This is a genomic window from Chryseolinea lacunae, assembly GCF_016735595.1.
GTDB classification, from domain to species: Bacteria; Bacteroidota; Bacteroidia; order Cytophagales; family Cyclobacteriaceae; genus Chryseolinea; species Chryseolinea lacunae.
In genome coordinates, this window is sequence record NZ_JAERRB010000001.1 from 519,045 (window position 1) to 980,417 (window position 461,373).

General features: G+C 51.7%; 393 protein-coding genes, 4 tRNA genes, 1 pseudogene and 1 riboswitch (1 of these 399 cut by a window edge). Of the genes and pseudogenes, 165 read left to right on the forward strand and 233 right to left on the reverse strand.

The genetic code is table 11. From position 1 onward, the window contains the following. The 4 genes from JI741_RS01885 to JI741_RS01900 all read right to left on the reverse strand — a co-directional run. Window positions 1-386 carry the 5' portion of a hypothetical protein gene (locus tag JI741_RS01885; RefSeq protein ID WP_202006907.1) on the reverse strand. 250 nt of this gene lie to the left of the window's left edge, so only the first 386 of its 636 coding nucleotides appear in the window; its start codon is at window positions 384-386; its stop codon lies beyond the left edge, outside the window. 25 nt (window positions 387-411) lie between these two features. Then, complete coding sequence (locus tag JI741_RS01890; protein ID WP_202006908.1) at window positions 412-2,079, reverse strand: LA2681 family HEPN domain-containing protein; 1,668 nt, start codon at window positions 2,077-2,079, stop codon at window positions 412-414. A 158-nt stretch (window positions 2,080-2,237) separates the two neighbouring features. Further along, window positions 2,238-2,576 carry a hypothetical protein gene (locus JI741_RS01895; RefSeq protein ID WP_202006909.1) on the reverse strand — a complete coding sequence of 113 codons (339 nt, stop codon included), beginning with the start codon at window positions 2,574-2,576 and terminating at the stop codon, window positions 2,238-2,240. Window positions 2,577-2,682: 106 nt separating this feature from the next. After that, window positions 2,683-3,030, reverse strand: a complete 348-nt coding sequence (locus tag JI741_RS01900) for a hypothetical protein (RefSeq protein ID WP_202006910.1) — start codon at window positions 3,028-3,030, stop codon at window positions 2,683-2,685. Window positions 3,031-3,199: 169 nt separating this feature from the next. Here JI741_RS01900 and JI741_RS01905 point away from each other — a divergent pair, with 169 nt between their 5' ends. Both JI741_RS01905 and JI741_RS01910 read left to right on the forward strand, forming a co-directional pair. Next, window positions 3,200-3,415, forward strand: coding sequence for a helix-turn-helix transcriptional regulator (locus tag JI741_RS01905; protein WP_202006911.1), 216 nt, complete (start codon window positions 3,200-3,202; stop codon window positions 3,413-3,415). A gap of 556 nt (window positions 3,416-3,971) precedes the next feature. After that, window positions 3,972-4,769, forward strand: coding sequence for an SDR family oxidoreductase (locus JI741_RS01910; protein WP_202006912.1), 798 nt, complete (start codon window positions 3,972-3,974; stop codon window positions 4,767-4,769). A gap of 228 nt (window positions 4,770-4,997) precedes the next feature. On the opposite strand, the gene JI741_RS01915 is transcribed toward JI741_RS01910, so the two are convergent. Both JI741_RS01915 and JI741_RS01920 read right to left on the reverse strand, forming a co-directional pair. Further along, entirely contained in the window at window positions 4,998-5,450 is a 453-nt protein-coding gene (locus JI741_RS01915; RefSeq protein ID WP_202006913.1) for a hypothetical protein, read from the reverse strand. Further along, window positions 5,441-6,934, reverse strand: a complete 1,494-nt coding sequence (locus tag JI741_RS01920; RefSeq protein ID WP_202006914.1) for a hypothetical protein — start codon at window positions 6,932-6,934, stop codon at window positions 5,441-5,443. Before JI741_RS01920 ends, JI741_RS01915 begins: the two co-directional genes overlap by 10 nt. Window positions 6,935-7,533: 599 nt before the next feature. Here JI741_RS01920 and JI741_RS32410 point away from each other — a divergent pair. Both JI741_RS32410 and JI741_RS01925 read left to right on the forward strand, forming a co-directional pair. Further along, complete coding sequence (locus tag JI741_RS32410; protein ID WP_236675832.1) at window positions 7,534-7,788, forward strand: hypothetical protein; 255 nt, start codon at window positions 7,534-7,536, stop codon at window positions 7,786-7,788. Between the two features lie 1,024 nt (window positions 7,789-8,812). Beyond that, window positions 8,813-10,933: a peptidase domain-containing ABC transporter gene (locus tag JI741_RS01925; RefSeq protein WP_202006915.1), complete on the forward strand. Its 2,121-nt coding sequence runs from the start codon at window positions 8,813-8,815 to the stop codon at window positions 10,931-10,933. A 172-nt stretch (window positions 10,934-11,105) separates the two neighbouring features. On the opposite strand, the gene JI741_RS01930 is transcribed toward JI741_RS01925, so the two are convergent. Further along, window positions 11,106-11,819 carry a hypothetical protein gene (locus JI741_RS01930; protein WP_202006916.1) on the reverse strand — a complete coding sequence of 238 codons (714 nt, stop codon included), beginning with the start codon at window positions 11,817-11,819 and terminating at the stop codon, window positions 11,106-11,108. Between the two features lie 488 nt (window positions 11,820-12,307). Beyond that, window positions 12,308-12,649 (reverse strand): hypothetical protein, encoded by a 342-nt coding sequence (locus tag JI741_RS01935; protein WP_202006917.1) that lies wholly within the window; start codon window positions 12,647-12,649, stop codon window positions 12,308-12,310. 617 nt (window positions 12,650-13,266) lie between these two features. Here JI741_RS01935 and JI741_RS01940 point away from each other — a divergent pair. From JI741_RS01940 to JI741_RS01965, 6 genes are all read left to right on the forward strand, one after another. Next, a complete protein-coding gene (locus JI741_RS01940; protein ID WP_202006918.1) occupies window positions 13,267-13,590 on the forward strand; it encodes a hypothetical protein in 324 nt (107 codons plus the stop codon). A 6-nt stretch (window positions 13,591-13,596) separates the two neighbouring features. Next, complete coding sequence (locus tag JI741_RS01945; RefSeq protein WP_202006919.1) at window positions 13,597-15,207, forward strand: FAD-binding protein; 1,611 nt, start codon at window positions 13,597-13,599, stop codon at window positions 15,205-15,207. Next, window positions 15,207-16,520, forward strand: a complete 1,314-nt coding sequence (locus JI741_RS01950) for a hypothetical protein (protein WP_202006920.1) — start codon at window positions 15,207-15,209, stop codon at window positions 16,518-16,520. The genes JI741_RS01945 and JI741_RS01950 overlap by 1 nt, the downstream gene beginning before the upstream one ends. A gap of 99 nt (window positions 16,521-16,619) precedes the next feature. After that, window positions 16,620-17,192, forward strand: coding sequence for a Crp/Fnr family transcriptional regulator (locus tag JI741_RS01955; protein ID WP_202006921.1), 573 nt, complete (start codon window positions 16,620-16,622; stop codon window positions 17,190-17,192). 88 nt (window positions 17,193-17,280) lie between these two features. Then, window positions 17,281-17,904 (forward strand): hypothetical protein, encoded by a 624-nt coding sequence (locus JI741_RS01960; protein WP_202006922.1) that lies wholly within the window; start codon window positions 17,281-17,283, stop codon window positions 17,902-17,904. A 219-nt stretch (window positions 17,905-18,123) separates the two neighbouring features. Next, entirely contained in the window at window positions 18,124-18,495 is a 372-nt protein-coding gene (locus JI741_RS01965; RefSeq protein ID WP_202006923.1) for a DUF6567 family protein, read from the forward strand. 235 nt (window positions 18,496-18,730) lie between these two features. Here the strand turns inward: JI741_RS01965 and JI741_RS01970 are convergent, their stop codons facing one another. The 4 genes from JI741_RS01970 to JI741_RS01985 form a co-directional block, all read right to left on the reverse strand. Beyond that, window positions 18,731-21,169 carry an FtsX-like permease family protein gene (locus tag JI741_RS01970; protein ID WP_202006924.1) on the reverse strand — a complete coding sequence of 813 codons (2,439 nt, stop codon included), beginning with the start codon at window positions 21,167-21,169 and terminating at the stop codon, window positions 18,731-18,733. Window positions 21,170-21,675: 506 nt separating this feature from the next. Then, window positions 21,676-22,092, reverse strand: coding sequence for a hypothetical protein (locus JI741_RS01975; RefSeq protein ID WP_202006925.1), 417 nt, complete (start codon window positions 22,090-22,092; stop codon window positions 21,676-21,678). 5 nt (window positions 22,093-22,097) lie between these two features. Beyond that, window positions 22,098-22,445 (reverse strand): YciI family protein, encoded by a 348-nt coding sequence (locus JI741_RS01980; protein WP_202006926.1) that lies wholly within the window; start codon window positions 22,443-22,445, stop codon window positions 22,098-22,100. A gap of 76 nt (window positions 22,446-22,521) precedes the next feature. Continuing rightward, window positions 22,522-23,091 (reverse strand): Crp/Fnr family transcriptional regulator, encoded by a 570-nt coding sequence (locus JI741_RS01985; RefSeq protein ID WP_202006927.1) that lies wholly within the window; start codon window positions 23,089-23,091, stop codon window positions 22,522-22,524. A 341-nt stretch (window positions 23,092-23,432) separates the two neighbouring features. On the opposite strand from JI741_RS01985, the gene JI741_RS01990 reads away from it, so the two are divergent. Further along, complete coding sequence (locus JI741_RS01990; protein WP_202006928.1) at window positions 23,433-24,125, forward strand: SDR family NAD(P)-dependent oxidoreductase; 693 nt, start codon at window positions 23,433-23,435, stop codon at window positions 24,123-24,125. A gap of 22 nt (window positions 24,126-24,147) precedes the next feature. Here JI741_RS01990 and JI741_RS01995 read toward each other — a convergent pair whose 3' ends face one another. Then, window positions 24,148-25,593, reverse strand: coding sequence for an SDR family oxidoreductase (locus JI741_RS01995; protein WP_202006929.1), 1,446 nt, complete (start codon window positions 25,591-25,593; stop codon window positions 24,148-24,150). A 239-nt stretch (window positions 25,594-25,832) separates the two neighbouring features. On the opposite strand from JI741_RS01995, the gene JI741_RS02000 reads away from it, so the two are divergent. Then, window positions 25,833-26,930 (forward strand): FAD-binding domain-containing protein, encoded by a 1,098-nt coding sequence (locus JI741_RS02000; RefSeq protein ID WP_236675833.1) that lies wholly within the window; start codon window positions 25,833-25,835, stop codon window positions 26,928-26,930. A 220-nt stretch (window positions 26,931-27,150) separates the two neighbouring features. Here JI741_RS02000 and JI741_RS02005 read toward each other — a convergent pair whose 3' ends face one another. Then, the gene (locus JI741_RS02005) at window positions 27,151-27,705 is read right to left on the reverse strand and encodes a hypothetical protein (RefSeq protein ID WP_202006931.1); all 555 of its coding nucleotides are present in this window, start codon (window positions 27,703-27,705) and stop codon (window positions 27,151-27,153) included. Between the two features lie 350 nt (window positions 27,706-28,055). Between JI741_RS02005 and JI741_RS02010 the strand changes: the two genes are divergently transcribed. The 10 genes from JI741_RS02010 (at window position 28,056) to JI741_RS02055 (ending at window position 37,415) form a co-directional block, all read left to right on the forward strand. Continuing rightward, window positions 28,056-28,511: an Hsp20/alpha crystallin family protein gene (locus JI741_RS02010; protein ID WP_202006932.1), complete on the forward strand. Its 456-nt coding sequence runs from the start codon at window positions 28,056-28,058 to the stop codon at window positions 28,509-28,511. 154 nt (window positions 28,512-28,665) lie between these two features. Then, on the forward strand, window positions 28,666-29,181 hold the full coding sequence (locus tag JI741_RS02015) for an Hsp20/alpha crystallin family protein (RefSeq protein ID WP_202006933.1): 516 nt from the start codon (window positions 28,666-28,668) through the stop codon (window positions 29,179-29,181). 49 nt (window positions 29,182-29,230) lie between these two features. After that, window positions 29,231-30,442 (forward strand): cation:proton antiporter domain-containing protein, encoded by a 1,212-nt coding sequence (locus JI741_RS02020; protein WP_202006934.1) that lies wholly within the window; start codon window positions 29,231-29,233, stop codon window positions 30,440-30,442. 304 nt (window positions 30,443-30,746) lie between these two features. After that, a tRNA-Leu gene (locus tag JI741_RS02025) sits at window positions 30,747-30,828 on the forward strand. A 275-nt stretch (window positions 30,829-31,103) separates the two neighbouring features. Further along, window positions 31,104-32,039 carry a helix-turn-helix domain-containing protein gene (locus tag JI741_RS02030; protein WP_202006935.1) on the forward strand — a complete coding sequence of 312 codons (936 nt, stop codon included), beginning with the start codon at window positions 31,104-31,106 and terminating at the stop codon, window positions 32,037-32,039. A 214-nt stretch (window positions 32,040-32,253) separates the two neighbouring features. Then, entirely contained in the window at window positions 32,254-33,045 is a 792-nt protein-coding gene (locus tag JI741_RS02035) for an NADPH-dependent F420 reductase (protein ID WP_202006936.1), read from the forward strand. A gap of 117 nt (window positions 33,046-33,162) precedes the next feature. Then, window positions 33,163-33,810 carry a CDP-alcohol phosphatidyltransferase family protein gene (locus tag JI741_RS02040; RefSeq protein WP_202006937.1) on the forward strand — a complete coding sequence of 216 codons (648 nt, stop codon included), beginning with the start codon at window positions 33,163-33,165 and terminating at the stop codon, window positions 33,808-33,810. Window positions 33,811-33,825: 15 nt separating this feature from the next. Next, window positions 33,826-34,779, forward strand: coding sequence for a phosphatidate cytidylyltransferase (locus tag JI741_RS02045; RefSeq protein ID WP_202006938.1), 954 nt, complete (start codon window positions 33,826-33,828; stop codon window positions 34,777-34,779). Continuing rightward, window positions 34,780-35,415: a lysophospholipid acyltransferase family protein gene (locus tag JI741_RS02050; RefSeq protein WP_202006939.1), complete on the forward strand. Its 636-nt coding sequence runs from the start codon at window positions 34,780-34,782 to the stop codon at window positions 35,413-35,415. It abuts the gene before it with no gap. 98 nt (window positions 35,416-35,513) lie between these two features. Beyond that, the gene (locus JI741_RS02055; RefSeq protein WP_202006940.1) at window positions 35,514-37,415 is read left to right on the forward strand and encodes a DUF4153 domain-containing protein; all 1,902 of its coding nucleotides are present in this window, start codon (window positions 35,514-35,516) and stop codon (window positions 37,413-37,415) included. A gap of 63 nt (window positions 37,416-37,478) precedes the next feature. Here JI741_RS02055 and JI741_RS02060 read toward each other — a convergent pair whose 3' ends face one another. The 3 genes from JI741_RS02060 to JI741_RS02070 all read right to left on the reverse strand — a co-directional run bounded on the left by JI741_RS02060 (window position 37,479) and on the right by JI741_RS02070 (window position 41,093). Continuing rightward, on the reverse strand, window positions 37,479-38,033 hold the full coding sequence (locus JI741_RS02060; protein ID WP_202006941.1) for a dihydrofolate reductase family protein: 555 nt from the start codon (window positions 38,031-38,033) through the stop codon (window positions 37,479-37,481). Window positions 38,034-38,111: 78 nt separating this feature from the next. Then, entirely contained in the window at window positions 38,112-38,873 is a 762-nt protein-coding gene (locus JI741_RS02065) for a ThuA domain-containing protein (protein WP_202006942.1), read from the reverse strand. Window positions 38,874-38,990: 117 nt separating this feature from the next. Next, entirely contained in the window at window positions 38,991-41,093 is a 2,103-nt protein-coding gene (locus JI741_RS02070; RefSeq protein ID WP_202006943.1) for a helix-turn-helix domain-containing protein, read from the reverse strand. 250 nt (window positions 41,094-41,343) lie between these two features. Between JI741_RS02070 and JI741_RS02075 the strand changes: the two genes are divergently transcribed. The 4 genes from JI741_RS02075 to JI741_RS02090 are packed head-to-tail and all read left to right on the forward strand — an operon-like array spanning window position 41,344 to window position 44,648. Beyond that, entirely contained in the window at window positions 41,344-41,922 is a 579-nt protein-coding gene (locus JI741_RS02075; RefSeq protein ID WP_236675834.1) for an ankyrin repeat domain-containing protein, read from the forward strand. A 30-nt stretch (window positions 41,923-41,952) separates the two neighbouring features. Beyond that, window positions 41,953-43,041, forward strand: a complete 1,089-nt coding sequence (locus JI741_RS02080; RefSeq protein WP_236675835.1) for an acyltransferase family protein — start codon at window positions 41,953-41,955, stop codon at window positions 43,039-43,041. A 9-nt stretch (window positions 43,042-43,050) separates the two neighbouring features. Beyond that, a complete protein-coding gene (locus JI741_RS02085) occupies window positions 43,051-43,896 on the forward strand; it encodes an ABC transporter ATP-binding protein (protein WP_202006945.1) in 846 nt (281 codons plus the stop codon). A gap of 2 nt (window positions 43,897-43,898) precedes the next feature. Continuing rightward, window positions 43,899-44,648, forward strand: coding sequence for an ABC transporter permease (locus JI741_RS02090; RefSeq protein ID WP_202006946.1), 750 nt, complete (start codon window positions 43,899-43,901; stop codon window positions 44,646-44,648). A gap of 30 nt (window positions 44,649-44,678) precedes the next feature. Here JI741_RS02090 and JI741_RS02095 read toward each other — a convergent pair whose 3' ends face one another. From JI741_RS02095 to JI741_RS02140, 10 genes are all read right to left on the reverse strand, one after another. Then, window positions 44,679-45,581, reverse strand: coding sequence for a PhzF family isomerase (locus JI741_RS02095; RefSeq protein WP_202006947.1), 903 nt, complete (start codon window positions 45,579-45,581; stop codon window positions 44,679-44,681). A 154-nt stretch (window positions 45,582-45,735) separates the two neighbouring features. Continuing rightward, complete coding sequence (locus tag JI741_RS02100) at window positions 45,736-46,194, reverse strand: GNAT family N-acetyltransferase (protein WP_202006948.1); 459 nt, start codon at window positions 46,192-46,194, stop codon at window positions 45,736-45,738. Window positions 46,195-46,365: 171 nt separating this feature from the next. Next, entirely contained in the window at window positions 46,366-47,421 is a 1,056-nt protein-coding gene (locus JI741_RS02105) for a glycoside hydrolase family 43 protein (RefSeq protein WP_202006949.1), read from the reverse strand. 21 nt (window positions 47,422-47,442) lie between these two features. Continuing rightward, window positions 47,443-49,179 (reverse strand): family 43 glycosylhydrolase, encoded by a 1,737-nt coding sequence (locus JI741_RS02110; protein ID WP_202006950.1) that lies wholly within the window; start codon window positions 49,177-49,179, stop codon window positions 47,443-47,445. 30 nt (window positions 49,180-49,209) lie between these two features. Next, window positions 49,210-50,943, reverse strand: coding sequence for an exo-alpha-sialidase (locus JI741_RS02115; RefSeq protein ID WP_202006951.1), 1,734 nt, complete (start codon window positions 50,941-50,943; stop codon window positions 49,210-49,212). Between the two features lie 77 nt (window positions 50,944-51,020). Beyond that, entirely contained in the window at window positions 51,021-52,583 is a 1,563-nt protein-coding gene (locus JI741_RS02120) for a RagB/SusD family nutrient uptake outer membrane protein (protein ID WP_202006952.1), read from the reverse strand. A gap of 20 nt (window positions 52,584-52,603) precedes the next feature. Next, window positions 52,604-55,999, reverse strand: coding sequence for a SusC/RagA family TonB-linked outer membrane protein (locus JI741_RS02125; protein WP_236675836.1), 3,396 nt, complete (start codon window positions 55,997-55,999; stop codon window positions 52,604-52,606). 186 nt (window positions 56,000-56,185) lie between these two features. Then, window positions 56,186-57,151 carry a FecR family protein gene (locus JI741_RS02130; RefSeq protein ID WP_202006953.1) on the reverse strand — a complete coding sequence of 322 codons (966 nt, stop codon included), beginning with the start codon at window positions 57,149-57,151 and terminating at the stop codon, window positions 56,186-56,188. Between the two features lie 116 nt (window positions 57,152-57,267). Beyond that, window positions 57,268-57,870 carry an RNA polymerase sigma-70 factor gene (locus JI741_RS02135; protein ID WP_202006954.1) on the reverse strand — a complete coding sequence of 201 codons (603 nt, stop codon included), beginning with the start codon at window positions 57,868-57,870 and terminating at the stop codon, window positions 57,268-57,270. 308 nt (window positions 57,871-58,178) lie between these two features. Next, entirely contained in the window at window positions 58,179-59,141 is a 963-nt protein-coding gene (locus JI741_RS02140; protein ID WP_236675837.1) for an alpha/beta fold hydrolase, read from the reverse strand. A 226-nt stretch (window positions 59,142-59,367) separates the two neighbouring features. Here JI741_RS02140 and JI741_RS02145 point away from each other — a divergent pair, with 226 nt between their 5' ends. Continuing rightward, the gene (locus tag JI741_RS02145; RefSeq protein WP_236675838.1) at window positions 59,368-60,063 is read left to right on the forward strand and encodes a hydrolase; all 696 of its coding nucleotides are present in this window, start codon (window positions 59,368-59,370) and stop codon (window positions 60,061-60,063) included. A gap of 61 nt (window positions 60,064-60,124) precedes the next feature. On the opposite strand, the gene JI741_RS02150 is transcribed toward JI741_RS02145, so the two are convergent. From JI741_RS02150 to JI741_RS02185, 8 genes are all read right to left on the reverse strand, one after another. Continuing rightward, entirely contained in the window at window positions 60,125-61,840 is a 1,716-nt protein-coding gene (locus JI741_RS02150) for a sensor histidine kinase (RefSeq protein WP_202006955.1), read from the reverse strand. Further along, window positions 61,837-62,961 carry a sensor protein KdpD gene (locus tag JI741_RS02155; protein WP_202006956.1) on the reverse strand — a complete coding sequence of 375 codons (1,125 nt, stop codon included), beginning with the start codon at window positions 62,959-62,961 and terminating at the stop codon, window positions 61,837-61,839. Before JI741_RS02155 ends, JI741_RS02150 begins: the two co-directional genes overlap by 4 nt. Window positions 62,962-63,077: 116 nt before the next feature. Beyond that, window positions 63,078-64,157: a porin gene (locus tag JI741_RS02160; RefSeq protein WP_202006957.1), complete on the reverse strand. Its 1,080-nt coding sequence runs from the start codon at window positions 64,155-64,157 to the stop codon at window positions 63,078-63,080. A 36-nt stretch (window positions 64,158-64,193) separates the two neighbouring features. After that, window positions 64,194-64,757, reverse strand: a complete 564-nt coding sequence (locus JI741_RS02165; protein WP_202006958.1) for a K(+)-transporting ATPase subunit C — start codon at window positions 64,755-64,757, stop codon at window positions 64,194-64,196. 13 nt (window positions 64,758-64,770) lie between these two features. Then, on the reverse strand, window positions 64,771-66,837 hold the full coding sequence (gene kdpB, locus JI741_RS02170; RefSeq protein WP_202006959.1) for a potassium-transporting ATPase subunit KdpB: 2,067 nt from the start codon (window positions 66,835-66,837) through the stop codon (window positions 64,771-64,773). Between the two features lie 20 nt (window positions 66,838-66,857). Next, window positions 66,858-68,552 (reverse strand): potassium-transporting ATPase subunit KdpA, encoded by a 1,695-nt coding sequence (kdpA, locus tag JI741_RS02175; protein WP_202006960.1) that lies wholly within the window; start codon window positions 68,550-68,552, stop codon window positions 66,858-66,860. Window positions 68,553-68,627: 75 nt separating this feature from the next. Then, a complete protein-coding gene (gene kdpF, locus JI741_RS02180; RefSeq protein ID WP_202006961.1) occupies window positions 68,628-68,732 on the reverse strand; it encodes a K(+)-transporting ATPase subunit F in 105 nt (34 codons plus the stop codon). Between the two features lie 116 nt (window positions 68,733-68,848). Beyond that, complete coding sequence (locus tag JI741_RS02185) at window positions 68,849-69,199, reverse strand: DUF7674 family protein (protein WP_202006962.1); 351 nt, start codon at window positions 69,197-69,199, stop codon at window positions 68,849-68,851. Window positions 69,200-69,264: 65 nt separating this feature from the next. Between JI741_RS02185 and JI741_RS02190 the strand changes: the two genes are divergently transcribed. After that, a complete protein-coding gene (locus tag JI741_RS02190) occupies window positions 69,265-69,990 on the forward strand; it encodes a GNAT family N-acetyltransferase (protein ID WP_202006963.1) in 726 nt (241 codons plus the stop codon). On the opposite strand, the gene JI741_RS33000 is transcribed toward JI741_RS02190, so the two are convergent. The 12 genes from JI741_RS33000 to JI741_RS02250 form a co-directional block, all read right to left on the reverse strand. Further along, on the reverse strand, window positions 69,987-70,124 hold the full coding sequence (locus JI741_RS33000) for a CGNR zinc finger domain-containing protein (protein ID WP_202008086.1): 138 nt from the start codon (window positions 70,122-70,124) through the stop codon (window positions 69,987-69,989). The two genes, JI741_RS02190 and JI741_RS33000, sit on opposite strands and share 4 nt — an antisense overlap. Before the next feature lie 51 nt (window positions 70,125-70,175). Further along, window positions 70,176-71,408, reverse strand: coding sequence for an MFS transporter (locus JI741_RS02200; protein WP_202006964.1), 1,233 nt, complete (start codon window positions 71,406-71,408; stop codon window positions 70,176-70,178). Between the two features lie 93 nt (window positions 71,409-71,501). Next, window positions 71,502-73,355 (reverse strand): FAD-dependent oxidoreductase, encoded by a 1,854-nt coding sequence (locus JI741_RS02205; protein ID WP_202006965.1) that lies wholly within the window; start codon window positions 73,353-73,355, stop codon window positions 71,502-71,504. A 30-nt stretch (window positions 73,356-73,385) separates the two neighbouring features. Continuing rightward, a complete protein-coding gene (locus tag JI741_RS02210) occupies window positions 73,386-75,401 on the reverse strand; it encodes an FAD-dependent oxidoreductase (RefSeq protein WP_202006966.1) in 2,016 nt (671 codons plus the stop codon). A 109-nt stretch (window positions 75,402-75,510) separates the two neighbouring features. After that, the gene (locus JI741_RS02215; RefSeq protein WP_202006967.1) at window positions 75,511-76,953 is read right to left on the reverse strand and encodes a RagB/SusD family nutrient uptake outer membrane protein; all 1,443 of its coding nucleotides are present in this window, start codon (window positions 76,951-76,953) and stop codon (window positions 75,511-75,513) included. A gap of 29 nt (window positions 76,954-76,982) precedes the next feature. Further along, window positions 76,983-80,306, reverse strand: coding sequence for a TonB-dependent receptor (locus tag JI741_RS02220; RefSeq protein WP_236675839.1), 3,324 nt, complete (start codon window positions 80,304-80,306; stop codon window positions 76,983-76,985). A 181-nt stretch (window positions 80,307-80,487) separates the two neighbouring features. Continuing rightward, window positions 80,488-81,579: a FecR family protein gene (locus JI741_RS02225; RefSeq protein ID WP_202006969.1), complete on the reverse strand. Its 1,092-nt coding sequence runs from the start codon at window positions 81,577-81,579 to the stop codon at window positions 80,488-80,490. A gap of 199 nt (window positions 81,580-81,778) precedes the next feature. Beyond that, complete coding sequence (locus JI741_RS02230) at window positions 81,779-82,354, reverse strand: RNA polymerase sigma factor (protein ID WP_202006971.1); 576 nt, start codon at window positions 82,352-82,354, stop codon at window positions 81,779-81,781. 134 nt (window positions 82,355-82,488) lie between these two features. Beyond that, entirely contained in the window at window positions 82,489-83,250 is a 762-nt protein-coding gene (locus JI741_RS02235) for a DUF2490 domain-containing protein (RefSeq protein WP_202006973.1), read from the reverse strand. Between the two features lie 73 nt (window positions 83,251-83,323). Beyond that, window positions 83,324-84,160 carry a chromate resistance protein ChrB domain-containing protein gene (locus JI741_RS02240; protein ID WP_202006976.1) on the reverse strand — a complete coding sequence of 279 codons (837 nt, stop codon included), beginning with the start codon at window positions 84,158-84,160 and terminating at the stop codon, window positions 83,324-83,326. Between the two features lie 647 nt (window positions 84,161-84,807). Beyond that, window positions 84,808-85,074, reverse strand: a complete 267-nt coding sequence (locus JI741_RS02245) for a hypothetical protein (protein WP_202006978.1) — start codon at window positions 85,072-85,074, stop codon at window positions 84,808-84,810. 201 nt (window positions 85,075-85,275) lie between these two features. Further along, a complete protein-coding gene (locus tag JI741_RS02250; RefSeq protein ID WP_202006980.1) occupies window positions 85,276-86,247 on the reverse strand; it encodes a GlxA family transcriptional regulator in 972 nt (323 codons plus the stop codon). 120 nt (window positions 86,248-86,367) lie between these two features. Here JI741_RS02250 and JI741_RS02255 point away from each other — a divergent pair, with 120 nt between their 5' ends. The 4 genes from JI741_RS02255 (at window position 86,368) to JI741_RS02270 (ending at window position 90,506) form a co-directional block, all read left to right on the forward strand. Then, window positions 86,368-86,826: a YybH family protein gene (locus JI741_RS02255; RefSeq protein ID WP_202006982.1), complete on the forward strand. Its 459-nt coding sequence runs from the start codon at window positions 86,368-86,370 to the stop codon at window positions 86,824-86,826. A 158-nt stretch (window positions 86,827-86,984) separates the two neighbouring features. Further along, entirely contained in the window at window positions 86,985-87,449 is a 465-nt protein-coding gene (locus JI741_RS02260) for a VOC family protein (protein ID WP_202006984.1), read from the forward strand. 34 nt (window positions 87,450-87,483) lie between these two features. Continuing rightward, window positions 87,484-88,305 carry a DNA alkylation repair protein gene (locus JI741_RS02265; protein ID WP_202006986.1) on the forward strand — a complete coding sequence of 274 codons (822 nt, stop codon included), beginning with the start codon at window positions 87,484-87,486 and terminating at the stop codon, window positions 88,303-88,305. Window positions 88,306-88,598: 293 nt separating this feature from the next. Further along, the gene (locus JI741_RS02270; RefSeq protein ID WP_202006988.1) at window positions 88,599-90,506 is read left to right on the forward strand and encodes an SPFH domain-containing protein; all 1,908 of its coding nucleotides are present in this window, start codon (window positions 88,599-88,601) and stop codon (window positions 90,504-90,506) included. Window positions 90,507-90,617: 111 nt separating this feature from the next. Here JI741_RS02270 and JI741_RS02275 read toward each other — a convergent pair whose 3' ends face one another. The 3 genes from JI741_RS02275 to JI741_RS02285 all read right to left on the reverse strand — a co-directional run bounded on the left by JI741_RS02275 (window position 90,618) and on the right by JI741_RS02285 (window position 96,289). Beyond that, complete coding sequence (locus JI741_RS02275; protein ID WP_202006990.1) at window positions 90,618-91,574, reverse strand: purple acid phosphatase family protein; 957 nt, start codon at window positions 91,572-91,574, stop codon at window positions 90,618-90,620. Window positions 91,575-91,678: 104 nt separating this feature from the next. Continuing rightward, window positions 91,679-93,355, reverse strand: coding sequence for a RagB/SusD family nutrient uptake outer membrane protein (locus JI741_RS02280; protein ID WP_202006991.1), 1,677 nt, complete (start codon window positions 93,353-93,355; stop codon window positions 91,679-91,681). A gap of 12 nt (window positions 93,356-93,367) precedes the next feature. Further along, a complete protein-coding gene (locus JI741_RS02285) occupies window positions 93,368-96,289 on the reverse strand; it encodes a SusC/RagA family TonB-linked outer membrane protein (protein WP_236675891.1) in 2,922 nt (973 codons plus the stop codon). Window positions 96,290-96,815: 526 nt separating this feature from the next. On the opposite strand from JI741_RS02285, the gene JI741_RS02290 reads away from it, so the two are divergent. Further along, window positions 96,816-97,361 carry a tetratricopeptide repeat protein gene (locus JI741_RS02290; RefSeq protein ID WP_202006993.1) on the forward strand — a complete coding sequence of 182 codons (546 nt, stop codon included), beginning with the start codon at window positions 96,816-96,818 and terminating at the stop codon, window positions 97,359-97,361. A 17-nt stretch (window positions 97,362-97,378) separates the two neighbouring features. Beyond that, the gene (locus JI741_RS02295) at window positions 97,379-97,891 is read left to right on the forward strand and encodes a hypothetical protein (RefSeq protein WP_202006995.1); all 513 of its coding nucleotides are present in this window, start codon (window positions 97,379-97,381) and stop codon (window positions 97,889-97,891) included. A 6-nt stretch (window positions 97,892-97,897) separates the two neighbouring features. On the opposite strand, the gene JI741_RS02300 is transcribed toward JI741_RS02295, so the two are convergent. The 6 genes from JI741_RS02300 to gnd all read right to left on the reverse strand — a co-directional run bounded on the left by JI741_RS02300 (window position 97,898) and on the right by gnd (window position 104,478). Further along, entirely contained in the window at window positions 97,898-98,866 is a 969-nt protein-coding gene (locus tag JI741_RS02300) for a DUF4097 family beta strand repeat-containing protein (protein WP_202006997.1), read from the reverse strand. A 164-nt stretch (window positions 98,867-99,030) separates the two neighbouring features. Next, the gene (locus tag JI741_RS02305) at window positions 99,031-99,657 is read right to left on the reverse strand and encodes a class I SAM-dependent DNA methyltransferase (protein WP_202006999.1); all 627 of its coding nucleotides are present in this window, start codon (window positions 99,655-99,657) and stop codon (window positions 99,031-99,033) included. Between the two features lie 38 nt (window positions 99,658-99,695). Further along, a complete protein-coding gene (bla, locus tag JI741_RS02310) occupies window positions 99,696-100,631 on the reverse strand; it encodes a class A beta-lactamase, subclass A2 (protein WP_202007001.1) in 936 nt (311 codons plus the stop codon). A 140-nt stretch (window positions 100,632-100,771) separates the two neighbouring features. Beyond that, window positions 100,772-101,497, reverse strand: a complete 726-nt coding sequence (gene pgl / locus JI741_RS02315) for a 6-phosphogluconolactonase (protein ID WP_202007003.1) — start codon at window positions 101,495-101,497, stop codon at window positions 100,772-100,774. Between the two features lie 8 nt (window positions 101,498-101,505). Continuing rightward, window positions 101,506-103,032: a glucose-6-phosphate dehydrogenase gene (zwf, locus tag JI741_RS02320; RefSeq protein ID WP_202007005.1), complete on the reverse strand. Its 1,527-nt coding sequence runs from the start codon at window positions 103,030-103,032 to the stop codon at window positions 101,506-101,508. A gap of 36 nt (window positions 103,033-103,068) precedes the next feature. After that, complete coding sequence (gnd, locus tag JI741_RS02325; RefSeq protein ID WP_236675840.1) at window positions 103,069-104,478, reverse strand: NADP-dependent phosphogluconate dehydrogenase; 1,410 nt, start codon at window positions 104,476-104,478, stop codon at window positions 103,069-103,071. A 290-nt stretch (window positions 104,479-104,768) separates the two neighbouring features. On the opposite strand from gnd, the gene JI741_RS02330 reads away from it, so the two are divergent. The 3 genes from JI741_RS02330 (at window position 104,769) to JI741_RS02340 (ending at window position 109,502) form a co-directional block, all read left to right on the forward strand. Then, the gene (locus tag JI741_RS02330; RefSeq protein WP_202007007.1) at window positions 104,769-107,198 is read left to right on the forward strand and encodes an ABC transporter permease; all 2,430 of its coding nucleotides are present in this window, start codon (window positions 104,769-104,771) and stop codon (window positions 107,196-107,198) included. 354 nt (window positions 107,199-107,552) lie between these two features. Continuing rightward, complete coding sequence (locus tag JI741_RS02335; protein ID WP_202007009.1) at window positions 107,553-108,581, forward strand: PAS domain S-box protein; 1,029 nt, start codon at window positions 107,553-107,555, stop codon at window positions 108,579-108,581. 69 nt (window positions 108,582-108,650) lie between these two features. Next, a complete protein-coding gene (locus JI741_RS02340) occupies window positions 108,651-109,502 on the forward strand; it encodes a helix-turn-helix domain-containing protein (protein WP_202007011.1) in 852 nt (283 codons plus the stop codon). 126 nt (window positions 109,503-109,628) lie between these two features. Here JI741_RS02340 and JI741_RS02345 read toward each other — a convergent pair whose 3' ends face one another. Both JI741_RS02345 and JI741_RS02350 read right to left on the reverse strand, forming a co-directional pair. Beyond that, a complete protein-coding gene (locus JI741_RS02345; protein ID WP_202007013.1) occupies window positions 109,629-110,504 on the reverse strand; it encodes a carboxylesterase family protein in 876 nt (291 codons plus the stop codon). Window positions 110,505-110,937: 433 nt separating this feature from the next. Next, on the reverse strand, window positions 110,938-111,750 hold the full coding sequence (locus JI741_RS02350; protein WP_202007014.1) for an SDR family NAD(P)-dependent oxidoreductase: 813 nt from the start codon (window positions 111,748-111,750) through the stop codon (window positions 110,938-110,940). 157 nt (window positions 111,751-111,907) lie between these two features. Here JI741_RS02350 and JI741_RS02355 point away from each other — a divergent pair, with 157 nt between their 5' ends. Beyond that, on the forward strand, window positions 111,908-112,492 hold the full coding sequence (locus tag JI741_RS02355) for a TetR/AcrR family transcriptional regulator (protein WP_202007016.1): 585 nt from the start codon (window positions 111,908-111,910) through the stop codon (window positions 112,490-112,492). Between the two features lie 13 nt (window positions 112,493-112,505). Here JI741_RS02355 and JI741_RS02360 read toward each other — a convergent pair whose 3' ends face one another. The 6 genes from JI741_RS02360 to JI741_RS02385 all read right to left on the reverse strand — a co-directional run bounded on the left by JI741_RS02360 (window position 112,506) and on the right by JI741_RS02385 (window position 120,393). Next, window positions 112,506-112,946, reverse strand: coding sequence for an ester cyclase (locus tag JI741_RS02360; RefSeq protein ID WP_202007018.1), 441 nt, complete (start codon window positions 112,944-112,946; stop codon window positions 112,506-112,508). 122 nt (window positions 112,947-113,068) lie between these two features. Then, window positions 113,069-113,551 (reverse strand): DinB family protein, encoded by a 483-nt coding sequence (locus tag JI741_RS02365; RefSeq protein WP_202007020.1) that lies wholly within the window; start codon window positions 113,549-113,551, stop codon window positions 113,069-113,071. A 154-nt stretch (window positions 113,552-113,705) separates the two neighbouring features. Further along, the gene (locus tag JI741_RS02370; RefSeq protein WP_202007022.1) at window positions 113,706-114,038 is read right to left on the reverse strand and encodes a DUF6958 family protein; all 333 of its coding nucleotides are present in this window, start codon (window positions 114,036-114,038) and stop codon (window positions 113,706-113,708) included. Window positions 114,039-114,181: 143 nt separating this feature from the next. Continuing rightward, window positions 114,182-116,554: an ABC transporter permease gene (locus JI741_RS02375; protein WP_202007024.1), complete on the reverse strand. Its 2,373-nt coding sequence runs from the start codon at window positions 116,552-116,554 to the stop codon at window positions 114,182-114,184. A 186-nt stretch (window positions 116,555-116,740) separates the two neighbouring features. Then, window positions 116,741-119,173: an ABC transporter permease gene (locus JI741_RS02380; protein WP_202007025.1), complete on the reverse strand. Its 2,433-nt coding sequence runs from the start codon at window positions 119,171-119,173 to the stop codon at window positions 116,741-116,743. Window positions 119,174-119,322: 149 nt separating this feature from the next. After that, the gene (locus tag JI741_RS02385) at window positions 119,323-120,393 is read right to left on the reverse strand and encodes a winged helix DNA-binding domain-containing protein (protein WP_202007027.1); all 1,071 of its coding nucleotides are present in this window, start codon (window positions 120,391-120,393) and stop codon (window positions 119,323-119,325) included. Between the two features lie 164 nt (window positions 120,394-120,557). On the opposite strand from JI741_RS02385, the gene JI741_RS02390 reads away from it, so the two are divergent. After that, the gene (locus JI741_RS02390) at window positions 120,558-121,577 is read left to right on the forward strand and encodes a phosphotransferase enzyme family protein (protein ID WP_202007029.1); all 1,020 of its coding nucleotides are present in this window, start codon (window positions 120,558-120,560) and stop codon (window positions 121,575-121,577) included. Window positions 121,578-121,622: 45 nt separating this feature from the next. Here JI741_RS02390 and JI741_RS02395 read toward each other — a convergent pair whose 3' ends face one another. Further along, window positions 121,623-121,958 carry a TfoX/Sxy family protein gene (locus JI741_RS02395; RefSeq protein ID WP_202007031.1) on the reverse strand — a complete coding sequence of 112 codons (336 nt, stop codon included), beginning with the start codon at window positions 121,956-121,958 and terminating at the stop codon, window positions 121,623-121,625. A gap of 112 nt (window positions 121,959-122,070) precedes the next feature. Between JI741_RS02395 and JI741_RS02400 the strand changes: the two genes are divergently transcribed. From JI741_RS02400 to JI741_RS02410, 3 genes are all read left to right on the forward strand, one after another. Next, window positions 122,071-122,217 (forward strand): hypothetical protein, encoded by a 147-nt coding sequence (locus JI741_RS02400; protein WP_202007032.1) that lies wholly within the window; start codon window positions 122,071-122,073, stop codon window positions 122,215-122,217. 180 nt (window positions 122,218-122,397) lie between these two features. Further along, window positions 122,398-122,658, forward strand: a complete 261-nt coding sequence (locus JI741_RS02405; RefSeq protein WP_202007033.1) for a helix-turn-helix domain-containing protein — start codon at window positions 122,398-122,400, stop codon at window positions 122,656-122,658. Window positions 122,659-122,731: 73 nt separating this feature from the next. Next, the gene (locus JI741_RS02410) at window positions 122,732-123,577 is read left to right on the forward strand and encodes an alpha/beta hydrolase (RefSeq protein ID WP_236675841.1); all 846 of its coding nucleotides are present in this window, start codon (window positions 122,732-122,734) and stop codon (window positions 123,575-123,577) included. A 79-nt stretch (window positions 123,578-123,656) separates the two neighbouring features. Here JI741_RS02410 and JI741_RS02415 read toward each other — a convergent pair whose 3' ends face one another. The 8 genes from JI741_RS02415 to JI741_RS02450 all read right to left on the reverse strand — a co-directional run bounded on the left by JI741_RS02415 (window position 123,657) and on the right by JI741_RS02450 (window position 139,621). Then, window positions 123,657-128,003, reverse strand: a complete 4,347-nt coding sequence (locus JI741_RS02415) for an OmpA family protein (RefSeq protein ID WP_202007035.1) — start codon at window positions 128,001-128,003, stop codon at window positions 123,657-123,659. 5 nt (window positions 128,004-128,008) lie between these two features. Continuing rightward, window positions 128,009-129,043 (reverse strand): PorP/SprF family type IX secretion system membrane protein, encoded by a 1,035-nt coding sequence (locus tag JI741_RS02420; protein ID WP_202007036.1) that lies wholly within the window; start codon window positions 129,041-129,043, stop codon window positions 128,009-128,011. Between the two features lie 294 nt (window positions 129,044-129,337). Next, a complete protein-coding gene (locus tag JI741_RS02425; RefSeq protein ID WP_202007038.1) occupies window positions 129,338-130,708 on the reverse strand; it encodes an alpha-amylase family glycosyl hydrolase in 1,371 nt (456 codons plus the stop codon). A gap of 176 nt (window positions 130,709-130,884) precedes the next feature. Beyond that, window positions 130,885-131,943, reverse strand: a complete 1,059-nt coding sequence (locus JI741_RS02430; protein WP_202007040.1) for a SusE domain-containing protein — start codon at window positions 131,941-131,943, stop codon at window positions 130,885-130,887. 10 nt (window positions 131,944-131,953) lie between these two features. Further along, the gene (locus tag JI741_RS02435; protein ID WP_202007042.1) at window positions 131,954-133,552 is read right to left on the reverse strand and encodes a RagB/SusD family nutrient uptake outer membrane protein; all 1,599 of its coding nucleotides are present in this window, start codon (window positions 133,550-133,552) and stop codon (window positions 131,954-131,956) included. A gap of 15 nt (window positions 133,553-133,567) precedes the next feature. Next, on the reverse strand, window positions 133,568-136,525 hold the full coding sequence (locus JI741_RS02440; protein ID WP_202007044.1) for a SusC/RagA family TonB-linked outer membrane protein: 2,958 nt from the start codon (window positions 136,523-136,525) through the stop codon (window positions 133,568-133,570). Between the two features lie 254 nt (window positions 136,526-136,779). After that, a complete protein-coding gene (gene susR / locus JI741_RS02445) occupies window positions 136,780-138,300 on the reverse strand; it encodes a SusR family glycan utilization regulator (protein ID WP_236675842.1) in 1,521 nt (506 codons plus the stop codon). A gap of 196 nt (window positions 138,301-138,496) precedes the next feature. Beyond that, the gene (locus JI741_RS02450; RefSeq protein ID WP_202007048.1) at window positions 138,497-139,621 is read right to left on the reverse strand and encodes a redoxin family protein; all 1,125 of its coding nucleotides are present in this window, start codon (window positions 139,619-139,621) and stop codon (window positions 138,497-138,499) included. Between the two features lie 233 nt (window positions 139,622-139,854). On the opposite strand from JI741_RS02450, the gene JI741_RS02455 reads away from it, so the two are divergent. Continuing rightward, a complete protein-coding gene (locus JI741_RS02455; protein WP_202007050.1) occupies window positions 139,855-141,819 on the forward strand; it encodes a sialate O-acetylesterase in 1,965 nt (654 codons plus the stop codon). 75 nt (window positions 141,820-141,894) lie between these two features. Here JI741_RS02455 and JI741_RS02460 read toward each other — a convergent pair whose 3' ends face one another. The 5 genes from JI741_RS02460 to dnaA form a co-directional block, all read right to left on the reverse strand. Next, window positions 141,895-144,951: an efflux RND transporter permease subunit gene (locus JI741_RS02460; RefSeq protein ID WP_202007052.1), complete on the reverse strand. Its 3,057-nt coding sequence runs from the start codon at window positions 144,949-144,951 to the stop codon at window positions 141,895-141,897. A gap of 8 nt (window positions 144,952-144,959) precedes the next feature. Further along, window positions 144,960-146,024: an efflux RND transporter periplasmic adaptor subunit gene (locus JI741_RS02465; protein ID WP_202007054.1), complete on the reverse strand. Its 1,065-nt coding sequence runs from the start codon at window positions 146,022-146,024 to the stop codon at window positions 144,960-144,962. A 26-nt stretch (window positions 146,025-146,050) separates the two neighbouring features. Further along, the gene (locus tag JI741_RS02470; protein ID WP_202007056.1) at window positions 146,051-147,412 is read right to left on the reverse strand and encodes a TolC family protein; all 1,362 of its coding nucleotides are present in this window, start codon (window positions 147,410-147,412) and stop codon (window positions 146,051-146,053) included. Window positions 147,413-147,453: 41 nt separating this feature from the next. Continuing rightward, window positions 147,454-148,104: a TetR/AcrR family transcriptional regulator gene (locus tag JI741_RS02475; protein ID WP_202007057.1), complete on the reverse strand. Its 651-nt coding sequence runs from the start codon at window positions 148,102-148,104 to the stop codon at window positions 147,454-147,456. A gap of 252 nt (window positions 148,105-148,356) precedes the next feature. Then, window positions 148,357-149,778 carry a chromosomal replication initiator protein DnaA gene (gene dnaA, locus JI741_RS02480; protein WP_202007059.1) on the reverse strand — a complete coding sequence of 474 codons (1,422 nt, stop codon included), beginning with the start codon at window positions 149,776-149,778 and terminating at the stop codon, window positions 148,357-148,359. Window positions 149,779-149,972: 194 nt separating this feature from the next. Here dnaA and JI741_RS02485 point away from each other — a divergent pair, with 194 nt between their 5' ends. From JI741_RS02485 to JI741_RS02495, 3 genes are all read left to right on the forward strand, one after another. Next, window positions 149,973-151,106, forward strand: coding sequence for a methylmalonyl-CoA mutase family protein (locus tag JI741_RS02485; protein ID WP_202007061.1), 1,134 nt, complete (start codon window positions 149,973-149,975; stop codon window positions 151,104-151,106). Next, window positions 151,103-153,232, forward strand: a complete 2,130-nt coding sequence (scpA, locus tag JI741_RS02490; protein ID WP_202007063.1) for a methylmalonyl-CoA mutase — start codon at window positions 151,103-151,105, stop codon at window positions 153,230-153,232. Before JI741_RS02485 ends, scpA begins: the two co-directional genes overlap by 4 nt. Before the next feature lie 138 nt (window positions 153,233-153,370). Then, window positions 153,371-157,594 (forward strand): CHAT domain-containing protein, encoded by a 4,224-nt coding sequence (locus JI741_RS02495; RefSeq protein ID WP_202007065.1) that lies wholly within the window; start codon window positions 153,371-153,373, stop codon window positions 157,592-157,594. Between the two features lie 108 nt (window positions 157,595-157,702). Here JI741_RS02495 and hflX read toward each other — a convergent pair whose 3' ends face one another. Further along, window positions 157,703-158,902, reverse strand: a complete 1,200-nt coding sequence (gene hflX / locus JI741_RS02500; protein ID WP_202007067.1) for a GTPase HflX — start codon at window positions 158,900-158,902, stop codon at window positions 157,703-157,705. A gap of 180 nt (window positions 158,903-159,082) precedes the next feature. Here hflX and JI741_RS02505 point away from each other — a divergent pair, with 180 nt between their 5' ends. The 11 genes from JI741_RS02505 to uvrB all read left to right on the forward strand — a co-directional run bounded on the left by JI741_RS02505 (window position 159,083) and on the right by uvrB (window position 171,789). Next, window positions 159,083-160,195 carry a glycosyltransferase family 4 protein gene (locus JI741_RS02505; protein ID WP_202007069.1) on the forward strand — a complete coding sequence of 371 codons (1,113 nt, stop codon included), beginning with the start codon at window positions 159,083-159,085 and terminating at the stop codon, window positions 160,193-160,195. A 17-nt stretch (window positions 160,196-160,212) separates the two neighbouring features. After that, entirely contained in the window at window positions 160,213-160,764 is a 552-nt protein-coding gene (gene rfbC, locus JI741_RS02510) for a dTDP-4-dehydrorhamnose 3,5-epimerase (protein ID WP_202007071.1), read from the forward strand. A gap of 18 nt (window positions 160,765-160,782) precedes the next feature. Beyond that, window positions 160,783-161,550, forward strand: coding sequence for a polysaccharide biosynthesis/export family protein (locus JI741_RS02515; protein ID WP_369411715.1), 768 nt, complete (start codon window positions 160,783-160,785; stop codon window positions 161,548-161,550). A gap of 6 nt (window positions 161,551-161,556) precedes the next feature. After that, window positions 161,557-163,890: a GumC family protein gene (locus JI741_RS02520; RefSeq protein WP_202007073.1), complete on the forward strand. Its 2,334-nt coding sequence runs from the start codon at window positions 161,557-161,559 to the stop codon at window positions 163,888-163,890. Continuing rightward, entirely contained in the window at window positions 163,891-164,622 is a 732-nt protein-coding gene (locus tag JI741_RS02525) for a tyrosine-protein phosphatase (protein WP_202007075.1), read from the forward strand. It abuts the gene before it with no gap. A 43-nt stretch (window positions 164,623-164,665) separates the two neighbouring features. Next, window positions 164,666-165,652 (forward strand): NAD-dependent epimerase/dehydratase family protein, encoded by a 987-nt coding sequence (locus JI741_RS02530; RefSeq protein ID WP_202007077.1) that lies wholly within the window; start codon window positions 164,666-164,668, stop codon window positions 165,650-165,652. Between the two features lie 58 nt (window positions 165,653-165,710). Then, entirely contained in the window at window positions 165,711-167,117 is a 1,407-nt protein-coding gene (locus tag JI741_RS02535) for a tetratricopeptide repeat protein (RefSeq protein WP_202007079.1), read from the forward strand. Next, window positions 167,117-167,920 (forward strand): phosphosulfolactate synthase, encoded by an 804-nt coding sequence (locus tag JI741_RS02540; protein WP_202007081.1) that lies wholly within the window; start codon window positions 167,117-167,119, stop codon window positions 167,918-167,920. The genes JI741_RS02535 and JI741_RS02540 overlap by 1 nt, the downstream gene beginning before the upstream one ends. A 58-nt stretch (window positions 167,921-167,978) precedes the next feature. Further along, complete coding sequence (locus JI741_RS02545; protein ID WP_236675843.1) at window positions 167,979-168,869, forward strand: DUF368 domain-containing protein; 891 nt, start codon at window positions 167,979-167,981, stop codon at window positions 168,867-168,869. Between the two features lie 2 nt (window positions 168,870-168,871). Further along, window positions 168,872-169,615 carry a shikimate dehydrogenase family protein gene (locus JI741_RS02550; RefSeq protein WP_202007085.1) on the forward strand — a complete coding sequence of 248 codons (744 nt, stop codon included), beginning with the start codon at window positions 168,872-168,874 and terminating at the stop codon, window positions 169,613-169,615. Window positions 169,616-169,767: 152 nt separating this feature from the next. Beyond that, window positions 169,768-171,789 (forward strand): excinuclease ABC subunit UvrB, encoded by a 2,022-nt coding sequence (uvrB, locus tag JI741_RS02555; RefSeq protein WP_202007087.1) that lies wholly within the window; start codon window positions 169,768-169,770, stop codon window positions 171,787-171,789. Window positions 171,790-171,799: 10 nt separating this feature from the next. Here uvrB and JI741_RS02560 read toward each other — a convergent pair whose 3' ends face one another. The 5 genes from JI741_RS02560 to JI741_RS02580 all read right to left on the reverse strand — a co-directional run bounded on the left by JI741_RS02560 (window position 171,800) and on the right by JI741_RS02580 (window position 177,163). Further along, window positions 171,800-174,721, reverse strand: coding sequence for a PD-(D/E)XK nuclease family protein (locus JI741_RS02560; RefSeq protein ID WP_202007089.1), 2,922 nt, complete (start codon window positions 174,719-174,721; stop codon window positions 171,800-171,802). 49 nt (window positions 174,722-174,770) lie between these two features. Beyond that, complete coding sequence (locus JI741_RS02565; protein ID WP_202007091.1) at window positions 174,771-175,172, reverse strand: hypothetical protein; 402 nt, start codon at window positions 175,170-175,172, stop codon at window positions 174,771-174,773. 127 nt (window positions 175,173-175,299) lie between these two features. After that, on the reverse strand, window positions 175,300-176,163 hold the full coding sequence (gene ypfJ, locus JI741_RS02570; RefSeq protein WP_202007093.1) for a KPN_02809 family neutral zinc metallopeptidase: 864 nt from the start codon (window positions 176,161-176,163) through the stop codon (window positions 175,300-175,302). Between the two features lie 148 nt (window positions 176,164-176,311). Beyond that, a complete protein-coding gene (locus JI741_RS02575; RefSeq protein ID WP_202007095.1) occupies window positions 176,312-176,713 on the reverse strand; it encodes a DUF1761 domain-containing protein in 402 nt (133 codons plus the stop codon). Between the two features lie 33 nt (window positions 176,714-176,746). Further along, window positions 176,747-177,163, reverse strand: coding sequence for a VOC family protein (locus tag JI741_RS02580; protein ID WP_202007097.1), 417 nt, complete (start codon window positions 177,161-177,163; stop codon window positions 176,747-176,749). A gap of 102 nt (window positions 177,164-177,265) precedes the next feature. On the opposite strand from JI741_RS02580, the gene JI741_RS02585 reads away from it, so the two are divergent. Together JI741_RS02585 and JI741_RS02590 are read left to right on the forward strand one after the other, a co-directional pair. Further along, window positions 177,266-178,318 (forward strand): sensor histidine kinase, encoded by a 1,053-nt coding sequence (locus JI741_RS02585; protein ID WP_202007098.1) that lies wholly within the window; start codon window positions 177,266-177,268, stop codon window positions 178,316-178,318. 55 nt (window positions 178,319-178,373) lie between these two features. Continuing rightward, the gene (locus JI741_RS02590) at window positions 178,374-179,114 is read left to right on the forward strand and encodes a LytR/AlgR family response regulator transcription factor (RefSeq protein ID WP_202007100.1); all 741 of its coding nucleotides are present in this window, start codon (window positions 178,374-178,376) and stop codon (window positions 179,112-179,114) included. A 69-nt stretch (window positions 179,115-179,183) separates the two neighbouring features. On the opposite strand, the gene JI741_RS02595 is transcribed toward JI741_RS02590, so the two are convergent. From JI741_RS02595 to JI741_RS02605, 3 genes are read right to left on the reverse strand one after another with little or no spacing between them, the layout of a single operon-like run. Further along, the gene (locus JI741_RS02595) at window positions 179,184-180,494 is read right to left on the reverse strand and encodes an amidohydrolase family protein (protein ID WP_202007102.1); all 1,311 of its coding nucleotides are present in this window, start codon (window positions 180,492-180,494) and stop codon (window positions 179,184-179,186) included. Window positions 180,495-180,502: 8 nt separating this feature from the next. Beyond that, entirely contained in the window at window positions 180,503-181,873 is a 1,371-nt protein-coding gene (locus JI741_RS02600; protein WP_202007104.1) for an amidohydrolase, read from the reverse strand. Window positions 181,874-181,893: 20 nt separating this feature from the next. After that, on the reverse strand, window positions 181,894-183,564 hold the full coding sequence (locus tag JI741_RS02605; protein WP_202007106.1) for an amidohydrolase family protein: 1,671 nt from the start codon (window positions 183,562-183,564) through the stop codon (window positions 181,894-181,896). Window positions 183,565-183,897: 333 nt separating this feature from the next. Here JI741_RS02605 and JI741_RS02610 point away from each other — a divergent pair, with 333 nt between their 5' ends. The 4 genes from JI741_RS02610 (at window position 183,898) to JI741_RS02625 (ending at window position 188,347) form a co-directional block, all read left to right on the forward strand. Then, entirely contained in the window at window positions 183,898-185,361 is a 1,464-nt protein-coding gene (locus JI741_RS02610; RefSeq protein ID WP_202007109.1) for a hypothetical protein, read from the forward strand. Window positions 185,362-185,445: 84 nt separating this feature from the next. After that, window positions 185,446-186,525, forward strand: coding sequence for a sensor histidine kinase (locus JI741_RS02615; protein WP_202007110.1), 1,080 nt, complete (start codon window positions 185,446-185,448; stop codon window positions 186,523-186,525). After that, window positions 186,522-187,571, forward strand: coding sequence for a sensor histidine kinase (locus tag JI741_RS02620; protein WP_202007112.1), 1,050 nt, complete (start codon window positions 186,522-186,524; stop codon window positions 187,569-187,571). The genes JI741_RS02615 and JI741_RS02620 overlap by 4 nt, the downstream gene beginning before the upstream one ends. Next, the gene (locus JI741_RS02625; protein WP_202007114.1) at window positions 187,571-188,347 is read left to right on the forward strand and encodes a LytR/AlgR family response regulator transcription factor; all 777 of its coding nucleotides are present in this window, start codon (window positions 187,571-187,573) and stop codon (window positions 188,345-188,347) included. Before JI741_RS02620 ends, JI741_RS02625 begins: the two co-directional genes overlap by 1 nt. Here JI741_RS02625 and JI741_RS02630 read toward each other — a convergent pair. From JI741_RS02630 to JI741_RS02640, 3 genes are all read right to left on the reverse strand, one after another. Beyond that, entirely contained in the window at window positions 188,344-188,691 is a 348-nt protein-coding gene (locus tag JI741_RS02630; protein ID WP_202007116.1) for a translation initiation factor, read from the reverse strand. The two genes, JI741_RS02625 and JI741_RS02630, sit on opposite strands and share 4 nt — an antisense overlap. Window position 188,692: 1 nt before the next feature. Beyond that, entirely contained in the window at window positions 188,693-189,496 is an 804-nt protein-coding gene (locus tag JI741_RS32950) for a DnaJ domain-containing protein (protein ID WP_202007118.1), read from the reverse strand. A gap of 90 nt (window positions 189,497-189,586) precedes the next feature. Next, window positions 189,587-190,447, reverse strand: a complete 861-nt coding sequence (locus JI741_RS02640) for a universal stress protein (RefSeq protein WP_202007120.1) — start codon at window positions 190,445-190,447, stop codon at window positions 189,587-189,589. Window positions 190,448-190,760: 313 nt separating this feature from the next. Between JI741_RS02640 and JI741_RS02645 the strand changes: the two genes are divergently transcribed. After that, complete coding sequence (locus tag JI741_RS02645) at window positions 190,761-191,726, forward strand: cation diffusion facilitator family transporter (RefSeq protein WP_369411716.1); 966 nt, start codon at window positions 190,761-190,763, stop codon at window positions 191,724-191,726. Here the strand turns inward: JI741_RS02645 and JI741_RS02650 are convergent. The 5 genes from JI741_RS02650 to JI741_RS02670 all read right to left on the reverse strand — a co-directional run bounded on the left by JI741_RS02650 (window position 191,721) and on the right by JI741_RS02670 (window position 196,564). Continuing rightward, on the reverse strand, window positions 191,721-192,257 hold the full coding sequence (locus JI741_RS02650; protein ID WP_202007124.1) for a DUF4136 domain-containing protein: 537 nt from the start codon (window positions 192,255-192,257) through the stop codon (window positions 191,721-191,723). The two genes, JI741_RS02645 and JI741_RS02650, sit on opposite strands and share 6 nt — an antisense overlap. Window positions 192,258-192,301: 44 nt before the next feature. Further along, window positions 192,302-192,628, reverse strand: coding sequence for a DMT family transporter (locus tag JI741_RS02655; RefSeq protein WP_202007126.1), 327 nt, complete (start codon window positions 192,626-192,628; stop codon window positions 192,302-192,304). A gap of 110 nt (window positions 192,629-192,738) precedes the next feature. Beyond that, on the reverse strand, window positions 192,739-193,785 hold the full coding sequence (locus JI741_RS02660; RefSeq protein ID WP_202007127.1) for a DUF4421 domain-containing protein: 1,047 nt from the start codon (window positions 193,783-193,785) through the stop codon (window positions 192,739-192,741). Next, on the reverse strand, window positions 193,785-194,573 hold the full coding sequence (locus tag JI741_RS02665) for an META domain-containing protein (protein WP_202007129.1): 789 nt from the start codon (window positions 194,571-194,573) through the stop codon (window positions 193,785-193,787). The genes JI741_RS02660 and JI741_RS02665 overlap by 1 nt, the downstream gene beginning before the upstream one ends. A gap of 197 nt (window positions 194,574-194,770) precedes the next feature. Further along, the gene (locus JI741_RS02670; protein ID WP_202007131.1) at window positions 194,771-196,564 is read right to left on the reverse strand and encodes an outer membrane protein assembly factor BamB family protein; all 1,794 of its coding nucleotides are present in this window, start codon (window positions 196,562-196,564) and stop codon (window positions 194,771-194,773) included. Between the two features lie 207 nt (window positions 196,565-196,771). Here JI741_RS02670 and JI741_RS02675 point away from each other — a divergent pair, with 207 nt between their 5' ends. Continuing rightward, entirely contained in the window at window positions 196,772-197,245 is a 474-nt protein-coding gene (locus JI741_RS02675) for an FKBP-type peptidyl-prolyl cis-trans isomerase (RefSeq protein WP_202007133.1), read from the forward strand. 119 nt (window positions 197,246-197,364) lie between these two features. Here the strand turns inward: JI741_RS02675 and JI741_RS02680 are convergent, their stop codons facing one another. After that, entirely contained in the window at window positions 197,365-197,733 is a 369-nt protein-coding gene (locus JI741_RS02680; RefSeq protein ID WP_369411717.1) for an MmcQ/YjbR family DNA-binding protein, read from the reverse strand. Between the two features lie 25 nt (window positions 197,734-197,758). After that, window positions 197,759-198,802: a PorP/SprF family type IX secretion system membrane protein gene (locus JI741_RS02685; RefSeq protein WP_202007135.1), complete on the reverse strand. Its 1,044-nt coding sequence runs from the start codon at window positions 198,800-198,802 to the stop codon at window positions 197,759-197,761. Between the two features lie 299 nt (window positions 198,803-199,101). Between JI741_RS02685 and JI741_RS02690 the strand changes: the two genes are divergently transcribed. Together JI741_RS02690 and JI741_RS02695 are read left to right on the forward strand one after the other, a co-directional pair. Further along, window positions 199,102-204,372 (forward strand): PKD domain-containing protein, encoded by a 5,271-nt coding sequence (locus JI741_RS02690; protein WP_202007137.1) that lies wholly within the window; start codon window positions 199,102-199,104, stop codon window positions 204,370-204,372. 91 nt (window positions 204,373-204,463) lie between these two features. Beyond that, complete coding sequence (locus JI741_RS02695; RefSeq protein ID WP_202007139.1) at window positions 204,464-204,811, forward strand: carboxypeptidase-like regulatory domain-containing protein; 348 nt, start codon at window positions 204,464-204,466, stop codon at window positions 204,809-204,811. A 15-nt stretch (window positions 204,812-204,826) separates the two neighbouring features. Here JI741_RS02695 and JI741_RS02700 read toward each other — a convergent pair whose 3' ends face one another. From JI741_RS02700 to JI741_RS02710, 3 genes are read right to left on the reverse strand one after another with little or no spacing between them, the layout of a single operon-like run. After that, window positions 204,827-205,285: a hypothetical protein gene (locus tag JI741_RS02700; protein ID WP_202007141.1), complete on the reverse strand. Its 459-nt coding sequence runs from the start codon at window positions 205,283-205,285 to the stop codon at window positions 204,827-204,829. A gap of 39 nt (window positions 205,286-205,324) precedes the next feature. Beyond that, window positions 205,325-206,038, reverse strand: a complete 714-nt coding sequence (locus JI741_RS02705) for a toxin-antitoxin system YwqK family antitoxin (protein WP_202007142.1) — start codon at window positions 206,036-206,038, stop codon at window positions 205,325-205,327. Between the two features lie 7 nt (window positions 206,039-206,045). Then, a complete protein-coding gene (locus JI741_RS02710; RefSeq protein WP_202007145.1) occupies window positions 206,046-206,534 on the reverse strand; it encodes a DUF456 domain-containing protein in 489 nt (162 codons plus the stop codon). Between the two features lie 44 nt (window positions 206,535-206,578). On the opposite strand from JI741_RS02710, the gene gloA2 reads away from it, so the two are divergent. After that, the gene (gloA2, locus tag JI741_RS02715; RefSeq protein WP_202007147.1) at window positions 206,579-206,968 is read left to right on the forward strand and encodes an SMU1112c/YaeR family gloxylase I-like metalloprotein; all 390 of its coding nucleotides are present in this window, start codon (window positions 206,579-206,581) and stop codon (window positions 206,966-206,968) included. Further along, a complete protein-coding gene (locus tag JI741_RS02720; RefSeq protein ID WP_202007149.1) occupies window positions 206,958-207,581 on the forward strand; it encodes a DapH/DapD/GlmU-related protein in 624 nt (207 codons plus the stop codon). The genes gloA2 and JI741_RS02720 overlap by 11 nt, the downstream gene beginning before the upstream one ends. A 3-nt stretch (window positions 207,582-207,584) precedes the next feature. On the opposite strand, the gene JI741_RS02725 is transcribed toward JI741_RS02720, so the two are convergent. The 6 genes from JI741_RS02725 to JI741_RS02750 form a co-directional block, all read right to left on the reverse strand. Continuing rightward, complete coding sequence (locus JI741_RS02725) at window positions 207,585-208,457, reverse strand: SMP-30/gluconolactonase/LRE family protein (RefSeq protein ID WP_236675844.1); 873 nt, start codon at window positions 208,455-208,457, stop codon at window positions 207,585-207,587. Window positions 208,458-208,550: 93 nt separating this feature from the next. Next, entirely contained in the window at window positions 208,551-208,907 is a 357-nt protein-coding gene (locus tag JI741_RS02730) for a group III truncated hemoglobin (RefSeq protein WP_202007153.1), read from the reverse strand. A 149-nt stretch (window positions 208,908-209,056) separates the two neighbouring features. Beyond that, on the reverse strand, window positions 209,057-209,635 hold the full coding sequence (locus tag JI741_RS02735) for a T9SS type A sorting domain-containing protein (protein WP_202007155.1): 579 nt from the start codon (window positions 209,633-209,635) through the stop codon (window positions 209,057-209,059). 304 nt (window positions 209,636-209,939) lie between these two features. Then, window positions 209,940-210,518 (reverse strand): T9SS type A sorting domain-containing protein, encoded by a 579-nt coding sequence (locus JI741_RS02740; RefSeq protein WP_202007157.1) that lies wholly within the window; start codon window positions 210,516-210,518, stop codon window positions 209,940-209,942. A gap of 235 nt (window positions 210,519-210,753) precedes the next feature. Beyond that, window positions 210,754-211,341: an LON peptidase substrate-binding domain-containing protein gene (locus JI741_RS02745; protein ID WP_202007159.1), complete on the reverse strand. Its 588-nt coding sequence runs from the start codon at window positions 211,339-211,341 to the stop codon at window positions 210,754-210,756. A gap of 30 nt (window positions 211,342-211,371) precedes the next feature. Next, window positions 211,372-211,905: an adenine phosphoribosyltransferase gene (locus JI741_RS02750; protein WP_202008092.1), complete on the reverse strand. Its 534-nt coding sequence runs from the start codon at window positions 211,903-211,905 to the stop codon at window positions 211,372-211,374. A 123-nt stretch (window positions 211,906-212,028) separates the two neighbouring features. Here JI741_RS02750 and JI741_RS02755 point away from each other — a divergent pair, with 123 nt between their 5' ends. Together JI741_RS02755 and JI741_RS02760 are read left to right on the forward strand one after the other, a co-directional pair. Next, complete coding sequence (locus JI741_RS02755; RefSeq protein ID WP_202007161.1) at window positions 212,029-212,661, forward strand: ABC transporter ATP-binding protein; 633 nt, start codon at window positions 212,029-212,031, stop codon at window positions 212,659-212,661. After that, window positions 212,658-213,770, forward strand: a complete 1,113-nt coding sequence (locus JI741_RS02760; RefSeq protein ID WP_202007163.1) for a hypothetical protein — start codon at window positions 212,658-212,660, stop codon at window positions 213,768-213,770. Before JI741_RS02755 ends, JI741_RS02760 begins: the two co-directional genes overlap by 4 nt. A 29-nt stretch (window positions 213,771-213,799) precedes the next feature. Here the strand turns inward: JI741_RS02760 and hutI are convergent, their stop codons facing one another. From hutI to JI741_RS02870, 22 genes are all read right to left on the reverse strand, one after another. Beyond that, window positions 213,800-215,044, reverse strand: coding sequence for an imidazolonepropionase (gene hutI, locus JI741_RS02765; protein ID WP_236675845.1), 1,245 nt, complete (start codon window positions 215,042-215,044; stop codon window positions 213,800-213,802). A 39-nt stretch (window positions 215,045-215,083) separates the two neighbouring features. Next, window positions 215,084-216,151, reverse strand: a complete 1,068-nt coding sequence (locus JI741_RS02770; protein WP_202007165.1) for a hypothetical protein — start codon at window positions 216,149-216,151, stop codon at window positions 215,084-215,086. A gap of 111 nt (window positions 216,152-216,262) precedes the next feature. Further along, the gene (locus JI741_RS02775; RefSeq protein WP_202007167.1) at window positions 216,263-218,743 is read right to left on the reverse strand and encodes a GAF domain-containing protein; all 2,481 of its coding nucleotides are present in this window, start codon (window positions 218,741-218,743) and stop codon (window positions 216,263-216,265) included. A 236-nt stretch (window positions 218,744-218,979) separates the two neighbouring features. Beyond that, entirely contained in the window at window positions 218,980-220,269 is a 1,290-nt protein-coding gene (gene hemL, locus JI741_RS02780) for a glutamate-1-semialdehyde 2,1-aminomutase (RefSeq protein WP_202007169.1), read from the reverse strand. A 36-nt stretch (window positions 220,270-220,305) separates the two neighbouring features. Further along, window positions 220,306-222,024 (reverse strand): ABC transporter substrate-binding protein, encoded by a 1,719-nt coding sequence (locus JI741_RS02785; RefSeq protein WP_202007170.1) that lies wholly within the window; start codon window positions 222,022-222,024, stop codon window positions 220,306-220,308. Between the two features lie 54 nt (window positions 222,025-222,078). Beyond that, window positions 222,079-223,605: a glutamine-hydrolyzing GMP synthase gene (gene guaA / locus JI741_RS02790; protein WP_202007172.1), complete on the reverse strand. Its 1,527-nt coding sequence runs from the start codon at window positions 223,603-223,605 to the stop codon at window positions 222,079-222,081. Between the two features lie 82 nt (window positions 223,606-223,687). Then, window positions 223,688-224,305 (reverse strand): outer membrane beta-barrel protein, encoded by a 618-nt coding sequence (locus JI741_RS02795; protein WP_202007174.1) that lies wholly within the window; start codon window positions 224,303-224,305, stop codon window positions 223,688-223,690. Between the two features lie 2 nt (window positions 224,306-224,307). Next, entirely contained in the window at window positions 224,308-224,928 is a 621-nt protein-coding gene (locus JI741_RS02800; RefSeq protein ID WP_202007176.1) for a DUF4136 domain-containing protein, read from the reverse strand. Between the two features lie 484 nt (window positions 224,929-225,412). Next, the gene (gene ftsZ / locus JI741_RS02805; RefSeq protein WP_202007178.1) at window positions 225,413-226,966 is read right to left on the reverse strand and encodes a cell division protein FtsZ; all 1,554 of its coding nucleotides are present in this window, start codon (window positions 226,964-226,966) and stop codon (window positions 225,413-225,415) included. A 79-nt stretch (window positions 226,967-227,045) separates the two neighbouring features. Then, the gene (gene ftsA / locus JI741_RS02810; protein WP_202007180.1) at window positions 227,046-228,356 is read right to left on the reverse strand and encodes a cell division protein FtsA; all 1,311 of its coding nucleotides are present in this window, start codon (window positions 228,354-228,356) and stop codon (window positions 227,046-227,048) included. 55 nt (window positions 228,357-228,411) lie between these two features. Then, a complete protein-coding gene (locus JI741_RS02815) occupies window positions 228,412-229,176 on the reverse strand; it encodes a cell division protein FtsQ/DivIB (protein ID WP_202007182.1) in 765 nt (254 codons plus the stop codon). Then, complete coding sequence (gene murC / locus JI741_RS02820; protein ID WP_202007184.1) at window positions 229,166-230,560, reverse strand: UDP-N-acetylmuramate--L-alanine ligase; 1,395 nt, start codon at window positions 230,558-230,560, stop codon at window positions 229,166-229,168. The genes JI741_RS02815 and murC overlap by 11 nt, the downstream gene beginning before the upstream one ends. Window positions 230,561-230,567: 7 nt before the next feature. Then, entirely contained in the window at window positions 230,568-231,788 is a 1,221-nt protein-coding gene (gene murG / locus JI741_RS02825; RefSeq protein ID WP_202007185.1) for an undecaprenyldiphospho-muramoylpentapeptide beta-N-acetylglucosaminyltransferase, read from the reverse strand. Then, window positions 231,785-232,972 (reverse strand): FtsW/RodA/SpoVE family cell cycle protein, encoded by a 1,188-nt coding sequence (locus JI741_RS02830; protein ID WP_202007187.1) that lies wholly within the window; start codon window positions 232,970-232,972, stop codon window positions 231,785-231,787. The genes murG and JI741_RS02830 overlap by 4 nt, the downstream gene beginning before the upstream one ends. 22 nt (window positions 232,973-232,994) lie before the next feature. Continuing rightward, window positions 232,995-234,356: a UDP-N-acetylmuramoyl-L-alanine--D-glutamate ligase gene (gene murD, locus JI741_RS02835; RefSeq protein ID WP_202007189.1), complete on the reverse strand. Its 1,362-nt coding sequence runs from the start codon at window positions 234,354-234,356 to the stop codon at window positions 232,995-232,997. Further along, entirely contained in the window at window positions 234,353-235,582 is a 1,230-nt protein-coding gene (mraY, locus tag JI741_RS02840; RefSeq protein ID WP_202007191.1) for a phospho-N-acetylmuramoyl-pentapeptide-transferase, read from the reverse strand. The genes murD and mraY overlap by 4 nt, the downstream gene beginning before the upstream one ends. Before the next feature lie 3 nt (window positions 235,583-235,585). After that, window positions 235,586-237,049 carry a UDP-N-acetylmuramoyl-L-alanyl-D-glutamate--2,6-diaminopimelate ligase gene (locus tag JI741_RS02845; protein WP_202007193.1) on the reverse strand — a complete coding sequence of 488 codons (1,464 nt, stop codon included), beginning with the start codon at window positions 237,047-237,049 and terminating at the stop codon, window positions 235,586-235,588. A gap of 25 nt (window positions 237,050-237,074) precedes the next feature. Then, window positions 237,075-239,165, reverse strand: a complete 2,091-nt coding sequence (locus tag JI741_RS02850; RefSeq protein ID WP_202007194.1) for a PASTA domain-containing penicillin-binding protein — start codon at window positions 239,163-239,165, stop codon at window positions 237,075-237,077. Further along, window positions 239,155-239,571 (reverse strand): FtsL-like putative cell division protein, encoded by a 417-nt coding sequence (locus tag JI741_RS02855; protein WP_202007196.1) that lies wholly within the window; start codon window positions 239,569-239,571, stop codon window positions 239,155-239,157. Before JI741_RS02855 ends, JI741_RS02850 begins: the two co-directional genes overlap by 11 nt. Before the next feature lie 5 nt (window positions 239,572-239,576). Further along, window positions 239,577-240,521: a 16S rRNA (cytosine(1402)-N(4))-methyltransferase RsmH gene (rsmH, locus tag JI741_RS02860; RefSeq protein ID WP_236675847.1), complete on the reverse strand. Its 945-nt coding sequence runs from the start codon at window positions 240,519-240,521 to the stop codon at window positions 239,577-239,579. 128 nt (window positions 240,522-240,649) lie between these two features. After that, window positions 240,650-241,090: a division/cell wall cluster transcriptional repressor MraZ gene (gene mraZ, locus JI741_RS02865; protein ID WP_202007198.1), complete on the reverse strand. Its 441-nt coding sequence runs from the start codon at window positions 241,088-241,090 to the stop codon at window positions 240,650-240,652. Window positions 241,091-241,278: 188 nt separating this feature from the next. Further along, on the reverse strand, window positions 241,279-242,403 hold the full coding sequence (locus JI741_RS02870; RefSeq protein WP_202007200.1) for a CaiB/BaiF CoA transferase family protein: 1,125 nt from the start codon (window positions 242,401-242,403) through the stop codon (window positions 241,279-241,281). 107 nt (window positions 242,404-242,510) lie between these two features. On the opposite strand from JI741_RS02870, the gene JI741_RS02875 reads away from it, so the two are divergent. The 4 genes from JI741_RS02875 to JI741_RS02890 all read left to right on the forward strand — a co-directional run bounded on the left by JI741_RS02875 (window position 242,511) and on the right by JI741_RS02890 (window position 246,711). After that, window positions 242,511-243,767, forward strand: a complete 1,257-nt coding sequence (locus JI741_RS02875; RefSeq protein ID WP_202007202.1) for a peroxiredoxin family protein — start codon at window positions 242,511-242,513, stop codon at window positions 243,765-243,767. 17 nt (window positions 243,768-243,784) lie between these two features. Continuing rightward, window positions 243,785-244,966, forward strand: a complete 1,182-nt coding sequence (gene mnmA, locus JI741_RS02880) for a tRNA 2-thiouridine(34) synthase MnmA (protein WP_202008095.1) — start codon at window positions 243,785-243,787, stop codon at window positions 244,964-244,966. Between the two features lie 54 nt (window positions 244,967-245,020). Next, window positions 245,021-245,836: a J domain-containing protein gene (locus JI741_RS02885; protein ID WP_202007204.1), complete on the forward strand. Its 816-nt coding sequence runs from the start codon at window positions 245,021-245,023 to the stop codon at window positions 245,834-245,836. Between the two features lie 89 nt (window positions 245,837-245,925). Beyond that, window positions 245,926-246,711 (forward strand): J domain-containing protein, encoded by a 786-nt coding sequence (locus JI741_RS02890; RefSeq protein ID WP_255534515.1) that lies wholly within the window; start codon window positions 245,926-245,928, stop codon window positions 246,709-246,711. Here JI741_RS02890 and JI741_RS02895 read toward each other — a convergent pair. The 3 genes from JI741_RS02895 to JI741_RS02905 form a co-directional block, all read right to left on the reverse strand. Next, a complete protein-coding gene (locus tag JI741_RS02895; RefSeq protein WP_202007205.1) occupies window positions 246,708-247,271 on the reverse strand; it encodes a DUF502 domain-containing protein in 564 nt (187 codons plus the stop codon). The two genes, JI741_RS02890 and JI741_RS02895, sit on opposite strands and share 4 nt — an antisense overlap. Before the next feature lie 62 nt (window positions 247,272-247,333). Further along, window positions 247,334-248,017 (reverse strand): (d)CMP kinase, encoded by a 684-nt coding sequence (cmk, locus tag JI741_RS02900; RefSeq protein WP_202008097.1) that lies wholly within the window; start codon window positions 248,015-248,017, stop codon window positions 247,334-247,336. Window positions 248,018-248,022: 5 nt separating this feature from the next. After that, window positions 248,023-248,160, reverse strand: coding sequence for a hypothetical protein (locus tag JI741_RS02905; protein ID WP_202007207.1), 138 nt, complete (start codon window positions 248,158-248,160; stop codon window positions 248,023-248,025). Between the two features lie 251 nt (window positions 248,161-248,411). Between JI741_RS02905 and JI741_RS02910 the strand changes: the two genes are divergently transcribed. After that, window positions 248,412-248,690, forward strand: coding sequence for a hypothetical protein (locus tag JI741_RS02910; protein WP_202007209.1), 279 nt, complete (start codon window positions 248,412-248,414; stop codon window positions 248,688-248,690). 39 nt (window positions 248,691-248,729) lie between these two features. Here JI741_RS02910 and JI741_RS02915 read toward each other — a convergent pair whose 3' ends face one another. The 12 genes from JI741_RS02915 to JI741_RS02970 form a co-directional block, all read right to left on the reverse strand. Continuing rightward, window positions 248,730-250,133: an MATE family efflux transporter gene (locus tag JI741_RS02915; protein ID WP_202007211.1), complete on the reverse strand. Its 1,404-nt coding sequence runs from the start codon at window positions 250,131-250,133 to the stop codon at window positions 248,730-248,732. A gap of 319 nt (window positions 250,134-250,452) precedes the next feature. Beyond that, entirely contained in the window at window positions 250,453-251,163 is a 711-nt protein-coding gene (locus tag JI741_RS02920) for a head GIN domain-containing protein (RefSeq protein ID WP_202007213.1), read from the reverse strand. 124 nt (window positions 251,164-251,287) lie between these two features. Further along, window positions 251,288-252,640 carry an NAD-dependent succinate-semialdehyde dehydrogenase gene (locus tag JI741_RS02925; RefSeq protein WP_202007215.1) on the reverse strand — a complete coding sequence of 451 codons (1,353 nt, stop codon included), beginning with the start codon at window positions 252,638-252,640 and terminating at the stop codon, window positions 251,288-251,290. 96 nt (window positions 252,641-252,736) lie between these two features. Continuing rightward, entirely contained in the window at window positions 252,737-253,570 is an 834-nt protein-coding gene (tsf, locus tag JI741_RS02930) for a translation elongation factor Ts (protein WP_202007217.1), read from the reverse strand. Between the two features lie 114 nt (window positions 253,571-253,684). Further along, window positions 253,685-254,455, reverse strand: a complete 771-nt coding sequence (gene rpsB / locus JI741_RS02935) for a 30S ribosomal protein S2 (protein WP_202007219.1) — start codon at window positions 254,453-254,455, stop codon at window positions 253,685-253,687. Between the two features lie 12 nt (window positions 254,456-254,467). Continuing rightward, entirely contained in the window at window positions 254,468-254,854 is a 387-nt protein-coding gene (gene rpsI / locus JI741_RS02940; RefSeq protein ID WP_202007221.1) for a 30S ribosomal protein S9, read from the reverse strand. 4 nt (window positions 254,855-254,858) lie between these two features. Continuing rightward, window positions 254,859-255,302, reverse strand: coding sequence for a 50S ribosomal protein L13 (rplM, locus tag JI741_RS02945; RefSeq protein ID WP_202007223.1), 444 nt, complete (start codon window positions 255,300-255,302; stop codon window positions 254,859-254,861). 290 nt (window positions 255,303-255,592) lie between these two features. Further along, window positions 255,593-256,312 carry an RluA family pseudouridine synthase gene (locus JI741_RS02950; protein WP_202007225.1) on the reverse strand — a complete coding sequence of 240 codons (720 nt, stop codon included), beginning with the start codon at window positions 256,310-256,312 and terminating at the stop codon, window positions 255,593-255,595. A 5-nt stretch (window positions 256,313-256,317) separates the two neighbouring features. Then, window positions 256,318-258,522 carry a S9 family peptidase gene (locus JI741_RS02955; protein WP_202007227.1) on the reverse strand — a complete coding sequence of 735 codons (2,205 nt, stop codon included), beginning with the start codon at window positions 258,520-258,522 and terminating at the stop codon, window positions 256,318-256,320. Between the two features lie 15 nt (window positions 258,523-258,537). Further along, window positions 258,538-259,599: a sensor histidine kinase gene (locus tag JI741_RS02960; RefSeq protein ID WP_202007229.1), complete on the reverse strand. Its 1,062-nt coding sequence runs from the start codon at window positions 259,597-259,599 to the stop codon at window positions 258,538-258,540. Window positions 259,600-259,680: 81 nt separating this feature from the next. Further along, window positions 259,681-260,370 carry a response regulator gene (locus JI741_RS02965; RefSeq protein ID WP_202007231.1) on the reverse strand — a complete coding sequence of 230 codons (690 nt, stop codon included), beginning with the start codon at window positions 260,368-260,370 and terminating at the stop codon, window positions 259,681-259,683. Window positions 260,371-260,535: 165 nt separating this feature from the next. Beyond that, window positions 260,536-261,585, reverse strand: coding sequence for an aminopeptidase (locus JI741_RS02970; RefSeq protein ID WP_202007233.1), 1,050 nt, complete (start codon window positions 261,583-261,585; stop codon window positions 260,536-260,538). A 381-nt stretch (window positions 261,586-261,966) separates the two neighbouring features. On the opposite strand from JI741_RS02970, the gene recA reads away from it, so the two are divergent. Beyond that, window positions 261,967-263,031 carry a recombinase RecA gene (gene recA / locus JI741_RS02975; RefSeq protein ID WP_202007235.1) on the forward strand — a complete coding sequence of 355 codons (1,065 nt, stop codon included), beginning with the start codon at window positions 261,967-261,969 and terminating at the stop codon, window positions 263,029-263,031. 79 nt (window positions 263,032-263,110) lie between these two features. Here the strand turns inward: recA and JI741_RS02980 are convergent, their stop codons facing one another. The 3 genes from JI741_RS02980 to JI741_RS02990 form a co-directional block, all read right to left on the reverse strand. After that, window positions 263,111-266,392, reverse strand: a complete 3,282-nt coding sequence (locus tag JI741_RS02980; protein WP_202007237.1) for an amidohydrolase family protein — start codon at window positions 266,390-266,392, stop codon at window positions 263,111-263,113. A gap of 130 nt (window positions 266,393-266,522) precedes the next feature. Continuing rightward, a complete protein-coding gene (locus JI741_RS02985) occupies window positions 266,523-267,116 on the reverse strand; it encodes a hypothetical protein (protein ID WP_202007239.1) in 594 nt (197 codons plus the stop codon). A gap of 29 nt (window positions 267,117-267,145) precedes the next feature. Continuing rightward, the gene (locus JI741_RS02990) at window positions 267,146-268,411 is read right to left on the reverse strand and encodes an ABC transporter permease (protein WP_202007241.1); all 1,266 of its coding nucleotides are present in this window, start codon (window positions 268,409-268,411) and stop codon (window positions 267,146-267,148) included. Between the two features lie 202 nt (window positions 268,412-268,613). On the opposite strand from JI741_RS02990, the gene queA reads away from it, so the two are divergent. From queA to JI741_RS03010, 4 genes are read left to right on the forward strand one after another with little or no spacing between them, the layout of a single operon-like run. Continuing rightward, window positions 268,614-269,660: a tRNA preQ1(34) S-adenosylmethionine ribosyltransferase-isomerase QueA gene (queA, locus tag JI741_RS02995; protein WP_202007243.1), complete on the forward strand. Its 1,047-nt coding sequence runs from the start codon at window positions 268,614-268,616 to the stop codon at window positions 269,658-269,660. A gap of 59 nt (window positions 269,661-269,719) precedes the next feature. Next, complete coding sequence (locus JI741_RS03000; protein WP_236675850.1) at window positions 269,720-270,061, forward strand: nucleotidyltransferase family protein; 342 nt, start codon at window positions 269,720-269,722, stop codon at window positions 270,059-270,061. Beyond that, a complete protein-coding gene (locus tag JI741_RS03005) occupies window positions 270,054-270,395 on the forward strand; it encodes a HepT-like ribonuclease domain-containing protein (protein WP_202007244.1) in 342 nt (113 codons plus the stop codon). Before JI741_RS03000 ends, JI741_RS03005 begins: the two co-directional genes overlap by 8 nt. Beyond that, window positions 270,392-271,087, forward strand: coding sequence for a 2-C-methyl-D-erythritol 4-phosphate cytidylyltransferase (locus JI741_RS03010; RefSeq protein ID WP_202007245.1), 696 nt, complete (start codon window positions 270,392-270,394; stop codon window positions 271,085-271,087). Before JI741_RS03005 ends, JI741_RS03010 begins: the two co-directional genes overlap by 4 nt. 45 nt (window positions 271,088-271,132) lie before the next feature. Here JI741_RS03010 and JI741_RS03015 read toward each other — a convergent pair whose 3' ends face one another. Next, window positions 271,133-271,354 carry a DUF2795 domain-containing protein gene (locus tag JI741_RS03015; protein WP_039751840.1) on the reverse strand — a complete coding sequence of 74 codons (222 nt, stop codon included), beginning with the start codon at window positions 271,352-271,354 and terminating at the stop codon, window positions 271,133-271,135. A gap of 278 nt (window positions 271,355-271,632) precedes the next feature. Between JI741_RS03015 and ettA the strand changes: the two genes are divergently transcribed. Next, window positions 271,633-273,315: an energy-dependent translational throttle protein EttA gene (gene ettA / locus JI741_RS03020; protein WP_202007246.1), complete on the forward strand. Its 1,683-nt coding sequence runs from the start codon at window positions 271,633-271,635 to the stop codon at window positions 273,313-273,315. 50 nt (window positions 273,316-273,365) lie between these two features. Further along, window positions 273,366-273,734 carry a DMT family protein gene (locus JI741_RS03025; protein WP_202007247.1) on the forward strand — a complete coding sequence of 123 codons (369 nt, stop codon included), beginning with the start codon at window positions 273,366-273,368 and terminating at the stop codon, window positions 273,732-273,734. 586 nt (window positions 273,735-274,320) lie between these two features. Here the strand turns inward: JI741_RS03025 and JI741_RS03030 are convergent. From JI741_RS03030 to JI741_RS03055, 6 genes are all read right to left on the reverse strand, one after another. After that, entirely contained in the window at window positions 274,321-275,787 is a 1,467-nt protein-coding gene (locus tag JI741_RS03030) for a RagB/SusD family nutrient uptake outer membrane protein (protein ID WP_202007248.1), read from the reverse strand. A gap of 21 nt (window positions 275,788-275,808) precedes the next feature. Continuing rightward, window positions 275,809-279,156, reverse strand: coding sequence for a SusC/RagA family TonB-linked outer membrane protein (locus tag JI741_RS03035; protein WP_202007250.1), 3,348 nt, complete (start codon window positions 279,154-279,156; stop codon window positions 275,809-275,811). A gap of 178 nt (window positions 279,157-279,334) precedes the next feature. After that, entirely contained in the window at window positions 279,335-280,315 is a 981-nt protein-coding gene (locus JI741_RS03040; protein ID WP_202007252.1) for a FecR family protein, read from the reverse strand. Window positions 280,316-280,454: 139 nt separating this feature from the next. Further along, the gene (locus JI741_RS03045) at window positions 280,455-281,039 is read right to left on the reverse strand and encodes an RNA polymerase sigma-70 factor (RefSeq protein ID WP_202007254.1); all 585 of its coding nucleotides are present in this window, start codon (window positions 281,037-281,039) and stop codon (window positions 280,455-280,457) included. Between the two features lie 380 nt (window positions 281,040-281,419). Next, window positions 281,420-281,956 carry a DUF4142 domain-containing protein gene (locus JI741_RS03050; RefSeq protein ID WP_202007256.1) on the reverse strand — a complete coding sequence of 179 codons (537 nt, stop codon included), beginning with the start codon at window positions 281,954-281,956 and terminating at the stop codon, window positions 281,420-281,422. Between the two features lie 277 nt (window positions 281,957-282,233). Next, a complete protein-coding gene (locus JI741_RS03055; protein WP_202007258.1) occupies window positions 282,234-282,851 on the reverse strand; it encodes a response regulator in 618 nt (205 codons plus the stop codon). 485 nt (window positions 282,852-283,336) lie between these two features. Between JI741_RS03055 and JI741_RS03060 the strand changes: the two genes are divergently transcribed. After that, window positions 283,337-285,196, forward strand: a complete 1,860-nt coding sequence (locus tag JI741_RS03060; protein ID WP_202007260.1) for a GAF domain-containing protein — start codon at window positions 283,337-283,339, stop codon at window positions 285,194-285,196. A 113-nt stretch (window positions 285,197-285,309) separates the two neighbouring features. On the opposite strand, the gene JI741_RS03065 is transcribed toward JI741_RS03060, so the two are convergent. The 3 genes from JI741_RS03065 to JI741_RS03075 all read right to left on the reverse strand — a co-directional run bounded on the left by JI741_RS03065 (window position 285,310) and on the right by JI741_RS03075 (window position 290,313). Continuing rightward, entirely contained in the window at window positions 285,310-286,059 is a 750-nt protein-coding gene (locus JI741_RS03065; RefSeq protein WP_202007262.1) for a GIN domain-containing protein, read from the reverse strand. Between the two features lie 152 nt (window positions 286,060-286,211). Then, a complete protein-coding gene (locus JI741_RS03070; protein ID WP_202007264.1) occupies window positions 286,212-288,632 on the reverse strand; it encodes an ABC transporter permease in 2,421 nt (806 codons plus the stop codon). Window positions 288,633-288,723: 91 nt separating this feature from the next. Then, complete coding sequence (locus tag JI741_RS03075) at window positions 288,724-290,313, reverse strand: N-acyl-D-amino-acid deacylase family protein (protein ID WP_202007266.1); 1,590 nt, start codon at window positions 290,311-290,313, stop codon at window positions 288,724-288,726. Window positions 290,314-290,478: 165 nt separating this feature from the next. On the opposite strand from JI741_RS03075, the gene JI741_RS03080 reads away from it, so the two are divergent. From JI741_RS03080 to JI741_RS03090, 3 genes are read left to right on the forward strand one after another with little or no spacing between them, the layout of a single operon-like run. Next, a complete protein-coding gene (locus JI741_RS03080) occupies window positions 290,479-292,404 on the forward strand; it encodes an AAA domain-containing protein (protein WP_202007268.1) in 1,926 nt (641 codons plus the stop codon). Between the two features lie 59 nt (window positions 292,405-292,463). Next, a complete protein-coding gene (locus tag JI741_RS03085) occupies window positions 292,464-294,113 on the forward strand; it encodes a M28 family metallopeptidase (RefSeq protein WP_236675852.1) in 1,650 nt (549 codons plus the stop codon). Window positions 294,114-294,164: 51 nt separating this feature from the next. Continuing rightward, a complete protein-coding gene (locus JI741_RS03090; RefSeq protein WP_202007269.1) occupies window positions 294,165-294,833 on the forward strand; it encodes a uracil-DNA glycosylase family protein in 669 nt (222 codons plus the stop codon). Window positions 294,834-294,855: 22 nt separating this feature from the next. Here JI741_RS03090 and hrpB read toward each other — a convergent pair whose 3' ends face one another. The 3 genes from hrpB to JI741_RS03105 form a co-directional block, all read right to left on the reverse strand. Further along, on the reverse strand, window positions 294,856-297,333 hold the full coding sequence (gene hrpB, locus JI741_RS03095; RefSeq protein WP_202007271.1) for an ATP-dependent helicase HrpB: 2,478 nt from the start codon (window positions 297,331-297,333) through the stop codon (window positions 294,856-294,858). Between the two features lie 58 nt (window positions 297,334-297,391). Then, a complete protein-coding gene (locus JI741_RS03100; protein ID WP_202007273.1) occupies window positions 297,392-297,838 on the reverse strand; it encodes a hypothetical protein in 447 nt (148 codons plus the stop codon). A 181-nt stretch (window positions 297,839-298,019) separates the two neighbouring features. Continuing rightward, window positions 298,020-298,397, reverse strand: coding sequence for an SRPBCC domain-containing protein (locus JI741_RS03105; protein WP_202007275.1), 378 nt, complete (start codon window positions 298,395-298,397; stop codon window positions 298,020-298,022). A gap of 117 nt (window positions 298,398-298,514) precedes the next feature. Here JI741_RS03105 and JI741_RS03110 point away from each other — a divergent pair, with 117 nt between their 5' ends. Then, window positions 298,515-299,168, forward strand: a complete 654-nt coding sequence (locus tag JI741_RS03110; RefSeq protein WP_202007277.1) for a rhomboid family intramembrane serine protease — start codon at window positions 298,515-298,517, stop codon at window positions 299,166-299,168. Between the two features lie 159 nt (window positions 299,169-299,327). Further along, window positions 299,328-299,612: a hypothetical protein gene (locus JI741_RS03115; protein WP_202007279.1), complete on the forward strand. Its 285-nt coding sequence runs from the start codon at window positions 299,328-299,330 to the stop codon at window positions 299,610-299,612. Between the two features lie 24 nt (window positions 299,613-299,636). Here the strand turns inward: JI741_RS03115 and JI741_RS03120 are convergent, their stop codons facing one another. The 4 genes from JI741_RS03120 to JI741_RS03135 form a co-directional block, all read right to left on the reverse strand. Beyond that, window positions 299,637-300,389 (reverse strand): class I SAM-dependent methyltransferase, encoded by a 753-nt coding sequence (locus tag JI741_RS03120; protein ID WP_202007281.1) that lies wholly within the window; start codon window positions 300,387-300,389, stop codon window positions 299,637-299,639. Window positions 300,390-300,488: 99 nt separating this feature from the next. Continuing rightward, a complete protein-coding gene (locus JI741_RS03125; RefSeq protein WP_202007283.1) occupies window positions 300,489-300,710 on the reverse strand; it encodes a VF530 family protein in 222 nt (73 codons plus the stop codon). Next, window positions 300,688-301,185, reverse strand: coding sequence for a hypothetical protein (locus JI741_RS03130; protein WP_202007285.1), 498 nt, complete (start codon window positions 301,183-301,185; stop codon window positions 300,688-300,690). Before JI741_RS03130 ends, JI741_RS03125 begins: the two co-directional genes overlap by 23 nt. Before the next feature lie 8 nt (window positions 301,186-301,193). Next, window positions 301,194-302,183: an NAD(P)H-dependent flavin oxidoreductase gene (locus tag JI741_RS03135; protein WP_202007287.1), complete on the reverse strand. Its 990-nt coding sequence runs from the start codon at window positions 302,181-302,183 to the stop codon at window positions 301,194-301,196. A gap of 117 nt (window positions 302,184-302,300) precedes the next feature. Here JI741_RS03135 and JI741_RS03140 point away from each other — a divergent pair, with 117 nt between their 5' ends. Further along, window positions 302,301-303,170 (forward strand): DMT family transporter, encoded by an 870-nt coding sequence (locus JI741_RS03140; protein ID WP_202007289.1) that lies wholly within the window; start codon window positions 302,301-302,303, stop codon window positions 303,168-303,170. Between the two features lie 19 nt (window positions 303,171-303,189). Here JI741_RS03140 and JI741_RS03145 read toward each other — a convergent pair whose 3' ends face one another. Continuing rightward, entirely contained in the window at window positions 303,190-304,500 is a 1,311-nt protein-coding gene (locus JI741_RS03145; RefSeq protein ID WP_202007290.1) for a neutral/alkaline non-lysosomal ceramidase N-terminal domain-containing protein, read from the reverse strand. Between the two features lie 193 nt (window positions 304,501-304,693). On the opposite strand from JI741_RS03145, the gene JI741_RS03150 reads away from it, so the two are divergent. Both JI741_RS03150 and JI741_RS03155 read left to right on the forward strand, forming a co-directional pair. Further along, window positions 304,694-308,104 (forward strand): methylmalonyl-CoA mutase family protein, encoded by a 3,411-nt coding sequence (locus JI741_RS03150; protein ID WP_202008100.1) that lies wholly within the window; start codon window positions 304,694-304,696, stop codon window positions 308,102-308,104. 68 nt (window positions 308,105-308,172) lie between these two features. Continuing rightward, complete coding sequence (locus JI741_RS03155; protein WP_202007293.1) at window positions 308,173-310,287, forward strand: tetratricopeptide repeat-containing sensor histidine kinase; 2,115 nt, start codon at window positions 308,173-308,175, stop codon at window positions 310,285-310,287. 18 nt (window positions 310,288-310,305) lie between these two features. On the opposite strand, the gene JI741_RS03160 is transcribed toward JI741_RS03155, so the two are convergent. The 5 genes from JI741_RS03160 to JI741_RS03180 all read right to left on the reverse strand — a co-directional run bounded on the left by JI741_RS03160 (window position 310,306) and on the right by JI741_RS03180 (window position 315,721). Then, window positions 310,306-311,142, reverse strand: coding sequence for a universal stress protein (locus JI741_RS03160; RefSeq protein ID WP_202007295.1), 837 nt, complete (start codon window positions 311,140-311,142; stop codon window positions 310,306-310,308). Between the two features lie 93 nt (window positions 311,143-311,235). After that, window positions 311,236-312,087, reverse strand: coding sequence for a tetratricopeptide repeat protein (locus JI741_RS03165; RefSeq protein WP_236675853.1), 852 nt, complete (start codon window positions 312,085-312,087; stop codon window positions 311,236-311,238). A 9-nt stretch (window positions 312,088-312,096) separates the two neighbouring features. Then, complete coding sequence (gene typA / locus JI741_RS03170) at window positions 312,097-313,902, reverse strand: translational GTPase TypA (protein WP_202007299.1); 1,806 nt, start codon at window positions 313,900-313,902, stop codon at window positions 312,097-312,099. Between the two features lie 359 nt (window positions 313,903-314,261). Beyond that, entirely contained in the window at window positions 314,262-314,759 is a 498-nt protein-coding gene (locus JI741_RS03175; protein ID WP_202007301.1) for a Uma2 family endonuclease, read from the reverse strand. Between the two features lie 68 nt (window positions 314,760-314,827). Continuing rightward, on the reverse strand, window positions 314,828-315,721 hold the full coding sequence (locus JI741_RS03180) for a class I SAM-dependent methyltransferase (protein WP_202007303.1): 894 nt from the start codon (window positions 315,719-315,721) through the stop codon (window positions 314,828-314,830). A 181-nt stretch (window positions 315,722-315,902) separates the two neighbouring features. Here JI741_RS03180 and JI741_RS03185 point away from each other — a divergent pair, with 181 nt between their 5' ends. Beyond that, window positions 315,903-316,700, forward strand: a complete 798-nt coding sequence (locus tag JI741_RS03185) for a TrmH family RNA methyltransferase (protein WP_236675854.1) — start codon at window positions 315,903-315,905, stop codon at window positions 316,698-316,700. A gap of 83 nt (window positions 316,701-316,783) precedes the next feature. Beyond that, complete coding sequence (locus tag JI741_RS03190) at window positions 316,784-319,111, forward strand: PAS domain-containing sensor histidine kinase (protein ID WP_202007305.1); 2,328 nt, start codon at window positions 316,784-316,786, stop codon at window positions 319,109-319,111. A gap of 532 nt (window positions 319,112-319,643) precedes the next feature. On the opposite strand, the gene JI741_RS03200 is transcribed toward JI741_RS03190, so the two are convergent. The 6 genes from JI741_RS03200 to JI741_RS03225 all read right to left on the reverse strand — a co-directional run bounded on the left by JI741_RS03200 (window position 319,644) and on the right by JI741_RS03225 (window position 326,298). Then, a complete protein-coding gene (locus JI741_RS03200; protein ID WP_202007309.1) occupies window positions 319,644-320,180 on the reverse strand; it encodes a DUF4199 domain-containing protein in 537 nt (178 codons plus the stop codon). Window positions 320,181-320,265: 85 nt separating this feature from the next. Beyond that, window positions 320,266-320,697: a helix-turn-helix transcriptional regulator gene (locus JI741_RS32955; protein WP_369411718.1), complete on the reverse strand. Its 432-nt coding sequence runs from the start codon at window positions 320,695-320,697 to the stop codon at window positions 320,266-320,268. Between the two features lie 50 nt (window positions 320,698-320,747). Next, on the reverse strand, window positions 320,748-322,286 hold the full coding sequence (locus tag JI741_RS03210; RefSeq protein WP_202007312.1) for a YifB family Mg chelatase-like AAA ATPase: 1,539 nt from the start codon (window positions 322,284-322,286) through the stop codon (window positions 320,748-320,750). 49 nt (window positions 322,287-322,335) lie between these two features. Next, window positions 322,336-322,650 carry a hypothetical protein gene (locus JI741_RS03215; protein ID WP_202007314.1) on the reverse strand — a complete coding sequence of 105 codons (315 nt, stop codon included), beginning with the start codon at window positions 322,648-322,650 and terminating at the stop codon, window positions 322,336-322,338. Between the two features lie 121 nt (window positions 322,651-322,771). After that, window positions 322,772-324,598 carry an ABC transporter ATP-binding protein gene (locus JI741_RS03220; RefSeq protein WP_202007316.1) on the reverse strand — a complete coding sequence of 609 codons (1,827 nt, stop codon included), beginning with the start codon at window positions 324,596-324,598 and terminating at the stop codon, window positions 322,772-322,774. 8 nt (window positions 324,599-324,606) lie between these two features. After that, on the reverse strand, window positions 324,607-326,298 hold the full coding sequence (locus JI741_RS03225) for a hypothetical protein (protein WP_202007317.1): 1,692 nt from the start codon (window positions 326,296-326,298) through the stop codon (window positions 324,607-324,609). A gap of 227 nt (window positions 326,299-326,525) precedes the next feature. Between JI741_RS03225 and JI741_RS03230 the strand changes: the two genes are divergently transcribed. The 6 genes from JI741_RS03230 (at window position 326,526) to JI741_RS03255 (ending at window position 332,020) form a co-directional block, all read left to right on the forward strand. Continuing rightward, the gene (locus JI741_RS03230) at window positions 326,526-326,774 is read left to right on the forward strand and encodes a type B 50S ribosomal protein L31 (protein WP_202008103.1); all 249 of its coding nucleotides are present in this window, start codon (window positions 326,526-326,528) and stop codon (window positions 326,772-326,774) included. A 133-nt stretch (window positions 326,775-326,907) separates the two neighbouring features. Next, window positions 326,908-328,086, forward strand: a complete 1,179-nt coding sequence (locus JI741_RS03235; protein ID WP_202007320.1) for a GlmU family protein — start codon at window positions 326,908-326,910, stop codon at window positions 328,084-328,086. Window position 328,087: 1 nt separating this feature from the next. Next, window positions 328,088-329,209 carry a DNA polymerase III subunit gene (locus tag JI741_RS03240; RefSeq protein WP_202007322.1) on the forward strand — a complete coding sequence of 374 codons (1,122 nt, stop codon included), beginning with the start codon at window positions 328,088-328,090 and terminating at the stop codon, window positions 329,207-329,209. A 3-nt stretch (window positions 329,210-329,212) separates the two neighbouring features. Beyond that, window positions 329,213-330,148 carry a hydroxymethylbilane synthase gene (gene hemC, locus JI741_RS03245; RefSeq protein ID WP_202007324.1) on the forward strand — a complete coding sequence of 312 codons (936 nt, stop codon included), beginning with the start codon at window positions 329,213-329,215 and terminating at the stop codon, window positions 330,146-330,148. A gap of 45 nt (window positions 330,149-330,193) precedes the next feature. Continuing rightward, complete coding sequence (locus tag JI741_RS03250; protein ID WP_202007326.1) at window positions 330,194-331,063, forward strand: peptidylprolyl isomerase; 870 nt, start codon at window positions 330,194-330,196, stop codon at window positions 331,061-331,063. A 60-nt stretch (window positions 331,064-331,123) separates the two neighbouring features. After that, the gene (locus tag JI741_RS03255) at window positions 331,124-332,020 is read left to right on the forward strand and encodes an SDR family oxidoreductase (RefSeq protein ID WP_202007328.1); all 897 of its coding nucleotides are present in this window, start codon (window positions 331,124-331,126) and stop codon (window positions 332,018-332,020) included. Between the two features lies 1 nt (window position 332,021). Here JI741_RS03255 and JI741_RS03260 read toward each other — a convergent pair whose 3' ends face one another. From JI741_RS03260 to JI741_RS03285, 6 genes are all read right to left on the reverse strand, one after another. Then, window positions 332,022-333,425: an APC family permease gene (locus JI741_RS03260; RefSeq protein ID WP_202007330.1), complete on the reverse strand. Its 1,404-nt coding sequence runs from the start codon at window positions 333,423-333,425 to the stop codon at window positions 332,022-332,024. 122 nt (window positions 333,426-333,547) lie between these two features. Continuing rightward, window positions 333,548-334,696 (reverse strand): sensor histidine kinase, encoded by a 1,149-nt coding sequence (locus JI741_RS03265; protein ID WP_202007331.1) that lies wholly within the window; start codon window positions 334,694-334,696, stop codon window positions 333,548-333,550. Window positions 334,697-334,719: 23 nt separating this feature from the next. Then, window positions 334,720-335,145: a response regulator gene (locus JI741_RS03270; RefSeq protein ID WP_202007333.1), complete on the reverse strand. Its 426-nt coding sequence runs from the start codon at window positions 335,143-335,145 to the stop codon at window positions 334,720-334,722. A gap of 12 nt (window positions 335,146-335,157) precedes the next feature. After that, window positions 335,158-336,876: a sensor histidine kinase gene (locus JI741_RS03275; RefSeq protein ID WP_202007336.1), complete on the reverse strand. Its 1,719-nt coding sequence runs from the start codon at window positions 336,874-336,876 to the stop codon at window positions 335,158-335,160. Window positions 336,877-337,174: 298 nt separating this feature from the next. Further along, window positions 337,175-338,836: an alkaline phosphatase PafA gene (gene pafA / locus JI741_RS03280; RefSeq protein ID WP_202007338.1), complete on the reverse strand. Its 1,662-nt coding sequence runs from the start codon at window positions 338,834-338,836 to the stop codon at window positions 337,175-337,177. Between the two features lie 70 nt (window positions 338,837-338,906). Beyond that, the gene (locus JI741_RS03285) at window positions 338,907-341,501 is read right to left on the reverse strand and encodes a tetratricopeptide repeat protein (RefSeq protein ID WP_202007340.1); all 2,595 of its coding nucleotides are present in this window, start codon (window positions 341,499-341,501) and stop codon (window positions 338,907-338,909) included. A 120-nt stretch (window positions 341,502-341,621) separates the two neighbouring features. Here JI741_RS03285 and JI741_RS03290 point away from each other — a divergent pair, with 120 nt between their 5' ends. After that, a complete protein-coding gene (locus JI741_RS03290) occupies window positions 341,622-343,067 on the forward strand; it encodes a hypothetical protein (protein WP_202007342.1) in 1,446 nt (481 codons plus the stop codon). 163 nt (window positions 343,068-343,230) lie between these two features. Here the strand turns inward: JI741_RS03290 and JI741_RS03295 are convergent, their stop codons facing one another. From JI741_RS03295 to JI741_RS03315, 5 genes are all read right to left on the reverse strand, one after another. Then, a complete protein-coding gene (locus tag JI741_RS03295; protein WP_439647545.1) occupies window positions 343,231-343,611 on the reverse strand; it encodes a response regulator in 381 nt (126 codons plus the stop codon). Between the two features lie 88 nt (window positions 343,612-343,699). After that, complete coding sequence (gene amaB / locus JI741_RS03300; RefSeq protein ID WP_202007345.1) at window positions 343,700-345,241, reverse strand: L-piperidine-6-carboxylate dehydrogenase; 1,542 nt, start codon at window positions 345,239-345,241, stop codon at window positions 343,700-343,702. Between the two features lie 119 nt (window positions 345,242-345,360). Next, window positions 345,361-346,794 carry a trypsin-like peptidase domain-containing protein gene (locus JI741_RS03305; RefSeq protein ID WP_202007348.1) on the reverse strand — a complete coding sequence of 478 codons (1,434 nt, stop codon included), beginning with the start codon at window positions 346,792-346,794 and terminating at the stop codon, window positions 345,361-345,363. 228 nt (window positions 346,795-347,022) lie between these two features. Next, a complete protein-coding gene (locus JI741_RS03310; RefSeq protein ID WP_202007350.1) occupies window positions 347,023-347,460 on the reverse strand; it encodes an Hsp20/alpha crystallin family protein in 438 nt (145 codons plus the stop codon). 589 nt (window positions 347,461-348,049) lie between these two features. After that, window positions 348,050-348,123: transfer RNA gene (locus tag JI741_RS03315), tRNA-Asn, on the reverse strand. A 178-nt stretch (window positions 348,124-348,301) separates the two neighbouring features. Here JI741_RS03315 and JI741_RS03320 point away from each other — a divergent pair. Genes JI741_RS03320 through creD form a run of 5 tightly spaced genes read left to right on the forward strand, consistent with a single transcriptional unit; the run spans window position 348,302 to window position 352,674 of the window. Beyond that, entirely contained in the window at window positions 348,302-348,925 is a 624-nt protein-coding gene (locus JI741_RS03320) for a hypothetical protein (protein ID WP_202007351.1), read from the forward strand. Further along, window positions 348,922-349,221: a winged helix-turn-helix domain-containing protein gene (locus JI741_RS03325; protein WP_202007353.1), complete on the forward strand. Its 300-nt coding sequence runs from the start codon at window positions 348,922-348,924 to the stop codon at window positions 349,219-349,221. The genes JI741_RS03320 and JI741_RS03325 overlap by 4 nt, the downstream gene beginning before the upstream one ends. A 40-nt stretch (window positions 349,222-349,261) precedes the next feature. After that, window positions 349,262-349,771 (forward strand): hypothetical protein, encoded by a 510-nt coding sequence (locus JI741_RS03330; RefSeq protein WP_202007355.1) that lies wholly within the window; start codon window positions 349,262-349,264, stop codon window positions 349,769-349,771. A gap of 12 nt (window positions 349,772-349,783) precedes the next feature. Beyond that, window positions 349,784-351,199, forward strand: coding sequence for a B12-binding domain-containing radical SAM protein (locus JI741_RS03335; protein WP_202007358.1), 1,416 nt, complete (start codon window positions 349,784-349,786; stop codon window positions 351,197-351,199). Window positions 351,200-351,243: 44 nt separating this feature from the next. After that, window positions 351,244-352,674, forward strand: a complete 1,431-nt coding sequence (creD, locus tag JI741_RS03340) for a cell envelope integrity protein CreD (protein WP_202007360.1) — start codon at window positions 351,244-351,246, stop codon at window positions 352,672-352,674. Window positions 352,675-353,559: 885 nt separating this feature from the next. On the opposite strand, the gene pruA is transcribed toward creD, so the two are convergent. From pruA to JI741_RS03355, 3 genes are all read right to left on the reverse strand, one after another. Further along, a complete protein-coding gene (gene pruA, locus JI741_RS03345) occupies window positions 353,560-355,191 on the reverse strand; it encodes an L-glutamate gamma-semialdehyde dehydrogenase (protein WP_202007362.1) in 1,632 nt (543 codons plus the stop codon). Window positions 355,192-355,255: 64 nt separating this feature from the next. Then, complete coding sequence (locus tag JI741_RS03350) at window positions 355,256-355,978, reverse strand: YjjG family noncanonical pyrimidine nucleotidase (protein WP_202007364.1); 723 nt, start codon at window positions 355,976-355,978, stop codon at window positions 355,256-355,258. 4 nt (window positions 355,979-355,982) lie between these two features. Continuing rightward, window positions 355,983-356,393, reverse strand: coding sequence for an ArsR/SmtB family transcription factor (locus JI741_RS03355; protein WP_202007366.1), 411 nt, complete (start codon window positions 356,391-356,393; stop codon window positions 355,983-355,985). Between the two features lie 94 nt (window positions 356,394-356,487). Between JI741_RS03355 and JI741_RS03360 the strand changes: the two genes are divergently transcribed. Next, a complete protein-coding gene (locus JI741_RS03360) occupies window positions 356,488-357,144 on the forward strand; it encodes a carboxypeptidase-like regulatory domain-containing protein (protein ID WP_202007368.1) in 657 nt (218 codons plus the stop codon). 9 nt (window positions 357,145-357,153) lie between these two features. On the opposite strand, the gene JI741_RS03365 is transcribed toward JI741_RS03360, so the two are convergent. The 5 genes from JI741_RS03365 to JI741_RS03385 all read right to left on the reverse strand — a co-directional run bounded on the left by JI741_RS03365 (window position 357,154) and on the right by JI741_RS03385 (window position 362,184). Continuing rightward, window positions 357,154-357,570: a carboxypeptidase regulatory-like domain-containing protein gene (locus JI741_RS03365; protein ID WP_202007370.1), complete on the reverse strand. Its 417-nt coding sequence runs from the start codon at window positions 357,568-357,570 to the stop codon at window positions 357,154-357,156. A 346-nt stretch (window positions 357,571-357,916) separates the two neighbouring features. Continuing rightward, window positions 357,917-358,630, reverse strand: a complete 714-nt coding sequence (locus JI741_RS03370; protein WP_369411719.1) for a LytR/AlgR family response regulator transcription factor — start codon at window positions 358,628-358,630, stop codon at window positions 357,917-357,919. Next, window positions 358,627-359,724 carry a sensor histidine kinase gene (locus tag JI741_RS03375; RefSeq protein WP_202007372.1) on the reverse strand — a complete coding sequence of 366 codons (1,098 nt, stop codon included), beginning with the start codon at window positions 359,722-359,724 and terminating at the stop codon, window positions 358,627-358,629. Before JI741_RS03375 ends, JI741_RS03370 begins: the two co-directional genes overlap by 4 nt. A gap of 39 nt (window positions 359,725-359,763) precedes the next feature. Further along, window positions 359,764-360,798 carry a Kelch repeat-containing protein gene (locus tag JI741_RS03380; RefSeq protein ID WP_202007374.1) on the reverse strand — a complete coding sequence of 345 codons (1,035 nt, stop codon included), beginning with the start codon at window positions 360,796-360,798 and terminating at the stop codon, window positions 359,764-359,766. Between the two features lie 33 nt (window positions 360,799-360,831). Beyond that, on the reverse strand, window positions 360,832-362,184 hold the full coding sequence (locus tag JI741_RS03385; RefSeq protein WP_202007376.1) for a DUF4270 family protein: 1,353 nt from the start codon (window positions 362,182-362,184) through the stop codon (window positions 360,832-360,834). A 216-nt stretch (window positions 362,185-362,400) separates the two neighbouring features. Between JI741_RS03385 and JI741_RS03390 the strand changes: the two genes are divergently transcribed. The 3 genes from JI741_RS03390 to JI741_RS03400 all read left to right on the forward strand — a co-directional run bounded on the left by JI741_RS03390 (window position 362,401) and on the right by JI741_RS03400 (window position 364,070). Next, a tRNA-Pro gene (locus JI741_RS03390) sits at window positions 362,401-362,475 on the forward strand. A gap of 447 nt (window positions 362,476-362,922) precedes the next feature. Further along, complete coding sequence (locus JI741_RS03395; protein WP_202007378.1) at window positions 362,923-363,291, forward strand: hypothetical protein; 369 nt, start codon at window positions 362,923-362,925, stop codon at window positions 363,289-363,291. A gap of 236 nt (window positions 363,292-363,527) precedes the next feature. Beyond that, complete coding sequence (locus JI741_RS03400) at window positions 363,528-364,070, forward strand: DinB family protein (protein WP_202007380.1); 543 nt, start codon at window positions 363,528-363,530, stop codon at window positions 364,068-364,070. A 72-nt stretch (window positions 364,071-364,142) separates the two neighbouring features. On the opposite strand, the gene JI741_RS03405 is transcribed toward JI741_RS03400, so the two are convergent. Beyond that, a complete protein-coding gene (locus JI741_RS03405; RefSeq protein WP_202007382.1) occupies window positions 364,143-365,870 on the reverse strand; it encodes a DEAD/DEAH box helicase in 1,728 nt (575 codons plus the stop codon). Window positions 365,871-366,064: 194 nt separating this feature from the next. On the opposite strand from JI741_RS03405, the gene JI741_RS03410 reads away from it, so the two are divergent. Next, a tRNA-Ala gene (locus tag JI741_RS03410) sits at window positions 366,065-366,138 on the forward strand. A gap of 92 nt (window positions 366,139-366,230) precedes the next feature. On the opposite strand, the gene JI741_RS03415 is transcribed toward JI741_RS03410, so the two are convergent. The 3 genes from JI741_RS03415 to JI741_RS03425 form a co-directional block, all read right to left on the reverse strand. Beyond that, the gene (locus JI741_RS03415; RefSeq protein WP_202007383.1) at window positions 366,231-366,698 is read right to left on the reverse strand and encodes a peroxiredoxin; all 468 of its coding nucleotides are present in this window, start codon (window positions 366,696-366,698) and stop codon (window positions 366,231-366,233) included. A 247-nt stretch (window positions 366,699-366,945) separates the two neighbouring features. Continuing rightward, complete coding sequence (locus tag JI741_RS33005; RefSeq protein ID WP_202007385.1) at window positions 366,946-367,671, reverse strand: LytR/AlgR family response regulator transcription factor; 726 nt, start codon at window positions 367,669-367,671, stop codon at window positions 366,946-366,948. Next, window positions 367,668-368,708, reverse strand: coding sequence for a sensor histidine kinase (locus JI741_RS03425; protein ID WP_202007387.1), 1,041 nt, complete (start codon window positions 368,706-368,708; stop codon window positions 367,668-367,670). Before JI741_RS03425 ends, JI741_RS33005 begins: the two co-directional genes overlap by 4 nt. 286 nt (window positions 368,709-368,994) lie before the next feature. Here JI741_RS03425 and JI741_RS03430 point away from each other — a divergent pair, with 286 nt between their 5' ends. Next, window positions 368,995-371,940, forward strand: a complete 2,946-nt coding sequence (locus JI741_RS03430; RefSeq protein ID WP_202007389.1) for a TonB-dependent receptor — start codon at window positions 368,995-368,997, stop codon at window positions 371,938-371,940. A gap of 81 nt (window positions 371,941-372,021) precedes the next feature. Here JI741_RS03430 and JI741_RS03435 read toward each other — a convergent pair whose 3' ends face one another. The 3 genes from JI741_RS03435 to JI741_RS03445 are packed head-to-tail and all read right to left on the reverse strand — an operon-like array spanning window position 372,022 to window position 374,277. Then, a complete protein-coding gene (locus JI741_RS03435; protein WP_202007391.1) occupies window positions 372,022-372,777 on the reverse strand; it encodes a copper homeostasis protein CutC in 756 nt (251 codons plus the stop codon). Next, complete coding sequence (locus tag JI741_RS03440) at window positions 372,777-373,754, reverse strand: isoaspartyl peptidase/L-asparaginase family protein (RefSeq protein WP_202007393.1); 978 nt, start codon at window positions 373,752-373,754, stop codon at window positions 372,777-372,779. Before JI741_RS03440 ends, JI741_RS03435 begins: the two co-directional genes overlap by 1 nt. A 13-nt stretch (window positions 373,755-373,767) precedes the next feature. After that, a complete protein-coding gene (locus JI741_RS03445) occupies window positions 373,768-374,277 on the reverse strand; it encodes a C40 family peptidase (RefSeq protein WP_202007395.1) in 510 nt (169 codons plus the stop codon). Between the two features lie 44 nt (window positions 374,278-374,321). Here JI741_RS03445 and JI741_RS03450 point away from each other — a divergent pair, with 44 nt between their 5' ends. The 8 genes from JI741_RS03450 to JI741_RS03485 all read left to right on the forward strand — a co-directional run bounded on the left by JI741_RS03450 (window position 374,322) and on the right by JI741_RS03485 (window position 382,782). After that, window positions 374,322-375,737, forward strand: a complete 1,416-nt coding sequence (locus tag JI741_RS03450; protein ID WP_202007397.1) for an FAD-binding oxidoreductase — start codon at window positions 374,322-374,324, stop codon at window positions 375,735-375,737. A 93-nt stretch (window positions 375,738-375,830) separates the two neighbouring features. After that, the gene (locus JI741_RS03455; RefSeq protein WP_202007398.1) at window positions 375,831-376,457 is read left to right on the forward strand and encodes a hypothetical protein; all 627 of its coding nucleotides are present in this window, start codon (window positions 375,831-375,833) and stop codon (window positions 376,455-376,457) included. A gap of 58 nt (window positions 376,458-376,515) precedes the next feature. Beyond that, window positions 376,516-377,346, forward strand: a complete 831-nt coding sequence (locus tag JI741_RS03460; protein WP_202007400.1) for a helix-turn-helix domain-containing protein — start codon at window positions 376,516-376,518, stop codon at window positions 377,344-377,346. A 75-nt stretch (window positions 377,347-377,421) separates the two neighbouring features. After that, the gene (locus JI741_RS03465) at window positions 377,422-377,970 is read left to right on the forward strand and encodes a cupin domain-containing protein (RefSeq protein WP_202007402.1); all 549 of its coding nucleotides are present in this window, start codon (window positions 377,422-377,424) and stop codon (window positions 377,968-377,970) included. Between the two features lie 308 nt (window positions 377,971-378,278). Then, window positions 378,279-379,193: a ribokinase gene (gene rbsK / locus JI741_RS03470; RefSeq protein WP_202007404.1), complete on the forward strand. Its 915-nt coding sequence runs from the start codon at window positions 378,279-378,281 to the stop codon at window positions 379,191-379,193. Continuing rightward, window positions 379,190-380,740: an ADP-ribosylglycohydrolase family protein gene (locus JI741_RS03475; RefSeq protein WP_202007406.1), complete on the forward strand. Its 1,551-nt coding sequence runs from the start codon at window positions 379,190-379,192 to the stop codon at window positions 380,738-380,740. The genes rbsK and JI741_RS03475 overlap by 4 nt, the downstream gene beginning before the upstream one ends. A 15-nt stretch (window positions 380,741-380,755) precedes the next feature. Continuing rightward, the gene (locus tag JI741_RS03480) at window positions 380,756-381,757 is read left to right on the forward strand and encodes a GRP family sugar transporter (RefSeq protein ID WP_202007408.1); all 1,002 of its coding nucleotides are present in this window, start codon (window positions 380,756-380,758) and stop codon (window positions 381,755-381,757) included. Between the two features lie 41 nt (window positions 381,758-381,798). Further along, on the forward strand, window positions 381,799-382,782 hold the full coding sequence (locus JI741_RS03485; protein ID WP_202007410.1) for a nucleoside hydrolase: 984 nt from the start codon (window positions 381,799-381,801) through the stop codon (window positions 382,780-382,782). A 22-nt stretch (window positions 382,783-382,804) separates the two neighbouring features. Here the strand turns inward: JI741_RS03485 and JI741_RS03490 are convergent, their stop codons facing one another. Beyond that, complete coding sequence (locus tag JI741_RS03490) at window positions 382,805-383,956, reverse strand: carboxylate-amine ligase (protein ID WP_202007412.1); 1,152 nt, start codon at window positions 383,954-383,956, stop codon at window positions 382,805-382,807. Window positions 383,957-384,081: 125 nt separating this feature from the next. Here JI741_RS03490 and asnB point away from each other — a divergent pair, with 125 nt between their 5' ends. Beyond that, the gene (gene asnB / locus JI741_RS03495; protein WP_202007414.1) at window positions 384,082-386,004 is read left to right on the forward strand and encodes an asparagine synthase (glutamine-hydrolyzing); all 1,923 of its coding nucleotides are present in this window, start codon (window positions 384,082-384,084) and stop codon (window positions 386,002-386,004) included. A gap of 1 nt (window position 386,005) precedes the next feature. On the opposite strand, the gene JI741_RS03500 is transcribed toward asnB, so the two are convergent. Beyond that, the gene (locus tag JI741_RS03500; protein ID WP_202007416.1) at window positions 386,006-386,653 is read right to left on the reverse strand and encodes a CPBP family glutamic-type intramembrane protease; all 648 of its coding nucleotides are present in this window, start codon (window positions 386,651-386,653) and stop codon (window positions 386,006-386,008) included. A gap of 105 nt (window positions 386,654-386,758) precedes the next feature. On the opposite strand from JI741_RS03500, the pseudogene JI741_RS03505 reads away from it, so the two are divergent. Continuing rightward, a pseudogene (locus JI741_RS03505) lies at window positions 386,759-387,130 on the forward strand (DUF4260 domain-containing protein). Window positions 387,131-387,277: 147 nt separating this feature from the next. Continuing rightward, the gene (locus JI741_RS33010; protein WP_369411726.1) at window positions 387,278-387,496 is read left to right on the forward strand and encodes a cyclic-phosphate processing receiver domain-containing protein; all 219 of its coding nucleotides are present in this window, start codon (window positions 387,278-387,280) and stop codon (window positions 387,494-387,496) included. A gap of 13 nt (window positions 387,497-387,509) precedes the next feature. Here JI741_RS33010 and JI741_RS03510 read toward each other — a convergent pair whose 3' ends face one another. Both JI741_RS03510 and JI741_RS03515 read right to left on the reverse strand, forming a co-directional pair. Next, a complete protein-coding gene (locus JI741_RS03510; protein WP_202007418.1) occupies window positions 387,510-387,902 on the reverse strand; it encodes a VOC family protein in 393 nt (130 codons plus the stop codon). 96 nt (window positions 387,903-387,998) lie between these two features. Then, window positions 387,999-388,754: a nuclear transport factor 2 family protein gene (locus JI741_RS03515; protein WP_202007420.1), complete on the reverse strand. Its 756-nt coding sequence runs from the start codon at window positions 388,752-388,754 to the stop codon at window positions 387,999-388,001. Between the two features lie 312 nt (window positions 388,755-389,066). On the opposite strand from JI741_RS03515, the gene JI741_RS03520 reads away from it, so the two are divergent. The 5 genes from JI741_RS03520 to JI741_RS03540 all read left to right on the forward strand — a co-directional run bounded on the left by JI741_RS03520 (window position 389,067) and on the right by JI741_RS03540 (window position 393,074). Further along, a complete protein-coding gene (locus JI741_RS03520; protein ID WP_202007422.1) occupies window positions 389,067-389,699 on the forward strand; it encodes an ABC transporter ATP-binding protein in 633 nt (210 codons plus the stop codon). Continuing rightward, entirely contained in the window at window positions 389,699-390,820 is a 1,122-nt protein-coding gene (locus JI741_RS03525) for a hypothetical protein (protein ID WP_202007424.1), read from the forward strand. The genes JI741_RS03520 and JI741_RS03525 overlap by 1 nt, the downstream gene beginning before the upstream one ends. 115 nt (window positions 390,821-390,935) lie before the next feature. Next, complete coding sequence (locus JI741_RS03530; RefSeq protein ID WP_202007426.1) at window positions 390,936-391,577, forward strand: outer membrane beta-barrel protein; 642 nt, start codon at window positions 390,936-390,938, stop codon at window positions 391,575-391,577. Window positions 391,578-391,654: 77 nt separating this feature from the next. Then, window positions 391,655-392,521, forward strand: a complete 867-nt coding sequence (locus tag JI741_RS03535) for an SIR2 family protein (protein ID WP_202007428.1) — start codon at window positions 391,655-391,657, stop codon at window positions 392,519-392,521. A gap of 49 nt (window positions 392,522-392,570) precedes the next feature. Then, complete coding sequence (locus JI741_RS03540) at window positions 392,571-393,074, forward strand: hypothetical protein (RefSeq protein WP_202007429.1); 504 nt, start codon at window positions 392,571-392,573, stop codon at window positions 393,072-393,074. Between the two features lie 99 nt (window positions 393,075-393,173). On the opposite strand, the gene JI741_RS03545 is transcribed toward JI741_RS03540, so the two are convergent. After that, complete coding sequence (locus JI741_RS03545) at window positions 393,174-394,751, reverse strand: amidohydrolase family protein (protein ID WP_202007431.1); 1,578 nt, start codon at window positions 394,749-394,751, stop codon at window positions 393,174-393,176. Window positions 394,752-394,795: 44 nt separating this feature from the next. Here JI741_RS03545 and JI741_RS03550 point away from each other — a divergent pair, with 44 nt between their 5' ends. The 5 genes from JI741_RS03550 (at window position 394,796) to JI741_RS03570 (ending at window position 401,318) form a co-directional block, all read left to right on the forward strand. Then, entirely contained in the window at window positions 394,796-396,220 is a 1,425-nt protein-coding gene (locus tag JI741_RS03550) for a DUF4403 family protein (RefSeq protein WP_202007433.1), read from the forward strand. Between the two features lie 374 nt (window positions 396,221-396,594). Continuing rightward, complete coding sequence (locus tag JI741_RS03555) at window positions 396,595-397,944, forward strand: ammonium transporter (RefSeq protein ID WP_202007435.1); 1,350 nt, start codon at window positions 396,595-396,597, stop codon at window positions 397,942-397,944. 338 nt (window positions 397,945-398,282) lie between these two features. After that, complete coding sequence (locus JI741_RS03560; protein WP_202007437.1) at window positions 398,283-399,452, forward strand: outer membrane beta-barrel protein; 1,170 nt, start codon at window positions 398,283-398,285, stop codon at window positions 399,450-399,452. 31 nt (window positions 399,453-399,483) lie between these two features. After that, on the forward strand, window positions 399,484-400,518 hold the full coding sequence (locus JI741_RS03565) for a glutamine synthetase beta-grasp domain-containing protein (RefSeq protein WP_202007439.1): 1,035 nt from the start codon (window positions 399,484-399,486) through the stop codon (window positions 400,516-400,518). Between the two features lie 146 nt (window positions 400,519-400,664). After that, window positions 400,665-401,318: an SET domain-containing protein gene (locus tag JI741_RS03570; RefSeq protein WP_202007441.1), complete on the forward strand. Its 654-nt coding sequence runs from the start codon at window positions 400,665-400,667 to the stop codon at window positions 401,316-401,318. Here the strand turns inward: JI741_RS03570 and JI741_RS03575 are convergent. Together JI741_RS03575 and JI741_RS03580 are read right to left on the reverse strand one after the other, a co-directional pair. After that, window positions 401,306-405,334, reverse strand: a complete 4,029-nt coding sequence (locus JI741_RS03575; protein WP_202007443.1) for an AAA domain-containing protein — start codon at window positions 405,332-405,334, stop codon at window positions 401,306-401,308. The two genes, JI741_RS03570 and JI741_RS03575, sit on opposite strands and share 13 nt — an antisense overlap. Before the next feature lie 54 nt (window positions 405,335-405,388). After that, on the reverse strand, window positions 405,389-406,309 hold the full coding sequence (locus JI741_RS03580; RefSeq protein WP_202007445.1) for a ComEA family DNA-binding protein: 921 nt from the start codon (window positions 406,307-406,309) through the stop codon (window positions 405,389-405,391). A gap of 168 nt (window positions 406,310-406,477) precedes the next feature. Here JI741_RS03580 and JI741_RS03585 point away from each other — a divergent pair, with 168 nt between their 5' ends. The 3 genes from JI741_RS03585 (at window position 406,478) to hemA (ending at window position 408,822) form a co-directional block, all read left to right on the forward strand. After that, window positions 406,478-406,882 carry a hypothetical protein gene (locus JI741_RS03585; RefSeq protein WP_202007447.1) on the forward strand — a complete coding sequence of 135 codons (405 nt, stop codon included), beginning with the start codon at window positions 406,478-406,480 and terminating at the stop codon, window positions 406,880-406,882. A 33-nt stretch (window positions 406,883-406,915) separates the two neighbouring features. Continuing rightward, a complete protein-coding gene (locus JI741_RS03590) occupies window positions 406,916-407,380 on the forward strand; it encodes a group I truncated hemoglobin (protein WP_202007449.1) in 465 nt (154 codons plus the stop codon). A gap of 176 nt (window positions 407,381-407,556) precedes the next feature. Beyond that, window positions 407,557-408,822 (forward strand): glutamyl-tRNA reductase, encoded by a 1,266-nt coding sequence (hemA, locus tag JI741_RS03595; protein WP_202007451.1) that lies wholly within the window; start codon window positions 407,557-407,559, stop codon window positions 408,820-408,822. 59 nt (window positions 408,823-408,881) lie between these two features. Here the strand turns inward: hemA and JI741_RS03600 are convergent, their stop codons facing one another. After that, window positions 408,882-409,871, reverse strand: a complete 990-nt coding sequence (locus tag JI741_RS03600) for a helix-turn-helix transcriptional regulator (RefSeq protein WP_202007453.1) — start codon at window positions 409,869-409,871, stop codon at window positions 408,882-408,884. Window positions 409,872-409,960: 89 nt separating this feature from the next. Here JI741_RS03600 and JI741_RS03605 point away from each other — a divergent pair, with 89 nt between their 5' ends. Then, window positions 409,961-410,836: a cytochrome c4 gene (locus JI741_RS03605; protein WP_202007455.1), complete on the forward strand. Its 876-nt coding sequence runs from the start codon at window positions 409,961-409,963 to the stop codon at window positions 410,834-410,836. A gap of 255 nt (window positions 410,837-411,091) precedes the next feature. On the opposite strand, the gene JI741_RS03610 is transcribed toward JI741_RS03605, so the two are convergent. Together JI741_RS03610 and JI741_RS03615 are read right to left on the reverse strand one after the other, a co-directional pair. Further along, the gene (locus JI741_RS03610) at window positions 411,092-411,376 is read right to left on the reverse strand and encodes a Txe/YoeB family addiction module toxin (RefSeq protein WP_202007457.1); all 285 of its coding nucleotides are present in this window, start codon (window positions 411,374-411,376) and stop codon (window positions 411,092-411,094) included. Further along, complete coding sequence (locus JI741_RS03615; RefSeq protein ID WP_255534508.1) at window positions 411,377-411,712, reverse strand: type II toxin-antitoxin system Phd/YefM family antitoxin; 336 nt, start codon at window positions 411,710-411,712, stop codon at window positions 411,377-411,379. A 132-nt stretch (window positions 411,713-411,844) separates the two neighbouring features. Between JI741_RS03615 and JI741_RS03620 the strand changes: the two genes are divergently transcribed. The 3 genes from JI741_RS03620 to JI741_RS03630 are packed head-to-tail and all read left to right on the forward strand — an operon-like array spanning window position 411,845 to window position 413,887. After that, the gene (locus JI741_RS03620) at window positions 411,845-412,336 is read left to right on the forward strand and encodes an RNA polymerase sigma factor (protein WP_236675856.1); all 492 of its coding nucleotides are present in this window, start codon (window positions 411,845-411,847) and stop codon (window positions 412,334-412,336) included. A 3-nt stretch (window positions 412,337-412,339) separates the two neighbouring features. Beyond that, entirely contained in the window at window positions 412,340-412,951 is a 612-nt protein-coding gene (locus tag JI741_RS03625; protein WP_202007461.1) for a hypothetical protein, read from the forward strand. Window positions 412,952-412,993: 42 nt separating this feature from the next. Further along, entirely contained in the window at window positions 412,994-413,887 is an 894-nt protein-coding gene (locus JI741_RS03630) for a TraB/GumN family protein (protein WP_202007463.1), read from the forward strand. Here the strand turns inward: JI741_RS03630 and JI741_RS03635 are convergent. Continuing rightward, complete coding sequence (locus tag JI741_RS03635; protein WP_202007465.1) at window positions 413,882-414,577, reverse strand: N-formylglutamate amidohydrolase; 696 nt, start codon at window positions 414,575-414,577, stop codon at window positions 413,882-413,884. The two genes, JI741_RS03630 and JI741_RS03635, sit on opposite strands and share 6 nt — an antisense overlap. A 210-nt stretch (window positions 414,578-414,787) precedes the next feature. Between JI741_RS03635 and JI741_RS03640 the strand changes: the two genes are divergently transcribed. Both JI741_RS03640 and JI741_RS03645 read left to right on the forward strand, forming a co-directional pair. Further along, window positions 414,788-415,690, forward strand: coding sequence for a LytR/AlgR family response regulator transcription factor (locus tag JI741_RS03640; RefSeq protein ID WP_202007467.1), 903 nt, complete (start codon window positions 414,788-414,790; stop codon window positions 415,688-415,690). Between the two features lie 148 nt (window positions 415,691-415,838). Then, the gene (locus JI741_RS03645; RefSeq protein WP_202007469.1) at window positions 415,839-416,258 is read left to right on the forward strand and encodes a COG1470 family protein; all 420 of its coding nucleotides are present in this window, start codon (window positions 415,839-415,841) and stop codon (window positions 416,256-416,258) included. Window positions 416,259-416,326: 68 nt separating this feature from the next. Here JI741_RS03645 and JI741_RS03650 read toward each other — a convergent pair whose 3' ends face one another. Genes JI741_RS03650 through JI741_RS03665 form a run of 4 tightly spaced genes read right to left on the reverse strand, consistent with a single transcriptional unit; the run spans window position 416,327 to window position 420,567 of the window. Beyond that, the gene (locus JI741_RS03650) at window positions 416,327-417,565 is read right to left on the reverse strand and encodes a carboxylate-amine ligase (protein ID WP_202007471.1); all 1,239 of its coding nucleotides are present in this window, start codon (window positions 417,563-417,565) and stop codon (window positions 416,327-416,329) included. 1 nt (window position 417,566) lies between these two features. Continuing rightward, on the reverse strand, window positions 417,567-419,012 hold the full coding sequence (locus JI741_RS03655; RefSeq protein ID WP_202007473.1) for a RimK family ATP-grasp domain-containing protein: 1,446 nt from the start codon (window positions 419,010-419,012) through the stop codon (window positions 417,567-417,569). Next, a complete protein-coding gene (locus JI741_RS03660) occupies window positions 418,990-419,733 on the reverse strand; it encodes a C39 family peptidase (RefSeq protein WP_202007475.1) in 744 nt (247 codons plus the stop codon). The genes JI741_RS03655 and JI741_RS03660 overlap by 23 nt, the downstream gene beginning before the upstream one ends. 36 nt (window positions 419,734-419,769) lie before the next feature. Continuing rightward, window positions 419,770-420,567: an RMD1 family protein gene (locus JI741_RS03665; RefSeq protein ID WP_202007477.1), complete on the reverse strand. Its 798-nt coding sequence runs from the start codon at window positions 420,565-420,567 to the stop codon at window positions 419,770-419,772. Between the two features lie 95 nt (window positions 420,568-420,662). On the opposite strand from JI741_RS03665, the gene JI741_RS03670 reads away from it, so the two are divergent. Continuing rightward, complete coding sequence (locus JI741_RS03670; RefSeq protein WP_202007479.1) at window positions 420,663-421,424, forward strand: S1/P1 nuclease; 762 nt, start codon at window positions 420,663-420,665, stop codon at window positions 421,422-421,424. An 88-nt stretch (window positions 421,425-421,512) separates the two neighbouring features. On the opposite strand, the gene JI741_RS03675 is transcribed toward JI741_RS03670, so the two are convergent. The 3 genes from JI741_RS03675 to JI741_RS03685 form a co-directional block, all read right to left on the reverse strand. Then, window positions 421,513-424,248, reverse strand: a complete 2,736-nt coding sequence (locus JI741_RS03675; RefSeq protein WP_202007481.1) for a glycoside hydrolase family 78 protein — start codon at window positions 424,246-424,248, stop codon at window positions 421,513-421,515. A gap of 254 nt (window positions 424,249-424,502) precedes the next feature. Further along, on the reverse strand, window positions 424,503-425,072 hold the full coding sequence (nudK, locus tag JI741_RS03680) for a GDP-mannose pyrophosphatase NudK (RefSeq protein ID WP_202007483.1): 570 nt from the start codon (window positions 425,070-425,072) through the stop codon (window positions 424,503-424,505). Between the two features lie 21 nt (window positions 425,073-425,093). Beyond that, on the reverse strand, window positions 425,094-425,726 hold the full coding sequence (locus JI741_RS03685; RefSeq protein WP_202007485.1) for a 3'-5' exonuclease: 633 nt from the start codon (window positions 425,724-425,726) through the stop codon (window positions 425,094-425,096). Window positions 425,727-425,828: 102 nt separating this feature from the next. Between JI741_RS03685 and JI741_RS03690 the strand changes: the two genes are divergently transcribed. After that, on the forward strand, window positions 425,829-427,493 hold the full coding sequence (locus JI741_RS03690; protein ID WP_202007487.1) for an amino acid permease: 1,665 nt from the start codon (window positions 425,829-425,831) through the stop codon (window positions 427,491-427,493). Between the two features lie 246 nt (window positions 427,494-427,739). Here the strand turns inward: JI741_RS03690 and JI741_RS03695 are convergent, their stop codons facing one another. From JI741_RS03695 to JI741_RS03705, 3 genes are all read right to left on the reverse strand, one after another. After that, complete coding sequence (locus JI741_RS03695) at window positions 427,740-428,864, reverse strand: saccharopine dehydrogenase family protein (RefSeq protein ID WP_202007489.1); 1,125 nt, start codon at window positions 428,862-428,864, stop codon at window positions 427,740-427,742. Window positions 428,865-429,058: 194 nt separating this feature from the next. Continuing rightward, window positions 429,059-429,475, reverse strand: a complete 417-nt coding sequence (locus tag JI741_RS03700; RefSeq protein WP_202007491.1) for a globin family protein — start codon at window positions 429,473-429,475, stop codon at window positions 429,059-429,061. A 134-nt stretch (window positions 429,476-429,609) separates the two neighbouring features. After that, entirely contained in the window at window positions 429,610-431,283 is a 1,674-nt protein-coding gene (locus JI741_RS03705; protein WP_202007493.1) for a tetratricopeptide repeat protein, read from the reverse strand. A 61-nt stretch (window positions 431,284-431,344) separates the two neighbouring features. Between JI741_RS03705 and JI741_RS03710 the strand changes: the two genes are divergently transcribed. From JI741_RS03710 to JI741_RS03725, 4 genes are read left to right on the forward strand one after another with little or no spacing between them, the layout of a single operon-like run. Next, window positions 431,345-431,860, forward strand: coding sequence for a DUF4442 domain-containing protein (locus tag JI741_RS03710; RefSeq protein ID WP_202007495.1), 516 nt, complete (start codon window positions 431,345-431,347; stop codon window positions 431,858-431,860). A 58-nt stretch (window positions 431,861-431,918) separates the two neighbouring features. After that, window positions 431,919-432,398: an Mpo1 family 2-hydroxy fatty acid dioxygenase gene (locus tag JI741_RS03715; RefSeq protein WP_202007497.1), complete on the forward strand. Its 480-nt coding sequence runs from the start codon at window positions 431,919-431,921 to the stop codon at window positions 432,396-432,398. Then, window positions 432,399-433,337 carry a GNAT family N-acetyltransferase gene (locus JI741_RS03720; protein ID WP_202007499.1) on the forward strand — a complete coding sequence of 313 codons (939 nt, stop codon included), beginning with the start codon at window positions 432,399-432,401 and terminating at the stop codon, window positions 433,335-433,337. It begins immediately after the preceding gene. Next, a complete protein-coding gene (locus JI741_RS03725) occupies window positions 433,337-434,296 on the forward strand; it encodes a glycosyltransferase family 2 protein (protein WP_202007501.1) in 960 nt (319 codons plus the stop codon). Before JI741_RS03720 ends, JI741_RS03725 begins: the two co-directional genes overlap by 1 nt. Here the strand turns inward: JI741_RS03725 and JI741_RS03730 are convergent. From JI741_RS03730 to JI741_RS03740, 3 genes are all read right to left on the reverse strand, one after another. Next, window positions 434,293-435,099, reverse strand: coding sequence for a phytanoyl-CoA dioxygenase family protein (locus JI741_RS03730; RefSeq protein WP_202007503.1), 807 nt, complete (start codon window positions 435,097-435,099; stop codon window positions 434,293-434,295). The two genes, JI741_RS03725 and JI741_RS03730, sit on opposite strands and share 4 nt — an antisense overlap. 67 nt (window positions 435,100-435,166) lie before the next feature. Next, window positions 435,167-436,081: a ribosome small subunit-dependent GTPase A gene (gene rsgA, locus JI741_RS03735; protein ID WP_202007505.1), complete on the reverse strand. Its 915-nt coding sequence runs from the start codon at window positions 436,079-436,081 to the stop codon at window positions 435,167-435,169. After that, window positions 436,081-437,316, reverse strand: coding sequence for a 3-deoxy-D-manno-octulosonic acid transferase (locus tag JI741_RS03740; RefSeq protein ID WP_202007507.1), 1,236 nt, complete (start codon window positions 437,314-437,316; stop codon window positions 436,081-436,083). Before JI741_RS03740 ends, rsgA begins: the two co-directional genes overlap by 1 nt. Before the next feature lie 119 nt (window positions 437,317-437,435). On the opposite strand from JI741_RS03740, the gene JI741_RS03745 reads away from it, so the two are divergent. Beyond that, window positions 437,436-438,458, forward strand: a complete 1,023-nt coding sequence (locus tag JI741_RS03745; RefSeq protein WP_202007509.1) for a DUF6588 family protein — start codon at window positions 437,436-437,438, stop codon at window positions 438,456-438,458. A 9-nt stretch (window positions 438,459-438,467) separates the two neighbouring features. Here the strand turns inward: JI741_RS03745 and JI741_RS03750 are convergent, their stop codons facing one another. Continuing rightward, entirely contained in the window at window positions 438,468-439,241 is a 774-nt protein-coding gene (locus JI741_RS03750) for an enoyl-CoA hydratase-related protein (protein ID WP_202007511.1), read from the reverse strand. A 215-nt stretch (window positions 439,242-439,456) separates the two neighbouring features. Between JI741_RS03750 and JI741_RS03755 the strand changes: the two genes are divergently transcribed. Beyond that, window positions 439,457-439,939 carry a low molecular weight protein-tyrosine-phosphatase gene (locus tag JI741_RS03755; RefSeq protein WP_202007513.1) on the forward strand — a complete coding sequence of 161 codons (483 nt, stop codon included), beginning with the start codon at window positions 439,457-439,459 and terminating at the stop codon, window positions 439,937-439,939. Here the strand turns inward: JI741_RS03755 and JI741_RS03760 are convergent. Beyond that, on the reverse strand, window positions 439,936-440,538 hold the full coding sequence (locus JI741_RS03760; protein WP_202007515.1) for a DUF4202 domain-containing protein: 603 nt from the start codon (window positions 440,536-440,538) through the stop codon (window positions 439,936-439,938). The two genes, JI741_RS03755 and JI741_RS03760, sit on opposite strands and share 4 nt — an antisense overlap. Window positions 440,539-440,760: 222 nt before the next feature. On the opposite strand from JI741_RS03760, the gene JI741_RS03765 reads away from it, so the two are divergent. The 4 genes from JI741_RS03765 to JI741_RS03780 are packed head-to-tail and all read left to right on the forward strand — an operon-like array spanning window position 440,761 to window position 443,757. Further along, window positions 440,761-441,561 carry a LiaF transmembrane domain-containing protein gene (locus tag JI741_RS03765; RefSeq protein WP_202007517.1) on the forward strand — a complete coding sequence of 267 codons (801 nt, stop codon included), beginning with the start codon at window positions 440,761-440,763 and terminating at the stop codon, window positions 441,559-441,561. Between the two features lie 43 nt (window positions 441,562-441,604). Beyond that, window positions 441,605-441,949, forward strand: coding sequence for a DUF4288 domain-containing protein (locus JI741_RS03770; RefSeq protein WP_202007519.1), 345 nt, complete (start codon window positions 441,605-441,607; stop codon window positions 441,947-441,949). 24 nt (window positions 441,950-441,973) lie between these two features. Next, complete coding sequence (locus JI741_RS03775) at window positions 441,974-443,017, forward strand: sensor histidine kinase (protein ID WP_202007521.1); 1,044 nt, start codon at window positions 441,974-441,976, stop codon at window positions 443,015-443,017. Further along, on the forward strand, window positions 443,014-443,757 hold the full coding sequence (locus tag JI741_RS03780) for a LytR/AlgR family response regulator transcription factor (protein WP_202007523.1): 744 nt from the start codon (window positions 443,014-443,016) through the stop codon (window positions 443,755-443,757). Before JI741_RS03775 ends, JI741_RS03780 begins: the two co-directional genes overlap by 4 nt. A 31-nt stretch (window positions 443,758-443,788) precedes the next feature. Here JI741_RS03780 and JI741_RS03785 read toward each other — a convergent pair whose 3' ends face one another. Further along, entirely contained in the window at window positions 443,789-445,036 is a 1,248-nt protein-coding gene (locus JI741_RS03785; protein ID WP_202007525.1) for a TCR/Tet family MFS transporter, read from the reverse strand. Window positions 445,037-445,410: 374 nt separating this feature from the next. Between JI741_RS03785 and JI741_RS03790 the strand changes: the two genes are divergently transcribed. Next, entirely contained in the window at window positions 445,411-445,614 is a 204-nt protein-coding gene (locus tag JI741_RS03790; RefSeq protein WP_202007527.1) for a hypothetical protein, read from the forward strand. 150 nt (window positions 445,615-445,764) lie between these two features. Here JI741_RS03790 and JI741_RS03795 read toward each other — a convergent pair whose 3' ends face one another. After that, window positions 445,765-446,343, reverse strand: coding sequence for an NADPH-dependent FMN reductase (locus JI741_RS03795; protein WP_202007529.1), 579 nt, complete (start codon window positions 446,341-446,343; stop codon window positions 445,765-445,767). Between the two features lie 176 nt (window positions 446,344-446,519). Between JI741_RS03795 and JI741_RS03800 the strand changes: the two genes are divergently transcribed. Both JI741_RS03800 and JI741_RS03805 read left to right on the forward strand, forming a co-directional pair. Then, a complete protein-coding gene (locus tag JI741_RS03800; protein WP_202007531.1) occupies window positions 446,520-447,098 on the forward strand; it encodes a Crp/Fnr family transcriptional regulator in 579 nt (192 codons plus the stop codon). A gap of 116 nt (window positions 447,099-447,214) precedes the next feature. Next, the gene (locus tag JI741_RS03805) at window positions 447,215-447,568 is read left to right on the forward strand and encodes a nuclear transport factor 2 family protein (RefSeq protein WP_202007533.1); all 354 of its coding nucleotides are present in this window, start codon (window positions 447,215-447,217) and stop codon (window positions 447,566-447,568) included. Here the strand turns inward: JI741_RS03805 and JI741_RS03810 are convergent. After that, window positions 447,556-450,789 (reverse strand): PAS domain S-box protein, encoded by a 3,234-nt coding sequence (locus JI741_RS03810; protein WP_202007535.1) that lies wholly within the window; start codon window positions 450,787-450,789, stop codon window positions 447,556-447,558. The two genes, JI741_RS03805 and JI741_RS03810, sit on opposite strands and share 13 nt — an antisense overlap. 250 nt (window positions 450,790-451,039) lie before the next feature. Continuing rightward, a riboswitch (cobalamin riboswitch) is annotated at window positions 451,040-451,245 on the forward strand. A 173-nt stretch (window positions 451,246-451,418) separates the two neighbouring features. On the opposite strand from JI741_RS03810, the gene metE reads away from it, so the two are divergent. From metE to JI741_RS03825, 3 genes are read left to right on the forward strand one after another with little or no spacing between them, the layout of a single operon-like run. After that, on the forward strand, window positions 451,419-453,734 hold the full coding sequence (gene metE, locus JI741_RS03815) for a 5-methyltetrahydropteroyltriglutamate--homocysteine S-methyltransferase (RefSeq protein ID WP_202007537.1): 2,316 nt from the start codon (window positions 451,419-451,421) through the stop codon (window positions 453,732-453,734). Between the two features lie 43 nt (window positions 453,735-453,777). Next, window positions 453,778-454,011, forward strand: a complete 234-nt coding sequence (locus tag JI741_RS03820) for a cysteine-rich CWC family protein (RefSeq protein ID WP_202007539.1) — start codon at window positions 453,778-453,780, stop codon at window positions 454,009-454,011. A 10-nt stretch (window positions 454,012-454,021) separates the two neighbouring features. Continuing rightward, entirely contained in the window at window positions 454,022-454,498 is a 477-nt protein-coding gene (locus JI741_RS03825; protein ID WP_202007541.1) for a PAS domain-containing protein, read from the forward strand. Between the two features lie 91 nt (window positions 454,499-454,589). Here the strand turns inward: JI741_RS03825 and JI741_RS03830 are convergent, their stop codons facing one another. The 3 genes from JI741_RS03830 to arfB all read right to left on the reverse strand — a co-directional run bounded on the left by JI741_RS03830 (window position 454,590) and on the right by arfB (window position 456,273). Beyond that, window positions 454,590-455,225 (reverse strand): hypothetical protein, encoded by a 636-nt coding sequence (locus JI741_RS03830; RefSeq protein WP_236675857.1) that lies wholly within the window; start codon window positions 455,223-455,225, stop codon window positions 454,590-454,592. 130 nt (window positions 455,226-455,355) lie between these two features. Next, entirely contained in the window at window positions 455,356-455,766 is a 411-nt protein-coding gene (locus JI741_RS03835; protein WP_202007543.1) for a hypothetical protein, read from the reverse strand. A gap of 90 nt (window positions 455,767-455,856) precedes the next feature. Continuing rightward, a complete protein-coding gene (arfB, locus tag JI741_RS03840; protein WP_202007545.1) occupies window positions 455,857-456,273 on the reverse strand; it encodes an alternative ribosome rescue aminoacyl-tRNA hydrolase ArfB in 417 nt (138 codons plus the stop codon). Between the two features lie 137 nt (window positions 456,274-456,410). Here arfB and JI741_RS03845 point away from each other — a divergent pair, with 137 nt between their 5' ends. From JI741_RS03845 to JI741_RS03865, 5 genes are all read left to right on the forward strand, one after another. After that, entirely contained in the window at window positions 456,411-456,914 is a 504-nt protein-coding gene (locus JI741_RS03845) for an ExbD/TolR family protein (protein WP_202007547.1), read from the forward strand. 307 nt (window positions 456,915-457,221) lie between these two features. After that, a complete protein-coding gene (locus tag JI741_RS03850; RefSeq protein WP_202007549.1) occupies window positions 457,222-458,430 on the forward strand; it encodes a DegT/DnrJ/EryC1/StrS family aminotransferase in 1,209 nt (402 codons plus the stop codon). Continuing rightward, window positions 458,423-459,502 (forward strand): iron-containing alcohol dehydrogenase family protein, encoded by a 1,080-nt coding sequence (locus tag JI741_RS03855; protein WP_202007551.1) that lies wholly within the window; start codon window positions 458,423-458,425, stop codon window positions 459,500-459,502. The genes JI741_RS03850 and JI741_RS03855 overlap by 8 nt, the downstream gene beginning before the upstream one ends. A gap of 24 nt (window positions 459,503-459,526) precedes the next feature. After that, window positions 459,527-460,378: a 3-deoxy-8-phosphooctulonate synthase gene (kdsA, locus tag JI741_RS03860; RefSeq protein ID WP_202007553.1), complete on the forward strand. Its 852-nt coding sequence runs from the start codon at window positions 459,527-459,529 to the stop codon at window positions 460,376-460,378. Between the two features lie 120 nt (window positions 460,379-460,498). Next, window positions 460,499-461,215 (forward strand): phosphatase, encoded by a 717-nt coding sequence (locus JI741_RS03865; protein ID WP_202007555.1) that lies wholly within the window; start codon window positions 460,499-460,501, stop codon window positions 461,213-461,215. The last annotated feature ends 158 nt before the right edge of the window (window positions 461,216-461,373 follow it).

Below are 461,373 nucleotides of genomic sequence, written 5' to 3' on the forward strand. Positions count from 1 at the left end.
ATATCTAAGAACCGATTCAAAGGTAGTGTGTTGTCATGAGTGGCGGGAGATCTGTACTTAGTATAAAATTCATAGATAATTTTGGCACTAATCTTGAATTTAAACAATTTATCATGATTGAGAATCAAGAAGTGATCTGCCACGGTTTGAATTTTTCGTTCCTCGCCGTCTACCCTTATCATAGCTGAGGTATTGTGAAAATATGCGCCCATTGAATCAATCATTGAGCACAACAAGATAAACGCTGGTGAACCTAAACAGCCAATGCCGAAACTCCCCCAATCAGCTTCGTCGGATTTTTCGAATTTAATACAATATTCAACTGCAACTAAATCTTCTTTTAATGATTCAATTGTATGTTTTTTAACATCAGAATGAATTGCCATAGTCGTTACAATCTAAAGGTTTCTATTAAGAACATATCTCGATACTTCTTTCAGTTCGTTCATGTTTAGCCTCCATTACCTTAGACTGTCGTCTAATAAAATATGCAAAACTAAGAATCGCGGATTTAGTCAAAATCATAAGCAATTTAGTCTTGGCTATCAATTCCTCTCTAGAAATACTCACATCGCTGTAAAAATCATTCTTAGATTTGCGTTGGCGTTTTTCCCTTACAAAGAGCAACTTATGCTCCATGGCGTTTCTAATAGCCTTAAATGACTTTAATGCCGAATAGTCCGTTCTATCGAGGTCTCGTGCTAAACTGTAGAGACTAATTAAATACATATTCCCACGAAAATCACTCTCACTGAATTCATACAGATCCCACATATTTAAAAAATACACTTTAGTGCTCTTATTTTGTTTCAAGACACTTTCAATATCAATTTCCATTCCCTCAAATATGCCGTAACAGATTTGATCGAGAATACTATAACATATCTTAAATGCATTTTTTAGATGAGCATCTCTATACAAGCTCAACGCATCGGCTTTATTTTTTCTCCTATGGTTATCTGGCATTGCAACTGCTGTTTCGCTATGAAACAAGCTAAATCTTCCCAATGCAAAATCAGAAACAATAACCTTAAGTACTTCTTCAAATTTCTTCACCCATTCAATATGGGTATGAACATGTGCTGTTCGAATTTCCAAGGAATCACCGATTCCCCTCCGACATGTGCAGAAAAAGGAGTGTTCGTTAACAAACAATTCATTATCCCGACAGTAGACTAAATACTTATTCTTAACACCCTTCTCATTGGCAATGTTTTTCTGATGTTTTCGCAACACCTCTACCGATAGCTTAGCAAACGCAATGTCATTCAAACATCTGTCCAGAATGGGGGCAAGGTGTGCCTTTTGTCCTCGGACTGCCTTCGGATTATCTATTGCATTTCTACAACAATCAATAATTTTCAATAGTAGTTGACCATTATAATTCAAGCAACTTTTATCTTTCAAGGCATCAAGAGTCATCGCCACCAAATAATCGTAATTGGGGTCCGCACTACTACTCAACTTAAGAAGTCTTAAGTAAAACAAAGGTTCAAACCACCTAGAAAGATGCATAAAGCACGCAGACAGCAGAACCAAGCAATAATTAAAGTCACCCTCACTGAGCTTGTTCTTGCGCTCGACAGCTTGCGCATATACCTTAAGCAAATGAAACTTTGCCTTTCTTATCATTTCGAAATTCTCTACAGAAAACCATCCATCATTTTCTTCGTTTTTTAGACCATAGTATTTCAAAAAAACTTCAGCATAAACCAACGATGCTCGCAGAGGTTCCTTATTGAAAAGTTTTACCTTTAATTTAGGGTCATGAAAATTAGAAATGATATTATCGAATGTATCTTTGCTTTTGAAGGTTTCTGCGTAATGACTTAATGTTAAAAAGAATTCCAAATGCATATACAAGCGAAAACGCTCGTCTTTAACATAGTGAAAACTTGAAAGCATAAAATTATTTATTACAAGCTTTACATCGTCTCTTTTCACATTTTCATGACTAATCATGGTTCGAATCAATCTTACATGAAAGTCAAACCGCTCTTTCAAATTGACCATATTGAAGAATTTCTCGTCTATCACAAATAGACCTTCAAAATCCTTTGGATCGTTATCTTTATTCATCTAATAAAATCAAAACTCTAAATAGCCAATAAAAACTTCACTTTGAATCGAATTGATTCCAGGTGGGCTAGCGATCAGATTGGATCAGGTGGGGCAAGGAACCTTCACTAAAGTAAATACTTCCAACAACGTATACAACTCCCAAAACAAAAATCCCTTCAGTACATATAGTCCACCCCACCCGTAGACCGTAAATACAACCACTTCGAATAAGGCAGCTCCAAAATCACTTTGCTTTCCAGCACAGCATTCACTGTCGTGTCCATAGCAGCACGCGTGAAAGTGTTCACGGTTCTGTCGCTGTCGGAAATCATGCCGTCGGTGGAGGTGATGAAGGGCATGGCGAGGCCGGCGCGGAAGTAGAGAATGGTGGCGCCGGGGTGGGCAACCTGGGTGGTGGTGGCGCGAGTGGGTTTCACCAGGAAGATGCCACAGCAGAAGTAGAAAAGCACGAGCGCTGCAAACACCATGATGGAAGTGCTGACCGATTGGGACATAGGTTTTGTTTTTGTGAACACCATCACGCCGGGGTCAGTGAGTGATGGTGGAGTGAAAGATAAGAAGGCGCGCGCAAAGTTCATTGCCTGGTTTTCCAGGCATGGGTCAACTTTTTTTCGGGTGGTTTTTGCGGCGGTCGCGTTCGGCCAGGAGGGCGCGATACACTTTCAGGGCTTGCTTCATGACCGACTTGCCGTTGTCGATAATTTTCTTGCTGCGTTTTTCCATGAGGGTGATGTAGAACTCAATCGACTCTTCCTTGTCCACATCGAGGCCCACCCGGGCGAGAATGAGTTTGTCGAGGTTGGGCTGATAGAAGCAACCGTCTATGCCGAGCTTGGCCAGCACACCAAAGAACTTGTAGCTTTTCAACTCCTCGCGAATGAGGTAGAGGGTGATGTCAACCTTGTTGGTGAGTTGCACGAAGGGGTATTTTTGATGTTTAAGTTTCATAACGGAAAAGTTTTTGATTTCACTAAAACAAGTTAAAAGCATATAAATAAGCAACTTTTTAATAATAATTATATGCATACACACCGTATTTAGAATCTTTCACAATGCTATTGAAAGAAAATATGCTGATTATATTACATCAATTAGTGCTTTAAAAGCAATTTTTCAGATGGCAAAAGCAAAACCACAATACAATCGGATAAAGGCCGTGTTAGCAGAACAAAACACAACGAGTCTATGGCTTGCCGATCATCTGGGCATGAACAGGTCTACCGTTTCGAAGTGGTGCACAAATGAAATGCAGCCCACCGTGAAAAGCCTTTTCAAAATTGCCAAAGCCCTGGACGTTGACGTTCGTGAACTTCTCGTTTCAAATAAAGGCTAATACGTCACCGTCACTCAACACAAAGTCTCCGAGGCGGAAGACTTCACTACGACCCCAAACCTTTTCAAAATAGCCAAAGCCCCGAACGTTGACGTTCGCGAACTTCTCGTTTCAAATAAAGGCTAAAACGTCACCATCACTCGTCCGGCACTCCCCACACAACACCGCCAAATCGCCGGGTTCCACCCGGCGATTTAAAAACGCACCCTCACGCCATTCGTGCCACAGCACAAACCACCTCGATCTGCAAACTACGTTGGCACCCGAAGTGCACCTTGCATCGAGCGATGCACCTGTGCACCATGAACCCGACTGCACCGAGCAAACGCGTGCGTGGTGCACTGAAATTCATAACATCTGCAATCGCCGGGTGGAACCCGGCGATTTGCGAATGATGATATGTGATTTAGATTTGGCGGCCAATGATATGTGATCGGTGCAACACAAGGGAACAAATAGCCCACAAAGTTGGAACTCCTTCTTATATTACCAGCGCAAAGTTTTGTGCCTCGAAAGGATAGAACTCAACAACCTTTGCAGCATTGAAAAGAACAACATGAAGACCTTAAGCATACTGGGTTGTGGTTGGCTGGGCCGGGCCGTTGCCGCAAAATTTCTCAACAACGGCGGCTGGCACGTGAATGGCTCAACCACCCGCCCCGAGAAATGCCCCGAGCTCCAAAACCTTTCGATCAATCCCTTCACCATTTCCCTGGCCCCCACCCCCACCGGCGACAACCTCGCCACGTTCTTTGCCGCCGACGCATTGCTTGTGGCCATTCCCCCGAAACGAAAAACAGGAGGCTCCGATTTTTATCTTCACCAAATCAAAAGCCTGGCCACCCACCTCGCCGGCACCCCTGTGCGCCGGGTCATCTTCGTTAGCTCAACCAGCGTCTACCCCGAGCTGAACCGCGAAGTGTTCGAAGCCGACGCCGACCCCCTGTCTGACCTTTTCAAAGCCGAACACGCCCTGCTTGAAAGCGCTCCCTTCAAAACCACCGTGCTCCGCTTTGGAGGACTTATCGGCCCAAACCGCAACCCCGGAAATTTCCTGTCCGGCAAAACCGATCTGCCCGGAGGCGATTCGCCCATCAACATGATCCACCAGCACGACTGCGTCAACATTATCCACACCCTTGTTTCGAACGATGTTTTCGGAGACGTCTTCAACGCCTGCGCAGACCACCACCCCACAAAAAAAGAATTCTACACCCGCGCAAGCCAGGCAGCAGGGCTGCCCCCGCCAGTGTTTAACGGACAGGCTGCCCCTTTCAAGATTGTGAATTCGGATAAGTTGAAGAGCAGACTGGGCTATGAGTTTACGTTTGGGGATTTGTTGGATTTATACTGATCCTTGTCAGCAAATGTTTTTGAATGCGTGTGTGGTGCGATTAGTTTATGATCGCAGTTATAGTGCCAAGTGAACCCCTGCGATTTCATGGGTGATGCGATGTGCTTGGCATGACGCGAAAAAACAAAACAACAAACGCTCATTGCGTCACTACTTGCATGGCAACAGAAGACACCGCCAAATCGCCGGGTTCCACCCGGCGATTTTACGAAGCAATTTTGCACATTACTATTCTATGTCTATGTTAAGTTCCACTTTCGTCACGGTCACATATCCTTTCTTTTTTGTGGGCTCAACCAAATAGATGCTTTTGAGTTGAAGGAAATATTTGCTGGTTTGATTCATGGGATAATTTGCCTCAATGAAGTCCGCCAGCTGTTCATGAGTCGCGATCTTGACATTTCTCAGCTTCCTTGCTTTTACCGTATCCGGCTTTGGGCCAAGCTCTGTACCAAATTCAAGAGGCAGACCGTCGTATAGAAAGTAAATGCTTCCATAGGAATACGTGATTCTTAGTTTAGGTTTTTCACCCTTGGCGACTCTGATATACAGGGGCACTTTATAATACTTGGCGGCGTCAAAATGAAGAAACAGAACAGTATCTGTGCGCGAAAGCTGAGCAGTGCAAACTACCGGCCCCAACCCAAATAATAGCAAAAGAAAAAGCATTCTTATTGGCATACAGTATTCGTTGAAAGCAGATTAATAAATTGAGCGTCAGCATCCATTTTGGCGCGCTGGTCTGCCGTTAAATCATGATACGCTTGCGTACCTCGAAGTCCTTGCCATGCCAGCGCACGATAATTATCCATAGTAATGAGGGAATTATCATGATTATTGACATCAAATTCCCACAAAGCCTTCGCCATTACATCAACATACTTCTTTGCCATAATCTGATGCTGGACATAATTTGTTGGATTTGGCAGTTTCGTTCCTTGGGAAGCGGGCATCTTCACAATAGAATAAGCATCGAACAGTTTGGGAAAATCATTTGGGTCAACGCTTTCATATCCTTCTACCTTACTCAATTCACTATAGAGTCTGGCATGAATGGATTCATGGAGAAATGTCTTTGCCACCAACAGTGAACCGTTGACATTAATATAGTGGCGATCAATCGTAGTGACCATATTCATATAGTTTGCAGAGGGTTCAGTTTGTCCAAAGCGTGGTTTTAGGTTGCCAAGTTTAAAGGTCAGATTGAACGGACTAATATCACTGGTGAAATCCTTAAGCAAATCTCTAAACAACTTTTGCCCCGACAGCGCATTATAGATACACAACGCCTTTGGATTATTCAAGACACTCGTGTCCAACTTAATGCGTATAGACATTAACGTCGCGGGCGGCAACACTCCAATCGGATCTTCAGAATCATTGGGATTAGAATCCGTCGCACCGCCGCCATCGCATGCCGTGCGTAAGAAAAATAGCAGCGGTATGCCGGGGCAGTCAATGATCAACCCGCCCGTGGCAGAATATGTGCTCCAGTGACAATTGGAGCCGCCACCTCCTCCGCCGCCACCAGCTCCACCTCCGCCACCTCCGCCGGTGCTTGTCGAGCCACCACCCTTGATGGGCCCTTTGCCTGGCGCGTTCGGTTTAACAATCAGGCCCGGCTTGGCGTCATCGCAATCGTCGCGCCCTGTGGTGGACTTTGGGGCGATATACTTCACGCCGGCGCCGTGGTCGAAGACAACGCGCATGTTTTCGCGGCGGTCAATCTCCATCATAACGAGTGTGCCTGTGAAGGTGCGACTGTCGAACACGCCGTTGAGTGAGGCCAGCCAGTCCGGGTCAGGTTCGTAGCGCAGGATGTAGGAATAGACGGTGCTGTCGTTTTCGCGGACCACGAGGTTTTCGAAACCATTGTCAATGTCGTGGAGCAGTAGCGAATAGCGGGTTATGTCGCGTTCGGGGTTGATCACCTTCACGGCATCGTCCATGGCAAGGGAATCGAACACATTGCCTTCGGTTCTACTGGTGGCGGTGGCAAGTTCGTAGAGTTTGAGCAGCGAAAGCAGGTTAGCATCTTTTTGCGGTGCCACGTGCGTGTAGCTGACACCGTTGGCGGGAAGAACGGGAGCAGGCGATTGATCCTCGCACGAAAAGGCGAACGCCATCACAAACAGGATGGCCACGCCATTAGCAATTCGATTCATGGGCTTGTGGTTTAGGATTGTTCCACAAGCTTAGGTGCGCACACTGCAACGGCTTTGCAGTGTAAAATAAATATCCCTGCAATGAGATTATGAATCGTACATGGCCTTCAACACCGATGTTTTCATTTTCAGCTGGAAAGCGTTGGTGTCATGTCGGGAAGCGTAAGGGAGTTTCTTGAAAAGGTTCTGTTGAGATAACTAAAACAAAAAATCATACATCACGCGATCGCAGAACACCGCCAAATCGCCGCTTGACGTCTTTGCTGCCACAGCACAGACCACTTCGATCTGCAAATTACATTGGCACCCGACGTGCACGTTGCATCGGATGATGCGACGGTGCGCCATGAACGTGAGTGCGTCGGGGAAATGCGTGCGTAGCGCAACTAATTTAGGCGTGCATTTTTAATCGCCGGGTAGAACTCGGCGATTTTACGGAGCACTATAAAAAAAAATTATAAACGAATAAGGTCAAACTACAATCGCTTTATTGAAAAAACACCACACCTATACCAAGCGTCCGATTCCTTAAACTCATCTGACTTTTTAGACTAAAAAGATCTCCTAAATTCGTTTGAAACATCTTAACCAAGTGTCATATGAAAAGACTAAGTGATCAAACGATGAAAGCCGTTAATGGCGGCGGAAATTGCTCCGGGTCATACAATGCATGCATTGTTGGAGCCGCAGTTACAGGAGCCGCCGTTGCTGCATTGACAGCAGGATGGGGAGCATATTTCGGTGTAGCTATCGCTGCTTCCGGAATGGAGTATTGTAGACAACAAGCCATTGGCTGCTATCAGGACGCCTCCTACCAAGCGCCAACCCGGCAAATTTCTCCCGGCGACCTCTAAACTCAAAACTATTCAGGGCGAAACAAATTTGTTTCGCCCTGAATTAAACATTAAACTCATGAATAGAAAACTAATAAATCAATTACTCACAGTATCCGTTATCGTAAGCGGATTTGTGTTGAGCCTTTTGAAGGTTTATGATCTTGTGTTCTACATTCCACTCATTGTCGTAGGATCTTACGTTGGATATCAAAATTTTAAAGAATCAAAATCAAAGGATCAAAACGTGACGGCGAAACACGTCACTATTAGCATCATCTTGATTATCATTCTTCTTATTATCTACATATCCATTGCACCAGAATAAAACAAAGTCTTTGATACGCGGGGTACTAATCTACTCATTGCTCTGTGCGATACAGCTACTCTTGATCCATTTAATAAACACCACGGTGTTTACGGACAATTTGCTAGCTGAACCCTTTGCACAAAACTTCTCAGCGGAAGAAGTTCGTTTAATTATGTCAAACTCAAAAGTCTGGCGCTGGCTTGGATACTCAATCTTTCCAATCCTAATCTTATTAAAAGTCTCTACCATAGCGTATTCATTAAGCCTTGGCCATATGTACCACTTCAATCGCTTGGAGTATCGAAGAATATTCTCAATAGTCCTCAATTCAGAATTCATATTTATTATGCCCTTGTTCCTAAAATTATTTTGGTTCAATTTCATTTTAAAAGAATTCGATCATATCGACATTTTAACATTCAGTCCATTTTCAATGACCTTTTTCTTTAATATGCATACCATTGAACCCTGGCTGGCGTACCCATTGCAAACAATTAACATATTTGAGCTACTCTATCTCATTTGCCTTTCTGTCGGAATAAAAAGAGAGTTTTGCATTAGTCTTTGCGATGCCTTCAAGATAGTTTTAGTTCCATATCTAACCGTACTTATTTTCTGGCTAACACTAACCATCTATTTCACAATTACCTTTCTCTAGTAGCTAAATGGCAAAGAACTTACAACTTTGAAAAAAGTTACCTACAACACATCGACGAATAGATCTTCTCACCATCTATGAAGAACTTTACTTCGCACTTCTTTCTAAGAAAAATCAAACGAGCTCATGTCTACCAAAATGACTCGAAAGATTGCGGCCCTGCTTGTCTTCTGGCCCTAATAAGGTTTTACGGGGGAAACTCAAATCTGGAGTCCATTAGAACATTATGCAGAAACACTGACAATGGAACTTCCATGCTAGGAATGAAGGTTGCAGCCATCGCATTGGGGATGACTGCCGAGGGATTTGAAGCAGACGCCCAGTCAATTGAATCTATAGAAAAGCAATTTATCCTCCATATCATCTCTCAAGGCTTTGATCACTACGTTGTGTGCTATGGTAATCTCCATGGAAAATATATAATAAGCGACCCCAAAGATGGCATTAGATTCTGGAGCAAGAACGAACTCGCCGAAAAATGGAAATCTGGATATTGCTTAATCATCGAAAAAAGTAAAGGTTTTATTCAAAACAAGGCAGACTACCGCAGAAAAAAAGCATGGATTTGGGTGTTAATTCAGGACAACGTATCTATCCTACTAAGCTGCACCATTCTTGGGTTGGTGATTTCGGCTTTAAGCATTTTAATGTCCACTTTCTCCCAGCAATTGGTAGACGTTATTATTCCATCTGGCAAATTGCGAGTGGCTACCATGTCGGTCTGTCTAGTTTCACTCCTACTTATTATGAAGGCCGCGTTTCAATACATCCGACAGACATTTCTTATTAGACAAAACCTAGATCTCGAAAAAAAGCTTAATTCCTTTTTTTTCAAAAAATTCCTCCATTTACCAAAGTCCTTCTTTGATCGAAGAAAAACTGGGGACTTGATTGCAAGAATCAATGACGTAGGCATTATCAAAAACACGTTTATTTTATTGTTCGGAAATCTGCTAATAGACACTCTTGTTGTTCTTTCGTCCATTGTCCTTATCATCTATTACAACACCTTTATAGGAACGATATGCGCAACAGTCATTCCCGTCTATTTCATAATAATAAAGAATGCAAACAGGCATTTAATCACGACACAAGAGAGTCTAATGTCCTCACGCGCCATCTCAGAAAGCAACTACATAAACACAATTCAAGGAATTGCATCAATAAAATCATTCAACAAACAACAATTATTCGAAGACACAAACACTTCCTTATTTGGCCAATACCAGAAGAATGTTTTCTCATACCTAATGCTCCAAAATAAGCTATCATTGACAATTGGAATTACTACTATTTTTATAACAGCAATAGTGCTAACGCTTACAATTCAGAGCATCTTCTCAAAAGAAATGAAGATCGGAGAGATGACAGCGGTAATCGGGTCCCTTTCCTCTTTATTGAGTTCAGTGGCAAACCTGGCACTGCTAAGTATTCCTATTAATGAGGCCAGAATTGCTTTCGACAGAATCTACGAATATGCACACATCAGTCCAGAGCAACAACTTTACCCCTATGTACAGATCACCGACGAAATTGTTTTCAAAAAACTAACCGTCTCCAACATCTCAATTGGATTTGAAGAACAAAAAAACATTCTACACGACATCACCTTTGAGATTAAACGAGGAGAACTAATTTCCATTATCGGGCAAAGTGGAACCGGCAAGAGTCTAATTTCTCAGATTCTTTTGAAATTTTACACTCCATCATCAGGCAGAATGATACTTAACGATTCCGTCCCAATCGAAAACCTAAATATATGTCGCTGGCGGGAGCTCATTGCTGTGGTCCCTCAGTATGTTCACATTTTCGAAGGAAGCCTGTTATACAATATTTGCTTAAGTCATGATAAGGCTGATATCGACAAGGCATTAGACATCTTACTTAACCTGGGATTTCATGACTATTTTATCCCTTTCGTCAATGGGTATCAAACGCAACTTGGAGAGGGTGGGATTTCACCCTCCGGGGGGCAAAGACAAATGATCGGCCTAGCCAGGGCCTTATGTTTTAACCCCAGCCTGATTGTATTAGACGAGACAACAGCTCATCTTGATTCTGAAACAGAAAAGTTCGTATTCAAAATCCTTGAAAAACTTAGGCATCGGCTAGCTGTAATATTTATAACACATCGTGGCCATAACTTAAAAACCGACAAAATTTTCAAGCTTCAGGCCGGCATTCTAATCCGTTTGTAGATTCGGATTTATAACATCTGGCGGTGTATTGAAATATGTTTACTCACCGTTATAAAAAACAAAAAGTCTCCAGGGTGGAGACTTTTGTGAAGCGAAACGCATCACCCTACCAAACTAAAAAAAACCAGCAGGCCACGATGTGCACTCGTGTCTGCTGGTTTTTTTTGCGTGGCTAGAGGCGCACCGATTTCACCAGGTCGAATTCGCGGCTTGATCCATAGCGGCTTTTCACGTAGCCTTTGAGGCGTTGCACGAAGATGCGTTGTTGAACATAGAGATCGTGGCGTTGTTTGAAAACGGCCGAGCGGGCACCGTAGGCGTCCATCACATCGTTGTTTGCTTTTTGGGCGTCGGCCACGGCTTTGTCGAGGTCGGCAAATTTGAAGTCGGGCATGTTGGTTTCCCAGTCGGGAAATGTTTTGATGGCCTCCACAATGTTGCGATACTGGCCCAGCATGGCACCATAGCCGCTGTCTGAAATGGTGACGCGCTTTTCTTCGGTGTTGGTGGTGCTGGCGGGGTCGGCCGGTTTGGACACTACGCGGATCACACGCAGCCGCCGCGCCAGGTCGCGCATCATGTTGTGCGGATGAGAATTGCGCCCGTAGGCGGCCACCACGGCATTGCTGATTCTAGTAACCTTCATGAGCACCGATTCGCTGTCGGTGCGGAACATGGCCGCGCGAACGGCCACCGCCTTGCGATAGGCCTGCTCTTTGGCCAACGCTTCATTGTTAACAATAGTGACCTTATCGAGCAGTTCCTTGAACTTGTCGAGGGCAAACCCCGCGGGTGGATTGAACCCGCTGAAGCCCAACAAAAGTGTGAGAACATCGATTGCTTTTTGCAGCCTGGCTGCGAAAGACATGGAAGAACTTGCATTCATAAATACTGTTTTTGAAAAATGTTTTTTAGAAAATCTGAACTCGCGTTCCGTGCACGGCACGCTTGCCAGCCCCCTTTACAACCGGCGCGCCAACTTGCAGCACGTCAAAAAAAACGCGTCGAAATCTGTACATGCATTTTTCAACATTCGGCCACCGAAATGCCGATTCCAGAAAACTGATCGAAGAAATTCTTACACGAAAAAAAGTTTTTCAACACCCCCTCACCCCGCTCCAACCTCCCCGGCTCCGGGGGTGCAAGGCGTGGTTGTGAAGACCATCAGCCAACGATATTTCGTCGGCCCAACGAAATATCGTTGGCTGGCACGAAAAGTTTGTGCCAATGCATGGCCGGTCCGGGCGTTTGTGCAACGAGGTTGGGCACTAGTGTGCCGGTGTTGAGGACTACCGCAGTAATATTGAGCCTTACCGTGCCAGTGCACAGGCCATATACATCAGTGCTGAGGCTTACCGTGGTAGTATTGAGGCCTTACACATCAGTGCAAACGTCTGGTGTGTGTTGCATGAGCACTACCGTGACAGTGCAAACGTCTGGTGTGTGCTGCATGAGCACTACCGTGACAGTGCAAACGTCTGGTGTGTGTTGCATGAGCACTACCGTGACAGTGTAAACGTCTGGTGTGTGCTGCATGGGCACTACCGTGACAGTGCAAACGTCTGGTGTGTGTTGCATGAGCACTACCGTGACAGTGTAAACGTCTGGTGTGTGCTGCATGAGCACTACCGTGACAGTGTAAACGTCTGGTGTGTGCTGCATGAGCACTACCGTGACAGTGCAAACGTCTGGTGCGTAAAGTTTGGGACCTGCCATAAGCGTGCAAACATCTGATTTGCGGAAGTGTTGATCAGAACACCGCCAAATCACCGGGATCCCTCCCGGCGATTTATAAACGTTGCCCCACGCTTTTGGTGCCACAGCACAAAACACCTCGATCCACAAAATTACGTTGGCACCCGAAGTGCACGTTGCATCGGGTGATGCACCGGTGCGCCATGAACTTGCGTGCGTCGGGGAAATGCGTGCGTGGCGCAATTGAAATATGGTGGTGGTTTCAATCGCCGGGTGGAACCCGGCGATTGGCGGGGTGATGAGATGTGCTTGGGCATCGCTATCAGAAACAAGAGATCTTGCTGTGGTGTGGTGCTTCGGCGTGATCATAAAATACCCGAACATAGGTATTGACTTCTTTATTAGTAAACGCAAAATTTAGTAAGACAAATGGTCTGTATAGGGTTTTTGAGTAGATCCCTATATCCTGGCCCGGTTGCTTTTGGAGCGGTGTGATCGTTGTGGGCGAATTGAAATTGAATGTTGCTGGCATCACAGGCAACAAAACGTGGTGATCAAAATCCAGCATGGCAACCGAAGAGATCGTGGCCCGGTGACGAAGAGCAATGCACGCGAAATTTTAAAAAAGAATTCCTCATATGAAATCGATCGCCTCCCGGTTGTTGCTGGCGGGAATCCTGGTGGTTCTGCTGGCGGCCTGCTATTCTGTAAAAATCCGCTGTAGAGATTGTCTTCCCGAAAAAGATCCGACCAACCAGGACCAGGCCACGTTTGGCCACATGGTGGTGTCGGTCGACACGGCCACAAAACTTGGTTTGTTCAAAGACAACGCCTGGCTGGTGAAGCCCTGCGGCGACAAGGGTTTTTATATGGTTGAAATGCGCGTGACGTTTGGCATGTTGATGGCCAATACGTTCCGAAAGAAAAAAATCATGAAAGTGAAATACATCTGCGAAGAGTGAACCCCTATGGCAACAACAAAAAATCATCCCCGCTTCGATTGGACCAACTTTCATTTTAATGGTGGTCCCTATCCGCTAAAGCTCATGCAAGACATTGCTCCCGACAAGAGCATTGCCAACCCGATAGACCGCTACAACGACGGGGCACAGGAAATTCAGCGGCTGCTCCAGGACAGCATCGACAACAACCAGCGCTTTCGGGCCTATGGTTCGTCGTGGTCGCTGAACAACATTGCCTACCAGCCCGACCGCATGCTCTACAATTCGCGGCTCAACCTGGTGATTGATGTTGCCGCCGAGCACGTGCACGCAGCCTCCACCCACAACCACCAGAACCTTATCTTTCTGGAATGCGGCGCCGTGGTGAAACAAATTCACAACGCACTGCGCCAGCGCGGCAAATCGCTGAAGACGTGCGGCGCCAGCAACGGCCAGACCATTGCCGGCGCCATCTCCACCGGCGTGCACGGCTCTGCCATTGATGTGGGGTCCATTCAGGATGGCGTGGTAGGGTTGAGTCTCATCATTGGCCCCTCGGCAAACGATCGTGTTTATATTGAGCGGGCCAGTGTGCCGGCTTTGAGCGATGGGTTTGCGGCCTCCATTCAATCGCGCGTTATCCGAAACGACGATTTGTTCAACGCCGCGTTGGTTAGCCTCGGGGGCTTCGGTGTCATTCACGGGGTGGTGATGGAAGTGGAAGACATTTTTTTGCTGAAGCGCTATGTGCGCAACATCAATCCCCACGATGCGCTTGAGCTGGCCAAGACATTGAACTTTAAAGATTCTCCCTTCAAGATCCCCGGCGAAACCGCAGCCGACGGTAGCGGCGAAAGACCCTATCACTACAAACTATACATCAACCCCTACAGGCCCAACGACGATTTTGTGACGGAGATCATGTTCAAGAAACCCTATGTGGCCAACTATCCCAACCCCATACCCGAAATTCAATCGTCTATCTACAAAGACCTGCCGAGTTTCATTGCCTGGCTTGCCGCCAAGTTCAAGCGATCCATTCCGTTGCTGGTGGCGGGGCTAAAGAGCGAAGTTTTTCCCCCGGTAGACACCGATGTGCTGGGCACGCTGGGCGAAATGTTTTGGGACACGAGCCCGCAGGGTGCCGCCTTTGGCAGTGCCTTCGCGATTGACATTGCCGATTCAGAAAAAGCACTCGCCGTGCTCACCAAAGTGATCCGCGACTTCGGCCCCATACCCGGCATTCTTTCCATGCGGTTTGTGAGCCAGTCAACAGCCACACTCGGCTTCACGCGATTTCCACACACGTGCGTGCTTGAAGTGGACGGCGTGCTTTGGACGGGCAACCGAAACATCATCAGCCTCGAAGAATATCTCATAAAATGCATTGAGGCATTGAAGGCCGCCGGCATTCCCTTTGCCCAACACTGGGGCAAGAATGCCGCGTGGGGATTTCCCGGATTGGTAGACTACATGTATGGCAACGCCGACGACCAATGGAAAAACATGCGCAGCGCCCTGCTCACCAAACAAATGGCCGACTTGTTTACCAACGATTTTCTCAACACCGTGTCCCTGTCTGATTTTCGTGTGGGTGCCCCCGTGGAGTTGATCGCGACGTCGGAAATTCCAGTCTGATGGTTTTGAAGAAGCTGAAACCCACAGCGCTCGGTTTGATGATGGGCAGCCTCTGCGTGTCTGCCCTCCACGCCCAACAGATCGATTTGATTATGGGAAAGCTTCACACCGTCAGCGATTCAGTGGCACGCGTTCCCTGCAACCAGAACTATGGCCCGGTGCTGACAAACCGCGCGGTGAATATGTTGCTGTATGAAAAAACAGCAACCTACCTTACCGGCCTCACTGATTTCTCGCTTCGAAAAAACTATGTCACGTTTCAAACCAACACGAACGAGATTGCCCTTGGCCACAGCTTCTATCAACCCCAAAAGAGCGACCGCCTTGTGCGTTCGTTTTTTGTAGCGGGCATTTCGGCCGTTGTCCGCAGTGCTTTGCCAGACCAACTGCTGCACGCCATGTCGGGCAACCTGGCAGCAACACTAAAACAAACCTGGCTGGGCAAAACAACCGTGACGGGAGGTTGCAGTCCGGCCACCGCGTCGCAGCGGCAGTTGATGGATGCCTCACGCGCAGCGGTGCTTCAAACTGTTGAGGCACACTACCGCCAAGCGGCGCACGAGTTTGAAGAACAACTAAGCACGGTGGCATCCGATTCAGTGAAGAACGCCTTGCGCAAGACCTTCTACGACAACCTGGACTACAACAGCAACCAAGATTTTGCCGACGGCCAAGCGCAGGCGTTGCTGAACACCAACTATTATCATCAGCTCACAACACACTGGACGAGCCTAAGTCTCGGCATACCGTTGATGCGCCAAGCCTACACCGTAGCAGAAAACTACTCCGCATCATTCGCCCGGCAACACAGCTACCCGCTGTCGATGGTGCTGAGCCACACACGCTTCAGAGAAACTCCGCGCGGCAGATGGTTTGTTACGGTTGGCTTGTCGGCCTATCTCAACAACACGTTTACGAGCAACGGATTGCTCTACACCACCTATGGCGACTACACGGCGCATGGCGGCAAAGACACCACGGCGCTGGCATCGCAGAAGGGCGCGGCCTACATCGGCACTTTTCAGCGCTATGTTACGCCGGTCGCGAGCCTTCAGTGCATCTACTTCCCCGTCGACTCGCACGTGGGCATATCGCTCGCAGCCTTTCAGAACTTCTTTACCTACAACGCGCTCACCGTTCGCTTGGGCATACCCGTTGTGCTGATCGACAAACGCGGTTCGCCGGCAATAAATTTTGAATTCCGTTTGAACTACTATGACGTAGCCGACAAGGTGTTGCCCGATGCGCCGCGCTCGACCAAATTGATGGTTGGTGTTTCCGTTGGTGTGCCGGTGAGTAAGGTGATGTTTTAGGGAAGTGGGCTGTACGTAAAACTTTATCTTGGCTTTTACGTTCGGCCAGAGTGGACAGACGCTTTTGAAAGCCAGCCACTGAAGTTGCCAAATGAGACAATGGAAAACACACTATTTGACTTTATCGCAAAATATATTTCTCTGACAGAGGAGGAGAAGAAGGTATTACTTTCCTTAGACCTTTTTCGCTCCGTAAAAAAGGGCACGACTTTGCTCGAAAAAGGACAGCGATCAAAAGATAGCTACTTCGTTCTAAAAGGCTGTATCCGGATTTACTACATCATAGACGGAGAAGAAAAAACTACTGCTTTCTACACAGAAATGGACGTGTTAACACCCCATTGTGTTATCCATAAAGCTCCTTCCGAATATTTCATTAGTTGTGTTGAAGACAGCATTCTTACGGTTTCAAATTCTGATATGGAAGCAGAGGTAAACAGCAAGTTTCCAAAGTTTGAAATCATGTGCAGAATGTTGTCAGAGGAATTGTTAGCGAAACAACAACTAGACTTTGACGAGTTCAAGACTTCCTCACCTGAACAACGATATCTGAATCTGCTACAAAAAAGACCTGACCTCCTTCACCGTGTTCCGCAGTACCAATTAGCGAGCTTTCTGGGCATCAAACCTCAATCATTAAGCAGACTAAGAGCAAGAATTCTTGAAAAATAAGAAGTAAGTCTTATTTCTTAACTTAAGTGAACGAGTTGTTGTAGCTCGCCATAACACTTTTGCGTATCGTTTCATATAAAAGAAAGAAATGCAAAAGAGAGTTTTCCGGATTGGACTTGCCTGCGTGTTGGCAAGTATTCTACAGGTGCATGCGCAATCTACCAAACAAGACAGCACCTATAAAAAATGGTTTATTGGGAGTTCACTCTTGGTGCTGGGAAATTTAATTCCTGATGACCAAAACCCACCAGAGTATATACAATTAAATATCGGCTATCGGATAACACCTAAAGATGTCGTTTCCTTTAGATTTAAACGGTCCATTTATTCCTGGCCATTAGGCATCCCCTTCGGACCATCATTTGATGCACCGGGCCTAAACTATCCCGGCCATGCGCGCATACTTGCGCCTACCCTGGGGTATCAGCATTTTTGGTGGAAAGGAGTCTATACATCCCTTTACGCATTGAACGCTTTTGAAAAATATATCGACGAGAATAAGAAGAAGATTGGAAATGGATACACGCTCTATCTGGACTTCTATGTGGGTTACCATTTCACGTTTCTTAAAAATCGCTTCTTTTTTGAACCTGCTATCGGATGTAGCTATTGGCCGGTAAGAACCAATGTTCCTGAATCTTTCAGATCAGTAGAAAAACAATGGCCCAACTACTTTATTCAACCCGGGCTTGATTTTGGATTCAAATTTTAACCTCGCCCTCGAGAAATTGCACCGGATTTAATGCCACGTAATTAGTTCCTGACAGTTCATCCCCGTCTTCAAGAATACGCTTTCAATAGAGCCTTCCATCGCTGGTCATTTTATGTCCCTGGCTGGAAAGCTTTGCAGCAGGACACGACAATTGAAAGTACGTTACGCCGGCATTTTAATTTACGTTTTAACCCCTGTTTAATAAAAACAATTAATACAATGAAAAAGATCAGTATTTGCGCCGTGCTATTTTCGCTCACGGCGTTTCTTAGCTCATGTGGCGTCGGCACTGCCGTTGTAACCAATCACAACCAAAACGCCACCGAGGTACACTTACGCGAGAACAACTTCAAGGTAATTGATCAAATAAGCGGAAGTTCAGAGGTGTCCTATGTTTTTGCCATTGGAGGCCTAAACAAAAAGCAGCTGTACGAAAATGCATATTCAACGATGATGAAGAAAGCCAACTTGCTGAATGGTTCACGAGCCATCATCAACGTGACGACAGAGGCACACTTCAGCGGTTTTGCACCTTTCTTTGTAAGAAGGACAATAACCGTTAGTGCACAGGTAGTTGAATTCACGAGGTAAATCCAACGAAACAGGACCTTTCCCTACGTGCACCACAACACCAATGGGCAAGTTTTTTGGGTGTGAGTTTAATTTAACGGAGTGTATTGAAAAGGAATGCTATCGCTGTTCGATGTGGATTGGTGAAATGATTACCCCATATTTTTTTTGATGAGATTGCAATCTGAATTTTAATAGCGGCAGGTCGTTATATCGACGAAAACATTTTAAGTTTTCCGATGGAAAGGTCATTGTCCTATTCACTGCGAAGTCCATCCACCGGGTTACTAACCGCGCCTCTGAGCGCCTGCGCACCAACCGTTGCCAGCGCAATCACTGCGGTGAAAAGACCTGCAAGGGCAAAAATCCACCAACTAATTTCGATATGGTAGGCAAATCCTTTCAGCCACTCGCTCACTGCATACCACGCCAACGGCACGGCTACTACAAAAGCGACAAGCAGCAAAAGAAGAAAGTCGCGTGAAATCAAGCCCACAATTGACGCGGAGGTAGAACCAAGAAGTTTGCGAATCCCGATCTCTTTTTTACGAACTTCCACATTGTACATGGCCAGTCCGAACAGTCCCAGGCAGCCGATGAGAATGGCCAGACCGGACGCGATGGTAAACAGAACGCTGGACTGTTGCTCGTCGCGATAGGCGGCTGCAAATTTTTCATTGAGGAAACTGAACTCAAAGGGACTGCCTGGAAAATTCCTCATGAACATATGCTCCAGCGCACGCAAATGATTGGCTATGTCCTTTCCCTGAACTTTTAACGTATAGTAGCCACCACCGTGAGATGGCGTATACACTATGGGACTTATTGACTGTCGGACGGAAAGGTGATGGTAGTCTCGAATCACTCCCTGTATTTCGAACTCCCGCTCGCCCCATGAAATTTTTTGTCCCACCGCTGCCCGGGGAGAAGAAAACCCGAGTGTTTGGGAAGCACGTTCGTTGATGATAATTCGATCCATTTGGTTCCAGGATCGGTTACAGGTTTCGGTGGTAAAGTTTTCTCCGGCCAGAACCTCAATGCCGTAGGTGGCCAGGAACTTCTCGTCGATGCTTAGAATATCATAGCTTGTCCTTTCATCCTCCGTGGACACGTTGACTCTTTTTATTTCAGCCGTGGAAAAATTAAATCCCTCGGTTGGGACATTTCCGGACCTGGAGAAATCCCCGATGAAACTGGCCTGACGAACTTCGTTCTCAAAACTTTCGCTCCGTTCTGTAAAGGTTTCGTCTCTTTTCACTTCCGCGCCACGGACAACCACAAGCTGGTCGATGTTCATTCCCAGATCCTTGTTCTGCATATAAAGCCATTGCTGATAGAGCAGAATCGTTGTGGCGATGAGCATCATGGAAATACAGAACTGAAACACCACCAGGGTTTTCCGGACAAAGACACCTTTTGCAGATTTGGTGAAGGTCCCCTTCAGTACCTGTGCCGGGTTGAACGAAGACAAGGCAAATGCCGTGTAGGCACCCGATGCAAGTGTTCCCAGCGCAAGCATGACGCCAGCCGCAGGCCAGAAATACCCCGCCTGAAATATATTCAACGAGATGTCCTTCTGCAGTATTTGCCTATACGGCGGTTGTAAGGCCATCACTAACGCTATGGACAAAATGAAAGCCGACGCATTCAGCATCGCTGATTCTCCCAGAAACTGTTTGATGAGTTGACTCTTGCCGGCACCGACTACTTTGCGAATGCCAACCTCTTTTGCACGTTTAAGTGCACTGGCCGTGGAAAGGTTAACGTAATTAAACCACGCAATAATCAAGATCAGAATGCCAATACCGGCCAGCATATACACATAGCGCATGCTTTCAAACGTCGGATAGGTCTCATGGAGGAATCTTCCCAGGTGAAGGCTTTCGAGGGGCTGTAACCTTACAACACTTTTCTGACCCGGATTAGCCTTACGCTCCAGTGAGGTAGCCTGAAAAGCGACGGAATTCTGATCGACACCTTCTTTTAGCATCACATAGGAATGCATCCATTGGCTCTGTGTTCCATCCAGGCTGGCCCAGCCTTCATTGCCATTCAGGTTTGCCGGATTGGCCAGGGTTTCCAGGGAGAAGACCATGTCATATTTCAAATCCGAATTCTCCGGCATGTCCTCATACACCGCCTCAACCGTATAGGAAGTCTGGCCGAACTGGTTGTTTAATACCAGTGCCTTTCCCAGGGGAGACTTTCTTCCAAAATATTTCAGGGAAGCTGTCTGGGAAAGTGCCATCGTATTGGGCCTCTTCAATGCACTTCCATTGCCTGCCTGTATCGGAAATGTAAAAACCTGAAAAAAATTGCCATCAACATAGGCAAATTTGTTTTCGCGAAAAGACAAAGACTTCTCACCCATCTCATTGACCAGAATACCCGTGCCTAAGTTTTGCCCTTCCGCAACTCGGCAAACTCGATCAATTCCGCTGATTTGATTTTGAGCAAGCACGGGAAGAGCTGGTGCGTTATAGATCTCCAGGTCGCCATTGCCCTTTTCATGAAGCTGTCTGTGCAGAACGGACGCGTGGGTATGGAAGGAATTGTAACTGAACTGGAAAGAGACATACTGTGCGATCAGTATAAACGCAGTCATGCCCAGGCACAGTCCAATGACGTTGACGGAAGTGAACACAGGGTTTTTCTGAAGGTTCCGGAAAGCAATGAGTATATAGCTTACGAGCATGAGGTAAAGCGTTTAACAGTGCTGCGTAGACAACATTCGTGCCTTTAAAAAACACGCATTACCAGACAATTTTACATAGGGCCACGGGCCAAGCGACCGGTAATGACATGGAACTGTCCAAGAGCGATCAAAGAAACATTTAATCCGAACCATCCTCAAGCACAGTGTGGAGAAAAACAAGTCATCTGCTGCAACCCTCGATGACAATGCGCGCGAAGAAGTCTTTCTGTATCTTTTGTTTAACATAAAAAGCTCTTCATCGGCCCATCCATAGGACAACATTAAACAAAATCACTTTACCAGCACGCTGTTTCTGGCGATAGCACCGAAGACTAAACTTCTGCTCAACGCTCACGTTAGACCGTTGCGTCTGGTCATGGCCACACGCCGAACATCTGGTGCCGATCGATGCCGGCCGGTGCCGGCAGTATCAACAGTTTCAACCATACGTTTCAAAACAAAATTGACTCATTAAAGAGCGCCGGCCGATTTCATTCAAAAAGCGGTTACCCGATTATTCGGCTGTCCCTGGCTACGAACCTTGAAAACCCCAGCAAGGCACCGGCTACCATGACGTTACGAAAAACATTAACCATTTCAAGTTCCTGCTCTCTGGCCAGGTCCGCCGTCATGGTTTCCACACCCAACTCGTGGCCCATAGCCCGCGGGATATGAACAAGCAAGGCCATGAAGACCACGTATAATGCCATTAAGGCGTAGCTGAGCTTGTCGTATTTTCCAATCACAGCACTGATGATAAACAATACGATACACACCATCGTAAAGTAGTTCCAGAACAACGGAAAGGGAATGTAGTCTGGAACGAAGGCAGCACCCACTTCGGGCTTGCCCAGGTGCAAGCCCACGTACATGAGAAACGAAAGCGGGAAAAGGTATCGTCCTATCGCCAAGATCTTGTTCATAGGACTTACATTTCAAAAGGTGAAACTTCCCGGACCTCTGTAAATCCTGCGGGACTCTGCAGAATGGGACAGTTCTTTGCCCAGGCCTGCACTTCTTCTACATCGTTGGCTTTGCAAATCATGTAGCCCGTGACCATTTGTTTTTCCTTAATGGCAGGCTCATTGGACACCCCGGCATTACCCACGGTGACACCCTCCCACTGAATGGGCTTTGTGGAAATAAGTTTTCCCTGCATGGCGATATTACCAATCCAATTTTGCCACGCGGCCATAGCGGTTTTCATTTTTTCGGGATCAAGCTGGTACTTCCCCTCGCCTGACTCATTCCAGAACAGCAACAGATACTCTTTCATAATTTTGATGTTTAGTAGTTAACTGAATCAAAATTGGGCAAGAGTCGGGAGACAGTCCTTGACAAATGTCAAGACTTTATAGTTTGGACTTCAGGCGGGTCATGGTTTCGGGGCTGATGCCCAGATAGGACGCAATCAGTTTACTGGACAACCTTGTCATTATTTTTGGCTTATTTTCCATGAGCCACCTGATGCGTTCCAACGCGTTCATGGCCGTTAATGCATTGACCCTGTAAACGGTGTTGTTGTAGGAGACTTCCAGAATTTCTTTGTAGATCGCTGCAAACTGTGGAGCCTGCTGTGAAAGCAATTGAAAGCTATCATAATGGATCCGAAGCAAGCGGCAAGCCTCCACACACTTGATGGACTCATTGGCAGGCAGCTGATTCTGAAATCCGAAAATATCCGTCACCCATTGGTCTTCCACATAAAATTCGCGTGTCGATTCCTGGCCCTGTCTGTCGATAATATAAACCTGAATGCAACCCGCTGCAATATAATATACGTGCTTGCAAACGTCCCCTTGCACGAGCAAATGTTGTCCACGCTCGCCACTGAACTCTTCAAAATGATCCAATACATGCTCCAGGTTATCGGGCTTTTTTCCTACTCGATTGATGATATGTTGCCGGAGATTGTCGATCATAGAAGTGGGACTTGATTCATCGTGGTTTCGTTTTTTAACAACGGATGTTAAAATTTGTTACATGATCTTAACATCATCAATGAAAACATATTTCTATGCTTACTGCTCCTGACCATAAAGTCGCGATAGCGCCAAATACGGCAGCACAATTAGAACCACAGAGGTCGAAATCTTAAAGAAGCATTCACCTAATCGCGTTCATGAAAGCTCGCATTCAGATTGACTTCTGTTTCGTTCCGTTAAGCGTCCTTGCTTGGCATGCATTCTAAAACAGCAATGTTGAAGAAAGGTTTCCGAACACTTACCACGTCTTCGCGTTATAGTGTGGTCAAAACGCAATCATGGAACAAAAGACTTTTCTCTTCGCCGGAGCCTGCAGTGCAATCGCCACTCAAACAGCAACCATTCTTCAACGGGACGGCCACACCGTTATTGGACTTAGCACAAAACCGGATAATGGATTGTACTCAAGTTTTCACACCGTCACACACTATGACAGGGATAATTTCCCACTCCTGGAGGGTCCCCTAAACGGACTGGTATATTTTCCCGGGACCATAAACCTGAAATCATTTTCCCGCCTCAGTCCGGGCGACTTTCTACAGGATTTTCAAGTGAATGCCTTAGGGGCTGCCCTGTTCACACAACATTATCTGTCGAATCTGAAACGCACGGATGACCCGTCAATCGTTTTCGTCAGCTCGGTGGCCGCGTCAGTCGGATTGCCCTTCCACGCTTCCATCGCCATGGCAAAGGCTGCCGTTGAAGGACTGACCAAAGCGTTGGCCGCAGAACTGGCCCCTGCCGTTCGCGTGAACTGTGTCGCGCCCTCCATGGTCAACACGCCACTGGCAGCAAAATTTCTCGACTCCCTGGAAAAACGGGAACAGGTAGCAAAAAGAAATCCATTACGAAAAATAGGACAACCCGAGGACGTTGCCACGGTTATTAAATTTCTTTTGCAAGACGAGTCGAGTTGGATGACCGGCCAAATTGTGGGCGTTGATGGCGGAATGAATTTTATCAGAAACTGATTTTAGAAAGCGAACGTGCGTATCACTTAGAAGTCAACGCCTTCGCTAACCGTGGAAAAATAAGTCCGTGGAATGGCCATACGCTGTACCAATAAATCCGACCCCAAAGCCCCAGGGGCCGGAAGGTGGCTGTTTGAATAAGTCTATTTACGTCATTGTCTTTTTTGATGGTGAACTCGAGCCAGGCTTCACCCGGAAGTTTCATTTCGGCATACAAAATCAATCTCCCGCTCGATCGATCGGCAAGCAGCACTCTCCAAAAATCGAGGGCGTCTCCGGTCTTTAGATCAAATTCACTTCTTCGTCCTCTCCGCAGTCCGACGCCTCCCACCACGGTATCGGCGAAGCCGCGGATTTTCCATAGCCAGTTCCCAAAATACCAGCCGCGTTGTCCGCCGATGGACCAGAGATTGGAAATGACTTCCTCGGCCGGCCGCGTAAATTTCACTTCACGCCTGTCGGTAAGTACACCATGAGAAGGAACTTCCATATTGTCCATGATGTCGCGCTCACCGGTGTCCAGATAAAGCGAGTCTTTCCAACTGGATATGATATTTTTATGGCTGATCTTATCGAAAGCCAATTGCAAGGCTTCGGTATAATTGAACAAGGTGGTGTTCACCAGCATGCGGATGCGCGTGTCCTCGCAGATCACTTCATTTTTCATGCTATCCACCAGCGTCTTTGCCAGGGAATACGATGTCGAGGTTACAAATACCAGCCACAGCGATGAGAGCCGTGGCGTAAGCACAGGGATGGTGATGATAAGCCGTCTGAGCTTCCGGACACGGGCATAGGTGTAGAGCATTTGGCGGTAGGTGAGTATTTCTGTGCCCCCAATGTCGAAGGTCTCTCCCATGGCTTCATCCTTTAGCATCACGCCCACCAGATATTCCAGAACGTTTCGTATAGCGATTGGCTGACAGCGCGTTTTCAGCCAGCGCGGTGCCACCATCACCGGCAGTTTCTCTACCAGATCGCGGATGATTTCGAACGATGCGCTGCCCGACCCGATAATGATGGCGGCGCGGAGCACGGTGAGGGAAACTCCCGATTGGCGAAGAATACTTTCCACGCTCTTGCGTGATGACAGATGTTCCGATAGCGCGGTGCCGTTGCTAATTCCCGAGAGGTAAATAATTTGCCGAGCCCTTGTGTTGCTCAAACGACGTGCAAAGTTGGTGGCCGACAGCGTCTCTGCCTGTTGAAAATCTGAAACGCTGGAACTCATGGAATGAACCAGGTAGAAGGCTACATCAATGTCAGGCGGAATTGCAGCCAGGGCGTCACCGTCGCGCAAGTCGCATTCAATAACCTCGATGTTTTGAAACGTACCCTCCGGAAAAGCTTCCCAATCAAATTTCCGCCGATGACGAATCAGACAAATCACAAAATGCCCCAGGTCTAACAACACGGGAAGCAAGCGCCTGCCGATGTATCCCGTGGAACCGGTAAGTAGTATTCTCATAGGCCGCTGCCGCATGTTGAATTGCACGGCTCAAACGCGTTTTGAAATCGCCCCCGATAACGATCAAAAACAGTTGATATGCACTGAACGCGGTCAGCGGTTTAACAACGACGCATGCATATTGTTCCGGCGCGAACGCGTTGATAACATTACGCACACTCCTTTGTTACGTCTTAAAAAGCACACACACCGGAGCTTGACGTATGTCCACTAAATTTCCCACCGCCTACGGATCAATCATGGAAAGGATCGATGAGATCGACCCAATCCAATATGGAAAAACACGAAACTATACCCATGGCGCCGTAACGTATTTATCGCCCTATATTTCCCGCGGTGTCATCAGCGTGCGGCAAGTCCAAGAGGCTATTCTGGCAAAAGGATTTCTTCCCGGAGAAATCGAAAAGTTTTTGCAGGAGTTGGCCTGGCGCGAATATTTTCAACGCGTTTGGCAGTCGAAAGGCGCCGCTATATTCGAAGATGTGAAGCAGCCTCAGACTAATGTAGTGCATCGCCAAATGATCGACGCCATTGCAAACGCAACGACCGGCATCGACGCCATCGACAATTCTATCCAAGAATTTTACAAGACGGGCTATCTTCACAACCACGTGCGTATGTATATCGCGAGCATCGCTTGCAATATCGGCCAGGCTCATTGGCTGATGCCATCGCGCTGGATGTATGCACACCTGCTGGATGGAGATTTGGCCAGTAATATGCTCAGCTGGCAATGGGTCGCTGGTGCGTTTGCCAACAAAAAATATTACTGCAACCAGGAAAACATAAATCGGTATACAAACCACTATCAGCAAAACACTTTTCTGGATAGAGCCACAGAAACATTAGCGTTCGGATTTTCTCCTCCGGAATTAAAATCCATCTTCCGTTGGGAACTAGGCACACGACTTCCTTCCATACCCAAACCTCGCATTGATGTTTCAAAACCAACCTTACTTTACAATTCCTATAATCTCGATCCGCTATGGCGAAAATCGGAAGATGTCAATCGGATTTTGTTATTGGAGCCGTCACACTTTCAGAAATATCCAGTGAGTGAAAAGGTCGTTGACTTTATTCTATCACTCTCAAAAAACATCAAGGGCCTCCAATGGATGATCGGTGAAATTGCCGACCTGCAGGCTTTCTATCAGGATTCCATCGCGCGAGAAAGCGTATTCGTATCGAAAGAACATCCAGCCTTTACTCATTATCCGGGAGTTAAGGACAACCGTGAATGGCTCTATCCTCAGGTGACGGGCTATTATCCTTCGTTTTCTTCATTCTGGAAGCTGTGCAATTCAAAGGCAAAGAATTGGCCAGACGACTTGTCCTAATTCGGTGTTGGAGGCCATTGTAAAACGGTTAATACTGTTCATACCAATCGAATTTGTTCTGAACAATATTGTCCCGTTCTTTTTTCACGGATGCGAGAAAGGCTTCCGCCACGGGGGAGTGTCGTTTACGACGCCCGGCTGCTTTTGGCAAAGTCAACCCGCGAATACCATTATCCCGTTCGCGATTGGCATTTCAATGGGTGTTCAGGCAACCTTATGCCTACTTCACCGGTTTCTTATTAGCCTCACGGTGCTCCTTGTAAAAGCTATTCTTTATGGAATCCATATCGCGCATCATGTTCCTGAAATAAGGATCGTTTAGCTCATAGCGCCGCATAAAGAAATCATCATGAAAGAAATCGGGATAGCGCGTAGAATCGGTAAAGAACAAAGGATCAAACTGATTCCGGAAGAAAGAAGAATGGTCTGCTCTGAAGTAGCGATCGAAGCTTCCCATCAGGCTATCCATTCGGGCTGTATCCCCGCTTATGTTTGAGTAATACGATGTGTAGGTTGAATCGAACCCAATCATGTTTCCCTTCTCATCATAGCGCCTATTGACCTTAATGTCAACCTTTGGTTTGGCGAGACTATCGGCAGGATGCTTTTTCAACTCAGCAGCCTGCCTGCTATCATTACCGTTACAAGAAGAGAGCAGGAGTGTTACGATCGCGATGGCGAGACCGAGTGTTCCTGAATGGACACTCCTTGCGTTAATTTGATGGGCGGCCTCCAGCCTGGCAGAAACCGCGCCCCCTTTCAAAATTGATTTCATAGCCTTTAGAATTTTCAACTGCAAAAATGCCCCAACAACTTTTATGCAAATTCCTTACGCTGCACTCCGGCAACTCACACGCTAGTCATGTCCGCTTTACCGGTGGCGATTATGTCTTTTTGACACGAACGGAGAATTAAAAAATGTCAGTTTTTTTATGACTGTGCGGCGTCAATCGGGACTAAGTCAGGGGAAAATTCTGAATTTTTGACAGTTTTTTCTGCCGATTTTCAGCGGCGAAACGGAGAGGCATATATTTTGAAAAACGAAAAACCGAATCGCGATTCTCATACAAACAACACAAATCTTAACGTAACATGTTTAACTAAATCTGAAAGGAGAACCAAGTTATGAAAACCTTAGTAAGACAAAATGCTACTTTGTTTCCATCCCTTCCTTCATTACTCGAAGATTTTTTTAACCGGGATTGGGCGGATTCCACATTGGCCAATCGAAACTATTCAGCCACCTTGCCTGCAGTGAACGTGCGGGAAACCAATGAAGAGTACGTCATTGATGTTGCCGCTCCGGGCATGAAGCGCGATGAGTTCAAAGTAGAATTGGACAACAATGTGCTTACGATTTCTTCCGAGCGGGAAGAAAAGCATGAAGAGCATGCTGAAAGCGGAAACTATACCCGCAGAGAGTTCAACTATCAGTCCTTCCAACGCAGTTTCACATTGCCTGAAAACAAAGTGGAAGGCGAAAAAATATCTGCGCGCTACGCCGACGGCATTCTTCACATCGCCGTTCCCAAGAAAGACGAAGCGAAAGTGAAGCCGGTCAAGCAAATCACGATTGGCTAACCGACAGGGCAAACTGCCGGTGTAACTTCTTGACTAAATCCTGGATAGTTGTGGCATGACAATCCCACGGCTCCATGCTATTCTCCTCCTGATCATTCCACACTATCCTTGATTTTACTTGTTTTCTTAAAAATCATTTTTAACGTGACAACCTATGAAAACAATTTTCAAACCCATTCATTCTTTATCGCACCTTCTCAACGATGTAGCCGATGTCGAATTGGGACACCAGCGCCTCGGTGGATCTCACGTTTTGTTGAGCACGCAATTGTCTGAAAAACCAGACAGCTTTACGGTGAGCGTACCGGTGCCTGGAATGAGCAGAGAGGATCTAGATGTCCATATTGAGGATAACGTACTCGTCATCTCAACAAAGGGACAACCTACCGATCTCGAATATCCACGCGCAATCAGGCACGAAGCCCTTAAGTACTCCTTTGTTCTCCCTGTGGGTATTGACACAGATCGTGTTCAGGCAAAATGCCGGAATGGCCTTCTTACCATCAACCTCGAAAAAATAAAAACCAAAAAAAGCAATACCGTAATCAAAGTTCGTGGACAAGAAAATAACGGTAAAGACAACTGGCGAATGAACACATTGTGGGACAAGATAAAGTCCAAATTGGGCTCTGGAAAAACTGTCCCCATCAGATCAATTAAATATTCCTAGTCCGGAATGCGAAAGCAGATGAATCCGTAACATTCAACCCTGTCGTCCCTTGCTTGACCCCGGAGAACATTTGTTAAAAGGCATTGTGGGAATGCTTCTCACGATCCTGTTATTGAGCTGGCTGTTGAAGCGTTTCCGTCAACCTTACTTTAGTGCCTACATCATTGCCGGAATTTTACTCGGACCGCATGGTCTGCAACTTTTTACCAACGTTACCACCATTGCTCAAATTGGATCGCTTGGGCTGATCATGCAAATGTTTTTCATCGGCGCGGAAATTGAAGTGCCTGCGCTGATGAAAAATATCCGGATCTCCGCTATTGGCGTGTCTGTTCAGCTTCTGTTAAGCTTTATTTTCATTGCCATGATTGGTCATCAGCTCGGATGGGCTACAGGTCAGATTGTCCTATTCAGCTTCATCATCAGCCTAAGCAGCTCTGCCATCATACTGGAATACCTGCACAAGAACACGGAAATCAATTCGCGACTGGGTAATCTCGCGACAGGCATATTGATCCTCCAGGATTTCCTGATTGTACCGATGATTATGGTGCTGAATTTTCTGGCAAAAGGGGAATCGAATATTGGACAATTAATCCTGGGTGTGTTCATCGCCCTTGTATTTGTCGCGTTGTTGCGAATGGTTGTGCTGAAAAGGAAAGTATTGCCGCTCAGCCTCTCTACTTTCCAGCCGGACCACGAGTTGCAGGTTTTTATCGGATTATTGCTGTGCTTCGGATTTGCCTGGATGACCAGCCTCTTGCATCTTTCGGCGGCTATGGGCGCGATGTTCGCGGGTGTTATTATCTCGCAAAATGAATCCATGAAATGGCTTGACCGGACCTTGATACCCTTCCGCGTATTCTTTCTCTCACTTTTCTTTTTATCCATTGGCCTGCAATTGGACTGGAGTTTTGTCAAGGCGCATAGTGCGCTCATCTCGGCGCTGGTAATACTCATATTCGGTATCAACAGTCTGATCAACGCGTGTGTGTTCAGGCTTCTGAAGGAGAGCTGGAAAAACAGCCTATATGCCGGTGCATTACTATCTCAAATCGGTGAGTTCAGTCTTGTGCTGTGCACGGTAGCCAAAAGCCTTAAACTGGTTGATGACTTTTCCTTTCAATTGACATTGGCGGTGGTCTCGGTATCGATGCTACTGTCCTCGGGGTGGATAAGCGTTATCCGGAGCTTTTTGTTTCGCAACGTTTCAGAAACCTTGAAGACAACGCGCTTTTTCACGGAAAACAGCCGAAATTAGAAACTATTATTGAGGCCGAAAGACAGCGTATTCTGTCGCCCTTATGGGAGGACGAATTTCTGAGACCGTAGACAAGTCCCAGAAAGTCAAGGGTGTTTTTAGCCATCAATCTGCTGTAATATTTACACAGTAAAATTTGCACCGGATTTTCGCGGAGACAATGAATATTTAAAACTTTGTTCTACATTTGCCCCCGCACTTGCCCAGCCGGGGGACAAACTATGCGAAAGCGAAGGGACTCCGGAGGCGAAAAGAATCTTCGAAATTAGCTGAATTTCGATGTTTTTGGGAAACAAAGTGAAAAGCCAAAGTGGCGGAATTGGTAGACGCGCACGACTCAAAATCGTGTACCGAAAGGTGTGTGGGTTCGATTCCCACCTTTGGTACTCCAAATGTACTTGTGAAATCCCGGATCATTGATTCGGGATTTTTCTTTTTAGTCCATTGCCAATAAAAGGCATACATTTTCCATACACCCGCCTGCTGTGTAGACATTCGGTCTACGCTTTACAACAACGAAACAGCGATGCGTTTACAGCTTTCTGCTGTGCCCTATAACCAGGCATTGCTGTGCCCCACGGTCTGCGGCGACAAAACCACCACACATTTCTACAGGTAGAAACCCAGATGTGATGTTGTTTGATTTAAATAACTTTGCAAAATGCAAGAAATACATGATCTGAAGGAGTTATTGGCCGCCAACCCGGAGTGTTATGAGGAATACCTGCTCTTGTCGCAGGTCCATCATTTTAATGTTTTTAACCGATCTGAAATTTATGAACGCACGCAGCCCATGCACCGAAGCGACTTCTACAAGATTTCGCTGATCTCGGGAACGGGCATACTTCAGATAAAAGATGAATACATCGAAATCAACGGCACAGTGTTGATTTTCTTTAACCCGACCGTGCCCTATTTCTGGCAGGCCTTGCTGGAAGAAAGACCATCCTACTATTGTTATTTCGACAATCACTTTCAAACCAAACTACTGAACAAAGATTATTTTCAGAAGTCTGCATTGTTTGCCCCAAACACAAGCCCTGTGTTTGCGCTCAACGACGAACAATCGGAAGACGTGCGGTTTGTTTTTGAACGCATGTGCCTGGAAATAAAGAGCGACTATCACTATAGATATGAAACCATAGCGACCTACCTCCAATTGCTTTTGCAAAAGGCCTACCAGTTTCAGAATGCTGCCGAGAAAACATCTGCCAACAAACCCGCCGCCATACGGTTGATCTCAAATTTTTTGAACCTCCTCGAAAAACAGTTCCCGATCGATTCAGTAGAACATTCTCTCGTTCTAAAAACACCGAATGATTTTGCCCGCGAACTTTCCATACACGTCAACTACCTTAACCACACGGTGAAAGAAGTGACCGGAAAAAAGACTTCTGAGATCATTGCTTCGCGCGTGCTCACCGAAGCCAAGGCATTATTAAAACACAGCAATGCCGACATCTCCGAGATCGGGTATATGCTCGGATTTGAATACCCCTCCAACTTTATTACGTTCTTCAAACGACACACAAAAGAAACGCCCAAATCTTTTCGGAGCAAAGGAAACACCTCCCCTTCCAGGATCAAAAATATTTGATTCTCATAACTTTCCATTTGATCTAAAAACTTCTGTCGCCGGGCCGGGGCATACCTTTGTGCCTGTGAATATCCGACACCAATAAGGCATCACCGCCACTTGTCTGCTGCCAACCCACTGGCAGGGAGATTTGTGGGCACGATGATCTATGCTCTCGCCATGTCGGAAAACATGTTCACTACGGCAGAAGAAACTATTAATAATTACCATACATATGAAAATCGGAATAATTGGAACCGGTGCCATTGGCGGCACCCTGGCAAAGAAACTGGCCGCGGCAGGTCATGACGTTAAGGTAACAAACGCATCTGCGGAGCACGAACTTGCAAACACGGCAGCCAGGCTTGGGGTGGCTCACGCCAGTCTTCGGCAGGTTGTGTCGGGAGTAGACGTAGTGATCGTATCCATTCCAACCAACGCCATCGCGGAGCTGCCTAAAGATTTGTTTAGCGGCGTGCCCGACAACGTCATTGTTGTTGACACCAGCAACCACTACCCTACGCGCGATGGCGAGATGAACGTATTCAACGAGAAATTGGAAAGCGTCTGGGTTTCTGAACAGCTTGGCAGGCCGGTGATTAAAGCTTTCAATAATTTACTTGCGCACTCCCTTGAACATTCAGGAAAAGCTAAAGGTGAACCGGAAAGAGTAGCCATGGCCATTTCTGGCGATGATGAAAAAGCAAGGCGGGTCATTTCAACACTCGTTGACGATGCCGGCTTTGATCCGGTGGACAACGGTAGCTTGTCAGAATCGTGGAGACATCAGCCCGGCATGCCTGGCTATTGCACAGAACTGAATGCAAGCGAACTCAAACAAGCCTTGGTTGACAAAGACGGCATCAAAGGAAAAGGTGCTAGCTTGAGAGACAAATCGATGGAGATCTTTACGGGACTAACAGCCACCCCCACGCACGAAGAAATCCTGACAATTCTCCGCTCGCTATTCCCCACCAATCCGAAACAGCACAACGCGATTTTAGAGAAAGCCGACAGCGCCAGCTAAAGGACTTTGCACGCTTCTCTGAAGGACAAGGCCCCGCAGCACGCGGGGCTTTTTGTTGTGTAACAGATTTTGCACACGAAACGTGAAAGACTCAAAAAAGCATAATATCTTTCCCGTATGATGACTCCCGACCAGGACAGCCGCCGCCCCATTGCATCTCGCGACTCGGGCTGGGCCAAACAAACCGCTGCCTTTCTGGCCAAACAAGGGTTGTCGCCCAACGTCATTTCCGTTCTCAGCATTGCGTTCGCACTGGTTTCGCTCGTTGCGTTCTACCTCGACTATCGCGGGGTGGGATTGCATTTTGTGAACATGTTGCTGGCCGTGGCCGGAATTCAGGGCCGCCTTATCATGAACCTGCTTGATGGCATGGTGGCCGTTGAGCACAACAAGAAGTCGGCCGTGGGCGGCATCTTCAATGAAGTGCCCGACCGGATAACCGACACGTTGATTATTTTCGGAGTCGGTCTTCTGGCAAAACACATGGCCTATGGCATGGACCTGGCCTACTGGGCCATTGCCCTTTCCATTGCCACCGCCTACATCCGCACACTAGGGGCCTCGTTGCACTGCGGGCATTTTTTTATCGGCCCCATGGCCAAACAACATCGCATGGCGCTGATCACCGTTGGCTGCGTTGTGGGCATCTGGTATGGGCCCGTATTTTATTACCTGCTCATGGTCATGAACGTGGGCCTGATCATTACGTGCTATCGCCGGTTGGCCAAAATATTTATTCACCTGCAGAAGAACGCTGTCTCCTAACGCCCCACACACCTCATGGAAAAAATTCTTCGCCTCGATTTCATTGAGAATAAAGATCTGCGGATCGTCGTCATCGTCATCTTCGGCATCCTGGCGTTTGCCACCCTGCTGTTCTTTGTGGTGGGCAAGCTCAAACCGCAGGCAAACCTGGCCGAGCTGAAGGCCCGCACCAAGTCGTGGTGGATCATGGCCGCCCTGGTGCTCGGTGCCACGCTCATCAACAGCACCATATCGTATGTGGCCATTGCGCTGTTGTCGTTTGTGGCGTTTCGCGAATTGTATTCGGCGCTGGGGTTTCGCGAGTCGGACCGTCGCGCCATTTTCTGGGCCTACGTGTCCATCCCAATCCAGTATTATCTTGCCTACATCGGGTGGTATGGTGCCTTCATCATTTTTATACCCATTGTCATGTTCCTGTTTCTTCCGCTGCGCATGGTGTTGAAAGGAAACACAAACGGCATCATCAAATCGATGTCGTCGTTGCAATGGATACTGATGCTCACGGTGTTTGGTCTCAGCCACATGGCCTACCTCCTGTCGCTGCCCGACATCGCCGGGTTTAGCAGTGGCGGCAGAGGGCTGCTGTTGTTCCTGGTGTTTCTGACCGAGATCAACGATGTGATGCAGTTCACCTGGGGCAAACTGCTTGGCAAACACAAGATCATTCCCAAGGTGAGTCCGAACAAAACCTGGGAAGGTTTTGTGGGTGGTATTATCAGCACCACCATCATTGGCTACTTTCTCGGCTTCCTCACGCCGCTCACCGACGTGCAGGTTGTGTTTGTGAGTTTCACCATTGCCGTGTCGGGTTTCTTTGGCGACATCGTGATGTCGTCGGTGAAACGAGACATTGGCGTGAAGGACATGGGCACATCCATTCCCGGCCACGGCGGAATATTAGACCGCATCGATTCGCTGGCCTATACGGCCCCGGCATTCTTTCATCTTATCTACTACATTGCCTACTAGATGAAAAAGCTGGTTCTGCAGTTTATCTACGGCGTGGTGGTGAAAGCCTTTCTCCGCATCATTGTGGGGGTGAAGTTCGACAACGGCAAGTTTCTGCTAAACGAAAAACAGTTCATCATCATTGCCAACCACAACAGCCACCTGGACACCATGACCATTATGGCGTCGCTTCCGCGTCAGCTGATACACAAAGTGAGACCGGTGGCCGCCGCCGATCATTTTGGAAAAACAAAGTTCAAAGAAAAGCTCAGCAACTATTTTGTGAACACGTTGCTGATCCAGCGCAAGCGCGACAAAGAGAATCCCGCAAACGACCCGATCCACAAAATGGTGGATGCGCTCGACAAAGGCTTTTCGCTGATCCTTTTCCCGGAAGGCACACGGGGCGAACCCGAAGTGCAGCAACCCCTCAAGCCTGGCGTGGCCCTCGTGCTGTTGCAGCGACCCGAGGTGAAATACGTGCCCGCCTACATGAAGGGAATGGGAAAGGCCATGCCCAAAGAAGACAGCCTCATTGTTCCGTTCAATTGCCAATTGGTGTACGGCACACCCCAGATCATTTCCCATGCCGATGTGACACCCATCCTGGAGAAAATGCAACATGATTTTAACGCGCTCCAGGAAAAGCTGCGTTAGTCTCGTGTGTTGTGAAGAAAATTCATTTTTAATTCCAGAGATTTGACTCCTGACAGATTTCTACTTTTACGTTCATCGATCATACTCCCAACGCTGTTATGAAACTTCCATCGTTTACCTACCTGTTGCACAATACCGGCCGCGCGTTCCTACGTTTCCCGATCACCCTTTTGTCGGCGCTGGTGGCCGTGGTGATTGGTATCTACTTATTCGAGTTGGATGCTGATGTTCTTGATCTCCGCTATGTGAATGTGATGCTTTGTGCCGCGCTTGGCATTTCGCTGTTTTTCTGTGTCACGGTGTTTTCCGACAAGCAGGGCTATGGGCTAAAACTCCGCGTCGTGCTTCACGTGGCAGCCGCGCTGGTGCTGGTGGCGCTCTACTTCACCTTGCCCAGCGCTGTGGAGCCAATCAACAATTCGCTTCCCTACATCCGCTATGGCATCTATAACGTGGTGATGCACTTGCTGGTGGCGGTGGTTCCGTTCCTGGAGAAAGGAAAACTGAATGGCTTCTGGCACTACAACAAAATTCTCTTCATCCGGTTTCTCACCGCCCTGCTGTATTCCGGTTTCCTCTATGCCGGACTGGCGCTGGCCTTGGGGTCGCTCGACTTTCTTTTCGACATCGATCTGCACGAAAAACTATTCTTCGATCTGTTCGTGGTGATCGGTGGCTTGTTTAACACCTGGTTTTTCATCGCCGGCATTCCAAGCGATTTTAATGCGTTAGATGGCGTCGAAGAATACCCCAAAGGCATAAAGATATTTTCGCAGTATGTGTTGCTGCCCTTGTTGATTCTTTATTTGATCATTCTCTATGTGTATGCCGCCAAGATTGTGGTGCTGTGGAGCTGGCCTAAGGGACTGGTATCTTACCTCATCTCGTGTGTGGCGGTGCTGGGCATTCTCACGTTGTTGCTCATTCATCCCTATGGAAATTTGCCGGGCAACGGCTGGATCAAGAAGTTTTCGAGGATCTATTATTTCGCATTGTTCCCGCTGGTGGTGTTGCTGTTCATTGCCATCGGCATGCGTGTGAACGACTATGGCATCACCATCAACCGCTACATCATTGTGCTGCTCGGCATCTGGCTCACCCTCGTGTGTTTCTATTTTTCGCTGGGAAATAAAAACATCAAATTCATTCCCATTTCGCTTGCCATCATTCTCATGCTAATGACGTTTGGCTATTGGGGCATGTTCTCGGTGAGCGAACGCAGCCAGGTGAACCGGCTGAGGGGTATCTTGGAGCAATACAAAATTCTACAGAACGGAAAAATAAAAGGGGAAGTGATCTGGCGCAAAGACAGCCTGCACAGACTGTTCGCGGCCAACAACGAGAACGTTAACGAGGGACTGATGCCCGACTCTGTGCACAACGAGGTGAGATCGATATTAGATTACCTCGACGACTATCATGGCTTCACGTTGCTCCGCCCCTGGTATCAACAGGATATTGACTCCCTTGCCCGGGCAACGCGTAGTGCCAAAAGCTACCGGCGTTCTGGCGAAACCGAAGTGTATATGAGAAGCATGGGGCTAAAGGATGAGTATCTCTACGGATCGGCGGAAACAACCAAGTACTACTCTTTTTCAACACCAAGGCAGAGCGACCGCGCCGTGGATGTGAGGGGCTTTGACTACATGCACACAATAAAGAACTCCGGCCTGCATAGCGATGAAAACTTCTTTATAGGGGAAACACGTTGTGATGTTGTGTTTCCCAAACTCCCCTCTGACCCGCTCCTGCTCATTGCCAACAAAGACACCCTGGTGTTGCGTACGGACTCACTCATGACCGTGCTGATTTCCCGCTACAACCATGAGCGCACCCGCGATATTCCTGCCTCGCAAATGTCTTTGCATTCCTCCAATCACCAATGGCGTGTTCGACTTGACATCAATAACCTTTACCTCTATCCCACCCGCGATGTGCTTCAGGTGGAAGGTATCGACGCAGATTTGTTGATAACAAAGCGCGCGCCCCACAAACCGTAAATCCATACCGTCAAACAACACGCGTTTTTCTATGATGCCTCAGGGTGCATTCACCCAAACAGATCAACCTTTTGTCGGCACGTAGTGAAGCATGATCACGCCGGTGCCAAAAGTTTTTGTCTTCACCAGTTTGAGGATGATCTTGTCATTTATGGTTTTAAATAACGGCAGGCCTTTTCCTGCCACTATCGGATGAACACAGAGTTGGTATTCATCAATTAAATTCAAGTTCGTCAACGCCACGATCATGCTTGGGCTGCCGGCCAGAATGTCTTTGCCCGGTTGTTTTTTGAGTTCCAGCACTTCTTCTTTCAGGCTTCGCGCTGCCAGCCTCACGTTTTTCCAATCAACCTGCTTGAGCGTGTGCGAGAAAACAACCTTGGGAGTGTTTTCGATGGCCACGGCAAACTCGTCTGTGGATTTGTTTCCGGTAGGTTTTTTCACAACGTCGGGCCAGTAGCTTTCCATTAGCTGGTAGGTTATCCTTCCGTAGAGAAGCGTGCCTGAGTTGTTCAGTAGCGCCGTGAAATAATCATGGAGCTCTTCGTCTGCAATTGCTGACGTGTGGTCGCAAAAGCCGTCGAGTGTCATGTTGATTCCTGCAATGAGTTTTGCCATAGCCAGTAGTTTTAGTAGCTAATAACAATCCTGTCGAATGGTTTTGACGTTGCGTTCCGGACTTTCGACGGGGAGAAATTATTTCTTCCCCGTGGCTGCCCAGAATATGCCACCATAGAGGTGATTCAAAAATGCCGGGTCGCTAAAGATGGTGGGCACGTGGCCCAGCGCGGTGTAGAACGAACGGCCGCCGTCGTAGTTGTGATACCAGGCCACGGGGTGCAATTTGCCCATGCCCACTGCTTTTTTATCGCCCCACTGCACCTTCGGGTCATAGGAAGTTTCGTCGATGGAGAGAATGTATTTGAGGTCGCCGATTTTTTCGGGGCCAAATTCATACCACTCGTCGGTCCAGAGTTTGCCGCCGGCAAAGCCTTGCAGGCCCGGGAAGGTTTCGTCAAGGATGTTCACTTTGGCGGTTTGGATGGCGGGGTGAATGTGGAACATGCGGCCCACAAGTTTGGTATACCACGGCCAGTCATACTCCGTGTCGGATGCGCTGTGGATGCCCACAAATCCTTTGCCCGAATGGATGAAACGTTCCATCACTTTTTGCTGGGCCGAGTCAAGCACGTCGCCGGTGGTGTTGAGGAAGATGACCACCTGAAATTGCTCAAGATATTTATCGGTGAAGCCGTTGGGATTTTCATACAACACCACGTCGAAGAAGTTTCGCACGCCCAGTTGCTGGATGGCCAGCACGCCGGCGTGTAACGATTCGTGGTGCCATCCTTTGGTGGTGGTGACCAGCAGCCCCTTGAATTGTTTCTGTGCTGCAACGGTGAAACATAGTGAGACCTGGAGGGCCAGGGCAATGACGATGATTCTGCGGAAGTTCATATGAATTGGGTAAGTCTTGATCTATCGGAAAGTACTACATTTTTCTGATGATATCATCGGCGTTTGTGAGCAGCGGAAATTTATTAGGCAGCACCGGCTGCTGGTGGCGGTTGCCGTTCACAGGTCTCTGAAATCTTCTCCCCACTGTTCGTTCAGCTGCGCGTGTTTCTTCCAGTATTTCCGTTCAATCTCTTTCATGACGGCATCGAACTTCGGGTCCTTTCGCAGATCGTCGCAAACGGGGTCAATGCGCAGCAGCAACACCCAGAAAATGAAGTTGTCTTGTGTGGCAAAGCGCTCGAAAAGCTTCATCGCCTTGTTTGCTTCGCCCGTGTAGGCATAGTAGGTGGTGAGGTATAAATCCTTATACATGGTGCGGTCGTTGTCGGCAAAGGTTTTGAACTGCTGAAGATATCGTTCCGCTTTTTCTTTCTGGCCGGTGCGGGCGTAGGCCACGCCAAACCGCAGGTATTCGTGTTTGAAGATATCCATGTGATAGAGGTTCATGCGCGCCACGGCGCGATCGTAACACGCGGTGGCTGCCTTGTAGTCGCCAAGCATGGTGTTCATTTTTCCCACCTCCTGCAGCACATCAAACCTCAGGGTGTCTTTCTTCCACCGGGCAAGCAGGCGGTCGCGGGCTTTTCCGGCGTCGCGGTCTTTGGCATAAAACGTATAGTCGTACACATAGCCGGCAAAAAAACCTTTTGCATTGAGCTGCAACGATTTTGTGGCGTAGCGCATGGCGTCGTCCAGAAATCCATTTTGCAGCAGGGCGTTGCCGAGGTGAAAGTAGTTGAAGCCCGTGGTGACGGAGTCGGCACCCTTGTCGGCTTTCACTTTTTGAATAGCATATTCCAGATACTTGGCGGGGTTGGGCACGTGTATGTTATAGAACTCCGTGAGGAAGTGCAGCACCAGTCCGGAATGCGGATCGTATTCCAATGCCTTTTCGAAATAGGGAATGGAAAGTTCATACTGTCGTTTCTGCGCAAACGACAACGCCTTGGCAATCATGCTTTCGCTTGACCGGGCTTCATACAAAATGGCTTTCTCGGCATAGTTGTCGATGTCGGCCGTGTGTTTTTTCTCCACGTCAAAGATGTCGAGGTAATAATAAACCATGGTGGCCGTGGCATAGGCGAGCGAAAACTTGGGATCTTTTTCGATAGCCTTGTTGAGCCAGGGGATGGCGCCGATGAGGTCGTCGCGATAGAACAGGTCTTTGCCTTTCAGGAAATAGTCGTAGGCCACCAGGTCGTCGGTGGGTTTCTTTTCGATGCGGCGTTCTTCTTCGGGCGTGATGATCACTTCAATTTCCTGGCTGATGTTTTTGGCGATCTCCTGCTGCAATTCAAAAATGTCTTTTGCTTCGCGGCGGTATTGGTTGCTCCACAGGTGTTTGTCGGTTTCGCCGTCGATCAGCTGGATGTTCAGCACAATGCGGTCGCCGATTTTCTGGCCGCTTCCTTCCACAAAATATTTCACGTTCAGTTCTTTCGCCATCTCGGGGATGGAACGGGACGCGTTGCGATATTTTTCAACCGACGTGCGACTGATCACGCGAAGGTCTTCAATCTTTTGCAGGTTGTTTAGCGTGGCCTCCATCAACCCGTTGATGAGGTAGACGTTGGACGAGTCGTTGCTGTCGTTTTTGAAGGGAAGCACCGCGATGGAAATTTCCTCGGTGCCGCTGCGGTGATTGGTGCGGGACCAGATAAAATAGCCACCCGCTGTCAACACCAAAATGCCGACAGCCAACATCAGCCCCAGCGTTGTTCGGGTCAGGCGGCGGGGTGGCACTTCGCGGTTGGTTTCCGGCAGCACAGCGGTTTCTGAGGGCGTGACCACATCGCGCCTTCCCGCTTCGCCCGGGGGGTAGCCATAATATTCGCGAAAGCACTTGATGAAGTAGGATGTGCTGTTGAACCCCACCTGGTGCGAAACTTCAGAAACATTGAGCGACGACTGTCGAAGCAATTCCATGGCCCGCTTCAAACGCACCTGGTTGATGAGTTGGCTAACGGAAAGATTGGTTTCCTTTTTCACCTTTCGCAACAGATTAGACCGGCTCATGTTCATGGCATCGGCCAGTTCGGAAACCCCAAACTGTTCGTTCGCGATGTTCTTCTCCACCACGGCGGTTAGCTCAATCAGGAAACTGCTTTCGGGTTGGGGTGATTCAGGCATGGCGGGAAGCTGCAGTGTGGGATGTTTCAAAAAATGGGTACATACAGACGTTTGCGTTTCGTTCGGTGGCCAGCCAGGCTTGGGTTAACAAGGTGTCAAACAGCCTCAATTTACCCTTTTCGAGGGGCAGTTGCATCAAAATTTATATCGCTGCGTCATAATTTATATCGAATCCCGCAAAGTTGATGCTTTTGTGTGCAAGAGTGTTTAGCCCTGGCCGGTGGTGAGGCCGTTCTTTGGTTCCATAAAATTTACCCGAAACACCAAACACCCGAAACACATGAAAACTGAAAACCGCCAGCACCCCGCGCTCCTGATGATCGCCCTTGTTGCACTCACGGTTGCTATGCTCCTTTCTGCCTGCAACACCCAACCCCGTTCAAAAACCAGCAGCACCGTTCAAGCCCCTGACGTAGACATCCACACGGCGGTGCTCACGGGCAACCACGCCGCGTTGAAACAACACCTTGCCGCCGGCACCAACATCAACGAAAAAGATCCCTTTGGCGGATCGAGCCCGCTCATCAGCGCGGCCGTGTTTGGAAAAACGGAAGAAGCCAAAATTCTGATCGACGCCGGTGCCGACCTCAACTTCCAGAACAACGATGGCTCCACCGCACTTCACTCTGCCGCATTTTTCTGCCGTCCCGAAATTGTGCGCTTGCTGCTCGACAAACATGCCGACAAGTCTATTCAAAATAAATTCGGCGCCACGGCCCTTCAAACCGTGTCGGGTTCTTTTGCCGAATCGAAAAATATATACGACGTGATCGGCAAAGTGCTTGAACCGATGGGGTTGAAGCTCGACTATGCCTACATCGAAAAGACACGGCCCACCATTGCTGAGATGTTGAAATAATCATACGTTAAAAAAAATCCTATGTCCGTCTTGCAAAGAAGATACGATATCGATTGGCTCCGTGTCATCGCCATCGGGTTGTTGCTGGTCTATCATGTTGCCATCGGGTTTCAACCGTGGGGTGTCATGATCGGGTTCATCACCAACGGTGAGTCGTGGTCGTCGCTGTGGTTGCCCATGACCATGCTGAACATCTGGCGCATTCCGTTCCTGTTTTTTGTGTCGGGCATGGGTGTGTATTTTTCCATGCAGCGCCGCAGCTGGAAAGAACTCATGGTTGAGCGCTCGCTTCGCATTCTCGTTCCTTATATTTTCGGAATGGTGTGCATTTTCCCCATCAGCGTCATCATCCTTCAAGCCTACTATCATTGGGATCTCCACTACGCGGCCAACGCAGGACACTTGTGGTTTCTCGGAAACATTTTTGTCTATGCGGTTCTACTGACGCCGCTGTTCTATTCTCTGCAGAAAAATTTGAATGGAAAATTTGTGACGGGGTTGAAGAAGATGCTCAGCAGTCCGTTGGGTCTCACTCCGGTTGTGATTCTTTTTGTGGGCGAAGTGCTGGTGATAAAACCCATGCCCTACGAACTCTATGCCATGACGTGGCACGGGTTTGTGTTGGGATTGCTGGCGTTCGTTTGTGGTTTTTGTTTTTCGCTGTGTGGCGAATCATTCTGGCACATGCTGCGCGCGTGGCGATGGTTGTTCCTGGTGCTGGCGTTGGTTCTTTTTGTGGTCCGCATTTTTGTGTTTGGATTCAAAACACCGGGGTTCCTGCTGGCGGTGGAATCGAACGTCTGGATTTTTTCCGTGCTGGCGTTTGGGAGTAAAAACCTCAACCGGTCCAGCAAAGCGTTGTCGTATTTAAGTGAGGCGGCCTATCCCGTGTATATCCTCCACATGATTTTCCTTTTTCTGGGATCATGGTTAATTTTCCCGCTAACGTGGGTTGCTCCGCTAAAGTTTGTGGTGGTGCTGGTGTTCACGTTTGCCGGGTGCTTTGGCACATTCGAAATCATTCGCCGTGTAGTTTTTCTGCGGCCGCTGTTTGGTTTGAAAATAAAGGCGCGTCAACCCATCATCCACAAAAACAATCAGGGACTGGCGCAAGCCTAAACAAACACTATGGTAAATCTCAGGCATGTAACAAAACGTTTTCGCGCAAAGACGGTGGTCGACGATCTGTCGATAGAAATACAACGGGGCGAATTGTTTGGCTTGCTCGGGCCAAACGGCGCTGGCAAAACAACCACCATCAACATGATCATCGGCGGTTTGCTTCCCGATGCCGGAACCGTGACGCTTCAAGGTTCGGGTTCGCCCCGCGACGCCGACATCAAAAGGTTGATCGGCATCGTGCCCCAAAGCCTGGCCCTCTATGAAAACTTGACGGCTCATGAAAACGCGAACTTCTTTGGAAGACTCTATGGCCTGCACGGCAGCGATCTTCAGCACAATATTCAACGCGTGTTCGAGCTTGTGAACCTCACCGACCGCACAAAGGATCGCGTCAACACCTATTCGGGCGGCATGAAACGACGGCTCAACATTGCCATCGCCCTGCTTCACAATCCGTCATTGTTAATTCTGGATGAGCCCACCGTGGGCGTTGACCCGCAATCGCGAAACGCCATCTTCGACAGCCTTCGAAAACTGAAAGCCGAAGGGTGCACCATATTGCTCACGTCACACTACCTGGAAGAAGCCCAACAACTGTGTGACGCCGTGGCCATCCTTGACGAAGGAAAGTTGGTGGCGAAGGGCACGGTTGAAGAACTGATTGCCCAACACGGCGGCCAAAGCGTGCTGACCGTAGAAACCACCAAGGGAAGATCCCGAATTGAAACCGACGCCCCCGTAGACGCCATTGTGCGCATTCATGCCGAAGAACAAATTCTGTCGCTGAAGATGGAGAGCCCCAACCTGGAGAAAGCGTTTTTAAAAATCACCGGAAAACATTTAAGAGACTGATCATGAAAGAAATTATTACCCTCACCCGAAAAGATCTGCAATTGCTTTTCCTGGACAAGACCAGTCTTATTGTGACGTTCGCGTTGCCCGTCATGCTGGTGGCGTTGATCGGCACCGTGTTCTCGCGTTCGTTCCCATCTTCTACCGGCATCACGAGCTATGACTATGCGTTTTCAAAAGTGATGTTCTGGGGCTTGATTGGTGGCGTGGCGTCGTCGGTGGCTTCGCTTGCCATCGAAAAAAATTCAGGCACCATCATCCGAATCCAACTGGCGCCGGTGCACAAAGTTCACGTGCTCGCCGGAAAGGCGCTGGCCTGCGTCTGCGTTATCCTGATAAGCTCACTCGTAACGTGGGTGTTTGCGTCTGTGTTGTTCGGCATCAAAACGGCTTCGCATGTTAACCTGCTCCTGATCTGTTTTTCGAACGCCGTGTTCTTTGCCGGGCTGATGACGTTTCTCGCCAACTTTGTTCACACCGAGCGGGCGGCGGGTGCGTTGAGCTGGTCGGTGTTGCAGTTGCTGGCGTGTTTCAGCGGCATCATGTTTCCCATCACCCTCATGCCGCCGTGGATGAGCAACGCTTCCAATTTCAATCCCGTGACGTGGGCCGTGAAAGCGATGGAGACGGTGCTTTGGCGAGGCGGCACATTCAGTGAACTGTGGCTACCGGTTGCCATCACCGTTGGCGGCGGTGTTTTCTTCTTCGCGCTCAGCGCATACCTCTTTCGCTGGACAACTCAGAATGCCTGATGCTGAAATTACCTACGACACAATACCGAATCACAATGTTATCTCCGTTCTGAAAATTATCACCGCGTCTCCTTTGATACGAACAGACACGGGCGTTTCATTTTCCACGGTCACGCTCACCTGCACGATGCCGTTTCTGCCAATGGCCTCGCCCTGGCTTCCGTTAAACTTGAACGTGTTGCCCTGATAGGACGCGATTTTATTCTGCACCAGATAACCTCCCAAAGGGCCGTTTGCATTTCCCGTAACAGGATCTTCGCTGATGCCGATGGCCGGGGCAAACATGCGGCCGTGTGTTAGAATGTCGCTGTTGTTAGAGTCGAATGTGAACACAAAGTAGCCGTTGCATTGAATGCGCTTGCTCAACTCCGCGAGAGCCGCCAGGTTGGGTTTTAGCGCGTTCATTTTTTCACGCGACGTGATGCCAATCATCACTTTGGAATGACCGGTCGACGCAATTTGTATGGGGCACTTATTATCGCGGTCAGCTTCGACGAGTCCAAGGGCCGTTAATAGCTCGTGCGACACGGCATCGTTCAGCGGCGGGGCAAGTTCAAACTTCCCCTGCGTCATGGTGATTTGGTAGTCGCCGTTGTGCTGTGCAATCTCGATGGGCAGCACGCCGATTTTTGTTTTGGCCCGCAGTGTGCCGGGTGCAAGTTGCTCTTCGTGGGCCTTGGCATAGAGCGCGGCAATGGTGGCGTGGCCGCAGCTTGGCACTTCTATGGTGGGTGTGAAATAGCGGATCATGCAATCGCAGTCGCTTGCGTCGGGCGGGAAGAGGAAGGCGGTTTCGGAGTTGTTCAACTCCCGGGCCAACGCCTGCATCTCACTATCGGTGAGGCCGTCGGCATTCAAGACAACACCGGCCGGGTTTCCCCTGAACTTCTCTTTGGTGAATGAATCGATTTGATAGGTGATCCGCTTTTTCATGATTTGGGTTGATTGGTAAAGGAAGTGGTGGTCGCCTGAGGTATACGCTCAACCTACCCCTGGCGTTGCACGAAGTCAACGTTTCACAAGCCACGCTTCGTGTGAATAGTTCACGGCTTTGATTCTTTTACTGTATTGCGAATACACTTGAAGCTCAACGCTGGCAAATGGGATAGGTGAACCTGTTCTTCTCTGCCTTCGAGGCACCAAGTCGCTCATAGAACCGGATGGCTCGCTCGTTGAAGGAGGGCGTTTGCCATTGCATGTTGATGCAGTCCCTTTGTTGCGCTTCCTTTTCCAGTTGTTTCATGATGGCCCGCCCGATGCCGTATCCACGGGCCGACGGTTGCAAAAACAAGCAGTCCATGTGAAGATATTCGCCGGCGTCCCAGGTGGAGTAGTCAAAGGTGAACGTGCAGTAGCCGGCCACGTTGCCGTCAACTTCAACCAGCCAGCCATGCAGTTTGGGAACGTCGCCGAATAGTGCTTGTGCAAGACGTGCTTTGTCGCATCGAATTGTTTTCTCAAACTTCTCATACGTTGCATGTTCTTCGCACAACGCCATCAGCAAATCCAGGTCGCGAGGTTCAACGTTTCTTATTTTATGTTTCATCAACAACAAAGCTAAACCTGTTTCCCAAAGTCATGGATGAACATTTTTCATCATCGTCGTGAAATTCCCGCACAAAGCAGACAGCCGCACTTTGCCGAGCATGAGGCATAAAACAAAACCCCGGTCTGTGCGACCAGGGTTTCTTTACTTCAAATCAAAATCGTTGTAGACCTATCGCGGCGCCGTCAACTCCACTCCCTCCTTCACGGGAATTCCAAAGTCGGGTGTGCCGTCGGCCTTCCAGGTGAATCGCTGCGCGCGGGGGGAACGTTGGGGTCCACAGCCCAGCTCCGACGTGCTGTTGGCGTGATACAGGATCCAGTCTTCTTTGCCATCGGGCGATTTAAAAAACGAATTGTGGCCCGGGGCAAACACGCTGTTTTGGGGAGCTTGCTGAAACACGGGGACCTGCGATTTTTTCCACGACGCGGCATTCAACAGGTTGGCATTGGCCGATGCCGTGAGCATGCCCAGTGCATAGTAGTCGGTCCAGCATGCGCTGGCGGAATAGATCACAAAAACCTTGTCGCCATGAATCAACGCCTGGGGTCCTTCGTTCACGTCAACATGGGGTGGGTTCACGGCGTCGTGCAAATCGCCGTGGCGTTCCCACTCCAGTTCGGGTTGCGAAATCTTTGTGCGGGGGCCATCAATGGTCCAGGGGTTTTTCAGCTTCGCGATGTAAATATCCTGGCGCCCATTCACGTCGCCCTCCCAGCCCGACCACACCATGTAGAGTTGTTTCTTGTGCTCGAACACCGAGCCATCGATGGCCCACTTGTCGAGCGCGTCGGCAATTTTACCTTTCAAAACCCACTCGCCCTGGAACGGATCGGTCGAAGCATTTTCCAGCACATAGAGACGGTGATTTTCATTCTTGCCACCGTCGGCCGCAAAATATACATACCACTTGCCTTGCAGAAAATGCACCTCGGGCGCCCACAGGTCTTTTGAATAAAGTGTGTTTGGCGGTGGCGTGAAGATCACTTTCTGCTGTGCGTTTTTCAGATCAGACAGGTTCTTTGTTTTCCAGATGGCCAGGCGATCGCCAAGCGTGTGCGTGTAGTAGTAATAGCCATCCTTATAAATGCTCCACGGATCGGGCCCCGACGGAAGCAACGGATTGGTGAACGTGTTGGTTTGCTGCGCGGCCAGTGGCAACACCGACGACGCGAACACCAGAAGAAGAACAATTTTTCGAAAGATGTGATGATGATTGCTGTACATAAAAGACATTCTGTTTATTCGCTATTTTTCAAAAACCACTTTCATAATTTGTTGACGCTTTGCCGTTGATATCTTCAGCGTATACAGGCCGTGAGGCAATGTTGAAATGTTGAGGCCCGTCGTTTCGTTCGATCCCACCCCTTTCTTGTCGTGCACCAAAACCGTGTGCCCCAGCATGTCGGCTATGGTGAAGCGAACCGTGCCCGAAATTGCAGCATCGTTTTGAATATGCAACGTGCCTGTTGCAGGATTGGGATAGACGGAAAAAGACATGGCCGTTTCGGCGTGTTCAACATCGGTGATGACCATGTCTGCCGGATAGATGTGCCATTGTTGGCCTGTGGCGTTCTGCGATGTCTGCTGCATCACGTTGGCACCGGCGGCCGTGCTGTTCAATGCCACCGTGAGTAGCTTGCCGCTATGGCGTGCCGTGAGCGTGTAGGCGCCCGTGGCCGTGCTTTCAATTTTCCACTGCTGACACGCCGCGCCATTTGGTGCCCAAGCCTGCACATTTGCAAAATTATCGAGCGAGCAATTGACAACGTCCAATGCAAGACCGCCGCCGCGCGACGTGACGGAATAGTAGCCATCGCCTGTGGCCTGAAGGTTCCATTGCTGACACGTGCTTCCCTCCCATGTCCATTGGTGCACGTCGGCACCGAGGTCGGGCGAACATCCCGCGAGGTCGAGCACCTTGCCGCTGGCACGATTCACAAGACGATAGATGCCGTTGGGCAACACCGCAGATACAGGCAACGCGGCTTCGCCAGACGGTGCCGCAAGGGTGTCGCCGGCATTCACCGGCAAACCAAAGTCGGGCGTGCCGTCGGCCTTCCAGAGCATTCTTTGCGCGCGCGTGGTGCGGCTGTAGTCGCAGGCGCCTGCCGACACCGTGGTGGCATGATAGACATTCCAGGTTTCGGTGCCGTCGGGCGACGCAAAAATTCCGTTGTGTCCCGGGCCATACGCTTTTGCGGCGGCGTTGCTCACAAACACCGGCTTGTTGGATTTTACCCACGACGTGGCGTCGAGTGGATCGTCGGTGGCGTTCATGGTGAGCATGCCCAGTGCATAGAAGGGTGTCCAGCAGCCGCTGGCGGAGTAGATCATAAAAATCTTGCCGCCGTGTGCCACGGTGATGGGACCTTCGTTCACATCGCCATGTCGTTCCCAGTCAAACTCCGGACTGGTGAGCAGCGTCCGCGGTCCGGTGAGTGTCCACCCATTGCTCATCTTCGAAATGTAGACCCGTTGCACGTTCGACGATGCGCTGCTGTTGCCCGACCACAAAAAATAGTCGTCGCTTTCCGTGTGCATCACCGTGCCGTCGATGGCCCAGAAATCTTCTGTCGGGTGAAATATTCTTCCTTTGCTGGTCCACGTTCCGCTGAGCGGATCGGCCGCGGTGTTTTCAATCACATAGGTGCGTTGTGTGGCCAGATCGGCGCTGGTGCCCGCGGTGTAGTAGATATACCAATGGCCATCCACGCGGTGGAGTTCGGGTGCCCAGTAGTTGCAGCAGGGACCGCCTTGCGCGGGAGCATACACCACATGGCCCGCGGCGGTCTTCAAGCCTTGCAGCGTGCTGGCTTTTCGCACCGTGATGTTCACCCCGGTGGTGCCCGTGAGATAGTAGGCGCCTTCGTGAAACGTGATGTGTGGATCGGCCAGGTCGCTGATGGGATTGGAGAAATGCTGCGCGAAGCTTGTTATGGTGAAGAATAAAAAGAATGATGTTGTTAGTATCCTGATAAGCATGGTCGTTGTCAAAAAGTTTTAGTCTAAGAATCACTTCACAAGCCGAAGGGTCGACCACGAATAGGGCGCGTCGGTGATGTTTCCCGCCATCGGTTCGGTATAGTCCAGTGTCTTTCCCGTGGTTGTTTCGAGCAGCACGGCGTGAAATCCAATGCGTGAGTTCAAAGGTGGTCGTCCTTGCACGAGGTTCCAGGGAATGGAGACGTTGGCCTGATAACCATCAGCCGTTTTCGTGATGCTGGTTTGAATGCCCGTGGTGTGCTGCGGCGTCCAGTGTCCATCCTTGCCTTGCTCGAAAAGCATTTTTCCGTCGGCAAAAAGTGTCAACGCGAAAATGCCCGGTGCAGGAGCTGTTGTCGAAATGTTTTGCGGGTCCAGCAACACACGAATGCCATCATGAACCGGGTCTCCGGTTCCGGAAAACACGTGTTCATCTTTCACCTGAATCTGACCATGAAGTGCGTTGTCGTCCCATTGCACATTCATCGTCATCTGCGTTTTGCCATAGCCGCCGATGAAGACGTGTTGTTTTTGTTTTTCTGTTAGCGGAGCATTTTTAGGTCGTGCACTCAATTCATGCACTATGTGTCCTTTAATCATCCACACGGCGGTGTTGTCGGCATAGGCGTTGGTAGAGCCGAGGGCCACCACGGTGCTGTCGTTAACAACCGAAATGGAATTCCACAGGCTGGTTTTTGTGGGATCGGCGATGTAGAATGGAATGCTCTTTCGTGTAAAGTTTCTTCCGTCGTTCGATCCGATGGCCACCACCATGTCGCTGCGATCCCAAACATCGTCCTTTCGCCGTTCGTTGCTTTGGTAGGAAAGGATGATTTCGCCGGAAGGCAATTGGCGGATGTAGGGCGCGCCGCCGTATTTTACCGAGGGCAGTTTGTTCTTTCCCTCAAATGCCTGCGCTCGGTTTGGGTTCGTGGCGTCAATGCTTTTCAGGGAAAGATCTTTTGTGTTTTGCATTCGCAAAATGGAGGGCTTGAACGCCGGCGGCTGAATGCCGTTGTCTTCAATAGCCACCAGCACTTCTTGGCTGCCGTTCAACAACAACGGTGCGGGCATGCCATCGCGATACCCTTTGCTGAAACTCACCTGCTCTCCTTTCGACCACGACGCGCCGCGATCGCGCGAGCGGAACATGGTTATCTCCTGCTCGTTGCTTTTCGTGTAGGGACCTTCGTTGGCGATGAAGAGTTGCACTTCGCCCGACGGCAGCTGAATTTGCGCAGGCTCCCAGCAACCGTTCTTAAATTCATGACCGGCCCGATAGAGCTCCACCGTTTCCGACCACGTTGTGCCGCCATCGACACTACGCTTTGTGCGAATGGAAAAATGCCGCGTGGTGTCGGTGTTGTTTCCCGGCGGCCGCATGTTGTAGGAAACCAGCACACTACCATCATCCAAAACCAGCACATCGGGAACGGCGCTGGCCATGCCACGCTCTTTTGGCGAAATCAGGCTTGCCGCAGTCCACGTGTTGCCATCATCCAAACTCTTTGCGCCCAGCACCACACCATCGCTTTCAAAAACACAAAACCATGTTTTGTCGGGCAGCACCACCAGTCGGGCATAACCCGAATTGCGCGCCGCCACCGGCGACACTTGTCGGCGCGTCGAAAAATCCCATGCCATGCGAATGCCTTCTACAGCAGGTTCCTTTTCAGCGCGAGCAGCCGAACTCAACGACTGGCCCTCGCACAAGCAACTTGTCAACAAGCACAGCGTAAATAAAAAATGGAGAGCGTCGACCATGATGTTTTCAGGCGTTAAGAATCAAACAAAAAAAGGAAGCCCCGGCAATTCGCCAGGGCTCCTGTTCCTGTAAACGATCAATAAGGGGTGTTCTGATCAAGCTTGGTGTTGTTGTCCACTTCAATTTGTGGAATGGGCAACCGGTGGTGTTTTCCCAGCACAAAGTTGTTGAAGTCAACATCGCGTGTTTTCAATTCTTCGATGCCCGCCTGGGTGGTCACCAAATCCCAACGTTTCAAATCCATCCAGCGAACGGCTTCGAAGCAAAGCTCCAGCGAGCGTTCCATTTGCAGGCGTTTCCTAAACAACGTCTTGTCGTTTCCAATGGCCGGATAGGCATCTTCCAATTTTTTCAGATTGGTGCCGGGGCGTTCGCGCACGAGGTTCACATACTGATAGGCATAGGCGGTCTGATCGGTTTCGTTCAAACATTCGGCATACAGCAACAACACGTCGGCATAACGGATGAAGCGGAAGTTGTTTGGTGCATGATAGTCTTCGCGGTCGCGATAGTAGTAGGTCGAATACTTTTTGATGAACGTTTCATTTCCCCAGGCACCCACATCCCACCGGCGGTTATACACCAGGGTGTCGTTTGCCACGGCATCGGGAAAATCTTTATAGGCATCTTTATAGAAAATGTTGTTCAGCAAACGCGGATCGTTCTTGCCGTCTTTGGTTTTTTCTTTTTTGTATTCGTCGATGAGCCACGCGCGTGCTTTGCCGTCTTGCCAGCCAATGCCGCCGGGTGCAAAAAACTGTGTGCGCTGAAAGCCCATGGACGCGCTCAGGTTATCGCCATCGCCGCCTTTGTTCTTGTCGCTGAACTGAATTTCAAACACCGACTCTTTGTTGTTTTCGTTCAGGTGGGTGAAGTTGTCGCGATAGTTGTCTACCAGGCCATAGTAGCCTTTGCCTTCGCCAGTCACCAACCAGTCGAGTTGTGCTTTGGCCAGCGCCCATTTTTTCTGTTGTGCATAGGCACGCGCCAGCAGTGCTTTGGCTGCGCCTTTGGTGGCGCGTCCCACGTTGGCGTCATCCCAGGTTGGCGGAAGTTTGTCGGCAGCCCAGAGCAGGTCTTCTTCCACTTGTGCCCAGATCTCGGCTTCACCACGTTGCTCCGGTTCGTCTGCGGGTTCGGAAGGATCAAGAACAATGGGACCGGTTTCCCACAGCACGGCTACCTGAAAATAGAACAAGGCACGGATAAATTTTGCCTGCGCCAGAATCTTGTCGCGGGTGGCTTCGTCTTTGAATGTAATGGTGGGCACATAAGCCAGCACCTGGTTGGTGCGGAAGATGGCTTTGTAGAAATCTCTCCAGTGCCAGTTGTTGCCGTCCCAGAAATTGTAGTTGCTGTAGCGGAAGCGTGTCCAGTCGGCAAGTTCGCCCCAGGGGCTGGTGCTGTGGCCTTCGTCTGACGTGAGGTCATAGCGGAAATAAATCCAGCGTGTCCATGTCGAAGGTTTGTAGAACATGTTGTAGGCGGCGTTGATGCCCATCTCGGCATCCTTCTCTGTTTTCCAGGCCTGGTCAACGGTCGGGGTGTTGGGATTGTCAACGTCCAGCAGGTCTTCGCTGCAACTGAACGCCATCGACACAAACAGTAGGGTGAGTATATGGATTCTAAAATTTTTCATAGCGTATAGGTACGTTAGCATCAGAAGTTAAACTGTAATCCAACCAGGTAGGTACGCGCGTTGGGATAGCGCACTTCATCGTGTCCGCGACGCCAGATGTCGGGCGCGGTGAAGTCCGGATCGAGACCACTATAGCCGGAGAACGTCACCAGGTTTTGGCCGGTCACGTAGACGCGGGCGTTGTTGAGGTGAATGCGTTGAGCAAAGTCTTTTGGTATGTTATAGCCCAGCGTGATGTTGCGCATTCTGAAATACGAACCGCTTTCCAGCCAGCGATCGGTGTCGCCACGCGCGTTCCGGTCGTCGCCATACAGGATGCGGGGGAAGCCGCTGTTGGGATTTTCCTGGTAAGGCTCGCTTCCTTTCTTGAAGGCGAAGTAGTTGGAGTTGTCGTCGAAACGCTCCACGGTAGAACGCGACCCGTTGTAGACGGTTTGTCCAAACGCGCCATACCAGATGGTAGACAAGTCGAAGTTTCTATATTCCAGATTCACTACCAACCCCAAGTCAAACGTGGGCCACGGGTTGCCGGTGATCTGGCGGTCGCCGTCGTTGATCTGTCCGTCGTCATCAAAATCAACATAGCGGATGTCGCCGGGTTTTGCATTGGGTTGTATCACCACACCTTTTGAGTTGGTGTGGGCCAGCACTTCTTCTTCGCTTCGGAAAATGCCGTCGGTCTTGCGCAGGTAGAACATGCCGATGGGTTGTCCGATCTGTGTGCGCGTGATGCCGGTGATGACGTCGTTCTTGCCATAGCCCAGGTCAAGCACTTCGTTGCGCAGCGTCGACACGTTGGCCGTGATGGAATAGCGCAGGCCGTGATACTCGTCTTTCCAGGTGGTGCTAATCTCCACACCTTTGTTTCGAATGCTTGCCGCGTTCACCCACGGGTTGCCACCGTCGTTTCCGGTCGACAACAAAATGGGCATTTCGGTGAGCACATCGCGCGTGGTAGACACGAAGTATTCCAACGTGAGGTTCAAACGCGAATCGAGAAACTTCACATCCGTTCCGATGTTCATTTGCTCTTTAGTTTCCCAGCGCAGGTCGGCGTTGGCCAGCTTCACTTGTGAAGCGCCGTTCACGAGATGCTGATCTCTGCCCAACGTGGCAATGATGGTGGAGTTGAGCAGCGACTGATAATCCCAGTTGCCAAGGTTGTAGATGCTGGAGCCGTAGAAGCTTCCACCATAACCAATCCAGCGACCGATGCTGGAGTTACCCAGTGTTCCATAGTTGGCGCGGATTTTCAAATCGTTGATCCAGGGCACCTGAAAGAAATTTTCTTTGCTGATACGCCATGCCGCGCTCACCGAAGGAAAATTTCCCCAGCGGTTATTTTTTGCAAACCGCGACGATCCATCGCGACGCACCGTTCCCGTGAGGTAGTATTTGTCGTCGTATGAATAGTTTACACGACCGAGGTACGAAATGAGCACATCCTTGTTGATGAAGCCGCCCGACTCGGGATCGGTCGTGCCGGCATCGAGCACATCGTAATATTTTCCACCCACTTCAATGAGGTTGCGCTTGGTTCCCCAGATCTGTTCGTATTGCTGGCGCTGAAAGGTTGTGCCGGCCACCGCGTTCACTTTGTGCTTGCCAAATTCTTTATCAAAGTGAAGCGTGTTCTCTACCAGCGACGACATGTATTGACCGCGGTTCTCATTGACCTGCGATGGATCATAGGGCTGGTTCAGGGTGAAGTTACCCACCTTGCGCACATACTTGTAGTGTTCGTTGCTCGACTCCAACCCAACGTTGAGGCGATACTTCAACACACTGTGTTTGATGATGTCAAACTCAAGGTAAGCATTGCCCCGGAAGCGGATGTTGGCATTGGTGGTTTCTTCCAACGACTCGCGGGCAATGGGGTTCACACCAAACGTGCGCGCCCTGGCTTCATCGCCATAGCCAAAACCCCCGGGGTGTGTGGGATCATAGACGGGAATGGTGGGAAGCATGCGCAACATATCCCAATACGGATTGGTGATCAGATCTTCCGATTCGCCATGCGCGATGGAAAGGTTCTCGCCGATTTTGAAACGTCCGCGTTTGCCATCGGTGTTCACGCGGAAACTGTAGCGATCGAACGACGAACCAAAGCTTGTGCCCGTGTTGCCGAAATAGTTTCCGGACACGAGGTAGGTTCCAAATTCATTGCCACCGCTAAACGTGAGGTTGTAGTCCTGCGTTTGCGCGGTGCGGAAGGTTTCTTTCTGCCAGTCGGTGTCAACACCTTGTGGATATTGCTGATAGCCTTGGCTGATAACCCAGGGGAATTTTTCTACATCGATGGCTTCGCGGTAGGCCATCTCATTGTATTTCTTGAAGTCGGCCGCATCCATAAAATCATACTTCGGCAATTGCTGCACACCAAAGCGGCCGGCGAAGTCTACTTTGAGCGGACCCGCTTTTCCTTTTTTGGTCGTGATGATGATCACACCGTTTGCCGCACGCGATCCATAGATGGCCGCAGCCGATGCATCTTTCAGAATCTGGATGGACTCTATGTCGCTGGAGTTGAAGTCGCGGGTGGCAATGGTGGGCACGCCGTCGATGACATAGAGCGGTTGGTTGTTCGAAAAGTTTCCAAGGCCACGAATCTCAATGGTCGACTCGCTTCCGGCCCGGCCGCTGTTGCGCACACTCACGCCGGCGGCCAACCCCTGAATGGCTTCGGCCACGGTGGCCGACTGCATCTTCGACATGCTCTTGCTGTCGATCACCGACACGGCGCCGGTCAGGTCTTTCTTCTCCTGTTCGCCATAGCCAATCACCACCACTTCTTCCATGGTGGTCACATCCTGCACAAGGCTCACGGGAATAGCCGTCTGGTTGCCCACGGTGATCTCCTGACTTTTGTAGCCAATGAAGGAGAACACCAGCACGCTATTTTCGGAAGCCACCTCCAGCGAGAAGTCGCCGTTGCCATCGGTAGTGGTGCCGTTCAGGGTTCCTTTCTCCAGCACATTCACACCCGGCAAGGCCATGGCGCTTTCGTCTTTCACCGTGCCCGTCACGCGCAACACGAGGGCCGTGCCCGACATCTTGCGACGGTTCAGGGCAGTGACCGAAATGGTTTTGTTGACGCGCTTGAATTCCACCGAAGCCTTGGTGGCCAGGTCTTCCAGAACTTGTCGCAATGTTGCTTTTTCATAGTGCAGGTTGAACGCGTTTGTGTTTGCCTCGAGCTGTCCCGAATAGGCAAAGACAAAGTCGGTTTTCGACTCCAGCGTTTCGAACACCGTCTTCAGTGTGGCATTCTCCAGCGCCAGCGAAACCTTCACCTTTTCGAGGCTCTGGCTGCTGGTGTCGGCTGCGAAGCCAAGGTTCATACAAATGGCTTGTATGAAGAATAGGCGCAAAGTGTACTTCGAAATAAGCATAAACAGCTTACGTAAAAATTTCATAGGTTTGTTATGGTTTGAGTTTACACAATAAGTCTCAGGCTATAGTCCGGGGAAGCATCGGCCAAAATGATATCCCGGACTATTTTTTTCTCTCAATCGGTTCGCATTGAGAAAGCCACTCCCTAAGGCGGAAGGGCGTCGAAGTCTCTTTGATTTTTCATATCAACAAAAGTTAGGTTTAACATCTCAGGGGCATCCTTCGCCCGAAAATTTCACGGTGCGTCCGTGTTGTTCATACTGCATCTTGAACATGTAGCCAAGACTGACGAGAATGTTTTTCAACGACTCTTTCTCGTAAGTCGCGTTCACCACACACTTTTCCAGGTCGGCGTTCTCGAAAACAATGTCCACGTTATACCACTGCTCAAGGCGGGCGGCGGTTTGTTTCAGGGTTGTGTTTTTGAAGTGCAGGATGTTGTCTTTCCAATCCACAAACTCCGACACGTCCACGCGGCGTGTCACAATCGCGGAGCCTTCGCGGATCACCGCTTGCTGATGGGGTGCAAGAATGGTGTGGGGTGCGTTGTTATTGTCGGCATGGGCCACATCCACTTTGCCTTCCACCAGAGTGATTTCGGTTTCGTCGCCGGCGGCTTTCACGTTGAAGGATGTGCCTAGCACGGTAGTGTTGGAGGCCGGCGAGTGCACGATGAAGGGTTGGGCCTGATTGTGGGCCACGTCAAAATAGGCTTCACCTTCGAGGTAAACTTCGCGGGTGTTTCCAGGGAATTGTTCGGGGAAGGTGAGTTTGCTGTTGGCGTTGAGGATAACCTGCGTGCCATCGACCAGTTCAATCTTGAGCTTCTGGCCCCGCACGGTCTCGGCCATTTGCTGGTGCACGGCAGGCACGTCGGCATCGTCGTTGTTTTTCTTGTACACCACAAAGTAGGCCGCCACCACCAGCAAGGCCACCGACGCGGCAATGGAATACCAAAGCACAACGGGCTGCTTTTGGGGAGCGGGGGCGGTACGCGCCGCGAGCTTTTTCCACAGGGCAAGCTTCACGTGTTCATCGTCGTCCATCGCATGCATCCTCGCAGCAGGATACGATTCAAAGAAATCATCCAACAATTTCTTTTCGGCCGGAGTGGCCCTACCCTCAAGGTAAGCGTCCAATAATCTCCTGAACTGGTCCTCGTCTAAGTTCATCATCAATCCCCTAGTTGCACTCGATTGCAATATCCCCTACGTCAGGCGAAACTATTTTTTTCGCAGGGTTGGGACGGGACCTGAATCCGGGAAATGACGGAAATGGATTGGGTTGAAATTCAGAAAGGCTGCTCGAAGCCCGAAAGCATGACCAGCGCCAGCGAGGCAAGTTTGTCTACCGACACGCGCAGGATGCGCAGGGCTTTGGTGATCTGGTTCTCGACCGTTTTGGGAGAGATGTGAAGTTGCTCGGCGATCTTTTTATTCGGCAAGGATTCGAAGCGGCTCAGGTAAAAAATCTCGCGGCACTTTTCGGGAAGGGATGCCAGCGTTGCGTCGAGCACCGTTTGAAGTTCTTGCGCTGCCATCGCTTCCTCGGTGGAGTTGACCATGGCCACGGTGTTGAGGTGATCGAGATGCTTGCGCGAAATGTAACCCGATCGCAGGTGCATGAAGTAACGATACTTCACCGCCTGATATAAGTATCCCCCCACGTTGTCGATAGTGGTGGTGGCGCTTTTTTCCCACAGCGATATAAAACAATCCTGCACAATGTCCTGCGCTACTTCCTTGTTTTCGACCGCGCGATACACCGACTGATAAAGCGTTTTCCAATGCTTTTCGAAGATCACGGCGAAGGCCTTCTGGTCGCCTTGCGCCACTCTTTTCAACAGTTCAGCATCCGCGTGTTGGTCGTTCAGGGGTGTAGAGGTTTTATGCATGCACCGTGGTTTAGGGTCCGTTCAAGCATGGGCCGAAGTAATTGATTTATTCAAATCAATGTTGAATTACGGAATTTTATTTTGAAAATAACGATACCGGAACCGATCTCATTTCAAAATGAGCCACTCAAACAGAATAATATACCGGGAAACGATTGCAGGATTAGAATGGCGGAAAGCACAAAACAATCGCTTCAAACAAAATAAAAAGCCCCGTTCGAACGGGGCTTTTTATTTTTTCGAGGATCAAAAAGTGCTACTTCTTCAACTTTGGCTGGCCACTGGAAGACGGGGGCATGAATCACCTTTCAGTTTGTGTTCTTGATGAAGTCACCCACATAGCGGGCCGAAAGCAGCGGATACTGTTGCTGCGGTCCGTGGCCGGCACGTGGCAACATGATGATTTGAAGGTTGGGATAAACTCGGGTCAACGCATACCAGTTCTCGATGGGGAACACAATGTCGTGGTCGCCGGAAAGACTCAAGATTGGGATGGGCAGTGTCGCCAGTTTGGTTCGTCCTTGCTCGTCTGCAACAAACGCCGCGTTGGTCGCGAAGTACTTTTTAAATACGTCGGGCTTCACGTAAATGTCTTTGTCGGTGCGTTGGTCTATGCGCCCACGCGATGCTTTCGCCGCGGCCACACTCCCACTGTCGGCAGGTTCAAAGAACAACACCACCTCGTCGTTCAGGTCGTTCACTTCCTTTAGCGCGTAGTCAAAAAATATCTTCTCCGAGGGAAATGCGTTCTTGCCCAGCGGCACCGTGCCTATCAAAATCAAATGCGACACCTTGGCGGGATGATGAGTCGCAAAGGTCTGCGCCACTTTTCCGCCATGCGACCAACCCACCAGGATGAAACGATTCAGTTGAAGCGACTCCGACAGATCAGCAACATCTTTTATTTCCATGAGTGAGTCGTTCGCGTTCGGCAATGTGGACAAGCCCACGCCGCTATAGTCGAACAGATAGACTGTGTGATATTGCGACAGGCTATCAATAAACAGAGGGTCCCAGTCGTCCATGATTCCGCGAAAGCGGTTGCACAGAATCATCGCGGGCCCCTGCCCCGTCTTCCGGTACGCAATCTTACGTCCGTCTTTCTCCACGTATTCGGTTTTTGAATTGACGGCCGACACATATAGTGAAACCGAGTCATTCTTGTGGTCCGATGTTTTTGAATCGGCTTTGTCGCGTTGGCAGCTCATCAGCAGCGCACTCACGCAACACGTCACGCTCCACGCCATGGCAAACATTTTTTTTCCAGTCATACCTTAAATAATTGATTGTGTCAACAAAACTAATTCGCTGTGCTCCGGCGCGACATGGATAAATGGCCGATAAACTTGTATGATTTGTCATTCTTTCACTTTCGAAAATTCACAATCATCGCGGCACCTCTCATTTATACAAGTCATTCAGTGCTTTGTCAATCGTGCGTGCTCCGTGTTGCCCTTAGTTTTACTTATTCATTTGTAAAACCAAAACCAACTTTGTATGAAAACATTTTCCCGTATGTTGACGCTGGCCAGCATGGCCTTGTCTTCTTTCGCTTACGCGCAAAAGCCCTCGCCCGAATTGCTCACGCCAACCAACCACACGCTGGTGCTCATCGACCATGAAAGCCAGATGGCGTTTGCCGTGGCCAGTCTTCCGATTTTTGAATTGAGAAACAACACGGCCATTGTAGCGGGCGGCTCCAAATTATTTAACGTTCCCACAGTGGTGACCACGGTTGCCGAAAAATCGTTTAGCGGCCCGGTGTTTCCCGAGGTCAACGAGTTCTATCCACAAGCAACCTCTGGCTACATCGATCGCACCACCATGAATGCCTGGGAAGATCCAAATGCTTACAAGGCCATTGTTGGAAAGGGCAAGAAGAGAATTGTGCTGGCCGGACTCTGGACCAGTGTGTGCATTGTTGGCCCGGCGTTGTCGGCACAGGCCGAAGGTTATGAAGTGTTTGTCATCACCGATGCGTGTGGCGACGTGAGCGAAGAAGCACACGAACGTGCCGTGCAACGCATGATCCAGGCGGGCATCCGTCCGCTCACTTCAGTACAATACATTCTGGAACTGCAACGCGACTGGGCAAGAGGTGCCACCTATAAAGGCGTGACCGATCTTATGAAACGCTACGGCGGCGGCTATGGCATCGGCATTCAATATGCACACGAGATGCTGAAACACTAACACATTTCCATGGTGAACCGAAAGGCGACCTCGCTTTTCGGTTCGCTTTAATTAATTCACCTCACATTAACGGCAATTCAAACACAAAGGTGCTGCCGTGCCCCGGTTGGCTTCGCGCATAAATCTCTCCCCCCTGCGCCTCAATAAACTCCTTTGAAATCGCCAACCCAAGCCCTGTTCCTGAAGGAGTGCCCGGCACTTGAAAAAATTTTTCGAAGAGTCGTTTAATATATTTCTCTTCGATGCCCGGTCCGTTGTCTTCCACCGCGAAACTTATTTTGCCATTCGCGATCCGGCAACGCACCTGCACCGTTCCATTCTCCGGGCTATAGCGAATGGCGTTGGTGAGAAAATTGATCAGCACCCACGTGGTTTTGTCGAGGTCGGCCGCAAAGGAAATTGTTTCCGGCTCAATGGAAACCTTGACCGCCACGTGTTTCCGTTCTGCCTGAAATTTCACCGCTTCGGAAGCGAGATCAACGATAGCTCCCGGCGTGACGGGATTTTTATTCAGCTTGATGTTGCCCGTCTCCACCTGCGACAGGTCCAGCAATTCGTTTGTGATTTTGGAAAGTCGCGTCACCTCGTCGCCCAACGTTTTGGTGATGCTGGTTTGCTCGGCATTCAGCGAACCCACGCGACTGTCCATCAAAAGTTTTGCACACATCTGAAGTGACGCCAGTGGTGTCTTTAGCTCATGCGAAATGGTGGCGATGAAGTTGGTCTTGGCAAGGTCGAGTTCTTTATAGGACGTCACGTTCTTTAACATGATCACGCGTCCCAGGTTCAGCCGTTCCTTCTCGCCTGTGGCAACAAAGCTCACGTCGATGCTTTCTTTTGTGAAGTAGTTTTCCTTGCCAGAAACCACGGCTTTCACCGACGCGGCGTCTTTGCTCTTGTCAACATGCTTGATGAGGCTTCTAAACAAGTCGTTGTTCACGGCTACGTCGGGCGCATACTGGTCAATGATGTCGGCGCGGCTGAGGCTCAACAAGTCGATGGCCCGGTCGTTTGCAAAGATCACCCGGTTCGATTCGTCGAGACCAATAACCGGGTCGGTCATGCGGTTGATGATGGTTTCGATGCGGCGTTTCTCAAACAGGATCTTGGCGAGGTTGCTGTGTTCGTATTCATCCAGCTTTTCGGCCATTTGGTTAAAGGCGCCGGCGAGCTCTTCAAATTCATCCTTCCGGTCGAAGTGAAGACGTTCTTCATATTTCTTGTTGGCAATCGACTTGATGCTGCGGGTGAGCTGCGCAATGGGATTGGCCACGTAGCCCGGAAAATTTAAAATGAACGTGAACGCCGCCAACGTGCAGAGTGTGCCAATAACAATGAGATAGGTTGAGGCATTGCTGGCGGTGCGCTGTGTCAGTTCGTTTTTTCGGATAATGGCGCGCATGTTCAACTCCTGGATGGCCAGGCAAAGGCTTCGCAGCGTCACCACATCCGCCTCCTGAATAGGATAATGTTTTAGTCGTTCAAACACTTCGCGCAAGGTGTGTGTCAACTCCCGTTCGCCGGCTTCGGTCACATTCTCTTCCTGAAGTCGCAGACTGCTTTCCATTTCACGGAAGGCACGCAGCGAATCGGTATGCAGGCTATCGCTTTGTTCCAGAATTTTTTTGGTGTACTCCAGGGTTTCGTAATTGTCTTTCAGAATGTTTTGCGCGTCTGTGGACAACGATTGTAAATAATACAGCCCCATGCCGCCGATGGCGATAATCACCGCGAAGAGAAACGCCACGCCAAGCGATACTTTGGTTTTGATTGTCATGATAGAATCACTAAGTCTATATCCGAATCCGAAAGCTTGGTGAGCAGCTGGTTGAAGACGTTGGTCTTCAGAATCACCTGCCACAACCTCAAGTGTGGTTTGCCGATGCACACCGTGGTCACCTGCTTTTCTTCCGCCACTTTCGAAATAACGGCGGGAATATGGTTGCTTTTCACCTGAATCACTTCGCCTCCCAGCTCTGTAGCCATTTTGAAATTATTAATCAGATGGCGTTGCACCGAAAGCTTTATGCGGTTGGCATCCTCGCGATCGGTTTGCACATAGAGCACATACCATTTTGAATTGTAGTAGCCCGCGAGCCGCGCCGTCTTGCGAATGATGCGCTTTGCCGTTTCGTGGTTGGTGCTGATGCAGGCCACAAATCGTTCATGGCGAAGTTTTGTATTGATCGTTACTTCAGTGTCCACCTTCCGTTCCACCTGCGACGCCACCTCTTTCAGGGCCAGCTCGCGCAGTTGGAGAATTTTTTCGGCCTGAAAGAAATTGTTCAGCGCCGACTGGATTTTGGAAGGATGGTATATTTTTCCTTCCTGCAAGCGACTGATCAGCTCGTCGGCCGTGAGGTCGATGTTCACCACTTCGTCGGCCATGTGGATGACGCGATCGGGAACGCGCTCGCGCACGTCGATGCCCGTGATCTGGTGCACTTCCTCATAGAGACTTTCAATGTGTTGAATGTTGAGGGCGCTGATCACGTTGATGCCTGCGTCCAGAATGTCCAGCACGTCCTGCCAGCGTTTTTCGTTCTTGCTTCCTTCAATGTTGGTGTGGGCCAGTTCGTCCACAATCACCACTTCGGGATGCATGTTCACGATGGCCTGAACATCCATCTCCTCCAGTTCCTTGCCTTTATAAAAAACCTTTCGCCGGGCAATGATGGGAAGGCCCGCCACAAGCTCCTGTGTTTCCTTCCGGTTGTGGGTTTCGATGTATCCCACTTTGATATCGACTTTGTTTTTCAACAGGCTGTGCGCTTCCTGCAACATGCGGAATGTTTTTCCCACACCGGCGCTCATGCCAATATATATCTTGAACTTACCCCGTTTGGACTTCCGGATAAGGTTTAAAAAATGCTGAACCGATTTCTCTTTTTCGTCCATGTTCCGTTTGCGTCTGCACGCGCGTTAACCGCCAGTCGGCGGTTTGTGTGATGGTATTGAAGTCCTCTGCAAATTAAAACAGAAGTGCCATGTTCCGGCACTTCTGTGTTCATATCTTAAAAACTTATGGCCAGGGCCGTGGTCACAAACGTGTCGGTTTTGGATGGTCCTTTGCCACCGCGCGCAAACACCTCGTCCTTGCTTTTGAGATTCCGAACCTCCAGTCGCCACACGGCGTTGGGCAACACCTGGTAGTCAACGTTTGCCGACACACCCGTGGTCCTAAAACCGTCGGCCGTGCCCGTGGCAATGATCACCCCGTTTTTGTCATCGTAGTATTCGCCACGGAGGGCCAACGTCACTTTTTCGCTCGCGGCATACTTCGCGATCAGCACCGGCGAAAACCAGGTGTTGGTCGACGTTGTTTCCGGATTTTTTTCTTCCAGACCATAGTCAAACCCCACGGTCAACCCAAACCTGCTCGTGATCTGAAACAGGCCGTAGAAGTTGTGAAAGTATCGCATCTGTCGCGCGCTGTCCGGCTTGTCGGTGCCGACGAAGGTGCTGCTGTTAAGGGTTACGTTAGCGTTTGGTTTAAAGGTGATCTGTGTGCCAAAGGAGGGCAGTGAATTGCCGTCCACGCGTTGGATGCGCTGCCAGCCGTTCAGGATCAGTCCTGACAAAAACCATTTGCCGTTGTCGGTGGTATACGAAATTTTGGCACCGGCTTCATAATAAGGCGAGTTGTCAGCAAGGATGCTGCGCGTCACATTCCAACAGTCTTTGCCCACGGCACTCTCAAACCCGATGTGCGACGAGAAGATGCCCGCGTCCACCCAAAGATTTTTTTTGGACGACAGCTTTATGCCGGCGTTGGCCTCATAGATATTCTTCAGCACGCCGGGTTCGGCGGCGAGGTTTGCGTTGGCGTAGGTGCCCGTCATCAACGCGAGGTTGGCCCGCACATTGTCGGTGTTGTACGCGCCACGAATAAAACCAAGATTCAAATTCACTTCGTTGTGGCGGTTGTGAGAATATACAAACGCCGGGCGCGTGTTGTTTTGAGGTTTGTTGAAATCGTAAGAATAATAAGCCTCTACATACCCATTGATGGTGAAAGGCGACCGTTTGGATTCTTCCTGCGCAACACTTACCTGACTCACCGCGAGAAGCAAGAATAAAACTATATTTTTCATTTTTTCTGATTGTCGTTTTTAAAGATTTTGATTTCGTTATTTCAATTCATCCAGCGCAATATTCAGGTGCAGCACGTGAACACGCGAAGTGCCCATGCCCAGGATTGGCTTCTCAACATGCGCTTCTACCAACGCTTCCAGTTTGGCAACGTCAAGATGCCGCACACCGGCGATGCGTTGAATTTGTATGCGCGCGGCCGCCGGCGAAATGTGAGGGTCTAATCCACCACCCGAAGCCGTGATCAGGTCGACCGGAATCTGTGATTTTTTTATCGCTGGATTGTGAACCAGAAACGTGTCGACGCGGGCCTGCACCTGCGCGAGATAGTCGGGATTGGTAGGCCCTTTGTTGGAACCTCCTGTGCCGGCAGCGTTGTAGTCTACAACCGATGGACGACCGTTAAAATATTTGTCGTCATCAAACTTTTGGCCGATCAACTCAAAGCCCACCACACGACCGTTCTTTTTCACCTCTTCGCCCCTTCCTCCGTTGGGAGCAATCACCCGGGCGATGCCCGTGATCATGAGCGGGTATATCGCACCAAAGAGTATGATGGTGGCTACTGTAATTTTTAATCCGGTTATCAAATGCGTTTTCATAAACATAATTTTTTTAAAGTAATGGAGCAATCACCAGGTCGATCAGCTTTATCCCGATGAAGGGAACAACGATGCCGCCCAGGCCATAGATGAATAAGTTTCGGGCAAGCAACGCACTCGCGCCAATGGGCTTGTAGGCTACACCCCGAAGAGCCAACGGAATCAACACGGGAATGATGATGGCGTTAAAAATCACGGCCGACAGGATCGCGCTCTCGGGACTGGCCAGCCGCATGATGTTCAGCGCTTGCAGGGCTGGGATGGACGCCATGAACAAGGCCGGCACAATCGCGAAATATTTGGCCACGTCGTTGGCAATTGAGAAGGTGGTGAGCGTGCCACGTGTGATGAGCAACTGCTTTCCAATTTCCACCACTTCAATGAGTTTGGTCGGGTCGTTGTCGAGGTCCACCATGTTGCCGGCTTCCTTCGCGGCCTGCGTGCCGCTGTTCATGGCCACACCTACGTCGGCTTGTGCAAGGGCGGGCGCATCGTTAGTGCCGTCGCCCATCATGGCCACGAGTTTACCTTGTGCCTGCTCTTTGCGAATGTATTCGAGTTTGTCTTCCGGTTTGGCCTCGGCAATAAAATCGTCGACGCCGGCTTTCTCGGCAATGTATTTTGCCGTCAGCGGATTGTCGCCGGTCACCATCACCGTTTTCACACCCATCTTCCGCAGGCGTGCAAAACGCTCGGTGATGCCGGGCTTCACAATGTCCTGAAGTTCAATGGCGCCCAGCACATTGTTATTCTCCGACACCACCAGCGGCGTTCCTCCGTTCGACGAGATTCTTTCCACGGCAGCTTTGATTTCGTCGGGAACATGTTTGCCTTCTTTCTCGGCCAGTTTCCGGATGGCATCATAGGCGCCCTTGCGGATCACACGTCCATCCAAATCTATCCCCGAGGTGCGGGTTTCGGCTGAGAACTTAATGATTCTTGCGTTGGGCAGTCCGTACGAAAAGTCGGTTTCATTTCCCAGGCTTGCCGGGTGCCGGTAACCTTTTGTAGCGGCCAGCTCCACAATGGATTTTCCCTCGGGTGTTTCATCGGCCAGCGACGCAATGGTGGCGCATTCGATGAGCGTGTCTTCGTGAATGCCTTTTGAAGCATAGAAGTTTGTCGCCTTCCGGTTGCCGATGGTGATGGTGCCGGTCTTGTCGAGCAGAATGGTGTCGAGGTCGCCCGCAGTTTCTACGGCCTTGCCCGACTTCGAAATCACATTGGCCTGCAACGCGCGATCCATGCCCGCAATACCGATGGCCGAAAGCAATCCCCCGATGGTGGTGGGGATGAGGCAAACAAACAAGGCGATCAACGCACCGATAGACACAGGTGTGTTCGCATAATCTCCAAACGGTTTGAGCGTGACGGTGACCAACAAAAACACAATGGTGAAGCCCGACAACAGCAACGTGAGCGCTATTTCGTTTGGTGTTTTCTGACGGCTCGCTCCTTCTACGAGTGCAATCATTTTGTCGAGGAAACTTTCGCCGGGTTGGGTTGTGACCAGCACTTTGATTTTGTCGGACAACACTTTTGTTCCCCCGGTGACGGAGCTCTTGTCGCCGCCCGCTTCCCTGATCACCGGGGCCGACTCGCCGGTGATGGCGCTTTCGTCGACCGTGGCAATGCCTTCGATAATTTCTCCATCGGAAGGAATGATGTCGCCGGTCTCACACAGAAACACGTCGCCCTTTTTCAACTGGCTCGATGGTTTTGTGGATACCTTTCCGTTGTCCAGGATGATTTTGGCTGGTGTTTCTTCGCGGGTTTTCCGGAGCGAGTCGGCCTGCGCTTTGCCACGGGCTTCGGCGATGGCTTCGGCAAAGTTTGCAAACAGCAGGGTGACCAGCAGCACCAGGAAGATCACAATGTTATAGAAAGGTGTTCCCTGATCGGTGTTCGTAAACGAATAGACCGACACAAACAACATGATGAATGTTCCGATCTCTACACAAAACATTACGGGGTTTTTCATCATGAGCCGGGGGCTCAACTTGATGAACGATTGCTTGATCGATTCGCTCACAAGCGCAGGTTCGAACAGGCGTATATCTTTTTTTTCGCGTTTACTCATGGTTGATAAGATTTAGAAAATTACATCGACAGGTATTCAGCAATCGGCCCAAGCGCCAGCGCCGGGAAAAACGAAAGGGCGGCAATGATGATGATGACCGATAACAACACCGCCACAAACGCCGGACTCTCCACATTGAGCGTTCCAGCACTTTCGGGCACATATTTTTTAGCGGCCAGCGATCCGGCAATGGCCAGGGGGCCGATGATGGGGATGAACCTGCCAAACATCATACACAGTCCGCACAGGATGTTCCAGAATGGCGTGGCATCGCCAAGTCCTTCGAATCCGGATCCGTTGTTCGCGGCCGACGAGGTGAACTCATACAACATCTCGCTGAACCCGTGATAGGAAGGATTCGCCAGCCAACCAATATCGGCCTGGTTTGCCTGCACGTGTGAGGCAATGGCCGTGCCTACCAGAATCAGAAAAGGATGGAGTATGGCAACCAGGGCGGCGATCTTCACTTCCTTGGCCTCGATTTTTTTGCCAAACAGTTCAGGCGTTCGTCCCACCATCAGCCCGGAGATGAACACCGCGATGATGACGAAGACAAAGAAGTTGATGAACCCCACGCCCACGCCACCATAGATGGCGTTGATCATCATGTCCAGAATATATACACCACCCGAGAGTGGCGTTTGACTGTCGTGCATCGAGTTTACCGAGCCGTTTGACGTTGACGTAGTGGACACACCCCAGAATGCGCTGGCCGCCGAGCCGATGCGAACTTCCTTTCCTTCCATTGCACCCAACGAATTGTCGATTCCCATTTTTGCAAGCTCCGTATTCCCCTGCGATTCAAAATGAACCGTGATGAACACGAACGCGAGAAACACCACCGTCATGGCCGCGAAGAACGCATATCCCACTTTTGGTTTGCCGATGTAGAACCCAAAGGCGAAGATGAGTGCAATGGGAATGATGATGATGGCAAAGTTCTCGGCAAAGTTTGTGATGTAGTCAGGGTTCTCGAAGGGGTGTGTGGAGTTTGGACCAAAGTATCCGCCACCATTCGTTCCCACCTGTTTGATGGTGACCATCGGCGCCACAGGGCCACGCGCAACATTCACGGTATCGCCTTCCAGCGTCACCACTTGCGCGGCGCCTTCAAATGTGGATGGCATTCCTCTCAACACCAGAAACAGGGCGATGACGATGGACAGCGGAAGAAGAATGCGCGTGCAGCTTTTCAAAAACAACTGGTAAAAATTTCCAAGGTCCGAAGCCTGCCGTTGAACGATGGCTTTGAAAATGGAAGCCATGGCCGCGATGCCCGTAGCGGCACTCACAAACTGCAGAAAACAAAACACCAGAAGCTGCGTGAGATACGTTGCGCCGGTTTCACCGCTATAGTGTTGCAGGTTCGTATTGGTCATGAAACTCACCGCCGTGTTGAAGGCCGTGGTGGGTTCCATGTTACCAATGCCATCAGGATTCCAGAACGGGTGCCATGCCTGCGTGATCAGGATCACAAACGCCCACACAAAAAAGATGAGGTTCAGCGTGAGCGATGCCTTCAGGTTTTCCTTCCAGTCCATGGGCTGGTTTGGGTTTATCCTGCATACTTTGAATACAAAGTTTTCTACCGGTGCCAGAAAATCCAGCCAGGTCTTTTCATTCTTAAAGACTTTCACACAATAACGCCCGAATGGAATGGCCAGCACGACGGTGAGGATGAAAAGCACTACGATGCCTAAAATTTCAGAATTCATTTTTAAAAGTGTTTATCAGGTTCTTGATTCGGATCATGCCCAGCAATATGCTTTCGCATCATCCGAAATTTGTTTTTAGAATTTTTCAGGTTTGATCAGCGCATACAGCAGATAGATAAAAACCGCGGCGCTGATGAGTAGCAATACGATCATCATAGTTTTAGATTTTTTCGAATACATCAATAAGTTTGAAGAGAATCCAGAAGCATAAAAGCCCCAGCAGGATCATGAGCACCGTCATCATAATTTTATATGTTTAGATTTTTTTATTCCAAGGCGTGATCGTGGTCGGCGGCTTACATGCCGCTGGCGTAGTGCAAGCGTGCATACTCCAGCCGAAGTTCGGCGGGCATGAAGGGCTCAATCCATTTGCGCGCGCCGGGTTGCTGATCGAGCGATCGCGATAAGGTGAACAGGTAAACATTTACGACGGCGTTTTTCACCGTCGCGTTTCCTTCTTTGAAAAGCTTGAAGGCCACGGCCAAAAACTGTTCGAGTTTTTTGAATTTTCCTTCTTCACACAGCCGGAGCGACACATTGGCAAAAGCCTGTATCGAAGTATAAAACTGGCGTGTGTGGTGCGGGTCGTTCGCGTCTTTCGGAACTTCGCCATCCAACATCACCAGGGCAATTCGTTCGGTAATCATAGACTTCATCGTTTAATTGTCTTCCCTTTGGCAACCGCGATGCCGGAAACACAAACACGCTGATATTGATCACGTTAGAACAATACGCCGCCAATCAACCCTTCGGATTCCGAAGGGTCGCTTTCGAAAACGGGTTGGTTTTGGCTGGGCGCAACGCCCCGTGGACCTGGATTGAGCTGTGGTATGAATGTTGTCTGGAAGGAATCCAGCACTTGACTATCACGGAATTTATGGAAGACGACGACCGTCAGTTTGTAATTGAAATCGCTACTGAAAATCACACACACCTTGCCGCCCAAATCGCGGCCACCATGGAAGAAAGCGCCGCGACCAGAGGCACCGGAATCGGGAAACGCTCACCCGAAACCATCGCGGCACACATGCTCGCCGGAAACGCACTTGTCGCGCTTCACACCGATGGACGCTGGGCCGGGTTTTGTTATATGAACACGTTCGACAACGGTGCCTTTGTATCGAACTCGGGCCTGATTGTGGCACCCGACTTCAGAGATCACGGGCTGGCCAAAAAATTGAAACAGGCGCTGTTCGAACTTTGCCGGAAAAAATATCCCGAAGCCCACATCATTGGCATCACCACCAGCGTCGCCGTGATGAAGATCAACACCGAGCTTGGGTTTTATCCTACCGTGTTTTCGGAAATGCCACGCGACGAAAAATTCTGGAAGGGTTGTGAACTATGCGTGAATCACGACATCCTGAAACGGACGGGAAGGAAGTTTTGTCTTTGCACCGCGATGCGCTATGATGTGAAACCGGAAAAGATTTCTTAAAAGACAGACCGATCCTTTTCTTTTTTCTTCCGGTAATAATACTCCAATGCCTTCCCACTGCTGCCGCAATGCTGCATGCTGCACCACTTCCGTTTTTCGTTTTTTAGCAGTATCCAAAAAAAGCCAGCCGCTATTAAGGCATTGCTTCACCCGGTGAAGTTTATCGGACGCAACAACTCGTAGACCTAATGTTCCACGAAATCCAATTCCTTCCCGAATGTCTCCTTCATCTTCCACAACGCGAGGAGTGCGATGATCAGCGTGCCTCCCCCGACCCATGCGGCACTGGCCACCATAGATTGCTGGGTGCGTAAGTACTCGAACAACATGGTGAGGGGCACCACTGTGCCGCGCACAAAGTTGGGAACCGTGGTGGCCACGGTCGCGCGGATGTTGGTGCCAAACTGCTCGGCGGCGATGGTCACAAACAAGGCCCAATAGCCAATGGAAAATCCCAGAAAAACACAGCTCGCATAAAACACGGGCGATGACAATTTTCCCTGCGTGAGATAGAACACGATGGCGCATAGTGTGAGCCCGATGAATAACAAAACAACTTTCTTCCGGCTCTTCAGCAGCTGGCTGATGGAGCCGCTAACGAGATCGCCCAGCGACAAGCCGATGTAACAAAACATCACTGCCTTGCCCGCATCCACAGGCGTTGGCAATCCAAGACTAACACCAAACTCTGGCGAGAAGGTGATGAGGATGCCAATAACAAACCAGATGGGCAACCCGATGAAGATGCACCGGAGATAATTCAGAAACAGCCCGGCATTGGAGAACAACAGGAAGAAATTTCCGCGCGACACCTGTTTTTGTTTTTCTTTTACCGACTCAAACATGCCCGACTCGGCCACGCTATAGCGCAACAACAACAACGACAGTCCGAGTCCGCCGCCAACCCAATAGGCTACCTGCCAGTCAGTGTTCGCTGCCACCACATAGGCCAGCACTGCACCAAACAATCCAACCGACGCCACCAGTGTCGTGCCATAGCCGCGGATGTGTTTGGGCAAAATCTCCGCCACCAGCGTTATGCCCGCACCCAACTCTCCAGCCAAACCCACGCCCGCAATGAACCGGAGCACGGCATACTGCGTTACGTCGGTCACAAATCCATTCGCAAAATTGGCAAGCGAATACAGAAGAATGGAACCGAACAACACCGAGAGCCGTCCTTTCTTGTCGCCCAACACACCCCACAAAATGCCGCCCGTGAGCAGCCCCACCATCTGCACGTTGATTAGAAAAATGCCTTCGCGTAAAAGCTGATCGCCCGATAACCCCAGCGCTTTGAGACTGGGCACGCGAACAATACTAAACAACAGGAGATCGTAGATGTCGACAAAATAGCCAAGGGCCGCAATAATGACGGGTGCCTGCAGCACTTGTTTCAAAACTGATTTTTCTTCCATAGCGAAAAGGCATTTCTTTTCCAGTCTGCATCGCGTGTTGTGAGCGATTCACAACACGCGATGCCGATTGAGAAATTCAACCGTGAAAAGTTGTTAAAGATTTTTGTAGAGGAATTGAAGCACGTCTTTGCGGCTGGTCTTGCCGGGTTCGGCCGCGAGTTTGCTATGGCTGAGGGTTTCCCAAAGCAAAAGCGTGGGCGCATCAACGGCGTCGTTCAGTCTCGCTTCCCATGCAGGCAGATAGCCCAACAAACCGAGCACTTGAACCATCTTGAAATCGGGATCGCCGGCGTGAATATCTTTGTAATACAACAGCGTAGCACTTTGATCGAGCAAGCTTGACTGAAGATCACGCAGGTCCACATTTCTCACTTTCACTTTTTTGTCGATAGCCAATGCCGCCGCAGTGCCAGCCGCCTGACCGATGGCCATCCAGCAGGGCTCCATGCGCAGGGTGGAGAAGCCGATGTGACTTCCCGACACCGGAACGGGCAGAAGCAGGTTGTCCAGTATTTTCGGGACCATCACGCCAAAGGGAACGGTATAGACTTGTGACGGGTAGCTGAGAAATCCGTCGAGGTGAATGCGATTGGGTTCGCGCTTGCGCACCGCGTGCGAATCGAGCGCGTAGTGGCTGGCGGTGATGCTGCCCGCGTGCACAGGAGGTCGTTGACCCGGCGTGACGGCGGTGGCATCTTTTGCTGTGAAAAAATATTCACCTTCAAAGCGTCGGCCTTCGCGCACATAGACCTGCCGTGGAAAGTTTCCATTGTCGGTATATTCATCTTTGGCAAAGCCCCACTCCTTTGCGGCCTTGCGGAAATGTTGCGGCAACTCCTTATCGTTCTGGGCAAAATAGAAAAGTCCTTCGATGTAGGAACGCAAGCGCTGTGCATATGCGTCGCGCCATGCCCAGCCCGACGTTGGCCAGGGCCAGTTCTCTTCCGGAAGATCGGTAGAGATGAATGCCATATGTTGATTGTTGCCGTCTGTTTTTTCGTTGGGCAAGCTCACCATGTTGGTGATGCGCGCAATGCCCCACACATCGCCGGGTATCTTGGAAGGGTTGCCTTTTGCAATGTGCTTCCGGTTTTCTTCGAGCATGGCTTCTGTAACCCCCAGCATCTGCACACCGGTGTGTCGGCCTGTCCACACGTCGTTGATCAGCGAAACGTATTCATCGCGGTTGTACATGGCCGGTTTTTTTATTTCCACGCGGTTCGAAGCCTGATTGGTAAGACACAGCCGATAGTTATAGGACTGCACGGCGTTGTCACCTTGCAACGTTGTACCTTCTCCTTCTGCGCCGCCCCAATATTTATAAACGATGCCTGCACCGGGTTCGTTAAACTCGTCGTGTCCTTCGCGTCCCAAACGGAACGGAACATTGGCTGCAGCCCCCAGATCGCCTTCATAGGTAGCGTCCAAAAAAACTTTTCCGGTATATTCTTCCTGTGCCTGACTTTCACGATTCAGGATGCGGATGGCTTCTATGCCGTCGTTGCGCAGCGTGATATTTTTCTGAAACGCATCAAACTGTCGCATTTTCAGCACGGTGATTTTGTCTTTGTGTTCGGCCAGCATTTGTTCCAGGATGCGTTCGGCCACGGCTGGCTCGAAGTGAAATCCGTCGGAGCAATCTTTCGCCTGCTTTGAGTTCTCGCCATAGGTCGTGACATAGTATTTTTTCACACGGCCGATAAACTCTGAAAACAATCCCGTGGTGGCGCCACGTGTGGCAATGTCGGTTGCGCCGAGTCCATTGGCAGGCAGACCACCGATGTGGTTGGTGCGTTCCAGAATGACAGACGTCTTGCCCAGGCGAGCGGCCGAGATGCCGGCCATGATTCCGCCAGGTGTGCCACCCACAATCACCAGGTCGTATTGCCCGAAGGCCACGCCGTGTGCAAACAGGGTCAGGATAAAGATTATATGTTTTACTTTCATGATGATCGTTTCGTAAAATCGAAGTTTAGATTATTTGTTGACACGGGCCGGAAGGAAAATGATCGCATCGGCCACCACCACGCCGTTGGCACCGCGTGTTGAAATTTCAGCCGAAGCATTCTTACCCTTTGCCAGCGTATAGTCGCCCAGCGACACCCACTCACCCGAAGTCTGCCCTTCCACAATAATGTCGGACGACTTCACCACAATTTCTTTTTTGTTTTTTCCGTCGTTCACCGTCACCAGTGTTTGAGACGATAGCCCCGTCACTTTGGGAAAATACGCATAGGCCGTGTAGACACCTTGCTTCGGAATGTCGGGAACAAAACGCACCGTGCTTTCCGGCGCGGAGGACGTGGCGTCCAATCGAAGGAACGAAGGGCCGTAGCCACCTTTGGCTTCCGACGTCCATGATCCTCTTTTCGTTATGCTCGCGGCATCGTCGTTGTCGACAAGCACGTCCATGATGGTGCCGTCGGCAAGGGGATTTGTTTTTAGTTGTTGCTGAAGTTTTGCCACGTCAATGGCCTGAATGTCCGTCTTGCCGTCGATGGCCATCACCGCCGCCACTGCCGACGATTGTGCGAGCACCATAAACACGGGCTCCATGCGAATGGAACCATAGGCAATGTGAGTTGCCGACAAGCACACGGGCACAAACAGATTTCCACAGTGCTCGGGTTTTGGAACAATGGAGCCATAGGCAATTGGATACGGACCAAAGCCACCCACTTCCACATTGCCTTCATTTTTCACCATGCCATTTGCCACCACGCGCTGACAGTTGTGCGAGTCCATGGTGTAGGCCGCCATTCCCACGCCATCCTGAACCACCACTTTGCCCTGGCAGTTTGCCTGGTGCATCACATAGCTGCCCACCATCCTGCGGGCTTCGCGCACGTAGAGTTGGGGTGACCAGTTTCCGTGATCCGTATATTCGTCTTTGGGATAGCCATACTTCAACATTTCCGTACGCAACTCGGCCGGCACACGCGAATCGTGTCCATAAAAATAAAGCAGTCCTTTGGTGTAGTCTTCATGCGCACGCACAATGGCATCGCGTCGTGCGTAGGTTGCCTCCGGATAGTCGTGGTTCGCACCAATCATGTCTGTCGAAAAACCGCCGCGGTTGTTGATGTCCGTTTTTTGGTTCGGCATGCGGCTCACGATAAAATAATCGTTGAGTGTTCGCTTCTGCGGTGTAGCCGCAAAAAGGCGGAGCAAAAGTTCATAGCGTGTTGAATCGTAGCCCTGCGGTTTGGTGATGGCCACCTGGTTGGCGGGGTTGGTAGAAAGACATATGCGATAGTTGTAGGCTTGCACCGACTTGTCGCCGGAACCGATGGGCGCCAGCGTGGCATTGCTGATGCCCCACAACAATCCGCTCTCGGGCTTGCCCAGTGTTTTATAGGGATCGATTCCTCCGGGAAACTGATGTCCCTCGTGCACTTGCACACCGTTAATGGTCTCGTCGAAGTCTGCATTGGCTTCTCTTCCCACGGCATACTGCACGCCGGCTTTGGCCATGAGGTCGCCTTCATAGCCGCAGTCCATAAACATTTTTGCTTCAATGATGGTGTTGGGCAGGCCTGGGTTGGCCGCGTTCTCCAGCACAATGGCCGTGATGCGATTGCCTTCCTTGCGCACGTCCTTCACCCGGCTTTCATAGAGCACCTTAAATTTACCGCGCGCCACATAGCCTTTAAAAATGTCTTCGGCCACGTGCGGCTCAAATGTCCATTGTTCAAACTTGCCATAGTGGTTTCCCACACGGCGATAAAAATCGCGGGCAAGTCCGGTGATAGCATATTTGTTTCCGATGTCGGTGAACCCCAGACCGCCCGAACTCATCCCACCCAGGTGTTTACCGGGCTCAATGAGCAACGCCGTCTTTCCCAGCTTTTGCGCTGTGTAGGCAGCGATCACACCGGCCGATGTTCCGCCGTAAATGCAAACGTCGACCTTGATTTTGTTTTGAGCAATCACGGTGCAGGACACAACCAGGACCAAACCGATCGCGCGGAAGAGAGTTTTGATAAGCATCATAAAAGTTTTTGTTGAATGTGTGTGCGATGAGCGGCGCATCGGCTTCCTATGACCTAAGCCTTTGCGCACACCTCATCTACCCAACTGTTTCGCTACTGTAATCTACGAATTAATATCCCGGGTTTTGATCCTTTGCCGGATCAAGTGCCTTGTTGTAAAGCAACTCCGAGTTTGGAATCGGCCACAGCATGTGTTTGTCGGCCACATCAATGTTCTTCACTTCCTTGATGCGCTGCTTGGCAATGCCCAGTCGTTTCAGGTCGAGCCATCGCTTGGCTTCATACATGGTTTCAAAGCCACGCTCTTCCACCACCTTGTCGACAAACGTTGTGGCATCAAAATCACCAATAGAAAAGTCGACCGGCGATGCGGCATTGGCATTGTAGCCGTAGGCTCTGCGATGCACTTTGTTCAAGCTTTCCACAGCCTCCGAGGTAGGCCCACCGTTGGCACGGCTGGCCGCTTCGGCATGGAACAACAAGACGTCGGCATAACGATACCAGGGAAAGTCGTTGCCTGCTCCCAGGTTGGTGGCAATGGGATCTCTGTATTTGCGATAGAGACATGTGTTGACGCCGAGACCCACATCCACATTGTAGAGAATGTGTGCCTTGCGAAGATCCTTCTTGTCCCAGTTTTTGATGACTGGATTGGATACCGAATCGGTATACTGTGCATACACACCGCCGGGACCGTAATACTTATACTGCGCCGTGGACCGGTGGGCATAGTTGACCAACCCAAACCCTTGCTGACGTGAATATTTGAAATAGAAAACTTCTTCCGAAGTAGACACCACTTCGGGTCCGTAGATCTTCTGAAAGTCTTCCGACGTCGACACCGCTACCAGATCATATTTTCCGGAAGCAATTACTTCGGCCGCCTTGGCACGCGAATCTTCCCAGCGCTCCAACGTCAGGTATACTTCCGACAAAAGTGTTTTGGCTGCCCATTTGGTCGGCTTGCCCGGTTGTGCCGCCAGGTCGGGAAGTGTGCTCTCGGCTTCGAGGGCATCTTTCACGATCTGTTCATAAATTTCCTGCACGCTGGCACGGGGAACGTTTTGTTCCGTCATGTTCAGCTCGGTGCGAAGGGGCACGCCGTTCCAGTTGCGCACCATGGCGAAATAGATGAGGGCGCGCAAATATTTGGCTTCCCCCACAAAGGCAGCTGCGGCCTGCGCCGAAATCTCCTTGCCGTTGGGCACGTTCTTGATCACAATGTTGGCATTGCGAATGGATTGATAAAAGTTATCCCAGATGGTGCTCACACGGCTGATGTTTGTGTTGTCAAGCCCCTGATACAAACTCACGGGCGTCTGACTGCCCCGCGAGTTGCCATAGTCGGCCAAGCCTTCCAATTGCGCCGGATAGTTTATTCCCAACGCGTTGTCTACACGCATGGGGCCATAGATGGCGTTCACGGCAGCGGCCGCTTCGTCGGGCGTGTTGTAGAAGAATTCGGCAGAGAGCGATTTCGGTTTTTCTTCCAGCACATCGCTGCAACCTGCGGCGAGCGTGGCGGTGAAAAGGAAAAGATATATTTTTTTCATACTGAATTTCGTTTAGTTGGTGTACACAATCAGAACCCGAGACGCAACCCTACAGTCATTGTCTTTGCCGTCGGGTAGCTATAGTGATCGATGCCCAGGCGGATCGAATTGGCGCTGCCATACGAGTTGATTTCCGGATCATACCACGAGTAGCCTGTGATGGTGATCAGGTTTTGGCCGCTCACATACAGCTGGGCCTTGCGCAACCAGTTCAACTCCAACGCCGACACCGGCAGGTTGTAGCTCAACTGAATGTTCTTGAACCGAACGTAGGACCCGTCTTCCACAAACCGGTTCGACACCTGTGTTTGTGTGCTACGGCTGATGACCGGATATTTTGCGTTCGGGTTCTCGGGCGTCCAGTGATTTTCATAAACGTCGCGGGGCATGTTCAGGGCCTGACCATAGTCAAGCGTCTGGTTCACGGCGCTCACGTTAAAGATGTCGTTGCCTTGCGAGCCCTGGATGAAAATATTGAGTTCGAAATTTTTGTAGGCCATCGTGGAGTTGAACCCGAAGATGAATTTGGGGTTCGGGTTTCCGATGATGCGTTTGTCGCCGATGTCGCGGGTGTTGTTGCCGTTGTAGTCTTCGTACACAATTTTACCCTTGTCATCATAACCTTTCTCGATGTAGCCAAAGAACGATCCGATGGGTTCGCCTTCGCGAAGAATGTTCACGTTGTCGTTGATCACCGAGATATCGATGGCATCGCCCAACACGTCGTTGCCGCCGTAGAGTTTCACCACTTTGTTCCGGTTAATCGAAACGTTTGCCGACAAGTCCCAACGAAAAGGTCCGTCAAGCGCCACGCCACTCAGGGCCAGCTCCACACCTTTGTTTTGAATCTTGCCGATGTTCTGAATGGTGTAGCCATAACCCAGTGAAGAAGGAAGCGGCACCGTGTTCAGCAAATCGCGTGTATTCTTCACATAATAGTCGGCCGAGAAGTTGAGGCGATTCTCGAAGAGGCCGAGTTCCAATCCTACGTCGGTCTGCGCGGTGGTCTCCCACTTTAAGGGTCCAGCCAAACGCTTGTCGGGCGCGTAGTAGGTGGTGAGTGCATCACCAAACACCACTTTGCCGGACACCAGTTGATTCAGGGTTTGATAGGGCGAGATCGCCGTGCTTCCGGTTTCACCATAGCCCACGCGCAGCTTCAGGTTTGAGATGACGCGGATGTTTTGCATAAATTCTTCTTCCGACACACGCCAGGCCAGCGAAGCCGAAGGGAATTTTCCCCACTTCTGACCTTCTGTGTAGCGCGACGATCCGTCGGCACGAAAGCTCACCGTGGCCAGATATTTTCCGTTGTAACCATAGTTAACACGGGCCAGGTAAGACAAGAGCGACCATTCGTTGAACGACGAACTGGGAACCCCTTGCGTAGCCGCCGCACCAATGTCGAACGACTCCTGCACATCGCTCACAAACCCGCTGCCCGAAGCATTGAGCGTGGTAGCCTTGTAGTTCTGGTACGTGAAACCCGCCACAGCCGACAGCGAATGTTTGTCGAACTCCTTCACATAGCTGATGGTGTTTTCGTTCAGCACGCTGTTGGTTTGGGTGGTGTTCACAAAAGCCGAACCGGTGGAGTTCACAAATTTTTTGGTGGTGTAGCCATCGTTGCGATCGTCGGTGTTCTCGATACCGCCCGAAATTTTTATGGACAGACCTTCCAGAACCTTATAGGTCACCGCGCCATTGGCCAGCACCTTGTTGGAGCGGATGAAGTCCGATTGTTGTTCGATGTAGTTCAGCGGATTGGTGATCACGTTCGATCCCCACGCATAGGCTGTAGACAAGTTGGTGTAGGTGCCATCGGCGTTGTAGGGCGTCATGGTTGGATAGCCCGAGAGCATGGCCGAGATGAGCGAACCTCCGCGATTTCCAAAGCCCGAGTTTTTGCGATCGGAATCGATGCGGCTCAAAATGGTGCTGAGGTCGAACTTGAATTTTTTGCTGATGTCGGTACTGATGTTTGCCCGCAGCGAGTTGCGCACATAGTTGCTACCAATGATGATGCCGGCCTGGTTGAAGTTGCTTCCCGAGATGGAGAACCGCGTCTTGTCACCGCCACCGCTCACGCTGAGCGAATGGTTTTGGATGGGCGCTGTTTGCAAGGCTACATCCTGCCAGTCGGTTCCTTTGCCAAAACCGTTGATCTGATCCTGGGTGAAGTGCGGGGCCAGGCCATCGTTGGCGGCTTGTTCGTTATAAAATTTTGCATACTCGGTGGCATCCATCATTTCAATTTTCTTGCGGATGGTTTGCACGCCATAGTAGCCGTCATAGTCCACTGTGGTTTTGCCCGACTTGCCACGCTTGGTGGTGATGAGCACCACGCCGTTGGCACCGCGCGATCCATAGATGGCCGTAGCCGATGCGTCTTTCAGAATTTCGATCGATTCGATGTCGGCATTGTTGAGCAGTGTCGGGTTGCCCGAATAGGGAAAGCCGTCGACAACATAGAGCGGTTCGTTGCTGCCATACACGGAGTTTGTTCCCCGCACGCGCACACTCACCGCAGCACCAGGAGCGCCGGTGTTCTGTGAAATCTGCACACCGGTTGCTCTGCCCGCCAGCGACTGCATCATGTTTGTTGACGGGTAAGCATTCAACTCATCGCCTTTCACCGACGAGATAGAACCCGTAACATCCGACTTCTTCACTTCACCATAACCCACCACTACCACTTCGGCCAGCGATGTCACGTCGGGCATCATCTGCACTTTCACATCGGTGCGTTGCCCAATGGCGACTTCCTGTGTGAGAAACCCGATGAATGAAAACACAAGTACAGCCGTTTCGTCTGTCACTGCCAGCGAATATTTTCCTTCCGCGTCTGATGTTGTTCCGAATGAACTTCCTTTCACCAGAATGTTCACGCCGGGCAACGGCTGATCGAGGTCGTCGGTGACGGTGCCCGTGATCTGCAATTCCAGCGTGTGGGGTGTGTTGGGAATCGATTCGGTTTCTTCGAGCGCACTGCGCTGCGGTTTGGTGAGCACAATCTGGTTGCCTTCCAGTTCGAAGCGAACTTCGAGAGGGTCCAGAATTTTCTTCAGCACGTCGGCAAGCCGCTCGTCGGTGAAGGAAACGTTTATTTTTGCCTGCCCGGAAAAGATGCGGGGCTGATACAAAAATTTAACATCGGATACCTTTTCAATTTTTTGCAGGGCCTCGCGGATGGTGAGGTTCTCGATGCGGAGGGAAACCTTCTTCTCGAGAATTTGCGCATTCGACTCTCCTGCATGGGCCATGCTCAGGAAGAGGAATAGGGAAAGAAAATAGATAAATGAAGCCCTCATAATGAACAATAGCTGTCCATGAACATATCGTTCTTTTTTCATACTTTTGAAATGTTTTGTCTTGATGTGTTTACGACGGATAGACAATGCCTCTCTTCATCCCTGGGATGGCGAGGGAGGTCTTTTGAGCCGGTGGTGTTCGAGCACCATCGGCTTCTTTTTTTGATGTGTAGACTATGTTCTCATAGGCAATTGATGTTTAGGCTTTGGTAAGGTTTTCAGGTTATGGATTGGCACATCCTTTTCCATAGATCACAATGTGCGAATCGATCACTTCATAGGTCGCGTTGATGCCTTTGCAAATCAGCTTCAGTTTGTCGTGGAGCGACACGTCGGTGAGCGATGCATTGAGGTGGCAATTGGCCAACACCTGCTCGTCGTACACGATGTCAACACCATAGGCTTCTTCTACCGCCCGGAACACTTCCGCGACGGGCGCATCGGCATATTCAAATTCCAGTTTCTCTACCGGGATGAGCACGGTTGGGTTTTCAACCAGTGACTTGGTCATCTTCATTTCGCGGCGTTCATACACCACTTGTTGGTTTGGGGTGAGGATCACGCCTTCCACGGCATCGCGGTCGGTGGCTGTGTCGCCGTGCTCTTTCAACACCGACACCTTTCCGGTTTTCACCTGCACCTTCACATCCTTTTCGCCGGCAAAGCTGCGCACGGTGAAACTTGTTCCCAACACACGCGTCACAATTTCGTTGGCATGCACCAGGAAAGGGCGTTCGGGGTCTTTGTGCACCTGAAAAAACGCTTCACCTTCCAGGTATACTTCACGCGATCCTTTTTCAAAATGAACGGGATATTCCAGTTTGCTCTGCGGCTGCAACACCACATAGCTTTTGTCTTCAAGCTGAATGGTGATGGGCAGTTTGGTGGCGTTGGTTTCCTGGCGCATGGCACCGCGACTCGCCAGTGGCGCAGCAGTGTCGGCCGCCGGATGGGCCAGCCACGACCAGGTCGCCCATCCAAAACCAACGATGGCCGCGATAACGGCCGCCCGGTTGTACCAGTGGCTCCAGAAACTCACGTGCCGGGCTTGCGGGCCTTTGAGCTGCGCCGTTTGCCGGATGCGTTGCCACACCAAATCCTGCTTGCGCTGGTCGGGCATGTACTGACGCTCTTCAAGCACGGCGCGGATCATGAGTCGCGCTTCGTTTACTTCTTCTGCACAGTCGGGATTTTCCGCCATCCACGTTTTCCAAAACGCCTCCACCGACGGGTGTTCCTGCCCTGCCGTTACCCAAAGGATAAAGTCATCATCCGAAGCAAATTCCTCGGCCGTATATCCCCTATAATTTTTCATTTCCCGTAACTTTTAAGAATCGGATAAAACCTTTTCAAACGATTTTTCATACCCAAAAGCACGGTTTTTCAATTTTAACTCACCGGACACAAAAAATATTTTCCGGAGGGATACCAATACCCCGAAAACAGCTTTCATCCCAATCCAGGCATGACCGGATTGGATGCGCACGTTGCAAAAAGGAGAATTCTTGGAGGTGTTAAGACAGCATGAGCAGGCACAGCGACAGCACGTACTTGGCATACTGTTTCAACTGGGTTACGCCACGTTGCACGAGGTTGCGGGCCGACTGTTCGTTCACATTCAGGATGGCACCAATGTCGTGGAAGGAAAGGCCGTCGTAGAAGCGCAAGACCAGCGCTTCATATTGCCGGGGAGATAGATCGTTCAGAAGTTTCTTGAGGCGACTGAGCTTCTGTGTGTGATGCTCCTCGTCGATGAGGTCCTGCTCGGAAGAAGGCAAGGATAACGAAAGGGCATCTTCCAGGTCCATGCCGTCGGGCATCGAAAAAGACTTTGATGTTTCGTTTCGCATCAGCCGCCGTTGCAACGAACGGTACAAATAGAAACGCACCGATGTGGTGGCCGACAAACTTTCACGGAACCGCCACAGGTCTACAAAAAGATCGTGAATGCCATCCTGCAGGGGTGCATCGGCTGTGCCGATTTTTCTTCCATAGTTATACAGGAGTTTGAAGTATCGTTCATACAACCAAGCCAGGGCCTCCTCGTCTCCACCGCGCATCGCATCCCAATACTTCAGCTCTATATCCATTCGTTGACCGGTTGTGAATTGCCCATTGATGCGGTCAAGTAAGGAAATTTATTTTACACAAACCAACCCCCTGTAAAAATTAAATCGTTTGAAACGGCTGAAAACACAACAAATGGTACACGACACTCTACACACTATTCCTGCTTCGTGCGGAAATCAAGGCTATGAAACACAAACAACCGAATGGCATTGCTGGAGATATACTTGCTGCCTGACGCGTCTTGCTGATACACATTCATGTAGCCCAGCTGTGCATTGAGGTGGGAAGTGAACTGATAGCCAAGTCCGACAAAAAACCGGTTCTGATCAAAGGTGTTGTACACGATGCGGTCGCCAAAGTTGAGAAACACTTCGTTCGTCACAGCCGCAAAGGGGGTGTGGGCCACCATCTCTTTTCCTTTCAGCGGAATAAAAAAGGACAGATTGTAGCGTAGTCGCCAGTTAAAATTGTAGCCGTCTTCCAGCACATCGTTGGCGATCTTGCGATTGAACCGTTGTTCCAGGCGAAGCCATTGAAGCGTGGACAACCCAGGATATTTTTGATTCCACCAGATCTGTTGCCACGCCCGGTGCTCGGGCCGCGAGGTGTCCAGTCCCTTTGCCGGAAAATGATTGGCGAAAGCATAGCCCACATTCACCCGCAGGTTGTCTTTGATGAAGTAGGTCACGGCCGGGCGGAAGATAAACTGAAACGGACGGTCGATGAAGTGGTCGGTTTGGCGATAGTGAACATCCACCCAAAACCCAAACTTATTTGTCAGCCTTCCCTGCAAAAAATATCCCAGCCAGAGCTGTTCGCGGTGTTGCACTTCCTTCTGGGGACTTGGGGCCACAACGGCGGTGGCACAGAACAAGACGAGCAACAGGAGTGTATAGGATCGTGCGGGATTTCGCATGGTTGTATTTTTTTACAATGCTATCCAATGATGCGACCGATGTCTAGAATGAAATTTACAATTTGTATTTCCTTTACTTTTTAGCGGCGGCTTTCCGGTATTCCGATGGATTTTTTCCTGTTATTTTTTTGAAGGTTCGATTGAAGTGGCTCTGGTCCGAGAACCCCGTGAGGTAAGCGATCTCGGCCAGCGAATGTTGAGGCAACGCCAGCAGCACCATGGCCTTCTCGATGCGCAGCTTGCGAATGTAATCGCCAAACGAAAGGTCGTCGAAGTATTTGGAGAACTCACGCGACAGGTACGTAGGGTGCACGTTCAGGCTTTGCGAAATTTCCGTAAGGCTTAGGGTGAGGTTGGTGTCGATCTGATCCTGAATGATCTCTTTCAACTCCTGCGCCCAGGCCGGGGTCTTGCCGGATTTTTGTTTCAGGTATTTTTTATACACATCGAGCAAAAGGTTCTCGATGGGGTTCTGTGTGTGCTTTTCATTTTGCAAATGCGTGGCCCAGCTATAGAGCGCGTCGTAAAGCAACATGCCGCGCTCCAGCAATTGCTGATCGTCGGTGATGTTATAGGCCAGGCCCGCAGAGATGGCCCACAGCCCCGATGCTTCGCGCGCCAGGTCGTGACGATCGGTGTCGGCCCCGCGCACGATGCCCGCCATTCTATGCAGGGCTGGGTCGGTCAGTTTATGTTTACGGAGAATGTAGTCGAAGGTGCATTCATCGCCATAGTGAGTATACTCAACACCGGGCAAGTCGAAGGGAATGGCGTTGAGTGACTGTGCGGTTGGAAGCACGTCGTCGAAGGGAGCATAAAAGATTTCGGCCTCCGTATCAACAAACCGTTTGATCAGCCACGGGCAGGCAATACGGTCAATCTTCGGACGCTCTCGGGTTATCCACTTCATGCTGTCGGCTTGGATGCTGCTACGAAGATAGTCGCCAGCACACCACGATCATAGCACACAAAGCTTCGGTGCACAAAAAAGTGGCTGTGCAACAGGCCTCACGTGGCGCAAAAGCATACCACCACTCAAGTCATTCTCTAGCCGACGGCGACATCCATTCTGAATCCTGCGCGACATGGCGTGGTCGCGGGCGAAGCCGGGCAACGAAGTTGTTCGCAAGTGAAGCAAAAACTTCCACGAGGACGGCGATCCTCAGGAGAACGGCGATCATTGGATTTTCGTGCTGCATACTGACGAGCGTTTATACCAAAGACACGCAACGACTGTTGCGCGATACGCTAAAATTACGGTCAGGATTTTTCACGATACATTGATTAATGCCGCCATGTATTGTATAAATCATGGATCGTTTGGCGGCAAAAAAAATAGAAAAGGCTGTCCTGAGCAAAGACAGCCTTTTACACGACCCCATTCTGTAAACGAACTATAACCCTGTTGTCTACACCATAAAATAACAAAGACGCCAGCGCACCAGCGATTGCCAATTCGTGGAATGTATTGTATGGTTTATAGCGCCTTCACACACACAACAAGATTTTGTTCTGATGGAGCTTAGTGAGTTTTTCTGAAGCGCAATACTTCGTCGCCTATCGCCAGTATCCGGCCACCCAAACTTTGCCCTGCGAGGAGTTGTACCACTTGCCCGGAACCCAGGTGTTGCGTTTCACGGGCGGAACGGGATTATAGCCTTTGCTCCACCCCATGTGTCCATTGCGATACACATATTGTGGGGTGCGCGCCACGTTCAGCGTTTGTGTTCGCTCTGCACGCGACAGCTTGTCGTGATGGGCGCAGGACGATAGGCCAACGACGCTGCCGATGGCGATGATGAGGGCAATTGCTGTTGTTTTCATGAAATGCCTTGGTTAGGGGGTTCTTCTCTCGTGCTTTCTTGGATGCCCTTTCGCTGTGAAAGTTTAATCGGGCATGTGGACCCAAATCCATTTTCTATGCCGAAACCACCGGCATGGCATATTTTGTCGACAACAGGTTTGTTTGAACGATGGCTTGCAGGGTTGGGATGGACGATACCCCGCAGGGTTTAGCCGGGTTGACTATTTTACCCCCAATTTATTGCGATACTCGGAAGCTGACATCCCCACCAGCTTCACAAAGATCTTGCGAAACGATTTCGGGTCGGTGTAGCCCGTTTCGTGTATGATCTCCGAGATGTTGAGGTTGGTAAGTTCCAGTTGCTTCTTCGCTTTTTCGATGCGGATGTGCTGCAGGTATTCGATGGGTGGCACGCCTGTGGCCTGCTTGAACCGCCTCACAATGTTGCGGCGGCTGGCGGGCAGATCGCGTGTGATTTCTTCCACGGTAGTGATGCTGAGGTAATTTTCTTCGATGTTGCGCTGCAGTTTTTTCACCATCTCGTCGCTGTGCGAATAGTCGGGCCGGAACGTGCTGAAGTAGGTTTGCTGCGAACGGTTGAGGTCGATGCAGAATGTTTTCGAGATGCGCACCGCCAGTTCGTTGCCACCATATTTCTGAATCAAAAAAATGAGCACATGAAACGACGACGTAGCGCCGCCACTGGTGTAGCACCGCTCGTCTACGGTGAGGGTGCGGCCTGGCTTTACATAGACCGACGGATAGTCGATAATAAAATTCGGACACGCATCCATGTGCGTGGTGGCCAGCTTGCCATTCAGCAAACCCGACGCGGCAAACAAATTTGCGCCGGTGCACAAACTGGCGATCTCCGCTCCTGCCTTGAATTGTTTTTGAAGCCACAACACATACGCACTATTCAAGTTGACGGTGGCGCGCAGGTCGCGCGAGGTGAACGCGGGAATGAGCACGATGTCGAGTTTTATTCGCGTGTTGATGGACTTCACCGCGTGACCATGAAACAACTCCCCTTCGTCTGCCAGTTGCTCCGGCAAGCGCAGCAACGTGAGTTGAAACGGCTGTTCTTTTTTTACTCTCACGCAAAGCGTGTGAACCGTTTCAAAGACATCGAGCACAGTAGCCACACTGAACAGCTTGAAGTGATAAGGCAATATCAGTCCGACGTTTTTCATTTTTCCGTAGCGTGCCAAGCAATTTAACGGTTTGTCCGGAATGACCCTAAACTTGGCCTCTTTTTTACGTATCTTCCTCTTGCACTACGCTACATTTGTTCACGCCAAAAATCAAACACGATGGAAACAAAACTCGCGCGCCCCAAAACCAAAACGGATAACAAGGCCGAGATCGGCAAAGTGATTGACTATTTCATGAGCGCCCTTTGCCGCAAAGATGTGAAGGCCATGATATCGGTCTACGCTGCCGACGCCATCCTGTTTGATGTGAAGCCGCCGTTTCAAACGCGTGGTGCCGTGGCCTGGCGCCATACGTGGGAAGCTTGCCTTCCGTTTTTTCCAGAGTCGTTCCAGGTGGAAGTTCGCGATCTCACCATCCACGTGAGCGGCGATGTGGGGTTCGCGCACTACATTTTCCGATTGACGGGAACCGCCAAAGACGATCCCGCAGCACAAACCTGGATACGCTGCACCACAGGCTTCAAAAAAATACAGGGACGATGGAAGATCGTGCACGAACATGGTTCACTCCCCTTCAATCCTCACACGCGCGAAGCGGTATTCACACAGGAACCTTAGCATCCTTTTGTTACACGTAAAGCTTTTCGCCTTACGTAAACCAGCACGGCTATGTTTGGAAATCCGACACCCCGCAAAACGGGTGAAAGCTTTTGTATTGCCTTAACAGAATCAACACTAATTATACTATTTATACATTCACCAAAACACAAACTCACATGCAAAAGATCACACCCTTTCTTTGGTTCGACGGCAAAGCCGAAGAAGCCGCTAACTTTTACACTTCGATTTTCAAGAATTCAAAAATCACAAACATCAGTCGCTATGGCGAAGGCGCGCCCGTTCCAAAGGGAACGGTGATGTCGGCCATGTTTGTGTTGGATGGCCAGGAGTTCATGGCCCTAAACGGCGGACCTATGTTTACTTTCTCGCCGGCAATTTCTTTCTTTGTGAAGAGCGACACACAAGAAGAGATTGATTCGTTGTGGGAAAAGCTCACGGCCGACGGCGGAAAACCCGAACAATGCGGATGGCTGAAAGACAAGTTTGGTGTGTCGTGGCAAATCGTGCCCCCCATCTTAGGTGAATTGTTGCAAAGCAAAGATCCGGAAAAATCGAAACGTGTGGTGGGTGCCCTGATGCAGATGACAAAACTTGATATTCAAAAGTTAAAGGAGGCCTAGTGCCTGACATTGTCTGCCGCTAACATAAATCACTATGGCAAAGCAACCCGCAAAAAAAACCGCGACGTCGCCGAAGAAAACTACAGCAGCAAAAAAAACGGGGAAGAACATTTCTTCCCCACCCCTGTTCACGGCCGCCGCGTTCATGGATCGCCTTGAAACGCTTCGCTCGATGAGCGAACGAAAAAAAGTTCAGGGCTTCTTTAAATCGGGCGAAGGTGAGTATGGCGACGGCGACGAATTTATGGGCGTGAAAATGGGACAGCTCTTCGCCCTGGCAAAAGAATTTATCGACATGACGCCCGCAGAAATTGAAACGCTGCTGGAAAGCCATCTGCATGAAGCGCGTGCTGGTGCCGTGAGCATTATGGATTTTCAGGCACGTTCAAAAAAGATAACGACCACCCGACGCAAAGAACTTTTTGATCTGTACATCAACCGTCACGACCGCATCAACAACTGGGATCTTGTGGACCGCTCTGCGCCCTATGTGGTGGGTGGCTATCTCGCCGACAAACCCCGCGCAATTCTCTACAAACTCGCGCGCTCCAAGAACATGTGGGAACGGCGCACGGCCATCGTCGCCACGTTCTTCTTTATTCGCCAGGGCGATGTGAACGACACGTTTAAAATCGGTGCGCTGCTGGTGCACGACAAGGAAGATCTTGTACAAAAAGCCGCAGGCGGATGGGTTAGACACGCCGGCACAAAAGACCCAAAGCAACTGCTAACCTTCCTCGACAAACACGCCGCTGCCATGCCGCGCACCGCCTTGCGCTATGCCATCGAACACCTCGACAAAAAGAAACGCGAGCATTATATGAGTCTTGGCAAACCCAAAACAAAGAGTACATAACACGTGCAACAAACGTTGTCAGTAAAGGAAAAAGCTTTAAATCGACACAAAAACAATTCTTTATTCTGTTCCAAAATAATGTTGTGGACTTCTTTCCACAGCACTGAATTTATTCCCTACATTCATCCCGGAATAAGCCCGTGGCCTCACGGAGTTTAATGAAAGTTAAAACACCAGTTCTTCGGAACAACACCTCACAACGCATCTCCCGCACCTGCACCCCGTTTCTTTATCGCTCCTATTCATCCTTCGAGTCAAAATTATAGTTCATTTAATTTTAAGTTAAACCAATTATGGAAAATCCAATTTTCAGTTATTGGTGGGTCCTCCTTGTAGTGATCTGCCTCTTGTTGTACAAGTACATTCTTCGATTCCTCTTTGGCATGGTGATCGTGCCCGAAGACCGCATCGGATTAGTGACGAAAAAATTTGTGTTGCTTGGCGAACACAGAGAACTGCCCGACGGCCGCATCATTGCCACACAAGGCGAAGCCGGCTTTCAGGCAAAAACATTAGCACCGGGTTTATATTTCTGGAAATGGTTCTGGCAATACGATGTCACCATGCAACCCTTCGTGATCATTCCCGAAGGAAAAATCGGATTGATCCTTGCCAAGGACGGTGCTGAAATTCCCACCGGCAACATCCTGGGGCATCGTGTGGATTGCGACAACTATCAGGACGCCGAAAAGTTTCTCAACAACGGTGGTCAACGCGGGCGTCAGGCAAACTACATAACATCGGGATCGTATCGTATCAACTCCCTCCTGTTCCAGATCTCCGTCACAGAAATGATCCGCATCCAGGAAAGCATGGTGGGCATCGTTACCACACTGGACGGACTTCCTATCGAACCCGGACAAATCGCCGGGCAACTGGTGGCCGATCACAACAACTTCCAGGACTTCGATAAGTTTATCAAGAACAATGGTAACCGTGGACTTCAACCCCAGGTGATTCTTGCCGGTTCTTACAACCTCAACCCCTGGGCGGTGCAGATGGAAGAAATACCGATGACGGAAATTCCGATCGGCTATGTGGGCGTTGTCATTTCTTATATCGGCCAGGATGGACACGACCTGACGGGTGTTGAATTCAAACACGGCAACATTGTGCAGAAAGGATTTAAAGGCGTGTGGCTGGAACCGCTTGGGCCGGGCAAATATCCCATCAACAAATATATCATGAAGGTGGAGCAAGTGCCCACCACCAACCTGGTACTCAACTGGGCCAGCGCGAGAAGCGAAGCACACAACCTCGACAAAAATCTTAGCACCATCACCGTGCGATCCAAAGATGGTTTCCCGTTCAACCTCGATGTGGCGCAAATCATTCACGTGCCCACCACCGAAGCGCCGAAAGTGATTGCCCGTTTCGGAAACATGATCAACCTTGTGTCGCAGGTGTTGGAACCCACCATTGGCAACTACTTCAGAAACTCGGCGCAGGACAGCGACGTGATCGCCTTCCTCAGCACGCGGAAAGAAAGACAGGAAGCGGCCAAGTTTCATATCAAAAAAGTGTTGGACGAATATAACGTGAACGCCGTCGACACGCTTATTGGTGACATCGTGCCGCCCGAGTCGCTCATGAAAACACTGACCGACCGGAAGCTTGCCGAAGAACAAAAGATCACCTACGACACGCAAAAGAAAGCGCAGGAAACGCGCCAGGGCATGGAGAAGGAAACCGCCATTGCCGACATGCAAAAAGATATTGTGAAGGCACAGCAGAGCGTTGAAATTGCCGAACGCACCGCCAGCGCCACCGTGAAAAAATCGGAAGGCGATGCCACCAGCGTGAAGCTTGCCGTGAGTGCCGAATCGGAGGCCACCAAACTGCGCGCCTATGCCGAAGCCGAAGCTACCAAAGCAAGAGCAGAAGCCGAATCGGAATCTATCAGGCTGCGCGCATCGGCACAAGCCGAACAGATTTCGCTGACCGGTAATGCAGAAGCCGAAAAAATTCTCGCCATCGGTAAGTCCACCGCCGAAGCCTACGAGCTCGCGGTGAAAGCTCTGGGTGGCGAAAACTTCACACGCTACAAAATCACAGAGGAACTTTCCAAAGGGCACATCAAACTCATCCCCGATGTGCTCATCGGCAGCGGCAACGGAAGCGGCAATGCCATGGACGGACTGCTGGGCTTGAAGCTCATGGAAATGATGGACCCGAAGAAAAACAGCGACGTAAAGCCGTAGTTCAAAATCAAGACACCATCATCTGTCAAAACAAAGAGGCCCCGACTTGGGGCCTCTTTCATTTTATGGAACAAGCATGTACCGGCAGCATCTATGTTGACGCCAAATACATCACTTCGTCAGGAGCGAGTTGTACAAAATCTTTCCCTTGTCATTGACCACCTGCACGCGAATGTTTTCGGGTGTGACTGAGAACAGCATGAAGCCATAGTCTGACGCTGCAAATTTGCTAATGGGCAGCATGCGCGCCGGCGTGCGTTCGGAAGCGGCGCCGGAAATAAAATGCTGAATGCCGTTGACGGGCCCCATGTGTTGCAAACTGTGTTCATGCCCCGCGAGGTAGGCATCCACATGATACTTCTCGAATATGGGCTGCAACGTGCGACGCATGGCTTGCGTGTCTTTGCCTTCCGTTCTTCCGCCTCCGGTATACATCGGGTGATGTCCCACCACAACCTTCCAGCGGATGTTTGGGGAGGGATCGGCCAACACTTTTTCGAGCCAAAGCTTTTGCGCAGTGGTGTCTTGTCCGTGCACGCTATGGTTTTTGCTTTTGTAGTAGCCCGGAGCGAGCGGCGTGGTGTCGATGAACGCAAACAGCACTTGTTTGGTTGTGTCGCCGTTCAGGCTGAACTTCTTGCTGTAGTAGCGCGACGTCATCCGCCAGCGGCGGCTGATGGTGGAGTACTTCACCTGCGCATCGGGGTTCGATCCGTAGTCGTGGTTGCCCAGCACCGGATACCAATCACATTGCAAGGGAAAGGCGTTGTAGATGTCTTCGAACGAATACTTCCACAAGGGATCAAATTCGCTGATCACGCCCAGGGGGTAAAAATTATCGCCGGCGGCCACCACAAAGTCCACGTTTCCTTCTACCACAGTCTTGCTCATTTGCGCGGCCACTGACTTTTGATGGTCATCGCCGTTGCGTCCCCAGTCGCCCATCAGAATAAAGTTGAGCGCATCCGGATTTGTTGTCAACGTTGCTTCCTTCTTCGCCGTCTGTGCCAGCGCAATGTTCAGGCACAAGCACAGGGCCACGCCAAACCAAATTTGTTTTATCATCATGGGTGTTTCAAGGTTTCAAGAGAATGCAAACCTTTTCGGTCTGCTTTTAAAAACAAAGGCAACGATCGTGTTTGATCGTTGCCCCGTTGAGAGTTTATTTCAGATTAATAGCCCGGGTTCTGCACAAGGTAGCCCGGAATGTTCGAGGCACCATCCATTGCATTTTGGGGAATGGGGAAGATACGTTTGTTCTTGTCGGAGTTTGTTTTTTCCGTCCAGGTACCTTCGTATTTTCCAAAACGGATCATGTCCGTGCGACGCAGCATTTCCCAATAGAATTCGAAGCCGCGCTCGCGGAGCAACAGGTCGAGGTTCATTTCGCCCAATGCCGGAGCGGGAGTGGTCGCTGTGCGGGCAGCCCGCACAAAATTCACATCGTCCAGCGCACTGCTCTGGTCGTTGTTTTTGCGCAGCTTGGCTTCGGCACGCATCAAGTAGATGTCGGCCAAACGCACAATCGAAATGTCGGCGTCGCCTTTGTTACGGCCACTGTCTGACTTGCGTCCGAATTCATATTTCTCCACACGATAGCCTGTGTTGTAGTCACTGCCGGCTTGCGTGTAGTCAACTTGCAACGTAAAGTCTACCGGTTTTGCAGGTTTGTTACGCGTTACATAGAACAGCGGTCCTACCTGGTACGTGCCGTCACCACATTTCACAAACGCACCGTTCACGCGGATGAGACCGCGCTGAGGTCCGCGAAGAATGCCGCGATTGATGTTGAAGTCGGCTGAGCAGGTAACGCTGGGATCCATGTTCTGCTTGTAAAATCTCGGGTCCACATCTGCAGGATCGTCAGCACCGTAGGCATCAACCCACGACTGATAGAAATCCGACGTAATGGCCGGGCCGTCCGTGCCGTTTGCATTGGGGAATGCGGGCAACGGAAACTGATCGCCGGAGATAGAGAAATACGACATCCGGTTGTGAGCGCCGGGCAGATCGTTGCGTTGGTCAATAGCAAAAATCAATTCCTTGTTTGTGTGGTTGTCGTTGCCGAATACAGCAAAGTAGTCGGGCGACAATTGAAACTGTCCTGAGTTGATGATCTGGTCGCAATACGAAATCACCTTGTCCATATCGGCAGCCGCAAATGTGAAGCTGGCCGCGTAACGGTCGCGGTATACGGCCGCGTTCAGATACAGACGGGCCAGTAATCCCCATGAGCCTGCTTTTGTCAGGCGGCCAGGACCGGCAGTGGTTGTGAGGTCAGGTTCAATCGCCACCAGTTCGCTGGCGATGTAGTCAAACGCTTCCGAACCACGGAGGATTTTCGACACTGCCTTGGGATCTTCTTTCACATAAACAACGCCAAAGAGATCGAGGCTCAGCATCGAATAGAATGCGCGCATGCCGCGGGCTTCCGCGATGTAGGTCTTCGCGCTGGGGTCGGTGTTCGCCGGCAATTCAGAGATGGCCGTCAACGAACGCGAGATACCCTGGAAAATCAGATTCCATGTGTTCAGCAAGTTGGGGTCGGTGCTGGTGTAGTTATGCTGGTGCATGGCGATGTAGATACCATTGTCACCCCAGTCTGTTCCACCACGGTAGGGCAGAATGGCTTCGTCTGTGGAAATTTCCTGAACATTAAAATAGTTGGTGTGGTTGAACAAGTCGAACAACCGTCCATACACCGGCGCGATGAGGCCATCGGCAGCTTGCTTGGCCGAAAGACCGGTAGTGGAAGATTCATCCAGGATTTCTTCTTTCAGGTCTGTACAGCCGTCAAGAATGACAATTCCCAGGAACATCAGTAGTAAAAAGGATATTCGTTTTTTCATAGTCGTAATCACTTAAAATGAAACATTGAGGCTGAACACAAACGATCTGGCTTTTGGATAGCTGAGGTAGTCGATACCATACGAGCTGGTTCCATCGATGTTTCGGTCGATATTCACTTCGGGGTCGTAGCCGTTATACTTGGTCTTCACAAACAGGTTTTGACCAGTCACCGACAAACGAAGGGCTGTTACCCAGCCATCAAGACCCAACGTTGCAGGCGAGAAATTGTAGCCCAATGTCAGGTTGTTGAGGCGCAGGAATGAAGCGTCTTTCAGGTAGCGGGTCGAAACGCGTGCAGGGTTGTTTGGCGATTCTTCGGGCGAGCCGATGGCTTCGGGTGTGGTGTTCACACCTTTGTAAAGCTTGGCTTTGTAGAAGTTGGTGTTCGCTGTGTTGTCATACAGTTTGTTTCCAGCGGCACCGTTGAAGTTAAAGCTCAGGTCAAATCCTTTGAACGCCACGGTTCCATTGAAGTTGTAGAGTGTTTTCGGTGCAGCACTTCCTGCGGCAATACGATCCTTGTCTGAAATAATGCCGTCGCCATCCACATCGCGGTATTTGCTGATGCCGGTTTCGTCGAAGCCAATGAAGTCGAGCAGGTAGAATGTTCCGATCGGTTCATTGTTCACGTAACCGTTGATGGTGGCCGATGTAAGGCCCGAACCCGAGGCACTGCCCGAGGGAATTACCGAGTAAGGCGAGTTGGTCACCTTGTTCCGGATGAGCGTGGTGTTGCCACCGATCGAGAAGGAAAATCCGCTGGCGGCCTTGTACTCATAGTTGAGGGCAAACTCCAATCCTTTGTTGGTCACCTTCATGTCTTTCACATTTGTCCAGAATGTGTTGGCTGGCTGAACGGGATCTGCAGGAATAAATTTCAACAGGATGTCGTTCGATACTTTGTTAAAGTAATCGATAGACCCCGTCAATGCTCCATTCAGGAAACCGAATTCAAGACCAACGTCGGTTTGTGTTGACCATTCCCATTTGATGTCGGGATTAGCCAAACGGCTAAACGTTGTGCCGGCAGGGTATGTGCTGCCATCCATAGGATAGGTTGTTCCGGAGCCCAGCACAGAGGTATACAACGCTTGTGTGATCTTGTTGGGGATCTCCTGGTTACCGGTTTTTCCCCAGCCTGCGCGAAGCTTCAGGTTGCTCACGGGCACGGACGCCATGAACGGCTCTTCCGAAATTCTCCAGCCCAACGAGAACGAAGGAAATGTTCCATACTTGTTGTTGTCACCAAACTTCGAAGATCCATCGGCACGCACCGTAACGGTAGCCAGATAGCGGTCTTTGAAAGCATAGTTTACACGGCCAAAAAACGACTGCAATTCGTTGCGTTGTGCAGAACCCGTGGGCAGGTTGTTCACCAAGGTCAGGTCCTGACCGATGCCAGGGTTGTAGCGCGGATCAAGATCCGTGATGGGAAATTTGTTGATGCTGAACATGCGTGTCTGCACAAAAAACTTCTGATACGAGTGACCGGCCAACACCGTGTAGTTGTGATTGCCCGACGTGCGTTGATAGGTGAGGTAGTTCTCCAACACCGTGTTTGTGTTATTTCCAAAAGTCGACTCCAGGCGTCCGTCTTGTTTCGGCACCAGGCTCGACAGCGACTCAAAGTCGCGCGCCGAACTTGCATTGTCGAGACCAAAGTTCAGTTTGTACACCAGGCCTTTCACGATGCGCAACGACGGCGTGATGTTACCGATCACGCGGTTGATGGTGGTGATGTCTTTGTTCAGGGCCAGCGTCGACATCGGGTTTGATCCCGAAGCATATTGAAACGGCGTGCCATCGGGATTGTAGGCTTGCAGGGTTGGGTTGGACGTGATGGCCTGCCCGATAATGCCTTCAATCGGAGGCCGTTGGTTCACGGTCTGCGTAGCGCTCAGGTTCAGGTCAATGGTGAGACGGTCGTCGGGAAGAAGCTTCTGAGACACGTTGAGTCTTCCGGTGTAACGTTTCATGTTGCTGTTCTTCAACACACCGTCCTGGTCTTGCAAACCGAGCGATGCAAAGTAGTTCAGTTTGTCGGCACCACCGCTGAGCGAGAGGTTGTGATTTTTGGTTGCTGCCGTGCGGGAGATCTCCTTCTGCCAGTCGGTAGAAGCACCGCCGTCATCCAGTGTGCCGCCAATGGCCGCCACTTGCTGACGGTATTCGTCGGCGCTAAACACATCGAGTGGTCTGGCCATTTTGGAAATACCATAGCTGGCGGTGTAGTTCAGGCTGGAGCGACCCGATTTGCCACGCTTGGTGGTGATGAGAATAACGCCGTTGGCACCACGCGATCCATAGATCGAGGTAGCCGCAGCATCTTTCAACACAATTTGCGACTCAATGTCCTGAGGGTTCAGGAAGTTGAGGGGGTTGGTTGCACCGCCTGTGCTGGCGTTGTCCAGCGGCATGCCGTCCACAACAAACAGTGGCGTGCTTCCGGTGCGCACACCCCCCACACCACGAATGGTGATGGTTTGCGTAGCGCCAGGTTCACCGCTAGTAGAGGTGACGTTCACCCCCGCAACCTTACCCTGCAATAACTGCTCAGGCGAATTTATGATACCGCGGTTGAAGTCAGCGCTTTTCACAGATGCCACAGCACCGGTGATGTCCTTCTGCTCCTGTGTGCCGTAGCCCACAACTACCACTTCCGATAAGGTGGACGCATCGCCCGCTAACGTGATGTTCAGTTCCGATTGTGTTCCCACGAGCACTTCCTGGCTCTTGGTACCCACAAAACTAAAAACAAGAACCGCGCTCGACGACGACACGGAAATTTTGTAAACACCATCGGCATCGCTCACGGTGCCATTGGCGGTTCCTTTCTCCAGGATGCTCACGCCCGGAAGTGGTTCGCCGGTTTCGTCAACAACTTTGCCGTTGACGGTTACGGTTTGAAAAGCTGCCATGGCCGACGTGACCATGGGGGATACGGGAACGATCCCGTTTAGGAGCATCGTTAGGACTGCCACGACGAACCATTTTTGCAAGGGGGGTAAAAACCTTTTCCCCAAGGGTAGTAGATAGATTTTTTGCATAGGCTTCTATGTTGTTGAATTTGGGTAATAATTAAAGTTAATCAGTTTTCTGATTCAAACGGTTGAAAACGGGCGCAAGTAACATCATATCATGTTCTCCACCGACTACACAAGGTTACCGTTCCGTTAAGAATTTGGATACAATTTACCTATGAAAACGCGAGCATCACGTTAGTTTTGCACGAAATCGATTTCGTGTTGAAGGCATGATTTGATGCTCGTTGTTACCAAAAAAAAATTCTCATCATTTCGTCGTTTATGAGCCTCTTCCATACATTTTCTCCAGAGAATTTCTTCGCACCGGGTTTGTAGCGGATGTCATCACGCTCAATTCTTACCTCGATCCACGCACACAACCTTCTCTCCACCTTCCCACAAAACAGTATCTTCGCTCCGTCTCAACCTATACACCATGAGAAAAGCCGTTATCGCCTTCAGCCTTGTGCTGGTGTGCACACAGGTAAGCGCCCAGACCAACGAGGAAAAAGCCATCAAAAAAACAAAAGACGCCATTGACCTGATGGACGCCGGGCTCATCAAAGAGAGCATCAAACTGCTTGAGGAAGCCGAAGCCCTCGACCCCGGAAAGTTTATGTATACCTATGAGAAGTCGTATGCACACTACATCGACAAAGACTACAAAGGCACCATTAAAATTCTGGAGAAACTCAAATCACACCCCGACGCCTCCGAACGGCTCTATCAGCTGCTTGGCAACAGCTACGACCTGATCGAAAAACCCGAAAAGGCTTTCGACGCCTACGACGAAGGGCTAAAGAAATTTCCCAACGCCGGCATGCTGTTCCTCGAAAAAGGAAATGTGTATTGGGAGAAGAAGGACTACGGCAAGGCCTTGCCGCTCTATGAAAAAGGTATCGAGATGGACCCGGCATTTCCATCAAACTACTACCGCGCTGCATTGCTATATGCCAATTCCGACAACCCGATCTGGGCCTGATTTATGGCGAGTTGTTCATGAACCTGGAACGCAACTCCAAACGAACAGCCGAAATCAGCGCCTTGCTCTACAAAATTTACAACGACGCCATCGTGATCACCGGCGACTCTTCTGCATCGCACTTTTGCAAGATCATGACCATCAGCACGGATGCGCTCAAAAAAGACGGAACCATGAGGCTCCCCTATTGCTTTGTCTTTGAACCCACCATGCTGGTGGCGCTGGTGCCCGAGAAGACAACGGACATCCATGCCCTGAACCGCATACGCCAACGCTTCGTGACGCGATACTTCGCGTCAGGATACGATAAGGAATACCCTAACGAACTGTACTCCTATCAGAACGACGTGCAAAATGCCGGACACCTGGAAGCCTACAACTACTGGATACTCATGAAAGGCGATGAAGCCGCCTTCACCACGTGGCAAGACGCCAACGCATCGAAGTGGAACGACTTCATCGCCTGGTTCAAAACCAATGGCCTGAAACTCGACGCAACACACAAGTTGATACGTGCGCAGCTCGAATAAGGCCCGTTAACGATAGCCGAGGCTAACGCCGCCATTCGACGAGAGGGAAACGGCAATACCGCCACCGTTGGCTTTGCCGCGAATCTTCTTTTCGTTGGATGTTCCGGAGAAATTGGTCAGGGGCACATCGAGCGATTCGCCCTTCACGTCAAGGTCGAGGCCGATGTTGCCGGGGATGGTGATGTCGATGTTGCCGTCGCTGGTGCGCACGGTGAGGTTCTTCTTGAGGTCCAGTATGTTACCCCGCACGTTGCCGTCGGACGTGGAGCCGTTGAATGAACCCGAAACATCCTGGAAGGCGATGTCGCCGTCGGACGTGCTCACCGAAATATCACCAGTCACTTTGGTGATGCGGATGTTGCCATCGCTGGTGCCCGCCGCAACGGTGGTGCCCGTGATATGGTCCAGTTCAATATTGCCGTCGCTGGTTTTCAGATCAACCGAACCGTCCACATTTTTCACGTGCACGTTGCCATCGGAGGTCTTTCCATACAGGTCGCCTTTCACGGTGGCCACGTGAATGTTGCCATCGCTGGTCTTCAGCTTCTGATCGCCCGTGACGCCGTTCAGCACAATGTTGCCATCCGACGAACGGAGGTCGCAAGCCGTGCGCAACGGCACCAATACACGAAAATTCACGCGCATGCGTTCGTTCATGCCAAACGTCCACGTGGTGGGCGGATACTCCACGTTAATGCTCACGCCCGAGGCTGTGGCGTTCACGTCGAGGGTAAGTTCTTTTCGCAGCTCGTCTTTCGAGATCTTGAGAACCTTGTTGCCTTTCTTCACCACATAAAACACTTCGATCTTGCTTCCCGACGAGGGCAGCACATCGATGTTGCCATCGGACGAAGAGATGGTGAGTTGGGCCGGCGAGGAAACGTCGAACGATTCTTTGAATGAGTATTCGTTGTCCTGTGCCCGGCAAACCGCCAGCGATACCAGGGACAACACAACCAGCGTAAATGCTTTCATAGTGGGTAATGTGTTTTTGGTGAGTACTTCCCGTGTCGATAGTCAATCGTTATGCCATTCAAAAAATGAGGCCGTCCAACCCAATTTAGGGCATGCGTGGTACCCCATGTTCAGAATTGCGGACAACACTGTTCGTATGCGGTCACTTCTTTCATTACCAAACATCAGGCCTTCTGAAAAAGCAAGGTCAATATCCGGGGGATTTCGTTCCGGTTGTTGTCGTCAAAATGCTCCTCAAGTTGGATCAGGTTGAGACCACAGCGCCGGGCTGCGCCGATGAAGTCGGAAATGTTGTGATTGAAGCACTCCACCACCTGCGTGCCGCTCTCCGTTTCGAACCGCGCCTTGGTTCCTGAATACTGTTTGAACGGATGAAGCTCGCCCACATACGCATGGCCACCACGTGTGAGGGCCGAGGCCACTTCTTCAAAGATGGGCACCAGATGTTCGATGTGTTCCAGCACGAGGCTGAACGTGACCAGGTCATAGTCGCCTTTGCCAAACGTCCACGGCTTGGTGATGTCGGCTTGCACAAAGCGCACGCGGTTGGATGTTATTTTGGCCCGTGCTTTTTCCAACATGTTTTCCGAAAGATCGGCCGACGTGAGGTGCTTGGCTTTTGTTGCCAGCCACTCCGTGTTCTTGCCTGTGCCACAACCAATTTCGAGACAATCTTCAAAGGGAACTTCAGACAGAATTGTCTGAAGCACTTTCCCCTCGAGATCGCGTGTCTTGTTTTGATTGCTGTCGTATTGTGATGCCCAGAGGTTGTAGGCTTCTTGTGTATTCATAGGGTTGATATTGTCTTAACTACTACCTAAAAAAAAAATTAACGTTTTGTATTGAAGTGATCATAGGTCGCCTTCGACAATCGCGCGATGACGAGTTCAATTTTTTCGTTGTCGGTCTCCCGCGTGTTCGAAATGAATACGGCAATGGCGATGCGTTTTCCGTTGGGCAACACGATAATGCCTGCATCGTTTTGCGCACCCAGCACGCCGTCGTCGCTATAGTCGCCCATGCCGGTTTTGTGTGCCACCACGGTGCCAGCGGGCAACAGGCCCTTAAGTTTCTTGGGGCCGGTGGTGGTCTCCACCATAATCTTCCAAAGAAAATCACGGCTGGCCATAGACAAAATGTTTCCCCGGTCAAACTGTTTCAACAACTGCGCCATGGCCACCGGCTCACACCAGTTGGTGAACTGCACGGGCCACGACCGATGCATTTCTTCTTCGGTGGCGGCAATGGCAATTTCGGTCACGCCCAGGCTATGCACATAGTCGTGCACGTTGGCCGTGCCGCCCATCAACCGGAACAGTACGTCGCAACCATTGTTGTCGCTTTGCGAAACCGTGTAGCTCAAAATTTCGCGAAGCGTCACCTCCACATTGCCCTCCGGATATTTTTTCGCTAGCGGACTCCATGTGTTTGGCAAGAGGTCTTCTTTCCGGAGCTTTATTTTTTTATCGAGCGAAAGCTTGCCCTGGTCTACCTGGCGAAGCACCATCAGCGCCAACGGAAATTTGTAAACACTCTGCATGGGAAAGTGCTGATGGCCATTCAACATCACCGTGTCGCCGCGCTCCAGATCAAGAATTGCCACCCCAACGTCTGCTTTGAGTGTCGCTGCAATTTCCGCCAGGGAAGTCCTTAACATCGCATTGTTTTGTGCCACGGCGGGCTGCAGGCAAACCATCGAAACAACGGCCATGGCCACTATAGTTTTCAGCTTGTGACGTAAGGCGTTCATGTCTTCTTTTATCATAGGGTTAACGACGTCATTTTTGTGTACGGATATTCTGGCTACAAGTTTATCTAATCCCTCTGGAGAAGTAATAAAAGACCAGGCAAAAAAAAGGCTGCCCACAAAACGGAGACAGCCTTCCTATGTCATGCTTTCAATTGTCAATTTTCAATCTGCGCTGCGGCCGCTTCGTCGATAAACCAATGAAGTGTTCCATCTTCCGGTTTAATCAGTTGTGCCGGATATTCTTCGATGTTCCGGACGCCTTTCAGCACATGATGCACCGCGCTGGCTTTGGATGCGCCGAACGTAAGAAACGCCACGTTTGCTGCGCAGTTGATGCTGCGGGTGGTGAGCGTGATGCGGAAGGCACTCACTTTGGGCACAAACACTTCTTTCACCAGCGCTTCCTTTTCGTGCAATACCGGGGTGTGCGGAAAAAGTGATGCGGTGTGGGCATCGTCGCCAAGCCCCAGCAAGATCAGGTCGAAGCGAACCGGCTTGTCGCCAAAGTAAGCCAGCAGGTCTGTTTCATAAGCCGATGCTGCTTCTGGTGGCGTGAGGTCGGTGTTCATCCTGAAAACTTGCCCCGGCGTGATGTTCATGGGATCGAGCAACGTTTCTTTGGCCATGCGATAGTTGCTGTCGGCATGCGTGGCCGGAACATAGCGCTCGTCGCCAAAAAAGAAAAACCACTGGGGCCACGCAATGCGTTCGCGATAGCCCGGGCTGGCCAGTGTTTCGAAAAGTTTTTTGGGCGAACTCCCACCCGACAGCACCACGGAAAATCTACCGTGTTTGGCGATCGATTGGTTTGCTTCGTTCACCATGAAGTCGGCCAACGCCACAATAACCTCTTCCTGGGTTTTGCTGATGTGCATCTTCATCGTGTCGCCTATTTTTTTGTATTCTTCAGCGGCAGCGTGAACCAATGAAAACCATCCTGGGCAATGAGCGCTTCGGCGGTTTCAGGTCCCCACGAGTCGGCCGAATAGTTGGGAAAGCTCAGGCTCTTTTTGCCGGCCCATGTGTTGAGGATCGGCATCAGCAGTTCCCATGCCGCTTCCACCTGGTCGCCACGCATAAAGAGTGTTTGGTCGCCAATCATGGTGTCGAGCAACAGTGTTTCATAGGCTTCGGGTGTGTCGCCTGTATACGTACCGTTGTAGTCAAATAACATATCTACGGGGTTCAGCGTCATTTCCAATCCGGGACGTTTGGCCTGCACCTGCAAACGCACACTCATCTCGGGCTGTATGCTGATGATGAGCCTGTTCTGTTGCCAGCTTTCCACCGCTTCCGAAGGGAAGATGAGGTGAGGCACGTCTTTGAACTGAATGGTGATGACCGACGACGACTGATGCATGCGCTTGCCGGTGCGCAGGTAAAACGGCACACCGTGCCAGCGCCAGTTGTCGACAAAGAATTTTATGGCTGCAAAAGTTTCGGTGTTAGATTCCGGATTCACGCCGTTTTCTTCGCGATAGCCCGGCACTTCCTTGCCTTCAATCCAACCCTTGCTATACTGGCCGCGCACGGTATTTTTCTTGATGTCTTCCGGTGTAAATTTCCGGATCGAGTTCAGCACGTCCACTTTGCGGTTTCGCACTTCATCGGCTTTGAAGCTCACGGGAGGCTCCATGGCAATGAGGCAAAGCAACTGCAGGATGTGGTTCTGAATCATGTCGCGCATTGCACCGGCTTCGTCATAGTAGCCGCCGCGGTTGCCCATGCCCAGTTGTTCCGTCACCGAAATCTGAATGTGTTCGATGTTGTTCCGGTTCCACACGGGTTCGAAAATGGAGTTGGCAAAACGGAAGGCCAGAATGTTCTGAACCGTTTCTTTGCCCAGGTAATGATCGATGCGATAGATCTGTCGCTCCGAAAAGATGCTACACAGTTGTTTGTTCAGTTCCTTGGCCGACTGCAGGTCGTGACCAAACGGCTTCTCGATCACAATGCGCGTGCGCTCGGCGTCGATGGCCAGTTTGTGTTTGGCCAGGTTTTCGGTGATGGCTCCGAAAAAACGCGGGGCCACGGCCAGGTAATAAATAACGTTCGGCGCAGTGCCGGCTTCCGCCGTAAATTTCTGAATGCGCTCGGCTTGCTCCACATAGGTGCTGGACTGGTTGATGTCCGACACCTGGAAATATACATGTTTGGAAAACTTGTCCCACTGCGCCTGGTCTGCTTTGCCACGACGCGAAAACTGGTTGATGTCTTTCAGCAGCTCTTCACGGAATTTCTCGTCGGTGAAGTTGGTCCGGCCCATGGCTACTATGGCCATGTGTTCGGGCATCCATCCGTCCAGGAAAAGATTAAAGAGCGCAGGGATCAGCTTGCGCGAGGTCAGGTCGCCGGTGCCCCCGAAAATAAAAAATATGGTGGGGTGGGCTTTGGCGGAATCTTCTAATTCACTCATCTCGATGTTGTTGATTGGGTTAAGTCTGTGGTTATCCTATTTTTTGAACCACTGGGTATGAAACACGCCTTCCTTGCCATTTCGTTCATAGGTGTGCGCCCCAAAATAGTCGCGTTGTGCCTGGATGAGGTTGGATGGCATGCGGGCGCTGCGGAACGCATCGAAGTAGCTGAGCGATGCCGTGTAGGCCGGAATGGCGATGCCCGAAGTGGTCGCCGCAGACACAACGCTACGCATACCCGCCACCGCACCGTTCACCTTGGCGGCAATGCCACCGTCCAGCAACAGGTGTTCCAGGGCCGTATCTTTTTTGTAGGCCTGGTAAATGTCTTCCAGGAACGTGGAGCGAATGATGCACCCACCCCGCCAGATGAGCGCGATCTGATCCATCTTCAACGCGTAGCCAAATTCTTTCGACGCCTGCGCCAGCAAGTGCATGCCTTGTGCATAGGCGATGACGGTGCTGAAGTACAGCGCATCTTCGAGCGAAGAAAGCAGCTTCGCCGAATCGCCTGTGATTTTCTGTGTGCCCGGATAGAGCGCCGAAGCCGCTACACGCGCGGTTTTGTATTTGGAGAGATCGCGCATCGACACCGCTGTGTCGATGGTGGGGATGGGCAGTTGCAGATCCATAGCCACCTGCGATGTCCACTTGCCGGTTCCCTTCGAACGGGCTTCGTCTTTTATATCTTCCAGCAAGAGGTGGTCGGCACCTGGCTCGCGGAACGCAAAAATGTCGCGTGTGATTTCGATGAGGAAAGATTGCAGGCGCCCTTCGTTCCATTGTTTGAAGGCGTCATGCATTTGAGTGGGTGAAAGGCCCAGGCCTTTTTGCATCACTTCGTAGGTCTCGGCAATAAGTTGCATCAGGCCATACTCGATGCCGTTGTGCACCATCTTCACAAAGTGGCCCGACGATCCGGGACCGATGTAGGTCACACAGGGGTCGCCCTTCACTTTGGCGGCGATGGCTTCAAAAATCGGTTGCACCACTTTGTAGGCACCGGGGTCGCCACCGGGCATCATGCTGGGTCCTTTGCGCGCGCCTTCTTCGCCACCCGAAACGCCCATGCCGAAGAAGTGAAGCCCTTTGGCCTTCAGCTCTTCTGCGCGACGGTTGGTGTCGGTGAAGTGGGAGTTGCCTCCGTCGATGATGAGGTCGCCTGCGTCGAGCAGGGGCGCGATGTCGGCAATGGCGGCGTCCACAATTTTGCCGGCGGGCACCAGCAACATCACGGCACGGGGTTTTTGCAGGTTTTGGATGAACTCGGGCAGGGCCGAAAATCCTTTCACTTCGCCTTTCACAGTTTCCTTCCCGAGAAGGTCTACTTTGGAGGCGTCTTTATCGTAGCCGGCTACTTTGAAGCCGTGATCGGCCATGTTCAAGAGCAGGTTGCGGCCCATCGTTCCCAAACCCACCATGCCTAAAATGTAATTGCCTTGCATTGTTTTTTCGAATGAGTGTTTTAATGATCGTATAAACGCTTTTCAGAAAGCGGTACAATATCGGGCTTAAATTATATTAAGCAAAGCTTTAATGCCTTCGGCGGAGTGGTCAAACTACGTAGACAGATAGACGCCTTCCGGGGACAGCCACCCTTACACGCATTCGTTTTCCGAACAACAGTCGTCCGCTACTGGTCACGTTCAAATTGAAGACCTTTGTTTCCAGGCTCCCGTGACGGAATTTTCCTGGCCTCATAATTGGAACAGGTCGTTTGCTTAACCTTGCCCTTATGCTGAAAAACCATTTTATACTCGCCATCCGGAATCTGCGGCGCAACAAGACCTACTCGCTCATCACTATCCTTGGTCTCGCGCTGGGTGTGGCGTGTTGCCTCCTGCTGGTGCTCTACATCGAAGACGAAGTGCGCTACGATGCCCAGCACCCACAGCTCAACTCCCTCTATCGCGTGGTCACACACATGGCACGCGACACACAATCGGAAGACCTGGCCGTTTGCTCACCCCCGTTAGCCCAGGCCATGGCCGACGAGCTTCCCGAAGTGACCGCCGCCCTGCGCCTCGTGAGCGCGCCCGGCGTGTCGGAAAACCTGGTGCGTTTCGAAGACAAAACCTTCTATGAACCCAACGGCTACATGGCCGACTCCACATTGTTCGATTTCTTTTCGTTTTCCTTTGTGGAAGGCACTCCCGTGCAGGCCTTGTCAAATCCCAACACCGTGGTAATCACCACCACCCTGGCACACAAACTCTTTGGCGACGCATCGGCCCTCGACCGTGTCATCGCTATCAACCAAGGTGGCCCCGGCGGCGACTACAAAATCACCGGCGTGGTGAAAGACCTCGACCACAGCCACATCCAGGCAAACTTCTTTATCTCCCTGACAAGCTCCGGTGGATGGACTGAATTTATCCGGACCTCTGGCGAATGGGCAGGCCAAAATTTTGTTCCCTCCTACATCAAGCTCACCGGTGGAAGCGACGTGCAAGCCGTAGAGAAAAAAATGAACGACGTGCTGGCGCGTCACGGTGCCGAAGCCATGAAAACATTTGGGTTCACCAAGACACTCACGCTGGAGCCCGTGAAAGATATTTACCTGCGATCGTCGGTCGACAAAAATCCACGCATTGTCTACCTCTACATTGTGGGTGCCATTGCCACGTTCATCCTGCTCATTGCCTGCATCAACTTCATCAACCTCACCACCGCGCGCGCCACACGACGCGCCACAGAAATCGGCGTTCGCAAAGTGATGGGAGCCTTCCGTGGCGTGCTCATCCGCCAACTCCTGGCCGAAGCCATGCTGGTGGTTGTGGTCGCGGTGATCATCAGTCTGATCATTCTGGAAATTACCCTGCCCGGGTTCAACACGCTGGTTGGAAAATCCATCTCGTTGCAAACCATGCCGTCGCTTTCGTTCCTGTTCACCTTGCTGGCCATCACGTTGCTGACCGGGCTGCTGGCGGGAAGTTATCCTGCGTTTTACCTCACCTCATTTTCGCCCGCCGTCGTGCTGAAAAACAAGATGGCCGTCGGGTCATCGGGCAGCTTGCGCAAGGGGCTGGTGGTCTTTCAATTTTCAGTAGCCATCGTGTTGGTCTGCGGCATGATCATGGTGTCGCAGCAACTTTCCTACATCCGCGAAAAAGAACTGGGCTTCGATGCGAAAGCGAAAGTTATTGTGCCCCTTCGCACAGACGCAGCCCGCAAGGCATACGCCACCCTGAAGCAAGCTTTTCAACAGCAACCGGCCGTGAAAAAATTATCGGGTGCCGACTATTTGCCGGGACAATACTGGAACGACATTGTATTGTTCCGGCCCGGCAAAACACGCGAAGAAGGCGTGGGACATTTCATGAACAACGTGGCCCACGATCTCAATGACGTGCTCAACATCCGGCTCACGGCCGGTCGCCCTCTCTCCCCCAATCTGGCAGGCGACCAGGGAAAGATCATCATCAACGAGGCCTCGGCCAAGGCGTTGGGCTTCACACCAACCCAGGCCATCGGGCAACGGGTGGAACAAAGCTTTTTTAAGAACGCCGACGGAACACCGGTGTCGCTTGAGATTGTGGGCGTGATGCAGGACTTTCATCGCACATCGCTACACGACCCCATCTCGCCGGCCTTCTTCATGGCACCTTCACTGGGTCAGGGTGAAAGCTTCAGCAACGTTGTGCTGGATGTGCGCACAGAATCCTTCGCCAAAACCATAGAAGGCCTGAAAGCAGACTGGAACAAGATTGTGAGCGACGCACCGTTTGAATACTCTTTCCTCGACCAAAGCCTGCAGCAACAATACACCCAGGATCAAAAAGCATCCACCATCATCACTACCTTCACCGTGGTAGCGTTCATGCTCTGCTGCCTGGGGTTGTATGGACTGTCGTCGTATGTGGCCGAACGCAGGGTGAAAGAGATTGGCGTGCGCAAGGTCATGGGCGCGTCGGTGCAGCAGATCGTGACGCTCATGTCGTCGGAATTTATGAAGCCGGTGTGCATCGCCATTGTGCTGGCCGTTCCCGTGGCGTGGTATGCCATCGACAAATGGCTGGAAGGCTTTGCCTACAAAACGCCGCTTAGCGTTTTTGTCTTCATCGCTGGAGCACTCATTGCGTTGTCGGTGGCATGGCTCACAGTGAGTTTTGAGTCGCTGCGGGCAGCCTTGCGCAATCCGGCAGACGCCCTCCGGAACGAATAACAACCAACGGTTTCGATTGCACTGCGTTTCTCCGCCATCGAAGGGACGCAGTGTTTTTTTTGTTTTTGAAAAAGGATCAAAAGTACAAGCAGAAGGGAAATCTGTCACGGCACTTTTCGGGTAGCAAACCGTTGGTAAGCTATAAGAAACCTACCCCTGATATGAAACGCCACACTACTCCATTGCCTCCCGGTGATTTTGCCCGGCACAAGACGCTTCAAAGCGATCCCCACACGGTGCCCATTCCCGGTCTGAACTTCTAAGGCCAACCCCCATGCTACGTTCCCTGCTGCCGACACCCTGCCGGATGTTTCTGTATTGCCGTACTCTATACTATCCCTACTATCGAGAAAAATGATACCCCATTTTAAAGACATCAGCAACGACGAAACGTTTGTGAATGCCATGGTAGACGCCATTGTGTCAAACATCCGTTTCCTGTTGCTCGACAAACAATTCAACATCGTGTGGGCCAACAAACAATTTTGCGAGCTTATCAAATCAAGCGACAAATATCTCATTGGCAAGCCCATCGAAAAGCTGGACTTCCTCTTCGACGGACAAGTGATCCGCAACACCATTCTTCCCGCGCTGTCGGAAGGCGACAAATGGTCGGGCGAAATGAAATGCCACGCCATCGACGGCTCGCCCGTTTGGCTCAGCGCGCATTTCGTTCCCGTGCACTGGTCGCAGGACGTGGATGCCTATTTATTTCTGGGCGCCGACATCACCGCGCGGAAAAATCTACAGGAAGAAAAGTTCGCCTCCGTGGAGGCATTGCGGGAGAACGAAGCACGCTATCGGGCCCTTGTCGAAAATCAGTCCGACATCATCTCGATGTTCAAGGCCAACGGCGACCGCATCTATGTGAACGAAAGTTATTCGCGCTTCACCGGCAAGAAGGCCGACGAACTGGTGGGCACCAACATCATGGAATTTGCCCTGAAGGGTGTGCCGCAATGGTTTCTGAAAAAACTATTTCTTCTCACACCCGAACATCCCGAATTGTCGCATGTGTTTGAAGTGGAAAACGCAGCACATCAGAAACAATGGGTGTTGTTGTATGTGAAAGGCATCTTCGATTCGTTTGGCAACCTCGTGGAATTTATGAGCATCGGCCGCAACGTAACCGAAATGAAAACCGCCGAGATCCGGCAGTCAGACTACATTGAGGCATTGGAACGCATTTCGTTCATGACCTCACACCGCATCCGGAGCCCCATCGCCACCATGCTGGGTTTGCTGGAACTGCTGCGCATCAACGCCCTCGACGCGGATCAATCGCAACAGGCGCTGCTGCACCTGAAAAAATGTGTTGACGACCTGGACGTGTACAGTAAAGAACTGGGTAATTTCATTTACCACCAGCAATTCGAAAATTAAACAAAACGCGCGCGTTTCTTCCAAGTCCAAAAAAGGCTGCGTACCTTAAGGATATACATCCTTTGCAGCATGCACCTGTTCCGTGAATTTAGCCAACGAAAAATTGGTCTGGCCCGTTTCGATTCCGTGCCCACACTCCAGGGGTTCCAGGTGGACCTGAAAGCCTACAACAAGGTGTTGTATCTGCGGGCCGGTTCGTCCGTACAGATTGATTTCAACGGCTACCATGTGCAACAGGACGCCCTCTTTTTTATCGGCGCCACGCAATACTTTCAATTTCCCGACAAAGGCTATTGCCAGGGCGCGCTGGTCTATTTTAACACGGACTTCTATTGCATCCAACGACACGACGACGAGGTGTCGTGCAATGGCATACTCTACAACAATGTATATGAAGCTACGGTGATCTTTCTGAACGAAAGCAACGGCGAAGGCATCAAACGCATATTTTTCGAGATGGCCGAAGAAGTACAACGCGACGACACCAGCGTAGAAGAAATGTTACGCATCCTGCTGAAAGAAATGATCATCAAGGCCACACGCATGTGGAAGCAGAATGTATTTACACACGTTGACACACCCGATGCCGAGTTTCTGCGACGATTCAGCCAGCTGATTGAAACGCACTACAAACAACAACACCAGGTAGCCGACTATGCCGCGCTACTCAACATTACACCCAAAGCGCTGAACCAACGCGTGAGCCGCTTTCGCAATACGTCGCCACACGATCTCATCAAGGAACGAATTCTGCTGGAGGCCAAGCGCATGCTCATCTACACCGACCACTCCATAAAAGAAATTGCGTTCGACCTTGGCTATGAAGATCCCGCATACTTCAACCGGATGTTCTCAAAAGAAACGGGCCTTGTGCCCACCGAATTCAGGAAGGATTATAAAGACGCGCTGCTTCGCGTCTGACCGTGTGCACTATTGATATTCTTTGCACTACAACTCAAACAGATACTGACGTTGCAAAAAAAAACGAAGCCCTCTTGTGAGGGCTTCGTGTCTTTATGCATTCAGAGAGCATCCTACACCAACTTCTTACGGCTTGGTGAATTGATACATCCAGGTATAAATGTCCTGTTTGAAAGGATCATACGAGGGATTCTCTTTGCCCATGCCGCTTCCGGAATAGGTCATTGTCCAGCTGTTGTGTCCCACGCCGGGGAAGAGCGTGAGTTTCGCTTTCACGGTTGGATTAAGCGCGTTGACGGCGGGAACAATTTGTTTCGAAAAATCGGGAAGTACTGTGCGGTCATCCTGACCGTGAAATACCCACAGTGGCACTTTCGAAATGCGTTTGGTGAACGTAGCGTTCATCACACCGCTACCGGCGATGGCCACAGCGGCTGCAATCTGGTTGTCGTCATACGAATTCAATTGATCGAATGTGCCGAAGCCACCCATGCTAAGACCCGTGAGGTAGATACGCTTCGGATCTACCCGATAGGTTACGCTGATGTATTTGATGAACGCACGAACATGATCGCGATCCCACCAACCTTCGTGACACTGCGGCGACACCACAATCATCTTATGTGAAGGAGCCCAGGTTTTTTTCTTGATCATGCTTGGCGGGCCATGCGTCAGCACTTTGTCGAGATCGGCAGGATTGGTTTTGCTATTGCCCTGCTCGCCTGAACCGTGAAGGAAAATAATCACAGGAAACGTGGGGCCTGTTTTTGTGTAGCCTGCGGGCGTGTAAACATAATATCCAAAAGGAGCGGCGTCCGAGCCCAGCGGCATGGCCTTGTGAACTGCAGCGGTCGTGGCGGCGCGTTCGGCTGATGCCGTGTCGGATGGCGTCTCCGTGACGGGTTTGGTTGGTTCTTCTGAAAGAAGATTATCAACCGGATCTTTTGAACACCCGAGAAGTATTACCCCGCAAGTCAACATTGTCATCACTAAATTTCTCATAACACAAATGGGTTAATAAATGATATTTTTTATTACGACGCAAAAGTATCAAATAAAATGCCCACGCGTCGCTTTGAATGTCGGCATACAAGGTGGAGTTAAATATAGACCGTTAAACATCCTGCATTCCCCGTTGAGCCCGTTTGCGAAACACGTGAAAACAAACGCCAGTAAATAGATTCCAATTCATCGCGATGCTCAACGGGAATTTATTTCCCCACATTTTCAGCGCGTGCGTGCAGGCTTGGGTTGCTCACTCCACAACGTGCCGTGCCCACACGCGATTATGTACACTTCAAATCGTGTTTAATTTTGTCTTCTACAATACAACACGCTTTGCATCGTTCCCTATTGTTGCCATTAACACGGGTGCGTTCACCCAAAGAAAACATTTTCTTCGGGCCTACCCTACCCTGCTCTCCTGGGAAACTTATTACCGGAAATTGGCGGCAATCTTTTCAAGGTATTCTTCTATCGGAAGTTCGCGACGCATGGCCACCAGGTTTTTTCCCGCGTCGCCCACCAGCGTTCTGAAGGCTTTGCTTTCGCCTGTGGCCAATGCATAGATGGTATTCACAATATCCTGTGGATCATCAAGTGCCTTGGGGTCGAGGTTGTTGAACAGGGTTTTCACTTTTGAGGTGATGTTGTCGTAGGCCGTGATGGCGGGGTTGGTGTTCCAGATGATGTTGTTCTGGAAATTGTTGTCGCGCGAGCCGCCTTGTTCAACGAGTCGCAGCGCAATGTTGAGTGGTTCAAGTTCGTAGTAGAGGGCTTCTGTCAATCCTTCCAGGGCAAACTTCGACATCGTGTAGAGCGAACCCACCGGTATAGCCGAGGTCACACCGATAAACGAACTGATGTTGATGAACATGCCTCCGCCCTTACTTCTGAAGTGTGGCAGAAATTTACGGATCACATTGATGGGACCGCGAACATTCACAGCATACTGCCAGTCGATGGTCGATTCTTCGGCCAACTCCAGCGCCCCATACGATCCAAAGCCCGCATTGTTCACCACCACATCGATAGTACCAAACGCTTCCACCGCTGCAGCCACTGCCGCTTCGGTTTGCTGAGCATCCGTTACGTCGAGTTTGAACAGACGGATGTTGGGGTGCTTGCCAAGCTCAATCTCTTTTTCGGGCGAACGCAGCGTGGCTGCCACGTTCCAGCCAGCATTGGCAAAATGAAGCGCCGCGAGCTTTCCCAGCCCGGTGCTGGTGATAAAAACAGTTTTTTTCATAGTTTCTACGTTTTATTAATTACGGAACATTTATTCCGTAAATCTAGTTAATAAGGAACGATCATTCCAAATAATAGTTTCAAAAACGTGATCCCTGCCATACCATTTTGGAATATAGGTTCCGTAATGTGTATCTTTAGGGCTCACCGCTACGCTTATGGCACGCACAAAAGAATTCGATGAAACAGAAGTCCTGGACAAGGCTATGGACCTCTTTTGGAGGAAAGGCTACAACGGTATCTCCGCGCAGGAGCTGGTGGATGGTCTGGGCCTGAGCCGCTCCAGTCTCTATGACACCTTCGTGGATAAACACACGCTATTCACCCGGGCCCTGGAGCACTATCGCGCCAAGGGCACAAACGACATCGTGAATTTGCTGGACAACGCCACCAGCATTCCGGAGGCCATCAAAGAAGTTTTGATCCGCGCGCAAAAGAGCAGTCTTCAAAACAAAGACGCCCGTGGTTGCTTCATGGTGAACACACGCGTGGAATTGGCGCCGCACGATCCGGAGATCGCCGCCATTGTGAAAGAAAACTGGCAGGCGCTGGAAGACGCCTACTATCGTGCACTGAAGCGAGGCCAGGACATGGGCCAGATCACAACAACCCAAAATGCGCGGGCACTTGCGCGCTTTGTGGTGAACAATTCATGGGGGCTCAGCGTCTACGGAAAATCGGACGCTGACAAAAAAGTGATAGACGACATCATCCGCGTGACGCTGCAAACGCTTACCCCCTAAACCCTTCGGGCGTTTACTGACCTTTCAACTCCTCGGCCTTCCTGGCCAGCACCGTAGCTATATACAGCATAGTGTTTACGCCCCAGTGTTCGAAATACTGTCCGTCCTTTATGGTCACAATGTCCATGACGTTGATGACCACATCTTCCTGGGTGGCAGGTGCCCCCATAAATGTACCGGTGTGTTTCCCGCTGATGGTTTTGCGCGTCGTCACTTTGTCGCCCTCTGCAATCTGATCGTAGATCGTTACTTTCAATCCCGAAAATGCGGGACGCAACACATTTTCGAACGTGTGCCAGATACCTGCCGATCCTTTGTCGACACCCGGCGCGGCCGTGTGATTGATAAAGTCTTTGTGCATGATCGCTCTAAAGGTTTCTGCGTTGGCCTGTTCGATGATCTCTGTGTTGAAGCGGCGCACGATGGCTTTGTTTTTTTCGAGCTGTGATTCCATGTGTTGTCTGAATTAGGGTGGTTAATAAATTCCGCTGCCGTTCGGTTTCGCTTGGCAGCTAAAAAAAAACCGGCATCGCTCTCCGGTGAAGAACGATGCCTTGTGAAATGTATGATCGCCGTTTATTTCCTCAACCACACCAACTGGCCCAGGTGGTAGGCCACATGGTTCGTGCGGCTGATAAGCACGTTAAGCTTATTGCGATGAGGTTCTTTCTTAAAGTCCTCGGGCGACACCTGGGTATGCCGTTGCAACCATTCTGACGGAAGGAGCTTGGCCAGGTGATCGGCAAGTTTCGCATTCACGTCGCTCCAGTATTGCCTCAGCTCGGCCACGGTGGGTTGTGGAAGTCCGGACTTGTCGGGGTTGGAGAGGAACGGTGCATCCAGTTCAGGATGGAGTCTGGCGCCCAGGTCGAGCAGTTCGAAAAGGCGGTCGTGTGTGGCCGTGAGATGGCCGAGTAAATACTGCCCTGAGTTTTTGCCCGGTGCAATTTCGGCCTGAAGCTGTTCGTCGGTGAAGCCGGCAAAAAGCTGATCGGCTCTTTTTAGTTGCCCCTTCCAGGCATTGAGTGTCAATTCCAAAAGTAATTGTTCGGATGTCATGAGAGTGGTGGTTAAGTAAGCAGACAAATACTGCCTGCGAATGCCAACCGGATTTTTGCTAAAAAAGTTTGTTACACATCCTGGAGAAGGAAGAATATTTTTTTTATGATGGCAAACGTTTGCCCGGCGTGATTAAAGCTGTTTTGGCAATGGACTATAGCACCGCAGGGAAGTGCTTCTTGCCTTTGCGCGTCACTTTCAAAAAGAACGAGCGCGGGTCGTAAGGCAATTTGGCAAGACGAATAAGGTCGCGGGCTTCAAGGTCGAGCTTCACCTGCAAGATATACCAGCTCTTCATGCTCTCAGAATCGCAGGGCAAATCGCGCTGGGCATATTCCAGTAGCTGGGGCAACGTGAGGTTTTCTTCCGAACTCACCTTTGACAGAATATACATCGACAACGATTCGTAGTAGTGTTTCTTCATCGTGAAACCCTTTTTACCATCAGGTCTCAACGTGGTGATCGTGCGCTCCGGTTCATCTTCCATACAAGTAGCAAAGTTATGGTATGTAAACGTAAACCAGGCTACCGCAGGTATAACGAATAGCCCAGTGGCTTCCTTCTGAAAACGATTACGTCCTAAAATGCTACCAAACGCCCAATTTCTGCGATGAGAAAAATGATGAGCGGTCACTCTGTCTTCAGCGACGTTGCCGGATTCATCGCGGCCGCTTTCATGGATTGGTAACCTACCGTTAACAAAGCGATAACAACCGTCACCGCAAAGGCCAGCATAAAAATCCAGGGTTCAAGCGCCACGGCGTATTTGAAATCCTGAAGCCATGCATGCATCAACCACCAGGCTATGGGCCCGGCAATGACAAATGAAAATACAACCAGCGCTGAAAACTCGCGTCCAAAAATCCAGAGGATGTGTGTCACCGTTCCGCCCAACACTTTGCGGATACCGATCTCTTTTGTCTTCTGGTTGGCCATGAACGACACCAGACCATACAGCCCCATGCAACCGATGGCGATGGCTATGCCGGCAAACACCTGGATAAGCTTCAACAACGTCTCCTCGGTTTGATAGAAGCCCGCTATTTTTTCGTCTAGAAACTGATACTCAAAAATCTGATTGGGATACTGCGCCGACCACACCTTGTCGATGGCCGCTATTGTCCGCCCCAGGTCAGCGATTTTCACCTTCAGCGCATAAAAATTGAACATGTCGCCGGCAGTTGAGAAGAACATCGGGCTGACATCTTCGTGAAAAGTTCGGTCGTGAAAATCCTTCACCACGCCCACCACCCTGGCCTTGTAGTCTCCTCCGTCGGCCGAGATCACCGTGCCCAGGATGGCTTCGGGCGAACTTAGGTTGAGCTTTTGAACAAGAGTTTCGTTCACGAGAAACTCACGCACCGTGTCGGAAGGCTCAAGGTTGCGGCCCGCCACCAGGGTCAGGTTGAAAAGGTTCACATATTGATCGTCGGCACCGCGGAAGGTGATGGCAAAGTCTTCCGGCTCCGTGCGCCCTTCATACACCATGGTGGTGCGCCACGACATGTCAGATGCCGGCGCATCATAACACTGCGAGATTTGTTCAACTCCCGGAACGCGTGCAAGTTCGTTTCGAAGTGTGTTTCGCGTATCCTGCGATCCGATGGGCACCATCACAATCGCATCCTTTGCAAAACCGATATCGCCTTTCGTGGCATAGCGCATTTGATACACTACCACAATCAGCCCAATGACAAGCACCTGCGATATCGTGAACTGCATCACAATGAGCGAGCGGCGCAAGTTGAAACCACCGGCATGCAAACTGGAAAGCTTGCCCTTCAGTGCCATGGCCGGCCGGTAGCCCGACAAGAGCAGGCCTGGGTAGGCACCCGCAATAAACGTGACCAACACGGCCAACACCGGAACGAACAACTGCAGTCCTCCATCCGTACCAAAGTCGAGCGCCATACGCGATCCAAACGATAGATTGATCGTGGGCAACATCGCCGCAGCAAGACTGATGGCAATGACCATGGCCAGCACCACAACGCAACTCGTCTCGGTCATGAATTGCCAAAACAGTTGCGCCCTCATGCTGCCAAGCACTTTTCGCACGCCCACTTCGTGCGCGCGGTTTAACGCCTGGGCCGTAGCGAGATTTACAAAGTTCACACAGGCGGTGACCAGCAGAAAAAAACCAACAAACGACAACACCCACAGGTCGCGTTTTTCCATGGGGCCACCAAAGCGCGCGTTGTAGTGCATGTCGTGCAATGGCTGTAGCCTGTATACATGCACATTCTTGTGCGTGGGCCGATATTTTTTGACCAGGGCCGGCAATGCTGCCTCAACCTGAGCCGGCGCCACACCGGGACGAAGGCGAACAAAACAACTCATCGAGCTGGATATTCCACCCCACGAGTCGTCGCTGGCCATCCATTCGTCATATCGTTTCAGGCTGCCATACGCCACAAAAAGTTCAACCTGCAAATCGGTGTTTTCCGGAATGTCTTTCAGAATGCCGACGATCTTCACGTCGATAAGGTTGTTGAGACGCAATGTTTTTGAGAGCGGGTTGTCATCGCCAAAATATTTCCGGGCAAGACGTTCGGTGATGAACGCTGTGTTGGGTTCGTGAAGCCTGGTTGCGCCGTGCAGCACAGGGAAGTTGAAGATGTCGAAGAATTCTTCTTCGGCAAACGCCAGATCGTCTTTGAATTTCTTTGCCTCCCCTTGTTCGTCCACGGCCACCAGCGTGTGATCGAAGATGACCTGACGCGCCACTTTTTCTCCAAACGTATAGTCGTCGCGGAACACTTTGCCGAACGGGTTCGGCACGTGGGCCGTATACGTCACCTCATCGCGGTGTTGCTCGGTCACCACCCTGTAGACGCGATCGCCGTCGCTATGAAAATTTTCGAAGTTCAGGTGATGTTTCACCAGCGCAAACAGGATAATCACACAGGACATGCCCAGCGCTAAGCCCCCTATGTTAATGAAGGCGTAGGAAGGATTTCGGGTGATGTTTCGAAAAGCAATTTTCAGATGATTGATGAGCATATCATGGGGTGTTGACGCTTCGCCATGCAACACAATCGTGCCAAACCCGAAGAACGTTCTCCATGCGTTGCTTTCCGCTTATCCGGTCATTGTGTTGGTCGGTTTTGAAACGTCGTTGTTCGATTCCATACGATTCCATTTACGACGCATTCGGGTTGGCCGGTTTGGGTTGCGGCGTGTTAAAGCTTACTCGCTGCGCAATGCCTCGGTAGGATTTCCTTTTGCTGCCCTGATAATATGACCGCTCAACGCCAGGCCCGTGATGAAAAGCACTGCCACGCCGGCGAGTGCAAATATCCACCAGCTCAGTGATGCGCGATAGGCAAAGTTGCTCAACCATTGCTCTACCAAATAATACGAAACGGCCGACCCGGCCACAATGGCCACCACAATCCAGCGCACAAAATCGCGCGACAGCAATGTAGCGATATTCAGCACCGAGGCGCCCAATACTTTTCGAACCCCGATCTCTTTGGTGCGAAGGGCGGTAAAAAACGAGGCCAATCCCAATAACCCAACCGACGCGATGAGCACGGCCAGAATTGAAAACGCCGAGTAGATCTTGGCCGTGGTTTGCTCGCGGGCAAAAAGTCGATTAAAATCCTGATCCAGAAAAGAATAGTCGAATACATAGCCGTTCGACAAGCGCTTCCACGTTTGCTCGATACCCTGCAACGTACCGGCTACATCGCTTCCCTCGATTTTCACGAGAATATACGTAGCCTCGTTCTCCATTTTGCGCATGTCGCCATTCGGGAAATAGAGCACTAAAGGTTCAATGGCATGATGGAACGATTTGAAATGAAAATCCTTTACCACGCCGACCACGTTCACATCTTTTTTCCCAAGCGTGCCATTGTCAATGATAGTCTGCAATGGATCGTCGAGGTGCAGGGCCTTCACGGCGGCTTCGTTCAGAATGGCTTGTGATTTTTCTGTGCCGTCTGCGGTATATCCTTTTCCGGCAACCAGTTTCAGCGAAAGCGTTTCCAGAATGTCGGCGTCGGCAACCAACGGAAAAACCGTATAAAAATCGTCGGCGTCAGTGCCCGCAAAATGTTGTCCGTGTCCGTCGAAGTGGCGGCCGGGCGTGGTGTTGGTGAAGCTCACGTTCAACACGCCCGACTGTTTCAACAGTTCGTTCTTGAAGGCCTGCCGGTTTTCACCGAGTCCCTGCGGGCGCTTCAGCACCACGAGGTGATCTTTTGCAAAGCCCAGGTTTCGGCTGGTCATATAAGCCAGCTGGCGATAGGCCACCAGCGTGCAAACCACCATGGCCACACAGATGGAAAATTGAAAGATGACAAGCCCGTTGCGCAGCCATTCGTGGTTGCCGCGAATCATCACACGGCCCTTCAGCGCGCGAATGGGATTGAACGAGGCAAACGTGAGCGCCGGATAAATTCCGGACACCACCCCCAGCAGTACGGCAAAGCCCACAAGCCCCAGCACAAATACGGGGTTTGTATAGGAAAGGTGAATATTTTTGTCGGCCACCACATTAAATAACGGCAGCCCCAGCTCCAGCAAACCAATGCCCACCAGCAACCCGATGAGCGCCACCAAAACCGACTCGGTGAGGAACTGTTTAAACAACATAACGCCGCGGCTACCCGACACCTTCCGGATGCCTACTTCCTTTGTTCGCTGCAACGACAACGCCGTGGCCAGGTTGGTATAGTTGATGCACACCAGCAACAGGATGATGGCCGCTATACCAATCAGGGCGTAGATCAACGTTTGTTTACCCTCCTGATTCTCGAAAATCATCGTGCTCAGATGCACCTCGGCCAACGGCATAAAGAAGAAGGCATACCGATCGGTCCCCGCATAGGTTTCTGCATATGTCTTTTTAAACTTCTTCACCAGAAAAGGCTCGTAGTAGGCTTTGACAAATTTTGGCAATCCACTTTCCACCTGGTCAATGGATGCGTTTTTATTCAACAACACATAGGTGCTGAACGTGTGATTGTTCCAGCTGTCGGTGAAATCAAAATTGATGGATTTGAATGAGCTGAGCGACACCAGCATGTCGAATGTGAAGTGACCGTTGGGGGGATAGTCTTTCACAACACCCGTCACCTTGCATTCGCTAAAGAACGTCTCAAAGTTCAGCGTTTGTCCAATCGGGTTTTCGTCTCCAAAATATTTGCGGGCTGTCGATTCGGTGATGACCACCGCGTTGGGCTCTTTCAGTGCCGTTTTCGGATTGCCTTTCAGAAAAGGAATGGTAAAGATATCGAAGACGGTAGAGTCGGCTCCAAGAATGTGATCTTCTGCGTGCTGACGTTCGCCACGGCGCACCATCACATCTTCGAACCAGAAACACAACCGGGCAGAAGCTTCGATCTCGGGATAGAATTCTTTCAGGGCCGGCCCGGTGGGTGGCGTGGTCCATCCCGTGCGACCTTCCTCCTGATCCGACTTGCTATCGACACCTACCAAATAGATACGGTCTTTTTTCTCATGAAAATTGTCGTAGCTCAGCTCGTCATAGGCATACAAACCCAGCATCAACGAGGCCGCTATGCCCACGGCCAGGCCGAGGGTGAGCAGCACAGAATAGAACTTGTTTCGGACAATGTTGCGCCAGGAAATAAGGATGTAGTGCTTCAGCATAGCGTAGGTTTAGGATGAAGATAATACAAAAACGTGCCAATGGGAAGAACGCGGTTTCAAACGAGGTAACGCCCCTTCACGTGAGCACGGCTTCAAAAAGATGTTCGCTGGCGGTCGGCTTGTGTCTGATGTTGACACGACTTCGCCGATTAGAGCAGCCGGGATGTCATCCCCAAAAATTTTCCATAGTGCTTGGCAGCCGTCAGCAAACTCTCCTTTTTCGATTTGGATAAGGGCACGAGCAGGGTTGGGGTGATGGTGACGCGATCTTTTTCCAACGTGCGTTTCCACGTGCCGGCAATACGCTGGTCGGCAATAACAACGGGGCTGAAGATTCCATTGCCGGCAGCCGCGGCATGTGCTTCGTCCAGCACAATGCTGCGGTCTTTGTAGGCCACTGTATACTCATCGTAAGGAGGAAGAAAATAGACGGCATCGCCCACATGTTTCACCTTGTTGGGCAACGGTGCAAACCAGTATGTTTCTCCGTCGACAATGACGGTCTCGAACGATGTTTTCACGTCTTCCAAATGTTTTTTTGCCTCGGCCAGTGTCAGGCCCGCCCACCACGCAAAGTCGGCCACCGTGGCGGGGCCATGACTTGTGAAATAGCGCTTTGCCAGCTGCGCCAGTGCCTCATCGCGTGAGGGAATTTTTGCAGTGGCAGGTATCCATTCGTCCATCAGGGTGAACGTGGGTTGCTTGCCTTTGCGGGGCGCCACACAGATGAGGCCTTGCAGTGCGACATAGACCAGAATGTGAAGGCCGCGTTGCTCGTCGATATTGATTTTAGCGTTGGTCAGTATGCCGTATACTTCCTGTCGCGTGAGTTGCTGGTTTCCCTCCATGCCTTTGCTCAACACCTTCATGCTGCGCGTGAGCACCTTGGTGTCCAGCTCAGCCTTTCTGAAAACACTGGCATGTTTGGTCACTACGCGTGGCGCAAGATAGTTCAGCATCCAGCGCACATCTTCCGGCATCACATAGTGCAGCGTGCCCCGCAAAGGCCAGGTACGCACAATGGTCTTCTTTGCCAGGGCATCCTCCACGCTTTTCTCCGTTCCATTTTTCAGGCGCAGCCCTACGGCCCACAGCGACTGCAGATAGTCTTGTGCCTGCACAGTGCCCAGCCATTGCACCACATCTTCGGGTTTTGAAAATGCGTGATGTGAAATCTGCTGTTGGTGCAAGCGAAGGCGGGCGATGTCGGCATGCTTCATAAGCGTGTTGGGTTGTTCAGCCCAGTAAGGGCGGTGAATCTTTTTGATTTTACAAGATGAAAGTTAAGACATATCGTTGTGACTTCGGATGGTCTCTTCAGATTTTCGCACACGAAGGCGTTGCCAACCGAAGGTGTGTCGAATGAATCTGTTATTTTTGCAGCATGCCCGAAATCTTTCCCACCCAATACTCTACCCTCTCATCCAAAGCCTTAAAAGACTACCTCGCGCAACGCTATGCGTTAAACGTGCTGGCCTGCCGTTATTTGCTACGAGGTGTAAGCGACACCTACGTTATAGAATGCCCGAATGAAAAATACATCTTCAAACTCTACCGCGATGCGCATCGCTCGCTCACCGAAATAAAAGGAGAAGTGGCATTGCTTGAGGCACTCACGCAAAAAGGAGCAAAAGTAGCGGGCGTTGTGGCCGATGCCCAGGGCCAGACTGTGCAGGCATTGTCTGCCGCCGAAGGAACACGGCACGGAGTGCTGTTCAAATTCGCCCCGGGCAAAAACGTTTACGACCTAACCCCCAACCAACTGACGGTGCTGGGCCATGAGATGGCCTTCATTCACAACATCACCGCCACCCTAACCCTACCCTTCGCGCGAAAGGCCTACACCCTCCACACCACCCTAACCCAACCCCTGGAGGTCGTCAAACCATTTTTTCGCGACTTCCCGGAAGGCCACGCCGCCCTGGTCGCCGAAGCAGCATACGCCACCAAAACACTGGAAGAACTCGGATCAGACACGTTCGGTCAAGGCTATTGCCACTATGACTATCTCCCGAAAAATTTTCACTTCGACGAACACGACAACATCACCCTGTTTGACTTTGATTTCGCTGGGTGGGGATTTCTTGCCAACGATCTGGCGGCTTTTTCGATACACCTTTATTTCCACATGGTGCACAAAAAGATCACGCAGGAAGAAGCCGCTTCGGCCTTTCATACGCTGGTTCGGAACTATCGTCAATATCGGCCGCTCTCCGACAACGAGCTTCTTGCCATTCCGGCACTGGGTGTCATGTTCTGGTTGTTTTACTTAGGATTCCAGTGCGAAAACTTCGACGACTGGTCCAACACCTTCATGGGACCCCGCTACCTTCGCGAGCGAACCGCCACTATTCAACACTACCGTCAGTGTTTTCAATCCTTTCCGCTAACCTATTCAACCTAACGTAAACCACTCGCCCCCGTTTAATCCGCTCGTTTTTTTGCATCGTCACTTCTTCGAGGCCTTCGCCACTTTGTTGAATGCCAACGCCAGCCCGACCCAATAGTCAAACTGCTTTTTGGAGCGGATACCATCTTCGCTCACAAACACAAAGCCCTTCATCACTCGCTTGCCATGAATCATGGCCCGGCAGCCCGGTTGTTCCAGGGCTTCTTCGTAGGCATCGGGGCCCACACGGAACATCAATTCATCGGCGCCCACACAGATGCACATCTTCTTGTTCACCATGAAGCAGACGCCGTTAAACATCACTTTCTCATCTACTTTCTTTTGATCGACAAGGGCTTCACGCACTTTGTCGGCAAGCTTTTCACTATAGGCCATGGTGTTTTTTTTAGGGATGATAAATACAACGTGAACACCGTATCCGGGGTTTCCATGTTCCGATGAACACAATTCCGTTTTCGATTCGCTTGAAATCTTTACCTTCGTGACGATGAAAAAATCATTTTTCAAAGTGCTGGCCCGCATCAACAAGGTGATTCTGCCCCGCTATAGCCGACGCGACATTAACCGGTTATCCAAAATCGATAAAGCTTTTGTCGCTTTTCGCTATTGGGTGACGGTGAACTCACTCGATTGACCTGACTTCACTTTCCCGGTCAACATTCTGAAAATGAAGACGCACATAAAATTGCGGTCTGCATTCCTTCACATTGCCAGCGGTACATACGCAAGTATTAAAACCGCTTTTTATCCCGACGCCAGCATATGTTAACCGTCTATCTTTAACTATTCTGAATGTCGTTAAAGAAGGATCGTTATGGTAATACCACCCGTCTTGTCAGAACTTATCAGTAGTGATCTGCGCAGAAACATGCTGGAGATTATTCTGGCACAGGAAGAAGCCTTTTCCATCCAGGCCATCTTTGACGCCATGCTGCAACGCGATGTCTACATTAGCAAACCTACCGTCCAAAACTTTCTCATCATGCTCACCCGCCGTGGCTTCCTCATGGAAGTTCCCGCCGACACCGCAAAGGGACGAGGCCGGCCGACGTTGAAGTTCGCACTTTCAAAGTAATTTTTCAGTCAGGGCTTTTATTGTGTATATTGTACACAACAAAATCCAAACGCCTATGAAAAATACGTTTACAATGCTTCTTGTCCTGCTTTCCCTCAGCGCCTACGCCCAACAAAAAGTGATTCGACTCTACGATGGACCAGCGCCCGGTTCAGAAAACTGGAAGCAACAGGAAAAAGAAAACAACAACAATATGTGGCAGACCCGCATTGTCTACAATGTAGTGAATCCAACCCTCACCGTGTTCACACCAGCCAAACCCAACGGCACGGCGATGGTTATTTGCCCCGGCGGTGGCTTTCATGCCCTGTCGATCGATAGCGAAGGCTTTGACGTGGCGAAGTGGTTGACGGCAAAAGGTGTTACGTGCTTCGTTTTGAAATACCGGCTGGTAGAATGCAAAACAGACGACCCCACGAAAGAACTCATGGCCAAAGGACCACAGATGGACACGGATGTGAAGCCCGTTGTGAAACTTGCCGCAGCCGATGGCAGCGCAGCCATTGCCTATGTTCGCAAGCACGCCGCCGAATATGGCATCAACACAAGCCGCATCGGCATCATCGGTTTCTCTGCCGGCGGCACCGTCACGGCATCAACTGCCTTTAACTACACGCCCGAGAGCCGTCCCGATTTTGTTGCCCCGATTTATCTGGCCTATGACTGGGTCAATAAAAAAGAAGTACCGGCCGATGCACCGCCCATGTTCATCCTCGCAGCATCCGACGATCAGCTCGGTCTTGCACCTCACAGCGTTCGTTTGTACAACGACTGGATGGCCGTAAAAAAATCAACCGAACTCCACATGCTTGCCAAAGGCGGACACGGCTTCGGCATGCGCAAACAAAATCTTCCCTCCGACCATTGGATCGACTTGCTTGGCACATGGATGGAAGGGCTGGGATTGCTTACCAAGTAATGATCACACGTTCTCTATCAAAAAAAAATATCCGGTTCATCGCCGGATATTTTTTTGATCTTCAGTGGAAGACGAGTCATCAATCGGCCAATGTCATAAAGGCCGGAAAAGCAATGCGTTCATTCTTGTAGAAGATCGACACCGTGGCATCTTTCACACCGCGTTCAATCACTTGTTTCCGGATTGCTTCGGCAGCGTTCAGTGTGGGGAAGCCGGCCAGGTAATAGTAGGTGATGCCGTTTTCCTGTTTCATTTCTACAGCACCCAGGTCTTTCAATTCGTCGAACGTGAGGGCGTTGTTGAAACGGTATGCGCCAATGCTGAGTTTAAAAACCAGGTCGGTTGCTTGTTTGTCGCCATAGCGATCGAGCAGGTCGGCATAGCGGCGCTGCTCACGCTTTTGTTTGCCACGAGCAACCGGGGCAGTATCTTCCGAAGACCGGGCCGTGTGCCCGAACAGCAATTCGGCGCGACGGTTTTGCTGATGTTGTGCTTCCGTGCAGTCGCCCGTTTCGCAAGGCACCACAGGCCGCGATTCGCCATAGGCGTTTACTTCCAACTGACGTGCGTTCACGTTTTGTTTCTCCAGATATGACACCACGTTTTTGCCACGCTTTTTGGAAAGGTTGACATTGTAGTTTGCACCCCCACGATCGTCGGCGTGTGCATCGATGGCCAACACCAACGATGGATCGCGAAGCAGCAACGTTTTCACTTTGTCGAGTTCGGCCTTGTCGAGTTCGTCGAGCGTGGCATTGTTGAAATCAAAGTACAGGGTTTGGATGGCCATGGTGTGATCGGTGTCCAAACCTTTGGCGCGCAGGTACGGTTGCGGATTGTCCTTAAGTTGCGCCAGTGTTCCACTGCCCAGGTTCTTTCGCTCAATTCCGTTTTGATAATACAGCGCACCGTTTTCCTCCACAATCTCCCCATGGCCCGAGCCCGACGTGATGTAGAACTTCGGTGTGGCCGACGACTCATTCAAAATAACCAGCGTTGATGTGGTGTTGGCATTGGGATGTGTCGACATCAGCTGCACCTTCAGGGTGGTGAGTGCTGTGGCATTGGCCTCTATCACCACCTCTCGTGTCTCTGCTGTGAAATCAGAGGCTTCGAGCGCAACCTTGTAAGTATGACCTTTCTCGCCAACAAAAGCGAACACACCATCGTGCACTTGCGCGGTTGTCACATTTCCGTTAGCCTTATCCGTAGCCTTCACGGTGGCGTTCGGAATCGCTTTGCCGTGCTCATCGGTTATCCTGCCCGCTATCGGCACTGCCTTGGCGGGGTCGTTGTTTGCAGGAACAGGATGGACGACAGACGTTTTTTCCATGCCTTTCTCCACCGTGCCGGAATGCATGCCGGTGTAGCCGTTCTTGTCGGCAATCAAAACATACGAGGTGCCTTCGGGTAATGAAAAATCTACCAGGCCTTCGGCGTTGGCTGTCAGGTCCTGATCGGCCTCCACGAAGCTGATAATTTTTACGTTGGCTGCTCCCAATGGCGTTTGGTCGGCAGCTTTGAAAATCCGCGCAGCCAATAGAACCGCTGGAGGTGCCTGTACTTTATTTTTGTTGATGGTCAGAATTACCTTCTGAACGTCGGTTGTTTTCTCGGGCACAGCAACCTCCAGGGGTTGCGACTGGTGGTCTTCATGCGTGATGGCCACGCTGTACAATTTTCCTTTCTCACCAAAGAATGTCACCACCCCATCTTTCACCTGGCCGTCTATTTTTTTACCCGAGCCGCGTTCGGTAATCACCACGCGGGCGGCACTCACCACTTCGCCATAATCGTTCACCACTTGCGCTACCACAGGCACAGACTTCGCAGGGTCGCGATGCGCAGGGATGGGATGGACGACTTTTGATTTATCTGTTCCTTCTTCGGCGAAGCCGGAATGCATGCCGGTGTAGCCATCCTTATCGGCGATCACCACATACGACGCTTCTTCGGGCAGCGTAAATTCCACCACGCCTTCTGCATTCGCAGTCAGGTCAAGGTCAGGTTCTTCAAAGCTGATCACCTTCACCTGCGCGCCGGCCAACACCGTTTGATCGTCGGCTTTGAACACACGTGCCGCCATGGCAAACATCGTCACCGGCTTGCGCTCCAGATCGATGGCCACTTTTTCGATGGACCTGGTTGTGTCGGACAAGACAATTGTTGTCTCGCTATCCTGGAAATTTTTATGGTTCACGCTAACGCCGTATGTCTTTCCTTTCTCACCCAAAAACGTGACCAGGCCATCTTTCACATCCACAGGCATTCGCTCGCCCGATGCATTTTCTGTCACGACCACTTTTGTATTGTCGATCACCTCCCCTTTGTTGTCTGTTACGAGTACCATCACCGGCATCGTGTTTTGCGCATCGCCCCGCATCGGAATGGGATGTACAATAAATTTTTTGTCGGCATCAGGCTCGGCCATGCCGGAATACATTCCCGACAAACCTTCTGCGTCTGCGATGGCCATAAATGCCGTGCCGTTTGGTAACGAGAAATCTATTCGCCCTTGGTCGTCCGTTGTCAGCTCCAGGTCAGGATCGGAAAAGGTGATGATCTTCACAGCAGCACGGGGCATGGACTGGTTGCTGTCTTGTTTGAAAACATGAGCAGCAAGTTGTATGGTGGTGAGTGATTCTTTCAACGTCATGGTCCACGTCTTCGCGCCGGTTTCGTTGGTCGCCACCGTCAAGTCGTGCGTGGTGGTGTCGCCATTGTCGTTTTCAATTTCAACGGTGTAGGCATGCCCTCTCTCGCCGAGAAAACTCACCACGGGTTTGTCGGTGGACTGAGGATACATTTTGCCCGTTGTTTTGTCGCGTACGATAATTTTCGAAGCGGTCTGCGAAACTCCGGTCGCGTCTTTTATGATGCCGACGCAGGCAATGCGATTGGTGTCGCCATAGACGGGTATCTGATGCGTTGTGTGCGCGCGGTCTTCGGCGGTGATGCTAAAGGCCGACGTCATGCCGGTCTTGCCGTCTTTTGTGCCGATGAGAATAAAGGTGGATTCGTCGGGCAATTCGAAGGGTATCATTCCGGCCTCATCCGAAGTCAGCGTGCGGTCGTCGCCATCCGAAGAGATCAGTTGAACTTTTGCGCCAGCCAGCACGGTGCGGCTTTCGCCGTCGTAGATGTGGGCCAGAAGCTGAATGGGCAACGGCCGTTTTTTCAAGGTATATAAATCGTCGTTGCCGCTTCGGGATGATGAAAAATAGCCCGACTTGCCATCGGGTGTCATGATCAGTGAAAAATCGTCGGCGGTCGAGTTCAGGGGATACCCTGCATTCACTGCCCGAGCAAAACCATTCACGGTCACAACACTTTTGAAAATGTCCAGTCCACCCAAGCCACCGTGGCCGTTGGATGCAAAATACAACTGGTTGTTCACGAGGAAAGGAAACGCTTCGTTGCCCGGTGTGTTAATGCCCGGACCAAGGTTGTAAGGTTTACCCCACACGCCGTTGGTACGCACCACACGATAGAGGTCAGTGCCGCCATAGCCGCCCGGTTTGTCGGATGTGAAATACAAAATGTTGCCGTCTTCCGAAATGGCCGGATGTGCCATGGACGATGACGGCTCGTTGAATGGAAGTTTGGTCAACAACCATTTGCCATCAACCGGGTTCCGCGTTGCTTCATACAAGGAAAGATTCCACAGCCACATGTCCTTCGCACCCGAAGCCACCACGGGCTCGTTCCGGGTCAGGATCATTTTATCATAACCACCAAAAAAGGTAGCGGGCCCGTCGTGAAATCGCGTGTCTAGAGACTTGTCAAACAACACGGGCTTTTGAAAAACCTGGTCGTCTGATTTCGGGCTGTAGAACAGCTTGAGGTAGCTGCTGTTGTCCCAATGGTATTTTTGCCTCGACGAACTTTGCTCTTGCGCTGAAGAAAACACAAGGCCATCCTTATAGAACGCCGGACCAAAGTCGGACGCCGGCGAATTGATGATTAGCGGCTTCACTTCCGACGCGATAGAATCCTGATAGTATTGATGAACGTGACCAAGGTCGTTCAACAGCTTCGAGGCATATTGCGCATCGGGATACTTCTGGAGCAACGCTTTCAATTGTTGTTCGGCGGCTTCCCGCTTGCCTTTCATCAACAGGGCTTGCACGTAATCATAAGCATCTTCCGGACTGAAGGCAGCTTTCTGTGCGGCGGCCTTCTCAAACCAGCCCTCCGCTTCCTGCGCGTTGTTCATTTTGAAATAGCTGCGCGCCATGTGAAGCTGGATGTCGCCGGTGCGGTCCGAATTTTTCAACGCCCGCTCATAGTAGCGAACGGCTTGAAAATAGTTGTGATAGCGAAAGAGTGAATCGGCGAGTTTGTAGTATGCCCTGCTGCTTTGGTTCTGTGCAAACACAGAGACCGAAAGCATGAAAAAAAAGAGCGAAAAAAGTATGCGTTTCATACGGGTTAAAAATAGCGGGGAGAAAGTACCATGTTTTTTGTACGCTTCACACGATACGTCACCACCACTTCATGCGTACCCGACTGCAATGCCGCGAGGCTGCTGGTGGGATATCCATACGAATAGCCCATGCTCAATTGATCGTTCACATTCCACTGCAACAAGCCGTCGATCGAATCCTGCATGCGATACGACACCCCAACCCAAACCACATCCTGCACCAGTAGGTTGGCGTTCAGATCGTATTGAAACGGTCCGTTCTCAACCCACTTCAGCAAAACATTGGGCTTGAACTTCAGGGAAGGACTGAGATCAAACACGCGGCCCGCGGTTAAAAAATAGTGGCGTTGTTGCGTCGCCTTCACCAAAGGGTCCTGGTTGTTCCATTTGTTATCGATCAACGTCGGCAGGGAAAGACCAACGTAAGTTCGCTTACTATAGTAATAAACGCCAATGCCAAGATTGGGCAAGACGCGACTGCTGGTGGCTGCGAAGGCGGGATCGACCTGACCGTTTTGTGTCACCACCTCCAGGTCGTTTAGCTTGGCAGTATAATAGGTCATGCCCACTTGTCCACCAACGGAGAGCCTGGCGTTTTCCGATACGGGAATGCGATACGCATACGTGCCATACATCATGTATTGATGCGTCACCCCTACCATGTCGTGCGTGGCCACAACGCCGGCGGCCGAACGGCTGAACTTGATGGGCGAGTGCATGGAAAAGATCTGGGTTTGGGGTGCTCCCTTAATGCCTGTCCACTGTCGGCGCAGGGCCGCCGTGAGCGTGATCGACTCGTGACTTCCCGTGTAGGCCGGATTGATCACCAGGCCATTAAACATGTATTGTGTATACAAGGGGTGTTGCTGTGCGAAACCTTCGTGAGCGGACAGCGATGCAACGCATAGCAAGGTCCCGACAAAAAAGCGTGTGGCTGATCTTACCGGTACCCGCACAAGTGCAGGCTTGGGATGGAGCAACCGTAGTCCAGACGCCTGAAGAAGCTTCAGAATGAGGGTTAGGGGTTTTACAGGTTTCATACTTTTAAACCATGGGGGTGGTCTGCCTTCTACATCCAATGGATGTACCAAAAGAACTGTGCCGGCCTAAAGCGTGAAAAATGAGATGATTAAGAGGATTTTGGCGAGATCCTAAAAGGGATGCGACACATAGATTTTACAATTTTGGGAAAATAAAAAAGGATTGTCCTGAAATTGGATCAATCTTTTCTTTTGTGATGGCATCAAACCTGAAGGCCCCTTCGCCTTCTGTCTTCAGCGCAACACGACTCAATTCCGGCTAACCCTTTGCCCGGAAAGGTGTTGCCGAAGTCATTAGTTCTTCTTTAAAATCCGGTACTCATAACCACCCAGCACCACGTTCGTGGAAAGCGAAACGGCGGATCCATCGATCGCGCTGGTCCAGGTTGAGTTTTGAAGGCTGGCATCCAGGATGATTTCCTGTTCGTCGGCCCGAACGTTCACCAGCACCAGGTATTCATCGGCGCCGCTCACGCGTTTGAAGGCGGCGATGTTGTCGCTGTTAAAGTATTGCAGCGAGCCGGTGGTGAAAGCCGTTGTGCTGTTGTAGATGGCGAATAGCTTTTCGTATGCCGCTTGCATGTCGGTGTTTTTTGTCCAGTCGATGGGTTGGCGGGTGAAGAACGGGAGGTTCTCCGCCTGTCCCACTTCCTGGCTTCCATAAAGCAGCGGCACGGCGCTGGTCAGCACCGTCACCACAGATGCTGACAGTGCGCCTTTCACGCCGCCAAACAGTGCGACGGGTGTGCCGTCGTATGCCGATTGGTCGTGGTTGGTGGTGTAGCGCAATTTACGTGCGCCGCCCGGGATGCTGCTGTATTCTGCAAGGTGTGTGCTAAAGATGGAGCCCGCCGGTTTGTTTTCTGCATAGACCTGTTTCAGGTTGTTGTAAAAATCCCAAGCATAGTTCATTTGAAATCCGGAGGTGAAGTTGTCGGCCTTGCCGCCTTCGGCCAACAGAATCAGGTTGCGGCCGGGAATGGCTTTGAGTTCATCCAAAGCCTGCTTCCAGAAATCGGCAGGCACAAAGTCTACGGCGTCGCAGCGAAAGCCGTCCACGTTCGCTTCGAGCACCCAATATTTCATGGCAGCGATCATCGCCTTGCGCATGTCGGCGTTGTTGAAATTCAGTTCGGCCACATCCTGCCAGTTGGTTCCGGGTGGAATGATAATGTTGCCGGACGCATCCTGTGTGTACCACGATTTGTTTTTTATCCACACATTGTCCCAAGCGGTGTGATTGGCCACCCAGTCGAGAATGACGGCCATGTTTTTGTCGTGCGCTTTCTGCACCAGCTCCCGCAGTTTTTCCAGGGTACCAAACTCGGGGTTCACTTCGCGATAGTTCTGCACCGCATAGAGCGACCCAAGCCCGCCCGCCGATTTTTCTTTCCCGACGGGATGGATCGGCATGAGCCAAATGGTGTTCACGCCCAGGGCCTTGATGTTGTCCAGGCGGTCGATGATGCCCTGAAGATTTCCCACCGTACTAAAGGCGCGCGGATTCACTTCATACATCACCACGTTTTGCGTAGCCGGCACATTTGAAAACGGAACGCCATATTGTTTTGGAGCATCGTCGACCGGGGGTGTTACCGGTGTGGGATCGGTCTTATCCGTGCTGCACGAAAACATCATGAACACGATCGCAGTAAGCTTCTTCATCGGTATTAAAACAGAAAGGTAGTTAAGCATTTGGTAAAGACGTTATAACGACTGCCTGCATGAATGCTCCGATTGTTCTCGCGAACATTTTCTTTCTCAAGCATCATGCACCATTCGTTTTATTAAACCTTCGGAATGTCGCGTGTTGTCATGGCGACATTCCGGAAGGCATTGGATTAATTTTTCTTCACAGTATAGGAATACAGGTAAGGCGACTTCGATCTGCTTAGGTCGAGTGTTACTGTATAGTTTCCATCTTCGGGAATGGTGATGGCGTCGTCGGTAGCGGTAAGGGTTCCTTTCAGGTCGCTGCTGTTGGTTGGCCCATAATTGATGGCCCAGCCATCGTTCGCTCTGAATTTCAAGGCACCCTTCACCAGGTTCACCGTCTTCGACCATGTGCCTTTCACCTGATCGAATGTCATCGCTGTCGACGTTGTCCATTCGCCGGGTGTGGCCGTGCCGATCAAACCCCATGTGGTGATGCGACCAATCTGGTAGGTAAGCTTGTCTGTGTCTACTCTGAACTTGTAGTAACCCGACTCCGGAAGCGACAAGCCATCGGCCTTGCCATCGGTGGTGAGGACGCCGGTTGTTTTTGAATCGCCATAGTTGATGTGGTCCCAATCGGGAGCCGATGTGAACTTGAATGCAGTGCCGCTGGCGATGTAGACATACCCTTCAAAAATGGTTTCGCTCACAGCCAGAATCACGGGTGCGTTCGCGGGGTTCCAACCCTGGTATCCGCCCGGTAGCCATAGCGTGGCGGGTTTGTCTGCTTCAATCGGTTTCCAGGGCGTTACGGTGATCTTCACCACATTTGATACTGTGGGAAATTTGGTATTCACCGAAGCGCGCACGCGCAGCTCAAGCGCCGAAGCCACATTGGGTGTCACCTTCAATTGCTCCAGCAATTTTGTATTGAGGTCGCCCAGCGTGGTGCCCAGCGACTTGCCCGCCGTGCTTCCCAACGTTACCGGACTGGTGAAGGACCGTCCAACCGAATCCAATTCCAGCACATACGTCACTTCCGTGCTCACACCATACTCAGCCCCGCTCCAATCGAACTTGAGCATCTCGCCCGTAGTCTCTTCTGTGATCGTCTTGGTGAATCCATTGGCCTGACTGGTGATTTGTGGCGCCACCGCCTCAGGACTCAACACGGCTTTTGTTTCCTCTTTCTCGCATCCTACCAGCAGCAGAAGTGCAAAACATGCTATTGATAATTTTTTCATGTCGTTCAGGTTAGTATCCGGGATTTTGTTCCAGGTTGGTGTTCACCGCGCGGTCGGCCGCGGGTATGGGGAAGATGGTAAAGTGTTCGCCTGTGCCGGCACCATTTTTCACATTGCCTTTCCAATCCCACAGGTAGGTATCGCCACTAAACACACCAAAGCGAATAAGGTCCGTTCTGCGTTGTGCTTCCCAATACAACTCGCGACCGCGTTCGTCGAGGATGAAAGACAGCGTCAGGTCGGTAGCCGAAATATTTCCGGAGGCGTTGCCATACGCACGCTCTCTCAATTTGTTCACATAGGATACGGCCGTGTTCAGGTCGCCACCGTTGCCACCGCGCTTCACAGCTTCTGCATACATCAGGTATACATCGGCCAGCCGGAACAACGGGAAGTCTGTGTCTACAAACGTTTCGTTCTGGCCTTTTGCTCCCGTCGATGTCAGGTTCTTATACTTCGCGCAGAGATACCCTTCGGTGAACACCGTGGGGTGATCGATCTCCAGCGTCTGACCATCGGTATAGAAAATGGCGCGACGATCCGTGTTGCCCGATGCGTCGTCAAATTTGTTGACAAACGTCGTGGTCATGCGATTGCCAGACCATCCACCCGACTTGATTCCAAAGCCGTTGTCGGCATCCATCGAGCCACCCACTTCGGCGTGTATCACGAACGTCATGCCGCCATAGCCGCGGGTGCTGTTGCCATCTTCGGCGATGGGAAAAATCACCTCGGTGCGCAGCCTGTCGTTATCGGCCAGGAAAAGCTCCCGGTAATTGGTGTGCAGGGCAAACTTGTTCGAGTTGATGATGTTGTTGCAATACGTGAGGCATTCGGTGTAGCGTGTGGTGCCCTTGCCCAGATACACTTCGGCATTCAGGTTTAGTTTGGCCAGTAGCATCCAGGCTGCGGCCTGATCGGCACGTGCATATTCGTTTGTTCCTGCAGGAGCCATTTCGGGGAGCACGGCTTCAAGCTCCGACTCCACATAAGCATAGAGGTCGGCACGCAGAATTTGTTTTGGCAAAAATGCACCGGGCAGATCCGCCTCGGTCACGAAGGGAACATTACCCCACAGGTCAAGGGCTACCGAATAATAGTAGGCGCGAAGAAAGCGTGCTTCTGCCAGATAACGTTTCACATCCGCCTGCATGTCGGCAGAAAGGCTGGGCACACGCGGTGTCACTTCCCGAATAAATTCGTTGCAGTAGGCAATGTTAATGAACACACGTTGATAGAGCAGCTGCACATAGCCGTTTTGCGACGACCAGTTGTGGCCGTGAAATTCCGTGAGGCCAGGATCACCCCAGGCGCTAAGACATTCGTCGGTGGTGATTTCCTGCGCGCTCCAGTAGGTGCGCATAAACGAAGTTGTGCCTTCGTCGGGTGCCGTAATTTCGGGTTGCCCATACTCGCCCCGTTGACCCGTGAGCGTCATGGCGCCGTAGAGTTTTGCGAGAAATTGTTTGTAGGCAGAGGGGTCGTCATAGACCGTGGCCGCTGTAATGATGCGGCTGTTTAAGGGTTCGGTGTCCAGGTCGTTGAGGCATGAGGTCATCATGCATCCTGCAAGGAGCACAGCGAAGGCTGATTTTGTATAGCGATTCATATCGTTTCTTGGATGTTAAAAAGTTGCGTTCAGACTCAGGAAGAAAGTGCGTGTGCGGGGGAAGAAGTTGTTGTCCAGACCACCCGATACTTCGGGATCAAGTCCTTTGTACTTCGTGATCACGAACACGTTTTGCACACCGGCACCGATGCGAACATTCAATTTTTCCCTGTACAGCTCGCGGAACGTGTAGCCCAGGTTGATGTTGTCCATGCGGAAGAACGATGCGTTCTCGATGTAGTAGTCGGAGAAGCGCGTGTTTTGCGCCGTGGTGAACTGCGTGTCGTTGGCGAGCTTACTCACGTTGCTGAGAAACTGCATGGAGTTATAGAGCGTGCGGTAGGTGCTGTTCGCGGCCACGTTGTTATACACATAGTTGCCAAAGCTGGCGCGACCGGAGAACGAGAAGTCCCAGTTCTTCACATTTAATCGCGAGTTGATACCCATGTATACCGTGGCGTCGGGTTTCTGATACACATACAGGTCGCTGGTGTTGATCACCCCGTCGTTGTTGCGATCTACATAGGCATCTTCAACGGGCTTGCCGTTTGTGTCATAAATTTGTTGATACACAAAATATGACTGACGCGAGTAGCCCACTTTCTGAACCTGAATGGTTCCGGAGGTTGTTCCGCCCACGTTGCCCAGCGGTATATTGAAGTCTGGATTGTCGGTGAGGTTCAGCTTTGTGATTTCATTTTTATTGTACGTCACGTTATAGCCCACAGTCCACTGCACATCGTCCGTCGAGATCACATCGGCACTGAGGTTCAATTCCACACCGCGGTTCTTCATGGTGCCCACGTTGGTGTAGAGTGTGCTGGTGAAGTTTGTTCCGACGGCAATCGGAATTTTAGCAAGAAGATCTTTCGATTCTTTTTCATACACATCCAGCGAACCTGTGATACGATTCTGGAACAATCCAAAATCAAGTCCTGCGTTCACCGTCGTGGTTTGCTCCCACTTGATATTGGCGTCGTATCCATCCGGACGCAACGTGTTGTAGAGCGTGTTGCCAAAGCGGTAGCGCGCTGCAATGTCGCTTCGTGTATAGGTGGCAATGTAGGGATAGTCTGCACCGATGTCTTGCTGACCGGTCACGCCATAGCCGAGCCGGAGTTTTAAGGATGATAGTGTTTTGCTTTCGCTCAGGAAAGTTTCATCGCTGATCTTCCAGGCAAACGCCACGGCGGGAAACAAGCCCCAACGATTGGACGGTGCAAAACGTGACGTAGCATCGTCGCGCAATGTTCCCGTGAGAATATATTTTCCTTTGAAGGTGTAGTTCAAACGACCAAAGAACGACAGAAGGTAATACTCGGATTCATAGACGTTGACACGTGTTGTGCCTTCGCTTTTCTGGTTCATGGTGGAATCGCTTCCTGCATTGTAGAAGTGCGACCAACTGTAGCCTCCCATCACATCGATTTTGCTGTCGATAGATTTCAGCTCTTTCGAGTAGTTGAGGTAAAAATCAAGCAGTTGGTTTTTGCTGGTGGCCTGGTAGGGATTGATGCGGCCGCCGGCGGTGGTGGGCAGGTACACCCACTGTGTGCTGTCGCGCACGTTGTTGCGTCCGCGGGTTTCGGAATAGTCGTAGGCCAGGTTCAGGTTGGCGTGGAGGTCTTTCAGGAACGGAAGCTCATAGTCAAACTTCGCATTGCCGATGCTGCGTTTCACCGTCGAGGTGTTGTCGGTCAGGTTCAGGCGTGCCACGGGGTTGCCGGGCGCCAGGTTTATGCTCGGACCTTCAGGGCCTGCAGTGGTCCAGGTGGTGTAGCCCAGCCAGCGTTTGTTGCCGTTGTAGACGGGTTGGGTTGGATCATAGGCCACGGCGTCGCCAATGGCACCCTGGTCGGCAAAGTTGTTGTCGTTCAGCATGCCCTTCACGTTGATGTTCACCTTCAGGCTGTTGTTCAGGAACGTCGGATCAAGTCCTATGGAGGCCGTGGTGCGTTTGAAGTTGTAGGTCTTCAGAATACCGTCGGTGTTGTTGTAGCCCACCGACACGCGATAGGGAATTTTTTTCGCCGTGCCGGAAATGTTCAGGCTATGATCCTGACCGATGGCGGTCCGATAAATTTCTTTTTGCCAGTCGGTGTTGGCGGTGCCCATCAGCGAAAGGGCTGCGGGTGTGCCAGACCATTGCTGGTTCATCAACGCGCGGAACTCGTCGCCCTTGAGCACATCCACTTTTTTGGGTGCTGTGTAGGCCGTGCCCGTAACCGTGTAGTTGATTTTGAATTCCTTGCCACCGCGCTTGGTGGTGATGATGATGACACCGTTAGAGGCGCGCGATCCATAGATGGCCGTGGCCGATGCATCTTTCAGCACCGTGAACGTTTCGATGTCGTTCGGGTTCAGGGTGGCCAGTATGTTGGGGGAGCCTCCCAGGTTGTTGTTGGTGATGGGCACGCCGTCGATCACAATCAACGGGTCGTTGCTCGCATCCAGTGACGCTCCACCCCGGATTCGGATGGTTGATGCATTGCCGGGAGCGCCGCTGTTGGTGGTGATCGACACCCCCGCGGTTTTGCCCATCAGCAATTCCTGCGGCGAGTTCACCACGCCTTTGTTGAACGACTCGGAGCTTACCGTGGCCACCGATCCGCTGGCATCCGTTTTCTTCACAACGCCGTAGCCGATCACAACCACTTCTTCCAGAGTGGAGATGTCCGGCAAAAGAACCACGGCAATGTCGGATTGATTTCCTACCTGCACCTCTTGCGGCCCATAGCCTACAAAAGAGAAAACCAACGTGGCGTTGTCTTTCACCAGGATCGAATAGTTTCCCTGAGCGTCGGTCACGGTGCCGTTCGTGGTACCTTTCTCCAGGACATTGACCCCGGGGAGATAATTGTCGTCATCCGACGACTTCACCTTTCCGGTGACGGTCCGGCTTTGCGCCATGGCCGTGGTAGCCACAAAACAGAGCAGGGCCAGACACCTTGCGATTGAATAGAGTTTCATCATATGGATTGGGTTTGAGCGTAAATAATGGCCCGCAATCCGTTGCGAAATTTGAGTTCATCAAACGATTGCGGACATGACAAAGGAAAGCACCTCGGCAGGGCAGGTTCAATTCGTCGCGCGAAAATCTAGAAAATCTTACGGGTCATTTTTAATCAAACGACTGTAGCACAAACACTTGGATGGATTGGGGTGAGCGAAAAATCTCAGCCGTTTCTTGGGTTATCGGGGGCTGTATACGCAGGGTTGGGGCGAGGTCAGATGGCGCGGATGGTCATGATCTGTTTCTCGAAGTCCTCGTTGGGCAGGACGGACTTGCTGCGGATGCGGGTCTTGTAGGTATAGATCGTTGTTACCGAATAGTCGAGGATCTTCGCAATTTTCTCGTTGTCGTGGATGCCCATGCGGATGAGCGCGAAGATTCGCAACTCCGTGTTTAGCAGCTGGCCTTCCTTCAGGTGTATGCGGTCTTCTTCCGCGAAAAAGGAATTGAAGTGGGTCACAAAATTCGGGAAGAGTTTGAGGAATACCGTGTCGAAGTTGTGGTAAAGCTCTTCACGTTCTTTTTTGATATTAATGCTGTCGACGGTGAAACGGAGGTCTTCCAGTTTCTTTGTCATCAGCTTCATGTCCATGGATTTCTTGAGACCATCCAGTTTGTTGATGTAATCGGCCGTGGTTGTAAAATAATACCAGATGTATTCCTCCTTGATCTTGTTTGCATCGCCAAGCTGGTGGTTGGTTTCGGTGAGCACATCGTTGGCTTCCGATATCGTGCGCTTCGCGATTTGCAGCTTTTGGAATTGTTTATAGATGATGACCGAGAACACAATGGTGAGCAACGTCAGCACCGTGATGACGGACGAATACAAAAAGAGCATCCTCCGGCGCGACTCTATTATACTAAGCTGTTTTCCTTCAATGATGGGAAACACAGCGGCAATCTGGATTTTGCGGTGACGTGCGCCATAATAGTTGGCATCTTCCATCGCCACTTTCACATATTTATAGGCACTTTCAATATCACCCTCTTTGTAGAGCATGTCGGCCAGGTTTAGGGTGGCCAGTGTTTCCTTGGTCGATGCCCGCACGTCGGCGATGGCCGCGCGGATCAGCATGTCTTTCGATTTTTGAGGTTCGTTCGAATACAGGTAGATAAAGCTCAGGGTGCTGGCGGCCACAGCAAAATCGGTGTCGGAGAGTTTGAATTGGGTGATCATTTCCTCGAATGCCTGGCGGGCCGTGGCCATGTCGCGAAGCCGCGTGGCTTTCAGTCCTTTCAGGAGGCGGAATTTCGCTACGTCCCTTGGAATGAGGTGCAGGGCCGAATCAATAAAGGCATCGCCTCGGCGTGTGTATTGTTCGCTATAGAAATTGTCGCGGTCAAAGTCGGCCAGGTCATAGCTCGTCCGGGCCATCAGGTAATAATATTCAATCTTTGTGCTGTCGGGCACCCAGCGTGGCTTCACGGTCTGCAACGTATCCAACGCCTCTGAGAACAAGCCAGACGAAACCAGCACAAATCCCGATTTCAGCTTTGCCTGCATGATTTTCACCGGGTCTTTTGTGCGATAGGAAATGTCTTGCAGCTTGCGGGCATAGGAAAAGGCTGAGTCGTAAATAAAGGACTTGTATTCTTCGTAGATCCGGAGGTACACATTAAACAACGCCTCATCTTTCACCTGGGTCGACAGCGTTGTCAACCGGCCAATGCGATCCAGCTTTTCCTTTAGCAAAACGTCGCGCTTGGCAATCGTTTCATTGAGTTCGCGAAACAAACTGTCCGTTGTCGAAGCCGCCCTCACTGAAAATAACATCAGGCATAACCCAATGATGAAACAAGCTCTCATGTCCTTTTGGTAAACAGAGCAATGTAATGAGAAACTCCGGATGTCGGAAAATCAAACTTGCTGAAGATTCAACGGGCAGCCTCCGGTTGAGAAAAGCCCGCGAAGCCCGGCTTATTTCTTACCCTCAATAATATCTTCCGATCAGGGCATTCTCCACAATCAGCTTCTTCATTTTCAACGGATCGATCGGTCCCTGCTGGCTGTATACAATTTTTCCTCCGGGTTCCACCAACACCGTGTAGGGCAGCGCTCCTTGCCATTTGGGGTCAACGGCTTCAATGAGATCGTAGATGTTGTCTTTGTTGAATATGAAGTTGGCGTTGGCCGCCTGTTTCAGCTTGAGGAACTTCAGTGCCTTTTCCTTGCTGGCGATCTTGTCGGCGCTGATGGCGATAAACTCAAAATCACGGCCGCGATACATGCGGTCGATGGTGATGAAATCGGGGAACTCCTGCGTACAAGGTCCGCACCAGGTCGCCCAGATGTTGATGAGGCGAAGTTTGTCGCCTTTGTTTTTTAATAGCTCCTGCACACCGGTCACGTCAATCTCATTCAGCGTGACAGGCATTGCCGCCCATTCGGCCATTAGCTTTTGTGTATATTCATTTTTCCACGACCACTTCATGGAGCAGCCAAATACTTTGGTGTTGGCCGGTTCCGGCTTGCGTCCGGCCAACACGGCATCGATGGCCTGTCGCAGATCTTCACCCTTTCCGGTGCCGGGCTTTTCGTGCTGATCGATCCGTCCGGCATATTGAAGTCTGCGGTCTTTGTCAAACACAAACGCATGCGGCGTGGCAACCGGTCCATAGGCCAGCGCCACTTTCTGATCGTCGCCATCGTAGAGGTATGGGAAATTAAAGGCCTTGTCTTTGGCGCGGACAATCATCTCTTCAAACGTGTCGCCCAGCTCCGTGTATCCCAACTCAGCCAGGTTCAACGCGGGTGGGTTGTTTGACGATATCACAATCAACGTCACGCCTTTGCTTTTGTAGTCCTGTGTGATGTTTATGATGCGATCTTCATAGGCCTGCGCCGTGGGGCAGTGGTTTGCATTGAACACGATCACCAGCGCTTTGGCTGCGCTGTATTCTTTCAGCGAATGAAACTTGCCATCGATGCCTTTCAGGTTGAAGTCCGGCGCGGCGGCGCCAAGGGCCAGCGTTGTCGGGTCGTCGTGGTGCGTCTCCTGGGCGGGCAGCGAAGTGGTCAGGAACAGGAGTGCAAAACAAATCACAAGTCTGGTCATATGTTCTGGGGGTTGATGCAAAACAAGGAAGACGCCTCACCTGCAAGACGGTCGGCACGCTATCGGTCCCTAAGGCAAACTCATCTAAAATAACATTTATTCTGCTCCCACAGAAGCGCCGGGCCCGAAGGATGACGATGAATTCCACAAAGGGTTTGATAAATGGATCAGGAATACTAAACTTGGTATGCCCGCAAACGGCAAATCAAAATTAAAGACAACACAACCCCATTATGAAACGATTACACATCAGCTTTTTCCTCTCCCTGCTGGCCCTGACCACCAGCGCCAACGTGAAGCTCCCCCGCATCTTCAGCGACAACATGGTGCTGCAACGCGACCATGTTATCACGGTGTGGGGATGGGCCGACGGAAAAGAGAAGATCACCGTTCAATTCAACACACAATCCAAAACCGTCACCGCTGGCAAAGACGGCAAGTGGAAGATCCAGCTGGCGTCCGAAGCTGCCGGTGGGCCTTATGTGCTCACGGTGAAAGGAAAAAATACACTCGTGCTCAACAACGTGCTTGTGGGCGATGTGTGGATCTGCTCCGGACAATCGAACATGGAGTGGACCGTGCGCAACAGCAACAACTCCACCACAGAAATTGCGCAGGCCAACTTTCCGCAGATCCGGCATTTCAAAGTGCCCAACACCGTAGCCGTCTCGCCCCGCGACGACGTGGCCGGTGGCGATTGGAAAGTGTGTTCGCCAGACAACGTGAGCGACTTCACGGCCGTGGGCTATTTCTTTGCGCGCGAACTTTACAAGGAGCTGAATATTCCCATCGGGCTGATCAACACCTCGTGGGGAGGCACACATTCGGAAACGTGGACCAGCCGCAGCGCGTTTGAAAGCAGCGACGAGTTTCGTTCCATGATAACCGGCATGCCACACCTCAACCTCGACTCACTTGCCAACGTCAAAGCGTCGGCGGCCAAGGCGCGCATCGTGAAAATGCAGGGCGCCATAGACGAACCCGTCAACGTGGTGCAAACCTGGAAGTCGCCCACCTTCGACGACCAGGCATGGCCAACGATGACCCTACCCGCCGTTTGGGAAGGTCAGTCGCTGGGCGATGTAGACGGACTGGTGTGGTTGCGCAAAACCATCACACTCAACGCCAATCAAGCCGGCAAGGACGCGACGCTCTCGCTGGCCATGATCGACGACTCTGACGAAACGTTTGTGAATGGTGTGCCCGTGGGCAGCACCAAAAACCAATACAGCGCCAAGCGTGTCTACAACGTTCCGGCGGGCGTATTGCAAGAAGGCAAGAACGTGATCGCCATTCGCGTGGAAGACACGGGCGGTGGTGGTGGCGTGTTTGGCGATGCGCAAGATCTGTCGCTCGCGTTTGCCAGCACCAAGCTCCCGTTGGCCGGGGCGTGGACCTATCGCGTGGAAGGGGTTCAAAAAAATGCAGGCGTCGGTCCCAACAGCTACCCTACCCTGCTCTTCAACGCCATGATCAATCCATTGCTGCCCATGACCATCAAAGGTGCCATCTGGTATCAGGGCGAGTCCAACGCGGGGCGCGCGTATCAATATCGAAAAGCATTTCCGCTCATGATCAACGATTGGCGCAAGCATTGGGGCCTAGGCGATTTTCCGTTCTACTTTGTGCAGCTGGCCAGCTACAACGCGGATAACGGCAATAGCAAAAACGGAAGCAACTGGGCCGAGCTGCGCGAAGCTCAGACGCTCACCCTAAGCCTGCCCCGCACTGGCATGGCCGTCACCACCGACATCGGCGATCCCCACGACATTCACCCGCGCAACAAACAGGATGTGGGCAAGCGCCTCGCGGCCGTGGCCCTGCACGATACCTATGGAAAGAATGTGGTCTATAGCGGTCCCGTGTTTCAAAGTCTGAAAGTAGAAGGACAGAAAGCCATTCTCTCGTTCACACAAACCGGAAGCGGCCTGCTGGTGAAAGACCGGTATGGCTATGCCAAAGGCTTTGAAGTGGCCGGCGCCGACGGCGTGTTTCACTATGCAAAAGCCTTCGTAGAAGGCGACCACGTGGTGGTCTACCAGGACGATGTGAAGACACCCGTGGCCGTTCGCTACGGCTGGGCCGACGATGCGAGCGATGACAACCTCTTTAACAAAGAAGGCTTCCCCGCCCCACCCTTCCGCACCGACAACGTCAAAGGCATTACCGAACAAGCCAAGTTTGACTATGAACATTAACAGATTGGCCAGGTCATAAAAAAAGAGAGCGCGTAAAATATACGCGCTCTCTTTTTTTACACTGATACATCAAGATTATACCGCAGCCGCTACTGGTTCCACTTTTGGTGGTATGAGTTTATAGACCACCGGCGTCACAATGCGCGACAGAAGGGTCGAACTGATCAGCCCGCCAATCAACACGATGGCCAACGGCGAGATGAGTGGATTAACCGACAATGCGATGGGCAACAGACCACCGATGGCGGTGAGCGATGTCAACACGATGGGAAGGAAACGCACTTCACCGGCTTCGCGAATCGCGTCTTCGATCGACTTGCCTTGCTGACGCAACTGGTTGGTGAAATCTACCAGCAATATGGAATTCTTCACCTCCACACCGGCCAGCGCTATCAACCCGATGATGGCCACGAACGACAATGAATTGCCTGTGAAAAACAACGCCAGCACCGCGCCTACAATGCCCAGCGGAATAACGCTCAACACAATGAGCATGCTCTTGAATGTTTTGAACATCAGCACCAACACGGCCACAAACATGAACACGGTAACGATAATCACGGTGCCCAAGCCGCCAAACGATTCGTTGCCGGCTTCCACATCGCCGCCCATCATGAAGGTGTAGCCCGCGGGCAGCTTCATGCTTTCCATTTGCTTCACCACGTCTTTGATGACGTTGTCGTTGAGGTATCCCTTCTTCACAAATGCCGACACCGACACCATTCTGTTTTTGTTGTAGTGATCGATGCGCAAGGGCGACGTCTCCAATTGCAAGCCGGCAATCTGCGCCAGTGGCACGGCCGCACCTTGCCTGGTGTTCACAAAAAGATTTTCGAGCGATGCCAGTGTGGCGCGTTCTTTCTTGGGTGTGGTGAGGTGTATGTTGTAGTCCTCGCCTTCCACGTCAGAGAAACTTCCCATGTCGAGTCCGGCCACGGCGAGTCGCACGGTGCGGTCGATGTCAACCGTGTTGATGCCGGTCATGCGGGCTTTGTCGCGGTTGATGACCACGCGCATGTCGCTCTTCAAATTGCTCACGGGGTTGTTCACGTAGAGCGTTCCTTCGGTGTGCTTCAGGTTTTGTTCCACCTTCGAAGCCAGTGCGCGAAGGGTGTCGAGGTTGTCGCCCATCAACCGGATTTCAATGGGGGCGGTAACGGGAGGACCTTGTTCAAAATTCTTTACTTCAATTTTAGCACCGGGAAACTGACCAAAGGTGTCGCGCAGCGTGTTGATGATTTCGAGTTTGCGATCAGGCGAAACATGATCGCCCAGCTGCACAAAGGTCTGTGCGAAATCGGTGCGTTCGTTTTCCTGCGTCACGTTATAGTAGATGCGCGGATTTCCTTTTCCCACGTTGGTGGCAAAAAAGTTTACTTCCGGAATGGCACTCACCACTTTCTCCACATAGCGCGACACGGTGTCTGTTCGCTCCAGGTTTGTTTGCAGGGGTGTGATGGTGTTGATTATGAATTGTGGTTTTTCAGACATCGGGAAAAGACTGAAACCGATCACGGGAAAGAGTTGCAGCGATCCGAAGAAAATAACGCCCGCCACCACCATGGTGATCACCGGTTTTCTCAATGCCACATCCAGCAACCTCGAGTAGCTACCATGAATAAGACGTTGAAGACCACGCAGAAAAATGTTGCCATGATCGTCGCCCTTTTCTTTCAGGATACGGCTCGACAGGAAGGGGATGATGGTGATCGACACCAGCATCGATGCCAGCACCGCCATGATTACCGCGAGCGGTAAGCCACGAATAAAATCGCCGGCACCTTCGGGCAAAAACACCAGCGGCATAAAGGCAATGATGAGCGTGACGGTGCAACCCACCACCGCCAGTCCAATCTGGCGTGTCGCCTTGATGGTCGCATCAAATCGCGAATGGCCATCGCGCATCCAGCGCTCGATGTTTTCCACCACCACGATGCTGTCGTCCACCAACAATCCCAACGCCACCACCAATCCCACAATGCTAAGCTGGTTTAGGCTGATGCCCAACAGATTCAACAGCACAAGGCCAATGGACAACGACAAGGGTATGGATATCATAACAATGGCCGCCGCACGACCACCCAACGGCAACAGCGTGATGGACACCAGCAGAATGGCGATGAGAAAATCTTTTCCCAATCCCGCCAACCGGCCGTTCACATTGTCGGCCTGGTCGAAGTGATGCACCATGGCCACATTGGGCGGCAGCGACGCCTCAAATTTTTCAAGCACGGGCTTATACGCCTTTTGGGTGTTGGTGATGTTTAGCCCGGGTTTCTGTGCCGCGACAACAAACACACAACGATGACCATTGAGCCTGGTGATGTGTGTGGTTTCATCAAACGTGATGTAGGCATCGGCCACGTCGCGCAACAACACGTTCTTTCCGTTGGCAGCATACACGATGGTGTTTTTGATTTCGTCCAGCGTGGTGTAGTTGCCGCTGGTTTTGATGTTGAATGATTTTGATCCGGCCACAACGCTCCCACCGGGAATGTTGGCCATCTCGCTCTGCAAACTTCCCACGATGGCGTCCATCGGGATATGCATCTGCGCAATTTTTTCGAGGCGCAGTTCGATGCGGACAATTTGTTCGGGCAGTCCCTGAATCTCCACATTTTTCAACATGGGGATTTTCTCCAACTCATCCTGCAATGCTTCAGCTTCCTTTTTCAACGTGGCCCGCGAGGCGTTTTCGGAAATCAATGCAATCTGCACGATGTTCACGTCAGAGGGCTGAAACTTGTTCACGTCAATGGAGTAGATGTCTTTGGGCAGCTCGGCGCGAAGGCCGTTCAACTCGCGCACCAATTCCTGATACTTTTCGTCGGGGTCGCTTTCATATTTAAACTCCACACGAAACACGGCCAACCCATCGCTCACCGTAGTGCGTATGCGTTTGATGTCTTCCAGTTCATTCACTTTGTCTTCGATGGGATCGACCACCAGCTCTTCCATGTCTTTGGGACTCGTGCCAGGGTAAACAATGATGACGGCATATTGCGGCGACTCCACTTCGGGATCTTCGCTGCGCGGCATCGTCAACAACGTGGTGATGCCCACGGCCGCGGCCATCAAAAACATGATGAGCGTGAACTGATAGTTGCGGACGGCGTATTCTGAAATTTTCATACCGAGGCTTATTTAAGGATTTGGATGGGCGAATTGTCCGACAGATAGGCGCTGCCCGCAATGATGAGCGAGGTTGCATCTTCAAGCCCGGCACTGATACGAATGGTCTTGCCGTCGAACGAGAGAATGTTCACGGGTTGCTTGTGTGCTGTTTTGCCGTCGGCGGTCACAAACACAAAACCTTCGCCCCCGTTGGCGTCGAGCACAGCTTCATAGGGCACGCTCCACGACGATGCTGCCTGGCCCGAGTGGATCTGGGTTGAGCCAAACATGCCGGCCGCCAGTTTTTCGTGGTCGCTGTCCACCGTCAGCTCAAGTGTGAACGCTCCGGTTTGCGCATCCGAGGTTTCCGATTTTCGCAGCACGGTTCCTTTGAATGTTTTTCCGGGGAAGGCATCGATCGCGATGGTGGCAGCATCACCTTTCTTCGCGGCGGCCCATTGCTTGTCGCCCACGCCTACTTTCAGAATCCAGTTTCCTTGTGCCGCGCCGTTGGTTGTCAGCACGGGGTTGCCTGTGCTCACTACCTGCCCACTGTTCACAAATTTTTTCAGCACGTAGCCGTTAGCGGGTGCGTGAATTTCAGCAAAGGTCCGGTTGAAGATCACGGCGTCCAGTTGTTGTTTCGAAATGTCGAGACCGGTTTGCACGTTTTGCAGTTGCTCCAACGTTGCCACGCTGTCGCGATATAAGTTGGTGACGCGCTGCAAGTCGCGTTGAGCTTTCTCATAACCAAAGCGTGCCTGCGCCACTTGTGCATTCAGCTCGGTGAGATCGAGTGTGGCGAGCAATTGTCCTTTGCGAACGGCTTCGCCTTCCTTCACCAGCACCGCGCTCACCACGCCGCCGCTTTTGAAGCTCAGCACGGTTTCGTCGTCGGTGGTCAGTTGTCCTGAAGCGGTGATGTCGATTGTTGCGCTCGACTTTTCAAGCGTGATAATTTTCACGGGCACGGGGTCGGCTGCATTGGGGATGGCTTTGCGTTCGCCTTTGCTGTCGGTGCACGATTGCAACACAGCCCCTGTCAACAGCACAACGCCGGCCAACAGTAGATTTCTTTTTGTAGTGTTCATATACATTTCGGGTAGATAGGATTATTTTATAAAGTATAGGCTGCCGTTTCGCGTTCCAGTCGCGCCGCTGCCGTCAGCATTTCAAACAAACGCAGGCTTTGCTGCAATTGGGAAGATGTAAGTTGATTGCGCCCGTCCAAAAATTCGATGAGCGTGTTGATGCCTTGCTGGTATCCCTTTTCCACGAGATTAAAATAGCTCTGTGCTGATTTCAATTGCTCGCGCGAGGCCACATAGTTCTGCACGGTAGTCTGCAAATCGTTCTTTGCTACATCGGCCGCCAACTGCAGTTGTTGTGTGGTGCGCGAAAGATTCAATTCCGTCTTGCGCAGTTCCAGGTTATTCTGTCGGATGCTGATGTTGTTGCGAAAGCCCTGAAACAATGGCAGCGACAATTGTACGCCTACCAGGTAGTAGCGCGATTTATCATTGAACTTCCAGTCCGATGCCTGCGAGCCAAGATCCAGAAAAGCGTTCACCTTGGGCACGCGGGCCAGCTTGTTCAGCCGCACGCTGGCGTGATTGATCTCGCGCGTGGTCGCAATCATTTTCAACTCTTCGCGTGCGTCCACGGAAGTGAGCGCAGTGTCGGGCACTACCGTCTCCGCTACGGTGTAGTGTTCGTCTATTTCGGTGTCGAGTGGTTTGTTGAGCAGGAAATTAAAATACTTGCGGGCGTTCACCACACGATTGGCTGCGCTGTTCAGGTCTGCCTTTACCCGTTCGGCTTCGCTCTTGCTGCGCAGGTAGTTTGCAGGAAGGCTCTTGCCATTGCGCAACAGCGATTCGTTCACCTCCACATTCTTATTGACCAACCCAAGCCCGCTCTCATAGATCTTCACTGCCGACACGGCCGCGAGATAGCTGAAGTAGGCCGACTTGATGTCGAGCACCAATTGGCGTTTAAAGAGCTCAACTTCATATTGCTTCAACACCACCTGATGGCTTTGGATTGACCGGTTCACATACAGGTCGGTGTTCACCAGCGGCAGCGAGGTGCGCACACGCGCATCGTAGAAATTGTGCGGAAAGAAGTTCTGATTCACGTTGTCGATCTGCGGAAACTGGTCGCCTTGCGTCAGCTGGTTCAGCGAAGCATAGACCGGGTTCAGCAAATCGCCAACCGGAATGGAAATGCTCCGGCCCCCTTCTCCCGACGTGTAGTCACCCAGTAGGTTCACCGAAGGATAGAAGTAGCTGCGGGCAATCTGCAATGACTGTTGTGCCTGCTCCAGCGAGATGTTTTTCTGCTGCAGCACCTGGTTGTCTTTCAACCCTTCGCGAACATAGTTGTCCAGCACGGTTTGCGCCGTTAAGGCAGGCGATAGCGCAGTCAACGCCGCCAAAAGGCTGAACCGAAGTCGTTGTGTGAGTGGTCTAGTTTTCATTGAACATAAAGTTTACACTGTTAATTAATGTGGCAAATTTTTTACGATGGAGTATAATTATGGGAACGATCCAGAATTTCGTTGATCATCTCGCAAGCGCGTTGTGCCAAATCTTTTTGATTCAGCTCGGAAATGACCGAACAACGGTTCCTGATTTCCAGTGAACACACACCATGCACCATCGACCACGTTGTGAAGGCCAGGATCTCGGCATTCATGCCTTTGAACGAACCCATGGCGATACATTCTTCGATGGTGTTCACCAGAAAGGCAAAGGCACGGTTGCCTTCCTCCCAATCGGGATCGTCTTTTTTGTCTGACTTATCTTTTTTCAAAGCGTCCATCGGCGATTGCAGAATGAACATCAGGTCGTAGAGCTCGCCGTTTTCGATGGCAAACGTGATATAGGCCTTGCTGATGGCCTTCAGCCGTTCGAATGGGTTGGCGACGTGACTCAGGGGGCGGAAATACTGATTGAGCAACACAAAACCTTCGCGGTGGAGGGCGTAGAAAATATCGTCTTTGTCCTTGAAATATAGATAGATGGTGGTGGGAGAATATTCAATGCGCTCGGCAATGTTCCGGATCGAAGTCGCCTCATAGCCATGCTCCATAAACAGCTCTTTGGCTGTTTGCAGGATTTTGGCCTTCAGTTCCTCCTTTTGACGCTCTTTTCGGGTTGAAATAGTCATTTCCGGTCAGTTGATGATTTACTTAACGGTGTTAAGTTACTATTTGTTTTCCGAATCCTCAAAAAAATTGGTGCCATCTAAAGCAATCGAAGCAGGGTTAGGCTGGACACTATATAATAGAGCATCCTGACTACGTCTGAATCCTCAAAAAACACTAAGAAAACAGGCGCCGAAAAAAGGTGAGCGCTTGGCGTTTTGGGCCAAATCCAGTTGAATCAGGTTGGAACGTGATTTAAGGAAGACCTGGGATGGTCAGTTTACGCGCATTTTCAGCTTTTTGCCGAGGTCGTCTACGGTAGCTTTGAAGTTGGGATCGGTCTTCATCATGTCTTCCACCGATTCCAGGGCGTGGATCACTGTGCTGTGGTCGCGGCCGCCAAAGTTTTCGCCGATAAGGGCGAGGGTCAATTGCGTGTAGCGCTTGCAGAAATACATGGCCACCTGGCGGGGGATCACAATTTCGCGTTTTTTCACTTTGCCCTTCATCGCATCCAAATCCACTTTAAACGATTCGGCTACTGTTTTCTGGATGAAGTCTACGCTAACGTCTGACTGAATTTCCTTGATGATGTTTTTCAACACTTCCTTTGCCAGCTCCAGGTCGATTTCTTTTTTGAGCAGGGTGGCGTGGAAGATGAGCGAATTCAACACGCCTTCCATGTCGCGGAGGTTGGTGTCGACACTGTAGGCCAGGTATTCCGACACTTCTGTGGGAATCTGGATGCCGTCGGCCTGCATCTTGCGGTTGATGATGGCCAGCTTGGTTTCGAAATCGGGCTCCTGCAAATCGGCTGTGAGTCCCCATTTGAAGCGGGACAGCAGTCTTTCCTGGAAACCCTTCATATCGCGCGGCGGGCAATCGCTGGTCATGATGATCTGTTTGCCCGACTGGTGAAGCTGGTTGAAGATATGGAAGAACATCTCCTGTGTTTTTTCGCGGCCTGCCAGAAACTGCACGTCGTCGAGAATGAGGAGGTCTACTTGCTGATAGAAGTTCTGAAAGTCCTGCAGCTTGTGATTTTGCAGGGCATTGAGAAACTGGTTTGTGAAATCGCTTTGATCAACATACAACACCACTTTGCTGGGCATGTTGCTTTTGATTTCGTTGCCGATGGCTTGCACCAGGTGGGTTTTGCCCACGCCAACACCACCATAGAGCATCAATGGATTGAACGATGTGATGCCGGGCTTTTTGGCCACTGCCACACCGGCCGAACGCGCCAACCGGTTGCAATCGCCCTCCACAAAATTATCAAAACTGTAGGCTGCGTTGAGACGCGAGTTTACGGTGTGTGGATTTAAGGCTTTATAGGAAAAGGGGGAATAATCATCGTTGCCAAAGCCATTCACTGCGCTTCTGCGATTGCCCGCACCATTCACAGGATAGTTCACCGACACGGCAGGGGCTTGTTGATTACCACTGTCGACCACCACAGAATACTCCAGCCGACCTGTTGGACCCAGCACGGTGTGTATGGCGCGTTTCAGCACAGGGACATAGTTATCCTCAAGCCATTCGTAGAAGAACTGAGAAGGAACCTGTATCGTTAACACGTCGCCATCCACACGCAAGGGCGTTATGGGTTTAAACCATGTGTTGAAGTTCTCTTCCCCGACGTTCTCACGAATCACCTCAAGACAATCATTCCATACTGTTCCGCAGCTAACTTCCATTGTTGATCTCCAAATTCTGTGATTTTTTAAGATACCCTTTGGGAAAGGGAGACAAAGATGTGAAAAAAGACTTTAACAAAACAAGCCGCCCTATCCTTGATTTTTCAGAAAAATATATGATGCAAAAAATTTAAAAATAAAAGGCGATCTGTTGGCAAAAACTTGATTAAAATTGAGATATAAAATTCACCCGCATGTCTGAATCGCCTCTTCACAACCTTCTGCAACAATCTTTTTCAAAAACCAACAAAGCGGATTGGCTAAAGGCCGCCGCCGCGGAGATAGAAGGAAAAAATCCCGAAGAGGCATTGGCGTGGAACAGCGCAGGGCTATCGTTTTTGCCCTATTATGACCGCCACGACACGGCCGCCCTAACCTATCTTCAGCAATTTGAAATACAACCTTCGCAACACCCGCACAGCAATGCCCGCTATTGGGAAAATGTTCCACGGGTCACGGTCACCGATGAAAAGAAAGCCAACAGCACTATTCTACATCATTTAAATCATGGTGCTGATGGCATTTTGTTGGATGTACAGAATCGCCCAACGGTTGATTTCGCAGGTCTGTTGGAAAATATTGACTGGCCTTACTGCAGTGTCTCTTTTTTGGCGACGCACAACACACCGATAGACAATGGCATCACCGCTTTCCTGGATAAAAAAAACTTCGCAGCCAACACCCTCACCGGCACCGTGTGGTGGACACACTTGCCTGAAAAAAATATTCCCAAGCTTGATGTGTTGTCACACCTAAATCATTTTCATCGCTGGGGTATCATCGAACCATCGTCGACCGCCGTCGATGAAGTTGCCGGTGCCCTCACCAAAGCTGCACGCCTCATGGATGCACTGACCGAAGAAGGCATCGAAAAAGAAATAGCGTGGAAAAATATCGCCTTGTCACTTCCGGTGGGAACAGATTTTTACGCGTCCATCGCCAAGCTGAAAGCCCTTCGCTTGTTGTGGTCGTCGCTCGCACAAGCGTTTCACATCGTGCCTTCTGCAGACACCGCGCTGCATCTTCATGTGCGTTCAGAAGTTTGGATCAACGAAAAGTTTCAGCCCCATGGCAACCTGCTAAAGTCAACCACAGCCGCCATGGCCGCCGTGATGGGCGGATGCGATGCCCTGACCGTGGATGCTGAAGTGGAAGAACACACCATGATGATGCGCATGGCACGCAACGTGTCCACCATCCTGCGCGAAGAGTCGCACCTCGACAAGGTGGCCGATCCGTTGGCCGGCGCCTATGCCGTGAACCAACTCACACACACCATCGCACAAGCCGCCTGGCAATCGTTACAACAAAACCTGCAACACGGATGAAGCCCGACTTTACACGCACATCGTTCAATGCCACGGGCGCTTCGCCGGCAAAGCCTGCATCCCAAGGGCCAACCTGGACCACTCCCGAAAAAATCGTGGTCCCTGCAAGCTACACGGCAGCCGACATCAGCAACGCGCCTCACCTTGACTTCACGGCGGGCATACCGCCATTTCTGCGTGGCCCCTATGCCACCATGTATACCACCAAGCCGTGGACTATCCGGCAATACGCCGGGTTCTCTACAGCAAAAGATTCCAACGCCTTCTACCGGCGCAACATCGCCGCAGGCCAACGCGGACTGTCGGTAGCCTTTGATTTGGCCACACATCGCGGCTACGACTCCGACCATCCCCGCGTGTCGGGCGACGTGGGCAAAGCCGGCGTGGCCATCGACTCCGTGCTGGACATGAAGATTCTGTTCGACCAGATTCCGCTCGACAAAATGTCGGTGTCCATGACCATGAACGGCGCGGTGATTCCCATCATGGCGTTCTACATTGTGGCCGCCGAAGAGCAAGGTGTGAAGCCGGCGCAGTTGAGTGGCACCATTCAGAACGACATCCTCAAGGAGTTCATGGTGCGCAACACCTACATTTATCCGCCTGCCCAATCCATGCGCATCGTAGCCGACATCTTCCGCTACACGTCGCAACACATGCCCAAGTTCAATTCCATCAGCATCAGCGGCTATCACATGCACGAAGCCGGTGCGCCGGCCAACATCGAACTGGCGTATACCCTTGCCGATGGTCTCGAATATATTCGCGCGGGCATCGCCGCGGGCATTGCCATAGACGACTTTGCACCCCGCCTGTCGTTCTTCTGGGGCATTGGTATGAACTTCTTTATGGAAGTGGCCAAGATGCGCGCAGGCCGTTTGCTGTGGTCGAGGATCGTGCAACAGTTCAATCCTAAAAATGCGAAGTCTATGGCGCTGCGCACGCACTGCCAAACGTCGGGCTGGAGCCTAACCGAACAGGACCCCTACAACAACGTGACACGCACCTGCATCGAAGCCATGGCCGCCGTGCTGGGTGGCACGCAATCGCTGCACACCAATTCGCTCGACGAAGCCATTGCCTTGCCTACGGACTTCTCGGCACGCATCGCGCGCAACACCCAACTCTACCTCGAAAAAGAAACGGGCATCACCACGCTCGTTGATCCGCTTGCGGGTTCATATTATGTTGAAAGCCTCACTGCCCAGCTGGCCGAACAAGCGTGGAGCCTCATGGAAGAAGTGGAGAAACTTGGCGGCATGACCAAGGCCATAGAGAGTGGTGTTCCCAAGATGCGCATCGAGCAGGCCGCGGCGGCCAAGCAGGCACGCATCGACGCAGGCAAAGACGTGATCCTTGGTGTGAACAAATATGTGTCGGACGAAAAGCCCGACTTCGAAATTCTGGAAGTCGACAACACGGCCGTGCGCCAGGAACAACTGGAACGTCTAACACAGCTGAAGGCCGAACGCAACACCGACGCCGTGAACGCAGCCTTGCAGGCATTGGCCGACTCCGCTGCCAACGGCACGGGTAACCTGTTGGCACTCGCCGTGGATGCCGCACGCCACCGCGCCACGTTGGGCGAAATATCGTCGGCGATGGAAAAATCTTTCGGGCGCTACAAAGCCACTATCAAATCTATTTCCGGTGTATATTCGGGCGAGATGAAAGACCAGAAGACCTTTGAAGATGTGCGTGAACTGTCCGATCGTTTTGCCGAACGCGATGGCCGGCGCCCGCGCATTCTGGTCGCAAAGATGGGTCAGGATGGGCACGATCGCGGGGCAAAAGTGATCGCCACCAGCTTCGCCGACCTGGGCTTCGATGTAGACATCGGACCGTTATTTCAAACTCCCGAGGAAGTGGCCATGCAGGCCGCCGAAAACGACGTGCACGTGGTGGGCGCGTCCAGCCTTGCCGGTGGACACAAAACGCTGATTCCCTCCCTGATTGGCGCGCTGAAAAAAATAGGCCGTCCCGACATCATGGTCATTGCCGGCGGTGTTATCCCCGCCCAAGACCACGGCTTCCTCTACGATGCCGGCGTGTCGTTTGTGTTTGGGCCGGGCACGGTCATCACCACGGCCGCACGCGAAATTCTGGAGCGGCTCATGCCCGAATAAATTACCAACACCACCGTCGTCTTCGCAACGCTCCGGGTTGGGATGAATACTTGAATTCAGGTGCACAGCATTGTGCGTGGCCCCGTGTGCGCTACTGAAAATTCATTACTTTAGTAGTCCAATTCAAACCCTTGCTCCATGAAACGTGTCAGGTTGTTCCTGTTTGTGGTAATGTTCATCGTTGCCGCTCAACCCTTGCTTGCGCAGAATAAGAAGTTCGACAAAAGTCTGAAGAAGGTCGACGCCAGCTTTGCTTCCGGCAGTTTCGAAAAGGCCAGCAGCGGATTGCAGAAGCTGAAGAAATCTGTCGTCGCAAAAATGGGCCAGCAGAATTCCTACATGCCGGGCATTATCTTTCGCGAAGCCCGCATCAACCTTTCGTTGGGCTTGCTCACGGATTTTGACAAAACATTGAACGATGCGCTGCTGGCCAGCCAGACCATGTATGGCGACAACAGTGCAACCTATGCCAACATGCTGCTGGACGTGGCGGAGCTCTACAACGAATACGGAAACTATCGCATCGCCCGCGACTACATCACCAAAGCAAAAGAACTGCTCACAAAAGCCAACCTGATGTCGGATGCTTTTAAAGGACGCATTGCCCTGGCCGAAGGTGAAGCGTTGACAGGACAAGGATTTTGCAACGAAGCCATTGCCGTGTTGCGCAGCGTGGAAAGTTACTACGCAGGACGCGCGGTGGAAAAAGAAACCAAAGTGGATGGTGCCAGCATCAAAACACAACGCGTGCCCGACGAAGAGTTGCTACCACGCCATTCTGCTTACGCCAGGCTCCTCACGTTGACGGCAAACGCCTATTCAAAAAAAGGGGCATTGATCTCTGCCGACTCAGCCTTCAAGGCAGCGCAAACCTGGATTCGTAAGAACCAGCGCTTCATGGGAGAAACCGGACTCTATCTCGTCCAAAACAATTTTCTATACGCCCGCATGCTCGTGGACAACGGCAACGAGGACCGCGAAAAAGAACTTGAATTCGACAACTTGCTCAACGACCTGAAACGCCGTACCACACCTACCAGCGCGTTGGGCCATGATCTTTACCTGGCTTACCTCCACAACTTACTGGAAGAAGATAACCGCGCGCGCTACCTCAACGTGAAGCTGGAGTATGAGAAGATGATCGACAAATATTTTCCCAAGGCCAGCCTTGTACGCATCAATCTGAAGGCAGTGGAATTTGACTCGAAAGTGCAACGCGACAAAACAAAAGACCTTGAGAACGACGCGATGGGCCTGATCAATTCCAAATCGCTCCCCAAAAACTACCGCACCACTGAACGCACGCTCAATTTTCTCTATGACTTGTCGCTTCGCGAGAAGCGCTACACAAACGCAGAAAACTATTTGAATCAGATAACCGACATCGAGAAGGAACTTTGTGGCGAGAACTCTCCCACCTATCACCTCGCGCGTTTGCGTCTGGCCGGTTTCTACTTGGACTACACCAACAAGATTGAAGAAGCTTCAAAAATTTATGACGAGAGCTATACCAAAATTGTCTCGAAAGAAATCGGGCCATGGCAAAAAGACAACCTCGACATCCTGAATCACCTCGCCTTCCTCTACGAATTCTCCGATAAATATGCGCAGGCCTCTGCCACACTCTCCCAGGCGTCGGATGTGGCGCGGTCGAAATACAGCAACAACGATCCTGACTATGGCGTTGAGCTTGATCGCATCGCACAGCTGGAAATCAAACTCGGCCAATACGAAAAGGCAGAACAACACCTTGCACAAGCCCTAACCATTCTGGAAGAAAAACGCAAAGACGAAAATCGCATCGGCGACTATGTTCACCTGCTCGATACGCAGGCAAAGCTCTACGGCATCAAAGGTCTTTTTGATGAGGCCGAAACCAACCTCGAGCGCTCTGCCAAGCTGATTAAAAATGCAAAAATTGTGGTGGGCAGCGAGCTCTCTGCCGCCGAAGAATTGACCGCACTCTTCATTCAATTGGGCCGCTATTCAGACGCCGATCATTTGCTGAGCACGCAGATTCCGGAATACGAGAAACTCTATGGTGGCAACTCGTTGCGCCTCATCGAACCGCTTGTTAATAAAGGACGCCTCATGCTTGCCAAAGGCGACTACACCGAAGCCGAACGCATCGCCACACGCGCCAACCAGATCGCCGTGAAATCGTATGGCGAAATCTCCACGAAAACGGCGCCGACACAAAAACTTCTCAGCGACATCTACTACACGCTCGGCGACTACGACAAGGCCGAGAAGAACGTAACAAAAGCCATCACGAGCCAGGAAAAACAATTCGGACGCAACCACATTGAAGTGGCCAAATCGCTTTCACAACTGGCCCTTATCAAATTCTATAAAGGCGACAAACCTCAGGATGTGGAAAGGCTGATGCTGGAATCGCGCGACATCATGGCCGCACGTCTTGGCAAGGAGAATCCGCAGTATGCCGAGATCCTGAAGAACGTAGCGGTACTTTATATCTCCGAAAAGAAATTCGACCTCGCGTTCAATTCACTGACCGTTGCCGAAAACATCTGGCGCACCAAAACCGGCACAAAGAACAACATCAACGCCGCCTCCATCTATACGCTCACCGGCGATGTTTATTATCAATTGAAAAACTACAAGAAAGCCGAGGAATTCTATAATCAGTCAAAAAATCTGTACGAGAAATTCTTTAGTGCCACGCACCCCGAATATGTGAAGGTGTTGTCGAAGCTCAGCAAGGTGGCCTACATGCAGAAGGACTATAAACGTTCGAAACGCCTCATCGAAGAATCGCTCTCCAACTACGAGAACTTCATCAAACAATTTTTCCCCGCCCTGAGCGAACGCGAAAAAGCAAAATACTGGAATACCATCAAGGGCGATTTCGAATTCTATAACACCCTTGCCTTGAGCAACCTCGACGACTTCCGCGACCTTTCGGGAAAAGTCTACAACTATCAATTGCTCACCAAGGCGTTGCTGCTCAGCTCGTCCATCAAAATCCGCGAGCGCATTTTGCACAGCACCGACGATCAGCTCAAACTTCAATACAGCATGTGGGTGGAGAAAAAAGAAAAACTCACCCTCGCCCTGTCGATGAGCGCATCACAGTTGTTGGAAAATGGCATAGACCCCGGTGCGCTGCAGAGCGAAGTGGAACGCCTGGAGAAAGACCTCAGCCAGAAATCGGAATTGTTTGGCCAGAGCTTCGACAACAAACGCATCACGTTCGAAGATGTGAAGAAAGCCCTGAAGACAAACGAGACGGCCATCGAGATGGTGCGCTATCGCTACTTCAACCACGACTTCACCGACTCGGTGATTTATGCGGCGCTGTATCTTAAATCCGATATATCAAAACCCAAAGCCATTCTCTTGAAAGACGGCAAGAAACTGGAAACGCGTTACTTCAAATTCTATCGCAACGCCATCACCGGCAAAATACCCGACGAAGTTTCGTACGGCGTTTTCTGGAAACCTCTGCAAGACGAAATCGGCCAGTCGGCCACCATCTATCTTTCGGCCGATGGTGTCTACAACCAGATCAACCTCGAAGCCATTCCCACACCCGACGGCAAATATGTGATCGACAATGCCAACATCGTGCTGGTGAGCAACACCAAAGATTTGTATCTGCGAAAAGTGAAATCAAAAGCCACCGCGCCACAGAACACCGCGTCGATGTTTGGCAATCCTACTTTCTATGCGGCAGCCACCGCCGACCAATCCATCTCGGCATTGCCCGGCACGGAGAAGGAAGTGAACCAATTGCAGTTCATGCTGAAACAAAAGGGATGGATCACCGCCGAGTATGTTGAGCAAACAGCGTCCGAAGAAAACGTGAAGGAAATTAACAGTCCCAAAATTTTCCACATCGCCACACACGGTTTCTATCGCCCCACGGCACAAGTAAAGCTGGAAGACGAACTGCAAGGCAGCGAAGCCACACTCAACCAAAATCCGCTGATGCGCACCGGTCTGTTGCTGCGTGGCGCCGGCGACCTGATGGACAAAACAGAATACAACTTCAACATGGAGAACGGCATCCTCACCGCCTATGAAGCCATGAGCCTGAACCTCGACAAGACCGACCTTGTGGTGCTGAGCGCCTGCGAAACGGGCCTTGGCGAACTCGAAGCCGGCGAAGGGGTATATGGCCTGCAACGTGCCTTCCTGGTGGCCGGTGCAAAAGTTCTTATCATGAGCATGTTCAAAGTAGATGATGACGCCACCCAAAAACTGATGCTGAAATTTTATCAGAAGTGGCTCAACTCAAACAACCTTCGTCAGAGTTTCATCGAAGCCAAAAAAGAACTCCGCGTAGAATACCCGGAGCCCATCTATTGGGGAGCTTTTATGATGATCGGGCTGGATTAAGAAATATCACAACGCCGGATCGCGGTCTCACGATTCGAAAAAGAAAAGCGCCCCGCCTGAAGTACATTCAAGCGGGGCGCTTCTGTTTATAAAATATTCCATTGAAGGTTATGCCTGTTCCTGTGGCCAGGGTGCAAACTCATAGCCATCTTTGAAAAAGTTGGGGAAGATCTGAATATGTTTCTGTTTGATCTCTTCGAACATGAGTCGTTTCAGCGCCGTGATGTTTTCGTTTTTCGTAGCCGATACAAAGATGACATGTTGAAATCCCATTTCACGATAGTAGCCTTTGCGTTCTTCCAGATCGGCTTCCGGATTTTGCTTCAGGTAAAGATCGATCTTGTTCAACACCAATATGGTGGTGATGTTGGCAGCGCCAATTTCCTGCAGCGTTTTCGACACTACCTCAATCTGGTTGTCGTGAAACGGATGGGCGAAGTCCACCACGTGCAACAGGATGTCGGCCTCACGCACTTCGTCGAGTGTGGACTTGAACGATTCGATGAGATGATGGGGAAGTTTGCGAATGAACCCTACCGTGTCTGACAACAGAAAGGGCACATTGCCAAACGTGACCTTGCGCACGGTGGCGTCGACGGTGGCAAACAGTTTGTTTTCCGCCAGCACGCCCGAACCTGAAAGCAAATTCATGAGGGTGGATTTGCCTACGTTGGTATAGCCCACAAGCGCCACACGCACCACGTTGCCGCGCGACTTTCGTTGGGTGATTTTCTGCTTTTCGATTTTTTCAAGCCGGTCCTTCAACACGCTGATCTGGTTGCGGATGTTTCGCCGGTCGGTTTCAATTTCACGCTCGCCCGAGCCGCCCCGTGTGCCGGTGCCCCCGCGCTGGCGTTCCAAGTGGGTCCACATCCGGGTTAGGCGGGGCAGTAAATATTGGTTTCTGGCCAGTTCCACCTGGGTGCGGGCCTGGGCCGTTTGTGCACGCCACAGAAAAATGTCGAGGATCAACAAACTGCGATCGTAGATGCGCACTTTAAACTCGTCGTCGTCCTGCCCGTTAAATTCCTTCTCCAGGTTGCGGAGCTGAGACGGGGTCAGATCTTCGTCAAAAATGACATTGTTGACGCGGGCGGCCAGAACATATTCTTTGATCTCCGCGAGCTTGCCTTTCCCCACAAACGTACGTGAATCGGGGTGTGGAAGATTTTGCACAAACTGCTTCAAGGTCTTCACCCCGGCCGTTTCGGCCAGGAAGGCCAGCTCGTCGAGGTGTTCCTGTGTAACTTCCTGATCCTGTGAGCCTCCAAGGGCTATCAATACTGCTTTCTTTTCCTGAACTGCCATTCGTTTTGTTAAACCGAACAAACATAACGGATATATTTTAAACTAAGTTTTAGGCGGGCTGTTACTTTTTATACCTTTGTTGAATCCAAACCAGAGAAAGTTGAAGATAACCCCTAAAAACGACCGTTCGTCGGAGCCAAGGGACCGGAAATTTTCTCGACAATCAGAGCCAAAGAGAGGATGAGAATTGCGATCGTATTGAACACGTCCTGGAATATCTACAATTTCAGGATGAATTTCGTGCGCGCCCTGCAAGCGCAAGGCCACGAAGTTCACACTATAGCTCCCGAAGATGACTACACGCCTCTTCTAAGACAAGCCGGATGCGTGCACCACAAGGTAAAAATGGATAGCCGGGGCGCCAATCCCATAAAAGACTCTCTGCTCGTCGCCGAACTTTACATGATCTACCGCAAGGTTAGGCCGGATATTATTCTGCATTACACGATTAAGCCCAATGTTTATGGCACGCTGGCAGCCTCGTTGCTGAGGATTCCCGTGATTAACAACGTGTGTGGGCTGGGCACCGTGTTCCTCAAAGACAATCTGGTGTCGGCGGTGGCCATATTTCTCTATCGCATCAGCTTCCGGTTTGCCAACAAGGTGTTCTTCCAGAACCCGGACGACCTGAAACTATTCCTCGACAAAAAACTTGTTCCCGCGAAAGCGGTCGACATACTGCCGGGCTCGGGCATTGACCTGAAACATTTTCAGCCGGTGCCGTTCAAACGAAACGAAAAATTTACGTTCCTCCTCATCTCCCGCCTCATCACCGACAAGGGTGTGATTGAGTTCATCGACGCGGTGCGCAAGCTGAAAAGCAAAGGCGTGAACGCGCGCTTCCAGGTGCTGGGCGCCAAAGATCCCGAACACAAACGCGGCATCAAGCTGGATGTGATTCAGGAATGGATCGACAGCGGCACCATCGAATACCTGGGCACAACAAACGATGTGCGCTCGTTTATCAATGATGCCGACTGTGTTGTGCTGCCCTCCTACCGCGAAGGCACACCCCGCACGTTGCTTGAGGCCGCAAGCTCATCGAAGCCCATCATCGCCACCGACGTTCCCGGCTGCAACCACGTGGTGCAGAACGACTATAACGGCTTTCTCTGCAAACTGAAGGATGCCGACGACCTGGCCGAAAAAATGAAACAGATGGCAAATCTCGGCGACGACAAATTGCAGGTGTTTGGCCAGAACGGCCGCATAAAGATGGAGGCTGAATATGATGAATCTGTTGTCATAAACAAGTACCTTGCGGCATTGTCGGCATTTCGGCAAGCATCCTAAAACACAACGTTTCATTCATGGAAGTAAAAGCAACCGGCATGGAAGGCCTGGTGGAAATTTATCCTACCCTCTACAAAGACGACCGGGGTTGGTTCTACGAATTCTATAAAGACGACACGTTCAAAAAACACAACATCTCCTACACGTTCCTGCAGGAGAACCAATCCTTCTCCAAAAAGGGCGTGGTGCGCGGCCTGCACATGCAACGCGCGCCGTATGCTCAGGCCAAGCTGGTGACCTGCCTGGCCGGCAAAGTGCTGGACGTGGTGGTTGACCTGCGCGCAGGTTCCAAAACTTTTGCCCAGGTATACTACTGCCTGCTCGAGTCCGAGAAGCGAAACATGCTGATGGTGCCCGAAGGCTTTGCCCACGGCTTTGCCGCACTGGAAGACTCCGTGTTCTTCTACAAATGTTCCAATCTCTACGACAAGGCCTCCGAGACTGGTGTGCGCTGGAACGATCCGGCCCTCAACATCGATTGGCGTGTGCAGGATCCCATCATCTCCGAGAAGGACATGGTGCTACCGACGATGGATGAATTGTTAAGAAAATCAGTAATTTCACGGTAATGAACCAACGCCTCGTACGTGAAACAAAAACTTTTTCGGCATTCGCATAGCGCGCTTCTTCTTTTCAGCGTCTTCCTCGTCTCCTGTGGCTCCTACAAGCAGAACATCATGTTCCGCCTGCCCGAAGGACAAGCCTTGAAACAACAAACCGACGAGGCCGAAAAAAACTACGTCATCCAGAAAAACGACTATCTGACTATCGAAGTCTACACCAGCAAAGGCGAACGGCTTATCGACCCCGATGCCAAACTGGTGCAGGAAACCAGAAGTCAGGAAACATCAAGTCGCCCCGTGCCAACCTACTTGGTCGATGTGAACGGCGTATGCAAGTTCCCCATGGTGGGCGAAACCAAAGTGGAAGGCCTTTCGATCCGGCAGGCCGAAGAAGTGCTACAGCAAGCGTATGGGCTATACTACCAGCAATCCTTTGTGGTGCTGCGCTACACCAACAAACGCGTGGTGGTGCTGGGCGCCCCGGGCGGACAAGTGATCCCGCTGGTGAACGAAAACATGCACCTCGTGGAAGTGCTGGCCCTGGCAAAGGGTGTATCCAACGATGCCAAAGCCCACAACATCCGGGTGCTGCGCGGCAAGGAAGTGTTCCTGGCCGACCTCACCACGTTCGACGGCTACCTGAAAAACAACATTACCATAGAACCCGGTGATGTGATCTATGTTGAACCCATTCGCAGACCCTTTACCGAAGCCGTGCGCGACTATGGACCGGTCATCAGTATACTCACCAGTTTGACCACTTTGGTGGTAGTTCTTTTTAGTATAAACTAACGGCTCTTGGAAACGCAAAGGCAAACGTCACATCTTTCACCACAGGCGAGCGAAACCATCGACCTCACCAAACTCAAAACCATTTTCAGGGGCAACTGGATCTGGATGGTGCTGATTTTGGCGGTGATCAATTCCATTGCCTACCTCACGGTGCGCTACACCAAAAACCTGTATGAGTCGTCGTCGGAAGTGAAGCTTGACATCAAGAAAGAAGCCACGGAGTTCGGCATCAAGAGCGCCATGGAAGACCAGAGCGTGAACCTGATCTCCGGCGAAATTGAACTCATTGAATCGCGTTTGTTTCTGAGCCGGGTGCTCGACTCGTCGCACCTGAACGTGAGCTATTTCAGCGTGGGCCGTGTGCTGAACGACGAGTTGTTTAACAACACCCCATTTGTGGTGCGCTATGTTGCTGCGAATGAAAGCGTCTTTAATGTGCCCATCTATTTTGAAGAACTCAATGAACATGAGTTTTCCGTGCACGTGGGCGACAACGGCAAAGAAACACCCGGTCGCTACAACGATCACCTGACGCTGAGTGGCGTGGACCTTGTGTTCGAACGCAATCCTAACTTCGCCAAAGGCGATGAGATCGGCTACTTCTTTGTGCTGAACAGCCGCGAATACCTGCTCGACTATCTGCTGCGAAACCTCACGGCCGAACCCCTGAACCTGAACGCCAACACGGTGCGCATTGCCTTCAAGGACAACAATCCCTTCAAGGCACACGCCATCCTCAACAAGATCGACTCGATCTACCTGAACTACAGCAACGAACAAAAGAACCTGGCCAACAAGCAGAAGATCGACTGGGTGTCGCACGAGCTGGTGAACATTGAACGGAAGATGGAAGACTATGAAGACTACTTCGAAAACTTCACCCTCCAAAACAAAACAAACGACCTGGACGCCGATCTAAAAATAACTGTGGCGGCCATCAACAAACTGGATTCGCAGCGCTATGAAATCAGCCAGCGCATTGTTGATGCTGCCACCCTGATGGACGGCTTGCGCAGCGACAATCTTTTTGTCTCCCTTTCGCAACGCAACAGTCTTCCGCCTTCGGTTTCCAAAAATCTGGAACAGCTGGAAAATCTTTTTCTGGATCAGGAAAAACTAAAGCTTTCCTACAACGAGGTCACGTTTGCCTACCGCCAGCGTCAAAAGGAAATTGAGACACTGAAGGAAAAAGCCTATCATCAACTGGACGAATTGAAAACGGTCTGGACAAAACGGTTGCAAGAGATCAACAAAAAGAAATTGCGTCTTGAACACGAGTTTGTGAACATCCCCGACAAGAGCACGCAGTTCTCGAAGAACCTCCGCTTCTATAAACTCTACGAGCAATTCTATCTGTCGCTCATGCAGTCGAAGTCTGAATTCGAAATTGCGCAGGCCGGAAGCATCCCCGATTTCAAAATATTGTCGCCCGCCACCATGCCGCACACGCCCATATCGCCCAACAGGATGATGGTGACGGCCGTGGGCTTTGTGGCCAGCATCATCCTGATTTTGTTTTTTGTTGGGGTCCTCTACCTGCTCAACAACAAGATCACCACACTGCAGGACATTGAGCGCATTCACAACATCCCTGTGCTGGGCGTGGTACCGTCGTCGCGCCACTCCAACGGGCAAGACCTGCACGTGAAAGATCACCCCAAGTCGATGGTGAGCGAAGCCTTCCGTACACTGCGTACCAATCTTGACTACTTCAATGCACACGGCAAGAAAAAAGTGATTGCCATATCGTCGACCGTGTCGGGCGAAGGAAAATCGTTTATCGCTCTCAACCTGGGTGGTGTGATGGCGCTGTCGAAAAAGAAAGTGATTCTGCTGGACCTCGACATGCGCAAACCAAAGGTGAACCTGCCCGTGAAAATCGACGACAACTCCAAAGGGGTAAGCACGATTCTGATCCGCAAAAACACCTGGCAGGAATGTCTGGCCAGCACAGCCCTTTCCAACTTTGACTACATTCCCTCGGGACCTCACCCGCCCAATCCGTCCGAGCTTTTGCTAAACGGTGAATTCGAAGACCTGGTGAACGATCTCAAACAACACTACGACTACATCATTCTCGACACGCCACCCGTGGGCCTCGTCACCGACGGCATCATGGCCATGAAGCGCGCCGACATTTCCATCTACATCTTCAGGGCCGACTATTCCAAAAAGGATTTCATCACGAACCTGAATCGCATCGTCACCATTAACAAGTTTTCGAATATCACCACGCTGCTCAACGCGTTGCCTTCAACCGGCGAGCAGAGCTATGGCTATGGTTACTACGAAGAACCTACGCGACGTCCCTGGCTGAAAAAAATCTTTAGCTCCTCCTAAGTGTTCTCCTGGTTCAAAAAGAAAACAAAACCGTCGGAAGCCCCACCCCTGCTCACCGACATTCACTCGCACCTGCTGCCGGGGCTGGACGACGGCGTGCAAACCTATGAACAAGCCGAAGAAGTGATCCTCTTCTTTCAGAAGCTGGGCTACAAAAAACTGATCACCTCACCCCACGTGATGAGTGACGCTTATCGCAACACACCCGAGATTATTCTCGACGCCCTCGAAAAACTCCGCGCCTACCTGGCGTCACGCAACATCGACATGGCGCTCGACACCGTGGCCGAATATTACCTCGACGAATACATGTTGCGCATGGTAGAAGAAAATCAAAAGCTGCTGACGTTTGGAAAAAACTACCTGCTCTTTGAAACCAACTTCATCAACGAGCCCCTCAACCTCAACGAGTTTATTTTCAAGGCCAACACAAAAGGATACAAGCCGGTGCTGGCCCACCCCGAACGCTATCTCTATCTTCAGAACAACATCGAGAAAGCCGAAGACCTGTTGAACCGTGGCGTGCTCTTTCAAATCAACATCAGCTCGCTCACCGGCCACTATTCCAAGAATGCGCAACGCACCGCGCAAAAGCTCATCGACAACGGATGGGTGCACATGCTGGGCAGCGATTGCCACGGCATGCCTCACGCGCAGCTTGTGGCCGCAGCACAGTCTACGCGGCATTTTCAAAAAGCACTATCTTTGCCCCTGCTCAACCGTTCGCTTTGACGGCGGTCTGTAATTTTCATTTTATGTCAAAACGCTTTTTCATATGATCGCGGTCACCGGTGCCAACGGCTTGTTGGGGAGTTTCATTGTGCGGGAGCTCATCGCACACAACCAACCCTTTGTGGCCCTCAAACGCTCGGGCAGCGACACGTCGCTGCTGAACGATGTGGCCCACAACATCACCTGGCGCGATGCTGACGTGCTGGACGCTGTGGCCCTGACGGAAGCCTTTCAGGATGTGACGCATGTGTTTCACACCGCAGCCATCGTGTCGTTCAATCCGCGCCGCGCCAAGGAAGTGATGGACATCAACGTGCAAGGCACTCGTCATGTGGTGAACGCCTGTCTCATGCACGGTGTGAAGCGCCTGGTGCACATCAGTTCGGTGTCGGCACTGGGCAGACAAAAAGATCAGCGGCACATCGACGAGAGCAACAAGTGGGTTGACAGCCCGCTGAACAGCGTCTATGGTCAATCAAAATATTTTGCCGAACTGGAAGTGTTTCGCGCGCAGGAAGAAGGCCTGTCTACGGTGATGCTGAATCCTTCGGTGATTCTTGCGCCGGCCGATTGGGCCCGCAGCAGTGCACAACTTTTCAAGTATGTGTGGGACGAGAAAAAATTCTACATCGACGGTTATCTGAACTATGTGGATGTGCGCGATGTTGCATCGTTAAGCTACCAATTGCTGAACCACCCTGCCGAGGCAGAACGGTTCATTGCCAGTGCAGGCAACATTACCTTTTCGGATTTTTTTTCCAGCATCGCAAGGAAATTCAACAAAAAATCTCCTTCCATCAAACTGTCGAAAAATCTTCTTTCGGTTGTGGCTTCCTTCGAGACGTTTCGTTCGAACGTGATGGGCACAGAACCGTTAATAACGAAGGAAACGGCACGTTTGGCGGGTACAGAATTTCTGTATGACAACGCCAAGGTGCGCAAGGGCCTGAATTTCGAGTTTCAACCGTTTGATAAAACCCTACAATGGTGTTGCGAATATTACACGAAAAAAAACGAGGGTAAAAAATAGAGCGAAAGGTCTTAGCTTTACGTCAGTTTTACTTATTTTAGGAAAACCTTTTTATTCCATGTCTAAAGAATATCGTAAAAGAGAAGAAGGAAACGAGCTGATTAAACGATTTGAAGACCATCTCCGGAAAAAGAAAGCAGAGTTTTTTGATTTAGATGCCTACGAGCAGATCATTGATTACTACATGTTGCGTAGCAAACACAACAAGGCTCTTCAAGCCGTTAATCAAGCGATCAGTCAATATCCATTTTCAACAGAACTTATCACCGTCAAAGCACAGATCCTCTCCAACCTGGAAGAGTTTGGTCAGGCATTAGAACTGTTGGAACAGGCACACGCGTTGCAACCCAACGACCCGGAGATTTTCCTCACAAAAGGTTCTATCCTTTCCCTGCAGGGAAATCACAAAGACGCCATCGAGAATTTTGAACAAGCCCTCTTGCTGGCCGACGACAAAGATGAAGTGTACTACAGCATTGGTCTTGCCTATCAAAGCATGGAAGACTATGTGCATGCCATCGAAGCCTACAAACAATCCATCGAGATCAACATCAATCACGACGGCTCACTCTATGAACTGGCGTTCTGTCTCGACATCACGGGTCAGCTGGAAGGCAGCATCGAATATTATCAGAAATTCATAGACGAAGATCCCTACTCCACGGCGGCGTGGTATAACCTCGGCATTGTCTACAACAAGCTGGAGAAATATCAGGAAGCCCTGAATGCCTACGACTACGCCATCACCATCGACGAGTCGTTTGCCTCAGCCTATTTCAACACGGGCAACACGTACATGAACATGAGCGAGTATACCAAAGCGCTCGATGCCTTTCGCAAAACCGTAGAGATTGAAGGCCCCAGCCCCGAAGTGTATTGCTGCCTGGGCGCGGCCTACGAAAGCCTGGAACAATATGACCTGGGGTTGAAATACTTTCAGAAAGCTACCAAGCTGGACTCGCTGTATGACGAAGCCTGGTTTGGCGCCGGTGCCTGCCTGGAGAAACAGGAAAAATGGTATCAGGCCCTGCATTTCTATAACAAAGCCTTAAAAATCAACACCGAAAACCCGGAATACTGGAAATCTGTGGCCCATGCCGAGTTTAAAGTAGGCAACACGGTTTCCAGCATCGACGCCTACGAAGAGGCGAGCAAACTGGAACCCGGCGATAAAGAAATCTGGCTGAACTGGTCGTTCATCTACTACGAACAGGGCGATCACGACAAGGCTATCGACACTTTATTGGTCGGATTCGACGAAACTCCGGACGATGCCGAATTCTTTTACCGCATGACGGTATACCTCATAGAAGCTGGTCGTTTCAAAGAAGCCTTTAATTATCTGGAAAATGCTTTAATTTTGGACTTTGATGGTCACACCGCCCTGTTCGATTTTTTTCCGAAACTGGAGACACAAAAGGCGTTGTATAAGATCATCGAGCAGTTTAGAAAAGAAAATAGCTAATGAACTACGATCTTAAAAACCTGCCTGTGCGCACGACCAAGCCCAGGCAATATGGCTTTACTATGGCCATGGATAAGGGCTTGAGCATACGCGAAACGGAGGATTTTGTCAGCATCTGCGCGGACCATATTGACATCGTGAAACTGGGTTGGGCAACGTCGTTTGTCACCCCAAACCTCAAGGATAAACTGAAAGTCTATAAAGAAGCGGGCCTGCCGGTCTATTTTGGCGGCACCCTCTTCGAAGCCTTTGTGATTCGCGATCAGTTCGACGACTATCGCAGATTGCTGGATCAATACGAACTGACTTTTGCCGAAGTATCGGACGGTTCCATGGACATTGACCACGACAAAAAGTGCGACTACATCACCAAACTGGCCGACCAGGTAACCGTGTTGTCGGAAGTGGGGTCTAAAGACGCCGACAAGATCATTCCGCCCTACATGTGGATTGAACTGATGCAGAAGGAGTTGGAAGCCGGCGCCTGGAAGGTGATCGGCGAAGCCCGCGAAGGCGGCAATGTGGGCCTGTTCCGCTCCAGCGGCGAAGTTCGCTCGGGCCTGGTGCAGGAAATCCTGACGAAAATTCCGTTCGAAAAAATAATCTGGGAAGCTCCCCAGAAAGCACAGCAGGTTTGGTTTGTGAAACTGCTGGGAGCCAATGTGAACCTGGGCAACATCGCCCCCGAAGAAGTTATACCTTTGGAAACCATTCGTTTGGGCCTGCGTGGTGACACCTTCTTGCATTTTCTCGGTATAGAGAAGAAGAATACCAACACCGCGCCGCCCTTCGAGGTAGACTAAGACGAACGATTTGAGAAGACCCAAAGACTATATTCTCCTTTACTTCAAAGGCATAAGTATGGGAGCAGCTGACGTTATACCCGGTGTTTCGGGTGGCACGGCAGCCCTGCTCACGGGAATCTACAACGAGTTCATCTCATCCCTGCAAGCCATTGACCGCAAGGCCCTGCAACTCCTGCGCGAGCGGCAATTCGAAGCATTCTGGACCAAAATCAACGGCACCTTTCTGCTCATCATTTTTGCCGGCGTCATCACCAGCATCATCACCGCAGCGCGGGGCATGGTGTATCTCTATACACGTCATCCTGTGCTCACGTCGGCATTTTTCTTTGGCCTGATTTCCATCTCCATTACGCTTATGCTGCGGGAAATCAAGAAATGGAATGGCGGCACCGTGCTGGCATTTCTGGTGGGCACGGCCGCTACCTATGGCCTCACGTTTCTTCACCCCATTCACACCCCCGACGCCCTGTGGATTGCCTTCTTTGCCGGCGCCCTGGCCGTGTGCGGCATGGTGTTGCCCGGAATTTCGGGTGCGTTTGTGTTGCTTATCCTTGGAAAATATAAATACCTCACCGGTGCCATCGCAACCTTCAACATCCCTATGTTGTTGATATTCAGCCTGGGATGCGTGGCTGGACTACTGGGATTCTCCAGAATTTTAGGCTGGATTGTAGACAACTATCATGGCGTCACCGTAGCTTTACTAGCCGGCTTCATGATGGGTTCATTGAATAAGTTGTGGCCCTGGCGTCAGGTAATGGAGTTTGTGACCAACTCCAAAGGCCAGCAGGTTCCCGTGTGGGACAAAAGCGTTTTGCCATGGCAATACCTGGCCACCACCGGCAAAGACCCCCAGGTCTTTCAGGCCATCCTCGCTATGGCGATCGGTGTTTTTATCATGGTAGTAGTAGAAAAGATTTCAGCAAGACTTAAAACAAAACTCTGAACATGGAAAAAGTATTCGGACTAATTGGTGCAACCGTTAGTCACTCGTTCTCAAAGGCCTATTTCGACGAGAAGTTTTTTCGCGAAGGATTACGCGATTATCATTATGAATTGTTTCCCCTGAATAACATCACGGATATTGAATCACTGTTGAAAGACACCAAAGGCCTCACCGGTCTCAACGTCACCATCCCCTACAAAGAACAGGTATTGAAATACCTCGACGAAGTGGACGGCTTCGCCAAAAAGATTGGCGCCGTGAACGTGATCAAAATCAAAGATGGCAAGCTGAAAGGCTTCAACACCGACTCCGACGCCTTCTTCGAAACCATTGAGAAATGGCTGCCCGAAGGCCGAACGTTTAAAGCCCTCATTCTCGGCACCGGCGGTTCGTCCAAAGCCGTGCAGGAAGCCCTGAAGAAACTGAAAGTGGAATATCAGGTCGTGTCGCGCGAAGCAAAGAAAGGTTTGCTTACCTATGCCGACCTCGAAGCCAACCCGAAGATCATCTCCGAGTCGCTGCTCATCATCAACACCACACCGCTGGGCATGAGCCCCAACACCGAGACGATGCCTCCCATCGACAACGAATACATCGGTCCCGACCACTACGTATACGACCTCATCTACAACCCTGCGCGCACCATGTTTCTGCAGAAAGCCGAAATGCGTGGTGCCACCATCAAAAACGGATTGGAGATGCTGCACATACAGGCAGAAAAATCGTGGACCATCTGGAATAACTAACCTCAAACGGGTCTCAAAAAAAGTAGATCGCTTCTGGCAACGGAAGCGATTTTTTTATTGCTTGCAAGGGAACGAAGCGCTACTACTTTGCGTATGCCCTAAGGAGTTTTGTCTGGTGAAAAACAGCGTATCCTCAGAAACGTCATACCCCTATGGACTTTAAGATCACAAGCGAATACAAACCCACCGGCGACCAACCGACCGCCATCGCCCAGCTCACGAAGGGCGTAGAGGCCGGCGAGCAACATCAAACCCTGCTGGGTGTGACCGGCTCGGGCAAGACGTTCACCATGGCCAACGTTATTGCCAACACCAACCGTCCCACGCTGGTGCTGAGCCACAACAAGACACTGGCTGCCCAGCTCTATGGCGAGTTCAAACAATTCTTCCCGGAGAATGCCGTGGAGTATTTCATCTCCTACTACGACTACTATCAGCCCGAAGCGTTCATTCCTTCTTCAGGATTGTATATTGAAAAAGATCTTTCCATCAACGAAGAAATCGAAAAGCTTCGACTCAGCGCCACATCGGCGTTGCTGACAGGTCGCCGCGATGTGATCGTGGTGGCGTCAGTGTCGTGCATCTACGGTATTGGCAACCCCGAAGAATTCGGAAAGAATGTGATCAAGCTCAAAACGGGCGAGACCATTGTGCGCAACAAGCTGTTGTTTGCCCTGGTGGATATTTTATACAACCGCACCGAAGCCGAATTCAAACGCGGCACCTTCCGCGTGAAGGGCGACACCGTGGATGTGTTTCTCGCCTATGCTGACTATGCCGTGCGCATCTACTTCTGGGGCGATGAAATTGAATCGATCCAGCGCATCGATCCCGTGAGCGGAAAGAAAATTTCGGACGAAACCGTGGTGACCATCTTCCCCGCCAATTTGTTTGTGACCGGCAAAGACTCGCTGCAGCAGGCCATCCGCGAAATTCAGGACGACATGGTGGCGCAAGTGGCCATGTTTGAAGCAGACCGCCGCCACCTGGAAGCCAAGCGCCTGAAAGAACGCACGGAGTTCGACATCGAGATGATGCGCGAGCTGGGCTACTGCTCGGGCATTGAAAACTATTCGCGCTATTTCGACCGCCGTAAACCCGGCGACAGGCCCTTCTGCCTCATCGATTATTTTCCCAACGATTTCCTTATGGTGATCGACGAAAGTCACGTCACGGTGCCGCAAGTGCGCGCCATGTGGGGTGGCGATCGCTCACGCAAAGTGAACCTGGTGGACTATGGCTTCCGGTTGCCCTCGGCCCTGGACAACCGCCCGCTTACGTTTAATGAGTTTGAAGCATTGCTCAGCCAAACGGTCTATGTAAGCGCAACGCCATCGGAATATGAACTCCGGAAATCGGAAGGCGTGGTAGTCGAACAAATTATCCGCCCCACAGGCTTGCTCGATCCGGTGATCGACGTAAGGCCCAGCCGAAACCAGATCGACGACCTGTTGGAAGAAGTGGACGAGCGCATCAAACGAAACGAACGCGTGCTGGTGACCACCCTCACCAAACGCATGGCCGAAGAACTTACCAAGTATATGGATCGCGTGGGCGTGAAGTGCCGCTACATTCACTCGGAAGTGGCCACGCTGGACCGCGTTGAAATTTTGCGCGAGCTTCGCCTCGGTGTGTTTGATGTGCTGGTGGGCGTGAACCTTCTGCGCGAAGGTCTTGACCTTCCGGAAGTGTCGCTCGTCGCTATTCTGGATGCGGACAAGGAAGGATTCTTAAGAAACCAACGCTCGCTCGTGCAAACCATTGGTCGCGCAGCCCGGAACGACCGCGGCAAGGTGATTATGTATGCCGACACCATCACCGAATCGATGCAGCTCGCCATCGACGAGACCAATCGCCGTCGCGCCATCCAACAGGAATACAATACAAAACACGGCATCACACCCCGCACCGTGCTCAAGTCCAAAGACTCCATCCTCGGCCAAACCAAAGTGGCCGACTCCAAACGCAATCAGAAGTTTTATGTGGAGGACGAAGAAACCACACTGGCAGCCGATCCGGTAGTGGCCTACCTCAGCAAAGACGAACTGCAAAAAATGGCAGACCGCACCCGCAAAGCCATGGAGAAAGCCGCCAAGGAACTGGAGTTCATGGAAGCCGCCAAACTGCGCGACGAATACATGGCCATACAAAAACTGATCGAAGAAAAAGTCTAACCGAAACTTATTATCGATAGCAGATGCCCTGATAGGGACAGTTGCGGCAAAGTTCGTGATCGGTGGTTTGATCGAAGGGAACTTCGATATCAAAAAGTTCTTCGAGCATGATCTTCAGCTGTTGTTCAAACTCCGGCAACAACGGCTCCACATCGGTAACATAGTCCTTGCCCACGCGCAATCCGAATTTAAAATCCTCGTCGAACAGGTTCATGCGGTTGATGAGGCCCGGCACAATCTTGAGACCCACCATGGGTGTGTTGGAACGATAGAGCAACGCGTAGACGAGCGTTTGAAACGCCGCTTTGTTTCGGCGGCCGTCGCGCACAAACAACGACGCCACGCTCTCGAAGTCCAGTTTATCTTTTCCGGTTTTGTAGTCAATCACGCGCAGCACATCGTCTTTGCGATCCACGCGGTCTATCTTTCCGCTCAACAGCACATAGCCCGGTGCACGATCGATGTTCACCTTGTGCACCATGCCCTCCTGCTCCACACCTTCCATCACAAACGGCGCATAGGCTTTGTCCATCTCCACAATGCGATGGGCAAAACGTTTCACCACTTCGCGCACCACCAGCCGTTGTCCTTCATATTCCACCGGTTTGGTGGGATCAAGTCCATACGAGTCGATAAACACCTGGTCAATGAGTTGGTCTATGATTCGCGGGGCGGCATCGAAGTCTGATGCTTCCACGGCCTTGCTCTGTTTTTGTTCGCGCAGGCGCTTATAGAAATGTTCCATCACATCGTGCAGGAAATTTCCCAGGACACGCGCATCAAGATCTTCTTCCACGGCATCGGCCTCGCGAATTTTCGCCACATGTCTGAAATAAAAACGCAGACGACATTCAATGTATGTGTTGAGCGCCGACGGCGAAATGCCCCTGAACATGCTGTTGCCTTCGCTGAGTCGCGCAAGCATTTGCATCACGCTTTCATTTTTTTCAACGGTGATGGGCGTGATGGGCGTGGGCTGAACCGGGTTGTGCAATATTTTCTTTTCGAGCGTGAGGCCGCTTTCGTAGAGCAGTTGTTGCAAATAGCGACTCATCTCGCCTTGTCCCAACACATCGGTCTCGGCGTTGTAGAACAGGAAGATGTTTTCCGCCCGCTGCAACACACGGTAAAACAAGTAGGCATACATCGCATCCTGGTGCTCAACCGTAGGAAGGCCATAGGCTTTCCGGATGTTGTAGGGAATATAAGATCCCTTGCTGCCCGACGACGGAAATGCCCCTTCGTTGAGCGAGAGGATAAATACATTTTTATAGTCCAGGTTACGCGTTTCCAACACGCCCATCACCTGCAACCCTTTCAAGGGCTCGCCGGTGAAAGGAATTTTGTAGGCTTGAATGAGCTGACGGAAAAGACGAAGAAATGATTTCAGTGCTTTTTGTTTGGTGCGACCGGGCTGTGCCGTGATGACCGTGTCGTCGGCTTCGGCCGATGGTGGTTCGCCTTCAGCACCCATCACGTCCTGCATGCGGTTCAGCAACTTCAAAAAGTGAAACGCATATTCCTTATCGAACGCAGTAACGGTGGGCATCACGCCGATCTCCATCACGATGTCGTGGAGGTAGTGAATGATGTCGTCTTCGGCGGTTTTGAAAATGAGCCGGTGCAACGCGACAGACGATGCCAGGAAATTTTTGGACACGTGCACCCAGTTGTTGCCCAGAATTTCTTTTCGCTTGGCATTGGCCACGGCCGCGTCGGCCGCTACAACATAGGGATGGCCCAGCAACGCCAGCACCTGGCGGTGATTAAATTGATCGTGACGCGCACCAATCTGCATCTCCACCAGCAATTCCACTAAATTATAAAGCGGCGTGCTGCTCACCGGAAAGCCCATCGTGATGTTGAGCTTCTCCACATCGTTCGACAAGCCATGCAATACGGGCAGCAACAACTTTTCATCGGGCAACACAATGAGCGTGTCTTCCGGATCGATGCCCTTCAGCAGCTCTTCGCGAAGCACCTGGGCCATGGCCTTTGCCTGCCCCACAGGTTGCGCCGCGCCAAAGATGCGGATGGACTTGGCTTGTGCTGCTCCCGTGTCTGATGCAGGTGTGCCGGTGAAGTTTGACGGAATATCTTTCTGAAACGTTTTTTCCAACACGGGATGCTGCTGGTACTCGCGAAAGAATTTTCCTGCCTCCTGCTTGGTGTCGTTCACGTAATACTCGTCGAGATCCCAATACACGGTGGCAAGACCTTTGTCGACAAAGAAAGAGATAATCACTTCTTCGGCTTTGGTGAGGGCGTTGAACCCGGCAAACACCAGTGTCTGCCCTTTCACGCGTTGCGTGGTGGCATCGGAAATGGTTTCGGCCACGGTGCGGTGAAGCATGCCTTCGTAGGCAAAGCCTTCGGCCAGCAAGGTTTGTTTAAATTGTGTGTAGAGCTTGAACAACTGGTTCCACACTTCCAGAAATTTGCGTTTGTTTTCCGTGAGGTTCTCTTCAAAACCTCCCCAGAAATTCCGGAGAAATTCGCGTTGTTCGTCGGTGAGGTAGTCGAAGCTGGAGTCCAGTTCTTTTTGGTGACTCAGGTCCTGAAAAAGCTGGCCGGGGTTCACCATGTATTTGTCCACCTCGTCGAAGTCGCTCAGCAACATGTCGCCCCAGAAATAAAACTTGTCAAAGGGTTCTCCCTCGCTTTCCAGATTTTTCCGGAGCAGGTCGTTGTAGGTTTTGAAAAGCCGGTGGATCAGTTCCAGTTTGTCGGGCACTTTCAATTCGGTGAGGCCCGAAATAAAATCCTCGATGGTGATGAGTCGCGGCGCAAAGGCGGGGCGATCCAGGAATGTGCTGAGGTGTTTGCGGAAATAGAGCACCGCCCGTCGGTTGGGAAAAATTACCGTGAGCGCATCCAGCGGGCGGTGCGTTTTATAGAGCGTTTCGGCGAGTTCGTAGAGGAAAGGTTTCATCGTGAAATTCTCCGGAAAGAACGGCGTTCGCGACGAATAAACCAACGCCTCAATAGGGTCGCGCCGTGGAATTGCAAAAGTCGGCGGCCGTGTTTTCGTAGCGGTCGCGCACCCGGTAAGTAAGGCTCACGTTGCCGCCATAAATCGAACCCGATCCCTCCACTTCAAAGCCATTCACCACCTGGGGCGGTATGGTGATCCGATCGTTTTGCACCAGGGCGCGCACCAGTATGTCGGAAGCGTAAAAGTTATCGATGTAAATTTCTCCGGCGTATGCCGACTTGGTGATGTAGATGGAATAATACGACAGGTCGTTGTAGGTGTCGCTGTACTCTTCCATTTCATACTTGCCCACAAGCTTTGTGCGCGAGTCGTAGCGGGGTTCCACATCATAGACCGTGCAGGCCCCAAGGGTCAGCAGCAGTGTCAACACAGGCAACAAACGTTTCATACACAGGGTACGTTGGTGTTGCCAGTGAAATCGCAAGTTTGAGGCCAGAATTAGGATGGCCGTTTCACGCAGGAAAAACAACAAATGTGCGTAAGAACGGACGGCGTTCGGATGGGTTGCCGGTGTCTTACAAATTATTTGTATTGAAGGTATCGCCCTGGTCAATGTCGCCCGTTTCGAAGCCCTTTTTAAACCAGCGCATGCGTTGCTCGGAGGTGCCGTGTGTGAACGAGTCGGGCACTACATAGCCTTGCCCCTGTTTCTGCAGGCGGTCGTCGCCAATGGCGCTGGCCGCGTTGAGGGCTTCGTCGATGTCGCCGGGTTCAAGAATGGATTTGGTTTGCTGCGCGTGATTGGCCCACACGCCGGCCAGAAAGTCGGCCTGGAGTTCGAGTTTCACCGAAAGTTTGTTGTATTCTTCTTCGCTGATTTTGCCTTGCATGGCGTGCACCTTATCGGTGATGCCCAACAGGTGTTGCACATGATGGCCCACTTCGTGCGCGATGACATAGGCCTGCGCGAAATCGCCGGGGGCCTGGAAGCGGCTTTTCAGTTCTTCATAGAAGCTGAGGTCAATGTATACGCGTTCGTCTTCGCTGCAATAGAACGGGCCCGTGGCTGAACTGGCCGAGCCGCACGCCGATTGCACGTTGCCGCTGAACATGACCAGCCGGGGTTCGCGATAGTCTTTCATGATGCCATGCCACACGTCTTCGGTGTCGGCCAGCACCACCTTCACAAATTCGCTAAGCTCCTGCTCTTCGGCCGAAGGTTGATAGTCGCTGGCCTGCGTTTGTTCCGTTTCGTAGCCACCGCCGCCTTGTGTCTGAATTTCCTGGAGGAGACTCAGGGGATTTTTACCCAGGATGAGGCTGATCACCAGCACCACCACAATGGTGCCGAGGCCGCCTTTCACGGCCATGCCACCACCACCGCCACTGCCGCGTTGATCATCTACGTTCGAGCTTTGTCTTCGTCCTCGCCATTGCATAGTATCGGGGGGTTTTAATTTGCATAGGAAAATACGAAAGACATTCTATCCCTCCAATAAAAGGCCGGTATAGTTTGGACATTCCATTTTCCGCGTCGTGCGTTGGTTAAACCCACCAGACGCGGAAAATGTTTTTTGATAAAGTATGTTATTTCCAGGCGGCCAGAATTACACCCATCACCGTGAGCGCCACCACGCTGTAGCCGGCGTTGATGAGGAACAGTGTGAACGACTTCCGTTCGAAAAGATAGTGCGTGCCCACAAACGTGGCCACCCAGCCAAAGCCTGCGGCAAAACCCCAGAGCGCGCCCATCTCCGGACGACTTTCCGGGCCAAGAAACATAGCGAGATTCACCGCCGAAATCACTCCCAGAAAAAACGAGAGACCAAATATCTTCGCCATGTTGCCACCCTTGAGGCTTTCTTCAGTGAATCCGTTTTCACGCATCCACGCTTTGCCAAACACGGCCGGCGAATACCAAAGCCCGCCAATGAGAAAAGTAGACAAGGCCGCCACCAGAACGGCCCAGATGTTGAGTTGTGGTTCCATACATTTTATAAAGATTAGGTAAGGTTTCTTAGATCACGGGCGGGATTGGACCAGCACGATTTCATTGCCATACAGATCCTGGAATTGCAGGAATGTAAAGTCATCGCCCACAACAGGAGGTTTCACAATGCGCGCGGCACAGGCCTGCAGTTGCAAATGCACAGGCTCAAGCGCGTTTGTATACAGCACAAACAACGGTTGCCCTTCGGTTTGTTTTCCGACGCGACTCTTCTCGCCGGGCGTCGACGCTTGTAAAAACCAGATACCGGATGTAGCGTTCTCTTCAAAGCCGATGTGAAGATAGCGCTGTCCATCTGGCAACACCTGATCAAAAATCTTCCGGGCGTTCAAAGCATTTTTATAAAAATTGAACGCTTCATCATAGTCGTCTACCAAAACGACAACGCGCCCCAGGGTGATTTTGACATCTTGTTGTAAAGCTGTTTCCATTTGTGTTTTTAAAATTGTCGGCTTCGAACCGTGTAAGTGCAAGTTGAAATTGTCACTTTTACAGACACGAACCTACCGTCTGAAACCGAAACGGAAGAAAACATGCCTGAACCGGAAAAGGCCATCCCTCACCACGACATCGAGCTGAACGACAAAACCATTCGGCTCATCGGCATTCCATTTTTCGGCATCGTCATTCCCAATGCCACGGGATTGTTTGGCGCGCTCACGATGCGCGACGCGGCCTATTGGCTGGGCTATGGCTACTTCATCGCGCTGGCACTTTTCATCTGGCATGGCAACCGCTACCTGCTCTTCCGCACACGCAAACGCTTCACATGGTTTGACAAGCCCATCGAAAAACTGATCCTCCTTTTTCTCAACAACATTTTCTACACCTCGCCACTCACCATCGCGTGGTTGTGCATGTGGTATGCCTGGGTGGGCTTTGATGTGAAGTGGAACACCGTGCTGGTGGTCACACTCATCAACGTCATTTGTGTGCTCTTCATCACGCATGTTTACGAAACGGTGTTTATGGTGAAGGAGCAACAAGGCGAACAAGTGCGCAATGCACAGCTCTCAAAAGCAAAAGCCGAAGCCGAACTGGAAGCGCTCAAAAATCAGATCGACCCGCACTTCATGTTTAACTCGCTCAATAGTCTGGCCTATCTCATCGACACGCATCCTGCCACGGCAAAGCTGTTCACCGAAAATCTGGCGGATGTGTATCGCTACATTCTCTCCCAAAAAGACCGCAGTCTTGTGCAACTGGAAGACGAGTTTGCGTTTCTTGAAAAGTATGCCGAATTGCTACGACTGCGTTTTGGAAAAGCCCTGGAGTTGCAGAAACATTTTAACGGCACCACCGAAAAAGATTTCCTGCTCCCACCCATCTCCGCCTTTGTGGCCTTTGAAAACGCCGTGAAGCACAACGAAATTTCGGAACGCACGCCACTGTGCATCGCGTTTCGGGTGGAGCACGATGTGCTGTTCATTCAAAACTCGCTGCAACCCAAACGAACGCTTCAACACTCGTCGCACATCGGGTTGAAGAATTTAAACGAACGGTTCAGGATCATTGTCGGAAAAGAAATTACCGTGACCAAGTCCGGCGATTCGTTTGTGGTGGGGTTGCCTTTGCTCAGAAGCTGAAACGACACACGCCGATGATTCAACCTATTCCTATCATATTCACATAAGCAGATTTATGAAGGTGATCATTATTGAAGACGAGCTCCTGGCCCAGGCAAAACTGGAAGACATGCTGACACGGCTGGACGAACGCATTGAGGTGCTGGCAAAAATCACCAGCGTGCGCGAAGCCCTGCTCTGGCTTACCAATCACCCGGCACCCGACCTTGCGTTTGTAGACATCCAGTTGTCGGACGATCATTCCTTCGAAATTTTCCGCAAGCATCCCATCACCTTCCCGGTAATTTTCACCACGGCCTACGACAAGTATCTCCTGGAAAGTTTTGAATTCAATTCCATCGACTACCTGCTGAAGCCCGTGACGGAAGAAAAACTGAAACGCGCCCTCGACAAAGTAAAGACCCTGGAACGTCATTTTGTGATGGGCAACGTGACACGCCTGCTGGACGCGGGCACCGCTGGAAAAAACAGAATCATCGCCCGCAAGGGCACCGAGTTCATCGCCTTGCCGCTCGACGATGTGGCCTATTTCTACACCGAACACAAAATTGTTTTTGCCCGGGATTTTGCCGGCCGACAACTCATCGTCGACAAAAACCTGGCCGAGCTGGAAGCAATGGTCGACAAGAAAAAATTCTTTCGCCTGAACCGGAAATACCTCGCGCAATTGAAAGCCATCGACCGTTTCAAACCCGACAACGGCAAAATCCGGATTTTTATTCAGCCCGAAATGAAAGAAGAAATTCACGTGAGCAAAGAAACCGCGCCCGAGTTCAGAACCTGGATGGAAGGCTAAAAAAAACGGAGCCTTATCGCCAATGCTATGCAGCATCTTTGATAAGGCTCCGCCTCAAAATGAATTGATCTAGTTCTTTGTCACACCCGGGTCACGTTTCAGGAACTCGTCATACAACAGGGTCTGACGGGTCACCATCGGCACTTGCCAGCCGTCGATGTATACTTGTTTGATGTTGGTCTTGGTCTCGAACGGATCGCCATCGCTCACCAGCAGTGTGGCGTTCTTGCCCACTTCGATGGAGCCCAGCTTGTCGGCCACGCCAAAAATTTCAGCCGGCACAATCGTCACCGAGCGCAACGCTTCTTCTTTGCCAAGTCCATAGGCCGCGGCGAAGGCCGCATGATACGGCAGGTTGCGCACGTTCTCGGCTTGCGATGTGCGCAGCGCTACTTTCACGCCGGCCTTTTTCAACAAGCCGGGGTTTGCATAGGCCTTGTCGTAGCGATCGTAGTCGCGCGAGGGAATTTCCTGCACGGGTCCGGCAATGACGGGAATGTTCGCCGCAGCGATCTCGTCGGCCACACGCCATCCTTCGGCCACACCGGTCAGGATCACTTTCTTCACCTGATGTTCCTTCACCCACTTCAACGCTGCCTGAATGTCTTTCGATGCATTGGCTTCAATCATCAGTGTGCGTTCGCCACGCACCACCGGCAGCAAAGCTTCCATCTCGGGATAGTAGCTCAGGCCTTTCGATTTTGTAGCCGAGTCCAGCTTGTGATATTGCACCGCCATCTCCCAAACCGAATTGATTCGCGACAACGATTTTTCCGCGGCCTTCTTGATCTCCTCGTCTGTGCGGCGATCGTAGAAGCCTTTGCGGCCGGTGTTGGGGAAATTCACCACCACCCCTTCAAAGCCCGCAAACATCTGCTCCGGCGTATAGCCATAGAGGTTGATGAGCGCGGCTGTGCCGGGAATGAGGTCGCCTTCAGGAGCGGCAATAACGGTGGTCACACCACTAACACGCGTCACGGGAATGAGCACCGAGTTGGGGTTCACCGCGGTGAGCGCTTTCATTTGCGGAATCACGTCTCCCACTTCATTAAAATCCTGTGTGCGGGCGTCCGACCCGATCTCGCGCAAGCCCAGCAGCGTGCCACTGTCGATGAGGCCGGGATAAATCCAGCTTCCCTTGCAGTCGATCACTTCGGCGCCGGCAGGCACCGTCACATTGGTTCCCACAGCGGTGATCTTGCCGCCGCTCAGCACCACGGTGCCGTCCTGGATCACCCCTTTGGTCACGGTTTGAATGGTGGCATGTGTCAACGCGAAGGTTGCGTATTTTCCCTTGGGGCTCTGGGCGGCGGCGTCCAGGGCCAGCAGGCCGAACAACGCTGTCACCAGACTCAGTATAGTTTGAATGTTTCGTTTCATGGTGATGCTTAGTTAAGGCCAAAGATGTTTACGAGGTTTTCTTCCGCACCATCGAGGCAATGGTCGCCCTGCTCGCGGTCGCGGAAGGTGGCCATGTCGACGGCCTGGGTCGGATCAACATAGATGCGCATGTCGTCCGGATCTTTTGCACGGTCAAAGCGCACCACGCCGTCCACCACGGTGAACGTGGGAATGGTGTAGGACGAAAGCGGATGCGCGTTGAAGATGGCGATGTCGGCTTCCTTGCCAACTTCCAATGAACCTACGCGTGCGTCGATGCCCAGTTGCTTGGCGGGGTTCAGGGTGATGAGCGCGAGGGCTTCATCGTCGGTGAGGGCACCATACTTTTGCGTCTTGGCCGCTTCGTGATACAAATGACGCATCAGCTCTCCGTCGTCGGAGTTGATGGAGGTCACCACGCCGTTGCGGGTAAGGATGGCGGCGTTGTAGGCTGTGGAATAATACACTTCAAATTTATAGGCCCACCAGTCGGCAAACACCGATGCCATGGCACCGAATTTCGCCAGCTCGGGTGCTACCTTGAAGCCTTCGTTCACGTGTTGAAAAACCAGGCGTTTCACGCCAAAGTCTTTGCACACGTTCAGCAACATGCTGATCTCGTCGGCGCGATAGCTGTGGCAATGGATGATGATGTCGCCCTTCAGAATGTCGGCCAGTGTTTCGAGACGGAGGTTGTATTCGGGGGGTGCTCCGCGAAACCCTTTTTGTGTTTTGGCTTTGTTGTATTTGTCCCACGCAGCGCGATATTCTCTGGCCTTGCTGAACGACTCGCGAATCACAAACTCCACGCCCATGCGGGTGCGGGGCACAATGCCGTTGCCACCGCCGTGAACACGCGTGGGATTTTCGCCAAGCGCAAATTTGATGGTACGTGGGGCGCCTTCCATGCGAAGGTCGTCGGCATTCTTCACACCATAGCGCAGCTTGATGGTTTCACACTGCCCGCCAATGGCGTTGGCCGATCCGTGCATGGCGTGAATGGTGGTGACACCGCCACCGAGTGCGCGATACAAACCGACTTGAAATGGGTTGAGACCATCGCCGGTGAACACTTCGGCCGTGACCGGTGCTGTGGCTTCGTTGATGGCGTCGAGGCCCGCATGCGAGTGGGCATCGATGATGCCGGGCATCACAAATTGTCCGCTGGCATCAATCACTTTCACGCCCGCGGGCGCCGCTATGTTTTTGCCGATCTGGCTGATCTTGCCGTCTTTCACCAGCACGTCGGTATTTTCGAATGTGCCCTTGGTCACCGTGAGCACGGTGCCGTTCTTGATCAAAAGGTTGCCGCGCTCCACCTGCGCATAGCCCAGGGTGGCTACTGCCAGCAACGCAACGCTGTATAATATTTTCTTCATGTGAGTTCTGAATTAAAGTCTTAGCGATTGGGATCCTTCGTGCCTTTCATCGGGAAGCTTCCGTATTGACCTGCGGTCATGGAGCCGTCGAACGCGTCGCCGTCGACTGTGGCCGTGGCCTCCACGTTCACGCCGCTGCCTTGCACCCGTATGGTGTAGGTAAACGTGAGCTGGCTTCCTTCTACCGAAACACTCTTCAACTCAATTTCCTTATCGGAAAACGTGGAGGTGATGGTGCCGGTGTAGTTGTCGCCGTCTTTCTTCAGCTTCAGTTTGCCGTTGTTGGCGCCTTGTGGTGTTTCGGTTGAATAGGACCACGTGCCGCTGACGTCCACTTTCTTGCCATCGCTCTTCTTGGTTTCTTTTGCTTCGAATTTGTAGAGCGTGCCGTCCACAAACACATACCGCACTTTCGACTTTTCGTCGAAGTATGATTTATCCGTGATCACCAGGTTGGCAATCTTTCCGTTGTCGATGGAACCGAGTCTGTCCGACAGGCCCAGAATCTGCGCGGCGTTGGTGGTGAGCGCTGCGAGGGCCTGATCTTCGGTGAGTCCCGCTTTGATCATGCGGCGCAGGTTGGCGGGGATGTCTTTTGTTTTGGCAGTGAGCGTGGAAAAGCCAAAGGGAATTCCGGCCTTTTGAAACGCGCCGGCTTGTGCGGCATACAACGTCACAAATTCGGCCTTGCGTTTTTCAAGCTGATCTTTTTCGGGATCGGGTTTTGCCTTGGGATCTTTCTTCTCTTCTTTCTTTTCTTCGGGAAGATCAAGGCTCAAAAACACTTTCGTGCCGGTGGCTTTCACGCGTGGCAACATGTCCCAGCCTTCTTTCACGTTTGCAGCAATCAATGGAAAACCTAAGTCAGCCTGCAAGGTGAAGGCACGTTGCAGATCCAGTATCTTTTCGGTTTTGAACACCACGGGAATACGTTTGTCGATGACGGGATAGAACGCTTCCAGTATGCGATCGGGCGATGGACGTTCAAGTCCGGCACGGTTGGAAGCATAGAGCGATTCATAGGCTTTTGCCTGCACGGCCTGGCGATAGAGTTCGCGATACTTGGCCATCACACCCAGCACCGTGTTGGGATACACGCGCTCGGCGGTGGTGAGCTCGCTATAGAAGGCGGTCTTCGAAAGCAACACCATCTTGTCGGGCGACGAGGCACCCAGCGAAACAATCGCGCCACTTCCCGGAAGCATGCCACCATAGGGCACAACCTGTGCGGTGGTGAACCCGAGGGCACGAAGCTCTTCCACCGATTTGTCGGCGGGGTTCAGAAAATCGCGTACGTCGTTTTGAGGTGTGATGCCGGCGCGCTCAGGCGACGGGTTGCCGGGATCTTTCGGTTTTTCTTTGTTCTCATCTTTAGGCTTGGTCACGCCGGTGCGCGAAAGGCCGTCAATGAACCCGGCATAGATCGTGAGGCTGTCGCCTTTGATAACGATGGCTTCGGGCGGAATGGCAATGCCTTTTCCAACCGCGGAAATCAATCCGTTTTTAACCACCACGGTGCCGTGTTCAAGCTTTCGGCCAGGGGCCTGAATAACGGTGGCGTTGGTGATGGCATACGTGCCGGAAACCGGTGCCAGTGTTCGCTCCTCCTGGGCGCGAAGCATGGCCGGCGCTCCGAGCCCGCACAGCAGCACCAAGGCTGCGAATACGTGTTTCGGGTAAATTCTCTTCATGCAATACGTTCGGTTTAGGTAAAATGATAGGCGTCAAGATAAGCACGTTTGGCTCAACCCATCAAGGGGAATACACGGGTGGTTTTTAAATCGTATCTGAGGGTGCCATGCTGCTCAGCGGCTACCCGAACTGATTTCGTGCCATTTCAGGATGCGCTCCGCCAACGTGTGAAATTTCTACAGCCCTGCCGTTCACGACCGTTTTCCGACAGGCCGGTGACGCGTGCTACGGTTCACTACACCGGTCTAACAGTTCGCTACATAACCCTTTCCGGGGGCGCATCTTCTTCGGATACTTGTATCGTAAATACGCATAGAACAAACAAACTTGCTATGACAACGCGCCTCCGGTTACCGTATCTTTTAAGCCTTCTCTTCATCGCCGCAGTGTCCACCCCAGTTCTGTCGCAGGACGAGACGGCCACGTCCAGTTCGTCTTCCTCGGTCAGTGTGCATTCCGTGAACGGTGTGCAGCGCTGGAAAACCTCCACCGGCCTCTCCAACTTCAACGTGGAAGTGCGCGGCAAGATTGAGGTGACCGACGACGATAAAGACATCAAAGGACTTTCCGACAACGGCTACCTGGAAATTACCAAGACCGTGTTTGGCAGCAAACGCTCCATCGTAGTGGAGTCGCTGGGCGGCGGCAAAATCAAGAAAGAATATTATGAAGGCCGCAACAAAATGGACTGGGAAACCAGCGGCAAAACGTGGCTGGGCGAAATCCTTCCTGAGATTGTGCGCTCTACGACGCTGGGTGCCGAAGGCCGCGTGAACCGTTTCTTCAAACAAGGCGGCAGCCCTTCCGTGCTCAAGGAAATAAACGGGATGGAGAGCGACTATGTGAAAGCCCACTACGCCAAACTGCTGCTCGACAAAAGCATTCCACCGGCCGACATGCCGAACGTGATCACACAACTGGCGTCGGCCATCCACTCTGACTATTATCTGTCGACAGTGTTGCAAAACAACATCACCAAAATGATGGCCACACCCGAATCGGCCGATGCATTTTTCAAGGGCACGCAGAAAATAAATTCCGACTACTATAAATCTGTCGTACTGAAAGAGGCCCTGAAGAAAGTGTCGGCGTCGCCGGCCCAAATCAAAGTGGTGCTTCAGTCTGCTGCCGAAATCAAATCGGACTACTATCTTTCTGTAGTACTCACCACGTTGCTGGAAGAAGACAACCTCAAAGAAGAATCGCTCAGTGAACTGGTATTGGTATCCAAAAAAATTCCGTCCGACTACTATCGCACGCAAGTGCTGTCGAAGGCATTGCGGAAACCCGGCATCTCAAAAGCCACGCTCAAAAATGTTGTGAACGCGTTGGCCGACGTTGGCTCGGACTACTACAAGACCGGCGTGTTTAACACCATGGCCGAACAAAGCACGATGGACCCCGATGTGCAGATGCAGGTTGTGGTGTTGCTCGACAACTCGGTGGAATCGGACTACTATGCTTCGGGCACTATGAAGAACCTGCTGGAACATCAGAAACTTTCCGACGAATCGTTCAAACAACTGATCGACGCCGCGGGCCACCTAGAATCGGCCAACTATGCCAGTGAAGTGATGCGCGCCGCGGCCCGCACCGATCTGTCGCGCACACAACTGATCGACATTCTTATCGCCAGCGGCAACGTTCGTTCCGACCACTACCTCACCGAAGTGTTGCTCTCCCTCGCCGGAAAAGTGAAAACCAGCGACAGCACCGTGAAAGATGCCTATCGCAGCGCCGCCAAAAAAATAGGTTCGGAGACTTACTACGGCCGGACCATGAAAGCAATCGACTAACCTCATACGCCCGAATTTTGCACACGCCGTCACTCATTTTATGTGTACCTTCGAAGCATGAGTTCGTCATCCCGGCTATTTGTCATGAACGCTTTTCTTAGAAGAACGCTCCTGGTAATGTTCATCTCCGGCTCGCTGGGATGGCTGCTCTTTGCTTACCTGCATTTCAGCGAGACCGACTCTTTCCCTTCCCTCCGCGAAAATTTCTCCGGCCTCATGGTCGCCATGCTCATCGGCTGGATAAACGGTGTCGGTTTGTATTTCGCCAATGGCTGGCTCGACAAGTGGCTCCCCTGGCGAAATCACTATGCCACCCGCTTCGTGGTGGGGTATGTCGTCAACTATGCGCTGGCACTTGCCATCACCTATGTGCTGGTGATCATCACGCTGTCGCTGGCAGGGCCCGAAACGTTCTGGGTTGGCTTTTCGCTGAAGGACCTCGACCTCAAAATAAAACTTGGCATCCTCCTGCTGTGCACCCTTTTCATCTACAAGGTGGTGTATGCGTTGCTCTACTCCTATCAACACTACACTGTGGCGCAGATTGAAAACATTCAACGCGAACGCAAACAACTGGAGCTTCAATTTGAAGCGTTGAAAAGCCAGATCAGTCCACACTATTTATTCAACAGCCTCAACACCATTTCGTCGCTTGTCTATAAAGACACGCCGTCGGCCGAACAATTTATCCGACGCCTTGTGCAAACGTATCAATACATCCTGTCGACCCAGAACAAACGTTTTGTGACTTTGCAGGATGAAATTGATTTTGTGCTGTCGTATTATTATCTGCTGCGCATCCGCTTTCAGCAACAGCTCACGGTGGAGATCAACTTGCCACACAACATCATGCACACCAAGATTCCGCCGCTCACATTGCAGATCCTGGTGGAGAATGCCGTGAAGCACAACAACCTTTCGAGCGACAAAAAGCTTTTCATCTACATCACCGCACAAGACAACATGTTTCTGAAAGTGATCAACACCAAAACCGGAGCGCTCAGCGGTGTGACCTCGTTCCGCGTGGGGCTCGAAAACATTCAGAAGCGTTATGAGTTTTTTACAGACAAAAAAATCGAAATCAAAGACGACGACAAGTTTGTGGTGACCTTGCCGGTCATTCATCATAAAACACGCGAACACGAACACAAACACAGCGCATGAAACGTTACTTTATTCACAATGCGTTTTTCCGGTTGCTGGCGCCCATTATCTATGGTGCGCTGGCCTATTTGCTCATCCTGCTCATCAGTAACAACGTGGCCCAGGTAAACGATTTCTTCAGTGGCCAGGAAGTTTATGTATGCATCGGGTTGGTGTATGTGTCGCTGGAGTCGATGCGTGTCATCATCGTGCTGCTGGACAAGTTTTTGCCCGAACGTTATTTGTCGCTGCGGGTGCCGGTTCAGTTTCTCATCACCACGGTGGTTTCGGTTGGTCTGGTGTCGCTCGGGCTTCATTTGTATTTCCAGTATGTGGTGGGCTTTAGCATGAGTGGTGTTCAGGTGCTGATCTTCTCCATCCTGTTCACAGTCACGGCGCTGTTGTATAACATCCTGTACTTCAGCAACCACTTCCTGCAAAAAGAGAACACCCTGAAGCTGAATCTGGAAAAACAACAACAGGAAGTGCTGGAAGCCGAAATGATGGAATTCAAAAACGACGTGAACGCCGACCTGCTCTACGAAAGTCTGGAAAGCCTTATCACCCTCATGTATCGCGACGTAGACCAGGCCGAAGAATACATCGACTGCCTTGCGAGCGCCTACCGCTATGTGCTCAGCAATCGTCATCAGGAACTGGTGCCGGTGGCACAGGAACTGGACGCCGCCAAAAACCTCGTGAAACTTCTCAACGAAAAACACTTTGGGCAACTGCGACTCGAATCGACCTTAGATGCCGACGACCTCAGCGCCATGCTCATTCCGGGATCGCTGCCCATCATCATCGAAAGCCTGGTGCGCAACACCATCATCTCGCGGTTCGAGCCCATGGTGATTCGTTGCTATCTGGAAGAAGACTATATCACGTTGCAAAGCAAACTCAACGACCGGCTCATCGTACACCCCAACACCGAAATGGCGTTGAACCGGCTGCAACGATCGTATGCCATGTATAGCGACCTCACCATGATTAAAGTGAAGGCCTACGAAGAAAATTATATTAAATTGCCCGTGATTCGCGTGGCGGAAGAAATCACGACGTATTGATGAAGGTTTTAATCATAGAAGACGAAACACCGGCTGCCGAAAAACTGGAACGCTACCTGCTCAAGTACGATCCTGCCACTGTGGTGGTGTCTGTGCTGGACACGATAGAGAAAGCCGTGTCGTGGCTGGCAACCCACCAGGATCAAATCGATCTCATCTTCATGGACATTCAGTTGAAAGACGGCCTCAGCTTCCAGATCTTTCAACAGGTTGTAGTGAAAAAGCCCGTCATCTTCACCACGGCCTTCAACGAATTTGCGCTCGATGCCTTTAAGGTGAGCAGCATCGACTATCTTCTGAAACCCATCACCTTCACCGACCTCTCGGCAAGCCTCAAGAAACTGGAAAGCCTGCGCGAGCAGCTTCAGCCAAAAGACCAGCCCGAGCGCATCCAAACGTTGTTCACTAACCTCAAAACAAAAGAATACAAAACACGCTTCATGGTGAAGCTGGGCGAACACATCCGTTCCATCACGGCCGACCAGATCAGTCTTTTTTATGCCGACGGGCGCGATGTGTATTTAGTGACCACCCAAAACCGGAAGTTTATTATCGACTACACACTGGAGTCGCTGGAAGATATTCTGGATCCCCAGGTTTTTTTCAGACTCAACCGCACGTTCATCCTAAATATTAATGGCATCAAAGACGTGCTGGTTTATTCCAACAGCCGGCTCAAGATCACGCTCGTGCAGGAATTCGACAAAGAAATTATTGTGAGTCGCGAGAAAGTGGGCGACTTCAAGGAATGGTTTGATGGGTTGCAGCGCGCCTAGCCTGCGCGTTTGGCTTTGTAGCCCTCCTTCAGCAGCAGCTGCACCAGCTTGTCGCGGTGGTCGCCCTGAATGATCACTTCGCCGTCTTTCACAGAACCGCCCACGCCACATTTTGATTTCAACAGTTTGCCCAGTTGTTCCAGGTCGGCCGCAGTGCCCACAAAGCCGGTGACCAGCGTCACTTGTTTACCGGCGCGCATACTTTTGTCGAGCATCACTTTCAGATTTTGTTGCTGGGGTGGCAGGGTCTGTGCTTCGTCGTTGCCCTGATACGAAAACTCAAAATCCGACGCGGTGGAGAATACCACGCCATCGCGTTTCTTCCAGTCGTTGTTCTTTGCCATGCTACAAAGTTAAGATGATGAAGATCATTAACACCAGCACAATAGCACTGGTAACGCCCAAATTAAATCCGGCTTCCACCCGGTTGCGGAGATACACGCCCGCCGCCGACAGAACGAGCAACGCCAGTGGCACAAACAAAAAATTGCCCAGCAGCGATCGCCCGATGCGGTGCACGTAACCTCCCGACTGCACCCTACGGGGAATATTAAACAACAACGATGAACGGAACGCAACGCGTTCGCCCTTCCTGAAAAAGTCCTGCAAGTCGATGGGCAGGTGCACCGTCTTGCCTTCGTCGGTCACAATGGCCCACGAATCATCGCCACGGTAGCGGGCGGCACGGCTCTCGACGCGATAGGCATATTGAATGGTGGCTTCATGCTGACGGTTCGGCAATACAAAATCGACGGCGAGACACACCGCGATGACAAAACAGACTTTTGAAATCTTTACGGCCCACGGCAAATATTTGCGCATGGCGTCGTGCACGGTGGGCTTGCGTTTTTGCGGCGGAACATGGGTGTGTGCCTGCCCGCGATAGGCCGGGTCGCGATGTCTTGGTTTAGGAGGCGCGGGTGTGTGCAACACCACGCCATAGTAGTTTTCGCGCTTGCGATCGTACATCATTTTCTTCACGGGATCGCTCAGCACATTATAGGCCGCCGTCACTTCTTTGAAGTACGATTCAGCCCGGGGATCGGGGTTCTTGTCGGGGTGATAGGCAACCGCAATCTTCCGGTAGGCCCTCTTGATGTCTAACGCGCTGGCGGAGTAGCTAACACCCAAAGTCTGATAGTGATCCATACGGATTGGGAAAAGAAAAGCCCGGTGGATATAGACCAGGCTTTTCTACGTTTCAATTTCTTATAACGCAACGTTGAATTTACAGACCAATTATTTCTTGCGTCGCTTCGTCACAAAGGTCAGCACAGGACGGCGCGAGTGGCTCACCACATCTTCGGCGATGCTTCCGGCCAACACGTGCGCGAAACCGGTGCGGCCGTGAGTAGCCATCGCAATGAGGTCGGCGTTGATGCTGTCGGCAAAATAAACGATACCTTCTTCTTCGCTCACGTCGTTGAACACGTTGATGGTATAGTTCTTCAGTTGCAGTTTCTTTGCAAAGTCTTCCATGTATTTTTTCACCACTACATCGCGCTGAAAATTTCCAGGTGTGTTGATGCGCACAAGGTGCACGGTGGAGTCGTAGATTCTTTGGGTGGTGCGCACAATGCGGGAGAAGATCTCTTCGTCTTTCTCCATCGACGTGGCATACACGATGTCTTTAAAGTTTTTGCTGATCGGTTTTTCGTGCACGGTGAGCACGGGGCAGTTGGATTGACGAATCACTTTTTCGGTGTTCGAGCCAATGATCATCTGCTCCAGGTCGCTGTGACCGGCGGTGCCCATCACAATGAGGTCTACCTTCTTGTCGGTGATGATGGAGTTCATGCCGTGGAAAGCATTTCCCACACGCAGGGCCTGCTTCACGCGCACGCCTTCAAACTTCGGATCTTCCACCAGCTTCGCCATCTGCTTTTTCGCTTTCTCGATGAGCTTCAGGGTGAAGATTTTTTCTTCCCAATCGCCGTCCACATCCACCTGGCCTTCCACGTTCATCGAGTTGCCGATAGCTTCTTCTACAACGTGAAGGAATGTGAGTTCGGCGCCAGACTTCTTCGCAATGTCAGCGGCAACGCCGGCGGCAATCTGTGCAGGTTTCGAAAAGTCGGTTGGGACAAGTATTTTTTTCATGAGCAGTAAGAATTTGTTTTGTATTTGAAGTACAGCCATTGACCCGTTAACGGGCAAAATAACAGGTTCTAAAATTAAAATAAATCTGCAACAATCATACACCCTTAAACCTCTTTTCCCGCACAATACCATCCTAATCCAACCCCCTGGCCGCATCGCCCTCTTTCTAATATCCTTACCTCCAAGTGCTTACCGGGATCGCCGTGCACAATCTTCGCACCTTTCCGCCCAACCCGCTGTTCGCTCGGCGAGGGCCACATCAAAAACCATCTTCAGAAACTCATCGCAACTATTCCCGTCACCGCCAGAATTTTTGGTATATGACAACCTGTTGCACTTCACCCGGCCCTACCTTTGCAACATGCACGATCACCACGACCATCATCATCACCATACGCTAGACATCACGCATGTTAGCCGGATGCTGGTGATCGGCATCGTTTTGAATCTTGTGTTTGTGGTGGTGGAGTTTGCATCGGGGTTCCTGTCCAATTCCTTGTCGCTCATGTCAGACGCCGGGCACAACCTCAGCGATGTGGCCAGTCTGGGGCTGGCGCTGGTGGCGTTCAAATTGTTTAAGGTGAAGGCGACGGAAAAATATACCTATGGCTATCGCAAGGCCTCCATTCTCATATCCCTGCTCAACGCGGTGATCCTGCTCATTGCCGTGGGGGGCATTGGCTACGAGTCGTTCTATCGCATCTTCGATCCCGAACCGGTAAAGGCGGGTTATGTGATCGTTGTGGCGGCCATCGGCATTGTCATCAACGGCCTTTCGACGCTGCTGTTTTTCCGAAGCAAAGAACACGACCTCAATGCAAAAGGCGCGTACCTCCACCTCATGGTGGATGCGCTGGTTTCGGTAGGCGTGGTGGTGTCGGGTGTTGTGATCCGCTACACCGAATGGACGTGGGTGGATCCGGCAATAAGCCTCGTGATCATGATCGTGATTGTGTCGAGCACGTGGCGGCTGCTGCGCGACAGCCTGCTCCTGTCCATCGACGCCGTGCCCCGCGACATCAACATGAACGCCATTCGCGAAGCGGCCGCGAAGTTGCCGGGTGTGAAAGACATACACCACATTCACGTGTGGGCCATCAGCACTTCCGAGAATGCCCTCACCGCCCACCTCACGCTTACCGAAAATCTGTCGCCACCCGATGTGGCAAAACTGAAACACACCTTCAAACACGACCTTCAGCACCTGGGCATTCAACACGCCACCCTCGAAACCGAAACGGCCGATTGCCGCGAGTCGTCGTGCAACGTTCCGTTATAGTTTCGCGAACAACGCGGTGATGCCCTCTTCAATCATCGGCCCCACCTTCTCAGGGTTGTCGGGCACAACGCCGGCCACAGCGCCCTTCCACACCAGTTTGTTTGATGCGGCCTCCACCAAGTGCACGGTGGCCGTGCCTTCGCGGTAACGCCCAACCTCAACCTCCTCGCTTTTCCAGGAATATTTTCGCTGCCCCATGTAGCGCGGCGCTTCCTGAATGGAAGTGGAGCGGGTTTGAATTTTGTTCTCCACCATCACGCCAATGTTCACCAGCAAGTCGGGCCGCTCGGTTGTGGCCTTCAACCCCCGGGCTTCCAGCTGACGACGCACGGCCGTTTTCAGCAAATCCACATTCTTATGAAACGTGGGCGACACGGTGTCGCCATCCGCTTCGATGGCATAGAACTCGAACGTCTTGTATTGACCGATCTGAAAACCATCGGCCTTGTCGGTGTTTAACACGCGCACGCCCGAACAGGCGCCGCAGCACAGCAAGAAGATGACGCAGAGCGTGCGAAGAAAAGATGTCATAGTGTATAGTGAGGGTTGATTGTTCTTCAATGAAACCAGCCGCATTAGTGCGACACAAACTTCAGTCCCACAATGGAGGCAATGAGGGTTGTGATAAAAAACAGGCGCCAGAAGTCGGCCGGTTCTTTAAATATCAGAATGCCCACCAGCACCGTGCCCACGGCACCCACACCGGTCCACACGGCATAGGCCGTGCCGATGGGCAGGGTTTGAGTGGCCCGCATCAGCAACACCATGCTCACCGTAAGCGACACAAAAAATCCCGTGAGCCAGAGGGCCGATGTGGTACCTGTGGTTTCGTTGGCCTTGCCCAAACAGGTGGCAAAGCCCACTTCAAAGAATCCGGCAATGATGAGGATGATCCAGGCCATAGCGTTGGTGCACGTGTTGCTGCAATGCGCTGGAAAGATACGAACGCGAACCGTATTTGTTTTTCCGTAACGTTGAAATCTGCCGCCAACCACCTGAGCGCGTTGACGACTTAGCCTACATTGTCAATCACCTTCAGGTATTTTTTTGTTTTGCGGCTGGGCTGAAAACGATATACAAAATTCAAGCGCACGTTGCCCGTGTTCATGATCAGCTGCCCCGAACCGCCGGTGGGCAAATGCACCCCGTTGTTCACATAGTTGGCTGTGATCGCCCACACTTTCGAATTGTAGCCACCAAACACCCGGAAGAAAGTGTTGGGACTGAATCCATCGACATTGCGATAGCCGTCGTTCTCGAAGATGCGACTGGTGCTGTAGTCGAAGCTGACGGAAAAAGAACCCGTCAGAAAAAAATGACGGTCAATCACCACGCTGTAGGCATAGCCTACGTTGGGACCTATCTCAAAAAATCGCATACGATCGGCGTTGCCCGTGGCGACGGGCTTGTCCAGCGACGATGGCACAATGCTGCTGTCGGCACGCACAATGCCGTAGTAAGCTTCAATGCCCGCGATGACTGTTCCCGCAGATTTTTTTTGATACTCGTTCTGCAAAAACGCCGCCCGGTATGAAAACCGTTCATGATTAAAAATATATTGACTGGAGGCACCGATCATGTTCACACGAAGGTCGGGCCGGAGATAATTGTCGCCGGCGTCGATGTCGGAGCCCGCGAGATAGAAACCTTTATAGAACTGGCCAAACACGTCGGTCAGGATCTTCCGCCCGTAGCTGTGAAATTGCAGGTCGAGATACTTCGTTTTGCCTTTGCCCGTGTCGGGGTTAAGAAAGCCAAAACCGTAGGCAAGATTGAGCGTGGCCCAGCGATAGGTTGCGCCCACCCCCATGTTCAGCGTGGTGTTGGGACGATACGAAAAACTGTAGCCTTCCGTGAAATTCCGGAAGCGCAGCAAGGTATATTTCTTGGAAAAATAAAACCGTCCGGTGATCTGATTGACATATGAAGAATAATAGGCGGTGTCGTGTTGTTGTGCCTGCGTTTCGCAAACGCTCAACAGGGTAATTCCGAACACAACAACGATCCTCAGCAACCGCCGCGACGAAAGAATGTGAACGCTTGGAGAGAGGGTTGTCATTAGTCCACTTTTAAAAATTTACAAACTGCCACATCGCCCTTAAATAACCACAGATACCGTTCTTCGCATGTAAAATGATCGGCCGCATTCAGCGTCTGCAAAAAATCCTTCTCGCGCGATTGCCCGCAAGCCATCTTCGTGTTCACCAGTTGGCGAAAGGCAATAACGTTGCCATGGGTGATCAGCTGCCCCGAAAATTCGTTGCATCCGGTCACGCCCATCACCGTGCCTTCGGAGGGGTTAAGTTCCATGCGGGGCTGCTCGCGGGTATAGTCTTTTTCGGTGATGGCCTTTCCATTCAATTCCTTCAGCACCCAGATGTCGTGCAACCGGTAGTCGGGCAAATAGCGGCCGCATCCGTTGAAGTGTGTGTAGTCTTTTGCTTCGTTCGCCTTCACATCGATGCTCACCGCGAAAGGAAACTTCTCGCCCGACATGTTGTCGTGGCACCCCTTCTCCTGCACCTGCACAATAATCTCCGACGATTCAGCAACAGCACGGTAGCGTGTCACATTCGCATCCTGTGCGCGTTGGGGTTCGGGCACAGAGATGTTCAGCTGTGGCACATCGGTGAGCGACCGAAAAAGCATGGTACCTTCCATGTCCATCTCCAACGACCAAAACGGCTCATTGCCCGACGCCACGAAGTCTATGCCGCGCTGAAATCGTTCGATGTCAAGTGTCACGTTTCGCGTATTGGGCACGTCGCCCGTTGCTGCGGGTTGTGGCTTCACCGAAGCACAACTCATCGCCGCCACACTGCCAAGAACAACAAAGATCGTTTTCATTTCTATTCGCATTCGTTCTTCGCTTATGGGTTCAGACAAAGAACCTAAGCTCAACCGTGCGGTTCACGGATTCACTGCGTTACATCGCGTCGTTGAGGCTCATGTTCTATAACACAGGCGACGTACTAAAGTTATGAAAAAGAAAAACGCGCCGGACATGGGGCAATGCTTGCTCACATTGGGGAAACGCTGACGTGCTAGCGCGTGAACTGCACTGCGTTTGTGATCACATTCAAATCAGTTACTTCGGGCTCATGGCTCCAGGTGCGCCATTGAATGAATCGCCCTGCACCGAGCTTTCTGACCCAACACGCGGCGCGGCCATATTCATTTAGGGCCAGCACTTCGTCAACCGCATCGGCCTTCACCGAGAATGAGCCGATAAAAAAATCCGGTAGACCAACACGTTTACCTGCGGCGGTGGCCGTGCAGGAGTATTCACCACCATCGTGGGTCAGATCGAAGTCCATGTCGAGCAAGGCATTTGCGATGGCCGGGTTCTCGCCGAGATAATTTCCCTTCGCGTCGAACGAAACGAGGTTGGGTGCGAAGCTGGTCCAGAGAACAGTTCCACCCGACTCGATGTAGTTTCTGAAAAGGCCCGTTCGCGCGTCGGGCAACAGCAAATTGGTGGGAATGCTATTGTGGTTGAACACCACCACACTGGGCACCTTGTCTTGCATTCTGGCTTTCATGAATTCTTTCAACGCGACAGAATCTACCGACACAACATGCGCTGCCTGCAACGTAGTCGTGATTTTCGGATCGCCTTGCAGATAAGGATGGTCGCCAGCGTTTGCATACACCGCTACATACTTCACAGGGGCGTGCGAACTTCCCTGCAGTGCATAAAGCGCACCGTCGTCGCTGCCCACAAAAATGCGCATGCTGTCCAACACGGGCGATGCATAAACGCTGCTTTGTGTTTTGAATGTCCACGCAACGTCACCCGTCGTTTCATCAAACGCATAGAGCTTGCTGTCGCCGCCGCCCACAATCACCTGGTGCCCGGCAAGGATGGGTGACGAATACACATAGTCGCCGGTTTCGTATTTCCAGTGTTCTTTGTCGGTTTCGAGATCAAGGGCTGAAAACAGTTTGTTGTCGGACCATCCTACAAAAACTTTTCCGTTGTGAACCAACGGTGAGGATATGCTCCACGTGGGGCCATAGGTGAATTTCCATGCCAGCGTTTTTGTCGCCAGGTCCAGGCAATACACATTGCCATCACGCGAGCCGAACACTACGCGGTTGCCTTCCACGGCGGGTGTTGCATCTAGGGCATTCCGGTCCCAGCCAAAGTCTTCCGATTTCAAGTGAGCTCCTTCCGTTTCATAGGTCCACTTCAATTTTCCGGTAGCTTTCTCCAACACATAAAATATTCCATCAAAACTGTTGATAAAAATTTCTTCTCCGTGAATTACCGGCGTAGCGCGAATGCGACCCTTCGTCTTGAAGTTCCACACGACACTTCCGTCGCTGGTCTTTACGGCATAGAGCACGCCATCACCGCCACCCACATATAGAATTTGATTTTCAATCACAGGGCTTGATTGAAAATATTCCCATCCCCAAAGGTGCGGCAACAGCGCACCCATTTTCAGCTTCCATTTTTCTTTTCCTGTGCTGGCATCCACGGCATACAGATGCTGGTCGCGACTGGTCACAAAAACATCTCCGCCGGCCAGTGCGGGTGTGCTGCTGATGGCACCGCGTGTTTTAAACGTCCAGGCCACTGTCCCATCTTTTTTCTCCACGGCATATAAAACTCCGTCGGCACTTCCAAAATACACACGCGGGCCGCTCACCAGGGCGTTGCCGCGAATGCCGCCACCGGTCTGCACTTTCCACGCGATGCCCGAAAGAGAACGCAACGGCGACTGCTCCTGGATGCGGGCCGGCGCAGGATCGGACTGGACTACCGTGGCATTGCGGGGTGTGCAGGCGTAGACAAACATGAGCCCGGCAAAAAGTAACCTATTGAAATTCATGTGGGTAGATTATGAAAAACAAGTATCGTATTAAAAATCCTGCTATCCCTCACCCCACGGTCGTTATTTCGCACCCCGCGTTCAACTTCCCACAACGTTTATTACCTTTGCCCCACCAATTCAATTACGAGGTAAGCCTTTCTGCTCGGTACGCATGGCTCAGCACAATCACCTGCCTCTTTTACTCATTAACTCAAAACAAGACTTATGCAGATCACAAAACACAAGGTCGCAGGCATTCATTACACGCTTCGAGACAATGAAGGCACCATCATCGACACCAGCGACGGCCGCGAGCCGCTGTATTATCTGCACGGTGCAGGCAACCTCATCGTGGGCATGGAAGAAGGCCTGGAAGGCAAACAAAAAGGCGACAAGTTTCAATTGAAAATTGCGCCCGCAAAAGGGTATGGCGAACTCGATCCGGCCATGACTCAAAAAGTGCCCCGCTCGGCATTCGGCGATCAGGAAGTGCGCAAAGGCATGAAGTTCTCTACCGACCGCGGCGACGTGGTGACCGTGACTGAGGTGGGCCTGGAATCCATTACCGTAGACGCCAATCATCCCCTGGCCGGTGTGGAACTGAACTTTGCTGTAGAGATCATTGAAGTGCGTGAAGCCACGTCCGAAGAAATTTCGCACGGCCACGTGCACGGTCCCGGCGGACATCACCATCACTAGGCTTATTCTTTGAAGCCGACCCCATCGCAGGATTGGGTTGGTCTTCGGATGACATATTATTCAACAGAGGTCGTTCGTGGTGACGACCTCTTTTTTTGTGCGTTATTTTTGGGGAGAAATCAGTCGATACCTAAAGCGGCTCGTGTTTTCTTTGGGAGTTTAGAGGCCACCAGTCGATGCGATTCACGAACAAAAGCCTGCCACTCTTTTGGACGCACACGGTCGGGCTGTTGCACAAGCACCCACTTGGCGCGCGCCAGGTAGGGCGCGGGAATAAATTCGTCGCGCGCGGCCATTTCTTCAAACGCTTCGTCGGGAACCTTAAAAGAGTAGTGATGGGGTGGATCGAGTCCGATCACGCAATACATTTTTTCGCCCACGGTGAAACACAAGTCGTGTTCCCACTTGATGTCCTCCTTCGTGCCCGGAAGTGTCTTGCAAAACTTTTGTAACGACTCGATGTCCATGGCAAGGATGGTGCAACGCACCGGTTAAAGCCTGCTGGGTGTCTTCTTAGAAATCCGGACAAGGAATGATGAGCTTGTCTTTGGGTGGCTTGCGCGGGTTGCGCATGGGCCAGGTGTAGACAAGGCTGAACTCGTGCGCGCCACCACTGCCGGTGCCAAGCTTGGACACGGTGTAGTCGAAGCTGTAGCCAATGTTGATGGCATCTTTCGCCCCCAGTTGGGTGAACCCTATGAGCAGCACAATGGATTCGTTGTTCGCATAGTTGTTGACAGACTTGAACGGGATGCCGCGATACCACGTGCCCAGCACCAACGGTGCCGAGGTGAAATAGAGGCCCACATCCATTTGGTCGAACTGCCCCTGGTGACGGTATTGAATGGCCGGTGCAATGCTTCGTTCTGTTTTCTTGGCATAGACGCCACTGCCGACCGTGCCGGGGCGGAGGTAGAATTTAAATCCGCCGTGCACCGAAAATTTCCGGGGCAACGGGCTGTTTTCGTTGATCAGACTTTGGTTGGGTTGGGTAAGGTGCCATGCCGAAATGCCCAGCCATGCCGTGCGGGTGAAGAGCACGCCGCCGAGCGAAAGGTCTACAAATGTTTTCTTGAAATTGGTATTGAATCCCTCGGCCGTTGGCTTGTCCAGAAACTGGCCGGTGGTGGGATCGAACTGGTCACCAAAGGTGAGCTTTCCGAAATTGATGTCGCGGTTGTAGAGCGCCACCTGCACACCGGGGCGGAAGCCGATGTTTTTGTTGATCTTCATTTCATAGGCATACTGCAGCCCGATGCTGAGCGAACGCAGGCCGGCAAGTCCTTCGCGGTCGCGGGTGATGATCATCCCCACGGCGCTGTTCTTGTCTTCAATGAAATAATCGAAATAGGCCGACATAGTGGTGAAGTTGGCGTCGATGGCGGGCCATTGGTTTCGGTAGTTCATTCCCGCGCGGGCCTGTCCTGTGGAGCCGGCCATGGCCGGGTTCAGATAAAGAGGAGCTGCATAAAACTGTGAAAATTGAGGGTCCTGGGCAGTTACCGCCCCACTAAACGCCAGCATTAATACACATAAGAGCAGGGATATCCTGTACATCAACTTCAGTGATTTTAGAGTACGCAATCAAGGCAAATTAAAAGTATATCGGAAATTTATGAAATAGTTTGTCGTTTCTGTCATCCGTTGTCAGTTATATGGTCGCCAGCAATCGTTGAATGTTTTCGTCTCTGAAAATTCACGTTATGTACTCAGGGTCACCGGCCATGACGACAGATACCTAGTAACGTCCCGCGGTTAACGATATTTTATGCAAATTGTATACTTTAAATGACCCCGGGCGTTTTACATTTGATCTTGAATAGTTTTTGAGCGTAAGTTGAAGAGCTATAACCCCTATGAAGAATCTAACCACTACCGCTTTACGATTTTCTCTGCTGTTGCTCCTGCTGCCGTCTGCCCTCCGGGCGCAGAACTTTGCGGGCTACAATTGGTACTTCGGCAACAGCCCACAAGGTGTGCGCTTCAGCCGCTCCAACAACAGTGCAACCCTGGTCAGCAATCAGGCCGTTCCCTTTGGAACCGGCGGCAGTGCTGTGGCCAGCGACCAGGTGAATGGCGACCTCCTTTTTTACACCGACGGCGCCAACATCTATGACATCACAAACGCTGTGATGCCCAACGGCACAGGCCTCAACGGTTTCACCGGCGGCAATCAACCCGTAGCGGTGGCCAAAGTGCCCGGTCAGCTCAACCAATACTACGTCTTCACCAACAACTCCAATTTCACCACCGGCGGCTCCATCGAATACAGAATCGTGGACATGGCCCTGTTTGGCAATGCTGTTTTTCCCACGCCTGCCCTCGGCGACGCCTCCAACACCACCAACACCGCTGTGGCCGGTCTCACCAACCGCAGCGAAGCCATGATCGTGATCCCCCACAGCAACGGCGACGACTTCTGGCTCATCACCCATGCCAACGGCGCACCGGATTATAGCGTGACACGGGTCACACCCGCCGGCCCCACAACGACCACCATAGTGGCTGGCCTGGGACTGATCCAGCTGGCCGCAAACTTTTCGTATCACCCCGCCACAAATCAACTGGCCGTGTCGCCACAGGAAGCTACCCGCGATGTGGAAGTGCTCACGTTCGATCCGGCCACGGGCGCGCTGATTTTTCAACAACGCATTCTCAGCTCGGGCGTGGCCAGCACCACCAACCAGGCAATCTACGATATCGAATTCAGCGCCAACGGCGACCTGGTCTACCTGTCGCGTCATGGCGAGACGGGCATCCCCGCCGATGTGTTGCAATTCAATCTGGTGAGCACCACACCGGTGTCGCTCGCCTCTGTACTGCCACAACCCAACACCATCTTCAGAAGTTATGGTTTGCAGATGGCACCCGACAGCGCCATCTATCATCTTTATCAGGCCACCAACGGCGGCCCGTTCCTGATGGGAAAAATAACCGACACCGATTCGCTTGCCCCGAAAGCCCTCTACACACCCCAGGCTTTTGCCGGCAACATCAATTTCAACGGCAAACAATTTCCATCCTTCGCGCCACGCGACACAGTGAACCTGAATGTGACCTTCCTCGCCAAAGGCCTATGCGCCAACGCACCCACATCGTTCTTCCCAACGGTGACGCCAGGCGCCGACAGCCTGCACTGGGATCTGGGCGACGGCACATCGACCAGCGACTGGAGTCCGGTGTATACTTATCCCGACGCCGGCACGTATGACGTGGCCGTAACCGCCTATCTGAACGGTCAGGAAAAAACCACCACACAACAGATCACCGTCACTACATTCGACACACAGATCTCGCTGGTGGAAGACACCACGGCCTGTAGCTGCGAGCTTCCCTTTCCCAAAACAAAGAAACCCGTTACCCGTTGCGGCACCTTTAGCGTGACGGCCTCCGTGAGCGGCACCGGCACACCGCAGCTGCAATGGTATGGACCCGGTGGTCCCATTGCCGGCGCAACCACAGCAACGCTCGCGCCGGATTCGGCCGGATATTATTATCTGGTAGCCACCGTGGGCGGCTGCTCTACCTACTCTGGTGTGAACATCAAAGAATATGGCATCCAGGACGAACGCGCCAACATCTGGTTCTTCGGCAATAATGCCGGCCTTGATTTCAACGATCAGCCTACTGTGGCAATTCAGAACGGTGTGATGAATGCTCCCGCCGGAACCTCCACCATCAGCGATCGCAACGGCCAGGTGATCTTCTTCACCGACGGCGACAAAGTATGGAACAGACAGGAAGTGGAACTTGCTTCGGGCCTTGGCGGCGATCCCACGTCGTCACAAGCCGCGCTCATCATTCCCGTGCCCGGCGACGAAACCCTGTACTACATTTTTACAACGAAAGAAATCTACGGCGGCTACAGCTACGAAATGCGTTACGCACTTTTCGATCTGAAGATGAACAACGGCACAGGTGGCATTGTTGACCCCGACAACAATCCGGCAACGTCACCCAGCACCTTGTTGTTTGTGAAGAGCACCGAACGTGTTACAGGCAGTGCCAACTGGCTCATTGCTCACGAGTATGGAAACAATTCCTTCCGCGCCTATCGCGTAACGCAGCAAGGGCTGGGCAACCCGGTGATCTCGAGCATCGGTTCCGATCACAACTTTGCCACAGCCGCCAACGGCCAGGGCTACATGAAGCTCGGCGCAAGAGATCGCCTTGCCGTGGCACTCTCCACACCCGGAGCCTCGAATGTGGTGGAGGTGTTTGACTTCACCGACTCCACCGGCACAGTATCCAATTTCAGAACCGCCGACCTGAAGAATGCAAACGGCCAGGTTTATGGCGTGGAGTTCTCTCCCGGAGGCAACAAACTCTTTGCATCTTTGAAAAACAGCGGATCGTCGCAGATCGTAGAGTTCGCTTTCGATTCACTGTCGATTCCATACCTTAAGAAACCACCTATCGCGCCCGTAAGTCAAACCCTGGGCGCCATTCAAACCGGACCCGACGGACAGATTTATGTGGCGGTTGACGGGCAGAATGCACTCGGCACGATTCAGGCATCAGAAGACACCACACAAGTGTCGACCTTCAGAATCGACGGCATGCCGTTGCTGAGCGGCACCAACAGCCGCCTGGGCTTACCAAACTTTATTCAACACATTTCAGACCCTGCACAAGGGCCGGGCATATCCATTGCAGGCGAATGCGTGCAGGACTCTGTTTCGTTCTCCGGCTCACCACGCGATCCCATCGACACCTATGCGTGGACGGTTTCGCTGGGTGGCAGTGTGATCACTACATCAAAAGAGCAAAGCTTCAAGTTCCTGTTCAGTGTGCCCGGCACCTATCATGTGGCGCTCACACTTCACAACCGCTGCGTGCCCGACACGCTCATGCAGCGAGATCACATCATCTATGGAGCACCTCCTAATCCAACGGCTTCGGCCGTGATTTGTACGGGTCCGGTGGTGCTCGACGCCAATCCAAATAATTTAACCGGTCTCACCTATGCCTGGTCAACCGGAGCCACCACAGAAACCATCACGGTGAGCCGTCAGGCGGTCTACAACGTGACGGTCACAAACGCCGCCGGCTGTACGGTGAATGGCCAGATACTCGCTGCCGACAACCGACCGGTGGTGGATCTGGGACCCAACCTCACCATCTGCCAGAACACACCCATCGCCACGCTCGACGCCCGAAACCCCGGCACCAGCACCACCTATGCCTGGACCATCAACAACGTTCCTTCAGGCGCAACACGCACGCAGGCGGTGAACACTTCCGTGCCCGGCCCTCCTACATTTGAATATGAAGTGACGGTAACCGACGGCATCACCACGTGCTTCGCGAAAGATTCGGTGATCTATACCATCAATCCGCTGCCTACAATCAGTACGCCTTTGGTTGTTAATCCTTCGGCGTGTTTGGTAAACGACGGTTCAATCAACTTCGACATCACGGGCCCTACAAACGGCACCTTGTTCTCTTACTTCATCACAGGACCATCCACATCGCTTTCCGGAACCGATCGCTCGCTTGGTGCAGTGCCTGCAGCAACGGGATTGGGTGCCGGCACATATGGCATCACGGTGGCCGATCAGGTTAGCGGGTGTGCGCTTACCACAACGGCTTCACTTAACAACACATCCTTCACCGTTGCCGGAACACCAACGGACGTCTGCAACCCCATGGGCATTAACGTGACAACCGTTCCGGCTGTGGGCGCCTTGACATACCGGATCATCAACAACACCACGTTGGCCGTTATTGAATCCGGAGCCAAAGCAGGAACACCTTTTGTCACGGCCACGCTTCCGAATGCCGACTATGTTGTGGAGATAACGTCGTTGGGATGTACGGCATCTTCGACCCCAGTCATTCTCCAGCAGAACAGTCAATTCACCGTCACCTTTGACACCAACGACATTTGCGCCAACCAGAATGTGAAAGCGATTGCCGCCGGTGCTACCACGTTCGATTGGTCGTTGTCGCAAACGGGCAGCGTCATTGCTCCCACCAATGCCGACGTTGTGAAAGTGAACACAGGTGACTGGATGCTGCGTGTGAAAGTAGACGACGGTCCAGGCAACACCTGCCCTACCATAGATTCCATTGCCGTGAAAATTCTGCCGCCGCTGGTTGCAAACTTCACGCAGACCGACGGCTGTGCCGATCAGGTCACCATCAATGCCACACCAAACGGTCCGTATCTGTACCGCTGGTTTGTGAATGGAGCCGCCACACCTGACCCCACGCTGGCCGGACCTCAAATCACCGTGACTTCGGCTAACGACGGCTTCACCTATGGCTTGACCATCTATGATCCCGTGAATGGCTGTACCAGTTCGTTCTCCAACACCGTGCAGGTAGACGGCACGTTGAGCGCAACACTCACGTCGTCGCCGCCGTGCGAGGGGTCGTTGTTCACGCTCACGGCAACGCCAAGCCGGGCCGCTACGTTTGCGTGGGCCTTTAATGGCAACACCATATCCGGTCAAACCGCCGCCACGCTGCAAGACGAGCGCAGTGGAAACTACACCGTCACCGTCACGGCCGCGACTTGCCAGGCCACAGCCGACCTCGACATCATTGTGAACCCGGTGACGCCGGGCCTCATGCGCGATGAAGCGCTCATCTGTCCCGACCCTGCAAACCCCGACCCCAATACACGCGAAGTGGTGCTGGTGCCGGGCGAATTCAATTCCTACGACTGGTTCAAGGACGGCGTGTCGCTGGGCATCACAACGCCCACGCTGGTGGCCTCCGAAGTCGGCATTTTCTCGGTGAACCTGGTGAACGGCTACGGCTGTGCCAGCAATGACAAGACCACCGTGAAAGAACAGTGCGATCCCGTGATCGTGGGCCCAAACGCCTTCCGCCCCACCAGCTCGGTGCAGGGTCAAGGCGGCGACTATGTGAACCAGTCTTTCAAGCTGTTCACCTTCTTCATCGACGACATGAATTTCCAGATCTTCATCTTCAACCGCTGGGGTGAAATGATCTATCAGTCCGACCAACGCGACTTCCGCTGGAACGGCGGCTATAACAACAACGCCTCACAGCAAGCTCCTCCCGGCACCTATTCGTATGTGGTGCGCTACCAAAGCTCCTACCGCCCCGAAAAAGGTGTGCAGGAAAAACGTGGCGGTGTGGTGCTGCTTCGTTAACTTTAACACTCCGGCGCGGCGGGGTTGACATGTTCAACCGTTGCGCCGGAGAGTTTTAAAGTACAGTTCAAAACCCAACCGTGATCTCCTTATGAAAGCAAGCATCAAAATTGTTTTTGCCCTGGCGCTTATCGTTTTGTCATCGGGCTTCCAGATCATCAAAACCGCCCTGAGCGTGACCGTTCGCGACGAGGTGGGCAACACCGTGGAAGGCGCGTCCGTGCAGCTGTTTGAAAAAGAAGAAGACTATGCCGCCGAAACCAACGTGGCCGCACAAGGCGTGACCGACGCCAAAGGCATCTTGAAAATAAAAGAACTGAAAGCCATGTCCTACTACGTCATTGTGCGCAAAGACGATAAAGACAACGCTGGTGGTGGTGAACAGACCGGCAAGCTGGAAGCAAACCGCATTAATAAGGTGACGATTGTTATTCAATAAGGCGAAGCCCCTTCCTCAAGCATCAGGCTCTTTGGTATCCTGATTAGGGTCAAATGCATAGCTATCGTTAGGATAAGACTCTATATGCAAATGAATCTTTGAGTTTATGAAGCTACCTAGCTGATGGATGAATTCAAATATAGGTGCAGCTTCTTTATCGTTTAAATGGAGAACAGAATCTGTGTAAAACTCCATTTCATTCACGGCATTGAAATGATAATACAACTTACAAGTCAGCAAGTCGATAACTATCTCTTCACTCTCACTACTAAGAAAGCTTCCCAAACCAACTGTCGTTGGTAAATCTTTTTCCTGACCGGCATAAAAATATTTAACATCACATTTTTTGCTCGTAAGGAATTTCAGAAGGGCATTTTGCTTATCCAAACCCGCATCCGTCACTTTTATTTCGAGAACGGTATCATCTCCCTCCATATCTCTGATAATCTCTCCCCACTTTTCCGATATATTCATAGTCACCTAAAAGTTACATTGAACCGCGCCTTCAATTCGTTACTTGGCTTGATAATCGTAAATGAATTCAAAAGGAAAAGGCTTACCCGCAACATCCAATATCACCTTACCTACTATACTATTTTCGCCTTCCTTAACCGGCGTGAATTCATACAAAAAACCATCGCGGTTGTCGCCCTCAATCAGGCTTAATGTATCCACTGGTTTACCATCGCGGAATCCGGAGGTTATTATCATGATACCTTTTTGATATGTCAGGCTATCGGCATTACCCATTTTTATAAAAAAGGTATTTCTAAATTCCGTAGTTGCCGAATCATATATATAAGTGATGGGAAACATGTCCGCATTTCTTCTACCCGACCCTGATCTATCATATCGATGAAAATCCACCACTCTTCCCAGATCGTTGTAAAATATTTTTTCGGATAGTATATGCTTGGTAGAAGAGTACATGTTCCATTCTCCCACCTTATGACCATCGACATAGAAGCCCTCTTCCAAAACGCCTCCGCCCTCCCAGTACTCAAAAGATACCCCCTCCTTTTTTCCATTCACATAGGTGACAACGCCTCGTTTTTTTCCACTTGGATAATATCCTATCCCTAGTCCATCCCAAACCCCATCCTTAACCGGGACTTCAAACTCCACCTTTCCATTGGAAAAATACTTAACATACGTTGAAGATTTTGCCGGATTTGAGCATCCATAGAGCCAAAAAGGCACAAGGAAAATCAATAAACTATTCTTCATAGCCCTTTTACCGAACAATGAATTGATAAACAAACACACCGAGATACCACGCCATCACAAGGCACACAACCAGCTTCAACAACGTTCCAAACAAAAATCCAACAAAAGATCCAAGGGCCGATTTAAACGCCTGCTTTGAATTGTTGTTGGCCAGCAGCTCGCCGATGAATGCGCCCACAAAGGGTCCTGCAATGATGCCGATCGGTCCAAACCAGAGACCCACCAGCAAGCCAATGGTGCATCCCCACATGCCCCATTTGCCACCGCCAAATTTCTTGGCGCCATAGATGGGAACAAAATAGTCGAGTACTGTGATTGCCACCGTGATGCCGCCCATGATCCACAGAAACTTGGCCGAAAAGGGTGGGTTGGTGTTTAATTGCTGGATGAGTAATCCCAGAAACGCCAGCGGCGGCCCCGGCAGAAACGGCAGCACGCACCCGGCCAGGCCTACCAGCATGAGCACTACGCCAATCACGATCAATGCGATGTCCATTTTTTGTGTAATGTTATGTTCGTCGAAAATACATAATTTCGGAGATGCTTAACCTTCGCGCCATACATCATGTTGCCATTATTTGTTCGGACTATGATGCCTCCCGGGCGTTCTATACAAACGTGCTGGGCTTCACTGTTGTGGCCGAACATTTTCGCGCCGAGCGTCAGTCCTACAAGCTCGATCTTGCCCTGAACGGGCAATATTGCATCGAACTGTTTTCATTTCCCGATCCTCCTGCCCGTGTGTCGCGGCCGGAAGCCCGCGGGCTTCGCCACCTGGCGTTTGAAGTCGACGACCTCGACGCTGCAACGGAGTGGCTACGCCAGAATAGCGTTACCTTTGAGCCCATTCGCGTTGACGAATATACCGGCAAGCGATTCACTTTCTTTTCCGATCCCGACCACCTGCCCCTCGAATTTTATGAACGATAATCCCGTATCCCTCCCCCACTACCTTCGCGACTTCACGCGTTTGTTTCCCGACTTCGTGCACACCTCGCCGTGGGAACTGTGCTCCACCATTCAGGCGGTGTTGACAGAAAGAATCAAACATCTTTCATCCGACTATCACATCCACGACGATGTGGCCATTCACAAGAGTGCGCGCATCGAAGATCATGTGGTGCTGAAAGGGCCGCTCATTGTTTCGGAAGGATGTTTTCTGGGGGCACATGCCTACCTGCGCGGCGGTGTGTATCTGGGAGAGCGCGTGTCTATCGGGCCGGGATGCGAAATAAAGTCAAGCTATGTGCTTCCGGGAAGTGCCCTGGCACATTTCAATTTTCTGGGCGATTCGGTGGTGGGTTCGGGTGTGAACCTGGAGGCCGGAAGCATTGTGTGTAATCACTTCAACGAGCGCGCCGACAAGAAGATTTTTGTCATCGTGAACGGAAAAAAGGTCGACACCGGCTCCATCAAATTTGGCGCACTCATTGGCGACGACACGCGCATCGGTGCAAACGCGGTGCTTTCGCCCGGCACGCTGCTGGAACCCAAGAGCATTGTGAAAAGACTTGAACTGGTGGAACAGGACAAGAACGCGTAAGGGCTACAGGCCTTTGTTCTTGCCGGCGATGTCGTTGCGGAAACGCTCCATGCCTTTGCGGTCTTGCAGCGTCACAAAAACAAGTTTGCCGTTGATGCCACCAAACACGAGGTTGCTGCAGTTCTTTCCCTTCAACATCACCTCGCGTATCAATTGACCGGTTGGCGAGAGCACGGCAATGGCGCCTTTGCCATAGCGGGTCACATAAAGATTGCCTTCCTGATCGCACTTCATGCCATCAAAACCGAAGTCGGGAAATTCGGCAAAAAGTTTTTTGTTGGTGATGTTGCCTTTTCCATCCACATCGAACGACCATATTTTGCGCTGCACACTTTCGTTCACATAGAGCGTGCGTTCATCGGGGCTCAGCTCGATGCCGTTGGTGGTGCCCATCTGGTCGGTTAACAAAACCGCTTTGCCTCCACGGTCCACACGCCACAGTTTGCCAGTGCCGTCTTTCCAGTTGGGATCTGACACAAACAGCTGATCGCGCGAGTTGATGCAAAAGTCGTTGGGTTGGTTAAAACCTTTTTCGTGCACATACACACCCACCTTTTTGGTTTTCATGTTCACTTCCAGAACATTGTGACCTTTGAAATCGGCCAGCAACATTTTGCCATGGCTGGTAAACGTGATGCTGTTGGCCACGCTGCCTTCGGGCAAGGTGAGAAAAAGCGACACCTGGCCATCGGGTTTCACCAGGCCAATGGTGCCATCTTTCTGAAAGTTGACCACATACAGATTGCCCTTGTCGTCGAACGACGGACCTTCGATGTTGTTGGTGAATAAATCTTCTTTGGTAAAATCTTCGGCTTTGTACAAGCCATAGAAATCCTGGGCCGATAGCACCGGAGCGGTTGCACATTCCAGAAGCATGAGTGCTATGAAGAGGGTTTTACGCATCGTTTCGCGAATGGTTATAAGTCGAAAGATACGGCACGATGGCCAAATAAGGAAACGGTTCGCCGATCAGACGGTGAGGCCCAACCGGTGCTGAAACAGCGTGGCTATGCTTGCTGCGCGGGTTTTGGCTTCGTCGGCCACAGGGCCTGCATACCGTTCATCCAAAGTTTCGCCAAACACCTGCAGCCAGCGTGTAAAGTGCGCCGCGGTGATAGGCAAGTGCATGTGCTTCTGAAAAGGGTTGCCCCGATAGGACTGATCGCCCAGCAACATCGACGACCAGAAGTTTACCATGATGGGCAAGTGGTGTGGCCAATCCACATGACTGAACACAGGGGCCAGCAACGCGTCTTGTGCCACGCGGGCATAGAACGCCGTGATCAGGTTTTCAATGTCTTGGCGTGTGTGAAGGTCTGTGTTCATAAAAAGGCGATGCAGCGTTGCCGATAGAAACTTTGCTGCACAAAATTAAAACAACGTGCGGGATATAAAACGTTTCACACAACTGCCCTAAAAGTCAAAAAGCCCGCGCCTGTAAAGGCGAAGGCTTTTTGTTTCTAGAACCGCAGGGATTAGAAACGAACGGTTTTAGTGTTACCGGCGTTGTCAGATACTTCGAAAGTATAAGAACCTACAGTTTTGATGGTGTACAGTTGAGCGAAGTCAGCTGCTACTTCACGTGTTTCGCTATGCACCAGGTTGTTGGCTTCGTCATAGATTTTCACGTTGATTTGCGAGCTAGCACCTTTCGAAACAGCCAGGAGGAATTTACCTTCTTCGTTTGCCAGTTTCGATACGTGGATTGCGCCTGTTGTTTTTGCAGGTTGGAAGCTGATCTTTTCGATCTTCTTGCCAGCAGCGTCAGCGATTTCTACGGTGTATTCGCCGAAAGGAAGACCTGAGAAATTGAGGGGGCGGATAAAACCGTCTACATTGCTCAATGTTTCAGAGAAGATCACTTTAGCGGAAGCGTCGTAGATGCTGAGTTTTACTTTGCTTGCTGTTTCTGATTTATAGATAAGCTTAAACACTTCAGATCCTTTGACAGGTACGATGGCGACGCCAGCGCTACGGGGTTCATCTTTTCCGACCGCGGCTACAGCTGCACTGATAACGATAAGTGCTGCGAGGTAAAGAGATTTTGTTTTCATAGTCGTATTTGTTTTTGTTTTGATGTTACAAATGTAACGGGTCGTTGCGCAACAAAGCCGGAAGTTGTAAGGAAACCTATTTTAATTAGTGAAACAACGTTTGCGGAAAAATTTGCGGACGATTTGATGAAAAGCCCCCCGAAGAAGTGCCCGCAAACGCAATCAGTGATTTTTTTTTTCATACAACGTTTGCAGTACAGGCCATTAACCACCCTATAGCAACAAAAAAGCAACCCAAAGATTGGGTTGCTCATTGAATGTTTGTTTCGCGCACAGGGCGCTCAACAGAATATTATAGCATCGATTAGTAGCGAAGCGTCTTGGTTGTTCCCTGATCGTCGGTGATTTCAAACAAAACTTTTCCCGACACCTTTTCCAGGTTATAGATCTTCGCGAAGTCGCCTTGTGTTTCTTCACGACCACTGTAAAGCAGCACATGCTCTTCGTTAAAGATTTTTACGAGCAGCGATTTCGAATCTTTGTTCGCTACGGTCAGCATCAAACGGCTGTTGTCGGAGCCGATGCGCGACAAATGCGCCAGTTTTTCGATGATGCCTTTTTCATAGCTCACTTTCTCTGTGTGTGTGCCCTGATCGTCGCTAAGCTCGATCGTGTATTCACCTTCCGGAAGGTTTGAGAAATTATAAGGGCGCATAAAGCTTTCTACTTTGCGCAATACCTCTTTGTATACGATTTGATCAGCCCCGTTGATAATCGTCACTTTCACCGTGCTTTCCTTTACTCCTTTGTAGAAGAGTTTAAAAGTCGACCCGTTCTTCATCACCGCCGTTGCCGAAGTTGTGGCCGGTGCATCTACTTTACGCGCAAACATTGTGGTGCTCATCACCATCATCACAGCAAACACAGATAAGATCTTTGTCATAAATTTTATTTTTGAATATGACCTTAAGACGACTGACATCGATTGAATGTTGCAGCGCAAACGTTAATTTTTGTTAACACTGGCGTGTTGAAACAAAAATGTTACACTCCACGAAGACACTCGTGAAGCTGCTAAACAAGGTTGCGTCAAACGGAAAGAGATGCTTCTGGGTACAGAAGAATAGAAAAACTTTCGCCCAACGATTTCAACAGGATATTGTTTCGTTAACAGAAATTTAATTCAGGTGATAGTTGTCTTTACTTTTTTCTTCCTGTTCCAGAATGTGAACCTGAAATTTCATGCGATTCAATAAAAAACCTTCACGACGGTCTTCGGGTGTTGTCAAAAACTTGTAACGGTCGTTCACCTCAAGGTTCAGTTCGTTGGCTACCTGATACAGGTTAAAAATGTTAAGGTGCTGGCTGATCTTGCGCAGCTTCAGGTAGTGTAGAAAGAGGTCGTAGAGGGCATGGTTGGGAAACGAGTTCACATCCACGTTCCAGAAACGCACGTTGCCGCCGGGATACAGTTTGGTTTTATAGGTGCGCAGCAGCATGTCGAGACTGAAAATGTCTTCGCAGCGCACAATGATATCTGCTTCGCCCCCGGGATAACGTTTGATGATGCTTTCCAGCTTCATGAGCGATCCGATCTTCTGTTCGTTGATTTCGTGGCTGAAGTAAATTCCAAAGGAAGCGTCGTCTACCTCGGCATCGTGTAAAAGCTGCCGGTAGCGGGGCTCAAAGATGTGGAGGGGCACCAGTTCTCCCGGCAGGGGTAGGATGGCCAGTGGAAACACGGGAATATGAACGACTTCGGACATATAGGAATAAACACGTAAGGGCGCCTAAGGTTAATAGCTGGCGAGATAATGTGGTTTTACTCCAAAATGATCTTCCAGGTTCTTCTCGCCCGGCAAAAAGCTGAGGTTAATTATAAAGGAGAAACCCGCCACAATGCCTCCGGCTTCCTGAATGAGCTCTGCGGTGGCCACGGCCGTGCCCCCGGTGGCCAGCAAATCGTCGTGCACCAGCACCCGCCAACCGGGCTTAATGGCGTCGGTGTGCATCTCGATGGTGGCGGTGCCATATTCCAGGTTATAGGTCCGCGACAGGGTTTGGTAGGGCAGCTTGCCGGTTTTGCGCACGGGCACAAACGGGCATCCCAGTTCATAGGCCAGCACCGACCCAAAGATGAAGCCCCGGGCCTCGGTGGAGGCGATGGCATCGATTTTCTGACCTTTATAGTCCTTTATCAGTTGCTGCATCATTTCGCGCACCAGCCCCGCATCGGCCAGCACCGGGGTGATGTCTTTGAAGGTGATGCCTGGCTTAGGGTAATCCTGGATGTTGCGGATGGTATTCTTGATTTTATCGGAAAGCAGCATGGTGATGGCGGAATGGGCCGGGCCAAAAATAGACGAGTGATTCCTGTAATCCAAAAGTGTCACGGCCGACCTATCGGTCGGCGAACATTCCTTTATAGAATACCCACCCTGACCTTGCTCCGTATGCTGACGATTGAGAATTTCTCCAAACGCTATGGCGACACGCTGGTGCTCACCGTTCGCCACCTTGAACTCGCGCCGGGTGTTTATTGGATCAAAGGTGAAAACGGCTCGGGCAAAACAACCTTCTTCCGGTCGCTTTCCGGATTGTTGCCTTGCGAAGGAAAGTTGTCGTTCGACGATGGCGTCACACTTCATCATCACCCCCTGGAGTATCGCCGCCGCGTGAATTACAGCGAGGCAGAACCACTCTATCCCGAATTTCTCACGGCAAAAGAACTGACGCGTTTCATCGGCAAGACCAAAGGCGCTTCACTGCAGCAACAGGATGACGTGACGCGCGCGTTTGGTATCGATCAGTTTTTTGAGAAGCCGTGTGGTGCCTGCTCCAGCGGCATGATGAAAAAGATTTCTCTCGCGCTGGCCTTTCTCGGCACACCGCGCATCATCATTCTTGACGAACCGCTCATCACGCTCGACGAGGCTTCGCGCCATGTGCTGACCAATCTCATTCAAACGTTCCGCGACCAATTCAACGTCACGTTCCTGTTGTCGTCGCACCAGTTGCTGGAAAGTTCTTCGCTGGTACTGAACGACGTGTTGCACGTGCGCGACAAAACGCTGGCAAGGGCGTGAGCGCGGTGTTCACCATCCTGAACAAAGTTTTTGTTCGCGAGTTTTATCGCGCCAATGCAACGTTCTTTCTGCTGGTGATCGGCCTCGCGGGCGGCTTCATGCGCAGCCAGGATCACATTGCCCTGGCAGAGTTTCAGGTAAGTTCTCCGTTTCTTTTGCTCATCGCCATCAGCATCTGGTGTCTCTATATTTTCAAGATCACCGACTTTCATCGCAAGGTGCTGAAGCGTGGTGAAAATGAATTCATATTCTATACGGCCATTCTTCCGGTGCGACAACAATTCACGACACTGCTGGGTGTGCTGGCACTGGAACTCATCCCGGTTTTTGCCTATGCTTTGTTTCTGATCCTCACGGCCGCGAAACATGCGTTGTATCAATCTGCCGCGCTCGTAGTGCTGGCTTGTGTGGTGCTTTTGGTGGCGTCTACGCTTCACCTCTTTTGGTCGCTGCGACATCCGCATCGCGAGCGAAAAACCCCGGCACTGGAGCGGTACATTCACAGGCGTTTCACAAAACCCTATCCCCTCTTCTTTCCCGAATGGATTCTGCGGCGCGCACCTTTTCTGTTGATCGGCACAAAAATTTTCAGCGCGCTGGTGTTGTACGGCGTGGCGCAACTTTACCGGTATGATACCTACGATGCGCGCCTCATGGGCATGGCGGTGGTGCTGGCGTTTTCGGCAAACGTGAACCTGGTGTGGGAGATGCACCGGTTCGACAACGTTCACTTCGGCATCAACCGGAATTTGCCCATACCACTGGGCACACGGCTACGGTATTTTCTGATCACTCTTTTCCTTCTCACGTTGCCCGAGGCCGGTTTGCTGGTCAATCACTTTTCCTCCACCGTGGCGTGGCAACACCTTGTGCTCGCGCTTTTGTATGGCTGGAGCATCTGCCTGTTTTTCTACAGCTGGCTTTTCAAAAATGTAAAGGAACAGGATCAACTGATGTCGGTGGTGTTCTTCACGTGCATGGGTCTTGTGGTGCTGGTGCTTTTCGGAATGCCCGTGTGGCTGCTCATCGTGGTCGCCACGGGGGCAAGTCTCTATGGCTGGAGGAAATATTACTACGCCTACGAACGGCTCAACAGCAACGGTTCCTGACGCTACTGCGCAAAACGAAAAAATTGTTATTAGGGATTGCTTATGGTCTTTCCATTCAAAATCACATCCTGCACAACGGGGCTTCCAAAAGCATAGGGCACGTGGGCCACAGAGGGTATGGGGTGTGTGATGAATACGTTGGCCACCTTTCCCCGGGTGATCGAACCATGCGTGGTGTGCAACTCAAGGGCGGCGGCGGTGTTGAGGGTGGCGGCGTTGATGGCCTCTTCGGGTGTTAATTTCATTTTGATGCAGGCCAGTGAAATCATGAGGGGCATGTTGCCGCTGGGCGCGCTGCCGGGATTATAGTCGGAAGCAATGGCGAGGGGCAGTCCGGCCTGCAACATTTGGCGCGCCGGCGGAAAGGGCAGGTTCAGGAAGAACGCCGCACCGGGCAAGGCCGTGGGCATGACGCCGCTGTTTTGCAGGGCTTCAATTTCTTCGTCGCCCATATTTTCGAGATGGTCTACGCTCACGGCTTTTGTTTTCACGCCCACCTGCACACCGCCGGAGCGATGGAGTTGGTTGGCGTGTATGCGGGGGCACATGCCGTGCTGCTTGCCGGCCTCCACGATCCGTTCGGTTTCTTCGGCCGTGAAAAAGCCTTGTTCACAAAACACGTCGATGTAGTCTGCGAGTTGTTCGGCGGCCACGGCAGGAATCATGTCGTGAATCACCAGGTCGATGTATTCTTTTTGGGTGGTGTCTTTGGGCACGGCATGGGCGCCCAGGAAGGTGGTCTTTACGGTGAGCGGTGTTTCGCGGCCAATGCGCCGGGCTACGCGCAGCATTTTCAACTCGTCGCGCACGGTGAGGCCATAGCCGCTTTTGATTTCTACGGCGCCTGTGCCGGTGCGCACAATTTCGTGGGCGCGTGTGAGGGTGCGCTCAAATAATTCGTCCTCGGTCATTTGTTGCAGTCTGCGGGCCGAGTTCAGAATGCCTCCCCCCTTTGCCGCAATGTCGGCATAGGTGGCGCCTTTTATCTTCATCACAAACTCCTCTTCACGGCTGGCAGCAAAGACGAGGTGCGTGTGCGAATCGACAAAACTGGGAAACACAAAACGGCCGGTTGCATCCAGCGTCTGGGTGGCGTGACGAACCAGCAGGCTGCTCATGCTGCCATAGTCGGCAATGATGCCGTCTTTGATGGCCAGGTAGGCGTCGGGCAACACAGGAAGCGTAGCCATGGCGTCGCCGGCCAAAACGTGGTTGCCGGGCTCGCGCACCTGGACCAATCCTTTGATGTTGACGATGAGGATGTCCCAGGACATGACGCGCGGATTAGTGTTACACTGCGATACGGGTCGGGATTATTTTCCGAACGACTCCACCTTGTAGTCAAGGTTGGTGCCGAACACGGGGAAGCTGATCTTGAGCATGGCATAGAGGCCACGGCCCTGAATGCTGGGGCGATAGCCCAACTCAGCGCCATACGACCAGCTGAACATGCGGTTGAAACGACCGTCCATGCCGAGGCGGAAGCCGATGTTTTTTGTCTTCAACGGGCTCACGTCATAAGTATGCGTGCCGGCGTTGGGGCTGTTCTCATCGGGGTCGGTATAGACAATGTTGTCGATCTTCAAAGACGGTGCATACATGATGTCGGCATAGACGGTGAAGATGAGGTCGTCGATGCCTTCTTCAAACTTGTCGAAGTTCACGGCCACGTTTTTGATCCAGGCCATGGACCCTCCAATGTAGAGGCTTTGGGAAGAAATGTTGCTGAACACGTCGAACGATTCGCTTCTGCCGTTCACCACAATGGTTTTGGGCAGGCCAATGCCTTCGGCGTTTTTGAAGTCGGCGTTGCTGAGGCCTTGTTTGGAAAGGGCACGGCCCATGTCTGTGGAGCTATCCCAGATGATAGCGCCCAGCCTAGCCCCGTAGATCTTGCGGACTTTGCAGGGCACCTCGGCGTTGAGGGGCACGCGGGCGGCCCACTTGTTGCCTTTGTAGCTGTTTTTGTAGAGGAACATCTTGGTCTTGGAGCTTTGCTCGAAGTCTTTGATGTGATAGGTTCCGCCAAACTCGTAGTAGTTAAAAACCTCGGCGCGGTTGTCTACATCGCTCTTCTTCATGGCGAGGTCGCGCGAGAAATCGAAGAATTGCTGGCTGTAGGTTTTTCGGAAACTTACGCGAAAATCGGCCTTGTCCTTGTGATAATAGACCGCTTCCGCCCCAAAACCGGCATTCACGTTGGTCACGAACATTTCGGCATAAAGGGGTTGAATGCCCACAAAAAGCTTGTTGACGGAATAGGGTTCGTCATAGAGTTCTTCGTAGGTAACGGCGGTTTTATCCTTTCGTTCCCCCTGCGCAAAAAGGTTGACGGAAGCTGTCAACAACGCAGCGATCAAGATTAAAAAGCGATGGTTCATAACCTTCGGAATTGGGTATAATACAGTAAAAGTAATAAATCTACAGCGAAAAGTCAGCCCTATACATACGGGTCAGCCGACAGATGTAATACTTTGATTAAAAAATGACTTTTACTCAGCCCCCTTCTCCAACCGCTTTTTCAGCTCCGACAGCTCTTTCAACTTCGCCGCGGTGTCGGCTTCCTTGTGTTTACGGGCGGTGATATCCTCGAACATCCCCAAAACGCCCACCACTTCGCCGTGCTTGTTCATGACCGGCACCTTGCTGGTGAGCACCCACGATTCCTCGCCGTTGCTGTTCACATTCCGCTCTTCATGGTCCAACCTAGCCTTGCGGCTGTTCATCACGGCCAGGTCGTCGGCGCGGTAGGCTTCGCCATGTTCTTTCCAGGGCATGTCGAAGTCGGTGCGGCCAATGAGGTCTTTGTGCGAGCGCAGGCCCGCCACCTGGGTAAATATCCGGTTGGCTCCCTGGAAGCGCAGTTCCTTGTCTTTCCAGAACACGGCGCGCGGCAGGTTGTCGATAATGGTTTGCATGGTCTGCTGGTCGTCGCTCAGTTGCTCCAGCATGCGGTTAATACGCGAGGTGTTGAAGGCCACCGTGAGCAGGTCGGCGCACGACTTCAGGAACTCCACATCTTCTTCTGTCCAGTCTTTTTGTTCCTGCTGATGTTCGCAGCAGATCACGCCGGCAATCTTGCCTTCGTTGAAGAACGGCACATCGAGCATGGATTGAATGTCGAGCGGGCTCAGGTAAACGTCAGAGAATTCGCGTGTAGCCACGTGGGTGTGAGCGTCTTTGGCGATGATGATCTCTTCGCTGGTCACGGCTTCGAAGTAGCCTGGGAAGTCGCGGCCATAAAGCTCGGTGCCCGATTCGAACGTACCTTTGTTTTGCTGGTATAGTTTTTCGTTGAGGATCTTGTTTTCCTTGGCATGATAGGTCCAGATGCTGCAACGCGACACGCCCAGCTGACGGGTGATGGTGCTGGTGATTTTTTCGAGCGATGCATTCCAGTTGCCGTCCTGGATGTCTTTGTTTTTGGTGAGCTCCATCAGCACCTGGCGGTTGCGCTGGCTGATCTCGTTGCGCTTCTTTTCGCCGTCGAGCATGTTCTGGATGTGCTTTTCCTTGCGGCGCATTTCTTCCTGCGTGGCTTCCAGCTCTTCCATGTTCTGGCGCATCTCTTCTTCCTGTGCGCGCATTTCTTCGGCTTGCTGCTGGGTGCGTTCCAACAACAGGCGCGTGCTTTCGCTGATGCGCACCGACGATATGGTGGAGGCTATGCTTTCGGTGAGTTTTTCGACAAGTTCAATTTCGTGGGGTTCGTATTTTCCGAAGGTGGCCAACTCCATCACACCAAAAATTTTCTCATTCACTTTCAGGGGCACCAGCAACAGGGCGTTGGGTGTAGACCCTCCTAAACCGGAGGTGATGGTGATGTATTCCTTCGGCACTTCCACCAGATAGATGCGTTCGCCTTCCAGAAAGCTTTGCCCCACCAGGCCTTCACCGATGGCCATGTGTTTCTTTAAAAACTTTTTCCGCTCAAAGGCATAGCAGGCCACGAGTTCGAGAAACTTCTCGTTGTCGCTTTCTTCGTTCAGCACAAACAGGCCGCCCTGGTTGCTTTTGGTATACTTCACCACAAAGCGGATGATGTTGTCGAATAGCTCTTCCGTTGTGCCGGTAGAGGTGCGGAGAATTTCACCGATTTGCGCGAGGCCCGAAGTAGACCAGTTGCGCCGACGATCTTCTTCGGCATTGAGGCGAAGTTTGTCGCGCATCGAAATGAGGGTGTTGCCCAGGGCACCGTCGTCGGTTTCGAGGTTGAGGTCGGCGGTGTAGTCGCCGGCCGAGATGGCTTCGATGAAACCCGACAGCGACGACACGGCACGGCCCTGCTCCTCCGATCGCTTTTCGTGCTCCGTCACCATTTTCATGGACGAGCTTTGCAGGCGATAGAGGAATGCACACAGCGCACCCAAACCAACCACCAGCAATAAAATGGATAACCACGACAGCGCACTGAGTGAGCTGGCGTCGGCGTGAACATCTTTTTGGATGTGCTCCACGAGCCTGTCTAATGTGCCGGCAAACGTTTCGTAGGCAGCGTCAAATTGTTGGTCGGCGGCATCGCCTGCGTGGCTTCCCGCCACGGCCGCGGTGCTGTCGGTGCCCGCGGTGCCTGTGCTTCTATTTTTCCAGCGCTCCTGTGCCGACTCCATCAGTTTGTCTAAGGCAAAGATGGATTCTTTCAGCAGTGCTTTTGTTTCTTCTTCGTGAATAACGCCGAGATTTCCCAGCTCGGTTTCTTTACCGTCGTAGGTCCCCTGCAAAATTGCAGCCGATGTCTTTATGGGGGCGATGACATCGCGATCAAAGTTCTGGGTTTCGTCGCCGGCCATCAGTTCTTCGAACGACAAGTGAGCCGTGGTGACGCGGTTCTTGATGTTGTCGCCCAACGTGATGAACGGAACGTTATGCTCGTAGGTGTTGAGTGTTCTTCGCTGAACATACCCGATGAGGAGTGTGATGATCAGGCCCGCGAGGGCAAAGGCGAGGGTGTACTTGAGGGCACGATTTCTCATGTTTCTACAGCGATTGTCGTTCAGTGTTAAAAAAGCGCAGGCTTAGGTTGAAAAGTTAGCTAATAATCCCTGGAAAAGAAAAGACTGATGACCTGCCGCCGTTCAAATCAATCGTTTTAAATGTATGAAAATCCGGCGTTTTGAATGAATTGAGCAACCTAAACCAACCCATCACGGCACAAGGCCGCATCACGGTGTTTCTTCCGCGCGTTGTTCTGTTAAAAAGGCGCGACGATTTACAGTTCTTTCAAGGCTTCTTCGCTGGCTTGCAGCACGCGGCTCACCACAAGGTCGTCGATGGCGGCCGACACAAACATGGCTTCGTATTGCGACGGCGCCATGTAGATGCCGCGCTGCAACATAGACTGGAAGTATTTCGCAAACCTTGCCGTGTCCGAAGTTTTGGCCGTGTCGAAGTTGATGACGGTTTCGTCGGTGAAGAACAGTGTGAACATGGACCCCACCTGGTTGATGGTGTAGCCCAGCCCTTTAGAAAAAAGTTGTTTGCGTATGCCGCCCACGATGGCCGTGGTGGTGGTGTTGATCTGATGATAGAGTGAAGGATTGTCACGCAGTTGCGTGAGCATGGCATAGCCTGCGGCCATGGCCAGGGGGTTGCCCGACAATGTGCCGGCCTGATAGATGGGCCCCGCGGGCGACACGGCATCCATGATGTCCTTGCGCCCGCCATAGGCGCCCACCGGCAGTCCGCCGCCGATAATTTTTCCCAGGGTTGTAAGGTCCGGTTTAACATTGTAGAGTTCCTGCGCGCCGGCCAATGCCAGGCGGAAGCCGGTCATCACTTCATCAAAAATAAGAATGATGTTGTGGGTGTCGCACAACTTACGCAAGCCCTGGAGATAGCCGGGCTGAGGTGCAACGCAACCCATGTTGCCCACTACAGGTTCGAGAATGATGGCGGCAATTTCTTTCGGGTTTTCGTCGATGAGTCTGGCAATGGCATTGAGGTCGTTGAAGGGCGCGATGAGTGTGTCTTTGGCCGTTCCTTTTGTTACGCCCGGGCTATCGGGTGTGCCGAACGTCATGGCTCCGCTGCCCGCAGCAATCAGGAAGGAGTCGCCATGGCCATGATAGCAGCCTTCCATTTTAATGATCTTGTCGCGGCCCGTAAACCCCCGGGCTACACGCACAGCCGACATGGTGGCTTCGGTTCCCGAATTGACCATGCGCACTTTTTCTACTGATGGAATGATGGAGCAAATGAGCGCTGCCATTTCCACTTCGCGCGCCGTGGGCGCGCCAAACGATGGCGATGTGGCCAGGGCTTCCTTTACGGCTTCTTCCACCGCGGGGTGTGCGTGGCCGAGAATCATCGGTCCCCACGAGTTGATGAGGTCCACAAATTCATTTCCATCTTCGTCGTAGAGATACGGGCCCTTGGCGCGTTTCATGAACAAGGGATTTCCGCCCACGGCGCGAAACGCCCTCACGGGCGAATTGACGCCGCCGGGAATAATTTGCTTGGCCCGTTCAAACAAGGCTTTGCTCTTGGAAAAATCTTTCATCGCAATATTGTTTTAAGACCGACAACGCGACACGCATCACCGGCGATCGAGCACTTTCATCTGGCCTTCTTCAAAGCGCACAAAGGGTATCAACTCGTTGCTCCGGCCATGCTGATAGTCGTAGCCTTCGGTGAGGTAGCCGGGAATGACGCCTTCCTTGCTGAGCGCATCCTGAAAATAGACGCCGTTCTTTTTCAGTTCGTTACCCACAAAAATCATGTAGGCATAACCCATGGCGGCATAGTTGGATGGTGCGCGGCCATGTGTTTTCACATACTTGCGCACAAACGCTTTGGTGTAGGGTTTGGCCGGATCGGTATAGTTGGGCGCGGTGAGAATGACGGAGAGGTTCTGGAATTTTTCGAGGTCAACCGCAGTTTGTTCCAGCCAGCTTTCGGAGCCCAGCACGATGATGTCGTCTTTGCGAGTTTCGATGCTGCTGAGCACTTTGGCGTAGATGAGGGCTTCGTCGGAGGCAACATAGATGCTGCCTACACTGTCCTTGCGCAAGGTGAATTGTTTCGGGTAGCGATACTCATCGTATTCCGTGGGTGTGGCCAGTGTGGTGAAGATGGATTGTGATCCTTCCTTGGATACGCGAAAGGTTTTTGAAATTCTGAAGTTCTTTTCCTTAGCGGCCTGAATGAAGTTGGCGGCCAGCACGGAGTCGCGACGCGTAGTGCCGTAGAACACGATGCAGTTTTTCTTTTTCACAAACGACGCCATGAACTCGCCCGACTTTCTTCCGATGGTTTCCAGCGCAGGCTGGTAGAGAAACGCATACGGGTTGGTGCCGATCATTTCGCTGTTGTTGTGCACCGGGTTGAACACGTTGATGCGGTTGGCCAGCGAGAAGTCGACAATGGCTTTGGCTTCTTCCTGGAAAAACGGTCCCACCAGCAGGTCGGAGCTTTTCAGTTCGTCGGTATTGAGAATGGTTTTGATTTTCTCTACGCTGCGCTCGGTGTCGTAGGCGCGGAAGCTGATCTTCACGCCTTGCTTGGCCAACGTGTCGACGGCGAGCTTCATGCCTTCATAGAGGTCGAGCACGCTTTGGTTTCTTTTCTTTGCCGGTGAGGCATCGAGTGTGCTGGCCATGAAGGGCAACAACACCGATACGGTGTAGGTGTCTTTGAAGAACGACTTTGGCGCTTCGGCTATGAAGTCGGCACGGTTCAGGTTATATTTTTTGATGACCGATTCCAGCTGTGTTTTGTCTTCGGGCACGGCGCTCTTCGACAGGGCGGTGGCGAGCGTAGTGCCGAGGAGTTGGTCTTTGGGATATTCCTCCGTCATCATGCGAAGGGTTTCGGCGTCGGCGATGGTGGGAATGATTTTCGCTTTCACCGCTTCGGCATCCTGCTGTATTTTTTTGTCCTGCAACAGGGCAAACATTTTGAGCCCCTGGAAGTAGTCTTTGTCTTCCATGTTGATCTTGCCCAGCCAGAAGTTCACTTCGTCCATTTTGTCCCACGTGGGATGGAGGGTTTTGATCTGGTTGAGCGATGTTTTTGCCACGGCCTTGTAGCCCTGATTGTAGGCGGAGAGCGCATAGAAAAACGATGCATATTCGGAGAACGGATTGCCGGTGCTGTAGGGAATCAGCGGTTTGAAACTCTCCATCGCCAGGTTCCATTTGCCTTCGCGGAAGAGGGTCTTGGCATTGAAATACTGCTTCGTAAAATCCACCTGTGCAACTACGGCAACCTGCAGGCTCACGATCAGCACAAAAAACAATACTATTTTTCTCACCATAATTTTTGCATTCAAAACAAAGTGCACGTCACGCCACGGAATTCAGTACTAACACTATTCCCACTCGATGGTTGCCGGGGGCTTCGAGCTGATGTCGTAGACCACGCGGTTAACGCCTTTCACTTTATTGATGATGTCGCTCGACACGTTGGCCAGAAACTCGTAGGGCAGATGCGCCCAGTCGGCCGTCATGCCGTCGGTGCTGGTCACAGCACGGAGGCTCACCACGCGTTCGTAGGTTCGTTCGTCGCCCATCACGCCCACCGATTGCACGGGGAGCAACATGGCGCCGGCTTGCCACACTTTGTCGTAGAGGCCGCTGTCGCGCAGGCCGCCGATGAAGATGGCGTCCACTTCCTGGAGTATCCTCACTTTGTCGGCGGTGACATCGCCCAGAATGCGGATGCCCAGGCCCGGTCCGGGGAACGGATGACGTCCAAGAATGGTGGGATCGATGCCCAATGTTTTTCCTACTACCCGCACTTCGTCTTTGAAGAGCGTGTTGAGGGGCTCCACGATTTTCAGCTTCATCTTTTCCGGCAACCCGCCCACGTTGTGGTGCGACTTGATGGTTTGGGATGGGCCGTTCACGGAAACCGATTCAATCACGTCGGGATAGATGGTACCCTGGCCCAGCCATTTCACATCGGAGATAAGGTGGGCTTCTTCGTCGAATACTTCAATGAAAGTTCTGCCAATGGCCTTACGCTTCGCTTCGGGTTCGGTGAGGTCTTTCAATGCCGCATAGAACTTGTCTTTGGCATCGACGCCTTTGATGTTCAGGCCCATGTGCTGATAGGAATCCAGCACTTGCTGAAATTCGTTTTTGCGCAGCAGGCCGTTGTCAACAAAGATGCAATGGAGGTTTTTGCCGATGGCTTTGTGCACAAGGATGGCGGCAACAGTGGAGTCTACCCCACCCGATAACGCCATCACTACCTGGTCGTTGCCAAGGCGTGCTTTCAGCGACGCGATGGTGGTGTCCACAAACTGGTCGGCGGTCCAATCCTGGTTGCAGCCGCAGATGTGCACTACGAAATTCCGGAGCAGATTTTTGCCTTCGGTGGTGTGCGTCACTTCGGGGTGGAACTGGATGCCCCACACCTTCTGGTTTTTTACTTTATAGGCAGCCACGGCCACTGAGGGCGTGGTGGCGATGATTTCAAACGTGTCGGGCACGGAAGCGATGGTGTCGGCGTGCGACATCCACACTTGTGTATCGAGGGAGATTTCTTTCAGCAGCTCGTTGGCGTGGTTCACGGTGTTGAGCTTGGCGCGACCATATTCGCGGATCTGCGATGGCAGCACGTTGCCGCCTTGCTGGTGGGCAATGAGTTGGGCACCGTAGCAAACACCTAGCACCGGCACATTCGAAAACGCGGAGATGTCGACCGTGGGCGAATTTTGGTCCCGCACGGAACAAGGGCTTCCGGAAAGGATCACGCCTTTGATGTCGGGCGTGATGGCGGGGACTTTGTTGAAGGGATGGATCTCGCAGTATACATTGAGCTCTCTCACCCGGCGGGCGATCAATTGCGTGTACTGGGAACCGAAATCAAGGATCAGGATCTGTTGCGACATGCCTGCAAAGATAACAGAAGCCTTCGGGCGAGAACGTTCGCACGATAAAAAATTCTAGCGACTGTTAATCAATACGTTAGGCTCACCATTGCATGGAGATGATGCCGACTTGAAACCCGACAGACGAGAAACTGCTATAGTTGTAGTCGTTGCTTTTGCTGGTGCTGTAGTCATAGTGTACGACGGCCATCAACCCAAGCCTGCGTCGCTCGCTGATACGAACCAGGACACCGGCCTCGGGGCGGGCCAGAAATCCCCACGACCGCTCCTTCTCCTTGTATATATTATAGAATACGCTGTAGTCGTTTTTGTTGGCGCCCAGGCCCAGCCCGGCATAGGGAAGGAAACGGCTTTCCTTGTTCTCGCCACGGAAATAATATTGGCCACTGGCGGTGAAGCCCAACTGGTAGATGTAGTTGAAATAGTCAGTGGTGATGGCGCCGCTGGTCTGTTCGAACGTTTCGGTGGGCTTATACTCGGCGAAGGTGGTCCAGTTCACGTCCAGACCTGCCGAGAATTTGCGTTCGGAGCCAATGAACACGCGGTAGCCCACCTTTACCCCGCGGGCCGAGGTGGCGCCGAGCCAGTCGGTGTTAGTGAGCGGCTGGTTGATGTCCCAGTTCAGATAGAAGTAGTTTTCCTGCGCGTTCACAAAAGTGCAGACGCCGGTCAGCAGAAATAATATCGCGAGCTTTTTCATGTTCATTTGCTGATGTAGGGTGATTGAAGGAAGGCCTGATCGATGGCGTCGGTCGACTGCTTGTTCAGGTCGATGGTGCTGTATACGTCGCCCATGTAGGCCGTCCACAGCACGTTCACTTTTTTGTCGGCACCGATGTTTTTTAGGTCAACGATCTCCAGCACCAGCGCGCCGGTGTTCTGGGCGTAGGTGTTCACATAGGGATAGTTGTAATAAGAGCCATAGTAGCCATAATAAGATGGATAATAATAGCTGGGATAGACCACTTGCTGAAACAGGTTGTAGTCGTTCACCACATAGACGTTAATACCCAAATCGGGCGACGCATTTTTTGCTACGCGTGTGTAGTTTGCCTTATTTATGTTGGCCTCCACCCGTTGCAACACGGTGCGCGGGTAGGTAGATTCTTTCTGCGTGAGGATGGTGTCTTTGGGATTGGCGTTCGAAATGAAGCCGATCGTGTCGGTCGACATGGAATAGGTGGCGTAGGACTTGAAGTTTGCGTTTTTGTCGTAGTGCGTAGACACCACCAGTTGATCCAGCAGCTTCACGCTGTCGGGTTCGGGTTGACATCCCCACAGGGCAACACCCACCAGGGTTGTTAACAATGCTATCTTTTTCATAGGCTCTTTGCGCTTTAAAAAAACGAAGGTTCACGGGATAAAATTGCGTGCCATTCGTCTTGATCCCTTAGACACCGGTTTTGGCGGAATGGTTTAAACGATATGAGAATTTACACGAACGGGGGTCGCCGCGACCGGCGATGAATCCAAAAAGGCAGCGTTAAAGGCTCAACCCAACTCATTCCATTTTCTAACAAACACCATGGCACAAAGGTTTAAAGTATGAACCTCCCCTATTCCAAATCTGGTATAAAAAAACAAATGCCGAACGCTACTAACGTCCGGCATTTACATAACTACGTGCGCCATTTGCTCAACCAAAAACTGCAAATAAAAAATAAGCGCTCCTACTGTTTAAAAATTGGCACTCCGGCACCGGCTAAAAATATTTACCACCAACAACCACTACGAATGGAGTAAATGACCTGTCGTGCCGGAAATGCCATGTCTTCAAAGCTTTCCTTTTTTTGGTTAGCCTATGTTCTTAATCTACGTTGTCGTGCAAGAATTTATTATTGCCCAACAAATTGTTGTCGTCGTTCAGATTGTATTTCGAGATGAAGGGTTCGGCCGAGTGGGGCACGTCCTGCATCTTCACGCCACGGCGGAGGTATGCGGGCAACGACCATTTTTCGTTGAACTCTTCTTTCGTCATTTCCTGTTTGCGCGCGGCCTTCATTTTTTCCTGGCGCTCTTTGGCTTGTTGTTGCAGACGTTGCTTGGTGGAGCGGAGTTCCATCATGCCTTCGTCGTTCACCACCTGGTCGCCATAACGTTCGGTCACGTCGTCGAACTCGTCGTCGCGGAAAAGGCTTTCTTCGCCATCGTCGTCTGCTTCTTCGGCACGCACAGGCTCCACGCGGCTGAAGGGACCGGTGAATACTTGTTCGCGTTCCATGGGTTCTTCTTCGGAGGCGCTGGTTTTAATTTCCGGCGCGCGACGCGAACCGAGGTCGTTGCTATCCTTCGAAACCTGGTCCGCGGAATTAAAAAGCCATCCCTGCGAACGATCGAGGTCATGCACTTTCTTTTCTTCCTTCTTTATAGGAATGTGCCGGGTTTCGTTGTGAAAGCCCGTGGCGATCACGGTCACGCGGATGCGGTCGCCCAGGTCGGCGTCCACACCGTGGCCAAAAATCATTTCGGCTTCTTCGCCGGCCTGACCTTGAATATATTCGGTGATCTCGGTTAGTTCGTCCATTTGCAATTCAGCTTCTACACCGGAGATGATGGAGAGCAAAATGCGTTTCGCACCCATGATGTCGCGGTTGTCGAGCAACGGCGAGGCTAGGGCACCTTCGGCTGCTTTTTGTGCGCGGTTGTCGCCACGGGTTTCGGCTGAGCCCATCACGGCGGCGCCGGCGTTCAGCATCACGGTGCGCACGTCCTGGAAGTCGACGTTCACATAGCCTGCCAGGGTAATGATTTCGGCGATGCCTTTGGCGGCCGTGGTCAACACGTTGTCGGCTTGCGCAAAGGCCTGTCCGATAGAGAGGTTTCCAAAAATTTCGCGCAGTTTATCGTTCAGAATCACCAGCACGGTGTCGCAGCTGTTGCGCAGAGCTTCGAGGCCCAGGTCGGCTTGCGTCGTTTTTTTCTTTCCTTCGAAAGAGAACGGCGCTGTGACAATGCCCACCGTGAGGATGTCCATGTCTTTGGCAATTTTCGCGATGACAGGCGCCGCGCCGGTGCCGGTGCCACCGCCCATGCCGGCTGTGACAAACACCATCTTGGTGCCTTGCAGCATCTCGCGAATTTGCTCTTTGCTTTCGAGTGCCGCGTTCTTGCCTACTTCGGGATTGGCGCCACACCCTAACCCTTCGGTGAGGTTGGTGCCGATCTGAAGTTTGTTGGGCACGGGGCTGCTCATCAGTGCCTGGTTATCGGTGTTACAAACGATGAACTCGACATCTTTAATGCCTTGCTTATACATGTGGTTCACCGCATTGCTCCCGCCACCGCCCACGCCGATCACTTTGATGATGGAGCGTGTGGTGATTTTCGGGATCTCAAATTTGTATGATCCTGTTTCAAACATGATTTAAATTTTTAGTGGTTGTTCTTTTTTTTGTTTTGGATCCTTCGGTCACGTGTGTTTCGTCAGGCTCCGGTTCTCATCAATATTCGTTCTTGCCATCCAGGTCGTCGATCAACAGACTCTTGGTTTTGTTCAAGATGTCGTTGAAGAAGTTCTTGGACGCCGTTACAGGTTGCTTTTTCACTTTGACGGCTTTCACCACCTCGCGCGCTTCTTTGTAGCGGTCTTCTCTTTCGTCGAGAGAGCGGAAACCCGATAGCACCAAACCTACGGCCGTAGCATACATCGGGCTCTTCACCGTTTCGATTTTGCTTTTGCCCAGGTGTTCGTTCGGGTAACCGATACGGGTGTCCATACCGGTCATGTATTCAACAAGTTGCTTGAGGTTGCTCAGTTGCGCACCTCCCCCGGTGATCACGATGCCGCCCGCCAGCCGGTTCTCAAATCCCGAGCTGATGATTTCGTTGTGCGCCATCTCGATCACTTCTTCCATTCTTGCCTGGATGATATTCGACAAGTTTTTCACCGATATTTCTTTTGCCGCACGGTTGCGTATGCCGGGTATGGACACGATCTCGTTGGGGCTTGCCTCTTCGGCAATGGCTTTGCCAAAGCGTGTCTTCAGTTGCTCAGCCTGTTGGGGTAGCACCTGCAGACCTTGCTTGATATCGTTTGTCACAATGTTTCCTCCGAAGGGGATCACAGCGGTGTGACGGATGATGTTGTCGTAGAATATGGCGATGTCGGTGGTGCCGCCACCGATGTCGATGAGGCAAACGCCGGCTTCTTTTTCTTCGTCGCTCAACACGGCCAGGCTGGATGCGAGGGGCTCGAGAATGAGGTCGTCGATCTCCAGGCTTCCGCGGCGGATGCATTTGTTGATGTTGTTGATGGCGTTGGTTTGCGCCGTGATGATGTGGAAGTCCGCTTCCAGACGAACACCCGACATGCCCACAGGTTCCTTGATGCCTTCTTCATAGTCCACCATGTAGTCTTGTGGCATCACGTGAATGATCTGGCTTCCGGGAGGCACCACCATGCGATACATGTCTTGCGTGAGGCGCTCCACATCGTCGATGGTGATTTCGTCTTCCTTCGAGGTGCGGGTGATGCCGCCGTGCTGAATGAAGCTGCGGATGTGTTGGCCCGCAATGCCCACGTTCACCACCCCGATGTCGATGCCCGCGGCGTCGCCGGCTTCACGAATCGCTTTCTCGATGGCGTATACAGTTTTATCTATATTGAAAACAATGCCCTTAACCACGCCTTCCGACTCGGCCTTGCCCATTCCCAATACCTCCAGCTTGCCGAATTCATTCTTACGTCCTACAATAGCACAGATCTTGGTTGTGCCAATGTCGAGTCCGACTACAATTTTTTCGTGTTCCATGGTTGTCAATCTTTTTATAGTGGTTGTTGTAAATCTCTTTGTTCTATCGCACGCGTCACTCCGCTACGATCTGTCCTTCATACTCCAGGTTCACCCGGTTATATTTGTTCCATCCCATGCGGGGTAGAATTTCCTTATAGAAGATCATCAGCTTTTTAAACTTGATCTCCGCGTTCTCCGGTTTTCCAAACTCGATCCTTTCGTCGCCTACCTGCGGAAACAGGGTGATGCGTGCTTTGCTGTCGATGTCCATCTGTGCAATCTGGGCGTTCCAGAATTCGTTTTCACGAATCATGTTGATGAGGGCGATCAGATGCTGGCCGTCTTCGGTGTCGTTCGCGTTGTTTTGTTTCAGCAGTTGGTTCACATACGCACCGCTGATCAAAACCACACGCGCGGTGAACTTGTCGGACACGGGCATCACCGTTCCGTCTTCGGCGATGTAGCCATCGGGGCCGTCGTTGCGCACCAGGCGGGCAATGGGGCGGCGAAGCTCTGCTTTCACCACCAGGTTGCCTTTCAGGTCGCTATACAATTGTGCATCCTTAATAAAGGGCTCACTCTTGATTTTCTTTTCTACTTCTTTCAGGTTCACGCGGTCCATCGAAGCGCCCTTCAGGTTCTCGCGATTCAACTGCATGAGGTTGATGATGTCGTTTTCGTCGAGGAAGTGATTTTCGTTCAGGTTCACCATTTTGATGGTGATGTCTTTGATAGACGCCGTGCTCTGTCGCCGTTCGGTAAACGCAATGATCCCTCCCACTACTATGACAGCAGCAATGATCTTTACCTCCCGCTTCAGATTGAACTTAATTTTCATACTTCTTCGTCAACATTTCGCTGATGGGTTTCACAAACGTGTCGATGTCGCCTGCGCCCACGGTCACGAGCACGTCTACATCCACACTTTCGAGTTTCTCCATCAGGTCATTTTTATTACACCGCACTTTCACCTTGCTCGTGATGTCGTTCATGAGCATGTCGGAGCTTACCCCCGGAATGGGCAACTCGCGCGCCGGGTAGATGTCCATGAGGAACAACTCGTCGGCAAGGCTCAGGCTCTTCGAGAATCCTTCCGCAAAGTCGCGTGTTCGTGTGAACAAGTGCGGTTGGAAAATCACGGTGAGCTTGCGGCCGGCATAGAGCGACTTCATGGATTTCAAAAACGCTTCCAGCTCGGCCGGATGATGCGCATAGTCGTCCACATAGATCACGCGTTTGCCTTTCACTACATACTCGAACCGGCGCTTCACACCTTTAAACGATTCGAGGGCTTTTTTAATAGTGCGCAAGTCTACGCCACAGAGGCTTGCGGCCACCGACGCAGCGATGGCATTTTCAATGTTATGAAAACCAGGGACACCGAGCTGAACGTGTTCAACGTTTCCAAATCCATGGAGATTGAACTCAAAAAATCCGCCCCTTGCGGTAATGTCGCCGGCAAAAAATTGCCCCCGGCTCATGCTGTAAATATGTTTCTTCACATGCGTCACGTTGTCGGCCAGCAATTCGGCCACCGATTCGTGAATGATCAAATCGCCACCGCTATTGATCTGTGAAATAAAATCCTTGAACGACGTGATGATGCTCGCGTGGTCGCCATAGATGTCGAGGTGATCGGCATCGGCCGACGTGACCACGGCAATCTGCGGAAACAACCGAAGGAACGAGCGATCGAACTCGTCTGCTTCCACCACCACCAGCGTGTCTTTGTTCACTTCGCCTTCCATCACCAGGTTTGATGCATAGTTGGTGGTGATGCCTCCCAAAAAGGCCACCATGTCTTTGCCCGCCACCTTCAGAATGTGCGCCACCATAGACGACGTTGTGGTCTTGCCATGGGTTCCCGCCACGCCAATAGTCTTGTAGTCTTTCGTTAACAGTCCCAACACTTCCGAACGTTTCAAAATGGTGTAGCCGTTATCTTTCAGATAATTGTACTCCACGTGATCTTTCGGAATGGCGGGTGTAAAAATCACCAGCGTCTTGTCTTTCTGTTGCAGCACTTCCTGTGGCACCCGGTCGAGGTTGTCCTCGAAGTGGATGACCATGCCTTCCTGTTGCAGCGCTTCGGTGAGCGTGGTCGACGTTTTGTCGTAGCCGGAAACGCGCAGTCCTTTTTTCATGAACCAACGCGCCAGTGCGCTCATGCCGATGCCGCCAATGCCGAGGAAGAAGATGTTATCGTATTTTTCTAAAGTCACGTTCGTTCTATCGTTTCACCATGACGGGTTGCAACCGGTTCGCGTCAAACGTCGGGTCGCTTCGTCTTGATTCGTAATACATTTGTTCGCCTTGCGGTTTGCCTTTGTGCGCAGACTTGGCCGCAATCAGTTTTTCAATTTCATTCACGATGGTGGCCGTAGCATCGGGCCGGGCGAGCTTGGCGATGTTCTCGCTCAACTTGTCGGCACGTTGCTTGTCGAAGAGCAGCTTCAGGGCTTCGTCCACCAACCGTGCACCGGCTTCTTTGTCGGGCACCATCCATGCGGCATCTTTGTCAACCAATGCTTTTGCATTTTTGGTTTGATGATCTTCCGCCACATTGGGCGAAGGCACCAGGATGACCGGCTTCTTCGCGATGCAGATTTCAGACACGGCCAGCGCGCCAGCACGCGATATCACCACGTCGGCTGCGGCATAGGCCAGGTCCATCTCTTTCACAAAATCCTGTACGCGGATTTTGCGCATGTCGTATTTGCCCAGCTGTGCTTTATAACCTTCGTAATATCCTTTGCCCGTTTGCCAGATGATCTGCACCTGCGCATCCACCAGTTTGTCGAAGCCTCCGATGATGCTCTCGTTGATGGTTCGGGCGCCCAGGCTTCCGCCGATGATCAACAGCGTTTTGATGTTGGCGTCGAATCCAAAATGACTCAGCGCCTTCTCGCGTTTCACATCGATGGAGAGAATGTCTTTGCGCACCGGGTTGCCGGTGAGGATCACTTTCTCGCTGGGAAAATATTTTTCCATGCCTTCGTAGGCCACACACACTTTGTTCACTTTGTTGGCCACCTGTTTGTTGGCCAGGCCGGCGAACGAATTTTGTTCCTGGATCACCGAAGGAATTTTTGCGCGTGTGGCCGCCATCATCACGGGGCCGCTGGCAAAACCGCCGGTGCCAATCACCACATCGGGCTTGAACGTCTTCACAATTTTGCGCGCCCGCCAGTAGCTCACAATCACCTTCACCGGGAACAACAGGTTCGACCAGGTGAGCTTGCGTTGAAGACCGGTGATCCACAAGCCGATGATTTTATAGCCGGCTTCGGGCACACGCGTCATTTCCATTTTGTCTTTTGCTCCCACGAACAAAATTTCCGCATCGGGATGGCGCTCACGAAATTCGTTGGCGATGGCAACGGCCGGGAAGATGTGACCCCCGGTGCCGCCACCGCTTATAATCAAACGATATGGTGTTGCTGAACTCACGCTGCTTTTGCCGTAGGCATGTTTTTGGGTTCCTTCGCTTCCTTCGTCTCTTCGCTGGAGCCGCTTTGCTCCCACCGCTGATCTTGCTCGCCACGGCTCACACTGAGAATGATGCCCAATGAAAGTCCGGTAAACACCATGGACGTTCCCCCCATCGATATGAGTGGTAAGGGTTGTCCGGTGATGGGACCCAGTCCAACCACCACACCCATGTTCACCATGGCCTGACACACCAAATCGAAACTTAGCCCGGCAGACAATAGTCCTCCGAAAGCCCGATCACTATTGTAAGAGGCCTTCATGCCCCGATGTAGGAGTAACAGATAAAGCGCCAACACTACGATCCCGCCAATCATGCCATACTCTTCGATCACGATCGCGTAAACAAAGTCGGAGTATGGGTGAGGCAAAATGTTTCGCTGGTCGCTGTTGCCCGGTCCTTTTCCAAACACACCCCCTGTGGCCACGGCAATGCGGCCGTGCTTGGCCTGGAAGGGAAGTTCCGATCCGCTGATAAAACTCTTGATACGATTCTTGGCTGTCTCGGCACGCACACCAAAGGCGATGGCCAACGAACCCGACAACGCTCCCACAAACACCAGCATGGCCAGATATTTTGTAGGCACGCGACCGATGAACATGATGAGCATACACGTGATGAGCAACAGCACCGCAGTGGAAAGGTTGGTCAACGCAATCAATCCGCAGATGACGCCGCACCAGAAGAGGATTGGGATGAGCGATTCCTTTATGTCGTCAATGTTTTGTTGACGTTTCGAAAGCATGCTGGCCAGGTTCACGATCAGTGCAAGGCTGGCGAAGTCCGAAGGCTGGAACGATCCAACAATCGGAACGGCAATCCAGCGTGCGGCTTCGTTGATGCTCACGCCGTTGGTGAACGTATAGATCAACAACGGAATGCTGATATACAAACCGATCTTCGAAAGTTTTGAATAGTAGCGATAGTCCACTTTGTGGGCGAACCACATGGCGGCCAAACCGACAAACACGGTGAACGTGTGCTTCAGCAAAAAGCTTTCGGGGCTTTGCGTGCGCTTGTAGGCCAGCGTGCCGATGGAGCTATACACCACCAGGATGCTGATGAGCGACAACGCAAACACCACCGCCCAGATGACTTTGTCACCCTGGAGATTTTTATCGGCCCATGTCTTTATCTTTTGCATGACTACGTTCTCCCTGTTAATATCAGGCGCTGGCGCCTTCTACTTCTTTTTTTAAATCCAATACGGCTTGCCTGAACTGATCTCCCCGGTCTTCATAGTTCTTGAAGAGATCGAAGCTTGCACAAGCAGGTGATAATAAAACCACATCACCGGCTTCTGCCATGACCAATGCTTTTTGCACCAGGTCTTTCACACTTTGCGTTTCGTCTATTCGCTTTACTGTTTTGCCGAAAAATTGTTTCAGCTTCTCGTTATCTTTTCCGAGACAGATCAGCGCTTTCACTTTTTCTTTCACCTGCTCTTCAATGAGCGAGTAGTCGTTTCCTTTGTCTACGCCACCGGCAATCCAGATGAGCGGTCCTTTATAGCTTCCCAATCCGTAGACCACAGAGTCGACGTTGGTGGCTTTTGAGTCGTTCACAAATTCAACACCCCTAATAACCGCCACCGACTCGAGGCGATGGGGAGCGTTCTTGAAAGTCTTCAGTCCTTTCTTCACGCTGTCGAGGGTTGCACCGGCCAGGGTCACCGAGGTGACCGCCGCCATCGTGTTGATGAGGTTGTGCGGGCCCTTCAGTGTTGTGTCGGACTGCGCGATGGAGAACGAATTTTTCAACTTGAAATTCATCTTCTCGCCATCGAAGAACACCGGCGCAGCCGATGATGCTTTCAGCGACACGGGAATCTGCTGCGGCTTCACACTGCGTCCTTTCATTTCCGCAGCGATCACGGCGTCGTCGCTGTAATAGATGAAGTGCTGTGAAGGCTGCATCTTCCGGATGATCTGGAATTTGGACTCCACGTAGTTCTTCATCTCATACTCATAGCGATCGAGGTGATCGGGTGTGATGTTGAGCAGCACGGCGATGTCGGGCGAAAATGTTTTTGTTCCGTCCAGCTGGAAGCTGCTAAGCTCCAGCACGTACCAGTCGAACGCGTCGCGGGCCACTTGGCGCGCCATGCTGGTACCCACGTTGCCGGCAAGACCTACATTGAAGCCTGCCTCTTTCATGAGGTGATACGTCAGCAATGTCGTCGTCGTCTTTCCGTTGGTGCCGGTGATGGCGATGATTTTTGCGTCCGTGTATTGCGAGGCAAATTCGATTTCATCGATCACGGGAATGCCAGCGACTTTTGCGGCTTTGATCATCGGGGCCTTGTCGGGAATGCCGGGGCTTTTGATGATGTAGTTCGCGTTCAGAATTTTTGCTTCGGTGTGGCCACCGGTTTCAAAGGCAATATTTTCCTTCTCAAGCTCGGCTGTATATTTTTCCTTGATCGGCCCCATGTCCGATACAAAAACGTCAAAGCCATTCGCCTTCGCGAGCAATGCTGCTCCCGTTCCGCTTTCGCCTCCACCCAATATGACAATGCGTTCGCTCATCTCAGTTTTAATGTTGCCAGTGCCAGAATTGCCAACAGTATGCCTACGATCCAGAACCGCACAACGATTTTGGACTCGTGAATGTTTTTCTTTTGATAATGGTGATGCAACGGCGACATCAGGAATATCCTGCGGCCCTCACCGTATTTTTTCTTGGTGTATTTGAAGTACGACACCTGCAACATCACCGACAGAATTTCGATGAAGAACACGCCGCACAACACGGGGATCAATAACTCCTTGCGCACTGCCAACGCCAACACCGCGATGATGCCACCCAATGTCAAGCTTCCCGTGTCGCCCATGAACACTTGCGCGGGGTAGGCATTGTACCACAGAAATCCGAGGCACGCACCCACAAAGGCCGTACAGAAAATTACGAGCTCTGCCAGGTTGGGGATGTACATGATGTTGAGGTAGCTACTAAAGTCGATACGACCCGAGAGGTACGCCAAAATTGCCAACGTTAACCCGATGATGCCCGAGGTGCCAGCCGCGAGTCCGTCGATGCCGTCGGTGATGTTGGCAGCGTTAGACACGGCGGTGATGATGAGGATCACCACCAGCACGTAGACGATCCACGTGTATTCCTTGGGCAAGAATGGAATCAGCTTGCTGTAGTCCATCTCGTTGTTCTTCATGAAGGGCACCGTGGTGGTGGTCGACTTCTTGTCTCTGAAGCGCAGGTTGCTTTCGTCGGCATCCTGCACGTCTTGTATTTCAATTCCCGAACGTGTTGCCGGCGTTACTTCGCGCACCACCACGTTGTCGTTGAAATAAAGTGTGAGGCCAACGATCAATCCTATGCCTACCTGCCCGATAATTTTGAAGCGACCAGCCAGACCTTCTTTGTTCTTGCGGAACACTTTGATGTAGTCGTCCAGAAAACCGATCAGTCCCAACCAGCACGTAGTGATGATGAGCAGAGCCACATACACGTTGTCGAGTTTGGCAAACAAAAGCGTGGGCACCAGGATGGCCGCGATGATGATGATGCCGCCCATGGTGGGTGTCCCTTTTTTCTGAAGCTGGCCTTCGAGACCGAGGTCGCGAATGTCTTCACCTACTTGCTTTCTGCGCAGGGCGCTGATCAGATTTTTACCAAAGGTGATGGTGATGAGCAAAGACAGGAATGCGGCCATACCAGCGCGGAAGGAGATGTACTGAAATACACCCGCTCCGGGTATGTCTAGTGAATCGAGATAGTCAAATAGATAATACAGCATTCCTTAGTTCTCAAATAGTTTCAACATTCTTTCCACCACCTCGCGGTCGTCGAACGGATATTTTACGCCCTTTATTTCCTGATACGTTTCGTGTCCTTTTCCGGCAATAAGGATGATGTCGTTTTCCTTTGCCATCATGCATGCTGTCTTGATAGCTTCCTCGCGGTCGGCCATCACCAGTGTTTTGCGTACTTCGGTCGGCATCACACCGGCCTGCATTTCTTTTATGATCTCCAGCGCATCTTCGTCGCGCGGGTTGTCTGAAGTAAGCACCACCTTGTCGCTGAGGCGGCAGGCGATAGACGCCATGAGCGGGCGTTTTGTTTTGTCGCGGTTTCCGCCGCAGCCCACCACGGTGATTACTTGCTCTGCTCCTGTTCTGAATTGTGCTATCGTTTCCAATACATTTTTCAATGCATCGGGCGTGTGTGCATAGTCAACAATGGCCGTTACTTTCGAACCCGGCAACACCAATTCAAATCTTCCCACAGCACCTTCGAGGGACGAGAGTTTTGTCAACACCTCGTCAGACTCTTCGCCCAACAACACGGCGGCACCATATACGGCCAAGAGGTTGTAGGCATTAAAGTCGCCGATCAACCGGAACCAAACATTTTTGCCACCGATCTCCAATTCAAGACCTTCAATGGAGTTGGTGATGATCTTGCCTTTGAAGTCTACCATCTTCTTCAACCCGAACGAATAGCGCGATGCTTTTGTGTTTTGCAACATCACCATGCCGCGTTTGTCGTCGGCGTTCACAATGGCAAATGCATCGCTGTTGAGGTCGTCGAAAAATTTCTTCTTGGCCTTGATGTAGTTTTCAAACGTCTTGTGATAGTCGAGGTGATCGTGGGTGATGTTGGTGAACAAGGCACCGGCAAACTTCAACCCTGCAATGCGTTCCTGATCCACAGCGTGCGAGCTCACTTCCATGAACACGTGTGTGCATCCGGCCTCCACCATGCGCTGCAACAATTCGTTGAGCTGAATGGGGTCGGGCGTGGTGTGTGTGGACGGCACCACTTCCTTGACGATACGATTCTCTACGGTCGACAACAAGCCTGCCTTGTGGCCCAGCGCATTGAACAGTTTGTAGAGCAATGTGGCCACGGTGGTTTTTCCATTCGTGCCGGTCACGCCCGTGAGCTTCACCTTTTCGGACGGATTGCCATAGTAGTTCGACGCGATGATGCCCAACGCCTGCGCGCTGTTTTTCACGGTCACAAACGTCACCTTCTCGTTGATGGAGTCCGGCAGTAGTTCGCAAACAATAGCGGTGGCGCCCAGGTCGATGGCTTTCGCGATGTACGCGTGGCCGTCGGACTGTGTGCCCTTCACTGCGATAAATAAAAAACCTGCCTGCACCTTGCGCGAGTCAAAGCATATGCCTTTCACTTCTCCATTCATGTCGCCATAGCTGGAGGTGAGTGAAACTTTATACAATATGTCTTTCAGTTCGCGCACGTGACGTTCTTCGTATTAAATTCTGTTATCCTAATTTTATAAAGATCCTGTTTCCACGGGCCACTCGCCCGCCGGGCAAAAGCGATTGTTGTTTCACCCTGCCTTTGCCCTCGTAGAAAACTTTCAATCCTGAGTTCTCCAATAAATACACCGCATCGCGGAAGGTCATGCCCATCACATCGGGTACCAAATTTTTGCCGGCAATGCTTTTTTTCCAGTTCACGCCGTTGCCTTCGCGCGACGAGCGCACCCACTCCTCTTCGGTTTGCGAGTGGCTTGATATGCCCAGCGAGTTGCACAGCATGGTGAGCTCTTGCTGGTTGCCGGCGCGAATCACCGGCAGCACATCCTGCAGCTTGAACTTGCGCACATCCATAGGCTGGTGCAGGTTGATGTCGCGGGCATAGATGTTGTCGGCAATTTCCTTGAATACCGGGGCGGCCACGCTGCTACCGTACTGATACCATCCTCTAGGATTTTTGATGAGCACAATAGCGCTGTATTTCGGAGCGTGCGCAGGGAAGTAGCCCACAAACGAGGTGATGTACTTCTTGGTGTAGCGTCCGTTTTCCAAAATCTGCGCCGTTCCGGTTTTGCCGGCAATGCGGTAGTGTGTTCCTTTTATGTTCTTGGCGGTGCCTCGTTCCACCACGCCTTCCAGCAACAGCTTCATCTTGTCGAGTGTTTCGCTCGAGCAGATTTTGTTGTTCAGCACTTCCGATTCAAACTCTTCTTCTTCCTCATCGGCACGGCGCACCGACTTCACGAAAATCGGTTTGATCATTTTTCCGTTGTTAGCCACTGCGTTATACAACGCGAGGGTGTGCAACGGTGTGATCTCGAAGCCATAGCCATAGGCCATCCACGGAAGTGAAATGCCGCTCCATCCTTTTTGTCCGGGGCGTTTGATTTTGGGAGTGGGTTCACCGGCAATCTGCACACCGAGGGGTTGCGACAGTTTCAGTTGATCAACATAGTCCACAAACTTCTGCGGACGCAATCCAAAATGCTTATCCACCAGCTTGGCCATTGCCACGTTTGACGAATGTTCGAAGGCGTCCTGCACCGACACCCGACCTAAACCACCTTCTTCGTGATCGCGCACGGTTTTATTGTAGAAGGTGTATTCGCCGTTGCCGGTGTCAATGCTGTCGTTCAATTCTACGGGGCTGTCTTCCAGCAGGGCAATCATGGTCACCAGTTTGAAAGTGGAACCCGGTTCGAACAGCTGACCCGTCACAAAGTTGAAGCGCTCCACAAAGTTTCCGTGGCCGTCGCTGCTGAGGTTCGAGATGGCTTTGATGTTGCCCGTGGCCACTTCCATCACGCACACCATGCCGTCGTCGGCGTTGTGTTGCAGCATCGCTTTGTGCAGCGCGGTTTCGGCCACATCCTGCAAGTTCACATCGAGTGTGGTTTGCAGGTCGAGGCCCTCCACGGCTTTCACGTTGTTGGCGTCGAACACCGGCTTCCAGATGCCGCCGGCAATTTTTTGATAGTAGGCATACCCGTCTTGTCCGCCCAGTTGTTTGTTGAAGCTGAACTCCAGGCCAACGCCTTTGTCGTTCTCATTGATATAGCCAATGGTGCGGCCGCTCAATCCGGAGAAGGGGCGATAACGCACGTCTATTTTTTCGAAGATGGCTCCACCGCGCAATCTGCCTTCGCGGAAGATGGGCCAGCGCATCATCACTTTCTTGTCTTGGTAGTCGATGTGTTTGCGGCTCAGGATAACGTATTGCTTGCCGGTGGCGCGCGCGTCTTTCAACATGCGCTTGTAGTCGGTTTTGGATTTGTCGCCAAAGAAGCGCGACAGGTGGCCGGCCAGCGAGTCGAGGCCGCTGTTGAACACTTCGTCTTTGGGCAGCGTGGCATCGAAGGCGATTTTATAGAAGGGCAGCGACGTGGCCAGCAAACTTCCGTTGTCGGAATAGATGTTGCCGCGGGTGGCTTTCACACGCTTGTAGTCAAAAGAAATCCGTTCGCCCATGGCGGCCCACTTCTCCCCCTCCACAAATTGAATGTGGCCTGTCTTCACCACCACGGCGATGGCAAACAGCACCACAAACAGAAATGCGATCCGTACTCTTAATAATATGGACTTCTTAATATTCACCTTCTTCTACTTCAATCTTAAAGGGCGGTTTCAAACTTTCTTTTAATCCCAAGGGTTGAACTTTGCGGGCCACTTCCGATTGCTTGCTGGCAAACATGAGGTCGGCTTTCAATGTGGTATAGTCGGCGCGAAGATCTTCTACTTCGGCTTGTATGCTGTTGATCTGGCGCACGGTCTTTTCGGCATAGTGCGTGTTGCTGATGTAGATGAGCCCGAGGGTCATCACAAACAAGATCTTGGGCAAATACTGCACGGGGAAACCTTCTTCGAAATAGCTCTCCAGCTTCAGTTTTTTCTCGAGGTTCGAAAACATGCTGCTGCCCGCGACGCCCACAGCAGCCACCGGGTTCAGGTTGGTGTTTTTGCGGGGTGCCGCGTCTTTTATTTTAAATTTGTTTTCGAACATAATGTTCACCGTTCTTTTAACTTCTCTGCTATTCTCAACTTCGCGCTCCGTGCGCGACTGTTTTGTTCAATTTCTTCGGGCGAGGCTTCGATGGGCTTTCGACTCACGGCTGCAAAAGGTTTGATCTCGTTGCCGTAAAAATCTTTCTCCACCTCACCAAACACCTTTCCTTTGTTTATATAGTTCTTCACCATTCTGTCTTCCAGCGAGTGATACGACATCACCACCAGCCTTCCTCCTTCTGCCATCACTTCGCCGCATTGGTGCAAAAAATCTTCTAACGCTTTCATCTCGGCATTCACTTCGATGCGGAGCGCTTGAAACACCTGGGCGAAATATTTATTCTCCTTGCCCCGTGGGGCAATGGATTGCAATGCTGCTTTCAAATCTTCGGTGCGCGCGAAGGGTTTGTTGACCCGTTGCTGCACCACCATGCGGGCGGCCGTTCTGGCATTTTTCAGTTCGCCATACATGCCAAAGAGCTTGTGGAGTTCTTCTTCACTGTACTCGTTCAACACGTTGGCCGCCGTGGCCGATTGCGTCTGGTCCATGCGCATGTCGAGCGGGCCATCAAATCGTGTGGAGAAGCCACGCGCGGGCGAATCGATCTGGTGCGACGACACGCCGAGGTCGGCCAGGATGCCGTTCACGTGGGTTACGCCATTCAATTTCAGATACCGCTTCATGTACATGAAGTTGGCTTGACAAAATGTGAAAGAACGATGCTCTATATTCTCTGCCTGTTGCCTGGCGTCTTCGTCCTGGTCGAAGGAGATCAGGCGGCCTCCTTTCAATTGGTCCAGAATTTTCAGGCTGTGTCCTCCGCCACCAAACGTCACATCCACATACACACCCTCCGGATCGATCTGCAATGCATCAATGCACTCCTTCAACATCACCGGCCGGTGATAGCCACCGGTTGCTCCTTCTTCGGGTTTCTTTTTTGTCATCGCGCTACGGTTCGGCTCATGTCTTTAAATCATAAAAGCTTTCCGGGTCCTGGCCCCTGGGCCGTTCCCTCGAAAAGACAATTCCTGCATGCGACTCGTACGTATCTTGAAAACCGGTGACAAACCCGTTATTCATTCAAATACTTTTCGGCCAGCTTAGACAACTCACCCGGATCCTGGATCAGGTGCTTCTCGTAAACGGAAGGATTCCAAACCTCAACCTTGTTCCCCATCCCGACCAGGATCACGTCCTTGTCGAGCTGAGCATAGGCAAGCATGTTTTTCGGGATCACAAACCGCGCGTTGGCATCCAACTCTACGGTAGCGGTTCCCGAGAAGAAGTTTCGCTGGAGTTTGCGATACTCTTCATTAAACTCGCTCAAGCCTGAGATTTTCGAGAAGACCTTCTTGAACTCCACCATAGGGTAAATAATCAGGCATGGCTCGAACCCTCTCCGGACGACCAGCTCATTCCCCCCTTCGGGCAATTGAGCTTTAATCCGAGATGGCAGCACAAGTCTGCCCTTGGAATCTAGCTTACTCTCATATTCACTGGTGAAGAAAGTCATAGACGTAGTGGTTGTCTTTTTCTCCTAAGCAAACATATGTAATTTTATCCCACTTTCAACCACTTTGCGCCACCTTTTTTCATTTTTCGGCACAATTAGACATAAAAAGCCCCCGAATCGCGCTTTTTAGCAGCCGAAACCGGGGAGGTAAATCGTTTGAAATCCGAAATCAGGGAATGAGAACCCGTCTAGAGATGGAGTTTTGCCAGTATTTCGGCCGTGTGTTCACCCAAATGAGGCGGTGGGAGAAAGTGGGAAACATTTTGAAGAGAAGGCTGGCCCACAAAGGTTTTCACCCCCAAACGATCGGCCGACCGAAGCAAAAGCTCAGCAGCCTCGGGGGTTTCGAAGACCTGTTGCAGATTTCGGATGAGGCCTGCTGGGATTTTCCGATGATTCAGGGCCTGGATCAGGGTGTCGGTTGATTGCCGGGCGATGTGTTCCTGCAACAGGGCGTTGAGTTTGTGGCGGTTGTTGACCCGGGCGACATTACTTATATAGAGTATGTCCTGCGCGAGAGGCAATATCCCCAACACGTCGCATAAGTCTGAAAACTGGCGGTCGCTGCCCACGGCCAGCATCACTTCGTCGCCGTTCTGGGTTTTGAAAATGTCGCCATAGGGCGCGATGTTGGGATGGGATGAGCCTTGCTTTTCGGGGAGCTTGCCACCCACCAGCCAGTTGGTGGCCTGGTTGGCTAAGGACGATACGGCCGCCTGCACCAGGGACACTTCTACAAAATCGCCTTTTCCGGTTTGTTGCTGACGCAGCATGGCCAGCAGAATCCCCTCCTTTAAATGATGCGCGGCCAGAATATCAATCAATGCCACAGGCATTTTGAGGGAAGAACCACCGGGTTCGCCGTTCATGAACATGAAGCCAGCTTCGGCCTGGATCACGGCATCGTAGCCCACACGGGCATCGTGCGAGCCATAGCCGGTGATTTGGCCGTAGATGATTTTGGGATTGATGGTTCGGAGGGTTTCGTAGTCCACCCCGAGTTTCACGGCGTCGCCCGGTTTGTAGCTGGCGATCACGAGGTGGCTAGCGGCGGCGAGTTGGTGCACGGCGCTTCGGCCTTCGGGGGTGTCGAGGTGGAGGGTGATCGATTTTTTGCCCCAGTTCACGGCGCAGAAATAGGACGACCGGTCGTCGGTTTGTTCGCCAGCACTTTTCCAGGTGCGGGTCACGTCGCCACCCGTTGCCGGGTTTTCGACCTTGATCACTTCGGCGCCGAGTTCGGCAAAAAACTGGCCTACGCTGGGGCCGGCCAGCACAGACGCCAACTCCAATACTTTGAGGTGCTGAAACATGATCTACATCGTTTGAACTGGCCGATTCCTTTCAAAATCCTTACTTCGCCTCAAATTGTAAATCATTTCTCGCATTTTTGTGTTTTGGCCTTTACAAAACCGTGAAAATGAACAGAATTGTTATTGCTGCCCTCAGCATCGTTAGCCTGGCGGGATGTCTCGCAAAAAAGGAATCGGCACAAGCGCTGAAGACCGGTACGTGGCGCGCCACCATTGAAATTCAAGGCCAGCTTCTCCCCTTCAACCTGGAAATTGAAAAAGACAAAGCCGATGGCTATGACATCTATATCCGCAATGCCGAAGAACGGTTGCTGCTGGACGAAGTGAACGTGACCGACGACTCCATTGATATTGTGCTGCACGTGTTCGACGCCAACATCAAAGCCCGCATCAACGGCGACACCCTGCAAGGTGAATTTATCAAGAACTACGAGAAAAATTATAACATTCCGTTTCAGGCCGTGTATGGCCAGCACTATCGCTACGAAAAAGATGCACGACAAGACAGCGTGCCCGACTTCAGCGGGAAGTATGCCGTGAACTTCATTCACGAATCGGACACCACTGTTGCAGTAGGCATCTTCAAACAAACCGGCGATAGCGTGACAGGAACCTTCCTTACACCCACCGGCGACTATCGCTACCTGCAAGGCAACGTGGCCCATGGCATGATGCAACTGAGCGCCTTCGACGGCAACCACGCGTTCATCTTCACGGCCATCAAAACCAAAGAAGGCAAGCTGGCCGGCGAATACTACTCAGGCAAAACATGGATGGAATTTTGGGAGGGCGAGAAAAATGAAAACGCTGCCTTGCCCGATGCCGAAAAACTCACGTTCCTGAAAGAAGGATACGAAACCATTGCCTTCAGCTTTCCGGATGTGACGGGAAAGAAAATCAGTCTCACCGACGAGAAGTATAAAAACAAAGTGGTGATCCTCCAGCTGTTTGGCACATGGTGTCCCAACTGTATGGACGAAACCAAATTTCTTGCACCGTGGTATCGTGAAAACAAAAACCGCGGCGTAGAAATTATCGGCATGGCCTACGAACGCAAAGACGACTTCACCTATGCCAGCACGCGTGTGAAGAAAATGGCCGAGAAGCTGAACGTAACATATGACTTTGTGATTGGCGGGACAAACGACAAAGCCAAGGCATCAGAAACCCTTCCGATGTTGAACCAGGTGGTGGCATTCCCTACTACTATCTTTATTGGCAAAGACGGCAAGGTGAAGAAAATTCACACCGGCTTTTCCGGACCGGGCACGGGTCTTTATTACGAGCAGTTTGTGCAGCATTTTAATGAAACCATCAATGAACTTTTGCGCGAGAATGCCACTTCTATGGTAACACCTCAGTAGCAAAAACCAGATTGAAGATACAAATGAAGAAACGTGTTGTTGTTGGACTATCGGGCGGAGTGGACTCCAGCGTTACGGCCTACCTGCTGAAAGAACAGGGGTATGAAGTGATTGGCATGTTCATGAAGAACTGGCACGACGACACCGTAACCATCAGCAACGAATGCCCCTGGCTTGACGACAGCAACGACGCCATGATTGTGGCGCAACACCTGGGCATTCCGTTTCAGGCCATTGACCTCAGCAAAGAATACAAGGAGCGCATTGTTGACTATATGTTTGCCGAGTATCAGGCGGGACGCACACCCAATCCCGATGTGCTTTGCAACCGCGAAATCAAGTTTGATATATTTTTGCAAGCCGCGTTGAAGCTTGGCGCCGAATATGTGGCCACCGGTCATTATGCGCGCAAGGCTTCGTTTGAAAAAGATGGCAAGACAGTCTATCAATTGCTGAGCGGAAAAGATCCCAACAAAGATCAAAGCTACTTTCTCTGTCAACTCACACAGGCACAGCTTTCGAAAGCGCTGTTCCCCATCGGCGAATTGCTGAAACCCGAAGTGCGTGCCATTGCGAAGAAGATAGATTTAGTGACGGCAGATAAAAAAGATTCGCAAGGTTTATGCTTTGTGGGCAAAGTGCACTTGCCTGAATTTTTACAACAACGCCTGCAAACCAAACTCGGAAAAGTCATTGAGATCGATGCGGATGCTCCCGTGTTTAAAAACGGTTATGCTCCCGACGACCTGAAAAATCTTTCGGCTCATTTTGAGTTGTCGCCCGAACAAGGTGACGTGATTGGCGAACACAAGGGTGCGCACTACTACACCATCGGTCAACGCAAAGGCCTTAACATCGGAGGCTTTGAAAAACCGTTGTTTGTGATTGGCACCGACACCGAAAAGAATGTGATTTACACCGGCATGGGCGAAGATCATCCGGGCCTCTATCGCAAGGCGCTCTTTGTGCCAAACGTGGATGCTCATTGGATACGGGAAGACCTGAAATTGAACGTGGGCGAGTCGCGACGGTATTCTGCGCGCATACGCTATCGTCAACCGCTTGTGGGCTGCACGCTTCATCAAAAAGAAGAAGGCCTCTACATTGCTTTCGACATGCCGCAGAAAAGCATCACACCCGGTCAGTTTGCTGCGTGGTATGATGGCGAAGAACTGGTGGGCTCGGGCGTGATTTCCTGAAGCTGAAATGTTTGTTTCCTTTTTCTATTTTGGGGAATATAATCTGTCGACTCGTTGGACTATTATCAGATTCTGAATCTCTCACAGCATGCCTCCGAGGCGGAGATCAAGGCTGCATACCGCACGCTCATCAAAAAATATCACCCCGATAAAAATTCTTCCCCCGAAGCACAGGCGTTCACCCTGAAACTCAATGAGGCCTACGAAGTTTTATCGGACCCTGCGCGGCGATGGACCTATGACCAACGGTTTCAGTATCTGTTCGTGGAACAAACCGTGCACGAAGAAGATCCAAGAGAAGTATACCGCCGCGAATACGTGAAACGGAAACGGGAAGAGGAACGGGAGGAAGCACGACGGGTGCGCAAACAAGAGCTTCTGCGCAAACATTGGGTCTTTATCATCTCCCGAATATTGAGCTTTGGCATCTTTCCGCTGGCCATCTTTCTATTGCTTGATCGTTATTTGCCCGCAGCGCGCTTAAACGAAAAAATTGTTACCGGGTGGCAAGTGACCGTTACGGGCGGTGAAATCATAACGTACCTACGAACCCCCATACTCACGATCGAAGTGCCGCCCGGAATTCAGGTTAACTATGACTACGAGCATGATCCCGAAATACCCGTCGTGTTTAAACGCTCTCCGTTTCTTCACAAACTAAAAACCGTGGCGATAAACGACGGCTATTTGCAGCCTGAGTTCCCTTTGAGCACGCCACCTTACGAAGAACAGGACCTGATGTTGTGGCCACTTTTAGCGACCACGCTCATCCTGATGCTCCATCGTAGATTTTCGCAGCTCGCCTATGTGGTCAGTTGCGCGCAGGTATCGTTTGTGATCATCGCGTTAATGGAAATTCTGACGCGTTAAGACGGCGAGCATGCGATCTTTTCCAACTCTCCGGGAATCTACTATCTTAGAAGCATAATCTTTCGACTCGTTGGACTACTATCAGAATTCTGAACCTCTCATCAAACGCTTCAAGCGAAGAAATTCGTGCGGCGTATCGTTCGCTTATCAAACAATACCATCCCGACAAAAATTCTTCGGAACAGGCAAGCGAGTTCACCCTCAAACTTAACGAGGCATATGATGTATTGTCGGACCCAGAAAAGAAATCTCAATACGACAATCGTTTTTATCAGGCACCGGCTGAAGAAACGATTTATGAAGAAGACCCGCGAGAGGTTTATAGACGTGAATACATTCGTCAGAAAGCGGAGACCGTGCGCGAGGCCCAGGAAACGGAAGTTCGGCGCCAGCACACTCAATTCAGGTTGGGGAGATTGCTTAGCTTTCCAATTTTAGCGTTTGCTCTTCTGGTGATCATGGATCGTTATCTCCCTGCTCATATTTCTACCGACATCCCTATCGTGGGTTGGCAAGTAGGTTCAGGTGGTGGACGGCACGGAAGCACAAGAACCTATACCAGCTTCATGAAATCAGACCACGCAACGTATGAAGTCCCGAATGCACTTCACATTAACTACGACTATTATGCTGCGGAAAAAGAACCGATCATCATCATGGCAACGCCTATATTAAGAACTATTAAGAGTTACGCCGTTTGCAACGGCAACATCAAAACAATATATCCCGTCTTGGGTACACCTCTCCTGCCTCTGCTCATTCTGATCTCAGCGGCCTTCATAGCAAGCCGACGCAAATTTTCGTATACGGCTTATGTGTTTCGCTTTCTGCCGCCGCTTCTGCTGGCGGCAGAACTCGTGTTCTATATTTTTTAGTTCTCCTTAAATCCACTCACGCCACCCGACACGATAAACTTCATCGCTGCGGGGCCGGAAATATTCAAGGGCTGAATGCTGTCTTTGGGCACAAAATAATGATAGCCCGAAAACGCATAGGAGTGCGGGAAGTATACCACCACCATGTCGTTCAACCCCAGATCAGACAGATCGGGTTGCGTGATGAATCCGATTTGAAAAAGATTGTTGTCTTTGTTTATTCTCACCAGCACGGGCTTGTTGAATTTTTTCTTGTCGCCCACAAATGCGCCCAGCAAATCTTTCACCGCCGAGTAGATCAGTTTCACCAATGGAATTTTATTCATGCCATGGTCAAACCAATCGGCAAATGTCCGGAAGGCAAAGTTGGTGGTGAGATAACCAAAGCCGGTGATGGCCACCAGGATGATGGCAAAGCCGAGCCCGGGATAGGGAAGATTGAGCAGGCTGTCGAGCCACCGGAAGGATACAAAAATGAAATAGGCGGTAGCTACCAGCGGCACAATGAAAAGTGTTCCACTAAAGAAGTAGCGAAGAAAGCGTCGAAAGGTACTATCCATGGGGGTGAATAAAAATTAATCTCTCTGCCACAAATCAAAAACACGCCGGGTGTTGCTGCGCACTAGTGCGGCATCACCATCTTGGCCAGGGCCATGCGCACCACTTCGTCCACTTGCTCTTCGAGGGTCACGTGGGTGGTGTCGAGCACCACGGCATCTTCGGCCTGGCGCAAAGGACTTTCGGCGCGGGTGGTGTCGATCTTGTCGCGTTGCAAAATATTTTCCACCACTTCGTCGAGGTCCACCATCTGGTCGCGGTCCAGCAATTCTTTTTGTCGCCGGAAGGCGCGGGTAAGCAAGTCGGCGTTCATGAACACCTTGAGGTCGGCGTGGGGAAAAACCACTGTGCCGATGTCGCGGCCGTCCATCACCACGCCGCGTTCTTTGCCCATGCGACGTTGTTGTTCCACCATGGCCACGCGCACGTCTTTGATGGTGCTGACGGGGCTCACCATTTCTGAAACACGCATGGTGCGAATGGCTTTCTCCACGTTGAGGCCGTTGAGGTAGGTCTCGGATTTGTTTTTGGAATTGATCTTGAACGAAATGTGTATGTCTTGCAGCGCTTTGCCCACTTCTTTTGGATTGGTGGTGGCCACGTGATGATCGAGAAAGTAGAGCGTTACCGCGCGATACATGGCGCCGGTGTCGATGTAGCGGTATCCCAAAATGTTAGAAACTTCCTTGGCCGTGCTGCTCTTGCCGCAGGCCGAATATCCGTCGATGGCAATGACGATTTTGCGCAGGTTCATCAGCAATCTTTTTGAGGGCAGGGAATGGGCTTTCCGGGCTTCAATTTTTTATGCTTCTTGGGATGATGCGACGACGAGCAGGCTTCCACCAGGAGCACCAGCACGAGCAGGAGCGAAAGGCGAACAATTCTCTTCACAGGAATAGTGTGTTGTTTTGACCAAAAATAGGGCAAATGCCGGCACAATTCTTTTAATCCGTCACTTTATTTTGGTCGTTGAGCGGAATAACACCCGGCCTTAGCCCCCAACCCACCGAAACCCGTGGCATGGCGTGGGCGTTTAGTTCTGCGGAAGCCTGCCGGTGACAAATGTCCGCCCTAAACCCTGACAGACGGCATATTTTTAGTGTCGGGCTTTTAATAAATTGTACCAAAATCAAACGTAGCGCATGGAAACGAACGAACCTGGAAAGAACGAAAAGACATTCAAGAACTTTGGCAAGAAGGTGGATGACTTTATGGTCGAGCTGAACGAAGCCGGCGAACGTCTTCAGAAAGAATTTCAACTGAAGTATGAAGAATTGAAAGTGGCCGGCGAAAAATTCCGCAACGATGCCGAGAACAAAGAACGCTGGCGCGAAGTGGAAGACAGTCTTAAGAAAGCCGGCGACGAGTTGGGCAAAGCCTTCAAAGCTGCTTTCTCGAAAAAAGAAGATCAACCCAAATAAAACTTCGCCGGGTTGAGACAACAACCCGGCGAAGCTATTCTATATTTTCGTGGCCTTCCATTTTCCTTTGCGGAAGATAAGAATGCTCGCCACGGCCATAAGCGATTCGGCCACAGAAATGGCGGCGTATACCCCTATCGTTCCCACCTGGAAATAGAGCGCCAGCAGGTAAGCAAACGGGATCTGAAAAAGCCAGAAGCCCACAAAGCTCACAATGGTGGGCGTGCGCGTATCGCCAGCCCCGTTAAACGATTGTCCCACCACCATGCCATAGGCATAGAAGATGTAGCCCAGCGACACGATCTGCAAACATTCTATGCCGTGCTTTATCACCACTTCATCGGTGGTGAACAAACTCAAGATGGGGCGTGCCATGGTGAAGAAGACCACCGTGACGACCGCCAGAAAAATCATATTCAAAAAGGACGCACGCCACACCGACTTCTCGGCGCGATCGGGGAAACCCGCTCCCAGGTTCTGCCCCACCAGCGTGGCGGCGGCGTTGGCCATGCCCCACGCGGGCAATATAGCAAACACAATGGCGCGCATGGCAAACACATAGCCTGCAAGAGCTTCTTCGCCAAACGACGACATGATGCGATACAGAAAAATCCAGCTGCCCGACCCAATCAGGAATTGACCGGTGCCGCCCGACGACACCACCACCAATCGCCAGATGATGTCCCACTTGGGTTTCATATGTTTCCAGGTGAGCTGAATGATGCCACTGCCTTTCACCAGGTGATATACCTGATAGACCACGCCGATGGTTCGGCCGGTGGTGGTAGCGATACCGGCCCCCTCCACACCAAACGCAGGGATCGGTCCCCATCCGAAAATAAAAATCGGATCGAGAATCATGTTGAAAATATTGGCCAGGATTAACGACCGCATGGCAATGGAAGCATCGCCCGCGCCTCGAAAAATTCCATTGATCAGGAACAACATCATGATCGACATGTTGCCCGTGATCATCCAGCGTGTGTAGCCCGAATTTTTTTCGATGAGCGCTTCGCTGCCGCCCATCAGGCGCAGCAGGTCTTCGGAAAAGAAGATGCCCACCACGCTGATCACCAGCGACACGGCAATGCCCACCAGGATCACCTGCGAGGCCGCGACTCTGGCCGAAGGGATATCTTTTTCGCCGACACGGCGCGCCACCATGGCCGTGGCGCCCATGCCCATGCCCATGGCAACCGAATAGATCAACGTGAGCATCGACTCGGTGAGACCGATCGTGGCCACGGCGCTGTTGTCGTGCAAGCGGCCGACAAAGAAGGCATCGACCACAGCAAACAACGATTCCATCGCCATCTCCAACACCATGGGGATGGACAGCAGAAAAATTGCCTTGTCGATACTTAATGTAGTATAGTCCTGTTGATCGCCTTTAATGGCTTGCTTGAACAGACGTATGAATGAACTGACTTTTGATCCTGACATGAAGAGAAATGACTTTAAGAAATAAAACAAAATAACAATAGAGGCCCCGTTCGGATGGGCTTGGGTGAAAGAGACGGGACGTACCCGTCATTTAGAAAGTCAGGCTCATGGACACAAAAAGAATTTTACGTTTGAAATTTGGCTTACGATAAAGATGGCGGAAAGGTTTGACTTTCAAGTATACAATTTCAAAAAAAGATTCAAACACCACGGCATTTCACACGGGTTGCGTGGTGATTCTGAAACGGAATAAAAACGCAAAGGCCGGCGGACACCGACCTTTGCAGCGAACAAGAATTGTATACGGGGTTGTTCTTTCTTAATCTTTCTGAACGGAGCTGGCACCCGAAACATCGGCATGCACCACCACGGGACTGCCGCGATATAGAATCGCGCTGGCACCACCCGCCGTGGCCTTCAGTTCGTCAGACACCGTTATTTTAGCATTGCTGGAACCGCTCACGTTGACATCGGCCTTGCCTATCGGAAAATCAAATGCACTGAGCACAGACGCGCCCGAAACATCGGCCTTCAGTTCGTCGCCCAGGCCAAAGAGGTTCAGGGTTGACGCGCCCGACAACACGAGGTTCACCTTGCGATAGCCCGCACTGAGCTGCGACACTGACGCACCCGAAAGATAAAGACTCAGGTCTTCATCGCTTTCGAAGCCCACAATCTTCGACACGGTGGCGCCGGAGAAATTCACTTCGCGCAAGCGGGGCATCGAGATGGTGATGTAGGTGTCGTGTTTGCGATTGGCGTTGTTGTCGAACTTAATGATGAGTGTGCTGCCGCTTTTATACACTTCCAGGTCGTCGATGTTGCGACGGTCGCCTTTCACCTCGATGCCAAACGTTGTCGATTGCTCCACGCGAATGTTGAACGCGCTCCCCATTTCCAGGCGATCGAAGTCGATGATTGAATAATCTTTTGTTCGTTCCTGAAGTGGCCCGGGATCTTCCGTGTGGCACGCAGACAGCACCAGCAACACGACCGTGAACATAAAGAGGGGTTGGATATACTTTTTCATAAGGGGTCTTTTTAAGTGGGTTTCGGGTTTAGGACAACCCACGATGCGGATACCCCTATGGGTTGTTAAAAAAAAGAAAGGCCCGCATTTCGTGCGGACCCTCCTCTCCCAAAAAATCGGGATCTTATGCGATGGATATGGTTTTCACATTCACAAATTCTTTGATGCCGGCTTCGGAAAGCTCGCGCCCATAACCCGATTTTTTGGTTCCGCCAAAGGGTAGTCGCTGGTCGGATTTCATGAGCGCGTTAATGAACACCGATCCGGATTCTACTTCGCGTGCCCAGCGTTCGCCTTTTTCAATATCCTGTGTCCAGATGGACGCGCCAAGGCCATAGCGACTGGCGTTGGCCAGGGCCACGGCTTCTTCTTCGTTGCGCGCGGTGATGACGGCGGCGAGGGGGCCGAATGTTTCTTCGTCGAAGGCGGGTATGCCGGGCTTCACGTGGTCGATCAATGCGGGTTGAAAATTTCCTTGTGTCCGTTGACCTCCGGTGACGAGCCGTGCGCCTTGCTTTACGGAAGCGTTCATTTGTTTTTCTAACGTCTCAGCCAAATCCACACGCGCCAACGGGCCGGTGGTGATGTGGGCATCGAAAGGATTGCCTTGCTTCAACGCTTTGATGTTCGCTTCGAAGCGGCTCACAAATTCGTCTTTCACCTGCTCCACCACAATGAAGCGCTTGGCCGAGATGCACGACTGCCCTGCATTTTGCATGCGCGATTGTGTGGCAATCTTGGCTGTCTTTTCCAGATCGGCATCGGCAAACACAATAAAGGGATCGCTCCCGCCCAACTCAAGCACTGTTTTCTTAATGTGCTTGCCCGCTATCGCGCCCACTTGTGTGCCGGCAAACTCACTTCCGGTGAGGGCAACACCTTGCACCACATCGGACTTGATGATGTCTTCCAGGGTTTTGTTCTCTATGAGTAAGGATTGAAACACGCCTTCGGGGAAGCCCGCTTCGTGAAACACTTTCTCCAACAGCAGCGAACATTGAGGCACATTGGAGGCGTGCTTGAGCAGGCCTACGTTGCCCGCCATGAGTGCGGGAGCAGCGAAGCGTATCACCTGCCAGAACGGAAAGTTCCAGGGCATCACGGCCAGTATGGCACCCGTTGCGTGGTGCGACACCAGGCTGCGGCGTGCATCGGTGGCGATGACCTGGTCGGCGAGAAATTTTTCGGCGTTGTTGGCAAAGAACTCGCAAGCACCGGCGCTCTTTTCCACTTCGGCGCGGGCTTCGGTCAGCACTTTGCCCATTTCGAGTGTGATGGTGCGGGCGTATTCTTCTTTGTTGGCCTTGAGCAACGCGGCGGCCTTTTGCATGAGGGCTGCGCGGTCGGCAAACGTGGTGCGCTTCCAGCTTTTGTAGGCCATGCCGGCCTTGTCTATTTTCTGCTGCACAAGCGATGTCTCCATGAGGGGAAACTCCGCCACGACGGTTTGATCGAAAGGGTTGATGGATTTTAGCATGGGCGAAAAGTTAGGGTCGTATTACCTTACGTTAACGCCAAAAAGAAAAGCCAGGTTCATCACCTGGCTTTCGCTTTATCGATTAACAGCGGAAAATTATCCGATGGCTATACGCTTGAATTCTGCTACAGTCAAACCTTTGGTAACGCCGTCGAGGTATTGGGCTACCGTTTTGGAGTTGTCTTTCACAAAGATCTGGTGCAACAGGGTGTTGTCTTTGAAGAACTTCTGAAGCTTGCCTTGTGCGATCTTGTCGACCATGGCAGCAGGTTTGCCTTCGGCCAGGATCTGTGCCTTGGCAATTTCCAGTTCTTTTTCGATGAGGCTCGAGTCAACCGATTTCTCGTCGATGCCCACAGGGTTCATGGCTGCGATTTGCATGCCCACGTCCTTGCCAGCTTCGGTCACGTCTTTGCCGTTCACGCCTTTCAGCGACACGAGCACACCCAGTTTCGAACCGGCGTGGATGTAGGCCACTACAGCTTCGCCTTTCATGTGCACATACTCGCTCACTTCAATCTTCTCGCCGATCTTTCCTACCAACTCCACAATTTTGTCGTTGATGGTGAGGTCGCCTGCTTTCAACGCGAGGAGAGCCTCTTTGTCGGCAGGTTTATTTTTGAATGCTGTTTCAGCGATCAGCTTGCCCAGCGACTGGAACTCTTCGTTTTTGCCTACGAAGTCGGTTTCGCAGTTGAGGGCGATGAGTACCGCTTCTTTTTTGTCGTCGCTCACGCTGATGAACACAGCACCTTCTTTTGCATCTCTGTCGGAACGGGAAGCCGAAACTTTCTGTCCTTTCTTTCTCAGGATCTCAATAGCTTTTTCAAAATCTCCTTCGGCTTCGGTAAGGGCTTTTTTACAATCCATCATTCCGGCGCCGGTCATCTGGCGGAGTTTGTTTACATCTTGTGCTGAAATTGCTGACATAATTATTTTGTGATTTTACTTTTTTAGAAATTAGGGCTGGCTTTAAACAGATCGTCCTACCGGCTATGTGTTGCAAAGCGGCAGGACGAACCAAAAGCGTTTATAAGTATTCTATTATTTTGCTTCTTCTACGGTTTCGTCAACGCGTCTTTTCTCGTCCTCGTCTTTCTTGTGCGCCGCATCTTCCTTGTCTTTCTTGCGCTCCATCAGCGATTCTTCAATCACTTTACCAATGTGTTTGGTGAGGATAGAGATAGACTTGAAAGCATCGTCGTTAGCCGGGATCGGGAAATCCACGCCAGAAGGATCAGAGTTTGTATCCACCAGTGCAAACACGGGGATGTTCAGTTTCTGAGCTTCGGTTACGGCGATATGTTCGCGTTTCACGTCGATCACGAACAGCGCTGCAGGCAGTCTGTTGAGGTCGGCGATACCGCCCAATAATTTTTCAAGCTTTGCTTTTTCGCGAGTCACCATGAGACGTTCGCGTTTCGCCAGGTTGGTGAAGGCTTCGTCTTTCATGAGCTTCTCGATTTGCGCGAGTTTCTTGAGCGACTTGCGGATCGTGGCGAAGTTGGTGAGCATACCGCCCAACCAGCGTTCAGTCACGAACGGCATGTTCAAACGCTTTGCTTCTTCCGTAACGATGTCCTTGGCTTGTTTCTTGGTTGCCACGAACATGATCTTACGGCCTGAGCGAACGATGTTCTTCAGGGCAAAGGTAGCCTCTTCGAGGCGGCCCAATGTTTTGTTCAGGTCGATGATGTGGATACCGTTGTTTTCCATGAAGATGTACTCAGACATCTTCGGGTTCCATTTGCGGGTAAGGTGACCAAAGTGTACACCTGCATCCAACAATTCCTGATATGTTAATTTTTCAGCCATTCTCGTAATCGATTAACGCTTGCTAAACTGGAATTTTCTTCTTGCTTTTCTTCTACCGGGTTTCTTACGCTCAACCATACGGGAGTCGCGTGTCATGAAACCTTCCTTGCGGAGGGTAGGTTTGTTTTCGGGGCTGATTTCCACCAGTGCCCGCGCAATGCCCAAGCGCACGGCTTCGGCTTGTCCTGTCACGCCACCGCCTTCAACATTCACGGTAACATCGTAGTTGGCTTCCAACTTCAATGCTGCCAGCGCTTGTTTCACCAGGGTTTGGTGAATTTCAGAAAGGAAGTATTCCTTCAGCTCGCGGTCATTTATTATGATGTCTCCTTTGCCAGGTTTCATGTAAACCCGTGCGATGGAGGTCTTTCGTCTACCGATTGTGTTGATAATCTGCATGGAATCAGAACTTTATTTCTTTTGGTTGTTGCGCTGTGTGGGGATGCTCTGCACCTACATATACATGAAGGCTTCTGTAAAGCTCACTGCCCAGCTTGTTTTTAGGAAGCATACCGCGAACGGCATGTTCAATGAGGCGTTCAGGGTGCTTTGCACGGATCATCGTAGGCGTGTGCTCGCGCTGTCCGCCGGGATAACCGGAGTGCGTAAAGAGCACGCGATCGGTCCATTTTTTACCCGTCATTCTCACCTTCTCGGCGTTGATGACGATAACGTTGTCTCCGCAATCTACGTGCGGGCTGTAGCTTGCTTTGTGTTTTCCACGGATGATGTGGGCAATCTGGCTCGCTACGCGACCGAGTACCTGACCGTTTGCATCAACCACGACCCAGCCTTTTTCTACTGTGGCTTTGGATGCGTAGGCTGTTTTATAGCTATTGTGATCCATTTTAGTTGTTATAAATCAAATTAAATACACTACCCCCTTCAAAAAGGGACACAAAGGTAAATCGCCATTATTTGAAATGCAAGCTGATCCTGAACTTTGAATAGTGGCCCCGTTTGCGCAATCCGGATAAAACATAATAATTAGCTGTTTATGAACGGTTTTGCGCCGGGGGCGTAAATGTAAAAAACACCGGATTCAGGTGGAAAAACTTTTTGATTTATTACATCCCAACGCCCGATCCACCCCCTTTTCAGGGTTTTTCAGTCCCGCAAATTCGCTACTCTTCAGGCCTAATCGTTCAAATCCAGCTGGCGCACCAGCGCATACAGGTCTTTGGGGTAGGGCGCCTCGATTTTTTGCACATTTCCCGCCAGGTCCTGAAAGTGGAGCTGAAACGCGTGAAGAGCCATCCGTTTCATGAAAGGCTGCTCGTCCGTATCTTTTTTGAGGTTGAAGTCGCGCTTTATCTTCGACAGGAAAAATGGCTTGCCGCCATACATGTCGTCGCCGCTGATGGAGGCACCCAGCGATGCCAGATGCACGCGAATCTGGTGCATGCGGCCGGTTACGGGCTGACATTCTATCAACGTGTGGTGTTTGTAGGGCTTTAGCGACGTGAAATAGGTTTGCGCGGGTTTTCCTTCCCTCCTGCTCAACTTCACCACGCCGTCGTCCTGCTTCAGGATGGGGATGTCTACCAGCTGGTGGTCGAAGTTGTGGATGCCGTCGGCCACGGCGTGATAGATTTTGGCCACCGTGCGGTGCTCAAACTGCATGCTGAGGTGGCGGTAGGCTTCAGGATTTTTGGCAATGGCAAGCACGCCCGACGTGTCTTTGTCGAGCCTGTGGGCCACCTGTGCGTCGCCTGTGTAGCCCCGCGCCAGGGCCAGCAGGTTTTGCTTTTCGTGACGGTCTTCCAGCGTTGACAAAAACGGAGGTTTATTCACGACAACAATGTCGTTGTCCTCAAAGATGATGAGGTCTTCAAATTTTAGTTTCGGAGTTTTCATGGAGTTCAGTTCGTGCTGGTGGAGGCTGCCGGGGGTTCGGGATGACGGACATAGCGTTCAAAAAATTCAATCACCCGCAAGAGGTGGTCCATCATGCGGCCCGGGTTTCCGCTGCGGGTAAGCTCATGGCCTTCTTTGGGATAGCGGATGTATTCCACCGGCTTGCCCTGAATTTTCAAACTCTTGTAGAGCATTTCCGATTGCACCACGCCGGTGCGCAAATCCTGGTCGCCGTGGATGATGAGGAATGGGGTGTTGATCTTGTCGACATAGGTCAACGGCGATTCGGCGTCGAGCAGTTTTTTGGTTTCGGGTTCCCAGGGATAGCCGCCAAAATAGTCGGGCACCAGGCGCCAGGCATTGCCCTCACCCATGAAGGTGGTGAGATCGTAAACACCGCGCTGGGCGTTCGCAGCCTTAAAGCGGTTGTCGTGACCAATGAGCCAGGCCACCATGTAGCCGGCATAACTTCCGCCCTCCACCACCAATTGGTCTTTGTCGATCCAGCTGTGCTGTTTCATGGCATCGTCCAGGGAAGCCAGGATGTCGGCTGCGGGGTCTTTGCCCCAGTTCTTGAAGTTGCCGCGTTTGAAGGCGTCGCCATAGCCGCCGCTGCCGCGGGGGTTGCAGAACACCACGCCGTAGCCCCAGGCGGCTTCCAGCTGAAACTCGTGCCACATGCTGAATGCCGAAGGTCCCCACATGGCTGTGGGGCCACCGTGGATGTTGAGGATGGTGGGATATTTCACGCCCTCTTTGCGGCCCACGGGTTCAAGCACCCAGTATTGCACCTTCATACCATCGGGGCGGGTGATCCAGTATTCTTTGGGAAAAATCAACTGTTTGCGGCTCACCCAGGTGTTGAATTTGGTGATGGGCACTTGTGTTTTGTCTTTCAGCGTGAAGGCATATACTTCCCAGGGATTGCTGGTTTCGGTTAGGCCGTAAATGATTTTGCCGGATTTCACCGTGAAGCCCGTCACACCTTTGTCGCCGACTATCAGCTGAACGGGTGTGGCGTCGCCTTTTGCCGGAAGGCTGTAGAGGGGAATATCTCCCTCGGATTCGGCATTGAAATAGACAGCCTTGTTGTCTTCCGACCATTCAAAACCCTGCACATCGCGATCAAAATTTTTGGTGATGTTGGTCGGAGTTCCTCCCGTGGCAGCCACGATGCCGATGTCGTTTTGCCGGCCAAAAAAACCGTCGTTGGTTCCCAGGATAAATGCGATGGATTTTCCGTCGGGTGAATATTGGGGATTGGTGATGGGCTGGCCCTCCACCTTCAAAAATTCGGTCAGGTTCTTTCCATCGGCATCCAGTTTCCAGAGGCTGCTGGTGCGGATGTAGTCGGGGGCCGACGTCAGTTTCACGGAGCTGCAAATGATCGATTTGCCATCGACGCTCCAGTCGGCGCCATTAAAGTTTTGATAGCCTGTGGTGAGTTGTTTGGTTTCGGAGCCGGCCTGGGCGGGCACGGTGAAGAGGTGCACAAATTTTTCTTCTGCTTCCAGGTCTTGTTCGTCTTGCAGGTCGAGGCGCGTGAGTACGCGGGGATTTTTATCGGTGGCATTTTTAGCCAGCCACGCCCGCACTTCCGTCAGTGATCCATCGGGCGATGAGCGTGTATTTTTCTTTTCGTCGTCCTTCAGCAGTTTCCAGTTGGGTTCGTCGCCTTGCTTGCGACCGGGGCGGTCGTAGGTCCAGGGCACTTGCCCTTCTATGGCATGAAAGGGAATGGATGACGCGAACAAAATGGTTTTGCCGTCGGGCGACCACAGGGGACGCGAGGCGCCATATTTTGTTTTGGTGATGGCATAGGCTTCGCCGCCCGTGAGGGGCAGTATCCAGACCTGGGCTGCATCTCCATCTACGCGCACAAAGGCCAGCGACTGGCCATCGGGCGACCATGTGGCCTGACCGTCGCGGCGATCGCCAAAGGTGAGTTGCACGGGATCTTTTTTCCCGGAAGGGTCAAGAAGATAGAGGTGCTGGTTGTAATAATATTCGGTGGCGCCGGTGGCATTGTTGGTTTTGGAGGCCTTGCGGGTCACTGCGGCCACCACCTGCCGGCCATCGGGCGAGGCGGCAAGCTGGCTCACCGTCACAATTTTCATGAGGTCGGATGCCACGATGGGCTGTGGTTTTTCCTGGGCTGCGGCCACGAAGGCCGTGAGCAGGAGAAATGCTACACTGCAGATAAAGCGCATAGGGATGAAACAGGTTTAGTTTTTCGTTGCGTCGGTCTCGCCTTCCGGCTTAACTCGCGGCAATTTAAAACTAAAAGTCGAACCCTTTCCGGGTGTGCTCTCCACTTCCGGTTTTGAGTTGTGACCATCCAGGATGTGTTTCACGATAGCGAGGCCCAGGCCGGTGCCACCTTTTTCGCGGCTGCGGCTCTTGTCTACGCGATAGAAGCGCTCGAAAATGCGGGTTTGATGTTCGGGCGGAATGCCTTCGCCGGTGTCGGTCACGTTGGTGACTACGTTTTTTTTGCTGCTGTCGAAACTCACCACCACTTCGCCGGCGTCGAACGAATGTTTTATGGCGTTCGACACGAGGTTGGTCATCACCTGGTTGATGCGTTGCCAGTCGGCATAAACCAGCACTTTGCGCACGGCGCCATCGATGCGCAGCTTGATGTCTTTGCGTTCGGCTTTTTCTTCGAACTGTTCAAAAATTTCTTCGGTGAGTTTATAGAGGTCGATGCTCTCGAAGTGCATTTTGATCTGACCCGTTTCGATGTGCGAGAGCGTGAGCAGATCTTGTACCAGCATGTCGAGTCCATCCAGACTTTTGGCAGCTTTCTTTAAGAATTTTGTACGTACGGTTTTGTCGTTCACGGCGCCGTCGAGCAGCGTGTGCACAAAGCCCTGGGCCGCAAAGATGGGGGTCTTCAACTCGTGCGACACGTCGGCAATAAATTCGCGGCGGAAGGCTTCCAGCTTTTTCAGCTCATCAATTTCTTTTTGCTTCAGCGTGGCGAAGGAATAGATTTCTTCATTGATGGTTCTCAGCGGATTGAGCGGTGCTGACTTTTGTTTGTCGATGCGCGAAAGCTCTTTCTTTTTCAGCTTGCCCATCAGTTTATACACCTTATCGAGCTCCCGGAAAATAAGAAACTCCAGCACCACAAAGATGAGAATGTAGGAAACGGAGAAGCTGATGCCAAAGGCAACAAAGAGTGCGCTGATGTCTACGCTTTTGAAAAGCGACAGGAACAAGGACGTGATGAGGGCGATGCAGAGTGCCAGCAAAAGGGCCAATACCCGTGAACTGTAAACCATGCTGTAAGGTAGTCGATAGTTTCTGAAAAGCTCTACACGAAAAAGCCTTTGCTTTTCCTGCGGGTGATTGTTACGGGAATATTAGTTAAGACTGAATTTGTAGCCAACACCTTTCACGGTGGTGATATAGTCTTCGCCAATTTTCTCGCGAACCTTGCGGATGTGCACGTCGACGGTGCGGGCCAGCACATAAACATCCGATCCCCAAATGTTCTGAAGCAAATCTTCGCGGCTGAACACCTTGTTGGGGTTTTGGGCCAGGAAGTAGAGCAGTTCAAATTCCTTCTTGGGAAGGTTGATTTCTTTGCCCAGGATGTTGATGGTATAGCTGGTGCGGTCGATGGTGAGGTCGCCGATGTTGATGGTGCTGGTAGGCGATGTTTTTTTGGAGTCCCGTCTGAACAGCGCGCTGATGCGGCTCATGAGGGCGCGCGGCTTGATGGGTTTGTTGATGTAGTCGTCGGCCCCCACGTCGAAGGCGGCCACTTCTGAATATTCTTCGGAGCGAGCCGTGAGGAACACGACAAATGTTTTCTGGAGTTCGGGGATGTCGCGCAAGAGGCGGCAGGTTTCCACGCCGTCCATTTTGGGCATCATGATGTCGAGCAGCACGAGGTCGGGAACAAATTTGCGGGCAATGTCAACGGCGCGGGTGCCATCAAGTGCCGTTTTCACCTCGTATCCGCTTTTTTCGAGGTTGTATTTCAGAAGCTCCAAAATAGGCTCTTCATCATCAACGACAAGCACTTTGTGCATTTGCTTGTTTCCCATAGTTAAACTCTTTGGATCAAAATTAGCCATAAAAGGGGGCATTAAAAACGCAGGGGCCTTTATTAACAATTCCTTAACGGCCCGTACTTTACGGTAACATCAACGCTGCGGGCACAACCTTAAGTTCCTCCCCGCCTCTGGCGAGCCCCTTTGAAAAACGTGTTCTTACAAAAACGGGTATTTGGCGCTTAGAAATCGAATGTAGGCCTTCAGGTCGCCGTGAAATTCCTCGCGCCACTGGTCGCCAAACAGGTCTTGTTTGGATTGGTATTGGCGGAAGTTCATGAAATAGGCATTGTTGGGAAGCTTGTCCTTGTAGCGCTGGGATGGCCTGGACGTTAGGGCCAGGGACAAGGTATCCATCGTGTGGACGATTTTGCGGATCGTGTTTTCCTTCATCATCTTCTTGTAGGGAAGCGTGTCTGTGGGTTTCAGCGTGCCATACACACTGTCTAACGTGTGGGCGCCACGCAGCATGTGGTCCACAAACTTGAGGTAGTCCACATCTTCGTCCATGTAGGTGCGGTATTCTTTTCCGTTCACGCCATACTTGTCGATGAGGAACTTTTCGGTGCCGCGGTCGCCAATGAAGGTGGCCAGGTTTTCGTTGAAGTCCACGCTGTCTTTCACAAAGATGGTGGCGTGCGACATTTCGTGGATGATGAGGTTAGCCAGATCGCCTTCGGAGCGGTTCAGCATTTTACTGAGAATGGGATCGGTGAACCACCCCAGCGTAGACCATCCACCCGGATTCCGGATGATGACGTCCCAGCCTTCCTTTTCCAGTTCTTTTTTCAACGCCAGGGCTTTGGCTTTGTCGAAGAAGCCTTTGTAGGGCACGGCGCCCACCACAGGAAACGTCCACTCCTTGGGCTTTAGCTGAAACGGTTCGCAGGCCAGCACCACCCACATCACCTCCTCGCCTTTCTGGTCGAAGAGTGTTCTGTAGTTTTTGGTATCTTTCAGACCCAGCGAGTCGATGGCATACTTGCGCACGTCTTCGATGAGGTGGAGGCGGGCTTTGAGCGAATCGGGGAACTGCGGGTCGGCCAAAAATTCTTCCACGGGTTTGGCGTTCCACACGATGTTGAGCTGGCCATAGCCTTGCTGTGCACCATAGCTCACCAGGTCCCAGAACACCACCACCAAAATGCCGGTCACGGCCAGCAATCCCAACAACGTCCACTTTATGATTTTGCCCACGCGCTTTCGCATGCTTTAATTTTTTTTACGCCTTGATCGTTGTTCTCTTTCGCGTCTAAATAGTCCAGAAGGGTGTGGTGCTGTAGCGCTTGTTGTCTGAGTCAACCCTGCAATATAAAGGGTTTATGGAATTATTATCGTGCTCTTCAAAAACGTCAACTCGTTGAGGTCAATTTGCTTAGGTGTTTGGCGTTAAAGCAAAGCAAACAACGGGGTTAATTTTCTGTTAAGGATAGTTGAAGAGCGCGTTTTAAAATTAGGGGTGAAATCGTAATTTCACCGGTCTTTAAATGTTGGCAGTTGGCTGTAACCCCACGGGAGCAATACGAGTTTAACTCCAAGTTTATCTCACCCCACAACAATTTTGTAACTAATAAACACGAACGATAGAGTATGAGTGATGCAAAAGAAAAATTGAAAGCCCTTCAATTAACCCTTGAGAAACTTGACAAGACCTATGGCAAAGGCACGGTCATGAAACTAAGCGACGAAAAAGTGGTAGACGTCGCTGCCATCTCCACCGGATCGCTCGGGCTCGACATCGCCCTAGGCATTGGTGGTATTCCCCGCGGAAGAGTGATTGAAGTATACGGTCCCGAATCGTCGGGTAAAACAACCCTCACCCTGCACTGCATTGCCGAAGCACAAAAACGCGGCGGCCTGGCAGCCTTCATCGACGCGGAACACGCGTTCGACAGAGCCTATGCCGAACGACTGGGCATCGACACCGAAAACCTGCTGATCTCTCAGCCCGACAACGGCGAGCAAGCCCTCGAAATTGCCGATCACCTGATCCGCTCCGGTGCCATCGACATCATTGTTATCGACTCTGTGGCCGCCCTCGTGCCCAAAGGCGAATTGGAAGGCGAAATGGGCGAAAGCAAAATGGGTCTTCAGGCCCGCCTCATGTCGCAAGCCCTGCGCAAGCTCACCGGCACCATCAGCAAAACCGGATGCTGCTGTATCTTCATCAACCAGCTGCGCGAAAAAATCGGTGTAATGTTCGGCAATCCCGAAACCACCACCGGTGGTAACGCCCTGAAATTCTACGCCTCGGTTCGCCTCGACATCCGCCGCATCGGCCAGATCAAGGAAGCCGCCGACGACATCACCGGAAACCGCGTGAAGGTGAAAGTGGTGAAAAACAAAGTGGCCCCTCCTTTCAAGGTGGTGGAGTTCGACATCATGTATGGCAGAGGCATCTCCAAGTCAGGCGAAATCGTCGACCTGGGTGTTGAACTGAACGTGATCCAGAAATCAGGCTCATGGTTCTCGTATAGTGGCAACAAGTTGGGTCAGGGCCGCGACGCCGTGAAGCAGCTTATTGAAGACAATCCTGAACTGATGGACGAACTGGAAAAGAAAATCAAAGACAAGATTGCTGCTCCCGAACTTGCCAAGGCAGAAAAAGAGAAAGCAGAAAAAGCTGAGAAAGCAGAAAAAGTGGAAAAGGATTAATCATTCCACCTCTAAAAGCAAAAACCTCCGGGCGCTGCGAAGCTCCCGGAGGTTTCTTTTTTTATAGCCTGTCCATTTTTTAGTGCATCGTCTGGCAGCTGCAGTGCAGCGACTGGAAACTTTGAGTCTCCTCGTGCCAGTGGTAGCTTTGGTTGTAGCGGTTCTGCTCCCAGAAGAATTTCTTGCGCGGCGTGGTGTAGTTGCCGGTTTCGTTCAGGGTGCTGGCGTCGTAGAGACGGCCGTTCGCCATGGTGTAGACAATGCTGTTGGAGTTGGTGATGTCGGCCAGCGGATCTTTGTCGAGCACCAGCAGGTCGGCAAGCTTGCCGGCTTTCAGGGAGCCGATCTGGTCGTCCATGCCCAGGTAGGCGGCACCGTTGAGCGTGGCCGACGTCAGGGCTTCCATGGGTGTCATGCCGCCTTGCACGAGCATCCACAGTTCCCAATGAGCACCCAAACCCTGCAGCTGGCCGTGTGCGCCAAGGTTGATCCTCACACCGGCGTCGCTAAGCGTTTTGCAGGCGCGTGAGGTGAGCATGTGGCCGTTCTCGTATTCTTTTGGCGGCACCATGGTGCGGTGGCGCGAGCGTGCATCCACAATGGCACGGGGTGTGAACGTGAGGAGCTTTTCGTTTTCCCACACGTTGGTGTTCTGATACCAGAAGTATTCGCCGGTGAGGCCCGCATAGTTCACGATGAGCGTGGGGGTGTAGCCTGTCTTGCTGTTTTTCCAGAGGGTCACCACGTCGTTGTAGAGTGGCGCCACGGGAATGTTGTGTTCAATGCCCGTGTGGCCGTCCATGATCATGCTGATGTTGTGATAGAATGTGGAGCCGCCTTCGGGAACCACCTCGATGCCCAGTTCGCGCGAGGCCTGAATGATTTGCTGGCGTTGTTCTCTGCGGGGCTGGTTATAGCTCTTCACCGAAAACGCTCCGAACGCTTTGGTTCTGCGAATGGCGCTGCGGGCATCGTCGAGGTTGTTCACCATCGCTTTGAAATCGCCGTCGGCACCGTAGAGGATAACGCCTGTAGAGAACACGCGGGGGCCCACCATGTTGCCGGCTTTGATCATTTCGCTCTGGCTGAAAATCATTTCAGAGTTCGACGAAGGATCGTGTGCCGACGTGACACCATAGGCCAGGTTGGCAAAATATTCCCACTGTTGCTGCGGGCTCAGTCCATAGCGGAAGTTGCCCAAATGCGCGTGCACGTCGATGATGCCGGGCATGATGGTCTTGCCTTTGGCGTCGATCACTTTTGTTCCCGCAGGAATGGTGACTTCGCCGGTTTTTCCAATCGCTTCAATTTTGTTCTTAAAGATCACGATGGTGCCGTTCTCGATCACGCTGCCACCTTCCATGGTGATGATCTTGGCACCTGTGAAGGCGATGCGGCCATCGGGTGCGTCGCTTTTTATTTTCAGTCCGATCTTCACACCGGCCGTATCCAACGGCGGAATAGAGTCGGGTGCGCCGGCCAGGAATTTGAAACGCTTGTTGAGGTCGTTGCTGAAGTATTGGTCGCCCAACGTCCAGTAAATCTTTTTGCTGTCGCCCGACCAGTGCAGGTTGATGCCGGCGTCGCGCGAGAGCTGGCTCACGGGCACGCTGGTAGATCTGGAGTCGAGGTCAAGTGTTTGTCCCAGCGCCGGCATGGCCGACACAAATGCCTTGTGCAGTTGGGTGAAGGCAATCCATTTTTCGTCGGGACTCACCACAAGGCGGTTGGCATATTTCGAGGTGGCCAGTGCGCGATCGTCGCCACCGTCGAGGCGAACGCTCTTCAATGTTTTGGTGAGGTTGCCAAAGAGGTAGCCTCCGGATTGATAAAATACGCGTGTGCCGGCGGCGTTGAACTGTGGATATTCACCCTCCCGCTGAATGAGCTTCGCCGTTCCGCCGGCAGTGGCTATCCAATAGATGCCGGGATTTTTTGTGTAGGTGTAGCCCTGATGATCGTTGCCTTCCTCTTTCACAAAAACAATCTTGCTGCCGTCGGGCGAGAACGATGGTGTGCGATAGATGCCTTTTTCAGTAGTGATCTTTACCGGCTTGGCGCCTTTGGTTTTCAGGTTCAGGGTAACGATGGCACCGGAAGTTTCGTCGCTCCAGGTCACATAGGCCATTTCATTTCCGTTGGCCGAAAACGCCGGCTCAAACTCCAGATCCTTTGATGCTGTGAGGCGGGCGGGCGTGCCGTTGGGCAGGTCTTTTTTCCAGAGGTATCCGGCGGCATTAAACAACAGCGTCTTTCCATCGGGCGAAGTCACGGCGTTGCGTATGGCTTTGCTGTCGAACGTCTCGCTGAAGGCGCTGTTCTTGAAGTGAAGGGCCTCGGCCACTTTGATGGTGGCATCGACGTGAAACGGAATGTCGGATACTTTTTGTGAGGTTACGTTGATGCTTTTGATTTTTCCTTTCGACCACAGCACAATGGCAGCGTCGTCGGGGGTCCAGCTGAAGCCGGGATACACGCCATAGATGGCCCACGCTTCCTGCTGATCTTTGCTGAGGTCGTCGTAGATCGGCCACTCCTCTCCTGTCTTCAGGTCGTGAATGTAGAGCACAGACTTTTCGCGCACGCGGCGCACAAAGGCCAGCTTCGAGCCATTGCGCGAAACCTGTGGTCGCGCAGCACCGCCGGGACCACCCGTTACGATGTCTGTTTCGCCTTTGTTGAAATCATATCGCTTGATCACATAGATCTGGCTGTTGGGATCTTTGTTGTATTGAAAGAAACCTCCGGGATACATGTCTTCGCTGTAGTACAGATATTGTCCGTCGGGGCTCACGGTGGGTTCGTTCACATCCTGCTGGTCGTTCTTGCGTTTGGTGATCTGCAGGCCGCTGCCGCCGGTCACATGATACATCCACATTTCGCCGGCACCCAGCGAGCGTTGTGATGTGAAGTGTTTGCGGGCCACCAGGTAGTTGCCGTCGGGTGTCCAGGTGGCGTTGTTCAGCAAGCGAAAATCTTCTGTGGTTATTTGCTTCGCGTCGCTGCCGTCGCGCTTCATCACCCAGATGTTGTCGCCACCGCCCGCGTCGCTGATGAAGGCAATCGATTTTCCATCGGGGCTGTAGCGGGGCTGCACATCCATGGGCACGCCCGTGCGCAGGGCTTTGGCCGTGCCGCCGGTGATGGGCAGCACATAGAGGTCGCCCAACAGGTCGAACACAATTTCTTTTCCATCGGGACTCACGTCCACGTTCAGCCACGTGCCTTCATCGGTCGAAATTTTTACGTCCTTGATTTTAGCATCAGCGGGTGGGTTGGACACATCCCACTTTTTGTCTTTGTCCTGGGCGTGCAACAAAAGACTTGCCGCCAGGAGCGTGAGGGTTAGAAAGGATTTCATTGAAATGGTTAAGGTTAATGACGGCCGGAAGATAGAAAAAGGAGATGACAACGGAAGGCCCGATAAGGACAAGACGTTGGCGAAAATGGAGAACGGTAAGCGTGTGGCTTTTTGAAATGAGGCTCCTTTGTTATTTCAATCGTACGAAATAGGTTTTCCCGGGCCACAGAAATTTTTGTTTGCCATAGCCGTCTGTCATCGGATGCGAGGAGTATAGCGTCAAACTTTTTTCCGGCTCTATCTCCATCACCACACCACAATGCCCATAGGCCTTGCCGTTATACACATTCCAGAATTGAACAAAGTCGCCAGGAAGTACATGCGCGGCAGAATCTATCGCCACGCCTTTGCCGCTATTAACCAAAGCCTCTTGCACGCCACGAATGATGGGGGCATCGTCATGCACCAAGGCCGGAAGATTGTCGCCCGTAATGATGCGAATGGCCCGTTTGTCTGTTGCTGATAGTGGCTTGAACGGATCGATTACCTTGATAACAAACTCGGTGCAGACCGCTTCGTCATAGCGAGGAGCTAATGATTTTCCGGTTGTTTCAATGAAGTCCAGTAGTTGCCTGTTTCGTGGAGGGAGCCTTGTGAACACAACGCGATCGATCTTTTGATGCTCCACGCGGATGGGCTGCGTTCTTATCCAATACCATGCAAACAAACCCACTGCTGTTACAAACCCTACGCAGGAAAGCGTCAACAGAACTTTCAGTTTCATAGTGATGCAGGAGAAACGATGCTGCGGACTTAGTTCGAGCGAATCGCCAACACCGGATCCAATCGCGCCGCCAGGGCTGCGGGAATGATGCCCGAGATGAGTCCGATGGCCGACGACACACCCAATCCCAACACAATGTTCTTGACTGTGAGCGTCACCACCAGGCTGCCCATGGGCACATAGGTGAGTAAAAATACCAGCAGCAACCCGGCCATGCCGCCAATGAGGCTGAGGAACACGGCTTCGAACAGGAACTGGAAGAGTATGAAATAGTTTTTCGCGCCAAGCGACTTTTGTAGACCAATAATGCTGGTGCGTTCTTTCACCGACACAAACATGATGTTGGCAATGCCAAAGCCGCCCACCAGAATGGAGAAACCACCAATGATCCAGCCGGCCACACCCACCACGTCGAACAGATTTCCGATCACGTTGGCAATGGCCTCGGGGCGGTTGAGCACAAAGTTGTCTTTTTCTTCAGGCTTCAGTCCGCGACGGGTGCGCAAAATGCCCCGCACTTCGTTCTCCAACTCCACAAGCCCCACGTCAGATTCCTTGCCTTTCACGCCAATGCGCGAGGTGAGCTCCTGCGGGTTGCCGGTGCCGGTTTGATAGAGTCGGCGAAATGCCTGATAGGGTATGATGGTGCAATAGTCGTTGCTGGGCGTGCCCAGGAAGCTTTGGCCTTCCTTGCGGATAACACCGGCCACAATGTATTTGAGGTTCTTTATCTTGATGGTCTTGCCCACCGGATCGCCTTCGTTGGGGAACAGGGCCTGGGCCACTTCATAGCCGATGATGGCGACGTTACGACCCGACTCGATTTCTTCCGGCGTGAAGTAGCGACCTTTTTCGATGTTCACTTCAAATACCACATCATAGCCCTGGCTGCCGCCGATGAGGCGGATCTGGCCGATGCTGTTGTTGCCGTATTTGATGACCGAGTTGCCTTTGCCCGAGAAGATCACCATGCCGTTCTCGTTCTTGAGGTTGGCTTGTAGAAACTTAAACTCGTTGTAGGATGCGTTGGGGCGCTTCCAGAAGTCCCACCAGCGATACACGCCGTCGTTGTCGGCAGTGAAGGGCCACTTTTCGATGTAGATCACACCGGTGCCCAGGAAATCGAGACTGTCTTTGATGTTTTTCTCGAGCGAGTCCACAATGGTGAGCACAGAAATGATGGCAAAGATGCCCACGGTGACGCCAAGCAGGGATAGGATGGTCCTTAGCACGTTGGACTTGAGCGCCCTCCAGGCGAAGCGGAAACTCTCGTAAATCTGGCCTAAGGTCTTCATCAGGGGTTAATAACGCGGTTATTTGACTTTGGGTTTGTCGCCGGTTCTGTTGGCGAATTACTTAATCCTAGACTTAAATAAGGCTTTTTTGTTACAACGCTGAAAAAAGACTACCCTTTTGTCGTAAAAGCCAATTCTTGCCTTATTTTTGCACCTCTTAAAAAATTTTACCCTTTATTGGGCACCTTCTGCACACACGAATATGAAGTTATCAGAATTCAAATTTGAACTCCCTAATAATCTTATTGCACTCGACCCTGCCGAAAACAGGGATGAGTCACGCCTTATGGTGGTGCATAAAGATACCGGCAAGATAGAACATAAGATCTTTAAAGATGTGGTGGACTACTTTGTGGAAGGCGACGTGATGGTCGGCAACGACACCATGGTGTTTCCCGCACGCCTCTATGGCCGCAAAGAGAAGACCGGCGCCAAGATTGAAGTGTTCCTGCTTCGCGAACTCAATGCCGAAATGCATTTGTGGGATGTGCTGGTAGACCCTGCCCGCAAGATCCGCGTGGGCAACAAGCTCTATTTCGGCAACGGCGACCTCGTGGCCGAAGTGATCGACAACACCACCTCGCGTGGCCGAACCATCCGCTTCCTGTTTGATGGCGACTCTGCCGCGTTCGACAAAGTGGTGGAAACCCTTGGCGAAACACCGCTTCCCAAATACATCAAGCGCAAGATCAAGCCCGAAGACAAAGAGCGTTTTCAAACCATCTTTGCCAAACACAAAGGCGCTGTCTCCGCTCCTACTGCGGGCATGCACTTTACACGCCAGTTGCTGAAGCGTTTGCAGATCAAAGGTGTGGACATGACGTTTGTGACCTTGCACATCGGCCTGGGCACTTTCCGCCCCGTGGACGTGGAAGATCTCACGAAACACAAAATGGATTCCGAGAATTTCATCGTAGGCCAGGAGGCTGTTGATATCGTGAACAAAGCGCTCGACAACAAAAATCGTGTATGTGCTATCGGCACCACCACGATGCGCGCATTGGAATCGGCCGTGTCGGCTACCAACCGCCTGAAGGCACGCGAAGGCTGGACAGACAAGTTTATCTTCCCGCCCTACGACTTCAAGATCTGCAACGCCATGATCACCAACTTCCACATGCCCGAGTCGACCTTGCTCATGATGGCTTCCGCTTTCGCGGGATATGATCTGGCGATGGAGGCCTACAAAGTTGCCCGCAAGGAAAAGTATAAGTTCCTGACCTACGGCGACGCAATGTTGATCATCTAGTACGATTTCATTTCAATTGAAAATAGAGAAAGGGTTGTGGTAGCACAACCCTTTTTTTGTTGGCATTTTTCACCTGCCCGGAAAATCTCAGAAGCTTTTCTTATTTTTATCGTATGAACAAGGACGAGATCCTGCGAACGCTCCGAGAACACCTACCCGAAATCAAAAAAAAATTTCCGGTAGCAAGCTTGGCGTTGTTCGGTTCGTACGCGCGAGGCGAGCAAACTGAAGAGAGCGATATTGATGTTTTGGTTGAGTTTAATGGCGACATCGGCCTTGAAGTCGTTGATCTTCTCGATGATCTCGAAAAAGCATTGCACCACAAAGTTGATCTCGTCAGCAAAAGAGCGCTAAAGCCTCACTATCGTCCCTACATTGAAGGCGACGCCATCTATGTCTGAACGACGACCACCATCTCTTCTGATCAATGACATCCTAGAATCCATTCAGGACATCTCTGTTTTCACGCATGGAATGAACTACCAGAATTTTGACGCAGACAAGAAAACAAAATATGCGGTATTGCGCTGCCTTGAGGTGATTGGTGAAGCGGTGAACCGCCTCCCGGTTTCTTTAAAAAACAGCTACCCCGAAATTGAATGGAGCAAAATTGTGAGATCCCGCCATATCGTGGCGCATGAATACACAAAAGTTGACTATCTCATTGTCTGGCGAATCATCACTGTGCATTTGTCTGATTTAAAATCCGTTCTCGAAAAAATACAATCGGTTTGAAAGAATACGCCCTCATCGTTGCCGGTGGCAAAGGCACGCGCATCAAAAGCAAAACACCCAAGCAGTTTCTGGAACTGGAAGGCTTGCCCGTGTTGATGCATACCATTCTTGCTTTCTATCGCTACAGCGAATCCATCCAGATCATCCTTGTGCTTCCCGCCGACGACTTTGCCACGTGGGAAAGTTTGTGTGCACAATACGGTTTCTACAAGCCGGTAGTTTTGCAGCAGGGTGGCGACACCCGTTTTCAATCCGTGAAAAACGGGCTCGAAAAAATTGAGGGCGATGGGCTGGTGGCCATTCACGACGGCGTGCGGCCCTTGGTGCACGAAGACATTATCGGCGCATCGTTCAGGCTGGCCGCCGTGCATCAGTCGGCCGTGGCGGCGGTCCGGTTAAAGGAATCGATCCGCATCACCGACCAGGACACCACCAAGGCCATGGACCGTTCGCGGTTCCGCCTCATCCAAACCCCGCAGACGTTTCAGGTGGGCATGATCCGGCGGGCATATGCGCAGAAAGAAGACGACACCCTGACCGACGACGCCAGCGTGGCCGAGCGCGCGGGGCATAGCATATCGTTGTTTGAAGGCAGCTACGAGAACATCAAGATCACCACCCCCGAAGACCTCGTGGTGGCGGCGGCGTTGCTGAAATCGCGGAAGGATGGTTATAAAAAAGACAAAAGCTGACCCTGGCCAGCTTTTGTTTGTTATCACATCATCAACGAAGCGCGATCAATACTCGTCTTCATTAAAGAAAAAGTCTTCCTTGGTGGGGTAGTCGGGCCAAATCTCTTCGATGCTTTCATAGGGTTGGCCGTCATCCTCCAGCTCCTGCAGATTTTCCACTACTTCCAACGGGGCACCCGATCGGATGGAGTAATCTATCAGTTCATCTTTTGTGGCGGGCCAAGGCGCATCTTCTAAGTAAGAGGCAAGTTCAAGCGTCCAATACATAGTTTTAGTCCTCCTTTAATTTTTCGCAAAAATAGAATTTAATTGAAGAAAACAAACTTTATTTCCCTTATCGTTTGCTAGGCCGCAAAAGATCGTTTCTAAATCGATTTCTTGGCGGGAATGTAACCGCATTTCCTGGCATGTCTGCTACACTAACGCTTTATTTTTCGCCATATTTGCGCCCACCAAAGGTTTATGCACCGGAGTTTCACGCGGACACGCGCCGCATTGGCTCCGGCAATCACGAAGCAAACAACATCCAACAATTACGTTAAAAGATGGCTGACGAAAAAATTATCTTCTCGATGGCGGGGGTCAACAAGATCTATCCCCCCAGCAAACAAGTTCTCAAAAACATTTACCTCTCCTTTTTCTACGGCGCCAAAATTGGCGTGCTCGGTCTCAACGGCTCGGGCAAGTCGTCGCTGCTGCGCATCATCGCGGGCATCGACAAGGAATTTCAGGGCGAGGTGGTTTCCGACCTCAGCTTCTCGGTGGGCCTGCTGGAGCAGGAGCCGCAGCTCGACAAAACAAAGACCGTAAAAGAAATCGTTGAAGAAGGCGTGGCCGACGTGGTGGCCCTACTCAAAGAGTTTGAAGCCATCAACGAAAAGTTTGGCGACCCCGCCGTGATGGACGACCCCGACGCGATGGACAAGCTCATCACCAAGCAAGGCGAAATCCAGGAGAAACTGGATGCCACCAACGCCTGGGAACTCGACAACAAACTGGAGCGTGCCATGGACGCCCTGCGTTGTCCTCCACCGGAAGCCAAAATCGAATTCCTGTCGGGTGGTGAAAAACGCCGCGTGGCATTGTGCCGCCTGCTGTTGCAAGAACCCGATGTGCTGCTCCTCGATGAACCCACCAACCACCTTGACGCCGAGTCGGTGTATTGGCTGGAGCAACACTTGAAACAATACAAAGGCACCGTCATTGCCGTGACCCACGACCGTTATTTCCTCGACAACGTGGCCGGCTGGATTCTGGAACTCGACCGTGGCGAAGGCATTCCCTGGAAAGGAAACTACTCGTCGTGGCTCGAACAAAAGCAGAAGCGCCTGGCACAGGAAGAGAAAACCGAATCAAAACGCCAGAAGGCTCTGGAACGCGAATTGGAATGGGTGCGCATGAATCCGAAGGGACGTCAGGCCAAAGGAAAGGCCCGCCTCAGCGCCTACGAAAAACTGCTGAGCCAGGAGAACCGCGAGAAAGAAGAAAAGCTGGAGCTCTTCATCCCCCCCGGGCCACGCCTGGGCAACAAGGTGATCGAGGCCAACGGTGTGGCCAAGGCATACGGCGACAAGCTGCTTTATGAAAACCTCACCTTCTCGCTCCCGCCCGCCGGCATTGTGGGCATTATCGGTCCCAACGGTGCGGGTAAGACTACATTATTCAAAATGATCATCGGCAAAGAACAACCCGACGCCGGCACATTTGTGGTGGGCGACACGGTGAAGATCGCCTATGTGGATCAGGAACACGACGACCTGGCGCCAGACGAAACCGTGTGGCAGGCCATCACAGGCGGCAACGAACTGATGGAGCTGGGCGGCAAGCAACACAACTCGCGCGCCTATGTGGGCAAGTTCAACTTCAACGGCACCGATCAACAGAAAAAAATAAAAGAGCTGTCGGGCGGTATGCGCAACCGCGTGCATTTGGCCATCGCCCTCAAGCAAGGCGGCAACCTGCTCCTGCTCGATGAGCCTACCAACGATTTGGACGTGAACACGCTGCGTGCGCTGGAAGAAGCGTTAGAGAATTTCGGGGGCTGTGCCGTGATCATCTCTCACGACCGCTGGTTCCTCGATCGCGTTTGCACACACATACTGGCGTTCGAAGGCGACTCGCAGGTGGTGTGGTTTGAAGGTGGCTTCAGCGAATATGAAGAAAACAGACGGAAACGTTTGGGCGATGAACAGCCGCACCGGATCAAGTATAAGAAATTGGTTAAATAGAAATCACAAAAGCGTCCCGACGAGTCGGGACGCTTCATTTTTTTATCAGCATGCGAAGTGTTTATACAATTTTGTTGCTCGTGTTGTCCAACACATTTATGACGTTGGCGTGGTATGGGCATTTGAAGTTCAAGGACATGAAGTGGAGTGCGCACCTGTCCATCGCCACCGTTATTCTAATCAGTTGGGGCATTGCGTTGTTTGAGTACATGTTGCAGGTGCCGGCCAACCGGTTGGGGTTTAAGGAATATGGCGGGCCGTTCACACTGTTGCAGTTGAAAATTATTCAGGAGGTGATTACGCTGGTGGTGTTTGTGGCCTTTTCGCTATTGCTCTTCAAAACAGAAACGTTTCGGTTGAATCATTTGATCGGTTTTGTGTTTTTGATTTTGGCGGTGTATTTCATTTTCAAGAAATAAGATTTCGTTTTTCGTTTTTTGTGAATTTACGCTCCGGCAGGAGCGCCCTGTCTATAGAAATTTCTGACAACCAAAGATCAGACTCCGTAGGAGTCACCTGATTTTGCCCCCATCGTCATTCCGAAAAATGAATAATGATCGATTCGGATTGTATGACGGACACGATATTCGTTTCGTTTTTACGATGGTGAATCGTAAAAAAAACTGTTCATGCTGTCGGGCGCGATGATCGAGGTGACGCGAATATGCGTGCCACGTGTAGCGCGAAGATCGATTGAATGTGTGCTGTAGCACTCTTGTTTCGTTCGTCGTTACCCCGGGTTGCACTGGCGTGCTACCCGGGGCTATTGACAGGGAACTCCTCCGGAGTTTGCCCGCTTCCATGGTTTGTGTTTTGTTCATTCTTGTTTCGGGCTCTCATGCTTGTTCATGTTTCATACTCGCCAATACTTTCACGCAGTTCTTTTGATTTGATTGTATGAAGGCTCGTGTTGTGGCGGTGTGTCCTGCTAAATAAAAAAAGGCCCCGACATGTCGAGGCCTTTGCCCATTTTCAAAAATCCCGATTAAACGATTTGAGCCCGGGCTAGTCTCCGTCCAAATTCAGATTTGGGTTGATGGTGATGTCGTTCAGTGGAATGGGGAACGTGTAGTCTGATTTGGTGATGGTGTTGAGGGGTTTCAGGTCGTTCATGTCTTTGTTGGCGTTGGCTTGTTCCACCAGTTCGAGGCGTTGAAGGTCGAACCAGCGGGTGAACTCTCCTGCAAATTCCCAGGCGCGTTCGTCTACCACGGCGTTGATGAAGTCGGCTTGCGAGAGGCCGTCGAGCGGGTCAAGTTCCGCGCGTTCACGAATGGCGTTCAGGGCATCGTAGGCATCTTCGCTGGGTGCGGCTGTGCGGGCTTGTGCTTCGGCATAGACCAGCAGCACGTGTGCATAGCGAATCATGTGCACGGGCAACGACGATTGCCAGGTGTTGTTCACGGCCAACCTGAACTTGCCAAAGTAAGGTTTCTGCTCGGCGCTGTTTTGCCAGGGAACGATGGTCCCGTCGCTCTTCACAAACTCGGTGTGGAAGGTGATGTCTTTGCGTTTGCCTTCGGGAAACTTGTTGAAGAAATGAATCTCGGCGCAAAAATCTTCCCAGCCGTTTTCTTCCTTCGGTGTGCCGGGATGTCCATAGTAGGCGTTGGTCGAGCCGCCAAAGTTCTTCGACGAGTGGAAGGCCATCACTTCTTCTTTGGTGCCGATGGCGGTGGTGGTTCCGCTCCACAGCGTTTCCAGCGGCACAAGGTCGAAGCCATAGGTGGCTTTGTTGTCGATCACTTCTTTGGCTTTGGCTGCGGCAAGTGCATACTTGCTGGCATCTTTCAGGGGCCATCCGCCTTCGGTGAGATATACATCGGCCAGCAAGGCTTTCACCGAACCTTTGTTGGGACGTCCCGGGTCGCGCTTCACGTTGCCCACCAGTTCTTCGGCTTGCTTCAGGTCGGCTTCAATCAGTTCATAGATTTCTTTCGCACCGGTTTTCTTTATGGTGAGCATGGCTTGGGTGAAATCGGCCGAGGTGATGAGGGGCACAGAGCCAAAACCACGCACCAGCCAGTAGTAGCACAGGCCGCGAAGAAAATAAGCTTCGCCCACAATCTGTTTGACCACCGACTGATCGCCGCTCACATTTTGATAGTTGTTGATGATGTTGTTGGCACCCTGAATGGTTTTGTAGCAACCGTTCCAGATGAATGCAATGTGCGAGTTGCCGGAGGTCACTTCAAACTGATCGATCTGTCGCGACCACATCTTCGGCTCGTTGCCGGCGCGGATGGTGGTGAGGTCGTCGCCACCCATGGTGAAGCTTTGTGTCGATGAATTCAGAAAGCCACGGGCCCATGTTCTCAAGATGCCCTTATACGTTCCGGTGAGGGCGGCCTCCAACCCTGCCACATCGCTGATGGCGTTGGTGCCCACAATAGCGCCCTTCGGATTTTCTTCCAGGAAATCTTTACAGCCCGCGAAGGCGGCAAACAGAAGCAGTATGATTATTTTTTTCATAGTCGGTTCGATAGGATGGGTTTAGAAAGTGAAGTTTAATCCGGCGGTGTAGGTCTTCGCGTTGGGATACGATCCAAAGTCGATGCCTTGCTGCACGTCGGTGCCGAAGTTGTCCCACGTGAGGCCGCTCACACCGCTGGAGTTCGACTCGGGGTCGATGCCCTTATACTTCGTGATGGTGAACAGGTTGGTGGCGCTCACAAAGAACCGAACCGCCGCCACATTCTTCAACACGGTTTTCGGAAGCGAATACGTGAGGCTCACATTTTTCAGGCGCACAAAATTGCCACGCTCCACAAACCGCGACGACTGAATGAACGAGTTGCTGGCCGCAGCGCTAAACGCGGGAATGTCGGAGGTTTCGTTCACGCCGGGAATGTAGCGGTTCCGGATGTCGGCAAAGATAATTTCCTTGGCGTCGGTGCTGGCCAGCATGCCGTTGGCATAGGTGTAGTTCAGCTTGTCGAAACCAAAGAAGCCCTGGAAGAAAACATTCAGTGAGAAGTTTTTATAGGTGAACGTGTTGTTCCAGCCCAGCGAGATCTTGGGTGTTCCGTTGCCGATAACCTGATAGTCTTTTTCGTTGATGATGCCGTCGTTGTTCACGTCTTCATAGCGCGCGTCGCCGGGCTTGAGGCCAAAGGCTTGTGCCTGCGCGGCCTGATCGGGTTTCCATGTTCCCAGGAAGCGGAAGCCCCACAGCGAGTTCATGGCCTGGCCTGGGATGAGCACGTTGGTGCCGAGCGGAATGGTGTCGCGGTCGCCGCCCAGACTCACCACTTTGTTTTTGATGGTCGACAGGTTCAGGTTGCTGCTCCATTGAAAGTCGGAAGTTTGTATGGGCGTGGCGCGTAATGAAACTTCCACACCCTTGTTCTGAATCTGTCCGATGTTTGATTGAATGTTATAGCCACCGATGTAGCCGGGCAGGGAGCGCAGCATGAGCAGGTCGCGTGTGTTCTTCACGAAATAGTCTACCGACACACCCAGGCGTCCTTTGAAGATGTCTATGTCCAAACCGCCATCCACTTGCTCGGTGGTTTCCCACTTCAGATCGAGGTTGCCGGGGTTGCCCATCAGAATACCCGACTTGAGTGGACCACCGTTGCCGTTAAACACCACACCGGCGTCGTCAAGGTTGGTCACGTAGGCCGAAAGTGTTCCGTAAGGGCCGATGCCCTGGTTGCCGGTGAGGCCCCAGCTGCCGCGCAGCTTCAGGTTGCTGATGAGCTCCACGGGTTGCATAAAGTCTTCTTCCGAAATCTTCCAACCCACAGCGGCCGAAGGAAACACGCTGTATTTGTTGCTGCCCTGAAACTTCGACGATCCATCGCGACGCACGGCGCCCGAAAACAAATAGCGATCCTTATAGGCATAGTTGACCCGCGCCATCTGCGACAGCAAGCTCCAGCTCGAATAGCCCGAGCTCACCGTGCTGGACGCAGACAACGAGAGGTTGTTGTAGGATTGGGATGGATACGTGAGGTTGGCCACGTTCACATTGAAACCTGTGCCGGTAAACTTCTGCGCTTCCAACACCAACGTCACATCCAGGCTGTGCACCGAATTGAAGAGGTGTTTATAGTTAAGTGTGTTTGTGTTTTGCCACGTAACGTTCTCCGACGACGAGCGGCCGGCCGTGGCCCACGTGCGCGCCACGGGAAAACCCTGAAACGCTTTGCCTTGCGAGTTGAGATAGTTCAACCCCAGTTGCACATCGAAGGTGAGGCCCTGAATGATTTCATACTTCAGGCCGGTGAGCAGGTTGGCGTTTGTGTTTTCGGCGCGGTATTCGTTTTCGTTTGTCACCGCCACCGGGTTGGCAAACAACGAGCTCACGGGATCATACAGAATGTAGTTTCCGTTGGCATCATACACCGGCGTGGTAGGTGCCCAGGCCAATGCTTGTCCCAGCGCACCGCTGCGTTGGCCCGTGCCATCGGAGTTCATGTTCTCGCGGCGTGTGCCTGTGAAGTTGAAACGCATCGAAAACTTTTGCGAGATCTGCGACACGATGTTGGTGCGCACCGCATACCGTTTAAAGTCACTGTTCTCGATGATGCCGTCCTGGTTCAGGTAGTTCATGGAAAGCAGGTAGCTCGTTTTGTCGTTGCCTCCCGAAATGCCCAGCTGATATTCGTGGCCGGCGGCCGGTCTGAAAATTTCGTCCTGCCAGTCGGTGCCTCCATTCTGGCGGAAGCCGGCAATCTGTTCTTCGGTGAAGCGGGGCACATAGGTGCCACCGTCGGGGGTAAGTGCTTTCGCGCGATCGTTGGCCACGTTGGCAAAGTCAACCGCGTTCAGGGTATTGAATTTTTTGATGAGGTGCGAACTGTAGAGGCGAACACCGAAGTCGATTTTCATCTCACCGTTCTTGCCCGACTTGGTGGTGATGATCACCACACCGTTGGCACCACGGCTTCCATAGATGGCGGTGGCCGAAGCATCTTTCAACACATCAATCGAGGCAATGTCGTCGGGGTTAATGGTGTTGAAGTCGGCGCCCACAAAACCGTCAACCACATAGAGCGGATCGTTGTCGCCGCTCAGCGAGTTGGCACCACGAATGCGAATGCGCACAGCACCACCGGGCGAACCACTGGCGTTGGTCACCTGCACGCCGGTGACACGACCTTGGAGTGCCTGATCTACACGGGTGATGGGTTGGCCTTCAAAATCTTTTTTAGATACCGAACTGATGGAGCCGGTCACGTCGCCTTTGCGTTGTGTGCCATAGCCCACCACCACAATCTCCTGCAGTGTTTTGGCGTCAGGATTCAGGGCCACGTTGATGGTGCTCTGGCCGAGCACAGACATTTCGCGTGTCTCATAGCCAATGAAAGTGAACACCAGCACTGCGTTGTCGTCGGGAACGCTGATGGAATATTTTCCGTCGGCATCGGCGGTGGTGCCGCTGGCGGTTCCTTTCAGCAACACGTTCACGCCGGGCAGGCCATTGCCTTGTTCGTCGGTCACGGTGCCACTGATGACGGTGGGCGGTTCAAAACTTTCCGGCTCGGGCAACACGGCTTGTATCTCGCGACGCTCGTCAAACACGGCCGTGATGGTGAGGTCGATCACTTTAAATTTCAGCTTGGTTTTCTGACGCATTCTGCGCAGCACATTGTCCAGACTTTCGTTGCGAAAGGTGAATGAGAAACGTGCCTCGTCGTTCCGGATCTCTTCCGGAAACGCAAACACATACGACGTCTTGTTCTCGATCGTCTTGAAAATCTCCACCAGCTTCTTGTTGCGTATGTCTGCCGAAAGCTTGGTGTCGGCCAGGTTCTGTGCATGTAGATTTCCCGCGACGAGAAACTGCATTGTCAACACCTGAATCATCATGACGATCAAACATTGCACTGACATAAACTTTAGCAGTTTAGATAGATTTATTTGCATAGATTTGTAATGGGTTGAAATAATAAACTTGTTTTGACTCGTAGTCCGGCTACCCTGCATCCGCCAAGATTCAAGGGCAACCGGACTTCCTTTTTTCAGGCCAACGCGGCCCGCAGCTTACGATGTATTCATGACGTGGGTTGATTTAGGGGTTGCATCCTTTTCCATAGAGTGTCACTGTGTTCTGGGCCGTGAACATGAAGTCTACGTGATACATATACTGAATACTTTTCAACACGTTCTCCAGGCTTTCGTCTTTGTATTGACCGTTGATGCGACACGACTTGATGCGCACGTCATCAAAGGCGATGCTCACATTATACCAGCGCTCCATCACGGCCACTGCTTCTTCAATCGTACTGTTTTCAAACAGCAAGGTGTTGTCTTTCCAGGCAAGAAACTTGTCGATGTTCACGTGCGAGATCACCAGGCCTTCCTGCTCCGAGGCATAGACCGCCTGATCGTTGGGGGTGAGTATAACGCGATTGGCACCTTTGCCATCTTCCTGCTGCTGGGGCGACGTGGCCTCCACCTGCACACGGCCCGTGGCCACCGTCACACTGATTTGCTGTTGGGGAAACGCCTGAATGTTGAACGACGTGCCCAGCACTTTCGTGGTCACATTGCCGGAGGTCACCACAAAAGGACGTTTCGGATTTTTTGTGATCTCAAAGAATGCTTCGCCCGTGAGTTTCACTTCGCGGATGTCTGCGTCGAACACTTCCGGATAAGACAAGGAACTGCCGGCATTCAGAAACACACGCGACCCATCGGCCAGGGTGATGACTGATTTTTGGCCACGGGGCGAATCGGATGTGACCCAGTGTGCAGAAGCCGGTTCAGAGAACATGCCCGCATAATAGAGCACACCCCAAACCATGGTGGCCACCAGGGCCAACGACACGGGGAGCAACACACGACGCAAAGGTTTCTTGTTGGCAGGCTTTGTTTTGTGTTGAAGACGGTTTTCGATGGAAGACCACATGGCTTCGCTGAGCCCATAGTGCTCCAGCGATTGCTTCCGTTCCTGGGCGGCGAAGAAATCATCCATCATCCGCTCTTCCGAGGCCGTGGCCTGCCCGGCAAGATACTTATCCATCAGCGCTTCGAATTCTTCTTGAGTCATGTTTCGGCGTATTGAAAGGATGTACCACAACCGTCGCCTATCCCCTATACTCGGGGGTCTTTTTTACGCAATTATTTTCCTGAAATACAAAGGGCACAGACGTTGCCTGAAAGGAGCACGTGAATAAAAAAAGGAAATTTTACAGGAAGAGCATGGCCACCATCAACACGATGCCTTCCAGCTTCGAGCGCAGGAACGTGAGGGCCTTTCCAATTTGGGCTTCAACAGTCTTGGGAGAAATTTTGAGACGTGTCGAGATTTCCTTGTGCGATAAGTTCTGATAACGACTCAGAAAAAAAACTTCCTTGCAGCGCGTGGGCAACACGGCGATGGCCTTTTGAAGTTGTTCTTCCAGCTCCTGAAAATTCAACAGCTCTTCGGTTTGATTGGCGAACTGCACTTTCTGCGCCAGCTTCAGGTGATGCTCCTGCAACTTCCCGTTGCGCAGCTGTTTCAACACCTGAAACTTGATGGCCCGCGAAAGGTAGTGCGACAAGATTTGCACATTGGACGTGTGCCGGCGATTCCACAAATCCACAAACACATCCTGCACCAGGTCCTTGGCCTGATCATCGTCGTTCAGCACGCCAGCGGCCATGCGGAACAAGCGAAGGTTGTGGCGTTCAAAGATCTCTTTCAAAGCCCACGCATGGTCTTCGCGAAGCATCTCAAACAATGCTTCGTCCGACATCTGAAACCGTTCCTGGTGGGCTGAATAATTCATGAAAAAGGGGCTGCAATCGTTTCCGAATGGATGAAGTAGTCTATTTCATCCGGCATTTCAAAGAAAAAATCAACAATAAATTAATCTGGGGCGGGCCTTGAAAGCAGGCAAAATCAGTATGTACCACAACTTCGGCCTATCCCCTACGCCGACCTGAAATAGTGTCACTTTTTTTCATCGGTCGACAACTAAAGCAGGGTCTGCTGTCCATCAACCTTGCGAAACATGAAGCGTCAACTATTTTAAAAACCGATGTTCTTTCCATCGTTTCACCACAACCTTCATCAAAAAAATAAGCAGCGACTCAACTAACATTCTGGTCGTTGACGCGCTGCTATGCTATAAAAAAAACCGGCATTTAAAACATCAAACGGCTGCGGCTAGTTATTTTCCTTCACGGCAATTTCGGCATTCGCTCTCACAGAAAGATCGCCTGCCGTCACCACCCGGCTCTTCATGCTGGGCAAAAAGGTTGACACGTGGTTCTTCACAACTTCTACCTTGCCTTGTTCGAGTTCGGCCTCATACAGCGCGATGGATTCCCGTTGACACTTCATCTGGCAATTCAGATAACACGTGTCGAACTGCATGCCCACAAAGGTGCCCAGTCTGGCAAATTGTTGCTGGTGCGCTTCGTCCATGGCGGTGTTCAGAAAAATGTGGTCATTGTCGGCAATGCGCTTCAGGTCATTGATCGCCTGTTGTTTCGCCATCATGGTCTGTTGTCCAAACGCCCGCACGGCTTCCGATGTGCCTTTCACCGCGGCGAGCCTTGCATATTCCAACTCGGCTTGATTGGCCGCACCTGCTTCAAACAAGAAAGACTTGTCGCTTCCTTCAATCATCGACTCTCTTTCCTCTTCACACGCAACCGTCATCAACCCGATGAGCGCCATTGCTAAAGTCCACGTTTTCATACGGTAAGGGATTTTTACTCAGCATTGACAATAAGAATGCCAGTGCCCATACTGCCCTTGCCACGCTAAAAAACCACATCATCGCATCACACAACACCACGAAACGATTGTTTTCCCCATAATCGCCGTTCCCACTGTAGAATATTATACCGGCCCGCGGCAACGCGAGCGTAGAAATTGCTCACCACCTACCGTGGACAGATTTCAACATCATTCCAGCAAACGAATTTGCAATCCGCGCTGCTTCGGCAAAACGGGAATGAGCATGTAGCGCGCTTTAAATGAAATGCTGCTGCACCGCCATCTTGATCAGCGTGGCGGTGTTCTTGGCTTCGAACTTGGTGAGCAAATTTTTGCGATGGGTGTCCACGGTGGTGGAGCTGATGAAAAGCTTTTCGGCAATCTCGTTGTTGGTAAGCCCTTCGGCAATGAGCACCAGCACTTCTTTTTCGCGACGCGTAATCACAGGCAGCTTAGCGTCCTTGTTGCTTTTCATGGTCACGGAAGCATCGTGACTCAAATAGATGCGGCCGTCCATCACCGCGTCAATGGCTTCGATCAGTTCGTCGCGTGTGGCGTTCTTCAGGGTGTAGCCCGAGGCGCCGTTGTCGAGCATCTTCTGAATAAAACTCTGCTGGTTAAACGAGCTCAGTCCCACAATGTGCACGGCGGGATAATTTTCTTTCACCGTCTTGCACAGGTCAATACCGCTCATGTCGGGCAGGCTGATGTCCATCAGGATCACGTCGGGCTGTTGTTGCCGGAGAAATGCAAGACACGATGCCGCCGTCATGGCATGCCCCATCCACTCCACCCCCGCCTCGTGCTGCAGCAGCGAGCGAATGCCTTCCACAATCATGTAGTGGTCGTCGGTGATAAAAATCTTTGTTGCCATGCGGTTGGTTTTGTTCCGTAGGTGCCCGGGCGCCTTGCTGTGGAATGTACGTTCTGTTTTCGAATCAAAAAAATGGAACGCACCATCATTCCTCATCACCACACAAAGTAACATACCACTGCGTCGTGCCGCGTCCTTGTTTTCCATGATTTTTCACACGCTTCACAAACGGCAGACATGCGCAATATGTCAAAAAGTTTGGGCGTGTCCCTCCGCCTGCAGGCGGAGGGACAGGCTGTCCGCTACAAGTCCTCGCCTCATCGCGCCATCCCCCGCGGCTGTGGGCTTTCCACTGCCATCCTTCACGCAGGGTTGGGTTGGTGGCAAGTGCCCCACACCCAAAGCGCATCCCATTCCATCGGCACTTGGGCAAGTTCAACTTGTTAATATAACGGTAACGTTCTCCTCGCCGCGGGGTAATGCCGGGTGTGTTACTTTGGAAGGTTAAAGTCCCTTCTCACACCTGAACCGTATTTTTTTTGACGATGAAAGACTTCATCTTGGGGTTGCGCATCCGCATCAAGTTGCTGGCTGCCTTCGGATCACTTTTGCTGCTTTCGGTCCTGCTCATCATTTTTTCGGTGTCGTCTATCGATCGGATCATCTACTTCAAGGGCATCAACGAAAAAGCCGATCTGCTGAAACTACAGCTGGAAACCATGGACCTGGCCCTTCGTGAATTCATCTATGAAGGCTACAAATCAAAATCATTCCTCGAACAGCAGCAGTCGCCGGTGTTGGACTCGTTCATGGAAAACTATGCGCAAGCCAAGATCGTGATCACCCAATTCGAGACCTTGCCGGCCGGCGCAACGGACCGAAACATTTCCCAAACCCTCATCGCCCCGCTCGACAGTCTGCAACAGAATTTCCAACAGCTGGTGGCCCTGCTGAAAACCCGCGGCTTCAAAGACTACGGCCTGGAAGGCACCCTCCGCAAAGCCATACACAACGTCGAGAACTCCGGCGTGGACTTCGACAAAAGCACCATGCTCATGCTGCGTCGTCACGAAAAAGATTTTTTCCTTCGCAAGGACCTCAAGTATCTCGACGAATTCAATCAACGTTTCGACATCTTCAGCACACAGCTAACCACCAGTGGCGGCACGGCCCTGTTGCCCCACTTGCAGCACTACAAGACAGAATTCAACAACGTGGTGGCCATCGAAAAACAAATCGGCCTCACCGAAGATCAGGGCCTTCGCGGGCGCATCAAAAACTATTTCACGGTCATTCGCCCGCACATAGAGGCCATCCGAACCCAGGTGAAAGAACGCAACGAGGCCCAGATCGACAGCACGCAATGGATCTTATGGATCATCTTCTCGGTGCAGATTGTGGTGGGCATCGCCATGGCGCTGGTCTATGCCAACCTGCTCACCCGGTCCATCAAAGAAATCCGCAGTGGCATGCAAAAGCTGGCGGCAGGCATTTTTCCCGACAAACTTCACGTGCTCAGCACCGAAGAAATCGGTCAAACCAAAATGGCATTCAACCAATTCATAGACCGTCTGCGGGCGGCCACCACCTTTGCCGAGCGCCTTGGCTCCGGCGACCTCGGCATGCGCTATGAAGACCAATATGCCAACGACGTGCTGGCGCGATCGCTGGTGAGCGCGCAGGAAAAATTGAACCATGCCGAAGAACACCAACGCAAAATAAACTGGATGAACGAAGGCATGGCCCGCTTCAACGACGTGCTGAAGAACGAAGCCGAAGCCCTCGAAACCGTGGGCGACCGCATCCTGAAACTGATGGTCGATTACCTGCATACCAACCAGGGCGCGCTCTACATTTTGCAAGGCCACGACAACGATCGTCACCTCGAACGGCTCTCCACCTATGCCTACGCCAAAAAGAAATTCACCAACGATCGCGTCACTCCCGGAACCGGCCTCATCGGCCAGTGCGTGCTCGAAGGAGAAACCATCTACCTCAAAGATGTTCCCGACGATTTCATAAAGATCACCTCAGGCCTCGGCGAGGCCACACCACGCAACATCGTGCTGGTGCCATTGCAAGTACGAAAGCGCGTGATGGGTGTGCTGGAACTGGCATCGTTCAAGATGCTGCTTCCGCACGAGGTGGAGTTTGTGGAGCGCATCGCCGAAAGCATCGCCACCCTGCTGCTCAACAAACAAACCTCGTCCGAAACACGCCGCCTGCTGGAAGAGTCGCGACAGCGCGCCGACGTGCTCTCCCAAAAAGAAGAACTGATGCGCGAAAATGCCGAAGAGCTTCTGGCCACCCAGGAAGAAATGCACCGCCAACGCGAAGCCCTCGAAGCCGAAATAAGAAGTCTGAAACAACGCCTGGCACTCGCCGAAACATTGGTGGAATCATAGGGAACGGTTGCGCGTTCACGGCCCGAATGAGGCAACGCGATCGCGAAAACCTGCGCATAAAAAATCCAACCCGATGAAGGATTGGATTTTTTTTCTTCCGAGAAGAATATCGCTTAGTTCAGCTTGTTGATTTCCGTGCGGCCAAAGATGAGGCCCTTGTTCACGCTGGCGTCGCCGTTATACGAAATCTGCGATTCGCCAAAGGCGTTTATTTTCAGTTGGTCCTGGGTGCTCAGTTTAAGTTTGCTTTCACCAAAGATGTTGGCGGTGGCCGAATAGCTTTTCAGTTCCTGGGTGTCGATTCGGTTGTCGCCAAACAATTTGTATTTCTGGAATTCAGCTTTGCCGCCTTTGATCCGAAGTTTGTTCTCGCCATAGAGGCTTGTTTTCAGATAGTCGCTTTTCACAGAGGCCAGCGTAATTTCGTTTTCACCATACGCCTTCAGCACAAACTTTTCGGCGGTGAGCGGGCTCTTGCAAGTGAGTTCCTGGTTGCCGCGAATTTCCAGGTGTTCCAATTGTCTGTAGGTCACATAGGCCGTCACGGTCACATCGTGATAGATGCCTCTCCGGCCGTGGGGCGACACGCGTTCGTTGCGCTCGGTCACTTTGGCGTCTTCGAGGTAAACGCGCAGGGTATGCCCGTGAACTTTGATGTTGATTTTGTCGGCATTCACATTGGAGTAGACCAGGCGGATGCTTTCGTGGTCGCCCTGTTCCAGAATGAGGTTGATTTTGGGTGAGGCCACCACTTTGCGGAAGGGCTTCAGGTCGCGCGAAATTTCTTTGGCATCTTGCGCGGCGAGGCTCAGGCTGGCAAACAGCAGCGCGGCGAGGAGGGTGTTTCTTGAAAAGGGTTTCATACGGGAGAATGCTTTTAAAATGTTAAGGGGGTTTGAGCAGAGACAACAGACGCGGCCTTTACCCCTATGCTACGTTCACAATTTTTTTCGACCGTTCCGGAACAGCCACATAGTCTAGACTTGGAAACGCGGACAAAGGTTGCACCTGCCCCCTATTCATTTCGCAAAGATTTCACAGGGTTGCCCCGCGCAGCCCGGCCGGCCTGATAGCCCACCGCAGCAAACGCGATGACAAAACTGATGACGCCGGCCAGCAAAAACGCCAGCCATGGAAACGAAATCCGGTAGGCAAACTGGTTCAGCCAGACATACACAGCCCAGGCTGCCACGGGCCAGGCCAGCACATTGGCCGCCACCACCAACTTCAAAAAATCGCGGTTCATCATCAGCACAATGTCGTTCACCGTGGCGCCCATCACTTTGCGGATACCGATCTCCTTCGTGGCCTGCTCGGCTTTGAATGACGCCAGCCCCAGAAGTCCCAGGCACGCAATGAAGATGGCCAGCGAGGTAAACAGAAAAAAGATGGTGCCCAGCTTTCGTTCTGCCGCCTGCTTCGCCTCAAAATTTTTGTCGAGGAAAACGTATTCGAAAGGCGCGTCGGGCGCATATTTTTTCCAGAATGTGCGGATCAGCGCCAGCTTCTCTTCCGTGTTTTCCTTTGTGATGCGGATGGCCATCTCCCAGTTTGGCTCCGGCCCCAGCACCACCGCCAGCGGTTGCACGGGCTCCTTCAACGATTGAAAATTAAAATCCTGAAGAATGCCAATCACTTCGCGCGCGCGTCCATCGTGGTCATAGTTTGTAACGAGCTTTTTCCCCTTAAATTTTTCCCAGCCAAGTTTTTTTGCCGCGGTCTGGTTTAGGATGATCGCGTTGCTGTCGCTGGCAATCTGGCTGGAAAAGAAGCGGCCCTCGGCCAGGGTGTAGCGCATGGTCTCCAGGTGGTCGGCATCCATTTCGTAGACCGCCAGCAAATATTCCGTCTTCGAATCGACTGGGCGAAACACCGACTGCCAGTCGACCTGAGGTGGCAGGCGGTTGGCGTAGCTGGCCGAGCTGATCTCGGGATAACTCATCAGCTCCCGCTTGAAGGTGATGCCATTCTTGCGAAGGTTCTTGGTGTGGAGCAGGTTCACCACATTGGCTTTGTCAAAGCCCAACGCGGCGCGCTGAATGAAACGCAATTGTTCATAGACCGCCAGCGTGGCAATGATCAGCACCGTGGAAATAAAAAACTGGAACACCACCAGCACATTGCGCAGACTAAAACCCTTGCGGGGAATGCGCAGCTTGCCCGTGAGCACTTCCACCGGGTTGAACCGCGACAGGTAGTAGGCCGGATAGCTTCCCGCCAGCAACCCCACCAACATCACAAATAGCACGAGGCTCGTAAAAAACACCGGACGAAAAAGCGTTGTGACGTGAAGTTGTTTTTCGGTGAAATAATTGAGCACCGGCAACAACACCACAATACCAAAAAGCGACAGTCCAACCGAAATCAACACATAACAATACGACTCCACCAAAAACTGTCCCACCAGTTTGCCATAGGGCGCACCCACTGTTTTGCGCACCCCCACTTCCTTGGCCCGCGTAGACGACCGGGCCGTGGACAGGTTCATGAAGTTGATGCAGGCCAGCAACGTTACCAGCACGGCAATGGAGCCAAAGATGTAGATGTATTGAATGTCGCCGTTGACTTCGATCTCGTCGCTCAGTTGCGAGTGGAGGTGAATGTCGGGCAAGGGTTGGGCAAAAAAGTGGAGACGGTTTCCCCGCGATGTGAACGCAACCCAATCCTGGTGTGTGCCTTGTCCCACTTCGCGTCCCACATTCTTTTCGGTGAGCGCGTTAAACTTTGCCATCGCGCTGTCGGGCGAAGCGCCGGGTTTTAGTTTGGCATACGTCACCAGCTTGCGTGTCATCCAGTCGCCGGTGTTGGCTTCATCCCACGAAATGAGCGACAGCACAAGCGTGAACCGGAAATGCGAATTCAAGGGAGGGTCTTCGGCAATGCCCGACACTTTCACGATATAACCCTGCGCCAGCACCAACGATTTTCCGATGGGCGTTTTATCACCCTTGCCCTTATAGTCGAAGTAGCGGCGGGCAGCCGATTCGGTAATCACAACCTTGCCATCGCCGTGCAGCACCGAGTCGGGATGACCTTCCACGAGGTTGAAGTGAAAGAACCTGAAAAAATTTTCGTCGGCCAGCAACAGCTTGGCTTCGGTGAACACGCGATCCTGATACCGCACCGGAAACGTGGCCCAGCACGCCATGCGCAAGGTGCTTGCCACATCGGGAATTTCTTTTTGCAGCGCGGCTGCCACGGGGCCGCCGGTTTGGGCCGAGCTGAACGTGCGCCCTTCAATGGCGCCGCTAAAACCGATGCGGTAGGTGTCGTCTGCATCGGGATGAAAACGATCGTAGCTCAACTCGTCGCGTATGTAGAGAATGATCAGCAGCGTGCACGTGATGCCGATGGTGAGGCCGGCGATGTTGATCATGGAATACCCCTTGTGCCGGAGCATGAACCGAAGAACAATTTTCAGGTAATTCTTAACCATTGTTTTTAAACGCTACCAATATACTAGATTCATAGAGGTAGTCCACGGCTTGTCACTGCTTCGGTTTCATTTTCTACGCGATACACCATCATCACGGTTTCGAGGTCGTAGCATAGCCCGGGCCGTGCAACACCACGCCGCTCCGCGTTCCGTTGTGTTTGCCGTCTTCAATCACCAGTTGTCCGTTCACGATCACATGGCGGAAGCCGGTCGAAAAAGAATGCGGCTGGCTAAACGTGCTCTTGTCGCCCACGGTCTTTTCATCGAACACCACGATGTCGGCGGCGAGGCCTTCGCGAATCATGCCGCGGTCGCGAAGCTGAAATTTTTGGGCGGGTAAGGAGGTCATGCGCCGCACCGCTTCTTCGAGCGTGATCACATGGAGCTCGCGAACATATTGCCCCAGCACACGCGCATTGGTGCCATAGGCACGCGGGTGTGGCACGCCCGAACCAAAGCGGGCAATGCCTGCGTCGGAGGCAAACATGTTGTAGGGGTATTGCATGATGTTCTTCAGGTCGCTTTCGTTCATGCTGAAGTACACCATTTGTGCGCTGCCTTTCGCCACCATTTCCAAAATGGTTTCGGCTTCGTCGGCGGCTTTGGGCTTGCGGCCTTTCAGCACGTTCACTTCCGAAATGGTTTTGCCGTTCACGGTGGTGTCGGCACCATAGCGGGCCACCACGGCATAGCTATAGCTCTTCAGCAGTTTACGCTTCAGCGTTTCCAGCATTTCGGTTTTTATTTTGGCGCGGATGGCCGGTGTCTTCAAGCGATATTGCAACGAGTCGTCGCCACCGGAAAATGCCCATGAAGGCAACACGGTGTTCAGCGTGGTGCTGCTGGCCACATAGGGGTATTGATCGATGGTAACGTCGATGCCGTCGCGCCGGGCTTTCTCCACTTGCGCCAGGGTGTTCACCGATTTCCCCCAGTTGGGTTTGTACGTCACTTTAAAGTGCGAGATCTCTACGGGCATGTTGGCTTGTCGCCCGATGTTGATGGCTTCTTCAATGGCCTCGGTCACATGGTCGCCTTCGTCGCGGATGTGTGAGGCATAGACGCCGTTGTATTGCGCGGCGGCTTTGGCCAGGCCAATCACCTCGGGTGTTTTAGAATACGTGCCCGGAACATAGATGAGTCCCGTTGAAAAACCCACGGCACCATCGCGCATGGCTTTTGCCACCAGCGCTTCCATTTGTTTTTGTTCATCGGCCGAAGGGTCGCGTTGTGCATCGCCCATCACCGCGCGGCGCACGCTGTTGTGACCCACAAGGGTAGCCACATTCACAGATGTTTTCACGCTGTCGAGTTGCATGAAGTAATGATCGAGCGCCGTGTTGGATGAGCCACAGTTTCCCGTGACCACTGAGGTGACGCCATCAAAAACAAAATTGCCGGCCATGGGCACCTTCAGGTCGTTGCCTTCAATATGCGTGTGCACATCCACAAAGCCGGGAGCTACAATGAGTCCTTTCACATCCAGAACTTTGCGGGCGTCCGGAGAAACGATTTTTCCCACGGCCACAATTTTACCGTTGCGTATTGCCACATCGCCATAGAACCACGAGTTGCCCGAGCCATCCAGAATTTTTCCGTTTATCAACACCAGGTCATAGGGTTGGGCCAGCAGCGGATGGATCAATACCATAGCAAACAGCAGAACTAGGATGGCGCGCATGACGGTGGAGGTTTAGGAATCTGAAAATAAAAAGAACAAACGCCATTCATCAAAAATACTTGATCAGTGGTAGAGGAATCGTGTGAGGCGGCGCGGATTGTTATACAAAACAAAAATGCGTGAACCCCGGCCAGGGTTGGTTGCCACAGGTTATCTTTGCCGCGCATGATGTCAACTCGCCAACAACTCCAGAAGACCCTCGAACTCATCAAACTCGAACGCCAGGCCGACCTGGAATACTACCGGCAGAAAGTGTTGCTCCGCTCGCTCAACCAGCGCACACAGGATGGCACCACGTGGTATCCGGTGCGCCTCAAGCGCGACTACATCGGCACCGGCGAACGGCTCATCATAGAGGTGGAACGCACGGGCCGTCACGAACAACCTCACGCCTTTCAGAGCGGCAAGTCGGTGAGCGTGTTTTCGAACAGTGCGGGCAAACCCGAACGCGACCACATTGGCGGCGTGGTGAACTACGTGCGCGACGACAACATGGTGATTACCCTCAACGCCGAAGAACTGCCCGAGTGGATCGAAGACGGTCTGCTGGGCGTAGACGTGATGTTTGAGGAAATGACCTATCGCGAAATGGAGTTCGCCCTCAAGGAAGTGATCAAAGCCGAAGACAACCGCGTGGCCGAACTGCGCGAAATGTTGCTGGGCGATGCGCGCGCCAAACGCGACAGCGACTATGTGAGAAACAGCGTTACTGTGGCGGGCCTCAACGATCGCCAGCAACAAGCCCTCGACCGCATCGACGGCATGGACGTGGCCTTCATTCATGGCCCACCCGGAACCGGCAAAACCACCACGCTCGTGCAAGCCATCGTGCGCACGGTGGGCGTGGAGAAACAAGTGCTGGTGTGCGCCCCGAGCAACGCCGCAGTCGATCTGTTGACGGATAAACTCAGCGAACAAAATATCTCTGTAGTGCGCATCGGCCACCCCGCGCGTGTCACGGAACAAACCCTCAGCAAAACACTGGATGCTCGCATCGCCGAACATCCACACTACCAGGAGCTGCGCACGCTCAGAAAAAAAATGGAACAGGTGCGCAGCGCAGCGTTCAAATACAAGCGCGAGTTTGGCTACCAGGAACGCCAGCAACGCAAGATGCTGATGCAGGAATCGAAAGCGTTGAAAGCCGACGCCGACTTGCTGGAGTTTTATATTGTGAACGATCTGCTGCAAAACACGCAGGCCATCTGCTGCACCCTGGTGGGTTCGTCGCACGCGGTGTTGCGTGGAAAAAAATTCAGGACCGTGTTCATCGATGAAGCGGGACAGGCGTTGGAGCCTGCATGCTGGGTGCCCATTCTCCGCAGCCATCGCGTGGTGCTGGCGGGCGATCACCAGCAACTTCCGCCCACCATCAAATCAAATGAAGCGGCAAAGCAAGGGCTGGCCCAAACCCTTTTTGAAAAGGGCATGACACGGCAACCCCACACGACCACCATGCTCACGGTGCAGTATCGCATGCACGAAGCCATCATGAAATTTTCGTCGGCTTATTTTTATAGGGATGAGTTGGTGGCCGACGACAGCGTGAAGCACACGTTGCTGCGCCCCAACCAATCGCCCGTGGAGTTTATCGACACGGCGGGGTGTGGCTATACCGAAGCACAAGACAAAGAAACGCTGAGCCGCTTCAACGAAGAAGAAGCCCGTTTGCTGTTGCGCCAGGTGGAAGCATTGGTAGAAGAAATCGGAACCGACGTGTGGCTTGACCAGGGGATCACCATGGGCATCATCACACCCTATCGCGCGCAAGTGGACTACTTCCAAAAACTTGCCGAGGCTTCGGCCATTCTCGAACCATTACATCGTCTCGTGGCCATCAACACCGTGGATGCTTTTCAGGGACAGGAGCGCGACGTGATCGCCATCAGCTTTGTGCGCAGCAACGACAAAAGCGAAGTGGGTTTTCTCGGCGACATCCGCCGCACCAATGTGGCCATGACCCGCGCCCGAAAAAAACTGATCATGATCGGCGACAGTGCCACGCTGGGTGCACACCCGTTTTATCTGGAGCTAATTGAGTATGTACAGGCCGGAGGATTTTATAAAAGCGCATTCGAAATCATCTACTAAACCAACGCGCCATACGATTGAAAATTTTTATTTTGTATTTTCACTTTCAAACGAACCTCATGAAAACACTTTGTAGACCGATGATGCTGCTGGTCTTGTTGGCCCTCACCGCCTGCAAGCACGATGCCTACAACAGCGACGACGGCCTGGCCGCCATCACCCCCACCGGACTTGCCGCTACCATTCAATCGCTTGCCTCCGACGAGTTTCAAGGACGACGCCCCTTCACGGCCGGCGAAAAAACTACGTTGACATACCTCGAAGAACAATTCAAAACCCTGGGGCTCGAACCCGGCAACGGCACAAGCTATTTGCAGGAAGTGCCCATGGTAGAAATTCTTCCCACGGCCGACACCACCATGGCCGTGAAGAGCACAAAGAAAAACATCACCCTCTCCGGATTCAAAGACTACGTGCTCTGGTCGCAACGCACCGACTCGTTGCTTTCGTGGAAAGACGAAGAGCTTGTGTTTGCCGGCTTTGGCATTGTGGCACCGGAGTATAACTGGAACGATTACAAGGATCTTGACGTGAAAAATAAAATCGTGCTGGTGCTGGTGAACGATCCCGGCTTTGGCGGCGAAGACACCACGTTCTTCAAAGGCAACACCATGACCTACTATGGACGGTGGACCTATAAATTTGAAGAAGCGGCGCGCCAGGGTGCCAAGGGTTGTCTTGTGATTCATAACACCGTGCCGGCCGGCTATGGTTTTTGGGTGGTGCAAAACAGTTGGAATGCGCCCCACCTCTATCTCGACCCGCGTGGCAAGAATCAATACTTCTGCGAAGGTGTAGGATGGACATCGATGCCGGCCACCGAAAAACTTTTCGAAGCGGCAGGCCTGAACTTTGGCGAATGGCAATCGAAAGCACGACAGCCGGGCTTCAAAGGTTTTTCACTGAACACCAAGGTGAGCACACAGGTGAAACTGAAGACCACTTACAATAAATCATACAACGCCATCGCCAAAATCACGGGCAGCGAGAAACCCGACGAATACATCATCTACACGGCGCACTGGGATCACTTCGGCATCGGCAAACCCAACGACGCGGGCGACTCCATCTACAACGGCGCGGTAGACAACGCCGGCGGTGTGGCCACCATGATGGAAATTGCCAAAGGCTTTAAGGCACTGAAAAACAAACCCAAACGCTCCATTGTGTTTCTCGCCGTGACAGCCGAAGAGCAGGGCCTGTGGGGCTCGGCCTACTATGCACAAAATCCGGTCTACCCCGTCGGGCAAACCGTGGCCAACATCAACATCGATTTCACCAACGTGTATGGCCGCATGAAAGACATCACCGTGATCGGTCTTGGGCAATCGGAGTTAGATGACTATCTGAAAGAGGAAGCTACAAAGCAAGGTCGCTACCTCGCGCCCGATCCCAACCCCGTGGCCGGCATGTATTTCCGTTCCGACCACTTCAACTTTGCCAAGGTGGGCATCCCCGCGTTGTTCTCCGGCAACGGCATCGACCATGTTGACAAGGGGAAAGATTTCGGACGCGAAGCCGAAGCCGAATACACGAAGAACCGCTATCACCAACCCAACGACCAGTTCGATGCGCAGTGGGATCTGAGCGGCGCTGTGGAAGATGCCAAGCTCATGCTCCAGGTGGGCAAGCGCCTGTCGTTCGAAGAAAAATGGCCGCAGTGGAAAAGCACATCGGAGTTTAAATCGCTTCGCGAACCCAAAAAATAAAATCACATCACAAACGTCCGGCCCACGCCGGACGTTTTCGCTATCACTACCATGACATTCTCCGAGCAGATTTTGAATTTCTATTCCACGCTGCACATCGCACAAAAACTTCCAAAGGGCGTGGAGGTGCTTCATCCCTACAAAGACGAAATGGCAATGGCGTTGTGTAAAACTTTTTATAACCAGTATTACGGCGATCAGAAAAAACGCTTCATCATCATGGGCATCAATCCGGGTCGGCTGGGCGGCGGGCTCACCGGCATTCCCTTTACCGACCCGGTGAAGCTTGAAAAATATTGTCACATCCCGAACGACCTCCCCAAAAAAGCAGAGTTGTCGGCCGACTTCATCTACGCCATGATTGAAGCCTTTGGTGGTGCAAAAACATTCTACAAAAAATTCTACATCAGCGCCGTCAGCCCGCTGGGCTTTATGAAAGACGGAAAAAATCTGAACTACTACGACATTCCCAAACTTCAGGAAGTGTTGAAGCCCTTCATCGTAACATCCCTGCAAACCCAACTCCCGTTTGGCATCCACACCACAACCTGCTTCTGTCTGGGCGAAGGGCAGAACTATAAATACCTGAAACGCCTCAACGACGAGCTACAGATTTTTGACACGGTGGTGCCTCTGCCCCACCCGCGCTTCATCATGCAGTATAAGCGAAAGAAGGTGGCTGAATATGTAGACCTCTATCTTGAAAAGTTGAGCGTCTAACGGGCCCTATAAAAAGCTTGGTCTATGTATTTCTGCGTTTCGCGCCGCGCACTGCTTCGGCCGTCCACGGATCTTCGGGCCAATGGTGGCGCGGGTAGCGCATGCGCATTTCCTTGCGCACTTCGTGATAGGTAGTTTGCCAGAAGCTTTTCAGGTCCTGCGTCACCTGCACGGGTTTGTAGCCTGGCGACAGCAGATGGAGAATGATTTTATTTCTGCCTTCGTTCACCGCGGGGGTTTCCTGCAAGCCAAACACTTCCTGCAAGCGCACTTCAATGAACGGCGGCCTGCCATCGGAAGCATAGTGAAGTTTTATCATGGACCCGCTGGGCACGGATAGTTTAGGAGGAGCCAGCACATCGAGGCGACTGTTGAGGTTCCAGGGAATGAGGCCGGCCAAAATCTGATCGAGCGGAAGTTTGTTAAAATCCTGGCGGCGGGTCACGTTTTGTAAATAGGGCGCCAGCCACTCGTCGGTGGTTTGCAACAGATGTTCTGCGCTCACGTCGGGCCAGCCGTCGTCGGGGCGCCAGGTGCGCAGGCTCATCACGCGCGCTTGCCACGCGTCGTGTGTTTCTTCCCAGGGCAACATTTTCAGTCCTTCGGCCTGAACGGCCTCACACAATATTTTTATGCGCAACGCCTCCGACACGTTGGTGAGCGGACGCGTGGCGAGCAATGCATTGCCAATGCGTCTTTCCAGCACCGCCGTGATCATACCTTTCTCAGCATTCCACGACACCACTTCTTTTTCTTCGGCGCGGTGCACAAGATCTTCTTCGTCGAGCGGGGCGGCGAGAAAAATTTTTCCTTCGCCCGTGCCGCTGTCCAGTTGGGCCACGGCAAGCCACGTTTCGCGCATCAGCGGGTCGTGGTCGGGCAGGCGCACCACGCGGCCGTTGGCAAGTTTATAGCGCACGCCCGATTTTTCCATTTGGCGGGCAATGCGTTCGGGATAGGCTTCGGCCAGCAAACGTCCCACATCCGAGTCGATGGGCATCGCGTTGTCGGCGGCAATCTTGAAGATCTTTCGCCACGACAAGGCTACACGCTCAACCCGTTCCAGCGACTGCCGGTCGGCATTGACGCGTTCGCCCGCGCGCCACTTTCTCAACACTTCCACGCGCAGCGACACGTCTGCACCCGCGGTCTTTGCCATGGGGTCGCGTTCTTCCAGCAACGCGGCGATGTCGGTTGCCAGGGCCGTGAGTGTTCCACCTTCCAGCAACATGTGTGCTATGCGCGGATGGGTTGGCAGCCGAAGCATTTCACGACCACGCGCGGTGATCACGTTGCCCACAGTGGCACCAAGCTGCTGCAACAGTTCTTTTGCCTGATTGATGGCGCCCGCGGGTGGTGGCGTGATCCACGTGAGCTCATTGATATTCTGAACACCCCAGTTTGCCAGCTCCAGCATGAGTGGAGCAAGATCGGCTTCTAAAATTTCGGGTTGGCGATGTGGTTGCAAGGTGTGATGCAACGTCTCGGGCCACATCCTGTAGGCTATGCCCGGCCCAAGCCTGCCCGCACGGCCCGACCGTTGATCGGCCGCATCGCGTGTGACGCGAATGGTTTCCAATCGTGTCAGTCCACTGCGCGGATCAAATTTCGGGACGCGCGCATAACCACTGTCCACCACGGTGGTGATGCCTTCGATGGTGAGCGAGGTTTCGGCAATGGATGTGGCCAGCACCACCTTGCGTTTTCCTTGTGGGTGTGGTGTGATGGCCTCCTGCTGTTTCTTGAACGGCAGGTCGCCATAGAGCGGGTTGATGCTCACGTCTGAGTTTTCGGTTTCCAGCAACTCGGCCACACGATGGATGTCGGCGGTGCCGGGTAGAAACGTGAGGATGTCGCCTTGTTGTTCGGTCAATGCCTTGCGAATCACGCGCGCGGTGGCGGGTGCGAGGTAGGTGTCTTTATCGGGTGCGGCATAACGCAGCGACACGGGATATTGTCGTCCGAGGCTGGTGATGATGGGAGCGTTGCCAAGCAGCGACGAAATTTTTTCGCCGTCGAGAGTGGCCGACATGATGAGGATGCGCAGGTCGTCGCGCAGCACATTCTGGGCCTGAAGACAAAGCGCGAGGGCGAGGTCTGCATGGAGGCTGCGTTCGTGAAACTCGTCGAAGATCACGAGGTTCACGCCTTCGAGGGCGTTGTCGTTTTGCAGCATGCGGGTCAGTATCCCCTCCGTTACCACCTCGCAGCGTGTGCGGCCGCTCACCACGCTCTCGAAGCGCACGCGGTAGCCAATGGTTTCGCCGGCGTCTTCGTTGCGCAGGGAGGCCATGCGGTGGGCTACCGAACGCGCGGCCAGTTTGCGCGGTTCCAGCATAATCATCTTGTTGCCCTGCAACCAGGGCTCATCCAGAAGCATCAACGGAAGCACTGTACTTTTTCCGGCACCGGGCGGCGCCTGCAAAATCACCACGCGGTGGTGCAGCAAGGCTTCTTTCAGTTGGGGAACAATTTCCTGGACGGGATATGAAACAGACATGGGCGCAAAATAAGCATTAATCACCGCGCCATCGGCACGCTGAAAACAGAGGCAGGCGTTATTGCAAATCGATGTGATAGACGTCTTGCTGGTTGCGCTGGATGTTCTTCACGTGAAATCCTCCCGGCTGCGGAATTTCCTCGATCAGATCGAACACTTTGCACGACTTGGGCAGGCCCGAAAAAATGAGCAGGAAAGAATGGATGTGATGATCGGGAATGGCCGTCCACATGGGGGCGATGGTGATGTTTTCGGCGTGAAGCAATCCCGCTCTGGCACCCGACGTGTGGTCTACCAGAAACGTGGTCTTCCAGATTCTCACCAACGCGTCGCTATAGTGATTTTCGAAATAACAATGCACGTAGACATACGAATCTTCCAGCATGTTGGGTGAAATGGACAGCAACACCTCCGGATCGATGGCCGGCCTCGCAATGGCTGGCGCAGGTTTAACGATGGTTTTGGCCCGGCTCTCTGGTTTTGGGTGGTGTATGGAAGTGTCCATGGAAAAGATTGTCGCTACAAATTTCGCGTTCTTCCGGAAGGATGTCAACCGGGTTGGTGAAAGATTTGATATGAACCCGCCAAACGCTATTGCCAGCGAGGTTTTTTATGTATTGACGGCAGACATTCGGGTTTAGGATGAACTGAATAACCTCGATTACAAAGAGAATTTCAAACGCTGTTTAAGCATAAAAATCTGCCAGTGCCGAGAAATACACATTGTCCCAGCCGTCGGTGATGTCGTTGTAGTCGCTGTCTGGGATGTTGGTGTGGCGCAGTTCCACAGACGTGCCCTGGGCGTGTGGATGAAGTTTGAGGGTGACGATAGACGGTTCGTCCTGCTCGCCAAAATACCACTGCTGCACAATTTTTTTGCCGGGTTCAAACTCCAGGTTTTTACCTACAATGCTGCCGTCCCACAACGAAAATTCCGATTCGGGTTCTGTCGACATCTCGGCGGGTTCGCCCGACCACAGGTGTATGGTGGAGGCCGTGGTGAGGGCCAGGTATACTTCTTCGGGCGTGGCCGTGAGTGTGTAGTATTTTTTAAAGTCTTTCATTTCTGTGGGCGCGCAAATTTCACGTATACTTGTGCCGAGTTCCGGCTTCGCATATTACACAAGTTTATAACGAGCCCGGGATGAATCGTTAATTTTTTTTCTGCCGCCGTCAATTCTATGAACGCCCAACCCGAAACCTACATCACCTACGTCATCATGGCCGTTACCATCGCGTTCAGCTTCTACGCCTTCAACCGCGCCGAAGTGTTGCGAAAGTTTATGATGACGCCCTATCTCATTCATAGTCGAAAACAATACTACCGCTTTGTGTCGTCGGGCTTCATTCACAACGATCACATGCATTTGCTATTGAATATGTTTTCGTTCTACTTCTTTGGCAGAAACGTCGAGTTCATCTTCCGCGCGATCTTTGGGCCTGTGCTCGGTGGCGTCTACTTTGTGGCGCTCTACATCATGGCCATCGTGGTGTCGGACCTGCCTACCTTTCTCAAACAAAAAAACAATCCTGCCTACAGCGCCCTGGGTGCTTCGGGTGGTGTGGCCGCGATCATCTTCGCGTCCATCATCTTTCAGCCCCTCAACGACATCTGTCTCTATGCCGTTCTTTGTTTCCCTGGCTTCATTCTCGGAACGCTCTATGTGGTGTTTTCCTACTATCAGGGTCGTAAAGCCAACGACGGCATCAACCACGACGCACACCTATACGGCGCGCTGTTCGGCCTGGTGTTTTGCATCGTGATGTATCCGGACTGCATTCCCTTCTTTATCGAGCAATTGAAAGGCTGGAAATACTTTCAAATGTTTCAATAAACACCCGGCATAAAAATTCAGCCAACGCACCACGTTTGTTGCCGCGACAAGTATTATCTTGATTTACAAATCTTCTACATCGTTATGAAAGCCGCATTTCACATTCTGTTCGGACTCGTTCTCCTCCTCACATTGTCCAACTGTTCCTCTTCCAAAAAGATGTCGACCGCTCAAGCCACCGACAGCAGTACGAGCGATGCAACAAACAGCACCGGCGATGGTTCAAGCTTTGAAAATGCGGTATTGATCAAACAGACAAGTTCCACGGCGGGTATCGAGGCGGAATACAAATGGATTAAAGAACACTATCCCGGCAGCAGAGTGCTGGGGCAAAAACTGATATCAAAAGAAAAAACGCCCTACGATGTCATCATGATCGAAACGGCCACCGGCGAGAAGAAGGATGTTCACTTCAACATCTCCAAATTCTTCGGGAAATTCTAGCGATGGATTGATTTACGTCAATCGTTACACTTTTCGCAACTCAATCAACCAATCCCACGGATAGGGAGCTTTCATCCACTCGGGTGGCTCATTAAACTCCGTGGTCCATTCATATTCCACTTTCTCCAGCATGTTGATGCGAACATCGGTTTGCTGCATGATGAGCTCCAGCTCTGCTGGCGTATAGTGTTTGGTGGGCACGCGGTCGATGTGCACGATGCCCTGCACAAATTCGCGTTTGTTGTTTTTGAAATAGTCAATGTCAGAAGCGGGAATATCCTCAACACTCACGCCTTCGCTTTTATACCAGTCGATGAGGCGAAGCGACGACAGCAGCACCGAGTCGAGCGAGGGCACAATGACCACAGCCGTGCCGCCGGGGCGCAATGCGCGGGAAATGTTTTGAAACATTTTCACATTCTTGTCGCGTTCGGGAAGCATGATCACGTTGCAGCAAAACACAAACTCCACTTCCGGAAGCTTCACACCGCGCTGGGTGAGGTCGGCGCGCTTGAACACAATGTTGCTGTGGTTGCGCTGTCGCGCGATGCCCAGGCACTCGGCCGAGATGTCGAGCGCGAGAATGTTTTTGAACCGGGGCGACAAATGGGGAAACGCTTTGCCTGTGCCGCAACCAAAATCGATGGCGTGATGATGAAGGTTGGCATGCTTGTCGAAGTAGCGTGGCAGCACGCCATTCTTATCGCTTTTGAATACGTCGAAAATTTCGGTGTTGTAGTTCGAGGCAATCGTGTTCCAGTGCGATTCTTCGTTCATGCGTGCTTATTTTAGAATTTAGGGTTTTACTACGATTCTAAAATAATACTTTATCGCGCATAACCCTAACACCGATGTCACACACGGCGCGCCGGGTTGTTATCCATGGAAGGTCTCCACATAAAAGTCCTCCACTTTTTTTCGGGCCCACGGTGTTTTGCGCAAAAACGTGAGGCTCGATTTGATGCTGGGGTTGATGAGGAAACAATTCACAGGAATCACTTCTCCCAACGTGTCCCATCCGTAGCGATCTACCAGGTCGGTCACGATGCGCTCCAGTGTTTTGCCGTGCAGGGGATTATTTTTTTGTTCTTCCGCCATAAGTTTTCAAAGGTTCCAGTTCATGATGAAAGTCGTATTGCAAATCTTCGGGCAGCTTCGCCAGGGCCGCATCAATTTTTTTCAGCTGCTGTGCAAACAGGTTTGCCAGCACCTGGCTGTTCTGCAACTTGATGCCCGATTTTTTCACGTTCGCGCAAAAATGAATGCGCACCTCCACTTCCGTTTGTGCGAGGCCCGAGTAGCGAATTTGTTTGTTGGCAATGCGCAGAATTTTCCGCAGCACCTTCTTCACCAGATAGAGGTTGGTTTGTGGAACGGTTTCGAAGAGGTCGTCCATTTCCGTGTTCACGTTTGTCACAAAGGCGGCTTCATCGTCGGCTTCATAGAGCAGATAGGTGAGCAGCTCTTTGTTCTCTTTTTTGTATTTGGCCAGGCGAAGACACAGGTCGCGAAGCTGTTTGGATTCGAGCGATGCCAGTTCTTTCTTGATGTCGCTTAAGGATGCGGCGGTCATGATCGTTTTTACAGGTTGTTCATTTTCTTGTTCGCTTCATCAAACTCCTTCTTGAAGTTCTGAATGATGCGTTCCAGCGGCTGAATGCTGTGGATGTTTTCGATGGCCGGTCCGGCGCACCAAACCGTTTTGTAGGTAGCCCCAAAGGCGGCGCGCTCCACGCTCTTCATGCCGCGCAAAGCGATGAGCATCTTCACATATTTTTTCAACGCCTTGTTCCGGTGAAGCAGCCATTCCAGAAAGTTTGCCTGCGTGCCCAACTGCTGAACATAGGGCGTGTTGATGACCGTGAGCGGCGAGCCCGAAAGCTTCGACGTGCGCACGATGTCTTTTTCGCCATAGTCCACCAGGGCCTTTTTATATTCCGGCGAAATGTCGGCTTCGTCACAAGCCATAAAGAGTGTTCCCACTGACGCGCCGGCGGCGCCCCAGCGCATGGCCTCAGCCAAATCCTGCCCTTGCGCAATGCCGCCTGCCGTGATGATGGGTATGCTGCAATTTTCTTTCAACTCCGTGATCAACGCTTTTGGCGACAAATGTCCGGCATGTCCCCCGGCGCGATCGTTCACGGCGATGACGGCGTCGGCTCCCAGCCCTTCCACTTTCTGGGCATAGGCCAGATCCACCACGTCACAAAAAACTTTGATGCCCCGCGGCTTGCACTGCTCGATCACTTCTTTGGGATTCCCCAGCGACGTGATGATGTAGGCCACATTCATCTCCAGCAACGTGGCGAGTTGTTTTTTGTATTTGGGGTTCGACCTGTTCACGATGAGGTTCACTCCAAACGGTTTTGACGAAGCCTTCTGAATGTCGGTGATGGCTTCGCGCAAGGCCTGGTCGGTGCGATAGTTCAGCGCGGGAAACGCCGCGCTGATGCCCTCGCGCAACGCCACCTTCACCATGCGACTGTTGGAAATCAGAAACATGGGGGCCATGATGAAGGGATAGTCAATGCCCAGAAGTTTGTCGAGTGTTGGCGCTGGTGTCGTTTGCATAGGCGAATCGAAACTAAAGATGCGGGGAATAACCTTAGTTTACAAGGCAGTGATTATTTTGCACCGCGCGCTCCGGGTCCACCAGCCCTATCAACGTGCGCAAGGCACATTTCCGCTATGCACAAATTTTCGGCGCGTGATATTCTGACAGGCTTGCTTTTCTCCATGTTGTGGGCTTCGGCTTCCGTGGCTGGAAAATTCGGCTTGCGTGTTTCTGAACCACTCGTGTTGTTCACCGTGCGTTTTCTGCTGGCAGGGCTGCTGCTGCTGGCCTACGTCTATGGCGTGCAACGCAACCCTTTGCCTCGCGCACGCGAGTGGAAACAGATCACCATTTTCGGAACGTTCAACACCGCGCTCTACCTCGGCCTGTTCATCATTGCCCTGCAATATGTCACGCCGGGCATCACCACGTTGGCCATCGCACTAAATCCGTTGTTCATCAGCATCATGACGGCCGTGTGGATGAAGCGACGTGTGCCCGCTGTGGAATGGACCAGCATTGCCCTGGGCATTGCCGGTGTGGTGGTGGCAGCCTATCCGTTGTTGCAAACCAGTCACGCCACGCCGGGTGGCCTCATGCTGCTCGCGTTGAGTATGCTCACCTATTCTTTTGGCGCGGTCTATTATGCGGCTGTGCGTTGGGAGTCGACACGCATCACCATCAACGCGTGGCAGGTGTTCATTGGCGGCCTGCTCATTTTGCCGCTGGCGTTTTTCATGCACGAAAAAGAAAATCATTTCACCGTCACCTTCTGGCTGTCGTTGGCGTGGCTCATTTTGCCAGTGTCCGTGGTGGCGGTTAACCTGTGGCTGCGCTTGCTGAAGTCGGACGCGGTGCGGGCTTCGTTGTGGCTCTACCTCTGCCCCATCTTTGGGTTTCTATATTCGTGGTTGTTGCTGGGCGAACCGCTCACGGTCTACACATGGGCTGGCACCATTCTGGTGATGACGGCGCTTTATATCGGGCAGCGAAAAGGAAAGTAATTTTTATTGGAACGCTAAATCAGCGGCTCACGGCCTCGATCAATTCGGCCATGCATTGGGTCATGTATTCGCCATTGCCTTTGCCATACCAGTTCATCAACTGGGTTTCATAATGATCCACGTCGTAGTAGCGTTCGGGTGTGACGTAGCCAATATAGCCACCGTTAAAGCTGGTCACCATGGCGCGCAGCCCATGACTGTGAGCAACCGAATCCAACGTGGCGTCAAACTGTCCGGAGAAATCGCAGGGTGTGCCCAGCATCACCAGGTCGCCAAGACGAAGCACGGTGAGGTATTCGTCGTATTCGCCAAAGGCCGACTCAAACACACGCGGGCGAAGACACCAGTTCTTCAGCACTTTTACCTGCGGATCGCTCAGCAGCAACGGCACGCGGTGCATGGCCAGCGCGCCACCTTTGAGCGGCGTGAGCTCGCCTTCGTGTTCCAGAAAATCGTTCGATACTTTTTCCGACATCCAGTCAACACATCCCTGCCCCGCTTCGGGTGCAGCACCCGAATGACTGCCCACGGCCCCCGCCATGAACATGGCGAACGTAAATTTTTTCTGCTCCAGCACATCCACCAGCTTGCCCGGATAGTCGCGCGACAGATTTAAATTATCATCGGGCAAACATGTGGCGTGCGCCGTATAGCTCAACAAGGCCAGTCGGCTGCTGTCGCTGCGATGCACTTCAATGACGCGCAACAACGGGTCTACGGGTCCATTGTCGATGAGGCGGTTTGCCACGGCCGCCACAGGAATGAAACCCGCCTTGAGTGTAGAGGGCAACATGTTTTGTGATGCGCGTTGAATGCTGATTTTTATTTTGTCAACAATAAAATGAACGATTGAATCATTATAGGGACCATACAGCAGGGCCGTTGCACCTTTGGCCCAGTTGCCAATGCTGTTGTGCGAATGGATGGCACCCATGTAGGTGTTGTTGAGGGTGAAGCCCACTTCGGACAATTCCTGCTCCAGCAACAACGTGACGGTGGGGGGAACAATGAGCAGGTCGGTGCTCACAATGGCTACGCGACGCGCGCCGTTGCTCACCACCAGGGTGCGCACAAAAATGGAGTCGTGCACCGTGTCGAACAGTTTGCCACGCCGTGTGCCATAGCCGGCGGTGGCGGTGCGATGACAGGGGGTGATGCTCTCTTTGGCAAAGCCCACCGAAAAGGTAAGCGTGTCTTCCGGGCCGGTAGCCCGCAGGGTGTCGATACGGCCCTTCATGATGTTGCGCAGCGATTGACGGTCTATCGTGCGATCGACGGGCGCAATGCTAATGGCCAGAAACACAACGATCAGCCCCAAAAAAACGGCCAAGGCGAACAGTATAAAACGAAATAGCTTTTTTAGCCGCATAAGGCCGCAAGATAAGTTAACCCCGACGCTAATGCCTTACCGGTTATCAATAAAAGCCCACTCTAACCCCGATTCCTAATAAGTGTTAGCTAAATCATGGCCTTCTCCGTATTTTTAGCCCCTCTAAAACGACGAATGCATGAGCACGCAAACGATGCAGGCAGCCTCGACCGATAAGAAACAAGCACTGGCCGGACACCAGGCCCCGGCCCCCTATAAACCCAAACATAAAGTACGGATTGTGACGGCCGCCAGTCTTTTCGACGGGCACGACGCCGCCATCAACATCATGCGCCGGATCATTCAGGCCACGGGTGTGGAAGTGATTCATCTCGGGCACGACCGCAGCGTGGAAGAAGTGGTGAACACCGCCATCCAGGAAGATGCACAGGCCATTGCCCTCACCAGCTACCAGGGCGGCCACACAGAATATTTCAAATACATGTTCGACCTGCTCCGCGAAAAAGGAGCAAGCCACATCAAAATTTTTGGCGGTGGCGGCGGTGTGATTCTGCCCGAAGAAATAAAGGAGCTGATGGATTATGGCATAACCCGCATTTATTCTCCAGACGATGGCCGCGCCCTCGGCCTGCAAGGCATGATAAACGACCTGGTGGAACAAAGCGATTTTCCGACCGGCGAAAAATTAACAAACGAAATTGATCTGCTTCCCGCGAAAAATCCGTTGGCCATTGCCCGGTTGATTTCGGCAGCAGAAAATTTTCACGACCGCCACGAAGCCACGCTGGCCAAAGTGAAGACGCTGGCCGATGCTTCCACGGCACCGGTGCTGGGCATCACGGGCACAGGTGGTGCGGGCAAGTCGTCGATGGTAGATGAAATTGTGAGACGCTTTCTCATCGACTTCAAAGACAAAACCATCGGCCTCATCTCTGTCGATCCATCCAAACGGAAAACCGGTGGGGCGTTGCTGGGCGATCGCATCCGCATGAATGCCATCAACCATCCGCGTGTGTTCATGCGCTCGCTGGCCACGCGCCAGAGCAACCTCGCGCTCTCGGTCTATGTGCGCGAAGCCATCCAGATCCTGAAAGCTGCAAACTACGACCTCATCATTCTCGAAACTTCCGGCATCGGCCAAAGCGATACGGAAATCCTCGACCACAGCAACGTGTCGTTGTATGTGATGACACCCGAGTATGGCGCTGCCACCCAGCTTGAAAAAATAGACATGCTGGATTTTGCCGACATCATTGCCCTGAACAAGTTCGACAAACGCGGCGCCCTCGACGCGTTGCGCGATGTCAAAAAACAATATCAACGCAACCACCAGCTGTGGGATAAAAAAGCGGAAGACATGCCCGTGTTTGGCACCATCGCGTCGCAGTTCAACGACCCCGGCACCAACCAGCTCTATAAGCATGTGATGGACAAGATCGTGGAGAAGACCGGCTCGGCGTTGGCGTCGGCGTTCGAGATCACACGCGAAATGTCGGAGAAGATTTTTGTGATTCCGCCCAGCCGCACACGCTACATGAGCGAGATCGCCGAAGGTAACCGCGCCTACGATGCCTGGGTGAACGCGCAGGCCGAAGTGGCCGAGAAATATTATGCCATCCAAAAAACACGCGAAACAATCGGCAAGGAACACGACGATGTTCAGAAGGTGTTGCTTGCCGAAGCCGACCGCCTCAAGCTGAACCTCGATCCACGCAACCTGAAGTTGCTGGAAGCGTGGCCCGAGAAGGTGAAGCAATACAAAGCACCGGAATTCACATTCAATGTGCGCGACAAAGTGATCGCCATTCAAACCCATAGCGAATCGCTGTCGCACACACAGATTCCCAAAGTATCACTCCCCCGCTACACCTCGTGGGGCGATTTGCTGCGGTGGAACCTGCAGGAAAATGTGCCGGGAGAATTTCCCTACACCGCGGGCATCTATCCGTTCAAACGCGAAGGCGAAGATCCCACGCGCATGTTTGCGGGCGAAGGCGGACCCGAGCGCACCAACCGTCGCTTCCACTATGTGAGCCAGACCATGCCAGCCAAGCGTCTCTCTACCGCCTTCGATTCGGTGACGCTCTATGGCAACGACCCCGACTATCGCCCCGACATCTATGGCAAAATCGGCAACTCGGGTGTGAGCATCTGCTGCCTCGACGATGCCAAAAAACTTTATAGCGGTTTTGATCTCGCCGATCCCAAGACCTCGGTGTCCATGACCATCAACGGCCCCGCGCCCATGTTGCTGGCCTACTTCATGAACGCCGCCATCGACCAGCAATGCGAGCGCTACATCCGCGCCAACAATCTTGAAGCGGATGTCAACGCAAAAATTGCCGCTCTCTACAAAGGGCGCGAAGCACAACGGCCGGCCTATCAGGGCCCGCTGCCCAAAGGAAACGACGGCCTTGGCCTCATGCTGCTGGGTGTGACCGGCGACCAGGTGCTGCCCGCCGACGTGTATGAAACCATTAAAGCCTCCACCCTCACCCAGGTGCGCGGCACGGTGCAAGCCGACATTCTGAAAGAAGACCAGGCACAAAACACCTGCATCTTCTCTACCGAGTTTGCGTTGCGCCTCATGGGCGATGTGCAGCAATATTTCATCGACCACAACGTGCGCAATTTCTATTCGGTGTCCATCTCCGGCTATCACATTGCGGAAGCGGGTGCCAATCCCATCACACAACTGGCATTCACGCTGGCCAATGGTTTCACTTACGTGGAATATTACCTGAGCCGCGGCATGGACATCAACGAGTTCGCCCCCAACCTTTCGTTCTTCTTCAGCAACGGCATTGATCCTGAATATGCGGTGATCGGTCGCGTGGCCCGGCGCATCTGGGCCAAGGCCATGAAGAACAAATACGGTGCAAACGCGCGGGCCCAAATGTTGAAGTATCACATTCAAACATCAGGTCGCTCACTCCACGCACAGGAGATCGACTTCAACGACATCCGCACCACCCTGCAGGCGTTGTATGCCTTGTATGACAACTGCAATTCGCTACACACCAACGCCTACGACGAAGCCATCACCACACCCACCGAAGAATCGGTGCGCCGGGCCATGGCCATTCAGCTCATCATCAACAAAGAGTTGGGTCTTGCGAAAAACGAAAACCCGTTGCAGGGTTCGTTCATCATCGAAGAGTTGACCGACCTGGTGGAAGACGCTGTACTGGCGGAGTTCGATCGCATCACCGAACGCGGTGGTGTGCTGGGCGCTATGGAAACCATGTATCAGCGCGGCAAGATCCAGGAAGAGAGTTTGTATTATGAAACGCTGAAACACACGGGCGAATATCCCATCATCGGTGTGAACACGTTTCTGAGCTCGAAAGGATCGCCCACGGTCATTCCGCAGGAAGTGATTCGCGCCACCCCCGAAGAAAAAGAATACCAGATCAACATGCTGCGCAACCTCCACGGTTTTCAAAACGATGGTGGCAGCGAAACACTTCGCGTGGTGCAGGAAACGGCCATTCAAAACCGGAATATATTCGAAGCGTTGATGGAAGCCGGAAAAACGTGTAGCCTCGGCCAAATAACAAAAGCGTTGTTTGAAGTGGGCGGCCAATACCGGCGCAACATGTAAGCTAGTGCACGGGCAGAAATGCCGGATGCCACGCACATCGTTGTGCAGATATTTGTATCTTAGTTGGTATGCACCGCCTACTGTTTCTGCTTGCTTTTGTTTTTGGCATTTGCATGTTTGCACACGGGCAGGTCACGCCCGCACAGGCCGACAGCCTGGAAGCCATCTTAAAAAAGCCGGCCGGCAACATCGAACGCGCCGTCATTCTAAACAAGCTCGCCACCTACTACTGGCAAACCAATCCGAAACAAAGTCTTGCGCTCATCAAGACCGGGCTCGCACTGCCGCTGCCCGACTCGCTTCAACGCGATCTGCACGAAACCATGGCCGTGGCGTATGCCATTCTCGCGATAACCGATTCATCGTTTCTCCACTATCACCAGGCACTCGACCTCTCGTGGGTGCTACACGACACGGTGCGCATTGTGCGAACCAATACCAATCTGGCAAACACCTATTGGGTGCAGGGCCAGGTGGAAACTTCGCTCGCCACACTCCTCGAAACCATCGCGCTCTTCGACAGCAAAAAACTGAAACCACAACAGAAGGCCGGCACCTATGGCACACTCGGTGTGGTCTATTCGCTGCTGGCCAATCACGACCTCGCCCTGCACTACGACTCCCTTGCCATCGACATGCTGATCGATGTGCCGTCGCGGCGCACAACGTTGAACACCATCAAATCAAACATGGCAAACCACCTTATCGACGCGGGCAAACCAGAAAAGGCTGAAGTGGTGCTAAAAGAAGTGATTGTTCTTGAGAAAGAACTTGGACGGGCGTTGATCCTCGGCAACAGTTATGTCACGTATTCATTGCTGATGGGCAAACTCAACCGGATCGACGAAGCCTACGAGTCTCTGAGTGAGGCGCTGGCTATATTTCAAAAGGGCAACTTTGCGCGCGAAGAAGCACAGGCCTTGTCGGAACTGTCGGGCATTGAGTTCAAGCGCAAACATTTTGAATCGGCCGAGCAACTCGCGCAAAAGGGACTGAAGCAAAGCGAAGACGTGAAAGACTGGACAGGTCAAAAAAATGCCACGTTCACACTCATGCAGGTGGCGCTTGTGAAACAAAAATTTGATGACGCGGCGCGCTACGAACTGAAATACCGCGTAGCCAGCGACTCGGTGGTGAAGGGCAAGAACGTGGAAGCCACCACCGCCATGCGCATCAAGTTCGACACACAACAAAAAGAAAAAGAAAACGAAATTCTGAAACGCGATCAGCTCATCAACGAAAGCAAACTGCGAACCCGAAACGCGTTGCTGATCATGGGTGCTGCCATCGTGGTGCTGCTGGGCACACTGTTGTTTATTTCGATGCGCCTGCGAAACAAAATAAAAAAAGTGAACCTGGCCCTTAAGCGACGAAACCTGGAAATTGAACGGAAGAATATGGAGATCAGCAAGCAGAATAACGTGCTGGAACATACGCTGCGTGAACTCAACGAAACACAACTGCAACTGATCCACTCCGAAAAAATGGCATCGCTGGGACAGTTCACGGCCGGCATCGCCCACGAAATCAACAACCCCCTAAACTTCATCATGGGCGGGCTGCAGGGCATAACCCACACGTTGAAAAATGCAGACAGCGTTCCGCACACGGAATTGAGCCAGGATCTGGGCGACCTGATTGCGCCACTGGAAAAAGGCGCCTTTCGTGTAAAGAAAATTGTAGACAGCATGCTGGCCATCACACGCCATTCGCTGAACGACATTTCATCGTGCGACCTCGCCGAAAACATGAAGCTGGCCCTGATGCTGGTGAGCACCATGCCCGAAATGAAAAACATCACCATCAACATGGCCACAGAAAACGCGCCCGTGGTGGAGTGTAACGCGGGCGAAATAAACCAGGTGTTCATCAATCTGCTCACCAACGCCGTGCACGCCACGCAAGGTGCCGGCATGATCGGCATCATCTTCCTCCTCGATCATCATGGACATGCCGTTGTGAAGGTGAAGGACAATGGGAAGGGTATACGCCCTGAAGATCTTCCAAAAATTTACGATCCTTTCTTCACTACAAAACCTGCGGGCCAAGGCACCGGCCTCGGCTTGTCTATCTGCCGCAAGATCATTGAGCGACATTCCGGCACGATGAAAATTGAAAGCACGTTTTCGGTGGGCACAACGGTCACGATAACCCTACCGGTTGTGCAGCACCAGTTGATGTGATCCGTACTGTCGGGAATGTTATGCTTTTTTATTCATGGCATAGGTCCAGATCGCGCAGTCGACGCGATTCACCACATCTTCGGCCACGCTTCCGCTTAGCAGATGATTGAGACCATGGCGGCCGTGGGTTCCCATAGCAATGATGTTTCCGTTGATGCTGTGGGTGAAGTTGATGATGCCGGCGGCTTCGCTCTTGTCGTTGTAGACGTGCAACGTAAAATCTTTCAGCATGTGGTGAGTGGCAAAGGCCTGCAGGCGGTCCTGCGTCACGGCATCGCTCACAAAATGATCGGGCGTATTGATGCGAACCACGTGAAGGCGGGCGCCTAAAAAATGTTGCAGGGCTTTCACATGCAGCACCAGATCTTCCTGGCCCTCTTCCAGCGCATTCGGAAACACGATGTCGCGCATCGTGGCGAGCACCTCGTGCTTTTTCACCGCCACCACCGGACAGGGTGAGTCGCGCACAATTTTTTCGGCGTGGGTACCCACCAAAAACGCGGTGATGCCGTGCGCGCCTTTTGTGCCCAGCACCACCAGGTCGATGTGTTCCGTTCTGATATAATCTTGAATGACGCCAAACACGGGACCAAAATCAGTCTTGGTCACAAACCGGTTGTTGCCATGTTTCGAGAGGAGTTCCGCAAAATAATTTTCCGACTGATCCTGCAATTCGGTGAGCAGTGCGGCGTCGAAGGTGAGCGAGGGGGTCACAAGGGTGTCGTGCATGAGGGGCGGTTCCACCACGTGCAGCAAGTGCACCTGACCACCCGAACGTTGCTTCAGTTCCAGCGCCAGTGCAACGGCGGGGTGTGTTTGCTCCGAAAAATCGCAGGGCACGAGTATCTTTTGCATAGCCACGGGTTTAAACGTCTATCCCAAACCTTCCTTTCCGAAGATACGGCATCACGTGGGAATAGAAAAAAAAAATCGCGCGAAAGAAGAACGCTACTCGCTGCCGTAGCAGTATTGTTTCAGGTATTGCCCGGCATCGTCGAGACCGGCGGCAAACGCTTTGGAAAGACACCGGCAACCGTCTTTCACATTGTCTTTTTCCACCAGCGCAATGCCCCGGTAGAACAACAGGGTGTTGTTTGACGGTTCCTGTTTCAGGCCTTTGTCGATGTAGAACAAGGCGGCGTCATATTGCTCTTCGTCGAGACACAACGAGCCGGCGTAGAGGTAGGTTTGAACAATTTCAGGATTGGATGCAATCACCTCGTCGAACGTGGCCAGTGCGCTGTCGATGTTGTGTTCATAGAAATAGCAAAGGCCCAGATACGACTTCAGCTCGGGTCCCGGCTGGTAGGCCATCAGTTGGCGGATGTCGCGCCGGGCATCGTCATAGCGTTCTGCTTCCATCAGCACCGACGCACGCCAGCGCAACAGGTCTGTGTTGGCCGGGTTGGCCGCGAGGAAGGCATTGAGATCTTCGAGTTGGGCTTCGGTGTTGCCCAGGCCCTGGTTGATGTATGTGCGCAGGAGCTTCGCCTGATCGTCGGGAAATTTTTCGAGGTATTGATTCACATCCTTCAGCGCTTCGGCATAATGCTCCAGGCCATAGTGTGAAAAGGCGCGTTTGTAATACACCTTGTAGTCGTCGGGCGATTTGAATTTCGAAGCCTGCACAATCTTGTCATACAGCGCCAGTGCGCCGGCATAGTCCTCCTTGCCCATCAGGGTGTCGGCTTGTGCCTCGAGGACTGCGGGATCGGATTTGGATTGGGCGGCTACAAAAAAAGAACTCATCACCAGTGCGGCGATGAGTCCTGAAGAATATACACGAAAGTTCATTGGCATTTCGCCAGCTTATTTACTGTTTCGCTTACGATCGGTTTCGTTGAGATAAATCTTCCGGAGGCGGATCGATTTCGGTGTCACTTCCACATACTCGTCGGATTGGATGTATTCCAATGCTTCTTCGAGCGAGAAGATGATAGGAGGTGCGATACGCATTTTTTCGTCGGCACCCGAAGCACGCATGTTGGTGAGCTTTTTGGTTTTCGTTACGTTGATCACCAGGTCACCGCTGCGGCTGTGTTCGCCAATTACTTGTCCTTCGTATACGGCCTCGCCTTCGTTGATGAAGAACTTGCCGCGGTCTTGCAGGTTGTGCAAGCTGTAGGCAATAGCTTCGCCTTGTTCCATCACGATGAGCGAACCGTTGATACGTCCGGGGATTTCGCCGCGGTACGGTTGGTATTCTTTGTAGCGGTGGGTCACGATGGCCTCACCTGCCGTTACGTTCAACAAATAGTTACGCAAGCCGATGATACCGCGTGAAGGGATCATGAACTTCAGGATCATGCGATCGCCTTTCGGTTCCATGTTCAACATTTCGCCTTTGCGCTGCGACACGGTTTCGATGGCTTTGCCAGCGTCGGTTTCAGGAAGGTCGATCGTCAACTCTTCCATAGGCTCGGATTTCGCGCCGTCAATTTCTTTGAAGATTACCTGAGGCTGTCCGATCTGCAACTCATAGCCTTCGCGGCGCATGGTTTCGATCAGCACCGACAAGTGAAGAACACCACGGCCAAACACCATGAAGCTATCGGCCGAACCGGTTTCGCCTACGCGCAACGCGAGGTTCTTCTCCAATTCTTTTTCGAGACGTTCTTTGATGTGGCGCGAAGTCACAAACTTACCTTCTTTACCATAGAAAGGTGAGTTGTTGATGGTGAACAACATGCTCATGGTAGGCTCGTCGATAGTGATCGACTTCATGCCTTCGGGCTTTTCGATGTCGGCCACAGTGTCGCCGATGTCGAAGCCTTCCAGACCCACCAGGGCACAGATTTCTCCGGCCTTCACTTCGTCAACTTTCAGTTTGTCGAAGCCTTCGAACACGTAAAGATCTTTGATGCGGGCTTTCACCACAGCGCGGGTTTCGCGTTTCACCAGGGCAATTTGCTGACCGGTTTTGATGGAGCCTCTGTGCACACGGCCAATGGCCACACGGCCGATGTAGGCCGAGTATTCGAGGGAAGTGATCAGCATTTGCGTTGATCCTTCTTCCACTTTCGGTGCAGGAATATATTGGATGATGCCGTCCAGCAAAGGGGTGATGCTATCGGTTGGAACTTTCCAATCCGTGCTCATCCAGCCTTGTTTGGCCGAACCGTAGAACGTGGGGAAATCCAGCTGTTCTTCGGTTCCGTCGAGTTGGAACATGAGTTCGAAAACCTGCTCATGCACTTCGTCGGGCGTACAGTTCTTTTTGTCTACTTTATTAACAACCACGATTGGCTTCAGACCCAGTTGCAGGGCTTTTTGAAGCACAAAGCGAGTTTGGGGCATCGGGCCTTCAAAGGCATCGACCAGCAAAAGACAGCCGTCGGCCATGTTCAGCACGCGTTCCACTTCACCACCAAAGTCGCTGTGACCAGGGGTGTCGATTACGTTGATCTTATAGTCTTTGTATCGAACCGATACGTTCTTTGCCAAAATGGTGATGCCGCGCTCGCGTTCCAGGTCATTGCTGTCCATGATCAGCTCACCGGGCGTTTCGTGGTCTTTGAAAAGCTTGCCGGCCATGAGCAATTTGTCCACCAGGGTAGTTTTACCGTGATCGACGTGGGCAATGATAGCGATGTTCCTGATCTTGTTAACCTCCATAATAACTCGAAATCCTCTTTATTTTTGTCAATTGAGCCGCAAAGATATGACTTTTAATCGGGTATTGGTTATCGCATTGTAAAGGTTTCTGAAGGAGGATGTTATTGAAGGACAACAAACGTGTGATTTCCACCGGCAACAGCATGAACAGTGTTCATTGAACGCCCTAAACCAGCGTTTTTGCTGTGTTTCTGATAAATCCCGTTAATTTCTTTTGTGGAGGGATGTGATGCTTATTTTCGGACCCGGAGCAGTGTTTTCCACCGTGGGCTTCATTTGGAGCCCGATTTTCAGCCAATGTGGCCATTCGGAAGCTTTTTGATGCTTCCACACCTGCCGATGGGATGGGGCCTCATTTTTCAAAACTCGACCGTATGTCCATTCAGTATGGACAGGCGCATTTTGCCGGTCATATGAATCGGTGCATCATATTTGAGCGCCTTCCACACGTAACCTGTAGCCTCTTTTGTATCCGGGTTCACGATCCAATACTCACGTACGCCAAACGTTTCGTACAATGCTTTTTTTCGCACCAGATCGTGCAAGGTGTTTCCGGAAAGTATTTCGATGAGCAGATCAGGAGTACCGTGAATGCCGTCGCGGTGAAGGATGTGTTTATTTTCATCCGACACATAGATGATGTCGGGTTGCACCGCGTTGGCGTGTTCATCAAAATAAACGTCGGTAGGCGCGTAGAATATTTCCCCGTTTTTGTTGCCCGAAATATAGGCGTCGAGGGCGTGAGAAATAATACGCGAAACGCGTTGATGCTCCAACGATGGTGCGGGCGACATAAAGAGTTCTCCGTTTATAAGTTCAGCCAACGTGCCTTCCGGAAGCATTTTAAAATCTTCCATGCTGGTTTGCAGGGGTTTTCTTCCGGATCGCATCACTCAATATACAACGAATCTCCGTGCCGTTCCACTCATTCGCGGAATCTTAAAAACGTGCCCATCGGCAAGTCTTTTCCTTGTGCCGATTTCAGGAAAAACTCTCCGTATTCAGGTTCTTTCATGTCGAAATGCGTGCGCGCCACATTCAGCCCCACAAGGGGAGAAAGCCCCGCAGCATACATACTGAGGATAAAAAAATGATTTTTCTTTTCCAGCAACGCACTGGCCATATGCAACAGCTCGTCGAGCTGCTCCTGAAGGGTCCACTTCTCGCCTTCGGGCCCGCGGCCATAGGGTGGCGGGTCCATGATGAGCCCGTGGTATTTGTTGCCGCGTTTCACTTCGCGCTTCACAAACTTGAACGCGTCTTCATATACCCAGCGAATGTCTTGTAAATTATTTTGCTGCATGTTCTGACTGGCCCAGTTCAACCCGGGACGCGAGGCATCGCAGTGGGTCACGTCGGCGCCCACAGACTTTGCCACCACCGATGCCGCGCCGGTGTAGGCAAACAGGTTCAGCACTTTGGGTTTCTGCAACGCCCAGCCCGAAAGTGTATCGTATATAAAATTCCAGTTGCTGCCTTGCTCGGGGAAAATGCCCACGTGGCCAAAGCCCGTAAGTGCGAGGCGCAGCGTGAGGCGGAGGCCGTTGTAGTTGTATTGCACGTTCCAGCTTTCGGGCATCGACGGTTGTTTGGACCAGCCGCCTTTCACGTCGTCGGTGAACCGGAACTTGTCGGTTTGCTCGCGCACAAATTTGGCGTGGGCTGTTTTTTTCCACACGTCTTCGTCAAGCGATTTGCTCCACAGCGCCTGCGGCTCGGGGCGGATCAGGACAAATTTTCCAAAGCGTTCCAGTTTTTCGAAGTTGCCCGAGTCGAGCAGTTCATAGTCTTGCCAGGATGCAGGGTGTAGCAGTTTCATGCGGTTTGCGAGTGGCGACGGCCGGGTACGTTCCCTGGCGCCGGCCTTTGTGCGGCTCAAAACTATTAAAAAAACAGATGCCCCCGGTTGCCGCCATTCCGAAAAGCCGTGCAGGCCTGGGGTGGGCGATGGTTTTCTTTCATCGTGGGAAAGGAGTAACATTACGCGCAAATTTGCCCGCATGCATCCCCTCATCACCAGCCCGCAGAATCCGAAAATAAAAAATGTGCTTGCCCTGGAAAAAGTACGGGAGCGCCGCGAGCAAAACGTGTTTGTCATCGAAGGCCTGAAAGAGCTTTCGCTGGCGGTGGCGGGAAACTATACCCTTCACAGCGTGTTCTTTTGTCCTGACATCATCGCTGCCGAACAGGTGCTAAAAATCGTGGGCGACGAACGCCTGCTGCTGCCCGTTCAACAAAGCGTGTTCGAGAAAATGGCCTATCGCGAAGGCACCGGCGGTGTGCTGGCCGTGGCCGAACAAAAAAAACACAGCCTGAACGTTATCACACTCCGCAGCACACCGCTGGTGCTGGTGCTGGAGAGCGTAGAAAAACCCGGCAATCTCGGCGCCCTGCTCCGCACCGCCGACGCCGCAGCACTTGATGCCGTCATCATTTGCGATCCCCAAACCGACTTCTATAACCCCAACGTTATCCGCTCCAGCGTGGGCTGCCTGTTCACCACGCCGGTGGCCTCGGCCACGTCGGCCGACACCGTTGCCTGGCTCCGGAAACACAACATTCACATCTTTGCCACCTATTTACAGGCGTCGCGCCCCTATCACGAAATGGACTTCACCCAGCCCGCCGCCATTGTGATGGGCACGGAAGCAACGGGGCTGTCGGACCTCTGGGTGCAGGAGGCCGACGTGAACATCATCATTCCCATGCAGGGCAAAATCGACTCTATGAATGTGTCGACGGCCGCGGCGGTGGTGGTGTTCGAAGCCACACGCCAGCGCGGGTTCGTGCGATTGTAGTAGCAACAATATTTTTACCTCCTCTCATCCTAATCTAGCGGCAAAAGCCGTAACTTAGCCGTCGAGCCCACAGTCTTTTCCCTATGGATAAGATTCCGTTTAAAAAAAAATACGTGCAAGACGATACATTTCTCAACGCTCTGGCGGATGCCTACAGGTTGCAAGAATCGATTATCAGCACGACTGAATTGGCGGTGATTTCCACCACCACCGAAGGGCTCATCACCAGTTTTAACCGCGCGGCCGAAGTGCTTTCGGGCTACACCGCCGAAGAAATGATCGGCAAAGCCACCCCCATGGTGCTGCACGACAACATCCAGCTCATTGAGCGGGCCGACGAGATTTCGACCGAGATGGGCGTGGAAATAGAACCGAATTTCGATGTGCTCACCGCCAAGGCCAGGCTGAAAAAAACAGCCGACCGCCGCGAGTGGACCTATATCCATAAAAATGGCCATCGCTTTCCCGTACTGGTTTCGTTCACCGGTCTGTTCGACGAAAAAGGCCACCTCACCGGTTTTGCCAGCATCGCCACCGACATCACCGAAAGCAAAGCGGCCGAAAAAAAAATACGCGACTCCGAAGCCCACCTCCAGGCCCTCCTCCACTCCATCGACGACATCGCCTTTGAAGTGAGCCGCGACGGCGTGTATACCAACATCTGGACGCGCAAAGATTATTTGTTGCTGGTGACCCCGCGCAACGAATATGTGGGCAAAAAAATGAAAGACGTGTTGCCTCCCGAATTGCTCCAGCAATATATGACGGCGATCGAAAAAGTTTTTCACACGCAAAAATCAGAGTCAATCGAATATCCGCTGCCCAACCACAACCGGTGGAGCTCGGGCAAAATTTCATACATCGACGAGAACCGGGTGCTCATTCTGGTGCGCGACATCACCGCCAAGAAGAAGTCGGAGTTGTTGCTCGCGCAGAGCGAACAGAAGTTCAGGACGCTCACCGAAAACATACCCGGGGTCATCTACCTGCGCCAGGCCGATGCCAGCCAGGGCGTGGTGTATATAAATCAGCAGGTGCGTGAAATCGTGGGCCACGAACCCGACGATTTTGTGTCGGGCAAAATCAGCTTCATGGACCTTTGCCATCCGGAAGACCGCGAACCGGTTTCGTTGGCCATCGACAAAGCCCTGGCGGCAAAAGAAACATTTCACATCAAATACCGCGTGCTCCACAAAAGCGGCTTGTGGCGTTGGGTAGAAGAAATCGGAAGCGCCATTCAACCCGTTGACGGCGCGGCGCCGATGATCGAGGGCTTTATCAGCGACATCACCCGGCAAAAAGAAGCGGAAGCGCAGCTCGAAAAAATTGCAGAAGAAAATCAGCTCATATTCAACAACGCCCTCAACCTTATTGTCATCGCCAGCTTCAAAGGCTATTTTCTGAAGGTCAATCAATACTGGACTGCCTTACTGGGCTGGTCGGAAGAAGAGCTGAAGGCGCGGAAGTTTATTGAGTTTATTCACCCTGACGACCAGAAGGCCACTGAAAATGCCGTGGTGCACCTTCGCGGCGGCCATCACATTGCCACGTTCGAAAACCGTTACCGCCGCAAAGACGGAACCTACCGCTGGCTGTTGTGGACGTCGGCCACCGACGTGAAAAACCAACGTATCTATGCCTCGGCAGTAGACATTACCGAACGAAAAAAATCGGAAGACGAGTTGCTTCGCTCCAAACAAAACGTGGAGGCCATCGCCATGAAACTGCAGGAACAAAACCGGCAGCTCGACGAGTTTGCGCACATCATCTCGCACAACCTGCGGTCGCCCGTGGGCAACATCAAAGCGCTTATTGGCCTGCTCAGTCCTTCGAGCAGCGTGGAGGAATACAAACAGATTTTCGAAAAGCTGCGCCACGTGGCCAACAACCTGGGCGAAACCATGAACGAACTCATGGAAACGCTGCGGGCCAAAAAAGAAACCGACATCGAACAGGTCGACATTCGCTTCGCGGAAATCTTCGACAAGGTAGTGCAGTCGCTGCAAGGCGAACTGCTTCAAACCGGCGCCACCATCACCCACGATTTCAACGACGCACCGGCCATTCACTACTCCCGTCCTTACCTGGAAAGCATTTTCCAGAACCTGCTGAGCAACGCCATCAAATACCGGTCGCCCGACCGCCCACCTCACGTGCATGCCACCACGCGGTGGCACAACGATTCCATCGAGCTCATCGTGCGCGACAACGGCCTGGGCATTGAAATGGATAAATTTGGTGACAAGCTTTTTGGCCTGCACAAAACCTTTCACGACCACAAGGATGCGCGGGGTGTGGGGCTGTTTTTGATAAAGACACAAATTGAAGCGTTGGGAGGATCGATCAGCGCCGAAAGCCAGGCAGGCATGGGCTCAACGTTTACCGTGAGGTTCGGTGTGGGGCAGAAATAAATTCCAGAGATCTAGTTGTCAAATCCGAAAGGGCAAAAAAAGGGTCCAACCAAGACCTTAACCTAAACCTATGAGTTAAAAAGCTGGCTGAACCCCAAGGATCGGAAACCTTGCGAACCGTCTGTTCTGCTGTTTCCGGGTATAAAAATGAGTTTAAACGTTTTCTTGCGTAACCCATTTTACACGAATGGCGCCGCATCTGGCAACCGCCATCGTTTGAAAAGCACATGATTGTGAAAGGTCTTGCCTTCGATTGGTCGTATACGCATCACAATTCCCCCATCAACATCTTCTATCCGCCGTTCGCCCTCTGTTCCTCCCCAAGGTGAATGAGGCACGAACGCGACCACATCGTGTTTTTTGTTTTTTGTGCCGGCGTTGTTCGGCGGCAGCGAATAGGTTATGAATGGCAACTAGCCTGGGGGTTGATGCTTTTACACTGCTGTTCCATGCATTCAAAGGTTGTCGTGTTTTCCACGCTGGGTCTGTTTCAGAGCTCGTTGCCCAACGGAGCTTCATCACGTCATGCCGACTATGCGTTAGCGGGCAGGACCTCCTTCTTTCGCAGCAACGCCGCCGCGAGCAGGGAGATGAGTATCCCAACGGGGAAAATTTCGGTGATCGTCATCCCGAACCGAATGAGCGGATTCTCATAGAGTGCTGCCAACTCCGCCATCGACTTCCGTTCTTCCTCGATCACGGCCGGCGTGGCGCCTTCGCGGGCCAGCTTGTCGAGTTCATATTGTGTATACTTGGCCATGAAGTCGTGGGCGGTTGTGTTGTAGTAGACTTCCCACGTGATGGCATAGAGCAACGACGCGATAAGCGTGATGAACAGGCCGATCTTCAGGCCTTGTCCAAACGTGATTCTGCCCTTGCCGTGTTGATCGCGGTAGGTCTTGATTCCAAAAAAGATCACCGACAGGGCGATCACCATGGACGTGTAGCCCACAACCATACCCATGTCGTAGTTGATAACTCCTTTGTCGAACAACGGATGTGTCAGCACCATGATGGTCGACACGATGATGCCGGCGATGATGCCGTAGGTAATGATGATTTTTTGCATAGCCCTTTTATTTTTTTCCGAAATCACGGCATCACGCCCCGAATGGCCTTCGCCCGAAAGTATGATTCTTCTGAAAGCAGTACCTTCAGGGGATAAGCCCCATAGATTTGCCTTTTTGAATGGCCTGTGTGCGACGCTTCACATCCAGTTTCACAAAAAGATTGGAGGTGTGAGTTTTCACGGTGTTGAGCGACACAAAAAGTTTGTCGGCAATTTCCTGGTTAGACAAACCATTGGCCATGGCATCGAGCACATCGTGCTCGCGGGGGCTGATGCCCGTTTCTTTGAGGGCTGCTTCGTTCAGCACAAACCGCCCGGACGGCATCACCACAAACGCTGTTTTTTTCCGGGTCAGGCGCAGCCCCACCCACACGCCCAGGGCGGTGAACAAAACAGCCACCACGCCCACATAAAACTCAAGCGAAAAATCGCGCACAAAGAAGCGATACTCCAGCACCTTCATGAGGAACACCAGCGCGGCCAGCGAGAGGCCGTAGAAAAGAATGGTTTTGCGCACAACACAAAGCTAATGCGCTGCGCGAACTTGTGCCAGCAGAAAATATTTGGTTAACCCGCCCATCCGTCGCGGTCGAGGCTGCGGTATTGAATGGCTTCGGCCAAATGTTCGGTGGCGATGTTTTCCTTGCCGTCGAGGTCGGCAATGGTGCGCGACACTTTCAGGATGCGGTCATAGGCGCGCGCCGAAAGGCCGATGCGTTCCATGGCCAGCTTCAGCATGGTTCGGCCAGTGTCGTCGATGGCACAGATGTCTTTCACCATGTTCGACGGCATCATGGCGTTGCAGTGAATGCCTTCGTGGGCCGCAAAGCGCAGGGCCTGACGTTCGCGGGCGCGCACCACGCGTAGCCGGATCTCTTCGCTGGTTTCCGATTTCCGGTTGGCCGTCATCTCATCAAAGCTCACGGGCACCACCTCCACATGCAGGTCGATGCGGTCGAGCAACGGGCCGCTGATTTTGCTTAGGTAGCGCTGCACAACGCCCGCCCCACACACACATTCTTTTTCCGGATGATTGAAGTAACCACACGGACACGGGTTCATGCTGGCGATGAGCATGAAGTTGGCCGGATATTCCATCGACACCTTGGCGCGCGATATGGTGACACGCCGCTCTTCCATGGGTTGCCGCATCACCTCCAGCACGGTGCGCTTAAACTCGGGCAGCTCATCGAGAAACAACACGCCGTTGTTGGCCAGCGAAATTTCTCCGGGTTGTGGATTGCCTCCACCGCCCACAAGGGCCACGTCGCTGATGGTGTGATGCGGCGCGCGAAACGGTCGCGTGGTGAGCAACGAAGTTTGCTTGCCCAGACGCCCTGCCACAGAGTGTATCTTGGTGGTCTCCAGCGCCTCGTGCAAGGTGAGTGGCGGCAGAATGGTGGGCAGGCGTTTGGCCAGCATGGTTTTGCCCGCGCCGGGTGGTCCGATCATGATCACGTTGTGGCCTCCGGCAGCAGCGATCTCTAAGGCGCGTTTAATATTTTCCTGTCCTTGCACGTCGCGGAAGTCAGTGTCGTAGTGGTTCAGCTGCGTGGCAAACACTTCGTTGGCATCGATGTGCACCGAAGGGATGGCGAGCTTTTCTTCGAGGAAGTCTACGGCTTCGCGCAGGGTGGCCACCGGATACACTTCGAGGCCGCTCACGATGGCCGCTTCGGGGGCGTTGTCGGTGGGGAGTATAAATCCTTTGAATCCTTCCTTGCGTGCCTGAAGCGCGATGGGCAACACGCCGCGGATGGGGCGCAGCGTGCCGTCGAGGGTGAGCTCGCCCATGATGATGTAGTCTTCCAGTTTTTCGGTGACGAGTTGCTGCGAGGCCTTCATCACGCACAGGGCGATGGGCAGATCGTAAGCTGCGCCTTCCTTGCGGATGTCGGCCGGGGCCAGGTTCACCACGGTTTTGTTGCGGGGCATGAAATAGCGGGCATGCTTCAGGGCCGATTCCACACGGTGCTGGCTTTCCTTCACGGCGTTGTCGGGCAGGCCACTCATAAAAAACTTGGTTCCCTGGCCTACGTTCACTTCAACCATGATGGTTCTGGCATCTACACCGTGCACGGCTCCGCCAAATGTTTTAGCGACCATACACTTTGTTGATTAAGAAAAACTACCGAGGGACTGAGGGGGACTTCTGTTACTGCTTGGGTGCTGGTTTTGCCGCGCTTGAACTTTTGGCGGTTTCCTGGAGATCGAAAAGTTTTGCCTTCAACATGTTCAGTTCGTGGGTCAATGCACCTTTCTCTTTTTCATTATCGCGGTTAACCCTCCACGACCAAACAACGTCTGCTATGATCAGCAGTATTCCAAAAAAGGTGATGTACTTAAACAAGCCGATGTAGTTGTAGATTTTCGTCAGAAAACCAAAATCCTGAATGAGCAGTGTGAAAATAAACGCGCCAATATGAAATATGGCAAACACACTGTAGAAAATGATCCTGGTTTTATTCATGCGGGGTCTGGTTAAATCTAACCGGCTACAACATTATTGTTGTTTAAAGGTAATCGAAAAAAATTAAAATGGGCAATCTGCGTCACCTTATTCAAGCAAAAGGTTTCCGGCGCAGGTGTTCCTACTTCACTTTTTGAATCTCGATAAGTTTTTTATAAAGTCCGTCGCCGGCCATCAGCAATTCGTGGCGTCCTTTTTCGAGGATCTGCCCTTGCTGGATCACCACAATCTCGTCGGCATGCTGAATGGTGCTGAGACGGTGGGCAATCACCACCGACGTACGGTTTTGCATGAGCTTGGTCAACGCATCCTGCACAAGCCGTTCCGATTCCGAGTCGAGGGCCGATGTGGCTTCGTCGAGGATGAGGATGGGCGGGTTCTTCAGCACGGCGCGGGCAATGCTGAGACGCTGGCGCTGGCCTCCCGAAAGTTTGGAGCCGCGCTCGCCAATCACCGTGTCATAGCCATGCTCGGTTTGCATGATGAAGTCGTGTGCGTTGGCCACCTGGGCCGCGTGGATCACCGCTTCCTTGCTCGGGTTCTCGATGCCAAACGCAATGTTGTTGAAAATGGAATCATTGAACAGGATCGACTCCTGTGTCACCACCCCGATTTGCTTGCGCAACGACTCAAGCTCATAGTCGCGCAGCGAAATGCCATCGAGCAAAATGTCGCCACCGGTCGGATCATAAAATCGTGGGATGAGGTCGGCCAGTGTCGACTTGCCGCCACCCGACGAACCTACCAGCGCAATGGTTTTGCCTTTGCCGATTTTGAGGTTGATATCTTTCAACACCGGCTCGCGGTCATAGGCAAACGACATGTTCCGGAATTCAATTTCCGTTTCAAACGACGTCAACACCGTGGCGTTGGGCTTGCTTTTCACGGCAGGTTCTTTATCAATCAATTCAAAAATGCGTTGTGCCGACACCATGCCTTTTTGCAAAGACGTGATGCCGTTGGAGAAATTTTTTGCGGGTTGAATAATGGATGCAAAAATCCCGATGAAGGCCAGGAAAGCACCCGGTGTGAGCGGCGAGTCCTCGGCCAAAACCAACGTCCCGCCAAAGTAGAGAATTGCAGCCACAATGAGCACACCCAATATTTCAGACATCGGCGATGCCAGTTCGTTTTTGCGGGCAATGGAAAGATTGACACGACGATGATAGTCGGTTTCCTGATCCATTTTCTTCAGTATAAAACCACGCGCATTAAAGGCCTGCACCACACGCATGCCGCCAAGTGTCTCGTCGAGTATGTTCACAATTCTACCCAGCGACTCCTGGCTTTGCACGGCTTTAAGTTTCAAACGCTTGATGATCTCCGCCACCACACCACCCACAATGGGCAACAACACCAGCGAGAAAAGTGTGAGCTTGGCCGAGATAAAGAACAGGGCAACAAAGGAAATGATGATGGTGATAGGCTCTTTCCAAACAAACTTCAGACTGTTCACCACAGCATTTTCCACTTCCGAAACATCGTTGGTGAACCGCGATATGAGATCGCCCTTGCGCTGGTCGTTAAAGTAGCCGATGTGAAGGTTTGTGGCGTTTCTGAAAATGTGCATGCGCATGTTTCGCACCACATCCACCTTAATGCGTGATGCCGCCATACGCTCCAGGTAGGTGAACACATTGCCCAGAAAGCGGGCCGCCACCATGGAGATACAAACAAACAAAAGTGCACGCAGGGCGCCTTCTTCAAAAAGTGTGCGTTGCAGATAGTAGTTATACAAGTTTGTGGCATAGTCAATCGAAAGCGCGAACTCGGGTTTGGCTCCGGGTTCAACAACTTTCACATGGCTGAACAACGAGTTCAGCAACGGCGCCACCAACCCCATGCTCACCACCTGGAACACACTGCCGGGAAAAGAATACAGAAAAAATTCAACAAGACGTCGCGCGAGGCGAGGCGCATAGTGAAGTATACGAAAGTAAATTTTCATGAATCAGTTTAAAACTCGTAAAGCCTTCGCGGCAAATTCCACCGCAGCGCAAGCGATCCGATGGTGGTGTCGTTGTTATAGCGTGCCAGGTCCGACTTGCTCTTGCGAACAATAAGGTTGGCGTCGATGAACAGGTTGTGCTTCAGCATCCACGTGGCTGTGAACGTGCCAAACACAATGTCGTTGGCAATGCCCTGCCCGATGGTGTTGCCCAGTTCCTGCTGACGCGTGGTGTTGTTCTTCAGCACATCGCTTCCCCAGTTCACACCCGTGGTGTCGCGGCCGATGCGGCTCACGATGAGCTTGCCCACCAGGTTCAGTCTTCGCAGGGGCTGGTAACGCAGCACGCCCACCACTTCGTTGAAGTTTGCTCCCAGCGGGTGGGCAATGGGTTGCCGGTAGCTGGAATAGTTGGCGTAGTTCGTGTTGTGCGAATAGGTGTAGGGCCGCACGATGTTCACTTCACCCTGCAAGTCAAGATTAGGGACGCCAAACGCGTCAATATATTTTGCACCACCCTGAATGGCAAACTTGTTTGCCCACCAACCGTCGCCCGCTTTGATGTGGCTCAGCACAAATTCGTCGAGCACAAACTGTCCATAGAACGAAAGTTTGCGCACCGCATTCCATTTAAAGTCAAACCCCAGCAACACATTGTCGCTGCTGCCGTTTTGCTGTTCGATGGCGCGGTAGAAAATGATGGGATTGAGATAGTCGAGCCGGAAGTTGTCGGTGCCCGTGGAGTCGTCAACACTAAACATGACAGACTCGAAAACGCCAAGGTTCAGTTTCTTGCCCACGTTGATGCTCAGGTGGTGCATGGCGTTGAATTTTGTGGGGTAGCCTCCATTGGTTGCTTTGAGGCCGCTGAGTGCGCCATCCACATCGGCCGTCATCTGGTTGAGCAGGAACATGTAGTTCAGCTTCCACACTTTCACGGTGCCTTTCAAAAACCAAGTGGGCGGCGAAAAGTCAGAGAAGATGAGCGAGCGATAGCCGTTGCCCACAAACACGCGATCGTGACCAAACTGCACGTTGATGTGGCGGGTGGCTTCAAAGGTGATGTAGCCCCGGGCCTGCAAAAAGTCAACACCCTTGCCTTTCTTGAATTCTTTCCAGAAGCCTTCGTGGGGGATAACGGGGTTGGTGGCCATCTGCTCCCAGACATAAGAAGGCAGCACGGCCTGGTTGTCTGTGAGGTAGGTATAGAATCCCACTTTTTTATCGACCATGCCGCGCACTTCCACGCCGCGGGTGTTGATGAACAACATGTCGTCGCGATGCGAATCGTTGCCGGCGCCAACATAAAGCACGGGGTTGATATGCAGGTCAAACGCATCTTCGTCCACCTTGAACATGTCGGACTTTTTCTTGTAGAGGGCTTTCAGGATGGGCTTGCGGCTGTCGCTGGTTTCGGCGCGCGACCATTCCCAGCTGTCGTTGCGCAGGTATTCGTAGGTAAATTCGTCGGCGCGTGACGTGAACTGGCCGTTGGCATGCAGGGTGTCTACAAAGGCCACAATGTCGGACCGTTTATAGGGCTTCACCCCCGTGAAAATGGTGGGCGATATACGTCCCGATTTCACTTCATAGCGGTCGATGCTGTGATAATAGTCCTCGTTGAGCGGGGCATAGCTGCTTTGGGCCAGCAACCCCAGGGGAAAACTGCAAAACAGAAAAGCCAGTAGCCGTGTCTTCATGAAAGAAAATTAAGTGGGCAAAAATACAGTATTTGCTGCAATCTGAAGTTTTGGGGACGGGCATGGCCGGTTTTAGGGTCAAGGGTGCAGGATTTCACTTTTTTTCAAACCGGGCTGAAGAAGGGTTCACAGCGGTTTTTAGAGCAAATTTTTACGACGGCACCTTGTATATCTCTTCCCGGCCCGTATATTTGCAGTCCTTTTTAAGGAGAAAACAAAGAATTGATATGAAAAAAGGCATTCATCCCGAGTACAGAGAGGTAGTTTTTTGGGACACCTCCAGCGACACGAAATTCATAAGCCGTTCTACTTCGAACACGAAAGAAACCATTAAGTTGGAAGATGGCAAGGAATATCCCGTCATCAAAGTCGAAGTTAGCTCTGCTTCACATCCATTTTTCACTGGCAAAAAGCTGTTCGTTGACACAGCCGGCCGTGTTGAGAAATTCAAGAACAAGTATCAGAAGAAAGCTTAATACTTCTTTTTTTAACATGGAGAGAAAAGCCCCGACTCGTCGGGGCTTTTTTTATTGTCCTTTTGTGTGTGCGAAAGCGACATTTAATCCGGCAATCCCTTTATCATACCGGATCTGACGCTATTTTTGGAACATGAATCTGATCCTCTTCGATGACCCGTCCATCCGCATAGAACTCCTCCCCTTCACCTTCACCCGCCCCGTGGCCGCCATCCGGGTGGGCATTCTCACCCTCGCGGAGAAATGGGAAAAATACCTCAACGTCACCGCGTCCTATAAAACCGAAGCCTATCTCCAACAAAAATATCCCATCGTTTCCACACCCGACAACCTGCTGGTAAACGGCGCGCTGTGTGCCGACCCCGCCCTGGCGGCAGCCGTGAAGGCTTTGCCCGACGGCTATTTCCTCGTAAAAGATTCGCTGCTCCTGGCGGCCCGCAACCCCACGCAGGACATGAGCAGCCGCAACACCATTGAATATCCGGAGTCGCTCACCGTGATCGACAAACCCTGGAGAATATTCCGTGAGAACGGCGCACAGATACGCGCCGATTTCAAACTCATCACCGCCGGTCGCACGTCTGCGCGCATCGACGACCGCCACACCCGCGTGTATGGCGAAGAAAACCTTTTTGTGGAAGAGGGCGTCTATATCCGCGCCGCCGTGCTCAACGCCGAAAACGGCCCCATCTATCTCGGCAAGGGAAGCCAGATACACGAAGGCTCGCTGGTGCGCGGCGCCTTTGCATTGGGCGAAGGCTCACAACTGAACATGGGCGCCAAGATCCGGGGCGACGTCACCATCGGTCCGCACTCCAAGGTGGGCGGCGAGGTGAGCAACTCCATCCTGTTTGCCTACAGCAACAAAGCACACGACGGTTTCCTGGGCAACTCCGTGATTGGCGAGTGGTGCAACTTTGGCGCCGACTCCAACACCTCCAACATGAAGAACAACTATGACGTGGTGAAAATCTGGCGTCATGGCGAGCAACGTTTCGTGCCGACCGAACTCAATTTTTGTGGGCTCATGATGGGCGACCACAGCAAATGTTCCATCAACACCATGTTCAACACCGGCACCGTGGTGGACGTGAGCGCCAGCATTTTTGGCGAGGGCTTTCCCAGCAACTATGTGCCATCCTTTTCCTGGGGTGGCGGCGCAGGCTTCACCACCTATCAGGTAGACAAAGCGCTGGAAACCGCCGCGCGGGTGATGGGCCGCCGCAATGTGGAGCTGACGCGCACCGACGCCGACATCCTGCTACACGTCTATAACACCACCGCACACAGCAGAACGTGGGAAACCAAATGATATGAAGTTTGCATCCATTCCAGGCCTGAACGACGTGAAGACCATGCTGGTGGCCGCCGCCAAAAGCAATCACATTGCGCACGCCCAACTTTTTGTAGGCGCCAACGGCGCATTGAATTTGCCGATGGCCCTCGCCTATGCCACCTACCTGCATTGTGAAAACAAAGGCGACGACTCCTGCGGTGTGTGTGCAGCCTGTTCCAAGAACAGCAAGTTCATTCACCCCGACACACACTTTGTGTTTCCGCTCAGCAACGTGAAGGGCGATAAAGACGAAGACCGTTTCAAAGCCGACATCCTCAAGTCGTGGCGTTCGTTCCTGCTCGAACAACCCTATGGCAACCTGAACGACTGGACAAACTACTATGGCGGCGAAGACAAAGCGGCGCTCATCTCGCGCGAAGAAAGCCGCGAGATCATCAAGACCCTTTCGCTCAAACCGTTCGAAAGCCCCAACAAGGTGATGATCATCTGGCAACCCGAGCTGATGCACCCCTCGGCGGCCAATGGCATTTTGAAAATATTGGAAGAGCCGGCGCCGCACACCTTCTTCATTCTGGTGACCAACGCCGCCGACCGCCTGTTGCCCACCATCATTTCGCGAACACAGATTGTGACCGTGCCCCTGTTGCACGACGAAGAAGTGGAATCCTTTCTGGTGAACCAGCGCAGCATCGAACCGACGCGCGCCGAAAAAATAACATCGCTTGCCGAAGGCAGCCTGAACCAGGCCCTGAGGCTCACCGAAAGCGAAGAAGACAACAACACCCAACGCTTCACCGAGTGGATGCGCCACTGCTTTCGCAAGAGCTATGGCCCGCTGGTGTTCACCGCCGACGAGTTTCACGCCCTGGACAAGCTGAGTCAGAAAAACCTGCTGGCCTACAGCCTGCTGGTGATGCGCGAAACGCTGCTGTTCATTTCGGGTGCCAACACCATGAACCGTTCGCGCGGCGAAGAGCTGAAATTTATACAAGGCTTCAGCAAAGTGATGACGGTGGAAAAAATAGAAAAATCCTTTACATTGATTAACGATGCCAGCTACCACCTGGAGCGAAACGGAAGTGCCAAGATGATTTTCCTGGACCTTTCGCTAAAGCTGGCCAAGATCATCAACCCGTAGACTATGAACAAACTCATTCGCATTGGTACCCGCGGAAGCAAGCTCGCCTTGTGGCAGGCCGAACATATCGCCGGCCTCATCAAGCCCTCGGGCTATCGAACCGAAATTGTACCCATCGAAACACGGGGCGACAAAATTCTGGACGTCAGCATTTCCAAGATCGGCAGCAAGGGCGTGTTCACCGAAGAAATTGAAGCGGGCCTGCTCAACGGCACCATCGACATCGCCGTGCACAGCGCCAAAGACCTCGCGTCCGAAATTCCGGACGAGCTGGAACTGGTGGCCTTCACCGAACGCGAACAAGCCAACGATGTGATTGTGAGCTATCGCAAAGACATCAACCTCGCCAAAGACAAACTGAAGATCGGAACATCGGCCACACGCCGGGTTGCCTTCCTCAAACATTTCTATCCACACGTGGAAGCCGCCACCATTCGCGGCAATCTTCAAACCCGGTTTGCAAAACTGGAAGCGGGCGAATACGACGCGTTGCTACTGGCCTATGCCGGCGTGTATCGCATGGGCTTCGAGCACCTGATCGTTGAGAAAATTGAAACCAGCTATTTCGTGCCTGCAGTAGGACAGGGAAGCATTGCCATTGAATGTCATAAGAAATTAAGTTTTGATAAAAAGGAAATCCTGGAGCGCTGGGTCAATCACCCGGAAACGGAACATTGCATTCGCGCAGAGCGGGCTTTCCTTCGCACCTTGCAAGGCGGCTGCAGCATTCCGGCGTTTGGCTATGCTCACACCGAAGGCAACATGATCACGCTGAAAGGCGGCATCATCTCGCTCGACGGCCAGCAGATTGTGAAGGCCAAACACTCCGCACCTCCCGCCGACTTCAAAGCGCTGGGCGAACGCGTGGGCGACGAAGTGCTCATCAACGGGGGCTCCACCATTTTGAGCGACATCAAAAGCTACGCCAGCACCACGTAATTTTTTCGTAACCGTATCTGATCAATCTTTAATAAAACTTTCCCCATGAAGCGAGTTTCCAGTATAGTTGTGCTTTTCCTCTGTTCTCTTTTTGTGACCAGCTGTGCCCAAAAGAAAGACTACGTTGTGACCATCGAAACCAAGTATGGCAAAATGGTGGCCATCCTCTATGACGAAACACCAAAACACAAAGCCAACTTCATTAAGCTAGCCAAAGAACATTACTACGACAGCACCCTGTTTCACCGGGTCATCTCAGGCTTCATGATTCAGGGCGGCGATCCGGATTCCAAAAAAGCAACGGCCGGCCAACGCCTCGGCACCGGCGGCCCGGGCTACACGGTGGATGCGGAAATCAATCCAAAATTCATCCACGAAAAAGGAGCACTCTCGGCCGCCCGCCTTTCCGACTTTCAAAATCCATCCAAGGCCAGCAGTGGCAGCCAGTTCTACATCGTGCAAGGCACCAAGCTGACGGAAGAAGAATTAAAAACAGACTTCGAAAAAATGAACGGCGTGATGGGCCAGTTCTTTCAAAACCCTGCCAACAAATCGGCCTACGACTCGGTGATGACCGCCTACCAGGCACAAGACATGAAAGCCTTTCAGGCTTTGTTGCTGAAGCTGAAGCCACGCGTTGAAAAACAATTGGGCGTTGCCCTCAGCAAGGAAGTGTCGCCCGAAAAATTGAAAATCTATACCACCGTGGGCGGCACACCCAACCTCGATGATCAGTATACCGTGTTTGGCAAAGTGATCAGCGGACTGGACGTGATCGACAAGATTGCCGCAGTGGCTAAAGATCCCTCTGAACGCCCCGTAGAAGATGTGCGTATGAAGGTGACCGTGGAAGAACTCTCGGTAAAAAAAATCGAGAAGCTTTACGGCTATCACGTTCCTGAAAAAGTGAAATAAACGGAAGGCCCAAACGTCTCCGACTACATTTAGTATTACCCTCTACTCCCGCTACCCCTCATGAAAATTCTTGTCACCGGTGCCAATGGTCTGTTAGGTCAAAAATTAATAGAACGCTGGCAAGGTGATCCTTCCATCGACCTCTATACCACCGCGCGAAGAGCCGCTGTGTTGCCGGTCGATCCCGATAAATTTTTCCTGGCCGACCTAACCGACCCGCACGCCGTGGAGGCGTTGGTTGACCGCATCAAACCCGACACCATTGTGCACACTGCCGCCATGACGCAGGTAGATCAATGCGAGCAGGACAAGGCCGGCTGCTGGAAAGTGAATGTCGATGCTGTAGATTATCTCATCCAGGCCTCGCGAAAAAACAACGCACACCTGGTGCACCTTTCCACAGACTTCATTTTCGATGGAAGTCATGGCCCCCTGCAAGAATCGGATCAACCCAACCCGGTGAACTATTACGGCGAAAGCAAAGTAGCCGCCGAGAAGCTGGTGATGGAAAGCGGACTGACGTGGAGCATTGTGCGCACGGTGCTGGTCTATGGCATCACGCAGGATATGAGCCGCTCCAACATCATTACGTGGGTGAAGAAAAATCTGGAAGCGGGCAGCGTCATCAAAGTAGTGACCGATCAGTGGCGCACGCCCACGCTTGCCGAAGACCTGGCCGAAGGTTGCCACCTGGTGGCTGTGCAACGCGCTACGGGTGTGTATCACATCTCGGGAAAAGATTTTCTCACACCGCACCAGATGGCGTTGCAGACCGCCGACTTCTTTCAGTTGGACGCGTCGCTTATTCAAGAAACCAATGCCGCAATTTTTAAAGAAACAGCACGTCGCCCGCTGCGCACGGGGTTCATCATAGACAAAGCCGTGCGCGAACTTGGCTACGCACCCCACTCCTTTCGCGAAGGCATGGCACTCGTTTCGTCGCAGTTGAAAAAGTAGACTACGCCTTCCTTTTTTGCCGCAGGGCAATGTAATACAACGGCACACCGATCAACGTGATGATCAGTCCCGGCCACGTATAGCCTGGTTTATAGGTGATGAGCAATGTGCAAAACGTGGTGCCCATCAGTATGTAGATTAACGGCAGCACCGGGTAGCCAAACGCTTTATAGGGTCTTGGCGCATCCGGCATTTTTTTACGGAGAATGAAGATGCCGACGATGGTGAGCATGTAGAACAACACCACAACAAACGACACCATGTCGAGCAGGTCGCCATATTTTCCACTGAGACACCACAACGAAGCAAGAACGGCCTGCACCCACAACGCGCGCTGCGGCACAGCAAACCGATTGAGTTCGCCCACCTGACGGAAGAACACACCGTCTTTGGCCATGGTGTAGTAAACACGCGCGCCCGCCAGAATCAACCCGTTGTTACAGCCAAACGTCGACACCATAATCATGAGGGCGATAATGATCGTGCCCCCGTTTCCAAAGATCATGTTCGAAGCCGCCACACCCACTCTGTCTTTTTCGGCAAACGCAATGTCGTGCATGGGCAGCACGGCCGTGTACATGAGGTTGGCGCTTACATAGATGATGGTGACGATGAGCGTTCCCAGAAAGAGGCTGAGCCCAATGTTGCGCTGGGGATTTTTCATTTCGCCGGCAATGAACGTCACGTTGTTCCAGGCATCGCTGCTGAAGATGGAGCCCACCATGGCCGCCGCAATTGCGCCAATGGCCGCGATGGAAGTATAGGTTTCTATGCTGTTGTCGGCGTTGAGTTTGTGAAGGTCCCACGCGTTGGTCCAGTTCGCGGTCCACACGTCGCCATTCATCATGATGAAGCCAAACACAATGAGGCCAAAGAGGCTCAGCAGTTTTGTGACGGTAAACGTTGTTTGAATGGCCTTGCCCCCCTGCACACCGCGGCTGTTGATGAAGGTGAGCACCACGATGATGAAGATGGACACAAGCTGCGCCGGCGAAACTTTCATGAAGGTCAGGTCCAGCAACACGATGTCTTCGCTCACGCCGGGCACAATGTAGGCCATGAATTTCGAGAAGGCCACGCCCACCGCTGCGATAGTGCCCGTTTGAATGACGGCAAAGAAACTCCAGCCGTAGAGAAAAGCAACCAGGGGATTATAAGCTTCCTTGAGGTATACATATTGGCCACCGGCCTTGGGGAACATGCCACTCAGCTCGCCATAGCTCACGGCGGCTGTCACGGTCATGAAGCCGGTGATGAGCCACACGGCAATCAACCATCCCGATCCTCCCACATTGCGCAGGATGTCGGCGCTCACAATAAAAATTCCCGATCCTATCATTGAACCGGCCACCAGCATGGTGCCGTCCCACAAGCCTAGCACAGGCTTAAACTTTGTCTCACTCATCAGCGATTCCGTTATCAATAAGTTTTGAATATAGGGAAATCGCCCGAATCTGCCAGCAAGGTTTTTTTTATGTCACACCACACCCTAACCCCGCCAGTAAACCCCATTGATGGCTATAGCCACTATACCATGTCTTCACCCAATTCTTCGGCCAGTTTCATGTTGGGGATCTCGAACTTGAACATCGTGCCCTCGCCAAAGGTGGATTGCACCGTGATCTGACCCCTCAGTTTTTCCACGGTCTCCTTCACAATGTAGAGCCCCAGCCCGGCACCCTCGCTGCGGTCGGTGGCCCGGAAAAACATATCGAACACGCGGGGAAGCAGGTCGGCCGTGATGCCGATGCCGTTGTCGTGAAAATGGAAGGTGGCTTTGCGTTCATCTACCGTGATGAGAAAACGCACAAACGATTCGTCCTTTTGCAGGTCGCGATATTTGATAGCGTTAGAAAGCAGGTTGTTAAAAATCACCGAGAGGCGATAACCATCGGCGTATAGTGGAATGGTCTCGTCTATTTTGATTTCCTTGATGATCTGATCCGATCCCTCCATGTATTGCAGACGCTCCACGCTGTCGCTCACAATTTCGGCGAGGTTCACCTTTTTCACATTCAGGTTGTTCCGGGCGTTGCGCGAATAGTCCAGGATTTCTTTCAGCGTGTCGTCGAGCTTCTGGATGCTGTGCTCCATCATGTTGAAATAGTGATCGAAGATGTTGTCGCGTTGCTGGTCGTTCATCTTGGCCAGGTTCAACAAGCCCAGCACCGACATGAGGGGTGCGCGCAGATTATGCGACACACTGTAGACAAAGCTGTCGAGCTCCTTGTTGATCTTCACCAGTTCTTCGTTCTGCTTGCGCAGTTCGCCATCGGAACGTTTCCGTTCTTTCTCCAGCGCTTTTTGTTTTAGCGAATTGACGATGGCCGCGGGAAGGCGGATCAGGTTTGACTTCAGCACATAGTCGTCGGCCCCTTGCTTGAGACAGCTCACGGCAAATTCTTCCGACACCGATCCGGTCACCAGGATGAAGGGAATCTGCACGCCCGCACGGCGACACAACTTCAGTGCATCAAAGGAGTTGAACTGGGGCAGACGGTGGTCCGACAAAATCACATCGGCCTCGTAGGTGCGCAGCGCATCCACAAATTCCTGTCGGCTGTCTACACGGTTGGTCTCAAACGTGATCCCTTCCTTCTGCAACACGCGCTCGATCAGTCCTACATCGTCCTCCACGTCTTCTAGCACGAGGATCCTCAACGGTTTATCATTCATAAAAGACATCAGTTTACTTGTTCCTACCTGGGCGGTTCGTTCAACAGCAGCCAGAACAAACCCAGCTGCGCCACCGCTTCCATAAATTTGTCGAATTCAACGGGTTTCACCACGTAGGCATTCACCCCTAGTTTATAAGACTCCACGATATCGCGTTCTTCTTTCGACGATGTGAGCACCACCACGGGAATGACCTTCCGCACGGGATCACTTTTTATTTTTCGCAACACTTCGATACCATCCACTTTCGGCATCTTCAGGTCCAACAAGATTATCTTCGGAATGTTCGAAGCTTCTTCATTAAACAAAAACCGAAGGGCTTCCTCGCCATCCTGCAAATGCACGAGGTTGTTGGCCAGGTTATGTTTTTTCAAAACGCGGATGGTCAATTCTGCGTCGTCCGGGTTGTCTTCAATCAATAGTATTTCAACGGCTGCACTGGTTGTCATGACGGCTATAGGTTATCGGGTTTCAGAAGGAATGTAAAACGAAAATGTGGCACCGGCGTCCACTGCGGCCTCTGCCCAGATTTTGCCGCCGTGACGCGATATGATTCTGTGCACCAACGCCAGGCCCACACCCGTGCCTTCAAAGTCCTGCACTTTGTGGAGGCGCTGAAACACACCAAAAAGTTTATTGGCATATTTCATGTCGAAGCCCACGCCATTGTCGCGAATGGAGTAGATGGTTTTGTCTTCTTCGGTTGTGCAGGTGATTTCAATTTCGGTGAGGGGCTTTTTGCTGGAATATTTCAGTGCGTTGGAGATCAGGTTTTCCCACACCTGCCGCAGCATGTTGTTGTCGCCTTCGACCAGGGCAAGCGGATGCACCACAAAGTTGATAACGCGTTCTTTCTCCTGTTCCATCAACTCGCGGCGGAGATTGTTCACCATGGTGTTGAAGTCTACACGACTGTGCGAAAGTTCCTTGCGGCCGACGCGCGAAAAATCCAGCAAGTCGTCAATAAGTTTGCCCATACGCCTGGCGTTGCGCACCACAATATCGATCACGCGGTTGGCTTCTGGATCGAGTTTGGGCCCATAGTCTTCCTTCAAAATCCGCGCATAGCCATCGATGGAGCGCAGCGGCGCGCGAAGGTCGTGCGACACCGAGTAGGTGAAGGCCTCCAGCTCGTTGTTGAGTTGCATTATTTTCGCTTCGGATTTCTTGCGTTCGGTGAGGTTGAACACGGTGGAGCGGCTTCGCACAAAATCGCCCTGCTCGTTTTTCACTGCCGTGCTGTTGAGTATGACCGGGAGCCCTTCGCCGTTTTTCCGAACCAGGTTAAACTCCAGGTTGCTCACCGAGCCCGTGGTTTTGAATTTCTCAAAGTTATTTTCGAAGAGCGATTTACTCTCTGCCGTAAGCAAGTCTATGAACCTTTTTTTACCCACAATTTCGTCGCGCGTATACCCCAGCCATTGCAACCACATGTTGTTCATTTCGCTGATGTAGCCTTCGGCGTTCAGGGAGTGATAGCCGCAAGGCGCATTGTTGTAGAGGTCACGGATTTCTTCCGACACTTCCCGCAATGATTGTTCAGCCAACACCCGCCTCCGGAACGAAGCATGAATGGCATAAAACACCAACACCAGGATAACGGCACCCGAAAACTGCATCAACAAAAACGTTCTCATAAATTTCGATTCGCCCAGCACGCTGGCTTCGGTGCGGTGCTGCAACAGCACTTTTTCACGTTGCTGCATCTGCATGATGGCTGCCGTGAGTTCTTTCGTGATGGCATCGTTCGCTGCCGACGGCACCAGCCTGCGCGCCGCCAACACGGACTGGCTACGGGCCAGCATCACTTCCTGTATAAATTTCACTTTTTTGCGACCCGTCATACGCATGCTGTCCAAGGTCCTGAGTTGTGCGGGATTGTCGTGCACAAGCGCTCCCAGAATTCGGGTATGCTCGGCGGCCATGCGCAATTCTCCACGGTAGAAGGACGCAAAAGATGTGTCGCCCGTTTCGATGAATTGATATAGTCCAACTTCAAGTCTCAAGGCCGCAGAATAAAGTTGCTCGACATGATACAACACTTCATTAGTGTGTGTAACCTGTCGCGTGGTAACCGTAGATTCCTTGAAATAACGATAGGTATATATGCCCAGCGAGGCCAGTATGGCAAAGGCAACAATGCAACCCAACAGTATTCTTCTCTCGAAATATACCTTCATACACTTTCCTGTCCGTTAATAATACGCTTCACCGATGCTTTATTGCGTTCGGCTACTACTTCGATATACCCGTGCGGGACATACCCTACCTGACACGTTGCGACAAAGTGTGATGGTCAGGCATTCATCTACACTTCACTGGATGGGCTCCGTAAAAATAAATATACGACCTAGATTCGTATCCAAAATTTATTCTTCGAAAAGAATTTTGGGCACCGTGAGCGACGGGGATTTTTGCAGGTTTAACGGCGGGAATGCTTCCCTGTCCAACCTAAACCTTCATGCGACGTGAGGCCGTTTATTCAAATATTTCAACAATGGGTTGCCCGGTGCTGCCGCTGGGGTATTTAATTTTCAACAATGCCGAAATAGTGGGCGCTATGTCGGTGATGGGATGATAGTGATAAGAAGTGCCCTTCTTCACACCATAGCCATAGAACAGCGCCGGCACGTGTGTATCGTATTTGTAGGGCGAGCCGTGCGTAGTGCCCTGCACCGATGCCGATTCGAACCAGCCGGGCTCCAGGGCAATGAGTATGTCGCCCGAACGCTTGGGATGAAAACCACGAATAAACATTCCCTTCACACCGCCTTCGTCATAGTTGGCCTGACGCAATTGGGATTCTGTGTAATAGTTTGCCACACCGTCTACCGTCATCAGGTATTTGCCGATGAGCTCGGTCACGATGATCATGTCGATTCCCGAAGTTTTGGGGTCCCGCTGAAAAGCTGCCTGGTTCAAAAAGATCTGCTCGTTGCTGATGTTCTCGATGAAGTCGCGCCCCGGATAATAGGTGGCCAGAAATTCGTTCAGTTTTGCTTTCACATAGCTTTCATTGAAATATCCCGCCGGCATCTTGCTGTCTTTCATATACTGCGGCACATCGGCCACGGCGTGATCGGCCGTAAGGAACACCGTATAGTTTCCGGCGCCCACTTGCTTGTCGAGGTTCTTCAACAAATCGTCGATGTTGCGATCAAGGCGCAGATAAATATCTTCTACCTCCACAGCATTGGGGCCCATCATGTGGCCCACCAGGTCGGTGGTGGAATAGGAGATGCACAGAAAATCGGTGACCTCGTGTTTTCCCATTTGCTCGTTCAGCACGGCGGTCTTCGCCATCTCGGTGAGGTAGTCGTTGGCAAAGGGCGTGTAGGGCAACAGTTCGAAGTTGTTATTTTTTCCGCGAAGCTGACTCAATGCATACGGAAACACCGAGCGGTCTTTGCCGTTCATTTTGCGTTCGTAGGGGCTGCTGTCGGGTCCGCTCTCGGTATATTGTTCGATGGGATACAAGGTCTTCCATTCCTGGTTGAGGTATTGATTGGCGAGGTTCTGCCCGTTGAACTTGACGAGCCAATCCGGAAGCTTGCTCATGTAGTAAGTGCTGGTGATAAATTTTCCCGATTGTGAATCATACCAATATGCCGCATCGGCCATGTGTCCGGCAGGCAACGAGGCACCGCGGTCTTTCATGGACACGCCAATCACTTTGGCCCGCTTCTGTGTGAACAGCTTCAGCTCGTCGGTGACGGTAGACGACAACATGCGCCAGGGCGACACATCGCCATTGCCCGCGTCGTTGCCCACCGGTTTTTGCAGCGGATCCTGAACGCAGTTCACATATTGTTTGGCTTGTTTGTCATAAAAATCATTGCCGATGATGCCGTGAATGGCCGGCGTGGAACCCGTGTAGACCGAGGCGTGGCCCGGGCCGGTCACCGTGGGTGCGTAGTTATAGTGCGCATTGCGCAGCATAAAGCCGTCGTTCATCAAACGGCGAAAGCCAGCCTCGCCAAATTTTTCATAGAATCTATAAAGGTACTCCTGCCGCATCTGGTCCACCACAATGCCCACCACCAGCTTCGGGCGGTCGGGGGCGGCCGTTTGTGCATAGAGAGACACGGTGGCTAACGAAAGGATAATGCAAGTGAAGAAGGCGATGATAAAGCGCTGCATACGGCCGGATTTTAGAATCGCAAGTTAACGATTAGGCCGGTTTGTCTATAAAATCTTGCTGAACGGTATGTTAATTTTGTGCGCAGTAGATCTTATCATAATCTTCCTGCTCATAAACCTCCTTGCGCAGCATTTTGCCCTCCCGGCTGTAATAAATCACCACAAAAATGTCCGCTTCCGCCACATGCTTTTCCGTGAAATAGAGCGGATATTCAGCGGAACCCACGTTGATGACGTCGCTGAACGTCATGGGAATGACGGTGCCCATGCGACTGTTGATCACCCCATAGCGGTGATCGCTTACCACAATGGCCAGCTTCTCGCCTGCAGTGTCGCGGATCAATTTGTAGCCGTCGAGCTTGTCGAGCAGCACCTGTTTGGTGTTCAGGGCATACACCTTCCATTGTTTGTCTTTCTTCACAAAGGCAGCCGTGTCGTTCCAGTATTTCACATCGCTGAATTCGATGCCGCTCAACGGCTTGCCGTCCCACCCCACAAAGCCATACAAACCATCCTTGTAGGCAACCACGGTAGACGCGTTGTAGGGCGTCAGGTTTTTGGTGTATTCGGGTTTGATAAGTTTTTTCTTCTCGCACTGAAACAGCCCGAATTTTGCGCCCTTCAGCATCGACACCACGCCGCCGCTCACGGCACCAATGGCATCATATTCCATCGGTAGCAAGGGTTTCCCTTCGGCGTTCACGAGGCCTTTCTTGTCGCGCTTCTGCACCACAAAACAGTTCTCGCCTGCATATTGAATCTTGTCTGCCGCAAGGGTGAAGAGTCGCCTAGCCTCGTGGTTATACAACGTTTTTTTGTCGCCCTGCTCTACCCACAAAAAAACGGCAACGCCCTGGCCGGTCACAAATTCAACACGCACCGGTTGTGGCAACGAGATGGTCCGTGTGGGCGTGAAGTGTATGCGCATGCTGTCGGCCTTCACACCCAACGCGAAAGGACCGGCAAACAGGATGGAATCATAGGCGCGGCTTTGATACGCTTGTGTTGCCGGATCATAAAGACGCCATCCCTTTTCATGGCCCACGGCCGTCCACGCTTCCTTCACCACGATGCGGCCAAACGGCACCGACCGCTCGCCGGCATGATTAACGGCAACGGTACCGGCCGCGTCCGACACGGTGGCGCCGAAGTAGGCCGGCGCGATCGTGTGATGCCCCGCCGGTATATAGATATTGAGTGATTGATCTACCACCCCCCGACCTCGGGTGTCCTTTGTTGCGATCAGGTCGCGGGGCCAGGCTTTTACTTCTTCGATTTCATTTTCAGGAAGCGTTTGTTGCTGTGCCGCGCACTGGGCAATGGTGCTCATGGTCGCCAATGTAATTTTGCCGTGCTTCTTCAACACCACCACATCCTTCAGGGTGGTCACATCGTCCCATACCGCCGGCAACAACGGGCGGCCTGTCAACGTGAATAATGACCAGTGCTCCTCTTTCTTTACAGCGATCATCTTGCCGTTGAGGACGCGGGCATCGTCTACACAGCGGTCGCCCACCGTGAATCCGGATTTGTGAAGGACCTGCGTGCAGTGCTCCTTCTCCACCAATAAAAATCCTGCACCAAGGTCGTCGACCGACAACACTTCTTCCGGCAGCACCACGGCACCGTTCTGCGCCACCAGCCGGTGAGGCAACGCCACGACATCTTCCGAAATATTGCCACAGCGATAGTCGGGTTCCAACGCATCGTTGTCGGGGGCGATGATTTGATTTCCGTCTTTGTCCATGAACCCAAAGCGACCGTCGTGCAGAAAGGGCGCGAGGTAGCCATGCTCAAGGTTCATGATGGTCATAAGCGAATCGCCGATGGGGAATTTCCACCTCAGCTGGCGTTGGTCTTCGGGCAGCAGATGAAAAAGAATGTCGCCGGCCACCTTGGCGGATGCGCTGGCAGGATAGGTTGTTAGAAAATCTTCGTAGCTTTCAAGGGTACCCGACGCGGTCTTGAGTTCGAAGATCTGCCGCTCGGCCTCGCGCCGGTGTGATGTTGATGGATATTCTTTGAGAAAATTTTCGTAGCTGATCAGCTGTTTATCGCGTGTCTTGTTTTCAAAGAGTAATCGTTCATAGTAAGTTTGCGCCTCGGAGGCACGGGCTGCCTTCGGATATCGTTCGAGGTATGCGGCGAAGGCAAGATAGCTGTCTTGCATCTTTGCATCCTGAAACGCGGCCTCATCGCGCAGTGCAGCCGCTTCGTCGCGCTGTGCGGCGGTGGTGAAACTGGCGAGGAAGGCCATGTAAGATTGTTCGGTGTTTTGGTGACGGGCCCGGGCAAACGCGGCACTGTCGATGCGCGCACCGAGGTGGTGGAGCAGGAGGCTGTCAACAGGAATGCGCTTCAAACGTTCCCGTTGCTTTGCCGAACTCTGCCGAAATCCGGTGCGCGACTTCTCGGCATAGGCATGGGCGGAGTCGATTTGAAAACCCGGGTTGGCCGGCTCAAAAAAATAGCGGGCCATCATGTAGGCAGCACCGGTGTTGACAGTGTCTTTGGTGAGGGCCTTGCGGAGTTGACCGTACGCTTTGTCCCACTTCTGCTTCCGGATGTTGCTCTCCGCCTGGTGCTCAACACCCTGCGCGATGACCCCGGATGACAGCAACAGCAGCGTCGTGATGCTCGTAGTAAATTTGTAGATCAACCTCATGAACGATGTGGGTGGATGTAAAACTACAAACTTCACCGCAAGATTTATCCCTAACTAGGGCAAAGGCTGTTGTATCATGTAATAAATTTTGTAAATTTTCAGATTGTTAAAAGCGTACACATGGCAAAGCTTAAGAACATCATAAAGCAACTTTCAGAAAAAGATTTCAAAGCGATCTACGACTCCCTCATCGAGAGCAACGCCGAGAAATCTGCATACCTGCTCCGCTCCCTCCGCGAGCGACAGCTTTCGGACAACAAGATCATGACCGAACTGGACGTCAACGCCAATGCTTACTACACCCTCCGTTCGCGCCTCAACCTCAAGATCGAAGAATATCTCATGGGCCAGTTGGAGAGTCCGCGAACCGATGTGCTGCGCAAAGTAGCCAACATCAACGAAGTGCTCTTCACCAAAAAGAAAGCCATCTCGGTGGCCACCCTCAAAAAACTGGAGAAGGAACTCCTCGACTATGACCTGGCCAACGAACTGACCATCATCTACAAGTCGCTCAAAAAACTCAACATCAACTCGCCCGACTACTTCCAATATTCACAGCTCTACAACCGTCACGTGGCCTACATGCTCGCGGTGGATAAGGCTGAGGACTTATTGGCGGACTATTTCAAAAAATACGGCGACTTCCTGCTCAACGGCGGCGAAGTAGAAAAGCTCGGCCTCGGACTGTTGATGAAGGAAATGCTGAACGTGGCCAAGCTCTACGAATCGCATCGCCTCTATGTGTACCAAAGCTGCATGTACATCTTCCACCGCCTGTTTGTGGAAGTGGACGACAACATGCAACAAGACGGCGAGTCGATCGAAGACATCTTTGACAAAGTGCAGAAGATCTTCGAAAGCTATCACCTCGATTCCATCTACTACCACATGAATCTGGTGTTCGAGTTTTTGAAACTGGAATACTACAACCACTACAAAGTATACCGCCAGGCCGAAAAGTATTTCGAAGAAGTGAACGACGCCTGCGCCAACCTGCTGGTGAACTATTCCACCTTCACCTTCCCCACGCAATTCCTCATCTCGAAGATCGAACGCCACCTGCGCAACGGCACCGAAGTGGAACTGTATGCCGAGAACGAAGGCATCTTCCTCGACTATGAAGTGGACATGATGGACATCCCCAAACACATCGTGTATGTGGTGTACCGCGCCATCTCGTGCTATTATTCAGGCAAGTTTGAAGAATCGGCCAAGCTCATCAACGGCTTGCTCAACGACGTGAGCCTGAAGAAATATCCGTATGCCCAGCTGGAAATAAAATCACTGCTGGCCCTGCAATACACGCTGCTCCGCGACTTCGAATTGTTCAACCAGCTCTCCAACAGCATTCAGCGCCAGATACGCTTGTCGGGCAAAGACAACTGCGAGAATATCCAGCTCTTCCTCAAGATCCTGAAGATTGCCACCAGCGAAGCCAAGAAAGAAAAAGCAAAGAAGATACAGAGTGTTATCCCCCGTCTGTCCAGCCTCAAGGTGGACTACTTCGCGCCCACCATGCTCATCAAGCTGGACGAAAAATTTGTGGAGCTATTGACGGATTTCTAAGCGACGGCCAGACTAACGAAAGCACAACGCGCCTACGAAGCGCGGTCATGCTTCAACACGTCGGCATGCTCAGCGTAGCGACATGCAACTTCCGCCCACGTGCATCACGTCTGCGGAAATTTCAGAAATGTGTGTTTGATTTTTTAAAGGCCCGAAGTAAAGATCACACTTCGAGTTTCACAATGCTTTCGTGCGACAGGGGCTTGTTGAGATACAGCCTCACGTTTTCATATTTCTTTGAACGGTTGAAATCCTGCGGATTGATAGAGGACGTCAACATCACGATTTTGCATTTCTTTTTGGCAATGTTGGTGAGCTTTTCGAACTCATCCAGAAACTGAAAACCATCCATCAGCGGCATGTCGATGTCGAGGAAGATCACATCCGGCAATACCTGATCAGCCACATCCAGCTTCTCCATGTTTTTCAAAAACTCGATTGCGCTTTTTGCACCGGTGTGCGTGTAGATGTTGTCAGTAACGGCTGCCGCTTCAATCATCTTCTGGTTAATCAGGTTGTCAATTTCATTATCGTCAATGAGCATGACAGTTCTATATTTTCGTGCGGCCATAGTGATTTTTAGTGTGAATGGTTTATAAAAATAAGCCTTTGCTCCTGATTTGCAAACATCTCTAAATATCAAATTTTATCCCTTGTGCCAACGGAAGGGTCTCGCCAAAATTGATGGTGTTGGTCTGCCGGCGCATGTAGGCCCTCCAAGCGTCCGACCCAGACTCGCGCCCACCGCCGGTTTCCTTCTCTCCGCCAAACGCACCGCCGATCTCCGCACCCGATGTGCCGATGTTCACATTGGCAATGCCACAGTCCGATCCCGACGCCGACAGGAAGCGCTCCATGTCGCGGAGGCTCGTGGTCATGATCGACGACGACAGGCCTTGCTTCACACCGTTTTGTTTTTCAATGGCTTCCTCCAGGGTGTTGTAACGGATCAGGTATAGGATGGGCGCAAAGGTTTCATGCTGCACAATCTCAAACTCGTTTTGCACTTCGGCAATGGCTGGCTTCACATAGCAGGCCGACTCAAAGCCCTTGCCTTGCAACACCCCACCCTTCACCACAAACTCGCCACCCGCCAGTTTCACTTTCTTCAGGGCGTCGTTATACAGCTTCACGGCCTGCTTGTCGATGAGCGGCCCCACGTGGTTGGCCGGATCAAGCGGATTGCCGATGCTCAGCTGTCCATAGGCTTTCTTCAACTTCTCTTTCACTTCGTCAAAAATGCTGTCGTGCACAATGAGACGTCGCGTAGTGGTGCAGCGTTGTCCTGCAGTGCCCACGGCGCCAAACAACGCGCCGCGAATAGACATGTCGAGGTTTGCATTTTCGGTGATGATGATCGCGTTGTTGCCCCCCAGCTCCAGCAACGAACGGCCCAGTCGCTCGCTCACGGTCCGCGCTACGGCTTTGCCCATGCGGGTGGAACCGGTGGCCGACACCAGCGGCACACGTTCGTCGGCCGCCATCAATTGTCCGATGGTGGCATCGCCATTCACAAGACACGACACACCTTCAGGCACGCCGTTCTTGGCAAAAATCTTTGCTACAATAAGCTGGCAGGCAATGCTGCACAGCGGAGTTTTTTCTGAAGGTTTCCACACGCATACATCGCCACACACCCAGGCCAGCATGGCATTCCACGACCACACGGCCACCGGAAAGTTGAAGGCCGAGATAATGCCTACCGTGCCAATAGGATGCCATTGCTCATACATGCGATGGTTGGGACGCTCCGAGTGCATGGTGAGTCCGTGTAACTGGCGCGACAGGCCCACAGCAAAATCGCAGATATCGATCATCTCCTGCACTTCGCCCAAACCTTCCTGAAGCGACTTGCCCATCTCATACGACACCAGCTTGCCCAGTGGATCTTTGTTCTTCCGCAACGCATCGCCCACTTGCCGCACCACCTCGCCGCGCTTCGGAGCGGGCCAGGTGCGCCAGATCTTGAATGCTTCTTCCGATTGCTTCACCACCTTGTCCCACGTTTTTTCGTCGCCGCCATAGACGGAGCCAATCAGCTTGCCATCGACCGGCGAATAGGATTCGATGAGGCCACCGCCGGAGCGATACCATTTCGAACCCGTGGAAACACCCTGGTTATTTTTTTTGAGGCCGAGCGTGGTCAGCACATCCTTGATACCGAAATTTTTCATGCAAAGTCTGGTTTACGGAACAGGCGATTTTGTTCCAAAAGTGCGTAAAGCTAATAAAATGTTTAATATGAGGGTTTCGCGGAAGTTCCGCGGGGTGTTGGTCTAGGATGGACGGCCCATCACCAATCCACGCCGTAAGTGCCCTTCTGGCCGCCGGGATAGAACCCTTCGATGAGGATGCCCCCGCGCTTGAACTCCAGGATACGATTCAAATCTTCCACATTGTCGACCGGCACTTTGTCGATGTAGGCAATCACAAATCCTTTTTTGATGCCGGTATCTTTCCATTTGTCGGTGGCCACCGAAATGACCCGCACGCCACCTTCCAGTTGCAGCGACGCCAGCTCCTTGTAGGGAATGTCTTCGATCTGCACACCGCTCAGGTCATATTTCACTTCTTTCTTTGTCACCGTTTCGTTGCCCTCGTTGTTTCGCAGCCGCGCCTTCACTTCGCGACGACCACCTTCGCGCAAATACGCCACACGGATTTCCTTACCCGGACGATTTCGCGCCACCCACTCCTGCAATTCCGAAACCGAGTTCACCGCGTGACCATCAATGCCCACAATCACATCGCCACTCGACAGGCCCGATTGCTCGGCCGCGCTTCCGGTGTTGACGCGGTTCACCAGCACGCCCTGGTTCACATTCAGGTGCAGGTCTTCGGCAATGGAGGCGTTCACATCGGTGATCTGAATGCCCAGCAAGCCCCGTTGCACTTGTCCGAATTCCAACAAGTCGTCCATCACTTTTTTGGCGAGGCTCACGGGTATTGCAAACGAATAGCCCTGATAACTTCCCGACGATGTGGCGATGGCCGAGTTGATGCCAATCAGTTCTCCTCTAAGATTCACAAGGGCGCCACCGCTGTTGCCGGGATTCACGGCAGCATCGGTCTGGATAAAAGCTTCTACCTGGAGATTGTTACGGTCGCGCAGAATGCCGATGTTCCGCGCCTTGGCACTCACAATGCCCGCAGTGACGGTGGAGTTCAGATCGAAAGGATTTCCCACGGCCAGCACCCATTCGCCCGGGGTGATTTTGTCGGAGTCGCCGTATTTCAGAAAGGGTAAATGTTGTGCGCGGATTTTCAATAAGGCCAGGTCGGTGGTGGGATCGGCGCCGATCAGTTTGGCGTAGAAGCGCTGGTTGTTGTTCATCACCACTTCGATGTTGCTGGCATCTTCCACCACGTGATTGTTGGTAACAATGTAGCCGTCGTCAGATATGATGACACCCGAGCCCGACGAGCGCGCGGGAGAGTCCATGTAGAACTCCAGCGGGTTGACGCTGAAGTCGCCAGGACCATAGGAGGTGCGGATGTGCACTACACCGGGCGTGACTTTCTGGGCCACGCTCAAAAAATTCATGCCTTCGGAAATGTTATAGGCGGTGTCGCGACCGTAGGCTGTTTGCACAGACTGCTGACGTTGTTCGATGGAGGAATAGGATGCGGTGGTGACGTCGAGAAATTTCAGCGTGAAAATGGCACCGAGAATTCCCCCGATGCACGCTGTTAACATAACGATGAGAATGAGGATGGATCGCTTCATACCGGGCCCTTTCTTTAAACACTTCCTTTGGAGAGGCTTAGAAAGTTAACGTTTCTTTTCCGAAAATGATTGAAGGCCCAAGCGCCAGCCCAAGATTTTCTTTGAGGTGAACTTTTCCCCCGTCCATCACGCATCCTAAGTCATAAAAAACGGCTGGTGGTAGGGCGGAAAAGAAAAAAGGCGCCCCTTGCGGGAGCGCCTTAACCACCTAACCTAAACCCTTTACCCTTAGTTAACTTTGATGGTTGTCTTTACGATCTTCTTCTCATCCTTGGGCACGGTTATCTCCAGGATGCCATTGTTGTATTTTGCTTCGATCTTCGTCGCGTCAATGTTTTCGGGCAACGAGAACGAACGGTTGAAATTGCCATACTGCGATTCCACCACATGCAGGGTCGCTTCTTTTCTCTCCTTCGAGAATTTGCGCTCGCCGCTGATGGTTAAAAAGTTGTCGTTCAAATCGATCTTGAAATCTTCTTTGCTAAGACCAGGAACGGCCACGTGAACCTCATAAGCCTTGTCGGTTTCCACGATGTCGACTTTGGGAACGAACGAGTACGAAGAACCTCCGCCGCGGGTCAGCGAATCGTTGAAAAACCGGTCGATCAAATTGCTGAATGATGTGGGTGTGTAATCATTCGCGGTGCTATAACGTACGATACTCATATGATTTTTATTTTTTTGTTGAACATGTTTTCGTGTTACAGATACCCTATAAGGGAAAAGCATGCCGGCACGATTTTGAGCTCATTTTAATGTCATTATGGCTTGTTTTGAAAGAAATAGCACTTAAAATAAGACAGCATGGCAGTTTTATCCTGTTAAATGGTCATTCTTTGACGGTCCGTTTATCCGAGCACGAGTGAGTTTCTCTGAGAAGATTCTGAGTTCAGAAATGGTCGTATCCATTCCCAGGACAAAAGGGTCGTTTATCCATTGTCCCTTCACATGGTATAGCATTGGGGAAGACATAACGCCATGGCTACCCGTCGATGTGAATATCGGACACATGACGTTGCCTCTATCGATTGTCTGGAGCTTCAAGAAAAAACAATTCTGAAAAAACGGAGACGATGTGCTGGCTCGTTTCGATAGGCGTCACCGCATTTTCCCTGGGGAAATCGACTTATTTAAGTTTCCATTGATTTTTTGCAGGTTCTCAAAGTCGGCTCTAAAAAGAGTAAACAACATGGGTGATGGAAGAGCAAAAAACAAAAAGCCACTTACCGGTTTTGGTAAGTGGCCTGCTTTTTTGCTCCTCCTCTTGGACTTGAACCAAGGACCCTCTGATTAACAGTCAGATGCTCTAACCAGCTGAGCTAAGGAGGAATGCTTAAAAAGGAGTGCAATATTAAGGACTTGTGAGGCAAAGTTCCAACCCTGGACTAAAAAAATTTTAAGAGAATATTTCAGCGTGAGATAATGCTCAAAAACATTCTCCAAACACGTCGTGCAACCTTGCGGGAATGGATACGTTGACTAACTTTGCAACTCAAAGTACTTTCAGATGAAAGAAATCCAGGAATACGAAAAAGACCTCGCCTCCATTCGCACCATGATGGAGCGCTCTGCGAAATTCATTTCCCTCAGCGGTCTCTCGGGCGTGTTGGCCGGCCTCTATGCCCTGGCAGGCGCAGCAGCTGCCTATTTCACCGCACACTATCCCATCTCGCCCCTCAAGTTCCGAATCTTCTCCATACGCGAAACCGACACCCTATTGAAATTGGTCATCATTGCCAGTCTCGTGTTGGGCGCATCGCTGGCCACCGGGTTCTGGCTCAGTGCCAAGAAAGCAAAAAAACAAGGGTTGAAATTGTGGACCTCGTCGAGCAAACGCATGCTGGTGAACATCGCCATTCCACTGGTGTCCGGCGGTCTCTTCATTCTTATACTATTGTATACCGATCACTTCGGATTGGCCGCGCCGGCCAGCCTCATCTTCTATGGCCTCGCCCTCATTCAAGGCAGCGCCAACACGTTTGACGAGATCCGGTATCTGGGCTTTTCCGAAATCATTCTCGGTCTGGTTTCAGCACTCATCCCAGGCTATGGCCTCATCTTCTGGTCGCTTGGATTCGGTGTGCTGCACATCGTGTACGGCACGATCATGTATAACAAATACGACAAGTGAAGAACCCGTTCGAAAATTTAGACAAAGCGCTTGAGCATCGCATCCGCCTTCAGATCATGTCGGTGCTGGTGACCAACGACGCGTTTGAATTCAACGCGCTGAAAGAAATGCTGGGCGTGACCGACGGCAACCTTGCCTCGCACATCAAAGCACTCGAACGCGAAAAATACCTCACCATTTCCAAATCGTTTGTCGATAAAAAGCCAAACACAAAATACAAAGCCACCGAACGCGGGCGAACGGCGTTCAAAAAACACCTCGATGCCCTGGAGGCCGTGGTGAAACAACAAAAATAATTTTTTTATCCATTCACTTTGAAATTGAAAGTACTTTCAGATGATTTATAAGATTCACTCCCGACTGTTGGCCATTAAAGTTCTCTTGTTGTGGCTTGCCTTGCTGAATGTTGTCACCGTTGGCCTGGACTATGGACAGCGTCTGTTGTTGTGGCTTTGGGACAGACTTCGAAGCCTTGGTGTGAAAACATTTCTCCGCAGCCTGGTGTCGCGCTACCTGCTCTATGTCACGTTGATCAACAGCGTGCCCGTGGCCGTGTTGGGATGGCTCTACTTTGGCAACTACGTGGTGCTGGCTGCCATCATCTCGCTGCATCAATCGAAGTGGTGGGCGATCTATAAACTGCTGGCTCTAGTGGTCGCGTTGTGCCACGCGGCATACTCGATTGTGTTGCTGCGGCGAAGAAGCATTCCGCTGCTCTATTTTGTTTCGTTGCTGGTGGCGTTCATGCCGTTTGTCTATGCCTACTGGATGTATCAGGACCAGGTGCTCGCCTATCAGTTCCATCCCTATCCGCTCAATGTGTTGTCGATCCTCATTCATCATTAATGCAAATCGCTTATGAATGTAAAAATGATTTTACCCGCCCTCACCGAAGCCGAAAGTCCGTTTTGGAGGCCCATCAAGTATTCGCTCTTCCCGCCCTTGGGACTGGCCACGCTGGCCGCCTATCTCTCACCCGACGACACCGTATGTCTTCAGGACCAGCACGTCGAAAAAGTTGATCTCAGCGACACACCCGACCTGGTGGTGATTCAGGTCTACATCACCAACGCCTATCGAGCCTATTCGTTTGCCGACCACTATCGTGCAAAGGGTGTTTATGTTATTCTCGGCGGCCTGCACGTCACATCGCTTCCCGAAGAAGCTGCGCAACACGCCGATTCTATTTTTCTTGGACCGGGCGAAGAAACGTTTCCGCAGTTCCTGAAAGACTTCCGCGCAAAGCGGCCACAGAAAAGATATTTTTCGGCCACACGTTCGCTGGTACACGTTCCGCCCATTCGCCGCGAGTTCATCAAACGAAATCTCTACCTGGTGCCCAACTCCATCGTGGTCACACGGGGCTGTCCGCACCATTGCAACTTCTGCTATAAGGATGCCTTCTTTGAAGGGGGCAAGTCGTTCTATACCCAAACCGTTGACGCTGCGCTCGCGGAGATCGACCGGCTGCCCGGACGTCATCTTTATTTTCTGGATGACCATTTGTTGGGCAACGTGAAATTTGCATCGGCCCTGTTCGAAGGCATGAAGGGTATGAACCGCGTGTTTCAATCGGCGGCCACAGTCGACTCCATTTTGCGCGGTAACCTCATTGAACAAGCTGCCGAAGCCGGCCTGCGAAGTTTGTTTGTGGGCTTCGAAACCTTCTCGCCCGAAAATCTAAAACAAAGCAACAAAAAACAGAACCTTCTCAAAGACTATGAACGCGCCGTGAAGCGCCTCCACAGTCTTGGCATCATGATCAACGGCTCCTTTGTGTTCGGACTCGACGACGACGACCAGGATGTTTTTAAGCGAACCGTCGCGTGGGGTGTTGAGAACAGCATCACCACCTCCACCTATCACATCCTGACACCCTATCCCGGCACCTCGCTCTATGCAGACCTGAAACGCGAAGGAAGAATAATGACCGACAACTGGGATTTGTACGACACCCGGCACGTGGTTTACAAAACCAGAAAGCTTTCGCCTCAACAATTGGAAGAAGGTTATCACTGGGCCTACCGCGAATTCTACACGTGGTCGAACATTGCCCGCGCCAGCCTTCATCATGAATCTCCCAAGCACATGCTGAAACATTTTCTGTATAGCGGTGGCTGGAAAAAATTCGAGCCTCTCTGGAACATCGTCATCAAATCGCGCAACCTGGGCACGATGCTGCCTTTGCTGGAGTCCATTCTGTCAAAGGTGAACTACACGTCTGAAAAAAAACAAAACAACATTCCGGTCGCCGAGGCAATTCCCGCTTCCTGACGATCGACTTCACGATTATCCTATCATCCTAAACAAACATCTTTATGGAAACACTTCCCACAACTCCAATCTCGATCCTCGAACGCTTTAATCGATGGATCCAGGAATCGATCATGATCAAGCTTTTCTCGATCGGCTTCCTCATCCTCATCCTGCTCATTCCGTCGAAATGGATCACCGACCTCATCTATGAACGCGAAGAGCGGGCCAACGAAGCCGCGCAGGAAGTCGCCGACAAATGGTCGGGACCTCAAACCGTCTATGGTCCCATGCTGGTGGTTCCCTATCGGAAACAGGAAATTGTTGAAAACGACAAACATGAAAAACAAATACGCGAAACCATCGACAAGGCATTTTTCCTTCCCGAACAGTTGCAAACCGATGGCACCGTAGATACGGAAACACGCGGCCGCGGAATTTTTAATACGATCGTCTACAGCTCCAACTTGAAAATGAAGATCACGTTTGGCACGCCTGATTTCAAAAGTCTTTCCATTGCCGACGACAAGGTGTTGTGGAACGAAGCCTACATGGTGCTCGGCCTCTCTGACCTGCGCGGCATACGCGACACGCCCGACATGCAGGTGGGCGGCATCGCCATTCCCGCCGAGCCTTCCAACGACATCGGCGTCTCCTATCGTCTCCCCCCGCGCGCCTACAACGACAACGACGTTCACGTTTCCGCGGTGAACACCGGCGACAGTCATACCTACGGCATCGTAGCAAAACTGAACTGGGCCTCGGCTCAATCGTTCAAAGGCGATGTGAACATCAACCTCAAGCTCAAAGGCAGCACGCGTCTCAATTTTCTTCCCACGGGAAAAACCACCAGCGTGAAACTCACCAGCCCCTGGCAACATCCCAGCTTCGACGGCGAATTTCTTCCCGACGAACGGAAGGTTTCCGAAAGCGGTTTTGTCGCCTCCTGGAAAGTGCTTCACTTCAATCGCCCTTTCTCCCAACAATGGACCGGCACCGACGAACAACTGAACGGCGGCGACTTCGGCGTCAAATTTTTGATACCCGTAGACCAATATCAAATGACCATGCGCACCTCCAAGTACAGCGTGCTCATCATCCTGCTCACATTCGTAGCATTGTTTCTTGTGGAGATGACGCAAAAGATCCGCATACATCCCTTCCAATATATTTTGGTAGGCGCCGCACTCATCATCTACTACACCCTACTCCTAAGCCTCTCCGAGCAGGACAAGATTGGCTTTCACCTCGGCTATATCATTGCGTCCGGAATGACAGTAGCCCTCATCAGTTTCTATTCACTGTCATTCCTGCGAAGCGGCAAACTCAGCATTCTTTTTTCATTGCTGCTAATCATTTTCTACTCATTCATCTTTGTCATCATCCTCCAGCAAGACTTCTCACTCCTGCTGGGCAGCATAGGATTGTTCCTGATTGTCGGACTGCTAATGTATTTCTCAAGAAAGATAAATTGGTATAACGAACCCGTTGTGTAAGATGCGGTTCCTTGCGCCCCAGGCGCAAGGAACCTTTTTCCTTTGAAGCGCAGGTTGAAAATTGACAGTTGTTGTAGCGTTGTGCTTTTTGCCACGTGCACCTTGCCTCTCACGAACGTGAGCATGTTTTTTGAACGTTCATCAAGGTGAGAGTAGGAGGCGCGAAAAAAGACGTTTGTATACTTTGACTGCGCAAAGTATACAAACGTCTTTTTCGCGTTGTAGAACTTTAAAACACTTCGTGTTTTAAAGTAACTTATAGATCGGAAATACGCGTATTGACATCGAACCGGGTGCGTCCGAATTTCAACGGCGTGGCGGCCCTTAAAACTTATATAAACTTTCATTCCTGTCTACTCGAAGTTGAGCGACTCAGGCCTTCCATAAGAGAATTTACAAAAAAGAGATTATTTTAAATTAGAGCATCCCATGCATCTTCACTAAGAGAATGTCTACGGCCAATGGTCGTCGGTTGTTGGCAACCGACAGCCATTTGCAGTTGTCCGTCCATTGGAACATAGACCATAGACATACATCATAGACATAGCATTTTATTCCATTCATCCACACCCATGCCCCACACGCACAGCTCTCTCCAGCATGCCTCCATCAGGGCCTGAGCTTACCTTCGGCCTGGTCATGGCATGTGCGGGTAAGGTCTAGCCCTGATGGAGGCATGCGGGGCCTCCGCGGCCCGGGAGCGGGGCTATGAAAAGCGAAAGACCCCCTAAAGCAGATTCCCTCCTATCGCACTGAACGCTCAGCACAAAAAAGGCGACGCCAAAATTCTAGTCACACACAACAATAACTTTTAGCAGCAATTCATTAAAATAAGAAGCCCGTAATACAAAGTATTACGGGCTTCTTACGTATTGACAAGTTTCTCTATTCTTTATCCAAAAAAGGATACCGATAATCTATCGGCGTAACAAAAGTCTCCTTAATCGTCCGAAGCGACGTCCACCGAAGCAGATTCACCTTTGCCCCGGCCTTATCATTCGTCCCCGAACCACGGGCTCCCCCAAACGGCTGCTGCCCCACAACGGCCCCGGTAGGCTTATCGTTGATGTAGAAGTTTCCAGCGGAGTTGGAAAGTTTCTTAGTCGCCAGCTCCACAGCATAACGATCCTTTGCAAAAATAGAACCGGTAAGCGCGTAGGGCGATGTACTATCTACCAACTCCAGCGTCTGCTCAAAGTTCTCTTCATGATAGACATATACCGTGATGACCGGCCCGAAGATCTCTTCACACATAGTGATAGACAAGGGGTCTTTCGTTTCGATCACCGTGGGTTCGATGAAGTATCCTTTCGATTTGTCGTAGCCACCACCCGCAATGATTTCGTTGAGCGGATTCTGACGTGCTTTCTCGATGTAGCCCGAGATGGAGTTGAAGGCGCGCTCGTCGATAACGGCGTTGATAAAATTGCCGAAGTCTTCGGTGGGCCCCATCTTGAACGTTTTCAAATCTTCGAGCAGGAATTTTTTCACGTCGTTCCAAAGGTTTGACGGGATGTAGCAACGCGATGCTGCCGAACACTTCTGTCCCTGAAATTCGAAGGCGCCGCGCGAAATGGCGGTGGCCACTTCTTTGGCGTTGGCGCTCTTGTGCACCATGATAAAATCCTTGCCACCGGTTTCGCCCACGATGCGGGGATACGAGCGGTATTTGTGAATGTTCTGGCCGATAGTCTTCCACATGTTTTGGAACACCGCGGTGCTGCCTGTGAAATGCAGGCCACCAAAGTCGCGGTGGTTAAACACCACCTCGCCCACCACGGGGCCGTCGGCATAGATAAGGTTAATAACACCATCGGGGAGACCGGCTTCTTTCAGCACGAGCATGATCACGTTGGCGGCGTAGACTTGGGTGTAGGCGGGTTTCCAGATCACCGTGTTTCCCATCAGCGCCATGCTGGCGGGCAGATTGCCGGCAATGGCCGTGAAGTTGAACGGCGTCACAGCAAACGTGAAACCTTCCAGCGGGCGATACTCCATCCGGTTCCAGACACCGGGCGACGACTCGGGTTGCTCGGCATAGATCTGCGTCATGAAGTGCACGTTGAAGCGCAGGAAGTCGATGAACTCACACGCTGCGTCGATCTCGGCCTGATAGGCATTTTTCGATTGGCCCAACATGGTGGCCGCGTTGATGGTGGCGCGATAGGGACCGGCAAGCAGATCGGCCGCTTTCAGGAAGATGCTGGCGCGATGCTCCCATCCCAGGCCTGCCCACAATTCTTTGGCGCCCAGGGCGGCGTTGATGGCCTGCTCCACGTGTGTGCTGTCGCCTTCGTGAAAATGGGCCAGCAGGTGTTTGTGATCGTGGGGGGGCGTGATGGCTATTTTGTTTCCGGTGCGCACTTCGTCGCCGCCGATATACATGGGAATGTCAAGCACTTTGCTACGGCCTTCTTCGAGGGCGCGCTTCAGGGCTGCGCGTTCTTTGCTGCCGGGTGCATATGACAACACGGGCTCGTTGCGAGGTGTGGGTACGTTGAAAAATCCTTTAGGCATATAATGAGTTTTGAGTTTTCAGAGGTGCAAAGGTAACAGCGGCGATGCTCCAATCAAATCGGTTTCAGAGGATGGCGTAGAGCTCGTGCAGGCTGGCAATTTCATAGTCCGGCGTGGATTCATGGCGCACGCGTTCGGGGTTGAAGTAGACGGCCTCCACGCCGGCATTCCGTGCCCCGCCAATGTCGGTCACCAGGTTGTCGCCTACCATCACGGCTTCGTGATGTTTTATCCCGTTAAGGTCCAGGGCATAGTCGAAAATTTCTTTCCGGGGTTTCTTGTGGCCGGCCTTCTGCGAAGTGACCACGTGGTCGAAGAAGTGCTGCAGGTTGCCCGACGCCAGTTTGAGGTGTTGAATTTCTTCGAAGCCGTTGGTGATGACCGTGAGCTGGTAATGTTTTTTCAGATAGGTCAACACTTCGAACGCGTGGGGAATGAGGTTGCCTTTCTGGGGACACGTGTGAAGATATTCGTGCGAAATATCATAACACAATTTTTCTTCGTAGGCTCCAAAGGGTGTCAGCACTTTTTTGAAACGCTCTTTGCGAATCACGTCACTGTCGATGAGTCCCTGATCATACAACACCCAGAGGGCTGCGTTCACCGTTTGAAATTCTTTCAGAAAATGTTCGTGGCTGGTCACACCACGTTCCTGAAGACGATGGTGTTCATAAAGCTCGCGCAGGGTTTCGGCGGAGTTCAGCTCATAGTCCCACAGTGTGTGGTCGAGATCAAAAAAAATAACCTTGTGTTGTTTCGGGGTATCGTTCGGATTTTCCGGGGTCATGCTGTCAATGTTTTTTGGCGTCGCTGAGGCGACTTTTTTGCCATTCCTGAATTTGCAGTTTGTTCACGGCGAGCTCGCGGTTGGTGAACAGGGTTTGATAGGTTTGCTGGTCGCTTTGCAGCTGCGGATCCTTGCGCAGAAATTGGAACACCTGCTTGATGATGTCTTCTACGCCGTCTTTGATCTGGTAAAACACCCAATGGTTGTAGCGGCGCGCATTGAGAATGCCCGAGTTTTTAAGGTAGATGAGATGACGGGACGTTTTGGCTTGTGTGAAGTCCAGAATTTTTTCGAGGTCGGAAATACACATTTCACCATTCATCACAATCAGGCTTAGGATGCGCAATCGCGATTCATCGGCACAAGCCTTGAAAATTTGCGATCCCAGCGTTAGATTAAAGTTTTTGAGCCGCATCGGGGCACGATTTGTGTCGCGTCAAAGGTATGTAAATTAGGCTGGTAAATGGCTTATCTTTATATTTGAAAAAGTGATTATTAACCCCATTCCCGTGAAGTTGACCATCAAGCACGCCATCGGATTTGCCTTCCTCTTCTCATTGATTTTCGGCGCGCTGGAAACAGCCGTTGCGCAGCAACAAAAGAAGCGGGTCATTCAGCTTTCCGGTGTTGTTCTGGAAGAAGATTCCGCAGCCAACAACAGTCGTCCCCTGGCGGGCGTGCACGTGTATGTGCCCAAGGCCGGACGCGGAACCACCACCAACGGCATGGGTTTCTTCTCGATGCCCGTGTTGGAAAACGACGAGATTGTGGTGAGCTCGGTGGGGTTTCAGAAACAGCACTTCACGGTGCCCGCAGGTTCTCCTGAATATCAGACCATCGTGGTCACCATGGTGATGGACACCACCTACCTCCAGGAAATTGTAATCATCCCCTTCCCCACCGAAGAAGTTTTTAAACAAGCGGTGCTCGCCCTCAACATGCCCGTTGACGACAATGGCGTTGACAAACGAAATTTTAATCAGGAACTGATGGCCCTCATGGTGAAGACTGCCCCGATGGACGGCTACCAAAACCAGCGCTACTATCTCGATCAGTGGGCAGGTTCAGCAAACAATCGCTTTCAACCCGTTACCAACCCATTCCTGAATCCGTTCAACTGGGCAAAGTTCTTCAGCTCGCTAAAGAAGGATAAGAAAAAGAAATAGGGAAAGTTTCTAGAGGTACATGTGCACGTACTTCCGCTTGCGCCACAGTGCGGCGCCAAAAAATCGTTTCGGAATTTTATTCATGTTCAGCGTGCCCATGTTCAAGGCAGAGGCGTGCACCTGAAACGTTGGCGTCACTTCCGTGACATAGCCATACAACTTGATGCGCAGTGAGTATTGCCCCTGCGGAACATTGTTCAATTTGAAATTGCCCAGGCTGTCGCTGGCCACGCCGGTTTGAAGCGTGGAGTCGTTGTAGAGCAACACATATACTTTCATGGGCTTGCCACTTTGATAGTCGTTCACTTTACCCACAACCGTGCCGGGTTGCTGAGCTTTGGAAACGGTGGCGAACGCAAAAGACAAAACGGCGATCAATACGACACGCAGCGCGATGGGCTGCAACAAAGATGTTTGTGACTTCATGTTTCTTTCAAATACTTTTTTCCAGGCGGACAACCCCCGGGACGCTTAACACCACTCCGTTGTGATGGCGGAAACGGAACGAAGCAAGATCGCCCCGGTTGTGTCCGTTAAACCAAATACCAAACTTAAAAATTCCGGAAGTTACCGCTCCCGTGATTCAAAAGTACGAACACTGGCTTTGTTTTAAAAAGAAGTTAGACAAAGCGGTAAGATTGCGAGATGAAATCATCCGCCTGCAAGATCAACAAGCCAACGATTAAACAACTAAACGCACTGAAAACGTTTGAAGAATAGCGCGTAGTACGCGGTGGTCAAAAGATTGTTTTCTTTACGATCGTGTGTTTGGTTACACAAGATTTTTTGGATCGATGAAGCGATAAAGGTTCTCTTTGTAGTGCTCGCTGATGGGCACCTGCACATTGGCTATGCTGATCTTTCCCTTGCGTATGGACACAATTTTATCGACCGACACAATAAATGACTTATGCACACGTATGAACTTGTCGGCCGCCAGCTTCTCGTCGATGGCCTTCAGGCTCATGCGCGTGATGATGGGCCGCGTGGCACTGGTGAGAAATATCTTGATATAGTCTTTTAATCCTTCGATGTACACGATGTCGCGGATGTTCACCTTCACCAGGTTATATTCTGCGTTCACAAAAAGATAGTCGGCCGCCACTGCGCTGGGTGCGGGATTGTTTTTCAGGTTGAACAACTCGTGTGCTTTGTTCGCGCCTTTAAGAAAACGTTCGAACGAAACCGGCTTCAACAGATAATCCACCACGTCGAGGTTAAAACCGTCGAGTGCGAATTGTTCGTAGGCGGTGATGAAGATCACCATTGGCGGCACCTTCACGGTCTGCAGAAATTGAATGCCGCTGATGCCGGGCATCTGCACGTCAAGAAAGATCAGGTCGATCGTTTCTTTCATCAGCACTTCGTGTGCTTCGAATGCATTCTTGCAACGCTGCACCATGGTGAGAAAAGGCACCTTCGATATGTTGTCTTCCAACAGATCAAGCGCCAACGGCTCGTCGTCTACGGCAATACATTTCATCATTGCAATATCAGTTTCAACTCCACCACATACCAAGGGTTCGATTCATAGATGTGCAGTTCATGCATATCCTTATACAAAAGGTCCAGACGCCGACGCACGTTCTGAATGCCAATGCCCGAGCTGGCGTCTTTTGTCTCCATTGCGCCACCGCTGAATTTATTGCGCACGCTAAAGTGCAACGCTTCGCCTTCGGTGGTCAGCGTGATGATGATCATCGGATCTTTCATCATGCCGATGCCGTGCTTGAATGCGTTCTCCACAAAAGGAATGAGCAGCATCGGCTCAATGGGCAGATCGCGGCGTAGCGCCTTCACGTCGAAGTTGATGGGAAAGTCTCTTCCGAAGCGCAGCTTTTGCAGGTCGATGTAGCTTTCAAGGTACTCAATTTCCTTGTCTAACGTCACCCGTTTTTCGTTCGATTCGTAGAGCATATACCGCATGAGGTGCGACAACTGAATGATGACCGACTCCAGCTGGTCGGATTTTTTTCGCGCCAGCGACGCCAGGTTGTTCAGCACGTTGAACATGAAGTGCGGGCTCACTTGCGAACGCAACAGCGACAGTTCAGACTTCAGCGTTTCATTTTCCTTTTCCTTCCGCTCGCGTTCAAACTGCACGCGGTCGCTGGTGAGTCGCAGGGCCGTGCTGAGCCCGAACACCAGCAGAAAATTCAGCACGGTGAAATAGAATGGCCGGCCCGGCCGGAAGGTGCCCGACAACAAAAGATCGTTCACCACTTCTGACGCCACCACAACTACCACAAAGCTCAACACGATGGAAAGCAGGTAGTGTTTCCAGCTTTTGCGGGTCAGCACCTTGGGGATGAGCACGTACATGTTCAGGTAAAAGAACGCCACCAGAAAAACGTTGAACACCAGCGAATGCACGCGCATGCTGTGCAGGTCGAATTCGCCGGGCTGGGGTGGCGGCATGTCCATGTGGCGCGCGCGGAAATGTTCCGAATGGCGCAGGCGGTTGGCGTTGCGCGGCGCGCCCATAAACAGAAAAGGCAACAGGATAAACGTTACCCATCCCACCACGTGCAGCGACGCGATGAGCAAGCGATTCAACACTTGGGGTTTGTTGTTTATCATGTTGCCCTTTTCCGCAAAATACTAATTTTTTTTTCCGCGTTAGTCTACGTCGGCGGCGTTCGGATCAAACATCCAGAGGTCGTCGAAACGAAGGCTTGAGCTGCGACCCGTCGACACATAACCTTTGTCGCCCAGCGCAAATCCCACGGCCGCCTCGCGAAGCGATCCTTCAAACGAAGTTTTCTCGGTCCACTGATCAAGTGTAGGGTTGTATTCCCAGATCTGTGCGTCGAGCGTTGAGCGCGTGCCCAGGCCCACATAACCTTTGCCGTTGATGACGAAGGTCACCGCCAGTTGACGCGCAATGGTATAGCCCGAGTCGTTTGCATCATCGTCGGCGGTGTCGTCCTGCAAGTCGTTCTTTTCTGTCCACTTGTCGTTGATAGGATCGTATTCCCAAAACTCCTGGTTCAGGATGCCGTTGTTCATGCCCCCGCCCAGAAAGCCCTTGCCGTCGATGGCAAACGCAAACGCGTTGATCAGTTTATCGCCGCTGTAGCTGGCCTTTTGCGACCAGGTGTTGCTTTGCGGATCGTAGGCATACATGTCTTTCAGATAGTTTCCATCATAGCCGGCACAAACATAGCCGATGTTGTCGATGGCAAACGCGGTGGCTTCAAAGCGGCCGCTGCCGGTGAAGTCGGCCACCTGCGTCCAGCTGTCGGTAAGCGGATCGTATTCATAAAAATCTTTCAGGTAGTTCGTGCCGTCGGAGCCGGTGCCCACATAGCCCTTGCCATTGGCGGTGAACGCCACGGCCGCACTACGCGCGATGCCGGGGAAGTCTGCTTTTTTGAACCAGTTGTTTTTGTCGGCATCATACTGATAGAAGTCTTTCAGCCATTTGTCGCCATCATAGCCAATGCCGACATACACCTTGCCGTCGATCACAAACGACACGGCGCCACTGCGTGCCACACCTTCATACGAAGATTTTTTGTACCAATCACCCAGGTACACGGTCGTGTCGGTCGAACTGCTGCACCCTGTCAATGAAAGAAAGATACGCAAACTCACCAGCAGCGTGGCCCCTACTTTCAGTACTCTTGGAAAATCTACACGTTTACGATTCATGATAAGAAAATTAGAATTTGGATTTTGGTTACATTATTGTTTGGAGCGCGTATACCACACATTCAATTTCACCCGGTAGGCATCGCTGGTGCCGGCGCTCAGGTTCACTTTTTCGACGCCGGTGTTGATGTCTGCCGGAAGGGGCATAATCAACAGGCCGTTGTCCAGGTTGCCTTCTGTGTTCAGCAGTTTTTGCACATACTGCGTGATGGTGAATGTGTAGCCGCTGGAGAGCTGAAGTTCGTTGTCCACACCAAACGTGGCGGACTGTGCCACGCCGGTTTGATAGTCGGCCGCGAGCTGTTGCAAAGGCAGGTTGCTCTTGTCGGTCAGATACAAGGTGAGCGTTCGCGGATAGGGACGGTTTTTGTCAAACGTTTCTTTCACCGGCTCGATGACCAGCTGCGCGTGGTTCACCATAAACACTTCGCTCAGGTCGATGGTCTTGCGCACATAGGGGAACCGTATTTTTGTGACCACGCCGGTGCCGGCTTGTATATACACTTCGTTGTTGGTAACCGAATTGGCCACCTCATGCTCGGGCGTTAGGTCTTTTAGCAACGTGGCCGAGCGGTCGGCGCTGATGGCGGAGTGATTGTAGAGCGCACTGTTGAACGTGAAGTCCTGATGCAACTGCACCAACTTGTCGCTCACATACTGTTTGTAGTAGAGGCGTATCTTCAGGTTCTCCGGGTTGATGGCCACCACCACCGAAGGGTTGGCAGAGGCGTTGACAATGGAGATGCCCTTGAAATATTCGAGGAACCGGGCCTGCTCAAGAAGGGTAGGCAACTGCGCCTGCGTAGACTCCAGCCACTCGCGTCCCAGCATGTCGCTCAACCTGATCCGGAGCGAGTCTGTGCTTGTAGGGCGGAGGCGGATGGCGCGCGATCCCAGCGGCGTGGGGTCTACAGAATGGGTGGTGGTGTTAAAGAGACTGTTGTCCTTATAGAGGGCTGAGTATTGCCCCTCGTTCACCCAAAACATGGGCAGCGCGTGGGTTTTGAAATCGTTCAGCACACGGTGCACGGCGAAAATTTGCGTCTGCGTAGTGTCACCAAAATAGTAGTTGGCTGTCGCCCCACTCTTCTTATAATAGTTGGCAATGAGCACCAGCGAATCGAACGTGGCGCCTGTGGCAGGCAACCACGAGGTGTTGAGCAACTGGCAATAGCCCGTGGCGGTGAGCTTGCCAAGCCTCGGGTCGGTATAGCCACCCACCAGCAACATGCCTGTGGAAGACGTTGGAATGGAATCCAGCAGCACCGTAGAAACCTTCACCGAGGTGGTGTCGGTTAGCACGACGTCGAAGTCGCCTGAGAAATTGTCGCCAAAGCCCAGGGCTCCCGGCTCACTATGGCAACCCCAACCTAAAATTGCCCACACCAAACACCAAAAAGGAAATTGCCACCGCATACGAGATATTGAAAGCCACGAACTTGAGGCTTTCCGCACGCCCGACGAAAAAGAATATATCAACGGAACCTATGTGTAGACCAACCCCAGGAAAGGGCCGACTTGAAAATTCTGTTTCGAATGGTTCTTGGCGGTTAAAATCTTTCTCTTTATTATTGCACCCCTGATTTGAGAGTCAGAAAATTTCGGGGCGTAGCGCAGCCCGGTTAGCGCACCACGTTAGGGACGTGGGGGTCGGAAGTTCGAATCTTCTCGCCCCGACTGATCATCACTCAAATCATAAAGAAACCCTCTGGACTTCGGTTTGGAGGGTTTCTTTTTTATGGTTTATCCTGACAGACTAAACCGCTTCCAATGGTTTCGGCCCTTCCTCTTCTTTTCTTGATCCGCTCAAATGGTCCTTTAACCAGCCATCCAGCTAAGAAACCGTCCTAATTTGAGATTAGTGATTACAAACGGGTGCGCTTCCCGCGAATTCAGGGTATTCGGCATGACGACCATCTTTTCTTTGGATAAATGCCGCCTTCTCCAAATTCTGTTATTGTAGTCTTGACCATAAGTCTTGCTTGTTCAAACAAGTTGTTTTCTCAAATTGAAAAAACTTCTCATGATGAAACCACTAAATAAGGCTGTTTAGGCGTTTTGGTCGCTTGGCACTGGTTTCGCAATACTGCAACCAGTAACAAGAACATAAAAAACCAAAAAAATATGAAAGCAGTTAAAGTTCTCTTCCTGGCCCTGGTGATGGTAGCAGCAATGAATGTGGCGAACGCCGGCGATAAGTCGACTTGTGTTTCGGTCCTTTCTATTAAACGCGACATTTTCTACTTCAAGGTGGCCAACAATTTAACCGGCGCCGCCATTGAAGTCTACTCCTCCACTGGCGAACTGATATACAACGACACCATCACACACCACAAGACCCTTATCGATTTCTATTTCGAACAGCCTGGAACGTTCACCATCAAAATCATCAAAGGATCCCATACCGAATCATTCAACTACGAAAAAACATCGCCCTCGCCTTATCAGGATGCAGCCGAAGGCGCAGAGCATCATGTGATCGTAGGAAAATAAAACATTGCGAAGTAGCCCATCCAACACACACGCACCTCACACTCCCTCCTAAAGCGTAAGTTCTTTACGCTTTATTTTCGTTAGATACCTTTCCACTTTCTTTTCGTCGTTTGCCTTCACCCGGTTCGTGGGAATTTTACTGTTTTTTTTGAATTTTCTGACGTAGCAAAACGCAGCTGACATACCGCTGTCACCCCGGGAATGTTACTTTGTGTTACATTAAACACCAAACCCCCATGGAACACGTAATGGAAACTCCCTCCCAAACCAAAACCACCCTGGCAACGCTCCTGCACGACGTTGCCATCTACAACCAATGGGCTAACCAGACGCTGGTTGACTGGCTGCGGAAAAAGCCTTCCGAATTAATGTATCGCGAAGTGGCTTCCAGCTTTCCGGGAATGAAACTCACGCTGGAGCACATCTGGGATACCCAGCGTTTCTGGCATTGTGTGCTACAGGAAATTCCGGCCCCCGAGTCGTTTCGCTTCAAGCCTTTTGAAGGAACCGTGGAAGAAGTTTTTGACGAGCTCACCCGCCAGTCGGAAGAAATGACGGCCTACGTCAAGTCGCTCGACGACGCAGCCCTTACCGAAATTGTGAGCTTCACCACGCCCTGGGTAAGTGGTTCACAACCGCGCGCCGACTTCATCAATCACGCCTTCTTTCACAGCACCTATCACCGCGGCCAGCTCACTTCCATTGGCCGGCAGCTCGGCTTCACCGATGCGCCCATGACCGACTACAACTTTTATATTCTGATGGTGAAAGGAAAATAGAATCTTCTGAAAAAGTGAAGACATAAAAAAAAGGCCCCGACAAGTCGGGGCCTTCTGTTTTTCTATTCGTTATTAATAACGCTTCCGTTTGGAGTCGCTGAATTTGTTGCCGCGTTTGAAGGGGGGAGGTCCACCCGATGTGCGGCCTCGCTTGAAGTCGCGGCCCGACGATTCGCGTCCGCTGGACTCTTTTCGTTCGGTGGCTTCTACGCGCACCTGGCGTCCTTTGTATTCGATGCCCTGAAAACCGTTGGTGATCTCGGCTACTTTATCTTTATCCACCACTTCGAAAAACGAATAGGCCCCTTTCAGTTCGATGTGGCCAATGTGTTGCTTGGAAACACCGCTCACGTCGTCGATGAGGGCAAGCATGTCGCCTTTCTCCATGCCGTCCATTTTGCCGAGGTTGATGAAGAAGCGTGTGCCGGTGCTGCTGTAGCGGGCACCTTCACCACCTTCGCTGCTGCGACGGTCGTCGAGGTTCAGGTCGGGCGCATTGCGGTAGTAGTCGAGGAAACGATTAAATTCAATCGACGCAAAACGTTTGATGAGCTCCGGTTTGGTGAGGTCTTTCAGTTCCTCATAAACGGCAGGCAAAAATTCGCCGATCTCTTCTTCGTTCACTTTCACTTCGCGCACTTTGTGCATCAGGGCCAGCAATTGCTTTTGGCAAACGGCTGCGCCGGTGGGCACCATCATGCGTTTGAAGGGCGACTTCAGTGTTTTTTCGAGCTGCTTCACTTTGCCCAGCTCTCTGCGCGAGATCATGGCGATGGAAATGCCTTTCTTGCCAGCGCGCGCGGTGCGTCCGCTGCGGTGGGTATAGAATTCCATTTCGTCGGGAATGTTCATGTGGATCACGTGGCTGATGTCTTCCACATCGATGCCGCGGGCAGCCACATCGGTAGCCACCAGGATCTGCAACGAACGTTGGCGGAACTTCACCATCACGCGGTCGCGCTGCTGTTGGGTGAGGTCACCGTGCAGGGCGTCGGCATTGTAGCCATCCTTCATCAACATTTCAGCGATGCGCTGGGTGTCGATGCGGGTGCGGCAGAAGATGAGGCCGAAAATCTGAGGGTTGTCGTCGAGAATGCGTTTCAGGGCGGGATACTTGTCTTTCTCCTGCACCATCACATAGCAATGTTCGATGTTGACGTTGCCGGTGTTTTGTTCGCCCACCGTCAGTTCGAAGGGATCGCTCATGTAGTTTTTCATGATCGACTTTACTTCGCGCGGCATGGTGGCCGAGAACAACCAGGTGCTTTTGGTTTCGGGCGTGAACGACAAAATTTTGTCGAGGTCTTCTTTGAAGCCCATGTTCAGCATTTCGTCGGCTTCGTCGAGCACCACATATTGAATGGTGCTGAGGTTGATCGCCTTGCGGTCGATCAGGTCGATCAGACGGCCGGGTGTGGCCACAATGATTTGCGCGCCTTTTTTCACTTTCCGGATTTGTTCGCTTATGCTCGAACCTCCGTAGACAGCAACAATATTAAACGACTTGAATTTCTCTGAAAAATTTTCGAGGTCGTTCGCGATTTGCAAGCCCAACTCACGGGTGGGTGCCAGCACTAAAGCCTGTGTATCGCGACGGACGTCATCTACTAATTCGAGCAATGGCAATCCAAACGCAGCGGTTTTTCCGGTGCCGGTTTGTGCCAGGCCTACAAAGTCACGGTTTCCTTTTAATAAGACAGGGATAGCTTTTTCCTGTATGGGAGTGGGAGTTTCAAAGCCTATTTGCAGCACCGAATCTACCAGTCCCTTGGACAGGCCCAAGGATTCAAAAGATTTCATTAAAGATTTATTAAGGGGCAAAGGTACGTTAATTTACCCAGATAACCCGGACGGGCCTAGAGGTCAGGCATTACCGGAGGTGTTGGTGAGCCGCGGCGCAATAAACTAGCGCACAAATCAACATTTTCAGACAAAAGGCACCCCAAAATTAAGTTGACAATTAAAAGATCTCAATTATATTTGCGCTCCATTTAGGGGGATTAGCTCAGCTGGCTAGAGCGTCACGCTGGCAGTGTGAAGGTCATCGGTTCGACTCCGATATTCTCCACTAAATTTTAAAAGCCGGTTTCACACCGGCTTTTTTTATGTCCACCCTTTTTTTCCAGGCATCACGCCTCACGCCACCCCCGGGGTTCGCCCCTATTTCAAAACCGGCACAGCCGACACTTTCGCCACCATTTGTTTGATATGCTTTTCGGCCGAGAACACATTTTCATATGCGGCGCGAATCACGTGGTCGGCATCCAGCAGGTAGGTGGTGCGTTTGGTGAAAAAATCCATAAAGGGCGGAGTTGTATCGTATGCGCGCGACACCTTCCCATCCGGGTCCGACAACAAATCGAAAGGCAGCCTGAGCTGCGCCTTGAACTGGTGATGCGTCGGAATGTCGTCGCGGCTGATGCCCACAATGGTGATGTTCAACCCCTCAAACAACTCGAAAGTGTCGCGAAAGCCACACGCTTCCTTTGTACAACCCGTGGTGAAATCTTTCGGATAGAAATAGAGAATGCAGGGTTTGCCTTTTGTGTCGTGATAGAGCGAGAAGTTTTTTCCGGAAGTTGATGCGATCGAGAAATCGGGTGCTTTTTGACCTATTGTCAGTGCCATGTGTGTTGTGTAGGTTTTGATAATCATTTACGCAGAAACCAACAGGTTTGGATTTCAATTGACACCTTCGCTACTGAAACCAGTTGCTTTCATTGCCCAACCGGGTGAGTGCAGCCCACTCGACTGAGTTCTGAGCTGAACCGGTTATGCTTTTTTTTACTGAACCGGGTGGACAAATAACTGAACCGAGTGAGTTCTGAACTGATTACGGGTGGTTGTTGGATGCCATATTCTCGCACCACAAGACTTACTGCATGTGATTCCGATCAATAAACTCCTTAAACGATTTTTTATACGTGTCGCCAATCGGCAGAATGGCCTGACCGATTTGCACATCGCCTTTGTGAATGACGTCGATGGCATCGAGCGACACGATGAATGAATTGTGGATGCGTATGAATTTTGACGCGGGCAGTTGCTCTTCCAGGGCTTTGAGGCGTTGCAGGCTCACCACCTTTTGTGTGCGTGTGTGTATGGTGACGTAGTCTTTCAAGCCCTCCACATACAGGATGTCGTCGAGTCTCACCTTCACCAGTTTTGTTCCGTCTTTCACAAACACAAAGGGCGCGGCGGCATCGGCGGTTGGCTTTTCCACAACCACGGTGGTGGTTTTGGATTCGAGGCGTTGAATGAGTTTGTCGACGGTGCGCAGGAAACGTTCGAAGGTGATGGGTTTGAGCAGGTAGTCGGCCACGTCGAGTTCATAGCCTTCCAGGGCGTATTCAGAGTAGGCTGTGGTGAGCACCACCAGTGGTTTTTTTTGCAACACTTTCAACAACGAGATGCCGGTGAGTTCGGGCATTTGCACGTCGAGAAAAAGAATGTCAACAGCGTTGTTGCGTAGCACTTCCAGGGCTGCGAGGGGACTGGCACAGGCTTCCACCAGGTGAAGCGACGGCACTTTGCGCACATACTCGATCATGAGGTTGCGCGCCAGGGGTTCGTCTTCTGCAATCACGCAGTTGTATTTCACGCGAGGGTGAGGTTTAGTTGCACCATGTATTTGTCAGTGTTCTCGGTCACGTCCAGTGTATATTGTCCGGGATAGCTCAACTCCAGTCGGCGTTGCACATTTTGCAGGCCGATGCCCGACTTCTCGCCGTTGCTTGCGGCCATGGTGGGTTTGCTGTTTTCTACGGTGTAGGTGCAGCGCGAGCCTTCCATGCGGATCACGAGGTTCACCCATGCGTTGGGGTCGCTGTTGTTCACGCCGTGTTTGAATGCATTCTCCAGAAATGTAATAAAAATCAGGGGAGCAATCCAGATGTTCTCCATGTTGCCTTCGAGTGTGAATTTGATGGGGATCTGGTTGTTGAGGCGCAGGCGTTCCAGGCTGATGTAGCTCTGCATGTAGTCGATTTCTTTGCTCAACAAAACCTTGGGATGGTTGGACTCATAGATCATGTAGCGCATCATCTGCGAGAGCTTGGCGATTACCTCGGTGGTGTTTTCTGATTTGGTGTAGGCCAGGTAATAGAGGTTGTTCAGCGTGTTGAACAAAAAATGTGGGTTGATTTGTGCTTTCAGAAAATTGAGTTCGGCGGTGAGCTTTTCGTTTTCTACCGCTTTCTTCTTCGACTCCAGTTCAAACCAGTCTACGGCAAAGCGAAGCAGGCCCACAAAGATGACGATGAACAAGGTGACGGCCGTGATCTGCACCACAAAGAAGCTGGAGTAGAAATAGTCTATATGACCGGCAAACTTATCGGCCATGTAGCGTTGCAAATACACACGTGCGGTGATGAGGGCTGCGAAGGGAATGGAAAATTCGAACACATAGCGCCACACGTTTTTGCTTTTGAGAAAGCGGGGCCAGGTGAAGAAATAATTAAAATAGGCGATGAGCATGGTGAACACCAACTGCACAATCATGGAGCCGATGAGGTTTCCCCAATCCCAGCCACGGTCGCGCTGAAAAACGTTGATCTGGTAGACGTTGAACGACAGGTAGACGCACCAGAACGACAGGTGCAGAAACACCACGCGATTACGATTCACAAATGAAGACATCGGCGCATTTTTTTATTGCCACCAAAGGTAGCCCTTCCAAAAGAATCCAACCGTCGTTCTCACGGATTTTCTACCGTTTGCACAATTTGATCGATCCATGCCTGTGAAATGCCCTACCTTGCGGGCCGGTCGAAAAACCGCCGTATCGGTCGAGGAAATGGAGTCGATGGTATAATATCATCCCGGCCATACCAACAAAAGAATTTGTTTTGCAGTTAAACCGATTGGGCACGTCCACAAGCGTGGCTGAAAAGTGTTGTTGATTTCCAATATGTATACCTTAATCATGAAAAAGTCAGTACTCCTATTTTTTGCGTTCGTCAGTATTTTTGGCAGCGTGGCAGCCCAGGCACCCGGTGGTGCTCCGGCAACGCAGCCGGTCATTCAAAAAGGAAATGCCAAGCTCAGCGGCACCGTCATTGATGCCGACGATAACACACCCGTAGAATTTGCAAACGTAGCCCTGCTCGATCCCGCCACCGGCAAACCGGTTGACGGCGGCGTGTGCGACGACAAAGGAACCTTCTCGCTCACCAAAGTGGCCGAAGGCACCTACACCGTATCCATCTCTTTTATCGGCTACGAACCACAAACCATCACCGGCATTAAAGTCGACAAGAAAGCAGACCTCAACCTGGGCGTTATCAAACTCAGCACCGGCGCCAAAGTGCTGAACGAAGTTGTGGTGGAAGGTCAGAAGCAACTGGTGGAAGAACGCGTTGACCGCACCATCTATAATGCAGAGAACGACCAGACCACAAAAGGCGGCGACGCCACCGACGTGTTGAAACGCGTGCCCATGCTTTCGGTAGACATGGACGGCAACGTGACGCTGCGCGGCAGCCAGAACATTAAAGTGCTCATCAACAACAAGCCCTCCACCATCATGGCCAGCAGCATCGCCGACGCGTTGAAGCAAATTCCGGCCGACCAGATCAAGACGGTGGAAGTGATCACATCACCTTCCGCAAAGTATGACGCCGAAGGCTCGGGAGGTATCATCAACATCGTGACCAAGAAAAACACGTTGCAAGGTGCCACACTGAGTGTTGACACGGGGGTTGGTCTTCGCGGTTCGAACCTCGGTTTGAATGGCAGCTACCGCAAAGGCAAGATGGGCTTCTCGCTTGGCGGCTGGGGTCGCACAAACTATAACGTGACCGGAAGCTTCGACAACACCCAAAACATTTTCGACGCCAACCGCACCCCGATATCCACCACACAGCAACGCGCCGACACCCGCTCTAACGGCTTGTTCGGAAACTACACGCTGGGATGGGACTACGACATCGACAAGAAAAATTCACTGGCAGCTTCCGTGCGCTTTGGTGCACGCAACAACAAAAGCTATCAGGACAATCTCTATACACAAACCACCAACTTCACACCCGACCCCGACAGCTCGTTCACGGTGTTGCGCGATGCCTTCACAAAAGATCTTTCCAACACGGTGGATGTGAACCTGACCTACACCCGCACGTTCGACAAACCACAGCGCGAATTCAGCATCCTGGCGTTGTACAGCAAGAACAACCGCACCAACAACTTCGACAACCGCACCAAGCAGGTGAACGACCTCGATAACTTCAGTGGCGTGTTGAACCTGAACAACAGCTACAACCAGGAATCAACCATACAAGCAGACTATCAAACGCCACTTGGCAGCAATCAACTGTTGGAGATGGGCGCGAAAGATATTATGCGTAAAGTGTATAGCAACTTCTCCTTATTTGAAGATCCCGATGGCGACGGTCAGTATGTTCTGAATACTGAAAAAGATTTCAGCAATAACCTGAACTACAATCAGAACATTGCATCTGGCTATCTTTCATACACACTATCAACAAAAAGTGGCTATGCCATCAAAGCAGGCTCGCGCTACGAATACACCACCATTGACGCTTACACAAAAACAGAAGACAACATCAACATTCCTTCATACGGTGTTATTGTTCCGAGCGTGAACGTTTCGCGCAAGTTGAAGAATGGCGGCATGGTGAAAGCGGCCTACAACCGCCGCATCCAACGTCCCTCTATTCAGTTTTTGAATCCAAACATTCAGGCATCAAACCCGTTGAGCATCACGCAAGGAAATCCTTCGCTGAATCCGGAATACACAAACAACTATGAGTTGTCGTATAGCACCTTCATTCAGGGAACCTCGCTCAATTTCACGTCGTTCATGCGCAACACCACGGGATCAATTCAGAGCGTGCGTAATCCCACAGGTGACCCTGTCTATCCGGGGCAAATCCGAACAACCTATGAGAACATCGGAACTGAAGACGCCTATGGTCTCAGCGTTTTTGCCAACGTGAACATCGGCAAGCTGTCGCTCAACGGTGGCTCGGATGTTTACTACGCGAAGCTCGACAACCATGTAGATGCACAAAACCAAGGCTGGGTGGCCAGTGGCCGTCTGTTTGGTAGCTACAACCTCAACAAGGGCTGGGGCTTCCAGTTCTTCAGCTTCTATCGCGGACGCCAGGTGCAGCTGCAAGGTTCGCAAGGCGGCTTCGGAATCTACAGTCTTGGCATCAAGAAAGACATCAACGACAAAAAAGGAAGTATCGGCTTTGGTGCCGAAAATTTCTTCACACCCAACTTCCGCATTCACGGCAACATCACCACACCAACCATAGAGCAGAAGAGTCTGAACATCAATCACACCATGAGTTTCCGCGTGAACTTCAGCTATCGCATCGGCAAGATGTCGGTTGATGCACGTCCCAAACGCAGACGCTCCATCAACAACGACGACTTGAAAGACGGCGGAGACGGTGGTGGCGACGCTGGTGGCCAGCAAGGCGGTGGCGGTGGCCAACGCTCTGGTGGTGGCGCACCCGCTACGGGTCAGCGTGCCGCTGGCATAGCAGCAACAACAGCGCCTGCACTTCCTCCGGCCGATGCAGCCGCGGTGGTGAATGCTGCCGGCAGCTGGAGCTACACCGTTGATTCGCCTCAGGGTGGCGACGGCACCATCACCATCGTGAAAGAAGGTGAAGGCTACACCGGCACCATCACCAGCCGTCGTGGCACCAACACGCTCTCGGATGTGAAGGTGAATGGAAACGAGATCACGTTCCACTACGATGTTAACTCACCCAACGGCACCATGACCATCCAGACCAAAGCCATCATCGATGGCGACAAGATGACGGGCAACATTGCCGTGGGTCAGTTCGGAACCTTCCCGCTGCAAGCCACACGCGCTGCACAAGAAAAGAAATAAGTAAAAGCAGATACAAACAAAAACGTCCTGATCTCTTCGCGAGGTCAGGACGTTTTTGTTTTTAAAGAAAGATTTCGTTTTTCAGGCAGAAGCCTGTGCCGCCTTTTCTGCCAGCGCGCGAATGGCGCGCACCCGATCGGGATCGACAGTTCGCAATTTAAATTCTGCGCCTTCTTCAGAACCCATGCCCGCAATGTTTGGATTGCGATAGGTCATGAGGCTGTCGGTGGTGCTGGCAGCGGAGAAGTGAATTTCTTTTGCACCGGTCTTCGACACGATTTCTTCCACGGTGTTTTCATTCACACCCGAGCCCGGCATGATGGCAATGCGGCCGTTGGCGCGTTTGATCAACTCGGCCAGAAGGTCGAGGCCTTGCACCGCCTGCATGTGTCGACCCGATGTGAGGATGCGGTCGAAGCCCACTTCGATGCAATCTTCCAACGTTTGAAAAGGATCTTCGGTCATGTCGAATGCGCGGTGACACGTCACTTTCAGCGGGCGGGCCTGGTCGATCAGTTCCTTGCAACGTTTTTTATCCAGCGTTCCGTCGGGATTCAAAATGCCCAGCACAATGCCATCCACACTCAGCTTCTGGCATTGCGAGATGTCGCGCTTCATGGCGTGAAACTCATAGCTCGAATAGCAGAAGTCACCTCCGCGCGGACGGATCATAACAAACACATCGATGCCCAGATTTTTGCGCACCACGTCGATGGTGCCGGGGCTTGGGGTTGTGCCGCCGTCGCCGGGGTTGTCGCAAAGTTCAATACGGTCTGCTCCGCCTTCTTGCGCTTTCAGGGCGGCGGCGATGGTGTATACCACAATTTCTACGGTCATCAGAAGTTGCTTTTAGAATCAAAGAGTTTATTTCCGGAGGCATCGTGCACGGCATAGGTGAATCCCTTCTGCAAACAGTAGGCACCATACTCTCCGTTTTTGTTGAGGGCCAGAAAACCCACCTGCACTTCTTTTGCCCGTGCAGGATTTTTTTGAAGGATGCGCTCCACCGCCAAACGGCATGCATCCTGTGGCGAGTTGCCTTGTCGCATCAGTTCCACCACCAGGTGGCAGCCCACAATGCGGATCACTTCTTCGCCCACACCGGTTGATGTGGCGGCGCCGATTTCGTTGTCAACATATAATCCCGCGCCAATGATGGGCGAGTCGCCCACACGGCCACGCATCTTGTAGGCCATGCCGCTGGTGGTGCAGGCGCCCGACAGGTTGCCGCTGGCATCGAGGGCCACAATGCCGATGGTGTCGTGGTTCTCGATGTTGGCGATGGGTTTGTATTCCGATTTTTTCGTCCAATCCTTCCACGCCTTTTCAGATTCTTTGGTGAGGAGTTTTTCTTTTTTGAAACCGTTGGCCAGTGCGAACTGCAACGCGCCGTCGCCCACCAGCATCACGTGTGGTGTTTTTTCCATCACCTTGCGGGCTACAGAAATGGGATGGACAATGTGTTCGAGGTAGGCCACCGAACCACAGTTGCCGTGTTCGTCCATGATGCAGGCATCGAGGGTCACGTGACCATCGCGGTCGGGCAAGCCGCCCAGGCCTACAGACGTTTCTTTGGGGTCTGCTTCGGGCACGCGGGCTCCGGCTTCCACGGCGTCGAGGGCACGGCCGTTTGCCGAAAGCACTTTCCAGGCTTCCACATTGGCGGCCATCCCGAAGTTCCAGGTGGAGATGACGATGGGTTTGTTAAGGATTGACGGAGCGGCCAGGCCTGACGCAGCAGGCAGCATACCCACACCGGCACCCAAAGCAGAGAGCTTCAGGAAGTCGCGGCGGGTCTTGTTGTTGGTGGACATAAAAGTTTAGGTTTTATTCGTGCAGTACGCGGCGCGCGCCGCGAAAGCGTTTCTGATAATATTCGGCATACAGGTTTGTTTCCACCACGCCCAGGGTGCTGGACGAGTGAATGAACTTGATGTCTTCCTTGCCGCGCACGTCGGTGACCAGGCCCACGTGTGTGACTACTTTTCGTTTCTTGCCCGTGGCAAAAAACACGAGGTCGCCGGGAAGGAGGTCGTTCATTTTCACTTCCTCGCCAATCTTGCTTTGCGCCTCCGAACTGCGAGGCAGCGAAACGTTTACGGCCTGAAAGGAGTTGATGAGCAAACCGGAACAATCCATGCCGGACCGGGTGGTGCCGCCATACCTGTAGGGTGTGCCAATGAAGGTGCGTGCTGTGGAGATTACTTTGTCAACTTTCGTCTCCCGTTCGGATGCATTTCGGGCACGGTGTGCGGCGCAGGAACCCAGAAAAACTGTTGCAGCCAGGACCCCGTGAACAAAAAGCTTTTGACTAATTTTGAGGTGAAAAAATGGCATCGCTCAAAGTTTAAAAAATAAGAATACGTAAATATAAATCATTCATGGCATTTGCAGAAGTTTCTACCGACCTCATCGCACAATTCGACGCGATTGTAGGCACGGCCAACGTGATTATCGACCCCGCGAAGCGCTACGACTATTCGCACGACGAAACGGAAGACTATTCGTTTCTGCCCGATGTGGTGCTGAAGCCGGGCACACCCGAAGAGATTAGCCGCATCATGAAACTCTGCCACGAACACGCGCTGCCCGTAACACCCCGCGGCGGCGGCACCGGCCTGAGCGGCGGCGCCCTTCCTCTCGAAAAAGGCGTGGTGATTTCGATGGAGCGCTTCAACAACATTCTCGACATCGACGAGCTGAACCTGCAGGCCACCGTGGAACCCGGCGTGATCACCGAAGTTTTTCAGAACGCCGTGAAAGAGAAAGGCCTGTTCTATCCACCCGACCCGGCAAGCCGCGGCACTTGTTTTATTGGCGGCAACGTGTCTGAAAACAGCGGCGGCCCCAAGGCCGTGAAGTATGGCGTGACACGCGACTACGTGCTGAACCTGGAAGTGGTCTTGCCCACGGGCGAAATTATCTGGACCGGTGCAAACGTTTTAAAAAACTCCACAGGCTATAACCTCACACAACTGATGTGCGGCAGCGAAGGCACACTGGGCATCATCACCAAAATTGTGTTCAAGCTGCGCGGCCTTCCACAGAAGTCGGTGCTGCTGCTCATTCCGTTCTCTACCAACGAAGAAGCCTGCAAGGGCATCGCCGAAATTTTCCGCGCAGGCGTGACACCCTCGGGCATGGAATTTTTTGAACGCGACGGCGCCATGAAAACCATTGACTACTGCGAAAAGATATACGCGGCCAAAGTGACCACACCCTTTCCCGAAAACATGAACGCCTACCTGCTCTGCGAACTCGACGGCAACGACGAAGAGGTGCTGATGCGCGACGCCGAACGTGTGATGCTGACGGTAGAGAAATTTGAAGCAGGCGAAATTCTGTTTGCCGAAACCGCCGCCCAGATTGAAGAGCTGTGGAAGATCCGCAAAAACCTCTCCCCTGCCGTGAACGCCTACACCCTCACCCGTGCCGAAGATGTGGTGGTGCCCCGCGCCAACCTGCCCAAGCTTATTGTGGGCATCAAAGAAATCGGAAAGCAATACGGCTTCAACTCCGTGTGCTACGGTCACCTGGGCGACGGCAACCTGCACATCAACGTGATGAAGGAAGACATCAACGAAGAAGACTGGAACACGAAAGTGGTGGATGGCATCGGCGAGATCTTTAAACTCACCGTGGCCCTGGGCGGAACACTCTCCGGCGAACACGGCATCGGCATCGCAAAGAAGCCCTACATGCACCTGGCCATGAAGGAAGCAAACCTCGAAGTGATGCGGGGCATTAAGAGAGTATTTGATCCGAAAGGGATATTAAATCCGGGGAAGATATTCTGATTGAAAAATACTTACTTCTATCACTTCATCCTAAATCATTGTTGAGCTTTGACAACCGTTAGACAACTACTGAACCAAAAGAGCGTCCGCAGAATGCTCATCGTCACAACACTGTGCCTGATGAACATCGCCCTTCATGCGCAAAACGGATATGTAATTTTTAAGAATGACTCTGTTAAACGCGGATTTATAAAATACATCCGCATGCCTTCCGGGAAGCCTGGCTTCGAACTGTGGAAAACAAAGAAGGACAAGACTCCGCTAAAAATACCAAAAGACGCGCTGAAGGAATACGCAGTCAATAAAGATACATTCAAAATACTGTATGGCTTCCGTCCCTTTCCAAAGGAAGATCTGAGTTTCGCCATGGTCGAGGCAAAGGTGGTTGCACAGGGTAAGATTGAACTCCTGCACATCCTTGCGTATCCTCAGGAACAAGTGATGTTCAACGGCACTGTCAGTGGCACGGCTGGTCCTGGCATTATGCCCTTTACGATGCCGCTTCATGACTATGGGATGGACAATCGTAAAAATATGTATGTCATCAGTGATCCGGAACATGCAACGCTCGAGGGAATTCCGGCCAACAAGTTAAAATTGCGTGAAGCACTCCCCATCTTCTTTCCCGACAATTTCCTTACGGAGTATCAGCAAAAGAATGGCGTGGTCAAATACAAAGACTTGCCGGCGCTGGTGAAAGCCTTCAACGCGTTGCCATAGCCGCGGCGATTCACTATCTTTCTTTCACGTCAACCCAACCCTGCAAGGTCTCTCGCCCATGCACATGGCATTGAAAGAAATATGGCCGCATGCTTCGCTCGCTTCGTTTGTGCGGCTCTATCGCATCGTGGACTTTGAATTTGACGACGACACGCCCGTTCCTCCAAAAGTATATCCACCCCGCCCCGAGCAATGCATCCAGTTTTGCCCCACGCCTTCCTATATGGTGTATGCGGGAAGCGACACGGTGATACGGCCGAAGAACGCCTTTATTCAAGGCCAGCACACCACCGTGAACTATCGCTACAATTTCAGGCGGCTGCTCACGGTGCAGGCCGTGTTTCAACCCGGCGCACTCTTCCGGTTGCTCGGCATGCCGCAAACCGAGATACTGGACCAGCTTGTGGAAGCCGAAGATATTCTGGGACCGGCCGTGGCCCACGTAAACGAACAGATCTTCGAAGCAAAAGACCATGCCACCATGATTGCCGTCGTTGAAAAATTTCTGCACGGCCTAATCCGGAAATACAAGAAAGACGCGCACCCGATGGACGTTGTAATGCAACACATGCTTCAGCCCGATGCCAGCCAGAACCTCGACTACTTTGTGGACCGCGCCAACCTGAGCCATCGCCAGTTTGACCGGAAGTTCATTGAGCGCGCGGGCGTTGGCGCGAAAGAATTTCTGCGCGTGGTTCGTTTCTATAAAGCCTATCTCCTGAAAAACCGTTACCCCGATCTTGACTGGCTCTCCATTGCCCTTCACTGCGACTGCCACGACTACCAACACCTCACGCGCGACTACAAGGATTTCACCGGCTACACCCCGGCGCAGTTTTTTGCGCTGGGTTCGCCCGAACGCACGCTGGGTTCGGAAGAGGTGTATTGAATGTCGGATTTTTACCACCAGATCATTTTGTGCGACCGGCATCTTTAGGTCATTAAAAAACATCCTCGCACAGATATGAAACGAAAAAAATTTCTGCTCGCATCGCTGGCCACACTACCGGCGATAGCCTCTGCCCCAACGTTGCTGGCCGCTTCGCGCAGCAAGACACCCTTTGTGGTCGACGCCGGAAAACCACGCCAGGGAGAACCCGTAAAATTTATGGGCATGCACCCCAACGAATTAAAAATCTCCAGTCGCGACACCGACGGCGAACTCTCGGTGTTTGAATACGTCGGCCTTGCCAAAACAGGACCACCGTTGCATGTGCATTTTGAACAGGACGAGATCTTCTACATTGTGGAAGGTGAGTATCGTTTTGTGGTGGGCGAAAAAACCATGCAGCTCAACGCTGGCGACACGGTTTTTCTTCCGCGCAACATTCCGCACACCTGGCTGCAACTGACGGACCGCGGCAAACTCATCTACTTTCTGCAACCGGCAGGCAAGATGGAAGAGTTCTTTGCCTACATGAACAAACTCACCACCCTGCCTTCGCCCGAAGAGATGGAGAAAGTGCATCGCCAACACAACATGAGCGTTGTGGGTCCGCCGCTAACACTATGATTGTTTCCTCGCGTGTTCAAACGCATCGCCATCGGCACCTTCGAACCCCGGAGGTGCCGTTGTTTTTTGAGGCAGGGCGAGTCGATCGATATCTTTCCTTTCATTCAACGTGTTTTCGACAATTAGAAATATCCATTAAAGATCCAATTCCGGTGCTCTTCAGTTCTTTCAATACTCTGACTAACTGGTTTTTGGCAACAAATTGGCGCGACTGTCAGCCATATTAGCCTTGTCCCGTTTCTCACATTTTATCTTCATCCGATGCAAAAAAAAGGGTAGTATCGAAAACGTTTTCAAAACCACCCCTCATGTCATCCACATCCATCCTTGTTATTGGCAGCTCGAACACCGACATGGTGATCAAGGCCGATACATTTCCCGGGCCGGGGGAAACCATTCTGGGAGGTCAGTTCTTTATGTTTCCCGGCGGCAAGGGCGCCAACCAGGCGGTGGCAGCGTCGCGTCTTGGAGGCGACGTGACGTTCATCGCCAAGATCGGCAACGACATTTTCGGGAAGCAGGCGCTTCAGCAATTCAAGAAAGAAGGCATCCGCACCGACTTCATTGTGGCCGACGCAGAGCATCCTTCTGGTGTTGCGCTCATCACCGTAGATGCCAACGGCGAGAACACCATTGTGGTGGCGCAAGGTGCAAACGGCGCACTGACCGCCGAAGACGTGAACAAGGCCTCGTCTGAATTTTCGCGTGTGGCCATTTTGCTCATGCAACTTGAAATTCCCATCGACACCGTGACACACGCTGCGCGACTCGCCAAACAGGCAGGCAAGAAAGTGATTCTCAATCCCGCGCCCGCGGCCGTGTTGCCCGAGGCGCTTTTCAAAGACCTGCACATCATCACCCCAAACCGTTCGGAGACGGAAACGCTCACGGGCGTTGTCATCAAAGATGCTGCGAGCATAGAAACTGCTGCAAAGCGTCTGAAGGCAAAAGGCGTGGAACACGTCATCATCACCCTGGGATCGGAAGGCGCCTATCTCTACAACGACCAGGGCGGACGACACATCGACACCCCTACTGTGAAAGCGGTCGACACCACAGCCGCCGGCGATGTGTTTAATGGCGCACTCGCCGTGGCCCTGGCCGAACAGATGACGCTCGATGAAGCCGTGGCGTTTGCCAACCGGGCCGCGGCCATCTCCGTCACAAAAATGGGCGCGCAGGCTTCCGCACCCTATCGAAAAGAACTAATGTCTATCCTATGAAAAAAACAATCGTCCTGCTCTTGCTTGCTGTCACCACCATGACCCTGGGCCAGGAGAAAAAAAATTTGAAGAGCACACCGGCATCCGGCATGATCACGCTTTCGAAAGATGTGCTGAAAGACAAGATCATGGGCGGCTGGGCAGGTCAAACCATTGGCGTCACCTTTGGTGGGCCAACCGAGTTTCGTTTCTGCGGCACCATGATTCAAGACTATCAACCCATCGAATGGTATGACGGTCTTCTGAAGAACGCCATGCTGAACAACCCCGGATTGTATGACGACATCTACATGGACCTCACCTTTGTGGATGTGTTCGAGAAAAAAGGATTGGACGCTCCTCTTTCCGAATTTGCCAACGCCTATGCCAATGCCGGGTATGCGTTGTGGCACGCCAACCAGGCCGGACGCTACAACATCCTGCACGGCATTACTCCACCCAAGTCGGGACACTGGCTCAACAACCCGCACGCCGACTGCATCGACTACCAGATCGAAGCCGACTTTGCCGGCCTCATGTCGCCGGGCATGCCCAACGCGGCTTCGGAGATCAGCGACAAGATCGGCCACATCATGAACTATGGCGACGGCTGGTATGGTGGTGTGTATATGGGCGCGATGTATACGCTCGCCTTCACCTCGTCAGACATTCCCTTCATTGTGGAAGAAGGCCTGAAGACCATTCCCGCCGAGAGTCGCTTTCACCACGTGATCAGCGATGTGCTCAAGTGGCACAAACAATATCCCCGCGACTGGAAGGCTACGTGGTTTGAAATTGAAAAGAAATACACCGAAGACATCGGCTGCCCCGAAGGTGTGTTTGTTCCCTTCAACATCGACGCCACCGTGAACGCCGCCTATGTGGTGTTGGGTTTGCTTTATGGTGAAGGCGATTTCACAAAGACATTGGAAATCTCTACACGTGCGGGCCAGGATTCGGATTGCAACCCCTCGTCGGCCGGCGGCATTCTTGGCGCCATTGTGGGTTACAAAAACATTCCCGCCTATTGGAAGATGGGCCTTGCCGAAGCCGAGCCGCTGGATTTTAAATACACCACCATGTCGCTGAACGACGTCTACACCATCGGCTACAACCATGCCCTGAAGATGATTGAAAGAAACGGCGGCAAAACGGATGGCACCAGCGTTTCCATCCGCGTACAACAACCGAAGACTGTTCGGTTTGAACAAAGCTTCGAAGGGCATCATCCCGTATCAAAAAAAGAGATCCGGAAAATCTTAACCGACGAATACACGTTCGACTTTGAAGGCATCGGCTTTGTGGTGCGCGGCGAATCGGCAAAATGGATGGCCACCGAAACCTATGTAGCCAAAGTGGAAATGTATGTAGACAACGCCCTGATAGAAACCCTGGAGCTGCCCGCAGCCTTCACCACGCGGCGCTATGAATTGTTCTGGAAATATCAGCTTCCCCGCCAGAAACACACGGTGCGCCTGAAGATTCTGAACACCGACGGGAAAAATCCGGTGCACTTGAACGAAGCAATCATCTACGACAACAAACCCGCAGTCACCACACATCCTTAACCCATCACCAAGCCCATGTTCATTCTTGAAAGTTATACGGTCGCTGTGTTGTTCTGCTTCATCACCATGCTTTGCTGGGGGTCGTGGGCCAACACACAAAAACTGGCAGAACGCTCGTGGCGCTTCGAATTGTTTTATTGGGACTATGTGCTGGGCATCTTCCTGATGTCGTTGCTGTTCGCCTTCACGCTGGGAAGCAACGGCGAAAGCGGTCGTGGTTTTCTCGACGACCTGGCACAGGCCGACAGCAGCAGTTTGCGTTCAGCATTCATCGGCGGTGTGATCTTTAATCTTGCCAACATCCTGCTCATCGCCGCTATTTCCATTGCGGGCATGTCGGTGGCGTTTCCGGTGGGCATCGGCATCGCGTTGATCTGGGGTGTGCTCGACAACTATCTGAAAGTGCCGGCGGGAAATCCGGCCATCATTTTCACAGGTGTTATACTCATCGCCATCGGCATCGTGGTGAACGCCGTGGCATACAAAAAACTGACCGGCAGCACACAGAAAGTTTCTTCGAAAGGACTCATCATTTCTGTGATTGCCGGTGTGCTCATGGCGCAGTTCTATGGCTTTGTGGTGTCGGGCATGACGCAGAATTTTGATACACCCGCTGTCGGCAAACTCACGCCCTATACGGCCATCGTTATTTTTTCGGCCGGTATTCTCGCCAGCAACGTCATCTTCAACACCGTGCTGATGCGCATGCCCATTGCCGGAGCCCCGGTAAGTTATGGTGACTATTTCAAAGGAAATCTGAAGAGTCACATCACGGGCATTTTGGGCGGCATCATCTGGTGCGTGGGCATGTCGTTCAGCATTCTTGCATCCGACAAAGCGGGGCCAGCCATATCGTATGGATTGGGACAAGGCGCTGTGCTGGTGGCCGCAGTGTGGGGCGTTTTTATCTGGAAGGAATTTAAAGCAGCGCCCAAAGGCGTGAACGCGCTACTCTACATCATGTTCATTTGTTTCTTCGTCGGCCTCAGTCTGCTGGTGTATTCGAAAGCAGCGTGATTACTTTTTTTAAGAACACAACACACAACCCTACTTCTCTCATGCGACTGCTATTCATTCTGCTCTTCTCCATCAGCTTGGCCACCCACGCACAAAAAACAAAGCCGGTCAAGATCATTCTCGACACCGACTTTGGCAATGACTGCGACGACGCGGGTGCGCTGGCCATGCTCCATCAAATGGCCTACAACGGCGAAGCGGAAATTCTCGCCACGGTCTATCCCATGAACGACGACATGGGTGCAGCCGCCATCGACGCCGTGAACACCTACTATGGCAAACCCAACATTCCTGTGGGCACCTACAAAGGCGACTATGTTTACAAAGGCAAACACAACGATTTTTATAACAGCCGCCTGGCCGCATTGCCCAACGACGTGAAGTCCGGCAAGAACGCGCCCGATGCTGTGGCGTTGTATCGCCAGATCCTTGCCGCCCAGCCCAACCACAGTGTCACCATTGTGGTGGTGGGTCCCCAGCGGTTAGTGGCCGACCTTCTCCAGTCAAAACCCGACGCATCGAGCAAACTCGACGGCATGGCGTTGGTGAAAAAGAAAGTGAAACAGCTGGTGTCGATGGGCACTGAATATCTGAAAGGCAACGAGTGGAACATACGCATTTGCCCCGATGCCGCGCAGCGTGTGGAAAAAGAATGGCCTACGCCCATTGTGTATTCAGGCTTCGAAATAGGCAAAGCCATCATGACGGGCGAACGACTCATCACCGAAACACCCGAAGACAACCCGGTGCGCATCGCCTTCGAAACCAACCCCATGGTGACACCCGAAAAGAACCGCCAAAGCTGGGACGAAACAGCCGTGCTCTTCGCCGTGCGCGGCCTCCGCGACTACTGGACCCTCGGCACCGGCCTTCCCCACATTGCCGACGACGGAAAAAATGAATGGACCACATCTACCACCGGAACGCGTCACTACCTCATCGCGAAGAAGCCGACGGGCGACATGAAGAAAGTGTTGGAAGACATGATGGTTGCTCCACCCAAAAACAGCACCGCAAAGCCTTAACGAGTTTTAGCATCCGAACAGATCACGTCCAGATCGGCATGCCTTTGTCGAACTCGGCCACGTTGTGGCGGATCACGGCTTCCAGATCGTTTGTGTTTTGAAAGACCCGTGTCTGGCGTTCGGAGCTGTTGCCCCGCTGGGCAATTTCGTTTACGCGCGCCAGGTAGTCGGTGCAGTTCAGCGCCTGCGCATAGGGCTCCAGTTTTTTGATCCAGTCGGCAATGTCGTCGCGCATGCCTTTGGCTTTGCCGCGGCGTGTGGGAATCATTTCGGCATCGAGGCCATAGCGTATGGCTCGCCATTTATTTTCGCGAAAGATCCAGCGACTCAGGTAGGTGTATGATTTTGTCCACTCCTCCTCATGATCGCGAAACCAATGCGCCAGCACGTGAATGAACGTGACGATGCCAAGTGTTTCATAGAGCGTGGCTGGCTCGTCACAAAAGCGAAGCTCCAGCGTGCCATAGTGCGGACTAGGCCTGAGGTCCCACCACAAATCTTTCATGCTTTGAATGGCCTGTGTTCTCAACAGGAAGCGGTAGAGCTTTTGAAACTCCTTCCAGTCTTTCACCAGGTAGGGCATGCCCGCCGTGGGCAACGATTCATAGGTTGTGGGTCGGCACGACGAGAGCCCTGTGTATTTGCCTTGCCAGAAAGGCGAGCTTCCCGACAGCGCCAGAATGTGGGGCAGGAAGTGCATGAAGAAATAGTTGTAGCGAATGCATGCATCGCCCGAGGGCATGCCAATGTGCACATGCATGCCATAGACGGCCATGCGCCGGATGAGCCACTGGTTGCGGTCGATAAGTTCGTTGTAGCGTTTTGACGGTGTGATGAGCCGCTCGCGATAGTCTGCTAAAGGATGCGTGGCGGTGGAAGCAATCTTCAGGTTTAAGGTGTGGGCCTTGGCCGACACTTTCTGAAGCGAATGTTTCAGGTCCGATTCCACGGCATGTGTGTTGGCGCAGATGCCGGAGATTACTTCCAGCGTGCTCTGAAAAAATTCGAGCTGCAGTTTGTCGTCGTCGCCGCGGTCTATCACTTCGTTGGCGCGGGGCGTCAGCAACAGGCTTTCGCCATCCAAAACCTGCAACTCAAGTTCCACCCCAAGCGTGAGTTCTTTGGCGCTTGTCTTGAAGTTCAGCAGACCTGGTTTCTTTTTCTTGTTGTCCATATCAGGTTTTTCATCACAATAGCTATCGATTCAGGTTTCAAACCGTTGTAATAATGCAAAAAGCACCCGCTTTGTTTTGGCAAACTTTCTAACTTTCAGGCCGGAAAACATCCAACCGGTATTCTATGTGCGGCATCACGGGAATCTTTGCCTTTAACCTCGTCGGGAAATTCAACAAGATCCACATCACCAACGCCACCATGGCGTTGCAAAAACGCGGTCCTGATTTTCAGGACATCTATCTCGACGACTGGGTTGGGCTGGGCCATCGCCGCCTCTCCATCATCGACACCCGCGACGTGGCCAACCAACCCATGTGGGACGGCACCAAACGCTATTGCATTGTTTTCAACGGCGAGATTTTTAACTACCGCGAACTGCGCACCGCACTCGAAGCAAAAGGCATTTCATTCTCCACACAGTCAGACACCGAAGTGCTGCTGAAACTTTATATCCACGAAAAGGAACAATGCCTGTCAAAACTGAATGGCTTCTTCGCCTTCTGTGTGTATGACCGCGTGGAGCAAACCTTCTTTGTGGCCCGCGACCGCTACGGCATCAAACCGCTGCTCTATGTGTTTGACGAAGATAAGTTTTTGTTTGCTTCTGAAATGAAGTCGATCGTTCAATTCGGCATCGACCGCACGCTTGATCACACCTCGCTCTACACGTATTTGCAACTCAACTATATCCCCGGGCCGGACACGATTTTCAAATCGGTGAAAAAACTTTTGCCCGGCCACTACATCAAAGTCAGTCGCCAGAAGATGGAAGCGGCGCGCTACTACGACATTCCCTACAACCGCGAGCAGGCCGAACAAAACAAGATGTCGTATGCCGATGCCAAGGAGAAGTTCAAAGAACTGCTGGAAGCCTCTGTGAAAAGAAGACTGGTGGCCGATGTGCCGCTGGGTGCATTTTTAAGTGGCGGCATCGACTCGTCGGTGGTGTCGGCATTGGCCAGCAAACACAAGCCCGACCTCCACACATTCTCGATCGGCTTTCGCGACGAAAAGTTTTTTGATGAAACGGAATATGCACGCCTCGTGGCCAAGCGGCTCAACACCAAACACACGGTGTTCTCGCTCACCAACAACGACCTCTATGCCCACGTGCATTCCATTCTCGACTACATCGACGAGCCCTTTGCCGATTCGTCGGCCATAGCCGTCTACATCCTCAGCAAAGAAACACGCAAGCACGCCACGGTGGCCCTGTCGGGCGACGGTGCCGACGAAATGTTTGCCGGCTACAACAAACACGCTGCCTTCAGGCAAATCACCAACACGGGCTGGAAAGAAAATATGGTGGGCGCCCTCGGCCCCCTTTGGAAGGCGCTGCCCAAATCGCGCAGCGGCAAGTTTACCAACGTGGTTCGTCAGCTGTCGCGTTTCAGCGAAGGCATGAAACTCTCTTCCAAAGATCGCTACTGGCAATGGGCGGGCTATGCCGGCAAAGACGAAGCGCTGAACATGTTTCAACCCGAGCTGCGGGCAACCCTCGGCCTCGCGGAGTTTGCAAGCCGCCAGCAAAACATTCTGCGACACCTGCCCGAAAAAGAAAACATCAACGACATCCTGCTCACCGACATGCAACTGGTGTTGCCCGACGACATGCTCACCAAAGTGGACCTGATGAGCATGGCCCACGGCCTGGAAGTGCGCGTTCCTTTCCTGGACTATGAAGTGGTGAACTTCGCGTTCAGCCTTCCGGTAGAATACAAAATCAACCCAGACCTGCGCAAACGCATCGTGCAAGACGCCTTCCGCGATGTGCTTCCGGAAGAATTATATAACCGTCCTAAAAAAGGATTTGAAGTGCCCTTGCTGAAATGGTTCCGGAGCGACATGAAGTCACTCATCACAGACGACCTGCTTTCGAAAGAATTGATTCTGGAACAAGGCATCTTCGACTACAGCGTGATCGAAAAACTGAAACAACAACTGTTTTCAGCCAACCCCGGCGACGTGCATGCGCGCATCTGGGGACTCATTGTGTTTCAATGGTGGTGGAAGAAATATATGCGCGGTTATCAGGCGCCGGAATAGATCACTGCACAGCCTTCACAAACTCAAGCCACGCGTCTCTTCCCAGCACAAAGAAATAAAAGAAGCCACCCATCCAACCGTGGAAGAGTCCGAGAATCCAAAGATTTCGATATCGCAGGTAGAGTAAGCTATAGCCAATGGCAAGACCCAAAGTTGCAAACACCAAAGGCAATGAAGGAACGTGCACCACCGAAAACACGATAGCACTTATGGCAACAATGACAGGAGTTTTGATGGTTACGCCTTCCATGTCTTTCAGATTTCTGACCAGCAACCCAATGATGAGAAATTGCTGAATGGTTCCCCAAACGGGATAGAGAAGCAACGCAAACACGAGATGTTCATTGAACAGCAACGTTCTCTTCAACAAGCCCAGAGTAACAAACACGGCCAGCGCCAGCAATGCCACCGGCCCAATCCAGCGAAGGCTGCTACCAAATCCCTCCTTGCGAAATCCCCAATAGGCCGGCGCGCCAGGATTGGTTTTGATACGATAGAGAATATAAACCAACCACAACAGGCTGGCAGATGTGACATACCAGAATTTGAGCTGTAGAAAATCAACCATCACAAACTTGCCAAGACCCGTAACCACCACGGCAATAATTTCAAACATTCGGATGCGTGGGGAATAGTAGGCAGGTGTCATCGTTGGTTTCGGATCTATAAAGATAACATACGTTGTCAAAGACGAAACGGCTTCCCTTTGGAGAACATCTAAAACAGGAGTACTTTTCGATCAAACCAGATCGCCATGAAAAATCTGTTGCGAGCCGAAGAAATCGCTCAATTTGCACTCGCCATTTTTTTAGTGAACACGCTCCCCTATCCGGGCTGGCTATACGCCGTGCTTTTCCTGGCACCCGACGTGGGCATGCTGGGCTACCTTGTGAACACAAAAGCCGGCGCAGCATGATACAACCTAACCCATCATAAAGGCTTGGCCATTGCGCTCTACCTGGCCGGAGTTTATTTTCAACTTGACTGGCTTATTTTCACCGGCCTCCTTTTGTTTGGCCACAGCGCTTTCGACCGCATTTTTGGCTACGGCCTAAAATATCCCGATCACTTCAAACACACCCACCTCGGCTGGCTGCCCGATCCAAAAAAGAACATCTCGTCCTGATCACGAAAATGGCATACAAACTTTTTCTCGACGACCTGCGCACCGTAGCCATGGTGTACCCGCTTTTGCCTGACGACACCTTTGTGACAGTGAGAACGTGGCAACGACTTCAAAAAAACTATTCTTGAAAAAGGTCTTCCCGAATTTATCAGCTTCGACAACGACCTGGGTCTCGATGAAAATGGAAACGTAGCCGACGACGGCTATGCCGCAGCAAAGTGGCTGGTCTATGACTCAGGACTTGACTTGTCGCGACTTCAATTCTATGTGCACTCGGCAAATCCCGTGGCCTCGGTTCAAATAAAAAGTTTGCTCGACAACTATATCGATTTCCTGGAGTCTGAGAAAACGCCACCGGCAGAATAGTGCTTTAGCACAACTACACCACCGGCTCAATCAAATCCCAAAGGTTGCCATAGAGGTCAGCAAACACCATCACTTTGCCATAGACTTCTGTGTGCGGCGCGCGCACAATGGTGACGCCTTTCGCCTTCAGGTTGTCATAGTCGCGTTGCAGGTTGTCGGTGTGCAGAAACAAAAACACACGACCACCGGTTTGATTGCCCACGCGCGACTGTTGCTCGTCGTTAGCGGCTTTGGCCAACAGCAGGCGGCAACCGTCGGAGCCCGGAGGTGCCACCAGTACCCAGCGTTTGGTTTCGCTCAGCGCGGTGTCTTCAATCAGTGTGAAGTGAAGGGTGTCAACATAGAATTGAATGGCTTTGTCGTAGTCGTCTACCACCAGCGCAATGTGTACGAGATTTTGTTTCATGCTTGTTCGCGATAAAAAAGGGAGCGAAAGATAAATGAATTTACCCTTCGCTCCCGGAGTGCTCACCACAAATTGTGAAGTGTGTTTACTTCAATTTCAGAGAATGCCGTTGGTGTGTGGCATCTGGTCGGGCACGCGCTGTTTCACACTCCAATGTTCAGCGATCTTGCCCGCGTCAAGCCGATAGATGTCGTAGATCACAAACGGAACCTTGCTCCACTCCATCGACGATTGGGCCACCACAAAATTGCCTTCGCCCAGCACGCGATGGGTTTGATAGTTCTCCACGTTTTTCAACCACGCTTTCAATCCCTTCACGCCTTGACCCGCATCGGGATCGTGCTGAATGAAGTTGTCGACAAAATACATCGAGGCTTCGTCCCATTCGCGACCACGCAACACGGCCAGTCCGTATTCGGCAATCAGGTTTTTATTCATGGCCGTTAGCGACAGGTCGCTGATCTCGACCGGGCCTTCCACGAGGGTGTTCTCTTTGCCATCAACCGTCAACGGCTGCACGGCATCCCAATGCTCGGCAAACATGCCGTCTTTGAGGCGGACCATATCCAGCACGGCCATTTTTTTTCCACCAAAGGTAATCAGCATGTGAACCGCCACCAGGTCGCCGTCGGCAACGATGCGTACAAAAGGCTTGGGTGGATTTTCGGGCTTTGGCATTTGTTGCAGCATTCGCAACGACTCCAGCAAGGCAGCCTTGCCAGGCTTTCCGGCGGCGCTGTGCTGAATGTAGTCTTCGGCGATGCACTGTTCGGCCAGCGCGAGGTCGCCCTGCCCTATGGCCTTACGCCAGAATTCAAGTACACGTTCTTTATTCGACAATTGTGTTTGCATGATCAATCGGTTTTTTGTTGTCGCAGCCATGCATGCGAAAATGCATATCCCTCCTGCGACGAAATGTTTCCACTGCATAGTCTTGCGCTATTAAATATTGAAAAAGCAGGCAACCGCGACCGCGGACACCCGGTGACAAAACCCCTTCATGATATTCCCCGCTACAAGGCAGGGTTGGGGTGAGATATAGTATGTAGCGTTACTTTTTGATAGTCCTAAGGTAGCAAAATTGATCCAATCGCGGCCAGCATTTTCCGCTTCTTTCTGTAATTCCAACACCACATCACAGACCTATGCCTTGAACCTGGAACTATGCTTCATTTTGCAAACTACAAAAAGTCGTATGGGCGCTTCACCGTGCTCACCATACACGACCTCACGGTGCCCGCAGGCATCTACTGGATCAGAGGCGCCAACGGCTCCGGGAAAAGTACGCTGTTAAAAACCATCGGCGGCATGCTCGCGTTCGACGGCGACATTGTGCTAAACAATCAGAGTGTGAAGAAGGACGCCATCGCGTTTCGCAGCGTGGTGAACTTTGCCGACGCCGAACCGCTCTTTCCGGAATTCTTGACCGGCCAGGAAATGATAGACGTGTTTGTCACCGCCAAGCAAGCGTCCGACGGTCAGGCCGAATATTTTGTCGACAGCATGCACATGAAAAACTACCTGCACCAACCCCTGGGCACCTACTCCAGCGGGATGCTCAAGAAGCTGTCGCTGGTGCTTGCGTTTCTCGGAAACCCCACGCTCATTCTCCTGGACGAACCGTTGATTACACTCGACGCCGATTCGCTCACCATTCTCTATCGCTGGATTGCCGAAAAGCACCGCGCCGACGGCACCATGTTTTTTCTGTCGTCGCACCAGGAACCCGATCACGTGGCCTTGCCCATCGACGGTGAGATGAAAGTAGAAAACAACAGGCTGACCTTTCCTTGCTGATGCAGTCGCCCATCACCACCGTGCTTCTTAAACTATTTCCGCGAGGTTTCTTCCGCGCACATGCCGGATTGTTGCTCTTTCTTTTTGTGTCGATACTAAGCTACTGTTTCTACATCCAGGTGCTGAACGACATTCTGCCGGAGTGGTCCACATTTTTTCACTTGTTGGTGACCCTCACCTTTGTGAGCGATCCCATCATGATGGCCATCGTTTTTTTTGTCTGGTTGCTCTATGCACTCAAGAGCTGGCATTTTGTGGCTGGCCAACTGCAACTGCCACAACATCAATTTTTGCGCTACAGTGTCACGGCCAGTTCGCCCGTCACACAATTCAAAAGCTGGTTTGTGGTGCAGCTTGTCATTTTCATTCCAGCCATCGCCTATGGTGTGGTGGCCATGGGCATCGGGTTGTTGTTCGGGCATTTTGTTGTTCCCCTCATTATTCCCGTATACATCACGCTTCTTCTTGCGCTGAGCGCGTGGGTTTATGTAAGGCTGATGAATCGTGTTGTTGATGGCGGGCAACAAACTTTTCTTTTGAAACTCACGCACCAGTGGCGAAAACCATTGTTTAGTTTCACGTTGTATCACCTGCTCGATGGGCAGCGGCTCACCTTCGTGGTCACCAAAATATTATCGGCGCTTACCCTCGCCGCGATGTTGCACCTGTTTGCGTTGGAAGGGCTGGCATTCCGGACAATCGCCATCGGTGTGTTGTCTATCGCCACGTCGCATGCCGTGTTGATTTTTCAGGCTCGACGGTTTGAGGAAGAGCGGATGAGCTTTGTCCGGAACTTTCCTTTGTCACCACGGCTTCGATATGCGCATTTCGCGGCGGTCGCGTTGATTCTGTTGCTTCCGGAATGCTTTTGGCTCTTCACCATGTTCCCCATTGCAGAAGCGTTGCTACACATGCTCTTTAGTATTAGTATGATGATGCTTTTTTACGGTTTGTTATATGGCATCGGCACGAATATGAAACACTATTTATGGTGGGTATTCGGGTTGTTTGTGTTGTACTTCATTTTCATTTTGTATAGCCTTGTACCCGCGCTGATCGTATTGAATGTTATAATTTCGTTAAGGCTATTTTACCGGAATTATTTTGCTCATAGCGCCTGACGTCGCCTATAGGCGTATGCTTTTTTTGTTACTTACAAGCGTAACTAGAGCACGCTAACGGCACTAATTTTGCAAGGAGGTTGCCTAAAGGATTCACTTATCAAACCTAATCTCTATGAACTTTAAATCTGCACTTTTTTCCATTGCGTTCTTTATCACGGTGTTTGCCAGTCATGCCCAGACTTCAAAAGGCGGATTTCTATTGGGTGGCTCGTTCGGTTTTTCAAGTACAAAAAATTCAAACGTCTACTCCGCTTCACCGATAGTAAGTGAAGCAAAAGTACTAAGGCTAAGCGCCAGCCCTAACATCTCTTATTTTGTAGTTGACAATTTGGCGCTGGGCCTCACGCTGCCTTACAGTTATGACCACTACACCTTTTCCAACTCCAAAAGCAAAACTTCAGAATATGGTGTCGGGCCAGTCGTTCGCTATTATATTCCGTTCGGCAAATGGGCGTTATTCCCCCAGATTAGCTATACTTTGGGACGATCTGTCACCACTGGAACGTACACGGTAACTTCACCGCCCACCACTGAATACAAAAACACTGGTAAATTCACCAACTTCCATGGAGGTGTTGGTTTGGCCTACTTCCTCAATCCAAGCATAGGCATTGAGGGAATTCTCTTTTATGAAAAAGACAAGTACACGTACGACAACTTGGAGCCTAGTGGGATCAACTCAACCAACGAAATAAAAAATTCCAGCATCAAATTTAATATTGGCCTTCAAATCTACTTCTCACGGAAGTCATAACGAAAAATCGCCAAATCGCATAGGTTCGCACCATTCTTCGTGAAATATTTGCAATACCAAAAACATGACCCTCGCCCATGCAAAAATTTACGCTACTGGTTGGCAATGGCATCAACAACATTGAAAAGGACAACAGCTGGGAGAACCTGATCAAAGAAATCGGCCAGTTCTGCAAGATCGGTTTTGCCATTGACGACGAAAAGAAAAAACAGTTCCCGCTGCTCTACGAAGAAATTTTTCTGTCGTCGGCGCGCGACTGCAACATCCGCGAAAACGACCTGAAGAAATTTATTGCTGAGAAAGTCTCCGTCATCAAAAGCAATGTGCTGCACGACGCCATCCGCGCCCTGCCCATCGACGACATCATCACCACCAACTACGAGTTTTCGCTGGAGGGCACTATGCCCGAAAAGAACGAAGGCATTGTGGGCGAAAAACTCTACAGCATCTTCCGCCACTACACCGTCGACAAAAAACGCGTGTGGCACATTCACGGCGACTGCCTCTATCCCAACTCCATCAACCTGGGGTTTGAACACTATGGCGGGCAGCTTCAGAACATCCGTAACTACGTGGCTACAGGCACATCCTATGCCTCCAAAAAGGCGAGCCGTCTGCCGCTCATGAAACGCCTCGAAACCGGCCACCTCAACGGCGCATCGTGGATCGACCTTTTTTTCACCACCCACCTCCACATCATTGGCCTCACCTTTGGCTTTGTGGAAACCGATTTGTGGTGGCTGCTCACCTACCGGGCCCGCATGAAAATACGCGACAAAAAACTCGTGCAAAACCAGATCTCCTACTACATCCCCGAACGCTTCGCCGCCGCCAGCAAACACAAGCTCGACCTGTTCAAAGCCACCGACGTGAACGTAGTGGTGATCGCCAAAGACGATGAAGCCTATTACCGCCACATCTTTGAAAAGATAACCAACAGATAGTCTTCACCATACCTTTTCGTCGCCTGTTGACTCTTGCGCTAAACCTAACGTGGCCTACCTTTGTTTCTATAAAACACTAAATCGTTATTCGCCCATGCACCACCGCTTCGTCATTGCCCTTTTCATTGTTCTGTTTGCCGCCTGCCAGCCACGCAAAGAACAATCGTCAGAAACAACAGCAACACCCTCGCAGTCGGCGGTGCTTCAATCGGGATGTTATGCCTTTCACAAAGGCGGCTCCACCATTCAACTCGACCTGGAAGTGAACGGCGAAAGGGCCAGCGGACAACTGCTCTATTCGCTGGAAGAAAAAGACAAAAACACGGGCACCATTCACGGCACAGCAAAAGGAAACACGCTCGATGTCTATTATGTATTTCTGTCGGAAGGAATAACCAGCACACGCGAAGTGATCTTCCAACTCACCGACAGCGCCCTGGTGGAAGGCATCGGCAACCATGAAGAACGAAACGACACTTCTTTTTATGCCGACAAATCGAAGGTGCGCTTCGAAAACAGCCAGGTGGTGTTAACGCCTTGCCCGAAGCCCTGAGTTTTTCACAAGATCAACTTGGCCCATTAAGCAAGAAGGGTAAACGAGATGATCTCGTTTACCCTTCTTCAAGTATACACTTTTTAAATTTCCTAAATCCTAAAGTCCAGGCTGTTTCAACACAAAGCCCGTGCGTTGTTTTTCATCGGCCACGATTTTGCGCACATCGCCAAGAAGTTTTTTAGCATCGTAGATGATGCCGTCTTTGATGGTATACTTCACGCCGCCCACGCGCACCACTTTGTTGTCGTCGGTGAGTTTGATGGCGCCGGTGCCATAGAGCACCTGCAGGTTCATGAGGGGGTTTTCGTCCACAATCACAAAGTCGGCAAGCTTGCCCACTTCCACAGAGCCGATCTCTTTGTCTTTGCCCAACGCCTGTGCACCATAGAGTGTGGCCGAACGAATTATTTCCAGGGGATGAAAGCCTGCTTCGCGCAGCAATTCAAGCTCACGGATGTAGGCAAAGCCATAGAGTTGAAAAATGAAGCCGGAGTCGGAGCCCGTGGTCACGCGACCTCCGCGGTTTTTATACTCGTTCACAAACGTCATCCACAGGCGGTAGTTCTCACGCCAGTTCACTTCTTCTTCGGTGCCCCACGCGTGCCAGTAGGAGCCGTGCGAAATTTTACTGGGCTGATAGAACGTCCACAGCGACGGCAAGGTGTATTCTTCGTGCCACTCGGCGCGGCGTGCACGTTGCAAGTCGCGGCTGGCTTCATAGATGTTGAACGTGGGGTCGAGCGTGAAGTCAAGGGCCAGCAGGTCGTTCATCACTTTGTTCCAATGTTCGGAATAGGGCGCAGCGGCTTGCTTCCACAGTTTGCCGGCTTCGGCAAAACGATGTTGTTCGTTCTGATAGTTATAGTCCAGCGGATAATCCTGTATGGTCCGGTTTTCAAACAGTGCTTCGGGCAAACCATACCAGTGTTCCATCGACGTGAGGCCGGCTTTGGCCGAGTTCACCACATTCCAGCGTGCCACGTCCACTTGGGCATGGTGGCAGGCCGAGCGCAATCCAAGTTCTTTGTTTTTACGCAAGGCGGCGTCCATCACCGTGGGGCGCGCGCCAAAAAATTTGATGCCGTCGGCGCCTTTGTTCTTGTTGTCAACAACCCACGCCACCGCTTGCTCGGGCGTGGTGATGGGTTCTTTGCTGCCTTGTCCAAACACTGTGTAGGCCAACAGGCGCGGGGCCGTGATGCGATTTTCGGCGCTCAGCTTCTTTTCGTCAAGCACCCAGTCGAGGCCATTGCCTGCCGAAGGGTCGCGCACGGTAGTGATCCCGTGGCCCATCCAAAGCTTGAAGACATATTCGGCATCGGGCGCCTGCCCGCCACCAATGTGCCCGTGCATGTCGATGAAGCCGGGCATGAGATACATACCTTCGGCATTCAGTTCTTTTCCGCCCGGCTCCAGTTTGGGACGACGATCGTTGCTGATCTCGACGCCCGGATAGCCCACGGTTTGGATAGACACAATCTTGTTTTGCTTCACCACGATGTCGGTAGGGCCAATGGGAGGCGCACCGGTTCCATCGATGAGCATCACGCCACGGATGATGAGTTGGGGATAGGGGCCATCGCCTTCTTTCTTCTCGGGTGCCTTCTTCACTTTTTCCTGCGCGAGGCCGGAGAAGCAAATCATGAAACAGAGCAAGGGTAAAAACTTCTTCATATCTTATCTGTTGATAACGTTGAAACTACACAACTTTAATGGAAATGAAAATGAAGTTACCTGCCATTGGCATAATTTGTCTGCTGTCATTTGTTTTCTTTTCCCGTTGTGAGCGTGTGAAGCCCGAGCCTCCCAAACCAACGATGCTCGACACCACACTCACGCCGCCGCTATCAACAGTGGTCATCCCGGTCTATTATCATGTAGACAGCCTGGAGGCCATCATCAACAACAAAGTGAAAGGCACATTCCTGAAAAAGTGGATGGTGATGAATCCCAAAGGCGACAGCCTCTACCTCGAAATGTCGCGCACCGGTCACCTCGACATCGAATGGAACAAGAACGCACTCAGCTGCACCTTTCCGCTAAAGGTGTCGGCCAAGTTCATTAAACGCATCGCGGGCATCAAAATCAAAAATGCACAAGCCGTGGAGATGGAAGTGGTGTTGCACATCGAAACCACCGTAGGCATTGGCAAAGACTGGAACCTGGCGCTCAATTCAACCTTGGGACACATCACATGGGTGAAAGACCCTGTGCTGAAGGTGGGCATGGTGAAAGTGAACCTGCGCAAGAAAGTGGAAGAAGCCCTGAACCTCCACAAAGAACAACTCATCACCAAAATGGACGACGCCCTTCGCGACATGCTCAACACGCGCAAGATCATTGTCAAAATCTGGAACGACCTTCAAAAGCCCATCCGCATCAACAAGAAAGGTCTTGAAGTGTCGCTCAAGCCTTATGCACGCGACTTGAAAGCACGCCTTGCGCAAGACGGCAAGTTCATTGTGCTCGACGTGGAACTGGAAGCCTCGGTGCAAACCATCCTGGAAGGAGACGACATACCCAAGTCGAACACAACCCTGCCGGCATATAAACCAAAGACATCGGAATCGGATAGCCTGAAAATTTTCGTATGGGCCAACCTGCCCTTTTCAAAAGCCAACCAGTTGCTGGAGAAAGAACTGAAGGGAAAGGCCATTGCGGCCGAAGGCTACTCGGCCACCCTGAAAGACATCACCACCTACGGAACCGACGACGGGCTGGCCGTGAAAGTGCGGGTAAAAGGCGACATCACGGGCGACGTGTATCTGCGCGGCACTCCTTATTATGATACAACGCGGGCCGTCTTTACCTTGAAAGACTTCCGTTTCGATGTGGATTCCGAAAACGCACTGATCAACACCGCCGACTGGATGCTGCACGACAATGCCCTGGGGTTTGTGCAGGAAAAACTGGTGGTTGATATGCAGCCGCTTATTGACCGGTTACCCGAATTGATTGAAAACGGCATCGAAAAAGGAAAATCGGGCAACAAAATCAATGTCTATGTTGAACGCCTGCAGTTAACGCCCCAGCAAATCCTGATCACCCGTGATAATATTCAGATCATTTTGAAGGCCACCGGCAAAGCTTCCATAGGTCTGGAGAAAAAGGTGTTTGCGGGCAAAAAGCGTAAAAAGGCATAATTTCGATTGCACCCGTTTTCAAACACAACATTTTATTTGCTTTCGCATAACGCTTCCGTAATGCACTTTTTCTTGTTCAAGTTTCTGTAAATCAAAACGTTGTATACAATTTTAGAACATCTCCACGCGGTGTGTGGCCCGAAATAAACCACAAGCATATCGAACCTTTTCCCCAATAAGTTTCTGCAAGGCTCCACTTTTTAAAAATTTTATAATTTTTCACCGATTTCAGTTAGAATCTCACCCTACCTAAAACGTTTCCGTGAATTTTTTTTCAAAAGTGGGTCATTTTTTACCCTATAAGTGAAATCTTTAACCAGTTATTAATAACAACCAGTAAATTTTTACCCCTATATCCTAAAAACTACAAGCAAATGAAAAAATCAATCGTCTTTCTCGTCCTGCTGATTGCGATAAGCATTCTGGCAGTCTTTATGCCGGGCGTTCCAACAACCATCAATACCGAAGGCATGAATTCGGGTGATGTGGCCTGGATGCTGGCGGCTTCCGCCATGGTATTGCTCATGACACCCGGCCTGGCTTACTTCTATGGCGGGATGATTGACACCAAAAACATTATCACCACCATGCTCCAGAGCTTCATCGCCATGGGCGTGATCTCGGTGCTGTGGATCGTTGTAGGTTTCAGCATTGCCTTCGGCACAGACGTTTCGGGCCTCGGCCTGATTGGTGACCCCACAACCTACTTCATGTTCAACAATGTGCTGGATGCTCCGCTCTGGGGAACCATTCCCCTGGTGTTGTTTGCCTTCTTCCAATTGAAATTCGCCATCATCACCCCCGCACTCATCACGGGAACATTCGCAGAACGTATCCGCTTCAAGTCTTACATCCTTTTCCTGGTGTTGTTCTCCTTGTTCATCTACGCTCCCCTGGCACACTGGACATGGCATGCCGACGGCTTCCTCTTTAAAATGGGTGTGCTTGACTTTGCCGGCGGAACCGTAGTGCACATGTCGGCTGGTTTTGCTGCCTTGGCCGCTTCGATCTACCTGAGATCAAAAGGTGAAACAAAAGCTCCTATTTCTCCTGCAAACATTCCTTTCGTATTGCTTGGCACAGGCTTGCTGTGGTTCGGCTGGTTCGGTTTCAACGCCGGTAGCGCCTTGACTGCTGGTGCCCTTGCTGCTTCTGCTTTTGCTACAACCAACACGGCTTCGGCTGCTGCCGGTCTTGCCTGGATCTTGTTCGATGTGGCCCGTGGCAAGAAACCTTCTGCCCTTGGCTTCTGTATCGGTGCCGTGGTAGGTCTCGTGGCCATCACACCCGCTGCTGGTTTCGTGACGATCCCTTCGAGCTTGTTCATTGGAACTTTCGCGGCCATCATCTCTAACGTGGTGGTGCATTGGAAACAGAAAACTTCTTTGGAAGATACACTCGATGTGTTCCCTTGCCACGGTGTGGGTGGAGCAGTAGGTATGGTGATGACCGGTTTGCTGGCCAACGTGGCGGTGAATCCCCTCAACACCACCGGCAACGGTTTGTTCTTCGGCGAAACTCACCTGTTCGTAGTGCACATGATCGCCCTGGTGATTGTGGTAGGCTACACGTTCGTAGGATCGATGATCCTGTTGAAACTGACCGACCTCATCTCGCCTTTGAAAGTGTCTGCAGAAGAAAAGAAACTGGGTTCCGATTTCAGCCAGCACGGCGAAAATCTTTACCCTGCCGACTTCAGCACACTGAAAGAAGAAATGGCCTGATAAAAAGAAACCGTCCCGATGAATTGTCGGGACGGTTTATAAAAATAACTCATACGACCTAACCTAAACCTAAGCCTTATCCCTAAATCCAATCCCTCAACCCTAACCCCCAACGTATGACGGTGTTTACAACATTCACACACAGTTCTTAAACAAAACAGGCTGTAATTTTTTCAGGAGTGCTTTGCCTGAAAAATATGAAGCAGCCAATGAACCGGGCGATTACTATTAGCCTATTGATCGCTCACCAAAGGTTCACTAAAGCATCCCAAAGGGAGTGTGAGATACTCCCCAGGGATTACTCTAGCTTATTGTTTACTAAAACACACAACAAAATTATGAAATTTCAAAATCTGAGACTTCTCTTTACCGTGGCTTTTTTAGGATCTGTCTTCGCGGTTTCCGCACAGGACTCGACCAAAACTTTTACGCTATCGGGATCGATCGATACATATTACCGCACGTCATTCAAAACCAAAAATCCCTTTGCCGAATCCTATAGCGGTGGCTTAACACCCTATGCTTCGTCTACCTCGTTTGCCGATCTCAAAGGTTTCTCTTTGGGTATGGTAAACCTGGTGGCGGCATACCAAGGTGAGAAAGCCGGATTCGTGGCCGACGTTGTATTCGGTCCCCGTGGTAAAGCAGCCGTGTTCGGCACAAAATCCGGACAGGCCATTATCAATCAGATGTACGCATACCTGAAGTTGGGCAAGTCAGTAACCCTGAACTTAGGTCAGTTCAATACCTTCCTCGGGTATGAAGTGATTTCTCCCACCATCAACTTCAACTACTCTACTTCTTATCTGTTCTCATGGGGTCCCTTCAATCACACGGGCTTGCGTGCAGACTTTGACTTTGGCAACGGCTTCATCGGTAAACTTGCCGTGATGAACCCTACCGACATCGTTGAATTTAACCCGGTCAACACCTACACACTCGGCTTGCAATTGGGCAAGACCTCCGATGCGGGTGGCATCTGGTTCAACTTCCTCTATGGCGATCAGGATGGCAAATTGAAAGTGGAAGAATTCCCCGGTGCTGACGGCGACCTTACGTCTGCAGGCAAACTGTTTCAGGCCGACCTTACTACCGGCTGGAACCTGAGCGATGCATTCTACCTCGGCTTCAACACCTCGTATCAAACAACAGCTTCGGGTGAACGCTTTGTGACCCCCACACAAATCCAGGACATCGGCGGCGACGGCAGCTCGTTCTTTGGCGTGGCCATCTATCCGAAAGTTACCCTTTCCGAAAGCTTTGCACTCGGTTTGAGAGCAGAACAGTTCATGGTGAAAAACGGTCACCTCGGCATCTTTGGACTGGACGACAACGGCGACGGCAGTGTGACCGAAGTTACCCTCTCTGGAAACTACAAGGTGGGAGGCCTCACATTGATCCCCGAATTCAGAATCGACAAAACCAGCGAAGATTCGTTCTTCGACAAAAACGGCGATCCCAAAACCCTGATGTCATCGTTCACGATGGCCGCAGTCTACAAATTCTAAGCATAACATAACTTTTAACCATACTACCTCTATGTCAAAAACTAAACTTGAATACATCTGGCTCGATGGATACAAGCCCACTCAGAGCCTGCGGAGCAAAACCAAAATCGTAAGAAACTTCGATGGCACCCTGGATGGTTGTCCCGGATGGTCTTTCGACGGAAGTTCCACAGAACAAGCTGACGGACATTCTTCCGACTGCCTGTTGCAACCGGTGGCCCTCTTTCCGGACCCCGCGCGCAAAAATGCATTCCTCGTTATGTGCGAGGTGCTGAGCCCCGATGGCACGCCCCACGCGTCCAACGGTAGGGCCACTATCGAAGACGATGACAATGATTTCTGGTTTGGTTTTGAACAAGAGTATTTTCTGTGGAATCCCGAAACAGACAAGCCGGTAGGTTTTCCTTCCAGCGGATATCCCGGTCCTCAAGGTCCCTACTATTGCTCGGTGGGCGCGAAGAATGCCTTCGGCCGCGAGATTGTAGAAGAGCATCTTGACTATTGCCTGGAAGCGGGCATCAACGTGGAAGGTATCAACTCCGAAGTGGCCACCGGCCAGTGGGAGTTCCAGATCTTCGCGAAAGGTGCCAAGGCCGCCGGCGATCAGGTTTGGGTAGCACGCTACTTGCTGGAGCGCACCGCCGAGAAATACGGTGTGGCCATCAACTGGCACTGCAAGCCGCTGGGTGCCACCGACTGGAACGGTTCGGGCATGCACGCAAACTTCTCGAACGAACTGTTGAGAACAGCCGGTTCGAAAGACGTGTACGACACCGTGTGCCAGGCGTTTGCCCCACTGGTAAAAGAACACATCGCCGTCTACGGCGCTGACAATCACCTGCGCCTCACCGGCAAACACGAAACACAATCCATCGACAAGTTCTCGTATGGTGTGTCGGATCGTGGCGCATCTATCCGCATTCCCATCGCCACCGTAGAGAACAACTGGAAGGGCTGGCTCGAAGACCGCCGACCTAACTCAGCGGCCGATCCCTACAAGGTAGCGGCGCGGATCATCAAGACCGTTAAAACTGTTCCCGAATACGCCACGGCGAACGGACACTAATATTAAAAATTTTTAGGGCGTCTGGTTGTAGTTTGAAGTCGGGTAGAAATGCCCGGCTTCTTTTTTTATATCTCGTTCCCAGAAACTTGAATGTGTTGTAAACTTCTTTTTACTTTGAACAATTGTTACGATAACATCACCCAAACATGATCCATCCCCACACGGAACTCAAGTTTATCAGCGACAAAATCGGGTACGGCGTAGTCGCCACCAAATTCATCCCCAAAGGCACCATCACCTGGGCACTTGATAAACTGGACCGCATCTTCACGCCGGCACAAGTGCGGGCCATGGACCCCCTCTACCAGCACGTGCTCGACACCTACACCTATCGAAACCCCGAAGGTAACCACATCCTCTGCTGGGACAACGCCCGGTTTGTGAACCACAGCTCCAACTCCAACTGCATCACTACGGCCTACGAGTTTGAAATCGCCATCCGCGACATCCAGCCCGGCGAGCAGTTGACCGACGACTATGGCTACCTGAACCTGGAAGAACCTTTTGAAGTGGTGCCCGAAGAAGGAACCGACCGTGTCATCATCTACCCCGACGACCTCGTGCGCTACTATCACGTGTGGGATGAAAAACTGTTGGAAGCGTTTGAACGCCTGCAAGGCGTGGAGCAACCTCTGTTGCACATTCTCGAAGCCACCACCCTGGCCAAGGCCCGCCGCGTTTCGGCCGGCGAAGAGCAGATGGATTCCATCCTTAACTGCTACTGCCCCAAGCATGGCAAAATAAACGGCGAAGCCCAACAGGTGAAAGTACGCTCACCCAAAGTGGCCTACCCGTTCTGATTGTCCTGAGAGCCCACAAAGAGCATCAGGTCGTTTTCAACTTTCTCACGATCCTTCCAGAAATTCCGGCTAAACACCATGTGGTGCTTCCATTTCTTTTGTGTGAGCAACGTGGGCGTGTAGGCATGCACCTCTTTGGCTGAAATGGCCGAGAAATAGCGCACGTCGTCGGTAAGAATCACCCCGATATATTGATCGTCCTTCAGCACGTTGATGTCGGTGAAGGGCAGCGCCTGCGTGTCGAAGACAAACTCCGGAATGCGGCCCGTGCTCCACAACTGCAACCGGCGACTGAGGAACCAGGCCTCGGTTTGCTGGCTGGGCAACGTGGACTGCGTCTTGTAGTTTCCCTGGTATACCTCGCGGGCAAACGCGAGGTATTGCTTCAACAGCTTCGGCCCTTCGTTCTTCACATCGTCTACCTTTAGCTGCTCAGGCAGGATGCTGGTGACGATGATGATTTTTTCGCGGCCACGGGTCACGGCCACATTCAACCGGTTCTCGCCCCCTGCCATGTTGAGGCTTCCGAACTGCATGCCCATTTTGCCATGCTTGTCGGGCGCATAGCCCACCGAAAAAATTATGATGTCCTTCTCGTCGCCCTGCACGTTCTCAATGTTCTTCACAAAAAGCGATTCCGGAATGGCTTGGCCACGGGCCGCCGCTTCGGTTTCCAGCGCATCGAGCACAACCATCTGCTGGGGCGCGTTGAAGGTGACCACGCCGATTTCCTTGTCGGGATATTGATTCAGGATGTCCAGTACACGCCGGGAAACCTCTTCGGCCTCCACCGCATTGGTCTGGTTTTCCCACACGCCCTCCACCTTGTGATATTCAAGCGGAGGATCGTTGGTGTTGATCACGTCGCGGTCGGGCAACAGCTGAAGCCTGCCGCCATAAAAATGTTTGTTCGAAAAATCGATAAGGGCCAGCGACTTGCTGCGGTAGTGTCCCTGCAAATGCACCGTGCTGAGGTAGCGCGCCGACAGCTCCAACAACGACTCCACCTCCAGGTCGGGGTTTTCCTGCTCGTCGTTCCAACGCACCTGGTAGAGCTCGCTGGGACGCAGCTGTTTGTCGTCGCCGGCCACCACCAGTTGCTTGCCGCGATACATGGCGGGGATGCCACGCTCGGCAAAACACTGCGATGCTTCGTCAAAGATCACCAGGTCGAACATACCGGTGGTCATCGGGAAAATGGCCGACACCGATTCGGGCGAGGCCATCCAGCACGGCACCAATTGAAACAGTTCATAGGGAAACGCCTCGATGAGCTTGCGCAGCGGCCAGATCTTTTTCTTCTTCGTGACCTGGTGCAGAAGGTCGCGATAGGTCACCATGTTGTTGAGACGGTTGTATTCCAGGTTTTCATATACGCGCTCGCGCGCCTTCACCCACAGAATTTCCTTGCTCAGCTTTTTCTTCTCTTTCAAACATTGCCGCAGCTCATCTTGCAGTGTGTCCATCTTCATAGACGACACGGCGCGCAGAATGGGATATTTTGTTTCGATGTGATCGATCCACGCGAGGCGCAGGCTGTTCTGAAAAAGCAATTCCATCGCCTCCCCTTCCCAGTTGCCCAACTTGTCGTGCAGTTTCAGAATGGCATCGCGCTCAAAAAACGTCAGCGTTTCCTTGAGCGTGTCATACTCGCACAGCGAATCAAAATCGCGTTGCAGGATCTTCCGGTAGTCAGCTTCCTTGGCAGGCTCCAGAATGATTTGCTTCACCTGAAAGGGTGTGAGCCACTGAAGCCACTCTGATTTTTTTGCATCGATAGCGCCCACAATGCCCAGCAGGTCGCGCACCAGCAAAATAAATTCGTCGCGGTTGTATTTCTGAACGTTGATGGCGCCTTTGATTTCGCGAAGCGTGTTGAAGATGAGCTTGGCGCGAATGGCCAGCTTCTGTGCCACAAACCATTTTTGCAACGAGGTCTGCTTATAGTTTTCGGGCAAGGCCATCAGCCACGGTTTACTCTTCAACGCCGTGAGGTGATGTTCGAGGTTGAGGCGGCTGTCGATACGTTGCTCCAGCACCTGCAAGCCTTGCTTGTTGTATTCAAGTCCATTGGCCACCAGCACACGGCGCAGCAAAAATTTCTCTTTCGAAAACAATTCCCAACGGATCAACCGGATCAGGTTGGTGCGTGAATCGAGGCGATGTTGCAACGCTTCCTGAAATTTTCCCAATTGGTCGGATGCCACCGTGATTTCGGGAGGTTCGTCGTCGTAGCAATTCAGCACCACGCGCTCCATGTTGGAGAGCCACAGCATACTGGTTTCGTCGTCCGATTCGCCGATCATCGACTGGAAGTAATAATAGGTCTCGTCGTCTTTCAGCACGCTGATCATGCCCAGGATGTCATCGGTTTTGGAAGCCAGCGCCGCGCAGTCGTCGAGATGTGGGCGGATGCCGATTTTGCTTTCGATGGCATCGGCCACCTGTTTTTGAAAGGCCGGGATGTCGGACAGTGCGTGCTCAATTTGTTTTTCGTCGGAAGGCTTAAGCCCGGCAAACGAGCGACGATCTTTCCAGGCATAATGATCCAATCGGCCCGCATATTGAGCATAGGTTTTCAGCTTTCGCAAAAACTCGTGCAACGTCTGAAAGCCAAAAAACGGATACTCCTGTTTGATGTTCACCGACTGGCCATGCAGGTCGGATGTGAGGTAGAGTTCCTTCACGGAAATGCCCGACTCTTTGTCGTCGAACAAGGCGTGTTTAAATTCCTCCAGCTCTTCGGTGATCTGATCGATGCGGCGGCAAAGCTGAAAAAACTTCCGTTCGGTTTGAATCACGTCGATGCCGCGGTTGCGTGTTTTAAATTCTTCTACGCGTTCGATCTGTCGCGCAATTTTTCCATAGATGTCTTTGCGGTCGTTTCGAAAGTCGTGCACCAGTCCCAGAAAATCGCCGAGGTCAATTTCCTTCAGCCGGTCATACACCACATCCAGTGCGGCGCGCTTCTGGCACACCAGCAATGCCCTTTTTCCCGACGCAATGGCATCGGCCAGCAGGTTGCAAATGAGCTGCGATTTGCCCGTGCCCGGAGGGCCTTGCACCACGATGGACCGGCCGTGCTTGATGGCCTTGATCGCATTTTCCTGGAAGGCATCGAGCACAAAAGGCGCAAATATTTTTTCTTCGCTGATGTTGGGGGCCAATGCATTGCCTTGCGCATTCAACGTTTCTTCGGTGTTGCTTTTTTGAAGAAAGAAGTCTTCGAGATCTGTAATGGAATCGTTCTCGATCAGGTTCAGATAGTCGGGCACCAATTGTGAGCCGGCCTGTGGAAAAATTCCCAGCACCGCTTCAGGATAAAGTTTCAGTTCGCCGTTGCGCAGCGTTTCTTCCAGGGCTTCTTTTTTGAAGGCCTCAAACGGCATGAGGGTGTCCTGAAAATTGTCAGCGTTGAAATTGATTTCCACACGGTCGCGCAGCAGTTCATAGAGCTGGGTGCGAAACACAACGCTGTCGTCTTCAAAATCTTCGAAGCTGGTGTCCAGCAAATCTTCTTCAAGCTTCACCTGGTTATAGAATGCAAATGCCAGCAGAAACGATTTGTTGAATGTGATGCCCGCGTCTTTCCGGGGCTGGATGACCCAGTGTTGTCCCTCTTGAACGATCTCTACAGGAAAATACAACAGCGGACAACGCACCAGCGACCCGTCCGAAAATTTTCCACGCACAAAGGGCCAGCCCACATGCAGGTCGTTGGATCCGCGCTCTTCAAAAATGAAACGGTCGATGCGTTGTAGCTTTTTCAGTTTCTTGCTGCTCTCGTTGTTGGCTTCCATGCGGCTGTCGAGCACCTGGCAAACTTTTTTTGGCTTGCCACCAATAAGGGCCTTGATGAGTTCGAACGACGGCTCGCCGTTGAGGAAGCTCAGTTCTTGTATGTCGATGAGCTGCTCGGCGTGCAGGCGCAGCAACAGCAGCGACCGGTTGTTGCCCGACAGGTTGGTGAGCCTGCGCAGGTAGGTGGGCAATATATTTTTGGGAATATGGTCCATGATGTTCGGTGTTGGATAGGTAAACAGCGGCGGCCGCACACGGGTTCTGACGCGTCAGTTCCGAAAGGTTAAATATGGTGCGATTTTGTCAATGATTTGAACGTCGAGCCCGTGTATCTTTCGAAGATCGTCCGGGGAATTAAATTCTCCATGTTCCTTTCGATAAGCCACAATGATTCGCGCCGCGGTTCGCCGGATGAGCGGGTGGGCCGCCAGTGTTTTTTCGTCGGCCGTGTTCACGTTTAGTTTCTTGGGCTGAAAATTCTCCACCACAAAACATCGCTTCTCCAGCTGCCGGATCGCGGCCGTGTCCAGACCATAGACCTCGCTCAATTGTTGCAGGCTCACAAAGCCTCCCAGGGCATCCCGGAATTTCAAAATGCGCAACGCCAATTTTTCGCCAATGCCATAAAGGCTTTCCAACTGTTCTGCGTCGGCCTGGTTCAGATCGAAACGCACCACTTCTGGTTTTTTCCTGACATCGGCTGGAAATGGTTTGTGTGCGAAAAGTGTGTCCTTCTTTTCCGGCAGCGTGATGTAGGAAAAAACGCGGTGATAGAACGCAGAGTCTACACCATAAATTTTGAGGAGGTCGGCCTTCACCCTGAATTTTCCGCCTTTCTCCCGGTAGTGTGCAATCCGCGTCGACAAAGCCGCCGATAAACCCAACTGTTGCCACTGCGCCACGCTGATGATGTTGGGATCGAACGCAAACAGCAGCGTCTGTTTTTTAGACTTCGCACCCCCTGTGGCAACAACCGAATCGTTTTGTTGAGCGGCCACCCAAAAGGCTACAAGGCTGTCGAGTTTTGCCTGGTCTTTGGTGTTGTCATACGGGCGTGGCAACCGCCAGGCTTTCCACACGGTGGGCGCAAACAGAATGATCACCAGCAGGGGAAGCAACACCAGAAACCCGTTCACCTGTGCACGGGAGAATCCAAAGAAATCACGGACATAACGCTGTATGCGATTCATAAGGCCTAACGTTGTCACTAAAGTGGCAATTTTTTTCAGACATCCAAATGCCACACACTTTTCGTAAATTCAGGTAAGTCGCACGATCTGCAGCAAAACAAAACACATCCCGTGTTCTGCTGTTAATACATAAACGTGACCACACACTAAACCCAAACCCCTCGTGACATGAAACGCCTAAGAATGCTCTCGCTATCGCTTGTGGCCATGTTCGCCGCATTGTTTGTTTATGCCAACGTTCGGCAGCTAAGTGCCACCGAAAAACTGAAATCAGTTCACTTCGCATCGTTCACATGGGGAAGCGATGTGACACCGGTAACCAAACTTTCACTGCACCAAAAAATCAATAGCGTGCCCGGTGTAACCGCCTGTTCCATCAGTCAAGAAGGCACCGGCGCCGCCGTAATTTTTTATCCCGATCAGGTCACCGAAACACAACTGGCCACTCTGCTCGCAACCACAACACACCTTGCGGTGAGCCAAAAAGAATTACCAACGTCGGGCGGGTGCCCGGTTCACAACCTCGATGCATCTTTTCATCGCTTCATTTCCGCACTCGACATCCGTCACTAAAACTTCTTCCGACTTCTTCTAAACCACCTCATCATGAAACGCAACAGAACCCTCCTCGTTTTCGGCATCACCCTGCTCATCGCAGTAGCCGCCGGCTGCAACAAAGACGACGATAACAACACCAACGAACCCACACTCTACACCCGGTTGGGTGGTCTTGAAGGCATCTCGAAAGTGACCGACCAGTTCCTGGCCAACGTGGCCGCCGACAGCAAAATCAACGAACGGTTTGTGGCCACGGTGGCCGATCCCTATCGCCTCCAGCTCTTGCGCAACAACCTCATCGATCAGATTTGTGCAGGCTCGGGCGGGCCGTGTCAATACAAAGGAAAAACCATGCTGGAAGCGCACACCGGCATGAACATCAGTACCGACGAATTCAACGCCCTGGTCAACGACCTCGTCGCGTCCATGACCTATTACAAAGTGGCCGAACAGGAGCAGTCCGCATTGTTGGCCATTCTCGGCCCCATGCAATCGGATATTGTTGGAAAATAATAAGAGACAAATTTTACGAACCAAAAAATCGCCTCTTCCGTAATAGGGGGAGGCGATTTTAGTATGCGTACTTATTTATACTCATTCTAAATTAGTCAATACTGACTTTTGACACCATTTTAATTGACTTTCGGCATCACTCCGTTTCAGTCCAGGCTTTACTTTTGTAACGCGTAATGACACAGAATTTCAAAGCACTCGTCCTCACTTACAAAACCGCTCCGGTGGCCATCCGCGAGCAGGTTTCTTTGAATGAAGAAGCTTCCAAAAAGCTTTTGAATTTCATTCGCGACTACACGGCCGCTACCGATGTGCTGGTAGTATCTACCTGCAACCGCACCGAAGTGTATTATCTGGCCGAAAAGGACTTTTCGACCGAAATTTTCAAAGGACTTTCATTACTCAAGGCGATCGAACCCGGTTTCGAAGCGCATTTTTCCAATTTCAGTGGGCAAGCCGCCGTGCAACATCTATTTGATGTGGCCATCGGCCTCGACGCCCAGGTGATTGGCGACCTCCAGATTTCGGGACAGGTGAAAAACGCCTACCAGTGGAGCGCCGACGAAAACATGGCAGGGCCGTTTTTGCACCGCCTCATGCACACCATCTTTTTTGTGAACAAACGCGTTGTTCAGGAAACCTCTTTCCGCGACGGCGCCGCCTCCATATCATACGCTGCCAAAGAATTGGCCGAAGACCTGACGGCCGGCCTCACCGCACCCAAAGTGCTGGTGGTGGGCGTAGGCGAAATTGGTCAGGATGTGTGCCTCAACCTGGTGCACTCGCGTCTCAAGGAGGTTAAAATCCTGAACCGCACGCCCGAAAAAGCAGAGAAACTTGCACAGCGCTGCGGCTTTTCATTCGGCACCATCGATCAGCTGGCCAGCGAAATTGCCAAAGCCGACATCGTCATCAGCTCCGTGTCGGGCAACCAGCCCCTCATCACGCGCGAGTTGCTGGATCACGTGAAGATTCTCTCCCACAAATATTTCATCGACCTCTCCATGCCCCGCAGCATCGAGAGTGCCATAGAAGAAGTTCCCGGAACACTTGTCTACAACCTTGACGACATCCGCGAAAAGACAAACGAAGCCGTCGAAAAACGGAAAGCGTCTATCCCGCATGTGCAAGCCATCATCCAGGAAGTGATTGCCGATTTCGAAGATTGGTCGAAAGAGATGATTGTGACGCCCACCATTCAAAAGCTGAAAAACACGCTGGAGCAAATCCGCAAAGAAGAGCTGGCGCGTTTCCTGAAGAATGCAAAACCCGAAGAAGCCGAACGCCTCGAAGAAATGAGCCGCTCGCTCATGCAAAAAATCCTGAAGTACCCAGTGCTTCAACTGAAGGCAGCCTGCAAACGCGGCGACGCCGAATCATTGTCTGAAGTGCTGAACGAACTTTTCAACCTGGAAGGCCAGCCCGAAAAGTCCAAACACTAATTTACTCCACTACTTTTTCTTGTTGAGATCAACCTTCTTGTAAAAAAAGAAAGGCTGCGTTAGTTTCTGTACTGCGCAGGGTTGATTCCGAATTTGCGCTTGAACGCCGTAGAAAAGTGATTGGGATTTTTATAACCCACCATGCCGCTCACTTCATTCACATAGGCGCCGGCGTCCTGCAACATGCGGCGTGCATGTTCCATTTTCAGATCGTGCAGGTAGTCGAACACCGTGGTGCCAAACAATTCCTTAAATCCTTTTTTGAGTTTGAACTCATTCAGGCCAAACGTGCGGCTCAGGTTTTTCAGTGAGTGATCTTCGGTGAAGCTTTGATGCAGGAAATCGCGGAGCGCATAGAACGCATCCTGATCTTTTGAATTGATTTTTTGAACGGCCACCGTGTCGTCGCGCTTCACCAGCTGATCGAGTTGCATGGCGATAAGCTCCAGCACTTTGGCTTCGATCACGATCTTGCGCAGGTTGCCGCTGAGCGTGCAGTTCATGATGTCGTGCACAGTGCCAAACATGCGCGGACTCATCTGCATGTTGTCCATCGCACCGCTCACGGCCTGCCGGTTCAATAGTTTCTCTTTAAGACTTGCCGACCATCTCTCCTTCTCACACAACAGGTCGCAATAGTAGAGCCGATCCACCGAAAGGTGCAACACGTTCAGGCGTTCCTGCGCGGTGAGGTAATGGTCCTGGCCCACGTCGGGTTTATACACAAAGTTGTGCATGCCCTTGTGCATGACCATGCCTTTGGTTAACCCGGCAAAGTCCGACTCGATGGTGCCATCCAGAAAGATGCAAGTGTCAACCGTGTTCGACTCCCAACCTTCGCGTTGCTGAAGATGAAGATTTTGATTTACCTGACTGTCGAAAGCCACAACCCTGATTTCAGGGAGCACCATGTCTTTAACATCCACTGTGCCCCACTCGGTGCGAATGGGTGCGTGTGTGGCAAACTCCACCTGGTCGGATGGAGGTGTGTGAAATGCAGGGGGAAGTACGCACGCGTAGTCGACGGTGATGAAGTTGCTCCGGGTCATAAAATCCTTTTTGCGGATGAGATGCTCCGTTTAACGTAGACTTCAAAGTTTGGTTGGACCGTAAAAGCGGGAAACATCTCTCAACCCCTATGCTCAAAAAGATTCTCAAAGTTACCGGCATCGTCCTTGGCGTCATCGTTGTGATCATTGCCGGCTATTACACCAAAGTGTATATCAGCACCGAACGCCGAATGCACAAGAAATATGAAATCGCTCTCGAAGCCTTGCCGCTGAGCCGCGACTCGGCGGTGCTGGCTCGTGGCGCACACCTGGTGCGAACCAAAGCATGCACCGAATGCCATGGCCAAGACCTTGGCGGGAAAGTTTTTGTAGACGATCCTGCACTCGGCTTTCTCATAGCCTCCAACCTCACGAACGGCAAAGGTGGCCGGCCCGCCGACTTCGGCGCCGACGACTGGACACTGGCGCTGAAGCACGGACTGCGTCGCGACCGCACACCCCTCATCTTCATGCCCGCGCACGAGTTTGCTGTGATGAGCGAACAGGACCTCTCGGCCATCGCCTCGTTCTGCGAACAACTGCCCGACGTGGATCGCGAATTTGAACCCAGCAGCCTCGGACCTCTCGCCCGCGTGTTGGCCGACCTCGACAAACTTCCCCTGCTGCCCGCCGAAATGATTGACCACTCGAAAAAACTGGTGAAAGAAGTGAAAGCCGAGATCTCGGCAGACTATGGAAAATATTTGTCCACCTCGTGCCAGGGTTGTCATCGCGAAAACATGAAGGGCGGCGAGCCCGTGGCACCGGGCTTTCCGGAAGTGGCCGACATCAGCAGCAGCGGGCATCCCGGCAAATGGACCGACGAACAGTTTATCAACACCCTGCGCACCGGTACCACGCCCGAAGGCAAAACGCTGAAACCCGACGAGATGCCCTGGACCATGACCAAAGAATTTTCGGACCTGGAGTTGAAAGCCCTGCACCTGTATTTAAAAAGCATTTAAGAATAACCCTTACCCTCTCTGCATGCTCCCGGCAAATCCATTTGGGATTTGTCGTGGAGCACTGTGGATTTATCAACTACTCATCCGTATGCTACCTTTCACAAAACGTCACAAACATGCCTGGTTCGGCACGCCGTTGTTGTATCTGTTCATTCGCATGGCGTATGTTTTTCCCGCACTGATCGTCTTCATGTATCAAAGACGGTCGCTGGTCGATCAGGATGAACGGAAGAGGAATCGGTCGATGAGGCTTGGTTAGTAGTGATATCGAACCTGGAGGATGCAAAGGTTTTGGATACTCTTTTTTGTTCTCGAATCGATTGTTGTTTCGATCCTGTAAACGATCCGATGTTCATCGGTGATTCGTCGCGACCAGTATCCTGAAAGATTTCCTTTAAGCGCTTCAGGTTTGCCAATACCCTTAAAAGGATCTCTGCAGATATCCCTGATCAAATCATTCACCCGGTTTAGAATCTTTGCGTCGTTAGCCTGCCAATGGGAATAATCTCCCCAGCCTGTCGGGGTAAACTTGATGTTCATTTACTTCTTCTTTCGGTTAACGCGGCCTTCGCCGGATTTCTTTGCCACAACACCAACCTTTTTCTTTGGGACACGAACGCCGGCAGGCTTTGGATTGTCCATTTCAACATACTCACCACGCTGATCCTGCGCGATGGCCTCCATCAGGCGAGTGGTGTTGGCTGGTGTTGACAGAAGATAATTCGTTTCCTCCATAGCGTTGTATTGTTCCAGCGTCAATACAACGAAATTTCTGTTTTTAGGTCCAGACAAGATAAGAATGTCCTTGTCGTCCTCGAGTTTTTTGAGTTGTTCTTTCATGTTCGCACGGAATTGTGTTACAGTTGCTGTTTTCATGTGTAATAGCCCCTCAAATAAACGTACGTAAATATATACAAAAAAAAGTACATATTTAACAAAGACAAAATCAGGTTCCTCCTGTAATTATCTTTCTCTACCTTCGACCTATCTATCAAAGACATTTTCTCCTTGGAGACTGCAGAAGAAAAAAGATTCATTAACCTCATCAACGAGCACCAGGGACTCATCCACAAGGTCTGCATCATGTATGAGAACGACCCCGATGTGCGCAACGACCTGTTTCAGGAAATTGTGCTGCAACTGTGGAAATCGTTTGCCTCGTTTCGCGGCGAAGCCAAGATCACCACGTGGATGTATCGCATTGCCCTGAACACGGCCATTTCGGGGTTCCGAAAGCAAACCCGGCATGTGAAAACCGAAGACCTCAAAGAACTGCACCTCAACATCTCCGACGGCTGGGCCGACGATCGTGAAGAAGAAGTGCAACGCCTCCACTGGGCCATCCGGCAACTGTCGGAAATTGAGCGGGCCATGATCATGATGGCCCTCGAAGAAGTGCCGTATGAAGAGATTGCCGAAACCATTGGCATAACACAAAACAATGTGCGGGTCAGAATGAACCGCATCCGTGAAAAACTCAAAAAACTTATGTGCCCCTGACCCATGGAACTCGAAGATTTGAAAAGCATATGGAAAAGCAGCGAGCCGTCCTTTCAACCAAAGGACGCCTCCGAAATTGCGTCCATGTTAACGGGAAAAAGCCGCTCCATCATCGACAAGCTGAAACGCAACGTGTGGTTCGAACTTATCCTGACCCTGGCATTGAGCGTGGGTCTGCTGGTGTATTCGCTCACACTTCCCTCCGGGTTGCTGAAGTGGGCTTTCATCTCCGTCTTGCTCATTTGCCTGGCCTACACATTCTACTACATTAAAAAGCTGATGTTGCTGAACCGGTTCAACCCCGCCACCGGCAACATACACGCCAACCTCGTGTCGCTCATCGACAACCTCACCGGCTACCTGAAGTTCTACAAACGCAGCTATTCCATTCTCTATCCGATTTACTTTGTGCTGGTGCTTCTCTTGGGCCTTATCGAGCGGGGCGCCGATCAGTTTCTCGACCACCTGGCTAAAACCAAAACCATTGTCTCGCTGGTGTCTATGGCGGGCCTTGTGTTTTTTCTCAGCACATCGTTCACCAACTGGTATCTCAAAAAACTGTATGGCAATCACCTCGACAAACTGAAAGGGTTGCTGCGCGATCTCGAACAATAAAAAAATCAACTTTCATTTCACACTTCCAGTAATCACAACTCTATGAAGCGTCATCACGTCTACCTCGTTGTTCTTTTCATGTCCGTTGTTTGTCAATCTGCCGTGGCCCAGAAGCCTGTGGAGAACGCCGTGTTTTGGGAAGTGAGCGGCAATGGTCTGACAAAGCCGTCGTATCTCTTTGGCACCTTTCACCTGAAGGGCGCGCACTATGTAGACAGCCTAACACAGGTGATGGACAAATTTAAAAGCAGCTCCGCCCTGGTAGGAGAATTGCTGATCGACAGCACCCTCACCATGAAGATGATGAGCGCCTCGATCATGAAAGACACCACTCTCGACAAACTGCTGGGTGCCGACGACTATCAAAAGACTGCCGTCTGGCTAAAAGAAGTATCGGGCTACGACCTGAAACTTTTCAACACCATGAACCCCATGACCATCCAGATTGTGTTGATGAGCATGGTGCAACAAAAATATTTCCCCATGAACGGGCCACAAGACGCTCCCATGGACATCTACTTTCAGCAAGAGGCCAAGAAATCAAATAAGAAACTTGTGGGCCTCGAAACTTTCGACGACCAGCTGAAGGCCCTCTTCGGTCAGTTCACCCTGAAACGTCAGGCCGAAATGCTGATGGAGTTTGTGAATGAAAAAGACAAAGCAAAAGACGAAATCATTGCCATGAACCGCCACTATCGCGAAGGCAACCTGATGAAGCTGGAAGAGCTGATGGCTAAACAAACCTACACCGAAAAGGAAGCCACGGTGATGCTCTACGACCGGAACGCAAAATGGATGGAACAATTGCCGCAGCTCATGAAAACACAACAGACTTTTGTGGCCGTGGGCGCGCTTCACCTCGCCGGCAAAATGGGACTGGTCTCATTGCTGCGCAAGGCGGGCTACACTGTGAAACCGCTGAAGACGTTATTATAGCCCTGCGTGGTACGTTGCCAACACTTCCGTTAACCCGTTTTTCATGGCCGTGGCGATATCGTCCCACACGGGTGTGCCGATATATTTTTGATTGAGTTCAATTTCGATGCCTGCATACTTCCGATCATTGAAAACAGTGCGGAGGTAGGTTGGAAACCCATCGTCAATTCCCTTATACGGTTCATTAAACTGAATTACCAATCCCGGTAAATGTGGGGCTAGAGCTTCGGCATAGCGTTCGCAGAATGTGGCCTCGCTGCTGCGGGCCGGATCGAACAACAGGCCAACATCAACCGTGCGCACAACGTTGTTCAGCACGGGGGTGAAGGAATGGATGGCCAGGTGAAGGGTGGTTTCGGATGCGCGCTGAATGAGGTCTTCCACGCTGGACCGGTGCGGATGATAATACTCCTCCAAAATGCGCAGGCGCTCGTCGTCGGTGAGGTGTTGCACATATTCCGAAAACAGGGCCGAATGATGCAGCGACCTGTTGGGCTCCACCAGCAGGCGTGTGGTTTCACAAATCCACAACGGCGCGGCCAACTGGCCCGATAGGTAACGGGCCATCTCCAACGCGCCAGGGTCCCAGCCCCGGTGCGACTGCAACACGTCGTGGCGTCCCTCAAAAAAGTGGCTGTAGGCCGTGGGCACTGCATTGCCCGCATGCTCGCAAGTGAAGATGAGGTTCATAATTTATTTCAACAAAAATAAGGATGCGAAGGTTATTCGCACACCGTGGGCGGGCACATCGCCCTGTTCACCGCTTAACTTTTCGCCCCGGTGCTCATCTTTTCACCACAACCTTCGTTCAAATCAAAGCCTTACCCGTGGTTTTTGCATTTAAACGGGGGTCTGACTTGTCCGATTTTTAATTTCACGTTTTGAAACCGAATTTTGGAAATGCGTTTACGCGAAAAACTTGAAGCCCCGTTTCCGTATTACCTGAACGACGAACGCAAGAACGTTGTGTTCATTCTGTTTGTGAGCGCGTTTGTGGTCTTCTTCCTGCAGGTCTATCATGTGTCGCATCACCACCACATCATCACCATCGGGCACAAATTCATTTTCGGAGGCATCACCTTTCTGGTGCTCATAGTCGACATTGTTGTGCTGCCCCGTTTTTTCCCAAAAGCCTTTGACCCGGCACACTGGACGGTAGGGAAATACATCCTGCTCACGCTGTTGCATTGTGTAGGCATCGGGGCCGTCATTCCCGTAGTGGAGAAGCTCTTCCTGTTTCCCGAGATGCCGTTTTGGGAACTGGTGGAGGGATCTAACCGACAGATCGCCCAAACCGGGGTGATCACCATCACCATCATGACCCTGTTTCTGCGCAACAATGTGCTGAAGCAGAATCTGCGCAGCGCCACCAAAGCCAACCAGGAACTGGACAAGATCAAAACCCTGAAAAAGGAGAACCTGGCCGGCAACGGACAAAACCTCCACCTGACCCTGCATTCAGAGACCACCGAAACCCTGAGCTTCCACCTCCCCGACCTGCTCTACATCGAGGCCGACGACAACTATTCTACCGTGGTGTGGCGCGATGGCAAGGGCATACACAAAAAACTGCTGCGGGCAAACCTCAAGAACATAGAAGGGCAGATCGACAACAACTTTGCCATCCGGTGTCACCGCTCCTATCTCGTGAACGTGAACGCCATCGGGAACATCAGTGGCAACGCCAACGGCTACAAACTCCAGATTCTGGACACCGACATCTCCATTCCCGTGTCGCGGGCCAAGGGCAAAGAGCTCATCGACAAGATCCAGCAGCTGCGCAACGCCATGGAAGTGGCCTGACCGGCATCGCCATTCACCCCAAAACGCTTCTGGCTCACCCCAAGCTTGCACACTTGGCCACAAGTTCGGCGCCGTTCGCTCCATTGCGCGGCATCGGGGCAGCCTCTTGCCGTTCTTCGCGTTGCTATTTCTAATAAATGACAACGCTATGAAAAAATCTATCCTCTTCTTGATTGTGCTGGCCGGTTGTGCGATCCACGCCGTGGCCCAGGAAAAAGCTGCTCCCCGTTCCGAATTTCTCATCGAGCTCTCGGCGTCGGCCGTGGATGTGAAGGCCGGAGAATCGCGCGATGTGACCTTGCAGGTGAACCGCTCGAAAGCCTATTCCAAATTCAAAGGAGTTTTGGGCGTGTCGTCAGGATTGCCCGAGGGTGTTACCGTGTCGTTTGCGCCTGCGCAGGATGTGGATGGAAGCAGCGTGGTGACCATCGCCGCCGATGCCACCGCCAAACCCGGCACCTATACGTTGATTCTCAACGGCACACTGCAACATAAAACCAAGGGCGCCACACTCGCCCTCACCGTGCAGGAAGGTGCAGGCCACACCGTGACCTCCATTCACGAATAAGACATTAACCTAGATTGCGTTCTGCGGCCTTTGCGGGGAAACCTGCAAAGGCGCAAATGCGCGATGGATCACGGCCTGAACATTTCGTTCGCGGCCAGACACTGCGCCAGTTGTTTGTAGACTTCCACCACGCGTTCATGCGTAGGTTCTGCACCCGTGGCTTTCACCATGCGTTGTGCCAATGGACCATCTTCCAGAATAACATCCAGTGGTTTTTTCCATTCTCCCAGTTTGCCCTGGGCAATCATCCGTTCCACAAGGTGCTTCAATATTTCTTGTGCTGTGGCTGCCTTGGCGGGCATGCCCAGCAAGGCCAGGTATTCGGCATTGGCAATGATGGCCTGCTGCCCTTTCTCTACCGTCTGGTCGAGCAACTGTGCCAGCACTTCCGTTTTCCATTTCATTTGCGCTTCATGATCGATGAACTTCCCAGCCACCAGGGCCTTGATGAGTTCGATCACAAACGACACCACCGCGAGATCGGCCGACGGACATTCCTGTATGTCCATGATCCTGATTTCGATGGAGCCACGATCGAAGCGTGGTATGGCGCCGCGCGAGTTCACCCAGATGGGATTCAACTCCCCTTCCGGATCGAACGGCGTGATGTCGGTCTTGATCTTTTCGTAGATGGTATTGAAATAGTTGCGCCGCGAGAACACCGCTTCGGGAATCACTTTGCCCGTGATGCAGGGAATGCGCGATTGGTTTGTCTTATAATATTTCAACCGTGTGTCGAGCAGGCCGGTGAGGCGACCATCCAGAATGGGCGAGCTTGCACAGAGCGCGGGCAGCAACGGCAACACCAGCCGGATTGCCGCATGAAGACGTGCAAACTCTTCGTCGTCATAGAACGGCAGGTTCAGGTGGGTGCTTTGCAGGTTTGACCAACCGTGACCACGACAGTCGAATATTTTATTGTAGATCGTATAGACTTCGTTGTTCTCGTGAGGCCACAGTTTTGTTTCCGTCATCGGGTTCATGAACGGGTGGGCCGCAGACGGCAGCAGCATGGCATTCCACGACGCGAGAATGGTGTTGATGTCGGTCACGTTTTTGGCAAACTCTTTATCCAGCGCCACAAAGTCCGACTCGGGCTTGGTAGATTTTAATTCCACCACGTGCATCACCAGTTCGTTCGACCAGGTGACCATGCCTTTGTCTACGTCGCTGCCATAGTGGCCCAGCACGTGCTTCAGCAAGTCGTCGGTGATGGGTTTCACCTGCAGGGTGGTGCGGTCCACCAGCATGTATTCCAGTTCCACACCGTAGCCCTGGAAGAGGTGTATGCGTGAGGGTTGCGTCATGTTACTTGTCGGCTTTGATCTTGTTTAGAAACACCTCCATGATGGTGGCATAGAGTTTATCTTTCAATATTTTGTCTTCCATGCCCGAGTCAATGTTGGGATTGTCGTTGATCTCGATCACATAGAACTTGCCGTCCACTTCTTTCATGTCCACACCATAGAGGCTGCGTCCAATGAGCGCGGTGGCTTTCAAGGCCGTGCGGATCAGCCCTGCCGGCGCGTTGTCTACTGCCACAGACTCAACATCGCCTTCGCGGTTTTGTTTTTCCGAATTCCAGTTCACGATCTGCCAGTGTTCGGTCGCCATAAAATATTTACACACATACAATGGCTTGCCGTCGATGATGCCCACGCGCCAGTCGAACGTGGTGGGCAGAAATTCCTGCGCAATCAGCAACTCCGATTTCTGAAACATGTCGCCACACACCTTCTTGTATTCATCCGCATCCTTGATCTTGAACACCCCTTTGCTAAAAGCACCATCGGGTTGTTTGAGAATGAACGGATAGGGCAGCTTTTCGGGAAGCGTTTTATGATTTTCTTTGCTCACCACAAACGACTTGGGTGTGAGTATTTTGTTGGACGTAAGCAATTCGTCCAGATACACCTTGTTGGTACACTTGAGTATGGATTCCGGATCGTCGATGACCGACAACCCCAGCGACTGGGCTTTCTTGGCAAAGCGAAACGTGTGATGGTTCACATACGTGGTTTCGCGAATGAACAGCGCGTCGTATTGAATAAGCTCGTCGAAGTCGTCGCGCGTGATGAGTTCCACATTGAAGCCCGCCTGGTCGCCGGCCTTGATAAATTTCTGAATGGCCTTTTCGTCAGAAGGCGGGTTGGGATCGTTCGGATCGACCAAAATGGCCAGGTCGTATTTTTTCTTGTCGGGCACCACGTCGCGTTTGCGCGACAGGTATCGTTCTACAGACGATCGCAGCAACGGCCAATCGCCTTCGGGCACCTCGCCCAAACTCAACGGCTTGATGCTGTGCAAGGCCCACTTGCTTCGCTTGGTGAACTTGGCGTGCAGACATGGCGCCTGTATGTATTGAAAAAGCTGCTTGGCCAATTTGTTCAGGCGTTCCTCCTGCGTGCTGCCAAAGTAGATATCAAACTCCACCTTGTCTTTGTCCGACACGTTCTTGAATGCAGTTTGAATGAGGGCATCAAAGTCTTCAGACTCTTCCCGCAGAATGGACGGGAACCGCAGGTCCTGGATGGTCGACACGCCGGGCAGCACCTTGTGTTTGCGCGCTTCGGCCAGCAACGACACATAATAGCCCAGACTTTGGTATTGATAGGACTTGCAAAGGTTAATCACCTTCAATCCACGCTCGGGATAATCGTCACTCTCGATGTAGTGTGACGGTGTGACCACCTTCACATCTTCGAGGTTGAACTTCCAGAGTGCGGGGTTTTCAACGATTATGAGTTTTGGCATGGGTCTTTTTTTCTTTCGGTTCGATCACCAATAAGTTGGCGTCGTAGGTAACGATGCCGAGCATGATGCTGTTGATGAGGCGTGCAAAACTCACGCCATACAATTGTCCCTTACCCAGCGGGTTGGGTTCCATCGGGTCGGCAATGTAGGCGCAGTTCTTCGCTTCATCATAGCCGGTAATGACCACGAAGTGTCCCGAAGGTTCGCCTTTAATGCTGTCGTAAATATCAAACTGGGGAATTTCGCGGGCCGTGCCATAGAGGTGTGTGGCACTGAGCCCGGCCAGCAGGGGGATGGACCGGTTAAGGTAGTCCTTTATTAAATGCTCATCCAATTCCGTGTTGCGCAGCTCGCCACCGGCTTCCAGAAATTTGATGTAGGCCTTGGAGGCTACCTGCAGCTTGCGTCGCTTTGTTTTGAACTCCATCTGGGCCTGGAGCTGCTGCACCATTTTCTTCGACGAGCTTTTGAACCACGTGGGATCAAACACATTGAGGTTGTAGGTATAAATGTGCGCATTGTAGCCGCGTTCCAGTGCGTGATGTCCCAGCAGCACAGCCAGTGTGCCGCCAAACTTGAGCTGCTTCACTTCCTTGATCACCTCCTTCAGCGGCACCTGGTCGCCAAAATAATTATACAGCGCGTGCAGGCAGGTGGGTCCGCAGGTCACTTCGTCGGGTTGGGCCTGGATGTCGAAACCCAGAACAAGTTCTTTCTTCATAGGGGATGCTTTGGCTTTTGGCTTGGCTGTTCTTTTTCAGGTGAGCCTTAACAATTTTGTGATCAGCAAATCAAAAACCTCCACAAGAATGAGTATGATAATGATCCATTCCAGCAAGTTGCTTTCACGTTGATTGATAATCTCTCTGAAAACGGAAAGATTATCTTCAATGATACGCAACGTATATTCTATTTCACTGAAACGCACGCGCAGGTCAAAATGTTTGATCAATCCCTGGTGCAGTTTGTCCAGGTAGGCATCGTCCCACACCTGGTCGGGCGCGTCGAAGATGTAGATGTTTTCGGCAATGTCGTTTTGTGTGTTGAGGGCGCGGCCCAGGAAGCGCATCATGTTCTTGCGGCTGATCTTGAGCTTGCCGGTTTGTTCCAGCTGATTGGTGAACACCTTGGCTTCGGTGAGCAGGTTTTCGGTGATGGCGTGATAATGGTCGAGCGCCACCGACTGGGCGAGGTTGAACATGGTGATGCGAATCACTTTGTCGTCGATCTTTTCAAGAATCAGCTCGTCAAAGTCGAAGCGCAGTTCGCTGCCTTCGGTGGCGTGCACAATGTGGTCGTCGCGCAGCCAGGGCGTCACCTCGTTGCGTTGAAACGGTTGCACGGTTTTGATGGCCCACTTCATTTCGTCTTCGGTGTAGCCGGCAAACACCACCACACCAAAGTTGAAATAGTATTGAAACTTCTTCTCATCGAAAACATAAAAGAGTTCGGAAGAGGAATCGGCCAGCGGCTTGATATCGAAAAAGGTTTTGATGGCCTTGATGTCGAACTGGTTGGCCACCAGGAAAGCGGAGAGTTTTACCGTTTGGGGCATAGATCGGCCTTTCACTAAAGATATAAATTTAAATTCATGGCCCGTTCATTTGCGTTTGTGGGAAATGTGAGAAATTGCCGCCCATTAATTCGAATATGAAAAAAGTCATTCTCACACTGTCCTTTTTTGCCATCGCCCTCAGCGCCTGGGCCTGGGGCGCCACCGGCCACCGCGCCATCGGTTTTGTGGCCGACAAATACCTTTCTAAAAAAGCACAAAAGGAACTGCAACGCATCCTGGCCGGCCAGTCTACCGCCATGGCCTCCACGTGGATGGACGAGATCCGGTCCGATTCGACCTATGACTATGCCGGCGACTGGCATTGGGTGACTATTCAAGACGGGCAGACCTATGAACAATCGGAAAAGAATCCGCATGGCGACCTCATTCAAACCATTGAGCGCCTCATCACCGAACTGAAATCAAAAAAACTCAACGCCAAAGACGAAGCCGAACATCTGAAAATGCTGATCCACCTCGTGGGCGATGTTCACCAACCCCTGCACGTGGGCCAGGGCACCGACGCGGGCGGCAACAAGGTGAAAGTGACGTGGTTCAGAGGCGACAGCAACCTGCACACGGTGTGGGACAGCGAGATGATTGACGACACACACCTGAGCTATACCGAACTGGGCGAATCGCTTGAGAAACCCGACGCCGTGAAGATTGCCGCATGGCAGAAAAAATCAGTACGCGACTGGGCCTACGAAAGCATGACCTACCGTCCCCAGGTATACGCTATCGGCAATGGCAAACTGAGCTACAAATACGCCTACCTCAACATGCCCGTTGTGCGCCAGCGGTTGGTGCAGGCTGGTGTGCGGCTCGCCGGAATTTTGAACGAGATATATAAATAAACACCACCGTCTCACAAAAAGCGAAGGCGCGGGTTCATCACCCGCGCCTTCGTTGTTTCATGCCCATTGAATTTCTACAACGAACTGCCTAGGGCTTCCAGCCATAGGTAAACGTGTAGGCCCCGGAGCCCAGCTGCAACTTTCCGTCACCACCTTCGGCTGCCAACGGCGACAACGACTTCAGCTTACTGATGTCGATGCCCCCTTCCGTTATTTTGGCATCGGCGGCACGCGGCAATATTACCTGTGCCGTGGTGTTGGCGGGAATGGTGATGGCCAGAATAAAATTACCATTCTCAATTTTCCACGCCGACTTTGCCGGGCCGTATTGTGTGTTCAGTTCTGCCGTGGCGTGCTTGAAGTTGCCGCCCGGCTGTGGCGCGATAATGATTTCTTTATAGCCCGGCGCGGCCTCGCGCAAACCAGTCACCCTTCTGTACATCCAGTCGCCGATGGCGCCGTAGGCATAGTGGTTAAACGAGTTCATGCCCGGCGTTTGAAACGTGCTGTCGGTTTTGATACCGTCCCAACGTTCCCATATGGTGGTGGCGCCCATCTTCACCGGATAGAGCCACGAAGGATAGGTTTCCTGTAACAACAGGTTGTACGCCACGTCCAGGTAGCCATAGCGTGTCAGCACTTCACAGAGATAGGGTGTTCCCAGAAAGCCTGTGGTGAGGTGGTTGCCATAATCTTTCACATTTTGCGCCAACCGATCGGCAGCCTGGGCGCGCAGATTTTCGGGAAGCATGTCGAAGTTCAGGGCCAGCACATAGGCCGTTTGTGTGCCAGCCACCAATCTTCCGTTGGGCGTCATGTATTCCTGCACAAAAGCGTCTTTGATTTTTTTGAGCGACTCCGTGTAGCGTTTCGCGTCATCTTCTTTGCCCAATACTTTTGCCGTGTTGGCCATGATCTGGGTAGAGTTGGCGAAGAAGCATTGTGCAATCAGGTATTTGTCAGTCACTGCCGAGCGACCATCGGTGTCGTCGTTGGGGCGATAGAAGAGCCAGTCGCCAAAGTGAAAACCTTTGTTCCAAAGATTGTTGGTGCTGTTTTTTTCCATAAAGCCCACCCAGGCTTTCATGCTCTCGTATTGTGTTTCGAGAATACGTTTGTCGCCATAGGCATTATAGATGTTCCAGGGAATGATGGTGGCCGCATCGGCCCATCCCGCAGAGGCGGATGCATTTTCGCCCAGCACGTTGGGGATCACAAACGGCACACGTCCATCGGCTACCTGATCGGCCGCCAGGTCTTTCAACCACTTGTGAAAGAAGGTGGCCACGTTCATGTTGTAGGCAGCGGTGCGCGCAAAGGCCTGTGCGTCGCCGGTCCAGCCGAGGCGCTCGTCGCGCTGCGGGCAGTCGGTGGGCACATCCACAAAGTTGCCTTTCTGTCCCCATTGAATGTTGTGTTGCAACTGGTTGATGAGGGCATTGGACGATGTGAACGTTCCTGTTGACGCCATATCGGAATAGAGCGTGGTGGCCACAATGTTTTCGGGGGCGATTTTGGTTTTGCTTTTGATGCGGATGTAACGAAAACCAAAGAAGCTGAAGTGCGGCTCAAAAGTTTCTTCCACGCCACCTTTCAACGTATAGATCACCTCGGCCTGTGCGGCGCGAAGGTTGTCGAGATAGAAGTTTCCTTTTTTGTCGAGCACCTCGGCGTGGTGAATCACCACCTGGTCGCCGGCATTGCCTTTCACTTTAAAGGTTACAAAGCCCACCAGGTTCTGACCAAAGTCGTAGATCACTTCGCCGGCGGCTGTGGTGCTCACCGGTTTGGCTTTGAAGGTTTCGTGTTTTTTCACGGGAGGCGAATAAGAAGCCACCAGGTTGTCGTTCGGGACCTTGATCACGCGCACACCGCGCCAGTCGTTGGGGGCGTACGATGCCAGGGTCCAGTCTTTTTTCTCAAGACGCGCGTCGTAGGCTTCGCCATAGTAGATACCGGCCTGCACAACGGCACCGGTACTGCTCTTCCACTGATCGTTGGACGCGATGGTTTCTTTGGTGCCGTCGGTATAGGTCACCTCCAGTTGAAACAGTAGTGCGAGGTTTTTGCCATAGATATTCCGGTTGTTTTCCCATGCCAGGTTGCCCCGATACCAGCCATCGCTAAGAATGACGCCCGTGGCATTGCGCCCGTTGGTAAGCAACGTGGTGACATTGTAGGTTTGATATTGCAGACGCTTGTTGTAGCTGGTCCAGCCGGGCGTGAGGTATTGATCGCCCACGCGCTGGCCGTTGATGAAACATTCGTAGATGCCGTGCGACGTGATGTAGAGGCGCGCGTTCTTTACCATCTTTTTCAAATCGAACGCGTTGCGCAGCATGGGTGCGGGACTGTGCACACTGTCGCCGGGAAGATCGGGTTCGACCCACGCGGCAGTCCAGTCGGATGACTGCAACAAACCGGTTTCCCACCACTTCATTTCGCTCCAGGCCGACGTGTTGCCCTTGTTGTCAACCACCCGCACCTGCCAGTAATAACGTTGACGCGACGTGAGCGCCGGGCCACCATAGTTCACCAGCACCGACTGATCGGACGGCACCACGCCGCTCTGCCAGAGAATGTTTGCTCCCTTGGCAAGCGCCTTGTCGTCGAAGCCGACGCGAAGCTCATAGGATTTTTGTGTCACCCCCCGCTGCTCCGACACTAGCTTCCACGACAAGCGAGGAACTTTGACATCGATGCCCAGGGGATTGTTTTGATACTCGCACGTAGGTTCGCCCACGCTGAGTTTGGGTGCTGGTTGTGCCAGCAGCGAAGTGGCTGTGGCGGCCAGCAGGCAGAAAAGAAAAACGAAAATGCGCATGTCTGGTAATAGGGTTTAGTGAGACTAAGATACGGACATTCTGGAGGATGGCCGACCTGTACCGTCATGATGGCTCGGCGCTGGCTTCGTCTTGCGTTGGGGATGAGCATAGGGTGAGTGAGGGGTGCCTGTACTGACATCAAAGGCAATGCCTGCCCGGGGTCGGCGAAGCTGACGCCCAACACCGGGCATGGTGTGGATGGTGGCGGAGGCCGCCATCACGTTCCTTTTTACGAAGGAGAAATCTAAATCGCTTAGAGCAGATTATTCAGCTTTGCGTATTGCAGGAGCATGATGGTTTTCGCGTCTTTGATTTCGCCGGTGGTGATCATACCATACGCTTTTTCGAAATCAAGTTCCAGCACTTCAATGTTTTCGTCTTCGTCAACACCTCCGCCTTCGGTCACTTTTTGGGCGGCAGTGTATTCTCCGGTGAAGAAGTAGAGGATTTCGGTTACGGAGCCGGGCGACATGTAGACATCGAAGATCTTTTTCACGTGGGTGATGCGGTAGCCGGTTTCTTCTTCGGTTTCGCGGCGGATGCAGTCTTCGGGATTGTCGAGGTCGAGCAGGCCCGCGCAGGCTTCAATGAGCATGCCGTCGGCGTTGCCGTTCACAAACGTGGGGAGGCGGAACTGGCGTGTGAGCACCACGGTGCGTTGTTCCTTATTGTAGAGCAGGATGGTGGCACCGTTGCCGCGGTCGTAGGCCTCGCGGCTTTGGATGCGTTCTTCGCCGCTGCGTGTAAGAAAAGAAAAGGTGTACTTGTAGAGTTTGTACCAGTTGGCCGACAGCGTTTGCTTGTCGATGATTTTGGGGGTCATTGCGAAAGGGTTAGCCCTTGTTTACGCTTTCACATGAAAGTAGTTGCGCAGCAGGTGATGATAAATTTCCAGGCACACCCAGGCGTCGGTGGCAGCGTAGTCGATTTGTTTCTCGGTGAGCGTGGGCGCTTCCCAGTTCGACGTTTGCGCACTTTTGGAAATGCGGAAGCCCAGCAGCAGGCCCGCCAGTTTTTTCACACTCTCCACCTGCAGTCCCGAGGCCTTGGCCATGGTAGACAGTTCGATGAACGAGGTGGGTTGAAAGCGACTGAGCTTTTGCAAAGCCTTGATGTCGTCGTGGATGGCCACGCCGGCTTTGATGATGTTGGTGTTTTCGAAGATGGATACAATTTCTTCGGGCAGCCCGGTTTGGTGCAGGCGCAGGAGGAAAACTTTGCCGGGAATGGCCAGTTGCAGCAACGCCACCTTATAGGACTGTCCGCGCTTAAAGCTGGGACGCGTCTCGGTGTCGAAGCCCACCACGTCGTGCTTCTCGATTTCGCGCTGCATGGCCGCCAGCTTGGAAGGCTCGGTGATGACGCTCACTTTTCCTTCGAAGGCTTTTAGGGGAAGCTGGTTCACTTCCTCTGCTGTGATGGTGACTTTGGGACCCTGGTGCGCTGGTTCCGGATGCTCTTCTTTCGGTAAATGCATTAAAAAATCGAGGTAAACAGGTGTTAAAAAAATCCCCTACTAATGGGTGCTCTAATTTAAGTCAAAAAAATCAACTATTTTGAGGCCCCTAACTCAAATTGAATGTCGAATTCCCTTTTCCGAAAAAAATCGCTCTCTTCCATCCTTAGTGACGCCTCTGAACGCGACAGCCACGGCTCGCCGGAACTGAGAAAAATATTGGGTGTGAAGGACCTGACGGCGATGGGAATTGCAGCCGTGATCGGCGCCGGCATCTTTTCTACCATTGGCCAGGCGGCCTACGACGGCGGCCCGGGCGTTATCTTCCTGTTCATAATCACCGCGGTGACCTGCGGGTTCACCGCCCTTTGTTATGCCGAATTTGCCTCGCGCGTGCCCGTGGCGGGCAGTGCCTACACCTACTCCTATGTCACCTTTGGAGAAATCACCGCCTGGGTCATTGGCTGGGCACTGATCCTGGAATATGGCATCGGCAACGTGGTGGTGTCCATTTCGTGGAGCAGCTATTTTGTGAACCTGCTCGAAGGCGTGGGCATGCACCTGCCCGCATGGCTTGCCACCGATCCCTCCACCGCCCGGTCGGCCTATGAATCGGCTGTGCAGGCGGGTACCCCTACCGATGCGTTGGCCTGGACCACCGCGCCGCTGGTGGCCGGCTACAAATTCATTTGCAATGTGCCCGCCTTTGTCATCATCATACTCATCACCATCCTGGCATACATCGGCATCCGCGAAAGCCGCAGCAGCGCCAATTTCATGGTGGGGCTGAAGCTGGTGGTGCTGGTGTTTATTGTAGGCATCGGGGTGTTTTATATCGACACCAACAACTGGACGCCCTTCATGCCTAACGGCTTCAGCGGCGTGCTCAAGGGCGTGTCGGCCGTGTTCTTTGCCTACATCGGCTTCGACGCCATTTCAACCACCGCCGAAGAATGCGCCAACCCGCAACGCGACCTCCCACGGGGCATGATCTACTCGCTTATTATCTGCACCATAATTTATGTGGTGGTGACGCTGGTCATCACCGGCATGGTGAACTATTCGGAATTCGATTCAGTAGCCGATCCGTTGGCCTATGTATTCGAAAAAATCAACCAGGGCAAAATCGGGTTCTTCATTTCGGTTAGTGCTGTGGTGGCGGCCACCAGCGTGTTGCTGGTGTTCCAGATTGGCCAGCCCCGCATCTGGATGAGCATGAGCCGCGATGGTCTTATGCCCCGCCGCTTCGGCAAGATCCACCCCAAATATCAGACACCCGGTTTCTCCACCGTCATGACCGGCATCATTGTGGCCATTCCCTCCCTGTTTGTGGAGAGTGCACTCATGACCGACCTCACCAGCATCGGCACCTTGTTTGCCTTCGCCATTGTGTGCGGCGGCGTACTGGTATTGCCCAAACGCGAGAAAACCGCAGAGAAACGATTCAACCTCCCCTACATCAACGGACAGTGGATTGTACCGGTGTTGTTCATTGTTTTCCTCTACGGCTTCCGCGAGCGCTTCATGGACTCGCTCACAAACCTGTCGCACGAGTCGCACCAGGAGATTTTGTTTCTGGTGTTCATTTTGGTAACACTGGTGGTAACCGTGTTTTCGTTTCTGAAGAAGCTGTCGCTCATTCCCATTCTCGGCCTCCTTTGCTGCTGCTACCTGATGATTGAAATTCCGACCCGCAGCTGGGCGGTGTTCTTCGGATGGATGGCGTTTGGACTGGTGATCTACTTCAGCTACGGCTATTGGAAGAGCAAACTTGCCACCAAATCGTAGCAACCTGCACGGCGCAGCGCGCTTTGAAATCTGAAATCCAAACACGATCTTCCGATCACCATCCCGGTGCAGGAAAAATCCAAACTCCTAAGAAACTCCTTAGAAACTCCCTAGAAAGTCCCTTCCCTGGGCAGGGTAAGGGCGGAGTATATGCAGGGTAAAGACGGATGTAAAGCACCCATAAGCCGACGCCATGCGCACCGCCACAACCACACCCCGCACAACAGAATGGGTTCGCGCTTTTCCCTACGACTCCGTAACGCGATAGTTCACGTTGCGTGTCTTCAGGTAGTTCACCACAAAATTGAAATGTTCTTCCTGTTCGCCCAGATATTCGGGAGGGCAAATGCCTTTGCGGGTAAACTTGCCGTCGGCAATAAGGTGCAGGGCCGCGGTGCAGGTGTAGCCTGTGGTGCGGGCCATCGACAGGGTGCTGGTGGCGTTGTCGGTGCGGTCAAGCAAATTGTATTCGTACGTTTTTGTCTTGCCGTTTTCTTCGCCGGTCATGCGGATGCGCATCACGGTGAATTCTTCTTCGCCCGGCTTCAGCTTCCATTTGGGAAACAGCAGCTTGGCGGTGACGTCGATGGGGCGAACTTTCACGCCTTTGATGTCGACCGCTTCATAGGAGAAAAATCCGGATTCACGCAACACGCGCAGGTATTCGATGCAGCCCGGATAGCGCAGCGTTTTCTCGATCATGTTGGGAATGTTGGGCATGGTTTTGATGAGCGACCGCAGGCCGTCAGAATTCCACGACTCCAACGTGCCCACACCGTCGAAGTGAATGAGTTCCGGATCGGACAAAGCTTCTTTTATGATCACAGCTCCCTGCTGCACATAGCGCGCGGGGCGAATGTATTCTTCAATGACGTCGATGGGTGAGAACACTGCCTTGTATTCATAGGGCCACTCGCGCACCACGGGCAGACCGCCCACCAGACATTCGTAGTCGGTAATTTTCATGCGCCGGTTGTGATAGCCCAGAATGATGTTTCCCATGCCGGGGGCCACACCGCAGTCGGTCACCACCGTCACGTTGTTCTTTTTGGCGAGGTCGTCGAGTTGAAAGGGATCTTCGGGAAAGAAGGAAATGTCGGCAATGTTTTTTCCGGCCTCAATCACCGTGCGCACGGTTTGCAACCCCATGAAGCCGGGCACCGCGCCAACCACCAGGTCGAAAGGTTCCAGGGTTTGGGTGAGCTGGCTCAGGTTGGTGAAATCAACCTGCTGTGTTTTGATGCCGTGCTGCGCTACAAACTTGAGGGCTTCTTCGTTGATATCGACAGACGTCACATCAAAGGTTTTTGCCAGGTCAATGGCCATGGCTTTTCCAACAAGACCTGCACCGAGAACGACTACTTTTTTCATGGGTTAATGAATTGATATGAAGCCGTAAATTAATGCGATTACGGCAGGAAGCATTAACACGAGGTCGAGGAAATTAAATTTCTTTTTCATGATGAGGGGAAATAAAAGGTCTGTACAGGAAGACTCCCGCACAGACAAGAGAGGGGACTTTTTTTGCTCCAGAGAGGGGCTCCAAATAAAATTCTTTTTAAAAATCAGGCAGCAACTTCCAGCTGGCCTTTAATCATGGCCGACGAAAGTGTGAGATACACGGCGGTCCAGGCTTCCATAAGCTCTTCGTTCCACTGTTCGCCAAGACCTTGTTCGAGGGTCCACAGCAGGCATTCACCCACCACCTGATAGTGTTCGGGTTTGGCGCCATAGCGGCCGTGGCGTTGCGCCAGCAGCTTCACTTCGTTCATGATGTCGTCAAGCTTGTTGAGCTTGGTCACAATGAGGGTCACCATGTTCATGAGCTTGCGGGCCTGCTCTTTCTGGTCGTGCTTGAACAGGGATTTCACAGCGGGCGCTACGTGAAACAAGCGGCTGTAGAAAAGCTCACCGGCTTCTTGCGCATTGATTACTACATAGGTCCACGAGTTCCTTACGAGAACAATTTGTCTTTCGGTCATACGATACTGAAACGGGTTAGGGATGAAGATTTTGAATACTGCATCCTTGTACCGAAAGCGGTTGAAAAAGGTTGGGCGTTTGCTAAAAAAGGGACGTCTACAATAGGTTTACACTTTCCCTAAAACATTGTTGGTCAAGCGCTTTTGAACGACGCCACGAAGTCAGAAAGATTTTCTTCGGTGGGCAGATTCAGTTTTTTGCGCAACCGGTGTCGTGCCATCTTCACGCTTTCCGGGGATATGCCCATGAGTTCGGCCATCTCTTTCATACTCAAATTGAGGCTGATGAGCGAACAAAGCTTGAGGTCGCCCTGGCTCAGGTCGGGATATTGTTGCCGGAGCCGGTCGAAAAAGGAAGAGTGCACCTTTTCGAAATACATCCTGAATTCGTCCCAATCCTTTTCCGACTCCAGGCTGTAGTCGATCACCTTCAGCAGTTTCGAGATTTTGGTCTTTGCCGTTTTGTCGCCCGTGGCCGCCAGCTCCTGGATGCCTTCGCGCAATCCTTCCATCACGGTGTTTTTCTGCACCAGGTTCAGCGTGTAGGTGAGCAATTCCTTGTGGCGAAATTCCAGGTCGTGTTGCAGCTGGTCCTCCACCAGCTTTTTGTTTTCGATCTCCACCCGCAACAACGCCTGCTGCGCCTGGTGCACCTCCAGGTTTTTTTCGAGCAGCTCCTTTTTTGTGCGGATGGTCTTTCGTTGATAATAGATCACCACGCCACCAATAAACAACGCCAACGCCAGGCCTGCATAGGTCACCTTTTGCCGGAACACACTCCAGGCTTGTTCTTTTTTCAAAAAGTCGATCTCCTGTTCTTTGCGTTCTGTTTCGATAAGCGTTTTCAGCTGGGCATATTGCATGCGGCTGCGCAGGCTTGTCACCGAATCTTTCACGGTGACACGGCGCTGCAAAAATTCGAATGCCTTCTGATAGTCTTTGCGCGCCGCATAGATGTCGGTGTGCAGCTGATACGATTCGATCAGCGCCATGCGGTTGTCGGCTTTCTCGGCAATGGGCAGACCTTGGCTGGCCAGTTGCAGGGCGCGGTCCACGTTGCCTTGCGCCAGCCACACGCGCGACTGGTTGTGATAAGCCGCGGGCAGGCGGTTCAGGTTGTTGGTTTCGCGAAACAACGCCATCGACGGTTCATAATAGCGCAATGCTTTTTCATACTGCCCCATCTCATAATAGATCACCCCGATGTTGTTGAGCAGGTTCGCGATGCCTTCCTTGTTATTGTTTTCACGCTCCAGCGCGAGTGCCTCTTCAAACCGGGCAAGTGCGGCATCATAGTCGAGCAGGTCCGATTCCAGCACGCCGATTTTCCGGAGCGTGAGCGCCATGCCCGGTCTATCGCGAAATGCTTTCTGAATGCCAAGAGCTTTGCTGTATTGTTCGCGCGCGGCATCAAAGTCGCCTTCCTGCTGGTGGGCGGCGCCCATCTCGGTGAAGGTTTCGGCCATGCGCAGGGAATCTTTCAGATCTTGAAACAACTCAAGCGCGCGACGCAGGTTTTCCAGCTCGCGCACGTTCTCGCCTTTGAGGCGGTGCAGCAGGCTTTTGTTTTTGTAGGCCTCTGCCAGCCCCAATGCATACTGAAGCGAGTCGGCAAGATGCAGGGCATGTTCTGTATAAAAGCGTGTCTTTTCAGGTGTGGTGAGGTAGTGCAGCCGCGCGAGACGGTTCAGCACGTTCACACGCTGGGTGTCGCGGGGAAGACTTTGGAGTTTGCGTTCCAACGGCTCCACCTGGGCGTGAAGCGACGCAACAACGCCGAGCAAAACAACTAAGAGAAGGTTTTTCATAACGGAAAGGGTTGTTAAAGGAATATATTTTTCCGCTAACTTCCGAGGTAATTTATGCAACATGGACATCCGTAAATTTCTTGAGCGCGCAAAAACATCGGCCTTCCACCTGTGGGTGTTGAACCAGGGATTGCTGCGCATGGTGCCGTTCAACAAGCCGCATCATTTCAGCGTGGTGGCGCTGGAAGACTATCGCGTCAAAATAAAGATCCCGTTCCGCCGCAAAAACCTCAACCACATCCGGGGGCTGCACGCCTGCGCACTGGCCACCCTGTCGGAATATGCCACGGGTCTGCTGTTGCTTTCACGCCTCGGCTTCGACGCCTACCGCATCATCATGCAACGCTTCGAAATGGACTATCACTACCAGGGCAAAATGGAAGCCTTCGCCGACTTTGCACTCACACCCGAATGGATCGACCAAAACATTATCCAACCCCTCAACGGCCCGGAAGAAGCCGTGGTCATCACCCTCGACGTGAAAATTCACGACGCCCAGGGCAAGCACCTCAGCACGGGAAAAGTATATTGGCAGATTAAAAAATGGGCGAACGTAAAAACGCGTGTAGCCGCCTGATGCAATCGTTTGAAAGATTTGACCGGATCGCGTAAATTACTTCCCTAAACCTGAGGTTATGCGCAAAATCGATCAGCTTCTTTCGGAGTATGGCGAAAGCCACCAGAACGCCACCAACAAAAGCATTCACTGGATTTGTGTGCCCCTGATTTTTCTCAGTGTGGTGGGTCTCATCGCGTCCATTCCGGCACAGCCCGTGCAGTCGGTTTTGGGCGAAGGCAATCCCTATGCCAACTGGGCCGGCGTGCTGCTGGTGCTGGTGCTTATTTATTATGTGTCGCTTTCCATACCTTTGAGCATTGGCATGGCCCTGTTCGGCGCATTTTGCATGATGGTAGTGAACCTGCTGGTGCGCATCAACCTGGCCCCGCTGTGGGTGATGAGCCTCATCATTTTTGCCGTGGCCTGGGTGGGACAATTTTATGGACACAAGATCGAAGGCAAAAAACCGTCGTTCCTGAAAGACATCCAGTTTCTGCTCATCGGTCCGGCGTGGCTCATGCACTTTATTTATAAACGCATTGGAATTCCATACTGATTGGGAGATTACATTTTTCACGAAGCCCCTTTACCCGCAGATTTCACTTTTGATTTCGAAGAGTCGTTGTTCAACACGGCGGCCTATCGGCTGATGCAGTTTCCACAAGGGTGGCACTCGTTCTATGCCGTGGACCGGAAACAACAAACCATAGTCGCCTCCTTTCACCTTCACCTGGCACAAGACTTCGCCCAGAGCCCGGCCCGCGCGCCGTTCGGGTCGGTGGAATGTGCCGACAGCATCCCTCCCGTCATCCTGTTTCAATTCATCGGATTTGTCGACTCGCGCATAAAAACGTTTGGCGCGGCACGCATCCAGGTGAAACAACCACCCGCGGGCTACGCGCCACAACACGCCGCCCTGCTTCAAACATTTTTCCTTAACCTGGGCTACACCGTGGTGGATGCCGAGGTGGGCACGATGATTCCGATCTCCCAAGACTTTTCCACACACCTCCACACCTGGGAGAATCGGAAGCTGAAGCAGGCACAATCGTCGGGACTGGTGTTCCGTCAGGTGGCCTCCGCCGAAATCGACGCGATCTATCTTTTCATCCTGGCGTGTCGCAAGCAAAAAGGATATGCGTTGTCTATGTCGCTGCCCGAGGTTCGTGCCGTCGCTGAGAAACTGCCACAGCACTATCTTTTGTTTGGCGTTTACGAAGCCGAGATCTTAGTGGCCGCTTCCATTGCCATTGTCGTGAACAAGCGCGTGCTCTACAATTTCTATTCGGCCCACGACAACGCCTTCGATCACCTCAGCCCCGTGGTGCTGTTGCTGCAGGGGATGTATGACTACGCGGCAGCGCACGGCATGCAACACCTCGACCTGGGCACTTCGGCCATTGACGGCAAACCCAACTTCGGACTGCTCGATTTCAAACTTCGCCTCGGCGGTGTGCCCTCTTCAAAATTCACGTTCCAAAAAATTCTGGTGTAATGGATCAGCCGCTGGTGTCGGTCATTTGTCTTTGCTACAACCACGCGCCCTTTGTGGTGGAAGCGCTCGAGTCTGTCTTCCACCAAACCTACCTGAACCTGCAAATTATTATTGTGGACGACGCCAGCACCGACAACAGCGTGGCCGTGATTGAACGCATGCTGGGCACGCAGTCCAGCCCAAACCTGCAATTCCTTTCCCTGCCTCAGAACATAGGCAACTGCAAGGCCTTCAACCAGGGCTTGCAACATGCCACCGGCGCGTATGTGGTAGACTTCGCAACCGACGACGTGATGCTGCCCACACGCATCGAGCAACAGGTGAAACTATTCCTCCAACTCGACAACTCCTATGGCGTGGTGTTCACCGACGCATTCTACATCGATCCACAAAGCCAGGTGTTCCGACAGCACTATGCCTATCTGTTTTCAAAGAAACTGCTCACCCACGTGCCACAAGGCGATGTGTATCGCGATGTGCTCAGCACCTACTTTGTTTCTTCACCGAGCATGCTGGTGCGCAAAAATGTTTTGGATGAATTGGGTGGCTACGACGAAACGCTTGCCTATGAAGATTTTGATTTCTGGGTAAGGTCCGCACGCCGCTATAAATATGCCTTCATCAACGAAGCCCTCACCAAAGTGCGTCGTAAACATCAATCACTTTCGTCGGGTTGGTATGTGCCGGGCGATCCTCAACTGCATTCCACCTATCTGGTTTGTCGCAAAGCGCAAAAGCTCAATCGCGATGAAGGCGACAACGAGGCCTTATTAAAACGCGTGCGTTATGAGCTTCGCCAGTCGGTATTTTCTCAAAACTATGAAGAGGCGGAAAGATTCTATTTGTTGTTGAAAGAACTGGCAACACCCCGCGGCACAGATTTGATTCTCGGTCGGCTCATCCAATGGAAACCTCCCCTGGCCCGCCTGCGACAACTCTACCATCACCTGCGCTACTAACGCTTCCACAAACGCATCTCGATGGAGATGCGCGTCTGGTCTTTGTTCAGGTTCGCCGCGCCGCCGTGAATGAGGTAGGGAGAAAAAATCAGCACTTCATTTTCTTTCGGATCAGGCCGCTCCACGGTGTAGTCGCCGCGAATGTCGGTAACGGCCGGCACGTTAAACTTCACGCCGTTGATGTGCGCCCCGGCTTCCGTTTTCTCAATGCGCGACTCAGGCCACCGATGACTTCCCGGAACAAGAATGAGCGACGAGTTTGCATTGCTACCCGCCACGGGAATGTAGAGGTTGATGCAGTCGTCATAGTCTTCCAGCCACACATCGCGATGCAAGGGATTGTTGTCGGCTTGCTGCGGACGGATCACACGAAAGTGAAAAACAGATTGATTATCGTAAGGATTGCACGCCACCAACGACACGCGGCACAACTCAGAAATGCGCGCTTCAACATCAGCAATGGCAATGGGAAAATCGGCAACATTGAGCAGCTTGGTTTTATCTACAGCGCGAAGGTGTGTAGTGAAGTCAGGAACAAGGCGATGATAGTTTTCAAGTAAAAAATTTTCATCCACCGTCAATCCGGCTTCCTGCCAAAGTCTCAACAACAACGCACGGGTTCGTTTGGAAAATTCAGCAAAGAGGTCGGGCGAAAAAAGTTGCTGCACACCAAATCCCGTTTCAGCCCACGAAGTCGCAGCCGTCAGATCAACCGCCGCATCCAACAAAACGTTTGCCTCACCCCACGCGCGACTACCCACAGGCTCGTATGAAAGCGCCACACCGTTGACTTTATATTCCATGCCCCGTCACTAAATACTTTTTTTTACCATGACTAAAGACTCAAGACTTAAGACTCAAGACTAAATTCTACTTCCGGTTGTCTTCTCCCAACATCATGCTCAAATAACTCTCATAGCGACTCAACGCAATTTCACCGGCACGAATAGCGTCGAGCACGGCGCATTGGGGTTCGTTAATGTGCACGCAGCGCGCACCAAACTTGCAGTCGAGGCGCACATCGCGCATCTCGGGAAAATAGTCGGAAATTTCCTGTTCGTTCATGTCCACCAGTCCCCATTCTTTTATGCCCGGCGTGTCGATCACAAAGGTGTTGTTGCCCAGAGGAAACATTTCGGCAAAGGTGGTGGTGTGTGTGCCCTTCGATGAAAAGTCAGACACCTCGCCCACCGTCTGTTTGATGTGCGGGGCAATCTTGTTCAGCAGCGTGGACTTACCTACGCCCGAATGACCCGCCACGAGGGTTGTTTTGCCCTGAAGAATTTCGTGCACCACGTGCTGATCTTCCTCCTGTGCCGAAAGCAGAAAACAGGTGACACCGATTTTAGTATACAAAGCCATCACCGCTTCGGCCTGTTGCAGACCTTCTGCGTCGAGCAGATCTTTTTTGTTGATGATGAGCACCTGTGGAATGCGAAACGATTCGGCCGTCACCAAAAAGCGGTCGATGAAACCCAGCGATGTGCGGGGAAAGGCCAGCGTCATCACCAGCAATGCCTGGTCGATGTTGGCGGCCAGCACATGCGAGTGGCCCGTCTTCTTCACCGACTTGCGCAGGATGTGATTTTTGCGGGGGAGGATGGCCGTGATGGATCCCACGTTGTGCTCCAGGTCGAAGGCCACGGAGTCGCCCACGGCCACGGGGTTGGTTTCCTTGATGCCTTCCAGCCTGATCTTGCCCCGCACGCGACAGGTATGCACCGTACCGTCGGAGGTTTGCACTTCGTAGAATGAGCCGGTGGAGCGTAGAACGATGCCTTCCATTAGGCCAGCAAAGTACGGCAATACTTCATGATCTTTTCGGTAGCCCCCAGGTTTTCCTCCACATAGAGCTTGGTGACGGCGCACGCCAGCAAAAAGCTCTCGGGCGAGTTCAGCAATTCATACTTGGCTTTCAGGTCGGTATAGTCGCGCACTTCGAAGGCGCCCCCCAGGTTGATGAGGTCCACCGCCTCCTGGTATTTCTCGTAGTCTTTGTTTCCAAAAAAAATAGGCACACCATAACACGCCGCTTCCAGGATGTTGTGAAGTCCTTTGCCAAACGCTCCCCCCACAAAGGCAAACTCGCCATAGCGATAGAGCCGCGACAGCATGCCGATGTTGTCGATGATGAGCACCTGGTAATCTTCCAGCGTCTTGCCCTGCGCCTGCGAATAGCGAACCGACTTCACCTGCAACGCACCCTCCATGGTGGCGATGAACGGCTCGGTGATTTCATGTGGCGCGATGATGAACTTCACGTTGTTTTCGTTTATCAACGGTGCCAGCACATCAAAGTCTTCGGGCCAGCAGCTTCCCACCACAACGGTTTTTTGGTCGTTCTTGAACTGGCGCGCCACGGCAATGTCGTCGCCTTGTTTCACAATGTCGAACACCCGGTCGAAACGCGTGTCGCCCACCACCGAGCAGGTGTTGATGCCGATGGATTTCAGCAGGCGAAGCGATGCATCGTTTTGCACAAAAAACCACGAGAAGTTCTTCAGAATGTTCTTGTAGAAACCGCCGTAGGGCTTGAAGAAAAGCTGGTCTTCGCGAAAGATAGACGACACGGAAAGCAACGGTATGTTTCGGTTTTTCAACGTGCGGGCATAGTGATGCCAGAACTCATACTTCACAAAAATGGCCATCACAGGCTTCACGATGTCGACAAATTGCCGGGCATGGGCGGCGCTATCCCACGGCAGGTAGCAAACATGATCGGCCAGTTCATAATGTTTCCGAACTTCATAGCCCGAAGGCGAAAAGAACGTGAGCAGGATGTTGACGCGGGGGTATTCTTTCTTCAACGCCTCGATGATGGGACGCCCCTGCTCAAACTCGCCCAGCGACGCGCAATGCACCCACACCACCGGCGCCGTGTTGGACCCGTAGCGGGACTGAAGTATTGAAAAGACATCTTTCCTTCCGGTTACAAATGCATTGGCTTTATTATGAACAAGGGCCGCCACACGATAGGTCGCGCGCATGCACAAGAGCAGGAGATTGTAGAAGACGATCATGCAAGCGTAAAAATAGACAACTTGACGTGAACCACAGAACACCTCATTTTTAATTTGAAGACGCCCACCTGCGGGTAACTAATAAATTTTTACTTTTAGGATTAAAAAACACCTCAAACATGATGCGATCACTACTCCAAAAGCTTTCCATCCTCCTTCTCATCACACTTCCCTTTGCAGGCCACGCACAAACCGAGAGCGACATTGGCAAGTTTCTCAACGCCGGCGCCGACGACGCGGGCAAACTGATGAACGCCTACCTCACCCCCATGATTGAAGGCACATCCTATGGATTCAACGGTGGCTGGTTCACCACGGCAAAGGCACACAAAACACTCGGCTTCGACATCGGCGTTTCCATGAATGCCGTCTTTATCCCCTCCTCCAAAAACACCTTTCGCCCCGACGAGCTGGGCCTGTCGCAAACGCGGCTCATATCGCCCCTCGACGGCAACGCGCCCACCATTGTGGGACCCAAAACAGCCACAACCTACGTCAGCGATTTTGGCGGCGGGTCAACCGCCAGGTTCTCCGGTCCCGAAGGCCTGGACTTCAAAGAGAATTTCAAGATCAGCGGCGTGCTGGCTCCCACCGTTCAGGTTGGGGTGGGCATCTATAAAAATACAGACCTGAAAATCCGGTGGATGCCCGAAGTGAAAGCGGGTGTCACCAAAGTGAAGTATCTTGGCTTCGGTGTTTTGCACGATGTGAAACAACACATCCCCGGCATCAAACACCTGCCCTTCGACCTGTCCGTGTTGGTAGGCTACACAAACATCAAAGGCACCACAAACCTCGCGGGCTATGTGCCGTCGGGCGATGCCAGCCGCGCACAGCAAATCGAATACACCATGAACGCCTGGCTCATGCAGGCACTCATTTCCAAGAAACTTGCCATGGTAACATTCTATGGTGGTTTCGGCTACAACGCCGTGAAGACAAAAGCCAACGTGACGGGCTCCTATGTATTTGAGGCTTCCGCTCCGGCCGTCAGCGATCCCATTGCCATGTCCTTCAAAAACAACGGCCTGCGTGCCACCGCCGGCATGCGCCTCAACCTGGGCCCGATCTATATTTCGGGCGACTATTCATTGCAGTCCTACAACCTGCTGACCGTAGGTTTGGGTGTGACCCTCCGCTAAGCAACAACCTTATTTTCCGGTATAGAGAGGCTTTCGTTTTTCAACGAAAGCCTTCATGCCTTCCTTCTGATCGGCCGACGCAAACGTGAGGTAAAAGTTCTTGCGCTCAAAAGCCAATCCTTCGTCCAGCAACGTTTCGAACGACCGGTTCACGGCCTCCTTGGCAAGCTGCACAGCAATGGGCGACATGCGGGCAATTTCCGTGGCGAGAGCCACCGCTTCCTGCAGATACATTTCGATGGGAACAATCTTCGTGATGAGGCCATGGGCCAGGGCTTCCGTGGCCGGCATGAAACGTCCGGTCAAAATCAACTCCATGGCTTTGGCTTTGCCCAACGCCTTGGTTAGACGCTGTGTGCCACCGGCACCGGGCAACGTGCCGATCTTGATTTCGGGTTGACCAAACGTGGCGGTTTCAGAGGCAATAATCATGTCGCATGTCATGGCAAACTCACAGCCACCTCCCAACGCAAAACCCGACACGGCCGCAATCACGGGCTTCTTGGTTTTCCGGATCTGGTCCCACGTGCTGAACTGGTCAATAAGCAACATGTCTATCGCCGACATATCGGCCATTTGTTTGATGTCGGCGCCGGCGGCAAAGGCCTGGTCGTTGCCGGTGATGATGATAACGCGCACGGCGGCGTTGCCGTCGAGCTGCTTCAGGGCATCGCGCACTTCTTCCATCAATTGCCGGTTCAGGGCGTTCAGTTCTTTCGGACGGTTCAGTTGAATGAGGGCTACGGCGGGAGCATATTGCTCGGTCACAAGGATGAATTCCATAGGGCGGCGGTGTTTGGAAACAAAGCTAAAAAGAATCGCGCCTATAAAATAGAAAAGCCACCTCCTGAGCGAGAGGGGCTTTTCAAATCAAAAGGTAACTTATAAAAGTATACTAATGCAGGGATTAATATCGCGAACGCTTCCATCGTAACCGCGCAGGTATTTATTTTGGGAGGAGTTTACTAAAAAAGCAGTTTTTCTGCCGTTTTCGCCCTATGACTAAAGTAAAAGTTCTTTTTGTGTGCCTGGGAAATATTTGCCGCTCGCCCCTGGCGGAAGCCATTTTCAAGGACAAGATCAAACGCCGCAACCTCGATCACCTGTTTGTGGTAGACTCGTGCGGCACGGCCAACTATCACGTGGGCGACACACCCGACCCGCGCACCATCGCCAACGCAAAAAAGAACGGCGTCGAAATCGACCACCTGGGGCGGCAGTTTGGAACGCGCGACTTCAAAGACTTCGATCACATTCTGGTGATGGACAGCAGCAACCACAGCAACGTGATGCGCCTGCTTGGCGACCCGGCCCACGCCGGCAAGGTGGCCATGATGCGCAACTTCGACCCTACAGGTTTTGGCCACGATGTGCCCGATCCCTACTATGGCCAGGAGCGCCACTTCCAGGAAGTGTTCGACATCCTCGACCGCTCTACCGAAAACTTTTTAGATCACCTGGAGAAAGAACTGAAACGCTAAGGTTTCTCGGTGACAGCACGGCCAATGAGCGCGCTGATCTTTTCAGACACGGCAATCTTGCCCGCGTCTTCAATGGCCTTGCCCGACATTTTCTTTAGCGTCTTGCGGAGAATATCCACCACTTTGTCGTCGTCGTGGCGGGCGGCAAAGTCTTCGAGATAATATTCTATAAACACCAGGCAGATCACGTCTTCCAGCACTTGCGTGTCGGGGTGATGTTGCAGCAGTTCTTTTTTCAAGAGGAGGAACTTCACTTTCTCTATGGTGTCCGTGTCATAGCCACACCTCGTCAACACCTCTTCCGCGATTTTGGCGTGATGCGCCTTCAGGCTGTTGCGCCATTGCAGGTAGCCTTTGCGATCCATCGGGTAGGTGTTCCGTGGTATTTCCCATCGGCCAATGTGCTGGCAGCGTGCGGCAAGCTTCATATACTCCGGCCCCAAGGGCAGAAAGCGCTTGAGCCGTTCGCTCATGCGTTGAGCATACAGCAGTTCTTTGGGAAGGCTCTCGCCGTTCCATTCTTCCAGGTGAGGGTCGTTCTGGTTATAGGCATCAAACATAACGATGGCTTTGTCGAAACGTTCGGAAGTGAAGGCCATAGCGTGAAATTTTTGCCACAAGGTAAGGCATTTCACCGACATGCCGATTGGGAAGCATGGTCCACCGATGTGTTCGCCGACGCCAACAGGTTTCGGTGAACCGGCAGACGATTTTTTCACCGACGCCAATCCGCTGTTCACCTACCGGCCACCGGCCCCGGCCTTTTAGCGATGGCCCTGCAGCCAAAAGGTGCCGTTATTTGAATCATAATCAAACACAACATGGAAACAATCGATAAAAATACAGGCACTCCAGGCAACACCACCCCTACCCCTCCTTCACAAGATTGGGAAAGCGGCAACAACCGTGGACGCATAGCAGGCGGCATCTTTGTGGTAGGCGTAGGCAGCGTGTTGCTGGCGCGCCAACTGGGTGCAGACATTCCCGAGTGGGTATTTTCATGGCCCATGATCCCCATTGTGATCGGTCTTTTTGTGGGCATCAAACATTCGTTCCGTCAAATGGGCTGGCTCATACCCGTGGCTATCGGCACGTTCTTTCTGATGAAAGACTTCATAGGCTTCGACCTGTTGCCCTTCTGGCCCGTCATCATCATCATCGTCGGTCTGGCCATCATGATCAAACCCCGGCGCAACCGCCACTGGCGCCATGCCCGGCACGAAGAGCGTTGGAAGCGCCGCTGGGAGAGTCACCATAGCTCCAACACCACCAGCGACGGCGACCACATAAGCTCGGTATCTATTTTTGGAGGAACAAAAAAAAACGTGATCAGCAAAGACTTTAAAGGTGGCGAAACGGTGTGTCTGTTCGGCGGTCTTGAATTGAACATGATCCAGGCCGACGTGACCAACCGCGTGAAACTGGATGTGGTGCAACTCTTTGGTGCCACCAAAATTGTGGTGCCCGCACACTGGAAAATAGTATCAGACGACCTGGTGACCGTGTTCGGCTCCATTGAAGATAAACGTGTGTTTCAACCCGGCATGGTGTATGACGATGCCAAAGTCCTCGTGCTCGAAGGTACCTGTGTCTTCGGGGGAATAGAACTGAGAAGTTACTAGTAGTAGTATGCAAATTATTATCATCATCCTTCAAGCAATCCTTATGAACTGGTATATCACAAAAATCGTATTCAGCATCTCTGCCGAGCAAAGCGCCAAGGCACAATTCGACGAACAACTCCGGCTGGTGGCCGCCGAATCGAAAGAAGAAGCGTTTCTGAAAGCGCGCGTGATCGGGCTTCACGAAGAAGACACGTTCTATAACGACAACATGAAAAAAGTGAAGTGGGAATTCATCAACGTGTCGGAAGTGGTGGCCCTCAAAAACCTGGAAGACGGTGCGGAAGTATATTCCCGCATCCACGAAATGGAAGAAGGAACATCGTACATAAATTTTGTACACCAAAAAGCCATCGCGCTTCGTCTCAACGCCATGCCTTTATTCTAACTTAGGCGTTCATAACCGGCCCCTATGCAGACGAACCTTACAACCTCAAGAGTAATACTCGCAACCTTTGGCTGGTGCTCGATGCTGGTGCTCTTTGAAACCTATGCACTCATGAGCACCTTCTCGTTCGACCTGACGGTTGCCCTGGCCGACTCCGTCAACTTCAACCTGTTGGTGTTCACCGCCGGCTATGTCATGTTCAACACGTTGAAATTTTATCAGCCTGCCCCCAAAAATGGTTTCTATCTGCTGGTGTGGAGCGTCGCGTTGGCCAGCCTTTGCGCCGTGTTGCACCGCTATGCCATGGCACACTATTTCTTTCAGGACAACGTTGCCTATCAAGAATATCTAGTAGGATCGCACGTGATCCGCGGATTGTTCGCCTGGCTTTTCATTGCCCTCATCGGCATGCAAACCTGGATCTGGTTCTACATCCAGGATCAACGCGCCAGCGAAAAGCGCGAACAGGAAACCCTGAAGTTTTCGCGTGAAGCCGAACTCGCTTCGCTGCGTCAACAACTTCAACCCCATTTTCTTTTCAACAGCCTCAACTCCATCAGCGCCCTGGCCGGTTCCAGACCGGAAGAAGCGCGCAAGATGATTCAACAACTCTCCGACTTTCTGCGCGGAACCATCAAAAAAGATGACCAGCAGCTGGTGAGCCTCGAAGAAGAACTCAAACATTTGCAACTATACCTCGACATCGAGAAGGTGCGCTTCGGTCACCGCCTCAAAACCGAAATCATCAGCAACGAAAACACCGCCACGATGGTGCTACCCGCACTGTTGCTGCAGCCCGTGGTAGAAAACGCCATCAAGTTTGGCCTCTACGACACCATCGGCGAAATCACGATACGCATCCAGGCCAGATCAACCGACAGGAACCTGATCATCGTCGTAGAAAATCCATTCGATCCCGAAACATCACACCCCCGGCAAGGCACAGGCTTCGGCCTCAACTCGGTGCAACGCAGGCTCTCCCTGCTCTATGCAAGACAGGATCTTCTGACAACCCAGGCCGTGGGCACACTCTTCAGAACCGAAATCAAAATTCCCCAACCCGCATGATCAACGTAATCCTCATCGACGACGAACCGTTGGCCCGCAGCATCGTGGCCGAATACCTGCGCGACTTCCCCGAGTTTTCGATCGTGCAGGAATGCAACGATGGCTTTGAAGGCGTGAAAGCCATTGGCATCCACAAACCCGAACTGATTTTCCTCGACATACAAATGCCCAAAATCAACGGCTTCGAAATGCTGGAGCTGCTGGAACAACCTCCGGCCGTGATCTTCACCACAGCGTTCGACGAATACGCCATCAAAGCATTTGAAGCACATGCCACAGACTATCTGCTGAAGCCGTTCAGCAAAGACCGCTTTGGCAAAGCCATTCAGAAATGGTTGAGCCAGCGACAGAACACCGAACCAAAAGCCGAAACGTCGGCGCTCATTCATCAGGAAGTGCGCCAGCCCGACGAGCGCAACCGCGTGGTGGTGAAAGAAGGCAGCAACATCCGAATCATTCCCGTACACGACATGACATACCTGGAAGCGTATGACGACTACGTGAAGATCTTCACGCAAAAGGAAATGTTCCTGAAAAAGAAAACCATGAGCTTCTACGAACAAAGCCTTGACCCGGCCCAGTTCGTGCGCGTGCACCGGTCCTACATTGTGGCCGTCTCACAGATCACCCGCATCGAGCCGCTCGAAAAAGATACACACCTCGCGTTATTGAAAACAGGTGCCAAAATTCCATTGAGCAAAACGGGCTATGCCAAATTGAAAAGTGTGCTGGGACTATAGGTTATAAAATAATAATAAAAAAAACGTTGGGCTAGTGTCCCGTTGCCATCGGTTTGGTGTGGGGCACTCCTTTCAAATTTTTCTTCAGGCTTGCCCGCGCCAGCACCGACGCCAAAATGGTGAGAACCGCCCCCAAAAACATGGGCGCTCCCGGCAGATAGAGTGTGGCAGGATCCTTTGTGAAATAATGAAAGATGCTCGACATAAGAATCGGGCCGATAATGGAAGTAACGCTCATCAAACTGGTAAGTGCCCCTTGCAATTCGCCTTGCTCGTTTGCCGGCACTTGTGTCGAAATGATGCCTTGTATGGCCGGATTGGCAATGCCACCCATGCAATACACCATCGTGAACGCAAACATCATCCAAGATTGCGTAGCCACGGCAAAGAGCACCAGTCCCAACGCGCTAAGACCAAGTCCGATATAGATGCTGCGCATGTTGCCGAGCTTGGGAAGTATGATGCGGATCAATCCACCCTGCACAATGCCCACTGCTAAACCTACAACGGCGAGAGAAATGCCCACCATGGTTTCATTCCACTTGAATTTTTCTTCGGTATAATAAACCCAGTTGCTTTGCACGGCATGCGCCGAAATAAAAACCAGCACAAGCGACGCAACCAGTCCCAAAATCACAGGATAACGCTTCAGGTTAAGCAACGAACTGATGGGATTGGCACGCGACCATTCAAACTTGCGCCGGTTCTCGGGACTGAGTGATTCGGGCAAAATAAAAAATCCATACACACAATTCACCAGGGTAAGTCCCCCCGACACAATGAACGGAACCCGCGAACCATAGGGCGCAAGAAACCCGCCCAGCATGGGGCCAATAATAAAGCCCAATCCAAACGCCGCCCCAATCAATCCAAAATTTTGCGCTCTCTTTTCCGGAGGACTAACGTCGGCAATATACGCCGCCGCGGTAGTAAAGCTCGCGCCCATCATGCCGGCCACGAGGCGTCCCACAAACAGCCAGCCTATGGAGGGCGCCAACGCCAGCAGCGCATAGTCCAGGCCAAAGCCCAGCAACGAAAGCAACAACACGGGTCTGCGACCAAAACGGTCGCTTAGTCCGCCCACAATGGGGGCACAAAGAAATTGCATTGTGGCATACGCCGCCAGAAGCCATCCGCCATACGAAGCCGCCTCGCTCACCGTGCCGCCAATCAATTCCCGGATCAGGGTGGGCGTTACCGGGATGATGATTCCCAGGCCGATAATATCAATGAGGAGGGTGGCAAAGATGAATCCCAGAGCGGGCCTTCTGCTAGACATAGAACGGTGGTTTTGCCGTCAAAGTAAGTTGATTTTTCCCAAATCTGCTGTTGCCTATGCCGGGGATGCCGATAATTTAATAAGCTTCTAAATAGGAGGAAAAGTAATACAAGTCCCTTTCCGTCAAGGTCCGGCATCAACGCCCGTAACCTTTCGTCTATCCGATCGCCCCCGTGCGTTTATCGGCGATCACTGATCAGGTGATCCCTGCACGTACTCGCCAACCCAATTCCACCCGTTTAGAGAAAGTTTTGTCCTGTAATGGGAAGGACCATAAAACCAAAGCGCGTTTTTGAGGTTTCTGGAGCGTTCGGGCCGGTGGCACAGGGTTTGGAATATTGCCATCAACAAACCAACGCTAACCGCTTAAAATTATGAAACCCATTTCCATCATCTTCTTCTTTATCATCATCGCTTCTGCACTTGTGTTTGCCGGAATCTATATGTTTTCTCCTGAAGTGGTGGAATCTAACCCCGCAGTGTTTGCCGTGGGCCTGGTGTCGATCCTGATTGTATGCATGTTTGGTATGATGCACTACATCCCTTCGACTGTAGCTGAGAAAAATCAAAATTACTAATACAAACAAACCTATCCGGTCCATCCTACCGGAGCCGACCGGAAAAAATATTGTTGTGCGCTTTAATCTACTTGAACCCAGGCCAAAAGCCTGGGTTTCTTGTTTTGTGTCTATCCGCAGAAGAACAGTCGATTTTCGCGGGTTGTTACCTTATGCCGGTTGACGCATCGGCTTCAGCGCCTTGGCCCAGCGCTCCAGCTCGCCGAGCATCACCTGCGTGGCTTTTACCAGGGCATCGTCGCCTTTAAAGTTTTCCTGATCGTCGAAATATTTGGTAAAGAAGGGAATGTTCACAGCCTCGGTGAGGGGCACCATCTTCAACGATGTCACCACACCCTTTATCATTTGCAGCGACCGCGTGCCGCCCGACAATCCGCCATAGCTAACAAAACCTACAGGTTTATAGGCCCACTCGTGAAACAAAAAGTCGATCGCGTTTTTGATCGGCGCGGGAAAGCCATAGTTGTATTCTCCCAACACAATCACAAAGGCATCGGCCTCGTCAATCTTTGCACTCCATGCTTTGGTATGCGCATGTTTGTAGTCCTTTAATCGGGGATGGGCTGCTTCGTCCATAAAGGGAAGATTGATCGCGGCGAGGTCCAGCAGTTCCACATCGAAAACGGGGTTGGCTTTTAGGGTCTCGAGGGCCCAGGTGGCAATGGGTTCGCCCTTTCTTCCAGGGCGTGTAGTGGACGTGATGATCTTCAACTTAAGCGGTGTGTTCATAGGTTTGTGTTGGCGTTATCTAAATTCACCCATAACAACCCCGTGTCATTTCAAAAAGTTTGGCGTGCCAGGTTAATAATTCAGACGGCATCACACACAAACCTTGTCGGCCTTGTGCAAGTAGGCTGTGTTTTCTAATTTGTTCCCGATAGGATACAGACCCCCTGCCTTGCGCCATGTACGATCTCATCCTCGACCATATTTCAAGACACATCCGGCTCACACCCGCCGAGGCAAACCGCTTCACCAGCGTGTTGCGTCACCGGAAAATTCGCAGGCGGCAGTACCTGCTCCAGGTCGGCGACGTGAGTCAGTACGAAAACTTCATCACCAAGGGATGTCTGCGTGCCTACACAGTCGACGCTCAGGGCGGTGAGCACATTGCCATGTTTGGTGTGGAAGGCTGGTGGATCTCCGACCTGTTCAGTTTCCTCACCAACACCCCCGCCACCCAAAACATCGATGCCCTGGAAGACAGCGAGGTGCTTTCCATAGAGAAGAGCGACCTGGAAAAATTATACATCGACGTTCCCGAATTCAACAGACTGTTCCGGATCCTGTTGCAAAACGCGTTTGTGGCACATCAAAAAAGAATTCTCGCCTCCATCAGCCAGACGGCCGAAGAGCAGTACATGTCTTTCATTGCCCGCTATCCCACGCTCGACCAACGCGTGCCACAACATCAAATCGCTTCCTACCTGGGCCTCACGCCGGAGACCCTCAGCCGCATCCGCAAGCTGCAGGCAAAAAAATAGCCCGGCACTGCGGGCTTCCAGATCTTGATCTACATCAACGTGCTTTCTTGCGCTACGTCAATGCACAGGCCCGGGCCAGTGCGCAATTTTGTGTCATCATTAAAAACACAAAAATCATGAACACCATCAAAGACAAACTCGCAGACCTCAACCAGCTGGTTGTTTCCGGCAACCTTCTCGAAGCATTTGAAAAGTATTATCACGACGACGTGCAGATGCAGGAAAATGCCAACGCACCCACAGTGGGCAAAGCCGCCAATCGCCTGCGCGAACAGGAGTTCATTGGCAACATCGCCGAATTCAGAAGCGCCACCGTGCACGGCCTCGCCACCGACAACAACATCTCGTTTGTGATCTGGCACTATGACTATACGCACAAGGAATGGGGCGTAAAGAACTACACACAAGTGTCGGTGCAACACTGGCAGGATGGCAAGATCATCAAAGAACATTTTTATTATGGCAGCTGATTTGGAAAACGAATCGTGAACAACGCGCCTTGCCCGGGAAGGCTTTTGATATCGATCGATCCGTTGAGCGCATTGACTTGTGTCTTCACCATGTGCAGCCCAATGCCTTTGCCCTCCACTTCCAGGTGAAAGCGCTGATAGAGGGTAAAGATTTTCTCGCCATACTTCTCCAGGTCTATGCCCATGCCATTGTCCTGAATCCGGATGCCGCAAACCGACTGTGTGCGAAACGTGCTCACATCGATAACCGGCCGGCGTTTGGATGAACGATACTTGATGGCATTCGATATCAGATTATACAACACGCTGTAGTAATAGCTTTTGATTGTGTAAAAAGAATCCATGGCCGATGTATTGACCATGATCTCGGCACCACTTTCATCGATCTGCGATTGCAGCGCCTGCCGTATAGACTGGATCGTATCGTTTGTCGACACCCATTCCTTGGCGTGCACCTCGTGGCTTCGCATCTCCAGAATGGCCGACAGGTCTTTGATGACCTCGTCGAGCCGGCTGGCGGAGTTCACCACCATGCCCAGCATGCGCCGGGTTTCTTCAGGCATTTGTTCCATGCCCATCAGGTTGAGCAAGCCCAGAATGGAAGCCACCGGTCCGCGAAGGTTGTGTGAGGCAATGAAGGAGAACTGAAGCAAATCGTTGTTGCGTTCAATAAGCTGCGACAACAGGTTGTTGCGTTCTTGTTCAGACTGCCGCCGGCTGGTGACATCGCGAAAGTTGGTGACGATGCTGCGCACGCTTTCCACTTCGAGCATGTTGATGGCCGTGCCTTCCATCCATTGCCAGTTGCCGTTTTTGTGTCGTGAGCGAAAGCTGGTACTGATCAGTTTGTTGGGGTTGTTGCGCACATCGGCAAAAAAACGATCATAGTCGTTTTTATTTTCAGGATTTATGATCGACTCCAGGTTCATCACCAGAAAATCTTCCGGCGAATAGCCGGTCACACGTTCCACCCCGGGGTTCACATAGGTCATGCGACCGGCGGGTTCCATAAGACCCACCACATCTTCGCTGTTCTCGATGAGCGCGCGGAACCGCTCTTCGCTTTCACGCAACGAAATGCCGGCGCGTTTAATGGCCGTGTAGTCGTGCACGGTCACGCAGTAGCCCGCCAGGTGTTGATCGGTGCGAACCGCTTCAATCGTGATTTGATACCACAGATGACCGGCTGCCGCATCGTATTCAATTTCATATTCAATAAGCTCGCCCTTCGCCGCGCGTTGTAACGAAAGCAGAAATTGATCACGATGTTCTACCGGCAAATGCTGAAGAATGATGTCGCCTGTTTTAAAGGTCGACGAAAACGCCATCCGGTTTCCCTGGTTAAACATCACAATGGCATAGCGATCGTCGAGCAACGTAAGAATGTCATTGGTGTGATTGATGATGGCCATCATGTGGGCTTGCGAACGCCTCAGGTCGGTCTCTTTCTTTTTCTTTTCAGTGATGTCGATGGAAATAATGGTGACATACTTCACCTTGCCATCGATAAAAACAGGGCTATAGCGCAGCTCATGCACCACCTCGTTGCCGGGCAAATGCACGATAGCTTCGACGGTGACGGATTCGCCACGACGCACCCGCATAAAAAGGTCGAGCGCAGCCTCACGCCGCTCGGCCACGGTCATGTCCCACACAAACATGCCGATTTCCGGTTTTCTACCGGTGCTTTGGGTGATAAAGTTTTCCAGCGCCGCGTTAAACATCACAATCCGCCCATCGCTGTCGAGCAATAAAATTTCTTCGACTGTGTTACTGAAAATAATTTGCAGGTTTTCCTTGTACCTGAAAATCGCTTCGTCCTGTGCCCGTTTTTCCGTCACGTCCATAGCAAAACCTTCGCGGCGCAAGGGCTTGCCGGCGTCATCGCGAACGATGCGCATGTGAAAATTGAACCAGCGCACCTCGCCCCCTTTGCTCTGCAAGCGATAGGTTGCTTCGGAAGTCCCCTGTGTTTGCAACAGTCGCAGCGAGGCTTCACGAATCGGCCTGTCTTCCGGAACCACAAACTCCATCCAGCGTTCGTACTGACCATAAACGTTCTGCAGGCTGTCGCCCAGCAAGTTTTCGACGGTGCGGCTAATAAAATGCCGGTGGTTGCCCGTCATGTCGAACGACCACACCAGCACATTCATCGTGTCTAGCACCTGGTTCAGTTGCTCATCGCGTTGTTTCATGATGATGTCGGACTGCTCGCGAATGGTTTCGGAGGCGGTGTGCAGCTGGTCGTTCAGCGCAGTAAGCTCTTCGTTTGTAGCAGTGAGTTCTTCGTTGGAGGCACGCAGTTCTTCATTGAGGGCATTCACCTCATCATTCTTTTCCCGGAACGCGCGATTGAGACGACGCAACTCTTCTTCGGCTTGCCGGCGTTGTTCATCGCGCACGTTAACGAGGCGGATGGTCATCCACGTGATGATGGCCAACAGAAACGTGATGGCCGACACAAACAGTGCCACCCCAAACTCGGTTGAAATAAATTTCTGCCACGACATCCAAAGCCACAAGTAGCCCAATGTGAGCGGCAACAGGAAAATGGCCGGGAGCAAAACACGCCCGATTTCACCGCCCGGGCCATGCCGGCTCACATCGCGTATAAAGCCATCGTCGGGGTTCAGGTTCAACCACGAAAGTGCAATGAGCATGAAACACGCGGCCGTTTGAATGGCCATGGGGGTGAAGGGCATACCACCATAAAATTCAGGCAGCCGGAACATATATCCCAGAATAGAGAACCAGGCCGTCAACCCAATCCAGCACGCAAGACCTTGGGTAACATAGCGGTTATCGCCAACGCTGAACGGCAGTAACAAGCCACCCAAAATCAGAAAATTCACACCCGACAACAACGCCATCCGGGTACCCGGCTCCTGCGTCATAACGTCGGGATACAACACCGTGTCTACGGACAAAAGGCTTGGAATCGCACTGCACAACACCCGCCAGAAGCCTATACTAAGGCACACCAACGCCATGACAACCACCACCCTGCGGTGAGGCATGCGAGGCGATCGTCGAAACCATAGCGCCAGCGACGCGCACAAGAACGACAACGCCGTCATGGGATTCATGGCTGCTAGTCCTGGCAGAGGTCGCTTAAAGATTTCAACATCGAAATGCCAACCCAACAACACCAGCGATGCTAGCAGAAGGCATGTTCCTGAAAAATAGCGCGACCATCTCGGTGTGTAGGGAGACAGTACCATAACTTTTATTCCGGGTATATCAGCTATCTATTCTAACGTATTCAATTATTGAGTTTCCCTTCAATGCAATCGAATACGAGAAGTTAAGGGTTTTCGGGGACTTCGGAAACGCCGTCTGTCAAATCACGGTTTTATTGTCCACCCCAAGCCTGCAACAAAACCACCGCGGGCGTCACATTTCGAGACGCTTCGGCGGGCATACCAATCTTTTGCCTACCTTTGGAGCTCAGTACGTTCTTTGCATTTTTAAAACATCATCGCCGTTGCAAGGTTTCCCGTAAGGGGAATTAATAAGGAACCGTGTGCAAATCACGGGCTGTCGCGCAACTGTAATCCCGATCTCGACCTTTGTCGAGGTCCAGCTTTTATTCACACATGCCATTGCCTGCCGTTGCAGTCGAGAAGGCGAATAAGAGTCGGGAGAGCCAGGAGACTTGCCTTCAACGCATTGACATTGCTTTCGCGAACTGGAGCATCTGTCGGGCATGAGATCATCTACTATAACAACCCAGGGTTTGTTGTGTTCATGCTTTTCTTCCTGTTTATTTTCCATTTCACGTAAGCATCGTTTTGAGCTGCCGAAGGGCTTGCTGGTTTAACTATTTGTTCAACCTTAAAAAAGCAAACTCATGCTTACAAACATCCTCGGCTACCCGCGCATTGGTAGCCAACGCGAACTGAAGAAGGCTTGCGAACTCTATTGGTCCGGCAAGTCCACCTTCAAGAATTTGTTTCAGGTGGGCCGCAACCTGCGCCAGCAAAACTGGCAACTTCAAAAAGATGCCGGCATCGACCTCATCCCCTGCAACGACTTTTCGTTCTACGATCATGTGCTCGACATGTCGCTTATGGTCAGCGCCATTCCCGAACGCTATCACGAGGTGATCCTCAACAAGAGCAACACCGAAACCGACCTCTACTTTGCGATGGCCCGCGGCTATCAGAAAGAAGGGCTCGACATCACCGCCATGGAAATGACCAAGTGGTTCGACACAAACTATCACTACATCGTGCCCGAATTTCAGAAGGACCAACAGTTCCGGATGCTCTCCACGAAAGTGATCGATGAATTTTATGAAGCAAAACAATTGGGCATCCTCACCAAACCCGTGCTGATCGGTCCCGTGTCTTATCTGCTGCTGGGCAAAGAAAAATCGGAAGGATTCCATCGCATCGACCTCATCAAAAACCTGCTGCCGGTCTACATCGAGCTGTTGAAACGACTCGACAGCCTGAACGTGCAATGGGTGCAATTTGACGAACCGTTTCTCGCGCTGGATTTGTCTGAGAAAGAGAAGCAGGCCTTTACTTATGTATACTCCGAAATCAGAAAGGAATTTCCAACACTCAAAACCATCGTGGCCACCTATTTCGATGGCTTGCGCGACAACGTGAAACTTGCCACATCGCTCCCGGTATGTGCCCTTCACCTTGACCTTGTGCGGAACCCTGCGCAACTCGACGACGTGCTGGAAAACATCTCAGACAAAATGACCCTTTCGCTGGGTGTGGTAGACGGGCGAAACATCTGGATCAACGACTACGCCAAATCGCTTACCCTCATCGAAAAAGCAACGGCCCGGATAACCGCCGACCGCATCATGATCGCCCCCTCCTGTTCATTGATTCATTCGCCCTGCGATCTCACGCTGGAAACAAACGACACCGTGTTGCTTCCGGAAATTAAACGATGGATGGCTTTTGCTCGTCAAAAGCTGCATGAAGTGTCCACCCTGAAGCAGCTCGCCACACCCGGTGCTGCCTCCCCGGCGTTGCAGGAGAATCAGCAGGCGCTTGAAAACCGGAAAACCTCCACACGCATCCACCACAACGATGTGAAACGCAGGGTTGCGGCCATTACCGATGCCGATGCGCGTCGCACAAATCCGTTTGCTACGCGTCGGAAAAAACAAACGGCATCCCTGAAACTGCCGCTCTATCCCACCACCACCATCGGCTCGTTTCCACAAACCGCCGACGTGCGCAACTGGCGCGCTCAATGGAAGAAGGGTGAACTCACCCAAACACAATACGACGATCTGCTGAAAGCCGAAACAAAAAAAACGGTCTATTGGCAGGAAGATATCGGCATCGATGTGCTGGTGCACGGCGAGTTTGAGCGAAATGACATGGTGGAATATTTCGGCGAACAACTGGACGGATACACCTTTTCGAAAAACGGCTGGGTGCAAAGCTATGGCTCGCGCTGTGTGAAACCGCCCATCGTGTTTGGCGACGTGTCGCGACCAAAACCAATGACCGTGGCCTGGACAAAGTATGCGCAATCGCTCACACCAAAACCGGTGAAAGGAATGCTCACCGGGCCCGTCACCATTTTGCAATGGTCGTTTGTGCGCGATGATCAGCCCCGTTCCGAAACGGCGTTTCAGATTGCGCTGGCCATCCGCGACGAAGTGGTGGACCTGGAGCGCGCCGGCATCAAAGTGATTCAGATCGACGAGCCCGCCATTCGTGAAGGCTTGCCGTTGCGTCGTGCCGAGTGGCAACAATATTTGCAGTGGGCTGTTAAAGCATTCAGGATCTCGGCCAGCGGCGTGCGCGACGAAACCCAGATCCACACCCACATGTGCTACTCTGAATTTAACGACATCATTCAGAACATTGCCGACATGGATGCCGACGTGATCACCATAGAATGTTCGCGTTCGCAAATGGAATTGCTCGATGCCTTTGCCGACTTCAACTATCCCAACGAAATCGGACCGGGGGTCTACGACATCCATTCGCCGCGTGTGCCATCGCGCGAAGAAATGGTGTCGCTCATGCGCAAGGCCAGCGCCGTGGTGCCGGCCGAACAACTTTGGGTGAATCCGGATTGTGGCTTGAAGACCCGCCATTGGGATGAAACCAAACGGGCCCTCATCGAAATGGTGGAAGCCGCCAAAGAACTGAGAGCTGCTGTCAACGCCAGCACTATTGCTTAACTTTACCGCAGGCCGGCCCTGAACCGGCCTGCTCTTTTTTATTATGATCAAACACGAAGAAAAAAAATGTCCCCGCTGCCACGCACCGTTCGAGTGCAAGGTGGGGTCGATCGTGCTCTGTCAATGCAGTGCAGTGAAACTGAACGACGACGAACGTCACTACATGCAGCAATGTTTTAACGATTGCCTGTGTGCCAGCTGCATGAAAGAAATGAAATCGGAATTTCAATTGCACCGTTTCAAGACGCGATTGAAACGACTGTTGCGCATGTCCTGATTTCCGACACATGAAAACCGACCATCCAACATTTCGATTCCATCCCCTCCTGTGCTGGGACATTGTGGCGCAAGGCCTCTATCAGAAAAGAAACCGCCTGGCCCTGGAAAGCCTCCGAAAGTTTGCAGCCAAACATCAGCTTCACATCGACCTGCACGCCGTGGCCGAAAAAGATTTCGAAGCCCTCGTGATCACCGATGCCGATCAAACCATTCAATGGGTGAGCCACGGTTTCAAAAGCATGACGGGCTATCCGGCAGCCTACGCCAAACAACGAAAACCCTCATTCCTTCAAGGTCCTGCCACCCGCGCGGCCGACCGCCAACACATTCGCGACGCCGTGTTGCGACATCAACCCTGTTCGGCCACCATCCTGAACTACCGCAAAGACGGCACGTCCTATCAGTGCCACATCGAACTCATTCCACTCTTCACCTCCAACCATATTCTCACGCACTTCCTGGCACTGGAGAAAGAAGCCCGCTGAACGTCAATCAAGGCAAGTCATTTTCGCGACGACAAAAAAATTCCCGAAAGGATTTTCACCTTCCGGGAATGTTCAATCAGACAGATCTGACTTATTTCACATCGATGGTGAACGTGATGTCAAGATCCGATTCTCCCGTGTTGGAGTCTGAAACATCGGACTTCAAATTGGGCTGGTGCTTCAACAACACCCGGAACGTGCCCGACGCTGCGGCCGACGACGCGGTCCACGTAGTGGTTAGCCCCAGCGGCAGATCGTTGGCATCTTTCGAATCGGCACCGCCCGAATAGTTGACGGCATCGTTCCGGTTGTCAACATTGCCGTTGCCCGAAGGATCCGAAAACACATTGTTGGTCCACCCAAAAAAGAACATGTGTTCGTCGCCTTCCTGACGCACTTCGGACGTGATGTCAAATTCGGGGTCGGACGACGCAGCCAGTTCGTTTATCAGTTGAATGCCCAGTGTATAGGTTTTGCCTGTGGCCAATTCGATAGGGCCGTCAACGGTAATGCTTTTATAACCTTCTCCGTCGGGGTCGGTTGCCGTTACCACCGTGGGGGTTCCTCCTCCCGCAGGAGTGAAGGTGAGCGTTGCTTTGGTAATGAGTTCGGGTGTGTCTTCTTTCACCGGATCGTTGTTGCTGCAACTGCTGATGAATGCCGCAGCGGCAATAAGACAAACCAGGGTGAGGACGGGACGTGCTATAGTGAATGATACAAATTTCATATTGAAAAGAAGATTAGGAAGTGTTGAGTGCTGTAAATAAATGTTTCTTCAAAAAGGATGAAGCCATCCTTTCTGATTAAAGGAAACCTACGGGCGTCAAGGCCGGTAGCTTGATGAACAAGAAAGATTTTTACGACAGCACGGGAGGTGCGCGGGAGGGCAATTGCAGGGCCGAAGTGTGCCATAGAAATACGCACGTGGCCATCGGCACAGCAGAAACAAATTCAACGTTGTCGGTATGGGCTTCCTGGCTGAGCCATTGATCGGCATGAAACGAGAACTGACACAGGGGGCACTTTCTTAACTTGGCAACGTGCGTTTTGTGCTCACAACTTTTGTTGTCCTGGTGAAAGATGTTTCGGTGACAAGGGTCTTTCTCCTCTTGCACCGTGTGGAGCGCCACTTCGTTGTTGTGAAAAAAGGCGTGAATCCCTTCGTTGGAAAGCGAACCGACACCATAGAGCAAAAGCCAAAGCAGAACACATCCGCTTTTCAACGTGGCGAGAATGTTTGTGCCGTTATGGTTCTGGATACCCTTCAAAGTTGCCGGTGCCTGAAAGGCAAAAGTAGGTAGCCCGCCTCACTTATGCAACACAATTGCATTTAGTTCACAGCGGGAATATGCCGTTCCTCACTCGATCCGGCGACGCCACTGTTTCTTCTCGGATGCTTTTTTCTTTTTGTTGATCCGGTTTTGGACCGACGTTTTGGAAGGTTTGGTGGCTTTGCGCGCCTTTTTCTTCGCGAACGCTTTTGTTAACCAGGCGTCGAGTTTGGCCACGGCCTCTTCCTTGTTCTGTAGCTGCGAACGTTTGTCTTGCGAGGTGATGATCAGCACACCGTCGGTTGTCATTTTGGTGGCGAGCTTGGCCGCGATGATTTCTTTTTCTTCGGGCGTGAGCACGAGCGATTGGGTCACGTCAAATTTCAGCGTCACTTTCGTGTTCACCTTGTTCACGTTCTGTCCGCCCGGGCCGCTGCTGCGCGAGGTGGTGAAGGTTAGTTCGCTGCCAAGTAGTGCAGCCGTTATCGGACGTTGAGCAGACATGCGGGATAAAACTTTTCGTGAAGATAAAACAAATATTTCTCCGCGATCGAAATGCAACATCATAAATCCGCCAGCAGCCGTGACTATTCTCTCACCGCGGAATTATAAGCATACATCAAACCTAAACACATACGATTATGGCCATGATCAACACGTCCGACGAGACGCGCGGCAAAGTGCGTCGTTCAAAAGCCTCCACACACATCGATATGACACCAATGGTAGACCTTGCCTTCCTGCTGTTAACGTTCTTCATGCTCACCACATCTTTTTTCAAGCCCTACACCATGCAGGTAGACATGCCCGAGAAAGTAGAAAATCCCATACAACAACGTCCTGTTCAAGCCGACAAAGTGCTGACACTGGTGCTGGGCGAAAACAATAAAATCTATTCGTATGTAGGCCTGCCCAAACCCCCACTCCAGGTCACTGACTATTCCACCAAGGGTGTGCGCAAACTGCTGCGCGAAAAAAATGCTTCCGTGAAAGGGTTGTATGTTCTCATCAAACCATCTGTCAAAGCCAAGTATCAAAACATTGTGGACGTGCTCGACGAAATGTCGATCGCCGCGGTTCCCCACTATGCTATCGTGAAGATCACCGACGAAGACACACAGTTGATGAACGGGGTCATCCACTAACACCTTGCTGACCTCATCTTACATTTTCTAAGGACGCAAATGGCGTCCTTAGAAAATTTGAATACCCATCCCTCCTGCTGCGCGGCACCGCGCTTCTGCCCACCATCCCAATCCTGCCAATAAGGCCTCCAAACCGTCAAAAAATGCCCTTATATGGCGAGGGTGACCTGAAAGTTTAATATTATTGTGGGGAATTTGGAACGCTGAAAAGGTGTTCTTCCCGTCTATAGTCTAGCCAAAGTTGGTAAATGGTCATTTCGTCCTAAATTCTACCTATTTCATAGTAAAAAACCATATCCATAACTATATGCCAGGAACTGAATTATTCGGTTACGAAGAAAAAAAAGAAGTGAATGACGTGCTCGAAACCGGCGTTTTGTTTCGCTATGGTCACGATGCCCAGCGGAACAACCAATGGAAAGCACGCGATTTTGAAGCGGAAGTGAAGAAAATCACGGGCGCAAAGTTTGCCCATGCCGTGTCGAGCGGGTCCACCGCCGTGGCGTGTGCGCTGGCCGGTGCCGGCATTGGCGCAGGCGACGAAGTGATTGTTCCTCCCTTCACCTTCATTGCTTCTGTGGAAGCGGTGTTGTTCGCCGGAGCACTCCCCGTGTTTGCCGAAGTAGACGAAACCCTTTGCCTCAGTGCCGACGGCATTCGCAAGGCGGTTACACCAAAAACAAAAGCCGTTCTGCTGGTGCACATGTGTGGCGGCATGGCCAACATGGACGAGATTCTGAAAGTTTGCAAAGAACATAACCTCGTGCTGGTGGAAGATGCAGGCCAGGCATTTGCAGCCTCCTACAAAGGCACCAGTGTGGGCCTCTTTGGAAAAACAGGTTGCTACTCCTTCGACTTCTTCAAGATCGCTACGGCGGGCGAAGGCGGTGTGCTGGTCACCAACGACGAGCAAGCCTATCATCATGCCGAAACCTATTCCGATCACGGTCACGACCACATTGGCAACAACCGCGGCATGGAGAACCACCCCATCATTGGCTTCAACTTCCGCATCAGCGAAGTGCACGCTGCCATCGGCGCCGTGCAGACACGTCGCGTGCCCCACATCCGCGAAGTGAATCGCAAGAACAAAAAGTTTTTAACGGACGCCCTAAGCAAAACACCCGGCATCGGCTTTGCCACCATCGTGGATCCCGAGGGAGACTCGGCTACGTTTCTCAACCTCCTGATGCCCGACACGGAAACCGCCAAGCGCACCGTGGAAGCACTCAACGCCAACGGCATCGGCGGCTTCAACTACTGGTTCACCAACATGTATCACTTCATCAACCAGTGGGATCATTTGAAAGATCTGAAAGTAGCGGCAAAACTTACCATCAACGTGTTGGGCGCGCCGCAGGATTATAAAAACCTCCACCTGCCCAAATCGCAGGATGTGGTGGGCCGTCTCATTTCGTTTGGCATCCGTGTCACATGGACACCGGAACAACTGAACGCTTTGGCGGAAGGAATTTCAAAAAGTGTTAACCAGGCTTTATCGACTGTACATGCATAAGAATTTCAAAGGAATAGAAAAGACCGTCTTCGGCCGTGGATCGTTTGCCCAGCTGGGCGACATTCTGAACGAACGACGAAACGACAACGACAAGTTCATGCTTTTTGTCGTGGACAATTATTTCAAGGACAAACCGCTCGCATCACAAATTCCGCAGAAGCCGGGCGACGTGGTCATGTTTATCGACGTTGATCAATACGAACCCACCACCGAACAAATCGACACCATCCGCGATCAGGTGCTGGCCAAAAATGGTTTGCCCGCCGGCGTTGTCGGCATTGGTGGCGGCAGCATCATGGACATCGCCAAGGCGTCGTCGCTGATGTTTACCAACGAAGGATCTTCCACCCTATATCAAGGCCTGAACCTGGTGAAGAAGCCGGGCATCTATCACGTGGGTGTCCCCACCATCTCCGGAACAGGTGCGGAAGTTTCGATGACCGCCGTGTTGACAGGTCCTGTGAAAAAGCTGGGGCTGAAATGTGAGTGGACGGTGTTTAATCAAGTGGTGCTCGATCCGGATCTCATTGCCAGCGTTCCCACCGACTGGTGGTTCTATACCGGCATGGACACCTACATCCACTGCATCGAATCCGAGAACGGCATCTACAACAATGTCTATAGCCACGCATTTGCCGAACAGGCACTGAAACTTTGTGAAGACGTTTACCTCAACGAAGGCAGCGGCCAGACACCCGATAACGATGAGAAACTTATGGTGGCATCGTTGATGGGCGGACTCAGCCTCACCTACTCCGAAGTGGGTGTATGCCATGCGTTGTCCTACGGGCTTTCAAAAATTCTGGGCACCCGTCATTGCTATGCAAACTGTCTTGCATTCAATCATCTCCAGGACTATTATCCCGAAGGCGTAGCCGATTTCAAAAAGATGTTGAAGAAACACAACATCACCCTGCCCCAAGGAATCGCCAAAGGATGGACCGAAGAGCAAATCACCCGGATGGCCGAAGTGTCATACAATCTTCCGCACATGTGGAACCACGCCATCGGTCTGGATTGGAAAGACAAGATCACCCTCGATACGATCAAGGATTTATTCAAACGCTTATAATATCAACCTTTAAATCTCGCAGCCATGAGCAAAAAAATAGTTAAAGTAGGAAACATTGAATGCGGTGCCGATGAGTTGTTCCTCATCTCCGGTCCCTGTGTGATTGAAGACGAGTTGATCATGATGAAAACTGCCGAGAAGCTGAAAGAAGTTTCGGAACGGTTGAACATCAAAATCATCTACAAGTCTTCATTCCAGAAAGACAATCGCAGCAGCTTGAAATATTACGACGGTCCCGGTCTTGACAAAGGCGTGAAGATGCTGGCAAAAATTCGCGAGCAGTTTGGATTTCCCATCCTCACCGACGTTCATTATCCCGACCAGGCAACCGCTGCCGGTCAAGTGGTGGATGTGATTCAGATTCCCGCCTACTTGTGCATGCAATCTACGCTGATCGTGGCCGCTGCCAAAACAGGCAAGACCATCAACATCAAACACGGCCAGTTTCTGTCGCCCGAAAACATGAAGCACCCCGCAGCAAAATGCGTGGAAGCCGGCAACGACAACATCATTCTGACCGAGCGTGGCTACACGTTTGGCTACAACGATCTCATTGTTGATCCCCGCAGCTTCTATCACATGGGCCGCATCGGCTACCCGGTGGTGTTTGACGTAACGCACTCGATCCGCAAGTATGGCATTCCCAGCGCCGACGCAAAAGGTGGTGCACGCGAATTCCTTCCGGTCCTGTCGCGCGCCGGCGTAGCCTCGGGTGTTGATGGTGTTTTCATCGAAACACACCCCGAGCCTGAAAAGGCGTTGTGCGATGCCGCCAGCCAGCTGTGCGTATACGACCTGGAAGAATTCCTGAAACCCGTTCTCGAACTGCACGCCATTGAAGTGAAATATCGTAGCCGTGAAGTTGTGCTTGCCTGAGCACAGCCGTAGCTATACATTCTTCTGAACGAAGAGCCTGTATCAAAAGCAACACTTGCTTTCCGATGCAGGCTCTTTTAGTTTTACACAATTCCATCACACTTTTCTAAACTTCCGAACATGTCTCTCTCTTCCATCGAAAAAATTTTCAGCACGCCAGGCGGGCAATTTGTTACGCCCATTGAAGAATTGTCGAAGAAATTAAAAAACATCAAAGCCTTTGTGTTCGATTGGGATGGCGTGTTTAACGACGGCACAAAAAACGAACACGGCAGCAGCACCTTTAGCGAAACCGACGCCATGGGCACCAACCTGATGCGCCTGAGCCGTTGGATGCCGGAACAGAAAATGCCGTATGCGGCGGTGTTGTCGGGTGAGGAAAATAAAATATCATTCAAGTTCGGCGCACGCGAACATTTCCATCATGTCTATTTCAAAGTGAGGGACAAAACCATTGCCCTCTCCCACTTCAACAAAACATTCGGACTCACCAACGAAAATATCCTCTTTGTTTTTGACGACGTGCTTGACCTCTCGCTCGCCCGCATCTGCGGCCTGCGCATGATGATCAGCCGGAAGGCCAACCCCATGTTTCGAAAATATGTGATCGACAACGGCCTGGCCGACTACATCACCGCACACGACGGATCACAATTCGGCGTGCGGGAAATCACCGAACTTGTTATTGCCCTCAGTGGAAATTATGATGAAACGCTGGAGCATCGCATAACCTTCTCGCCGGACTACAAAACCTATTTTGAAGAACGACAAAACCTTCCCACTTCTTTTTTCACCGTGGTGAACAACGAGATTGCACGACAGGAAATTGTGCTGTAGTCTCTGAGTTTTGCCTATGAATCATAACGGTTGTTCGGTTTCGCAACTACATTATTTAGAAGCGTTATCAATTACCAGGATCTTCTTTGTTAAAAATTAACGGATGTGTCATTCAGACACATTTCCTACCCTTTGTGGGATACAACAATGACAAACAA

Excerpts from the sequence above, each read along its gene's own strand:
- JI741_RS01890 (WP_202006908.1), bottom strand. The coding sequence starts at position 2,079 with ATGAATAAAGATAACGATCCAAAGGATTTTGAAGGTCTATTTGTGATA.
- JI741_RS01895 (WP_202006909.1), bottom strand. The coding sequence starts at position 2,576 with ATGTCCCAATCGGTCAGCACTTCCATCATGGTGTTTGCAGCGCTCGTG.
- JI741_RS01900 (WP_202006910.1), bottom strand. The coding sequence starts at position 3,030 with ATGAAACTTAAACATCAAAAATACCCCTTCGTGCAACTCACCAACAAG.
- JI741_RS01905 (WP_202006911.1), top strand. The coding sequence starts at position 3,200 with ATGGCAAAAGCAAAACCACAATACAATCGGATAAAGGCCGTGTTAGCA.
- JI741_RS01910 (WP_202006912.1), top strand. The coding sequence starts at position 3,972 with ATGAAGACCTTAAGCATACTGGGTTGTGGTTGGCTGGGCCGGGCCGTT.
- JI741_RS01915 (WP_202006913.1), bottom strand. The coding sequence starts at position 5,450 with ATGCCAATAAGAATGCTTTTTCTTTTGCTATTATTTGGGTTGGGGCCG.
- JI741_RS01920 (WP_202006914.1), bottom strand. The coding sequence starts at position 6,934 with ATGAATCGAATTGCTAATGGCGTGGCCATCCTGTTTGTGATGGCGTTC.
- JI741_RS32410 (WP_236675832.1), top strand. The coding sequence starts at position 7,534 with ATGAAAAGACTAAGTGATCAAACGATGAAAGCCGTTAATGGCGGCGGA.
- JI741_RS01925 (WP_202006915.1), top strand. The coding sequence starts at position 8,813 with ATGAAGAACTTTACTTCGCACTTCTTTCTAAGAAAAATCAAACGAGCT.
- JI741_RS01930 (WP_202006916.1), bottom strand. The coding sequence starts at position 11,819 with ATGAATGCAAGTTCTTCCATGTCTTTCGCAGCCAGGCTGCAAAAAGCA.
- JI741_RS01935 (WP_202006917.1), bottom strand. The coding sequence starts at position 12,649 with ATGGCAGGTCCCAAACTTTACGCACCAGACGTTTGCACTGTCACGGTA.
- JI741_RS01940 (WP_202006918.1), top strand. The coding sequence starts at position 13,267 with ATGAAATCGATCGCCTCCCGGTTGTTGCTGGCGGGAATCCTGGTGGTT.
- JI741_RS01945 (WP_202006919.1), top strand. The coding sequence starts at position 13,597 with ATGGCAACAACAAAAAATCATCCCCGCTTCGATTGGACCAACTTTCAT.
- JI741_RS01950 (WP_202006920.1), top strand. The coding sequence starts at position 15,207 with ATGGTTTTGAAGAAGCTGAAACCCACAGCGCTCGGTTTGATGATGGGC.
- JI741_RS01955 (WP_202006921.1), top strand. The coding sequence starts at position 16,620 with ATGGAAAACACACTATTTGACTTTATCGCAAAATATATTTCTCTGACA.
- JI741_RS01960 (WP_202006922.1), top strand. The coding sequence starts at position 17,281 with ATGCAAAAGAGAGTTTTCCGGATTGGACTTGCCTGCGTGTTGGCAAGT.
- JI741_RS01965 (WP_202006923.1), top strand. The coding sequence starts at position 18,124 with ATGAAAAAGATCAGTATTTGCGCCGTGCTATTTTCGCTCACGGCGTTT.
- JI741_RS01970 (WP_202006924.1), bottom strand. The coding sequence starts at position 21,169 with ATGCTCGTAAGCTATATACTCATTGCTTTCCGGAACCTTCAGAAAAAC.
- JI741_RS01975 (WP_202006925.1), bottom strand. The coding sequence starts at position 22,092 with ATGAACAAGATCTTGGCGATAGGACGATACCTTTTCCCGCTTTCGTTT.
- JI741_RS01980 (WP_202006926.1), bottom strand. The coding sequence starts at position 22,445 with ATGAAAGAGTATCTGTTGCTGTTCTGGAATGAGTCAGGCGAGGGGAAG.
- JI741_RS01985 (WP_202006927.1), bottom strand. The coding sequence starts at position 23,091 with ATGATCGACAATCTCCGGCAACATATCATCAATCGAGTAGGAAAAAAG.
- JI741_RS01990 (WP_202006928.1), top strand. The coding sequence starts at position 23,433 with ATGGAACAAAAGACTTTTCTCTTCGCCGGAGCCTGCAGTGCAATCGCC.
- JI741_RS01995 (WP_202006929.1), bottom strand. The coding sequence starts at position 25,593 with ATGAGAATACTACTTACCGGTTCCACGGGATACATCGGCAGGCGCTTG.
- JI741_RS02000 (WP_236675833.1), top strand. The coding sequence starts at position 25,833 with ATGGAAAGGATCGATGAGATCGACCCAATCCAATATGGAAAAACACGA.
- JI741_RS02005 (WP_202006931.1), bottom strand. The coding sequence starts at position 27,705 with ATGAAATCAATTTTGAAAGGGGGCGCGGTTTCTGCCAGGCTGGAGGCC.
- JI741_RS02010 (WP_202006932.1), top strand. The coding sequence starts at position 28,056 with ATGAAAACCTTAGTAAGACAAAATGCTACTTTGTTTCCATCCCTTCCT.
- JI741_RS02015 (WP_202006933.1), top strand. The coding sequence starts at position 28,666 with ATGAAAACAATTTTCAAACCCATTCATTCTTTATCGCACCTTCTCAAC.
- JI741_RS02030 (WP_202006935.1), top strand. The coding sequence starts at position 31,104 with ATGCAAGAAATACATGATCTGAAGGAGTTATTGGCCGCCAACCCGGAG.
- JI741_RS02035 (WP_202006936.1), top strand. The coding sequence starts at position 32,254 with ATGAAAATCGGAATAATTGGAACCGGTGCCATTGGCGGCACCCTGGCA.
- JI741_RS02040 (WP_202006937.1), top strand. The coding sequence starts at position 33,163 with ATGATGACTCCCGACCAGGACAGCCGCCGCCCCATTGCATCTCGCGAC.
- JI741_RS02045 (WP_202006938.1), top strand. The coding sequence starts at position 33,826 with ATGGAAAAAATTCTTCGCCTCGATTTCATTGAGAATAAAGATCTGCGG.
- JI741_RS02050 (WP_202006939.1), top strand. The coding sequence starts at position 34,780 with ATGAAAAAGCTGGTTCTGCAGTTTATCTACGGCGTGGTGGTGAAAGCC.
- JI741_RS02055 (WP_202006940.1), top strand. The coding sequence starts at position 35,514 with ATGAAACTTCCATCGTTTACCTACCTGTTGCACAATACCGGCCGCGCG.
- JI741_RS02060 (WP_202006941.1), bottom strand. The coding sequence starts at position 38,033 with ATGGCAAAACTCATTGCAGGAATCAACATGACACTCGACGGCTTTTGC.
- JI741_RS02065 (WP_202006942.1), bottom strand. The coding sequence starts at position 38,873 with ATGAACTTCCGCAGAATCATCGTCATTGCCCTGGCCCTCCAGGTCTCA.
- JI741_RS02075 (WP_236675834.1), top strand. The coding sequence starts at position 41,344 with ATGAAAACTGAAAACCGCCAGCACCCCGCGCTCCTGATGATCGCCCTT.
- JI741_RS02085 (WP_202006945.1), top strand. The coding sequence starts at position 43,051 with ATGGTAAATCTCAGGCATGTAACAAAACGTTTTCGCGCAAAGACGGTG.
- JI741_RS02090 (WP_202006946.1), top strand. The coding sequence starts at position 43,899 with ATGAAAGAAATTATTACCCTCACCCGAAAAGATCTGCAATTGCTTTTC.
- JI741_RS02095 (WP_202006947.1), bottom strand. The coding sequence starts at position 45,581 with ATGAAAAAGCGGATCACCTATCAAATCGATTCATTCACCAAAGAGAAG.
- JI741_RS02100 (WP_202006948.1), bottom strand. The coding sequence starts at position 46,194 with ATGAAACATAAAATAAGAAACGTTGAACCTCGCGACCTGGATTTGCTG.
- JI741_RS02105 (WP_202006949.1), bottom strand. The coding sequence starts at position 47,421 with ATGTACAGCAATCATCATCACATCTTTCGAAAAATTGTTCTTCTTCTG.
- JI741_RS02110 (WP_202006950.1), bottom strand. The coding sequence starts at position 49,179 with ATGCTTATCAGGATACTAACAACATCATTCTTTTTATTCTTCACCATA.
- JI741_RS02115 (WP_202006951.1), bottom strand. The coding sequence starts at position 50,943 with ATGGTCGACGCTCTCCATTTTTTATTTACGCTGTGCTTGTTGACAAGT.
- JI741_RS02120 (WP_202006952.1), bottom strand. The coding sequence starts at position 52,583 with ATGAAAAATTTTAGAATCCATATACTCACCCTACTGTTTGTGTCGATG.
- JI741_RS02125 (WP_236675836.1), bottom strand. The coding sequence starts at position 55,999 with ATGAAATTTTTACGTAAGCTGTTTATGCTTATTTCGAAGTACACTTTG.
- JI741_RS02130 (WP_202006953.1), bottom strand. The coding sequence starts at position 57,151 with ATGATGAACTTAGACGAGGACCAGTTCAGGAGATTATTGGACGCTTAC.
- JI741_RS02135 (WP_202006954.1), bottom strand. The coding sequence starts at position 57,870 with ATGCATAAAACCTCTACACCCCTGAACGACCAACACGCGGATGCTGAA.
- JI741_RS02140 (WP_236675837.1), bottom strand. The coding sequence starts at position 59,141 with ATGACTGGAAAAAAAATGTTTGCCATGGCGTGGAGCGTGACGTGTTGC.
- JI741_RS02145 (WP_236675838.1), top strand. The coding sequence starts at position 59,368 with ATGAAAACATTTTCCCGTATGTTGACGCTGGCCAGCATGGCCTTGTCT.
- JI741_RS02150 (WP_202006955.1), bottom strand. The coding sequence starts at position 61,840 with ATGACAATCAAAACCAAAGTATCGCTTGGCGTGGCGTTTCTCTTCGCG.
- JI741_RS02155 (WP_202006956.1), bottom strand. The coding sequence starts at position 62,961 with ATGGACGAAAAAGAGAAATCGGTTCAGCATTTTTTAAACCTTATCCGG.
- JI741_RS02160 (WP_202006957.1), bottom strand. The coding sequence starts at position 64,157 with ATGAAAAATATAGTTTTATTCTTGCTTCTCGCGGTGAGTCAGGTAAGT.
- JI741_RS02165 (WP_202006958.1), bottom strand. The coding sequence starts at position 64,757 with ATGAAAACGCATTTGATAACCGGATTAAAAATTACAGTAGCCACCATC.
- kdpB (WP_202006959.1), bottom strand. The coding sequence starts at position 66,837 with ATGAGTAAACGCGAAAAAAAAGATATACGCCTGTTCGAACCTGCGCTT.
- kdpA (WP_202006960.1), bottom strand. The coding sequence starts at position 68,552 with ATGAATTCTGAAATTTTAGGCATCGTAGTGCTTTTCATCCTCACCGTC.
- kdpF (WP_202006961.1), bottom strand. The coding sequence starts at position 68,732 with ATGTATTCGAAAAAATCTAAAACTATGATGATCGTATTGCTACTCATC.
- JI741_RS02185 (WP_202006962.1), bottom strand. The coding sequence starts at position 69,199 with ATGATTACCGAACGAATTGCCCTGGTGATGTTGGATGGCGAAGTTCCG.
- JI741_RS02200 (WP_202006964.1), bottom strand. The coding sequence starts at position 71,408 with ATGGAAGAAAAATCAGTTTTGAAACAAGTGCTGCAGGCACCCGTCATT.
- JI741_RS02205 (WP_202006965.1), bottom strand. The coding sequence starts at position 73,355 with ATGAAAGTAAAACATATAATCTTTATCCTGACCCTGTTTGCACACGGC.
- JI741_RS02210 (WP_202006966.1), bottom strand. The coding sequence starts at position 75,401 with ATGATGCTTATCAAAACTCTCTTCCGCGCGATCGGTTTGGTCCTGGTT.
- JI741_RS02215 (WP_202006967.1), bottom strand. The coding sequence starts at position 76,953 with ATGAAAAAAATATATCTTTTCCTTTTCACCGCCACGCTCGCCGCAGGT.
- JI741_RS02220 (WP_236675839.1), bottom strand. The coding sequence starts at position 80,306 with ATGAAAAAAGAACGATATGTTCATGGACAGCTATTGTTCATTATGAGG.
- JI741_RS02225 (WP_202006969.1), bottom strand. The coding sequence starts at position 81,579 with ATGAAAAATTATAGGGGATATACGGCCGAGGAATTTGCTTCGGATGAT.
- JI741_RS02230 (WP_202006971.1), bottom strand. The coding sequence starts at position 82,354 with ATGGATATAGAGCTGAAGTATTGGGATGCGATGCGCGGTGGAGACGAG.
- JI741_RS02235 (WP_202006973.1), bottom strand. The coding sequence starts at position 83,250 with ATGCGAAATCCCGCACGATCCTATACACTCCTGTTGCTCGTCTTGTTC.
- JI741_RS02240 (WP_202006976.1), bottom strand. The coding sequence starts at position 84,160 with ATGAAGTGGATAACCCGAGAGCGTCCGAAGATTGACCGTATTGCCTGC.
- JI741_RS02245 (WP_202006978.1), bottom strand. The coding sequence starts at position 85,074 with ATGAAAACAACAGCAATTGCCCTCATCATCGCCATCGGCAGCGTCGTT.
- JI741_RS02250 (WP_202006980.1), bottom strand. The coding sequence starts at position 86,247 with ATGAAAAACGTCGGACTGATATTGCCTTATCACTTCAAGCTGTTCAGT.
- JI741_RS02255 (WP_202006982.1), top strand. The coding sequence starts at position 86,368 with ATGGAAACAAAACTCGCGCGCCCCAAAACCAAAACGGATAACAAGGCC.
- JI741_RS02260 (WP_202006984.1), top strand. The coding sequence starts at position 86,985 with ATGCAAAAGATCACACCCTTTCTTTGGTTCGACGGCAAAGCCGAAGAA.
- JI741_RS02265 (WP_202006986.1), top strand. The coding sequence starts at position 87,484 with ATGGCAAAGCAACCCGCAAAAAAAACCGCGACGTCGCCGAAGAAAACT.
- JI741_RS02270 (WP_202006988.1), top strand. The coding sequence starts at position 88,599 with ATGGAAAATCCAATTTTCAGTTATTGGTGGGTCCTCCTTGTAGTGATC.
- JI741_RS02275 (WP_202006990.1), bottom strand. The coding sequence starts at position 91,574 with ATGATGATAAAACAAATTTGGTTTGGCGTGGCCCTGTGCTTGTGCCTG.
- JI741_RS02280 (WP_202006991.1), bottom strand. The coding sequence starts at position 93,355 with ATGAAAAAACGAATATCCTTTTTACTACTGATGTTCCTGGGAATTGTC.
- JI741_RS02285 (WP_236675891.1), bottom strand. The coding sequence starts at position 96,289 with ATGGTCACGTCGGCCATGGCAGCTTTTCAAACCGTAACCGTCAACGGC.
- JI741_RS02290 (WP_202006993.1), top strand. The coding sequence starts at position 96,816 with ATGAGAAAAGCCGTTATCGCCTTCAGCCTTGTGCTGGTGTGCACACAG.
- JI741_RS02295 (WP_202006995.1), top strand. The coding sequence starts at position 97,379 with ATGAACCTGGAACGCAACTCCAAACGAACAGCCGAAATCAGCGCCTTG.
- JI741_RS02300 (WP_202006997.1), bottom strand. The coding sequence starts at position 98,866 with ATGAAAGCATTTACGCTGGTTGTGTTGTCCCTGGTATCGCTGGCGGTT.
- JI741_RS02305 (WP_202006999.1), bottom strand. The coding sequence starts at position 99,657 with ATGAATACACAAGAAGCCTACAACCTCTGGGCATCACAATACGACAGC.
- bla (WP_202007001.1), bottom strand. The coding sequence starts at position 100,631 with ATGATAAAAGAAGACATGAACGCCTTACGTCACAAGCTGAAAACTATA.
- pgl (WP_202007003.1), bottom strand. The coding sequence starts at position 101,497 with ATGAAGATGCACATCAGCAAAACCCAGGAAGAGGTTATTGTGGCGTTG.
- zwf (WP_202007005.1), bottom strand. The coding sequence starts at position 103,032 with ATGAGTGAATTAGAAGATTCCGCCAAAGCCCACCCCACCATATTTTTT.
- gnd (WP_236675840.1), bottom strand. The coding sequence starts at position 104,478 with ATGCAAGGCAATTACATTTTAGGCATGGTGGGTTTGGGAACGATGGGC.
- JI741_RS02330 (WP_202007007.1), top strand. The coding sequence starts at position 104,769 with ATGCTGAAAAACCATTTTATACTCGCCATCCGGAATCTGCGGCGCAAC.
- JI741_RS02335 (WP_202007009.1), top strand. The coding sequence starts at position 107,553 with ATGATACCCCATTTTAAAGACATCAGCAACGACGAAACGTTTGTGAAT.
- JI741_RS02340 (WP_202007011.1), top strand. The coding sequence starts at position 108,651 with ATGCACCTGTTCCGTGAATTTAGCCAACGAAAAATTGGTCTGGCCCGT.
- JI741_RS02345 (WP_202007013.1), bottom strand. The coding sequence starts at position 110,504 with ATGAGAAATTTAGTGATGACAATGTTGACTTGCGGGGTAATACTTCTC.
- JI741_RS02350 (WP_202007014.1), bottom strand. The coding sequence starts at position 111,750 with ATGAAAAAAACTGTTTTTATCACCAGCACCGGGCTGGGAAAGCTCGCG.
- JI741_RS02355 (WP_202007016.1), top strand. The coding sequence starts at position 111,908 with ATGGCACGCACAAAAGAATTCGATGAAACAGAAGTCCTGGACAAGGCT.
- JI741_RS02360 (WP_202007018.1), bottom strand. The coding sequence starts at position 112,946 with ATGGAATCACAGCTCGAAAAAAACAAAGCCATCGTGCGCCGCTTCAAC.
- JI741_RS02365 (WP_202007020.1), bottom strand. The coding sequence starts at position 113,551 with ATGACATCCGAACAATTACTTTTGGAATTGACACTCAATGCCTGGAAG.
- JI741_RS02370 (WP_202007022.1), bottom strand. The coding sequence starts at position 114,038 with ATGGAAGATGAACCGGAGCGCACGATCACCACGTTGAGACCTGATGGT.
- JI741_RS02375 (WP_202007024.1), bottom strand. The coding sequence starts at position 116,554 with ATGCTCATCAATCATCTGAAAATTGCTTTTCGAAACATCACCCGAAAT.
- JI741_RS02380 (WP_202007025.1), bottom strand. The coding sequence starts at position 119,173 with ATGCTGAAGCACTACATCCTTATTTCCTGGCGCAACATTGTCCGAAAC.
- JI741_RS02385 (WP_202007027.1), bottom strand. The coding sequence starts at position 120,393 with ATGAAGCATGCCGACATCGCCCGCCTTCGCTTGCACCAACAGCAGATT.
- JI741_RS02390 (WP_202007029.1), top strand. The coding sequence starts at position 120,558 with ATGCCCGAAATCTTTCCCACCCAATACTCTACCCTCTCATCCAAAGCC.
- JI741_RS02395 (WP_202007031.1), bottom strand. The coding sequence starts at position 121,958 with ATGGCCTATAGTGAAAAGCTTGCCGACAAAGTGCGTGAAGCCCTTGTC.
- JI741_RS02400 (WP_202007032.1), top strand. The coding sequence starts at position 122,071 with ATGAAAAAATCATTTTTCAAAGTGCTGGCCCGCATCAACAAGGTGATT.
- JI741_RS02405 (WP_202007033.1), top strand. The coding sequence starts at position 122,398 with ATGGTAATACCACCCGTCTTGTCAGAACTTATCAGTAGTGATCTGCGC.
- JI741_RS02410 (WP_236675841.1), top strand. The coding sequence starts at position 122,732 with ATGCTTCTTGTCCTGCTTTCCCTCAGCGCCTACGCCCAACAAAAAGTG.
- JI741_RS02415 (WP_202007035.1), bottom strand. The coding sequence starts at position 128,003 with ATGAAACGCATACTTTTTTCGCTCTTTTTTTTCATGCTTTCGGTCTCT.
- JI741_RS02420 (WP_202007036.1), bottom strand. The coding sequence starts at position 129,043 with ATGAAACCTGTAAAACCCCTAACCCTCATTCTGAAGCTTCTTCAGGCG.
- JI741_RS02425 (WP_202007038.1), bottom strand. The coding sequence starts at position 130,708 with ATGAAGAAGCTTACTGCGATCGTGTTCATGATGTTTTCGTGCAGCACG.
- JI741_RS02430 (WP_202007040.1), bottom strand. The coding sequence starts at position 131,943 with ATGAAAAAATTATCAATAGCATGTTTTGCACTTCTGCTGCTGGTAGGA.
- JI741_RS02435 (WP_202007042.1), bottom strand. The coding sequence starts at position 133,552 with ATGAATCGCTATACAAAATCAGCCTTCGCTGTGCTCCTTGCAGGATGC.
- JI741_RS02440 (WP_202007044.1), bottom strand. The coding sequence starts at position 136,525 with ATGATGAAACTCTATTCAATCGCAAGGTGTCTGGCCCTGCTCTGTTTT.
- JI741_RS02450 (WP_202007048.1), bottom strand. The coding sequence starts at position 139,621 with ATGACCAGACTTGTGATTTGTTTTGCACTCCTGTTCCTGACCACTTCG.
- JI741_RS02455 (WP_202007050.1), top strand. The coding sequence starts at position 139,855 with ATGAAACGATTACACATCAGCTTTTTCCTCTCCCTGCTGGCCCTGACC.
- JI741_RS02460 (WP_202007052.1), bottom strand. The coding sequence starts at position 144,951 with ATGAAAATTTCAGAATACGCCGTCCGCAACTATCAGTTCACGCTCATC.
- JI741_RS02465 (WP_202007054.1), bottom strand. The coding sequence starts at position 146,024 with ATGAACACTACAAAAAGAAATCTACTGTTGGCCGGCGTTGTGCTGTTG.
- JI741_RS02470 (WP_202007056.1), bottom strand. The coding sequence starts at position 147,412 with ATGAAAACTAGACCACTCACACAACGACTTCGGTTCAGCCTTTTGGCG.
- JI741_RS02475 (WP_202007057.1), bottom strand. The coding sequence starts at position 148,104 with ATGACTATTTCAACCCGAAAAGAGCGTCAAAAGGAGGAACTGAAGGCC.
- dnaA (WP_202007059.1), bottom strand. The coding sequence starts at position 149,778 with ATGGAAGTTAGCTGCGGAACAGTATGGAATGATTGTCTTGAGGTGATT.
- JI741_RS02485 (WP_202007061.1), top strand. The coding sequence starts at position 149,973 with ATGTCTGAATCGCCTCTTCACAACCTTCTGCAACAATCTTTTTCAAAA.
- scpA (WP_202007063.1), top strand. The coding sequence starts at position 151,103 with ATGAAGCCCGACTTTACACGCACATCGTTCAATGCCACGGGCGCTTCG.
- JI741_RS02495 (WP_202007065.1), top strand. The coding sequence starts at position 153,371 with ATGAAACGTGTCAGGTTGTTCCTGTTTGTGGTAATGTTCATCGTTGCC.
- hflX (WP_202007067.1), bottom strand. The coding sequence starts at position 158,902 with ATGGCAGTTCAGGAAAAGAAAGCAGTATTGATAGCCCTTGGAGGCTCA.
- JI741_RS02505 (WP_202007069.1), top strand. The coding sequence starts at position 159,083 with ATGAGAATTGCGATCGTATTGAACACGTCCTGGAATATCTACAATTTC.
- rfbC (WP_202007071.1), top strand. The coding sequence starts at position 160,213 with ATGGAAGTAAAAGCAACCGGCATGGAAGGCCTGGTGGAAATTTATCCT.
- JI741_RS02530 (WP_202007077.1), top strand. The coding sequence starts at position 164,666 with ATGATCGCGGTCACCGGTGCCAACGGCTTGTTGGGGAGTTTCATTGTG.
- JI741_RS02535 (WP_202007079.1), top strand. The coding sequence starts at position 165,711 with ATGTCTAAAGAATATCGTAAAAGAGAAGAAGGAAACGAGCTGATTAAA.
- JI741_RS02540 (WP_202007081.1), top strand. The coding sequence starts at position 167,117 with ATGAACTACGATCTTAAAAACCTGCCTGTGCGCACGACCAAGCCCAGG.
- JI741_RS02545 (WP_236675843.1), top strand. The coding sequence starts at position 167,979 with ATGGGAGCAGCTGACGTTATACCCGGTGTTTCGGGTGGCACGGCAGCC.
- JI741_RS02550 (WP_202007085.1), top strand. The coding sequence starts at position 168,872 with ATGGAAAAAGTATTCGGACTAATTGGTGCAACCGTTAGTCACTCGTTC.
- uvrB (WP_202007087.1), top strand. The coding sequence starts at position 169,768 with ATGGACTTTAAGATCACAAGCGAATACAAACCCACCGGCGACCAACCG.
- JI741_RS02560 (WP_202007089.1), bottom strand. The coding sequence starts at position 174,721 with ATGAAACCTTTCCTCTACGAACTCGCCGAAACGCTCTATAAAACGCAC.
- JI741_RS02565 (WP_202007091.1), bottom strand. The coding sequence starts at position 175,172 with ATGAAACGTTTGTTGCCTGTGTTGACACTGCTGCTGACCCTTGGGGCC.
- ypfJ (WP_202007093.1), bottom strand. The coding sequence starts at position 176,163 with ATGCAATGGCGAGGACGAAGACAAAGCTCGAACGTAGATGATCAACGC.
- JI741_RS02575 (WP_202007095.1), bottom strand. The coding sequence starts at position 176,713 with ATGGAACCACAACTCAACATCTGGGCCGTTCTGGTGGCGGCCTTGTCT.
- JI741_RS02580 (WP_202007097.1), bottom strand. The coding sequence starts at position 177,163 with ATGGAAACAGCTTTACAACAAGATGTCAAAATCACCCTGGGGCGCGTT.
- JI741_RS02585 (WP_202007098.1), top strand. The coding sequence starts at position 177,266 with ATGCCTGAACCGGAAAAGGCCATCCCTCACCACGACATCGAGCTGAAC.
- JI741_RS02590 (WP_202007100.1), top strand. The coding sequence starts at position 178,374 with ATGAAGGTGATCATTATTGAAGACGAGCTCCTGGCCCAGGCAAAACTG.
- JI741_RS02595 (WP_202007102.1), bottom strand. The coding sequence starts at position 180,494 with ATGAAACGAAACATTCAAACTATACTGAGTCTGGTGACAGCGTTGTTC.
- JI741_RS02600 (WP_202007104.1), bottom strand. The coding sequence starts at position 181,873 with ATGAAGAAAATATTATACAGCGTTGCGTTGCTGGCAGTAGCCACCCTG.
- JI741_RS02605 (WP_202007106.1), bottom strand. The coding sequence starts at position 183,564 with ATGAAGAGAATTTACCCGAAACACGTATTCGCAGCCTTGGTGCTGCTG.
- JI741_RS02610 (WP_202007109.1), top strand. The coding sequence starts at position 183,898 with ATGACAACGCGCCTCCGGTTACCGTATCTTTTAAGCCTTCTCTTCATC.
- JI741_RS02615 (WP_202007110.1), top strand. The coding sequence starts at position 185,446 with ATGAACGCTTTTCTTAGAAGAACGCTCCTGGTAATGTTCATCTCCGGC.
- JI741_RS02620 (WP_202007112.1), top strand. The coding sequence starts at position 186,522 with ATGAAACGTTACTTTATTCACAATGCGTTTTTCCGGTTGCTGGCGCCC.
- JI741_RS02625 (WP_202007114.1), top strand. The coding sequence starts at position 187,571 with ATGAAGGTTTTAATCATAGAAGACGAAACACCGGCTGCCGAAAAACTG.
- JI741_RS02630 (WP_202007116.1), bottom strand. The coding sequence starts at position 188,691 with ATGGCAAAGAACAACGACTGGAAGAAACGCGATGGCGTGGTATTCTCC.
- JI741_RS32950 (WP_202007118.1), bottom strand. The coding sequence starts at position 189,496 with ATGGATCACTATCAGACTTTGGGTGTTAGCTACTCCGCCAGCGCGTTA.
- JI741_RS02640 (WP_202007120.1), bottom strand. The coding sequence starts at position 190,447 with ATGAAAAAAATACTTGTCCCAACCGACTTTTCGAAACCTGCACAGATT.
- JI741_RS02650 (WP_202007124.1), bottom strand. The coding sequence starts at position 192,257 with ATGACATCTTTTCTTCGCACGCTCTGCGTCATCTTCTTGCTGTGCTGC.
- JI741_RS02655 (WP_202007126.1), bottom strand. The coding sequence starts at position 192,628 with ATGGCCTGGATCATCCTCATCATTGCCGGATTCTTTGAAGTGGGCTTT.
- JI741_RS02660 (WP_202007127.1), bottom strand. The coding sequence starts at position 193,785 with ATGACAACCCTCTCTCCAAGCGTTCACATTCTTTCGTCGCGGCGGTTG.
- JI741_RS02665 (WP_202007129.1), bottom strand. The coding sequence starts at position 194,573 with ATGAAAACGATCTTTGTTGTTCTTGGCAGTGTGGCGGCGATGAGTTGT.
- JI741_RS02670 (WP_202007131.1), bottom strand. The coding sequence starts at position 196,564 with ATGAATTTCAATAGGTTACTTTTTGCCGGGCTCATGTTTGTCTACGCC.
- JI741_RS02675 (WP_202007133.1), top strand. The coding sequence starts at position 196,772 with ATGCAGATCACAAAACACAAGGTCGCAGGCATTCATTACACGCTTCGA.
- JI741_RS02685 (WP_202007135.1), bottom strand. The coding sequence starts at position 198,802 with ATGTACAGGATATCCCTGCTCTTATGTGTATTAATGCTGGCGTTTAGT.
- JI741_RS02690 (WP_202007137.1), top strand. The coding sequence starts at position 199,102 with ATGAAGAATCTAACCACTACCGCTTTACGATTTTCTCTGCTGTTGCTC.
- JI741_RS02695 (WP_202007139.1), top strand. The coding sequence starts at position 204,464 with ATGAAAGCAAGCATCAAAATTGTTTTTGCCCTGGCGCTTATCGTTTTG.
- JI741_RS02700 (WP_202007141.1), bottom strand. The coding sequence starts at position 205,285 with ATGAATATATCGGAAAAGTGGGGAGAGATTATCAGAGATATGGAGGGA.
- JI741_RS02705 (WP_202007142.1), bottom strand. The coding sequence starts at position 206,038 with ATGAAGAATAGTTTATTGATTTTCCTTGTGCCTTTTTGGCTCTATGGA.
- JI741_RS02710 (WP_202007145.1), bottom strand. The coding sequence starts at position 206,534 with ATGGACATCGCATTGATCGTGATTGGCGTAGTGCTCATGCTGGTAGGC.
- gloA2 (WP_202007147.1), top strand. The coding sequence starts at position 206,579 with ATGCTTAACCTTCGCGCCATACATCATGTTGCCATTATTTGTTCGGAC.
- JI741_RS02720 (WP_202007149.1), top strand. The coding sequence starts at position 206,958 with ATGAACGATAATCCCGTATCCCTCCCCCACTACCTTCGCGACTTCACG.
- JI741_RS02725 (WP_236675844.1), bottom strand. The coding sequence starts at position 208,457 with ATGCTTCTGGAATGTGCAACCGCTCCGGTGCTATCGGCCCAGGATTTC.
- JI741_RS02730 (WP_202007153.1), bottom strand. The coding sequence starts at position 208,907 with ATGAACACAGACCTTCACACACGCCAAGACATTGAAAACCTGATCACG.
- JI741_RS02735 (WP_202007155.1), bottom strand. The coding sequence starts at position 209,635 with ATGAAAACAAAATCTCTTTACCTCGCAGCACTTATCGTTATCAGTGCA.
- JI741_RS02740 (WP_202007157.1), bottom strand. The coding sequence starts at position 210,518 with ATGACAAAGATCTTATCTGTGTTTGCTGTGATGATGGTGATGAGCACC.
- JI741_RS02745 (WP_202007159.1), bottom strand. The coding sequence starts at position 211,341 with ATGTCCGAAGTCGTTCATATTCCCGTGTTTCCACTGGCCATCCTACCC.
- JI741_RS02750 (WP_202008092.1), bottom strand. The coding sequence starts at position 211,905 with ATGCTGCTTTCCGATAAAATCAAGAATACCATCCGCAACATCCAGGAT.
- JI741_RS02755 (WP_202007161.1), top strand. The coding sequence starts at position 212,029 with ATGCTGACGATTGAGAATTTCTCCAAACGCTATGGCGACACGCTGGTG.
- hutI (WP_236675845.1), bottom strand. The coding sequence starts at position 215,044 with ATGTCCTGGGACATCCTCATCGTCAACATCAAAGGATTGGTCCAGGTG.
- JI741_RS02770 (WP_202007165.1), bottom strand. The coding sequence starts at position 216,151 with ATGAACCATCGCTTTTTAATCTTGATCGCTGCGTTGTTGACAGCTTCC.
- JI741_RS02775 (WP_202007167.1), bottom strand. The coding sequence starts at position 218,743 with ATGAGAAATCGTGCCCTCAAGTACACCCTCGCCTTTGCCCTCGCGGGC.
- hemL (WP_202007169.1), bottom strand. The coding sequence starts at position 220,269 with ATGAAAGATTTTTCCAAGAGCAAAGCCTTGTTTGAACGGGCCAAGCAA.
- JI741_RS02785 (WP_202007170.1), bottom strand. The coding sequence starts at position 222,024 with ATGGTGAGAAAAATAGTATTGTTTTTTGTGCTGATCGTGAGCCTGCAG.
- guaA (WP_202007172.1), bottom strand. The coding sequence starts at position 223,605 with ATGTCGCAACAGATCCTGATCCTTGATTTCGGTTCCCAGTACACGCAA.
- JI741_RS02795 (WP_202007174.1), bottom strand. The coding sequence starts at position 224,305 with ATGAAAAAGCTCGCGATATTATTTCTGCTGACCGGCGTCTGCACTTTT.
- JI741_RS02800 (WP_202007176.1), bottom strand. The coding sequence starts at position 224,928 with ATGAAAAAGATAGCATTGTTAACAACCCTGGTGGGTGTTGCCCTGTGG.
- ftsZ (WP_202007178.1), bottom strand. The coding sequence starts at position 226,966 with ATGTTTGAAACAGGATCATACAAATTTGAGATCCCGAAAATCACCACA.
- ftsA (WP_202007180.1), bottom strand. The coding sequence starts at position 228,356 with ATGGAACACGAAAAAATTGTAGTCGGACTCGACATTGGCACAACCAAG.
- JI741_RS02815 (WP_202007182.1), bottom strand. The coding sequence starts at position 229,176 with ATGAAAATTAAGTTCAATCTGAAGCGGGAGGTAAAGATCATTGCTGCT.
- JI741_RS02830 (WP_202007187.1), bottom strand. The coding sequence starts at position 232,972 with ATGCAAAAGATAAAGACATGGGCCGATAAAAATCTCCAGGGTGACAAA.
- murD (WP_202007189.1), bottom strand. The coding sequence starts at position 234,356 with ATGAGCGAACGCATTGTCATATTGGGTGGAGGCGAAAGCGGAACGGGA.
- mraY (WP_202007191.1), bottom strand. The coding sequence starts at position 235,582 with ATGCTGTATTATCTATTTGACTATCTCGATTCACTAGACATACCCGGA.
- JI741_RS02855 (WP_202007196.1), bottom strand. The coding sequence starts at position 239,571 with ATGTTCGAAAACAAATTTAAAATAAAAGACGCGGCACCCCGCAAAAAC.
- rsmH (WP_236675847.1), bottom strand. The coding sequence starts at position 240,521 with ATGACAAAAAAGAAACCCGAAGAAGGAGCAACCGGTGGCTATCACCGG.
- mraZ (WP_202007198.1), bottom strand. The coding sequence starts at position 241,090 with ATGACTTTCTTCACCAGTGAATATGAGAGTAAGCTAGATTCCAAGGGC.
- JI741_RS02870 (WP_202007200.1), bottom strand. The coding sequence starts at position 242,403 with ATGTTTCAGCACCTCAAAGTATTGGAGTTGGCGTCTGTGCTGGCCGGC.
- JI741_RS02875 (WP_202007202.1), top strand. The coding sequence starts at position 242,511 with ATGAACAGAATTGTTATTGCTGCCCTCAGCATCGTTAGCCTGGCGGGA.
- JI741_RS02895 (WP_202007205.1), bottom strand. The coding sequence starts at position 247,271 with ATGGATAGTACCTTTCGACGCTTTCTTCGCTACTTCTTTAGTGGAACA.
- JI741_RS02910 (WP_202007209.1), top strand. The coding sequence starts at position 248,412 with ATGGAAACGAACGAACCTGGAAAGAACGAAAAGACATTCAAGAACTTT.
- JI741_RS02915 (WP_202007211.1), bottom strand. The coding sequence starts at position 250,133 with ATGTCAGGATCAAAAGTCAGTTCATTCATACGTCTGTTCAAGCAAGCC.
- JI741_RS02920 (WP_202007213.1), bottom strand. The coding sequence starts at position 251,163 with ATGAAAAAGTATATCCAACCCCTCTTTATGTTCACGGTCGTGTTGCTG.
- JI741_RS02925 (WP_202007215.1), bottom strand. The coding sequence starts at position 252,640 with ATGCTAAAATCCATCAACCCTTTCGATCAAACCGTCGTGGCGGAGTTT.
- tsf (WP_202007217.1), bottom strand. The coding sequence starts at position 253,570 with ATGTCAGCAATTTCAGCACAAGATGTAAACAAACTCCGCCAGATGACC.
- rpsB (WP_202007219.1), bottom strand. The coding sequence starts at position 254,455 with ATGGCTGAAAAATTAACATATCAGGAATTGTTGGATGCAGGTGTACAC.
- rpsI (WP_202007221.1), bottom strand. The coding sequence starts at position 254,854 with ATGCAGATTATCAACACAATCGGTAGACGAAAGACCTCCATCGCACGG.
- rplM (WP_202007223.1), bottom strand. The coding sequence starts at position 255,302 with ATGGATCACAATAGCTATAAAACAGCCTACGCATCCAAAGCCACAGTA.
- JI741_RS02950 (WP_202007225.1), bottom strand. The coding sequence starts at position 256,312 with ATGAAAACTCCGAAACTAAAATTTGAAGACCTCATCATCTTTGAGGAC.
- JI741_RS02955 (WP_202007227.1), bottom strand. The coding sequence starts at position 258,522 with ATGCGCTTTATCTGCAGTGTAGCATTTCTCCTGCTCACGGCCTTCGTG.
- JI741_RS02960 (WP_202007229.1), bottom strand. The coding sequence starts at position 259,599 with ATGGTTTACAGTTCACGGGTATTGGCCCTTTTGCTGGCACTCTGCATC.
- JI741_RS02965 (WP_202007231.1), bottom strand. The coding sequence starts at position 260,370 with ATGGGAAACAAGCAAATGCACAAAGTGCTTGTCGTTGATGATGAAGAG.
- JI741_RS02970 (WP_202007233.1), bottom strand. The coding sequence starts at position 261,585 with ATGCGAAAGCGCGTGGGCAAAATCATAAAGTGGACGTTGTTGGGATTG.
- recA (WP_202007235.1), top strand. The coding sequence starts at position 261,967 with ATGAGTGATGCAAAAGAAAAATTGAAAGCCCTTCAATTAACCCTTGAG.
- JI741_RS02980 (WP_202007237.1), bottom strand. The coding sequence starts at position 266,392 with ATGAAATCCTTTCTAACCCTCACGCTCCTGGCGGCAAGTCTTTTGTTG.
- JI741_RS02985 (WP_202007239.1), bottom strand. The coding sequence starts at position 267,116 with ATGAAACTGAAAGTTCTGTTGACGCTTTCCTGCGTAGGGTTTGTAACA.
- JI741_RS02990 (WP_202007241.1), bottom strand. The coding sequence starts at position 268,411 with ATGAAGACCTTAGGCCAGATTTACGAGAGTTTCCGCTTCGCCTGGAGG.
- queA (WP_202007243.1), top strand. The coding sequence starts at position 268,614 with ATGAAGTTATCAGAATTCAAATTTGAACTCCCTAATAATCTTATTGCA.
- JI741_RS03005 (WP_202007244.1), top strand. The coding sequence starts at position 270,054 with ATGTCTGAACGACGACCACCATCTCTTCTGATCAATGACATCCTAGAA.
- JI741_RS03015 (WP_039751840.1), bottom strand. The coding sequence starts at position 271,354 with ATGTATTGGACGCTTGAACTTGCCTCTTACTTAGAAGATGCGCCTTGG.
- ettA (WP_202007246.1), top strand. The coding sequence starts at position 271,633 with ATGGCTGACGAAAAAATTATCTTCTCGATGGCGGGGGTCAACAAGATC.
- JI741_RS03025 (WP_202007247.1), top strand. The coding sequence starts at position 273,366 with ATGCGAAGTGTTTATACAATTTTGTTGCTCGTGTTGTCCAACACATTT.
- JI741_RS03030 (WP_202007248.1), bottom strand. The coding sequence starts at position 275,787 with ATGAAAAAAATAATCATACTGCTTCTGTTTGCCGCCTTCGCGGGCTGT.
- JI741_RS03035 (WP_202007250.1), bottom strand. The coding sequence starts at position 279,156 with ATGTCAGTGCAATGTTTGATCGTCATGATGATTCAGGTGTTGACAATG.
- JI741_RS03040 (WP_202007252.1), bottom strand. The coding sequence starts at position 280,315 with ATGACTCAAGAAGAATTCGAAGCGCTGATGGATAAGTATCTTGCCGGG.
- JI741_RS03045 (WP_202007254.1), bottom strand. The coding sequence starts at position 281,039 with ATGAATTATTCAGCCCACCAGGAACGGTTTCAGATGTCGGACGAAGCA.
- JI741_RS03050 (WP_202007256.1), bottom strand. The coding sequence starts at position 281,956 with ATGAAAACGTGGACTTTAGCAATGGCGCTCATCGGGTTGATGACGGTT.
- JI741_RS03055 (WP_202007258.1), bottom strand. The coding sequence starts at position 282,851 with ATGGCAACAAAGATTTTTATCACCGACGACCACTACATGATTGTGGAA.
- JI741_RS03060 (WP_202007260.1), top strand. The coding sequence starts at position 283,337 with ATGAAAGACTTCATCTTGGGGTTGCGCATCCGCATCAAGTTGCTGGCT.
- JI741_RS03065 (WP_202007262.1), bottom strand. The coding sequence starts at position 286,059 with ATGAAACCCTTTTCAAGAAACACCCTCCTCGCCGCGCTGCTGTTTGCC.
- JI741_RS03070 (WP_202007264.1), bottom strand. The coding sequence starts at position 288,632 with ATGGTTAAGAATTACCTGAAAATTGTTCTTCGGTTCATGCTCCGGCAC.
- JI741_RS03075 (WP_202007266.1), bottom strand. The coding sequence starts at position 290,313 with ATGCGCGCCATCCTAGTTCTGCTGTTTGCTATGGTATTGATCCATCCG.
- JI741_RS03080 (WP_202007268.1), top strand. The coding sequence starts at position 290,479 with ATGATGTCAACTCGCCAACAACTCCAGAAGACCCTCGAACTCATCAAA.
- JI741_RS03085 (WP_236675852.1), top strand. The coding sequence starts at position 292,464 with ATGAAAACACTTTGTAGACCGATGATGCTGCTGGTCTTGTTGGCCCTC.
- JI741_RS03090 (WP_202007269.1), top strand. The coding sequence starts at position 294,165 with ATGACATTCTCCGAGCAGATTTTGAATTTCTATTCCACGCTGCACATC.
- hrpB (WP_202007271.1), bottom strand. The coding sequence starts at position 297,333 with ATGTCTGTTTCATATCCCGTCCAGGAAATTGTTCCCCAACTGAAAGAA.
- JI741_RS03100 (WP_202007273.1), bottom strand. The coding sequence starts at position 297,838 with ATGGACACTTCCATACACCACCCAAAACCAGAGAGCCGGGCCAAAACC.
- JI741_RS03105 (WP_202007275.1), bottom strand. The coding sequence starts at position 298,397 with ATGAAAGACTTTAAAAAATACTACACACTCACGGCCACGCCCGAAGAA.
- JI741_RS03110 (WP_202007277.1), top strand. The coding sequence starts at position 298,515 with ATGAACGCCCAACCCGAAACCTACATCACCTACGTCATCATGGCCGTT.
- JI741_RS03115 (WP_202007279.1), top strand. The coding sequence starts at position 299,328 with ATGTCGACCGCTCAAGCCACCGACAGCAGTACGAGCGATGCAACAAAC.
- JI741_RS03120 (WP_202007281.1), bottom strand. The coding sequence starts at position 300,389 with ATGAACGAAGAATCGCACTGGAACACGATTGCCTCGAACTACAACACC.
- JI741_RS03125 (WP_202007283.1), bottom strand. The coding sequence starts at position 300,710 with ATGGCGGAAGAACAAAAAAATAATCCCCTGCACGGCAAAACACTGGAG.
- JI741_RS03130 (WP_202007285.1), bottom strand. The coding sequence starts at position 301,185 with ATGACCGCCGCATCCTTAAGCGACATCAAGAAAGAACTGGCATCGCTC.
- JI741_RS03135 (WP_202007287.1), bottom strand. The coding sequence starts at position 302,183 with ATGCAAACGACACCAGCGCCAACACTCGACAAACTTCTGGGCATTGAC.
- JI741_RS03140 (WP_202007289.1), top strand. The coding sequence starts at position 302,301 with ATGCACAAATTTTCGGCGCGTGATATTCTGACAGGCTTGCTTTTCTCC.
- JI741_RS03150 (WP_202008100.1), top strand. The coding sequence starts at position 304,694 with ATGCAGGCAGCCTCGACCGATAAGAAACAAGCACTGGCCGGACACCAG.
- JI741_RS03155 (WP_202007293.1), top strand. The coding sequence starts at position 308,173 with ATGCACCGCCTACTGTTTCTGCTTGCTTTTGTTTTTGGCATTTGCATG.
- JI741_RS03160 (WP_202007295.1), bottom strand. The coding sequence starts at position 311,142 with ATGCAAAAGATACTCGTGCCCTGCGATTTTTCGGAGCAAACACACCCC.
- JI741_RS03165 (WP_236675853.1), bottom strand. The coding sequence starts at position 312,087 with ATGCCAATGAACTTTCGTGTATATTCTTCAGGACTCATCGCCGCACTG.
- typA (WP_202007299.1), bottom strand. The coding sequence starts at position 313,902 with ATGGAGGTTAACAAGATCAGGAACATCGCTATCATTGCCCACGTCGAT.
- JI741_RS03175 (WP_202007301.1), bottom strand. The coding sequence starts at position 314,759 with ATGGAAGATTTTAAAATGCTTCCGGAAGGCACGTTGGCTGAACTTATA.
- JI741_RS03180 (WP_202007303.1), bottom strand. The coding sequence starts at position 315,721 with ATGAAACTGCTACACCCTGCATCCTGGCAAGACTATGAACTGCTCGAC.
- JI741_RS03185 (WP_236675854.1), top strand. The coding sequence starts at position 315,903 with ATGCATCCCCTCATCACCAGCCCGCAGAATCCGAAAATAAAAAATGTG.
- JI741_RS03190 (WP_202007305.1), top strand. The coding sequence starts at position 316,784 with ATGGATAAGATTCCGTTTAAAAAAAAATACGTGCAAGACGATACATTT.
- JI741_RS03200 (WP_202007309.1), bottom strand. The coding sequence starts at position 320,180 with ATGCAAAAAATCATCATTACCTACGGCATCATCGCCGGCATCATCGTG.
- JI741_RS03210 (WP_202007312.1), bottom strand. The coding sequence starts at position 322,286 with ATGGTCGCTAAAACATTTGGCGGAGCCGTGCACGGTGTAGATGCCAGA.
- JI741_RS03215 (WP_202007314.1), bottom strand. The coding sequence starts at position 322,650 with ATGAATAAAACCAGGATCATTTTCTACAGTGTGTTTGCCATATTTCAT.
- JI741_RS03220 (WP_202007316.1), bottom strand. The coding sequence starts at position 324,598 with ATGAAAATTTACTTTCGTATACTTCACTATGCGCCTCGCCTCGCGCGA.
- JI741_RS03225 (WP_202007317.1), bottom strand. The coding sequence starts at position 326,298 with ATGAAGACACGGCTACTGGCTTTTCTGTTTTGCAGTTTTCCCCTGGGG.
- JI741_RS03230 (WP_202008103.1), top strand. The coding sequence starts at position 326,526 with ATGAAAAAAGGCATTCATCCCGAGTACAGAGAGGTAGTTTTTTGGGAC.
- JI741_RS03235 (WP_202007320.1), top strand. The coding sequence starts at position 326,908 with ATGAATCTGATCCTCTTCGATGACCCGTCCATCCGCATAGAACTCCTC.
- JI741_RS03240 (WP_202007322.1), top strand. The coding sequence starts at position 328,088 with ATGAAGTTTGCATCCATTCCAGGCCTGAACGACGTGAAGACCATGCTG.
- hemC (WP_202007324.1), top strand. The coding sequence starts at position 329,213 with ATGAACAAACTCATTCGCATTGGTACCCGCGGAAGCAAGCTCGCCTTG.
- JI741_RS03250 (WP_202007326.1), top strand. The coding sequence starts at position 330,194 with ATGAAGCGAGTTTCCAGTATAGTTGTGCTTTTCCTCTGTTCTCTTTTT.
- JI741_RS03255 (WP_202007328.1), top strand. The coding sequence starts at position 331,124 with ATGAAAATTCTTGTCACCGGTGCCAATGGTCTGTTAGGTCAAAAATTA.
- JI741_RS03260 (WP_202007330.1), bottom strand. The coding sequence starts at position 333,425 with ATGAGTGAGACAAAGTTTAAGCCTGTGCTAGGCTTGTGGGACGGCACC.
- JI741_RS03265 (WP_202007331.1), bottom strand. The coding sequence starts at position 334,696 with ATGAATGATAAACCGTTGAGGATCCTCGTGCTAGAAGACGTGGAGGAC.
- JI741_RS03270 (WP_202007333.1), bottom strand. The coding sequence starts at position 335,145 with ATGACAACCAGTGCAGCCGTTGAAATACTATTGATTGAAGACAACCCG.
- JI741_RS03275 (WP_202007336.1), bottom strand. The coding sequence starts at position 336,876 with ATGAAGGTATATTTCGAGAGAAGAATACTGTTGGGTTGCATTGTTGCC.
- pafA (WP_202007338.1), bottom strand. The coding sequence starts at position 338,836 with ATGCAGCGCTTTATCATCGCCTTCTTCACTTGCATTATCCTTTCGTTA.
- JI741_RS03285 (WP_202007340.1), bottom strand. The coding sequence starts at position 341,501 with ATGAGGTTGATCTACAAATTTACTACGAGCATCACGACGCTGCTGTTG.
- JI741_RS03290 (WP_202007342.1), top strand. The coding sequence starts at position 341,622 with ATGGCAAAGCTTAAGAACATCATAAAGCAACTTTCAGAAAAAGATTTC.
- JI741_RS03295 (WP_439647545.1), bottom strand. The coding sequence starts at position 343,611 with ATGCTCATTGACGATAATGAAATTGACAACCTGATTAACCAGAAGATG.
- amaB (WP_202007345.1), bottom strand. The coding sequence starts at position 345,241 with ATGAAAAATTTCGGTATCAAGGATGTGCTGACCACGCTCGGCCTCAAA.
- JI741_RS03305 (WP_202007348.1), bottom strand. The coding sequence starts at position 346,794 with ATGAAGCGATCCATCCTCATTCTCATCGTTATGTTAACAGCGTGCATC.
- JI741_RS03310 (WP_202007350.1), bottom strand. The coding sequence starts at position 347,460 with ATGAGTATCGTACGTTATAGCACCGCGAATGATTACACACCCACATCA.
- JI741_RS03320 (WP_202007351.1), top strand. The coding sequence starts at position 348,302 with ATGAAAGAAATCCAGGAATACGAAAAAGACCTCGCCTCCATTCGCACC.
- JI741_RS03330 (WP_202007355.1), top strand. The coding sequence starts at position 349,262 with ATGATTTATAAGATTCACTCCCGACTGTTGGCCATTAAAGTTCTCTTG.
- JI741_RS03335 (WP_202007358.1), top strand. The coding sequence starts at position 349,784 with ATGAATGTAAAAATGATTTTACCCGCCCTCACCGAAGCCGAAAGTCCG.
- creD (WP_202007360.1), top strand. The coding sequence starts at position 351,244 with ATGGAAACACTTCCCACAACTCCAATCTCGATCCTCGAACGCTTTAAT.
- pruA (WP_202007362.1), bottom strand. The coding sequence starts at position 355,191 with ATGCCTAAAGGATTTTTCAACGTACCCACACCTCGCAACGAGCCCGTG.
- JI741_RS03350 (WP_202007364.1), bottom strand. The coding sequence starts at position 355,978 with ATGACCCCGGAAAATCCGAACGATACCCCGAAACAACACAAGGTTATT.
- JI741_RS03355 (WP_202007366.1), bottom strand. The coding sequence starts at position 356,393 with ATGCGGCTCAAAAACTTTAATCTAACGCTGGGATCGCAAATTTTCAAG.
- JI741_RS03365 (WP_202007370.1), bottom strand. The coding sequence starts at position 357,570 with ATGAAGTCACAAACATCTTTGTTGCAGCCCATCGCGCTGCGTGTCGTA.
- JI741_RS03370 (WP_369411719.1), bottom strand. The coding sequence starts at position 358,630 with ATGATGAAATGTATTGCCGTAGACGACGAGCCGTTGGCGCTTGATCTG.
- JI741_RS03375 (WP_202007372.1), bottom strand. The coding sequence starts at position 359,724 with ATGATAAACAACAAACCCCAAGTGTTGAATCGCTTGCTCATCGCGTCG.
- JI741_RS03380 (WP_202007374.1), bottom strand. The coding sequence starts at position 360,798 with ATGAATCGTAAACGTGTAGATTTTCCAAGAGTACTGAAAGTAGGGGCC.
- JI741_RS03395 (WP_202007378.1), top strand. The coding sequence starts at position 362,923 with ATGAAAGCAGTTAAAGTTCTCTTCCTGGCCCTGGTGATGGTAGCAGCA.
- JI741_RS03400 (WP_202007380.1), top strand. The coding sequence starts at position 363,528 with ATGGAACACGTAATGGAAACTCCCTCCCAAACCAAAACCACCCTGGCA.
- JI741_RS03405 (WP_202007382.1), bottom strand. The coding sequence starts at position 365,870 with ATGAAATCTTTTGAATCCTTGGGCCTGTCCAAGGGACTGGTAGATTCG.
- JI741_RS03415 (WP_202007383.1), bottom strand. The coding sequence starts at position 366,698 with ATGGCACTGACAATAGGTCAAAAAGCACCCGATTTCTCGATCGCATCA.
- JI741_RS03425 (WP_202007387.1), bottom strand. The coding sequence starts at position 368,708 with ATGTCTTCATTTGTGAATCGTAATCGCGTGGTGTTTCTGCACCTGTCG.
- JI741_RS03430 (WP_202007389.1), top strand. The coding sequence starts at position 368,995 with ATGAAAAAGTCAGTACTCCTATTTTTTGCGTTCGTCAGTATTTTTGGC.
- JI741_RS03435 (WP_202007391.1), bottom strand. The coding sequence starts at position 372,777 with ATGACCGTAGAAATTGTGGTATACACCATCGCCGCCGCCCTGAAAGCG.
- JI741_RS03440 (WP_202007393.1), bottom strand. The coding sequence starts at position 373,754 with ATGTCCACCAACAACAAGACCCGCCGCGACTTCCTGAAGCTCTCTGCT.
- JI741_RS03445 (WP_202007395.1), bottom strand. The coding sequence starts at position 374,277 with ATGCCATTTTTTCACCTCAAAATTAGTCAAAAGCTTTTTGTTCACGGG.
- JI741_RS03450 (WP_202007397.1), top strand. The coding sequence starts at position 374,322 with ATGGCATTTGCAGAAGTTTCTACCGACCTCATCGCACAATTCGACGCG.
- JI741_RS03455 (WP_202007398.1), top strand. The coding sequence starts at position 375,831 with ATGCTCATCGTCACAACACTGTGCCTGATGAACATCGCCCTTCATGCG.
- JI741_RS03460 (WP_202007400.1), top strand. The coding sequence starts at position 376,516 with ATGCACATGGCATTGAAAGAAATATGGCCGCATGCTTCGCTCGCTTCG.
- JI741_RS03465 (WP_202007402.1), top strand. The coding sequence starts at position 377,422 with ATGAAACGAAAAAAATTTCTGCTCGCATCGCTGGCCACACTACCGGCG.
- rbsK (WP_202007404.1), top strand. The coding sequence starts at position 378,279 with ATGTCATCCACATCCATCCTTGTTATTGGCAGCTCGAACACCGACATG.
- JI741_RS03475 (WP_202007406.1), top strand. The coding sequence starts at position 379,190 with ATGAAAAAAACAATCGTCCTGCTCTTGCTTGCTGTCACCACCATGACC.
- JI741_RS03480 (WP_202007408.1), top strand. The coding sequence starts at position 380,756 with ATGTTCATTCTTGAAAGTTATACGGTCGCTGTGTTGTTCTGCTTCATC.
- JI741_RS03485 (WP_202007410.1), top strand. The coding sequence starts at position 381,799 with ATGCGACTGCTATTCATTCTGCTCTTCTCCATCAGCTTGGCCACCCAC.
- JI741_RS03490 (WP_202007412.1), bottom strand. The coding sequence starts at position 383,956 with ATGGACAACAAGAAAAAGAAACCAGGTCTGCTGAACTTCAAGACAAGC.
- asnB (WP_202007414.1), top strand. The coding sequence starts at position 384,082 with ATGTGCGGCATCACGGGAATCTTTGCCTTTAACCTCGTCGGGAAATTC.
- JI741_RS03500 (WP_202007416.1), bottom strand. The coding sequence starts at position 386,653 with ATGACACCTGCCTACTATTCCCCACGCATCCGAATGTTTGAAATTATT.
- JI741_RS03510 (WP_202007418.1), bottom strand. The coding sequence starts at position 387,902 with ATGAAACAAAATCTCGTACACATTGCGCTGGTGGTAGACGACTACGAC.
- JI741_RS03515 (WP_202007420.1), bottom strand. The coding sequence starts at position 388,754 with ATGCAAACACAATTGTCGAATAAAGAACGTGTACTTGAATTCTGGCGT.
- JI741_RS03520 (WP_202007422.1), top strand. The coding sequence starts at position 389,067 with ATGCTTCATTTTGCAAACTACAAAAAGTCGTATGGGCGCTTCACCGTG.
- JI741_RS03525 (WP_202007424.1), top strand. The coding sequence starts at position 389,699 with ATGCAGTCGCCCATCACCACCGTGCTTCTTAAACTATTTCCGCGAGGT.
- JI741_RS03530 (WP_202007426.1), top strand. The coding sequence starts at position 390,936 with ATGAACTTTAAATCTGCACTTTTTTCCATTGCGTTCTTTATCACGGTG.
- JI741_RS03535 (WP_202007428.1), top strand. The coding sequence starts at position 391,655 with ATGCAAAAATTTACGCTACTGGTTGGCAATGGCATCAACAACATTGAA.
- JI741_RS03545 (WP_202007431.1), bottom strand. The coding sequence starts at position 394,751 with ATGAAGAAGTTTTTACCCTTGCTCTGTTTCATGATTTGCTTCTCCGGC.
- JI741_RS03550 (WP_202007433.1), top strand. The coding sequence starts at position 394,796 with ATGAAAATGAAGTTACCTGCCATTGGCATAATTTGTCTGCTGTCATTT.
- JI741_RS03555 (WP_202007435.1), top strand. The coding sequence starts at position 396,595 with ATGAAAAAATCAATCGTCTTTCTCGTCCTGCTGATTGCGATAAGCATT.
- JI741_RS03560 (WP_202007437.1), top strand. The coding sequence starts at position 398,283 with ATGAAATTTCAAAATCTGAGACTTCTCTTTACCGTGGCTTTTTTAGGA.
- JI741_RS03565 (WP_202007439.1), top strand. The coding sequence starts at position 399,484 with ATGTCAAAAACTAAACTTGAATACATCTGGCTCGATGGATACAAGCCC.
- JI741_RS03570 (WP_202007441.1), top strand. The coding sequence starts at position 400,665 with ATGATCCATCCCCACACGGAACTCAAGTTTATCAGCGACAAAATCGGG.
- JI741_RS03575 (WP_202007443.1), bottom strand. The coding sequence starts at position 405,334 with ATGGACCATATTCCCAAAAATATATTGCCCACCTACCTGCGCAGGCTC.
- JI741_RS03580 (WP_202007445.1), bottom strand. The coding sequence starts at position 406,309 with ATGAATCGCATACAGCGTTATGTCCGTGATTTCTTTGGATTCTCCCGT.
- JI741_RS03585 (WP_202007447.1), top strand. The coding sequence starts at position 406,478 with ATGAAACGCCTAAGAATGCTCTCGCTATCGCTTGTGGCCATGTTCGCC.
- JI741_RS03590 (WP_202007449.1), top strand. The coding sequence starts at position 406,916 with ATGAAACGCAACAGAACCCTCCTCGTTTTCGGCATCACCCTGCTCATC.
- hemA (WP_202007451.1), top strand. The coding sequence starts at position 407,557 with ATGACACAGAATTTCAAAGCACTCGTCCTCACTTACAAAACCGCTCCG.
- JI741_RS03600 (WP_202007453.1), bottom strand. The coding sequence starts at position 409,871 with ATGACCCGGAGCAACTTCATCACCGTCGACTACGCGTGCGTACTTCCC.
- JI741_RS03605 (WP_202007455.1), top strand. The coding sequence starts at position 409,961 with ATGCTCAAAAAGATTCTCAAAGTTACCGGCATCGTCCTTGGCGTCATC.
- JI741_RS03610 (WP_202007457.1), bottom strand. The coding sequence starts at position 411,376 with ATGAACATCAAGTTTACCCCGACAGGCTGGGGAGATTATTCCCATTGG.
- JI741_RS03615 (WP_255534508.1), bottom strand. The coding sequence starts at position 411,712 with ATGAAAACAGCAACTGTAACACAATTCCGTGCGAACATGAAAGAACAA.
- JI741_RS03625 (WP_202007461.1), top strand. The coding sequence starts at position 412,340 with ATGGAACTCGAAGATTTGAAAAGCATATGGAAAAGCAGCGAGCCGTCC.
- JI741_RS03630 (WP_202007463.1), top strand. The coding sequence starts at position 412,994 with ATGAAGCGTCATCACGTCTACCTCGTTGTTCTTTTCATGTCCGTTGTT.
- JI741_RS03635 (WP_202007465.1), bottom strand. The coding sequence starts at position 414,577 with ATGAACCTCATCTTCACTTGCGAGCATGCGGGCAATGCAGTGCCCACG.
- JI741_RS03640 (WP_202007467.1), top strand. The coding sequence starts at position 414,788 with ATGCGTTTACGCGAAAAACTTGAAGCCCCGTTTCCGTATTACCTGAAC.
- JI741_RS03645 (WP_202007469.1), top strand. The coding sequence starts at position 415,839 with ATGAAAAAATCTATCCTCTTCTTGATTGTGCTGGCCGGTTGTGCGATC.
- JI741_RS03650 (WP_202007471.1), bottom strand. The coding sequence starts at position 417,565 with ATGACGCAACCCTCACGCATACACCTCTTCCAGGGCTACGGTGTGGAA.
- JI741_RS03655 (WP_202007473.1), bottom strand. The coding sequence starts at position 419,012 with ATGCCAAAACTCATAATCGTTGAAAACCCCGCACTCTGGAAGTTCAAC.
- JI741_RS03660 (WP_202007475.1), bottom strand. The coding sequence starts at position 419,733 with ATGAAGAAAGAACTTGTTCTGGGTTTCGACATCCAGGCCCAACCCGAC.
- JI741_RS03665 (WP_202007477.1), bottom strand. The coding sequence starts at position 420,567 with ATGCCCCAAACGGTAAAACTCTCCGCTTTCCTGGTGGCCAACCAGTTC.
- JI741_RS03670 (WP_202007479.1), top strand. The coding sequence starts at position 420,663 with ATGAAAAAAGTCATTCTCACACTGTCCTTTTTTGCCATCGCCCTCAGC.
- JI741_RS03675 (WP_202007481.1), bottom strand. The coding sequence starts at position 424,248 with ATGCGCATTTTCGTTTTTCTTTTCTGCCTGCTGGCCGCCACAGCCACT.
- nudK (WP_202007483.1), bottom strand. The coding sequence starts at position 425,072 with ATGACCCCCAAAATCATCGACAAGCAAACGCTGTCGGCCAACTGGTAC.
- JI741_RS03685 (WP_202007485.1), bottom strand. The coding sequence starts at position 425,726 with ATGCATTTACCGAAAGAAGAGCATCCGGAACCAGCGCACCAGGGTCCC.
- JI741_RS03690 (WP_202007487.1), top strand. The coding sequence starts at position 425,829 with ATGTCGAATTCCCTTTTCCGAAAAAAATCGCTCTCTTCCATCCTTAGT.
- JI741_RS03695 (WP_202007489.1), bottom strand. The coding sequence starts at position 428,864 with ATGAAAAAAGTAGTCGTTCTCGGTGCAGGTCTTGTTGGAAAAGCCATG.
- JI741_RS03700 (WP_202007491.1), bottom strand. The coding sequence starts at position 429,475 with ATGACCGAAAGACAAATTGTTCTCGTAAGGAACTCGTGGACCTATGTA.
- JI741_RS03705 (WP_202007493.1), bottom strand. The coding sequence starts at position 431,283 with ATGAAAAACCTTCTCTTAGTTGTTTTGCTCGGCGTTGTTGCGTCGCTT.
- JI741_RS03710 (WP_202007495.1), top strand. The coding sequence starts at position 431,345 with ATGGACATCCGTAAATTTCTTGAGCGCGCAAAAACATCGGCCTTCCAC.
- JI741_RS03715 (WP_202007497.1), top strand. The coding sequence starts at position 431,919 with ATGCGCAAAATCGATCAGCTTCTTTCGGAGTATGGCGAAAGCCACCAG.
- JI741_RS03725 (WP_202007501.1), top strand. The coding sequence starts at position 433,337 with ATGGATCAGCCGCTGGTGTCGGTCATTTGTCTTTGCTACAACCACGCG.
- JI741_RS03730 (WP_202007503.1), bottom strand. The coding sequence starts at position 435,099 with ATGGAATATAAAGTCAACGGTGTGGCGCTTTCATACGAGCCTGTGGGT.
- rsgA (WP_202007505.1), bottom strand. The coding sequence starts at position 436,081 with ATGGAAGGCATCGTTCTACGCTCCACCGGCTCATTCTACGAAGTGCAA.
- JI741_RS03740 (WP_202007507.1), bottom strand. The coding sequence starts at position 437,316 with ATGATCGTCTTCTACAATCTCCTGCTCTTGTGCATGCGCGCGACCTAT.
- JI741_RS03745 (WP_202007509.1), top strand. The coding sequence starts at position 437,436 with ATGATGCGATCACTACTCCAAAAGCTTTCCATCCTCCTTCTCATCACA.
- JI741_RS03750 (WP_202007511.1), bottom strand. The coding sequence starts at position 439,241 with ATGGAATTCATCCTTGTGACCGAGCAATATGCTCCCGCCGTAGCCCTC.
- JI741_RS03755 (WP_202007513.1), top strand. The coding sequence starts at position 439,457 with ATGACTAAAGTAAAAGTTCTTTTTGTGTGCCTGGGAAATATTTGCCGC.
- JI741_RS03760 (WP_202007515.1), bottom strand. The coding sequence starts at position 440,538 with ATGGCCTTCACTTCCGAACGTTTCGACAAAGCCATCGTTATGTTTGAT.
- JI741_RS03765 (WP_202007517.1), top strand. The coding sequence starts at position 440,761 with ATGGAAACAATCGATAAAAATACAGGCACTCCAGGCAACACCACCCCT.
- JI741_RS03770 (WP_202007519.1), top strand. The coding sequence starts at position 441,605 with ATGAACTGGTATATCACAAAAATCGTATTCAGCATCTCTGCCGAGCAA.
- JI741_RS03775 (WP_202007521.1), top strand. The coding sequence starts at position 441,974 with ATGCAGACGAACCTTACAACCTCAAGAGTAATACTCGCAACCTTTGGC.
- JI741_RS03780 (WP_202007523.1), top strand. The coding sequence starts at position 443,014 with ATGATCAACGTAATCCTCATCGACGACGAACCGTTGGCCCGCAGCATC.
- JI741_RS03785 (WP_202007525.1), bottom strand. The coding sequence starts at position 445,036 with ATGTCTAGCAGAAGGCCCGCTCTGGGATTCATCTTTGCCACCCTCCTC.
- JI741_RS03790 (WP_202007527.1), top strand. The coding sequence starts at position 445,411 with ATGAAACCCATTTCCATCATCTTCTTCTTTATCATCATCGCTTCTGCA.
- JI741_RS03795 (WP_202007529.1), bottom strand. The coding sequence starts at position 446,343 with ATGAACACACCGCTTAAGTTGAAGATCATCACGTCCACTACACGCCCT.
- JI741_RS03800 (WP_202007531.1), top strand. The coding sequence starts at position 446,520 with ATGTACGATCTCATCCTCGACCATATTTCAAGACACATCCGGCTCACA.
- JI741_RS03805 (WP_202007533.1), top strand. The coding sequence starts at position 447,215 with ATGAACACCATCAAAGACAAACTCGCAGACCTCAACCAGCTGGTTGTT.
- JI741_RS03810 (WP_202007535.1), bottom strand. The coding sequence starts at position 450,789 with ATGGTACTGTCTCCCTACACACCGAGATGGTCGCGCTATTTTTCAGGA.
- metE (WP_202007537.1), top strand. The coding sequence starts at position 451,419 with ATGCTTACAAACATCCTCGGCTACCCGCGCATTGGTAGCCAACGCGAA.
- JI741_RS03820 (WP_202007539.1), top strand. The coding sequence starts at position 453,778 with ATGATCAAACACGAAGAAAAAAAATGTCCCCGCTGCCACGCACCGTTC.
- JI741_RS03825 (WP_202007541.1), top strand. The coding sequence starts at position 454,022 with ATGAAAACCGACCATCCAACATTTCGATTCCATCCCCTCCTGTGCTGG.
- JI741_RS03830 (WP_236675857.1), bottom strand. The coding sequence starts at position 455,225 with ATGAAATTTGTATCATTCACTATAGCACGTCCCGTCCTCACCCTGGTT.
- arfB (WP_202007545.1), bottom strand. The coding sequence starts at position 456,273 with ATGTCTGCTCAACGTCCGATAACGGCTGCACTACTTGGCAGCGAACTA.
- JI741_RS03845 (WP_202007547.1), top strand. The coding sequence starts at position 456,411 with ATGGCCATGATCAACACGTCCGACGAGACGCGCGGCAAAGTGCGTCGT.
- JI741_RS03850 (WP_202007549.1), top strand. The coding sequence starts at position 457,222 with ATGCCAGGAACTGAATTATTCGGTTACGAAGAAAAAAAAGAAGTGAAT.
- JI741_RS03855 (WP_202007551.1), top strand. The coding sequence starts at position 458,423 with ATGCATAAGAATTTCAAAGGAATAGAAAAGACCGTCTTCGGCCGTGGA.
- kdsA (WP_202007553.1), top strand. The coding sequence starts at position 459,527 with ATGAGCAAAAAAATAGTTAAAGTAGGAAACATTGAATGCGGTGCCGAT.
- JI741_RS03865 (WP_202007555.1), top strand. The coding sequence starts at position 460,499 with ATGTCTCTCTCTTCCATCGAAAAAATTTTCAGCACGCCAGGCGGGCAA.